The following is a 428,366-nucleotide window of genomic DNA, read 5'->3' on the forward strand; positions in this document are numbered from 1 at the left end:
ATACCAAAGGGGACTGGGAAGTCGAGCTTGGCATCGTGATCGGCAAGCCGGCGAAATATGTATCCGAGGCCGACGCCATGAGCCATGTGGCCGGCTTCTGTGTGGTTAATGATCTTTCCGAACGTGCCTTCCAGATGGAACGCGGCGGCCAGTGGGTGAAAGGCAAAAGCTGCGATACCTTCGGCCCCGTCGGCCCGTGGCTCGTGAGCCCCGATGAGGTGGCCGACGTGCAAAACCTTGGTATCTGGCTTGAACTCAACGGCAGGCGTATCCAGGACAGCAGTACCGCGCAGATGATTTTCCCCGTGGCGCATCTGGTGTCCTACATCAGCCAGTTCATGTCTCTGCAACCGGGCGACATCATCTCCACCGGTACCCCGCCGGGCGTGGGGGCTGGCATGAAGCCGCCGCTTTGGCTGAAGGCCGGCGACGAAATGCGCCTCGGGATCGACGGGCTTGGTGTTCAGGTCCAGATCGTGACCGAAGAAGCGTGAGTCCGCGATGAGCAGCCGTATCGCCAGCATCATCGGCCGCCGTGTGTGGGACAGTCGTGGCCGTCCCACGGTCGAGGCAGAAATCCATCTTGAAGACGGCGCCATGGGCCGTGCCATGGCACCTGCGGGAGCATCGACCGGTAGCGGCGAAGCGCTGGATCTGCGCGACGGCGGCGCGCGCCTTGGCGGGATGGGCGTCGACAAGGCGGTTACCAATGTGAACGACCTGATTGCACCCGCGCTCAAGGGCTTTGACGTGGCCGATCAGGCCGGGCTCGATGCCGCCCTCATCGCGCTTGACGGTACGCCGTCGCGGCAGAAGCTTGGCGGCAATGCCATGATTGCCGTTTCCATGGCGGCAGCACATGCCTCAGCGGCGGCCGAGGGTGTGCCGCTCTGGCGCTATCTGGCGGGGGACACGGTCCATGATATCCCGCTGCCTGAAATCCAGATATTCGGCGGCGGGGCGCATGCGCGCGGTTCGCTCGACCTGCAGGATTTCATGGTGGTGCCCTTCGGGGCCGGAAGTTTCGCCGAAGCCATGCAATGGACGGCAGATATCTATCACGCTGCCGGGCGCATCATGGACCGGCGCGGCAGCCGCTACGGCGTGGCTGACGAAGGCGGATGGTGGCCGGATTTCCGGAACAATGAAGAAGCGATCGCGACACTGGTGGAGGCTATCACCGAGGCCGGCTACGATCCTGAAACGCAGGCTGGAATCTCGCTCGATATCGCCGCAAGCCAAATCCATGACGGTGCGGGTTATTATCTCAAAGCCGAAGACAGGCACGTTCCGGATGCGGAATGGTTTGACCTGATGGTCGACTGGGTGACCCGCTATCCCATCGTTTCCATCGAAGACCCGTTCGTGGAAAGCGACCTGGCCGCTCATGCCGCCTTCACCAAAGCGATGGGGCACAAGGTGCAGGTGATCGGCGATGATCTTCTGGTCACCAGTGCCGCCCGTGTGGCTGCAGCGGTTGAGGCGGGCGCCTGCAACACGCTTCTCTGCAAGCCCAATCAGGCCGGCACGCTGACCGAGGCGAAGGCAGCGCTCGATGCCGCCCACGCGGCGGGCTGGAATGTGATCGTCTCCGCGCGTTCCGGCGAAACCGAAGACACCAGCATCGTCGATCTGTCCTACGGCTGGGGTGCGGGGCAGCTGAAGGTTGGCTCCTTCGCGCGGTCCGAACGCATGGTCAAATGGAACGCCATGATCCGGCTTGAAGAAGCCTTGGGCGAGGGCGCGCGTTATGCAGGGGCCAGGCCGCTGCCGGGCAAGCGTGGCTGAACCATGGGGGTGGATGCGCCATCCTTTGTCCGTACAGGGCTGACCAATATGGGGCTCCTTGCCCCCGGCGCCGCGTTCGACGCAGAACCGCTGACCGGCGGGGTTTCGTCGGACGTCTGGAAAGTGCAGTTGCCGGACGGGCGCACCGTCTGCATCAAGCAGGCTTTGCCGCAGTTGAAGGTTGCGGCCCATTGGGAAGCACCGGTGGAGCGTGGCCGGTATGAAATCGCATGGCTGCAAACAGCACGCGCCATCGTAAGGGACGCCGTGCCCGCGGTGCTTGGCACCGATCCCGCGACCGGCAGTTTCGCCATGGCCTTTCTGCCGCCTGAAGATCACCCCGTGTGGAAAGACCAGCTGATGGCGGGCTTTGTGGATATCGAAGTGGCCGCAGGGCTCGCCGAGCACCTTGCCGCCATCCACGGGGCCACGGCAGGCCGGGCGGATATCGAAGCCGCCTTTCCGACCACCCCCTTCTTCGATGCCTTGCGGGTCGATCCGTTCCTGCGGGCCACAGCCGCGAAGCATCCCGATCTTGCCGATATCCTGCACGCCATGGCCGCGCGGCTCCTTGCCGCACGTACCGCGCTCGTGCACGGGGATATCAGCCCGAAGAATATTCTGGTGGGGCCAAAGGGGCCGGTCATCATCGATGCCGAATGCGCCTGGTACGGTGACCCCGTCTTCGATCTCGCCTTCTGCCTCAATCACCTGTTGCTGAAATGTCTTGCCCGGCCCGACCGCGCGCCCGAAATTCTCAGTGCTTTCGTGACGCTGTGGCAGACCTATGCGCTGAGAGTGTCATGGGAAGACTGGCCGGTGATGGAAGAACGGCTGGTGCCGCTTCTGATGGCCTTGCTGCTGGCCCGTGTGGACGGCAAATCCCCGGCGGGATACCTGACCGAAAAATGGCAGCATGATGCCATGCGTCTGATGGCCCATGCCGTTCTCAGGGCGCCGGATACCCCGCTTGGCGAGATACCCGGTGCATGGCTCAGGCTGATTTCGGCGGCCGCGCCTTGATATCCTTCAGCATGCCGACAAGCTCGTCGGTGACGATATCGATGATCGCCTTGCCCTTGGCGGCGTTGGCAAGGCTCGGGGTGCCGAAGACACCGGTGTGGGCGGTCAGTTCTGCCATCGAACGCTGATGCGACCCCCGCCCGCCGGTGAGGAGGTCGGCGTCCGCCCAGCCGAAGGTGGATTGCAGCGGCGTGTCGCGGATCACATCGGTGTCGACAAGTTCCGGTGCGATATGCTGGATCATCGAGGTTTCAAACTCGCAGGCATGGCCCACACCACCGAAGGCGCTTTCCTGCAGGGCACGTAGCTTGTCACCTGCCACTTTCCACCATGTCAGCATGAAGAAATTCACCTTCGGGTGCCGGTGGCCGAGCTTTTCAACGATCACCTGCCCGATGGCGAGATTGCCGCCGTGGCTGTTGAACAGCACGATGTTGGTGAAGCCGTGGGCGACGACGGATTCAAGGACATCGCAAACATACGCCAGCATGGTTTCATGCCGCACGGTCAGGCTGCCGGGGAAGCTCATATGATGCTCCGAGCAGCAGACCGCCACTTGCGGCAGGATCAGCACATTGTCGCCGAGCGCGGCATCAAGCCGGTCGGTGAAATGACGGCCGATCAGGGCATCGGTTTCAAGCGGCAGATGCGCCCCGTGCTGTTCGATGGCGCCGATATTCAGCACCACCGGCGTGGCGCGGTCAAAGGCCCCGAGCTTGGGGCTGGTCAGATGTTCCCACTTCATTTCTTTGCGGCCCACATGTCGATTTCAACGATCAACCCGGGGATCAGTACGGCCTGAATGGCGGTCCGCGCCGGGTAGGGCTCCCGCATGAATTCGCGGTACACGCTGTTGAAGCGCGACCATTCGTCAATGTTCGTCAGATACACATTCACCTTGAATACGTCGGTGAGGTCGAGCCCGGCGTTCTGAAGCTGCGCGCGGCAGTTTTCGAGTGTGTAACGGGTCTGGTCCTCGATGCTTGCACCTACGATGGCGCCGGATGGATCGATGGCAGCCTGACCGGAAATCACCACGATCTCGCCCCCCTTCACCCGCAGCACCGGCGAGTAAGGCCCGGCGGTGACATGCTGGCTGGCGGCGGGGGCTTCGATGGCTTTCACCGGTGCGCCCATCATCGAAGGCAGGTAACCGACGAAGGATGCGATCTTCCACGCGCCGTCCACCTTGCGCATCACATACACACTTTGCCAGTCCATCAGGCCTTTGGTGCCATCGGCGAGCGGATAGGCGCCCTTGATCTCCTTGTGGGCAAGGGCACCGTCGCCGTTGATGGTGATGGCCTTCAGGCGCGAGGCGGCGAAAAGCGGTTCGCGCACCTCGTCGCGCCTGCAGGTGCGGGCGGTGATGGCTGCCTGTTTCAGCCATTCGGCCTTGTAGGTATGGATATTCGGGAAGGTCACGGCCCAGCCATCGGGGTTATCCGATTGCTGGCCATCGATCCCGAAAAAGCCCGAGGGGACGAAATCAGGTTCCGTCTGGCTCCAGTCGGCATCCAGAAAGGCATCGATATCTTTGCGGACAAGGATATCCCAGATCGCGGCGCGGTCGGGGTCACCGGCATAGGGGTTGTCGAAAACGGACATGGGCAGTTCCTACTCGATTATGCGGTGGCCGACGCGGAAACGGGCGATGGCGTCTTCATCGATCACGATGCCGAGGCCGGGGCCTTCATCAGGTGCGAAGGCGTAGGGTGGCTCGAACCGGATCGGGTTTTTGAGAAGGCAATGCGAGCGCAGCATGCGGCCGAAAATATCACTGGGCCAGACGCAGCTTCGGGCGGCCAACGCCTGATGCAGATACATGGCTTCAAGAATACCGAGATCGGCTTCCGAGCCATGCCAGCAATATTTCCCGGCAGCCGAGGCGATGGCATCCAGCTGCCTGAATTTGGCAAGGCCCGCGTTGAAGTTGAAGCCATCGACGGCGCCGTGCTCGATACAGGCGATGGCATCCTGCACGCGCTGGCCCTGCCACACGTAAGGCAGCGAAATATGCTGCACGATGGGGATGCCCGATACCTGCCGCAGCAGGGCATAATCTTTGTACATCCATTTGCGGATGGGGTCTTCAAGCAGCAGCACATTGCCGACGGCATCCAGTTCCATGAGCCGCCGCCGCGCTTCGCCGGCATTTTCCCAGCGCTGGTTGGGGTCGTAAATCACCCGCATATCGGGGGCGGCCGCCTTGATCGCCTTGCACTGGCCGACGACATCATCCTCAAGGTCGCATTTCAGCTTCAGCGTATCATAGCCCTGATCCGCATATTTCTTCGCGACCTCGCCAGATTCTTCGACCGTGCGGTGGCTGGACCATGAGCTGACATAAACCCGGTCGCGCACCGCACCGCCGAGGAGCATGTAGAGAGGCATATTGTGGCGCTTGGCGTAAGCGTCCCAGATGGCGCACTCGAAGCCGTCATATTCGCGCGACAACGGCACGGGCAGGTCTTGCAGGGAAAGCTTGTCGATATCCTCGCCGATCAGGTTTTTCGCCACGTCCGCGATCAGTTGCCAGTTGTGATCGCGGTAAAATTCGCCGATGCCGACGGTGCCGTCGGAAAGCTCAAGCCTCAGGATCAGTTTCGGCAGTTCGTCAAATTGCACGCTCCATTCCTTCTTGCCGCCAACCGGCAGCATATGGAGGGGCTTCTTGATTTCTTCCGATGAAACGACACCGGGGTGGGCGGGGACGACCACTTCGTCGAACCGGAAACGCCGGATGGTGGCTGGCTTGGTCATTCTTTATGTCCAATATTGCGGAGGGGCAGGCGCATGGGGATCAATATCCGAAGAAGGCCGGCAGCCATTCGCTGAGGGCGGGAATGAAGGTGATCATCAGGAGGACGGCAATCATCGCGCCGTAAAGCGGCAGGATGGCGCCAACGATCTGCTGCAGTTTGATCTTGGCAATACCGCAACCGACGAACAGCACACTGCCGACAGGCGGCGTGCACAGCCCGATACAAAGGTTAAGCACAATCATGATACCGAACTGCAAGGGCGACATGCCGAGGCTTTCGGCAACCGGCAACAGGATCGGCGTGAAGATCAGCACCGCTGGCGTCATGTCCATGAAGGTGCCGATGATCAGGAGCAGCAGGTTAATGAGCAAGAGGATCAGGATCGGGTTGTCGGTCAGGTTCAGGAAGAAGGCGGTCAGCTCTTCCGGGATATGGGTGTAGCTCAGGATCCAGCTCATGGCCGTGGAGGTGCCGATCAGCAGCATGACGACAGCAGTTGTCTCTGCCGCTTTCAGGAAAATGGTCGGCAGGTCGGCAAGCTTCACCTCGCGGTACACGATCACCGACAGGAGAAGGGCATAAAGCACCGCGATGACGCCGGCTTCGGTCGCGGTGAAGAAGCCGCCGATGATGCCGCCGATCACAAGCACGATCAGGAAAAGGGACGGCAGGGCCGCGATGCCGGTGCGGACAACGGCGCCGATGCTGGACCGCTCCCCCACCGGATAGCCTTTAATCCGCGCGAACAGGGCGCAGACGATCATCAGGCCGATAGCCAGCAGGATGCCCGGCAGATAGCCCGCAATGAAAAGGGCGGCGATCGAGACCCCGCCGCTCGCGAGGCTATAGATAATCAGGATATTGCTGGGTGGGATCAGGAGCCCGGTGGTGGAGGCGGTGACCGTGACGGCCGCGTTGAAGGCGGGGTCATAGCCCTGCTTCTTCATCGAAGGGATCATGAAGCCGCCAATAGCGCTGGTGGCGGCCACGGCCGAGCCAGATATGGCGCCAAAAAGCGTGCAGGCGACGATATTGACGAACGCCAGCCCACCCGGCAGGTGGCCGATCAATGCCATCGCGAAATCAATCAGCCGCCGCGCGATCCCGCCTTGGCCCATCAGGATGCCCGACAGGATGAAGAAGGGAATGGCAAGGAGGGCAAAGCCGTCGATGCCGCTCGCCATGCGCTGCGCGATGGTGGTGGCAGCGGGTGTGGGGTCGATGGTGACGAGCATGGTCGCCAGTGTGGCGAGCCCGATGCCGACCGATATGGGTACGTTCGTGAACAGAAGCCCGAGGAAGACGAGAACAAGGAGGGTGATGGAAAGGTCCATGGGGTCAGTCTCCGTCCTCGGCGGTCAGGCCGTCGTGCGGGGGCAGGTCGTCGCCGCCCGTTATGAGGCGGCGGATGAAATCAAGGGCATAGATGGTAATCAGCACGCCCGAGAGCGGCAGGACGCAGTAAACGTAACCGATGGGCAGGCCGAGCGCGGCGCTTGTCTGTTTCATCTCGAAAGTGAGCGTCACAAGCTGCAGGCCGCCATAAACCATCACCGCAAGCGCAAAGAAGGCGACCATGGCATGCGCAAAAAGGCCCAGCCGGTGGCGGGTCGCTTCGCTTTGCCGGTCCACGAAATAGCTGAGGCCCAGATGCGCGCGCCGCCGGTAGGCCCAAGCGGCCCCAAGAAGCCCGATCCAGATCAGGAGATACCGGGCAAGTTCTTCGGTCCAGCCCGAGGGCGAGTTCATCACGAAGCGGGTGAAAATCTGCCAGGTAACATCCGCGACCATCAGCGCCATCAATGTGGCCAGCGTGACCGAGAGGAATTTATCGAGTGCAGCAATCATCTGTCGGCTCCTATGGCGTTTCCGCGATCTGCTGCATCAGCGGATAGACGGGATCGTCACGGAAGCTTTCGTGCATCTCCTGCACGGCAGCCTGAAAGGCGGTGACATCGGGCTCGATAATCTCGACCCCTGCCGCCCGCATCGCGGAAAGGGCTTCCTCGGTTGCTTCGTCCCAAAGCTGGCGCTGATAGGGCACGGAGCGCGCGGCGGCTTCGGTCACCCAGCCTTGCTGCTCGGGCGTCAGATTGTCCCAGACATGTTTGGACATGAGAAGCACATCAGGTACCGCGGCATGCCGGTCGAGCGTGAAATAGGGGGCTACGTCATAATGCTTGGAGGTGAAGAAGCTTGGCGGGTTGTTCTCCGCCCCGTCCACCACGCCTTGCTGGAGGGCGGTATAAAGCTCGGGGTAGGCGATCGGCGTGGCGTTGCCGCCGAGGGCGTCCACCATGCGCATCGCTGTCTGGCTGTTCATCACCCGGATTTTCAGGCCTTTGAGGTCGGCTGGCGACCGTACTGGCACCTTGGTCGTATAGAAGCTGCGGCTGCCGGCATTATAGAAGACAAGCCCGTGCAGGCGGACATTCTCGCCGGCTTTCAGGAGATGCTGGCCGACGGGGCCTTCAAGGACGCGCCAGTAATGGTCCTCGTCGCGGAACAGGTAGGGGATTGAGAAAAGCTTCATCTCGGGCACGAAGCCTTCAAGGGGGGCCGCCGAGACCTTGGCGATGGCGAGCGAACCGATCTGCAGCAGCTCCAGCGTTTCCCGTTCGGACCCCAGTTGGGCGTTCGGGAACACGTCGATATCCATCGTACCATGCGACAGCGCGCGCAGCTCCTTGCCCATATAGAGCATGGCCATATGCACCGGGTGGCCGGTATCAAGGCCATGCGCCAGTTTCAGCACGGTCGTGCGGTTGCTGTCCTCGCAGCTGATTGTCAACAAGGCCGCCGCTGCGACGAGCACAGCGCGGCCGAGTTTTCCGAGGCCGGTCAGCATTCGGATTTCCCTCCCCTGTGCCTTGGCCGAAACAGGACAGGCCGCCCTGATGGCAAAATCAGAAATTGGCCTGTCCAGATGTGCCAACCTATCATCGGGCAAAAAATGAATGCAAGCGTGAATCTATTGATATTTGACCATTGGCAGCGATGAGGTGACCTTGTAAACTGGTCAACCCAATTGCCGGGCGCGCCGTTCTCTGGCAGGATCGAGCGGCAAGCCCATCAGGAGATTTGTATGGCAGAACAGACGATCAAGGTGCCGCGGCTGTATCAGCAGGTGGCCGAAAAGCTGATCGAGATGATCGAATCGGGCGAGTATGACGTGGGCTCGCGCCTGCCGGCCGAGCGCGAGCTGGCCGCCATGTTCAGTGTCAGCCGCCCGACGATCCGCGAAGCTGTGATCGCGCTGGAGCTTGAGAATTTCGTCGAGGTCCGCACCGGATCGGGCGTGTATGTGAAAGCCGGGCGCCGCGAAAGCGGACGTCTGGCCGACAAGGATATCGGCCCCTTCGAGCTGACCGAAGCTCGCATCCTTTTCGAAGGTGAAGCGGCGGCCTTGGCCGCGCGGATGATTACGGACGCCGAACTTCGCCAGTTGGAAAGCATCCTTGGCGAAATGGCGGCTGAAAACGAATCCGGCGAGGAAATGCACGAGGAAGCAGACAAGAAATTCCATATGACCATCGCCCAGGCGACGCGCAACAGCGCGGTCGTTTCGGTGATCGAGGGCCTGTGGGATGCCCGCGAAAGCTCGCCGCTCACGCGCCGCATGTATCAGCGCGTACGCAACAAGGGCTTCAAGCCTTCGATCGAGGAACACCGTGACGTGTTCAACGCCATCGCCACCCGCGATCCCGCCATTGCACGTGCGGCCATGCGCGAGCACCTTACCCGCGTGATCGACAGTATCCTTGAGGCAACCGAGGTGGAGGCCATCGAGGCCGCCCGCAGCGAAGTGGCCAAGAGCCGCGAACGCTATAGCGTCGCCCGCAAACTAGGCTAGGCCGCCTAATATAATCTGGTCAGGCAGATATTCTTGATAATCAAACATTGGTCAGGTACATTGCCGGACCAATGCAGATTATCGGGAGGTTGTCATGAAGAATCGCTTGTTGCCGGGAGTTGCCATCGGCTTAGGGCTGGTAGGCGGGGCACTGACGCTCGCCGCGCATGCCGGGGACGCCACCAAAGGCGTTGCTGCCGTGGATATCGGTATCCAGAAGGGCGCGACCTTCAATGGCCACAAGTATGTCGGTGGCACCTATGGGCAGGTTGATACCATCACCATGCCCGACCATCACACGCTGGATGACAAGCTGATCGCTTATGAGGGGCCGGGCTGGGAGTCCGACCGTGTGGGCTACCGCCTGTATCTTGACGAACGCAGCGTGACGGATGTGTGGGGCAAGAAGCTGCCCGCCGCGGTGCTGCACACTGTCGGGCGCGGCGACAATTATTCCGTGATGAACGACTGGGGCATGGATGTCCTCAAGGTCGGTGAAAGCCTCGGGATTGGCGGCCTTGGGTATGCCGATGACACGGGCGCCCATCAGGTAGGCAAGGCCCAGAAGATTTCAGCAGACCGCTTGAAGCCCGGCGCCGATGCTGCCGGCGTGCGTGTGCGCCACAATGGCCTCAAGAACGGCGAGGGGCTTTATGACCTGACGGCCGATTATGTGATCCATGCTGGTTCGCGCCTCACCCATGTAACGGCAAAGGCCACGGGCGACGCACCGACCCTTGCGACCGGTGTGGTGATCCATGACGGGGTGACAATTCTGGAAGGCGCAGCGACCGACAGCGCCTGGGGCTATGTCGCCACATGGGGGCAACAGAGCCTGAACAACGATAATCTCGGCCTTGTGGTATTTTACCCGAAAGACGGCGTGGCGAAGACGGACGGGCGCGATGCGCACACGCTCTATATCACCTTCAAGCCCGGCATCACGGTTGACTATGCCTTCGGTGCGGCGTGGGAACTTGAATCCGACGGCATCAAGACGCTTGATGGCTTCAAGGCCTATCTCGAGAAGACCGCAGCTTCGCTCGCAGCGGGTGGCAAATAAGCCGCCCGTATCCCCGAACATCCAATTCCCGAGGAGAATGAAGGGTGGAACTCCGCTATTCTGCCGATCAGGTCCGTTATCGCCGCATGACGAGCGACGAACTGCGTGAAAGCTATGTCGTTGCCAATCTTTTCACGCCCGATACGGTGCCGCTTACCTATTCAGATATCGATCGCGGTGTGGTCGGCTCTGCCGTGCCGGTCAAACAGAAGCTTGGCTTGCCGGTCCACAAGGAACTGGCATGCGACTATTTCACCCAGCGCCGTGAAATCGGGGTGCTGAATATCGGTGGCAAAGGTCGCATCACGGTAAGCGGTGTTGCCTATGACCTCGATTTCGAGGACAGCCTTTATATCGGGCGCGGCAATGAAGAGGTGGTTTTCGAAAGCAGCGATCCCGCGAACCCCGCCAAATTCTATTTCGTCAGCTATCCGGCCCATGCGGCCTATCCGACCAAGCTCGTCACCAAGGCGATGGCGAAGCGGCTGGAGCTTGGCTCGGTGGCAACCGCCAACAAGCGGGTGATCCATCAGGCGATCCGTCCGGGCATTGTGGAAACCTGTCAGGTGGTGATGGGCTTCACAGCGCTTGATGTCGGCAATGTGTGGAACACGATGCCGCCGCACACACACCGCCGCCGGTCGGAATATTATATGTATTACGGGCTCGCTGATGACGCCCGTGTGTTCCACATGATGGGCGAGCCCGACAATATCCGTCCGCTCATCCTGTCGTCCGGTGAAGTGGCGCTGTCGCCCAGCTGGTCGCTCCACTGCGGGGCGGGCACCACGGCCTACACCTTCTGCTGGTCGATGGGTGGTGAAAACCAGGAATTTGACGACATGGACCATATCCCCATGGGGGATCTGGCGTGAGCGCGGCGCTATTCGATCTGACGGGCAAGGTGGCGATTGTCACCGGTGCGAGCCGAGGGCTGGGGCAGGGCATGGCCCTGGCCCTCGCAAGCGTCGGGGCCGATATCATCGCTGTTGCCTCTAAGGCTGAAAACGCCGCGGATACGGTTGCCAAGGTGGAAGCCATGGGCCGTCGTGCCGTGGCGCTTGGCTGCCGTCAGGATGATCTGGATGACGTCAGGATGCTTGCCGATAAGGCCATCAAGGCCTTCGGGCAGGTGGATATTCTGATAAATAACGCCGGCACGATTCGCCGCGCGCCCGCCGAGGATTATAGCGATGACGACTGGCAGGCGGTGATCGATACCAACCTCAATGGTGTCTTCGCCCTCAGCCGCGATATCGGGCGGCACATGCTGGCGCGCGGGGCAGGCAAGATCATCAATATTGCGTCGCTCCTCAGCTTTCAGGGCGGGATCACGGTACCGGCTTACTCTGCGAGCAAGGGGGCTGTGATGCAGCTTACCAAAGCGCTCGCCAATGAGTGGGCGGCGCGCGGGGTGCAGGTGAATGCCATCGCCCCCGGCTATTTCGCGACTGATAACACGGCAGCGCTCAGGGCGGATGAAGCCCGCAACAGTGCGATTTCGGCACGTATCCCGGCCGGCCGCTGGGGAACGCCCGACGATCTGGCGGGCGCGATCATCTTCCTTGCGTCACGCGCTTCCGATTATGTGAACGGCCACATCCTTCTCGTGGATGGCGGCTGGATGGCACGTTAGGTTCCCCTCGTCTTCCTTCAGCCTGCGTGTTCCATCTGCGCGGCAAAGTCCTTGAGACTTTGCCGCGCCCCCTCGGCTTCCAGTTTTGTCAACCAGTGGGTGACGGCCCGCTTGAAACGCACATTCCCGGCGATAGCGGCGGGGAAAACGCTCCGTATTGCGAGGAAGGCGTCAACCCGTTCACGGCCCTTGAGGTCGGCGAGGGGGAGGAAGCGATCGCGCAGAGGGTCGTCAATCGCCCATGTCTCGCCTGCATCACTACGGCCTGCGGTATAGCGCAACCAGGCTGAAACGGCGAAGGCAATGGCCTCGATCGGGCCTTGCCTGTCAAGCTGTTCGGAAAGGGCGGGTAGATACCGCTGGGGTATCTTCTGGCTGCCATCCATGGCGATCTGCCGCGTTTTGTGCGGCAGGCCGCGATTTGCAAACCGGACCAGAAGCTGGTCGCAATAATCATCGGTGCTGAAGCCTGCGGGCAGGCTGAGCGTCGGGGCCATTTCGTGCCGCATCAGGGTGCGCACAAGGGCGGCCATCGCGGGGTCGGCAATCGCTTCGGCAACCGTGGCATATCCGGCAAGGCAACCGAGATAGGCAATCGCGCTGTGGCTGGCGTTCAGGAGCCGAAGTTTCATTTCTTCGAATGGTGCCACTTCGTTCACATAGGTTGCTCCCACCCTGTTCCACGCGGGGACCGGGCCGGCGAAATTCTCCTCAATCACCCACTGGGTGAAGGGTTCGGTCATCACGCAGGCGGAATCGACAAGGCCGAGCGTGGCGGCGACATCGGCGACATCTTCGGCAAGCACGGCTGGCGCGATGCGGTCCACCATCGTAGCGGGGAACGTCACATTGTCGGCAATCCAGTCGAGAATATCGGGCCGCGAGACGGAGGCGAAAGCGGTGACGGCCGCTTTCAGCTTCGGCCCGTTACCGGCGAGATTGTCGCAGCTGATGATGGTGAGGCCACCGGTGCCCGCTGCCCGCCGCCTGGCGAGCGCCGCCACAACGAAGGCGATGGCCGTGCGCGGCTCGGCGGGTTTCGCCAGATCATGCAGGATATCGGGATGGTGCATGTCCAGTTTGCCGGTGGCGTTATCGAGGCAATAGCCTTTCTCGGTGATTGTCAGTGTCACCACATGGGTGGTGGGCGCGGCGATGGCATCGACGACCGCCGTCGGGTTTTCGGGTGCCACCAGAATATCGGCGATTGATCCGATGATCTCGATCTCGCGTTTCTCCGGCCCCTTGGTGACAAGGCTGTAAAGGCAGTCCTGCGGCACCATCTGGTCGCGTACGCCAGCCGAGCGCAGGCTGACCCCGATGATCCGCCAGTCGCCGCCGAGTTCCGCAAGCACCTTGTGGCAATAATGTGCCTGATGGGACCGGTGGAAGGCGCCGACCCCCAGATGCACAATCCCGGCGCCGTGGCGGGCGGGATCGTAGGACAGGGGGGCGACGCTCTGGGGTAGCGCCTGCAGGGTGGCGAGGGAGAGACGGTCCACTGGGTGGCTCCTTAAAGCTTGTAGGTTTTCTTGGCGAGCCGGTAGGCGAGGTCCGCGGCAAGCTCAGCCGCTTCATCCATCTCAAGCCGGTGGTCGGCGACGAGTTCGGCGAGCCAGTTGCAGTCCATGCGGCGGGCCACATCGTGGCGCGCGGGTATAGACAGGAAGGCGCGGGTGTCATCATTGAAGCCGACGGTGTTGTAGAAACCGGCGGTTTCGGTGATCTGCTGGCGGTAGCGGCGCATGCCTTCCGGGCTATCGTGGAACCACCATGGGGGACCAAGGCGCAGGCACGGATAATGGCCGGCAAGCGGGGCCAGTTCCCGCGCGTAATTGGTTTCATCCAGCGTGAAGAGGATGAGCGTGAATCCGGGCTCGTTACCAAAGTGCTGCAACAGCGGGCGCAGGGCTTCCACAAAGGTGGTGGCGACCGGCACGTCGCCGCCCTTGTCGCGACCGAAGCGTTCGAACACGAGGCTGTTGTGGTTGCGCGCAACGCCCACATGCAGCTGCATCACGAGGCCGTCTTCAAGGCTCATGCCGGCCATTTCGGTCAGGATCTGCGCGCGGAACAGTTCGGCGTCCGCCTTGCCGGCCTTGCCGGTGCAGACGCGGGCGAACAGGGCCTCGGCTTCGGCAATGGTCAGGTCCGCTGTCTGTGCCGTCGGGTGGCCGTGGTCGGACGAGGTGACGCCAAGCGATTTGAAATAGGCGCGCCGTTTGCGGTGGGCGTTCAGGTAACCGTTCCAGGTGAAAGTGTCTTCGCCGGTCAGTTCGCCGAAGATGCGCAGGCTATCAAGGAAGGCTTCATGGTCGGGGTCGGTTACCACATCGGGGCGATAGGCGGAGATGACCTTGCCGTCCCAGTCGCTGTCGCGGATCGTGCGGTGGTGGTCAAGTTGGTCGAGCGGCGATTCGGTCGTCGAGAGCGCTTCGATGCCGAATCGGTCAAACAGGGCGCGCGGCCGGTAGGCGTCGGTTGCGAGCGCCGCGTTGATCGTATTGAAATAGTGATCGGCGGTTTCCGCCTCCAGCCGCACGTCGATGCCGAACACTTCGGAAAAAACGGTATCCAGCCACATGCGCGAGGGTGTGCCGCGGAACAGATGATAATTTTCGGCGAACAGGCGCCAGATCTTGCGCTTGTCGGCTTCCGGCCTCGTTTTGCCGTCGCGCGGGCGGATACCTAGCGATTCGTGCGGGATTCCCTGACTATAAAGCATGCGGAACACATAATGATCCGGCTTGATCAGCAGTTCGACCGCATCTTCGAAGGGTTCGTTAAGGGCAAACCAGGCGGGGTCCGTATGGCCGTGCGGGCTGATGATCGGCAGGTCCTTCACGCCGCTGTATAGCTCGCGCGCGATACCGCGCACCGCCGGTGCGGGCGAGAAAAGACGATCGGGATTCAGCGTAAGCTTGCGGGGCACCTTTGTGGCCTCCTTGAAATTTTATGTTGCATCTGAACCGGCTGGCGCTAGATTGGCCATGTGGCCTGACCAATTACTGGATCAGGTTGGCATCCCAAGTCAAGGCGTACCTCACCACAGGGCGCGCCCGCTGGCAACGGGATAGAGGTGAGTGCACTGGTAAAGACGCTGCGCCACCCGCCAGAATCGGTCTGTCGCCTTCGGGCGGTTATGTTTTAGGGACGCTAAGGTATGAAAATAATCGATGCAAAAGTCATTGTAACCTGCCCGGGGCGCAATTTCGTCACCATCAAGATCATGACCGACGAAGGGCTCTATGGCATCGGGGATGCGACCCTCAATGGACGCGAGCTTGCCGTTGCAAGCTATCTGACCGATCACCTGATACCCTGTCTGATTGGTCGTGACGCCGGCCAGATTGAAGACATCTGGCAATTCTTCTACCGCGGGGCCTATTGGCGCCGTGGCCCGGTGGGGATGACCGCGATTGCCGCCATCGACATGGCGCTGTGGGACATCAAGGCCAAGGCCGCCAACATGCCGCTTTACCAGCTTCTTGGGGGCCGCAGCCGCACGGGCGTGATGGTGTATGGCCACGCGAACGGCACCGGCATCGAGGAAACAGTGGCCGAGGTCGGCCGCTATATCGACATGGGCTACAAGGCGATCCGCGCCCAGTGCGGCGTACCGGGCCTGCCGTCCACTTATGGCGTTTCGAAAGACCGCATGTTCTACGAGCCGGCCGACAATGACCTGCCGAGCGAGAATATGTGGGATACGGCGGCCTATATGGCGCATGTGCCCAAGCTTTTTGAGGAACTGCGCGACACCTACGGCTATAGCCATCACCTGCTGCACGACGTACACCACCGCCTGACGCCGATCGAGGCCGGGCGGCTTGGCAAGGATCTGGAGCCTTTCCGCCTTTTCTGGCTCGAGGACGCGGTGACCGCCGAACTACAGGAAGGCTTCCGCCTGATCCGCCAGCACACGACAACGCCTCTGGCGGTTGGCGAGGTATTCTCGAGCATCCATGATTGCCACCAGCTGATTTCCGAACAGCTGATCGATTATATCCGCACCACGATCGTGCATGGCGGCGGCATCACGTCCTTGCGCCGGATCGCGCATCTGGCCGAGCTTTATCATGTGAAGACCGGCTTCCACGGTGCCACTGACCTCAGCCCCATCACCATGGGTGCGGCCCTGCATTTCGATACCTGGGTTCCGAACTTCGGTATTCAGGAATATATGCGCCATACGCCCGAAACCGATGAAGTTTTCCCGCATGACTATGAATTCAGGGACGGCTATCTCTATGTCGGCGATACGCCGGGCCACGGGGTGGATATCAACGAGGAACTGGCCGCGAAATACGAATACAAGCGTGCCTATCTGCCGGTGAACCGCCTGCGCGACGGCACGATGTTCAACTGGTAAAGCTCCGGCGCCACCCGGCCGGGGCGGCGAGAGGGAGGAAAGCGCCATGCCGTCGATAGCCATTCTGGGCGAAGTGATGATCGAAATGGCGCCGACCCCCGATGGCACCTTTGCCATGGGTGTGGCGGGCGATACCTACAACACAGCCTGCCTGATGGCAGGCCTTGGTATCAGGACAAGCTATCTGACCAGTCTTGGCGGCGGCGAGGCGGCGGAAACGATCCGCCGCCATGCTGTCGGCCGCCACGTGGTGCTTGCCGAACCCGGTGACGACACTGCTGCACGGCCCGGCCTTTACATGATCATGAATGATGCGAGCGGTGAACGCTCGTTCCAGTACTGGCGCGACACTTCGGCTGCCCGTGGCCTGCTGCAGGATGCGCGCAGGCTTGACCGCCTGCTCAAAGCCCTGCCGCAAGCGTCCGCCTTTTTTCTGAGCGGTATCACGCTCGCCCTGATGAGCGATGAAAGCCGCACCATGCTGGCCGGTCATCTGGCAATGTTGCGCGAGGCGGGGGTGACGGTGATTTTCGATCCCAACCACCGGCCGCATCTGTGGAAGGGTGAAACGACGCCTGTCGCCGCGATCACCCAGATATTGCCACATGTGGATATCTATCTGCCGGGTCGCGAGGAGGAGGAAATCCTGTTCGGCTGCGAGGATATCAAGGCGACGGTTGGCCGGTTAGGGGACGCCGCACCGCGCATCATCGTGATGAAGAACGGTGGCGGCATCTGCAGTTATAACGACGATGGCAAGGCAGGCGAGGTGACGATCACACCGGCTGCCAAGGTGGTGGATACCACAGGCGCGGGCGACACATTCAACGGCGGTTTCATCGCGGCTCACCTGATGGGGCTCGACACGCCCTCGGCCATTGCCTTCGCAGCGGAAGCAGCCGCCGAAATCCTCGCCGTTCGCGGCGGGGTGTTGCCGGCTGCGAGGATCGACCTCCTGAACAAGAAACTGGCCAGCCTCGTTTGAGGCCGACCAGTTTGCCCGTCCCGGCGGTGGCAGCCGCCGCTTATTTCTCGCGCTTCAGTACCAGCCCATAGGTCGCGTTGCCGGCGAGTTTCACAGAAAGCGGTTCACCGCGCCGGGTGATCTCGACGCGCTGCGGCTTGGCTTTCCGGCCTTTCTGGCTGACTGTCAGGCTGTAGGTGCCGGGGGCCAGTCGCCAGACGCGGAAGCCGATCTCCTGAGCTTCCTTGTCGAACAGATAGCCTTCCACCTTCAGCGTATCGTCCGAGGCATCGCTGACAAGGGCGGTGAAGCCATCGGAGGTTTTATCCCATGACACTTCAACATAGGGCGAGGTCGTGCGCATCGCACCCGTCAGATAACCCGTGATCTGGTTCACCGGATCCACGCCGTTTTCCTGCTGGCTGATATAAACGCGGTCCGTAAAGAGCGCTTCGCTCGTCCGCATCGGTGTGTTGTAGCGGATCATTTTCAGGATCGCGTTGCCGGCATCCACCAGATGGCTGCGGTCACCGGTCAGGCGGAAGCGGACATAGGGTCCGCCGCGTTTCATCAGAAGGTTGTCGTAGCGCTTGTCGCCCGACAGAAGCCGCCATTGTTCCAGCACGCTCCAGAAGCCTGACGTATCGGCCAGCTCCTTCGCGGCCCATGCAGCGCTGCCGACTGCGGGATTGTCGTCCTTTTCGTTCAGATGCGCGGCGATCAGGTCCGCCGAGGCGAAGATAGGTTCGAGAAGGCTTTCGTCGCCTGTCAGTTTCCAGGTGAACAGGAGCAGGTCATAAATCTGCTGGCCGGATTCATGCGACCATTCGAAATAGTCCCAGAACATGTTGGCGCCGTACCACGTAGGCTCGTCACCGTTGATGGCCTCATCCGAAGCACGGACTGACGGCGGCACGATGCCCTTGGGCTTGCCTTTCGCCTCGCTCATGGCGGCGGCGGCCCAGCCTTTGGCCCATTGATGGACGCCTTCGATCACCGCCTCGTCGCTGCTTGCCCAAGCGTAGAAAAGCACGGCCTTGGCAGCCCGGCCGTTCATCGGTACGTCGCGGTTGCGCGGTGGGCGCTCGTCCAGTTCATGCGCGCCGAACCATGCGGTGCGGAAGAAGCGGTGACCGTTATCCTTCAGCACGGTCCAGCGTTCCATGAAGTGGCGCGCGGAATTGCTGAGGCGACCGACATAGACGGGGTCATCAAGATAGCTGAGAAGCGGCGCCGTATCGGAAATCGGCTCCGAGGCATGCTCCACATCATGGGCTTTCTTGAAATAGCCGTCTTCCAGCCGGTCGCTGTTCCAGACGCCGGTTGCAAGCGTCGTCCAGCCGCGGCGAGTGGTTTCGTCGCCCACGAAGAAGGGGATGACCCACCAGCGCAGCATCTCGACATCGTCGCCGTACTTTCCGCCAAGCTCGCCGTTCGGGTCCTGCCGCTCATTGGTCCACCAATGGGTGATGAGACGCGTGCGGCACAGGACCTCGCGCTGCGCCACGGCCCAGTCGGGTGCGGCTGCAGGGGCGGTCAAGGCATCGCAGCTGTCCGGCGTATCGACATCCTTGTTCATATACATGGCAAGGAGCTGGTCTTCCGGGTGGCGTTCATGAAGCATCAGCAATTCGGGTGTCGGTTTGCCGTCATAATCCTGCCCGTAACCTTCGCGGTCGAGCCAGTAAAGGATGCGGCCGCGCTGGAAAAGGGCGCGTTCGTAAAGCGGATTGTCGGGGCCCCCGTCGGCCAGAAGCCCATCGATCCACATGATGGCCTGCGCGTAACGGCCAAACATGCTGAGCCCGGTGCGGTTGGTGGCCCATTCCCAGCCAAGGAGGCCGAGATAATATTCCTCGGCACGCGCCAGCATATCCACTTGGCTGCGCCAGTGCGCAGCGAAGGTGTCTTCGGGGTCTTTTTCGAGCATGCGATCAAGCTCGGCGACGATGGCATCAAGCGACACATTGCTGTTGTAGCGACCGGCTTCGCGGATACGCAGGGCCATCTGCACATGATCGTCGCGCACGGCGCCGAAGTCGGAAATGGCTTCGGGCAGGCGGTGGAACTGCAGGCCGTTGAGGCGGACCTTGTCCTTGTCGCCTTTCCAGGCAAGTTCCAGCCCCTTGTCGCCGACGCTGACGCGGCCCTGATACATGCGGTATTCAGGGCGCAGGTCGGTGCGTGGCTCGGCGGGCGGCTGGAACTCGATCCAGCCGAGGTCGCGGGCCTCACCGTTCACGAGGAAGGCAGCGGTGCTCGTGTCTTCAAGGCCGGCTTCCATCCAGAAGGTGACCACCCAGTTGCCTTCCGGCAGGTCGATTCTAAAGCCCAGTTCATCCGCTTCCACGCTGTCGATGGTGAAGGCATCGCGGCTGCGAGTCAGATCAGGCCGGGTGAGAGGCTTCATCGTGGCCGGCGCATTGGTCCATCCATAGCCGCGCGCGGCATTGTAAGCGACGTCGGGGGTCAGCGGCAGGGCGTCATGGGCAACGGCCTCCAGCGGCCCTGCATCAAGCTTCACGGCAGCAGCCTGCCACGGGCGTTCGGTGGTCATCGCATTCGCGTTCGCCGCGCCGAGGCCTGCGACCAGTGCCGATGCGGCAACACTCCCAAGGAAAGCCCGCTTCATCCATCCACCCTGCATTGGTCATCCCTCCCTGTCCCGGCGGCTGCTGGCCGGTCTTACCACTCAATGGCGGCCCGGCGCAGCGGGAAATGGTGTTCCCTGAAGCTTTTTCGTGGCAGCCAGTATAAGACATCCTGTAACGCCCTACTGTAAGGAGGTGGGCAAGTCAAGGATAGCGGTCAGGCCAAAATTGTGCTTTGGTAAGCCTGATTGTCAGATAAGGGAGTATGTGACGTGCAAGTGTTTATCCATGATACGGTAGCCGAAATGGCGGTGAAGGTGGCGGAAACCGGGGCTTCGGTCATCCGGGATGCCGTCCGCGCCAAGGGCGAGGCGACCATCATCCTGGCCACGGGGGCCAGCCAGATCGAGATGCTGGACCAGCTGATCGGTCAGGCCGATATTGACTGGTCGGCGGTTACGATCTTCCATCTGGATGAATATTGCGGGATCGACCGGGATCATCCGGCCAGTTTCCGCCGCTATATGCGCGAACGGGTGGCTGAAAAGCTGCCGAACCTGAAGCGTTTCGTGTGGATTGAAGGGGATGCTGCAGATATCGGTGCCGAAATCGCCCGGCTGAATAGCGAGATTGCGGCGCGACCGGTGGATATCGCCTTCATTGGCATCGGCGAAAATGGCCACCTGGCCTTCAACGAACCGCCGGCAAACTTCGAGGCCGAATCGCCTTATCTCATTGTTGAACTGGATGAAACCTCGCGCCGCCAGCAGGTCGGGGAAGGTTGGTTTTCCTCGCTTGATACGGTACCGCTAACAGCTATTTCCATGAGTCTGCGGCAGATTCTGAAATCGGCTCGCCTTATGGTTACAGTACCCGACGAGCGCAAGGCCGCTGCAGTCCGCGCTGCGCTTGAAGGGGCCATCGATCGCGCCTGCCCGGCGTCGATCCTGAGAACACATCCAAGAGTTGAAGTTCATCTGGACAAACCAGCCGCCTCACAGCTTGTCTATTTTTCGGCCTGACCATTTTTGGTTTAACCTGTCATACAGGATGATTGACAAGTATGACGATTTCTGGAACCGTCGTGTTGCAGTTATATGATGACTGATTACTTATCAGCGAATTCAGTAGCCCATCTCGCGCCAAGGATGTGGGGGCAGCGGGACGCTCGGGGAGGATAAGAATGAAACATACCGCACGATTCATGACTTCGGTTTCCGCCAGTGCCATGCTCGCCATGTCGGTGGCGGCTGGCGCGATGGCGCAAGACAGCAATGCCGGTGAAAAGCCGGATGATGAGTTCACCATGGAAGAGGTGATCGTCACCGGTACGCGCGTTTCGCTGGAACGTGCCCGCGATATCGAACGCGCAGCCGATGTCTGGAAAAACGTGGTTGCTGCCGACGATATCGGCAACTTCCCTGACCAAAACGTGGCAGAATCACTGCAGCGCCTGCCGGGTCTTTCGATCAGTCGCGATGAAGGCGAAGGCCGCTTCGTGATCGTTCGTGGTCTCTCGCCGGCCTTCAACAACGTCACCGTGAACGGTGTGCGGATGGGTTCGACCGGTGAAGAAACCCGCGACAATATCGTGTCGCTCGACACCGTACCGTCGGACCTTTTGAACGGTATCGAAGTCTCGAAGGCCCTTACGCCTGACATGGACGGCGACGCCATCGCCGGCACGATCGACCTGAAGACGCTTTCAGCATTCGACCGCAAGAAGGACACGTTCTCGCTGCGCGGCGAGGCGAGCTACAATGCTCGTGCAGAAAAGGCATCGCCGAAATTCTCCGGCGCCATTACCAAGCTGTTCGACACGGCAGCCGGCGAAAAGACGCTCGGCGTCGCCCTCACCGCCAGCTATTTCAAGCGGGATATCCGGCTTGACGATCTGCGTGTCCAGCGCGAGGACGGCGATCTTGTCGCTTATGATCGGGGCGACGGCGAATTCTATGTCCCGCAGGAGATCGACCAGCGTCTGGAGATCGGCACCCGTACGCGTCTCGGCATGACCGGCAGCGTCGAGTTCCGCCCGAACGATGATCACAAGGTTTACCTGAACGTCACCGCATCGAAGCTGGATGACGAAGATATCCGCGTTCAGCAGGAATGGGAAACCCGCCGGGCAAGTGGCAGTGAGGTGAAGGTTGTCGGCCCGAACACTGCCGTTCTTGATGACGTTGACCTTGAAAAGCAGACCTTCTTCAAGGATACGACCAGCAAGAACTTCTCGGTCAGCCTCGGCGGCGAGAACCGCTTCGATGATTTCGAACTGAGCTATCAGGGCGACTATTCGCGCAGCACCTATTCGAACCCGTTCGGTACGCGCGGCCAGTTCCGCGAGCGGGATGAGTTGATCAAGTTCGTCGCGGACGACAGCGGCGTGATCATCGACGCCACACCGGATACGGACGAATACAGCCGCAGCAAATCGGGCGTGGATATCCATGATCCCTCGAAATTCACCTTCGACAATATCCTGATCGACGATACCCGCGCCAAGGACGAGATTTATACCGGCCGTCTGGACGGCAAGTGGAATTTCGTGGCGGGTGACAAGGAAGGCTATCTCAAGGCTGGCGTGAAATATCGCATGCGCGACAAGTATCACGACAAGGAACAGCTGGACATGGATCCGCACGACTTCGGGTTCGATGTCACCATGGCTGATATCGGCTATTTCGATCCCGAAAACACCAACCTCAACAACTTCGTGATGATCCCGGATCTTGATGCCTCGAAGGAGCTGTTCTTCCAGGCACGCGACCTGATGCTCGCTGAAGGCTTCAACACCAGCCTGCCGAGCGACGACTTCCAGATCGACGAAGACGTATTGTCCGGTTACCTGATGGGGCAGATCGACCTCAGCCCCAAGTGGGCCGTGATTGGTGGTGTCCGCGCCGAGCAGACGAAGCTGAAAAGCTTCGGCACGATTGTCGAGACGCTTCTGTCGTGTACCGAAGGCGATTGCGGCGAACTGACAAGCACCCAGCTTTCGTCGGGCTCGCTCTCGATCGACGAGAAATACACCGACTGGCTGCCGAGCCTGCACTTCAAATATACGCCGACGGACGACCTGATCTTCCGCCTGGCGCTGACGAAGGCAATCAAGCGCCCGGCGTTCAACGAAAATTACCCGAACGTCGGCATCATCACCGAAGAGCAGGATGACGGTACCTATGTCCGCAGCTATGGCGGCGGCAACCCCGACCTGAAAACGCTGAAAGCCGATCAGGTCGACTTCCTGATTTCCTGGTATCCGAATGATGATCTCGCGCTGTCGGGCGGTATCTTCTACAAAAGGATCAAGAACTTCGTCGTTGAAAGCACGCTTCTTGGTGATGCTGTTGCCCAGTTCGGGCTGCCGATTGGCGATGGCACGATCGACGGTGGCTTCGATGCGGTCAACACCTACCTGAACGGTGATACCGCCAAGGTCATCGGTGTCGAGCTGAACTATTATCAGGCCCTGAAGTTCCTGCCGGGCATCTTCCTGACCGGCAACTTCACCTATGCCGACAGCAAGAGCCATATCGAGAATGTCCGTCCGGGCGAAACCTTCCGCCTGCCGGACCAGCCGAAAACGGTTGGCAACTTCGCGGTCGGTTACGAGAACGAGAAAGTGACCCTGCAGCTTGCGGGTAACTATGTCGGCGAGAAGCTCGAAACGGTTGCTTCGGACGCGGCACTCGATGAGATCCGCAAGGCGCGCTTCTCGCTCGATTTCGGTGCCAAATACAATATCAACGACGGTATCCAAGTCTATTTCGATGCCATCAACCTGAATAATGCGAAGGACGAGCGCGTCTTCCGCAACGGCGCGAACGCACCGCGCCTGTTTGAAAGCATTCAGGATTATGGCCGGACCTTCCAGCTGGGGCTGCGCGCCAACTTCTAGGCGTTCTGCCAGCTGACTCGGGCGACCCTCCGGCCACGTGCCGGGGGGTCTTTTTTATTCTGCTTTCAGGGAGGTGTCAGGCGGTGCCTGCAAGCCGGAGGACGGAAACCTTGAGGATTTCAAGAAGGCCGACGAGGGCCTCCCTTGTCAGGCCGCTGTGCTTGTAGCCATGCGCCGAACTGCGGATGAAGGCGGGCATGTCCGCAACCTTCACGCCGGCCGCTTCAAAGTTGTGGCCGTATGGGGCGATCATGCCGGCGATCAGCGCCTCGAAGCGGCTGTTGGCCTCTGTGATTTCACAGCGCCCGGCGGTGTTGAAACCTTCAACGATATCCTCGGCGTCGGGGGCCGCGCTCATCATGTCGAAGGGCTTGAGGATCATGTGGGCGAACAACGCATCGAGCTTGGCGGCGAGGTCAGGGGCGGTATCCACGGCAGCCTGCGTCTCAGCTAGGAGCGTATCTGAAAAATAGCGGATGCCGGCCCGAAGCACGTCTTCCTTGCTGCCATAGCTGTTGTAAAGCGTCTGGCGCACGATGCCGGCTTCGGCCGCGATGTCATTCATCGTGGTCCGTTTGTAGCCATAGCGGGTGAAGACCCGGATGGCGGCATCCAGAATTTTCTGCTCGCGCTCGTCCATGAAGGCATATTGACAATTTCCGTCCATGTGTCAATATGGACAAAATTACATAAAATGTCGTATTGTAAATTATAACCCGAGTCCGACGCGAGGAGATGGGCATGGAACTGACAGTGAACGGGAAAACCCGCACGGTGGATGTGGCGGCGGACATGCCGCTTCTTTGGGTGCTGAGAGACGAGCTGGGCATCACTGGCCCCAAATATGGCTGCGGCATCGCCATGTGCGGCGCCTGCACCGTGCATATCGACGGGCAGGCCGTGCGGTCCTGCTCCATCCCTGTTGGGGATGTGTCTGGCGAAGTGCTGACCATCGAAGGGCTCGGCAACCCTGATGCCCTGCATGCCGTGCAGGCTGCATGGATTGATCATCAGGTGGCGCAGTGCGGTTATTGCCAGTCCGGCCAGATCATGCAGGCTGCGGCCCTGCTTGCCGAAAATCCGAACCCGGATGACGCCGCCATTGATGAAGCGATGGCCGGGAACCTGTGCCGCTGCGGCACCTATCCGCGTATCCGTGCCGCCATCAAGGATGCGGCTGGCCGGCTTGGCGGGGAGTAAGGCCATGGGACGCATCGCATCAATCACCCGCCGTGCCTTCCTCCTCGGCGCATCCGTCGTCGCCGGGGGCGTTGTCTTCGGTTACTGGCAATATAGACGTCCCTACGACAATCCGCTGAAAGACGGATTGGGCGAGGGCGAACTGGCGCTGACCCCCTATATCCGGATCGACCAGTCGGGCGTCACGATCATCACCCCGCGCGCCGAGATGGGGCAGGGCGTGCACACCACGCTTGCAGCCCTTGTGGCCGAAGAACTGGATGTGGCGTGGGATGCCATCCGTGTGGAACACGGCCCCGCCTCCAAGGCCTATTATAACGGTGCAATACTGGAAGAAGGCGCGGGCTTCGCGCCGACGGATACGAGCCCGATGGCCGAACGCATGCGTGCCTTCATGCATGTGCCGGCGAAATTCATGGGCTTTCAGATCACCGGCGGGTCGTCGTCGGTCGCGGACGCTTACCAGAAAATGCGCGTGGCCGGTGCCGCTGCCCGCGAGGTGATGCTGGAAGCCGCCGCCCGCAAACTGGATGTTTCGAAAGCCTCGTTGAAAACTGAAGATGGCCATGTGATCGCCGCGGATGGTGCGCGCCTCAGCTATGTCAATCTCGCCCCCTTGGCAGGTGACATCGAGCCACCAGCCAATCCGAAACTGAAACCGCGTTCGAAGTGGCGCTACCTTGGCAAATCGATGCCGCGCGTTGACATGGTTGGCAAAAGCACCGGTACCGCGACCTTCGCGATTGATGTGCGCCTGCCCGACATGCTGCATGCCACGGTGAAAATGAATCCGGGTCTTGGCGGCAGCCTGACGAGCTTTGACGATACGGCCGCGCGCGCCATGCCGGGCGTGAAAAAGATCGTGCCGCTTGACGGCGGCGTGGCGGTCGTGGCCACCAACACCTGGTATGCATTTCAGGCGGCAGAAGCTATCAGGTTCGACTGGGGTGCTGCACCGTATCCGGCCGACACCGAAGGCCACTTTGCGGCGGTTGCGGCAGCGTTTGAAGGCGACCATGACAGCCGCATGCGCGACGACGGCGACGTGGAAGAGGCACTTGCATCCGGCGACGTCATCTCGGCCGAATACCGGGTGCCGTATCTGGCCCATGCGACGATGGAACCGCTGAATGCAGCGGCCCTTCTGAAGGACGGCAAGCTGCAGGTCTGGGCGGGTAATCAGGCACCGACGCAGGTTGTGGTTGAAGCGCAGAACATCACCGGCCTTGAGGAAAAGGATATCACCGTCCACACCATGCTGATGGGCGGCGGGTTTGGTCGCCGGGCCGAAATGGACTTCATCAAGCATGCAATCCATGTGGCGAAGGCGATGGAAGGCACACCGGTCAGCGTGACATGGTCGCGCGAGGAAGACATGACCCACGATGGCTACCGACCGCTGGGCATCGGCCGCTTCCGCGCCAAAGTGGAAAACGGCGTGCCGAGCGCCCTTGATATCGCCGTGTCGTGCCCGTCAGTGATTGAATCGCAGATGGGGCGGCTGGATATCAATATTCCGGGGCCGGATGCGACCATCGTGCAAGCCACCTGGGATCAACCCTACGACATTCCCAACTATCGCTCCACCGGCTATCGCGCAAAGGCGCTCTTGCCGGTCAGTTCGTGGCGGTCGGTCGGGGCGTCGCAGAACGGCTTCTATCATGAAAGCGCGATGGACGAGATCGCCCATGCGGCGGGTGTCGATCCCCTTGAGATGCGGCTGAAGCTGATCTCGCACGGGCCTTCGCGCAAGGTGCTCGAAGCGGTGGCCGAAATGTCCGGTTGGGGCAATACGCTGCCAGCGGGCCATGGGCGTGGTATCGCCTTCGTCATGGCGTTCGGGGTGCCGGTCGCCGAGGTGATCGAGGTTGCCTACACGGACGGGGCCATCCGCATCCTCAAGGCGTTCGCCGCTGTGGATGTAGGCCTGGCGCTGGACCCTCGCAATGTGGAAGCACAGGTGCAGTCGGGCATCAACTTCGGCCTTTCGGCGGCGATGACGGGCGAGATTACTGTGGCGGACGGCCGGGTGGAGCAGACGAATTTCGATACCTACGACGGTATCCGCATCCATCAGGCGCCTGAAATCATGGTTCGCATTATGGAAAATGGCGACCGCATCCGGGGGATTGGGGAGCCCGGCACACCGCCTGCCGCCCCCGCGCTCGCGAATGCCATCTTCGCCGCCACCGGCCAGCGCATCCGCGAACTGCCACTATCCAAACATATCGACTTCGCCTGAGGGCGAGGTCGTCACTGCTGGCAGGTTGCGGGCGCCGTCACCGCCAGATAGACGCTGCTCCAAAGCTGCACGGCGTTCGATTCCGTCTGGTGCCCCGCCCCTTGCCCGAAAGGCGTGACGCGATATTCGCCGCCCATGTAGGACCATGACCAGAGCTCGGAATTCCTGATATCCCGCCCGGCATCGATTGCCTGCCACAGCTGGCACTCGAGCGTGCCGAGACGGCCTTTGAGGGTGGCGGGCAGGTCATCCCGCTCGATCTGCCGCCGCAGCCCCACGGCCCACATGGCCTGCTGCCACGACCAGACGACCGCCCCATGATAATGGCCCGGCCCGAACAGCGGGCGTATGGCGTCGTCGGCGAAGGCCGCATTGGCGACAAACATGCCGACGGGCGACAGAAGCCCTGCCGGGAAGGGCCGCTCCAGAACGGCAATCGCGGCGGAAAGCCGTTTGGCATCGGGTGCCCCGAACAGAAGATCAAAGCCATCATCGGAATGCTGCACAGGGATCGGTTTGCCGTCGGCGTCCAGTGCCAGCGCATGGAAGGAGAAGTCACCATCCGGCAAGGTGGCAGGCACGCCGATTTCGCCCGCGTACGCCTCGATCTTCTCTCGGGTGTTGGTCGTGGTCACCACGAACGGCTTCACCGCTTTGCGCCGCCAGACTGCGGCAAGCTTGGCGGCCTCACCTGATGGGGCTTCGATCAGGCCGCGCGCTTGCAGCCGGCCGATGGCCTCAAGGGCGGCGGGCATCAGAACAGCGTTCACATCATAAGGATAGCGGCCATGCCCCAGCCCTTCCTCGCTGTCCCGCCAGTTGCCGTCGGGCTCGCCTGCATGCAGCGCGATAAGGTTCTCCGTTACCGGGTCGGCCGCAAAGGGGCGCGCAGCAGCCAGCACGAAGCCGATATTGCGGGCAAGGGCATCGCTGTAGCGTTCCCCGTCCGTGGTTACAAGCGCCAGAAAAGCTTTGGCTTCGGTGTCCGTCAAACTGTCCAGATAGTCGGCAAGGACCGGCAGCAGCATCAGATTGTCATCGACCATACCATAGTCATTGATCGGCCTATCGCTCGGATTGCCGCTTGCCTTCTGGTTCATCAGGACGGCAAGCTCGCCGATGGCTTCCTCATGCGCAACTTCGCCGCTTTCGTTCAGGCGTTCAATCACCGAGCCGAGCCCCGCCTCGACGGCAGGGCGGCCAAGCACGGGCATCAGGAGCCGGACGGACAGAAGCGTGTCGCGCCCGAAATAGGTGAGGAAGCGCCACGAGCCCGCCATCAGCTTTTCGCGCGTTGCCAGAAAGCCGAGCGCATTTTGGAGGCGCGGATCGTCAGCGGCTTTGTTAGTCAGAAGATCATCCGCCCGGATGGGGGTGAGGGGTGTGTCGCCCGTCATCACGGTCAGGGCAAGGTCAAGCCGGTCGTCATCGCCCGTCAGCACAATCCCGTCTGCTGTCTGGGTGATTTGGCCGTTCGCGAGTGTCAGGCGCATCTCATAGCGGCTTTTGCCATCGGCACGGTCGCGCTGCCAGCGGATCGTATCGCCGTCGATCACCGGGCGGGCTTCATCCCGCGGGGCGATGCTTGCAGGGTTCACCGCACCCCGCACAAAGCGTAGGCTGCCGAGATCGGCGCGGGCGATGGTCAGCGTGGGCGTGTCGGCGCTGAACCGGGCTGTGATGCCGGTCACGTCCGTTTCCTCCACAGCCTCAAGGGAGCCGGTCCGCGTGAACTGAGCGGGGCGTTGGGGTTGCTTGAGAAAAATCCCGGCGCCGCTGTTGCCGGCCGGGAAGGCTACGATGATGCGCGGCTCAGGGCCGGAGGTCAGCAGCAGGTGGGCGGCAATGGTGCCTTCGCTGATGAAGGCATTGTCGGCATTGCCTTCCTGCACATTGAAGCTTTCCGCCATCACGGCCGCCGTAAATCCAAGCGTTGCCAGCAGGGTTATCATGAGACGCATCGTTCAACTCCTGTCGTCGCGTTTGGCCCCGGTCAGAAAAAAAGCGCTGCGACTGGAAATCCGTCGCAGCGCCGAGGGGCCCAATCCAAGTCGGAATGGTTGGGGGCGGGCAGGAAGGGGAGCCCGCCCCCGCCTTTATGATCAGAAGTCGAAGCCGACGCTGAACTTCACCGAGCGGGCGAGGATTGCGCGGCCGTTCGGGGCTGCGGCAGTGCGCGGGTCGCTCTCGGTAAGGCCGTGGCTGTTCGTCAGGTTGTCGGCATGGACCTGGAAGAAGAGGCCGTTTTCAAGCGTCACAAGGACACCGGCATCAAGCTTCTCGTAGCCTTCAAGCTTGTTGGTGTTGGCATTGTCGCCCCACCGGTCGCCGACCAGCTGGATGGCACCATACAGGGTGGCCGTCGCGTTGCCGAACTCGATATCGTAGCTCGGCGCCACGCGCAGCTGCCATTTCGGCTGACGCAGGACGGTGTTGTCCACGTCGGTTGCCGTGGTGCTGTCGGTGATCTTGGCGTCCTGCAGCGTACCGATGAAGGAAACGTTGAAGGCGTCGTAGGTATAGTGGCCATCAAGCTCGATCCCCACCGACCGCGTCTTGAAGGCGGCGTTCGGGATGTCGGCGCCAACGGTGGCGGAGAAGCTGTCGTTCTTGTTATAGAAGACGGTGCCGAAGAGGCCGAAATTCTCGCCCGAGTATTTCACGCCGCCTTCAAGCTGCTTCACGCCGTTGATGTTGAGATTGTTTTCGCGAACGTCATCGAAGTGCGGGAAGAGCGAGCCCTTCGAGTAACGCGCAAAGACGCCGAGATCGTTGTTGATGTCATAGTTCACGGCACCGGTGTAGGACCATGCCTTGTCTTTCAGGCCGACCGCCAGGTCACGGGTGCCATCGGGATAACCCGGGCCGCTGTCGAGGATATAATCGATATCCAGCCATTCGCGGCGCAGGCCAACGTCGAAGCGCAGGTCAGGGGTCACCTGCCAGCTGTCGGCGATGTAAAGCGCGTCAGCGGTGGCGTCACCGGCAGATTCGATCCCGTAAGCCCAGCAGCCCGAGTTGGAGCCGCCAGCGGCAAGATCGGCGCAGGTCGTGTTGGCATCAAGGAAGTCACCATTCTGCACGTTATGCAGCGGGGTGAAGTTGCCGATGGTCCAGAAATCGTCGGACGACCATGTGGCCTTGTAATAGCCGACCGTGAAGTCATGGTCGCCGACCATCTTGTTCAGGCTGAGGTCGTTGGTGAAGGATTCGAGGTCCTTCTGCACAACCCAGTGGCCATAGTTCTGGACATATTCGGTGCCGGCAAGCACTTGGCCGCCAAGCGTGGTGGCCGTGCCGGCTGCCAGATCCTGTACCTGGATCGCGCCGCCATCGGGCACGAGGCCGTAGGTGTCGGCATTGCCCTTGGTGTAGGACATGTTATCGCGCACGCGCCAGCCGTCGCCAAGGTCGAAGTCGGCATTGAGGCCCGTTACGCTGCCATCCCAGCCGCGGCCGTCGGCAAAGTCGAAGGTCTCGCGGTCGCCGTTTGCATTGATCTGCAGTTCGCGGAAGCGCGTGGCGTTGCCAAGCTGCGAGAAATCGCCGAGGTCATTGCCGGAATTCAGCGCCATCGGCAGATACCACTGGCCGTGGTCATCGGTGATGCGGGTGAAGATATTGATCTCGCCGTTATCGAAAACCTTGGTCAGCTGGGCCGTGATCTGCTTGCCCTTTTCCGAGTTGAATTCGGCGTTGCGGATGCCTTCGGAGCTCTGGATATAACCGCCGACCATATAGTAAAGGCGGTCGGCAATCGGGCCGGAAATCACGGCATCAACACGGTTGAGGCCATAGTCGGACGTCGTGTATTTCACGCGGCCTTCGGTTTCCTCGCCACCCTTTTTCAGGTTGAAGTTCAGCGTCACGCCCGGTTCGCCGTTCGAGAAGACGGCGTTCGGGCCGCCGCGCAGGGCTTCGGCCGAGGCGATGGTTTCGTCCACACGGAAGATCGAGCTTTGCTCGAAGAAGGAGAGCATTTCGGTGCCATAGATCGGCGCGCCGTTGATCGACATGGTGACAAACGGAGCGTCGCCGCCGCCGGGCAGGCCGCGCACGTCGATGTTAGCGCCGGCCACGCCGCCCGAGCTTTCAGCCCACACACCCGGAACGAGCGTGAAAAGCTCAGCGGTGCTTTTGGTGCCAGCAAGGCTGATCGCCTCGTCATTCATCGTGGTGATCGCGAAGCTCGCGTCCTGCTTCTTGACGCCGGCGCCGCCGGGCGTGCCAAGGACGACGATTTCTTCAAGCAGATTGTCGCTTTCGCCGCCGGCTGCTGCGGCCGCGTCAGCGTCCTGTGCATATGCGGGTGCTGCTGCCAGTGCCGTCAGCAAAGCAAGCGTGGAAATGGATGTAGTTGTGACTGAGCGCATTTGCATGGCCCTCCCGTGCCAATTGTTTTCCCTCGCAGTGAGTGTCCGCATGCCTTCCCTCAAAGGCGAAACGCGCGGGCATCGCTGTCCGAAACTAGAGCTACGCCTCTTTGCAATCGATTGCAAGTGCTATTTCAATCGATTGCAAAGACTGGGCTTTCCCCCTCGACAGAGGCAGGGCTCGGCTTGTATGACTAAGGTATGAGTGGGGCCAAGACATTGACGATGGCTGATATTGCGCTTCTGGCGGGGGTTTCCGAGGCGACGGTCTCGCGTGCCCTGAAGGATAGCCCGCTTATCAATGAGCAAACCCGCCAGCGTGTGCAGGAAATCGCCCGCGAACATAACTATCGTGTGAACGCGGCCGCGCGAAACTTCCGCATGAAGACGACGAAGACGCTGGCCGTTGTGCTGCTGGTTGACCGAGAGTGGGGCCATGAACTTTCGGATGCCTTCCTGATGGCGCTTCTTGGCAGCATCGCCGACGAGGCCGCCCATATGGGCTATGATCTGCTTCTCTCCACCAACCCGCAAAACATGACCGACCTCAGCGCCTTTTTCGTCGAATCGAAACGCGCCGATGGGCTCATCGTGATCGGGCAGGGGCGGAATGATCCCCGGCTCGACAATCTGGCCCGCAGCAGAACACCGTTCATTGTCTGGGGTTCGGAAGTGCCGGGGCATGATTATGTGACGGTTGGCAGCGATAACCGCGCGGGCGGTTACGAAGCAACCAAGCTCTTGATCCGCAATGGCCGCCGCCGCATCGCGTTCCTCGGCGACATTCGCCACCCCGAAATGGAAGACCGCTTCATCGGCTACAAGGAGGCGCTGTCGGAAGCCGGCTTGCCGTTCGATGAGGCGCTGGTGATCGCCACCGAGTTTTCACGCTCCTACGGCTACGAGAAAACCGACAAGGCGATCCTTGGGGGTAATCTCAATTGCGATGCCATCTTCTGCGTCAGTGACAATATCGCGCTCGGCGTGATCAAGCGCCTGTCTGAGGCGGGCGTGCGCGTGCCGGATGATATCGCCGTCGTCGGCTTCGACGATATTCCGGGCGCCGCCTTCAGCATCCCGGGCATCACGACCGTCCGGCAGGATGTGCATGAAGGCGGGCGGCTCCTTGTCCGCAATCTCCTCGCGCTCATGAAGGGCGAGAAGGTCGGCCATTCGGTCATTCCGGTGGAACTGGTGATCCGACAGTCCTGCGGTCAGGCCTGAGCAGCCAGAACCGCGAGCCCGTTTGCAGCCAGCCTTGAAGTATCCGGTAACACCAGATCAGCTTCCCTCAGGATTGCCGCGTCCCCGATGCCGACGGCCCGCATGCCGGCAGCCTTGATGGCGGTGACCCCCGCTGCCGCATCCTCGACCCCGATGGCGTCCTCAGGGGCGATCCCAAAGGCATTGGCAACATCCAGGAAGATATCGGGGGCGGGCTTGCCGCGCGGGATGGCGCCTGCGTCCGCCACATAGTGGAAGCGGTCGGCGATGCCGAGCCCGGCGATAACCTCAGGGGCATTCTTGCTGGCGGAGGCAAGCCCGATGCGTATGCCGCGGGCGTCCAGCCAGTCGAAGGCCTCGATGATGCCCGGCAACAGGTCAGCCGGGCTGATGCCCTTGATGAGTGTCTTGTAATGGTCGTTCTTCTCGGTCGCCAGCCGGTCCCGCGTGGTGGCATCGAAGGTGCGATCTGACCGTGCGAGGATGAAATCGAGTGATTCCATCCGGCCCACCCCCTTCAGGTGATGATTGTCATCCTCGTCAAAGGGGATGCCAAGGCCATCGGCCAGCGCCTTCCAGGCGAGGAAATGATAGTGGGCGGTGTCGGTGATGACACCATCAAGGTCGAATATACAGGCGCGGTAGGTCATGGCTCTTCAGGCGTTCGGCAGGGTCAGGGGTTTGCCTGCCGCGATGGTGTGGTTCTTGCCAAAATGGCGCAGGGTGAGGCTTTCGCCGTCGATCAACTCATAGGTCGTGCCGTTCGGGGCCACCGAAACAGCTAGGCCGCAGCCGTGGGCGCGGATCGCAAAGCGATAGTCCTGCCAGTCTGCCGGCAGGCTCGGGCGGAAGGCTGGTGTGCCATGCTCGAACCTGAGGCCAGCGAACCCGTAGGCGACGCCCATCCATGACCCCGCCATGCAGGCTGCGTGCACGCCGTAATGCGTGTTGCCGTGCAGGTTATCGAGATCCATCCGGCACGTTTCCATGAAGAGCTTGTAGGCGGCCTCGCGGTTGCCAAGCTCCGCATTGGCGACCGCATAGATGCAGGTCGACAGCGTGGAATCATGCGTGGTGATGGGCTCGTAGTAGGCAAGGTTGCGGCGCTTTTCTTCCATCGTGAAGCGATCGGAGAGAAGCACCATGGCGAGCACCACATCAGCCTGTTTCAGCACCTGATGGCGGTAGATGGTCAGCGGATGGAAGTTAAGGAGCAGCGGATATTTGTCCGCCGGTGTGCCGTCGAAATCCCAGACGGGGCGATTGAGGAAGGTATCGTCCTGTGCGTGGATGCCGAGCTTCATGTCATAGGGCAGGTTCATTTTCGCTGCCGCTTCCGACCATTCGCCAAGCTCCTCGCTGGTGAAGGTCAGCCGGGTGACAAGTGCGGCATATGCGTCGGGCGCGTCTTTCGCGAGCCGCCCCATGACCCGCACAGCGCCCTCCAGATGGTGGCGAGCCATCGCGTTTGTGTAGAAGTTATTGTCGGCCATCGCCGAATATTCGTCCGGGCCGGTCACTTCATGAATGCAGAAGCGGCCGCCATCGTGGGCCGAGAAATGACCGGCCTCGAGCCACAGCCGGGCGGTCTCGATCAGCAGTTCGGCGCCCATTTCGGCGGCGAAACCCATGTCGCCCGTCACCTCGATATACTGGATCGTCGCGTAGGCGATGGCGGCGTTGATGTGATACTGCGCGGTGCCTGCCGGGAAGTAGGACGAGCATTCTTCGCCGCCGATGGTGCGCCACGGGAACAGGGCGCCGCGCTTGTGTGCCATGGTGCGCGCCCGTGCCCGCGCCTGATCCAGATGGCGGTAGCGATATTCGAGCATGGCCCGCGCAATCGCCGGTCGCGTGGCGGTGAAGAAGGGCACGACATAGATTTCCGAATCCCAGAAATAATGCCCGTCGTAGCCATGGCCGGTCAGCCCCTTGGCGGCAATGCTGCTCATGCCATTGCGGCCCGCCGATTGATAGAGGTGGAACATATTGAAGCGCAGCGCCTCGGCAAGGTCCGGCGCACCGTTGATCTCGATACCGGCGTCCGCCCAGAAAGTGGCAAGCTCGGCTTCCTGTTCGGCGGCGAGTTTGTCGAAGCCATCCTTTGCAGCGGCGGCGAGCGCGTTGCGGGTGCGGGTATCAAGTGCCTCGGCCTCCGCCAGCGGCCCATGGTCATACTGCACATATTTGGTCAGAGTGACGGTCTGGCCCGGCGCCAGATGCAGATCGAACCGCTGGCCTTCCACATGCGGTTTGGCGGCGGGGGTAATGGTGGCACCCACCCCTTCAACTGCATGGCAGGCGGCAGTGGCGACGAGCGTTTCGCTATCCTTTATCCGGTGCAGGAAGAAGCTGTCGTTTGCGTCCGTGCCTGAATCCATCGGGGTCAGGCAATCGGTGATCGAAAGCTGCCCGGCGCGCGGGTCGCCGCCCCGGTCGGTGCCGCCATAGGCCGCATCCAGCGTGGAGGTCAGTGTGACGGCGCCGTCATAGTCGAACGAGGTGACGCTGTAGGTGATTGCCATCAGCCCGCGCCGGGTGAGGCTGACGAGCCGCTCGGTGCGGATGTCGAGGCTGCGGCCGCCTGTCAGGTTCCAGCGTGTGGTACGCGCGAGCCGCCCGCTGCGCAGGTCAAGGCTGCGGCTGAAGTCGGTTACCTCGCTGGCGCCGTGCACGAAAGTCTCGCCGCAGGCGGCAAGGGTGATGACTTTGCCGTTCGGCACCAGCACCATCTTGTTATTGTGGGTGGCGAAGCCGAACGCGCTTTCATCATAATGAATGGGTTCGCGGAAATAGACGCCGTTCAGGTACGTGCCTTCGATGGATTTGATGCCCGGTGCCACCGGCTCCTCGAAGGTGCCGCGGGTGCCAAGATAGCCGCCAGCCAGCGCAAAAAGCGATTCCTGCACGGCAAGGCCTGCTGCATCGAACCGTTCTTCACGGATGAACCAAGGATCGGACGGCGGAACACTGCCCGTCGCCTTTTTGCCTGCTGGTTGCACGCGAACTCTCCCTCCCGCATGGCAATGGAATCGGCCCCTATCATATCGTTCTTGCAATCGATTGCAATGCCGATATGATCGATGCCGGGAGACGGGTGGCCAATGCCGCCGAAAGGGAGGCTATATGCACAATTGGCGCATCAAGATTGCGCTGTTCCTGATCTATGTGGTTTTCGCCATGCTCTTGAACAGCGTCGGGACGGTCATTCTGCAGGTTATGGGTAACTACGATCTGCGACACGTTGATGCCGCGATCCTTGAGGCCTTCAAGGATCTGCCCATCGCCGTTGTGTCGCTTCTCGTCGCCTCGTTCCTGCCGCGTCTTGGCTTCCGCCGCGCGATGATGCTGGGGCTCGCCATCGTCACGGGGGCCTGCATCGCCATGCCGCTGGTGCCGGCTTTCCTGACGACCAAGCTATTGTTCCTGTGCGTTGGTGCTTCCTTCGCGCTCGTGAAGGTGTCGGTCTATGCGACCGTCGGACTGATCACCGAGGACGCGAAGGAGCATGCAAGCACCATGAACACGCTTGAGGGCATGTTCATGATCGGCGTGCTGATGGGCTACTGGATTTTCGCCCAGTTCGTATCGATCGATGACCCGAAATCGCAGGATTGGCTGAATGTATACTGGCTGCTGGCCGGCATCGCGGCCTTCACATTCGTCGTCCTGTTCTTCACGCCTTATGACGAAAGCGGCAGCAAGCTTGAAAATTCGAGTCGCAGCCTTGGCGACGATTTCGTCGGTATGCTGCGGCTGGTGATACGCCCTGTGGCTTATGTCTTTGTGATCTCGGCCTTCCTCTATGTGTTGATCGAGCAGGGCATCGGCACGTGGCTGCCGACCTTCAACAAGGAAATCCTGCACCTGCCGACCGATATGGCGATCGAGGCCGGGATCATCTTTTCAGGCACGCTGGCCATCGGGCGCTTGTCGGCGGGGGCGGTGCTCGCGCGGTTTGACTGGTATCCGGTGCTGAATTTTTGCCTGGTGGCGATGGCGGTGCTGGTGCTGCTGGTGCTGCCGCTGACGCATGGGGCGGTCGCTGACGCCAACATCACCTGGCTGACGGCCCCGCCGGCGGCCTATATCTTCCCGCTGATCGGGCTTTTCATGGCGCCCATCTATCCGGCCATCAATTCGGTGGTACTGTCGGCGCTACCCCGGCACCAGCATGCGGCGATGACCGGGTTGATTGTCATCTTCTCGGCGCTTGGCGGCACAACGGGGTCGCTCATCACCGGCCGGGTGTTTGGCGCGTTCGGCGGACAGACGGCCTTTTACTTCTCGCTGGTGCCGATGGTTGGTATCCTGATCGCGCTCTATTTTTTCCGCCGTGAAACCCGGCGCACAGGCGAGGCAGTGACGGGCGAGGCCTGAGCCTCGCCCTTGCGCAAACTAGTCGAGTGTGCGGCGGTAACGCTTCATGGCAATGAGCGTGATCGCCGCCATGAAGACGAGAAGCGGCCAGACATGCGGCCATATCTCGGCCATGCCGCTGCCTTTCAGCAGAATGCCCCGCGAGATATTGATGAAATGGGTGGCGGGCATGATGTTGCCGATCACCTGCGCCCATTCGGGCATGCCCCGGAAGGGGAACAGAAAGCCCGACAGCATGATCGAGGGCAGGGTGACCATCATCGACATCTGGATTGCTTGCGTCTGGTTTTCGGCGGCTGCCGATAGCGTGAAGCCGATGGCCATGTTGCAAGTGATGAAGATGATGAGCGTGGCGGCGAGAAGCCACAGGCTGCCGACCACCGGCACCTGGAAAAGCGCCCACGCCACCGCCACGATGATCGCCGCCTGCACGAAGCCGATCACCACATAAGGCGTGATCTTGCCGACCATGACTTCCAAGGGGCGCACCGGCATGGCCAGCAGATTTTCCATCGTGCCGCGTTCGCGTTCCCGCGTGATGGCAAGGGCCGTCATCATGATGCCGGTCATTGTCAGGATGATCGCGATCAGCCCCGGCACGATATTGTACCGGGTGAAGCCTTCGGGGTTATAGGCCCGGTGCAGGCGCAGCTCGACGGGCGGCTTGGCGGGGCGTAAGGGGGCGAGCGTGCCTTTCAGTTCTTCTTTCAAAACCCGGTCCATCATGCCGTTGGCGGCCGACAGCGCGCCGGACGTGGCAACCGGGTCGCTGGCGTCGGCTTCGATCAGCAGCTTCGGCTTCTCGCCGCGCAGGAGGTCGCGCTCGAAATTCGGGGGGATCGAGACGACAAACAGCACGTCGCCTCGCTGCAGCATTTCCGTCGCTTCCGCTTCGGATCGTGGCTCATGATCAATGGAGAAATAATCTGTATTTTTCAGCCCTGCCACGAAAGCGCGGGCGATGGGGCTGCTATCCTGCGATATCACCGCCGTTGGCAGATGCTTGGGGTCGGTGTTCAGCGCGTAGCCGAAGAGCAGCAGCTGCATGATCGGGATCATCACGATCATGCGGAGCGTGACGGTATCGCGGCGGAGCTGGATGAATTCCTTGGCGAGGATCGCCCGCGCCCGCCGGAAGGAGAAAAGGCTGGTCGTCATGCCGCGTCTCCCTCGTTGCCGTTTTCCGCACCTTTGAAGTTGTCCTGTGCGTCGGCCATATAGCGGATGAAGATATCCTCGAACGAAGGTTCGGCTTCATGCCAGCTCAGGCCTTCGCGGTTGAAATAGGGTTTGAGGGCAGCTTCAAGGGCCTGTTTGTCGGTGCCGCTGACATGCAGGTTATCGCCGAAGGGAGCAACCGTTTTCACGGCTTTCTCGGCTTCCAGTTCCCTGGCAAGCGGCATCAGGTTCTGCCCGCGCACCACCCAGGTGGAAAGGCCGGCACCCCTGATGACGTCCTTCACGGTACCCTGTGTGACCAGACGGCCGTAAGACATGTAGATGATGGCGTGGCAGCGCTCGGCCTCGTCCATATAGTGGGTGGAAACGAGCACGGTCAGCCCCTCGGCGGCCAGCCGGTGGATTTCGTCCCAGAATTCGCGGCGGGCCTTGGGGTCCACGCCGGCGGTGGGTTCATCCAGTAGCAGAAGTTCGGGTTCGTGCAGGATACACGCGGCCAGCGCCAGCCGCTGTTTCCAGCCACCCGAAAGCTGCCCGGCCAGCTGCTTCTGCCGGTCCACCAGATTGAGATTCTGGAGGGCGGTATCGACCCGTTCTTTGCGGCGGTCGAGCCCGTAAAGATCGGCCACGAATTCAAGATTCTCACGGATGCTGAGGTCTTCCCAGAAGCTGAATTTCTGGGTCATGTAGCCGATGCGGCGTTTCACCTCGGCGGCTTCCTCCACAATATCGAAGCCGAGGCAGGTGCCTTCGCCGGCATCGGGGGTCAACAGGCCACAGATCATCCGGAGCGTTGTCGTCTTGCCGCTGCCGTTAGGGCCGAGGAAGCCGTAGATACGGCCGCGCGGGACCTGCACATCGAAGCTGTCGACGACCTTGCGTCCACCGAAGGATTTGGTGAGCCCGCGAACGTCGATCACATTATCCGGGGCAGCGGTCATCATTCCTGCTCCAGCGTCACGTCCACCGGCAGGCCGGGGCGCAGGGCAGGGCTCGGTGTCGTGGGCTTGGCTTCGACGAGGAAGACAAGCTTGTCACGCGATTCCACGCTGTAGATCACTGGCGGCGTATATTCAGCCTCGGACGAGATATAGGAAACGGTGGCGTCAATCGCGCCATTGCAGCCATCGCAGTCCACACTGATTTGGCTGCCCATCGGTAGCTTCGGCAGCAGGGCCTGTGGCACATAGAAGCGTACTTTCACATTTTCGGGTGGCAACAGGCTGACGACCGGTTGGCCGGCGGCAACATATTCGCCGGGGCGGAAATAGGTGTCCTCAACCATCGCGCCTGCCGGCGCCTTGGGGGTGGCGTCGGTCAGTTGCTTGTCGATGCGGGCAAGGGCTTGCACGGCACGGTCAACCGATGCCTTTGCAGCCTCGATCCGGTCGCTGCGCGCGCCAAGTTGATCGGCTGCCAGTTTGGCGTCCAGTTCCTTCAGTTGCGCGCGGGTGCTGATCAGGCGGGCTTCGGCGGCATCAAGGGATGATTGGCTGGCCGCACCGGTGGGGACGAGCGGCTTCAGGCGCACGAATTCCTTTTCGGCATTCACAAGGTTCGCCTTCACCTGCTCGCGCTGGCGGCGGATGATGTCCAGTTCTTCGGGGCGTGCCCCCTTGGTGAGGTCGGCATATTCGGCGCGGGCGCGGGCGAGGTCGGCTTCTGCCGCTGCACGGGCGGCGACAAGATCGGTGAGATCGAGCGAGAAGAGCGGGGCGCCTGCCGCCACCTGATCGCCGCGCGATACGGATAATGTTTCGAGAAGACCGCCCGTGGTGGCGGCAAGGCGGACATATTCACCTTCCACATAGCCATGAAGCGCCGTGTCGGCGGGCTCGCACCCGGCCAACACGGCAGTCATGATTGCCAGAAGGCTTGTCCGCATTATTATTGTTACCTCGTTTCTGTCGTGACGTTTTTTCATTTCAGTGCCTCGCGTGTCGTGGCGATGATCGCGTCCGTCTGCCGCAGGATCATGGCAACGATGGCGTCGGTTTCCCGCGTGCCATAGTCCTGCCATTGCAGCCGGCGGAGTGCCGTCGCCTTATGTGTTTTGAAAATTACCGCCTGCCCGAGAAGCGAATGGGCGCACAGGATCACCCGCTCATCGGTCGGATTTGCTTTCACAAGGAACGCTACAAGCGCTGTCAGCGTTTCGTGCAGGGGCCGCATCGAGCCCTCATAAAGGAAATCGAAATTCGGGGTGGGGTCGAGCTGCTCGCGGATGAGAATCCGGGCGATGTATGGCGACGCTCGCTCGCTGAGGAGAAAGCGGGCAAAACTGGTGACGACACGGTGCAGGAAATCGCGGGCTGTCTCGTCCGTCATTGTGCCGGTATTCAGGGCAGTGCGAATGTCATCCAGCATGCCGCTCATCACGCTGCGGGCCATATTGCCGATGCTTTCAAGAACGGCGCGGTAAAGCCCGTCCTTGCCGTTGAAATAATAGGCGATGGCCGAGATGTTGACGCCGGCCTCGTTGGCAAGTGCGCGGGTTGAGGTGCCCTCGTAGCCATGCTCGCCAAAAACCTTCACGGCGGCCATCAGCAGACGTTCTTTCGCGTCGACCTGATCGGGTTTGGCGGCGGTACGGGGCATGCTGCACTCCTTGGCGTGTCTCGGCCTGAGTCGTACCACACTCATGGAATAAATCAATCGAATGATTTAATCGAGTGATTGAAAAAAGAAAACGGCCCCGAAATTCGGGGCCGTCGGCATCGGTCAGGCTGTCGGGAAGATCACGGGGCGGGTGTCGTGAGGATCTTTTCGATCAGGTCCAGCCTGTCCTTACCGAAGTAAAGGTCGCCGTTCACGACGAAGCTCGGGATTCCGAAGGCGCCATGGTCGTATGCGGCTTGCGTGTTCGCCATCAGGGCGTCCTTGATGGCGGGTTCCTGCGCGCGCGACATCAGTGTTTCTGCCGGCAGGCCAGTCTCGGCGAGGGTGGTGGCAAGGACGGCTGGGTCGTCAAGCTTGCGAGGCTCTTCCCACATGTAATGGAACATGGCTTCCATATAGGGGGCGAGGATGCCTTCGGCTTCTGCCGCCACCGCACCCCGCATCAGCGCCAGCGTATTCACCGGGAAATGTGGGTTCATGCGGAAAGCGGAAAGGCCGTGACGCTTCAGGAAGCGTTCCATCTCGAGCCGTTCGTAGGCCATTTTATGCGGAACATTCGCATAGGCCATGAAGGGTGACTGGTTGCCGGTCATCTTGAAAAGCCCGCCGAGGAGCACTGGCACAGGCCGGAAGGTCACGCCCGTGCGCTTCTCAAGGCCGGGCAGCACACGGTAGGCCATATAGGCGTTGGGGCTGCCGAAATCGAAATAGAAGATGGGTTCGTTCTTCATGTTGCTCACCATGTTTCGCCGTAGGGGCGGAGATCAAGTTCATGGGTCCAGGCATCACGCGGCTGCTGGTGCAGCTGCCAGTAGGTTTCGGCGATGCTTTCGGGGTTCATGAGGACATCGGCGGGCAGGTTGGCTGCGACTTCGGCGCCCTTCGCGGCGGCAATACGCTCGCGCACGAAGGCCGTGTCCACCCCCGCATCGATCACCAGATGGGCGACATGGATATTCTGCGGCCCCAGTTCCCGTGCCATGGATTGTGCCAGCAGGCGCAGGCCCGCCTTGGCGGAGGCGAAGGCCGCATAGCCCTTGCCGCCGCGGACCGAGGCGGTGGCCCCGGTGAAAAAGATCGAGCCGCGTCCGTGGGCAAGCATGCGGCGAGCCGCTTCCCGGCCGCTCAGGAAACCGGCAAAGCAGGCCATTTCCCACACCTTGCGGAAAACCCGATCGGTCGTCTCGAGGATCGGGAAATTCACATTGGCACCGACATTGAAGATAACGACTTCAAGGGGTGCGCTGGCGTCCGCCACATCCAGAAACGCGGCGATCTGGTCGCCCTCGCGGGCATCGAGTGTGTGCGGGGTGAAGCGGCCGCCCGCAGCCGCGATCTCGTCGGCAAGCGGGGTGAGTTTGTCGCCTGTCCTTCTGCCGCCATGCACATGATAGCCCTCGGCTGCAAAACGCCTGGCGATGGCAGCGCCGATGAAATCGCCCGCGCCGATCACGGCCACACTGGCATTCCGTTCCATCATGCGTTCCTCCTGCCATATAAGTTCATTTTTAAGACTGATAAATCTTGATTTAAGACTAAGTCAATGCAAAAAGAGCGACATGAAATGGAATGAACTATCTGATCAGCACTGCTCACTCGCCCGTTCCCTTGCTGTCCTTGGGGATCGCTGGACGTTGATGATCCTGCGCGACGCCTTCCTGCGGGTGCGGCGGTTTGATGATTTTCAGGCCCGGCTCGGCATTGCCCGGCGGGTGCTGCATGAACGACTCGCAGGCCTTGTAGAGGCCGGCGTACTGGAAAAGGTGCCCTATCAGGAACGGCCGCTCCGCCACGAATACCGGCTGACACAGAAGGGGCTGGATCTGTATCCAGTCATCCTCAGTCTCGTGCATTGGGGGGACACCCATTATGCAGGCGAAGACGGCCCGCCGGTAAGGTTCCGCCACAAGTCATGCGGCCATACGGTTGAACCCGTGCTGACCTGTTCCTGTTGTCAGGAAACCCTGCGCCCCCGTGAGGTGCAGCCCGAATTCAGCGAAGCGTTGAAGCTCGCCCTCAAAACGGCCTGATAGCTTTCAGTTATCGGTCGCGACGGCGCTTGAAAGCAGATCGATCAGATGTCGCAGAACAGGCGACATATGATCCCGCCGCCAGACAAGATCCAGATGAGCATCAAGCCCCACACCTTCCACTTTGCGGGCCACCAGCCCTTCGGGCAGGTCATCAAGGATGTAGGAAACGCTGAGGAAGTGGCCGACGCCGCTCAGGGCCAACTCCACGCCGATGGTCGGATCCTGCGCCTGATAGGCTACTTCAGGCGCGCGGCCGCCGCGGGTGATCGCGCCGATCAGGTCGTCATAAAGGCCGGGATTCAGCCGTCTTGAGAAGATGATGAGCGGGTCATCAGCTAGGTCGGCCACCGTCACCTTGGCTTTGGCAGCGAGTTTGTGATCGCCGCGCAGCACGACAACCCATTCGCCGCGCTGGAAAGGTCGGGCAATCAGGCTGGGCTCGGTGACGGGCGAGCGCGCCACGCCGAGGTCGATCTTGCCGTCTGCGGTGGCGGCGGCCGTTTCGAACGTATTCATGGCAATCATCGAGATGCGCGCGCCAGGGAATGTGTCGCGCACGCTTTGCATCAGGATGGGCAGATGGCGTTTGGCGAGGAATTCAAGCGCACCGATCCTGACATTGATCTTGGTTGAAGGGTCGCCGGCGCTGAATTTTGCCTCAAGGGCCTGTGCTTCTTCCAAGAGCGTGCGCACGGCGGGCAGGTAATTGCAGGTGGCATCTGTTGGTGCCACACCGCGTGCTTCCCGGTGGAACAAAGCAACGCCCAGGCGTGCTTCAAGCTCTTGAATCTGCTTGGTAAGTGCGGGCTGGCTGATATTCAGCCGTTCAGCCGCGCGGCGGAAGTTCAATTCCTCCGCCACCGCCACCAGCGCGCGCCATAACCTCAACTCGACCATTGTGATAACCTATAGTTATCGAAACATAACGATATACGATTAGAAATCGTTATCAGATAGCCACATGTTATCGCTGCTCGTCAAGGTGAGTCTTGGCAAGCCCCAATTCCCCGCCAGCCCAAAAAGGGTTGGTGACTACCAACATAAACGACAACGAGGACAACCCATCATGTTCAAACGCAGCAGACGTTATAGCCGTATCAGACCATCCACTTTCGCCATCGCAGCCGCGATGATCGCCGTACCCCTTGCCGCCACCCAGCTGGCGTCGACCCGTGCCGATGCACCGGCCGAGGCAGCAGCCCCGGCGGCAACCCCGGTGACGGTGGCTCATCCGCTGGTGAAGCCCGTCAGTGAATGGGACGAGCATAGCGGCCAGTTCCGTGCCATCGAAAGCGTCGAGATCCGCGCCCGCGTTTCGGGCTATCTTGAGGATATCGGTTTCGAGGATGGCCAGATCGTCAAGAAAGGCGACCTTCTGTTCCGTATCGACCAGCGGCCCTTCCAGGCTGAGCTTGATGCAGCCAAGGCCGACCTGACGAGCGCCGAGGCTGTTCTCGCGAACGCCAAGGCGGAATATGAGCGCGGCCAGCGCCTGCTGGAGCGTGAAGCCCTGAGCCGCGAGGAAGCGGACCGCCGGGGCCGTGCACTGCGCCAGGCTGATGCGGCTGTTGCCGCTGCCAAGGCCCGTGTCGATCAGGCCGCACTGAACCTCGAATTTACCGAGGTCCGTGCCCCGATCACCGGCCGCATCAGTGACAATTTCGTGTCCGAGGGCAACCTGATTGCCGGCGGTTCCGGGAGCGGCACGCTCCTGACTACTGTCGTCTCGCTCGATCCCATCTATTTCGAGTTCACGGCAAGCGAGGCCGATTACTTGAAATATGTGCGGGGCGCGGGCGATGCGAACGGCGTCGACATGCGCGACAACCCCAAGCCGGTGTTCGGCAAGCTGATGGACGAAGACAATTATGTCCACGAAGGTCGCCTGACCTTCCTTGATAACCAGCTTGACCCTTCAACCGGCACCATGCGTGGCCGTGCCACCTTCCCGAACCCGGACGGAGTTCTGGCGCCCGGAATGTATGGCCGCCTGAAACTGCAGCATGCCACAAACGCAGCGGGCGTGCTGATCCCCGATGCCGCCGTGCAGACCGACCAGAACGAAAAATTCGTCTGGGTCGCGGCGGACAATAATACGGCGGAACGCCGTGTGGTCGAACTGGGTCCGGTCATCGAGGGCATGCGGCTTGTCCGCACCGGCCTTGATGGTGACGACCGCCTGATCGTTGGCGGCTCCCAGTTCCTGTTTGCAAGCGCACCGGTACAGCCCGAGTTCGCGACCAGCGAGGATAATCAACAATTGGCGGCAATCGGCCGCTGAAAGAGCGAGCAGCCCGGGCTTTCTTCCCCCCGATCTTCCCGAAGCCCGGGCTGCTCCCCAAACGAATTCCAACGTCAGCCGTGAGGCGCCCCGGACCATTCCTGTCCGGCGCGATAGGGTCCGGCTGGCCGTTTTGAAACCGAATGAGGACGGAGGCCAACATGAGGCTCGCCCACTTTTTTATCGACCGACCGATCTTCGCGATCGTGATCTGGACGATCGTCATGATCGTCGGGGCTCTCGGCTACACGTCGATGCCCGTTTCGCAATATCCCGATATCGCCCCGCCGACCATCCAGGTGATGGCGAACTATCCGGGCGCGTCCGCCTCGACCGTGGCGGAAACCGTTGCTGCCCCCATTGAGGAGGAAATCAACGGTGTGGAAGGGATGCTTTATATCTCGTCCAACTCCACCGGTAACGGTGCAGCCACCATCACGGTGACCTTCCAGCCGGGTACTGACCTCGATATCGCGCAGGTTCTGGTGCAGAACCGCGTCGCGCTGGCCGAGCCCCGCCTGCCGGAACAGGTCCGCCGCCTTGGTATCTCCACCATCAAGGCGAGCCCGGATGCGCTGCTCGTTGTGCACCTTTATTCGCCCGACGACAGCCGCGACCAGCTTTATATCTCGAATTATGCCCGTCTGCAGCTGCGTGACCGCCTGCAGCGGATCGAAGGCGTCGGCCAGATCCAGATGTTCGGCCTGCGTGAATATGCAATGCGCGTATGGATCGACCCGAACCGTGCGGCCGCGCTCGGCCTGACCGGCGGCGATATCGTGCGGGCCCTGCGCGCGCAGAACGTTGAAGTTTCGGGTGGTATCCTCGATGCCCCACCGACCAACGAACAGGGCGCCTTCGAGGTAAATATCCAGACGCTCGGCCGCCTTCAGGATCCGGCCCAGTTCGAGGACGTGATCGTCAAGACCGAAGCCAACGGCCGCCAGGTCCGCGTGCGCGATATCGCCCGTGTGGAACTGGGTGCGCGTGAATATACAACAAACGCCAAGCTCGACGGCAAACCCGCGCTTGCCATGCTGTTCAACCAGCAGCCGGGCTCGAACGCGCTTGATACCGCTGACCGCGTGAAGGAAACGATGGCAGAGATGGCGCAGAGCTTCCCCGAGGGGCTTTCCTACGACATCATCTGGAACCCCACGAGCTTCGTGTCGGAATCGATCGACGAAGTGATGAAAACGATCTTCGAGGCCGCCATCCTTGTGTCGATCGTGGTGTTCGTCTTCCTGCAAAGCTTCCGTGCGTCGATCATCCCGATTGTCGCAATCCCGATTTCGCTGATCGGTACTTTCGCGGTGATGCAGGCGCTGGGCTTCTCGCTCAACACCCTGTCGCTCTTCGGTCTTGTGCTGTCGATCGGTATCGTGGTCGATGACGCCATCGTGGTGGTGGAAAACGTGGAGCGGAAAATCCACGAGGGCCTCTCTGCTCGTGATGCCGCTTTTGCCACCATGAACGAGGTGGGCGGGGCGCTGATCTCGATCGCGCTCGTGCTGACCGCCGTGTTCATCCCGACGGCCTTCCTTGATGGCATCTCGGGTGAGTTTTACCGCCAGTTCGCGGTGACCGTGGCATCGGCGACCATCATGTCGGCCGGTATCTCGCTCACCCTGTCGCCGGCCCTTTCGGCCCTCCTGTTGAAGCCGCGCAAGGCCGCATCCGAGCTGAAAGCCTGGGAAAAGCCGCTGCATGTCTTCTTCGAGAAATTCGAGGCGGGCTTCAACAAGGCTTCGAACGGCTATTCGTCCCTCGTACGCAAATCGATCCGCCTGTCGGCCATGGTGATGGTCGTCTATGGTGCGCTCGTGGCGCTCGCCGGGTTCGAATTCAGCACCGCGCCCAAGGGCTTCATCCCGGCGGTCGACCAGAACTATGTGATCACCGTTATCCAGCTGCCGCCCGGATCGTCGCTTTCGCGCACCGAAGCGGTGATGGACGAGGTGATCAAGCAGGGTCTTGCCCATCCGCGTATCGCCCATGCGGCCGCCTTCGCCGGTTTCGACGGGGCCACCTTCACCACGGCTTCGAACGCCGCCGCCATCTTCTTCACCATGGAAGACATCGGTGAGCGCGTGAAGGAAGGCTATGACGTGAACCGCGTGCTCGGTGACCTGCGCGCCACCTTCGGTGCCCGCCAGGATGCCTTTGTGCTTGTCGTCCCGCCGCCGCCGGTGCGCGGTATCGGTAACGCCGGCGGTTTCAAGGGCTATGTGCAGGACCGTTCGGGGCAGGGCTATTCCGCCCTTGCCGGCGAGACCTGGAAACTTGCCGGTGCCGCCAACGCATCGCCGGAAGCCAGCTCGGTCTTCACCATTTTCAACGCCTCGACCCCCCAGCTTTTCACCGATATCGACCGCGTGAAAGCCGAACAGATGGGTGTGAAGCTTGAGGACGTGTTCGAAACCTTGCAGGTCTATCTGGGCTCGGCCTATGTGAACGACTTCAACGCCTTCGGCCGCACCTTCCGGGTGACAGCACAGGCCGAGGACAAGTTCCGCAAGACGCCTGAGGATATCGCACGCCTCAGGACCCGCAACGCCAACGGCGACATGGTGCCCTTGGGTTCCGTTGTTACCTTCGATACGATCACCGGCCCCAACCGGGTGGCACGCTACAACCTGTTCCCGGCAGCAGAACTGCAGGGGGATATCACCCCCGGCTTCTCGACCGGTCAGACGCTCGATACCGTCGAAGGCCTCGCTGGCAGCACGCTGTCGCCCGGTTTTGGCTTCGAATGGACCGACCTGTCGTTCCAGCAGCGTCTGGCGCAGGGGACCGAGATCATCGCCTTCGGCCTTGCCGTGGTCTTCGTCTTCCTTCTGCTGGCTGCCCAGTATGAAAGCCTGACGTTGCCGCTCGCGGTGATCCTGATCGTGCCGATGTCGCTGCTGGCGTCTATCACCGGCATCCTGATGCGCAGCATGGATGTGAACATCCTTGTGCAGATCGGCTTCGTGGTCCTCATCGGCCTTGCCGCCAAGAACGCGATCCTGATCGTGGAGTTTGCCCGCCAGCGGGAAGACGCTGGTCTCAGCCGCACTGAAGCCGCCATCGAAGCCGCCAAATTGCGCCTCCGGCCCATCGTGATGACGTCCTTTGCCTTCATCCTCGGCGTGGTGCCGCTGATGATTGCCTCGGGCGCGGGTTACGAGATGCGCCAGTCGCTCGGCACCGCCGTCTTCTTCGGCATGCTCGGCGTCACGGCCTTCGGCCTCCTGTTCACCCCGGCCTTCTATGTGCTGACAAGCGCGCTTGGCGAAAAAGTCAGCGCCCTCATCGGCAAGCGTGAAGGCCAGACCCCGGCAACGCCGCACGGCGAAGCCTGAGGAGTGGAACCATGAAAAAAGCAATCAGCAATATCGTTCTTGCCTCGGTATCGGCCCTTACCCTTGCCGCCTGCATGAGCGTGGGGCCGGACTACAAGGCCCCGGCGACCGACAGCTACACCGCCCACGCGATTGAAATCGATGACGGCGCTGTACCTGTGGCCACCGAACCCGCCGCCACCTGGTGGACCACGCTTGACGACCCGGTGCTCAACACGCTTGTCGAGCGGGCTTTTGAGGGCAACCGTGACCTCAGGGTCGCGGCGGCCCGGGTGGAAGCCTCGCGCGCGCTTCTGTCGCTCGAACGGGTCAACCAGCGCCCGACGGGCGAGGTGACGGCAGGCTACAGCCGCAACCGCTACGACGATGTCACGTCGCGTGGTCTCGATCTGCCGGACACGAACCTCTATGCCGCCGGCCTCAGTGCCGGGTGGGAGCTCGATTTCTTCGGCCGTGTGCGCCGCCTGACCGAGGCGGCAGCGGCCGAGGCATCGGCAGCCACCTACCTGCGACGGGATGCCGAGGCGCTCGTTGCCGCTGAAACCGTCAGCGCCTATATCGACTATAGAAGCGCGCTCACCCGCTTGCATGTGGCTGAGCGGAACCTCGAGGTACAGAACGAGACCCGTTCGCTCACCGAGACACGACTTGAGGAAGGGGTCGGCTCCCGGCTTGATGTTGCCCGTGCGCAGGCACAGGCAAAAACGACCGAAGCTCTGATCCCGCCCCTGCAGGCAGCTCGTGTGGCGGCCGAGAACCGGCTGGCTACTCTGATCGGTGCCCCTGTCAGCGACGTGCGAACGCTTCTGGCTGAGGGCGGCAGGTTGCCGACCCCGCCCGCTGCCCTTGCCATCGGCGATACGGCAAGCCTCCTGAAACGCCGGGCCGATGTCAGGGCAGCGGAGCGCTCGCTTGCAGCTGCCACCGCGCGAATCGGTGTGGCGAAAGCCGACTATTTCCCACGGATCAGCCTAACGGGCACGGTTTCCACCACCGCCACGGCTTTTTCAAATGTCGGTGAGGGGGGTAGTTTTGCCTTTGCCGCAGGCCCATCTCTAACGTGGTCGGGTTTCGATATCCCGCGGGTCCGTGCTTCGATCAAGGTCGCCGACGCCAATACCGATGCGGCGTTCGCGACTTACGAAAAGACGGTCCTCGAGGCGCTCGAGGAAACACAGACAAGCCTGTCGGCCTATGGCCGCGAGCGGGTCCGTTTCGAGGCGCTGAGGGATGCCGCAGCCCGTGCCCGCGAGGCAGCGTCGATCGCCAGAACCCGCTATGACGCTGGGGCTGACGACTTTATCGACGTGCTGGATGCCGAAAGCCGGCAGCTTGCAGCAGAAGCCTCGCTTGCTGAAAGCCAGGCCGCGATGGCGGCACGGTATGTGGGTGTCTATCTGGCGCTGGGCGCCGGATGGCAGACCACGGACGAGGGCGATGACCGTCAGGGTTAACCAGATAGACGGCTTCCCCTTGCCGTCTCGTGGCCGGTGCGGACCGGCGTTGCAGGTATCCCCTTGCATGCAACAAGGTCCGCGCCGGTCGCCTCCGAAGCCCGAAACGCGCGGGGGGATTGCTTTCCGGGCACACTTTGCTAAACCTGAGTTGGTTGAGGGGAGTGAGCGTGATGAGTGATAGAAAACAATTTGACCATGCCGTCCTCCGGTGTCTGACGAACTGCTGGATCAAAGGCCGCAATCCTGAAGAGGAACAGCCGGTCTCGATCCAGAAGATGCAGGCGCTGTACGCGGAAGGCACTGATGCACTCGATGTCGTACATGAGTACGAGGGCGAGCGCTTTGTCTGTCGCAATTTCGAAGAATACTGGACGCGTCGCCAGAATGCGATCGCCACCTACGGCGAATGCCGGGCGAGCCTGATTGGCGACCCGACCGTGGACGCCGCCGGTGACCTGGCCGTCACCTCCTTCTCCTACAAGAAGGAATTCATCAACGAACCGGGTCGGTCCGTCACCCAGCATGCCACCGTGGTGTGGAAGCGCAAAGACGGCGAGTGGCGCATTGTGCGCGAACATGTGACGACGGAATAAGCTCTACCGACTGAGCCGAAAAGAAAAGGGAAGGACGCAGCCCTCCCCCCTGTTGATCCGCCCCGGCTGATGTGCCGGCGAGGCGTTGATCTGACCGACCCCCCGATATTACCAGTAAGCGATCCGGTGGCCGCGTTTCATGGCGATGCCGCGCGTCCGGACATCCGGCGAGATGACGATCGGCGTGTCGGCCCAATCGAGAAGCGGCATATCGGTATAATGGTCGCTGTAGAAGGTGACCTTGATCTTCTCCCGCATCATGGCACCAGCATCCAGAAGCGTGTCCTTCAGGAGACGTGATTTCTCGTCGCCATAGCAGTTTTCACCATTCACCACGGGGGGCGTGTCGCCGCCGGGGAAAGCAGTGCGGGTACAGACGACGCGCTTGAAGCCAAGGGCGCGGGCGATCGGTTCGGCGTAAAGATCGATGCTGGCGGTCGCAAGCACCAGATCGTCGCGGTCCATCTTGTGCATGGCCACAGCAATCAGGCCGCCGCCGCGCAGCTGGTTATCAAGCACATGGCGGGCAAAGCGGTCGGCAGCGGCCTCCACTTCTTCCCGCGTCATGTGGCGGAAGGCCACGGCGAGCATCCGGTTCTTGAGTGTGGTGCGGTTGATGCGCTTCGCCTTATAGAGGATCATGTGCCGCAGGATGCGCAGCATCAGGACGCTTTTCGCAAATATTCCCTTGCGGGTGGACAGCAGGAACGGCGTGAAGGTGCCACTGCGCGTCAGGGTGCGGTCAAGGTCGAACACCGCATAATGGCGGTCGGGTAAGGCGGCAATTGCACCGGGATCGACCACGATGCGTTCCTTGCGAAGCTGCAGGATGCGCTCGGCGGTCTCGAAATCCTTCTGGGTATCCACGTCCATCGCGGCTTCCGCTTCCTTCAGCAGGTGCGGGCGTACCGGGCAACCGACCGTACGGCCGGCGCGGGCGAAGGCCTCGGTGATGGTGAAGCGGCGCATCACCATGCCGATGACATTGAGCCAGCCGAAGGATTTGACGACCTTCAAGGGCTTCTTGCGGTGCTGTTCCACCTGTTCCCAGAAGGTCAGCATGTTGTCGACCGTCTCGCCGTTCAGGAAATAGAGGTTGGCACCGGTGGTATCTACATCGCGGAACTTGTAGTAGGTGCGCCGGCTTTCGGGATAGCGCGCCTGGATCACCTGCCGCGGCACCATGCCGACGGTCAGGCCTTCATTCCGCTGGGCCGCGCTCAGGAAGTCGGTGGCGGCCGCTGGAGTCAAAAGCGGGTTGTCGGCTGTGGTCAGAAGGGCGGCTTGCCCGACGGGCACCAGCTTGCGTGCAGCGAGGACGCTGCGGCAGATGGTGGCACCGGCCGGCACATGCTCCATAGGCAAGCCGCGCGCGGCACGGCGCAGCGTGGCGTCGCCGGTCAGGTCTTCGTCCGAAACGATCAGGAAGCGGTCGATATAGGCGGTGCGTGCCAGTGTGCCGATCACGTGGGCGAGCATCGCCTGACCATCGATCTGCAGCATCGCCTTGCCCTGGCCGCCGAACTTCAGGGGGTCGCCTTCGCGGCGGCTGCCCGCCAGAAGGATGGCGGCAACAGGATTGGCGACGGTCGCCGGGCGCAGGTCATGGACGGTGGCTGATGCCAGCCCTGTCCTGTTGACTTGGCCATACTCGGGCGCCAGACCGTCATGCATGCTGTTCTCCTGAAATCGTCTCGGGTTCGGTACGGGCTAAACTCTGTCAGCGGGGCATGGCGGCAGAATTGTGCCGACATTTGCTTTTTCAAATCTTTTTACACTTTTATGTAACTGCGGGCCGCAAGGGAAGCGATTGCTTCGGCCGCACGTGCCGCACCCCCGTAGGGATCGCCGCCGAAGGTGGACCGGAAGGCTTCTTCCTGCTGGGGGCGCCGGTGTACTTCGTGCCACGAAAGATCATCCAGAAGGTTATCGAGCTTCGTTGGATGATCGATCACTTCACCCAGATGCCAGTGCGCATAATTGGGATCATCCTGCCAGTTTGCGCCGTGGCAGTTGAGGAAGATGCAGGGCCGGGGGCGTTCGATGAATTCGTAAACCTGGCTCGATGCGTCGCCGAGATAGACATCGGCCGCCCGCGTATAAGTCATGTCTACGCTCGCGAAACTGCCTTCGTCGATCAATATGTTCGGATACTGCCTGTAGATGTCCGGGATTGCCGGTGTGGCTCGCAGGGTCAGGGGCCCTGTCGATATATGCAGGCGGCGTTCGTAAAGCATCACGTGGGGTGCAACGATCAGGTTGAGGTGCGGCCGCGCGGCAAAATGATCGAGGACCGCACGCCCCTGACTGTACCAGGACGACAGGAAAGGGTGGAAATGCGGGTTATAAAGAACCGTCAGGTTGCGGTTGTTGAAGAGGCGCTTTTCTTCCGTTGCCTTCACGGCATCGAACTTCGGGTAACCGACGACGCTGTGCTCGCCCTCGCGGATGATTCCCTCGGCCAGCATGCGCGCCTGCACGCGCTCGCCGCACACCAGCACATGATCGAAGTCCCGGATGATCTTCTTGAAGCCGACAGCGCGGTCACCGGCGCCGTGCTGCGAATAGACAAGCTTTGTCCGCTTCACGCCAAGGCGGGTTTTCAGGAAGATGCTGGTGGTCTCCGGCACCACAAGAATATCCATGGCGGCAAGGCGACTGCGGTGGCGCATCAGGTTGCCGATACGGCGCAAGGGCAAGGCGCCGCCTGTGAAGGTTTCGATGATCGCGCCAACCCTGGAGGGCGGCAGCAGATGCAGGTGAATCGCGCGCAGGGCATCCCCCGGCAGAAAACGGGCAAGCTTGTCGCGCTGCGAGGCATCCGTCAGGAAAGCATGGATTTCGAAGGCGCCCGGAAGGGTCGCCAGTTCCGCGAGGATCGGGGCGCTGTGCGGGATCTGGTGTATCTGTTCGTGATTATAAAGAAACCCGATCCGGGCCGGGCGGTCTTCACTGTCGGGGCGCATGGTCATCCTGAGTCCCTGAACGCTGGGCTACAGCGCCTTTCAAGCATCCGGAAAGGCCCGGAGGCAAAGACAAACGCTGTCCATGACAAAAACCAAATGTTCGCCAAATCTTGCTGATACAGGCTCGCGGATAGGGTGCACTGACCCTGATTCACCGGTGCGTGTCATCCAAGGAGGAAACAGACTTGCTTTCGCCGCTCTATCGGCTTGCTGCTGCGCTTGTTGTTACTGTCGCCATCGGGGCGTCCGTTGCCTCGCAGATGGTGCAGAAGACAGACACGGAGACACCCGTGCTGATCGGCGTGACACGCGCGGTGGAAATCGCCGAAGCGGCGCTGAATGCCAACCTTTTGCGCGCCGACCTCAATACCCGCGACGACAAGCTGACGTACCAGATCGACCTCGCCAAGGCCGGTGAATATTTCCGTGTATGGATCGATGCGAAGGACGGCGAGCTTGTAAGGGCGGACAAGCCTTTCTCGTCGAACCTCTGGGCCGACCTTTTCGATGGTCGCAGGCTGAAAGCAGCGGCCACCATGCCGCCCGTGGGCCCGCGCCTGCGCGCGCTGGAGGCCGATGTGCGAGGCAAGGTGCAGCATGTGCGTTTTGACTTGGACGACAATCGCGCCCAATATGAGATCGACGTGACGACAGGCGCAGGCACGGCGGAACTTGTGCTCGACGCCTTGTCGGGGGAACAGTCGCCGCGCCGCTGACCGGCTGCCAGGGTTCAAGTTGCTATAGAGGATATCCGTGCAGATACTGCTGGTGGAAGACGACAACCGCGTGGCCGACCATGTGGTGAAGGGCCTGCGTGAAGCCGGCCACATGATCGAACGGGTCGCGGACGGCAAGAAGGCGCTCTATATGACCGCCGCCGAAAGCTATGATGTCATCATCCTTGATCGCATGCTGCCGAATGTGGACGGCCTGACCATCCTGAAAACCATGCGCGCGGCGGAGGACAATACGCCGGTCCTGCTGCTCAGCGCCCTTGGCGAGGTTGACGACCGGGTGAAGGGCTTGCGCGCAGGCGCCGACGATTATCTGGCCAAGCCTTTCTCCTTTTCCGAGCTTCTGGCCCGCGTTGAGGTGCTGGCGCGCCGGGGGCCGGTGACGATTGAAAAGACCACGCTGACAGTCATGGACCTCAGCATCGATCTGTTGGCCCACGAGGTGGTGCGAGACGGCAAGCGGATCGACCTCACGACCCGCGAGTTTCGCATCCTTGAGTATCTCGCCCGCAACATGGGCCGGGTGGTCACGCGGTCGATGCTTCTTGAAAAGGTCTGGGACTATCATTTTGACCCCCAGACAAACATCATTGACCAGCATGTGAGCCGCCTGCGCCAGAAGGTGGACAAGGGCTTTGCCGAGCAGCTCATCCATACGGTGCGCGGGACGGGCTATATGATCCGTCCGCCGGCCTGACATGCCCGTGTCCCAGCCCAATTTCCTGACCTACTTGCGGTTCAGCTTCACTTTCCGGCTGGCTGTCATCTATGTCGCCATGTTCATGGTCTCATTCGGCATCCTCATCGCGCTCAGCTACTGGAGCATGGTGATGCGCCCCTATGACGACGTGCTGAGCCGTGTCAGCAGCGAGATGGACGATCTCGCCTATGCCTATGTGGTGGGCGGTGAAGACATCCTGATCAATGCCCTTGTGAAGCGGGTGGATTTTCCGTCCGATCGCAAGGCATTCCATGTGTTTCTCGACAAGGACGGCAATCGGCGCACCGGCAACTTGCCAAGCTGGCCGAACCCGCCGCAGCTGGGGCCGGTCGAGATCGAGGCCGACCGCTATTTCGGCGGCGACGAGATCGATTTCCAGGCGCTGTCGCTGGACCGGGTGTTCGCAGACGGTGCCCGGCTGATCGTCGGCCGCGATATCGAGGATATCAGCGAACGCCGCGAAACGCTGATCGAGGGCCTCGTCTGGAGCGGGGTGCTGGCCATTGTCCTTGGCGGTGTTGGCGGCATTTTCATGAGCATGGCAGTGGGCAAAAGGATCGAATCGATCAACGATGCCGCCCGCAAGGTGATCGAGGGCGACCTCAGCGGCCGGGTCGAGATGACCGGCGCTCGGGACGATTTCGACCGATTGGCCGAAACCCTGAACATGATGCTGTCACGGATCGAAGCCTCGATGGAGGCGATCAGCCGGGTGTCGGACAGCGTCGCCCATGAACTGCGGCTGCCCCTGTCGCGCCTGCATGCCGACCTCGAAGACCTTGCGACGGCGGCGGACAAGGGCCAGTCGGTCACCGGCATGGTCGATAGCGCCATCGCTGAGTCCGAGCGGCTGAAATCGGTATTCGAATCCCTTCTGCGGATCGCGCGGATTGAAACTGGCCGCCATTCGATTGAACGCGAAGAGGTCGATCTTGTCCGCCTCGTTAACGATGCTGTGGACCTCTATCAGCCCGAAGCCGAAGACCATGCCCTGCACCTGGCTGTCACACTGCCCGAACGACTGATCGTGCGGGGTGATGCGAACCTCCTGTTTCAGATGATGTCCAACCTTCTTGATAACGCCATCAAATTTGCCGTGAAGGGCAGTGTGGTCGCGATCGACCTTACTGATGCCGAAGGTGCCGCCCGTTTCAGCGTTGAAAACGAGGGAGCCGGTATCCCGCCGGAGCACCGCCAGCGGGTCACCGAACGCTTTTACCGGGTTGAAGATACCCCCTCGCAAGGGCTCGGGCTCGGGCTGACGCTGGTGAAGGTGGCGGCCGTGGCTCATGGCGGACAGCTGGAATTCGCGGACACGGACAGGGGGTTCGCCGTGATCGTCACACTGCCGCTGCCGCCGGTGCGCGACTAATATTCCCAGAACCATTTCAGTCGCAGGCGGTTGCCGGGAGCCGCACCCGCCTCGCTCTCCAGCAGGAGCCGGTCGGTCAGGCTGATTTTCAGCCGGGTTGTTGTTTCGTTGCGGGTCGGCGCCGTTTCGACCTCGAGATAGATATCATCGGTCAGATATTTACCGCCGGTGATGAGCGTTTCGTCGCCGTTTTCCCCACCGCTGCTGACAGCGAGCGTATCAAGCCCCAGCCGCCGCCCGACCCCGCCGGCGAGGCTGCTGGAGCGGCCGCTGCGCAGCCCTTCAGCCGCCACGGCAAGCTCGGCAAACTGCAGCGCCGACATTTCACTCACCGACCGGCCGAACAGGATGCGGGCAAGGATTTCATCTTCCGGCAGCGCCGGGGTGGAGCTCAGCGCGAAGCTCGGGGCCGAAGGACGTCCACTGATCTGCATGCTGGCGGTGATGCCGGAAGCCGGTAGCTCGGCCCGCATGGACAGGTCGGGATCGATGCCCTTGCGCCCGCTGAAAGTGATGCGCCCGTCTGCCAGCGTGAAGCGTTTGGACGCGAAGGTGAAGGTGCCGTTTTTCAGCCGCATCTGGCCGGTGATCCGGGGATCGGCGGAAGTGCCGGTAATATGGAGATTGCCGGTCCAGTCGCTTTCAAGCCCGCGGCCGCTGAACTGCAAGCGGTCGGCGATATCGACCCTCAGGTCGAAGCTCGTCGGCGCAGCCTGCAGGGGGGTGGTGGATGACGCCTCGTCGTCCTCGGCGGCCCCGTTGATTTCCGTCACCTCGATTTCGACCACCGAAGGCGGCAGTTCGCGTGGCATGCGCACCCGCACCGGACCGGTTTTTACGGTGCCGGTGAGGCTCCCCTTGCGGTTCTCGCGAACATAGGAAAGATCGGCGCTCGCCGTGGCGTCCAGATGGTCAAGCCGTGCCACATGGAAGTCGGTCATTGTCAGCTTGAGGGAGCCCGGAAAATCGAATTCGGGCGTCAGGGTGAAGGCACCCACACCCGAAAGCGTGCCTTTTTCGCTGTCCGTTGCGTCAAGCCGGGTCAGTTCCACGCGGTCCTGCGTGCCCGTCAGTTCAAGCGCTGTGATATCCGCCACGAGGCCGAGGCGTTCATATTCGTACCGCCCGTTCATCAGGCGAATGTTGCCATCGAAGCGCGGATCGTTTGCCGTACCGGCAAGCGTCAGCGCCCCTTCGAAGTCCCCGCCGAGATAATGATCGGGCCGCCGCGCCAGCGCCCAAAGAGGTGCGATATCGCCCTTCCAGTCCAGCCGTGCCGCGAGCGGCGCGTCACCGTCAAGCCGGATGATACTGCCATTCACCTGATAGGGCAGGCTGGCACTGATGCGGCCTTGCTCGGTGGTCTCGCGGACGATGCGCCCGGTGAGGGTAAGTGTGCCATCCGCCGCGGTGCCATCAATCTCCATGTCATAGACGTCGGGCTCGACGAGGTCGCCGCTCAGAAGGCTGACATTGGCAAGCGCGAGCTTCAGCGTACCAGTGAGGGCATCGGATGTGGGCCCTATGTCTATCTCGGCCGAAAGCGTGCCCCCCGCCACAAGCCCGGGGGCAAGGAGATTGAGCGCGGTCAGATCAAGCCCGTTGGCGGTAAGCCGGACGGCGGGCAGGGCGCCCCTATGGCCGTTCACCTGCCCGGTCACCTTGCCGCCGGCAAGGGTCAGGTCGGGGATATCAAGCGTCCAGTTCTCGCCGCGCGTCAGCACAAGCGGCGACGGTGTGGTGGCTGTCATTTCGCCGTAGCGCGCCTCGACGTCTGCCGTGATGGTGTCACCAGCCGGATTGACGCCGAGGGTGGCCGAAAATTCCCGGACCCAATTGCCGGCAGCGCTCAGCGTGACCGGCATGTCGGCGCGCGAATCGGCGGTCAGCTCAATGCGATTGACGCGCTGGGCCCCCTGCACGAAGCCTTCCGCGTTCAAGCTGCCCGTGTAGACAGGGCTGGCACCGGTCAGGTCTAGGTTGAACGATCCTTCCGCCGTCCGCAGACGCATGGGGAAGCGGCCAGGCACGACGATGCGCAGCTTTTCTGCCGCCAATGTTGCTTTCACTTTGCCGTTCGCATAATCGGCATCGATATGGCCGCTGCCGCGCACGCCCTTGTTGCCCTTTGCAAGGTCGAACCGCATGGCGGCCTGCAGTTCGCCACCTTCCGGCTGGGCGAGGCGGCCTTTGCCTGTGGCAATAGGCGTTTTCAGCCGGATATCGGGGAACGACAGACCACCTTCAAGGCTGAAGGGCGACGAGAGGGAGACGGGCCCGAGCCGGGACTGCGCGGCGAGCGTAAAATCGCCCCCCGTACCGCCGATGAGGGACGCATCTGCCTGCACGTCACTGAGCGTGACCCCGTAGCCATCAATACGGGCGAGCCGGGAGCTGATTTTCACATCAAGCCCGACAATCGGTCCGTCGGCCTCCAGATTGATTGTAAGGCCGTCCGGCAGGTCGATTGCATTCCCGGTGAGGGGGGTGATGTCCTTCAGCTTGACCGTGGCGGCAAGGCTGGCCTGCCGCTCGTTCGTGTCATAGGCCCCGGCTGCTCTCGCGGTGACGAGTGGCGCGGTCAGCGCAGCATCGGTGAAGGTGATGCGGCCATCATTGAGGGCAGCCTTCATCTCCAGTTTAGGCGCTTCGCCAAGCAGCGCGCCAAGGCGGGCGTCTGCAAGCTTCAGCCCGCCACCTTCGCCTTTCACCGTGAAGGCGAAGCCGCTATCGGCAGGTTCCGCCGTCAGGGCAACATCAAGTCGCCCGTCTGTCACCTGTCCGCCGCCAAACTCGGCAAGGAACGCGGGCAACAGGGTGATGGTGCCGTTCGCCACCGCTATACCCGCGCCTTGCCCGCGCGCTGTCAGGTTCTGCGCTGTGGCCCAGTTGGACCCGAGGTCGGAGACCGAGAATGCCCATGTCTTGTCCGCAAGATCGGCGCGCCAGACGGCATCGAGCCGGGCAAGCGTCAACGGCCGGTTCATCAGGCGGGTCCGCTGATCGTGTGCCCTGACAGCGCCTTCCATCAGCCCGCCTTCAAGGCCGAGCGTACCTTCCAGTACCGTCTTCTCCAGCTCAAAGGTGCTTGTTGCTACCGCGTCTGCCGCCAGTTGCCAGGCGAGATCGAGCCTCGTGCGGGTCAGGGTCAATTTGCCTGTCAGTGCCGGGTTTGTGATGCGGATATCCTCGCGCGCTACACTCGGCAGTATTACCCGGATATCGGCGGCATCCAGAAGCGGCTTGCCGCTCAGGTCGAACGGACCATCAGCCGTCAGCGTCACTTCATCCCCGGTCAACGACAGGGCGAGCTTGCCGACCCCCCGTTTGAACCCGTCGATACGCGCCGCGAGCGTCAGGTCGTGTGCGCGTTGAAGCCGCATACCGCCGAGCAGGGCAACGAGGCCGTCGGGCTCGGCCCTGATCCCGCCATCGATGGCTATGGCGCCGTCGCCGGTTTCAGTGAATGCCAGATTGACCTTGTCGCCTGTGCCATCGGCCGCGAGCGTCAAGCGTCCGGACAGCGTCTGGTCGTCAAGTCGCAGGTCGGCCACCTGCAGGCCGTAGATTCTTTCCGCGAAGCGCACATCCAGATCGATTTGCCCGAACTGCAGGCCGAACGGCAGGGCAGGGAGAAGCGGTCCGCCTGTTGAGGCCTTGTCGCCTGCCGGAAGGCGGACCAGCGTCACGGCGGCGCCATCGAGCGCAGCGATTTCCAGCCGATTGTCGGTCAAAAGCGCAAGGGGCGACCAGGCCAGATGCAGTTCCGGCGCCTCCAGCCAGATGCCATTTGCGTCAGCCATCGTCAGGCCCGTCACACTAAGCTGGGTGAACGGGTCACCTTTCAGGTTGGCGATTTCGATATCGAGCGTTTCGCTGTCGAAACGAGTGGACAGGGTGCCGGCGAGCCATCCAAGCCCTGGCGGGGTGCGCAGCCATGCATAGGCACCGACAAGGCTGCCGGCCGCCAGCAATATAAGGACGCCGAACGCGAGCGCCAGCTGCCGCATCAGGCGCGGCAGTCGGGCTGGTGCCCTTTCTGTCTCAGCCGCGCTCAAAAGCTTTGTCCTATGCCGATATAGAGCGTGATGGCGCTTTCGCCGTCCCGGCGATCAATCGGTGTTGCCACATCGATCCGGATGGGGGCGAAGGCGGTGTAATAGCGGAAGCCGAGGCCGGTGCCGAAGCGCAGTTCATTGAACTGCGGCCAGCGGTCGGCATAGATGGCGCCGCCATCGATGAAGGCGACAACACCCATCGTTTCGCTGAACCTGGCCCGCGCTTCAAACGCCATTTCAAACACGGACCGTCCGCCGACCGGATCGCCGTCAGCGTCCTTCGGTCCAAGCCCCTGATAGGAGAATCCCCGGACAGACCCGCCGCCGCCTGCGAAGAAGCGTTCGCTTTCCGGTATCTGGTCCTGCGACGGTCCGGCGATGGTGCCCAGGCGCACGCGCCCGGCCAGTGTGAGCGGGCTTTCAGGTGAAGGCTTCCAATAGGTGGATGCCTTCACCTCATTGATCAGGAACAGGTAATTGTCGTCGATCACCGAGATGCCGGGCTGCAGGCGCAGGTTGACGCGAACGCCACGTGTGGGGTCAAGCAGGACGTCGGTCGTGTCGTAGGCGAGGCCGAGCGGCAGCCCGGCAAGGACGAAGGTATCGCCCGAGCCATCCTCACGCAGGTCGGTGGCCTTCACTTGCGCGCCGGCGGTGGCAACAAGGTGGCGGTTCAGCCGGCGTTCGATCCCGAGATAGGCTTCGCTGAGGTTGGAGGTATAGGCCGGCAGATGCTCGCGGCCGATCTTGCCGCGCGCCACCAGCGTCTGGCCGTAGCGGCGGAAGTGGGGTTTGCGCCACTCGCTCGCGAGCGTTTGTTCACTTTCCCCGGCGGTGAGGGTCAGTTTCAGCATGTTGCCGGTGCCGCCGATGTTGCGGTGGGTCCAGCTTGCCTCAAGTTCGGCGCCTTCCCCGGTGGAATAGCCGGCGCCGAGTTCGATCCGGCGGGGCGGGGCTTCTTCTGTCTTCACAATCACATCAACGGTGCCGTCGGCGTTTGGCTCGGTTGCCCAATCGAGCAGGACTAGGCGGAAAAGACCTGTCGCCTGAAGCCGTTTCTGATATTCGCCGAGCGCGGAGGGCTTGGCGATATCGCCGGGCTTCCAGGGATGCAGCCGTTCCAGATAGCCTGTCTTGCTGCGGTCCAATCCTTCGAAGCGAACCTCGCCGAAGCGCAGTTCCGGCCCGGCTTTCAGATGATAGGTGACGGCCACACTACGGGCGGCGTGATCGACCACCACGCTGCGCTCTTCCGCCTTGGCGAGCGGGTGGCCTGCTTCCATCAGGGCGTTGAGTGCGGCGTTCTCTGCGGCGACAATGGCGACCGATTCAGCGGGCGATCCGGTGGCCAGAAGCGGTGCGGCGGCCGCACGGGCAATCGGTTCCAGTGCCGGGTCCGTTTCGAACGTCAGGCTTGCGACCGGGTAAACGGGGCCGGTGATGACAACCAGCCGGATGATGACCGCCTCGGGTGTGCGGCGGGTGCTTTCGTCCACAAGCGCGCCATAGAAGCCTTCGGCACGCAGGATGCGGTCGAACATTACCCTGTCGTCCTTCATCAGGGCTTCAATGCGGGCGAGCGACCGGAAACATTCGCCTTCCACTTCCTGTAGGCGGGAGACGCTCGTGAGCAGTTCGCGCACTTCCTGCCGGGCCGCCCCCCGGACCTGCAGGTTGAAATCAAGCTTCAAGCCATCGTCACACGGCGCTGCCCATGAGGCCGCAGTAACCAGCGGCCACAGGATAAAGGCGGCAATCCAGTGTTTCAGACGTGACACTCGCGAATCCTGATTGGGTCCAAAAAGATAGGTACAAGCCTAAAAGGTGCAATGAATTCAGACAAGTCATGCCCGAAAGATATGGCAGGAACGGGGCGGGTCGACAAAATGGTTGCGCTAACATCTTTCGGCGCTAGGCTGTTGTGACCAGTCCGGAGGGGGGCCTGATGAAGCTGAAAACGATAGCCGCAGCGCTTGTTGCCGCCATGGCGCTCGCCGCGCCCGGATGGGCAGCGGACCGGCTTTTTGACGATATTTTCACAAGCCATATGGTGCTGCAGCGCGAGCGCCCGGTGACGCTTTCGGGCAAGGCAGCACCGGATGCGGCGTTGGAGGTAACCTTCGCGCGCGACAGCCGCAAGGTCACGGCGGACAAGGCCGGTCACTGGGTGGCGACTTTTCCGGCGCGGGCTGCAAACGCCGAACCCGTCACCGCAAGCGTAAAGACAGAGGGGCGCAGCGAAACGCTCTCCGACATCCTGATGGGTGACGTGTGGTTGTGTGCGGGCCAATCCAACATGAACTGGCCGGTTGAGCGCGCACTGAACCCCGAACGCTACATTGAGACCGAGCAGCGAGCCGACCTTCGGCTTTTCACTGTTGCGCTGGCGAGCCATATCCTGCCGCAAGACCGGCTTCCCGGCGCGTCGGGCTGGCAGGTGGCAACGGCCGAGACCGTGCGCAGTTTTTCCGCCGTTTGCTACTTCATGGCGCGCGACCTGCAGGCTGCTCACGACGTGCCCGTCGGCCTTGTTCATTCTTCATGGGGCGGATCGCAGATCGAGGCATGGATCAGCGCGGACGGCCTGAAGGATGTGGACGGACAGGCCGAGGGGCTGGCGCTCCTCAAGGATTATGCGAAAGACCCGGTTGCCGCGACCGAAGCCTACGGCAAGGGCTGGGAGCGCCACTGGCAGGCACAGGTGTCGACCGGAATACCGGGCCCATGGACAGCCGACGGCGCGGATGACTGGAACCTGGTGCCTGCAGCCTTTGGGGACTGGAACCTTTATGGCGACCCGGCGCTCAAGGGCTTCACCGGGGCAGTCTGGTACGCAGCGGATGTCACCCTGACGGCCGATCAGGCGAAGGGTGGGGCGCGGCTCTCGCTCGGCGGGATCGATGAAACCGATATCGCATGGGTGAACGGCGTGGCGGTTGGCAACAGCTTTGGCTGGGGCACACCGCGCACCTACGGGGTGAAGGCAGGGCTGCTGCGCGAAGGCAGCAACCGGATCGTTGTGAATGTTTACAACAGCTGGGCGGCAGGCGGGCTGACCGGTCCGGCGGACGCTATCGCGCTGACGCTGGCAGATGGCACCCGGGTCCCGGTCACCGGCTGGCGCTACCTGATCGAACGCCAGATTACGGACATGCCGGCCCCCGCGCCCTGGTATTCGATCAATGGCCTGACCGGGCTCCATAACGCCATGATCGCGCCGCTCGGGCCCCTGCCGCTCAAAGGGGTGCTCTGGTATCAGGGCGAATCGAACATCACAAAAGCTGCCAGCTATGAGAGGCTGCTGCATGCCATGATCGCCGACTGGCGCGGCCAGTTTGGCGCCGGCTTGCCGTTCGCCATCATCCAGCTTCCAGCCTTCGGGCCCTTGAATGCCGCGCCCCTGGAAAATGGTTGGGCCGGTGTGCGCGATGCCGAGCGCCGCGTGGCACAGGCTGACCCGGCAGTCGGTCTCGCTGTCACCATCGATGCCGGGGACAGGTTCGAGCTTCACCCGCCGAACAAACAGGAAGTCGCCCGGCGCACGGCCCTTGTCGCGCGCCGGCTCGCTTACGGTGACGATGTGGATATCCGCCTTGACGGCCGCTCGCCCTTGTCCGCACGGCGTGACGGGGGCCGCATCACTGTGGAATTCGGCACCGAAGGCGGCGCACTGATGGCGATGAGTGCCAGCATGCCTATCGGTTTTGAGATTTGCGAGGCGGCGGTGAACAGCTGTGCCTTTGCGCAGGCAAAGCTTGATGGCACGCGCGTGCTGATCGATGTGCCCAAGGGGCTTTCAGTGCAGCGGCTGCGTTATGCCTGGGGTGGGGCGCCGATTGTCAACCTCTATGAAGCGAACGGCATGCCTGTCAGCCCGTTCGAGATTGCTGTGACACCCTGAGATTTGCGGGCGGCAACCGGTTTGCCCGCGCCGAGGCACTTCCCTGTTCCGAGTAGTGCATTTCCCTCAGAAAAGGCGCCGCCGGTACTGCCGACGGCGCTTTTCTTTTGGCACATAAAAAAATGGCGGCCCCACGGATGCAGGGCCGCCAATGATCCGGCCGGGAAAGCCGGGTCAGGGGTCTGGTCAGGCGCGCGGGGCCGCAGCCTTCAGGCTGGCAGCGATTGCATCGCGCAAGGGTTTTGCTTTGAAATCATGGTCATAGGGGCAGCCGCGCACCGGTTTGCCGTCATCCCGCGGGCTGAAGCCCTGCAGCCATGAATAGCGGTCGCTGAGACCCCAGGCGAGAATGTCGCCCATTTCCTTGTAATCGAGCATCATATCAAGATAGGCGCGGGCATAAGCCGCAACCCCGGCGTCGCGCGCGGCAATGTCCGTGGGCAGGGCCTTGTCCTGCACGTCAAACTCGGTGATGACGAGCCCGTAACCCATGCCGACGGCCTCATCCACGAAGGCCTGCCATGCCTTTTCCTCGCGCCTTCCGATGCCCGTTTCGGGGTCGAGCGAATTGACGATCAGATGCGATTGAAGGCCGAGCGTATCGACGGGGACATTCCGTTTGCGGAGGCCTTCAAGAAGCTTCAGCACGCCGGTGCGGTGCGCATCGTTGCCAGCTTCCCAGCCCATATAATCGTTGTAGACAAGCTCGGCATGCGGGGCATGTTCGCGGGCCGTGTGGAAGGCCAGATCGATGGTCGCCTCGGCACCGCCGAGCGCCTTTGAAAGGGCAGTTTCTTCAAGCTCGCCATCGGCATCATGCACGGCTTCATTGACCACGTCATAGCTGACGATGGCATGGCCGTAGCGCTTGCAGATCGTGGCGATATGATTTGTCAGCATCGCTTCAGCGGCCTGCACCGGGTTGGCGCCAAAATCATGGGCCGCTTCCCAGTCAGGCATCCATTTGGACTTGTGCCAAAGGAGCGTATGGCCACGCACCGCCATGCTGTGGGCCTTTGCATAGTCGATAAGCTGGTCGAAGCCCGAGAAATCGAACGTGTCGGGCGTGGGGCGCAGCCACTGCCATTTCATCTCATTCTCGGCAACCACGATGCCGCAGTCGGCTTCGATGATGCGGCGGTAGCTTGGGTCGGCGAAGGGACCGGCGTTGCTGCCAGGCTGGCCTTGCCCAATAGCGGTGCCGAAGCGACGACCGGTGCGACGGGCGAGGCTGTCGAGCGAGGGTTCCGGCATCCCGAAAACATGGGTTGAGGCAGCCGCACAGGCAGCGGCACCCAGCAGCAGTTGAAGGCTTTGACGGCGGGTGATGTCGGTCATCGGCATGGCCCCTATACGATCTCAAGCTCGGCAGACTTAAGGTCCACCGAATTCGGGCCGGCCATGATGTCAAAGAGGCCGGGTTCCACCACATGCTGCATCTCGCGGTTCCAGATGGCGAAGGCATCGGGATCAAGCGTGAAGGTGACCTGTCGTTCTTCGCCCGGCTGCAGGGTGACCCGTTTGAAGCCGCACAGTTTTTGCCGCGGTTGGGTAACGCTTGCCACCCTGTCGCGCAGGTAAAGCTGCACCACCTCGTCACCCGTCCGCTCGCCGGTGTTTTTCACCGTTACCGATACCGTCACGCTGACATCTGCCGCGATGCGGGGCACCGAAAGGATGGGCGCGCCGATTTCGAAGTTTGTGTAGCTGAGCCCGTGCCCGAACGGGAATAGGGGCGAGGTGTCGTCAAACAGATACGGGCGCCGAGCGGTGGGCTTCAGGTTATGGAAATAGGGGATCTGGCCTTCGTGCCGGATCACCGTCACCGGCAGCTTGGCGCCGGGGTTTATATCGCCGAACAGGGCCTCGGCCATCGCGGTGCCGCCTTCCTGCCCCGGATACCAGCATTCGAGGATCGCATGCGCCTTTTCCACCACGTTCGGCCATGAAGGCGGGCGCCCATTAATGGCGGTGACGACGACAGGCTTGCCGAGGACATGAAGGGCATCGAAAAGCTCGTTCTGCTCGCCGACCAGATCAAGCTTCGTGCGGTCGCCCAGATGGGTCTTGGCATAGCCTTCACGGCTCGTCTGTTCGGTGTCGCCAATCGCGAGGATGATGACATCGGCGCCTTTCGCCACCTTCACCGCCTCGCGGATGCGGCGGCGATTGTCTTCCGGTTTTGGCAGGATCACGGGATCATCCGAGCGGTCATCGCTCATGGTGATGCGCACGCCTTGGGCAAAGGTGACCTTCGCCTTGCCCTTCAGCCGCTCGCGGATGGCGTCCAGCAGCGTAACGGTCTGCCGGGGTTCGCTCGAATAGCCACCAAGGCGGGCTATTGCCGCGTTGGGGCCGATCACGGCGACTGTTTTCAGCTTGCTGTCATCCAGCGGCAGGGTACCATCGTTCGTCAGCAGGCACAGAGATTTGCGGGCGGCCTCGAGCGCCAGCGCGCGGGCCTCGGCGTTGCCGGTGACTGCGTCAGCCTTGGCGAAGTCGCCAAACGGATTTTCGAAAAGCCCCGCGCGGAATTTGAGGGCGAGCATGCGGCCGGCCGCAGCGTCGATTGCCGCTTCCGAAACCTTGCCGGCCTTCACCTGTGCGACCAGCGTGCGGTAGCCCAATCCGTCCGGCAGCTCGCAGTCAACCGTGGCGGCCAGCGCCTTGCGCGCGGCGTCTTCAAGGTCGGTTGCTACATGATGCAGGCTATCAAGCTCCTGCACCGCCATATAGTCGCTGGCGATGACGCGATCAAAGCCCCACTCGCCGCGCAGAACATCTTTCAGCAGCCAGCTATTGGCGTGGCTCGGCACCCCGTCGATCTCGTTATAGGACGGCATCACGGCGCCCACTGATGTGCGTTCCACAATGGCCTTGAAGGGCGGGAAGAAGTTTTCGCGAAGCTCGCGTTCGGCAAGCTGGGCGGGGGCGACATTATTGCCGCTTTGCGGCTGGCCGTGGCCGGTCATATGCTTCAGCGTCGCATAGACCTTGTCGTCGGCGAGCTTTTCGAACTTGCCCTTGCCTTGTAGGCCTTCCACGGCAGCGACACCCATTTCTGTTACCAGATACGGGTCTTCTCCGAAGGTTTCCTCGATGCGGCCCCAGCGCGGGTCGCGCACGATATCGACAACAGGGGAGAGGACATAAGGCACACCGTGGGCCCGCACCTCGCGGGCGATCACGCTGGATACCCGTTCCATCAGGCCGGTGTCGAAGCTGCCAGCAAGTGCAATGGCCTGCGGGAACATGGTGGCATTCGGCGCCATGTATCCGTGCAGCGATTCCTCATGGAACAGCACCGGAATACCGAGCCGGGTTTCGGTGGTGGCCCACACCTGCACGGCATTGATGAACTTCACCGTGTCCTTCGGTTCGCGCCAGCGCGCCGCCGTGCCGCCCGCCGCGTTCGCCACATTCGGGCCGCCGCGCCGGTCGGACGGCCGGGTGATCTGGCCGATACCGTGCGGATAGGCCTGCGCTGCCTTCTCTGGGTTGAAATCGAGCCCGTCCATGATCTCCGCCTTGGTCGCCCAAAGTGCCACCATCTGGGCGACCTTTTCTTCAAGCGTCATGCGCGACAGGAGATCGGCGACCCGGTCGTTCACGGGGGCAGAAGCATCGCGGTAAAGCGGCGTTTCGGCACCAAGGGCGAGCGAGGCAGGAAGGGCGCCCGCCGCCACGGCAAGCGCGGAGGCGGAGCCCATCCAGGCGAGCAGGCGGCGGCGGGTGAGGTTCATGTCAGGCCCCTCAGTCTGTGATCGTCAGGGTCACGGTTTTAAGGTCAACCGAGTTCGCGCCGGTCATGATGTCGATCTCGCCGGGCTCCACAACGCGCTCCATCCTGTCGTTCCACAGGCGGAACGATTTTGAAGTCAGGGTCAGTTCCACCGTTTGCTTCTCGCCCGGTTTCAGGGTGACGCGCTTGAAGCCTTTCAGTTCCTTCACCGGCTGGGTGACGGAGCTGACCTTGTCGCGAATATAAAGCTGCACGACCTCGTCACCCGCGACCTTGCCGGTGTTGGTGACATCGACCGATACCGTCACGCTGCCGTCTGTCGGGATGGAAGCAGCCGACAGGCGCGGTTCGGAAAGGTCGAAGGTCGTGTAGCTGAGGCCGTATCCGAACGGATAGAGGGGCTCGACCGTGTCAAACAGATAGCCCCGGTGGGCGGTCGGCTTGTGGTTATAGAACATCGGCAACTGGCCGACGCTGCGGGGCAGGGTAACGGGCAGCTTGCCGCCGGGGTTCACATCGCCCATCAGCACAGCGGCGAGCGCGGGGCCGCCCTGTTCACCCGGATACCAGGCCTCGATGATGGCGTTGGCTTCCTCCGCGATTTTAACGATGGAGGCGGGGCGCCCGTTGATCAGCACAACGGTGATCGGCTTGCCAAGCTTCTTGAGCGCGTCAAACAGCTCCTGCTGCTCGCCCACAAGATCAAGGCTTGCACGGTCGCCAAGGTGGCTGTCGGCCCATGCTTCGCGGCTCGTCTGTTCGGTATCGCCGAGCGTGAGGACGATCTGGTCGGCGCCCTTCGCTACCTTCACGGCCTCGGCGATGCGTTTGCGGTTCTCTGTCGGGTCGGCGAGCTTCACCTCATCGGCCCACCAGTCGTCATTTTCGGTGATTTTCACGCCCTCGGCGAAGACGACTCTCGCGGAATCGCCGAGTCTCGCTTTCATCCCGTCCAGAAGTGACACAGGATTGCGCGGTTCGCCGTAATAGCCGCCAAGGCGGGCCACAGCGGCGCTCGGACCGATGACCGCAACGGTCGGCTTCGATTTGCCAAGCTTCAGGGGCAGTGTGCCGTCGTTTTTCAGCAGGATCAGTGAGCGCTCGGCGGCCTTGCGGGCAAGGGCCACGCCATCGGCATTGTTGGCCACCGCTTCGGCTTCATCGGCATTCGCATAGGGGTTTTCAAAAAGCCCGGCGCGGAACTTGACCGACAGCATGCGGCGCACCGCATCGTCGATCATGGCCATCGTCACCTTGCCGTCCTTCAGGGCCTGCGGCAGGGTTTTGTAGCTCGTGCCGTCCGGCAGGTCGCTGTCTACCCCGGCTTTCAGGGCAAGGACGGCGGCACTTTCAATGTCGGGCGCCACATGGTGGATGCCGGCCATCTGGTCGATCGCCACATAATCGCTGACGATGGCGCCCTTGAAGCCCCATTCACCACGCAGCACATCCTGCAACAGCCATGTGTTCGCATGGCTCGGCACGCCGTCGATCTCGTTGTAGGACGGCATCACCGCCTCGATCCCGGTGCGGGTGACGACTTCCTCGAACGGCGGGAAGAAGTTTTCGCGAAGCTCGCGTTCCGATATCGGCGCCGGCGCGATATTGGTGCCGCTTTCAGGCTGGCCGTGGCCGGTGAGGTGCTTCAGGGTGGCAAACACCTTGCCGGGCGCCAGTGTGCGGGCGCGGTTCAGGCCTTGCAGGCCCTCAACGGCCGCGACGCCCATTTCACCGACCAGATACGGATCTTCGCCGAAGGTTTCTTCGAACCGGCCCCAGCGTGGATCACGGGCGATATCAACAACCGGCGACAGGGCGAGATGCGCACCGCGCGCCCGCATTTCAAGCGCGGTCAGCTCGTTCACTTCGCGGATGAGATCCGTATCCCACGAAGATGCAAGGCCGATGGCTTGCGGGAAGCTCGTGGCATCCACGGCGGCATAGCCATGCAGGCCTTCTTCGTGGAACAGCATCGGGATGCCGAGCCGGGTTTCCTCGACCATGAATTTTTGCAACTTGTTCACCAGTGCCACTGTCTGGCGGGCATCGAGGCGTTTGGCGACACGCGGCGACACAGCCCCGGCCACGTCTGACGGGCGGGCATATTGCCCGATACCGAGCGGATGGGCGGCCTTCAGCTTGGCGAGGTCGATCTCGCCCTTGGGGCCAACGAATTTGACCTTGCCGTCCCAGACCGTGGTCATCTGGACGATCTTTTCTTCCAGCGTCATGCGGGCCAGCAGGTCTTCAACCCGTGCTTCCACGCTGGCGGTTGCGTCCTTGTAGACGGGCAGGTCGGCGGCGACAGCGGTGCCTTCGAGCCATACGCTTGCAACCCCCGTCACTGTCGGTGCGGCAACCCCGAGTGCGAGCGCGATGCTGGTGCCCATAAGAAATTGATTGATGTGGATGCGCATGGGTCCCCTCCCTTGGAAAATTGCGAACCGCTCCTCCCCAGAAGCGGTGGAAACTATGGTCAGCAGCCATCGATATGCGGGAAAGGTCCCATCGGATGGTAGCCAATGATAGCGGTAACATGATATAGGCTTGCAAAGTTTGTCAATGCCCGATGGGAGGGCATGGTGTCGATTTGGCCATATGAGGGGCCATATGAGGGGAGGGCGTATGGCGAACCGGACCTTGCGGAGCCTTGTGTTCCTGCTGGTTATGGCATGGGGGCTTTCTGCCCGCGTTTTTGCCGAAGATGGATATGACCTGTGGCTGCGCTACAAGCCGCTGGAGGATGCCGCACGCGCCGAGCTTCATAAAGCCGCACAGCAGGTTGCAGCCCCCGGTGAGCGGACGCCGACCCTTCAGGCGGCACTTGACGAGCTTGTGCGTGGCATCGACGGGCTTGCGGGGCAGGCGCCAACGATTGCCGAGTCTGCCGAGTCCGGCGCGATTCTTCTCGTGAAACCGGATACCTTGCCGGAGCATCTGAAAGGCAAGGTCAGCTTTGATGGGCTTGGTGGCGATGGCTACCGCCTGCTGTCGGTGGATGGCGAGCGTACCCTGATTGCCGCCAACAGTGATATCGGTCTTCTGTATGGCAGCTTTGCCCTGTTGCGGCATCTGCAGACCGGCGGGCGGCTTGAGGGACTCGATGTCAGCGAAGCCCCCCGCCTGCAGCGCCGCATGCTCAATCACTGGGACAATCCCGACCGCACGGTGGAGCGCGGCTATGCCGGCCAGTCGATCTGGGACTGGTGGAAGCTCCCCGATCATCTGGATGCGCGCTACACGGATTATGCTCGCGCCAATGCCTCCATCGGCATCAATGGCACGGTGCTGAATAATGTGAATGCCAAGGCTGAAATGCTGACCGCCCGCTGGATCGCCAAGGCAGCAGCCTTGGCCAATGTGTTGCGGCCTTATGGCATCCGCGTCTATCTGTCGGCGCGCTTTTCGGCGCCGTTCGAGCTTGGCGCCACTGAAACCGCCGATCCGCTTGACCCGGCTGTGCGCAACTGGTGGGCAAAAAAGGCGGACGAGATTTATGCCGCCATCCCGGACTTCGGCGGCTTTCTGGTGAAAGCCAATTCCGAGGGCCAGCCCGGCCCGCAGGATTATGGCCGCAGCCATACAGACGGCGCCAATATGCTGGCGGCAGCGGTGAGACCACATGGCGGCATCGTCCTGTGGCGGGCGTTTGTTTACAGCGAAACGGACGCGAGCGACCGGGCGAAGCAGGCCTATGCCGAGTTCAAACCGCTGGATGGCCGGTTTGCGGATAATGTGACCGTGCAGGTGAAAAACGGCCCGATCGATTTCCAGCCGCGCGAGCCGATCCATCCGCTGTTCGGCGCCATGCCGGAAACATCGGTGACGGCGGAGTTCCAGATCACCAAGGAATATCTGGGATTTGTCACCCATCTTGCCTATCTCGGGCCCCTGTATGAGGAAGTGCTGAAAACTGATACCTTCCGGGGCGGCGCGGGGCAAACGGCCGCGAAACTCCTGATGGCCGAGCCGCTTTCGGGCCTCGCCGGGGTCGCCAACATCGGCAGCGACAGGAACTGGAGCGGATCGCACTTCGATCAGGCCAACTGGTATGCTTTCGGCCGGCTCGCCTGGGACCCGGAAGCCTCGGCCGAGGATATCGCCCGCGAATGGGTGGCAATGACATTCAGCCGTGACCGCGAGGTGATCGCGAAGGTTACAGGTATGATGATGGCATCGCGCGAGGCGGTCGTCGACTATATGACACCCATGGGTCTCGCGCACCTGATGGGCACCGGGCATCATTACGGCCCGGCCCCGTGGGTGGACGATCTCGCCCGCCCCGAATGGAACCCGGCCTACTATCACCGGGCGGACGCCGGGGGCATCGGTTTTGACCGCACGGCCACAGGCAGTGATGCCATCGCCCAATATGCAGCACCGCTTGCCGGGCTATACGGGGACCGGCAGACGGTACCACCTGAGTTTCTCCTCTGGTTCCACCACGTGGGATGGGATGAGACGCTGCCGTCCGGTCGCACCGTTTGGGCGGAACTGGTGCATCACTATGATCGCGGTGTGGCAGCAGTCGGTACCATGCGGCGCACATGGGCTGGGCTCGAAGGGCGCATCGATCCTGCACGTTTCAGGGATGTCTCCGACTTTCTGGCGATACAGGAGAAGGAAGCCATCTGGTGGCGTGACGCTTGCCTTGCCTATTTCGCTTCCGTTTCCGGCCGCGCCTTGCCACCGGGCACGCGCCCGCCGGCGCATCCGCTTTCCTGGTATCAGGCACAGCAGTTTCCCTATGCGCCGGGGCATCCCTGATAGCGGTCGCATTTGTCCGTGACAGGGGGCGGCCGCTATGGCATGGAACACAGGGCTAGCAAGGGCAGGGTAAATAATGAGTATCAAACAGCAGCGACGCGGCACAGGCAGTGCGACCATCAGCGATGTGGCGCGTCTTGCCGGCTTTTCCCCGATGACTGTCTCCCGCGTGATCAACGGCGGCGGCAATGTAAAGGAAAGCACTCGCGACGCCATCAATGCCGCCATCAAGGAACTCAACTATTCGCCGAACCCGGCAGCGCGCAGCCTTGCCGGAGTTGAGCCTATCCGGATCGGGCTTCTTTACAGTAACCCCTCGGCGGCTTATCTCAGCGAAGTGCTGGTCGGCAGCCTCGATCGCGCCAGCCGCATCGATGTGCAGCTTGTTGTCGCGCGCTGCGAACCGCCTGAAAATTACCGCGAGGCGGCCGAGCATTTGCTGGAACGCGGCGTTCATGGCCTGATCCTCACCTCGCCGCTTTGCGACCTGCAGGAAGTGGTGGATGTCGTCACGGAAGGCGATCAGCCCGTGGTCGCGCTCGCCGGTGGTAAGCCGTCGGATGACCTTATCACCATCAATGTGGATGATTTCGAAGCCGCCCATGCGATGACGAAACATCTGATCGGCCTTGGTCACAGGCGTATCGGTTTCATCATCGGCAGTCCCATTCAGGCCGCCTCGGGCCGCCGGCTGGAAGGTTACCGCGCCGCGCTTGCGGAAGCCGGTATCCCGGCGGATGAAAAGCTGATCGAACAGGGCCATTTCACCTACCGTTCCGGCCTCGCAGCTGCTGACAAGCTGATGGATCTTGCCGTTCCGCCCACCGCTGTCTTCGCCTCGAACGATGACATGGCGGCGGCCGTTGTGGCGGTTGCCCACCGGCGCGGGCTTGATGTGCCGAACGATCTTACTGTTTGCGGGTTCGACGATACAGCCTTTGCAAGCTCCATCTGGCCGGAACTGACAACGATTCGCCAGCCGATTGCCGAAATGGCCCGCACCGCCGTTGACATGCTGACGGACGAAATTCTCGCGCACCGGGCCGGGAAATCGCTGCCGCGCGAACACCGGATCGCCGCGTTCGAGCTGATCAAGCGCCAGTCCGACGCCCCGCCGAAGAACAGCAGGTAATTCCGGCGCTTGACGCCTGATTTGACCGAAAGGTTGAAATTTCGGCTTCTCTTTGTAAAAGTTAGCGCTAACATGCACGCATGATCCGTGGGGACGGGTGCGAGATTGACAGGGGAGAACCAGTTACATGTCAGAGGGTAATGCTGATCGCGTGAATATGGCATTCATCGCGGCAATCGTGGCTGTCGCTACTATCGGCGGCTTCATGTTCGGGTACGACAGCGGGGTGATCAACGGCACCCAGGACGGGCTTGAAAAAGCCTTCGACCTGAGCGAGCTCGGCACCGGGCTCAATGTGGGGGCGATCCTCCTTGGTTGCGCCACGGGTGCCTTCCTCGCCGGTCGCATGGCGGACCTGATCGGCCGCCGCAATGTGATGCTGATCGCCGCTGTGCTGTTCATCATCAGTGCCATCGCGGCGGGGGCTGCCGATTCGTCCGGCATCTTCATCATTGCCCGCTTCATCGGGGGCGTGGGCGTGGGCGCGGCGAGCGTGCTGTCGCCCGCCTATATCAGCGAGGTGACGCCGGCGAACATTCGCGGGCGGCTTATCAGCGTGAACCAGGTGATGATCATTTCGGGCCTGACCGGTGCCTTTGTGGCCAACTATGCGCTGGCGAAGCTCGCCGGGGGTTCGACGGCTGAATTCTGGCTCGGCTTCCCGGCATGGCGCTGGATGTTCTGGATGCAGATCATCCCGGCGACCATTTTCCTCGTCACGCTCACCATCATCCCGGAAAGCCCGCGTTTTCTGGTGGTGAAGGGGCGCGAAGCTGAAGCCGAAGCCGTGCTGACCCGCCTTTTCGGGCCGACCGCCGCCAAGTTCAAAGTGAACGAGATTCGCCAGTCGCTTGCTGCCGATCACCAGCCGCGCCTGTCGGACCTGATCGATCCGTCGACCGGCAAGGTGCGCAAGGTGGTTTGGGGCGGCATCATGCTTGCCGTGTTCCAGCAGCTTGTGGGCATCAATATCGTTTTCTATTACGGCGCGGTCCTCTGGCAGGCTGTGGGCTTCAGCGAAAATGACGCGCTGTTGATCAATATCATGTCCGGCAGTCTCTCCATCGGTGCCTGCTTCGTTGCCATGGCGCTGATTGACCGGATCGGCCGCAAGCCGCTGTTGCTGATTGGTTCAGCGGGGATGGCGATCACGCTGGCGCTGATGGCGATTTCCTTCTCCACCGGTACGCTCGATGAGGCCGGCAAGCTGCATCTTTCCGACAATTTCGGCCTTATCGCCCTTGTCAGCGCCAATGCTTACGCGGCACTCTTCAATCTCAGCTGGGGACCGGTGATGTGGACGATGCTTGGCGAAATGTTCCCGAACCAGATCCGGGGCTCCGGCCTTGCGGTATCGGGCTTTGCACAGTGGATTGCCAACTTCGCCATTGTCGTGAGCTTCCCGTGGCTCCTCACCGTGGTTGGCCTGCCGATCACCTATGGCTTCTACGCCGCCTGCGCTTTCATCTCCTTCTTCCTGGTGCGGACGCTGATCCGCGAAACCAAGGGGCAGGAGCTTGAGGAAATGCTCGGCTCGTAAAGACCACAGCTCATGCGGGGCCGGTGAGCCGGCTCCGCGCGTGTTCCGTTTCAGGAGGTTCAGTTGAACGACAGGAACAAGGGCCGCCGCTTCCGTTCGGAAGACTGGTTCGCCGATCCCGCCCGGTACGACATGACGGCGCTTTATCTTGAGCGCTTCATGAATTATGGCATCACGCCCGAAGAACTGCGCTCCGGCCGCCCGATCATCGGGATTGCGCAAACCGGCAGCGATCTTTCCCCCTGCAACCGCATCCATGTGGAACTGGCGCGCCGCGTGCGCGACGGCATCCGCGATGCGGGCGGGGTGGCCATCGAATTCCCGGTTCATCCGATCTTTGAAAACTGCCGCCGCCCGACTGCGGCCTTGGACCGGAACCTTGCCTATCTCGGCCTTGTCGAGTTGCTGTACGGCTACCCGATCGATGCGGTGGTGCTGACCACGGGCTGCGACAAGACGACACCTTCGGGCATCATGGCGGCGTCGACGGTCGATATCCCGGCGATTGTCCTCTCCGGCGGGCCGATGCTGGATGGCTGGCATGAGGGCGACCTTGTAGGATCGGGCACCGTCATCTGGCGCAGCCGCCGCAAGCTCGCGGCGGGCGAGATCACGGAAGAAGAATTCCTCGACCGCGCCTGTAAAAGCGCGCCGTCCGCCGGGCACTGCAATACTATGGGTACGGCTTCCACAATGAATGCTGTGGCCGAAGCCTTGGGGCTTTCGCTCACCGGCTGTGCGGCGATCCCGGCGCCTTACCGCGAGCGTGGCCAGATGGCGTATCTGACCGGCAAACGGATCGTGGAAATGGCCTATGAGGACCTGAAGCCTTCGGACATCCTGACCCGCGAAAGCTTCCTCAATGCTATCGCGGCGGTCAGCGCGCTCGGCGGTTCTTCGAACGCCCAGCCGCATATCATGGCGATGGCGCGGCACGCAGGCGTAGAGCTGACACCGGATGACTGGACAGCGCACGGCTATGATATTCCGCTCCTGCTCAACATGCAGCCGGCGGGCAAATATCTGGGCGAGCGCTTCCACCGCGCTGGCGGTGTGCCCGCCGTTCTTCATGAGCTTCTGGATGCCGGCAAGCTGAATGGCGACTGCCGCACCGTCACCGGCCGAACGATGGCCGAAAACCTGACCGGTAAGCAATCGTCGGACCGTGAGATGATCCGACCCTACAGCGATCCGCTGATGCAGAAGGCAGGCTTCCTCGCGCTCAAGGGCAATCTCTTCGATTTCGCGATCTTGAAAACATCGGTGATCTCGGACGAGTTCCGCAACCGCTATCTCCGCCGTCCCGGCCATGAGGGCGTGTTCGAGGCGCGGGCCATCGTGTTTGACGGCTCGGACGATTATCACCACCGGATCAATGACCCGGCGCTGAATATCGACGAAAACTGTATCCTTGTGATCCGGGGCTCCGGCCCCATCGGCTGGCCGGGTTCGGCAGAGGTCGTGAACATGCAGCCGCCGGACGCGCTGATCAAACGCGGCATCCAGTGGCTACCGACCCTTGGCGACGGCCGCCAGTCGGGCACGTCCGACAGTCCGTCGATCCTTAATATCTCGCCCGAAAGCGCGGTGGGCGGTGGCCTTGCGTGGCTTAAAACCGGCGACACGATCCGCATCGACCTGAATGAAGGCACCTGCAACGCGCTGGTGGACGAGGCCGAGATCGCCCGCCGCAAGGGCGAACCCGCGCCGCCGGTTCCTGCCAGCAATACGCCGTGGGAAGAACTTTACCGCGAAAAGACCGGCCAGATGGCCACGGGCGCCGCGCTTGAATTCGCGGTCAAATACCGGGGCATCGCCGCGAAAACGCCACGCCACAATCACTAGGGCAAATGTATCGAGTAAAGACGGGGCCATCAGGCCCCGTTTCTTCAAGTGCGGTCCGGCCAGGCGCGGATCGGGGTCACTGCTTGCCCCGCCACATCGGCGCGGAAGGCGAAAAGATGGCCGGCATCAGGCTGCAGGTGCAGGTCATCGGGCGACAGGTCTTTGCGTGCTGTGGTGGCATATACGGTCATCAGGTCGTCGCCCCCGAAGGCGAGCTTGGTGACGTTCGCGACGGGAAAGCGTACGGTGCGGACAAGCGTGCCATCAGGGGCGTAGCAGCGCGCGCCCCAGCCGGCGAAAAGACCGGTCCAGACATTGCCTCTGGCGTCCACGATCGGGCCATCCGGATAGCCGCCACCCGCTTCGATCCGCGCGAAGACGCGGGTGTTTACCGGCAGGCCGTCGGTGCCCATGTCGCTTGCATGGATCGTCTGGCCGAGTGTATCGGTGTGATAAAGCGTGCGGCCATCGGGCGACAGGGCAGGGCCATTGGTGATGCAGACGGGCGCGAGGCCGCTGTCGGCAACCAGCCCGTCCCGGAAGCAGTATATACGCCCGCTGTCGGCTTCCTCAGCGTCATCCATTGAACCGAACCACAGCGCACCTGCCTTGTCGGTCGTCGCGTCATTCAGCCGGTTGCCGGGCAGGTCGCCCTCGACCTTGCGAACAAGGGTGAAGAAGCCGCTGTCCGGGTCGAAAAGATAGAGCCCGCCCTGCAGGCCGGTCATCAGCTTGCCGCCCTCCACGGGCAGCACCCAGCCGATTTGCGCGGGGGCGTCCCAGCTGTTCAGGCGGTGGCTGGCGGGATCGAAGCAATGGAGCTTCCGGCCCTTGATATCAACGAACCAGAGCCGCTTTTCTTCGGGCAGCCACACCGGCCCCTCGCCGAGCGTGGCACCAACGGGGCAGACACTCGCCGGGGTCCAGAGGTCGGTCATGTCAGCGCCATCCACCATCCACGAAATAGGTATGGGCAGTACAGTAACGCGCATTCTCTGTCGCGAGGAAGACAATCATCGCCGCCACATCTGCCGGCATCACGCGGCCGGGCAGGCACTGGGCTTCCATGATGCGGCGGGTTTCTTCCTCGTCATGCCACAGGGCATCCTGACGCGGCGTCTTGATGGCGCCGGGGATGACCGCATTGACGCGGATATTGTGGGGGCCGAGGTCGCGGGCAAGCGCTCGGGTCATGCCCTCGATGCCCGCCTTGGCGGTCTGATACAGAACCAGATCCGGCAAGCCCAGATGCCAGCTGATGGAGCCAAGATTGATGATGGCACCGCGCCCGCGGGCCTTCATGCCGGGCACCACCGCTTTCGCCGCGAAAAACAGGTGACGCAGGTTCACGGCCAGCCGGTTGTCCCAATAGTCGGGGGTGACGTCCTCGATCTTGTGGCGGTCGTCATTCGCAGCGTTGTTGACCAGAATATCGATGCCGCCGAGTGCCTCGTCGGCTTCCGTCATTGCAGCGGCGAGATCGTCAAGGTCGGTCAGGTCGGTGCGGCGGAAGGTTGGGGCGACGGCGGCGGTTGGCTTCAGCCGCGCGACCAGCGCTTCCGAATCCTTCACTGCGATATCAAGGAACACGACGCGCGCCCCCTGTGCCACGAAGCCTTCAACGATCGCCTCGCCGATGCCCGAACCGCCCCCGGTGATGACCACGCGCTTGCCGGCGAGATCGGGGTAAACGGCGGTGCGGACGGCACTTTCTACATGCTTGTTCAAGGCCTCAGTCTCCGACATAGCAGGTCTTGACCTGCGTATAGAATTCGACCGCTGCGAAGCCTTGTTCGCGGGGGCCGTAGCTCGATTTGCGGGTGCCGCCGAACGGGACGTGATAGTCCACGCCAGCGGTCGGCAGGTTGATCATCACCATCCCGGCGCGCACGTTGCGGCGGAAATGGCGGGCATGTTTCAGCGAACTGGTCACGATGCCGGCCGAGAGCCCGAACTGGCCGCGGTTGGCAAGCGCCAAGGCTTCCTCGTAGTCCTTCACGCGCACGGTGGAGACGACCGGGCCGAAGACCTCCTCGTTGTTGATGCGCATCTCGGGGCTGGTGTCAGCGATCAGCGCCGGGCTCATATAATAGCCGGGTGTGGCCAGCTTCAGCGCCTCGCCGCCGGTGACAAGCCGCCCGCCATCCTTGGTGGCGATATCCACATATTTCAGATTCTGCTGGAACTGCGCCTCGCTGGAGGCCGGCCCCACCTGCGTGGAGGCATCGAGGGCCGCACCCACTTTCAGTGCCTTGGCGCGTTCGGCGAGGGCCGCGACAAACTTGTCGTGGATGCTGTCTTCCACAATCACGCGGGACGAAGCCGTGCAGCGCTGGCCGGTCTGGAAGAAGCCGCCATCAAGCGCGATGGCAACTGCGCGGTCGAGGTCGGCGTCGCCCATCACGACAAGCGGGTTCTTGCCGCCCATCTCAAGCTGCACGCGGGCCTGCCGGGCCACAGCACCGGCCGCCACCTTGGCGCCCACGCCTTGCGAGCCTGTGAAGCTGATCGCATCCACATCGGGGTGATCGACAATCGCCTGGCCGACCTCACCGCGCCCGAGGACGACGTTGAACACACCGGCGGGTGCGCCGCATTCCTGAATGATGTTGGCGAGCGCGCAGGCGGTCGCCGGGGTCACGTTCGCGGGCTTCAGCACTACGGTGTTGCCGAAGGCGAGGGCTGGTGCGGCCTTCCATGCCGGGATGGCAATCGGGAAGTTCCAGGGGGTGATCAGGCCATAGACGCCGACCGCTTCACGGTGCGTGGAAACATCAAGGCCGGGGCGGGTGGATTCAAGCGTCAGGCCGTGACGGCGGAGCGCCTCGCCCGCGAAATATTTGAAAATGCGAGCGGCCCGCATCACTTCGCCGGTCGCCTCGGCGCGGGTCTTGCCTTCCTCACGGGCGAGCAGTTCGCCAAGCTCGCCAGCACGGGCCATCAGTGTGGCACCGACCTTGTCGAGAAGGTCCGAGCGCACTTCCGGCGAGGCCATCGACCATGCCGGGAAAGCGGCACGGGCCGCAGCGACAGCGGCGTCCACCTCGGCCTTGCCGCCGACCGGGAAGGTGGCGACCACGTCGTTCGTGTCGGAAGGATTGAGGCTTTCAAGCGGCGCGTCTGCGGCGACCGCCTTGCCATTGATCAGGTGATTGAGTTTCATGGTCTTGTCCTGTCCATCAGGTCTAGAGCAAGCCGCGTTTCGCGAGATTGCCCATGAGGTCGCGGATGCCGAAGGTCCAGGCCGGGGCTGCCTTCGACGTGGTGACGCGGTTGACAAGGCTGCCGAGCCGCGCCGATGAAATGGTGACGATATCGCCAACCTTGTGGGTGAAGCCCCGCCCTGGCTCGTCGCGGTCCTGTACCGGCGCGAAAAGGGTGCCTAGGAAAAGGGCATAGCCATCGGGGTAATGATGTTCGCTCATTGCCTGCGCGGCAAGATCGGTCGGATCCCGGCTGATTTTGGACATGTTGCTGGTGCCTTTGAGCGAATAGCCCTCCGGCCCGAGTATATCAAGATCGACGGTGGCGCTGCGCACGTCGTCCATCGTGAAGCTGGCGTCGAACACGCGGATGAAAGGCCCCAGCGCGCAGGAGGCGTTATTGTCCTTCGCCTTGCCGAGGAGGAGGGCAGACCGGCCCTCGAAATCGCGCAGGTTCACGTCGTTGCCGAGCATGGCGCCAAGCGGTTTGCCCTTGCTGTTCATCACAAGGACGATTTCGGGCTCGGGATTATTCCAAGTGGAATCGGACCGGATGCCGATATCGGCGCCCCAGCCAACGGTCGACAGCACCGGTGACTTGGTGAAAATCTCGGCGTCAGGGCCGATGGCGACCTCAAGATACTGGGACCACATGCCGTCTTCGATAAGCGCGGCCTTGAGGGCTGCTGCCTGTTCGGACCCCGGCTTCACCGACTGGATGCCGGAGCCGACCTTGTCCTCGAGCGCGGCGCGGATCGAGGCTGCTTTCGCATAATCGCCGCGCGCCCGTTCCTCGATCACCCGTTCGACAGCGGACACAGCGAAAGTCACGCCCGCCGCCTTTACGCATTGCAGGTCAACAGGCGAAAGAAGCCGTTTTTTTGCATCAGGTGCGGCAGAAAGGCCAAGCGCGGCGAGATCGCCAAGCGGGCGACCGGCAGCTGCGTCAAACGCGGCTTTTTCAAGGAGGTCGGCAACCGTGGCGGCCACCGGTGTCATGTCGTGGAGGAGGCCACCCGACAGAAGCACCGGGGTAGGGCCTTCGCCCGTGTCGATGCGGCCAACAAATGTGCCATTCCGCCAGTCCGCAGGCAAAGCCAGGGACGGATCGAAGTCAGTAGAAAACATGTAGGAAGCCCCTCCCAAGGCTTGCTTTCTGATAGCGCTACCATCGGCATCTGGGCCGTCGTTGTCAAGCCTCTTGACGGGGCCTTCTGGATGCAGCCGCGCAGCAGGGCGGGATTGTGCCGTTTCCAAACATTCGGACAGATTTTTCACGATTTCCGTTGAAATGGTAGCGCTAACGCATAATATGTGGAAACGCTACCATCTGAGGGGATGGTAGAATTATATTTTGAATACAAGGGGATAGGGGATGAAGCGTTTAATCGCACTCGGCGATTCTGTTGCGGTTTTCGCGCTGGTGGTGGCAGGCGCAGGCCTTCTGGCGGCTTGTTCGGACCAGAAAACTGCCGCGCCGGAGGAGGCCAAGGCGCCGGAATCCGCTGAGTCCTCCGCGCCTACCGCCATCCCAACAGAATCCCCTGTCAACCCGGCTGTCTGGCCTGAAGCACGCAGCAAGGGGCTCATTGACGCGGCAACGGAAACCCGCATCACCGAGCTGATGGCGACCATGAGTCTTGAGGAAAAGGTTGGCCAGCTCATCCAGGGTGATCTGTCAACCATCCGGCCGGAAGACCTGCGCGAGGTCCCAGTGGGCAGTATCCTCGCCGGCGGCAGCAGCGCGCCGCTTGGCTATCCCGACCGCGCGCCCGCCGAAGCGTGGGTTGAAACGGCGAAGGCCTTCCGCGCGGTGGCGATGGAAAGCCGCGAGGGCCACACGCCTATCCCGCTTCTCTTCGGGATCGATGCCGTGCATGGACACGGCAACGTGGTGGGGGCTGTGGTGTTCCCGCACAATGTGGGGCTCGGGGCGGCCAACGACCCTGACCTCGTGAAACGCATATCGGAGGTGACGGCCATCGAGGTGGCGGCAACCGGCATCAACTGGGCGTTCGCACCCACACTTGCCGTACCGCAGGATGACCGCTGGGGCAGGACATACGAAGGCTATTCGGAATCGCCTGACCTTGTTGCCTCCTACGCCGCCGCCGCTGTGGAAGGCTTGCAGGGCAAAGCGGGGAAAATCCGCATTCAGGACGGTCATGTGGCAGGCTCGGCCAAGCATTTCCTCGGCGACGGCGGCACCGAAGGCGGGATCGACCAGGGGGACACCAAAGTCTCCGAAGCCGATCTCGCCCGCATTCACGGGGCAGGCTATCCCCCGGCTATCGATGCCGGTGTGATGACAGTGATGGCCTCCTACAACAGCTGGTACGGCGTGAAGATGCACGGCAACCGGTCGGTCCTGACCGATATCCTGAAAGGTCGCATGGGCTTTGACGGCTTCGTGGTCGGGGACTGGAACGGCCACGGCCAGATTCCGGGTTGTTTGCCCACCAATTGCCCGCATGCCTTCAATGCGGGGCTCGACATGGCAATGGCACCCGACAGCTGGCGGGAGCTTTATGCCAACACGCTGGCGCAGGTGAAGGATGGCACCATCCCGCTCGCCCGGGTCGAGGATGCCGTGCGGCGTATCCTGCGTGTCAAATTCCATCTGGGACTGTTCGACCCCGCCCGCCCGTTTGAAGGCCGTACCGATCTTGTCGGAAGTGCCGAGCACCGCGCCGTGGCGCGCGAGGCGGTGGCCAAATCGCTGGTACTCCTTAAAAACGAAGGTGGCGCGCTGCCGGTGAAGGCAGGTGCCAAGGTGCTGGTGGCTGGGGCCGCAGCCAACGACATGGGCCAGCAGACGGGCGGCTGGACGCTCAGCTGGCAGGGCGATGGCAACAGCCGCGCCGACTTCCCGAACGGGCAGACGATCCTCGAAGGCCTGCAGGAAACGATGGCGGCTGGCGGCGGCAGCGCCACCTTCTCGGCTGATGGCAGCTTCACCGACAAGCCCGATGTGGCCATCGTGGTGTTCGGCGAACAACCCTATGCCGAAATGCGCGGCGACCTGCGCACGCTGGAGTTCGAGCCCGGCGACAAGGCCTCGCTTGCCATCCTCAAGAAACTGAAGGCTGCAGGTGTGCCGGTCGTTTCCGTATTCCTTTCCGGCCGGCCCATGTGGGTGAACCCGGAACTGAATGCGTCCGACGCTTTTGTCGCGGCATGGCTGCCGGGCAGCGAGGGCGGCGGCGTGGCCGACGTGCTGATTGGCGACAAGAACGGCAAGGTGCGCGCCGATTTTTCGGGCAAGCTTTCCTACAGCTGGCCGAAACGCGCCGACCAGTTCACCCTGAATGTGGGGCAGGAAGACTATGACCCGCTTTTCGCTTTCGGCTACGGCCTGGAGATGGGGGAGGCGAGCAACTTGCCGGTGCTATCGGAAGAGCCCGGCATCGATGCCAGCGATTTCAACCGTACCCTCTTCTTCGCCCGCGGGGCTTTCGTGAAGCCTTACGTGGCAAGCTACGGCGAGGGCATCGCTCATGCACCGGTCGATTCCGCCAACATGCAGGAAGGGGCTGTAGAACTGGAATGGGGTGGCGCAGCCGCCACCTTTGCCATCACCGGCCCCGAGATGGAAATGAGCCGCGAAACCAACGCGGACATGTCGCTTGCCATCACCTTCCGCGTGGATGCGGCACCCGAAGGCAGTGTCAGTATCGCGATGCCTGCAGCCCTTGGGGATGCAGGGCTTGATGCCAAGCCGCTTTTCTCTGCAAATGTTGGCGAATGGCGGACGGCGAAGCTGTCGCTCAGTTGTTTTGCCCGCGCCAATCCGGGCATGCAGCAGGTGGCGTCGCCCCTTGTTGTCACCGCGAGTGGGCCATTCGGTATCAGCATTTCGGATGCACGGATCGTGACCGATCCTGAAGGCCGGGTCTGTCCCGATGGCAGCGCGGTCGACTGAGAGGCCCGCCACCCTGAAATGACTTGAAGCCCGGCTGCCTTGCCGCCAAAGTCCCGGATGTAGAACAAACGTTTGGGGCAGGGCCATGCAGAGACGCGACTTTCTGAAAACGCTGGCGGGGTCGACAGCCGCACTTTGGGTGCTGAAGGCGAGCGGCGCTGCCGCTTTTGCGGCTGATGCCGCGTGGCCGGGCTATGACAAGGCGTTTGTCATCAATAATCTTGGCGGGCTTGGTGATCCCAACCTGCGGCTGAAAGACTACGAGGCCGAAGGGATCGACAAGAAGACTTTTGTCGTATCCCCGCGCATTCTGGCCGACCTCAAGGCGTCGGGCATGACGGCGGTCAACCATACAATCGGCCATGTGATGGGGCCGGGCGATCCGTTTGAAATCACGGTTGCCGATATCGCCTTCTGGAACCAGGTCGTGCGCCACAATGCGGATGCGCTGACGCTTGTGCGGTCCGTCGCCGATATCAAGGAAGCGAAACGCACCGGCCGCTGCGGCATCATCCTCGGCTTCCAGAACACCACGATGCTGGGCGACAAGGCGGAACGGGTGGATACGTTCGCCGGGCTTGGTGTGAAGGTCATTCAGTTAACCTATAACGATCGCAACCGCGTGGGGGACGGCTCGATGGTTGCCGAGAATCGGGGCCTGACCGCCTTCGGGCGCGAGGTGGTGGAACGGCTGAACCATGCCCGCGTGCTCGTTGACCTCAGCCATTCGGGCGAGCAGACCTGCCTTGACGCCGTGAAGGCCAGCAAGCGGCCCATCTGGATTTCCCACACTGGTTGCCGGGCGCTTGCCGATACGCCGCGCAACAAGACGGACGCCGAACTCCGCGCCGTTGCAGAGAAAGGCGGGATGGTCGGCATCTATTTCATGCCGTTCCTTAGGGATGACAGCTTCGCCATGGCAGAAGACGCCGTGCGCCATATCGAGCATGCCATCGATATCTGCGGCGAAGATCATGTGGGCCTCGGCACCGACGGTGGCACCACGGCGGTTGATGATGTCGAGGCCTTCCGCGCCGTCATCGCCCGTGAGATCGAGGAACGCCGCAAGGCAGGTATTTCGGCAAAGGGGGAAAAGCCCGGTGTTGTCACCTTCCTGCCGGACATGCAGGGGCCGGATCAGTTCCGCACGCTGGCGGCCATGCTGGCAAAACGCGGGCATTCTGCCGGCCGGATCGAAAAGATACTGGGCCTCAACAGCCTTGCCTTCATGCGCGAGATCTGGGGCGCGTGACAGAAAGCCCGGATGAATCCAGGATACTCAGGCCACCGCGTCGTAAATCAGCTTGAGGCCCGACAGGAACACGGCCGCATAAATGATGCGGTAGAAAAGCGCGTGCGACACACGGGCATTCAGCCACATGCCAAGCTTGAAGCCGATGGGGACAAGCGGCGCCAGAACGGCGGCGGCAACAGCAGCCTTCAGGGTCAGCTGCCCCGCCAGGATATAGGCGGGCAGCTTACCGGCATTCACCAGCGCGAAGAACCAGACACCCGTGGCGGCAAACACGCCGGGCGCCAGCTTCTTGGGCAGCAGGTAGGTGTGAAAGGGCGGCGAGCCCGCGTGGGCAATATAGCTGGTATAGCCGGCAACGGCGCCCCAGAAGTATCCGTCCTTCGAGGGGGCTTTGGGGCCGTTGTCAGCGGGTCCTGCCTGCTTCCTTGGCCACCAGCTGTACAAGCAGAAGGCAACGGCGATAACGCCCACCATCAGGCCCACCATGTCGGCGCTGACCATGCTGGCTGTCAGCCCGCCGATTATGATGCCGACTGCGGCACCGGGCAGCAGTTTCTTCAGATGGGCCCAATCAGCTTGGCCGCGCCAGGCGCGCACGCCGAAAAGATCCATGAACAGGAGAAGCGGCAGCATGATGGCGGCTGCCTCGGTCGGCGGTACGGCAAGCGACAGAAGCGGCACGGCCAACAGCGCAATCCCGCCGAACCCGCCTTTGGAGATGCCAGTGATAACCACCGCCGGGATGGCGGCAGCGTAAAACCAGGGGTCGGTCGGGATCATCTCTAACATCGCTTTTCCTCAGTTGGCGCGGCCACCATAGCAGAGGAAAAGCGATTGTCGTGTCGCGAGTTTCGAAACGGCGTGTTGGCGGACTTCGGAAATTCAGGACGCGGTATCGAGCTTGGCTTCCGTGCTGACCGTCACCGTCCGCTCGGGCGGGAAATCGAGGATGACCGTGGTGCCCGCACCCGGCGTGGAATCGATGGCAAGCTTGGCCTGATGCAATTTGGAAAGGGCGTCCACAATGGCAAGACCCAGGCCCAGCCCGCTTTGCTGTTCGCTCGTCCACACCGAGTGCAGCTTCGAGAAGCGCTCGACAGCGCGGGAAACGTCCTCCGGGCTCATGCCGCAGCCATTATCCGATACGGCAAGGCGGATACCCTGATCGCGCCGGACATAGGCTTCCATGGTCACCCAGCCGCCGGGCTCGGTGAATTTGATACTGTTGGTGACAAGGTTGAGGATGATCTGCAACAGCCGCAGCCTGTCCCCCCAGAGAAGCGGCAGGTCCTTCTCGCACTCGATATAAAGCCGGATGTTCTTTTCCTTGGCCCGGGTGTGGGACATTGCCCGCACTTTCTCAAGCAGCGCGGTAATTTCCAGTTCCTGCTCGCGCAGTTCCACAAGGCCAAGGTCGACGCGCGACATTTCAAGGATGTCGCCCACAAGTTCGTTGAGGAGTGAGCCTGCGTGGCTGATATAGCCTGCATAGCCCTTCAAACGCTCCTGATTGTCAGACGTGAAATCGAGGGTCTGGATCAGGCCCGCATAGCCGATGATGGCATTCAGCGGCGTGCGAAGTTCGTGGCTGAGGTTCGCCAGGAATTCCGTCTTGCTGCGGTTGGCCTCGGTCTCGCGCATCAGCGCTTCATTCATCCTGTCCTGCAGGTTGCTGACATCGGTGAAGTCCTGCACCGACCCGATCACGAGGCGGGGGCGGCCAAGGTCGTTACGCTCCACCCGGCCGATCTGCCGCACGACACGGACCTTGCGGTCGCGGCGCATGATCCGATGCTGAATGTCATACTGGTCAATCTCGCCGGTGAGCACCCGGTCCACCGCTTCTTTGACCTTTTCCCGGTCATCGGGGTGGATCATGCGGGCGACCTCGGTCATGCCCGGTGGTTCACTCGCACCATCGTATCCGCAAATGCGGTATACTTCGTCCGACCAGTAGAGGTCGCCGGTGGCGATATTCCAGTCCCAGCTGCCCACATTGGCGAGTTGCTGTGCCATCAGGAAACGTGCCTCGGCATGGCGTAGCCGTGTGAGGGACGTTTTCAGCTCGGCTTCGCGCTGCACCAGCAGGGAATGCGCCTGCTTCAGTGGGGTCATGTCGGTCATGATCACACCGAAAAGCAGCTCGCCGCCTGTGTCGCTTTTAACGATCGACGTGCCAACAGCGCGGGTCTCGCCGCTTTTGGTCAGAAGGGGCAGGGCATCGCGTTGGCCCATCAGATAGATCGGTGCGCCGCTACTGGCATGATTGGCGAAGTGGTGGGCGTGTTGCTGGCGAAGGTCCGTCGGGACCAGCTTTTCAAAATGGTGGCCGACGAGTTCATCTTGCGCGTAACCAGTCATTTCCGACGCGCCGGGGTTGGCATAGCGGATGATGCCGCCAGCATCGATCAGATAGAAGGCGTTCGGGGCAAGCCCTACGAGGCGGGCGATGATTTCGTCAACTTCACTCATAATGATCCACCCCTGAAGATCATCCGTCTTAAAACAGGCCCATGGCCTTCAAGTCCTGCAGTGCCTCGCTGATCGGCGCAGGGTCGAGAATGGTAATCAGTCTGTCTGTCCGCACCAGTGTGCCGGCCTGTTCAAGTTCCCGGAATGTGCGGCTTGTCTGCGCTTTCGATAGGCCGTTGATGAGGCCTATTTCCGTTTGGGTCATGCCAAGGGGGATGGTGTCGCCCGCCTGCGGGAAGGAACTGCGGTGGCTGCGCAACCACAATTCTGCCAGAAAGGCGACAAGCTTGGATTGCGCATCGCCGAAATTGGTGATCGTGCCCCGGAGCGAGCATTTCTGGATTGAATTCAGCAGTTCCTGCATAAGCGCGGGATAGAGCGATGGTTGCGTGTCCAGAAGCGCGAAGAGCTGCGCGCGGGGCAGGGCCATTGCCGTTACCTTGTTGAGCGCCATCAGATTCACCCGCACATCACCGGGCACCAGAACGCGTGCCGGGGCGAAGTCGCCAGCCACAAAAAGTTGCGGATAGAAGGTGCGGCCACAGGGCAGGTCGACATAACAGACGGCGCAACCACTGCGGATGAGATACACGGTATCGAGTGGCGAACGGCAAGTTGCAATGACGGTGCGACGGTCAAAGGAAACTTCCTTGCCATGTGCACAGGCAATATTGGCCAAGTCATCATGGGTAGGGCATGGATGACGAAGACTTGCCTCTTTTACACCTTGGGTTGCAAACAACGCCGGAATTCCCGTTAAAATCGGCCACTTTACCAACTCGGATACAAGGCTAGAGCCTTATATAAAGGCTAAATCCCTGCACACCCTCCATACAATTTTGGTTTCATTTGGAACATGCGTCCCGTTGCCGCGGATGGTGCCGGGCTTGCATTCATGGGAGATTGACTATAAATATTTTAGTCAGCTAAAAATATTGAGATAAGGTCCGGAATTTCCCCATGACAGGCTTGCGTGAACAGCAGAAGGCGCAGCGCCGCCGCCAGATTGAAGTGGCGGCTGCTGAACTCTTCGTCGAAAAAGGCTTTGCCGATGCCACCATCGAGGAGATCGCGCGCCGCGCGATGGTCTCGGCGCCGACCGTTTATAATTATTACGGTACGAAGGGGGATCTGCTGCTGGCGCTGGTGGCGCGCGGCGAGGAAGGCATCGCAGCCCACATGCCGGATTTCGAGGCGCGAGCAGCGGTCGAGGAACCGGTCGATCTTGTCACCGCCGTGATCGTTTCGAACGTGCGCGACACGCTTTCTGCCCTGTCGCGCGAGCTTTGGGGGCATGTCGTGGCGTTTGTCGCCACCTCGCCGGACCCGGAAGTCGCCCCCAAGTATCTGAACACCATCGCCGGCGGGCTGGCGGCCGCCATCGAATCCGTGCTCAAGGCCTATCAGGCGACAGGGCGGGTCATTGATGCCGTGAACGCGCGCGAAACCGCCTATATGCTGACCCGGCTGGAGCGGATTCATTTCCTGAATTTCGTCTATCTGAAATCCATGACGATTGAAGCGCTGGAGGCGGCGATTGCAGCGGACGTGGCCGTGGTGGTGGCCGGGATCACCCGGTCTTGATACGACGAGTAATCCTGGAAAATATATTACCGAACAAAATTAGTTTAGTTGACTATAAAAAAATAGCCTGCCATATTTTCTTCACGTGGGCACCTTACGGGAGGAAAAATCATGGCCATCAAGGCTTGTCATAAGCTCAGTCTCGCGCTCGCCGGTTCAACGGCAGCAATCGCACTTCTCGCCGGGGCACCTGTAGCCCATGCGGACGACGATGTAACCTTCGAAGAAATCACCGTCACGGCGTCGCGCCGGGCGGAACGTATTCAGGATATTCCCTACAATATTTCAGCGGTGACCGGCAGCACGATCGAGCGTGCCAACATGCTGGATTCGGCCGAACTTCTGCGCTCGGTTTCCGGCGTCACGGTCGCTGATCGCGGCCCGCGCAACGCAAGTGCGGTGAACAGCATCCGTATCCGCGGCCTTAACGTGGATAGTTCTGTGCTCGGTGACTATGCCGTTTCGGCTGCCGCTTCCGTTTCCACCTATCTTGGCGATACCCCGCTTTTTGCGAACCTCCTGTTGAAGGATCTGGCGCGGGTCGAAGTACTGCGCGGGCCGCAGGGCACGCTTTATGGTTCGGGCGCGCTTGGCGGTACGGTCCGCTATATCCCGAACAAGCCGGATACGGCCGAATTCACCGGTCAGGTGGCAGGCTCGATGAGCAAGGTGAAGGGTTCGGACAGTGTCGGCTGGACGGGTGACCTGACGCTTAACGTACCGCTCTCTGACAAGCTCGCCTTCCGTGCCACCGGCGCGCGTCAGGATTTCCCGGGTCTCACCGACTATGTGAATGTGTATGAGCTGGATGCGAACGGGGCGCCGGTTGCACCCAATGGCATCCTGTCGCCGGACGCTTCCTACAAAAAGGTTGAAGACGCCGACACCTACGATGTCTGGTTTGGTCGTGCGGCCCTGATGTTCAAGCCGTCTGATACGGTCGAGATCACGGCAAGCTATATGCGCCAGTCCGACGATATTGGTGGCCGCCGTGCTGAAACGGTCGGCAAGGATGGTTTCGGCAACACCTACGGCCGCTATGAAGTGGGCTCGGTGCAGCTTGAACCCGCTGAAGCGGATGTTGAGATGATGGCACTTGAAGCCAGTATCGACCTCGGCTTCGCGACGCTCACCTCCTCCACCAGCCACTATGATGTGGACGGCTGGAGCTCGAGTGAAAACACGGGCTTCTACGCACAGGCCGGGTGGCTCGGCTTCTACTACAACTTCGCGCGCCCGATGGCGACGGCCTACCGCACCTATTATGACAAGGCCTTCGTGCAGGAAGTGCGGCTGGTGTCGGAAGGATCCGGCCCCATCCAGTATGTCGTCGGCCTTTACTATCAGGATCAGGACCGGCAATCGACGCAGCAGAGCTTCCTGCCCGGTGCCTTTGAATATCTTGATGCGCTTTATGGCCCCGGCATCACTTGGGCGAACCCGAACAATCAGGACTTCGAATATAGCCTGACCGAGAATTTCAAGCAGAAGGCCGTTTACGGCGAACTGACCTGGGCGCTCAGCGAGAATTTCGATGTGACGGGCGGTGTGCGTTGGTTCGATAACGACAGCACGTCCACGTCCTATATGGACCTGCCTTTCTATGTCGGGCTTTTCACCCCTCTTGATGGCGCCCCCATCGAAGGCGGTGAAAGCAAGGCGATCTTCAAGGCGAATGCGACCTACCACCTGTCGGATGACAGCCTCGTTTACGCGACCTTCAGCCAAGGTTATCGGCGTGGCGGCGTGAATGCAGTACCGACGAGCGGCAATTTCGCTGAAGACCCGGCGTGGGTGGTTTACGAACCCGATACGGTCGATAACTATGAGCTTGGCTTCAAGGGCTCGGCCGATGGCCTGCGCTACACTGCCAGCGTCTTCTATGTTGACTGGTCCAATCCGCAGCTCAACACCTCGACCCCCAACTGGGGCTTCTTCGCGGTGGCAAACGGCGACAAGGCGTCAACCAAAGGGGTGGAACTGGAGCTTGAAGGCCAGATCGGCACCAGCCTCAACTATACGGTCGGCTATGCCTTTGCGGACGCCAAGCTGAAGGATGACTTCATCTCGCCGACCGGCGCCAATTATGCGCCCGATGGCACGCGGCTGCCGTCTTCGCCGAAGCATATGTTCAATGTGGCGCTGACCCATACCCATCCGGTTTCCGAGACCATGACGCTGATCAGCCGGGTGGATGGCTATATGCAGTCGAAGGTCAGGAACACCATCGGCACCACCAGCAGCCTCACCCGCGATATCGGCGGCTATGGCATCTGGAACGGTTCGGTGACGCTGGCGATGGAGAATATCGATATCTCCATCTGGCTCAAAAACGCCTTCAATGCACGGGGCGTGAGTGGTGTGTTCACCAACGCCTATATGGGCACGGCGCCGAGCGAAGGCTATTACGGCAACGGCTCCAAGGAGCAGATCGCCCTGCCGCGTACCTTCGGCCTCTCGGCCACCTACCGCTTCTGAGGAAGCCAACAGAAGACGGGTCTGCCGGCGCTGCTTGCCGGCAACGGCCGATCCGTCTTTAATCAGGCTAACCGGAGCGAAAACCAGCCATGCATCCTGCCCTCAAACCCATCGACGACATGCTCCGCCGCCGCGATATCGCGGGGGCGGCCGCCGGGCTTGAGGCTTTCATGGCTCGCTCGCCCGACGTCGCCGAGGCGCACCTGATGGCGGGCCGGCTCGCGCAGATGCAGGCAGATTTCGCGGGCATGCGGGAAGCAGCAGGGCAGGCTGAACGGCTTGCCCCCGGCCATCCGGTCGCCAGCCTGATGGGGATCGAGGCGCGCATTCATCTGGGCGAAATTGCCGAAGCATCGGAACGGCTTGGCAAGCTGGAGCCTCTGGCCGCCGGGAATCCTGTGATGCTGCAGCATATCGCCGAGTTTTATACGCAGGCTGGTCGGCACGCCGACGCTGACAGTGTTTACAAGGCGGCGCTTGCGATCACGCCGGATGACCCGCGGCTTTTGTTCAATGCGGCGACGGCGGCCTTGTCGCTCGGGCGGATCGACGCGGCGGAAGCCTTGCTCGACCGCGCCATCGAGATCAATCCTTCGGATGGCGACGCCTGGTATAACCGCGCCACGCTCCGCACATGGACGTCTGACAACAATCATATCGCCGCGCTTGAAGGCTGGCTGAAAACCGGCCCTGCGCAGTCGCCCCGCGCCGTGCCCGTTCATTATGCACTCGCCAAGGAATATGAGGACACAGGTGACCACGCCGCGGCCTTCCGTCATCTGCAGGCAGGCGGCGACTTGCGGGCCGCGCACATGCGCTACAATCTTCTGGCGGATACCGACGCCATGGCGCTGATCGCCAGTACCTTTGACGCCGATTTTGCGGCAGGTGTTCCCGCCATGAGCGATGAACCCGGCCCGGTTTTCATCCTCGGCCTGCCGCGCACGGGCACCACGCTCATGGAGCGCATGCTGGCGGCGCATGACAAGGTCGAAAGCCTTGGCGAGATCAACGATTTTGCCTTTGCCCTGATCGCAGAAGCCGGCCCCGCCCAAGGCAAATCTGACCTCATTGCCCGCACGCGTGACATGGATCACGCGGCGCTCGGCGCCCGGTATCTGCGCACCAGCGCGGGCAGGGGGTCGGGCAAGGCCTACCGGATCGACAAGACGCCGTCGAATTTCCTGTATCTTGGACTGATTGCCAAGGCGCTGCCCTCCGCACGGATCATCCATCTGCGCCGTCACCCGATGGATACCTGCTTTGCTATCTACAAGACGCTCTTCCGCATGGGATATCCGTGGAGCTACCGGCTCGCCGATATTGCAGATTATTATGTGGCCTACAGCCGCTTGATGGATCACTGGCGGACGGTGATGCCCGGTCGCTTCCTTGACATGGACTATGAAGCCCTTGTCGCGGATCCGGAAGGCGAAAGCCGCCGCCTCAGTGCCCATCTCGGGCTCGACTGGTCGTCCGCCATCCTCGATTTCCACCGGAGCGACGCGCCGTCGACGACGGCGAGTGCCGTGCAGGTGCGCCGCCCGGTTTACAAAAGCTCGGTAGGCAAGTGGCAGCATTATGCGCGCGAACTTGCGCCCTTGGCCGAACGCCTGCAGGCGGCGGGGATCGATATCGGCGAAGGGGCCGTGGCATGATCCGCGCGCTCACCCTTGCCCTGATGCTGGCGACTGTACCCGCCACTGCCAACCAACCTGCCATTCGCGCGCTACCGATGGAAACCATGGGTATGGCAGGAGAGGCGCCTGCGCCCGAAACGCCGGTGAGCGGCATCCTGCGGCTTGGGGCAATCACCGGCGGCGGTTTCCAGAAGATCGTCGATCTTGAAGGGTCTGCCGACAAGCCTGAGCTTGCCGTCCGGGCGCTGCCGGACATGGAAATCGCCCTCGTCTCGGATGGCCACGATCTGATCCCCGTGGTGCGTGGCATCCGTGAAGCAGCACATCCTTACTGGGACTATATCGTGGAGCCCGGCAAGACATGGCTGATCGAGCAAGGTGAAACCGTCCTGTCACTACCCTTCGCGCTGATCGAGAAGAATGCCAATTGCATCCACAACGGTGTGCTGATGGCATGGACCGGCAAGGACGGCGCCGTGGCGCGTGCGCGGGTGCAGATCGCCAGCGAAACCTGCCTCTATTTCAAGTTCAATCTTTGGGCGGAGGCCGAGGCTGACTGGCAGGCAGATCCGGTTGCCGGAGAGGCCGCAATCGCGCGCTGGCATGAGGAAAAAGCGGCAGCATTGCCAGTCCGGCCTGCCGCTGCGCTATCCGGTGTCGATCTCGCCCAGGCTGCCCTGATCCTGCCCGGCGACATGACGGCTTACGGCGCTGTGGTGGACGGCGTCCATTACACCGGCGGCTGCGCCACGCGCTTCGGCGCCTACCCTTATTGCGACGTGATGCCGGTACCCAGCTATTCCTTCGCCAAGACGCTCGTCGGCGGCCTTGGCCTGATGCGCCTCGAAGCCTTTGTGCCGGGCGCACGTGAAAAGCTGCTGACGGACCTTCTGCCCGAATGTGAGGCTTACGAGGGTGTCACGCTCGGGCATCTTCTCGATATGGCGACAGGCCATTACCGCTCGGCAAAGGCGGAAGCGGACGAGGCAGCGGCGGACTATCTGCCTTTCTTCCTCGCCGCAACAGCCGCCGAAAAGACGGCTTTTGCCTGCGGTCATTTTCCGCGCCGTACTGGGCCCGGCAAACATTTCAGCTATCACACCTCGGATACTTGGCTTCTGGGCGTCGCCATGCAGGCATTGTGGCGGCAGCATACGGGCGAGCCTGACGCCGATTTCTACGCGGACCTGATGGTGCCCCTGTGGCGCAAACTTGGCCTCAGCGCGCTTGCCGAAACCACGCGGCGGCTGGAGGGCATCCCCTTCACCGGATACGGCCTTGTGCTGCACGCCGGCGATATCGCGAAGCTCGCGCACTTGATGGCGGCTGGCGACAAGCAACTCGCGCCGGCTTTGCCCCAGGGCGCCGGGCTGCCGGCCGGTGACAAGTCACTGCGCTACGCACGCGGTTTCTGGCAATGGGATGCGGGCAGCGCCTTTGGCTGCAGGCAATCTGTGTGGCTGCCGTTCCTTTCAGGCTACGGCGGGCTCAGTGCCGTGCTGCTGCCGGACGGGGGTGCCTATTATTACATCAGCGACAGCGGCGTGCACCGTTTTGCGGGGCCGGTGATGGCGCTGGCCAACAAGGCTGAAATCTGTGGGGGAACGGGCGATGAGTGACGGTGCAACCCTGATGGCACAGCCTTCGCTGTTCGCTGGCCCCCGCGCCAACCCGGACGGCTTCTGGGCGGCGATCATGCTTGCCTTCCTCACCACCGCCGGGCTTTTCTATGTGAATATCATGCCCGCCATCGTCTCCGGCCTTGTGGACGGGATGGGCGCTTCGCCCGACCGTGCGGGATATGTGGGGGCTGCCAACATGTATGGCTCCGCTGTTGGTGCGCTCGCGGCTGTTTTTGCAGCCTCGCGCCTGCCGTGGCGCAAGGCGGCGTTCGTTGCACTCATCCTTATGATCGGTATCGACGGCCTGTCGGCGCTGCAAACCAGCGTGACGCCGCTCATTGCCATCCGGGCCTGTCACGGCCTTGTCGGCGGCTTCCTGATCGGGGTGGGCTTCACGGTGATCGCCCGCACGGCCTCGCCCGACCGCAGCTTCGGTATGCTCCTCGTTGTGCAATATGGCCTTGGCGGATTGGGGCTCCGTTTCCTGCCGGGGCTGGTGCAATCAGGCGGTACGGCGGTGCTTTTTCAAACGCTGATTGCCTTCAGCCTCGTCACGCTCGTTATGTTGCCGTTCCTTGCGCCCTATCCGCCGCGAGCGAAGCCGATCGAAGGCGAGGTTGCCGCACGCGGCGTGCCGAAGCTGCCGGCCTTTCTGGCCCTTCTTGCCGTTTTCCTGTTCCAGGGGGGCAATATGGCGGTGATGGCCTATGTGATCGAGCTTGGTCGGGGCAAGGGGCTTGAGCTCGGCTGGATCAGCGACGCGCTATCCGAAGCCAACTGGATCGCCATCCTTGGCGCTGTCGCCGTCTATGCGGTCGGCGCACGGTTCGGTCGTATGAGGCCGCTGATGGTTGGCCTCGGCGTCACACTCGTCGGGATGGGGCTTTTTTATTGGTCTGATATCGCTGCCTTCTTCTATGCGGCGAATGTTGTGACGGGCCTGACCTGGGCCTTCCTCATTCCCTATCTTCTCGGCCAGTGTGCGGCCTTTGACGCGCACGGCCAGATGGCGGCGCTTTCCGGTTTCTTCTCCAAGATGGGGCTGGCCTCTGGCCCCATGATCGCCGCGCTCGTCGTCGGTGGCAGCGCGCACTATGAACCCATCCTCCATCTTGCCATCGCGGCGCTTATATTGTGCGCGGCGGCGGCCATCCTGCCTGCCCGGTTGCTCGACCGCGCGGCGGCATCCAGACAGGGAACTGAATCATGAGCCATTTCGCCATTGCAGGCTTGCAGCTCGATCTGCCGATGACCGGCAATCTTGACCTCGTGCTCAAAAAGATCCGGGTAACGGCGCTTCGCTACCCCTGGGTCCAGATGATCGTTTTGTCCGAGCTGGCCATTTGCGGTCCGGTGACGGGCACAGCCACGCCCCTGCCGTCGCCGACCGAGGACGCTCTTGCGCGCCTTGCAAAGGAACTTGGCGTCTGGATCGTCAGCGGGTCTCTGTACGAAAGGCATGAGGGCAAGATCTATAACACCGCGAGCGTCATCAACCCTGAGGGCGAAGTCGTCACCCGGTACCGCAAGATGTATCCCTTCTATCCCTATGAGGCGGGTGTCGCCGAAGGGCAGGAGATTTGCGTCTTCGACGTGCCGGGCGTGGGGCGTTTCGGCCTCTCCATCTGCTACGACATGTGGTTCCCGGAAACGACGCGGGCGATGGTCAGTGAAGGTGCCGAGGTGATCCTGCACCCGACGCTGACAAGCACCGCTGACCGCGATGTGGAGCATGCCATGGCGCGTGCCGCCGCCGCGCAGAACCAGTGCTATGTGATCGATATCAACGGCGCGGGCGAGCAGGCCTATGGCTGTTCGATGATCATCGGCCCCGAGGGCGATGTGGTTCATGCGGCGCGCCGGGCGGAGGAGATTATCGCGGTGGAGATCGACCTTGGCCGGGTGCGGCGCACGCGGGAACGCGGCCTGATGGGGCTTGGCCAACCGCTCAAGAGCTTCCGTGACGCCGGGCACCGCTTCCCGCATGAAGGCATGGCCAACCGCGCAGCCTACCTTGATAGCCTCGGCCCCCTTGAAATGCCGAAGCGCGGCGGCTGACGCCTGCTTCTTATCTTTATGACAGCGCTGACGTAAGAAGGGCCGATCAGAATCGGCCCTTTTTTATGCTTTCTCACCTGCTTCAGGTAACTTCTGCGAGGGCAGTGGGATCAGCATAGTGGCTGTTTACTGCGCCTGCTAAGGTGTTTCAGTGCGCGCACCACATTGATTTCTGCGGCTTTCCAGCTTTCCTGGCCTTAAAGAAAATTTAACTGACAGCGCTGTCAGTTAAATATGGACAATATGTGACATAGCTGCTATCCAAAATAAGACAGCGCTGTCATCTGCTGAGGGGTAGAGGCAAGCCTGCGAGGGGAAACGCTGTTTTCTGGAGGAGGGAAAACGTGAAATCGAAAGCAATGAGACTCGGCTCGGTCGCGAGCACGATGTCGCTTATCCTTGCGGCCGTTTCGGCCGGTTCGGCCGTGGCACAAGATGCAGGGGCCGGCGATACTGAATTCGAAGAAATCACCGTCACCGGTATCCGCGGCAGCCTTCAGCGTGCCATGGATATCAAACGGAGCAACGCAGGTGTCGTCGATGCCATCTCGGCTGAAGACATGGGCAAGTTCCCGGACACCAACCTGGCGGAATCGCTGCAGCGCATTACCGGCGTGTCGATCGACCGTGTGAACGGCGAAGGCTCGAAGGTAACGGTTCGCGGCTTCGGCCCGGATTTCAACCTTGTCACCCTGAACGGCCGCCAGATGCCGGTTTCGACGCTCGAAGAAACGACGGCTTCGTCGTCGCGTTCGTTCGACTTCGCGAACCTCGCTTCTGAAGGCATCGCAGGTGTTGAAGTCTATAAAACCGGCCGCGCCTCGATCCCCACGGGCGGCATCGGTTCGACCATCAATATCAAAACGACCCGTCCGCTTGACGCCCCCGGCATGAAAGCCTCGATCGGCGCCAAGGCGCTCGCTGACACGTCGGAACTGGACGGTACGTCCTACAATCCCGAATTCTCGGGCATCTACAGCAACACCTTCGCTGAAGACAAGTTTGGTGTCGCGGTTTCGGGTAGCTACCAGAAGCGCGAAAGCGGCTTTGCCCAGGCAAGCACGCCGAGCGGCTGGCGCGGTGCCTATCTCGGTTCCGAGAATAACTGGGGCACCCTGCCGCAGATTCCGGATGGCGGCACTGAAGAAGACATTAATGTCATCAACCGTCCGGGCCCGAACGATGTATACGGCGTTCAGCAGAGCCTTGGCTATGTGTTCACCTCGATCGACCGTGAGCGCATCAACGGCCAGGCCACCATGCAGTTCCGCCCGGTGGATACCTTCACCGCGACGGTCGACTACACCTATTCGAAGCACAAGGTAAAAACCAACCGTAACGACGTTTCGGTCTGGTTCAACTTCGGCGACACGTCGAGCGAATGGACCGATGGTCCGGTTGCCGGCCCGGTTCGTTACTCCGAATATTTCGCCGGTTCCAAAGACGTTTCGATGGGCGGCGGCAAGTTCGAAGTGAACACCGAGATGAACTCGATCGGCCTCAATCTCGACTGGCAGGCAACCGACCGCCTGCATCTCGAGCTGGATGTGCATGATTCGAGCTCGCTGTCGGACTCCGGCAGTCCCTATGGCACCAGCGCTGTTGTCAGCACTGCGGCCTTCCTCAGCGATTTCACCCAGTCGATCGACTATAGCCGTGACTTCCCGGTCCTGTCGCTGTCTGATGGTGCGAGTGTAAGCCCGGCTGACCTGCTGACCACGGGCTCGAGCTTCCGCAACAGCCTGATGCGGACTGATATCAAGCAGGCCCAGTTCAATGGTAGCTATGATTTCGATACCGACTTCATCAAGAGCGTCGATTTCGGCGCAAGCTATACCGAGAACAAGGTCCGTTCGGCCTTCTCGAACGCCCAGCGCGATACATGGGGTGGCGTAGGTTCGGCGGCTGATATTCCGGACGATATCTTCGTGCTGCAGACCATCTCTGACAAGTTCAGCCAGGTGGAAGGCCACGACGATCCGGCCCTCTTCAACGAGTTCTATTCGTTCGACTTCGACCGCATGGTCGGCCTGATCGACAGTCTCTATGATGCTTGCGGCGGCGACGGCGTCTGTATCGCAGACGATTTCACCACCGACCGCCGGACCAAGGAAAAGAGCTGGGCGGGTTACGTTCAGGTCAATTCCGAGTTCGATATCGTTGATCGTCCTGCCCGCCTCGTTGCTGGCATGCGTTACGAGAAAACGGACGTGGACAGCCGCGCGCTCGTGCCGATTGCTGTGGGTACGCAGTGGGTGGCGAACAACGAGTTTGGCGTGATCTTCTCGGATCAGCAGGACTTTACCGAACTGACCGGTTCGTATGAACACTGGCTGCCGTCGGTCGACTTTGATGTCGAATTCTACGACAATATGGTGTTCCGCGCGTCCTACAGCGAGACCTTCACGCGCCCCGGTTACAACCATATCCAGGGTGGCCAGACGGTGAACCAGATCTTCCGTGTTGACGGTGGTGACGGTAGCCAGGGCGATCCGGGTCTTCTGCCCTTCTCGTCGAAGAATATCGATCTGTCGACCGAGTGGTATTATGACGACGCAAGCTATGTTTCGGTTGGCTTCTTCCACAAGAAAGTCAGCAACTTCATCGCTTCGTCGGAAATCCAGGCCACGCCGTTCGATCTCGTCACGCCCTATGGCGGCAAGCGCTACAACGATGCTGTTGCGGCCCTTGGCGGTTCGACCGACCTGACCGCAATCCGCAACTGGATTTTCGCCAATGCCGACCCGAGCACGGTTGAAATCCTCGGGACGGACTCCGCTGGCAATACCATCGGCAATATCTTCGGTGTTCCGGGTGAAGACCCGACCCTCACCTTCGATATCACCGTGCCGATCAACGAACGCAGCGCCAAGCTGCATGGTTGGGAATTCGCCCTGCAGCATACGTTCGGCGATACCGGTTTCGGCGCGATCCTGAACTATACGATCGTCCGCGGCGATGTTGATTTCGACATCACCCAGCCCGCGAGCGTGGCGCAGTTCGCCCTTGTTGGTCTGTCCGATAGTGCCAATATCATCGGCTTCTACGACAAGAACGGCCTGCAGGTTCGTGTTGCCTATAACTGGCGCGACAAGTTCCTGAACTCGACGAGCTCGGCCGCCGGCCCGAACAACCCGCTCTTCACCGAAGCGTACGGTCAGTTCGACGTCAGCCTCAGCTACGATGTCACCGATGGCCTCACGGTCTTTGCCGAAGCCATCAACCTGACCAACAGCTATAACCGCGTGCATGGCCGCCATGTCAACGAGGTCAATTATCTGACCCAGACCGGCCCGCGCTACGCGATTGGTGCTCGCTACAAGTTCTGACGCTGAGGCGTTGGAACACGTCACTAGGTAATGAGAAGGCCGTTGGAGACAGCGGCCTTCTTGTTCTAAGCTGACCCCGGTGCCGGGAGGCACTTCGCGATAAGAAGAAGGACAGGCATGACCCGCCACGCGCTTCTCAATAACGGGGATCACCAGAACCTCCGGATCATCACCCGCCGCGCCGCCGAGCTTGGCGACGGCGTGATGTATGTGCCCACTTTCCCGTTCGAATTCCGCGCCGTTCAGGCGCATTATCCGATCCTCTTTCACCAGGATGCATCCACCGGCCGTTTTCACGCGCTTGCCATGTTCGGGTTCGAGCGCGGCGAAAACCTGTTTCTGACCGGTGACGGCTGGGATGCGCACTATGTGCCACTTGCCGTCCAGCGCCAGCCCTTCCTGATCGGGCAGGATGGCCGGGGCGAGCGGGTCGTGCATATCGATCTCGATAGCCCTCGGGTGAGCAGCACCGAGGGCGAGCCGCTCTTTCAGGCGAACGGTGCCAATACGCCGTATCTGGAACATATTGCCGCTGTCCTTGATGCCATCCACAAGGGGGGCGAGGAAGCGGCCGCCTTCACCGAAACGCTTGTTGGCCTTGGTCTGCTCGAAAGCCTTGCGCTCGATGTGGAACTCGCCGACGGCAGCAAGAACCGCCTGATGGGTTTCCATGTGATCAATGAAGACAAGCTGATGGCACTCGATAGCACCACGCTTGCCGACCTCAATGCCCGTGGCTATCTCGCGGCGATCTATATGGTGCTGGCTTCGCTTTCGCATATCCGCGACCTGATCGTGCGCAAGAATGCGCGGCTCGGGGGCAAGTGACGGGCCCATGCGCGCCGCACCGAAAGCGATCAGGGAAATTTCAGGCGTCCGCCCGGATGCCTTGCCACAGGATATCCTGACCGGCACCGAGCCTGTTGTTTTCAAGGGGCTGGTTGCTGATTGGCCGCTCGTGCAGGCAGGCAGCAATTCGGCCGCTGCGGCGCGCGACTATCTGAAAAGCTTCCATAATGGGGTCTCGGTCGCGGTGACACTCGCCGGGCCAGAGGAGGGTGGCCGGGTTTTCTATAATGACGACCTTTCCGGCCCGAATTTCGAGCAGCATATGGCGCGGCTCGATATCGTGCTCGACAAGATGGTCGCCGACATCGGTAACCCCGATGCACCGCTCGCCTATGTGGGCTCCACCACGATTGATGCCTGCCTGCCGGGTATGCGGGCCGAGAACGATATCGATCTTGGCGCCCGTGATGCCCTCGCCAGCATCTGGATCGGTGGCAAGTCACGCATTCCGGCGCACTATGACCTGCCTGACAATGTGGCCTGCGTGGCGGTCGGTCGTCGCCGTTTCACGCTTTTCCCGCCCGAGCAGTTGCCGAACCTTTATGTCGGGCCGCTCGATATCACCCCTGCCGGGCAATCGGTGAGTGTGGTGGATATCACGAACCCTGATCTTGAGAGGTTCCCGCGCTTTGCAGAGGCCTGGGGCTTGGCACAGGTGGCGGAGATGGAGCCGGGTGATGCGCTCTTCATCCCGTCCATGTGGTGGCATCATGTGGAAAGCCTTGATGCCTTCAATGTGCTCGTCAATTACTGGTGGCGTCAGTCGCCCGCACACATGGGACCGCCCGTGAATGTACTTTTCCACGCGCTGATGGCGATCCGCGACCTGCCGCCGGCGCAGAAGGCGGTGTGGAAGGATATCTTTGACCATTATGTTTTTGATCAGCCGGAAGGCAGCCTTGACCATATCCCGGAGGGGAGCCGGGGGGTTTTGGGGCCCATGGACGAAAGGAATGCGCAGCGCATCCGCGCTTTCCTGCAGAAGCGGCTGAGCCGGTAACAGGTTTTGAGAGGAAGAGGGGTTTTCGTGGAACAGGCAGAAGGAAAAGTCCGGCGCGTTGTCATCGCCGGGGGCGGCACCGCCGGCTGGATGGCTGCGGCCATCATGTCCAAGGTGCTTGGCAAGGCGCTTGAAATCCGCCTGATCGAATCCGAGGAGATCGGCACGGTCGGCGTGGGCGAAGCGACGATCCCGACGCTCTTGACCTATAACCGCCTCGCGCGGATCGACGAACGCGAATTCATGGCGGCCACCAAGGCGACCTTCAAGCTCGGCATCGAGTTCGTGAACTGGCGCCAGAAGAACCACAGCTATATCCACTCCTTCGGCATCACCGGCAAGGATCACTGGACGGCCGGCTTCCAGCATTTCTGGCGGCGCGGTTTGCAGGAGGGCCAGGCGTCCGACTTCGGTGACTATTGCCTTGAGCTGAAAGCGGCCCTTGAAAACAAGTTCGCGCACCTGCCTGACCTCGGCCTGAACTATGCTTATCACCTTGATTCCAGCCTTTACGCCAAGTTCCTGCGCAAGATGGCGGAAGAGCACGGCGTGGAGCGGATCGAGGGCAAGATTGTCTCGGTGCAGCAGGATGGAGAGACCGGCTTCGTGTCGTCCGTCACCATGATGTCGGGGCAGGTGGTGGAGGGCGATCTTTTCATCGATTGCTCGGGTTTCCGGGGCCTCCTTATCGAACAGACCCTGCACACCGGCTATGATGACTGGACCCATTGGCTGCCGTGCGACAGCGCCGTGGCGGTGCAGACCGAAGCTGTCGAGGACCCGATCCCCTATACCCGCTCCACGGCCCACGATTCCGGCTGGCAGTGGCGTATCCCGCTGCAGCACCGGGTGGGTAACGGGCTCGTTTTCTGCAGCCGGTATCAAAGCGATGACGACGCCATCCGCCTGCTGATGGATAATGTGCAGGGCAAGGCTTTGGTCGAGCCGCGCGTCCTGAAGTTCCGCACCGGCACGCGGCGCAAGCACTGGAACCGCAACGTGGTGGCGCTGGGGCTCGCCAGCGGCTTTATCGAGCCGCTTGAATCAACCAGTATCCACCTCATCCAGCGCGGTATCCTGCGCCTGATGCAGATGTTCCCCAATCAGGGTATCCGGCAGGAAGATGTGGACGAGTTCAACAAGCAGACCCGCGAGGAAACCGAGGGTATCCGCGATTTCATCATCCTGCACTATCATGTGACCGACCGGCGCGACACACCCTTCTGGCGCCAGTGCGCCTCGATGGATATCCCCGAGACGCTGGCGCACCGCATCCGCCTGTTCCGCGAAACCGGACGGGTCTTCCGCAAGGCGGATGAACTGTTTGCCGAGAACAGCTGGATTCAGGTGATGCTGGGGCAAGGCATCCTGCCTGAACGCTATCACCCGGTTGTCGATGTGATGGAGAAGAAGGAACTCGGCGAGTTTCTGGATATGGTGAAGATGAATGTGGCGAAGACGGTGGCAAGCCTGCCGAGCCACCAGCAATATATCCGCCAATATTGCCCTTCGAAAATGGACTGAAGCCGGTGCCTCAGTCTTTCTTCTGCCAGACACGGACCCAGTCGATCTCGTAACGGGTCGGGAAGGCCGTATCGTCCACACCTTGCGAACCGCCCCAGTCACCGCCGACGGCGAGATTGAGGATCAGGTGGAAGGGGTGGTCGAGCGGCCATTCGGCGTGGCCGTCGCTGTCGGCTTTGGTCACGCTGTAATATTCGCGGCCGTCGATGTACCAGCGGATGTCGGTCTCGGTCCATTCCGCTGAATATTCGTGGAAGTCTTCGGTCGCATTTTCCACCACCATATTGCCGCCCTTCTGGGTGCCGATCCGGTGGTTATAGGCTTCGGTGTGGATGGTGCCGTGCACCTTGCCTTCGTCGTAGCCCACATGCTCCATCAGGTCGATCTCGCCGGACTTGGGCCACGGACCGTAGGACGCCTTGTCTGGCATCATCCAGAAGGCCGGCCAGGTGCCGCGGCCTTTGGGCAGTCTGGCGCGCATGGTGAAGCGGCCATAGGTCCAGCCTTCGCGGTTCTGCGTGGTGATCTTGGCAGAGGTGAATTCCTTGCCTGCACCCTTGGCTTCGATGACCAGAACGCCATCCTCAACACGAAGGTTTTCGGTCGCTTTGGTATAGGTCTGCAGCTCGTTGTTGCCGAAATAGCAATGTGTCGGGCAGCCATTGCCTTCGATGATCCGCCAGTCGCCTGTATTCAGTGCCGCACCGTCAAACTCATCCGCCCACACAAGCTGCCAGCCATCGTCGGCCTTTACGGGTGCGGCGGCGAGGAGTACGGCGAGGCCAAGTGCGGTGCGGTTCATGGTTTCATCTCCCTGAGCTTGGCGACAATCGCCGCGTGCGACTGTGCGGTAACCGGATAGAAAAGGATGACAAAGGCGGAGCCCAGAAGGGCGGCAGCCGGAATGAGCGTGAAGATATTGCGGATGCCGTCGGCGGTGGTTGCTGCCACGTCCGCGCCTGCCTGATAACCGATCATGTCCAGAAGGATACCGGCCACGAAGGCGGATAGGCCGATGGTCACCTTCTGGAAGCTTGAGGCCATGCCGATCAGGAAGGATTCAATCTTGATGCCGGTCAGATACTGGCCGTATTCGATCGTGTCGGGGAGGGCGCTCCAGAAAAGCACCGCAAAGCTCGATAGCCCGATCACGATGACGATGACGGCGCCGTAGGCCGCCATGATCGATCCGCTGCGGTCGAAATACAGCATCATCAGGCCGGCAGCACCCGTAAGGCAGCCGAGGATCCAGGCGAAACGCTTGCCGATCTTCAGCGCCACCAGCGCCCAGAACGGGATGGTGATCAAGGGCGCCGCCCCCATGATGATGATCGCATTATTGCCGGCGGTGCGGTTGCCGAGCGTGCTCTCAAAAAAATAGAGCATCGTCTGCCCGACGATGGAATTGGCGACGGTCACGAGCATGATCCCGCCGATCACCAGCATGAAGGGCCGATTGCGCATCATGGCCGAAAGGCTTTCGCCGAGGCCCGGCATCACCTCATCCGCCGGTTCCGGCTTTTCGTGGGTGTCGGTCAGCGCGAAGCAGGCGACCAGCACGATCACGGCCAGAACGCCTGCCGCGATGCCCATGTGGCTGAAGGCTACGGCGTCCGAATGCTCCGCTTGCAGATGCTTGGCGATATAACTGATGCTCAGCCCGCCCAGAAACCCGAAATACATGCGGATGCCGGCCAATCGGGTGCGGCCGTCAAAATTCTGGGTGATGCGGGCGCCGAGCGTGGAATAGGGGATCGAAACGATGGTGTAGGTGGTGCGAAAAAGTAGAAGCACGATCAGCGTGTAAAGGATCGTCATCCATTCCTCGGGGAAACGGACGGGCGTGAACATCAGCGCGAACATGATGGCAAGCGGCACACAGCCGAACAGCAGATAAGGCCGGTAAGGCCCGAAACGGCTGCGGGTGCGCTCGGCAATGAAGCCCATGATGGGGTCGGTAACGGCATCCCAGATCGAGGCGATCAGGAAAAGCGTGCCAACGACGGTGCCTGAAAGGCCCACCACGTTAGTTTCGAAAAAGAAGAGGAAGAAGCCGACGCCTTGCCAGAAAAGGTTGAGCGCATAGTCGCCAAGGCCAAAGCCGATAAAGGGTTTGAGCGGCGTCCCGCGGGCGTCGTTATCGATCTGCAGTTGCTCTGCCATGCTGCCTTTTCCGGACCTCTTGCTGACAGCGCTATCATGTGCGCGTGACAGCGGCAACTTTCTTGTGATATGAGGCACTTGAGACCATGCGCTGTTCCGGCGGGTCTGTCCAGCTTCAGTGCCCGGGGGAACTGGTGGCCATCGCGAAATCAAAAACCGCTACCATGAATGACGTGGCCCGGCTTGCCGGCGTCTCGATGAAGACCGTTTCGCGCGTTTTCAATAACGAGAAATATGTCGCCAAGGACAAGAAGGACAAGGTGCTCGAAGTCGCTGCCGCGCTGAATTATCATCCGTCGCTTCAGGCGCGGGGCCTGGCGGGGCACAAGACTTATATCGTCGGCTTCTTTGTGGACGTCCCGAGCGGCGACTATATCAGCAAGGTGTTGCGCGGGCTTCTGTCACGCGCCGAAGAAGCCGGCTGTCATCTGGTCGTCGAGGTCTTGAAGGACCGTGGCGACGAGGTGAAGCTGAAGCAGGTGCTGAGTTCGATCCGTTTCGATGGCGTTGTCCTGTCGCCTCCAATCTGTGACGATGTGGTGGTGCTGAATGCTCTTCGGGCCATCGGCGTGCCGGCGGCCCGCATCGCGCCCGGTATCCCAGCCACGGATATGTCGGAAGTCCATATCGACGATTATCAGGCGGCCTTCGATATGACAGAATTCCTGATCGGCAAGGGGCATCGCCGTATCGGTTTCATCAAGGGCAATCCCAACCACTCCTGTTCGCTGGACCGCGAGCGCGGCTATGTCCGTGCCATGCAAAGCCACGGGATCGAGGTGCGGAACGAGCTGGTGGTGCCCGGCATGTTCTCCTTTGCGAGCGGCAAGGAAGCTGCTGAGACACTGCTGTCGCGCGCAGAAAAGCCGACTGCCATTTTCGCCTGTAACGACGAAATGGCGGCGGGTGTGCTGGCGGTTGCGCGCGAGAAGGGGCTGGCGGTGCCGGCTGATCTTTCGATTGTCGGCTTCGACGATGATGCTGTCGCCACCATCGTTTCTCCCGCGCTCACCACCATGCGCCAGCCAGTGGAAGCCATGGCCGCCGCCGCCTTCGACCTGATGATGCAAAGTGCCGAGGACGAAAGCACCGCCGGCACGCGGGTCGAGCATGCCTATGAGCTGTGCGACCGGGAATCCGTCGCTGATCTGACCCAATAGTCAGGTTTTCTGCCCCTCGGGGCGGCATCTGTCAGAAATATGACAGCGCTATCATGTTATTCGTGGACAAAATCGCCGTTTTTTGGCATTTGAATAAGACATCGCTGTCATATGCGATTCCGGGCGGGCGGAATGGGGCCGCACGATCCGGCTAGTTCAGACTTTCGGGGATTGGGGAGACCAGTATGTCCGCCTACCAGACCTTTGGCCGCACGGCCAAGGCCTTTGCCGTTTCCGCCTTGATGATGAGCGTGGCGCCTGCGCCGCTCTTGGCTGCCGATGAAGGCGCCGCCAGCTGGCCGGTTGTTGCGTCTGCTGTGAAGGCCGATGCCGCCATTGAAGCGCGGGTGAGTGAAATCCTCGCCAAGATGAGCGTCGAGGAAAAGGTCGGGCAGGTGATGCAGGCCGAAATCCAGTTCGTGACGCCCGACGACATCCGCAAATATCACTTGGGCTCCGTCCTCAATGGCGGCGGCTCGCTGCCGAACAAGAACAAGCATGCGACACCCGGCGAGTGGCTGGCGCTTGCGGATTCCTTCTATGAAGCCTCTGTTGATACGGCAGATGGCGGCGTGGCCGTCCCGATCATCTGGGGTTCGGACGCCGTGCACGGCCATAACAATGTGATCGGCGCCACGCTGTTCCCGCACAATATCGGCCTTGGCGCGATGCATGACCCGGCCCTCATTCGCAAGATCGGCGAAGTGACGGCGCGTGAAGTGCGTGCCACCGGCATCGACTGGACCTTTGCGCCGACCGTGGCGGTTGCCCGCAACGACCGCTGGGGCCGCACTTATGAAAGCTATTCCGAAGATCCGGCGCTGGTGAAAGCCTATGCGCGTGAAATGGTGCTTGGCCTGCAGGGCGAGCCCGGCACGCCTGATTTCCTGAATGGCAACCATGTGATCGCCACCGCCAAGCATTTCCTGGCGGACGGTGGCACCACAGCGGGGGACGATCAGGGCAACGCGGAGATGCCGGAAAAGGACCTGCGCGATATCCATGCGCCCGGCTATTTCTCGGCGCTTGAGGCCGGTGCGCAAAGCGTGATGGCGAGCTTCTCGTCATGGAACGGCACCAAGATGCACGGCAATCCCTATCTGCTCACCGATGTATTGAAGGACCGCATGGGTTTTGACGGCTTCATTGTTGGGGACTGGAATGGCCATGGTCAGGTGCCAGGCTGCACCAACGTGTCCTGTGCGGCTTCGATCAATGCAGGCCTTGACCTTTTCATGGTGCCGGAGGACTGGAAAGGCCTTTACGAGCACACACTGGCGCAGGTGAAGGCCGGTGATATTCCGATGAAGCGGCTGGATGATGCCGTTGCCCGCATGCTGCGCGTCAAGCTGCGCGCCGGGCTCTTCGATGGCGGCAAGCCCTCGACCCGTGGGGTTGCGGGGCGTGACGATGTGATCGGTTCGCCCGAACACCGTGCCGTGGCGCGGCAGGCGGTGCGCCAGAGCTTGGTTCTTCTGAAAAATGCTGGTGGTGTGCTGCCCATCAAGCCGTCTGCCCGCATTCTGGTCACCGGTGACGGGGCCGATAATATCGGCAAGCAAAGCGGCGGCTGGACGATCAGCTGGCAGGGCACCGGTAATGTGAACAGCGACTTCCCGGGTGCTACCTCCATCTATGGCGGTATCGCCGACGCCGTGAAGGCCGCGGGCGGTATCGCCACCCTTTCGGACGACGGCTTTTACAAGGAAAAGCCCGATGTGGCCGTGGTGGTGTTCGGGGAAGAACCCTATGCCGAGGGGCAGGGCGACCGCGACACGCTCGAGTTCGAGCCTGGTAGCAAGCGTGCCCTCGCGACGCTCAGGAAATTGAAGGCAGAGGGTGTCCCGGTCGTATCTGTGTTCCTTTCCGGTCGCCCGATGTGGGTAAACCCCGAAATCAACGCGTCCGACGCCTTTGTCGCGGCGTGGCTGCCGGGCAGTGAAGGGGGCGGGGTGGCCGACGTGCTGATAGCCGATGCGAACGGCAAGCCGCGCCACGATTTCACCGGCCGCCTTTCCTTCTCGTGGCCGAAAACGCCGATGCAGGACAATCTGAACAAGGGCCAGAAGGGCTATGACCCGCAGTTCGCACTCGGCTATGGCCTTGACTATAAGGCCAAAGGCAAAGGCCCCGGCAAGCTTGCCGAGGATGTGGCAGGCGTGAAGGCGCCGGGTATGGACGATATCCCGCTTTATGTCGGCCGTCCGCTTGCCCCATGGCTTGTGTTCATCGCGGATGACAAGGCCGGTCAGCAGCTGAGCGGTGCCTATGCCGCCCTCCGTACCGGCACGGCACGCGCCAATGTGGTGGACAAGAATGTGCAGGGTGACGCCCTACTTGTTGAATGGCTGACCGGCGAAAAGGCCGCGCTCGCCCTGCGCGACGGGCCGGCGCTCGACTGGTCCGGCTATTACACCGCAGGCGCCACGCTGACGTTCGAGCTGAAAACCGACAAGCCTGGAGCCATGACCGTCGGCTTCGGTTGCGGGCCGGACTGCGGCGCCGACGTGTCGCTCGCCAAGGTACAGGATATCGGCGCGGCGGACGCGAGCGGCTGGCGCAAGGTCAGCGTGCCGCTCGTGTGCCTTGCAGACAGCGCCCGGAACTTCAGCCATGTGACCGAACCCTTCCGCCTGTCTGCGACGGGCGTGATGAAGGCGACCGTTGCGAATATCACCATTGATCTCACCGAAGAGGGTGTGAAGGCCTGTCCCTTCCCTTGAGGCCTTCACGCTACGGTGCCAGACGGGGAGGCTGCAACTGCGGCCTCCCCGTTCCCTTTTCCGGGGATAAGGGTTTGGGGACGCTTGACACATTCCCTGAAAGCGTTTTCATATGACGGGTGAGTTTCCAGCCCCAAGGATACGGAATGGCACCGAAGTCGAAGCCGACGATCATTGATGTCGCCCGCGTGGCCGGGGTTTCTGTCACCACTGTCAGTCGCGTGCTGAATGGCGGCAAATATGTCAGCCCCGACAAGCTCGTCGCTGTGCAGGAAGCGTTCGACAAGCTCGATTACCAGCCGAACCTGCATGCCCGCAGCCTCGCCGGCGAGCGCGCCTATATGATCGGCCTGCTGTTCGATGATCCGCGTGGGGATTATCTGTCCGGCATGCAGCGCGGCACGCTCCTCGCGGGCCAGAAGGCAGGTTATCATGTGCTGGTGGAGCTGCTTGGCCGGACTGGCACACTTGCCCAGATGAAGCGGCTGATCAGCCGGGTGCGGCTTTCGGGCGTGATCCTCACACCACCGGTTTGCGACCATACATCACTGCTCAACACCTTGGTGCGGCACAATATTCCAGCGGTGCGCATCTCGCCGAGCAGTGACTTTCCGGGTATTCCGTCGGTGAAGATTGATGACTATGCGGCAGCGACCGAGATGACCCGGCACCTGATCACGCTTGGCCACCGCAAGATCGGCTTCATCATCGGGGACCTCGAGCATGCGGACGCCCGCGAACGCCAGCGCGCCTTCAATGACGCACTCGCCAAGGCCGGGGTCGAGGCACGGCCCGAATGGGTGGCGGAAGGCGGCTATCAGTTCTCGGGCGGCCTGACGGCAGCCCGCAAGATCCTCTCGCAGCCGGATAGGCCGACAGCTATTTTTGCCTCGAACGACGATATGGCGGCGGCGGTGATCGCGGTGGCAGACGAAATGGGCTTGCGCGTGCCGACGGACCTCTCCGTCACGGGCTTCGATGACACCTCGCTCGCCTCTGCTGTTTCGCCCGCGCTCACCACCATCCGCCAGCCGGTGGAGCAGATGGCCATGAAGGCGGTTGAAATCCTTCTGGAGCGGATATCGGGTGAAAAGCCGGAAATCGAAACGCCGGTGATGATGGGCACCAAATTCGTCCGGCGCGGTTCTACCGGCCCGGCCCCCAAGTAATCCGGCTCAGCGAAACGGTCAGGTGACGGCGTCCTCGACCTGGAAGCGGGCTTCGCGCCAGAGGCCGCTATCAAGGATATAGGCAAGCGTTTCGACGGCGTCCCATACATCAGTGTAGCGCGTGTAAAGCGGCGTGAAGCCAAAGCGCATGATATCCGGCGCGCGGAAGTCGCCGACCACGCCGCGCTCGATCAGCGCCTTGATGACCGGATAGCCGCCATCCTTGAAGGAAAGCGCCACCTGACTGCCGCGGGCGTCCGCATCGCGCGGGGTGGCGACCGTGACACCGAAACGGGCAAGGTGTTCGTCGGCGAGATCGATGAAAAGCCCGGTCAGCGCCTGCGACTTTTTGCGGATCGCTGCCATGTCGGTTTTCAGGAACACATCAAGCCCTGCTTCGACGAGTGCGAGGCTGGTGATCGGCTGGGTGCCGGTCAGGAATTTGGCAAGTGCCGGTGCCGGTGCATAGTCGCGCGTGAAGTCGAACGGCGCCTTGTGGCTCCACCAGCCGGTCAGCGGTTGGCGGGCGGCTTCCTGATGGCGTTTTGCCACGAACAGGAAGGCCGGGGCACCGGGACCGCCGTTCAGATATTTGTAACCGCATCCGACTGCGAAGTCGGCCTTGGCACCATTCAGGTCCACCGGCAGCGCGCCGGCGCTATGGCAGAGATCCCAGATGGCAAGCGCACCGGCCTCGTGGGCCTTTTTGGTGATGGCAGCCATATCCAGAAGGTGCCCGGTCTTGTAATGCACATGGGTAAGGCAGACGGCGGCGACTGTGTCGTCGATCGCAGCCATGATATCGTCTTTCTCGGCGAAGCGGATTTCATGGCCGCGCCCCAGAAAGTCGACAAGACCCTGCGCGATATAATTGTCTGTCGGGAAGTTGCTGCCTTCCATCACGATCACGCGGCGCTCCGGGCGCAGGGCGAGAGCGGCAGCGAGAACCTTGAAAAGGTTGACGCCGGTTGCGTCCGTCACCAGCACTTCATCGTCACCGGCACCGACGAGCGGGGCAAGCTTGTTGCCAAGCCTGCGAGGCAGTTCATACCAGCCGGCACTGTTCCAGCTTTTGATCAGGTCGGTCGCCCATTCCTGCCGGATCAGCCGTTCAGCGCGCGCCATTGCGGCCTTCGGGGCGGCGCCCAGCGAATTGCCATCCAGATAGATCACGCCTTCCGGCAGGTCGAATTCATCGCGCAAGGGCGCCAGCGGGTCGGCGGCATCCATGGCGGCGAGGGCATCGCGGGTGAGATTTCTGGTGTCGGTCATGCTGTTTTCGTCCCAAAGCTTGCGGCTTTGTCGCGCCTCAGTCGAGCCACGTCAAGCTCGCGACCGAGCTGATGCCGAGCCCCGGTGTTTCGTTGAGCGTGATGGACGGCCCCGCAAACCGGCTGCCGCCTTCGGCGGGGTCGTGGGTACACAGGGCGGGCCCATCCAGATCAATCCGCGTGATCACGTCGCTTGCGGCGGCTGCGAGATGCGCGGCGGCGGCGGCACTGATCGAGGATTCCATCATCGCCCCCATCATGCAACTGGCACCGAAGGAACGCACGGTATCGACAATCGCGAGCGCGCCCCGGATGCCGCCCGCTTTCATCAGCTTGATATTGACGATATCGGCGGCACCCATATCAAGCACGCGGCGGGCCTCGGTAGCGTTGAAGGCGCTTTCGTCCGCGAGCACCGGCACATGGGTGCGCTTCCTGACGAAAAGAAGCCCGTCAAGGTCCGACGCCGGTACCGGCTGCTCGATCAGGTCAAGCTCGATCCCTGCCGTTTCGATGGCGTCCAACAGCCTGACGGTTTCCTCCGCCGTCCAGCCCTGATTGGCATCAAGCCGGATGGCGGCGCGGCCACCGGCTGCGGCATGCACGGCTTTCACGCGGGCGAGGTCAAGGTCCGCATCGCGGCCGACCTTTACCTTCAGCATGCCGAAGCCTGCCTTGATGGCCGCGCGCGTATCCGCTTCCATCTTCTCGACACTATCAAGACTGATGGTGATATCAGTCTCAAGGCTCAATGGGCCACCGCCCAGAAAGCCAGCGAGATGTTTGCCCGCCGCCCGCGCCTGCAGGTCGAAAAGGGCGATTTCGGTCGCGGCAAGCGCGCTCGTATTGCCCGGCGGCAGGGCGCTGAAATCAGGCAGTTCGTCGACAGGGCGGCCAATAAGGCCGGGCAGCAAATGGCTGCGCAGGGCCCGAAGGATGCTCTCGTGCGTTTCGCCGGTGATAGCCGCCGTCGGCGGTGCCTCGCCCCAGCCGCAGATGCCCGCGTCGGTTTCAAGCTTCAGGACGATATCTTCAACGGTATCGACACTGCGGAGCGCGGTCTTGAACGGCGTGACGAGCGGAACCTTCAGGAGACCAAGCCTGTAACCCGTGATCCGCATACCCGCTGATACTCCTGAAGTGATATTTCCGCCACCATCGCACGCCCCGGCGCGGGCGTAAATATTTTGTGCGGTGGGTGGCACCTGCCTTGCGCCACAGGCATTTGTCCGGCACCTTGGGCGGCCTGATCGACTGCTATTCCGGGGGAAGTATGGAAGGCTGGCTCACCGTTCTACCGCCATTATTGGTTCTGGCCTTGGTCTTGTGGAAGAAGGAGGTCCTTTCGGCGTTGCTGGTGGGTCTCTTTGTGTCGGAACTGCTGCTTCTGGTGTCGGGCGGTCAAAGTGGCCCGGTGGCGTCGGTGGGATTGGGGGCGCTGGCCACCATCGACCGGATCGTTGCCGTGGTGGCGGATGCGGATAATGCCCGGGTGCTGGTGTTCGCGCTGCTGATCGGGTCGCTCCTCGCCTTCATGTACCGCTCGGGCGGGGTGGCAGCGGTGATCGACCGGGTGGTCGGCATGGGGCTTGTGAAGTCCCGCCGCCAGGCCCTGGGGCTGACGGCCGTGACCGGCACGGTCATCTTCGTCGAATCCAACCTCAGCGTTCTGGCCTCGGGGCTTCTCTCGCGCGGGCTCTATGACCGCTACGGCCTCAGCCGGGCGCATCTCGCCTATATTGTCGACAGTACCTCGGCCCCCATCTGTATCCTCATTCTCCTGAATGGCTGGGGGGCCTTCGTGCTGGCTCTCCTTGGTGGCTATGACCTCGGGATGAGTTCGGCCTCCGTCCTCTGGGGCAGCGTGCCCTTCAACTTCTATGCCCTCATCACCCTCGCCATTGTCGTCTATTCGGTGGCAAGCGGGAAGTTCCACGGGCCGCTCGGCCGGGTGAAAGCCACCGAAGGCCGGATCGGGCCCGACGCCCATGAGGGGGCAGACGGCGGCCATGAGTATGCCCCGACCCGCTCCCGCTTCATGATCCTGCCGCTGCTCGCCATGATCTTCGGGATGGTCGGCTTCATGCTCTGGACCGGGAATGGCAGCATCGCGGCGGGCAGCGGGTCGCGCTCGATCCTTTATGCCACCGTGCTTGGCTGCCTCGTCGCCTATCTCCTTCTCGTCTTCGACCGGCGCTTCGGTCACAAGGAACTGGTGGAGATCGGCCTTCAGGGCATGAATGACCTGATGCCGGTGGTCCTGATCCTCCTGATGTCCATCGCCTTCGGGGCGAGCCTCAAGGCGCTCGGCACCGGGGCCTTCATCGCCGGGATCGTCAGCGGCGGCATGGCACCCATCCTGATCGCCCCGGCGCTCTTCATCGCGGGTGCCCTGATGTCCTTCTTCACCGGCACCTCGTGGGGCACCTTCGCGATCCTCGTGCCCATCGCCATGCCGATCGTGCAGACGCTCGGCCTGCCGCCTGCCTTCATCCTCTCGGCTGTTCTGGGGGGCGGGGTGTTCGGTGACCATTGCTCGCCAATCTCCGACACCACCATCGTCTCGTCGCTCGCCTCCGGCTGCGACCATCTCGAGCATGTCAGAACCCAGATCCCCTATGCCCTCACCGCCGCCGCCGTTACCATCGCGGTGTATCTCGCGGCGGGAATGGTGGTGCTGTGATCCTGTGGCGGTCAGCCCGGCCAGTTGTCCTTGCGGCCTGCCTCAGCCTGCCGGCTGCCGCCGGTGTGCCGGATGAAGCAGCGCTTGATGCGCTGGTGCCAGAGGCGCTCGCGGCGTTCGATGTGCCGGGCATGGCGATTGCCATCGTCAAGAACGGCGAAGTGCAGCTGATGAAGGGATATGGCCTGCGCGACGTTGCCGCCGGTTTGCCGGTGGACACAAGCACCTATTTCCGGCTGGGCTCCACGACCAAAGCCTTCACGACGGCCGCGCTTTCGCTGCTGGTGTCCGAAGGCAAGCTTGGCTGGGGGGACAGGCTTGTCACCCACATGCCGGCCTTCCGGCTGTATGACCCGGCGGTGACGGACGCCCTTACCGTGAAGGACCTGCTGACCCACCGGTCCGGCCTGCCGGCGAGTGCGGGGGATTTCATGTTGTGGCCGATGCCATCCGGCTTCAGTCGCGCCGAAGTGATGGCAAACCTTCATCGTTTCAAGCCGGTGGCGCCCTTCCGCACGAAATACGCCTATAACAATGCCCTCTATGTGGTGGCAGGCGAGCTGGTGGCGGCGCTATCCGGCATGCCTTACGAGGATTTCGTGGAAGCGCGGCTGATGAAGCCGCTCGGGATCGATTGTTACGCGGGCGAGGTGCCAAAAGCAGTGCTTGCTGACGCAGCCGAGCCTTATGTGCCGTATGAGGGCAAGCCGCTAAGGGTTGATCGCAACCGGCTCGGCACCGGCACGCTCGTTATGGCAGCGGCTGGCGGCATTGCCTGCAACGCCGAGGGCATGGCGCGCTGGATGACAGCGCTTCTGGAAGGGGGTGATGGTGTGATCGCGCCCGAACAGATCGCTGAGATGTGGACGGGCGTGACCCCGATGCCGGTGTCGGTGCAGGATAAGGAACGCGACGGCACCAGCGCACGCAGTTATGCGCTCGGCTGGCGGGTGGCCGATGTGAAAGGGCATCAGACCGTGTCGCACACAGGTGCACTTCTTGGCACCCAGTCGCAGGTAATGCTGGTGCCGGAAATCGGCCTTGGCATCACGCTTCTCAGCAACGGGACTAGTGGCGGGCCGCAGTCTGCCGTGATGCAGGCGCTGCTGATGCAGTATCTGGCGCCCGAAGAAGCGGACAAGGACTGGATTGCCGCCTTCGCCCGCAAACCCTTCACCCCGCCTCCGATGCCCGAAACCGTACCGCTTGCCGCACCCGAGGACGCCTATATCGGAACCTATGCGGATGAATGGTACGGTGGCGTAACGATATCACGCCGGAAAGATGGCGGCCTTGGCTTTGAAATGGCCCGTATGGCCGCCTTCAAGGGCAGGATGCGACCCATCGCCCCAGATAAAACCCTGATCAAGTGGGATGACCCGACGGCGGACGCTGATTTTATCGCGAAGTTCGATAGGGAAGGGGACAGGGTCACCGGCTTCCGGCTGATCTACACGGCGGGTAGCAAGGGCGCTGTCACCGATCTTGATGCCATGTATTTCCGCCGGGTCGACTAGGCCCTAGTCTTTGCTGTCGCCGAACTTGCCGTGGCGACCCGCGCCGCCAGCGAAGCGTTTGGCGCCGGCTTGCGCTTCGGCGGCAAGTACCGAGTATCCGCCTTTGCCCTCCGCGACAAGCGCATCCCGAAAGCCGAGGTCCCATTGGCTGAGTGCAGAGACACGGTCGGCCCGCATGCACATTTCCGGGAAGGCTGCGATTTCTTTGGCGAGTGCGATGGTAGCAGCGAGTGCCGTGCCATCTGCCACCACACGGTTGGCGAGGCCAAAGGCAAGGGCTTCATCGGCTTTCACCGGCCTGCCGGTGAGGATCATGTCCAGCGCGCGGCCCTGCCCGATGATGCGGGGCAGGCGCACGGTGCCGCCATCGATCAGGGGCACGCCCCAGCGGCGACAGAAGACGCCGAAGACGGCGCTTTCCTCGGCGACCCGCAGGTCGGCGAGAAGGGCAAGCTCCAGCCCGCCAGCGACGGCATAGCCGGCAACAGCGGCAATCAGCGGCTTTGAAAGCTCCATGCGGCTTGGCCCCATCGGACCGGAGCCGGTGCCGGTGGGCTCCACCTCATTGCCGCGTTCGGGGTCGCCTACACTCGCGAGATCAGCGCCTGCACAGAAGTTGCCGCCAGCGCCCGTGAGGACAGCGACCTTCAGGCTGTCGTCAGCTTCGAACGCCTCGAACGCAGCGCGCAGGGCATAGGCTGTAGGCCGGTCCACCGCGTTGCGCTTTTCCGGTCGGTTGATGGTGACGATGAAAATCGGGCCATCGCGTTCGGTCAGGACAAGCGCGTCTTCCATGTCAGATATCCCCAAGGGTGAAGGGAACCCTTATTGTGCAGCCCTTTTCGCTGCTTTCCAAGGCAAGCTCGATCAGGCGGAGGCCGGCGAGCGCATCATGGGGGCTTGCGGGTACTGGCGCGCCGTTCAGGATGGCGTCCGCCAGCGCACGGTAATAAAGCCGGTAGTCCCCGGCCTTTGTCTCCACCGGACGGCAGGACGTACCGTCATAGAGGATGCCATGGCAATCAGGTGCTTCCTTGCCCCAGTCATCACCGATGGGCAGGCGGCCTTCCTTGCGGGCGGCTTCCTGCGTGTCGAGGCCGTATTTTCGCCAGCTGCCCTTAGTGCCATCCAGCGCGAACCGCAGGTTCGGGGCGGCCACAAACGGGCTGGCATGCAGGGAGACCTCCTTGTCGCTGTAACGCAGCAGCAGATGGAACCAGTCGGTTGCTTCAGTATCCTCGCGTAGAGTGCGGCAGCGGGCGGTGATGGCGTCCGGCAGGCCGAACAGCACAAGCGCCTGATCGATCAGGTGAGGCCCAAGGTCGAAAAGGATTCCATTGCCGAGCCCTGCTGACTCGCGCCAGCGCTTGGCGGCGACCGGGCGGAAGCGGTCGAATCTGGATTCGAGACTCCGCACTGCGCCCACGGCGCCCGATTGCACAAGCTCCGCCAAGGTCATGAAATCGCCGTCGAAACGCCGGTTATGGAAAACACTGAGGGTGAGTCCCTTGGTCTCAGCCAGCTTGATCAGATCAGCGGCCTCGCCCGAGCGGATGGCGACGGGCTTTTCCACGAGCACATGCTTGCCAGCTTCAAGGGCGGCCTTGGCGAGCGGGAAGTGGCTGTCGTTCGGCGAGGTGATGACGATGAGGTCGGCGTCCGTGCCTGCAATCAGGTCCGGCCCTGTTTCATAATGGTGGATATGGGGATGGTCAGCGCGCAGCTCCGCCTGCCTTGAGGAAACGGCGACAAGCTCGAAGGCCGGATCAAGATCGATGAAGGGCAGGTGGAAGATACGCGCCGAGGCGCCGTAGCCGATGACGGCGGTGCGGATCATCTCAGCTTTCCATCAGGCGGGGCATGATGTCGACAAGGTTGCAGGGCCGGTAGCGCGCGTCGAATTCGAACTTCAGGATATTGTCCCAAGCATCTTTCACGGCGCCGGTGGACCCCGGCAGCAGGAAGATGAAAGTACCGCGCACAAGGCCGGCAGATGCCCGCGACTGCAGGGTGGAAAGGCCGACTGTCTGGTAGCTCACCTGATGAAAAATCACCGAAAAGCCTTCGATTTCCTTCTCGAACAGGGGGCGCACGGCTTCAACGGTCACATCACGGCCGGTAAGGCCGGTGCCGCCGGTGGTGATGATGGCATCAATGGCCGGGTCATCGATCCAGCGGGTGACGACGGCTTTCACGTCCGTCTTGTCGTCCTTCACGAGTGCGCGGTCGGCGAGGATATGGCCAGCGGCTTCAATCCGCGCGGCAAGTGTGCTGCCGGACTTGTCGGTTTCCAGCGTGCGGGTATCGGACACGGTGAGTATGGCGATACGCACCGGCTTGAAGGCGAGGCTTTCGTCAACTCCAGCCATAAAGTCTCCTCAGCCGCCGGTGACCGACATCTGCCGGGCAACGGCAGGATTGCGGTGGGTGGCATCGATATGAAAATCATGCCCCTTGGGCTTGCGGCCGATGGCTTCATCGATGGCCGCATCAAGACCTGCGGCATCGGCGCCAGCGCGCATCAGGGCGCGGAAGTCGGCGGCATCATCCTGACCAAGGCACATGTAAAGCCGGCCAGTGCAGGTAAGCCGCACCCGGTTGCAGCCATCGCAGAAATTGTGGGTGAGCGGCGTGATGAAGCCGAGCCGTCCGCCGGTTTCTTCCACCCGCACATAACGCGCCGGGCCGCCGGTGCGGTGCGGGATGGGGGTGAGCCGCCAATTGGCTTCAAGCTGGCGGCGGACTTCCGAAAGGGGCAGATACTGGTCCATCCGGTCGCCGTCAATCTCGCCCATCGGCATGGTTTCGATCAGTGTCAGGTCCATGCCGCGCCCATGCGCCCATTCGATCAGAGCCGGGATTTCGTGGGCGTTATAGTCGCTGAGGGCAACTGTATTGATCTTCACCGAAAAGCCGGCCGCCTGCGCAGCATCAAGCCCGGCGATCACGTCCGACAGCACGGCGCGCCGCGTGAGGCGGGCGAAGGTGTCGGGGTCGAGCGTGTCGAGCGACACATTGATCCGCTTCACGCCGGCTTTCGCGAGCGTTTCGGCATGGGCGGCAAGCTGGGTGCCGTTGGTGGTGAGGGTCAGCTCATCAAGATTGCCAGCCTTCACTTCGTGCCCCAGTCGCTCGATCAGGGTTTCGATGCCCCGTCGCACCAGCGGCTCGCCGCCCGTCAGGCGGATCTTGCGCACCCCGCGCCGCATAAAGGCGTGGATCAGGGTATCCAGTTCCTCCAGTGTCAGAAGTTCGGCCTTCGGCAGGAAGGTCATGGCCTGTGGCATGCAATAGGCGCAGCGCAGGTCGCACCGGTCAGTGACGGACACGCGCAGATAGGTGATCGTCCGGCCCAAGGGGTCGATCAGGGGGCGGTTGCCCGCGTCTACATCCTGCATGTCGGCTAAAACATTCATGAAGCGACCTTAGCAACGCCCGATGGGGGCGTAAAGCCGCGCTGCATCACAGCTTCGGGATAAAGCCTTGAAAGCGGGCGAGGGTCGCTACCCCCAAAGCGTCGGCGAGCGGCTTGAGTTCGGCCTCCACCTGCTGCCACACGGCCACGCTTTTCCTGTAGATCGGCTGGCGGACCTGTTCGCTGCTTGCGGTGCGCACGGCGCGGTCGTTTTTATGAAACTCGAGACAGGCGGGTTCAAACGCCACGCCGACATGATCGAGGACCGCGCGGATGGTGGCTTCGGTGTCCGCCACCATTTCCTCATATTGCACGGTCAGCACGCGGCCCGGCAGGGCTTCGGCCCAATGATCCATCAGCCGCAGATAGGCATTATAATGGGCGCCGATATGAGCGAGATCGTAGCTCCATTCATGCCCGCCCGCGAAATGCTGCTTGAAGGCGCTATAGCCCGTGTCCATCGGGTGGCGGCGCGCATCGATGACGATGGCGCCGGGCAGGATCTTGTGGATGAGGCCGACCCGTTCGAAATTCGGGGGCAGCTTATCGATAAAATACGGTTTGCCGGTACGGAAGAGGGCCGTTTCCTCGATATAGGCACGGCCGAAGGCGGCCAGTTCATCGGCTGTCAGCGCGCCGATATTCGCCGGCCATTCGCCGCCCTCTTTCTGGCCTGCCGCGATGCGCATGCGCCGTTCGATCTGCGGCAGGGTTGGCAGTTCCATCGTGCCTTCGATCTGGCTGTGGCTCGCCAGTATCTGTTCAATGAGCGTGGAGCCCGACCGCGGCAGGCCGACGATGAAAATCGGGCGAGGCAGGGCGGGGTCGGCGGGAGCGGTTACTTTCAGATTGTCCCCCTTGAGGGCGCTGACCAGGTTATCGATGACGGCGTCATTTTCCGCCACGTCAAACCGGATATCAGGGCGCAGGCGGGCGCCTTCGCTGTACCAGTGGAACGCGGCTTTGTGGTCGCCGTCATTTTCGAATGCCTTGCCAAGCCCATAGGCGGCTTGCGAGCGCTGCTCGCCCTTGAGCGCGGCATCCTGCGCCAATGTTTCCATTTGGCGGCGGTCATCCGCTGAGAAACGGTAGGTTTTCATGTCGGCCAGCGCCCACCAGGCAGCGCCGTTGCCGGGCACAATGCTGGCGCTTTCACGGTAGGCGGCGATGGCTTCATCGCGCTGCCCGAGGATTTTGAGGATATGCCCGCGCAGAAGGGCGATGCGGCCGCGTTCCTCGCCGTCACCGGCAAGTGTGAGGGCTGCGTCATAGGCAGCAAGCGAGGCCTCATATTGCCCGGCATGGCCATGCACCCGGCCGAGCGTCAGGTGGCTGCCCACGTCGCCGGGCATCAGGCGGGTCAGCATTTCGGCCTCTGCAATGGCACCTTTATAGTCGCCCGCTTCTTCAAGCGAGACGATGAAGGCGCGCCGGAGCGGCATGTCAGCCGGGTAAAGGGGCACGGCATAGCCGAGGATTTTCGGTGCTTCTTCAATGGCCCCGACCTGGCCCGCAAGGGTCGCGAGCGTGCGGGCAGCGGGCGGATAACCCGGTTGGCGGGAGAGAAGCGTGCGGGCGATGCGTTCGGCCTCGCCGTACCGTTCGGCCTTCATCGCGGCCTCAATGGCGGTCCCGTCCTTGACGAACGGGTCGGTGTTGAGGGCGGCGCGGTAGGCCGCGAAGGCGCGATCCATGTCATCCGTCTCCAGATGCAGACGCGCGAGGAAGCACCAGCCGGGATAGAAGCTGCGGTCAAGCCCGACGGCGCGTTCGAATGCTTCGATGGCTTTGTCGGGAACGCCCGCCTGCATTGCGGCAAAGCCAAGGTCGGCGGCGGCGTCGCGGGAGCGCGGATGGTGGCTGACCGCACGTTCGAACGCGGTGAGAGCTGCCTGCAGTTCGCCGCCGCGCATCAGGGCGGTGGCATGGAGGCTGAGGAGAATTTCATCGGAAGGGTGTTGGGCGGCAAGCGGCGCCAGCTTTGCAGCGGCGTCGAGCGGGCGGCCCTCGCGGATCATCCGGGCAGCAGCATCAACTTCGGCGGCATAAGGGGGCAGCGACATGGGTATCCTTCCGGCGGAATAGAAAACGGCGGACCCGAAGGCCCGCCGTCATGGGTACGCTTAAATACCTTAGAAGGTAAAGTCGAGACGGAGCGAGACGGTGCGTTCAGCACCATAATAGAAGTATTTCTCGCCAAGTGCAGCTTCACTGCGATAGCGCGACCGCTTGTACTCGATGATCTCGGTATTCAGGAGGTTGTTCACATACAGGCTGAAGCGAACATTCTCGTTGATATTGATCGAGCCCGAAACATTGACAACCTCATAGCCTGGCGACCGATCCGATTCAAGGACACCAAAGTGCGACGAGTAGCTACCGTAACCGGCAAGCTCTGCACGAACCGAAGCCTCTTTCGAGAAAAGATCGAACTCCTGGTCGAGCGCGACATAATAGTTATACTTCGGCACCATCGTCATGTCGTCGCCCTTCTCAGCACCGATTGCCGGTGCGTCGGAGGTCATCTTGCTGTCCGTGTAGGAAGCATTGACGCTCAGGGTCAGGCCTTCCATCAGGAGAGCCGTGCTCTCGAACTCCACGCCACGTGCACGAGCCGAGGCGGCGTTGGCGGTGTAGGAGAAGCCACAGCTCGGCATATAGACGCTGGTCTGCACGTCAGTCCAGTCGATCTGGTAAACAGCGGACGAAACTTGCAGACGACGATCAGCGAGGAAGCCCTTGAAGCCGACCTCATAGTTCTTGATCTTGTCCGAATTGTAGCGGTTCACGTAGGAGCCGACGTTTTCGTCATTACGGCAGTCTGCCGGCGGGGTTGGGCCGTTGTTGCCGCCCGGACGGTAGCCTTCCGAATAGATGGCGAAGATCGACATTTCGTCGGACGGCATCCACGACACCCCGAATTTCTTGCGGGTGCCGTTTTCCTTGCCGTCGTCGCCCTTTGTCTCGGAAACGCTCGGCTCGTCACCGATCCAGATGCCCGAAACGATCGAGTGCTCGGTATCCTTCAGGTCATAGTAACGCAGGCCCGCGGTGAATTCGAAGGCGCCCGCAGCTTCGGTTTCAAGCCGGTAGCTTGCTTCACCGAACAGGGCCATTTCACGGGACGTCAGTTCGATCTGGTTATAGTTGTAGTTCTTGGTGTCATCGCCATAGAGGCGGGCACCGATTTCGCTCGGGTCGCCGAGGCCCCAATAATAGCCCCAGAGATAAGCGGCAATCGCGCGGCTCTTGTTGTCGCTAGCGTGATATTGCCACTGGCCGTTCGGGCGGTTGCCGTAATCGACCGAATCGTAGAAGCCACCGATCGTCCAGTCGAAGGCACCGCCGGTGTTTGACTGCAGGCGAACTTCATGGGTCCAGCGCTTGTGGCCGTCATCGTTGGTGATCCAGGTCTTGAACAGGTCGTTCGCGTCCGAACGCGACCAGTTGTCGAGCGATTCATGGTCGAACCGGCGCCAGGACCCGGCATAGATGAGATCCGCACCCGAGAAGATATTTTCCTTGTTCACGCGCAGCGTGGCAAGGTCCATCATTTCGTCAACCCAGGGATCAAGGCTCTCCCACACAGCAAACTTCGGATTGTAGTCCGGGTTGATGCTGTCGGTCACACCGCGGCATTCCGGCCGCTCGCCCGAGCAGGACGGGAAGTCGAGAGCCACGTCATAGCCATAAAGGGCATCCGGGTTCTCGGTCAGGATTGCTTCGTAATAATAGCCGGGCTGGGACCGGTCTGCATATTCATAACCCTGCGACTTATAACGCTGGTGAACATACCCAAAGACCACCTCTGTCTCCGGGTTTGCCTGCCACAGCATCTGGGCACGGACATACATGTCCTTTTCAAAGCCATAGTCAGCTGTTTGGGTGTTCAGGATTTTGCCTGAACGGTCTCCAACCTTGCCGGTAACGCGCGCAGCCAGCTTGTCATCGATCAGGGGGATGTTGACGCCTGCATAGATGAAGCTGGCGAGGTCGGGACGGTTCTTTTCACTCTCCAGGATAGCGGCACCGAAGGCTTCAACTTCGTTGAGGCGCGGCTTGTTGGTGATGATACGGACCGTGCCGCCAATGGCGTTGGAACCATAAAGCGTGCCCTGCGGGCCGCGCAGAACCTCGACACGTTCGATGTCGAAAAGGTCATCGAAATCGTAGGGAATGTCATCCGTGAACGAGCTCGAGGTTCCGGGGGTCGAGTCGTTGCCACCCGAAAGGCCGCGCAGGATCAGTTCGCCGCGCGGGTTGGCGGCACCTGCCACCGTGCGGTAAACGTCTTCCTTGTTGATGAGGTTCCGTTTCAGGATTTCCTTGGCGCCAACAGCCGTGATGTTCATCGGCACTTCGACGAGCATTTCCTGACGCTTGCGCGAGGTAACAACGATTTCTTCGAGGCTCAGTTCTTCATTGTCGCCGGTGGCTTCCTGTGCCGTAACGGCGCCGGTGGCGCCCATGACACTGGCAAGGGCAACGCCACCAAGCAGCATGCGTGCATGCCGCCGGCAAGTATAGTGATTGGTCATCTGCTTCCACTCCCTGTTAGGGGGCTGGCTGCTTTCTGGCTTCCGATCGTGATGTCGTTAATGCAGCCTTGGCCCTTCAACTATCCTGACCTTCCGGTCAGACCTTTTTTACCTAAACTTCGGTGCCATCAGCTAAGCAGGAGTCTTGCCATCAGGCAAACAAAATGATCACAATTCCGTAATGCGAACGTCACGGACTGCTGCAGGGGCAGCACATTGGGGGGAAATCATGAAGACCAAAACGATCAGCGCTGCAGCGATTCTGCTCGGCGCAATGCTCGCATCGGGCGCATGGGCGGAAACGCCGCCACGTGTTCTGACCATCGACGATGCCATGAAACTGGAGACGATCGGGGACCCGGCCATCAGCCCGGACGGTCGCTGGATCGCCTACCGCGTGTATGGCGCCGATCTTGAGGCCGACCGCGGCGCCAGCCAGATCTGGATGGTTTCGGCGGACGGGAAGCAGAAGCTGCCGATGACCGCACCGGCGACTCGTGCCCGTTCACCACGCTGGTCACCCGATGGCCGGTACCTCGCTTTCCTCGCCAACAAGGAAGGCGAAGGTGATGACGCCGGCACGCAGGTCTGGCTTCTGGACCGGCGGGGCGGTGAGGCGATCCAGCATACGAAAGTGAAAGGCGGGGTGGACGATTACCTTTGGTCGCCGGATGGCAGCCGCATGCTCCTGACCATCACCGACCCCGAGCCCGAAGCCGAGAAAGGCAAGGACGGGAAAGACAAGCCGAAGCCCTGGGTGATCGACCGGCTGCAGTTCAAGCAGGATGGTGTCGGCTATCTCGACCGCCGCCGCGCACACCTTTATCTGTTTGACGGCAAAGGCGAACCCGAGCAGATCACCTTCGGCGACTATGACGACGAAAACCCGGCCTGGAGCCCGGATGGCAAAAGTGTCGCGTTTGAGAGCAACCGGACGGCGGAGCCCGACGGCAATGTGAACAGCGATGTTTGGGTCGTCTCAGCCGAAGCGGGGCTGAAGGACCGGCCCCTGCGCCAGTTGACCACCCATCCGGGGGAGGATGGCAGCCCGGCATGGAGCCCGGACGGCAAGACGATTGCCTACACGACCGTCACGACGCTCGATAAAATCTGGTACGCGACCCGGCATCTCGCCGTGATCCCGGCCGAGGGCGGCACGCCGAAGGTGCTGACGGCAGCTTATGACCGCATGGTCTACAATCCCGAATTCATGCCGAACGGCAAATCAGTGCTCGCAGTGGCTGAAGACGCTGGCGAATATCCGCTGATTTCGGTCGATGTGAAATCGGGTAAGGTCACGCGGCTGGATCCAGCTGGCGGCGATACCGGTGATTTTGCTATCGGCAAGAAGGGCGAAGTGATCACGACACGGGCAACGCCTGAACGCCCGCTGGCGCTTGGCAAGCTTGGCGGCAAGGGCTGGGCCGTGCTTGATGACCGCAATGCAGAGCGGCTGGCCGGTATCACGCTCGCAAGCGTGCAGAAGATCACCGCGAAAAGCGCCGACGGCACGCCGGTCGAGGCCTATCTCTATCTCCCGCCGAATTACACGCAGGGCACCAAGGTGCCGATGTTGCTGCGGCCGCACGGCGGGCCGGTTGCCCAGCATTCGGTCGGCTTCGATAAGGAAATGCAGGTGCTGGCGGCAGCAGGCTATGCGGTGCTAGCGCCCAATCCGCGTGGCTCCACCGGCTACGGTGAGGATTTCTCCGCTGCTATCTTCGCCGAGTGGGGCGTGAAGGACTTTGCCGACGAAATGGCTGCCGTTGACGAGGCCATCGCCATGGGCGTGGCGGACCCCGACAAGCTTGGTGTCGGCGGTTGGTCCTATGGTGGTATCATGACCAATTATGTGATCACAAAATCGACGCGCTTCAAGGCGGCGATTTCGGGCGCGAGCGAGGTCAATTACACCGCGAACTATGGCCACGACATTTATCAGCTGACATGGGAAGCCGAGCTTGGCCTGCCGTGGGAAAGCCGCGAAACGTGGGAAAAGATCAACCCCTTCAACGATGTCGGCAAGGTTACGACGCCCACACTCGTGATGGGTGGCAAGGAAGACTGGAACGTACCGATCCAGAACTCCGAGCAGCTGTATCAGGCGCTGAAGCGCCGCGGCATTCCGACGGAACTGGTTGTCTATCCGGATGAGGATCACGGCATCGACCGGCCGAGCTTCGTGGTGGACCGCTACCAGCGCTATATCGCCTGGTACGATTGCCACATCCTCGGCAAGTGCGAAGCCCGGACGGCGGAAGCAAAGAAAGACGAGAAGAAAGCGGACTAAATCCCCGCACCTTCTTCCAGGGCCTCGTCCTCCTTCGTCATACGGGGGGCGAGGTCCAGCACTGCCTGATACTGGCTGAGGTAGACCTTGCCGGTGAGGGCATCCAGAAAATGGGACCGCTTCAGCCGGTCCATCACCGGGCCTTTCACCTCGCTCAGGTGGAAGGTTACGCCGCTGTCCTTCAAGCGCTCGTTGATGGCCTCAAGGCTTTCAAGCGCGCTTGCGTCAATCGCATTGATTGCCGGGCACATCAGCACCACGTGGCGGAGCGCAGGGTTGGCGGCGACGAGATCGTAGATCCGGTCCTCCAGAAACCGCGCATTGGCGAAATAGAGGCTTTCATCCACCCTGAGCGTCAGGAGACTCGGGCTGGTGACCACCTTGTGGCGGTGCACATTGCGGAAATGTTCGGTCCCTGGCACCAGTCCGACGATCGCCGTGTGCGGGTTGCTGGAACGGTAAAGAAGGATCACGACTGAAAGTACCACGCCTGCTGCCACGCCGTTTTCAACGCCGGAAAGCAGTGTGATCAGGATGGTGGCGGCCATCGCCGCAAAGTCGCCCTTCGAATAGGTCCATGTGCGGCGGATGGCGCCAAAGTCCACAAGGGACAGCACGGCCACGATGATGGTGGCGGCGAGCGTTGCCTTGGGCAGGAAGTAAAGATAGGGCGTCAGGAACAGGGTGGCGACGGCGATACCCACCGCCGTGAAGGCGCCCGCCGCCGGGGTCTCGGCACCCGCGTCATAATTGACAACTGACCGCGCGAAGCCGCCGGTGACCGGATAGCCGCCGCTCATGGCCGAACCGATGTTGGCGGCACCCAATGCGGCAAGTTCCTGATTGGGGTCGATCCGCTGGCGCCGCTTGGCGGCAAGCGTCTGGGCGACCGATACGGATTCGACAAAGCCGATGAGGCTCAGAAGTGCGGCTGCAATGCCAAGCTCGGTAACAAGGCCGAGGCTCGGGATCGGCAGCTGCAGGGCCGGCAGGCCCACGGGCACGGTGCCGACGATTTTTACACCCTTGTCTTCCAGCGACAGGCCAGCGGCGGCGAGCGTGGTGGCGGCGACCGCGAGCACCGGCCCCGCCTTGGTGATAAGGTCCGCCGCGCGCTTGCCCACCCCAAGCGCGATCAGCACGCTTTTCAGTCGCAGGCGGACGAAATAGAGGAAAGCCACGCTTAGGGCGCCGATCACCAGCGTTGGTACGTTCGTCTCGTCCAGATGGCCGAGAAGCCCCCCAAGCTGTTCGACAAGCGTATGCCCGCCCGCCTTGATGCCGAAAATGGTGCCAAGCTGGCTGACGGCGATCAGGATGCCGGAAGCCGTGATGAAGCCGGAAATCACCGGATGGCTCAGGAAATTGGCGAGGAAGCCGAGCCGCAAGGCGCTCATGCCAATGAGGAAGACGCCCGAAAGCACGGCAAGCGCTGTCGCGGTTTCCACATAGCCGATGGTGCCGGGCTCGGCGATGCGGCTGACGGCAGCGGCGGTCATCAGCGAGATGACGGCGACGGGGCCAACTGCCAGCGCCCGGCTGGTGCCAAAGAGGGCATAGAAGACAAGTGGCAGGATGGAGGCATAAAGCCCCACCTGCGGCGGCAGGCCGGCTAGCATGGCATAAGCCAGCGACTGCGGGATCAGCATGATCGTCACGATCACGGCGGCCGTCAGGTCGCTGACCAGCTGGTCACGGCTGTATAGCGAGGCCCAGCCAAGGATGGGCAGGACACGGGAGAGGCGAGGGAGCAACTTCATGGCCTGTCCTCCTTGGCTGGAAACTCTATCAAACCTGGCGGTTGCTGCTATCGAAATCGCAGGCGGCTTCCACCTCGAACGGGCGCGGCGCGTGCGACAGGACGTTTGGTTCTGCCAGCCACTCACGGCCCTTCAGCATAAGGTCGAAATAGATGCCGGGCATCAGTTTCTCCTTCAGGAACCAGCCGAGGAAGGTCGGCTTCGTGCCATCGATCAGCCAGCGGGGCAGGGTCGGCTGCAGCTTGCCGCCATAGCCGAACTCGGCGAGGACCACCTTGCCGCGCTCGACCGTGAGGGGGCAGGAGCCATAGCCTTCGTAGATGGCGCTCGGTGCCTTGCCGTCGAGGATAGCGAGCGTGTTGAGCGCCACGACAGGTGCCTGTTTGCGCACGGCCGCCGCGGTTTTGGCGTTGGCGGCAGAACAGCCGTCGCCAAGGCCGAAGACATTGCCGTAACGCACATGCTGCAGCGTGTCGTGATGGACTTCGACCCAACCGGCAGCGTCGCCAAGCGGGCTTTTCTTCATGAAATCCAGCGGCCCTTGCGGCGGGCACACATGGATCATGTCAAAGGGCCGGGTTTCGGTGCGCGTGACACCTTCATTGTCCGTCACTTCAAAGGTTGCCGTCTTGGCGCTGCCATCGACCGCGACCAGGCTTTCCTTGAAATGGAGATGCGCGTCATAGGCTTTAACATAGTCCATCAGCGCGGGCACATAGTCGGCAACGCCGAACAGAACCGCGCCTGCCGTGTGGAAATTCACATCAATATCGCCCAGCACGCCGAGCCGCTTCCAGGCATCACAGGCCAGATACATGGCCTTCTGAGGGGCGCCCGCGCATTTGATGGGCATCACCGGCTGCGTGAAAAGCGCCCGCCCGAATTTGAGTGTGCGAACGAGTTCCCACGTGTAGGGGGCGAGATCAAAACGATAGTTGGAGGTAACACCATTCTGGCCAAGCGTTTCCTTCAGCCCCTTGATCTTGTCCCAATCAAGCTGCAGGCCGGGCGCGGCGATCAGCACCTTGTAATGCACGCTTTCTCCGTTTTCGAGCAACACGGCATTGTCTTCGGGCTTGAATTCGGCAACCGCCGCCTGAACCCATTTGGCGCCAAGCGGGATGACCGACGCCATCGGGCGTTTGGTCTGGTCCCGGTTGAACACGCCGCCGCCCACAAGCGTCCAGCCTGGCTGGTAATAATGGATGTCGCGCGGCTCGATCACTGTCACATCAAGATGCGGGCGGCGTTTCAGGATGCTGGCGGCCACGGCAAGGCCGGCCGCGCCGCCACCGACGATTACCACATCATGGGGGCGCGTTTTGGGGAACTGCTTGCGCAGATTATCGGTGTCGCGCCGCGCCGCGGTGCCCTGCAGGCGCTCGCGCTGGCCTGAGAGGTCGTAGCCGGCCTCGTGTACGGTCGAAAGGATGGCATCGACCGACAGATGCCCCGCTTCAGCGAGCGCCCAAAGCGTGGCCGAGCGTGTGCCGGTGCGGCAGAAGGCGAGGACAGGTCCTTCCAGTTCAGCCAATGCTTCGCGGAACGCTGTGACATCCTTGTCTGCAATCGCACCCGAGACGACGGGAATGTTCCGCCATGCGAGGCCGTGCCGTTCGGCTGCCGCTTGCAGGGCTGCCGATGCGGGCTGGTCGTCTTCCTCGCCGTCCGGGCGGTTGCAGACGATGCCCTTGAAGCCCTGAGCGGCGAGGATGCCGATTTCCATTTCCCGGATCTGCGGCGAGACGGATAGGCCGGGGCCGATCTTGCGGATGTCCATTTGCGCGCTCCTCTGTGGCGGGGTTACAGGGCGTTGACCGGGATTTTCAGGTAGGTGACGCCGTTGTCGTCCGGCGGTGGCATATGACCGGCCCGCATGTTCACCTGCACCGACGGCAGGATCAGGCGCGGCATATCAAGCGTTGCGTCGCGCTTCTCGCGCATCGCCACGAAGGTGTCCTCGGCCACGCCCTGATGGATATGGATATTGGCCGCCTTTTCCTCGCCAACCGTGGTTTCCCAGCGATAGTCGTCACGACCCGGCGCCTTGTAATCGTGACACATGAACAGGCGGGTCTCGTCGGGCAGGGCGAAGATCTTCTGCACGGATTTGTAAAGCGTGTGGGCATTGCCGCCGGGGAAATCGCAGCGTGCGGTGCCATAGTCGGGCATGAAGAGCGTGTCGCCCAAAAAGCCGGCGTCGCCGATCACATAGGTCATGCAGGCGGGCGTGTGGCCGGGGGTGTGGATCGCCTTGGCCTCGATGCTGCCAACCTTGAAGGCTTCGCCGTCCTTGAAAAGATGGTCGAACTGGCTGCCGTCGCGGGCGAAGTCGGTGCCAGCGTTGAACACCTTGCCGAATACGTTCTGCACCACTGTGATGTTGAAGCCGATGCCCATGCGTCCGCCCAGCTTTTCCTTCAGGTAGGGGGCAGCGGAAAGGTGATCGGCATGGACGTGGGTTTCCAGAATCCAGTCGATGGTCAGGCCCCCGGCCTTCACGAAGGCGATAAGCTTGTCAGCCGTTTCGGTGCTGGTGCGGCCGGAGTTCGGATTATAGTCGAGAACCGAATCCACAATCGCGGCATGCTTGGTTGAAGGATCAGCCACGACATAGCTGACAGTGAAGGTCGGTTCATCGAAAAAAGCGGTGACAACAGGTTTCATCTCGGGGCTCCTTTTCAGTCAGCCGGATCTTCCCCATCCGGGCCAAAGGCATTGCAGAGTGCGTCGATCAGCAGATTGAGGCGGATGTCTGCAATGCTGTAGTAGACGGTTTTCGAATCGCGGCGGGCTGCGACCAGCCCTTCAGCCCGCAGCCGGGCAAGATCGCGCGAGAGCGTGGGCTGCTTTACCCCTGTCTCGTTCTCGATCGTGCCGACCGATTTTTCGCCTTCGATCAGGGCACAGACCGCCAGAAGGCGGTTCGGGTGCGACATCGTTTTCAGGAGGGCAGCGACGTCGCCGGCGCGTTCCCTGAGTTCGGGCAATTGATCGGGTCTTGGCATGGGCGAATGGCTCCTTCTTCATCCTGGCATTGATTTCGGGCTTGCCGTTCTCTCCTCATATGACATATATCAGTTTTGTTAAATGTAAAGTGTCATGCGACCACTTGACGCAACAGGAGAACGAAAATGACCGAATTTACGCCGGTTTCAGCCCTGATCGGCGGCGTGCTCATCGGGCTGTCGGTCGTCTTTTTCATGGCGACGATGGGCCGAATCGCCGGGATCAGCGGTATCGTCAGCGGCCTGATGAACCCGAAGAGCAGCGATTTCGGCTGGAAGCTCGCCTTTGTGGCGGGCCTGATGGTGGCGCCTTTCGTTTATGCGATGATGCGGCCTGAAGATGTTTCGGTCGCCTTTCCGCACAGCATCGGTTTCATCGTGGCGGGCGGCCTGCTCGTCGGGATCGGATCGCGGCTCGGCAGCGGCTGCACCAGTGGCCACGGCATCTGCGGCATGGCGCGCCTGTCGCCGCGGTCGATTGTTGCCACGCTCACCTTCATGGCGACGGGCATTATCACCGTATTCGTTATCCGGATGATCGGGGGTGCAGCATGAGGATCGCGGCTTCCTTCATCAGCGGTGGCCTTTTCGGGCTCGGGCTGGTTATTTCCGGCATGTCGAACCCGGCCAAAGTGATCGGCTTTCTGGATATCACCGGCAACTGGGATCCGAGCCTTGCCCTTGTAATGGCGGGCGGGCTTATTGTCACCGCTATCGGTTACCGGCTGGTATTCCGCCGGGCGGCGCCTGTGTGCGACAGCCAGTTCCATGTACCGACAAACCGGGTGATTGATGCGCGGCTCGTTGGTGGTGCGGCTATTTTCGGGATCGGTTGGGGCCTCGGTGGCTTCTGCCCCGGGCCGGGCGTCGTTGCAACCGCGCTCGGGTACAGCGAGGCCATTGCCTTTGTGGCTGCGATGCTTGTCGGCATGTGGCTGAAGGACAGGCTTTTCGGTACTGCCTGAAACGTGATGGCAGGGGCGGGGTGCCTGCGATTGACAGGCTCCGCCCCCCATGACAAGTTGCCCCGAAATTTCCCACAAGAAGAAACGGGGACAGTCATGGCGGAAGCCATCAATATCGACCTTACCGCCGCCAAGGCGGATCGCTACCGCCAGACGCTTGAAAGCCTTGAAGCCGTGCTTGAGGGTGAAGGTAACCTCACTGCCCGCATGGCAACGGTTTCCTGCCTCCTGTCTGGTGCTTTCCCCGAAACCTATTTCTGGACCGGCTTTTATATCGTCGACCCCGAAAAGCCGGCTGAACTGGTTGTTGGGCCCTATCAGGGTACGCTCGGATGCCTGCGCATCCCCTTCGGTCGCGGGGTCTGCGGCACGTCTGCTGCCGAACGCCGCACCCAGATCGTGGAAGACGTGCATGCCATCGCCAACCATATCGCCTGCGACAGCCGCAGCCAGTCGGAGATCGTGGTGCCGGTGACCGACGCGGAAGGGCGGCTCATCGCCGTTTTCGACGTTGATTCGACCGAGCTTGCATCCTTTGATTCCATCGATCAGCTTTGGCTGGAACTGATCATGAGCCGTATCTTTGGCCCCGGGAGGACTTCGTGAAGTTTCTGCATACGATGGTGCGCGTCACCGACCTTGACGCCTCGCTTGAATTTTATGTGAACCAGCTGGGCCTTGTCGAAGTATCGCGCAAGGAAGTGCCGGCTGGTCGCTTCACGCTCGTTTATCTGGCAGCTCCCGGCGACACGGGCGGCGAGATCGAGCTGACATACAACTGGGACCCCGAAGAATATACAGGCGGGCGCAACTTCGGCCATGTGGCCTTTGCGGTGGATGATATCTATGAGAAGTGCGCGGCGCTCGCGAAGGGCGGGGTGACGATCAACCGCCCGCCGCGCGATGGCTATATGGCATTCGTGCGCAGCCCCGACGGAATCTCCGTGGAACTGCTGCAAAAAGGCGGACCGCTGCCCCCGCAGGAGCCCTGGGCATCGATGCCAAATACAGGCACGTGGTAAAGACGATTGCCATTGGGGATAGTTAGGTTAAATTCGAAGAATATTAACAATCCCTTCATCATTTTGGCGCTCAATATCAACTCCTGAATGAGTGGGCTTTCCGTGAAACTACATTGGGCTAACCGGATTTCCTTCAAACTGGCGCGCACGGCGGTGATCATCGCCTTCACGCTGGGCATGGTGCTGTCTGCAGCCCAAGTCTATCTCGACTATCTTGAAGAAGGCGACAACCTCGACAACCGGGTGCTGAAGGCGCTTGAGGTGGTCGACAAGTCTGCGACCCGCGCGGTGCTGATCCTTGATAGCGATCTCGCGCAGGAGGTCGTCCTCGGCCTCATGGAATATGACTATATCACTGAAGCGGCGATCCTTGACGATAACCGCACCGTCCTTGCCGGCCGCCGCCGCGAGGAACGCCAGATGGATGGCGGGGTGCGCTATGCCCGTATGCTCATCAACGACATGGTGCCGTTCGACTATCAGCTGACCCTGCCGGTCGCGATGGCGGAACGCCCGGGCAGCCTGCATGTGGTTGTCGATCGTGCGGTCGGCCTGCAGCCCTTCTTCTCGCGGGCGACGACCACCTTCCTTTCTGGTTTTGTGCGCAACTTCGTCCTCGTGGTACTGCTCTATTACGCATTCCACCAAGGGCTGACGAAGCCGCTGCAGACCGTCGTGCAGAATATTTCGCAGATCAATCCCGAGCATCCGGGCGAACAGCGGATTTCGGTACCGAAAGCGCACCAGAATGACGAGATCGGGCAGCTGGCAAGCCAGGTCAACCTGTCGCTCGATGCTGTGCAGGTGCTTCTGGATAATTTGAGGTCTACCAACCGGGCCCTGTCGGCGAGCGAGGAGGCCCTGCGCCGCCGCTCGTGGGAGCTGGAGCAGGAAGTGGACCGCACCAAGCAGGCGACCCGCGAACTGATCATCACCAAGGAACAGGCCGAAGCCGCCAACCGCGCGAAGAGCGTGTTCCTTGCGAACGTCAGCCACGAGCTTCGCACGCCTCTCAATGCTATCATCGGCTTCTCGTCGATCATGGCGGACCAGATGTTCGGCCCCATAGGCCATAACAAATACCGCGAATATCTGCATGATATCCGCTCCTCGAGCCAGCATCTCTCCGACGTGCTTGGCGAAGTGCTCGATCTTGCCAAGATCGAGGCCGGCCAGATGAAGATCGAGGAAGAAGTTGTCGACATGATCAAGCTTTGTGACGAAAGCCGCGCGCTTTGCAATGCGCAGGCCGCCGCCAAGGGCTTCTCGATTTCGCTCGACCTGCCGGCAGACCTGCCGAAGGTGAAGGGCGACCGCCTGCGCATCAAGCAGTCGATCCTCAATCTGTTGTCGAACGCAGTGAAATTCACCGCGCAAGGGGCAGGCGATGTGGCGCTCAGCGCCGGTGTGGACGCGAACGGCAACCTCACCGTGACCGTTATCGATCATGGTATCGGCATTTCGGAAGAAGAGCAGAGCCTGATCTTCTCGCCCTTCGTTCGCTCGGCCAGTGCGCTCAGCCGCAGCCATGAAGGCACGGGGCTTGGCCTCTCGCTCGTCAATGCCTTCATGGAAATGCACCAGGGCTGGGTGACGCTGGAAAGCGAACTCGGCAAGGGCTCGGTCTTCACCCTGCATTTCCCGTCTGACCGCGTGGTCACCGCCAAGGCCTGATCTAACAGAATATAAAAGAAAGAGGCCGGCGCTCGGGTGAGCTGCCGGCCTTTTTCTTGTCCGCTTTGCTGGTCAGCGTGCCGTCCAGGCCCCGTCCATCGTCAGGGCCGAGCCGGTGGTCGAACGTCCGGCGTCGGACGCCAGGAAGACTGCGAGCGCCGCGAGTTCTTCGACTTCCACGAACCGCTTGTTGGGCTGGGACGCGAGGATCACCTTCTTCACGACATCGTCTTCCGACAGGCCGTGAACTTTCGCCTGATCGGCAATCTGGCCGTCCACCAGCGGCGTGCGGACATAGCCGGGGCAAATGGCGTTGACGGTGAGGTTCGCGTCTTCGGCTGTTTCAAGGGCGGCAGTTTTGGTGAAGCCGATCACGCCGTGCTTGGCCGCCACATAGGCCGACTTGAACGGCGAGGCGACAAGGCCGTGGACGCTGGCGATATTGATCACCCGGCCGAAGGCCCGCTTGCGCATGCCGGGCAGGGCGGCACGGGTGGCATAGAAGGTGGCGGAAAGATTGAGCGCGATGATCGCTTCCCACTTGTCGACCGGGAATTCATCGATCGCCGCCACATGCTGGATGCCGGCATTGTTCACAAGGATATCGACGGCGCCGAAGGCGGCCTCGGCCTCCTGAACCAGCCGGGTGGCTTCCTCGCCCTTCATGAGATCGGCTGCAATGAAGCCGGTTTCCACGCCGTAGTCCGCCTTGATCGCAGCCTTGATGCGCTCGATCTCCGCCGGGTCGCCGAAACCGTTCAGCACTACGCTGGCACCTGCTTCGGCAAGACCGCGTGCGATTCCGAGGCCGATTCCGCTCGTGGAGCCGGTGATGAGGGCAACTTTTCCGGACAATGGTTTCATGATTGAAACTCCTTGGATATGTTGCGCTGCACTATAAACCAAGGCCAGCCTTGGATGCGAGAGAAATGTATGCCTGTGCTTTCAAGCACATGGAATATGAGTGCGATTGCTTATTGAAGCTTTAATCTTTGAGGGCTAGGCTCAGTGAAAATGCCGCAATGCACCATGAGCGGGATCGCCCGCACCGGTGGGTGTCGACCGCGGCGAAAGGGACCAGGATGCTTTATACCCTCTATGAAATGCAGCACGCGGCCTTTGCGCCGATCCGTTTCTGGGCCGATCAGGGGCAGCGCTTCTTCAGTCACCCCTACAATCCGGTCAGCCGCACACCTTATGGCAAGGTGATGGCCGCCAGCCTCGATATGGTCGAGCTTCTGACCCGCCGCTACGGCAAGCCGAAGTTCGGTTTCGAGAAGGTAACCGTCGATGGTGTTGAATGCCCCGTCGAGGAACAGATCCTGTCCCGCCGTCCGTTCGGGCAGCTGAAACATTTCAAGCGTGCCAATTGCTGCCACCGCAAGGACCCGCGTGTGCTCGTTGTGGCGCCAATGTCAGGCCACTTTGCCACGCTCCTGCGCGGCACGGTCGAGGCGCTGCTGCCGAACCACGAGGTCTATATCACTGACTGGCGCGACGCCCGCGATATCCCGATGGCGGACGGCAGCTTCGATCTTGATGATTATGTGGATTATCTGGTCGACTGGTTGACCGATCTTGGCCCCAATACGCATGTGCTGGCCGTTTGCCAGCCAAGCGTGCCGGTTTATGCGGCGCTCGCCCTGATGGAAGCCGAAGGCCATCCCTGCACGCCGCCAAGCGTGACCATGATGGGCGGCCCCATCGATACGCGCCGCAACCCGACCGAAGTGAACAAGCTGGCCATGACCCGGCCGCACAGCTGGTTCGAAGACAATGTCATCACCGTTGTGCCGTTGCCGAACGCTGGCTTCATGCGCAAGGTTTACCCCGGCTTCCTGCAGCTTGCGGGTTTCATGGCGATGAATCTGGGCGACCATTTCATGAAACACCATGAAATGTTCGAGCATCTGATTATCGGGGCTGATGAAGACGCCGACAAGACCCGCGCCTTCTATGATGAATACAAGGCCGTGATGGACATGACGGCCGAGTTTTACCTGCAGACCATCGATGTGGTGTTTCAGCGTCACCTGCTGCCTGATGGCAAGTGGGTGTCGAAGGGACGGCTTGTCGACCCGAAAGCGATCAAGAACACCGCACTGATGGCGGTTGAGGGCGAGTTCGACGATATTTCCGGGGTCGGCCAGACAAAAGCCGCACTCGATATCGCGGTCAATCTGCCGGAAGAGAAGAAGAAATACCTGCTGGCAAAAGGCGTTGGCCATTATGGCATCTTCAACGGCAGCCGTTGGCGCACAAACATTGCGCCGGTCGTGGCCGATTTCATGCGCACCCATGACCATGTGATCGGCAAGTCGCCAGCCGGCGCTGTCGCCCCTGCGGTAGAAGCGCCGGCCAAGGCAGCAAAGCCCCAGCCCAAGAAGGCGCCGTCGCGCACTGCGCGCCCGGCACGTGCCACAACGACCACGACAAAACGTCGCACGAAGGCCTGATATCACTATCTTTGTAGAATATTAGGAATTCCCGGCTATTTTGATTCAATATCGGGCGCCTTGAAGACAGAATGTCTGGGCGCCCTTGTTGTATGGAAGCCGGGGGAGTTTACGTGGCCGATCCTGTTGTAGAGTTTTCATCGACCGATCTCGAGTTCGCAGAAGGCAGTTTCGGGTCGATTGATTTTGGCATCTTTTCGATCACCGACGTGGACGACAATATCTTCAAGGTCGTTCTCAGCGTCAGCGACGGCTCGATCATTGCCAATGACGGCGACGGCCTGCAACCGAGCGGCGTGACGATCCAAACCGACGACACTCAGACCATCACCATCCTCGGCACCGTTGCGGCGATCAGCGGATATCTGAGCCTACCCGACGTATTCTCATTTGATGTCGGCGTGTTGACGGCAGCCGATAACGCGGCCGTCCTGACCATCACGGCCTATGACGATACCGCCGGTATCGTTGCCGATACGATCAATATCGATATCACGGCTCCCGATACGCCTGCTGTTGTCGCAGGTGATTTCACCGGCGGCGTGAATGAAGGCAATATCGGCGACGGTGCCGTGACGGCGACCGGTGCCCTGTCGATTTCCGATGTGGATGTGGGCGACGATCCGGCGTTTGACGATGTGGCCGCCACGGCTGGCGACAATGGCTATGGCACCTTCGAACTGACAGCCGGCACCTGGACCTACACACTTGATCAGGCGGCCGTGCAGGATCTGGACGCGGGCGATACGGTCAACGATACCTACACCTTCACGGCAACCGACGGCACCACGCAGGCGATTACCATCACGATCACCGGCACCGCCGATGCGCCCGTGGTGAGCGGCGCCTTCACCGGCGATGTAACGGAAGGCGACGAGGGCGATGCACCCGTCACGGCCTCGGGCGCGCTTTCGATCAGCGATGCAGACGGCGACGACAGCCCGGTCTTCGACGATGTGGCTTCAACCGCAGGTGACAATGGTTATGGCCATTTCGTCCTGTCAGGCGGTACCTGGACCTATACGCTCGATCAGTCCACCGTGCAGGATATGGACGCGGGCGATACGCTGACCGACAGCTATACCTTTGTGGCGACCGATGGCACGCTGCAGGATGTGACGGTCACGATCACCGGCGCGAACGACGCTGCGGTAGTGACCGGAACCATCACCGGCGACGTCACTGAAGGCAACGAGGGCGATGATCCCGTCACGGCGACCGGCAGCATTGCGATCAGCGATGTGGATGCCGACGATGCGCCGGTCTTCAACGATGTGGCCTCGACCGCCGGCGACAATGCCTATGGCCATTTCGAACTGACGGGCGGCGACTGGACCTACACGCTCGATCAGGCCGCCGTGCAGGACCTGGATGCGGGCGATACGGTCAACGATACGATCACCTTCACGGCGACGGATGGCACCACGCAGCAGATCACGGTGACGATCAGCGGCATGAACGACAGTGTCGTTGTGTCGGGTGTGGACACTGGCACCGTTACCGAGCGCAATATCGGTGATGCGGATGTGCAGGCCACCGGCACGCTGACAATCGACGATCTCGACGATCTCGACGATCCGGTCTTCCTGGATGTTGCCGCTGCCAAGAAAACCTATGGCACCTACACGATGACGAACGGCACGTGGGTCTATACGCTGGATCAGACCAAGGTGCAGAATCTGAAGGCGGGTCAGGAAGTCACTGACGCCCATACCTTCCTCGCGTCCGATGGCACCGAACATACGGTCACCGTGACGATTGTGGGCACAGATGATGCGCCGGTCGTCAAGGGCGTCTTCACGGGCGAACTGACAGAAGGCAATATCGGCGACCCGACGGCGAGCGTTTCGGGCTCGCTTTCGATCAGCGATCTGGACGGAGCACCGGCCTTCGCCAATGTGGCGAATGCGGCTGGCGCCTACGGCAATTTCAAGCTCGCCGGCGGCACCTGGATCTATGCGCTCGATCAGGCGAAGGTGCAGAATCTGAATACGGGCGACACGCGCACCGACAGCCACACTTTTGTAGCAACCGATGGCACCAAGCAGACAGTGACGGTGACGATCAAGGGCGCGGACGAGGCATCTTCCGGCGGCAATACGGGCGGCACGCCTGTCGTTACCGTCCCCCTGCCTTCCGGCGCCGGAGCCACCAACATTGCACCTTCCGTCACCGGTGCAACATCGGGTTTTGGTGCAGGAACGGGAACGGTTCTCGTGCAGGCAAGCTCGCCCGTATCAAACTTCAGTGGCGATATCGGTGGCACGCTGAATGCCGGGCATCAGGTTGTCGTCAGCCTCGGGAATGGCAACAATAATGTGGTGCTCAGCGGTAATGCGACGGTTCCCGGCGGGCTTTCCGATGCATTGGTGGGCGGTGGTACGCTGGATACGATCACCTCTGTTCTGGGTAGCGGCGCAGGCGGCCTTGGCGGCGGCCTCGGCGGTGGATTGGGCGGCGGGGGTCTTGGCGGCGGCTTCGGTAGCGGCACGACGGTTGTCGTGTCCGGCGGCGGCAGCGACATGATCGACCTGAGCGGCATTTCCGGCAACTCGGTGATCGTTGGCGGTCACGGCCATGACACGGTCCATGGCGGCGACGGCGGCAGCATCATTCTGGGCGGCACGGGCGCTGACTCAATCCTGGGCGGTGCTGGCAACGACCATATCCGCGGCGGCAGCGGAGACAACCTGTTGTTTGGAGGAGACGGGGACGACCGGCTGGTCGGTAGCGGCACCTTCGATGCAGGCACGGGTGATGACTACCTGACCCAGACCCATGGGGTCATGTTCGGCGGCACAGGCACCGATACCTTCCGGCTTGCCCGGATTGATGGTGATGGCAGCGGCAAGCAGTCCATCATTGGTGATTTTGATGTCGATGACGACACGCTTGACCTGCGCGCCATGGGGATCAAGACGGTTGATGATCTCGTAAATGCATTGCAAGCCAGCAGTAGCGAGACCGCCCTGTTCAAGTTTGATAACGGGCAGGAACTTGTGATCGCGGTTCCCGAGTACAAAGGGACCAACAACCAGTTCGATGCCGAGGAATTCCATGGCTGGAATATCCTGTTCGCGACCGACACATAAGGCGACTGCCTGATAAACAAAAAGCCCCGCCGGAGCGATCCTGCGGGGCTTTTTCTTGAGGGCAGACTGGCTCAGGCGTGGGAAAGCGCCTGGGCGAGATCGGCGATCAGGTCATCCGGGTTTTCAACGCCGACCGAGATGCGCAGCATGGAGGGCATGATGCCGAGCCGTTCCTTCACATCGTCCGGTACGTCCGAATGGGTCATCGAATAGGGCGCCTCCATCAGCGTTTCGGTGCCGCCAAGGCTGACGGCAAGCTTGATGATGGTGAGGTTATCGAGCACCCGGAAGGCTGCGGCCTCGTCGCCCTTGATATCGAAGGCAAAGGTCGAACCGGCCGCAAGGCACTGTTCCTTGTAGATTTTATAGGTCGGGTCACTTTCCTCAAGGAAGCCAAGGTAATGCACCTTGGCGACCTTGGGGTGATCGCGCAGATATTCTGCAATCACGCGCGCGTTTTCGGTGGAGGCCGTCATGCGGAGCTTGAGGGTTTCAAGTGACCGCATCAGGAGCCAGCAGCTATAGGGGTCGCACATGGTGCCAAGGATGGTGCGGAAACCCTGGATGGGGGTCAGCACATCGGCGGCGCCAACAACGGCACCGGCCACCACGTCCGAATGGCCGCCCACATATTTGGTCAGGCTGTAGATCACGATATCGGCGCCGTGGGCGAGCGGCTTCTGCCACAGCGGACCGAGGAAGGTGTTGTCGATCATGATGACCGGGCGGTGGCCTTGGCTGTCGGCCAACTTGTCGGCCTCGTCGCGGGCGGTATGCAGGTCAATCAGGTCGTTTGTCGGGTTGGCGGGCGTTTCACCATAAATCACCGCAATACGGCCAAGCTTCTTGGCTTGTTCGATGGCAGGCGCCAGCGTCGGCGTGTCGCCGCCTGCTTCAAACTCCACCGATTTGATGCCGAAGGACGGCAGGATATTGCGGATCAGATATTCGGTGCCGCCATAGATGGGGGCTGAATGCACGATCACGTCGCCGGGGCGGAGATAGGCAAGCAGGCTCGTTGCAATCGCCGCCATGCCGGACGAGAAGGAAAGGCCCTTTTCAGCATCTTCCCAAAGCGCCAGCCGGTCTTCGAGCATCTCGAGGTCCGGGTTGTTGATGCGGCTGTAGATCAGGCCCGGTTCTTCGCCTTGCGCCCGTGCGCGCTTGCCGTAGGCGATCTCGAAAAAGTCTTTCCCGGCCTGCGCCGACTGGAAAACGAAGGTCGAGGTCATGAAGAGGGGCGCCTTCAGGGCCCCTTCCGACAGCATGGGATCATAGCCATAACCCATCATCTGGGTTTCGGGGCTGAGCTTGTGGTTGCCGATGGTTTTTTTGCGATAATCGCGACGGCGATCAGTCATTGGAATATCCCTCCCGGTAGTTAGCCTAGCTTGTCCGCGAAGTTAGTTTCTATTGCAACCAAATTGTGAGGGGTCTTGCCAGCCGCCGGAAAAGACGGTCTAAAGGGGCATATCCCATGGAGTGTTCCCGTGTCTGCCCAACGTCTCAATGTCCCGCTGCTGATTCTGGCGCAGGCCTGTTATCTTGCTACCTCGATGACCAGCATCGCCTTCGGCGGCCTTGCAGGCGGCATGCTGGCGGCGGACCCGGCGTGGGCGACATTGCCAATTTCCCTGACCGTGGTTTCAACCGCACTGGTGACCGGACGCCTGTCGGGCCTGATGCAGCGTACCTCGCGCCAGGCCGGGTTCCGGCTCGGGGCGCTGGCGGGACTCGTGGGTGCCCTTGTCGCCATGTGGGCGATCTATGATCGCAGCTTTCCGCTCCTGTGCCTGTCGTCCCTTTTGTTCGGGCCCTTCAACGCCAGCGCCCAGTATTACCGCTTTGCGGCGGGCGAAAGCGTGGCACCGACCGAGGCACCGCGGGCCATGTCCTATGTGCTGCTTGGCGGGATCGCGGCGGCCTTCATCGTGCCCGCAGCCACTGGCTGGCTGAATGATGCCTTCATGCCCTACAGTTTCATGGGGGCCTATTTCTTCATCATGCTTGTCACGCTTTTCACGCAGGTGCCGATTGCGCTCCTGAAACCGATCGAGGCGCATGCAGCGGCTGCAACGGATGGAAGCACCGGTGACGCCCGTCCCCTGAAGGAAATCGTGCGTACCAGTGCCTTCATCGCCGCTTTCGTCAACTCGGCCACCGGCTATGCCATGATGGCCTTCGTGATGACGGCGACCCCTCTGGCCATGGAAAGTTGCGGCCTGTTGCCGGGGCAAAGTGCCTCGGTCATTCAGGGGCATGTGGTTGCCATGTTCCTGCCGAGCCTGTTCACGGGTCGCCTGATCGAACGTTTCGGCGTAGTTACAATCCTGTTCGCCGGACACTTCTTCTTCCTTCTGGCCTTCGTGCTCGCACTGATGGGGATCGAGGTTTACAATTTTTCGCTCGCGCTCATCGCGCTCGGTATCGGCTGGAACTTCTGCTTCATCGGCGGGTCGAGCCTGCTGACGCATGTTCACCGCCCATCAGAAAAGGGCCGGGTGCAGGGACTGAATGAGACCATGGTCTTCACGGTTACCGCCGTGGCGTCGCTCGGTGCCGGCGCCGCCCTTTCGTCCATTGGCTGGGCAGGGATGAACATGCTGACCTTCGTCTTTCTGGCGTGCGCCTTTGCCGCGACGCTCTATTATATTTTCAAACGTTCGAGATCATCGGAGACCGACCCCACATGCTGTTCGTCCTGAGCCCTGCCAAGAAACTGGACTTTGAGCGCGAGTCACTGGCGAGCGAGGCAACAGAGCCGCGCTTCCTGAAGGATACTGAAACGCTTGTGAAAGCCGCACGGCGGCTGAAGGCGCGGGACCTGAAGGCCATGATGGGCGTTTCGGACGCGATTGCCGAACTGAACGTGGCGCGTTTCAAGGCGTTCGAACTGCCTTTCACCACCGCCAACGCGCGGCCAGCCATCGATGCCTTCCGGGGTGACGTTTATGTGGGGCTCGATCCTGACAGCCTTTCGGACGATGACCGCGCCTTCGCGCAGGATCATGTCCGGATCCTTTCGGGGCTTTACGGGGTGTTGCGCCCCCTGGACCTGATGCAGGCGTACCGGCTGGAAATGGGCACGAAATTCCACACGCGGCGCGGTGAAACGCTCTATGCTTTCTGGGGCGACAAGCTGGCCAAAAGCCTCGACGCCGATGTGAAGGAGCATCATGCCCCGATCATCATCAATCTGGCTTCCACCGAATACTGGAAATCGGTGAACCGCAAGGCGCTGAAGGCGCGGGTCATCACGCTCCATTTCAAGGAAGTGGAACCGGACGGGCGGGCACGGGTCATCTCGTTCCTTGCCAAAAAGGCACGCGGCATGATGGCGCGTTTCGCGGTCGATGGCCGCGTGACCGAGCCCGAAGCCCTGAAAGCGTTCGACCGCGAGGGCTACCGCTTCGACCCTGCCGTATCCACCGACGATGACTGGATTTTCAGCCGCCCGGCTGTGGGTCGATAAAAGGTTCAGGTAACCGGTTTGTTAGTCGCCTCGGGCGCCGTTCTCCCCTATACTCCGCACACATTCACACGCTCGTGGGGGGATGACCATGCAATTCACGCTCAATGGGTCTGCCGTTTCGTATGACGGCGACGGCGAGATGCCGCTTCTGTGGTATCTGCGCGATCTGGCCGGCCTGACCGGTACGAAATTTGGCTGTGGCGCCGCCCTTTGCGGTGCCTGTACCGTGCATGTGGACGGGGAAGCCGTGCGCTCCTGCCAGATGCCGATGGAAAGCCTTGACGGCGTTTCAGTGACAACCATCGAAGGCCTGGCGGACGGCGACAAGCTGACCGCGTTGCAGAAGGCATGGGACGAATTCGGCGTGCCGCAGTGCGGCTATTGCCAGTCGGGCCAGATCATGCAGGCCGAAGCTCTCCTCAAGGAAACACCGAAGCCCTCTGACGATGAAATCGACGCTGCCATGAGCGGGAATATCTGCCGCTGCGGCACCTATCCGCGCATCCGGGCCGCCATCCGCGCTGTTGCCGATGGTAAGATCAAGGGAGACATGTGATGGGTATCATCGAACGTATCTCCACGACCGAAGCCAGCCGCCGCAGCGTTTTGCGCGGCCTTGGCATCACTGGCGGGCTGGTGCTTGCAGCCCCCTTGGCCGGTGGTTCACTGCAGGCGGTGCTGGCCGGTGCCGACAAGCCGCTTTCCCCTTCGGCCTATCTCGTGATCCAGCCGGATGGCACCGTGCATATCTTCATCCACCGGGTGGAGATGGGGCAGGGCAGCCGCACCGGACTGCCGCAGGTTGTGGCCGATGAGCTGGATGCGGACTGGGACAGGCTGGTGTTCGAACCCGCTTACGGCGACACCAAGTTCGGCGACCAGAATACCGACGGCTCCACTTCGATCCGCAAATTCTACGATGCTTTCCGCGAGGCGGGCGCCACGGCACGCATGCTGCTGGAAGCGGCCGCCGCCAAAAAATGGGGCGTGGCCGCGGCCGACGTGAAAACGGAAAAGCACCGGATCATCAACAAGAAATCCGGGGCTTCCGGCGACTTTGGCGAATTCGTCGGCCTTGCAGCCGACCTGCCGATGCCGGACCCCAAAACGCTTGTTTACAAAACGAAATCGGCCCGCCGCTATATCGGCAAGCCGGTGCGCAACATCTATATGGATGCTTTCCAGCGCGGCACTTCGATCTTCGGGCAGGATGTGCGCCGGGATGGCATGCTGTTCGCCGTGACGGCCCGCCCGCCTGTAGTGGGTGGCACGGTGAAATCCTACGACGAAGCCGCCGCCAAGGCAGTGCCGGGTGTGGTTGCCGTGGTGGAATTGCCCGCACTTGAAGCGCCGTGGGTGTTCAAGCCCAAGGGCGGCGTTGCCGTCGTTGCCACCAATACATGGGCGGCGATGAAGGGCCGTGATGCCCTGAATATCCAGTTCGAGGCCGGCCCCAACGGCAGCTATAACACCACCGAATACGAAGCCGGGCTCTGGAAATCGGTGGACGCGCCTACCAACGTGCGGCGCAAGCGCGGCGATGCTGCCGCCGCCATCAAGGATGCGGAGAAGGTGCTGACGGGCGACTATTTCGTGCCCCACCTGCACCATGCGCCGATGGAACCGCCTGCTGCTACCGCTGAATGGGTGGACGGCAAGCTGCATATCTGGACAAGCTGTCAGGATCCGCAGTCGGTGCAGAATACGGTGGCACCCTTCGTGGGTGAAAAGCCGGAGGATATCCGCGCCACGGCCACGCTCCTGGGCGGGGCGTTCGGCCGCAAATCCAAACCCGATTTCGCGGTTGAGGCAGCTCTTTGTGCCAAGGCTGTCGGCAAGCCGGTGAAGATGGTGTGGACGCGCGAGGATGACGTCCGCAACAGCTTCTATCACACGATTTCGGCCCAGCGCGTCTCCGTGGGACTGGATGCCAAGGGCAAGGCCACGGCATGGCGCCATGTGGCGGCTTATCCCTCGATCAGTGCGACCTTCAATCCGGCGGCGAAAGAGCCTTCAAGCGGCGAAATGGGGCTAGGCCTTACCGACCTGCCGTTTGACCTGCCGAACCTGTCGATCGAGACGGGCGAGGCTGAAGCCCATGTGCGGATCGGCTGGATGCGGTCGGTGACCAATATCCAGCAGGCTTTCGCCATCGGCTCCATGGTTGATGAAGTGGCTGTGGCAACTGGCAAGCGCACCGACAAGGTCTGGCACGACCTGATCGGCAGCGACCGCCAGATCGACCCGTCGAAGGACGGGGCCGAGTATGGCAACTATGGCGAAACGCTGGAGCGCCATCCGATCGATACGGGGCGCTTGAAAACCGTGCTCGACAAGGTCGTCAAAATGTCCGGTTACGGCAAGAAACTGCCGAAGGGCCGGGGCATGGGCATCAGCGTTCACCGGAGCTTCGTGTCTTATGTTGCCTGTGCCATCGAAGTTTCGGTGGCGGACGGCATGGCCAAAGCAGAAAAGATCTGGATCGCCATCGATTGCGGCACCGCCGTGAACCCGGACCGGGTGAAGGCGCAGATGGAAGGCGCGGTGATCTTCGGCCTTTCCATCGCCCAGCACGGCGAGATCACGGCCGAGAATGGCGCTATTGTGCAGGGTAACTTCGATGATTATCCGGTGCTGCGGATCGATGAAGCCCCGCGCGAATTCCATGTGGAAATCATCCCGTCGGATGCCGTGCCCGGTGGTGTGGGCGAACCCGGCGTGCCGCCCGTCGCACCGGCCTTCACCAACGCGATCTTCGCGGCAACAGGCAAGCGTATCCGCCGCCTGCCGCTGAAAGACCAGTTGAACGCCTGACGGTAGCGCCCATCAGAAACGCAAAGGCCGCCCCGGTAACCCGTGGGCGGCCTTTCAGTTGCGGATTAATTTTCAGGCAAGCCGCAACTGACGGCGCCGTGACGCCATGCCGGCAAGGCCGAAGCCCATGATCATCATCAGCCAGGTCGCAGGCTCGGGGATGCCGCCAACCAGGCTCAGGTCCACCACATCGGTCAGCAGAATATTGTTGAGATAGGCGTAGCCGCTGTTATTGCTGAAGGCGAAGGACAGGCTGCCCGAGCCACCCGTCTGCCCGCCGGACAGCGCGACCGTGTTGAAGTCCGAGAGATTTTCGATCCCGGTGCCGGACCAGAGCTGGTGGTTCACGTTGCTGCCACCGCCGCCGCTTGCTGAAAAGGCGAAGGTCGTGAGGGTAAGGCCTGAATCGAGGACAATATCCGCCCCCGCATTAACCGACGCCTTGTCCTTGGTGTCGTACCTGACATAACTGCAGTTGTAGGGATTGCAGATATTCCGGCTTTGGTCCTGAATGCCGTCAGTGAATGTGAGGCCGTTCGCCCCATCCATGCCATATGTCCAGCTGAGGTCGCCAAAGGTCACTTCAAGGGACAGATAGCCATAGTGGGCATAGTCGAAGATGCCAGTGCCCGAGTTGCTGCCGCTGCCGGTGGCAGCGGTTGTTGTGTCGACGGTCAGGACAGCACTGAAGCTGTCACCGTTCCCGAACGGTGTTTCGATGCCATAATAGTTTCCGCCGGTTACATCGCCCGTGAAATGAAATTCGGTGGCGGCGCTTGCCGTATGGGTGCCGGTCAGCAGGCAAGCTGCAACGGCCAAGGTCTTGCGATCGAAAAACATGTTTTCGTCTCCTTTTGGTGCGCTTCTTTGCCTGAGGGTACGCGTGCGATTACTGCCCAAATTTCGTAAAATTCTTATTGCTTCCATGGTTAACCTTGGCGCAGAGGCACGACAATCTATGAAAAATCATAGGTTTCGCCCTGATTGTGTTGCGTCCTATGTCTCGTTTCGTAAACTGGCTCGGGGAAAAGTTTGCGAGTGAGCAAGGCTGGTGGCATGGCCGATGGAAGGCTGAACGGGGCACTGGGGCGGTATCTCAGTCTCCTTATGGATGATCAGGCGGATGTGGATGCCCGGTTTCGCGGGCTATGCGAGCTTGCAGCCAGTTTCGGCTTCGAGGTGACGAACCTTGGTATTGCGACGCGCGACATCAGGGGCGAACAGCAGGCCGTCATCATGTCCAACATGTCGGATGACTGGATGGACGAATATAATGGCCGCCGCTTCGACAAGCTCGATTACGCCGTCGAGAAAATCCTGAAACCCGCCGAACCCGGCGTCATCAACAGTGTCCAGTGGGATGCGGTGCCGCTCAGCCGCGCTGACCATGTCGCGGAAGGCACACAGGAAGTGCTGGCAGGGGCCGCCGACGCCGGCATGAAATTCGGTCTCGGCTTCGGGGTGCAGTCGGCGTCGGCGACCAACGGCATCGAAAGCTTTGTCGTTGCCTTCGGTGGCAACGAGAAGGGCGCGGGTTATACCGAGCGCAGCGAGCTTGCCGAATCCCTTCTTGTGACAGCCGCCCTTTCGCTGGCGCCCAGCCTCGAGCCCGTGGCGGCCCGCAAGCGTGATGGCGGCATCAGCCTCAGCCCGCGCGAGATGGATGTGCTGCTTTATATGGGGGTTGGCATGCGGGCGGACCGGATATCCGAAAAGCTCGGCATCGCCAAGGTAACTGTGGATCTGCATGCTCGCCGCGCGCGCGAAAAGCTTGGGGCACGCACCATGCCCGAAGCTATCGCCAAGGCCATCCGCTACGGCTTCATCAGGCCCTGAGGCGATAATCCCCGCAATCCCCTTGCCGCCTGCCCCGCCGCCCCGTATAAGGCGCGGCGACTGCGACGGAGTGATTTTCATGGCGCCCCCCATTCTCAGCCTGCGCGATATCGGCCTCACCTGGGGCGGTGCCCCTGTGCTCGATGCGCTTGAGATGCATATCGGCGCGGACGAGCGGCTTTGCCTCCTTGGCCGCAACGGCACCGGCAAATCGACGCTGATGAAGATCATCGCAGGCATCATCGAGGCCGACCACGGCGAACGCTGGGTGCAGCCGGGGGCACGGATCGCCTATCTGCCGCAGGAACCGGATGCGAGCGGCCATGCCACGCTCAAGGATTATATCGTTGGCGGCCTGCCCGAAACGCAGGCGGACGAAACCTACCGTGCTGATGTGCTGATTGACGAGCTGAATGTGAACGGCAGCGCAGATCCCATGTCGGCTTCGGGCGGGGAGCTGCGCCGGGCAGCCCTTGCCCGCGCGCTGATCGGCGAGCCTGAGCTTCTGCTCCTTGATGAGCCGACGAACCATCTGGATATCGCCGCCATCGAATGGCTGGAGGCCTATCTGAAGGCGTGGCGCGGGGCCATGGTGCTGATCAGTCACGACCGCACGTTCCTCACGAACCTCGCCACCGCGTGCCTTTGGCTTGATCGCGGCGCCATCCGTCGGATGGACGCAGGCTTCGCCCGCTTCGAGGCATGGCAGGATGAAGTGCTTGCCGACGAGGAAATGCAGGCCAAAAAACTTGATAAATTCATCAAGACGGAAGGCAAGTGGGCGGTCGAAGGTATCAGCGCGCGCCGCAAGCGCAACCAGGGCCGCCTGCGCCGCCTGCAGGACATGCGCGCCGAAAGCGCCAACCGGATCAGGGCCAAGGGCTCGGTCAATATCACACTGGCGAGCGGTGAAGGGTCCGGCACGCGGGTGATCGAGGCCAAGGGTATCGCCAAGGCCTATGACGGCCGCACGCTTTTCAGCGATTTCAGCATCCGTATCAACCGGGGCGACCGGATCGGCGTTATCGGCCCGAACGGCGTTGGCAAATCGACGCTCCTGAAGGTGCTGACCGGGGAAATCCAGCCCGACGCGGGCGAGGTGAAGATCGGCACCAACCTGTTGCCCGTCTATATCGACCAAAAGCGCGCCGCGCTGAAGGACGAGGTGAGCGTGCAGGATGTGATCACCGGCGGTGGCGGCGATTATGTGCATGTGGGCGGCGAGCCCCGGCATGTGATGAGCTATCTGAAGGATTTCCTGTTCGATCCATCACAGGCGAAAACACCGGTGGGCGCGCTGTCGGGCGGGGAGCGCAACCGGCTGCTGATCGCCACGAATTTCGCCCGTCCGTCGAACCTGCTGATCCTTGATGAGCCGACGAACGATCTTGATATGGATACGCTGGATCTGTTGCAGGAAGTGTTGGCGGACTATGACGGCACCATCATTGTCGTATCGCACGACCGGGATTTCCTTGACCGCGTGGTCACCTCCTCGATCGTGATGGAAGGAGATGGCACGGCGGTTGAATATGCGGGCGGCTACAGCGACTATCGTGCTCAAAAGGCATTGTCCGCAACCGCCGAGGTGAAGCCAGCAGCCAAGCCAAAATCGAACGTGACGCCGATTGCCGACGCCCGGCCCAAAAAGACTTCAAAGCTTTCCTACAAGGACCAGCGCGAGCTCGATAACCTGCCGGCCGAGATCGAGGCGCTGACGGACGAAATCGCCGAGATCGAGGCACGGCTCGCCGATCCGGACCTTTATGCGAAAGATCCGGCGAAATTTGCCGCCCTTGGCAGAAAGCTCGAAGACAAGCGCACTTTCCTCGATGCCCGCGAAATGCGGTGGCTGGAGCTTGAGGAGCTGCGGGAAAGCCTCGAGAAATAATCGGGCTGTTCCCGGATAAGCGTTTCCATTTCTTGACAAGCGCTTACCGTGACTGTTGATTCAAACGGGGGCGACACAAGGCAAGCTGGCAGGCTAGGTGAACCTTTGACGCAGGCGATATTCAGGGTAGCTCTTTTGTGGGCTGCAGCCGCGGGGCTGTTGTCGGCCGCTGCCCGTGGGCAGGAGGCGAGCGACACCCGCCAGCCGCTTGTCTGGTATATTTATGAGCTTGACCCCTTCCATATCGTCAGCGGTCCTGATCGGGGGCAGGGCTACGGCGACAAGACGCTGGATGATATTGAAAAAGCGATGCCTCAATATCGCTTCAACCGGCAGGTCGTACCTTTCACACGCCTGCTGGCCAATATGAAGACGGTGCCGAACAGCTGCACACTTGGCCTTGTGCCCAACCCCGACCGGACGGACACCTATCTCTATTCAAAGCCCTTCATCTGGACCCAGGTGGCACAGTTTGCCGTTCAGGAGAAACGCGCGAACGAGGTGCGGGCGATCCTGACACCCGATCACAATGTGCCGCTTTCACGCGTGGATGATGCCGGCTTCCGGTATGGCGGGTTGGCCATCGAGCATCATTTCATCGACGGCATCGACGCGCATGTGCAAACGGCGCGCGCAGCCGGCCGCATGTTCGATATTGAGCGCGAAGACCTCGTTCTTGCCATGCTGGCGCGGGGACGTTTCGACTATAGTTTCAGCGCCCCCGATGAGATCGGATATTTCAACCTCCGGGCCCGTCGGGCGGGACTGCGCGACAGGCTGATTTCCTTTCCAGTAGAAGGCTCGCCCCATGTGGCAGTCAGCCATCTCGTTTGTGCGCGCTCGGATGTCGGGGCAGAGGTCATCGCGGCGGCGAACGCGCTTCTGGACAAGGAGACCGCGCCACCTTCGTGGTTCCGGCATTACCTGCGCTGGCTTGATCCCACCAATGCCGCGCTCTTTCACGAACAGGTCACACGGCTTTTGCAGAAAGACAGGGTGGAATAGGCTGTCATGCGCTTTTCAGCGGCTTTTATCTGCGGTCTCATATGCTGCATTGGCGGGGCCGTGGTCGCTGATGGCAAACCCCGGCAGGTAATCGGCTGGGTCACCTATGACAATCACCCGGTCCATATCGCCTCCGGCCCGTTCAGGGGGCAGGGCTTTGGCGATCTGACGCTCAATGATATCGAGGAACTGATGCCGGCTTACCGGCTTGACCGGCGTCAGGCAAGTGCGGCCCGCATGATGCGGCTTCTGGATGGTGATGCGCCCTTCTGCGCCTCGTTGCTGATAAAAACGCCGGAACGGGCTGCAAAATATCTCTTTTCCCCGCCTGTTCATGTGAGCAGCGGCAACCACCTGATCGTGCGGATGGAGGATGCTGCGCGTGCCAGAAGCACGCAGGGCGATGACGGCATCGATGTCGCAAAGCTACCCGCTGCCGGGTTCATCAATCTTGGCAAAGTGCGCACCCGTACACTAGGGCCCGCAATTGATCCCTTTGCCGTTGAAATGAAGGCTGGAAAGCGTCTGGTCGAGGTGGATAACATGACGGCCGTCCTGTCGCTTCTGGTGCGGGAACGCGTGGACCATGCCTTCGGCACGCCTGAAGAGGTCGCCTATTTCGAACGTGCAGCGCCGGAGGTTTATGCCGGTAAGCTTGCCCTCTTTCCGGTCAAGGGCGCGGAGAAGACGATTCTCGGTTATTTTGCCTGTGCCAGAACCCCCGCCACAGAGGCATTTCTGGCCGATCTTGGCCGTTTGATGGACAGCTTCAGCGGGTTGCCGCCATGGTATGCCTATTACTGGCAATGGGCAGGCCCCCATGCGGCGCCGGGGGATGAACTGATCCGGGGTGCCGATCGCGAAGATCGCCCCGCAGACTGACCGCGATCCCTTCATTTTTGCCGTTTTTCCCCTGTTCAAGGCAGGAAAATTTGCTAATAAGGGGCGACAGTCGCTGCCGTCGGCGGCGATCATCCATTATAGGCGATGATCCGGTCATGCGTCTGGCCGGGCCTGGCCGCGGAAACGCGAAGCCGGGACCTCGGCGCAAGGCGCGGGTCACGCAAAAAGTAAGGTCTGGAACAAGAGGATACCATGGCAGGCCATTCCCAGTTTAAGAACATCATGCACCGCAAGGGTGCGCAGGATGCCAAGCGCTCCAAAATCTTCTCGAAACTGTCGCGCGAAATCACGATGGCCGCGAAGCTCGGCGGCCCCGATGTGGCCTCGAACGCCCGCCTGCGTCTGGCGATTTCCACGGCGCGCGCCCAGTCGATGCCGAAAGACAATATCGAGCGGGCGATCCAGAAAGCCTCGGGCGGCGACGCGGAGAACTATGACGAACTGCGCTATGAAGGCTATGGCCCGGGCGGCGTCGGCATCATCGTCGAGGCGCTGACCGACAACCGCAACCGTACCGCATCTGACGTTCGCACCATCTTCTCGAAAGCTGGTGGCAACATGGGCGAAAGCGGCTCGGTTTCCTTCATGTTCGACCGTGTGGGCGAGATCGGCTTCAAGGCCGACGTGGCGGACGCTGACACCATGTTCGAGGCAGCCCTCGAGGCCGGTGCCGTGGAAGTGGAATCGGACGAGGACGGCCATGCCGTCTATACCGAGCCTGCTGACCTGCACGCGGTTGCGGCGGCCCTTACCGAGGCGCTGAAAACAGAGCCCGAGACCGCCAAGCTGATCTTCAAGGCGAAAGAGCCCACCACGCTCGACAAGGAAGGCGCCGAGAAGCTGATGAAGCTTCTGGATGCGCTGGAAGACAACGACGACGTACAGACCGTGTTCGGGGGCTATCATATCCCCGAGGACGTCATGGCAGCCCTCGAAGGCTGATAACAACAAGGTGTCGGAAGCTGTGCTTCCGGCGCCTTCTTTTCTCCGGGGGGACGGCGGCAGCCGATGAGAGTATTGGGTCTTGATCCGGGTTTGCAACGCACCGGCTGGGGTATCGTCGATGCCGTGGGGACCCGTCTTTCCCATGTCGCCAACGGCACCGTGACAACCGACCCCAAGGCGAGCCTTGCAGAACGGCTCGTGCAACTGGCCGATGGCCTGCGCGCCGTCCTTGCCGACTGGAAGCCCGAGGCCTGCGCGGTTGAGGAAACCTTCGTCAACAAGAACCCCACTTCCACGCTGAAGCTCGGGCAGGCGCGCGGCATCGCGCTTTATGTGCCGGCAAAGGCCGGCCTTATTGTTGCCGAATATACCCCCAATCATGTCAAGAAGTCGGTGGTCGGAGTAGGCCATGCCGCCAAGGAACAGATTGACGCCATGGTCAAAATGCTGCTGCCAGGAGTGAAGATCACGGGGCCTGATGCCGCCGACGCGCTTGCCGTCGCCATCACGCACGCCCACCATCTGGCAACCGACGCCGCCCTGATGCGGAGGGCATTGCCATGATTGCCAAGCTTTCCGGCCTTGTGGATACCGTCGGCACCGACTTCTGCATCATTGATGTGGGTGGTGTGGGCTATCTGGTGCAGGGCTCATCCCGCACGCTTGGTGCGCTGCCCGGGCAGGGTGAGGCCGCCCGGCTTCATATCGAAACGATTGTCCGCGAGGATGCAATCACGCTTTATGGCTTCGCGACCGTGGCCGAGCGCGACATGTACCGCCTGCTGACCTCCGTGCAGGGGGTAGGTGCCAAGGTGGGCCTTGCGATCCTGTCGGCGCTGAGCCCGACCGAAGTTGAAAATTCGATCGCCGCACAGGATGCCAAATCCATCACCCGTGCGAACGGTGTTGGGCCGAAGCTCGCCCAGCGCATCGTCAACGAACTGAAGGACAAGGTTGCCGGCATCGTGGCTGCCGCCCCGAAAGGTGTGGCTGTGAACGGCGCCGCTGCCCCCGCGACATCGCAGGCCGGGATCATCGGCGATGCCGTCTCCGCGCTCGTCAATCTCGGCTACCGCCCGACAGAAGCGCACGGCGCTGTTGTGAAGGCCGCCAAGGAGCTTGGTGAAGACGCGACCCTCGGCAAGCTTGTGCCCGCAGCCCTCAGGGAGCTTTCGGCATGAGCGACGAAAACAGGCTGATGGACCGCGAGGAAAACGCAGGCGACGGTTACGATACCGCCCTCCGCCCGCAGACGCTTGCCGATTTCATCGGCCAGCAGCAGGCCCGCGAAAACCTGAAGGTTTTTATTGATGCCGCCCGTGCACGCGGCGAGGCGATGGACCACGTGCTGTTCTTCGGGCCGCCGGGCCTTGGCAAAACGACCCTCGCCCAGATCGTTGCGCGGGAGCTGGGTGTCGGCTTCCGGGCTACCTCTGGCCCTGTCATCGCCAAGGCGGGCGATCTGGCGGCGATCCTCACGAACCTGCAGGAAAATGATGTTCTTTTCATCGATGAAATCCACCGGCTGAACCCGGCGGTGGAGGAAATCCTTTATCCGGCGATGGAGGATTTCCAGCTTGATCTCATCATCGGCGACGGCCCCGCCGCGCGGTCGGTGCGGATTGACCTGCCGAAATTCACGCTTGTGGGCGCCACCACGCGCTCCGGCCTTATCACCAAGCCGCTCCGGGACCGGTTCGGCATCCCGACCCGACTTGAGTTCTACACCACGGAAGAGCTGACCGAAGTGGTGCGGCGAGGAGCGCGGCTTCTGGGGCTCGCGATGACCGAGGATGGTGCGCGCGAGGTAGCGGCCCGTTCGCGCGGTACGCCGCGTATCGCCGGGCGCCTGCTGCGCCGGGTGCGGGATTTCGCACTGGTGGCCGAGAAAGATACCGTGGATGCCGTGGCGGCGGACGGCGCGCTGACGCGCCTCGCTGTAGACAAGCTCGGCCTCGACCTTATGGACCGGCGCTATCTTTCCTGTATCGGCGAAACCTATATGGGCGGTCCCGTGGGGATCGAGACGCTGGCCGCAGCGCTTTCCGAACCTCGCGACGCCATCGAAGATATCATCGAGCCCTATCTGATGCAGATCGGCCTTGTGGCGCGCACGCCGCGCGGGCGTATCCTGTCGCCCGATGGCTGGAAGCATCTGGGGCTCAATCCGCCTGCCGGCACCGGCGGCGCGCAGTTCGACCTGTTGGGAGGTGGCAAATGACCCTGATGCCCGCCACTGGCGAATGGAAGGACGGTGTCTTCCGTTTTCCGATCCGCGTTTATTACGAGGATACGGACGTGGGCGGCATGGTCTATCATGGCCGTTATGTCAGCTTTTTCGAGCGTGTCCGGTCGGAAAGCATCCGGGGCAGTGCCGCCGACGTTGATGCACTTTTCGATCTGCCGGCCGCCGAGGGCGGGCCGCTTACTTATGTCGTGTCGTCGATCAATGTGAAATATCACCGCCAAGCCAAGGTAGGTGATGTGCTGATCGGCCATTCGACCGTCACCCGCGTGCGCGGGGCTGCGGTTGAAATCAGGCAATGGATTGACCGCGAAGGCGAACGTGTCGCCGAAGCGGATCTGGTTGTCGCCATCGTCGGGAACGATGGAAGGCCGCGCCGCTGGCCCAAAGCGGTGGAAGAATGCTGGCGCAACTGGCAGGCCATCGAGGCCGGTCGGCAGGGCGCCTGACAACAACGAGGATCATAGAGGATCAGATGGATCAGACTCTCGAAGCAACCGAACTCGCGGGCAGCGTAGCCCAGCATGACTTTTCGATCATCGGCATGTTCATGCAGGCCGACTGGGTCGTCAAACTGGTGATGCTGATGCTGATCGGCGCCAGTATCTGGGGCTGGTCGATCATTTTCAATACATGGAAGCGCATGAAGGAAGCCCGTGGCAAGGCCAACCAGTTCGAGGATGTGTTCTGGTCGGGCAATTCGCTGGATGACCTTTATGCCCGTCTGAAGGCCGCGCCCGATCATCCGATGGCGGCAGTGTTTGTGGCGGCAATGCGTGAATGGCAGCGTAGCCTCACAGCCCGCACCTCGTCGGCGCTTGACAAAGTGACCGTATCGGACCGCATCTACAAGGTGATGCATGTCACCACGCAGCGCGAGATGGAGCGCCTTGAAGGCCAGGTGGCTTACCTTGCTACCATCGGCTCGGCCTCGCCGTTTGTGGGCCTTTTCGGTACCGTCTGGGGGATCATGAACGCCTTCACCGGTATCGCGACCGCCTCCGATACGTCGCTCGCCACCGTGGCGCCGGGCATCGCCGAAGCGTTGCTTGCGACTGCCCTTGGCCTCATCGCCGCTATCCCCTCGGTAATCGCCTACAACAAGCTGTCGAACGACCTTGGCCGGTATGGCATGCGCGTCGAAGGCTTCGCGGACGAGTTTGCCGCCATCCTGTCGCGTCAACTTGACGAACGGAGCCACTGATCATGGGTGCATCCGTCACCGGCAGCGACATCCGGGGCCGCAAGACCGGTCGCCGCCGGTATGCCCCGATGGCCGAAATCAACGTGACGCCCTTTGTGGACGTCATGCTGGTGCTTCTGATCATCTTCATGGTGGCTGCTCCGCTTCTCACCGCCGGTGTGGCGGTGGACCTGCCCAAGGCGAAAGCCAAGCCGCTGGCGCAGGATAGCAAGCCGCTTGAGGTGTCGATCGATCAAAAAGGCGCCATATTCCTCGCCGATACTGCCATTACGGTCGAAGAGCTGGGGCCGCGCCTCAAGGCAATCTCCGAAAACCGTATGGATACCCGCATCTATATCCGGGCTGACCGGACGCTGGATTACGGGGATGTCATGGAAGTTGTCGGCACCATCAACTCGGCTGGTTTTACCAAGGTGGCCCTGATTGCAGACCCGTCGAAGAAATGACGAAGACCGGCTGATGCCGGTCTCCGAAAACAAGCCTGATCGTGCCGGCTGGATTATGTCGGCGGCGCTGCATGTCGGCGTCGTGGGTGTTGTCATTTACGGGCTGCCGAGCATCGAGCGCCCGAATATCGCGCCGCCGCCGCCGATTGTGATCGAGTTCGACCAGATCGCTGAAAAGACCCAGCAGCTCGCCCCCGCGCCCGAGGAAAAGGCCGAGGAAGAAACCAAGCCGGAGGAAGAGCCGAAGTTCGCCCCGGCGCCCGAGCCGGAGCCCGAGCAGGCGGAAAGCGTGCCGCTGCCGGAGCCGAAACCGGCCGAGCCCGAGAAGAAGGAAGAGAAGCCTGAGCCTCCGAAGCCGAAGCCCGAGGAAATCGAGCGCAAGCAGGTGGTGGAAAACGTGCGTCCGCAAGCCAAGCCGAAGCCGCCGAGCCGGTTCAGCGCCTCGCGCATCTCGGCCCTCATCGACAAGTCGATCAAGGAAGACCAGAAGCCCGAGACCGACAAGAAAGATGAGGAAAAGGCACCCGAGCAGGCCGTGAAGAAGGATACGTTCGCAGCCCTTCGCGGTCGTTTTGCCACGGCGTCGCTCAAGGATGCTCTCAGCCAGAAACTGGCCGGCTGCTGGAACTTCCCCGGCGGCGCCAAGGATGTATCGAACTTCAACGTGACGGTACGCATCTGGCTTCGCCCCGATGGGTCGCTGTCCCGCATGCCGCAATATGCGGACGTGGGCGACCTTTCGGACGGTTTCTATCGCACCTTTGCGGAAAGTGCGCTGCGCGCCGTGCGGCTCTGCGAGCCCTTCACGGAAGCCAGCGATTACATTCGCGAGGGCAACCAGTATATTGATTTCAACTTCAACGGGGCGGAATTCGCGGGCGGCTGATCGCGCGCGTACCATCCCACCAAACGAGAAGACAAAGGACCGTTTGACATGCTGAGACTGTTTACCGGACTCATCCTGATTGTCGCGGCGACCGCCGGGGCCTCCGCCCAGATGCGCGTCGATGTGAACCGCGGGACGATGGACCCCGTGCCCATCGCAATCCCCGATTTCTTCGCGCCAGAAAATACCGAGACCGCCTCGGGGCGGCTGGCTGAAATCGGCGCCAGCATGTCGCAGGTCATCACCAACAACCTCGTCTCGACGGGGCTGTTCCGGGCGATTGACCCCAAGGCCTTCATCGAGAAGCAGCCGGCGGCGGGCGCGCGCCCCAAATTCGCCTCGTGGCGGCCGCTCGCGACCCAGGGCCTTGTCACCGGCACCATCCGCATGCTGCCGAACGGCAACTTGCGCGTCGAGTTCCGTCTATGGGACGTGGTGCAGGAAATCCAGATGGAAGGCGTGGGCTATTCCACACCGGCCTCCAACTGGCGCCGCATTGCCCATGTGATCTCGGACCGCATCTATACCCGCCTCACCGGTGAGGAAGGCTATTTCGATACGCGGATCGTCTATATCGCCGAAACCGGCAAGGCAACGAGCCGCACCAAGCGTCTCGCGATCATGGATCAGGACGGAGCCAACCAGCAGCTCCTGACCGATGGCAGCTATCTGGTGCTGACCCCGCGCTTCTCGCCGAACCGTCAGGAAATCACTTTCCTCAGCTACTATAAGGACGAGCCGAGGGTTTACCTTTTCAACATCCTGTCGAACCGGTTCGAAATCCTTGGCGATTTCCCGAACATGACCTTCGCTCCGCGCTTCTCGCCCGATGGCAACAAGGTGATCATGACGCTCGCGGAAAAGGGCAACTCGGACATCTATACGATGGACCTGCGCACCCGCCGCGTGACCCGCCTGACGACCCACCCGGGTATCGACACGAGCCCCAGCTACTCGCCTGACGGATCGCGGATCGTCTTCAACTCAGACCGTGGCGGCAGCCAGCAGCTTTATGTGATGAATGCGGACGGCACCAACGTGCAGCGCATCTCGTTCGGCAAGGGCCGTTACGCTACGCCCGTGTGGTCGCCGCGCGGTGACCTTGTCGCCTTCACCAAGATGGGCGATTCCAAGTTTCGCATCGGCGTGATGAAGCCCGATGGCACCGGCGAGCGCCTGTTGACCGACGCCTATCAGGACGAAGGCCCGACCTGGGCGCCGAACGGCCGTGTGATCATGTATTTCCGTACCACGCCCTATGACCGCGCCGGCAACGGTGGCCGGGCATCGCTGTGGTCGGTTGACCTGACCGGCTATAACGAACGCCAGATCAAGACGCCGTTTGATGCCTCGGACCCGGCCTGGTCGCCGCCGCTGCCGGTGACGACCCGCAACTGATGCCTACACCGCCCTGATTGCCGTGGCGAACAGGGCGTCGTGGAACCAGTAAAGCCCAGCAAAAAGGGCAAGCCCGATAAGAGCCGTGACAATGTCGCGGCTCTTTGGCTGTGGGGCGGGTTTCACCCATTCGCCATCGCGGCGGTTGATGCCGATGACCGAGATGAGCGCCCAAAGCCCGAGCCCGCCGAACAGCAGGACCGCCCGCGTCTCACCATTTACCAGAAGATGCAGCAGCGCCCACAGGATAACGCCGGTCAGTTGCGGGTGGCGCAGGACCCGTTTCAGGTTGGTCGGCGCGTTTCCGGCGATGAACAGGATCATGGCGAGCGGCATGAGCACAACGGTCGCGATGCCAGCACCGTTGAACGGCGTGTAGATCAGCCCCGTATCTGCCGATTTCCAACCGGCCACGATGAGGGTGATGGAGCCCACGATCATGAGCGCGAAAATACCTCGCCACGCCATGCCACCCACCCGGTCGGCGATGCGGGCCCGCAGGGCAGGTGCGAACACGGGCAGGAAATGAAGGCCCGCGAAGGCGGCAATTCCGAGAAATAACAGCAGCATGACAGTCCCCCTTGTCTGGAAGGGCTATGGTCAGCGCGGCTCCGGTGGCGGCGCGCCATAGCCTATATCGAACCAGCCACCGACGGCGCCATCGGCACCGACATAGATGTCATCGCGGCTGCTGGACTGCCAGTCGATGATTTCGGCTGATTGGTAGAAGGCGATGAAGTGTTCGACCCTGTCGCCAGTGTTGCCAAGAAGCGGCAGATACACCGCCAGCAACTGTTCGTGCGAGCCGTTCGGGCGCTCCAGCCGGTAATAGCTGAAATAGCCGCAGGGCGTGGTGGCGGAAAGGTGCAGGCGGCGATTGAAGACCGGCCGAAGATCGGGGCTCATGAAATTGAAGATGTTCAGGCCTATCGGGTTACGGCCCATACGCTCGGCCACGGCTTCCGAAGCCAGCCGGTAGGTCAGGCTATCGTCACCGCCATAGTCCATAAGCGATACATGGGCAGCAAGCGAGCGTAGCTGAACCGGACCGAGATCCTTGCGCCTCGGGATGCCTCCCGACGTTGCTGTTACCTCCTGCCAGATGCCGATCAGCTTCTGCAGCGGGCGCTGCTTGTCGGCGGACAGCAGGTTCAGGAACGTGAAGTTTGCATCCATAGCATCGCCGGCTTCGGTCGTTGGAAACGATATCGGGGATTCTTGCCGACTTCTGCGTATATGAGCAAGTCTCATCTTTTGGCGGAAGGCTCAGAGGCTGCGACCGCCGGAAATATTCATGGCGGCATCTGCCCCCAAAATCTCGTTTGAAAATTCGTCAGGAAGCCCGAAACCCAAGTCGAAGGCGCTGCCGAACGCCTGGTCTTCATCGATATAGACCTCGTCACGCCCTTCTGGGCGCCAGTCCACCATCGCTCCCATATGCTCCATGCGGATGAAATGAGCGGCATCATTCCCGACATGGTCGGTCAGCGGCAGCAGGATGATGGCGGCGACATTGTGATTGCCGTTCGGCTGTTGCAGCCGGTAACTCGCCGCATAGCCGCATGGATGGGTGGCGGCTAAGCGCAAACGCCGCTGAACGGCCGGCAGGATTTTCGGGTCGAGGACATCAAGGACATTGAAACCGATCGGGTCTTGGTGGATGCGGGCCGTCACCTCCCGCGAGGCCAGGCGGAACTTCAGCGTTTCGCCGTCATAGTCGAACAGGGAAATATGTTGCGTGAGGCCGCGAAGCCGGGCCGGGCTCATATCCTGGCGCAGGGGCAAGCCGCCACGCTGCAGGGCGGCGTCTTTCCACGCGTCCACCAGCGCCTGCACAAGCCGGGCTGCTTCCGGTGCCACACGTTTCAGGAAGATCGAGCTTTCCACCAGCATGATTGCTGTCCCTCCAGCCCCGGCCCTCGGTGCAATTGTGCCTTCGATCAGGGCGCGCGGCAACAGTTTCCGACGGGATCAGCCGCCAAGTGGCGGAACGGGCAGCGACGGATCGGCGGTGCACAGGAACCATGGGTTCAGGAAGGTTTTCGTATCCTTGCCGTAACGAAGGGGCGCACCGCCACCGACCGTGACGCTGCCGCCGGCGGCTGCGAGGACGGCATGCGCGGCGGCGGTATCCCATTCGCAGGTGGGGCCGAGGCGGGGGTAGAGGTCCGCTTCGCCCGCAGCCAGCAGGCAGAATTTCAGCGACGAGCCGATGGAAACATGATCGGCTGCCGGAAAGTGGGCGAGCCAGCTTTCAAGCTCCGGCGAGCGGTGCGATTTGGAGGCGACGATCACCATGTTGGCCGCATCCGCCTTGCGGCAGGCGATGGCCTGTGCCGTGCCCATGCGGCCACCTTTCACGTCTGCCATCCAGGCGCCTTTGCCGACGATCCCCCAATATATTTTCCCGAGTGCCGGGGCATAGACGAAGCCCATGGTCGGCCGGCCGTCTTCAATGAGGCCGATATTCACGGTGAAGTCATTGCCGCGCTTGATGAATTCCTTGGTGCCATCCAGCGGATCGACCAGCCAGAAGGTGCCGCCCGAGATATCCGGGCATTTGCCTTCGGACTTCGCTTCCTCGCCCACCATCGGGATATCGGGCGCGATCAGCTTCAGGGCTGCCTCGATAATGGCCTCGCCGCGCCGGTCGGCTTCGGTCACCGGCGACTGGTCGGCCTTACCGAAAATTTCGAAGTCGCTCGCATAGACATCCATGACGGCGGCACCGGCCTCCAGCATGACGGCGAGAAGGCTGTCGACGGGGATGGGGCGGGGTGTCGTCATGGCAGAAAGATTTCCTTGTCACTCAGGAGCTTCGCGCGGGGCGGCAAAAGGAGAAAATTTGCATTCGCTGCTTGGCCTTGACCGCAAGCTTGGCTATGGTCCGTTAGCTGCGGGTATATCAGGTCCGGGAGGCCATGCCATGTCAAAATTGGATTTTGCTGCGCTTCTGTGTTCGCGCCTCTGTCATGACCTCGTGAGCCCTGTGGGCGCCATCTCGAACGGGATCGAGATACTGCAGGAAGAACATGACGCGGCCATGCGGGAACAGGTGATCGACCTGTTGCAGAAATCGGCGCAGCAAACGAGCAACAAGCTTCAGTTTTTCCGCCTCGCCTTCGGGGCGGCCGGTGGCTTTTCCTCGCGGCTTGACATGCGCGAAGTGCAAAAGGCGCTCAGTGTGTTCCTGGAAGGAACCCGCGTCACGCTTGACTGGAAAGCGAGTGTTGCCGATGCGCCCAAGGGGATCGTCAAGCTGATCCTCAATCTCTGCCTCGTGGCGTCCGAGACGCTCATCCGGGGCGGCGTGATGGAAGTGCGGATCGATCCGGTGGGCGACAATGCCATCGATATCGTGGTGTTTGTATCCGGTGAGCGGTTCATCATGCAGGAAGCCGTGCGCGCGGCGCTCGTCGGCGAGGTGAACGAGGAGGAAGTCGAGCCCCGCTCGGCCCCCGCATGGCTCGCCTCAACGACCGCGAAGGAGCTTGGCGGCATCATCAGCGTTTCGAGCGAAGACGGCACCCGCCACCGGCTTGCGGTGCAGGTGCGATCATCTGGCGATTGATCCCGGCGTTTGCGGCGCGTATCAATAAAGAAAGGGTCACGTTAGGGATGCTTGTTTTACAGCTTCTTAACGGTTTTTAGCGATGGTGTTGAAGCTGCGGTTCCGCGTACCTATTCCGACCTTCCGCCGACATATTCTAATGTGGGGACGACCCGATGGACGACTTGCTTAATGAATTCCTCACCGAAACCGCTGAAAGCATTGACGTTGTTGATGTCGAGCTGGTGAAGCTGGAACAGGACCCGAATAACAAGGAAGTCCTCGATAACATTTTCCGCCTTGTTCATACGATCAAGGGGACGTGCGGTTTCCTTGGCCTGCCGCGCCTCGAATCGGTGGCGCACGCGTCGGAAAACGTCCTTGGCAAATTCCGCGACGGCGAGCTTGATGTATCCGAGCATGCCGTGACCGTCATTCTGGAAAGCCTCGACCGCATCAAGGAAATCCTTGCGGGTCTTGAGGCGACGGAAGAAGAGCCTGTCGGCGACGATAGTGACCTGATCAGTCGTCTGGACGCGATTGCCGAAGGCGGTGTCGGCCCTGCGGCAGCGCCCGAACCCGAACCCGATGTGATCGAAGGCGAGATTGTGGACCCCGGCCTCGGCCGCCCGCTCAAGCCCGGCGAAGTTTCGCTCGAGGAACTTGAAGCCGTCTTCAATTCGACGCCCGGACCGGATGAAGCCGAGCCCGCACCGGCGCCGAAGGCCGAGAAGAAATCGAAGAAAGCCGACCGCACCGGGCCGCTCTTTGACCGCGTGGGCGGCGAGGACGCCGTGGTTGTGGTTGCCCACCTGATGTCGGAACGCCTGTCGGGCGACAAGAAACTCGGGAAATTCTTCCCCGCAAGCGGCACCGAGCAGACCAAGGCCCGCCTGACCGGGCTTCTGATGTCGCTCCTCAAGGACGATCTTGATAGTGCCGATGCCGTCGCCCGCCAACTGATGACCACCGGTGGCTTCGGCGAAGCTGAATTCGATGCGCTGACGGCGCTTGCGAAAGACGTGTTCAAGCAGTGCCAGGTCGAGGCTGAAGCCTGCGACGAGGCCGTGATGACCTTCGAACTGATCCGCGACGCCGTGGTTGCCTCCTCGAAGGCGCTTGCCGCGCCGAAGGATGCAAAGGCGAAGGGTGCAACTGCCGCAGCGGCCGGTCGCGACAAGGAAGACGGCGAAGGTGCCGGCGGTGGCCGCGCCAGCCAGTCGATCCGCGTGAGCGTCGATCTTCTGGAAGACCTGATGAACATGGTCTCCGAACTGGTGCTGACCCGGAACCAGCTTCTGCAGATTGTCCGTAACATGGACAATAGTGAGCTTGCCGTGCCGCTGCAGCGCCTGTCGCAGTGCACGACCGAGCTGCAGGAAAACGTCATGAAGACGCGGATGCAGCCCATCGGCAACGCCTGGGCCAAGCTGCCGCGGATCGTGCGCGACCTTACCGTCGAACTCGACAAGAAAATCGAGCTCGAGATGCGCGGCGCCGAAACCGAGCTGGACCGCCAGGTGCTCGAGCTGATCAAGGACCCGCTGACCCACATGGTCCGGAACTCTGCCGACCATGGCATCGAGCGCCCGGCCGAGCGGATCGCCTCCGGTAAGCCCGAACATGGCACGATTGTCCTGAACGCCTATCACGAAGGCGGCCATATCATCATGGAAATCAAGGATGATGGCCGCGGCATTCCGGTGCAGAAGCTGAAGTCGAAAATTCTCGAGAAAAAGCTGGCGACGGAAGCCGAGCTTGCCGAGATGTCAGATAACCAGATCCAGAAATTCATCTTCCACCCGGGCTTCTCGACCGCCGAAAAGGTGACGAGCGTTTCGGGCCGCGGTGTGGGCATGGATGTGGTGCGTTCGAACATCGAAAAGATCGGTGGCACCATCGACATGGTCTCGATCGAGGGCAAGGGCTCGACCTTCACGATCAAGATCCCGCTCACGCTTGCCATCGTTGCCGGCCTCATCGTCGAGGCCTCGGGCGAACGTTACGCTATTCCTCAGATCAGCGTGCTTGAGCTTGTCCGTGCATCGGACGACAGCGAGCACCGTATCGAGACGATCAAGGATACGCCGGTGCTGCGCCTGCGGAACCGCCTGCTGCCGCTCGTTTACCTCAATGAAGTCCTGAAGTTCCAGACGCGCGCCGAAATCGACGCCCGCGAAAGTCAGGATGGCTTCATCGTGGTGACGCAGGTTGGTGCTTTCACCTTCGGTATCGTGGTCGATCAGGTGTTCGATACCGAAGAGATTGTGGTGAAGCCGGTCGCGCCGATCCTGAAGGATCTCGAGGTCTATTCGGGCAATACCATCCTTGGCGATGGCAGTGTGATCATGATCCTCGATCCGAACGGCATCGCTTCGGCCACCAGCCAGACGCAGGCCGAACAGCACGAGGAAACCGAAAGCAAGGCCCGCGCGGCCCGCACCGAAGGCGAGGAGCGCGAAAGCATGCTGCTGTTCCACGCAGGCGGCGAGCATCCCAAGGCGGTGCCGCTGTCGCTTATCGCGCGTCTTGAAGATATCCCGGTCGAGGAGATCGAAACCTCCGATGGCCGCCTGATGGTCCAGTATCGTGGCAGCCTGATGCCGCTCATCATGGCCGATCAGGCCGTGAAGCTTGTTGAAAGCGGGCGCCAGCCGGTCCTCGTCTTCACCGACGGTGATTACACGATGGGTCTTGTGGTGGATCGCATCCTCGATATCGTCGAAGACAAGCTCGAGGTTCGCCTCGCCTCCGCCCGTCAGGGTGTGGTGGGGTCGGCCATCATCGCCGGTCATGCGACCGAAGTGATCGATGTGGCTTACTATCTGGACCTCGCCTTTGCAGGCTGGATGAAGAAGAAGGACAAGGGAACGGATACGGCGGTTATGACCGGGGCACGCGTGCTGCTGGTTGATGACAGCGATTTCTTCCGCAGCATGGTGAAGCCGGTACTGGCCGTCGCCGGCTACAAGGTAAAAACCGCACGGGACGGCAAGCAGGCGCTCGCCGCACTCGAGGACGACAAATATGACCTGATCATTTCGGATATCGAGATGCCGGTCATGGGCGGCCTTGAGTTTGCCCGTGCGCTGCGCGCCGACAAACGCTTTGCGCATATCCCGCTTGTCGCCTTGTCGTCGCTCGCCACCGAACGCGATATCGCGCGGGGCCGTGAAGCCGGGTTCGATGATTATGTCGCCAAGTTCGACAAGGAAACCCTGCTGAGAAGCCTCGCCCAGCAACTCAAGGTGCATGGAGACGCCGCATGAACGACCTCGTGGTACGCAACGATCTGAATGTGATCGGCGGGACGGGCCGCCGGGACTTCGTGACCATCAAGCTTGCTGAACAGACGCTGGGTATCCCGGTGCTGGCCGTGCAGGATGTGCTTAATCCGCAGAAGATCACCAGGATCCCGCTGGCACCCGATTGGGTGGCAGGTGTGCTGAACCTGCGTGGCCGGATCGTGACCGCGATCGATTTGCGCCGCCGCCTTGGCCTGCCGCCGCAGGATGCAGCGAAGCGCAGCATGTCCGTCGTTGTGGATTTCTACGGCGAGCCTTACAGCCTGCAGATCGATTCCGTGGGTGAAGTGCTGTCGCTGGAAGACAGCCTTTTTGAACGCAATCCGGTAACGCTGGATCAGCGTTGGCGGGATGTGAGCCGGGGCATCTACCGGCTGGAAAAAGAGCTTCTCGTGATCCTGGATGTTGAGAAGCTGCTGGGCAACGCCGCTTCAAGCAAGGCGGCCTGATCAGAAATAAAGGCCGTGCAGCAGTGCGGCCTGATATAGAATAAGGGGATGCCGGGCTCCGGTGGGGGGTTGCAGGCAGATAAGTGGACCGAGGGAGAGCCCGACCGATGAAATCCTGTCTTGTTGTCGATGACTCGAAAGTGATCCGCAAGGTTGCGAGACGCATCCTTGAGGAACTGCAGTTTGAGATCGGCGAAGCTGTCGATGGCAAGGATGCACTCGATCAGTGCATCGCCAAGATGCCTGATGTTGTGCTTCTCGACTGGAACATGCCGGTGATGAACGGGCTTGAATTCCTTGTGGCCCTGCGCAGCCAGACCGGCGTGAAGCAGCCGATCGTGGTGTTCTGCACCACTGAAAACGACATGGCGCACATCCGTCAGGCCATCGAGGCCGGCGCGGACGAATATATCATGAAGCCCTTCGACCGCGAGATCATCGAGGCGAAGTTCAACCAGGTCGGCTTGCTGTAATCCCTGCAGCATCCCTTACGACCAGTCCTTTCAGGCAATCAAAAAGACCGGCACGCCCATGCAGCAAAGCCCGACGACCCAATCGCAAGTCCGGAATCCCTACCGTGTCATGGTAGTGGATGACAGTGCGATCATTCGCGGGTTCCTCAGCCGGTATCTTGCAGATGACGCTTTCATCGATGTGGTGACCACCGCCAACAATGGCGTCATGGCCCTGCGCGCGCTTGATAATTATGATATCGAGGCCATCGTCCTCGATATCGAAATGCCTGAAATGGATGGCATGACGGCCCTGCCGAAGCTTCTGGAGAAGAAGCCGGATGTGCAGATCGTGATGGCCTCGACCCTGACCCGCAAGAATGCCGAAATCTCGATGCGCGCGCTGCAGCTTGGCGCTGTCGACTATGTGCCGAAGCCTGAAACTGCGCGGTCGGTGAACGCCAGCATCGATTTCCGACAGGAACTGGTGGAAAAGGTGAAGGCGTGGGCGGCCCGCGCCCGCAAGAAGCGCAATCAGGACCTGCCGAGCCAGGGTGACGCGCCAGCGGCACCAACGGCAGGGACCGGGCGTCTCAGCGCCGGTTTCGTGACGGCGGCCCGGCCGGCGGTTCGTCCGGCCCCGACCTTTGTGCGACCCGGCCGCGAGGCACCTGCCGTTGCTGCCAAGGAAGAACCCGCTATCCTGCCGGGTGCTGCGGGCGCCAAAGTCACCCTGCGTGCGGGCTCCATGCGGCGGCCTAAGATATTGGCCATCGGGTCCTCGACCGGCGGACCGCAGGCCCTGATGAAATTCTTTGCCCAGTTCACCAAGGCACCCGAAGTGCCGGTGCTTATCACCCAGCATATGCCGGCGAATTTCACGGCGATCCTTGCCAAGCATCTCGGCCAGTCGACCGGTTGGCCTTCAAACGAGGGGCAGGACGGCGAAGCGGTGAAACCGGGGCATATCTATGTGGCGCCGGGCGGGCGGCACATGGAAGTGACGGAAGGCGAGGGCGCGGTGCGCATCCGCCTGACCGATGACCCGCCCGAAAATTTCTGCCGTCCGGCTGTGGATCCGATGTTTCGCAGCCTTGCCCGTGTTTATGGCGACACCGTGCTTGCGGTGGTGCTGACCGGCATGGGGCATGACGGCATGAAGGGGGCTCGCGAACTGACGCGGGCTGGCGGTACAGTGATGGCGCAGGATGAAGCCACCAGCGTTGTCTGGGGGATGCCGGGGGCGGTTGCCACGGCCGGGCTTTGTACGGAAATTCTGCCGCTCCAGGACCTTGGTGTCCGGACGGCCAAACGACTGCAAGGAGTGGCCTGATGCGCACAGAAGATTTTACGTTTCTGGCCGAAGCGCTGAAGCAGCGTTCAGGGCTGATGCTGACGGCGGACAAGGTATATCTCCTTGAAAGCCGGCTAACGCCGCTGGCGCGCAAACGCGGCCTTGATACGCTTGATGCTTTGATCCAGAAGCTCCGGATCAGTCGGGACGAAGCCTTGTGGAAGGATGTCACGGAAGCGATGACGACGAACGAATCGTTCTTCTTCCGCGATACCACGCCGTTTGATCTGTTCCGCAACCACGTACTGCCGGGGATGCTGAAGGCGCGCGCAGCGACAAAACGCCTGCGGATCTGGTGCGCGGCTGCCTCGACAGGGCAGGAACCCTATTCGCTCGCCATCATCCTCAAGGAAAATGCGGCCAAGCTCGCTGGCTGGAATGTGGAAATTGTCGGTACCGATATCTGCACCCAAGTGCTTGAAAAGGCACGGGCGGGCACCTATAGCCAGTTTGAGGTACAGCGCGGCCTGCCGATCCAGATGCTGATCAAATACTTCCGCCAGGACGGGGACGTGTGGCGCATCAACGATGATATCCGCTCGATGGTCAGCTACCGTCCCTTCAATCTTCTGCAAAGTTTTGCAGGCATGGGCACATTTGATGTCATTTATTGCCGCAATGTTCTGATCTACTTCGATCAACCCACCAAACGCGACGTGCTGGATCGCATGCGCCGGGTGTTGGGGAATGATGGCGCCCTGTTCCTGGGCGCCGCCGAGACTGTCCTTGGCATTACGGATGCCTTCCGCCCGGTTCGTGGCCAGCGGGGGCTGTATGTGCCTTCGGACGGCACAAGTGAACAACTGATGGGCCTTTGAACCACACCATGAAACGCCTTAAAGCGCTGACCGCGGCCTTCGTCGCCGCCCTTGTCCTTGCCACCCTGCCTGCCTCTGCCGATGATGCGGCCGCACTGCGCAACCGTATTGCGGTTTCAGACATTGCAGACCGCACGGGTACGAAAACGCTGACGCCCGATTTCCTGAAGTCGGGGCAGGAAGCAGTTGTAGCCCTGCTTGAGCAAAAAGACCGCTACCGGCCGCTGACCCGCGATCTGTTGCAAAGCGATCTCGACGATCCCTTCAGCCGCCTCGGCGCGGATGCCACGATCGGTATCGTGATTCAGGAAATCAACAAAACGAGCGAAGTCGACAAGGGCTTCCTGAAACGCAAGAAAACGGAAACCGCTTCGATCCGTGTCGAGTTCACGCTCTCTGATGCGCAGACAAGCAGTGTGATCTATCAGGTGACGGCAGATGGTAACTCGCAGGCGGACTCGAAAACGATCCTTGGCCTTGGCAAGAAGGACGAAAAGCTCCTGACCATCGAAGACCGCGCCTTCAACGCTGCCCTTGAGGCAGTCTCCGGCCGCCTTCTGGAAAAGCTGGATGCCCGCCCGTGGCGCACCTCGATCCGCAGCATCGATGGCGACCGGCTGCTGCTTTCAGCCGGCGACCGCGACGGCCTGCAACTGGGCGACCGGCTGGCCGTCGTGCGGCGCGGTTTTGCCATGGGCGAAGGCCCGGCACCGATCGACTGGCTGGCGACTGTAGAGGTTGAAACCTTTAATGCCGATAGCCGCGCTGTCGCCCGTCTTGTGGAAGACGGCATCGCCGGCGCCGGTGACTGGCGTACCTCGCAAGGGGTCTATGTCACCCGGCTTGATCCGTCGAAGCCTTTCTGATCAAGAGTATATTCAAATGAAATGGGCGGCCAGTGGCCGCCCTTTTTAGATTCGATGGATTACAGGATCAGCTGGCCGCCGCTTCGGCGCCGCCTTCGGATCCGTCTCGCAGCACATAGCCGCGGCCCCAGACGGTTTCGATGTAATTCTCGCCGCCCGTGGCATTGGCGAGCTTCTTGCGGAGCTTGCAGATGAACACATCAATGATCTTGAGTTCCGGCTCGTCGATCCCGCCATACAGGTGGTTGAGGAACATTTCCTTGGTAAGCGTCGTGCCTTTCCGGAGGGAAAGGAGTTCGAGCATCGCATATTCCTTGCCGGTCAGGTGCACGCGGCTGCCGGCGGCCTCGACCGTTTTGGTGTCAAGGTTGACAGCGAGCTTGCCGGTGCGGATCACCGATTGTGAATGGCCCTTGGAGCGGCGCACGATGGCATGGATGCGGGCGACCATTTCTTCCTTGTGGAAGGGTTTGGTCAGATAGTCGTCAGCACCGAAGCCGAGGCCCTTGACCTTGGCCTCCATCTCGGAAAGGCCGGAAAGGATGAGGATCGGGGTATTGACCTTGGCGGTGCGCAGCTTTTTCAGCACGTCGTAGCCGTGCATATCCGGCAGGTTCAGATCAAGAAGGATGATGTCATAGTCGTAGAGCTTGCCAAGGTCGAGGCCCTCTTCCCCGAGGTCGGTGCTGTAGACATTGAACCCTTCCGCAGTCAGCATCAGTTCGATGCTGCGGGTCATGGTCGGATCATCTTCGATGAGTAGTACGCGCATCCTGGTTTCTCCTGGTGCCGCCCGCTATATTGGTTAATGTTAATCAAGGTTAACAGAAAAGTCTAAGTAAAATCTTAGAGACTTTGGTCGAATGTTCCAAAAAGGGCGGCCCGTTGCATCTGACCTTGCAACAAAGGCCCGGCAGGGCGAGAATGCATCGAGCCGCCCTTGTTTTCGCGGCGCCGGAGTTTTTCAAGGCCATGCAGTCGCTCGTTCAGGAAATCAGCCGCATCCAGACGGTCAGCCATTATGGCCGGGTCACCGGGGTGCGCGGCCTGCTTGTCGAGGTCGGCGGGATCGAGCAGCATGTGGCTGTAGGCTCCCGGCTCAAGGTCGAAACGCGCGATGGACGCTCCGTTCCTGTCGAAATTGTCGGTTTTCAGCGCGGCGTGGCGCTTGGCATGCCTTACGGTGCCGTTGAAGGCATCGGTGTCGGCTGCAAGGCGGTGCTGGCACAGAGCGACCCTGTGGCCTATCCGAGCGACGCCTGGCTTGGCCGCGTGCTCAATGCCTTCGGCGAGCCGATCGACGGCAAGGGGCCGGTGGCGATGGGGCCACGTCCCTTCATGCTGAAGGCCAATCCGCCGGCTGCCCACAGCCGCCAGCGGGTCGGGCCGAAGATCGATCTTGGTGTGCGGGCGCTGAACAGCTTCATCAGCTGCTGCCAAGGCCAGCGGATGGGTATCTTCGCAGGCTCCGGTGTGGGCAAATCGGTCCTCATGTCGATGATCGCGCGCTATTCAAGCGCCGATGTCAACGTGATCGGCCTTGTGGGCGAACGCGGCCGCGAGGTGCAGGAATTTATCGAGGACGATCTCGGAGAAGACGGTCTTGCCCGGTCTGTCGTCATCGTGGCGACAAGCGACGAATCCGCCCTCATGCGCCGTCAGGCTGCCTATATGACCATGACGGTCGCTGAATATTTCCGCGACCGTCAGGCCGAGGTCATGTGCCTGATGGACAGCGTGACCCGCTTTGCCATGGCGCAGCGCGAGATCGGGCTCGCCGGCGGCGAACCGCCAACCTCCAAGGGCTACACGCCGACCGTGTTCAACGAGCTGCCGCGCCTTCTGGAGCGCGCCGGGCCGGGGCCGAAGGGGCTTGGCAATATCACCGGCCTTTTCACCGTGCTGGTGGAAGGTGACGACCATAACGAGCCGGTGGCGGATGCCGTGCGCGGTATTCTTGACGGCCATATCGTGATGGAGCGGGCGATTGCCGAACGTGGCCGCTATCCCGCCATCAATGTACTGAAATCGATCAGCCGGACGATGCCCCGCTGCAATACCGAATTCGAAAACCTGCTGGTGCGCGAGGCAAAGCGCTATATGGCGGCTTATTCCGACATGGAAGAGATGATCCGCCTTGGTGCCTACCGGCCGGGATCGAACGCCGAGGTCGATGCGGCGATCCAGTATTTTCCTTTTCTGGAGGAATATCTCAGCCAGTGGAAGGACGACCATACACCGTTATTAGAGGGCTATGAACGCTTGCGCGAAATTCTGGAAACCGGACCGGCGGCGATGGCAATCCGCCAGTTCGAAAGTGGCCAGGGTCTTGCAAGGGGCTAGGGGCATCGGGATTAACCCGATGGTGACACTTTTCGGATAGAAAGGACCGTCATGAGCAGGCTGGACCACATCATCCGTCTCCGCAAATGGGAGCTCGACGAAAAACGCCGCGTCCTCAGCGACTTGCAGCGTGAAAGCGACGAGCTACAGAATGCGCTCGACCGCCTTGGCGCCGAGGTTGCCGCTGAAAGCCGGCGGCCCGCCGGTGAGTTCGAGGCGGTCACTTTTGCCGCCTATCTCGAAGGGGCCCGCCAGCGCCGGCAACTTCTGCACGACCGGATCGAGCGCAAGGAAGAAGAAATCACCCGCCAGCAGGACGCTGTCTCCGAGGCCTTCAAGGAACTGAAGACCTTTGAAGTCGCCCGCGACCGGGAGACGGAGCGCGAGATGCGCCTTGAAGCGCGGATCGAGCAACAGGGGCTGGATGAGCAGGGCCTAAGGGCTTTCGTCGGCTAGGCATTTCCGGATTTTCTTCCCCCCCGCCTTCTGCTAAGCATATGCGGAAGGGAGCCTAGCCGTGTCTTCAGACCATCGCACGCGATCATCCGGGCGCACGCCGCCGCCAACGCCAGAGGCGCTGAGGGCTGCACTTGCGCGTGTGCAGCAGCTTGACCAGCGCCATCACATGCACCCCTTCACAGACCCGCGCGCGCTGGTGCAGGCGCCGCCTTTCGTGATGGATGCCGCCCAGGGCTGCTATGTGATGGGGCAGGGCCTGAGGCTCCTCGATGCGATGGCGGGGCTTGGCTGCGTCAATATCGGCTATGGCCGGCCTGAACTTGCCGAGGTCGCGGCCGAGACCATGAAGCGGATGAGCTTCTATCACAGTTTTGCCGGGGTCACGAACCCGCCGGCTGCGGAACTGGCTGCGCGCATCGCGGCGCTGGCCCCCGGCGCGCTGAACCGCGTCTTTTTCGCGAATTCAGGGTCCGAGGCTAACGAGACGGCGATCAAGCTGATCAATCTTTACTGGCGCCGCCGCGGCCAGCCGGGGCGGCGGCTGCTGATTTCCCGCGACTTTGCCTATCATGGCAGCACGGTGGCGACGAGTGCACTGAACGGCCTCACCGCCATGCACAAGCCTTTCGGTATTCGCACCGTGGGGCATGTGGCGCATGTGGCGGCACCCTTCTGGTATCGCTTCGGCGGTGATCTGACGCCGGAAGAGTTCGGCAAGCGGGCGGCCGACGCCGTCGAACAGAAGATCATGGAACTGGGCCCGCAGAATGTGGCGGCGGTGTTTGCTGAACCCATCCAGTGCACGCTTGGTGCCATCATCCCGCCCGAAAGCTATTGGCCGCGTGTCGAGGCGATCTGCCGCAAGCATGAAATCCTGCTGGTTGCCGATGAAGTGGTCACGGGCTTCGGTCGGACCGGCCGCTGGTTCGCGCAAGAAACGTTCGGCTTTCAGGCCGACCTCATGACGCTCGCCAAGGGGCTTTCCTCGGGCTACCAGCCGATTTCGGCGCTGGTGATGAGCGACGATTTCTCGGACGTGATCGGCGGGCAATCGGAAGTGCTGCAACATGGCTTCACCACGTCAGCCCATCCGGTGGCGGCGGCGGTTGCGCTTAAGAATCTCGAGATTCTGGACGAGGAAAAGCTCGTCACTCGGATTGCAGACGATATCGGGCCCTATTTCGCCGCACGCCTGACAACGCTTGAACAGCATCCGTTGGTGGGTGAAGTGCGCGTGTCCGGGCTGATTGCGGGAATCGAGATTACGGAAGACAAGAAAAGTCGCCGCCAGTATCCGGTCGACCTTGGTGTTGACCAATTGGTGGGGCAGGCGGCGCTTGCCCGTGGCCTGATTGTGCGGCCCGCCGGGAATGTGCTTGTTCTTTGTCCGCCCTTTGTGATCAGCCACGCCGAGGTTGATTTCATCGTGGACGCGCTCGCCGAAGCGCTGGACCAAATTCACACGGCGTTGATGGCTTCCTGATTCATGCCCGTTGACTTTCAAGTCGGACGCAATAGACAATCCAACCCATAAGAACGGGGGCGCGCCGTCCATCGGCGCCCATTGAGACGGGATCGCATATGGAGCTGCTCGGGCCTTACATCGCCATCGGCGTGGTGGCGTTGATGTTCTACCTGTTCACGCGGGAGAAGTATCCGCCGGAGATGGTCGCCCTTGGCGGGGTCACCATTTTCCTGCTGACAGGCATCCTGAAAACCGACGATCTCCTGAAAGCCCTGTCGAACAGCGCGCCGATCACGATTGCCGCCATGTTCGTGCTGTCGGCCGCGCTTGTGCGCACAGGGTTCCTCACCCGCTTCACTCATCTGCTGAAGGTGACCGGCAAGCGCCATCCGTGGGCGCTGATGCCGCTTCTGCTGATCCCGACGATGGCGGCGTCCGCCTTCGTGAACAACACACCGCTTGTCATGGTGATGATACCGGTCGTCATGTCGGTAGCGCGCGACCTTGGCAAGGCTGCATCCAAATATCTGATCCCGCTCTCCTACGCCGCGATCCTTGGCGGCACCTGTACGATGATCGGCACCTCCACGAACATTCTGGTGGATGGTGTGGCTCGTGCGCAGGGACTTGAGCCCTTCGGCCTGTTCGAGATCAGCATCCTCGGTATCCTGATTGCGGCGGCCGGCATGATCTATATGGCGCTCATCGGCGTTCACCTGCTGCCGGACCGTTCGTCTCTTGCCGAGATGGTCACGGGCGGACAGAAGCAACGCTACCTGACTGACGCGCTCATCAACGAAGGCTCGCCCCTTGTTGGCAAGACGATCAAGGAAGTGACCCAGTTCAAATCGCGCGGCATCACGATTGTCGACGTCATCCGGGACGATCGCTCCCGGCGCGGGCATCTGGCCGATATCGTCCTGCAGCCGCAGGACAGGATCGTGCTGAAGTCCGGCATCGCCGAGGTGCTGAGCCTGAAGGAAGAAAGCGACGTTTCGCTGGGCGCCCCTAGTGGCCTTTCGGCCGTGACGGAGCGGGCGGCCATCGTCTATGAAGCCCTCGTGGCGCCGCAAAGCCCGCTCATCGGCCATCCGCTACGCGACCAGCGCCTGCGCCGCCGCTATGGCATCTATGTGGTGGCGATCCACCGCCACGGTGAAAACCTTGGTACCATGATTGCCGATGTGGCGCCGAAGGCCGGCGATACGCTCCTGATCGAGGGCAGTATTGAGGATATACGTCGTTTCGCAGACGAAATGAACCTCATCAATCTTTCGGAAACTACCGAACGCGCCTACAGGCGCAGCCGCGCGCCGCTTGCTGCTGCCATCATGGCGGGCGTTGTGACGCTCGCCGCCTTTGACGTGATGCCGATTGCGGGGCTCGCCGTCATCGGCATGGTTGCCGTTCTGTTCACCGGCTGCCTTGACCCCGACGAGGCGTTCGAGGCGATCGATGGCCGCCTCCTGACGTTGATCATGGCCATGCTTGCCGTGGGGGCGGGGCTTGATGCCACCGGCGCCGTCGAAATGATGGTGAACTCTGTGGTGCCGTTCCTCACCGACTTGCCACCCTATGTGTTGCTGGCGGCCGTCTATATCGTTGCATCCGGACTGACAGAAATTGTCACCAACAATGCCGTCGCGGTGATCCTGACCCCCATCGCGATCAGCCTCGCTGTCAAGCTCGGGCTTGATCCACGGGCTTTTGTCGTGGTGGTCATGTTCGGCGCAAGCGCCAGCTTCGCGACTCCTATCGGCTACCAGACAAACACGCTTGTTTACAGCGCTGGGGGCTACCGCTTCACCGATTTCATGAAGGCGGGTTCGCCGCTCAATATCCTGTGCGGCATCGTGACTGTTATCGTCGTGCCGTTCCTTTGGCCGCTTTGAGGCACCCGCCGGGCAGCCGTCAGGCTGCCGGGCGGCTCCTTGACCGTACCATCAGGACATTGCCGACAGCGACAAGGCCGACGCCCAGAACGGCGGGCAGGGTCCAGTGGAAATTCTCGAAAACGGTTGAGATGGCAAGTGCCACGAACGGGATGAGGACGGATGTATAGGCGGCCCCGGCCACACCGATCTGGCCGATGAGCCAGATATAAAGCGCGAATGCGACCACTGTACCCATGACAGCCAGATACCCGAGCGCCATCCAGTATTCGGGGCGCGGGTCCAGCACAATCGGGTCGCCCGTGATCAGGGCATTCACCACATTGCTGATGCTGCCATAGAAAAGCCCCCACGCATTGGCCGCAAAAAGCGGTAGCGCTCGGGCGCGCGGGGTCGCCGCGAAATTGTTGCCGATGGAGGCGAGGAAGGTGCCGAAGACGCAGATCACCACGCCGAGCACGGTCTGGTCCTCGAAACTCAGCACCTCGATCTCCGGCAGGAAGATCAGCACGAGGCCCAAAACGCCGAGGATCGAAGCCGCGAAGGCGGTCGGGGCAATCGGCGTTTTCAGGAAGAGGCGGGCGTTGATCAGGTTCATCAGCGCCAGCAGTGAGAAGGTGACGGCCACAAGGCCGGAGGGCAGATGTTCGGTCCCGTGATAAACGAGGATATAGTTCAGGGAGAACATGAATACGCCGAACCCGGCGACCACTGCATGGTCCTTCAGGGTGAAGCGCAGGCGTTCGCGCCGCGCGATAGCAATCACGAAGGTGATGATACAGGCCAGCCCGAACCGGAAGGCGACCGACCATTCGGGCGTTGTGGTGCCGAGCTGCCATTCGATGGCGTACCAGGTGGATCCCCATATCAGGACGCACCCGACAAAGGCGATTATGGCCTTCATTTTATTATGCTCCCCGCTGCTGTGTCTTGAGCGAGTAACAGGTTAAAGCATCCGGTCAAGTGAATTGTCCGGGGAGCTGCACCTCAGGCGAGGCGGCCTGCCACAGCGGCCTGAACATCCACAGGCAAGGGAGTGCCGTCCTGTACCGCGAAGCGGCCTGTGAAGCCATTGGCGGCAAGCGCCGAGTCGAACAGGGTGGCAAGCTCGGGGGCGAGTGCTGCAGGCAAGGCGGCCGGTGTGCGAAGAACAAGATCGAACCGCCGTCCGGCCACACGGCCATCCAGCTGGACCGTGCCAATCTTCGAGAAATTCACCTCGATCAGGAAGCGGTCTGCGCCCTCCTTGTCCTCTCCCTGTTCGCCGCCGCCACCGCGCGGGTCATGACGCGGCTCTTCGTGCCGGAACATCATGTAAAGGAGCGGCGCATCGTTCGGGCGGATATCGAAGGGGATCTGGACAGCACGCCATTCCTGGCTACCATCGGCGGCAAGCGCCAGCGCCCGGCCGGTTTCCCGGCGCAGGAGATCAAGCAGCCCGGCATCGCGCTTCTCGAGATTTGCCACGGTGCCGCTGCCAAGCCAGCCATCAGGATGACCACGGCCGGCAGCCTGCAACAGGAAGAGAAGCGCGTTCGTCAGCTTGCCGCCAGTGGCCGCTCTGCTCGCAAGATCGCCACTCGCAGAGGCGACAGAAAGGGCGCTACCGGCGAAGCTGGATGCCGTGAGCGCAGAGGCGGCCTCAAGCCCGGCCCATGTGGTGCCGGTGGCGGCGGGTGGCAATGCCGGGAAACCCTCAAGTGGCGGCAGAGCGACATCGCCCCGGAGCGGCGGCAGGACCGAGGCTTGCGCGGGTGCGGCCTCAGTGGAACGCAAGCCCGCAGCCTGCGCCGGATGCACATAGAGGGCGCTGCCCACCGTCGGCCGGGCATCTGCAGGCAGGCTGACCGTGAACTGCCCCCATGCAGTATTCACGGCGATTTCGGCACGGTTGCCGCCGGTTGCGGGATAGGCCCGAAGCGTCTGCACGGTGTTCACCACAACGGCGCCGCCGGCAGCCACAGGGCCGGGCACCCTGTCCTTGCGGGCGGGATCGATGCCTGCTTCCTCCGCTCGCAGGAAGCTGACCTGAAGATTGGCGACCTGACGGCCATCCGGCTGCTGCAGCACCGCCGCATGGCGGGGCTTTCCCGCCACGAAAGGCGGCACATTGGCGGCAGCTGGCGGCGTCATCCAGGTGTCGGGTTTTGGTATGCTCGGGGCTGCGGGTGTCGGCACCGCGACAGCCGGTGTAGTGGTGTTCGCCTGACCCACACCCGTTTGCAGCCGCACCTGTTCCCCGATCAGGCTTGATGCCGCGTCTGCGGGCATGGCGAAGCGGCCGCGCGAGGTTTCAAGCCAGGCAAGCGGCGTGGCAGCACCCGCGAGGGCCGGCAAGGCGGGCAGGTTTGCGGCCTCCTGCGGGGTGATGGGCCGCACACCGCGCACCATGGTCACCTCGGCCGCCGGAATGCCGCCGGTCAGTGCCTTGATCGGAGTGATGGTGACAGCGATGCCGCTGCCATCAAGGGCGGCGATGGGCTTGGCGCTGGCGCTCGAGACTGGCTGGGTAAGCGCCGCCGTCAATGAGGCGAGGCCAACGATGGTTGGACGCAGGCCCGGCAGGGCAGAATTCTCGCCCGAAAGCGGCGCAGCACTGGCGGGCGGATAAGGGAGCATCGCGCCGGGTCCGGTCGGCTGTTTGCTTCCCTGCAGGGCCGGGGCAAGGCTGATCTGCTTCAGGTAAGCCTGCGCCAGTGGCGGCAGCTTCCTTTGCTGGGCGGCGACAAGATCGGCGATGGCGGCTTTGTCCGCATCGGCGAGCGGCGGCAGGATCTGCGCGGTGTGGGCAGCGACAAGGTCCGGTGTCAGCTTTTCGGCTGCCTGCTGGTAGAGCTGGCGGTAGGCCGGCCCCGTGTGGGCGGGGATCAAGGGTTCGGATACCCGCTCCGGCGGGGCCAGCTGCACATTCAGCGGTACCTGCAGGGTTTCGCCCCGGCGTTCGGTCAGCCATGCTTCAAGCACCGGGCCGTCTGTCTTGAGGCGCAGGGTGGCCACGTCGCCGCGCTGCAGGTCTGCGCTCGGGCGGAGGCGGTAGCTTTTGGCATCAATCGTGACCTGAGCCTCGGATGCGGTCGCCCATTCGACACGGGCGGCACGGGCTTCATCGACCTGCCAGCGCTTCTCTGCGGCAACAGGTGTTGCTGGAGAGGCAGAAGCGGCGGGAATTATATCCGCCTCCCCGATGTCCGAAAGACGGGCTTCAACACCGTGCAACTTCACCCGCTCGGGCGGGTCAACGGGCTCGCCTTGCCGGGCCGTGACGCGAGCTTCGGGTGTAACGCCTGCCCGGACGATTTCAAAGGTTGCGGCCTCACCGGGTCTCAGTCCCGCGGCGGGGTCGACCAGATAGCGTTTGCCGGCAGCTTCCACAAAGGCGCGATCTGGCACGGGGCCGGCCACAAGGTCCACCTGCCGGATTTCGCCTTCCCGAAAGGGCGGGGAGGGCACGGTCGGCGGTGGTGGCGGGGCAGAAGCTCCTGCGCGTGTCACGGTTTCCGGCTGTGCCGCTTGTGGGGGTGGCATCGCCGGCGCTGGATTGGCCCTCGGGATGCCTGCGGGCGGCATCCAGTTCAGCGTCATCACGCCGGGCGGGGTGAGGCGCCTGCCATCGAGGAATGTGATCCGGGCTTCGGCCGGATTTTTCGGTGCCGCAAACTCGATGGTCGCAAGTGTGCCGGATTTGAGCGGCCGGTCGGCAGTGACTGCATAAAGCTCCCGCCCGATGCGGATCACCGGTTGCGTGCTCGCCGGGTGTGCAGTCAGCGCCACCTGCCGGGTTTCACCTTCGCGGAAGGGTGGTGGCGGCACGGCGGCGGCCTGTGCGACCACTGGCGGTTCGATTGCAGCGGGCGACGCCCCGATGCGTTCAAACCTGATGATGACAGGCGGCGTGACCGGCTCGCCCCGCCGTTCGGTCAGCAAGGCTTCCGGCGCTGGCGTCAGGCGGGTGATATCAAGCGTGGCGCTGTCGCCGGGGCGCAGTCCGGCTGGCGGGTCAAGCGCCCACAGGCTTTTGCCGGTGTCTATGACCGGGCGGGCCTCACCGGCGACTGCGGTGATCGTCACGCCCGGCCTGTCGCCCGGCTTCCATGGCAGGGGTTCGGGCGGGGTGCGGGTATCCTGGCGGAAGCTCGCGGTTGCGGCTTGCGCGGGTGCCGCTGCGGGCGGCGGCGCAGCTTCGGCCGATGCTGCTGGTGTCACGCGTTCCAGCCGGATGACGATCGGCGGGTTGAGCTGTTCGCCGCGCCGTTCGGTCAGCAGTGCTTCGGGCGTTGGCGACAGCTTCGTGATCTCGAGCGTTGCGCTGTCGCCGGGTCGCAGACCAGCGGGTGGGTCAAGCGCCCACAGGCTTTTGCCAGTGTCGATCACCGGCCGGTTGTCGCCGGGCAGTTCGGTCACTGTGAAGCTCGGCTTTTCACCCGGGCGCCACGGCGGTGGCGGCGGTGCCTTGTCGCTGTTGCCGGCGAAAGCCGGGGGCGGGGCAAAAACTGCAGCGGCATAGGCCTGCCGGGCCGCACTGGGGTTTGGGGCGCGGGGGTCGCGCAGCGGGGGCAGGGCAGTATCCGTCGTCGGTGCCTCTTCCGTCGGCGGCAGCGGCGAAAGGGTCGGCAGCGGACGGCGGTAGAAGCTTGCACTTGTCGGCGGTTCATGGGGCAGCGGGGAGACTGCCGGGGCATCGGGTTTTGAAGGTGTGGTTGTCGAACTGTGGAGGGCAATCACAATGAGCTGCAAACGGACGGGCGGATCCACATCGCGGCCATTGCGTTCGGTGAGGTCAGCCATCACCTGATGGCCGGTTTCGCGCACCTGCAGGGTCACATCATCGCCCGGCTTCAGCCCGGCATCGGGCCTTAGGGCGAAGGTGGCGTTTTCAGTGACGATGATCGGGCGGCCTTCGCGGTCAATGCTTGAGACCGGGGCCTTGAGATTGTCGCCGACGGCAACATGGGCGGTGGCGGCAGCGATGGAAACAGCAGGATCACGCGCCCGCAAAGCTTCCAGCTCGGACGTGTCGGTGCGCTGCTCCCTTCTGTCCTCATGCCGCGTCTCGGCGCCGGTCTGTTGCCGGTCGCGCGAGGCTGCTGGCACCCGCTCTGGTCCCCGGCTGACCGCCGGGGTGCCTTTCGGCGGCGGCGGACCGGTGATCTCGGCCATTTCCGCTTCCCTAGGTGGGCGCTCCGGGCCTTTTGGCGGGGATCAGAACAGGCCGGCGGCCAGCGTCTTCACATCGCCTGCAGCATCGGACTGCGGGTGGCGCGTAAACAGCGGCACCTGCGACCGGATGGCGTCCACAATCTTGCTATCCTGCCTGATGATACCGGCAAGTGGCGGTGAAATCTTCAAAAATCCTTCTGCGGCCCGCTTGATGGCCTCGTAGGCACGTTCGCCTTCGCGCTTGTTTGCCACATTGTTCACGACGATGCGGATATCGGCTTTGGGGTCACGCATATGGGTGACCTTTACGAAGGCATAGGCGTCGGTCAATGATGTTGGGTCGGCGGTCATCACGACAAGCAGGATTCCGGCGCGGAAGCTGAGAAGCGTGACGGCGGGATCGATCCCTGCGGCGAGATCAAGGATCACATGATCATAGTCGGCCGCAAGCGCCACGAGCCCCTTGCGGATGCCGATCAGCGTGTCGCGGTTAAGGTTGCCGAGCGCCCCGGAGCCCGACTTGCCGGGTAGCACGTCAAAGCCCGAGCCATCCTGCTCGCGGTAGGGGATGATCACGTCCTTGAGGGTTGCGTCGCCCGCAATCACTTGCCCCAGATCGCGTTTCGGCATCAGGCCAAGCTGGATATCGACGTTGGCGAGGCCGATATCACCATCGAACAGCAGCACCTTGCGCCCGGCGCGTGCCAAAGCCTGCGCCAGCGTCACCGAAAAGAAGGTCTTGCCCACACCGCCCTTGCCGGAGGCAACGGCAATCAGCTTGTGTTCAAGGGGCGACAATGGGGTCGGTTGGTCACTCATGGGTGTCATTTCCGGTTCGGGGCTTCTTTGCGGCGCGACGGCAGGGCCGTGATGAGGCGCGCCAGCGTCATCGGGGATGCAGGTTCGAGGCCATCTGCGATATAGGGACTGCGGCTGATGGCGGCGAGACTGAGGAAACCCGGCCGTGCCGCCATGATGACGCTGGCATAACGCCTTGCGGCATCGAGCCTTGTGGCGATGAAACGCTGGCAGCCCATCTTGGAGAAAACACCGGCGATTTCCTGCGCGTCAAGCGGATCAAGCCCGGCTGGCAGCACCAGTACGGGCTCTGCATCCACTGCGCGGATGAACTTCAGAAGCTCTTCCAGTTCGGCCATGTCAAAGGGGTTGGTGCCGGGCGTGTCGATCAGCGTGATGTCGGCGCCTGCCCGGCCGTTCACAAGGGCCGCCAGCTCGCCGGGGCTGTCGGCGGTTGAAACCGTCTGTTTCATCAGCGAAGCAAAGTGATCAAGCTGCTGTACGCCGCCGGCCTTCACCGTATCGGTGGAAATCACCCGCGTGCGGCGCTCGTGCAGCACGGCATCGGCAGTGAGTTTGGCGGTGCAGACCGTTTTGCCGGCGCCCGGCGGGCCCACCAGCATCACCGGGCGGCTGGTGCGGTCGGTGAGCGGGCTGAAGCGGATCGAGGTTTCAAGCGCGGTCGAAAAGGCCTCGGCGAGGCTCGCGGCATCGGTCGCGCGGGCGGCTTCGCCAAGATGACTGGCTGTCTCGAACGGCAAGCCATGGTGATTGAGGATGGCGCTGATATCCGCAGAGTCGAACTCCCGCATTTTCGGGATCGGATGCGATATCTCGAACGCCAGCGGCGTCTGTTCGGTGTCCGGCGCTCTTGGCGGCGGCGGCGGGGTCGCGCCGGCTTCAAGGGCGGCCGTTACGCGCACGCCGCCGACGCCCTTGCCTTCCTCGATGGAAATGATGATGGCGTCCGGGCCCATCTCGGCCCGCACCTGATCCATCACGGCGCTCATCGTCTTGGCATGAAAGGTCTTAAGGCGCATAAAGCCGGGTCATTCCTGCGTTCAAACTCAACATATTCAGATCTGGCCCAGGGTACGTATCTTGGCCTGGGGGTGTATCTCGTTCTGGCTCATCACCACTGTTGCCGGGCGGAAGCGCTCGATGATCGAGCGCACATAGGGGCGCACCAGCGGGCTCGTCAGCAGTACCGGGCTTTCGCCGCGATCGGCGTGCTGGTCATAAGTCATGCGTACCGAATTGATGAATTCCGAAAGCTTCGACGGCGCCATGGCGAGCTGCTTTTCCTCGCCCGGCCCCACAAGGCTATCGGCAAAGGCATGCTCCCATTCGGGCGACAGGGTAACAAGCGGCACAAGGCCATCAGGCGTCTGGTTCACGAAGCAGAGCTGACGGGCGAGGCGCATGCGGACATGCTCGGTGATCGAGACGATATTCTTGGTGAAGCCGGTGGCTTCGGCGATACCTTCGAGGATCGTCGGCAGGTCGCGGATCGAAACGCGCTCGGACAGAAGCGCTTGCAGGATGCGCTGGATGCCGGAGGCCGTGATCTGGTTCGGCACGATATCCATGACAAGCTTGGAATGCTCGGTCGGCAGGTCGGCGAGCAGCTTCTGGGTCTCCGCGTAGGAAAGGAGATCCGGCATGTTGTCCTTGATCAGCTCGGTCAGGTGCGTCGTCACCACCGTTGCGGCATCGACGACCGTATAGCCCCGGAAGGCGGCTTCTTCCTTGGTGCCGGCATCGATCCACATGGCAGGCAGCCCGAAAGCGGGCTCGACCGTCGCTTCACCCGGCAATTGCACGGGGCGTCCTTGGGGGTCCATCACCAGGAACATGCCGGGGCGCACGTCTCCGCGACCGACCTCGGTTTCCTTCACCCGGATCACATAGGTGTTCGGTGGCAGCTGCATGTTGTCGAGGATGCGCACAGATGGCATCACGAAGCCCATTTCGCTCGCCAGCTGACGGCGCAGCGCCTTGATCTGGTCGGTCAGCCGGAAGCCCGAGGCATCGTTGATGAGCGTGAGGAGCCCATAGCCAAGTTCCAGCCGCAGCTGGTCGATGGCAAGCGCCGAGCTGATCGGCTCTTCGACCGGCGTGGCGCGCTGGGACTCCGCCTGCTTGGCTTGCACTTCATCGACAACCTTCTGGTTTTCCTTCCGGGCCAGCGCATAGGCGGTGTAGCCAAGCGCCCCGCCCATCAGGGCGAAAGGCAGGAAGGGGATACCGGGCATGAAAGCCATGGCGGTCAGAAGTGCGGACGATACGCCAACGGCGCGCGGATACCCGGCGAGCTGGCCGAACATGGCCTTGTCGGTCTGTCCGGTGACCCCCGCCTTGGTGACAAGCATGCCGGCGGCAGTCGAAACGATCAGGGCCGGAATCTGTGAAACGAGGCCGTCACCCACCGTCAGGATCGTATAGACATTGATGGCTTCAACGAAAGGCAGGTCGTTGATCACCACCCCGATGATGATGCCGCCGATGATGTTGATGAAGGTGATCAGGAGGCCGGCGATGGCATCCCCGCGCACGAACTTGGACGCACCGTCCATCGAGCCGAAGAAGGCGCTTTCGTCCTCCAGTTCCTTACGGCGGCGGCGGGCTTCGCCTTCATCGATGAGACCGGCCGACATATCGGCGTCAATCGCCATCTGCTTGCCGGGCATGGCATCGAGGCTGAAGCGCGCTGCCACTTCGGCGATACGCCCCGAACCCTTGGTGATGACCATGAAGTTCACGATCACAAGGATCGCGAAAACGATGACACCAATGACGATCTGCCCGCTCATCAGGAAGGTGCCGAAGGCCTCGATCACCTTGCCGGCGGCGTCTGTCCCTTCATGGCCCTTCGCGAGAATGAGGCGCGTGGAAGCAAGGTTCAGCGATAGCCGGAGCATGGTGGCGACCAGAAGGACGGTCGGGAAGCTCGAAAATTGCAGCGGCTTCTGGATGAACAGGGCGGTCATGAGGATCATCACCGAGAAAGTGACGCTCATGGCCAGCATGATATCCAGCAGGAAGGCCGGCACCGGCATGATGAGGACAAGGAGAATGGCGATGAAGCCAAGCGCAAAGGCAACGTCGGAGCTCTTGAGCCCGGCTATCAGGCCGCCCAGCGCCGTGTTGCCTCCGGTCTTGTCGGTGGCTGTATCGCTCATTCTGTCTCAGGTCCTTGCATCATGCCGTGCTTCAGATCGGCATGCGCTGGTTATCGCCCGGCTGGGGAACATTCACGCCTTCGGACTGATACTGGTTGAGCTTGTTCCGGAGCGTGCGGATCGAAATCCCGAGGATATTGGCCGCATGCGTCCGGTTGCCGAGGCAGTGTTTCAGCGTGTCGATGATGAGGTCGCGCTCGACCTCCGCGACCGTGCGGCCGACGAGCGAGGCATTGTCCGCTGCCCGGCCGTCGCCGCCGGCGTCATCCACTGACGCATCCGGGGCCTGCGTGTTGGTCATGCCGGACATCGCAAGGTTGCCGCTGGCGTCGGGCAGAAGGATGGCGGCGGTGCTGATTTCGTCACCCGTGGCCAGAAGCACGGCGCGGTGCAGGGTGTTTTCCAGCTCCCGCACGTTACCCGGCCAGTTGTGGGCCAGAAGCACCTTCAGGGCTTCCTCCGAGAGCTTGCGCTTCGGCATATGGTTCACGGTCGCATATTTCTCGGCAAAGAAGTCGGCGAGCACCTTGATGTCGCCGGGGCGGTCCTTCAGGCTCGGCACGCGGATATTGACCACGTTCAGGCGGAAGAACAGATCCTCGCGGAAATTGCCGGATTTCACATATTCCTGCAGGTTGCGGTTCGATGTGGCGATGATGCGGATATCCACATTCACCGGTTTGCCACCGCCCACACGGTCGATCTGGCGTTCCTGGATGGCGCGCAGGAGCTTGGCCTGCAGGCGAACGTCCATTTCCGAAATCTCGTCAAGGAGGAGCGTGCCGCCGTCCGCTTCCTCGAACTTGCCGATCCGGCGGGCAACGGCCCCGGTGAAGGCGCCCTTTTCGTGCCCGAACAGCTCGGATTCCAGAAGATTTTCCGGGATGGCGGCGCAGTTCACCGCGACGAAGGCCTTGTTGGCCCGGCGGCTTTTCTGATGGATGAAGCGCGCCATCATTTCCTTGCCAGTACCGCTGTCGCCGGTGATCAGGATCGAGGCTTCGGAAGGCGCTACCTGCTCGGCCAAGGCGGCCGCCGCTTTCATCGCCGGATCGCGGAAGATGAAGGTCTGGTTGTCTTCGGCCACAGCTTCAAGGACGGCGGCAATCAGCTCGGCGTCCGGGGGCAGGGGGATATATTCCTTGGCGCCGCCACGGATGGCAGCCGCTGCAGTCTTCGGGTCGGTATTGATGCCGCAGGCAACAACGGGGATGGAGAAATGCTCGGCCCGGAGGCGCGGCACGAAGGTCGGGATATCCATCGTGACCTCGACCATCAGGAGGTCGGCGCCCTTGGTGCGCAGGATGCTCAGTGCAGTTTCCACATCCGGGGCATTGGTCACATGGGCCCCGCGCGACATGGCGATCTGGCTCGCCGCGCCGAGTTGGCCATTCAAAGTGCCCACGATCAACAGTCGCATCGTTTCTCTCCGTCAGCGGGTGCGCAGCAGCAAGCGCGCATCCCTTATTTGAAGAACACCACCCGCTTGGCGGGCGGCAGAATGGTGTTCAGAAGCATTTCGAGCCGGCGGGGGTTTTCCTGCCGCCGCATCGAGGTTGCCCCGATGGCATAAAGATTGTTCACGAGCGCCTCCTCGGTGGTGCAATGCTCGGTCTTTGCCGCCAGCGGGATGAAAACAAGGTGCGCGAGCACGGCGCCGTAAAGTGTCGTCAGCAGTGCCACCGCCATCGACGGGCCGATCTCGGCCGGGTTGTCGAGGTTGCCAAGCATCCGCACTAGGCCGATGAGCGTGCCGATCAGCCCCATTGCGGGGGCCACGTCGCCCGCGCGGCGCAGGAAATCCACCGCCCGCATGTGCCGGGCCGATGTTGTGCCCGCCTCGCGGCGCATGATCTGCTCGATCTCCTCCACCGGTGTGGCGTCGGCCACCAGTTGCAGCGCCTTTGCGAGGAAAGGTGTGTCTTTCACCCGTGGCAACATGCGTTCGACCGCCAGCACATCATTGTCCTTCCGGGCTTCCACCGCCAGCCGCAGCACCTTCACGGCTTCCGCCGCCGGGTCCCGCTGGCCATGCCGCAGAAGCGTGAAAACATGGTACGGGATGGTCAGCATCTCATTCAGCGGAAAGCTGATTGCCGTCACGGCAATGGTGCCAAGCACCACGATGAGAATGCTTTCCACATTGATGAACGGCAGCGGCGACCCTCCAAGGAGGATTGCCCCGATCACCAGCGCGAAGGCCAGAATCATCCCGATCACTGTGCTCATACGCCCGCTTGCCCCCTTGCTGCCTTCTGCCTGCGCGTCTTCGTGCCCGTCCGGCTCAGTTGCCGTCGAGCTTGATGATTTCGGTCATGGTCACGCCCAGATGGTCCTCCACGAGAACCACTTCCCCCCGGGCAACCAGCCGGTTGTTCACATAAATGTCGATGGCCTCGCCGACCTTGCGGTCCAGTTCGACCACGGCGCCGGGGGCGAGCTTGAGAAGCTGGCTGACCTCAAGCGTCGATTTGCCAAGCACCGCCTGCACGCGCACCGGTACGTCGAACACCGGTTCCAGCTCCTGCGCGGAGCGAACCTGGCCTTCTTCCTTCTTGGCGAGTTCAGGCGCGGCGCTCGATGACGCCAGATCCTGCAGGCCCATATCGTCGGTGTCACTTGCCATTCAATCATCCTTCCCCGTCAAAGCCCGGCGTCTTCGCCGCCGTCGGCTTCGTTGTTTCTTTCATCGAGCAGCATGACGAACCGCCGGACAGCGGCATCGATCTCTGCCTGAATTTCAGCCTCCGATCGCTCCACGCCGCCGTCATGCCATTCGACATGACAATCAAGCGCGCCCATTTCGGGTTCCGCGATCAGGACAAGCTCGCCTGCGTAGGCGAGCGACGATTTGATGGTCTCGATCCGTGCGTCCACGGCTTCGGCAAGGCCTTCGGATACCCGTACCACGATACGCGGCTCCTTGCGCACGGTTTGCAGGCATTCGGCGATCAGGGCTTCGACCTCGACCGTCGGATACCGCGCGATCAGCGCCGGCACCAGCCGTGCGGCGATCAGCTGGGCGAGGGCAGCCATCTCTTTCTGCAGTTCGGCCTCGACGGTTGCGTGGCGCTGCAGCAGGTCGTTCACATTGGCCGAAAGCTCGGCCAGGACCTGCCGGGTTGCGGCTTCGATTTCACCGAAGGCCTGCGCACGACCAGCGTCCACGCCTTCCGCATGGGCGGCCGCGCGTGCGGCATCGATCTCAGCCCGCAGGGCGGCAACCTCACGGTCGTACTTGGTACGCGCACCGCCGTCGAAAGACTGCTCGAAGGTGAATTTGACCGGTTCTGCCATATTGCCTGACTATGGTTCCTTTGCGCCAACCCTGCCTTAATAGACGAGTTCGTCTTCGCCCTTGTTGTCCGACAGAAGAATTTCGCCAGCTTCGGCAAGCTCCTTCGCCTTGTTGACCATTTCCATCTGGGCCTCGTCCACATCGCGCAGGCGCACGGGGCCCATTGCCTCCATGTCTTCGCGCAGGATCTTGGCCGCGCGTTCCGACATGTTGGAGAAGAAGAGATCGCGCAGCGTATCCGACGCGCCTTTCATGGCCAGCGCCAGCTTGTCCTTGTCGACGTTCCTCAGAAGCGTCTGCACGCCGCTCGGGTCGAGCTTGGCCAGATCCTCGAACGTGAACATCAGCGCGCGGATGCGTTCGGCGCTGTCGCGGTTGCGGTCTTCAAGGGCGGCGAGGAAGCGTGCCTCGGCCGAACGGTCCAGATAGTTGAAAATCTCGGCAATCGTTTCGTGACTGTCGCGGCGGCTGGTGCGCGCCAGATTGTTCATGAATTCGATGCGGAGCGTCTGTTCGACCTTGTCGAGAATGTCCTTCTGCACCGCTTCCATGCGCAGCATGCGCATCACGACTTCCATGGAGAAGTCCTCTGGCAGTACCGCGAGAACGCGGGCGGCATGCTCCGGCTTGATCTTCTGCAGCACCACGGCAACCGTCTGCGGATATTCGTTTTTCAGGTAGGACGCCAGCACCATCTCGTTCACGTTGCCGAGCTTGTCCCACATGGTGCGGCCGGCGGGGCCGCGGATCTCGTCCATGATCTGGGCGACACGGTCACCCGGCAACATCTTGCCCAGAAGCCGTTCGGTGCTGTCGAACGAACCGTTCAGATTGCCGACGGAGGAGACCTGCGAGGCGAATTCAACGAAAAGGTTCTCAACGGCCTGCGCGGAAACCGAACCGAGCATCGCCATATGCTGGGAAAGCTCCTTGATCTCGTCCTCGCTGAGGCTTGTCCAGATCGCCCGGCCGTGATCGTCCCCGATCGCCAGCATGAAGGCGGCGGCCTTCTGCGGTCCGGACATCTTGCTCAGATCGTTATGCACGCTCATGGTGATAGCCCCTCTGTCGCCTGAACACGTTTACTCGGCATAAAGCCACGTCCGTACGATCGCGACGGAATCGTCCGGGTTGGATTTGATGATTTCTGCCACTTTCTTGAGGGCGGAATCCTTGATTTTGCCTTCGACCTTGGCAACATCGATCTTGCTTTCGATCTGCAGGTTCGCTTCGTCGAGTGTACCGGATTCCTTGGCAGCGCGGACGAGGGCGGCGGCGTTCTCGTCGCCCGCGGCGGCGAGTGCGACGACCTCAGCCGTGATCGGCGAATCAGGGCCCATCAGGGCGGGGGGTGCCTGCTGGGCTTCCAGCATGGCCTTCTGCTCGGCGGCCAGCTGTGCGGCGTCGGGGATACCCTCAAGAACGCGCGTCACGATAGGACGGACAACGAGCAGCAATACGAGCACTGCAAGGATGAAGAGGCCGATCGGTGCGCCGATGTCCAGCAGGTCCTGTTTGGACATGCCAAACAGATTGAAGGTTGGCGGCAGCGGCTCCATCGGCGGCGGGTCGGCGAAGCGCATGCTCTGCACTGTGACGGCATCACCCCTTGCTTCGTCGAAGGGTATGGCGGTCAATACCAGATTGCGCAGGGATTCTATTTCCGCCTCGGGGCGGTCCTGATAATTGGATGTCGTGCCGTCTTCAGCCAGATCGCGGATGCCATCCACCAGCACCGAAACACGGATCTGCGAAACCTGCCCCGGTTCCTGCACTGTCACCGTTTCGGTTTTGGAGTTCTGGAAATTGGTGACTTCATTCGATTTCTGCGATGTGCTTGTCGGGCCGCCCGCAGCCTGATTGCCACCCTGCTGTGCTTCCGGCAGGTTGTTATCTACCGTCACCGCATCCTGGGGGTCGGTTTCCTGCGCGCGTTCCTCGCCCACCGTCTGGGACAGGATAACCTGCCCCTCGGGGTCAAATTCCGTTTCGCTGCGGGTCGTGCGGTTCATGTCCATCGACACCGCAACTTCGGCCCGGACCTTGCCCATCCCCACACGGCTTGCCAGCAGGTTCTCGATCTTTTCCCGGTAAAGCTGCTCGCGCGCCAGCCGGGCTTCCTCGAGGGTCGAAAGGCGCGCCATGTCGCCGTTTGCGGCGCCGTCCGACAGGAGGCGGCCGTTTGTATCGGTGATGGTCACGCGGTCGGGCGACAGACCCGGCACGGCAGACGCCACAAGAGCCTGGATCGCCTGTGCTTCGCGGCCGGTGAGGCCCGGCCCTTTCGGCTTGATCATGATCGAGGCGGTCGGCTCGGCGGCCTCGCGCTGGAAGGGGCGGCGCTCCGGCATCACGATATGGACGCGGGCTTCCTGCACCGACTGGATATAGCGGATGGTACGTGCAAGCTCGCCTTCGATGGCGCGCACATAATTGACATTCAGTTCGAAACTGGTGCGGCCGAAGCTGTTGCCCTGATCGAACAGCTCCTTGCCGACAAGGCTGCCCGAGAGGCCTTCGCCGGCGAGCAGGATGCGCAAGCGGTCCACCTGGTCGCTCGGGACGCGGATGGTGCTGCCACCAGCGGCGGTCTCATAAGGGATCTGGTCGGCTTCCAGCCGTTCGACAATGCTGGCGGCCGAAGCGGCTTCAAGGTCGGAATAAAGGGTCGTCATCGGCTTCGTTTGCAACTGGCCGATAATGAGCGCGAAAAAGCCGACGGTGAGCGCGCCGACAACCGCCATGGCGATCAGCCTGCCGGTTCCCATATTGCGCAGGAATTGTAAGAGTCCGTCCAAAGCACACCTCGACCGGGCTTCCGGTAATCCGCATGGTCCTGCGAAAAGACCGCTTTTTCGGTCTGTCCGCTGAATTCCCGGTTTCGGCCGTTCTGCCCCACCAGCGTCCGACTATCTGCCTGACAATCGCCCGACACGTATGGTTCGGTTTTTCGAGCCTAACGCGACGACTGTAAACAGATGGTTAAATCTAGGCAAAAATTGCCTATAATCAAACAGAAAAACGCTGGCGGGGTGAACTTTGACAGAATAGTGCGTCAGGCGCTCTTGGCCTCACGCGGTCTCTGGATGCGTGTGACCTTCAGGCCGGATACGCCACTGCGATCAATTGCCTGCTGCCAGGAAAGGAATTCCTCGACAGACAGGGAATAGCGATCACAGGCCTCTTCAAGGGTCAGGAGACCGCCGCGGACAGCCGCGACAACTTCTGCCTTGCGCCGAATCACCCAACGTTCAGTTGAAGGCGGCGGGAGGTCTTTCAGTTTCAGGGTTTTGCCGGTTGGTCCGACTACTTTTAGTTCAGGTTTCATGTCTTTTCCGAATACACGTTACTTAGGGAACGGACCGGTCCACTATAGGAAAAGGATGTAAAAAAAGGGCTAATGTCGGCTGACTTTCCCGTGATCGGGCCTAAGCCTTTCTGGGAAAAGCCCTTTAAAATGCCGAAACCGGCCCGCCTGTTCTCAGGCGGACCGGTCGGGTGCAAAAGAGTTGGTGGGTAAGGCCGAAGCCGGCCCCGTTAGATGCGGACCAGTTCCTCAAGGATTTCGTCCGAGGTCGTGATGATGCGGGTCGAGGCCGAGAAGGCGCGCTGCACCTTGATCAGTTCGGCAAACTCGTTCGCAAGATCCACAGTCGACAGTTCAAGCGCGTTCGGTGCGATAGCACCAGCGCCGCCCTGGCCCGCAGTCTGCAGGGCGAAGTTACCCGACAGGTTCGAGAAGCTGTAGGCGTTGCCTTGCTTGCGTGCGAGACCGTCCGGGTTCGGGAATGTCGCGACCGGCAGGCGGAAGATCGGTTCCTGCAGGCCGTTATCGAAGAGGGCGTAAACATAGCCGTCCTCACCGATCCGGATGTCGTTCACGTTGCCGAATTGGGCGCCCGTGACGTTCGAGGCAATCAGGGTCGAGGGGCTGTCGAACTGCGAAAAACCGTTCGCCTGGCCATCAGTGCCGACGTTGAAGACAATATTGCCGTTATCGACCGAGGTAACACCCGTGCCATAGGTGAAGGTCAGGGCCTGGCCGGTCGACAGGTCTACCGGGTTGCCGCCAATGTCGTTCATGGTCGAGTTCGCCAAGTCGATCGAGCCATCGGAATTGAAAAGCAGGCTACCGGATGCAATGAGGCCGTCCGTATGGGCGGCGTCCAGTTCGGACGGATTGTCGAAATACATTTCATACGACCAGTCGTTGGCGTTCGATTTGATCGCGGAAAGAACGACCGTGTGTGAAATGCCCTGGCTGTCGAACACTTCGAAAGTGGTTTCGAAATCAGGGGTCACGGTACCCGGCGGTGTTGCAGCGGCGGCGGCCATGTCGCCCACGGCATAGGTGCCAGCAGCCGCGTTGACAGAGGTGCTCGATTGCAGGTTGGCGCGCAGCGACACACGACCCGTGGCACTTGCCACACCGTTCAGGTTGTCGATGTTGATGGGCTCAAGAAGCGTCAGGTCGTTCTGGCGCGACGGGATGCCGCCGGTGGCGTCGAGCTTCCAGCCCATCAGGTAGAGACCTGCGGTATTCTTGAAGAAACCTTCCTCGTCCTTCGAGAAGGAGCCCGCACGGGTGAACTGGAATTCACCGTCTTCGGTCGCATTGCCCGACTTCTTCACAACGAAGAAACCGGCGCCGTCCACCGAAAGGTCGGTCGGCGAGGATGACGGCTGCAGCAGGCCCTGACGCGAAATCAGCGATTCCGTGAAGGCCCGCACACCGCCCGGCGAATAGGACGAAGCGGAAGAGGTTTCGGTTACAAGTGTCGAGAAGCGCGAGCGGCTCTCCTTGTACCCGATGGTGTTGACGTTGGTGATATTGTCGGCGATCACCCCAACGCTTTGCGAGAAAGCCTGGAGCCCCGATACGCCGGCGGCCAGAGCCGTGAATGCCATTTTACTTCTCCTGAACTCTTTTGCGTGTTCACGTGCGTATGGCGTTCTGCACTTGCCGGGATATCCCGGCGATCATGGCGAGCACTTCGGCCCGCCGGTTTCTTGCGGACGCCCCTTCGGCATCCGCAGGTCTTTCCGATCAGCTGTCGATCGACAGCCGCAGGATCTCTGCCTGGGTCACGGCATATGGGCCTGCCGCGAACCATGGGGTGGAGGTTGAGGTATCCACACCCGTAATCTTGTGTTCCGAGTAGATGAGCGACCGGATGGCGGTTGCCTGCTCGTCCGAAGCCGTTACCTTCAGCGTGTAATTGCCTTCGGGAACCGCGTTGCCGCTCATGTCCTTGCCATCCCACTCGAAATCCTGAATGCCGGTCGCGCCGTCGCCTTCGGTGCTGTAGACGGTGAAGCCGTCCTCATCCACGACCTCGAGCTTGACGCTATAGGCATCGGTCTCAAGCTCATATTGCCACTTGCCGCCCGTGCCGCTGTTCTCGATCGTGTCGGCCTGCAGGAGCGCGGTCTTGCCAAGATAGCTTGTCGAGGCATTGATCGCGTTCACCATCAGGAGCGACGAGATGTTCTCGAGATTCTTGTTGGCGACGATCTGCTGTTCGACACCGGCGAAGGCCACAAGCTGCTGGGTCATTTCATTGCTCTCCATGGGGTCGAGCGGATCCTGGTTCTGAAGCTGCGAAGTCAGCAGCGTCAGGAAGGTATCGAAATCCTGCGCGAGCGAGGCGCCAGAAGTGGTGGCATTCGAACCGCTGCCGCTTGCAAGGCCTGCTGTTGTATTGATTTCCATCGTTCAATCCTTTCCGGACAGGCCCGTCACACGCGGACGTCGATGCCGGTTTCGGCGGTTACATAGGGCAGGATCGCTTCAAGATCCGTGCTGTCGAGATGCAGGACGGTGCCTTCGGCGTCGTCGGTCGTGGTGCTTTCACCTTCCCCGGCAGTGCCGGTGCGGGCGGCGGTGCGTTCGTCGATCCGGTCAGCGAGCATGGCTTCGGCGAAGGCTTTGCCGGCACTTTCCTGCCCCGCGCCATCATCAAGGCTGAAGCTCAGGCCGGCCATGTCGGTCTTGTGGCCGCCGGCTTCCAGCGCTTTTTCAAGCGAACGGCTGTCGCGGCGCAGCATATCCAGCGTTTCGCGGCGGTCGGCGACCACCTCGGCGCGCACCACGCCATCCTGCGTGAACTGCATCTTCACCGTCACCCGGCCAAGCTCCGGCGGGTCGAGGCGGATGGTGAAATTCTTGTCGCCGGCTTCAACTGCCTTGGCGATCTGGATATTCACCTGATTGAGCACATAATTATTCTGTGCCTGGGCGGTGTAGCCGGTTGCAGCCGGACGGCCGAGGAGGGCGGTTTCGCCTTTCAGGGTCGACAGCCCGCCGCCAATCATGGACTGGCTGCTGGTGTCCGAGTGGCCGGTCAGGCTTTCGGGCGTGGCACTTGCTGCCGGCCGGTCGCTTGAGGCCAGAAGCAGGCCGGCGTCGCGGCCCGCTGTGCGGGTGGCATCGTGGGCCGGCTGGTTTGCGGCGGCAACATCGGTATCGGTGGCAGCCTGCTGTTGCGCACTGTTCGCGCTGTTGGTGGCAGCGGCGGTTTGTGCAGCCGACTTTGCCTTGCCATTTGCGTTGGCGGTTTTCTGCTGGCCTGTCTGGGCCTGCGCGAGTGCCGGGGCGGCATCGGCCGCAGCTTCATCGGCAAGTTCGGTCACGCTCGGTGTCAGGTCGGGCGAGGACGGGGCTTTCGATTTGGCGCTGGTGGCCTGCGCGTGTGCAGTGGCTGAAGCCTGCTCGGGCAGGTCGGCGACTGGTGCGGGCTCATCAAGCGTCTCAGCCGTCACGCTTGCATAGGTCACATCGGCCGGTTTGGGGTGCGGCACGGACTGCGCGCGGGCGGCATTGGCAGCACGCTCTGCAGCGAGTTCCGCGTCGTCGGCACTGGCGCCGGTGTCGTTGTAGCTGTCGCTATCGGCAGCAGGCGCAGCGTCAGCGCCGTCAGCGGTGAGGGCGGTTTCTGTTGAAACATCACCGCCTGTCTGGGCTCGCTCGGTGGCGACGGGTTGTACGGGCGTGCTATTGCTGGCGGTGTTCGCACTGGCGGCAGCATTGTCGGGCGTCGCCGACTGGGTGACTGTTCTGGCGGGGACATCGCTTGTGGACACAACCGGCTGTTCAGTGCCGGCTTGCGCGTTTGTCTGCCCTGCAGTCGTATCGGCCGGTGCCGACGTGCCCTGATCCGGAGAAACGCTGCCATCTTCGGGCGCTGCCGGGGTCAAGCTGTCCGCAGCACCGGTATCGGCATCCATGCTGCCGTCTTCGGTGCCGGTGGCGCCAGCGCCGAGCATCTCGGGCAGGGTGGCCGGTAGGTCAGGCTGTTCGGTCGTGTAGCTATAGGGGCCAATGGCGAACATATAGTCTGTCGCGCTCATGCCTGCTGCGTCCGTGCCTTCCAGCAGCTGCCCGCCCGCAAACTTGCCGGGGGCTGCCGGGCTAGTGACGCCGGTCAGCATGTCGGCAAAGCTCTGGCCTGCCGCGCCCTGGCCATTTGCCTTGGTGCCCATGAAAGCAGAGAGCATGCCGCTCGAGGAGGCACCAAACATCTGCATCATCTGATCGATCGGGTTCATCTACGCGAATTCCAAACTGTCCGATCCATTCTGGCGTGTCAGGCGGCCGGGCTTCTCATGGCCGCACGGAAAATCTCGTGGGACTGATCAGCAAGGATCGGGCCAATTTGCCAAGGCGCCAGAAATCAAGGGAATTTGATATGCGGCTGTAAACGGCCAGCAAGGCCTGAAAGTACAAGCGATCATGTCTTGCCGGGCAAAAAAGGCTGCAGGCCGGCAAGGGCGGAATCGCTTGCCGCCTTGGCCCTTCTCCCTTATATGAAGCGGCAAGAAAGGCGGGCAGCGGCCCGCGACAAAGGCGGCCCCGGCAGCGGGTGGCGCCAATTGGCGGCAAGGGCCGGACGCGCCCGCCGCACAGGAACCGAGCCATGAGTGTGAACAGTCTGGGGTTTGACCGCGCCCCCGAAAATACGCGCGTCGTTGTCGCCATGTCGGGCGGCGTGGACAGTTCGGTGACGGCAGCCCTTCTGAAGGATCAGGGCTATGACGTCGTCGGCATCACGCTGCAGCTGTATGATCACGGCGTCGCGGTGCAGAAGAAAGGCGCCTGCTGTGCAGGGCAGGATATCCATGATGCCCGCCGCGTGGCGGAAGCCATCGGGATTCCGCACTATGTGCTGGATTATGAAAGCCGGTTCAAAGATCAGGTGATGGAGGAATTTGCCGACAGCTATATCCGCGGCGAAACCCCGATCCCCTGCGTGCGCTGTAACCAGACGGTCAAGTTCAAGGACCTCCTTGCCACCGCGCGCGACCTTGGCGCCGACTGCATGGCGACCGGGCATTATGTGCAGCGTACGCTCGGCGGCAGCGGCAAGGCGCAGCTCACCCGTGCCGTGGACCTTGGCCGCGACCAGAGCTATTTCCTGTTCACGACCACACAGGAACAACTCGATTTCCTGCGTTTCCCGCTTGGGGGAATGGAAAAGCCCGAGGTTCGCGCGCTCGCCGAAAATTACGGTCTCACCGTTGCAGACAAGCCGGACAGCCAGGACATCTGCTTCGTGCCCGAGGGCCGCTATGTGGATGTGATCGAACGCCTGCGCCCGGGTGCCCTTGAAGCCGGCGAGATTGTCGATCTGGACGGCAATGTGCTCGGCACCCACGAAGGCATTATCCGCTATACGATCGGGCAGCGTCGCGGGCTGGGCATTGGCGGCGTGGCGGATCCCCTTTATGTGGTGAAGCTCGACCCCGCCAATAAGCGGGTGATCGTGGGCCCCAAGGAAGCACTCGATACCCGCGCGATTGCGGTGAAGGACGTGAACTGGCTGGGCGAGCCTGTGGGCGAAGCGGGTATCGAGGTGCTGGCGCGCGTGCGCTCCACCCGTCCGCCCGTGCCTGCCACCCTGCGCCTTGGTGAGAAGGGCGACGCGATGCTGGAACTGCACGACCCTGAAGCCGGCGTTTCGCCGGGGCAGGCGGCTGTTTTCTATGATGGCGACCGCGTTCTTGGCGGTGGCTGGATCGCGAAAACCGTGAGCGCAGACAAGCGGTTGGCAGCAATCTGACCTGCTTCCTCGATCACAAGTTGCGCGTGGGTCATACAAACGCTTGCGGCTATGGTTAACAAAAGGTAAACTTTGCTGCGTACAAGTCGACTCGACTTTCAGAATCGAGCGACTCTTTTTGTGACCAGATCAGATCAGGGAAGTAACATGCGCTTCGTTACCCTCAAGTCCGCTTTCTGTGCGGCTGCCGTGTTCGCGGCCTGTGCCTTTACCGCCCCCGTTTCGGCAACCACCAGCTTCCAGTTCAATGGTTCGATTGACGAGAGCTACATCGGCGGCATGCCCGTGGGCACCGAATTCATGGCGTGGGGCCTTTATGACGAGACCAAGGTCGGTCTCGATGGCAAATACAGCTTCGCGGACAATGGCGGGGTGTTCTTCCTGCAGATCCTTGGCACCGTTTTCCATAAGGAAGATGACGACCGCTGGGGGCTGGGCGGTGGCCCGATCCTTTCTTTCGATGAAACCGACGCGCTCGACCGTTTCAATTTTGAAATGAGCGGCAGCGATATCCTCGGCATTGGCGGCACCTATCTTGGCGCCTTCGGCCTGCTCGGCTTCGAGAATGATTTTGGTGATTTCGCCAGCGGCACCTATGCGCTGACCAAACAGAGCTACCTGCCGCCGAATCCGGACCCGACCGGTGGCATCCCCGAACCTGCAACCTGGCTGATGCTGGTGGTGGGCTTTGGCCTTGCCGGTGCCGCGTGGCGCCGCCGCATGCTGCTCGCCAAGGCGGCCTGAGGGCGGCCGGGCGAACCCCTGAAAAAGCGTCTTGACGGGGTAGGGCTGGTCTATTATACCGGCCCGGCTTCCGGCAAAACGTGCCGGGGCCCATGTCTTTCGGGGCCGAGTAGCTCAGTTGGTTAGAGCGGCGGAATCATAATCCGTAGGTCGGCGGTTCAAGTCCGTCCTCGGCTACCAAATTTCGGAAAAGCCCTTGATTTCAGGCGAAATCAAGGGCTTTTCTTTTTGGTGCGCCACGGGCAAGGTGGGCCTCTTGATTTCCGATAAAAAATCGCGGAAATGCCAAGTATTTTCCCCCGCATTTCGATGGGTCAAAAATTAAAGATTGCCAGTTTCGGAAATAAACTGTATTTCTGGCCCAGCGATATTTTTCTGCTGAGCTTTGGCTGTTGTGTGATTGACTCACACTCTGAACGATCACTCCCTTTAAAATAGTCGTTACATCATCCGCGATACGCGTGTGTTGCGGTCAACTACATTGCTATGAAAGGGTTTAACATGGCCACTGGTACAGTAAAATGGTTCAATTCCACCAAAGGTTTCGGTTTCATCCAGCCTGATGACGGCGGCGCCGATGCTTTCGTCCACATCTCCGCTGTCGAGCGCGCAGGTCTGCGCGAAATCGTTGAAGGTCAGAAGCTCAGCTATGACCTTGAAAGCGACCGCAAGTCGGGCAAGATGTCGGCTGGCAATCTCCAGGTTCTCTGAACCGGAACCTGCTTTCCCTGCATCATTCCTGGAATGTCAGTGTTGAAAGCACGAGACAAGCGAAGGTCAGGCAATTTGCCTGGCCTTTTCCTTTCTGCCCGGCTGGCGGGCACTATGAAAAAGGGCGAGCATGACGAACACCAACGCAAAGCCGCGTCAACAGGCAGAGCCGGTTGTCGACAGGAAGCAGTTACAGATCGTTGCACGCGAGCGTGCGTTCGAGGAGCTGGAAGAAGCGGCGTACGCCAATGACGAAAAGACCTCGAGGCTGCGCGAAGCCCGCCTCGCACGGGAAATGAAGGAACGCCTGAAGGCCGCCGCCGCAAGGGCCGTTTCGAAATCCGCGAAGAAAAAAGCCTGACCCTGCGGCCGCCACCTGACGGCCGACATAAAAGAAAAAGCCCGCAGCCAAATGGCGCGGGCTTTTCTGTTTTTGGGGCTTTCACCAATTTCAAAGTTTGTGATCAAGCTCAATTCGAAGGTAAGGATGTCACGGTGACCCTGATGGCTCACTAGGTGATTGGGCCGTCTTGGAAGCTAGAATCGGGGCCGTGTCCTGGGAATCGGTCGTCGCATTGCGAACTCTTTTTGCCACAAGATATTCAGTATCGTTCAGGGCCTTAAGATTGCTGTGTGCAGAGTCAGAATTCATCTCGGTTAACAAGGATGAGAGCCGAGTGGCATTATGTGCTCCTTCCGCGGCATTAATGGCCCAATGTTGAAGTTCTCTCGTTGTGGCCAAAACAGATCGGAAAATTGCAAGTCTTCCTGGGTCGATGGTGTTTAGGTCGAGCACCCGTTCTGGCCCAGTCTTATAGCCACATCGAGTTCTAAACTCGAATTCAACGATCGCTTCAACCTGATAGAACGCTTTTGCTAGAGCAACAATGCCGTCCCAATCTTCGCGATAGAAGATGGGGTGCCCCTTGATCGTCATGGCGAGGAAGTGATCCGCTTGCTTTTCTGCCCACTGCTCAAATTCATCACGAGCTTTTCTGAAGTACACTGCTTCAAAGTCGGACACCATATCGAGCTTTTCGAGTGCTTGGTGAGCAAAGGTGCCGGCGAGGATGCGAGCGAGAGCTCCAGCGAAGTGCTTGTGCTCTATAAGAACCTCCGCTTCCGTCTCACGTTTTTTCCGTTGTGACTCTAATTGGCTTGGAATTGTAATCGCCGCAATACCTATCAATGCGGTTAGGAGTGCAATGGCCCAGTCTGCGGCGGTTCCCCATTCGTTGGGATTATAAGTCGGCAAGCCTCTTCCCAGCCAAAAGCCGACAAATCCAGCCACAATTGCTACCGCAATACCAATTAGCAGGAACGGCATGTACACATCTCCCAGCCTAATTAGCGAGCCTAATGACAATGTTCAACGCAAGCAAAAGAAAACCGGCCCCAAAGGGGGCCGGGTCTTTTATCTTGCGTCTCGTCTGTCCCGTCAGGCCGCAGTCGGTTCCGGGGCGCGCATCAGGCGCGGGGCGAGGAAGATCTTGTAGGCAAGGAACACGGCACCCGCGATGGCGGCGAGGCCGGCGTGCAGGGCCCAGAAGCTTGTGGTCGGCATCGTCTCATAGAAGCCGCCTACCCAGCCGACGGCGAAGTTGCCGATGAAGAAGGCGAGATAATAGAGGCCGATCACGGTGGCATTCACAGCAGCCGGCGCAAGGCGCGAGAAGAGCGCGAGGCTGACCGGCAGCATGTGCGCAAAGCCGATGGAGTTCATGAAGTGGAAGGCCACGGGCCAGAAGAGGCCGATCTTGCCGCCTTCCGGCACCGTTGCCGCCGCCATGAACAGGCAAGCCATGCCGGCGATGGAGAAGATCGAGCCGATGATCAGTTTCGTCAGTTCGTCGGGTTCCTGCCAGCGCTTGCCGTACCAGCGGTAGAAAAGCGCCACACCGGCGAGGAAGCTGACGCTGACCACGGCATCAAGCGTGATGAGCCAGGTGGTCGGCAGCTGGGTCCCGAAGAAGTTCAGGTCGAAATGCTGATCGCCCCACACAAGATAGGCGTTGAAAATCTGCTGGTTCGGCATGATGCCGATGGCGAGCACGGGGATCAGCAGCAGCACGGCGAAAAGCGAGATCCAGTCCTGTCGGCTCATGGCCGGGCGGGCGGCTTTCTCGCGCGGACCCTGCGGCGTGAAATGCTCCTTCGGCAGATATTTCTGGCCCGCCACATAGATGATGAGGCCAAGAAGCATGCCAACGCCGGCGGCGCCAAAGCCCCAATGCCAGCCCACGGTTTCGCCGAGCGTGCCGACAATGAGCGGCGAGGCGATCACGCCCGCATTGATACCCAGATAGAAAATCTGGAAGGCATCGGCGCGGCGCAGGTCGTCGGGCTTGTAAAGCGAACCCACCTGGCTCGCGATATTGCCCTTGAACATGCCGCAGCCGACCACAAGGCACAGCAGGGCAAACAGGAAGCTTGCCTCGAACGCCATCAGGAAATGGCCGACCGACATGGTAATGGCACCAATCAGCACGGTGCGCCGCTTGCCGAGCCAGCGGTCGGCGATAAAGCCGCCGAAGATCGGGGTCAGGTAAACCGTGGCGGTGTAGGTGCCGAAAATGGCGGAGGCCAGCGCCTGTCCTTCAAGGCCGCCATAAAGTGTGCGGAAACTGTCGAAGAAGGCGATGTTTTCGATATGACCGGGCGTCAGCGCCACCTTGACCATGTAAAGCACGAGAAGGGCCTGCATACCGTAATAGGAAAAGCGTTCCCATGCTTCGGTGAATGCAAGATAGCCAAGCCCTTTCGGGTGCCCCAAAAAGGCGCGGTCGGCATGGTCGGCAATGGTGAGTTCAGGCGTCGCTTCGGCGCTGGTCATTGATTGTCTGGTCCCCGTATTTGTTGTTTTCGCGTTCCCGTCTGTGTGCGGGAATCGGCAGGGGAGCGTAGGACGCGGCAATCCGCCTTGGGAAGCGTTTTCTGCACCGGCCGGGGCGCGACCGGCCGGTGCGGGGTTTCTACCACCAGGTGGCGTAAAGCGCTGCCGTGATCAGGATCACAAGGAGGGCAGCGAGGTTGAAGCCGCCCGAGGTCTTGAAGCCGATTTCGCCAAGGTCAACCGAACCTTCCTGCACCTTGCCGCCTGCCATCAGCGACAGGGCAATGGCAATGCCGGAGCAGGCGAGGAACACGATACCGACGCGGTCGATGAACGGTAGTTCCGGCCACAGCATCTTGAAGGCGAAGGACAGGACAGCCGAGCCGATGGCGGCGGCAAGTGCGCCGTTTGCCGTCGTCTTGCGCCAGAACATGCCAAGGAAGAAGATCACGCAGATCCCCGGCGTGAAGAAGCCGGTGAATTCCTGGATATACTGGAAGGCCTGATCGAAGTTGCCGAGAAGCGGCTTCGCGGTGAGAAGCGCCAGCACCATCGCGGACACGGCCACGATGCGACCGACCACTACGGGGTCACGACGTTTCTCCTCCGCCACGAAACTCGGATAGATATCCATCGTGAAGATGGTGGAGATCGAGTTGGTCATGGAGCCCAGGGACGAGATGATCGCAGCAATCAGGGCTGCGAACACAAGGCCCAGAAGGCCAGCGGGCAGGAGCTTCATGGCGGTGGGGTAAGCCTGATCGGGCGAGGCCAGTTCGGGCTGCAGCACGAACATGGCGATACCCGGTAGCACGACGATGATCGGCATCACGAGCTTCAGGAAAGCCGCGAAGGCGATACCCTTCTGGGCTTCATCAAGGCTTTTGGCACCCAGCGCGCGCTGGATGATATACTGGTTGAAGCCCCAGTAGCTGAGATTCATCACCCACATGCCGCCCACCAGCACCGAAAGGCCGGGCAGGGACGCATAATAGGGGTTCGACGGATCGAGGATCATGTCGAACTTTTCAGGGGCTTTCTCGAGAAGCATCGAGAAACCGGCAAGCGCACCGGCACCGCCCGAAATATCCTCCAGCAGCACATAGGCGATCATCAGGCCGCCGAAGACGAGCAGCACCACCTGGATGATATCAGTGAAGGCAACGGCCTTGAGGCCGCCATATACCGAATAGGCCATCGCAAAGATGCCAAGCGCCAGCATACCGTAAACGAGATCAACGCCGGTGACGGCCTCGATGGCGAGCGAACCGAGCCACAGGATCGAGGTCAGGTTCACGAACACATAAACGCCGAGCCAGAAGAAGGCCATCACCATGCGCACGCGGTGATCGTAGCGCTGCTCCAGGAACTGGGGCATCGTATAAATGCCGCGCTTCAGGAAGACGGGCAGCAGATATTTGCCGACGATCAGCAGCGAAATGGCCGCCATCCATTCATAGGAGGCGATGGCAAGCCCCATTGCATAGCCCGAGCCAGACATGCCGATGATCTGCTCGGCCGAGATGTTGGAAGCAATCAGCGAGGCGCCGATAGCCCACCAGGGCAGGGCCTTGCCGGCCAGAAAATAATCGGATGCATCCTTGTGGTGGCCGGCTTTCTCGCGGCTGACCCACTGCGCAAGGACGAACAGGATGACCGCATAGGCGGCCACCACCGCAAAATCGATGGTGCTGAGCATTGTAACTCCCCTCACTTACACTTTCCCTCGGGCACGCACGATAGGTGCGGATGACAGCGCTGTCAATTTTTACCTGCTGGACCGCCCGTTCCAAATGAAACCCGAAACCGATGGGGGAGCGGTAACATGGCTGGTACGATTCACGGCGTTCCGAGTGCGGCATAACGATTGAACCCAGGGGGAGTCATGTTCGATCGTCTTTTCAAAGGCCGTGGCTTCGCGGCTGATCTGTCTGCGCCGTCAATTGACCAGCGCGTCCATGTCGGTTCTTCGCTGTATGCGGAGATGCTTGAAATCCTGCCCTATAATGTGATGCTGTGCGATATCGCCACGTTCGATATCGTTTATGCCAACCGGCGCAGTTTCGACACCGTAAGGTCGTTGGAGCATCTGCTGCCGATCACGGCTGAAGAGCTGGTAGGCGCCAATATCGATATTTTCCATAAGCAGCCGCTGCACCAGCGGCAATTGCTGGCCATGGCATCGAACCTGCCGCACGAGGCGGTGATCCGGCTTGGCGATGAATATCTGCGGCTGCAGGTCGATGCCGTTCGGGATGCCGGGGATACCTACCGCTACGCGCTTCTCACATGGTCGGTGGTAACAGTGGAACGACGGGCAACGGCCAAGGCAGCTGAACTGTTGCAGGTGCTGGACAAGATGCCGATCAACGCGATGCTCTGCGATCCGCAGACACTCGAGATGATCTATATGAATGAAACGAGCCGCCACACGCTAATGGGGTTGCAGCATCTGTTGCCCATTCCGGTGGACGACATCATAGGCAAAAGTATCGACGTTTTTCACAAGGATCCGTCGCACCAGCGGCGCATCCTTGCGGATCCCGCCAACCTGCCGTTCAAGACGCGCATCCGGCTGGGGGATGAATATCTATGCCTCGAAATTTCGGCCATTCGTGATACGGCGGGCGCATACACGGCAGCGCTGGCCACTTGGTCCGTGGTGACGGCGCAAGTGGCGGTCGAGCAGTCGGTCGCTGAAACCGCAGGCCGGATGCAGCAGGACGTAGACGGCCTGCGTGCGACGGCGGGTGAGTTGAACGGTATCGCCGGTGAAAGCAGCGACCTCGCCACGGTTGTTGCCTCAGCTGCAGAAGAAGCCAGCGTCAACGTGCAAACCGTGGCGCGGGCGGCGGAGGAACTGTCAGCGTCGGTACGTGAAATCGGCCAGCGTACCCAGCGCACCGCCGATATCGCCTTTGCGGCGCAGGAAGAAAGTGCACGAACCCGCGATATCGTGCGTGATCTTGAGGCGTCGTCCAGCCAGATAACGGCCATCGTCCAGCTGATCGCAGATATTGCCAGCCAGACAAACCTCCTGGCGCTGAATGCGACTATCGAGGCAGCCCGGGCAGGTGAAGCTGGCAAGGGCTTCGCAGTGGTGGCGAACGAAGTGAAAAGCCTAGCCGGGCAAACGGCCTCGGCAACGCAGGAAATCACCGGTCAGGTCTCGAAAATCCAGTCGGAAATCGCCCGTGTTGTCCAGACAATGGGAAGCGTGGCGACCGTAATTGACGAAGTGAACGAGATCACCGCTGAAGTGGCGTCTGCCGTGCAGGAACAGGATGCCGCTACGCAGGAGATTGCCCGCAGCATTCAGGAAGCGGCGGAAGGCACCAACAAGGTGGCATCCGACATTACTCAGGTCGTGGGGCTGTCTCAGCGCACGTCCGAAGGGGCGCGCGGCCTGATGCATTCTGCCGACCGGTTGGAAGCAGGCCGCGAAAGCCTTAGCGAGGCAATCGACCGTTTGATGCAGAATTGAGTATCGAGTGGTGAAGCGTGTAAACGCCGGGGCAGGGTAGCCGCCCCGGCGTTTTTCTATGCTGCCTTAGAATTTGGCGCGCAGGCCAACCCGGAAATTGCGACCCGGCAGCGGCACGCTGTCCTTCAGGAAGCTCGTGTGCTGGCGCGCGTCCGAGTTCGTCAGGTTCATCGCCTTCAGGTCCAGCGAGATGTCCTTGTCCTCGAACGGATGGATGCTGAGGTAAGCGTTCCACATCGCATAGCTGTCGGTCGGGATTTCGAACTCGGACGTGCGCTTCTGGGCGCCAGCGATTTCAAGCTCGGTGCGGAAATCGAAGGCGCCGGCATCGACCTCGAAACCGACAAGGGCGGATAGTGGCGGGATGCGCGGCAGGCGGTCATTGCCCGTCACATCCAGAAGTTTGGCGCGGACGAGATCCATCTGGCCGGTCAGGTGGATATCCACCGTGCCGAAAGCGCTGGTATCGAAGCTTGCTGCATGGAAATCACCCTGCGCCTCAAAGCCCATGAAGCGGGCGTCGGCAGCCTTGAAGGAGAAAACGGTCAGCTCGTCGATTTCCTCGCCCGTTGCCACTTCATAGATGAAGTTGTCATAGCGGGTGATATAGGCGTTGACCGTGCCGCTGAACCGTTCGCCGCGGTAACCGGCCGAGGCCTCGATGCCTTGTGCGGTTTCCTTGCCAAGCGTCACGTCGCCCAGTTCATAGGCGCTGGTGGCGAGATGCGGGCCGTTCGAGAAAAGTTCCTCGGTTGTCGGCGCGCGCTCGGTGCGGAAGATATTGATGCCGGCGAATGTTGTTTCGCTGAAGTCATAGCCCAGCCCGGCGGAGGCGCTGAAACCGGTAAAATCAAGGCTCACGCCCAATTCATCGGCCTTGTGCGTGGTGTGCTCCAGCCGCCCGCCGAAATCGATATGCCAGTTATCGAGTTCCAGATTCTTCAGCGTGAACAGGCCGTACTGGTGCGACTTGGTCGGAGGCACAAAGGCCTCGTCGCCGATGGCTGAAAAATCGCGACTCGTGACCTGCACGCCGCTGGTGCCGGACCAGTTGCCGCCAAGGTTCTCGATCAGGTCTAGCCGGGCTTCATAGCCCTTGTTTGCGAAGATGGTGCCGGTTTCGTTGCCTTCGATTTCGGCATGCTCATAATCGCCGTAACCGAAGCGGACCTTGGCTTTCTCAAACCAGCCGTCATCGAAGTGATATTCGCCCATCAGGTCGACACGGGTCTGGTCCAGATCGATGGCGACGCCCGCTTCTTCCTCGTGCCCGCCTTCTTCCTCGCCTTCCTCTTCATGGTGGTGATGGCCAGCGGGGATGCCATAGTCCGAACGCTGCAGCTTCACATTCACGCCGATAAAGCCCTTTTCGCCGATCAGCGACAGGCCAGCCGATGCGCTTTTGGATTTGGAGAAGGAATTTTCGATGATGCCGAAGGCTTCTTCTTCGCCCTCATGCTCGTCGCCTTCTTCCTCGGCTTCCTCCATGTCGCGCAGACGCTGCGATTCGGCGAATCCGGGGATTTTGTAATCGTCGGAATCGCGCCACGAACCATCAAGGTGCAGCACAAGATCGGCACCGCCAAGCTTGCCGGCGGCAACATTCACCGCGGCGGCGGCATCCTCGCCGTCGTTGACCGTTGAATGACCGACCGAAACGCCGGCCTCAAAGCCGTTTTCCGGCACGCGGTCCGGGATGCGGCCATCCATCACGTTGATTACGCCGCCGGTTGCCGAGCTGCCGTAAACGAGCATCGAGGTACCGCGCAGAATCTCGATTCGTTCGGCAAGCGCGGGTTCCACCGCGACGGCGTGGTCGGGGCTTGTCGACGATGCGTCGACGGAGCCGATGCCGCTATCGAGCACGCGGATTCGGTCACCACCAAGGCCGCGGATCACCGGGCGGCTGGCGCCGGGGCCGAAAAAGGTAGAACTGATGCCGGGTTGCCGGCGCAGCGTCTCGCCGAGCGTGCCATCCATCTGGCGGGCGATTTCTTCTTCCCGCAGCACTGTGGTGCCGATCACGGTCTGGTGCAGGGTGCGGCCTTCGATATTGGTGCTGACGACAATCTCCTCGATCCGGTCGGCATGGGGCGGCTCACCGCCATCGCCGCCGTCGGCAAAGGCTGCATGGCTCACCGTGGAAAGCAAAAGAACTGGCAGGCAGGTACGCGCACGGCGGCTGCGCAGGGGCAGGCGATTGGAACGGAACATCACTTGTTTCCTCTAGTCCTGAAAAAATCACTGGATAGCCGCGCACTGCCAGAAAGTTTCCGGGCGGCAGGCGGCATGCATTGGTTGAAGTTCAGGCGGAAACGGGCGGGTCGCGGGAGGACCGCGCGGGGCGAACGGTTGCCACCAGGGCAAGGGCCGGTAGATTCTCGATCACCGCCCCGGTTTCGGGCAATATCAGCTGTGGCGGCGGGGCGATGTCAAAGGCGGCTTGCGCCTTTGACATCGAGACGATCACGCAAGGCTCGGTGCCGTGCAGGTGCTTGTCGGGTCCGAAGGCCGCCAGGTGCGCCACCAGCATGAGCTGCGCAGCAACGAACATCGCTGCCAGAAGCGGCAGGATCGTCGAAATGCGGGCTCTGAACTGGTGCAACATCATATTCTGGCTGACAGGGGTGACATGTAACTTTGTAACATTAATCTAAGGGGCTATACCACCGGATGGCAAGCCCCATCCGGCATGCCTCAACCTTCGTTGAGTTCGGGGCGTCAGGGCCGGGAATCCTCCTTGCGGAGCCGACTGACCTTCACTAATAACAATCCTGAAATGAAAATGTCATCGAACACGTCTTTAATCTCCCTGTGCAGGTGCGCTCCGGTTGCGACTATCCGGCCGGCAAGCCGCCTGTCTTGTCGCAAGGGGGGGCAGGAGCCATGTTCGAGGCCCGGATCAATTTCCAGGAGGCTATGCCTCTCGTCAGGGGCGCCAGCATGACAGCGCACGGCGAGATCAAGCCGACCGACCTGAGGGTCGCGCTCTTTTCCGGCAACTATAATTATGTACGAGACGGGGCCAATGCGGCGCTGAACCGTCTTGTCGCATATCTTGAACAGCGCGGTGTAACCGTGCGCGTCTATTCGCCAACCAGTGACACCCCGGCTTTCGAGCCTGCAGGCACCCTGATCTCGGTGCCGTCCGTGCCGATCCCGCGCCGCAAGGAATACCGGCTGGCGCTTGGTCTGCCAGCCTCTATCCGGCGTGACCTTGATGCCTTCCAGCCGAACCTTGTGCATATCTCGGCGCCTGATCTTCTGGGGCAGAAGGCCGTCAAATATGCGCGCTCGCGCGGCTTGCCGGTGGTGGCGTCGGTGCACACAAGGTTCGAGACATACCTCAGCTATTATCACCTCGGCTGGCTTGAGGGCCTGCTCAGTCGCAAAATTGGCGCGCTTTATAACCGCTGCGACGAAATCTACGTGCCCGGCGACTGCATGGGCGATGTGATGCGCGCCACGGGGGTGACCACCTCGATCAAGATGTGGAGCCGCGGTGTGGATACCGACCTGTTCCACCCGTCGCGCCGCGATATGGAATGGCGCCGCTCTCTCGGCTTTTCCGACGACACGACGGTTGTCTCCTTCGTCGGGCGCCTTGTACTTGAAAAGGGTCTGGACCTGTTTGCGGCCTCCATCGAGCGGCTGAAGGATATGGGTGTCAACGCGGAAGCGCTGATCGTCGGCGAAGGCCCGGAGCGCGAATGGTTCGCTGAGCGCATGCCGGGGGCCGTTTTCACCGGCTTCCAGCGGGGTGAAGCTCTGGCGCGGGCCTATGCGTCGTCCGACATTTTCCTCAACCCGTCGACGACCGAAACCTTCGGCAACGTGACGCTTGAAGCCATGGCGGCAGGCGTGCCTGCTGTTTGCGCCAACGCGACGGGCAGCAACTTCCTCGTTCAGGATGGCAGGACAGGCTATCTCGTCGACGCCACGGACGTGAATGCCTACGCCGATCGCATGGCTGCCATTGCGCGTGACGCGGCACTTGCCAAAGCGCTTTCAGACGCAAGCCGGGCTCGCAGCCTTGAATTCACCTGGGACTCGATCCTCGAAAACCTGCTGGGTCATTATATCGACCTTCTCGCGCGCCGCCGGGTGGCGGAAGCGCAGCGGGCTGCGGTCTAGAATCCCGGACTGGCCTTTTCGCGTCAAATCCGCTATGGAGTGGCGCTTGATTAGTGAAAGGCGCCCGCTCCTTGCAGACATTCTGGCAGAATTTAGCGTCCCGCATGCAGCACGGGCCGATTGTCAAATTACTGCAATTCTTGCTCTTTTCAGCGGTGATCCTGTATCTCGCGGACCGTCTTGGTGCGATCGGCTGGCGCAATGTGATGGCGTCGCTGCCCACGAATCCCTTCTTCTATCTGGTGCTGGTGGCCGGCTATTTCGTGATGCCGATTTCCGAACTCGCTATCTATCGTCGTCTCTGGGATCATGACCTGAAAGGTGCCATGCCCGCCTTCCTGCGCAAGAAGGTGCTGAACGAGGCGGTGGTCGGCTATTCGGGCGAGGCTTATCTGTTCCTCTGGGCCCGCAAGGCGCTCGGGATGGAAGGTCGTCAGGCCTTTTCGACGATCAAGGACAACAATCTCTTGTCCGCTGCTGTTTCCACAACCACGGCTGTCTTGCTCGTCATTTTCTTCATGTTCACCGACTATTTTGAAGTGGTGTTCAAGGCGAGTCCCGATAATTCCACCTCGCTGATCGTGATGCTCTGCATCTCGGCGCTGATGGTGCCGATCATCTTCCGTTTCCGCCGCAAGCTGATGAGCCTGCCACCCGAAATGATCCGCCGCGTGCTGACGATCCATATCCTGCGGCTGCTCACAGTAGAGCTTCTGCAGATTGTTCTGTGGTCGATTGCGTTGCCGGATGTGCCGGTGATCACCTGGGTGGCGTTCGCGGCCGCGCAGATGGTGCTGACCCGTGTGCCGATGCTGCCGAACAAGGAACTGATGCTTCTGGGCCTTGGTGTCACGCTTGCCACCTATGTGGATGCGCCGAGCGCGGCGGTTGCCGGCATGTTCTTCGCTGCCGGCGCGCTTCTCCAGATTTTCAATGTGCTCGCCTTCACGGCGTCGAGCATTGCGGGTGCCCGGGTGAAACCCGAACCTCTCCTGATCGAAGCGCCGACAGAGACCCCGAAGGAAGCCTGATCCTTCAGGCTGCGGGCATGGATGGCTTGCGCCGCCTGAGCCAACGCACGATGGGCAGGCGGGGGATGAGGTCGATGATCTTGAAGAAGCCGTCGAGCGGATGCTGCCCGCACTTGTAGGCGAACACATAGAAGCACCGGAAGCCAATCGTCAGATAGACGGCGAGCACCGGCCACAGCACATATCCCGGCGGGAACGATGTGACGTTCGAGCCGAACTCCAGAAGCTTGAACATCAGGATCAGGAGCGACAGCCCGATCACAATACCCGAGGCCGAGGCCCGGCGGGGCGGCGGGGCGGCAATTGCAACAGCCAGGAAGGGCAATACCAGCGGCAACAGGCCGAGGATGATGCGGCGCTGGCTTTCGCCACTCGCGGCGCGGCGCTCGATATCCGGGGTCTTGCCGCTTTGCGCCATCGAGATCAGCTCGGCAAGTGTGCGTTCCTTCTCGGTGCCACCGCGATTGCGGAAGTCCTCGATAAGCGGCAGGGGAACGGCGATATCATGCTGGTCGAAGGTGAGGAGTCCGGGCTGCGGCCAGTCACTGATGCCGGCGGTGAAAATCTGCCCGTCTTCAAGCCGCAGGATCACCACCGTGTCGTTCGATGACCGCAGGAATTGGCCGGATTTTGCCGCTGCGACGACCTCGGCGCCGTTTGCGCTGTGCTCATACAGAAAAATGTCCGACAGCATGCCGGTGTTGCGGTCGAAAGACTGCGCCCGCATTGTCGTGCCTTTGCCGAGCGACACGAACTCAGCAAGCTGGATCGACCGGCCGAAGGCCCCGATGCTGGCCTTGAAGGTCAGCTCGCGGTAGGCAAATTCGCTGTGCGGCTGGACATAGCTGACCAGCGCGAAATTGACGATGGTCATCAGCACACCGAAAACCATCGGCATGCGCAGCAGTTGCCACGGGCTGAAACGGCAGGCCAGCATGGCCGCCATTTCCTGCTGCATGGCGATCCGCCGGTAAGCCAGCAGGATGCCGAGAAGCAGGCTGATCGGTGCACCGAACACGGCATATTCGGGCACCATATAGACCAGCAGGTCGAACACCACCTTCAGCGGGCCGCCTTCATTGAGCGTGAACTGGAACAGCCGGAGCATCTTGTCGAGCAGCAACAGAAGGATGGTCAACGCCATTGTCGCTGCCATCGGCGTGAAAATCTGTCGCGCGATATACCGGTCGAGAGAGGGGACCATGGTTTCTTCTGATTGGCCGGGCTTGTGCCCGATGATTGCTCTGCCGCCTTTCATGGCAAAAAAAGCCGGATGGGTCGATAGAAACGAGGGGGGCGCCGGAATTTTTCTCAAGGCCGCTTGTCAAGCGCGCGTCTGCCGCACCAGAATGCGCTTCTTTTCCAGAAAGGACATTTCAATGACCAGCATGATCAGGCTTCAAACCCACGGTGAAGGCGAAAGCGCGCCGATTGCAGCCGAAAAGCTGATTTCGGGCACGCCGACCGGTACGGTGGACAATCAATATGTCAACAAGGCGGGCAATTTCTTCTGCGGGGTGTGGAGTTCCGACGCCGGTATCTGGCGCATTTCCTACACGGAAGACGAGCTTTGCACGATCATCGAAGGCGAAGCGATTGTCACCGATGCCGTCGGCAATGCCGAGCGGGTGAAAGCCGGAGACACATTTGTCATTCCGGCCGGCTTTGAAGGCACATGGGAAACTGTCGGGTCGGTCCGCAAATTCTATGCGATCTACGAAGCAGCCTGAGGGGCCTAGATCACCTCTGCCGGTACCGGTTCGCCGCCATTTTCCGCCGTCGCCGGATCGTGCAACGGCAGGCAGATCACCACGACTGTGCCGGTGCCGGGGGTGGAATCGATCGACAGCGTGCCATCCAGCGCCCGCACCAGCCGGTCGGCGAGGCTGAGGCCAAGCCCGATGCCCTCGCTGCGGCGGGCGAGATGGCCGCTGACTTGCGAGAAAGGCTCCAGCGCCCTTGCGATTTCCGCCTCGCTCATGCCGGACCCTGTATCTTCCACGCGGACCTTCAGCTTGTTGCCTGCGCGTGCCACATCGATGCGGACCCGGCCTTCGGGGCGGTTGAATTTCACCGCGTTCGAAATCAGGTTCAGCATGATCTGGCGGATCGCGCGTTCGTCGCTCGTGATAAGGCTGACCTTGATATTCTGTTCGATGGTCAGTGAACGGGAACTGATGAAGGGCGCACAGTATTCAAGCGCGCCCTCGACCACCTTTTCGATATCGCATGGCTCGGAGCGCAACTGCATCTCGCCGGAATCGAGCCGCGACAGATCGAGGATATCGTTGATGATATGGAGGAGGTGCGTGCCGCTGCGTTCAATGGTTTCGAGATAGTCCTTGCGCTGTTCCGGCGTCGTTGGAAACTCGTCATTCTTCAGGATCTGGGCAAAGCCGATCACGGCATTGAGCGGGGTGCGAAGTTCATGACTCATGGATGCCAGAAATACGGCCTTGGCATGATAGGCTTCCTCCGCCTGTCGGATTTTTTCCTTGAGGGCCGCCTGGGTCTGTTTCCTCAGCTCCACTTCGGTATCCAGCATCACCAGCGCCTTGATCCAGCTAAAGAGCCCGATGCCGACAAGGATGGTGCCGGGGGCAAAGCCAAAAAGCATGATCAGGAGTTCATTCTCGCCGGGCGCAGCGAGGCCGAGCCAGCGACCGAACGGGACGATCTCTTCGGACATGTCGAGGAAGGCGGCGACAACGGTGATGAAGATGCCGGTCGATATCAACCAGTAGCCAACCTTGCCGAGCGTCTTCGGGTGAGGGCGCGTGAGGAAGGTGATGGACATGAAGCTGACGCCGGCCAGAAGCGCCACATCACACAGAAAACGGCTGAAGGAGTAAAAAAGATCCGATTCCGGGGTCATACAAAAGTCGCCTTCTTCGCGAACGATACGCTATTCGCACAAATTTCAACCATGGCGTATAAAAGTGAACAACTTATTGACTTGCAAGAGTTACATGCGTGCTAGGCAGGGGCTGGGGCATCTGCTAATGCTGGCCGCTGTATAGTGAGTGCCATGCGGAGGGACGAGGTCATGAGCGAGCATATTCTGGTCGATGTCAAAGACAAGGTGATGACCATCACCTTCAACCGCCCCGACAAGAAAAATGCCCTGACCCATGCCATGTATCAGGCGATCAACAGCGCCATCGAACGCGCCAATACGGACAAGACCGTCCGGGCGGTGCTGTTTCTGGGTGCCGGTGGGGTTTTCACGGCGGGCAATGACCTGATGGATTTCAGAGACAAGCCACCGCTTGGCCCTGATGCGCCGGTATCGCGCTTCCTGCAGAATATGCTCAAGGCCGAAAAGCCCATCGTGGCGGCGGTTGGTGGCGTGGCTGTGGGCGTGGGCCTGACCATGCTGCTGCACTGCGACCTTGTGATCGGTTCGAAATCGGCGCGCCTGAGCGCACCCTTCGTTGACCTCGCCCTTGTGCCTGAGGCAGGGTCGAGCCTTCTGTTGCCGCGCACCATAGGGCATGCGCTGGCCTCTGATATGTTTTTCACCGGCCGGGTGCTGAGTGCGGAAGAAGCGCTTGCTGTCGGCATCCTGTCGCGCCTTTATGAAGACGCTGATCTGGAGGGCGAAGCCCGCAAGCTTGCCCTGTCGCTCGCGCGCAAGGCGCCCGACGCGATCCGCCTGACGCGCCGCCTGATGCGCGGTGACCGGGCAGACGTGGCAAAGCGCATGGCCGAAGAGGGCGAGCTTTTCGCGCGCCAGCTTGTCTCCAAGGAGATGAAAGAAGCCATCCAGGCTTTCCTCGAGAAACGGGCCCCCGACTTTGGCTGAAACGATGCCGGACGTTCCCGTCCGTTCTGAAATGGCGGATCGGCTGCTCGCGGCTGCGGGATGGTCGGACGCTGCACGTCACCCCTTGCCGGGGGACGCGTCGGCGCGGCGTTACATTCGCCTGACACGGGACGGTGCAAGCCGCATGCTCGTGGATGCGCCGCCGGGGCGCGAGGATCTGGGTAAATATCTGCGCCTCAACCGTCATCTGGCATCGCTCGGCCTGCGCGTGCCGGCGATCCATGCTGTGGATGAAGCGTCCGGTTTCGCGCTTATCGAAGATTTTGGCGATGCCACCTTTACCCGGTTGCTGGCAGCGGGCGAAGCGGAAGCCAGCCTATATGACCGCGCCACCGATGTGCTCGTTCGCCTGCAGCAGGCGCCAGGGGCGACCGATGTGGCGGCGCCTCCTTATGATGACGAACTGCTTCTGGAAGAAGCCGGGCGCTGCGCGCTCTGGTACCTGCCGCTCGTCCTCGGGCGCGACCTGACAGCTTCGGAGCGCGCCGATTTCGATGCCGTATGGCGCCGCACGCTCGGCGATATCCGTGATTGCCGCGATGTGCTTGTGTACCGCGACTTCCATGTCGACAATCTGATGATTGTGGACGGGCCGAACGGGCCGGAGGTTGGCCTTCTGGACTTTCAGGATGCGGTGATCGGCCACCCGGCCTATGACCTTGCCTCACTGATTGAAGACGCGCGGCGCGATCTGGCGCCAGCGACGCGCGAACGGGTGCTTGCCCGCTATCGTGCCGCGATGGATGTGGGGGCGGACGAACTGGCCGAGAAGGTCGCGATCCTCGGGGCGCAGCGCCACACCAAGATCCTTGGCCTTTTCGTGCGGCTGAGCCGCCGGGACGGCAAGCATGGCTACCTGCCACATATCCCGCGGCTGCAGCGGCAACTGGCCGGCGCCCTGCAGCACCCGGCGCTTTCCGAGGTTGCCCGCATGATGCGCGAGATCGCCCCCGGATATGAAAGCATCAGCGTGACGCCGCCTAGTGGCTCATGAAGATCGGCAAGTCGCTGTTGCCGACGAGCCATTTGGTGACCCCGCCAAGGATCAGCTCCCGCCAGCGGGCGTGCGAATAGGCACCGATCACCATCAGGTCCGCCCCTTCCTTGTGGGCGGCGCTCAGGATTTGTTCGCCAATGTTGCCGCCTGTGTCTGAAGGGGTCAGGGTTTTCGCCTTTATCCCGTGTTGGGCCAGATAATCGGCGATGGCATTCACGTCTGGCCGGTCGGGGTCCGGGTCACCGATCTGCAACAAGGTCACCTTTTCAGCGTCCACCAGAAGCGGCAGGGCAGCCCCCACGGCCCGCGCGCCCTCGGCCCGGCCGTTCCAGGCGATCAGGATATGCCGGCCGATGTCGCCGCTCGCCTTGGTGGCTTTCGGCACCATCAGGAGCGGACGGCCCGAGCGGAACAACAGGTCATGGAACACGTCGGCGGCGTCCGCCCCCATGCCTTCGGGCCCGTCGCATACCGAAAGATCGGACGTGCGGGCGCGGCGGCCGGCGTGATCGGCAATCTGACCGACGGCGACCTGCCAGCGTGCGGTGGCGCTTTCGGCGGTTGCCGTATCCTTCAGCGGGATGGCGGCAGCCTCAAGCGCCTGCGTGAAGCGGGTATAGCCGTCGTCGGCATCCGCCTTGCCCGAGGCTTCGGCAGCATCGCACAGTTCCTGTATCATCACGGCACTCATCCCTTCGCCGGTGTAGGGCACAGCGGCGCGCGGGTCAGGGCGGATGAAAAGCCCGGTCAACATCGCCCGGTTGCGGCGCGCGAGTGCTGCTGCCAGCGTCAGTGTCTGCTGGCCCGGGCAATCGGCGGTCATGGGCAGAATGATGGATTTCATCTTGGCTTCCCCTGTCTGTTGTTCCTGTCTGCAACTCATGGATGGCAACCCTTTACCCGGGCGGCCGCTCCCTGTAGCTTTCTGAATGCTGACACGGACTTCGGGGGCAGGTTTTGATCCCGATCAAATCCGGTTCATCATCCATTCAGCCGCAAGGCCCGAAAGTATAACGCATGATGACGTTTATCCGAAAAATGTGGCTCGCTTTTGTTGCTCTCGCACTTGTCGCCCCCCTTTCGACTGTCGCTGCCGAGGCGCAGCAGCGCGGTGGCAACCGTGCGCAGACCGAGCAGGACGAAGCGCTTGCCGCACAGAAGCGCGGCGATGTGCTGCCTTACCACGAGATCAAGAAGCGCACCGAAGCGCAGCTTGGCGGCAAGGTGGTAGGCCAGCGCCTGCGGCACACCAATACGGGCTGGGTTTACGAGCTTCGGGTCATGGGCCGGGATGGCAAGGTGGCCTTCGTGCTCGTGGATGCGGCCACCGGCAAGATACTCAAGGCACGCTGATAGGAGCCCCCATATGCGCATCCTGATTGTCGAGGACGATGAAGCACTGGCTCGCCAGATGCGAGACAGCCTTGTGGAAGCGGGCTATGCCGTTGACCACACGGCGGACGGCGAGGACGGCCATTTCCTGGGCGATACCGAGCCCTACGACGCCGTGGTGCTTGATCTCGGCCTGCCGGTCCTTGACGGCCACAGTATCCTCAAACGCTGGCGCAGCGACGGCAAAGTGATGCCCGTCCTGATCCTCACCGCCCGCGATGGCTGGACCGACAAGGTTGAAGGACTGGACGCCGGTGCAGACGATTACCTGACCAAACCCTTCATGATGGAAGAGTTGCTGGCCCGCCTGCGCGCGCTTATTCGGCGCGCGGCGGGGCAGGCGTCGGCGACGCTCACCATCGGCCCTCTCACGCTCGATACCCGTTCGGGAAAGGTCAGCGTGGAAGGCAAGGCGGTGAAGCTGACGGCGCAGGAATTCAAACTTCTGGCCTATATGATGCACCATCAGGGCAAGGTGATTTCACGCACCGAATTGACCGAGCATATCTATGATCAGGATTTCGACCGCGATTCGAACACGATCGAGGTTTTCGTAAACCGTATCCGCAAGAAGCTCGGGATCGAGATCGTGCATACGGTGCGCGGGCTTGGATACCAACTGGACTGGCAGGGGGAAGGTGCGGGTGCTCGCACGGCTTAGGCACTTTTTCAGGACACTGACCGGCCGCCTGCTCGTTTCCGCCTTCCTGTGGTCGGCGGTGGCGCTGACGGTGGGCGGTTTTGTCCTGTCTGCTGCCTTCCGGTCCTATGTGCTGCAGGATGTGGACGAACGCCTTTCGGTGCTGCTGGACACCCTTGTGGGCTCCAGCGAGGTCGGCCCCGATGGTGTGCTGCGCTTCAACCGGCCGCTTGTCGACGAACGTTTTGCCACACCCTATTCGGGCCTTTACTGGCAGGTATCAGAAGAGGGTGCGCCGCCGTTCCGGTCGCGGTCCCTGTGGGATTTCGAGCTTGGCAATGTGCATGCTGACCGTGTCTTCACCCTGCATATCGAGGAAGCTCCGGGGCCGGACGGCCAGCGCCTGAGGGTTGCTGAGCGGGATATCATCCTGCCGGAAGCTGACCGTATTTTCCGCTATCAGGTGGCAAGCGACCTGGGCGAGGTGCAGGCCGCTATCGAACGCTTCAACCAACTGCTGCTTCAGGCCCTGGGGCTCATCATGGGGACGCTGACAGCGGCGCTCGTACTGCAGGTTGCCTATGGCCTGCGCCCACTCAGGACTATTGGCAAAAGTCTGGCCGATGTGCGGGCGGGCCGCGAGGCGCGATTGCCGGGCGATTGGCCCGCCGACCTGCAGCCGCTGGCTGCCGAGATCAATGCGCTGATCGACCAGAATGAAAAGCTCGTCGCCCGCGCGCGTACCCATGTGGGCAATCTGGCCCATGCGCTGAAAACGCCGCTCGCCGTGATCCTCAATGAAGCCGACGCCGACAAGAGCACTCGTGGTGCCACCGTCGGCCGCGCGGCGCGGGATATCAAAAGCCATATCGACCATCACCTGAAACGTGCCCGCATTGCCGGTGGCGGCAGCGGGCCGGGGCTGCCGGTGCGCGAGCGGCTCGACAAGCTGGCCAAGGCGATTGCCGCCATGCACCGGCACAAGGATATCGAGATGAATGTCGATTGCGCGCCCGCCCTTGGCTTCGACGGCGAGCGCGAGGATTTCGACGAAATGCTCGGCAACCTGATGGATAACGCCGGCAAATGGTCGGAAGGCAAGGTTTCGGTCAGTGTCAGGCTTGTGGAGAAAGACCTGCCACGCCCGATGCTGGAAATCCGGGTGGAAGACGACGGCCCCGGTGTGGCCGAAGATCAGTGGCCCGTCCTTTTCGAGCGCGGACGGCGGCTGGATGAGCATGTGCAGGGCACGGGCCTTGGCCTCGCCATCGTGCGCGATATCGTCGATATGTATGGCGGTACGGCGTGGCCGGAACATGCCACCCTTGGCGGGCTTGCCATCGTCTTGCGCCTGCCGGGCAAACTTATCCCTTCCTGAGCACCCCGACCCCGAGCGTCAGCCAACCTGTGATGAAAGCGAGGCCACCAAGCGGCGTGATCCAGTGCGCGGCGCCCAAGCTGCCGGGGCCATTGAGCGCCAGCCAGTAAAGGCTGCCCGAAAAAGCCAGAATCCCGAACACGAACGCCCAAACCGAGTAGCCGATCAGGGGGCTTGCCGAAAGCGTGGATGCGAATGCGGCAGCGACCAGCGCGAAGCTGTGCAGATACTGCATGCGAACCGCCATGTCCCACCAGTCCCTGCCTTTTTCGCTGACGTCAGCAGGCAGTGCATGGCTGCCCGCGGAAGCGGCGAAGGTGGCAAGGGCCGCCAAAAAGGCAGCAAGGGCGAGTATGCGGCGTGGCATCATGAGGGGTATCCTATTATCTTTCGACATCGGAGGTTCGTTTAGTTTCGTACAACTTTTATCGCCATCGCGGGACATGGTCCCTAAGATGGCGTTCGAAACAAGAAAACCAGTAAGGGGGTAAAGAATGATTGGCAAGACACGCTTGCTTGCGGCGCTCGCCGTGTTCGGAGGGGTGATGATCGGATTTGGGGACAGTATCAAAGCGGACGATCTGGTGGCACGCGGTGACAACCGCGGCACCCGGATCAATGGGGCAGACTGGGCAACGCGAAGCCCCGTGCTCGCGACGAACGGTATGGTCGCAACTTCACAGCCTCTCGCCACACAGGCGGCACTCGACATCCTGAAAGCCGGTGGCACGGCGGTGGACGCCGCGATTGCCGCAAACGCCGTCCTCGGCCTTGTCGAACCCACGGGCAACGGCATGGGCGGAGACCTGTTCGCCATCGTCTGGGACCCGAATACGAAGAAACTTCACGGTCTCAATGCCTCCGGCCACAGCCCGAAAGGGCAGACGCTGGATGACCTCAAGGCCAAGCTGAAGGCCAAGGGGCTTGATGCCATTCCGGGCTGGGGCGTGCTGCCGGTAACCGTGCCCGGCGCAGTCGACGGCTGGTTCACCCTGCACAGCAGGTTCGGCAAGCTGCCGATGAAGGAAAATCTGGCGCCGGCCATCCATTATGCGCGGGAAGGCTATCCGGTCACCCAGCTCATTTCCTATTATATGCAGCGCTCGCAGCCGATGTTCGAAGCGAAGTTCGAGGCCGGCGTGCTGGAGGAAATCGACAATTACCGCAAGACCTACCTGATTGATGGCAAGGCGCCGGTCGAGGGCCAGATTTTCAAAAATCCCGATCTCGCCAATACGCTTGAGGCAATCGCCAAGGGTGGTCGCGACGCCTTTTACAATGGCCCGCTGACCGACACGATGGTCGCCTATTTCAAACGCCTTGGCGGCGCGCTGACGAAGGACGATTTCGCCAGCCAGCATGCCGATTGGGTGCAGCCGGTTTCGACCAATTATCGCGGTTATGACGTGTGGGAACTGCCGCCGAACGGGCAGGGCATCGCCGTCCTGCAGATGCTCAATATCCTTGAAGGCTATGACCTGAAAGCCATGGGCCACAATTCGGCGGATTATCTGCATGTGATGGCCGAGGCCAAGAAGCTGGTTTATGAAGACCGCGCCCGTTTCTATGCCGATCCGAACTTCGTTGATGTGCCGGTCGAGGGGCTTCTCTCCAAGGCCTATGCCGAAAAGCGCCGCGCGCTGATTGATATGAAGAAGGCCGCCAAGGAAGTTGATCCGGGTGACCCGATTCTCGGGCACGGCGACACGATCTATATGACGGTTGCCGACAAGGACGGCATGATGGTTTCGCTCATCCAGTCCAACTTCCGGGGTATGGGGTCGGGCCTTGTGGCAGACGGCCTTGGTTTCATGTTTCAGGACAGGGGCGAGCAGTTCGCGCTGGATGCCAGCCACCCGAATGCCTACGCGCCCGGCAAGCGGCCGTTCCACACCATCATTCCGGCCTTCATGACCAAGGACGGCAAGCCGCTCCTGTCGTTCGGCCTGATGGGCGGTGACATGCAGCCGCAGGGGCATGTGCAGATCGTGGCCAATATCGTCGATTTCGGCATGAATGTGCAGGAAGCGGGCGATGCGGCGCGTTACTACCACACGGGTTCGACCGAGCCTGACGTGCTGAAACGGATGACGGACGGCGGCGAACTGCAGCTTGAAACCGGTGTACCGCAGGCGGTGGCGGATGCGCTGAAGGCGCGCGGTCACAATGTGTCCTATTCGAAGGGGCCCTATGGTGGCTATCAGGCCATTCTGCGCGATCCGGAAACCGGCGTTTACTGGGGTGCCAGCGAAATGCGCAAGGACGGGATGGCGGCCGGATACTGACCGGCCGCCCTGCGGTTTTCTATTACGGAACCAGAACGATCGGGATGCCGACCGTGTGCGCCAACGAGTTGGCCACACTGCCCAACAGCAGGTCGGCAACCCGGGACCGTCCACGACGGCCCACAAAGGCCATCACGGCCTTTTCTTCCTTGATGCGCTTCTTCAGCACGTCAACGGGATGCCCCCAGTGAAATTCCTTGGTGATGGTCACGCCGCTTGCCTTGTGCTTGGCGACGAGCGGATCAAGGATTTCACTGCTGGCGCGGGCTTCCTCGCCCGCCTTTTCCAGCGGCCGGGCTGCGATCTCTTCGACCGACAGCGGCTGGATGCCCGACCAGGGAATGACAGTGACCAAGCGCACTTCGGCGCCGGTCTGCTTGGCAAGCGAGACGGCCTTGTCCGTCGCGCGTTCCCCCCACTCACTGCCATCCACGGCGACCATGTAAAGTTGATGCTTAGCCATTGAAACTTCCCTTTCGCTGTTTGACTGGTATCAAGCTAACAGCGAAAGGGAGGGGGCTTTTTGCGCAAGATCAATTTCAGGCGCGATAGGCGGCCTTGATGAAATCGGCGCAGCGTTCGGCGATCATGATTGTGGGCGCGTTGGTATTGCCGCCAATCAGACGCGGCATGACCGAGGCGTCGGCAACCCGCAGGCCGGTGAGACCAACGACCTTCAGTTCCGGGTCCACCACGCTTGTGGTATTGTCGGCCGGGCCCATGGCGCAGGTACCAACGGGGTGATAGATCGTCTCAGCCAGATCGCGGATCGCAGCATCCGTGCCGGCGTCATCATCGATATCGATGCCGTGCCACGGGTCTTTCTCACGCGCGATGAAGGCCGCGAGCGCGGGCTGCCGGTACATGCGGCGGACAAGCTTCACGCCTTCGCGCATCACGCGCAGGTCTTCGGCCTCGCTCAGGTAGCCGGGATCGATTTTCGCGGGCGCCAGCGGATCGGCGCTCTGCAGGCCGATGGTACCGCGGCTGTGCGGGCGAAGCTGACACATATGGATACCCATGCCGTGCTCGTGCGGCTTTTCAAAGCCGTGGGGCACGTCCGCCATCGCCAGCATGATATGGAACTGGATGTCGGGCCGTTCGAGTGCGGGATCGGTTTTCAGGAAAGCCCCGACCGGTGTCACGCAGTCGGATAGCGCGCCGGGCTTGTGCAGGAACCATTTGGCCATCTCGATAAGGCCCGCTACCGGCTTCTGGTAGCGCATCATCGAGATCGGGTCCTTCAGGTGGGCGTTCACATTGACGTCCAGGTGGTCCTGCATATTCTTGCCAACGCCCTTCATGGCATGCACGACCTCGATCCCGTGCGGCTTGATATCGTCGGGGTCGCCGACGCCTGAAAGCTGCAACAGTTGCGGGCTGTTGATGGCGCCGCCTGCCAGGATCACCTCGCGCGCAGCCGTGTAGGTCTCGACGGCGCCCCGGCGGCTGAGTTCCACCCCTGTGGCGCGCTTGCCATCGAACACCACACGGCGGACCTGCGCTTCCGAGAGAATCGTCAGGTTCGGGCGGTCTTTCGCGGTTTCAAGATAGGCACGGGCAACCGTCATGCGGCGGCCGTCATGGATCGTCTGGTCGTAAGGGCCCACACCTTCCTGCTGCGGGCCGTTGAAATCGTCGGTTTGCGGCAGGCCCATCTGCTTGGATGCTTCGACGAAGGCGTCGTTAAGGGGATGGGTGGAGGTGCGCTGGGTGGTTTTCAGCGGGCCGTCCGCTGAGTGGAATTCATCCGCAGGTCGGTCGCTGCCTTCGGATTTCAGGAAATAGGGCAGGACCTTTTCCCATGTCCAGCCGGTGCAACCGGCCTGCGCCCATTCGTCATAGTCGCGGGCGTGGCCGCGCACATAAAGCATACCGTTGATGGCGGACGAGCCACCAACCACCTTGCCGCGTGGCCAGAAAAGCTTGCGGCCGTTCAGCGCTTTCTGCGGTTCGGTCCAGTAGGACCAGTTGATGTCGCACGGCGGCACCACCTCAGCGATCATGGCGGGCATCGAGACCTTCAATCCGCCTGATGCCTTGCCGGCCTCGATGAGCAACACGTTGAACGACGGCACTTCGGAAAGGCGCGCCGCGATGGTGCATCCCGCCGAGCCAGCGCCGACGATGATGAAATCGAAAGTCTTGTCACTCATACAGGATCAGTCCAAAGGCTCGAGGGTGATGGGCAGGCCGTCGACCGGTCTGATCAGCGGCAGGATCTGGAATTTGGTAGAATAGCCTTCGGGCAGGGCAATCCGCCAGTAGGGCAGCAGGTGGGCCATCAGCACTTTCGCCTGCATATAGGCGAAGTGGAGCCCGAGGCACATGTGGGCACCACCCCCGAAGGGAATCCAGGCATATTTGTGCCGGCCCTTGCTGTTTTCGGGCGTGAAGCGCAGCGGATCGAACTTCCCGGGTTCCGGCCACAATTCCTCGCTCCGGTGCGTGTAAACCGCACTGATGCCGACCGTGGTGCCCTTAGGGATCGTATAGCCGGCGAATTCCACATCACGCACAGTCTTGCGTGGCATCGCGGGCACCGGCGGGTTCATGCGCAGGGCTTCCTTGAAGGCATATTCCGTCAGCGTCAGTTCGCCCATCCGGTCATAGGGCAGGCGGCCTTCGTTGAGGCCAAGCGCGGCAATTTCCTCGCGGAGCTTGTCCTGCCAGTCGGTATGGCGGCCGAGCTCGTATACAAGCGTTGTGACAGACGAGGTGATGGTGTCATGGGCGGCAAGCCACATGAAGATCATATGGTCGATCACCTCCTGATCGGTGAAGGCATTGCCGTTTTCGTCCTTCGCATTCACCAGCTGGGTGAACATGTCGGTGCCTTCGCGGCCGCGCCGTTCGGGGATCAGGCCGCGCAGATAGTCCACAATGAACTTGCGGCCCTTTACGCCCTTCGCCATCTGGGTGCCGGGGATCGGCACGCGCACGACAGCAACAGCGGCAAGGACCATATCGGTCATGGCATGGAAGATTTTCTTGTTGTCCTCGCTATCGGGATCGATGCCGAGGAAAACGGCGGAGGCCATATCAAGCGTCAGCTGTTTGATCGCGGGATAAAAGGCGAAATGCTTCATCTCGCCCCAGCGCGCGATGCGCTTCGGGATCTCGTCATTCAGCCGGTCCATATAGCCTTGCATCGGGCCCGTTTTGAAGGCGGCAGCCATGATGTGGCGGTGGGCCTTGTGCTCGTCGAAATCCATCAGCATCAGGCCGCGCGGGAACAGGCGGACCAGATAATTGTTCCAGCCCCCCTCGCTCGAGAAATTGCGGCCCTTGTCCATGAGGACGAACTCGTTCGCCTCGGGGCTCAGCATATTCACCTGATCATGGAAAAAGGCGTTCGACCGGTACACGGACCCATATTGCTGGCGCATCCGCTTGCCGTAAGCTTCCGAGTCTCTCAGAAGTTCAAGCGTGTGGCCGAGGATCGGCAAGCCGCGATCCCCCGGAATATCTTCAAGTCTGGCTTGGCGCGCTGTCATAATGCCCTCCCTTGCATGTCAGACCGGCCTTCTTGGACTGTAAAGTCCAGTAAATGAGTGTAGGCGAGCCTGCGGGCCTGTCAATTCTTTTACGCGGCCCTTCCGGGTGTGACGATGTGCCGCTTTCAGAAAACTTGCAAGGATGCAAAGGCCGCGCTAGAGGCACCAACATGCACGCCTTCGATTCCCAAATGCGCCATGCCGCCAAGCTGATGCGCCTCCTGCATGCCCGGATGCCGATTTTTGCGGTGGCGATGCTCGTGCTCTGGCAGGGAATCGTCGGTGCCAGCGTGATGGCTGGCGACAACCAGCTGCTCGGTGCCCGGCCCGCTGCCTTGTCCTATATGGTGGACGGCGAACGGGTCCAGCTTCCGGCGTCGCTTGCCTATTGCAACTTTTCGGACGGCGAAACGGACAGCAAGGGCGCCTGCCCGGATTGCGCCGGCGCGACCGCAGTTGCCCTCGTCACGCCAATCCTTTCCTTGCCGCAGATTGTAGGCAGCCTCTCGGTCTTGCCGGCTGCCTTGCGGCATCTCGTCGGTATTGCCCCGGCCGCCCGGTCGGCGCGGGATCCGCCCCTTTCTTTCTGAGAATTCGACCTGTTCGACCCGGCGCTATCCGCAGCCGGGCCTATTCCTTTGAAAGAAAGACACATCATGACTTTGAACAAATCCTCGGCGGCCCTGATGCTGGCTGCTGCATCCGCCCTGTTTTCAACTGCAGCCACCGCCCATGACGGTGATGGTTATAGTGCCCGCGTGGACGACCACGCCCCGATCGGTGTGATGGCCGATCATTTCCACCGCAAGGGTGAGTGGATGGCCTCGGCCCGCCTGATGCTGATGTCGATGGACGATCCCCGGATGGCGACCGGCGCCCAGAAAATGTCGGGCACCATGGTGATGGCCGGGATGATGTATGCGCCCGCCGACTGGGTCACCCTCACGGCTGGCCTTTCGTGGGCCGATCGCGACATAACGATGGCGATGCCCATGGGCGGGATGATGGGCGGCACGATGGAAAGCGAAATGTCGGCAAAAGGTATTGGCGACCTGAAGCTGAACGCGCTGTTTCCGGTCATCGCCGATAAGGAAAATCGTTTCCTCCTGAAGGCCGGCATCACCCTGCCGACCGGCAAGAACGGCCTCGAGAGCGACGCGGGCACCCGGTTGATGGCCAGCATGCAGCCGGGCACCGGATCCTATGCTTTCACGCCGGCCGCGACCTATGTGCGGTTCGGCGAGGGCTGGTCACTTGGCCTGCAAGCGGCCGCTGACCTCTATCTTGATCACAATGATTACGGTGAAAAGACCGGCGACCAGTATAAGGCGACGGCCTGGGCATCCTATACGCTTGTCGATAATCTCAGCGCTTCCGTCCGTGTTGCGCAGGCGTGGGACAAGCCGCTGAAGTCAGCCATGGTGATGGGCGGTGAAACCTCTACGCAGACGACGCTTCTTGGCGGGTTCAATTATGTGATCCGCTCGGGCGCGCTCAAGGGTAACCGTTTCGCGGTCGAGGTCGGCCTGCCGGTCGGCGGGGATCGTGGCTGGCGGCCGCTGAAGCCCGATACATCGCTGACGCTCGGCTGGCAGCTCGCCTGGTAACAAAAGACAAGGCGCCGGGGCTTCCGGCGCCTTTTTCTCAGATGTCGTCGAGGCCGAGAGCGTAGGTGCGTTCCACCTTCGCGACACGGGTGATATAGGCGCGGTACCAGCGTTTCTGGCCAGCGGCTTGCGCGGCGCGGTGGTCGGCGTTTTTCTTCCAGGCCTTGATGGCGGCCTCGTCCCGCCAGTAGCTGACGGTGATGCCGACACCTTCGGTGTCGCGCACGCTTTCAACGCCCAGATAGCCATCCTGCTGTGCCGCCAGTTCGACCATCGCTTCGGCCGTCTGGGCATAGGCGTCGGGCTCGGCGTCGTTGCGGATGTTCGAGAATATGACTGCGTAATAAGGTGGTTCGGGGGTGCGGGCGAGGGGGCTGCCGTGACTGCTCATTCTTCTTTCTCTCCATATCCGCCGCCGCCGGGGGTTTCGACCCTGATGCGGTCGCCGGGTTCCACACTGGCGCTACCGGTGGCGCCAAGCTCATCAATCGCGCCACTTGCGCGAAGGATATGGGTATGGCCGATCATGCCGGGATCGCCGCCCATCAGGCCGGGCGGGGCGATCTGGCGGTGGCCGGACAGGATCGATACATCCATGGCTTCAAGGAAGCGGATTTCGCGGACGATGCCGTTGCCGCCCTGATGCCGCCCCGCACCGCCCGATCCGCGCCGAACGCCAAAATGTTCGACCCGCACCGGATAGCGCCATTCCAGCACTTCGGGGTCGGTCAAGCGGCTGTTCGTCATGTGCGACTGGATGGCATCGGCGCCGTCGAAGGTGGCGCCCGCGCCGGTGCCGCCGCCGATGGTTTCATAATATTGGTGGCGGGCATTGCCGAAGGTCAGGTTGTTCATGGTGCCCTGGCTTGCCGCCATCACACCCGTCGCCATCAGAAGCGCGTTCGTCACCGCCTGGCTCGTTTCAACATTGCCGGCCACCACAGCAGCGGGCGGCTCGGGGTTCAGGCAGCAGCCGGCGGGCACGATCAGCCGGATCGGCTTCATGCAGCCGGCATTCAACGGGATATCGCTGCCCGCCAGCAGGCGGAAGACGTAAAGAACGGCGGCGCGGGTAACCGCCAGCGGCGCGTTGAAATTGGTGGGGCTGAGGCCGCTCGTGCCGGTGAAATCGACCGTCACGCCGCGTGCCTCGCGGTCCACGCGCACCTTCACCTTTATGGTGATGCCGCAATCCATCGGGTAGCTCACTTCGCCGTCCGTCAGCCGTTCGATGGCGCGGCGCACGGCTTCCTCGGCATTGTCCTGCACATGCTGCATATAGGCATCAACGACCGGTGCGCCGAACTCGCCAACGAGCCGGAGGACGCCATCGATGCCACGCCGGTTGGCGGCGATCTGGGCCTTGAGGTCAGCAATATTCTGGTCCGGGTTGCGGGCCGGGTGCGGGCCAGCGGCCAGAAGCTTGCGGATGGCGCTTTCCCGAAACTTGCCGGCTTCCACAAGCGCGGTGCTGGCAAAGGCAATGCCTTCTTCCGTGATGCTGGTCGAATTCGGCGGCATCGAGCCCGGCGTGATGCCGCCGATATCGGCATGATGCCCGCGGGAGGCAACATAGAAACGCGGCGGCTCGTCAGGGTTCAGCCACACAGGCGTGACGACCGTGATATCCGGCAAGTGGGTGCCACCATGATAGGGGTCGTTGGTCATGAAGGCGTCGCCCTGCCGCATGGTGGCGCCATTGGCAGCGATCACCGCCTTCACGCTCGCGCCCATGCTGCCCAGGTGCACCGGCATGTGCGGGGCGTTGGCAATGAGTTCGCCTTCGCTGTCGAATACAGCGCAGGAAAAATCGAGTCGTTCCTTGATATTCACCGAATGCGCGGTGCGGGCCAGTACGCCGCCCATATCCTCGGCAACCGACATGAAAAGATTGTTGAAGACCTCAAGCAGTACAGGGTCCGCTTCTTGAAGCGAGATGCCGCGCCGGTTGGTTGCGGCCGTCCGTGTCAGCAGCAATTGGTCGTCGTCCGTGCGTTCGGCCCGCCAGCCAGGCTCCAGCACGGTGGTGCTGCCGTTTTCAAGGATGATCGCCGGGCCATCAAGCGGCGTGCCTGGCGTGATGCTGCGGCGATCGATCACCGGCACGGTGCGATGCTTGCCGGCCATGTAAATCTGGCGCGGTTCATGTGCCCTGGCGGCATGTTCCATGGCAGCCTCAAGCGTGCCTTCATAACCGCCGCCAGAGGCCTCCACCTCCACCGCTTCCACAAGGATGGGCCGATCATCTTCGGTGAAGCCATAGGCTTCGGCGTGGGCGGCGCTGAAGGCCGAGCGCATTTCGGCCGCACTGCCATAGGCGATGGGCAGGGTGGTGTCGGACCCTTTGTATTTGAGGCGCGCGTCGATCCGCAGGGCCAGTTCGCCGCGCGGCACACCCTGCGAAACGAGTGTGTCGGTGACCGTTTCCTTGAGGTCCTGTACGATGCCGCTAAGGTCGCTTTCGGCCTCGATCGGCGCTTCAACCGCAGCGGTGCGCAGGGCCTTGAGGTCAGCGAGACCCATGCCAAGGGCCGAGAGAACACCTGCGAAGGGCGGGATCACGACACTGTCCATATGGAGCGATGCGGCGAGCAGGCAGGCATGCTGCCCACCGGCACCGCCGAAGGTCAGAAGGCTGTAGCCCGTCACGTCATGCCCGCGCGCCACCGAAATGCGGCGGATCGCCCGGCCCATATGCTCCACCGCCACATCAAGGAAGCCTTCGGCGATGGCTTCGATCTCCATACGCTTGCCGGTTTCGGCTTCGATCCTGTCGGCAATTTCGGTGAAACGCTGGCGGGCGGCATCCACATCAAGCGGGGCATTGCCGTGCGGGCCAAAAACGGCGGGGAAAAGATCAGGCTGCAATTTGCCCAGCACCACATTGCAATCGGTGACCGTGGCGGGGCCATCAAAGCCATAGCTCGCGGGGCCAGGGTAAGCGCCCGCTGATTCCGGACCGACCCGAAAGCGGCCGTCCTCGAACCGGCAGATTGAGCCGCCACCCGCCGCCACCGTCTCGATCGACAGCATGGGCACGCTGACCGGGATGCCGGCAAGGGTTGCGTCCACACAGCGCTCATAGGCCCCGCGATAATGGGTCACATCGGTGGATGTGCCGCCCATGTCGAAGCCGATCAGGCGTTCCTTGCCCGCTCGCCGGCCCATTTCCGCCATGGCGACAACACCGCCTGCGGGGCCTGAAAGCACGGCGTCCTTGCCGTTGAAGGTATCGGCGCGCGTCAGGCCGCCGTTCGACTGCATGAAGAAGAGCGGCGCGCCGCTGACGTCATCTTCCAGCCGTCCGACATATTGCGCGAGTACGGGGGAAAGATAGGCATCCACCACGCTGGTGGCCCCGCGCGGAATCAGCTTCATCAGGGGGCTGACCTTGTGGCTGACCGACACATGGGTGAAACCTTCGTCGACAGCGATCGCAGCGGCGAGCGCTTCGTGCGCCGGGTAGCGGTAGCCATGCATGAAAACGATGGCGAGGCTCGTGAAGCCGTGGCGGCGTGCCTCGGCGAGCGCGTGGCGCACTTCAACGGCATCAAGCTCGGTGACGATGTGGCCGTGAGCATCGATCCGCTCGTCCGCTTCAACAACAAGGTCATAGGGCGGAACAGCCCGGCCGGGCTTCAGGGCGAACAGGTCTTCGCGGTGCTGCTGGCCGATCAGCAACGCATCGGCCATGCCGCGTGTGATGAGAAGCGCCGTGCGGCATCCCTTGCGCTCGAGCAGTGCATTGGTGGCGACGGTGGTGCCCATGCGGATGGTGGCGACGCGCTCCGCCGGGAAAGGCGATTTGGCTTCCGCTCCCATGATCTGCCGCATCGCATAAACGGCGGCGTCGCGGTAGCGACCCGGGCTTTCAGACAGATATTTGTGCGCCGAAAGGATGCCTTCCGGGTTGCGCGCAATCACATCGGTGAAGGTGCCGCCCCGGTCGATCCAGAATTGCCATTTGCCATCATCTGCACTCATGCGCGCTACCCTAAGCCAGCCCGGAGCAGGACGCCAGTGCGCAATCGCAGTATTGCTTTTGTATCAGGTAGTGAGCTGCACCCGCGAGGGTCAGACGCTGATATCGAGCTTTTCGCCCGTGCCGGGTGCCGTGGCCGACAGCCGGTTTGCGGCGCCTGAGCGGCGTTCCGCGACCCGCTCTGCGGCCGCACTGCGACTGTCGCGCTCGTCGCTTGCCGCCGTTTCGCGGGACGCCTGACGAGCAGCCAGCTTCTCGGCCAGTCGGCCTTCAGCGGTTGTTGCCTTTTTGGTCGTCGTGGTTGCTGCAGCCGACGCGCCAGTGGTTTCGGGTTCGGAGGCCTTGGCTGTCGTTTGCGTTTGCGAGGCTGCAGGTGCGGCGTTTGCTGCCGGTGCAGGCGCGCTGCTGCGCGCGGCCTTGCGGGAGGAAAGCTTCTCGGCGAAGCGTTCCTCGGCGGAACGCAGGCTTTGCTTTTCTTCCGTCTTCGACTGTTCGGCCACTTGCGACACTGTGGCGTTTGGCGCTGCTTTCGTCGCCGTTGCGGTTTGTGAGGCTTGTGCCGATTGCTGCGCTTCTTGCGCGCCACCACCGGTCAACCGGTTTGCAGCACCTTCGCGGCGTGCCAGAACGGCGGCCTTGCGGGCGTCCGCCTGAGCGCGTGCTTCGCTGGCCAGTTGCGCCGAAGAAAAGCCGGCATAGCTGTTCACTGCAGGCATGATGTCACCCTGTGTAAGGGACTTCCGGCGCGACCCACGCGGTGGAAATCCAACCCGATTGCCCGATCATTACGCTATGGGCAAAATAATGCAAAGCTTTGGATAAAATTGTAACGAGTTTGCTCAGCTACGGGTGAGGGCGGCAACTTCGCCCAGCACACGGGCGCGGGCTGCGGCAATCACGGTCGATCCCTTTTCACGGGCTCCGGCGCCAAGGTCCGCCTGCAGATTCATCAGGCGCGAAAAATGCGGCGACGCTTCATGGTCTGCCACCAGCGAGGCAAGCTCACCGGCGGTGAAATGCTGCTGGTAAAGGTCCGCCATCACTTCGTCCCATGCGGCACCATAGGTGCCCTGGGCATCGCGAATGAGGCGGACGACAATCGTTTTGGCTGCTTCGAAGCCATAGCGTTCAACAAGCGCCGCGACCTCGGGGGTCGTTTTCACGTCGTTCAGGACAAGAAGCGAGAGATTGCGGTTCAGTTCTGTCTCGCGGATGAAGCGCAGCGCCGTGACGCGTGCGTCCGTCGCGGCCAATTCAAGTGTCGGGCCGAAGCTTTCGGCGCTCGCCATCTCGGGCGCGCTGAAACCACCGGGCATGCCGGCAGCGGCAGGCAGCGTGAGGCCAAAATACAAAGCCGCCCGCAGAAGGGTGCGAGGGGCAAAGCCGTGACGGCGGAGCATATTCAAATGAGTCGTGCGCATGACGACGCACGTAAAGACGTTCGGTTACAGGAATGTGACAAAACCCCCTCTGTCACGCCAAATTCACACTGGAGGGCGAAAAATGGGGACTGTCATAAAAAATTCATAAAACAGTCATTGCCATGTAACCAATGCGGGGACCGGCGGAAACGCTTGGGTCGGGGTGTAACATTCCAGAAAGCGGCAGACTTCTGCGGAAAAACCTGATTATGACGCATTGCATCGGTTGCCGAGTGGCCGATAATGGAGCCATAGCAAGCGTCGAAGCGACCATGAGGGTTGGAACAAGGCGTTTCGAAGCGATCTCGGGCACAAGCAAGCGAATCCCGTGATCAAATATCAAGTGGAAGGGGTAGTGACATGGAAAAACAACTCAAGAAAGCAATGGCCATTGGTTCCTTCGCCGTTCTGTTCGGCGCATCGTCCGCAATGGCACAGCCGGTTGCCGCAATGCCGAACGAAGAAGGCAAGACCTTCGCGGCCGAGGCGATGAAATCCGGCGACTGGTCGAGCGCAGAAGAAGACCTGATGGGCAACGGCGAATCCGTCTTCGCCAAGCTGAACCTCGCCTCGGTCTATGCCCAGACCGGCCGTACCGACAAAGCCGTGGCGCTGTATCAGGAAATCATCAACGGCGACGAGAACCCGTATGCCGTGCTCCTGAATGGCAAGCCGCGCCGCGTAAAGAATATCGCCAAGTTTGCACTGGCTCAGCTGTCCACCAACTGAGCTTTTGCCGAAGACAATAAAGAAGGGGCGTGACCTGCTGGGTCACGCCCCTTTCTTTTTCGGGTTTGGTCTCAGACCTTGATATCGATCTTCAGCCCCTTGCCGCTGCCGGCGGGGGGGACGATCTGGGCGGCGTTGCGTGGCTTGCCGTCCTTGTCGATCACGATATCGTTGCCATGATCCTTGTTCATCGCGCCGACCTTGGAGGCCAGCTGACTATGGACACCCGAGACAATCGCTTTAATTGCGGCCATTGCCTTTTAGCTCCCTTGAACTCAAAAAATTTACGCTACAGTCGGTGCCTGATGCGCCGTTTCTACCGACAAAAAATGTGGGTGTGAAGGTGAGCTTAAAAATTTAGGAAATTTCCGGGGTTACCCCTGCAATATCTTTCTGTTTCATGGGGTTGAACGAAAAAGCGCCGGACACGAATGCCCGGCGCCGTGCGCTTGAATCGTGCACTGTTCAGAGTAGGGCGAGGGCAATCTTGAAAAGCCCGACGACCGATACAGCCCAAGCCAGCGGGCGCACCCACGGGACTGGGAAAAGATACAGCACCGCATGCACTACGCGGGCATAGAAGAAGAGCTGGGCGCCGAGAATGGTTGATTCGGTCGAGACACCCGCCGCATGCGCAATCAGCACGAGCGGCGCGAACATGACCATGTTTTCCATCATGTTGTTGCGCAGGCGCGTGGCGCGCTTGTTGAAAACGGTCGGCTCCGGCATGTTGTCGCGCGGGCCGGCCTGTACCGCGCCACCGTTTTTCAGGATGGCCTCGCCGGCCGGAATCATGATCAGCACGAAGAAAAGGATCGTGCTGTAGAGAAGCATCGTCAGTTCAACGGACATTATTTCCTCCCCAGAAAATGTCACCTGATGTGACAGATGATAGCGACCGCTGGCCCTATATGCCAGCGGCACTTTTAAGGGAGGAACGGAGCCTCAGATTCGCTCGAGGATGAAGGAGCCGATGGAATAGCTGGCGCCGAAGGAGCACAGCAGCCCGAATTCGCCCGGCTTGAAATCGTCCTTGTATTTGTCAAAGGCGATGATGCAGCCCGCGCCCGCTGTATTGGCATATTCATCCAGCACGATCGGCGCCTTGTCCTGTGACGGGTCTTCGCCGAGGAGCTTGCGGGTCGCGAACATATTCATGTTGATATTCGCCTGATGCAGCCAGAAGCGCTTGAAGTCCTCGACCTTGTAACCCTTCGCGGCAAGCTGGGCGTTCACATGGTCGATCACCTTCGGCAGCAGCTCCTTGAAGACGACACGGCCCTGCTGGACGAAACGCTGGTCCGGGTGGCTGATCTTGTCGCGCTCGATAAGCGTGCGGGTGCCGAAGCCGGCAGCGATATTGGTCGAATATTCGGTGAAGAGCTTGCGGTCATGGATGCGGAAGGCGGTCGTCGATTTCGTTTCAGCCTCGCGCTCAATCACGATGGCAACAGCCGCATCGCCGAAGATGAAGTGGCTGTCGCGGTCGGTATAGTTCATCGCAGGCGTGATATATTCCGCCGTCACGACAAGCGCCTTGTTGGCCATGCCGCTTTGCACGGCGTCTACCGCCGTCGACATGCCGAAAGTGGCGCTGGAGCAGGCCATGGCCATATCGAAGGCAAAGCCCTTGGCGCCAAGAATCTTCTGCAGTTCGGTCGCCATCGAGGGCACGAAGCGTTCCCAGATGGAGGAGGAGAGGATCACAAGATCGATGTCCTCGCCCTTGAGGTGCGCTTCAGCGAGTGCCTTCTCAGCGGCGGCCAGCGCCATCTGCACCTGCACAGGCGTGCCCATCGGGCCTTCGGGCGCCAGTTCCGAAAGGTTCGGATACATGCGCTTCGGGTCGGTCGGGCCCTTGCCGTCCATCATGAAGCGGTTTTTGATGCCCGATGCCTTTTCGATGAATTCCACGGAAGACATCTGCATGGCGTCGATGGTGCCCGCCTCGATCTCCGCCTTGTGGTCGTCGTTCCAGGCGGTGGCCCATTTGTTGTAGCTTTCCACGAGCGTTTCGTTGCTGATGGAATGCGGCGGGGTGTAAACACCCGTGCCGCTGATCACGATCCCGGTCATAAACCTTCCCTCCCCGTCAGGTTTTGCCGCGTCAGCCGCGTTCGACAATCAGGCTGCCGATCGAATAGCCGGCGCCGAACGAGCAGATGATGCCCTTTGCGCCTTTCGGCAGGTCGGCCCGATGCTTGTGGAAGGCGACAACCGAACCCGCACCCGCCGTGTTGCCATATTCATCCAGCACGGTCGGGGCCTCGTTCGGCTCGGGCTCGCGGCCCAGAAGCTTCTTCGCGGCATACATATTCATGTTGATGTTGGCCTGATGGAGCCACATGCGGGCGAGATCGGAAACCGTGAGGCCGTTGTCAGCCAGTTGCTTCGAGATGAAGTCGGTGACGATGGGCAGCAGTTCCTTGAAGACCTTGCGGCCTTCCTGCACGAAAAACATGTCCTTGCGCATCATCGAGCCATCATCAAGCCGCGTGAAGGGGCCGTAGTTCGAGCGGATATTGTTGGAATACTGGGTGAAGGACCGAGTGTTCACCACTTTCCAGTGGTCGCGGCCTTCCGCAAGGTCAGCGCGCTCCAGCACAACAGCCGTCGCGATGTCGCCGAAGATGAAGTGGCTGTCGCGGTCGCGGTAATTGACGAGCGTGGAGAAAATCTCTGGATTGACCATCAGGACGCGCTTGGCGGCGCCCGATTTGATCGAATTGACGGCAGCGATCAGGGCGTAGGTCGCGCTGGAGCAGCCCATGACCATGTCATAAGCCGAGCCGCCCTCGATGCCCAGATGATGCTGCACTTCAACGGCAATGGCCGGGAAGGAGCGCTGGAGGAGCGCGGTGCCGCAGATGATCTGGTCGATGTCGCCAGGCTGAAGGCCGGCCTGCGCGATGGCCTGTTTGGCGGCATCAAGTGCCATCTTGGCCTGCAGGGCGGGTTCTTCCGTCGTGCCGTGCGCGCCTTCGGGGCAGCGCGAAAGAAGACGGTCCAGATCCATCACGCCGGTGACTTCCACCAGATGGCGCTTCTTGATGCCCGAGGCTTTTTCGATGAACTCGGCTGAGGAATACTGCTTTGCGGGGGTCAGGCCTGCGTCGATATCGGCTGCATGCTCGGCATTATACTGATCGACATGGGCATTGAAGGCCGCAACCAGTTCTTCGTTGGTGATTGCGGCAGGCGGTACGTGGAGACCGGTGCCCGTGATGACTACATCAACCATATCTTCGCTTTCTCCGGACAAGCAAGGCGGCCAGTTTCCGTCCGTCCCGCTGACATATTTGTCACAAACGCGCCAAGCTATACTGCCTTTTATCGGGCGGGGAAACCGAACAATCGGCTTTTGCCATCAACTTTCCTCAAGTTTTCGCCTAGTGCCTTCTAAACACTGACTTTCGAGTGGCTGATACCGTACGGGCATGCTAGGGGAAAGGCATGTCCATCTGGGGAAAAATCATCGGTGGTGCGGCCGGGCTCGCCCTTGGCGGGCCGCTTGGCGCGCTTGTTGGCCTTGCGGTCGGCGCAGCGGTTGATGCGGGGATCGACCGTGCCCCTGCAACCGCCCGTTCAGCACGCCACACGCGGGAGGTGACCTTCACCATCGGTGTGATTGCGCTTGCCGCCAAGATGGCAAAGGCAGATGGCATGGTGACCCGTGCCGAGGTGGATGCCTTCAAGAAGGTGTTCAAGGTGCCGCCCGCCGAAATGCGCAATGTTGGCCGTGTGTACGATCTCGCCCGCCAGCATACGGCAGGGTTCGAAGCCTATGCCCGGCAGATTGCCGATCTGATGCAGGGCAACCGCCCGGTGCTGACTGATCTTCTGGAGGCACTTTTCTTCATCGCCAAGGCGGACGGCGAGGTGCATGCCGCGGAGCTCGCCTTCATCCGGACGGTCGCCGACATTTTCGGCTTTTCGCCGGATGAGATCGAAACAATGATCCACCGGCACCTCGGGCCTGATCCGGAAAGCCCCTATACGATCCTCGGGGTGACACCGATGACAGATGATGCGACGGTGAAGGCGCGCTACCGGCAGCTGGTGCTGGAAACGCACCCGGACCGACTGATGGCGGAAGGGGTGCCGGCGGACCTGATAGCGGTCGCCACGCGGCGGGCGGCCGAGATCAATGCCGCCTATGATGAAATCATGGCAGCGCGCCGCAAGGTGCGCGAACGGGGAGTTGTCTGAATGGCACCAAGGGACCTGATCCTGCTGATCGGCATCAACCTCGTTTGGGGCCTCAATTTCCTGGCGGTCAAATGGGCGGTTGCCGACCTGCCGCCGCTCGTTGCCAACGCGGCGCGCTTCTTTGTCGTGCTCCTGTTTCTGTTCCCGTTCCTGCGGCTGGTGCCGGGGCGCATGAAGGCGCTGCTCACGCTGGCCACTGTTCTGGGCTTCATGCATTTCGGTGCTGTTTTCATCGGCATGTCGCTGGCCGAAGATATCAGCGCTGTCGCCATCGCGACCCAGCTTTCCACGCCTTTTTCCACACTTCTGGCCATTGTCTGGCTGAAGGAAACGGTGGGCTGGCGGCGTATACTTGGCCTCGCCATGAGCTTTTCGGGTGTGCTGGTGCTGGGGCTTGATCCTGCCGTGCTCAATTATCTTGATGCCGTTGCGTGGATCGTCTTCTCTTCATTTCTATATGCGACCGGCACCATCCTGATGCGGCAATTGCGGGATGTGAATGCCTTCACGACGCAGGCGTGGATCGCCGTCAGCGCCATCGTCGGCTCGTTCTTCCTGTCGGCTGTCATGGAAACCGGGCAGGTGGAAGCGGTGAAGAATGCACATTGGCAGGCGTGGGCAGCGGTGCTCTATGCCGGGATATTCTCGTCCATCATCGGGCACGGCGGGGTGAATTACCTGCTGCGGCGCTATGAGGTATCTGTCCTTTCGCCCTATTTCCTCCTTACCCCTTTCTTCGCCATCGCTGCGGGGATCATCGTGCTTGGCGAAAGCCTCACATGGCGGGTTCTGCTCGGCGGTGCGCTGACACTCGCCGGCGTGCTGATCGTCACGCTCCGTAACGCGCGCCGGAACAAGGCGCTCGCCAATACCATCGTCCAGACCCGGACGAGCGGGGAATAGGGCTCATATGCGGGTGATTCCCCATCCGTCGCCAAACCGTGATGCCCGCATGGGCGGCGCGGCACTCGATATGGTGATCCTGCACTACACCGGCATGGAAACGGGCGAGGCGGCGCTTGCCCGGCTTGTGGATCCGTCCGCCGCCGTTTCAGCCCATTATCTGGTGGAGGAAGACGGGCGCGTTTTCAGGCTGGTCGATGAGGCCGAGCGTGCATGGCACGCGGGGGTTTCCTACTGGCAGGGGCGCGAGGTGCTGAACCACCATTCTATCGGGATCGAGATTGTCAATCCGGGGCACGAATTCGGCTATCGTCCCTTCCCGGAAGCGCAGATCGCGGCGCTTCTGGCGCTTCTCGCCGACATCGCCGCGCGGCATGCCATCCGGCGGGATCTCTATATCGGCCACAGCGATGTGGCGCCTGACAGGAAGACCGATCCCGGCGAGCTTTTCCCGTGGGAGCAGCTCGCCGCCGCCGGATTCGGCATTGTGCCCGAAGGGGAAAGTGCAGTTTTGGCGGACGCTGGCGACATCCCAGCCGATCAACTCGCCGCGTGCTGGCACCAATTGGCCGAGATCGGCTACAGAATTGACGCAAACGACCCCTATGGTAAACCGGCGGACATTGTGGCCGCTTTCCAGCGCCACTGGCGGCGCGGCGGGGTGACCGGTCAGATCGACCGGGGTACTGCTGCTGCCATTGCCAGCGTCCGAGACCAGATTATCCGCCTGAAGGAGGCTTCATGAAACCTACCGCTCTCGCTGTCCTTGCCCTCTCTGCCCTCGGCACCGCCGTTCAGGCTGCCCCCCAACTGGGTGTGACATCGGATCATGCGCCGAACGCCGAAACGGTCGCCTGCCTTGATGCGCCGACTGCCGAGTGCGCCATAGACGCGGCACTGAAGACAGTGATTGCCGAGGAACTAGGGATCGACCGCGCGCGGGTACTGATCGGGGTTGCACGTTCGCTAATCGCGACAGGACAGCAGGAGCAGGCACAGCAGACGCTGATGCTGGCGATGGAGGAGGCGCGCTCGGTGCAGCTTTCGCTCGTCACGCAGGGCATGATCAAGACGATTGCGCCTCTCATGGTGCGCGCCGGCGATATGGCAAGCGCATTGGCGCTGACCGAAGAACTGACAATCGAGACGATCCGCGATCAGGTCTATCTGGCGCTGGCTGATGAAGCCGGACGTCTTGGCGCATATGGCGACATCAAGGTGGCGCTTTCAAAGCTCGCGAACCCTGCCCGTGGCCGCTGGAAGATGCTCGACCTGATGCTGACGCTGCCGAAGGAAGCCCTGTTGCCAGAACGGATGAGCGAGGCCATCGCCTTTGTCGGCGGCCTTGAGGACCCGAAAGAGCGGTATCGCGGGCTGGTGGCGCTCGCCGCCCTCAATGACAAGCTGGGCGATACCGGCACGCGTGACGCGCTGATGGTGGAAGCGGGGGAGACCTTCCCGGCGGTTTTCGGTATCAACGACCGGGCCGAAGCAACCGCACAGGCGCTGAAGGCGCTGGTGGCGGCAGGGGCCGACGAAACGCTTGTGAGTGCGGCTTATGAGCTTGCCCTGATGCATGGTGGGCGGGTCCGCTCAAGCGAGGACCGCGCGGATATCGATATGACGCTCGGGCCTGTAGAGGCCGCAAACGGCCATGTTGATACCGCCTTCAAGCGCATCGAGGGCTTTGACGAAGGGGCAGGGCAGGCGGGCTATCTGGCCGCCGTGGCCTCGCGCCTGCCGCAGGGCAGCGGGCAGCTCGCAAGTGCGGTTGACGCCGTGCTCGACGATATCGACGAGGTCGACGGCGCCTATGACCGTGACCAGCTGCGCCTGACGCTGCTGGATGGTCTCGTCGCCGGCGGGCACAAGGCGCCCGCCGAAGCGCTTGTCAAACGGATCGAGGATGACGACAGCCAGGCCCTCGGCCTTGCGCTTCTTGCCCCGATGCTCTGACACCGGGCCTCAGTTTCTGGCATCCGCCTCCATGGCTTCGGGCAGGGGGGCGTGGCCGCTGCCATCGCTGCCGATGCTGATGGCAGCATAGGGCCGCATCCGCGCGAGCACGAGGAAGGCTGCCGGCGCGAAATAGAAGCTGACAATCATCGACAGGAAAGTCCCGCCGACAATCGCAATGGCGAACGGCGGCCAGAAAGCGCCGCCATCAAGAATGAGCGGCATGAAACCGCCAACGGTCGTCAGCGTCGTCGAGATGATGTGGCGCCCCGTTTTCATCACGCCGTGAACCACGGCCTCACCGTCGCCGTCGCGGGCAGCAGGCATGTTGCGCAGCTCCGACAGGATCACGATGGCCGCGTTGATGGCGAGCCCCACAAGACCCATCAGGCCGATGATCACCACGAAGGTGAGCGGATAGCCGAAGAACCACAGCGAGAAGAAGCCAAGGCCTGCTGCCTGCACGGCCGCAAGGAAGGTGACGAGGGCAAGGCGGAAGCTGTTGAAGGTCAGCACGATGGTCAGCACCATCAGGATGACGAGAAGCCCGACCGTTGCAAAAAGTTGCCCAAGTGCTTCGCCGCGCTCTTCGCTTTCGCCGCCAAATTCCAGCCGGTAGCCGGGCGGCAGCTGCAGCGGATGGGCGGTCAGTTCTTCCTTCAAAGCATTGAAGGCGATATCGGGGATCGTGTTGAATTCCAGAAAGCCCTGTATTTCGTTGATGCGCTCGCCGTCATGGTGGGCGATGACACCGACCTTCGAATTCAGCCGCACATTGGCAATAGCAGACACCGGCAGGTCCTCGCGGAAGCCGTCTGCGGTGTTTTGCGGCATGGTGCCGATAAGGCCCATGTCGGCGACCGAATTGATATCGGTGCGCGCACCGCGGTCGACAATCAGGCGCACGGGCACCTGCTGGGTTTCCTCGATGATATGAGTGGCGATCACACCGCCGGTAAGGGCTGCCATTTGGCTTTCAACGTCCGAAAGCGTCAGCCCGGCGACCAGTACGTCATCCTCTCGGGCATCGATTTCGACAAGCGGCAAGGAGCCCTTGAGTGTGGCGGACGTGTGGGTCACCTTCGGCAGGCGGCTGACGATCTCGCGGACCTTGTCCCCATATTCCTGCAGCACGGCGAGATCGGGGCCGATCACGCGCACCTCGATAGGGGCCTGGATTGGCGGGCCGGTTTCAAGCTCGCGGACCTGCACCACCGCCTCGGGCAACAGCGCCGGGGCTTCGCGCTGCAGGCGCGGCATGATTTCGGCCAGCCGGTCGTAGTCATCCAATGTGACCATGGCTTCGGCCATGCTCACCACGCCGTCGTTCGAGGCGATCACGCTGTAATAGAATTTGCCGGGGCGGACGCCGATGTACCAGTGCAGGCTTTCCACGCCTTCATACTGGCGCACGAAGGCATCGAGCTTCCGGGCGGCCGCTTCGGTTTCCTCGATCGAAACCTGCCCCGGCATCTGCAGTTGCAGACGGAACTGGTTGCGGTCGCTGATCGGGAAAAACTGGCTTTCCACCTGTGTTGCCGCCACGAAGCCGAGCATGGGGATCAGCATGGCAAGCGAGGCCGACAGGACCGGGCGCTTCACCGACCAGCGCAGCGATTTTTCAAAGCGGGACGAAAGCCAGCGGCCCTCGACCCCGTCGCGCCACCAGACACGTTCGGGCTTCGCCGCCATGTCCGCGTTCGGGTCGCGGCCTTCGACCACACGACCGGCCACGGCCGAAATGATGGTGAAGCCAATCACGTAGGAGGCAATCAGTGAGGCGATCACGGCGGCGGGGATGCCGACGAGGAAGTCCCCCGCGTTGCCCGGCATCAGGATGAGCGGCATGAAGGCGATGATGGTGGTGGCGGTGGAACCCGCGAGCGGCAGCCACAATTTCCGGACGGTCATGCCGACAGCGGTGGAGCGTCGCACGCCCATCAGGCGCAGATGCTGGATCTCGTCGGTGATGACGATGGCATTATCGACCATGATGCCAAGGGCCACGATCATGCCGGTGACGAGCACCTGCTCGATCCTCAGGCCCATGATGTTGACGATGGCAAGGGCGGCGAGCAGTGTGAGCGGCAGGATGGAGGCCGATACGAGGGAGGCCCGCCAGCCGAGCGAAACGAGCAGCACGACGAGCACCACAAAGGCGCCTTCAGCAAGGTTTGCCATCAGGCCGTTCAGGCGGTCATCCGCATAAAGGCGCTGGTCGAAGATGCGCTCCAGCTTGATCGAGGACGGCAGGGTTTCCTCGGATTCCGCCATCATGCGGCCAACGGCATCCGACCAGCGGTCGATGCGGCTGTCTTCGAACATGCGGGCGGCAATCACGACGCCGTATGAGCCTTCGTTGATCGCGATGGTGCTTGGCGGGTTTTCGAACGTACGTTCGATGCGGGCGATATCGCCGAGGCGTACGGCAGCGCCTTTTTCATCCTGGCCGAGCGACACACGGGCGAGGCGTGCGATATTGTCGATGGCGCCAGATACCTGCACGACCATGCGGTTGGTGTCGCTGCTGACGATGCCGGCCGCACCCTTGGCGTCCGACCCCGCGACACGGGCGGCGACCTGCGCAACGGTCAGGCCGTGGGAGGCAAGCGCTTTGGGGTCGAATGATACCCGGATTTCCTCGTTCGGCAGTCCCAGCACGTCCACAAAGTCGGTGCCTTCGAGGTTGCGAAGCTTGCGTTCGATCTCCCGCGCGTGGCGGCCGAGGATGGCGTAATTGACCGGTGTGTCGCTGTGCCACGTCAGCGACAGAATGGCCGAATGGGCATAGATGCGCGTGTCGGAAAAATCGGGTGCGGTCACGCCGGGCGGCAGGTCCGTCACCTCGGCGACCTTGTCTTTCAGGCGCTGGGTGATGGGCTTGGCGTCCTCGACCCTGTCTTCAAGCTCGATGCTGATGAAGCTGATCCCGGCGCGGGTGACGGATTTCACCTCCTTCACCTCGGGGATTTCGAAAATCTTGCGCTCCAGCTTTTCGGTGACTTCGGCTTCCACTCGCTCGGTGTCGGCGCCGGGGTAGAAGGTCGTCACCTGCACGACCCGGCTTTGCATGTGCGGGTCTTCAAGGCGGGGCATGTGGGTATAGGCATTGAAGCCGGCGATCACGATCACCAGAAGGATCAGCCACACCAGCCGGGGGTGATTGTACAGGGAGCCGCGCATGTCAGGGGCCTCCCGTTAAATGCGGGGTTCGGCGGCACTCGCCGACTGGGTGATGCCGTCCACCGCTGCCACGCGTTGGCCGGGGGCGAGGCGCTCGGTGCCGTCGGCGATGATGCGGTCCCCGTTCGCGATGGAACCGGTCACAAACACGCGGTCGCCGTGCGTATACAGCACCTGCACATTCTCGATCCGCGCTTCGGGGCCTGCGGGGCCATCAACAATCTTGAAGACGCGCCAAAGGCCGCGCACATCCGCGGTGATGGCACGCAGCGGCAGCCAAGTGCCGCTTCCCATCCGGCGATCCTCGATCACTGCATTGACGAGTTCGCCCCGGGCGGCACTGCCTTCCGGCAGGTCGAAGGTGACAAGCATGGTACGGGTCTGGCCGGTGATGACAGGCACAAGACCGCGCACCGTGCTGCCCTTGATTTCATGGCGGGCGCCGTCAAAAAGCTGATAGGGCGCACCCGCGGCAATCGCCTCTGCATGATTTTGCGGCATGCCGATATGGGCCTCGATGCGGCCGTTTTCGGTAAGCTCGATAACCGGCGCGCCGGGGCCGACAATCACGCCTTCATCCAGATAGCGCGCGGTGACGGTGGCATCGAACGGTGCCTTCAGTGTCGCCTTGGCGAGGTCAACTTCCATGGCACGGATTGATGCGTCCACACGGGCAAGGCGGGCGATGACGGTGGCATGGTTCGCCTGCGCCTCATCCAGCCGCTGGGCCGACACATGGCCGTTCTTGAACATGTCTTCCGTCCGCGCCAGCGTGACATTGGCGAGATTGAGCGAAGCGTTCGCTTCGGCACGTTCAGCCTTGAGCTGTGCGAGGCTCGCCTGGAGGCGGGCCGCGTCGAGTCGCGCTATCACATCGCCTTTTTTCACCCGGTCACCCAGATCGACCGCCACAGAGGCGAGCGTGCCACCCTGTTCGAACGCGAGGGCCGACAGGCGCCCGGCGACCACGCGACCGGTGAAGCTGCGGCGTGCCATGTAATGATCTTCGATGGAAACTTCGGCCACATTCACGGGCAGAACCCGCGAAAGGCCAGCTTTTGCCTGCCCTTCATCAGGGTCGGCGGCGATCAGGCGAACGGCAAGAATGGCGGTGATGCCAAGCCCGGCTGCCATGAACGCGACACGGCGGCGGGTGAGCGCGGGGAGCTGTCTCATTTCCTCAATCCTGCTGGCGTATATGGGCTGGCCAAACGGGCCCGCCTCTGTTTTTATATCAATGGTGCAATGCATACCAAGAATGGACTCATCAGTCCAGAAAATAATCTTTCCCCATTGGCAGAAGCGTCTCCCATCGGTTACGATAGGGAAATGCCTTCATTCAGGGCTGAAAAGAGGGACACAGGTGACCGAGTTGAAAAGAGTGGTTCGCGAAGACGAGCCTTGTGATCATGATCCGGAAGAGTTGCGGGCTGCAAAGCCCACGCGAGGCCGCCCGCGTTGTCTGGAAAAGAATGTGGCTATTCTGGATGCTGCCGTCGCCCTGTTCCTCGAGAACGGCTTCGATGGCACCAGCATGGACGAGGTAGCCCGCCACGCGGGTGTCTCCAAGCAGACCGTCTACAGCCACTTTTCAAGCAAGGAGCAGCTTTTCTCGGAAGCGATCCATTCCAAGATTGCCGAATACAGCCCGGCTCTGACCCTTTCGAAGCTTGATCAGCATACGATGGAAGGTGAGCTTTCAGCCGTTTGCCATTCTTATGCAGAACTGATGGTCAGCGAAGACGCGATTGCGGTGTACCGCGTCCTTGTCGCTGCCGCCAACAAGGGTTCGTCGCTTGCCGAGCTTTTCTGGAAATCGGGGCCTGAGGAAATGTGCCAGAACCTGATCGATTTCCTGCAGTCATGGGTCGACCGCGGCGAGCTGGTGATCGAGAATGTGGAAACAGCTGCCCTTAACCTGCTTGCCCTTCTGAAGGGGGATATTCACTACAAGCGCTCGATCGGCCTGATTGACAGCGTGGACGAGAAAGCCCTGCACAAGCATGTTGATGAAGTGCTGATGGGCTGGCTGATGGTCTATCGCCGCCGCAAGGCCTGAGGCTTGCGGCGGTTCAGCCTTTTATCCTGAAAAAGCGGAAGCTCAGTCTTCGCTGCCGTCGCGGCTCGTGAGGTTCTGGCCGACAACGGGCGACGGCGAATGCGAGGCATGGTCGGTGTCGCCGCGCAGGTCGCCCGGCAGGCTTTTGGCCTGCGCTTCGGTTTGCGGGCCGAGGCGCGTATCGAAGACGATCTCGTCACCCTTGCTGTCAAAAATGCCGCAACCGGCGAGCATGAACAGGGCAGGGGCAATCAGCAGATATTTCATGGAAAGTCCTCGTTAGGTTCTGGCGATGCATCGCCGGGCCGGACTTTGCCGCAAACTTCGGGGGCAATCAACCGCTTTCCGGTTTCACGCCTTTTCTTGACGGCGGCGCGCCACTCTGGTTCATTGCGCGCGGCAGATGGCCGGATGACCGCCGCCGCGCGAGCGGGGGAGGAAAGTCCGGGCTCCACGGAAACACGGTGCCGGCTAACGACCGGCGAGGGCGACCTCAGGGAAAGTGCCACAGAGAGCAGACCGCCCGGCGGCGGGGCTTCGGCTCCAGCAGGGCAAGGGTGAAAGGGTGCGGTAAGAGCGCACCGCGCCCCTGGTGACAGGGGCGGCATGGTAAACCCCACCGGGAGCAAGACCAATAGGGATGGTTGTCCCCTCGAGGGACAGGCGGGTTTCTGCGCCACCGTCCGGGTCGGTTGCTTGAGCGCGTCGGCAACGGCGCGCCTAGAGGAATGGTCATCGAAGCGCGCAAGCGCGGAACAGAACCCGGCTTACAGGCCATCTGCCACTATTTTCCCATCGATTCCCATTTGGCGCACGCATTTGTGGCGCCGTTCCCATGCTGTCCCATGAACGGGCCTTATTGGGCGCCTGAGAACATACCATAAACAAACACGCCAATCATGTCGAAAGCCGCAGATTTCTGCGGCTTTTTACGTTTCTGGTGCTTGGTGAAAAACCCATAAAAAAACGGCTAAAACCCATGGGGTTCCATTGACGCCCATGTCATCCCATGATATCCCATAAATACCCAAATGTGGGATTTGGGACTCGTGCGTCATCAGCCGTCTGCAGCGGCGACGTGCGATGGAGCTTCGGGGCACGGCGGGCAATGGCGTTTTTCCTGTCCACATTTACGAACAAGGTCGACAAGAAGGGGCGTGTGTCCGTTCCTGCGACCTTCCGTGCGGCCGTCGCCGGCGGTGCCTTCCCCGGCATCGTGCTTTATCGTCCCTTCAATCTCGCCTGCATCGAAGGGGCAGACATGGCGTTCCTCGAGCGCCTTTCCGACCAGTTCTATGATGAATTCGGCCCCTTCAATCCCGATCAGGCGGCGCTGACAGCCACCATCCTTGCCGGTGCCGTGCAACTCGCCTTCGACCCCGAAGGGCGCGTCATGCTGCCGGGTGAGTTCAAGGAGCATGCGGGCATCACCGACACTGCGACCTTTGTGGGTATCGGCCGCAAGTTCCAGATATGGGGGCCCGAGGCGTTCGAGGCCTATCAGGCTGATCAGTTCGTGAAGGCTGCCGAGGCCGCGCCCAAGCTGCGCCCTGCGAAGGGAGGCCAGCCATGACCACCTTCGGCCATATCCCTGTGATGCTGGATGAGGTTGTCGTCGCCGTTGCTCCTGAAGCTGGCGACGTGATTGTTGATGGCACCTTCGGCGCTGGCGGTTACAGCCGTGCGATCCTTGAAGCTGCCGATTGCCGCGTCTATGGCATCGACCGCGATCCTGATGCCGTGAAGCGTGCCGAGGCGTTCGGTGCGGGCTTCGGTGGCCGCTTCCGCATGCTTGAAGGTTGCTTTGGCGATATGGACGCGCTTGTCCGCGAGGCGGGTGAGGGCAGTGCTGACGCGGTTGTCCTCGATATCGGCGTTTCGTCCTTCCAGCTGGATGAGGCCGAACGTGGCTTTTCCTTCCGCGAGGACGGCCCCTTGGACATGCGCATGGCGAAGGCCGGCGAAAGTGCTGCCGATGTCGTCAATACATACGAGGCCGGCGAGCTGGCCGACATCATTTATCAATACGGCGAAGAGCGCATGTCGCGCCGCATCGCGGCTGCCATCGTCGCGGCTCGCGCCGAGAAGCCCTTCACCCGCACGGGCGAGCTTGCAAATCTTGTCGAGCGCGTCATCGGCCGCCCGCCCGTAAAGCCCGGCAAGAAAGCGACCCATCCGGCGACCCGGACCTTTCAGGCGCTGCGCATCCATGTGAATGACGAACTGGGCGAGCTGACCCGCGGCCTGGAAGGGGCAGAAAAGCTGCTGGCCGAAGGCGGTCGTCTTGTCGTTGTGACTTTCCATTCGCTCGAAGACCGTATCGTCAAGGAGTTTATGGCGGAGCGTTCGGGGCGGGTTCCCTCCGGCAGCCGGCATTTGCCGGGCGCCATCGAGAAGGGCCCCGCTCCGACCTTCCGGCTTGATCGGAAAAGCGCCGTGAAGCCGACCGATGCCGAATGTGCCCGCAATCCTCGTGCGCGTTCGGCCAAGCTGCGCGTTGCCGTGCGCACCGATGTCCCGGCGCTTGCCGGCGGGAGGCGCTGACCATGCGGCGCGCCTTCAACATCGTGGCCGCGGTCATCGCGCTCACCTCGGGGGCTGCGGTCCTGCAATTGAAGCTGACCGTGCAGGCCAAGCAGGATGAGTTGAACGTGCTCGCCCGCCAGATTCATGATGACCGCGACGCCCTGCGCGTGCTGGAGGCTGAATGGGCGTACCTGACCTCGCCCGCGTCGCTGCAGGAGCGCTCGGTGCGGTTTCTGGCGCTGATGCCGCCGTCCGCCGATCAGATCATCACCGATCCGCGCATCATCCCGTTCCGGCCGAAGGGCGAATTCGCCGAGGCCGATCCTGGTGTGATGCTGGAGCGCAAGCGGCTGCCGAAACGCCCGGCGGGCGACGGCCAGCCGCACGGCGAGGAAACGAGCGGGCTTGATGTGATCAGCGACACGGTCGCGGGAGGTGGGCGATGAACGCCGCTGCCTTCGCGATGGACCCGACCCGTTCGGGTTATGTGCCCTCGAAGCGCCGGGGTGATGAGCAGCCGGTGCGCAGCCAACTTGATATGGCGCGCGGGCGGCTTTTTGCCGTGATGATCCTGTTCCTGCTGGGCTTCATGGTGATGATCGGCCGCACGGTCGAGCTTGGCATGCGCGAAAATGCCCGGCCGCGCAGCTTTGCCGGGCAGATCGAGGTGCCGCCGGTGAAAGTGGGACGCGCCGATATCCGCGACCGCAACGGCGAGATCATGGCGACCAACCTGCGCACGTCGTCGCTCTTTGCCGATGCAACGCAGATCCGTGATGCCTCCGCTGCCTCGCACGACCTGGTGAAAATCCTGCCGCAGCTGTCGCTTGCCGACGTCGAAAGCAAGCTGGCGTCGGGCAAGAAATTCGTCTGGCTGCACCGCAAGTTGACGCCGCGCCAGAAGTGGCAGGTCAATGCGCTTGGCAATCCCGCCTTCCGTTTCGAGGAAGAGGAAGAGCGCGTGTATCCCCACGGGCGGCTTGCTTCCCACATCATGGGCTATGTGGATGTGGACGGGCGCGGCCTTGGCGGCGTCGAACATTTCTTTGAAGACCGACTTTCCGATCCGGACCGCCATAAAGATGCGCTGAAGCTTTCGATCGACATGCGGGTTCAGTATGCGCTTGCCGATGAACTGGAAACCGCACGCCGGGTGCACAGCGCCATCGGCGCGGCGGGCCTGGTGTTCGATGTGACAACCGGCGAAGTCGTCGCGCTTGTCTCCCTGCCGGACTATGACCCGAACGACATTCGTGGCGTTTCGGCGGACCAGCTTTTCAACCGCGTGACGCAGGGTGTGTATGAGCTTGGTTCCACCTTCAAGACCTTCACCTTTGCCTCTGCGCTCGATCAGGGCATTGTCTCGCTTGATGACGGCTATGATGCCACCAAGCCGCTCGTCGTCGGCCGTTTCCGCATCCGCGACGATCATCCGAAAAGCCGCTATCTGACGGTCCCGGAAATCTTTGCCTTCTCGTCCAACATCGGCACCGCGCAGATGGCGCTGGATGTGGGCACCGACGGGCAGCGCGATTTCCTTGAAAAGCTGGGCATGCTGCGCCCTTCGACCGTGGAGCTGACCGAGGTTGGTGCGCCGATGTATCCAGCCCCCCAGCAGTGGAAGAAGATTTCCACCATGACCATTTCCTATGGCCATGGCATCGCGGTCAGCCCGTTGCAGCTGGCTGTCGGCACCGCCGCAATTGTGAACGGCGGGCGGCTCATTCCTGCCACACTCGTCGCCGATTCTGACGGCTACCAGAACGCCACACGGGTGATCAGCGAGAAGACCAGCCACACGATGAACATGCTTCTGCGCATGGTCGTGAAGAAGGGCACGGCGGGCCGCGCTGACGCTGTGGGCTACCGGGTGGGAGGCAAGACGGGCACGGCAGAAAAGCCTGCCAACGGCCGCTACAACAGGAAGGCGCTGATCTCCTCCTTCATGGGGGTCTTCCCGATGGACGATCCTCGCTATGTGGTCTTCGCGCTCCTTGATGAGCCGAAGGGCACGAAGGAAACCTACGGCTTCGCCTCGGGTGGCTGGACCGCCGCACCGGTGGTCAGGAATGTGGTTCTGCGCACGGCGCCGCTTCTGGGGGTGGCGCCGGAAGGCGAAGACGAGGGCCTGTATCAGCAGGTCGCGATGAAGATTAACGACAAAAAAGGCCACTAGAAGGGCAGCAAGACGATGCGGTTGATGGAACTCCTGGGTGGAACAGGCAAAGCGGGCGACGCCGAAATCGGCGGCCTGACGGCAGACAGCCGCGCCGTGAAGCCGGGTGACCTGTTCGTGGCGCTGCCCGGCAGCAAGGCGGACGGCCGTCAGTTCATTCCTGACGCCATCGCCGCGGGGGCCGCGGCCGTCCTCACCACGCCCGGTACGCGCTTGCCTGAAGGCACCGCTGCCGTGCTTGTGGAAGACAATAATCCCCGCCGCCGTTACGCTGAAATGGCGGCGCGTTTTCATGGCACCCAGCCTGCCCATGTGGTGGCGGTGACCGGTACCAACGGCAAATCCTCGGTCGTCGATTTCACCCGCCAGTTCTGGGCGGCGGTCGGCGAAAAGGGCGCGAGCCTTGGCACGCTCGGTGTCCGCTCCGATGCGTTCGACCTGCCGGGCGGGCTCACCACGCCTGATCCCATGGCGTTGCACGGTGCGCTGGCGCGGCTGGCCCAAGCCGGGGTGACCCACGCGGCGCTTGAGGCATCAAGCCACGGGCTCGACCAGTACCGGCTGGATGGCGTTCGGATCGAGGCTGCGGCCTTCACCAACCTGTCGCGCGACCATCTGGACTATCACCAGACAGAACACGCTTATCTGTACGCCAAGGCCCGCCTGTTTGGTGAATTGCTGCGCCCCGGTCAGACGGCGGTGGTCAACCGCATCGATGCGGGCGGCCGCCTGATTGAGGATCTCAGTTGGGGTCGTGGCATCACCACGCTTGGCGTGGGCGAGGATGAAAAAGCCGCGATCCGCGTGCTGCGCAAGGCGGCAACGCCCACCGGCATCGACCTCACCTTCAGCTTCGAAGGTCGCAAATATGAAGTCTCGTTGCCGCTGATTGGCGGCTTCCAGGCCGACAATGTGCTGGTGGCGGCAGGGCTCGCGACTGCAAGCGGCATTCCGATGGAAGCGCTTGTGGCCGCCATGCCGGCGCTGAAAGGCGTGCCGGGGCGGATGGAACTTGCCGGCATGACGGGCAAGGGAGCAGCCATCTATGTGGACTATGCCCACACGCCCGACGGTCTTGAAACGGTACTGAAATCCGCGCGCGGCCACACCAAGGGCCGCCTGCATGTGCTGTTCGGTTGCGGCGGAGACCGCGACCGGGGGAAACGTCCGCTGATGGGGGAAATTGCCACCCGGCTTGCCGATGTGGTGATCGTCACGGACGACAATCCGCGCACCGAGGAGGCCGGGTCGATTCGCGCGGCAATCCTTGCGGCCGCGCCGGGCGCGCTCGAAATTGGCGAGCGGCGTCAGGCCATTGCCGGCGCTATTGACGGCCTCGAAACCGGCGACATTTTGATCGTCGCCGGCAAGGGGCACGAAGAAGGGCAGATCGTCGGGACGGAGACGCTGCCTTTTTCAGACATAAAGACCGTCCGTGAGCTGATCGGTTAAGGGGGAGCGCCACAATGGACATTTCCGAGCCATTATGGACGTCAAATGAATGCGAAATCGCCTGTGGGCGTCAGCGCCGCCGTCCGTGGTATGCGGATGGTGTGCAGACCGAGGCGTCGTCCGTCTTGCCGGGCGATCTTTATATCGCGCTTGAACTGGAAGGCCGGGACGACGAGGAAGAACTGGCCACCGCGTTCAGCAGGGGGGCGGTTGCCGCTATCGTGCCGACTTCAAGCCCGGCCAGCGATATTGTTGACGACCGCATGATGGCCGTGCCGGACATGGAAGCGACCATCGCGTCACTCGCCCGCTATGCGCGGCTGCGCGCCCCAATGCAGACCGTTGCGATAAGCGGTGCTCGGGGCAATCGCACACTAACGGCCGCGCTTGTTGCGACGCTCGGCTCCACCGGGCCGGTGCATAGCGCGCGGACAAGCGGCGAGGCTGATCTTGCTCGCACCATGATCCGGCTGGCACGCGGCACACGCTTCGGTATTTTCGACCTGGGCCTTGAAGAAGCAGCGTCGGTCCAGCCTGCAGCCCGCCTGATGGGCCCTGATATCGCAGTCCTCACCGGCATCGGTGCGGACATGGAAGACACGGCCGACGCCGAGACCCGGATTGCGGCGGCAGCATCGCTTGTCGAAGCACTGCCCGCCGACAGGGGTACCACCATCGTTGCTGCTGACATGCCGGGGGCTGACCGCCTGATCAGTGCGGCCCTTGCCACCGGGCGTCAAGTGATCACGGTTTCGGTCGATCCTGCTTCGGGCGCCGACATTGCGCCGAGCCGCATCAAGGAATGCTGGGACTGCACCTGCGTGACCGTCGATGTGCTCGGCACGCCGGTCACTTTCAAGGTTGCGGCGCCAGGTCGTATCTGGGCCATTTCCGGCCTGATTGCGCTGACCGTTGCCGTCCTCACGGGCGCGGACGTTGGGCAGGCGGCACTGGCGCTTGCTTCCGTTCAGCCCATCGAGGGCCGGGGTCGTCATATTCCGCTGTCGGCAGCGGGCGGCCATATGCTGATGATCGACCATAGCGCCGGGCTTGAAGCAGCTGAGCTGCGGGATGTTCTCAAAAGCCTGACGCGGGTGCCGATGAAACCGGGTGGCCGCCGCATCGCACTTCTGGCTGATCCTGACGGTTCGCCGGAATTAAGTCTCGTCGGTGCCATGGTTTCGGCCGATTTGTCGCGTCTCTTCGCCCTTGGTGATCGGGTCGCGGAAGCGGGGATGGAAGCCGAAACAGCGGTCGAGCGGGTAGTGCTGACCCAGCGTCTTGCCGAACGGGTGATCAGTGTCCTGCGGCCCGGCGATGTGTTGCTCGTTTGCGGCGGTGCTGGCATCGGGCTCGGTGCAGTCGTTGCCGAGCTTGTGGCGCGCTGCACGGTCGATGACGATCACCTGACCCTGAACCTGCGGCTTGCCGAATGATGCGGCGGTTACAGCCGCCCCTGACAGTCCTGCGTAGAGGAGTATCCGATGCTTTATAATCTGCTGGCCCCGCTTGCGAGCGATTACGGATTCCTCAACCTTTTTCGGTACCTGACGTTCCGGACGGGCGCGGCGGTGCTGACCGCTCTGTTCATCTGTTTCGTCATGGGGCCGTCGATCATTCGCTGGCTAAAATCGAAACAGAAAAAAGGCCAGCCGATCCGCACTGACGGGCCGGAAAGCCACATCATCACCAAGGCCGGCACGCCCACGATGGGCGGCTTCATGATCCTATTGGGCCTTGGCATCTCGACCTTCCTGTGGTCGGACCTTTCGAACCCCTATGTGTGGGCGGTGATCGTTGTCACCGTCGGCTTCGGCCTGATCGGCTTTGCCGACGACTATCTGAAAGTGACGAAGGTATCGCCCGATGGTGTGCCCGGCAGGCTGAAGCTGCTGGCCGAGGCGATCATTGCGGGCGCGGTCGCCTGGTGGGTCGGGGATCTTGGCGGCGGCACGCTTGCCGTCCCCTTCGTGAAGGAAACGGCCATTCCGCTTGGTTATTTCTACATCCCCTTTGCTATTTTCGTGATTGCGGGCGCAGGCAATGCCGTGAACCTGACCGACGGGCTCGACGGCCTTGCCACCGTGCCGGTGATCATCGCCGTCGGTGCCTTCGGCTTCATCGCCTATATGGTCGGGAACGCGGTTTACTCGCAGTATCTGGGCATCCTGCATGTGCCGGGCTCGGGCGAGCTGGCGATCTTCTGCGGCGCGCTCATCGGTGCCTGCCTCGGCTTCCTGTGGTTCAACGCACCACCCGCCATGGTTTTCATGGGGGACACCGGTTCGCTCGCCCTTGGCGGTGCGCTCGGCACGCTGGCCGTTATCACCAAGCATGAAGTGGCGCTGGTGATCATCGGTGGCCTTTTCGTGCTGGAAACCGTTTCTGTAATCGTGCAGGTCGCGTCCTTCAAGCTGACCGGCAAGCGCGTGTTCCGTATGGCGCCGCTGCATCACCATTATGAAAAGAAGGGCTGGGCGGAATCGACCATCGTCATCCGTTTCTGGATCATCGCCGTTGTGCTCGCGCTCATCGGCCTTGCAACCCTCAAGCTGAGGTAAGCGGATGATCGTTCCTGCGGGATATCAGGGAAAAAGGATTGCTGTCTTCGGGCTTGCGCGCACCGGCCTTGCCGCGATTGAGGCGTTGAAAGCAGCGGGCGCCACTGTGCTTGCCTGCGACGACAATGCTGAGCGCGCGAGAACGCTGCCCGAGTACACGGATTTGCAATCCGCAGCGTGGGACGGTATCGATGCCCTTGTCCTTGCCCCCGGCGTACCGCTGACGCACCCGAAACCCCATTGGGTGGTGGAAAAGGCGAGGGCGGCCGGTGTGCCGATCGTTGCGGACTTTGATCTTTTCGAAGCGGCCCGCCCTACGCTCGTGACCCACAAGCTGGTGGCGATCACCGGCACCAATGGCAAATCGACGACGACGGCGCTGATGACCCATGTGGCTGCCGCCTGCGGGGCACCCGCAGCCATGGGAGGCAATATCGGCACAGCCTTGATGGCGCTGAAGCCGCTCGGCGACGGCGGCGTCTATGTTGTCGAGGCATCAAGCTACCAGCTTGATCTTGCCCAAAACTTTGCAGCAGATGTGGCGATCCTGTTGAACATCACACCCGACCATCTGGACCGCCACGGCGGGATGGAAGGCTATGTGGCCGCCAAGAAGCGACTGTTCATGCTGCAAGGCCCGGATGGCCGTGCGGTTGTCGGTGTTGACGATGTCCCGTCCGCGCGCATCGCTGCCGAGCTTGGTAACCGTGCTGTGCAGGTGTCGGTCATGAAGCCGCTTGACCGCGGTGTTTATGTGGAAGATGGCCAGCTGATCGATGCCATGAAAGGCGTACCGGCTGCGGTCGGCTCGTTGGGCGATCTGCCACGCCTTCGCGGTTCGCACAACTGGCAGAATGCTGCTGCGACCTATGCGGCTGCCCGAATCCTCGGTTTCGACCGCGCGGCCATCTGGGTGGCGCTCAAATCCTTCCCCGGTCTTGCCCACCGGCAGGAACAGGTCGCCGTGATCGGTGGAGTGGCCTTTGTGAATGACAGCAAGGCGACGAATGTGGACGCCGCCGCCCGCGCGCTGGATGCTTTCCCGCGCATCCACTGGATTGCTGGCGGGCAGGCGAAGGAACATAGCCTCGCCGGGCTTGAAGCTGGCCTTGCCCATGTGCGGGCGGCCTATCTGATTGGTGACGCAGCAGACCTGTTCGCGCGCCTTCTGGAAGGCAAGGTCGCTGAGATCCACAAGGATGGCACGCTCGACCGTGCCATCGCCCATGCGGCATCGAAGGCCGCGTCGGGTGACGTTGTGCTGCTGTCGCCGGCCTGTGCCTCTTTCGACCAGTTCACCAGTTTCGAGCATCGGGGTGATGTGTTCCGCACCCTTGTGAAATCCATGCAGGGAGCCGCCGCATGATCGCCTTTTCGCGCAACGACAATAGTGTGATGTCGCGCTGGTGGTGGACGGTGGACCGCTGGATGCTCGGTCTTGTTGTCGTGCTCGTCATGACCGGTCTCTGGCTCACGCTGACGGCCTCGCCGGCGGTGGCTGAACGGCTGGGCCTTGATGCCCTGCATTTCGTGAAGCGCCAGACCATGTTCCTCGGCTTAGCGCTTGTCACCGTTTTCGGTGTGTCGATGATGTCCACCTCGCTTGTGCGGCGGGTTTGCGTGCTTGGTATGCCCGTGATGCTGCTGTTGATGGTCGCCACGCTCCTGATCGGGCCCGAGATCAAGGGTGCGACGCGTTGGCTGCAGATCGGCAGCTTCACCCTGCAGCCGAGTGAGTTTCTGAAACCCTTCTTCGTGGTGACGACGGCCTGGATCCTTTCCAGCCAGTTCGGCGGCGAGGATATCCCGTCAAAACGCATCGCAACCGTTCTTTACGGCCTCGTCGCCGGACTTCTGGTGCTGCAGCCGGACTTCGGCCAGACGGTGCTGATCAGCGCAGTCTGGATTTCGCAAATGGCAATTGCCGGCCTGCCGATCATGTGGGTGGCGCTGGCTGGCGTTTCGGGCCTCTTCGGTGTCGGCCTTGCCTATGCCTTGCTGCCGCACGTGGCCAGCCGGATCGACCGCTTCATCAACCCGGAAAGCGGCGACACCTATCAGGCAGACAAGGCGCTTGAAGCCTTCCAGTCGGGAGGGCTTCTGGGCAGGGGGCCTGGCGAAGGCGTTGTGAAACTGCACCTGCCGGACGCCCACACCGACTATATCTTCGCGGTCGTCGGCGAGGAATTTGGTGCCATCGCCTGCATCCTTCTTCTCTTGCTGTTCGCCGGGATTGTTGTGCGTGGTCTCGCCCATCTGCTTGATGAAGAGGACCCCTTCCGCATGCTGGCTGCCGCCGGGCTCATCATGCAGTTCGGCTTGCAGACGCTGATTAATGTGGGGGTGAATCTTGTGATCCTGCCGTCGAAGGGCATGACGCTGCCCTTCATCTCCTACGGTGGTTCCTCGATGTTGGCGCTTGCCATCGGGGTCGGTATGATCCTCGCACTCACCAAACGCAACCGCTTCATCCGGCCGGGGCTTGATCCCATCGGCTGGAAGGCGGCCGAATGAGCGCGTCTCGCCATATCCTCCTGGCCGCTGGTGGCACCGGCGGGCACATGGTGCCGGCCGAAGCGCTGGCCGCCGAGCTGACTGCGCGCGGGCATCGCGTTTCGCTCGTCACCGATGCACGCGGCGACGCCTTCAAGACGATCATGGCGGGGATCGACCGTTTCGTGCTGCAAGCAACCAGCCATATGCAGGGCGGTATCGTCGGCAAGCTGAAGGCGGGCATCAGCCTTGTTGGCAGCTTCTTCGCCGTGCGGCGCCATTTCCGTGCCGTGCGGCCCGATGTGATTGTCGGCTTCGGCGGATATCCTTCGATGCCGGCCGTGATGGCCGCGAAAAGCCTTGGCCTGCCCTATATCCTGCATGAACAGAATGCTGTGCTTGGCCGCGTGAACCGTTGGACCGCCAAAGGCGCGGCAATGGTGGCACTGACCACAGCCGCGACCGAACGTGTGCCGGCGGGCGCCAGAACGTCCGTCACCGGCAACCCGGTCCGCCCTGCCGTGCGCGAGGCTGCGAAAGCTGCCTATGAGGCACCTGCAGACGGTGGCCCGATCCGGCTATTCATCCTTGGTGGCAGCCAGGGCGCGCATATCCTGTCGAAGACTGTTCCGAGTGCCCTTGCCAAGCTTGATGACGCCACCCGGTCCCGCCTTCGGGTGCAGCATCAGGCCCGGCCCGCCGATGGCCTTCTGGTCACCGCCGTTTATGCAGCGGCGGGCATCGCGGCGACGGTTGAAGCCTACTTTGAAAATGTGCCCGAAATCCTTGCAGCCACGCATCTGGTGATCTCGCGGGCGGGGGCGTCCACGCTTGCGGAACTGACGGCCGTCGGGCGCCCTGCGATCCTTGTGCCGCTGGCGATTGCAGCGGACGATCACCAGCGTGCCAACGCTGCCCCGCTGGTGGCCGCAGGCGGCGCGTTCGCAGTTGCGGAAAAGGACTTCACGCCGGACCATCTCGTCGCTATGGTGCGCGACCTTTTGAAGGAACCCGCCCGGCTTTCCGCCATGGCGGCATCCATGAAATCCGCTGCACAAGGCGACGCCGGCAAGGCGCTCGCCGATCTTGTGCTGGCCCAACTCTCACCCCGTCAGGAGCAGTCCGCATGAAAGGCATCCCCTTCGATATCGGCGCAGTACATTTTGTCGGTATTGGCGGCATCGGCATGTCAGGGATTGCCGAGCTCATGCATAACCTCGGCCACCGGGTGCAGGGATCGGACCTTTCGGACAGCGCCAATGTGGAGCGCCTGCGCAAGCTCGGGATAGACGTCAAGATCGGCCATACGGCCGAGAATGTGACGGGCACCCGGGTGGTGGTGATCTCCTCCGCGGTGAAAGGCACGAACCCCGAAGTCGTTGAAGCCCGCCGCCTTGGCATCCCCGTGGTCCGCCGCGCTGAAATGCTGGCCGAACTGATGCGCCTCAAATGGTGTGTGTCGGTTGCCGGGACCCACGGCAAAACAACGACAACCTCGATGGTGGCAACGCTGCTTGAAAGCGCCGGCATCGATCCGACCGTGATCAACGGCGGCATCATCAACAGCTATGGCACGAACACCCGCCTCGGCGAGGGTGACTGGATGGTTGTGGAAGCGGACGAAAGCGATGGTACCTTCGTCAAGCTGCCCGCCACCATCGCCATCGTGACGAACATGGACCCCGAACATCTCGATTTCTACGGCGACGTCGAGAAGATGCGGGCGGCCTTCATCCAGTTTATCGAACGTGTACCCTTCTATGGCGCGGCGATCTTGTGTGTTGATCACCCGGGCGTTCAGGGTCTTATCCCCGAAGTGCTCGACCGCAAGATCGTCACTTATGGTTTCTCGCCGCAGGCCGAAGTGCAGGCCATGAACCTGCAGTCGTCGAGGGGCATCAGCACCTTCGATGTCGTCATTCATGGCCGGGGCGGGGCGGACGATACCGTGATCGAAGGGATCACCCTGCCGATGCCGGGTCGCCACAATGTGCAGAATGCGACGGCGGCGATTGCGGCCGGCCTGCAGATGGGTATCCCGCACGACAAGCTTCGCAAGGCGTTCGAGAATTTCTCGGGCGTGAAGCGCCGCTTCACCAAGGTGGGTGACGCCAAGGGCGTGACGGTGATTGACGATTACGGTCATCATCCGGTGGAAATCGCCGCCGTGCTGAAAGCCGCCCGCGAAAGCTTCGATAGCAAGGTCGTCGCCGTGGTGCAGCCGCACCGCTACACGCGCCTCAAATCTCTGTTCGAGGATTTCTGCACCTGTTTCAACGATGCCGACACGGTGATCGTCACCCCGGTCTATGAAGCCGGCGAAGCGCCGATTGAAGGGATTGACCGCGACGCGCTCGCCGAAGGGCTCATCTCTCACGGTCACCGGCAGGTGGACCGGGTGGACGGCGAGGACGATCTGGCCGCCGTCGTGGCGCGCTATGTGGACGAGGGCGACGTGGTGGTCTGCCTCGGGGCGGGGTCGATCAGCGCGTGGGCGAACCGCCTGCCGCCGCGGCTGCAAGCGGCGATCGAGGTGCGCTGATGGTGATACTGGCGCACAAGGCGGAATTCCTAGGCAAGCTGCCCCATATCCGGGGCCGGCTCGTCGAGGATGCGCCTTTGTCGCGCCTCAGCTGGTTTCGCACCGGCGGCACTGCGGACCTTTTGTTCGAACCCGCCGATGCTGACGACCTGATTGCTTTCCTGCGCGCGCTGCCCACGGGTGTGCCTGTCACCGTGATCGGGGTGGGCTCCAACCTTCTCGTTCGCGATGGCGGTGTGGAAGGTGTGGTGATCCGGCTCGGTCGGGGTTTTGCCGGTATCGAGACACGCGGCGATATCGTCAAGGCGGGCGCCGGCGCCATGGATGTGCATGTGGCCCGCAAGGCGCAGGAAGCGGGCCTCGCAGGGCTCGAGTTCCTCGTTGGCGTGCCCGGCACCATCGGCGGGGCGGTCCGCATGAATGCAGGCGCCTATGGCCGCGAGGTCAAGGATGTACTGCTGCATGCCCGCGCCGTTGACCGCCTTGGCCATGTGCATGAGCTGGATCTGGCTGACATGGGCTACAGCTACCGCCATGCTGACGTCGCAGATGACCTTATCTTCATCGATGCAACCTTCAAGGGTACCACCGACGACAAGGCAGCCATCGCCGCGCGGATGGATGAAATCACCAATGCCCGCGCCGACAGCCAGCCGATCGGCACCCGTACCGGCGGCTCCACCTTCAAGAACCCCGAAGGCGGCAAGCGTGCGTGGGAACTGATCGATGCCGCAGGCTGCCGGGGCTTCGCCATCGGCGACGCGATGGTTTCCGACAAGCATTGCAATTTCCTGATCAACAAGGGCAAGGCAACCGCTGCCGAAATCGAGGCCGTGGGTGAAACCGTCCGCGCCCGCGTCAAGGAAGCCTCGGGCATCGAGCTTGAATGGGAAATCAGGCGCATCGGGCGCGCAGCCGGGGGGGGCACGGCATGACCGCGATGATCCGCCCCCGCCGCGTGGTGAATGGTGTCTTCTTCGGGCTCGTGCTCGCAGCCCTTGCCTATGGCGGCATGCAGGGCTGGCAAAGCGGCTGGTTCGTGGACCGCAGCCGTGACGCCGGCTTCGTGCTGAACGACATTTCGGTCGAAGGCGCCATGCGCACTCGTCAGGGCGATGTGCTCGCCGCCCTTGATGTGGATACCGGCATGCCGATCCTCGCGATTGATCTGATCGCCATGAAGGAACGGCTGGAGACGCTGCCGTGGGTGAAAACGGCCGTTGTCAGTCGCGTATTCCCGGGCTCGCTGGTTGTGAAGGTTTCCGAGCGTCAGCCGTTTGCCCTGTGGCAAGCGGACGGCAAGGTGCATCTGATCGATGCCGAAGGGATCATCATCACGAGCCGTGGGCTTGCCGAATTCACCGATCTGCCGCTGATCGTCGGGGCCGGTGCCACTCGCGACCTGCCGAGCCTTGTGACGCTCCTTGATGACGCCCCCGAATTCAAGGGCAGGATCAAATCCGCCGTGCGCATCGGCGGGCGGCGTTGGGATCTGGTGTTCACCAACGGTATCCGCCTGAAGCTGCCTGAAGACATGGGGACCTACAGCGCCCGCATGGCCTGGGCCGATTTCCGCACGCTTGAAAAGCAGGATCAGCTTCTGGCCCGCGAAATTGATGTGATCGACATGCGCCTGCATGATCGCATGGTCCTGCGCGTGTCGCCCGCAGGCAAGGCCCAGATGGATGGCCGGGAGAGCGCGACATGAGCGCCCGGAACGAAGGCCTGATTGCCGCGCTTGATGTGGGTTCCGCCAAGGTTGCCTGCCTGATCGCCGAAATCGGCCCGTCGGGCCAGATCACCGTGAAGGGCGTGGGCAACCGCGCCTGCCACGGCGTATCGGCGGGGGCGGTGATCGACATGGCGGAAACCGAAAAGGCAATCCGCGCCAGCGTCGATCAGGCCGAACGCATGGCGGGCGCGACCATCGCCGATGTGGTTCTCTCCTTCTCGGGCGGTGATCCGCGCAGTGCGGTGATCGAAGCCGAAATCGAAATCGGCGGCCATGCAGTCGCCGAGGCCGATGTCATTCAGGTGGTGAACAAGGCGCGGTCGGATTTCGATCCGGGCGATGCCTCGATCCTGCATGCAGTGCCGGCGGCTTATTCGCTGGATGGCAATTATTCGCCCCATCCGCCGGTTGGCATGTATGGCAAGAAGCTGGGTGTGGCGCTCCATATCGTCACCTGTGACGACGGCCCGCTCAGGAACCTTGAGGCCTGCGTGCGTCGCGCCCACCTGAATGTGGCGGACGTCGTGCTCGCCCCTTACGCGGCGGGGCTGGCCACGCTTGTGGAAGACGAAGCCAAGATGGGCGCGGCCAGCATCGACATCGGCGGCGGCACGGCGGGCATCAGCGTTTTTGCGCAAGGTGCGCTTGTCCACAGCGAAGTGGTGCCCATCGGCGGCTCGCATGTGACGGAAGAAGTTGCCCGCGCGCTTCTGACCCCGTTCGAGCATGCCGAGCGGCTGAAAACCTTCAACGGCTCGGCGCTGCCAGACCAGATGGACAACAAAGTGGAGATCGAGGTGCCGCAGGTGGGCGAGACCGACCGCGAGACGAGCTTCGCACGCATGCCGCGTTCGGCGCTCAATCACGTCGTCCAGCGCGAGCTTGAAACCCTTTTTGCGACGGTCGGTGACCGGCTCGATGCATCCGGCTTCGGTGGCGTCAGCGGTCGGCGCGTGGTGCTGTCGGGCGGTGTGGCGCAAACCGAAGGGGTGCGTGAACTGGCGGCGGCTGTGCTGGGCCGGCAGGTGCGGATCGGGCGGCCGACCCTCGTGGGCGGGTTGCCGGCGGCGGCGCAATCGCCGTCCTTTGCGACGGCTGTGGGCATGCTGATCCACACCGCGCGCATGCAGCGGCATGGCCGGCAAAAGAGCAAAAACTGGCGCACGGCGGGCACCAAGCCGAAGGGCACGATCGCCAAACTTGTATACTGGATCAGAGAGAATTTCTGATCGGGGGAATCTGCCCCGGCCAGAACAAGAAAAAAGTACGAAAAAAGCAGGGAAAACGGGACAAAAATGCGGAAGGGGACTGGCGCCGAATCGGCGGTCGGGCTACAAGGAATGAAACGGAGGAACATGGGCAATGTCGATCGAGTTTGAAAACATGGAACTGACTGAACTGACACCGCGCATCCTGGTCATCGGGGTCGGCGGCGCGGGCTGTAATGCGGTGAACAATATGATCGCCGCGCAGCTTCAGGGTGTGGATTTTGTGGTGGCGAATACGGATGCGCAGGCACTGGCTTCGAGCCTTGCCGACAACCGCGTCCAGCTGGGTGCGCAGATAACGCAAGGCCTGGGCGCAGGCGCCCAGCCGAAGGTGGGTGAAAGCGCGGCCGAGGAGTCGATCGAGGCAATCGACCGTATCCTTGATGGCTGCCACATGGCCTTCATCACCGCTGGCATGGGCGGTGGCACCGGTACCGGGGCGGCACCTGTAATCGCCCGCCGCGCACGTGAGCGTGGCATCCTGACCGTGGGTGTGGTGACCCGTCCCTTCCATTTTGAAGGCGGCCGCCGCATGAAGATTGCCGACGCCGGCATCGCCGCGCTGTCGAGCCATGTGGATACGCTGATCATCATCCCGAACCAGAATCTGTTCCGGGTGGCGAACGAACGCACCACCTTTGCTGATGCCTTCAATATGGCGGACGAAGTGCTGCACTCGGGTGTACGCGGTATCACTGACCTCATGGTCATGCCGGGCCTTATCAACCTCGACTTCGCAGACGTTCGCACCGTCATGTCCGAAATGGGCAAGGCCATGATGGGCACGGGCGAAGCCGACGGCGAAGAGCGCGCAATGGCTGCTGCTGAAGCCGCCATTGCCAATCCGCTCCTTGAAGATGCCAGCCTCAAGGGTGCCAAGGGCGTGATCATCAACGTCACCGGCGGCATGGACATGACCCTTTACGAGGTCGATGCTGCTGTGAACATGGTGCGCGAGCAGGTGGACCCGGATGCGCTGATCGTCTTCGGTTCGGCCTTCAACCCCGAACTTGATGGCCGCATCCGCGTATCGGTCGTTGCGACCGGTATCGAAGGTGGCGCCATCGACCTGCCGGTGCCGAGCCGCGCCACTATCGCCGCCCGCGTCGCCACGCCGGTTGTTGAGCCGGTGAAGGAAGAAGCGCCGGCAGTCCAGGAAGAAGTGGCGGTTGAAGAACCGGTGGCGGATGAGAAAAGCGACGAGTTCGCCGAAGCCGTTCTTGAGGAAAGCCTGATTGTCGGTGGCAGCATGGGCACCTCCGAGTTCGCTGAAAACCATGCCGGGGAAGAAACTTCGGAAGAAGAATTCGCCGAGGACGATACCGACGATATCGAAGCCCGCGCACTTGCCGCGAAGGAAGATGAAGGCTTTGTAGCCGAGGCGCCGATGATGCCGAAGGCGCGCCAGACCGCTTACCGCGCGGCCGATGTCGTGCAGGAAGAAGCTTACACAAGGGGCACGACCGAAGCGCCGCGCCGCGAGGCCGAGCCGATCCAGCCCGGCGGTGCAGCCCCGGCGGCAGCGCCGCGCCGCAGCCTCTTTCAGCTGATGACCTCGGGGTTCCGTAGCAATGAAGAAGCTGGCGCACCGACCCCTGTTGTCGAGCCTTCGAACGACGAAGCCCGCCGCCGCACCAGCCTTGGCGGGGTAAGCGCGGAGGACCGCCCGGCACCTTCAAGCGAACAGCTTGAAATCCCGAGCTTCCTGCGCCGCCAGCAGAACTGAATAACCAGAAAAGAAGACCGGACGCGGCTGCCACTGCGTCCGGTTCAATGACATTGCCTGCCTTGAAGGCCGGACCTGCCGTCCGGCCTTTTTCTTTTACCTCAGGCTGCCAAACGAAATTCGAGGGTGGAAACCACCCTCATTTTCTTGATGATCTGGCTGGTCTCGACGCTGCCGCCGCGGGCATCACCAGAGATAATCTCGATATTGCCCTGATGGGCGCGCTTCAGTCCGATAAGGCGGGTGAATGCTTCGGCGGCATAGCGTTCGGCGCTTTCGCGCGCTCTGGCCGAGGCTTCCCATAAAAGTTCGGGGGCGAGGCTGCTGATGTCGGAAACTTCGAATGCAGGTGCTGGGCGGGTTACAAGGGTCACGCCGTTCGCCTTCAGCCTGGCGATATCCTGATAGGCCGATGCGACTGACCATACAGCCCCGGTTTCGATGCGGATGGTGCAGGCGGCGCGGACAGGCGAACCTTCCTTGCGGGTCAGGTTTGGTGGCCCGGACGTCCAGTCGCGCGGGCGAAGGCCATGGCTGATGAGGAAACTGTCAACCGCGCGGCTCTGACGCGAGAGGGCGGCGAGCGCATCGATTTCCTTCTCGCCGTGTGCCTGCAAGCGCAGGGTCCAGAGGGCGCTATCGGCCATCACCTCGCGTTCGGCGAGGCCCTGAACGGTGACAAAACGGTCTTCCGGTTTTTCATGCTGGCTGGTGGCGACAAGCCACCCGGAAAGGGAAATTCGGCTGGCGGTGACCATGCCGACACTGGTGTTACTCTTGTTCGATATCATGTCCTGCTACCTTGGCACCGCTCTTGGCTATGGCGGTTTGCGCACTCAAGATGTGTGCCAAAATGGGACACAAATGTGGCAGCGGCCACCTATTTCTGCACTTTTTTGCCCTTTTCCCAGCGGGCGGCGTCGGTGTCGTCCTCTGCCTTCGCTTCGACCCATCCACCGGCCGTGTTTCGGTGGCTTTCCTTCTTCCAGAAGGGGGCGCGGGTTTTCAGATAATCCATCAGGAAATCGGCGGCCTCGAACGCTGCACGGCGGTGGGCCGACGCGGTGACAACGAGCACGATGGGATCACCCGGCGTGAGGCGGCCATGGCGGTGGATCACCCGCACGCCGTCGAGCGGCCAGCGCTTGCAGGCATCCTCAGCAATGGCGGTCAGCTCGCGCTCCGTCATGCCCGGATAATGTTCAAGCGTCATGGCTTCAAGGTCGCCGGTCAGGTCGCGCACGAGGCCTGTGAAGCTGACAACAGCGCCGATGTCGGTGCGGCCAGCGGCGAGGGCGGCGACTTCGGCACCGGTATCGAAGGCTTCCGCCTGAACGCTGACGCTTGGGGTGGCGGCCATGGGCTCAGCCCCCCGTCACCGGCGGGAAGAAGGCAATCTCACGGGCACCCTCAACCGGGGCGTCGAAATCCACATGCACCTGATCGCGGGCGACACGGATGGCGGCGGTGTTGGCAAGCGCCTCGCTGTGGCCCTCGCTGCGGGTGGAAAGCCAGCGGGCAAGATCCGCGATGGTGACGATATCGGTCGGCACATCAAGCGTTTCCTCGCCATAGCCGACCCGTTCCCGCAGGGAAGCGAAATAGAGGATCAGCATGACATCACACCATGTGGCGGAGGCCGGTCCGCAGATAGTCGTAGCCGGTGTAAAGCGTGAGGATCGCCGCGATCCAGAGGCCGACAAGGCCGAGCTCCTGCGCGGGCAGGCCGAGCGCGGCGGCGCCTTTCGTCCAGCAAAGCGCACCAAGCGCCACCATCTGAACGGTGGTTTTCCATTTTGCGAGCCGGGTGACGGGGACGCTGACATGCAGCCCGGCCAGAAACTCGCGCAGGCCCGAGACCAAAAGCTCGCGGCACATGATGATTACGGCAGCAATCACATGGACGCCCGATACCCAGTCGGCCGCCACCACCATCAGGAGGATGGCGCCCACCATCAGCTTGTCGGCGATGGGATCCAGAAACTGGCCAATTTTCGACACGCTGCCGGTGGCGCGGGCCAGATAGCCGTCGAAAAAGTCGGTGATGCCGGCAAGCGTGAAGGAAACAAACGCAATATGACTGCCCAGCCGCTCATCTTCCATGAAGAAGCTGGCGATCAGGATCGGGATCACGATGATCCGCGACATGGTCAACAGGTTGGGCAGGGTCCACATGAAGGTGCGGCTTTCGGAATCGAGGGCCAAACTGGCTGCTACCTTACTCGTTCCGCCGCGTGCGTCAACAGATGCAACAAAAGGTTATCGATCGTGAAAATGATCGTAGATTGCCTGCGCCATGGCGGCGGAGATGCCGTCGACGCTCATCAGGTCGCGCACGTCGGCGCCTGCCACGGCCTTGGCAGAGCCGAAATGGTGCATCAGCGCCTTCTTGCGCTTCGGCCCGATGCCCGGCACGCCATCAAGCGGTGACTTGACGATATCGCCCGCGCGGCGCGCCCGGTGGCTGCCGATGGCGAAGCGGTGCGCCTCATCGCGCAGGCGCTGCAGGTAATAAAGAACCGGATCATTGAGGGGCAGGGTGAAGGTATCGCGCCCCGGCATATGGAACTGCTCGCGTCCGGCGTTCCTGTCCGGTCCCTTGGAGATGGCGACAAGCGCTACGTCGCTCACGCCCAGTTCCTCCAGCGTTTCAGCAACGGAAGAAAGCTGACCCTTGCCGCCGTCGATCAGTACGAGATCGGGCCAGTGGCCGCGCTCGCGGTTCTCGTCTTCCTTCAGGAGCCGGGCAAAGCGGCGGGTCATCACCTCGCGCATCATGCCGAAGTCGTCACCAGGGGTGAGGTCTTCGGACTTGATGTTGAACTTCCGGTATTGGTTTTTCATGAAGCCTTCGGGCCCGGCGACGACCATGCCGCCCACGGCATTGGTGCCCTGGTTGTGGCTATTGTCGTAAACCTCGATCCGCTCCGGCGGGGCGTCGAGGTCGAAAAGCTCGGCAACGCCTTCCAGAAGCCGAGTCTGGCTGGCGCTTTCAGCGAGCCGCCGGTCGAGCGCTTCGTTGGCGTTGCGGATGGCTTCCTTCATCACGTCGGCCTTGCGCCCGCGCTTCGGGATGGCGATTTCCACCCGCCGCCCGGCGTGGGTCGACAGCGCGTCGGTCAGAAGCGCCATTTCAGGCATGTCGTGGGAGACGAGCACCTGCCTTGGCACCGGCTTGTCGGCATAGAATTGCCCGATGAAGGCTTCAAGCACCTCGCCGATGCCTTCTGTTTTATCGTGGCGCGGGAAATAGGCGCGGTGGCCCCAGTTCTGGCCGTTCCGGTAGAAGAACATCTGGATACCGATCTGGCCGCCCTTTTCGGCTGCCGCAATCACATCGGCCTCGTCCACCATGGCATTGACCATGCTCTGATGGCTCTGGATCTGGGTGAGGGCACGGAGGCGATCCCGGAACACGGCAGCGCGCTCGAAATCGAGCGCATCGCTTGCTTCCTGCATGGCTTCGGCAAAGCGTTTCTGGATATGGCTGGTGCGACCCTCAAGAAAGGCGCGGGTTTCCTCCACCATATCGGCATATTCGCTGGCGCTGACCTTGTTCACGCACGGCGCGGAGCAGCGTTTGATCTGATGGAGCAGGCAAGCCCGGCTGCGGCCTTCGAGCATGCTGTCGCTGCAGGAGCGCAACTGGAACACCTTCTGCAGGGTATTGAGTGTCTCGTTCACGGCAGAGGCGCTGGCGAAGGGTCCATAATAGCGGCCCTTGTTGCGCCGGGCGCCCCGGTGTTTCGAAATCTGCGGCCAGGCGTGATCCTCGCGCAGCAGAATATAGGGGAAGGATTTGTCATCCTTCAGAAGAACATTATAGGGCGGGCGGTAGCGTTTGATGAGCGAGGCTTCAAGGAGCAGTGCCTCAGCCTCCGTGCGGGTGGTGACAAACACCATCGACCGCGTGGCGGATACCATGCGCTGGATGCGGATGATCAGCTGGTCGAACCGGGTGTAGCTTGTTACCCGTGCCTTGATGTTTTTCGCCTTGCCGACATACAGAACATCGCCATTCGCATCGAACATGCGATAGACCCCCGGCTGGGTCGGGGCTGTCTTCAGGTGACGCTTGATGGTGGCAACGCCGTCGTTTTCGATCACAGGTGTCATATCCAGACCAGACAGGAAGTGCGGTGGCAATACTGGCGTCTGGCGCGCCGGGAATCAATGCTGCGGAACCGACTTTGATTCGTCCAAAAAGATTTCCACGAATCCTGTGGATAACCATGTGGGCAACTTTGGTTCTGTCGCCGCAACGCCGCTGTAATACTGGGGTGAGAGCGGATTGCCCATTTTTTGTGCATTGTAGTTAAGTATTTGAAATCATTGGGTCAAGGTCCTATTTCGCCCCGCGCCATATTAAAATAAAAATGGCATCTTGCCTGACCATATGGGCTGTGGCAGCGCGCGATTCGGTGTGCACAACTTGGGCACCCGGAATCCGCTCAAAGCGTTGAAAAGCCGAAATATTACCGAACTGTTAAGTATTGATGTCAGCTTGGACGGTGGCGTTCGATCTCGACGCCGACGCTGAGGGCGCCTTCAACCGCTTCGAGCTTTTCCACCTTCACGCGCGCGCCGATCACCCTCGGGTCGACGAGGCAGAGGTCGGCGATTCGTTCGGCAAGGGTCTCCACGAGGTTGATGTGACCGGCTTCCAGAATGGTCTGGATGCCCTTCACGATCTCGTTGTAGCAAACGACGTTGGCGAGCTGGTCTTCGTGATGTTCCAGCGTTTCCTTCACCGAAAGATCGACATTGAGGCGGATGCGCTGGCGCGCACCTTTCTCGTGGGCCCAGACGCCGATTTCAGCCGAGGTCTCATAATCGCGGACAAAGACATGGCGCACGCCGCGGGTGGCGTCGGCGTAGGGCAGGCGCAGCACGTTCGCAAGCGGGTTCGATTTGGGCATTGCCTCGTCGGCCATGTCAGCTCTCCACAATGTCAGGGGTCTGCCATGCCAGATGCTGGCCCCCGTCGAGCGCCAACATTTGCCCCGTCATGGACGGAGTCTCAAGCAGAAACCGCACGCTCGCACAGATTTCATCAAGCGTGGGGCCATGGCCGAGGGGTACTTTTGCGGCCTCGTGGTCGAAGGTTTCCCTTGTCTGATGGATGCTTGGCAGTACCGGGCCGGGGCCGATCGCATTCACGCGAATGTGCGGGGCAAGCGCTTGTGCTGTCGTCTGCGTCAGCGTCCAGAGCGCGGCCTTTGAAGCTGTGTAGGACATGAAGGTGGGATTGAGCCGCCAGACGCGCTGGTCGATCAGGTTGATCACATTGCCCTTCATACCGGATGGTAACGCAGCGGCAAGGGCCTGCGTCAGCAGCAGCGGTGCGAGCGTGTTGACCGAAAGATGCGCCTGCCAGCTTTCGGTCGTCAGCGTGCCGATGTCATCGGGTTCAAAAAGCGACGCATTGTTGATGAGGATATCGATGGGGCGGGCAAGGGCTGTCGCTGCGTCGGGTATCAGTCTTGATACCGCTGCAGCATCGGCAAGGTCACCCTGCACGATGGCGGCAATACCACCTTTTTCGCGGATGAGGGCAGCGGTTTCCTCAGCGCCGGCAAGCCCTGATTCGCGGCAGTGCAGGGCAACGGCATGACCGTGGGAGGCGAGATCAAGCGCGACGGCGCGGCCGATGCGCTGGCTCGCGCCCGTTACAAGGGCGGCCCCTTTTCCCATCACTGTCGTCATCGTCCGGCTCCCTGCCTTGGTCTCGCTGAGGTAAGGCTTCAGTAGCCGGTGTCAAGGTCCAGAAGGTTTTCCGGTCGCTCGCCGCGTTCGATCCGGGCGATATTGCGGGCCACATATTCGGCCGCGGTATGGGGCCGTGTGATTGCCGCCACATGGGGCGTGACGATGATCTTCTCGTGCTCCCACACCGGATGATCCACCGGCAAGGGTTCAACCGGGAAAACATCAAGCATGGCGCCCGCCAGATGGCCGCTGTCGAGCGCGGCGATCAGGTCTTCAATCACGATAAGGCCGCCGCGTCCGCCGTTCACGATAGCTGCCCCTTTCGGAAGTTCGGCCAGTGTTTCGGCTTCCAGAAGCCCCTTCGTTTCGGGCGTCTCGGGCAGGAGGCACAGAAGGATATCGGTGGCGCGCAGGAAGGGGCGGAGGCCCTCGTCGCCGTGATAGAGCGTGCGACCGGGCTCCGGCGCGCGTTCCCGGCGCGTCCAGCCGCTGATCTGGTAACCGAAAGTGGAAAGTGTGTCAGCCACCACATGGCCGAGCGTGCCGTACCCCATGATGCCGACACGAACGTGCGAAGCCGCAGGGGCGAATACACGGGCCCATTTGCCGTGGCGCTGCGCCATGATGAGCTGCGGCAGTTGCCGGTGGAACATCAGGGTCGCCATGGTCATATATTCGCTCATGCCTTCATGAAGAGCGTCGTCCCCCATGCGGATGATCGGCACATTGCGGGGCAGGTCGGGGTCGCGCATCAGATGGTCGATCCCCGCGCCCAGCGAAAAGATGGCCTTTATATTGGGATAGCGCGCCAGAAGGCCGGGTTCGGGCTCCCAGACAAAGGCATAGGCGGGGCCGTCCTCGGGGCTGCCCCAGTCGGGGTTGCCGCGAAAGTCGACGCCCGGTATCGCCGCCTGCACGGCATGGCGCCAGGCATCGTGGGGATAGCCATCCAGATAGAAGAGAATCCGTGTCATCTTGCCTCCCGTTCAGACGAGGGCAGTGTGCCATGCGGCGGCCAAGGGATGAAAGTCCTTTTCTCCCCGGGAAAACGGTGAAATTGGGCTTGAAACCAGCCCGCAAAGACGGTATCCAGCGCCCCGGATGGATTGCCTTGCCGGCGGGCGTTTGCCACGGGCGAGTCTTTCCCTTGCAATTTGGGTGCTCTCCTCTTATGGTGCGCGCCTCGAATCGAGTGGTGCACGGATAGCGTGGGCCGCGAAACCATCAAGGGACGCCCCGAGGCGATGCCCTCTGAGCGGAAAAGGTAGAAGAAATGGCTGTACCTAAGAGAAAAACGACGCCGTCCCGCCGTGGCATGCGCCGTTCGCACGACGCCCTGAAGGCGATCAACGTGCAAGAAGACTCGCACACCGGCGAGTACAAGCTGCGTCACCATATCGATCTGAAAAGCGGTATGTATCGTGGCAAGCAGATTCTGGAGCCCAAGGGCGACTACTAAGTCCAGCCCGGCTTCGGCTCAAAAAAACCCGGCAGGTCTTTTTCCTGCCGGGTTTTTTGTGTTTAATCGACCCCGCAACATCCAAGCCGGGAGGAACCCCCATGCGCTTCCGTTTCATAGCACCCATAGCCGCACTCCTCACCATCGCCTGCACGGAGACAAACACGATCACCGGGCGGGACCAGTTCCTGATGATCCCCGCAAGCCAGGATGCCGCCCTCGGCCTTGAGGCCATGAAGGAAGTGAAGCAGTCGGTGAAGCTCGTGAAGGGCAAACCCGCCGAGCGCGTGGCGCGGATCGGCAAGCGGATCGCGGCGATGTCGGATCGGCCCGACATGCCGTGGGAATTTGTGGTGATCGATGAAGACGTGCTGAACGCCTGGGCGCTGCCGGGCGGCAAGATCGCAGTTTACAAGAAGATGCTCGACATGATGGAAAGCGACGACCAGCTTGCCGCCGTGCTCGGTCACGAGATCAGCCACGCGGTGCTGCGTCACGGGGCGGAAAGCCTGTCGCGCGCCCAGGCCCAGAATATGGCGATCGCCGGCCTAGGCATGGCGGTTGGCGCCTACACCAAAAGCGGTGAGACCGCGCAACTGGCGGCGACGCTTGCAGGTGTGGCGGCGCAAGGCTTTGTGGCGCTGCCCCACAGCCGTGCGATGGAGCTTGAAGCCGACGATATCGGCACCCGCTATATGGCCCGTGCGGGCTACGACCCCCGCGCGGCGGTGACGCTGTGGCAGAAGATGCAGAAAATGAAGGAAGGTTCGGGCGGCCAGCCCCAGTGGCTTTCGACCCACCCGACTGACCAGCAGCGTATCGACCGCCTGTCGGCCAAGATGGGCGACTATCTGGCTGAATATCAGCGGGCGAAAAAATCGTGAGCCTGATCACCGCTGCCTACGCCCGCCAGATGGCGGCCTATAATGCCTGGCAGAACGGATCGCTCGTGAAAGCCGCCGACGGGCTGACGGATGAAGCGCGCAAGGCCGACCGCGGTGCCTTCTTCGGCTCGATCGCGGCAACGCTTAGCCATATCCTCTGGGCAGACCAGATATGGCTCAGCCGCTTTGGCGCGGTGGAGCCGCCCGCTGCGCCCGGCATCGCGGGCTCTGCTGCTGCTCATCCTGATTGGGAAGCCTATAAGGAAAAGCGCGCCGTTATGGACGAAGTGGCGAAAGACTGGGCCGCCACGCTCGGCGACGACTGGCTGAAAGGCGACCTTGAATGGTATTCGGGCCTTCTGAAGGCCAATATCACCAAGCCCCGCGCGCTTCTTGTCGCCCATATGTTCAACCATGCCACCCATCACCGGGGGCAGGTGCATGCCATGCTGACGGCAGCGGGCGCCAAGCCGGACGACACCGACCTGATGCTGATGGCGATGGTGGAATAGGGCCTAGCCCCAATCTAATCCGATATCGACGGCTGGGGCTGATTGGGTCAGCCGCCCGACTGAGATGAAATCGACGCCGGTTTCGGCAATCGCGCGGATGGTGGTGAGGTTCACGCCGCCAGATGCCTCGAGCGGCACACGGCCCGCATTGAGGGCCACGGCCTTGCGGAGTGTGTCTGGCGTCATGTTATCCAGAAGGAGGCTGGTGGCACCTGCCGCGATGGCTTCCTCGGCCTGATCCAGCGTATCGCACTCCACCTGAATTTTCGCCTGCCCGTGCGCCTTGGCGCCTTCCACGGCTTTGGTCACGCTGCCGGCAACCGCGATGTGATTATCCTTGATGAGGACAGCATCGAAAAGCCCCATGCGGTGGTTGACCCCGCCGCCCATCAGCGTGGCATATTTGGCAAGCTTCCTGAGGCCCGGAATGGTCTTGCGGGTGTCCAGAAGCCGCGCCTTCGTGCCCTCGATCCTGTCTACATAGGTGCGCGTCAGCGTGGCGATGCCCGATAGGTGCTGCAGGATATTGAGCGCGGTGCGCTCGGCCGACAGGAGCGCGCGGGCCTTGCCCGAGATGCGGACGAGCGCAGTGCCTGCCGGCACCTTGTCGCCGTCCTTCACCAGAAAATCGAGTTTCGCTTCAGGGTCCAGCCGGTGGACGATGGGGGCCACAAGCGGCAGGCCGGCGATCACCATGTCTTCCCGCGCATTCATGGTGGCGGTCAGCATGGCGTCAGCCGGGATCGTGGCTTCAGCCGTTACGTCGCCCGTGGCGATATCCTCGGCGAAGGCGGCGTCGATGAAGGCGTCAATCTCGGCCTGCGTCAGCGGAAAGGCGGACATATGCCTCAGACCTCGACCTTCGAAACATCCGGGGCCGGGCCTTGGGTCGGGCTCATTTCCAGCATCCGGCGCAGGGGCTTTTCGGCCTTCACGCGGGTTTCTTCATCGAGCTGGATTTCGGGCCCGAGGTCGCGCAGGCACAGATAGAGCTTTTCCATCGTGTTCAGCGCCATGAAGGGGCAGGTGTTGCAGCTGCAATTGCCGTCCGCGCCCGGCGCGCCGATGAAGGTCTTGTGCGGGGCGGCCTTTTCCATCTGGTGGATGATGCCGGGCTCGGTCGCCACGATGATCGTGTTAGCGGGGCTATTGATCGCGAAATTCAGGATATCGCGGGTGGAGCCCACATGGTCGGCATGTGCGATGATATTGTCCGGGCATTCGGGGTGCGCGGCAACCGGCGCGTCCGGATACTGGGCCTTCAGCTTGATCAGCTCTTTCTCGCTGAATTTTTCATGCACGATGCAGGTGCCCTGCCAAAGGACCATGTCCTCGCGGCCGAGCTGGCGGGCGAGATAGCCGCCAAGGTGCCGGTCAGGCCCGAAGATGATCTTCTGGTCTTTGGGCAGGCTGTTCACGATATGCTTCGCATTCGAGCTCGTGACGATGATGTCGGAAAGCCCCTTCACCGCGGCCGAGCAGTTGATGTAGCTGAGTACAATATGGTCGGGGCGGGCTTTGACGAATTTCTCGAACTCGTCGGGCGGGCAGCTATCTTCAAGGCTGCAGCCGGCTTCGAGGTCAGGCAGTACGACGATTTTGCCGGGGCTCAGGATCTTGGCGACTTCCGCCATGAAGCGTACACCGCAGAAAACGATGACGTCGGCGTCCGTTGCCGCTGCCTTGCGCGAGAGATCGAGGCTGTCGCCCACGAAGTCCGCAATGTCCTGGATCGCGCCATCCTGATAATAATGGGCGAGGATTACGGCGTTCTTTTCCTTGCGCAGGCGGTTGATCTCGGCAACGAGGTCGAGGCTCGGGTCAAGGGCTGGGTTCATGGGCAGATTCATCGTCACTCTCCTGCCCGGCGGGCCGGGCGTAACCTAGACTGGCGGCATTGATAGCGGCGGGGCGGCGCTCATGCAATCAAATGCTTCTTGCCTGTCAGGATAGGCGGTAGCGGGCCTCAAGGCCGGGGGCGGGATCGGCAATCACCCGGCCATCATCGACAAGGGCGATGAGATGGGCGAGGACCGAACGGGCAGCCGCCGGAAACAGGCGCGGGTCGATTTCCCGATACATCCGCTCCACCATCATATCGATATTGTCGATCCCGGCTTCAAGATGGCCGACGATCTGCGCTTCGCGCATGCGGCGGTGGCCGATGATGGCGCGCATGAAACGTGCGGGTTTGTCGACTTCCGGGCCATGGGTGGGGCGCAGGAGCGCGGGGTTCATCGCCACCAGCCGTTCAAGGCTTGTGAGATAGGCGCGCACATCGCCGTCGGGCGGCAGGATCACCGTGGTGGCCCAAGCCATCACATGGTCGCCCACGAAGATCGTGTCCTCTTCTGACAGATGAAAACACATATGGTTGGATGTGTGGCCGGGGGTGTGCAGGGCCGTGATTGTCCAGTCCGGCCCTTTGATCACTTCTCCGTCAGCGAGCCTCACGTCGGGGGCGAAATCCTTGTCGGCGCCTGCTTCCACATCTTCGCCTTCAAGCCCGGCGCGGCGCCCGGCACCGTGGGGGCCGAACGCGAGGATCGGGGCGCCAGTCCGTTCCTTCAACCAGCGCGACAGGGGTGAATGGTCCCGGTGGGTATGGGTGACAAGGATATGGCTGACTTCCCGGTCGCCTATCGCCTTCATCAGCGCCTCCCCATGGACCGGCATGTCGGGGCCGGGATCGATGACGGCAAGCTTTTCCGTACCGACGATGAACGTGCCGGTACCTGTGTAGGTGAAGGGGCTGGGGTTCGGGGCCAGAACACGGGTGACAAGCGGGCTCAGCCCCTCCACGACGCCGGGGTTCATGGTGAAATCCTGCTTGAAATCGATGGGCATGTGCTGGTCCCTGTCCGTTCGGGCCGGAGCTTAGCGCGGCGGGTGCCTGTGTCCAATCAGAAAGGGGAAGGGCCAGAAATGGTTAGAGCCGGTTACGCGGGCGTCCATGCAGGCAGGCAGGGGACGGCAGGCAGGCGTAACCGGCTCTATTCCGGGCATCCCGCGTCAGTGGCAGCTGGTTGCGGGCGCCGCATCCCATTCAGTGGCAGCTGAAGATCGGGATGCTGTGTCTTCGCACGTCCGGTGGCAGCCGGGTGGGTCGTGCGGATCACTTGTCGGGAGTATCGCAACCCCCGTGCCAAATTGTGGCAAACCAGAGATTCCGCCATTTGGCACGCAAAAAGCGATGAATCACCGTCAAAAAGTGTTCCGAAACGGGACTTTGATGGAATGTGTCCCAAAATGGGACGTTTTATTCTGTGCCATTATGGGGCATGTCGGCATTGGCGACGAATCCGAAGCGCTTCCATGTGACGGCGGCGTCGGGAGCAGTCAGGCGGGCGAGCAGGGCGGCAAGGTCTGACCGGTCGGAAACGACCCCGCCCGAGTAACGCACGGCGCCGCTTGCCTCCGCGGCAATCGGGACGATCATCCGGACAGCCAGATTGCCGGCGGTATCGCTTTCATACACAAGGCCGGGCAGGCCGCCGCGTTCCACAAGGCGCAGGGTTGCCCTAACGCTTTCCCCCATGGCGAGCCGGTCTTTCATGCTGTCGGCAAGGCCGAGGTGAGCAAGGAAGGCTTGTGCATAGACGCCGGCGGGTGCGCTGCGCGGATCGGCGATGGCGAGGCGCCGGTTGCCGATGATTTCCATGAAGCTGGCGGCATCGATGATGGTGCGTTCCCTCGCTGTGTCACCTGCCGGTACGGCAAGGACAAGGCGGTTACCTGCAATCATCTGCACGTCATGCAGCTTGCCGGCCTTCACGAGCCAGTCGGTCCAGTCAGCATTGGCGGAAATATAGATATCCGCCGGGGCGCCGGCGTCGATCTGGCGGGCAAGAGTTGCGCTGGGGCCGAACACATAGGTTGCATCATTGGGGCCGAGGATGGCGGGGAGGACTTCTACAAGGCTTGCGGCCGCAAAGATGATCGGCTTGTGTCTTTCTTCCGATTGCGCGTTGGCGGCCGGCGCCAGCAGCAGGCCGAGGGCCATGAGGGCGGTCAAAAAAGTGTGATGGAGTGATCCGGGCATTCGGCTGATCCAGTCATACAGGCGTGGCGTACCGCAGGCATCGATCAACTTACTCAAAGGAATGAACGATGCGCAATCCTCTCCGTACCCTTCTCGCTGCCAGCAGCCTTCTGGCTGTGGGCCAGGCCGCTCAGGCAGCCGATATTGTGGACACGGCCGTCAGCGCCGGCTCCTTCAACACGCTTGTGGCTGCAGTGAAGGCGGCGGGCCTTGTTGATACGCTCAAAGGCGACGGTCCCTTCACCGTTTTTGCGCCGACGGACGCCGCTTTTGCCGCCCTGCCGGCAGGTACGGTGGAAGACCTGCTGAAGCCCGAAAACAAGGCGAAGCTTACGGCGATCCTCACCTATCATGTTGTGCCCGGCAAAGTGATGTCGACCGATATCGCTGGCAAGAAGCTGAGCCCGGCGACAGTTGAAGGCTCCACCGTCGATATCGATGCAACAAGCGGCGTGATGGTGGACGGCGCCAACGTGACCACCGCCGATGTGGTGGCCGACAATGGTGTCATCCATGTGATCGACAAGGTGATCATGCCCTGACGCGGGCATTCCGTATCACATCCTGTTGAAGGGTCGCCCGCGTGGCGGCCCTTTGCATTCCACACGGTTGCACACCCGCTGTTTGAGGCTAGACTGAAGGCTGGAAAACAATAGGGGATATGCCATGAGCTGGACAGAGTGCGACACACCGGGCTGCGACGAGGCTCTGAATGAGAAGGCGATTCGCTATGTGATCCGGCCGAAGCCGCGCGATCTTGGCGGTTTTTCGGTGCGGCGGTCGCTCCCTGCCATCGAGGCACGCTCCGTTGGCCCCTTCGTTTTCTTCGACCAGATGGGGCCGGCCGAGTTCGCACCGGGTACGGGCATTGATGTCCGTCCGCATCCCCATATCGGGCTCGCCACACTTACGTGGCTGGTGGAAGGTGCCATCATGCACCGCGATAGCCTCGGCTCGGTGCAGGAAATCCGGCCCGGTGCGGTGAACTGGATGACAGCGGGGCATGGCATCGTCCATTCCGAACGCACACCGGTTACTGAGCGCGCGGCGGGGCACAAGCTTTACGGCCTGCAGATATGGATGGCCCTGCCGAAGGACCGCGAGACCATGGACCCGGCGTTCGATCATTATCCGGCCGACAGTCTGCCGACCTTCGAAGGGCCTGGCATGCGCGGCATTCTGGTCGCCGGGGAAGGCTGGGGCAAAAAGTCGCCGGTGACGGTGCAAAGCCGCACCCTTTATGCCGATATCAGCCTTGAAGACGGCGCATCAGTCAGCGTGCCTGCCGATCCTGCCGAACGGGCGATCTATATGCTGGATGGTGCGGTCACCATCGGCGGCGAAAGGCATGAACCCGGCGCCATGCTGGTACTTGAGGAGGGCGTGCCGGTAACGGTGGCAGCTTCTGGTGGCCCGGCGCGGCTGATGGTGCTGGGCGGTGATCCGCTTGATGGTCCGCGCCGCATGTACTGGAACTTTGTGGCGACCGATGAAGCCATGATCGAGGAAGCGAAAGAACGCTGGCGCGAGGGCAGGTTCGATCCTGTTCCAGGCGACGACGAATTCATTCCCCTGCCGGAGCGTTGAGATTCAGCCGGCGAGCGGATCGCGCGCCTGATAGGCCGCCAATGCCCGCTCGCGCGCCATTGTTCGGTCCAGCATAGGCAGCGGATAAGTGATTCCGGGCGTAACACCCGCCATTCTGAGAACAGCAGAAGGCGCTTTGTGTGGCTCGTGGATATGGGCGTCGGGCAGGGCAGCAAGCTCCGGGACGAAACGACGGATATAGTTTCCCGCGCCATCGAATTTGGCTGACTGAAGGGTCGGATTGAAGATCCGGAAGAAAGGGGCGGCATCGGCGCCACATCCGGCCACCCATTGCCAGTTTGCGGGATTGCTCGCCGCGTCGGCATCCACAAGCGTATCCCAGAACCACGCCTCGCCGTGCCGCCAGTCGGTGAGCATATCCTTGGCGAGGAACGAGGCGACGATCATCCGCACCCGGTTATGCATCCAGCCGGTTTGCCACAATTGCCGCATTCCGGCATCGATGATGGGAAATCCGGTCTGGCCCGTCTGCCAGCGTTTCAGGTCAGAGGTGTCGGGCTCCTGCCACGGGAAAGTGGTGAAATCGTCGCGGATCGGACGGGTGGCGAGGTCGGGCCTCGCGACAGCCAGATGCCAGCAGAATTCCCGCCAGCCGAGTTCGCGTTGCACATGCGCCGCCCCTTGAGCCAGCGCAGGCTCCATGGCTGCAATATCAGCGAGGCGCGCGAACAGCCGGCGCGGGCTGATATTACCGAACCGCAGGTAGGGGGAAAGTGCCGTGGTGCCGTCCTCAAGGGCCGGATAGTCCCTGTCATGACCATAGCCCTTGAGGCCTGCCTCAATGAAATGGTCGAGTCGTTTGTGTGCCGCTGCTTCACCCGGCTCCCACGTGGCGGCGATACCGCCGGTCCAGTCCACGCCTTTTGGCAGCAGGCCCAGCGCTTCGAGGGGTAGGGTCGCCGGCATGTCATTGGGCGCCGAAAGCTTTTCAGGGGTAGGTATCGGCGCACGGGGGCCGAGTTCGAGGCAGGCGCGCCAGAAGGGCGTGAAAACCGAGTAGGGCCTGCCAGTGCCCGTCCTTATTTCCACCGGATCGAACAGAAGGTGCCCGCCAAAGCGGCGGCAGACGATGCCATTTTCTTCCGCCCAGCGATGCAGGGCATCTTCCATTGCTTGCATGCCGGGGGTGGGGTCGTGTTGCAGATACAGGGTCCGCGCCCCGGTTTCTGCAACAAGCTTTTCGACCTCTTCAAGCAAGCGTCCCTGACGCAGAACCAGCGGTGCGCCGGCACGGGCGAGGTCGCGCGCGTGATCGGCAAGCGCATGATGCAGCCACCATTTAGCAGCGCCGCCAAGCCGGCGAGGGCGGCTGTCGTCATGGATATAGGCGGGGACAATATGGGCAGCCTCGCGCGCGGCAGCGGAAAGGGCCGGATTGTCGTCAAGGCGCAACGACTGGGCAGTGACAAGGTAAAGGGCTGTGGCCGGCATCAAAAACTCCCGCATGAACGGCAGTATTTTTACGCGGGGATGTTACGGTTGGATCAACTGGCCTCGCCGGAGCGGCGCAGGGGTTCCAGAAGGGCTTTTATTTCGGCTGCGGTGCGGGCGATGCGCGCTGCAATTTCGGGCACGTCCCGGTCCGCCAGCATGCGCGCCTTCAGGCCAAGTGCCCCCACCGAATAGATGACGCCGATCTTTTCAAGCTCCACTGGGCAGGCGACGGCCAGCACACCGCGATCCAGTTCCTCGTCCGAGGTGCCATAGCCGCGAGCCTTCACCTTGTCGAGTTCGGCGAGGATGGCCCCGTGGTCGGTAAGGGTCAGATCGTCATAGGCGATCAGCGGCTTTTTCAACTCTTCCAGCTGCCGTTCGCGCGGCTGGTGGGCAAACAGTACCTTGCCGGCAGCCGAAGCATTGATCGGGAAAGCATCGCCCGGATGCATGATCGTATGGCTCGGATGCACTGGCATGGTGGTGTGGATCAGGTCGATCCGGCTGTCCTTGAACTGAACGAGATAGGCCGCGATGCCGAGGTCTTCGGTCTGGGCGCGCAGGGCCGGCTCCACCAGCGTCGCCAGCGTGTCGGTATCGAAGGCCAGATGGAAGATGCGCAACAGGCGCGGCCCTATGGTGAAGGTCGCCCGGCCGCTGCCGCCTTCCACATAGCCGATATCGACAAGGCTGTGGATCATGCGGTGGGTTGTCGCCATCGGCAGCCCGATGGCGTCGGCGATTTCCTTCAGCGCAAGGCCCGAAGGGCTTGCCGCCACGGCATCAAGGATTGCCGCCAGTCGCTTGATAGGGGAGGAAGCCCCGGCCATAGATGTCAGTTCCCTCTGGGCGGCACGGGATTGCCGCATGTCTTCCCAAAGGCTTCCCACAGCCGCCGCCCCTTTTCAAGACATTGATGCTGCTATATGGTCGCGGCCTGAACGGGGCGGACGATCCGCCCCCGGTGCCATCTTCCCGAGGAATGGACCCAATGAAGAAACTGACCCCTCTGGCGCGGACGCTGGCCGCTGCTGTGGCCCTTGTGGCCCTCAACCCGATGAAGGAGACGACGATGGCGGCTGAACCGGCTGACATGATTGTGCTTGGCGACTATGTGGTCACCATGGACGATGCGACAGGCGTGATCGAGCATGGCGCCGTTGCCGTGAAGGATGGCGCAATTGTTGCCGTCGGCAAGGCAGACGAGATCAAGGCGAAATACACGGCCAAAGAGATCATGGACGGCGACAGCAAGGTGCTGATGCCGGGCCTTGTGAACGGACACACCCACACGTCGATGACCCTCCTGCGCGGGGTCGCGGATGATCTGGACCTGATGACGTGGCTGACGAAATTCATCTTCCCGATGGAAGGCCGGTTCGTGGACCCTGAATTTGTGCGCATCGGCACCAGCCTCGCCTGCTGGGAAATGATCCGCGGCGGTACCACCTCGTTCGTCGATATGTATTTCTATCCCGAAGTGATCGCGGGTGTGGTGGAAGAGTGCGGCCTGCGCGCCGTTGTAACCGCCCCGATGATCGATTTCCCGAGCCCCGGTTTCAAGGGCTGGGACGATAGCTATGCGGCGGGCGTGAAGTTCGTGGAAAGCCACAAGGGCAAATCGGCGCGTGTGAAGCCGGGCCTCGCCCCGCACGCGCCCTATACGGTCTCGAAAGAGCATCTGGTCGAAGTGCTGGCAGCCGCCAGGAAGCTGGATGTGCCGATCTCGATCCATGTGGCGGAAGACCAGTCAGAAACCAAGACGATCGCCGATAAATACGGCATGACCTCGATCGAGCTTCTGAACGAGATCGGGTATCTGGATCATCCTGTGATCGCCGCGCACGTTGTGTGGCCGAGCGAGCATGACCGCGCGCTTCTCGCCAAAGGCAAGATGTCGCCGATCCATAACCCGACTTCGAACCTCAAGACGGGCGCCGGGATCGCGCCGGTGCCGCAGATGCTGGATGACGGTATCACGCTTGGCCTTGCGACCGATGGTGCCGCGTCGAACAACGATCTGGATATGTGGGAAGAGATCCGCTTCGCGGCCCTCCTGCACAAGGGCAATACCCACAATCCGACGGTTGTGCCGGCACTGAGCGCGCTGAAGATGGCAACGTCCGAAGGGGCCAAGGCGGCAACGCTTGGCGATGTGACCGGCAAGCTGGTGCCGGGCCTTCGGGCCGACATGATCCAGGTGGACCTTACAAGCCCGCGCCTCGCGCCGCTTTATGATGTCATCTCGCACCTTGTGTATGCCACCAACTCGGGCGATGTGGTCACCACCATTGTTGACGGCCGTGTGCTGATGAAGGATGGCCAGGTGCTGGCGATCGACGGCGCCAAGGTCAAGGCGGAAGCCGATGCGCTTGGCGCCAAGATCAAGGCAGCGCTCGCCGAGGCTAACTGACCATAATGATTTCCCGGCGGTGCTTCAGGGCGCCGCCGGTGCCTCCGGGACGGGTTCCTCGCTTGCCTCGCCTGCCGGGGCTTCCCCGTCCTTGCGCAAGCGGCCGAGATACAGGTCGCCTATCTGCTTGTCAGCACCGGCTGCCTGAATCTCTGCAAGCGCAGCGTCGAAACGCGCCGCCATTGCCTTGTCGCTGAAGCATAGAAGGCGCGGGGTTGGCGGCAGGTCGAATGCCAGTTCGTATGGTGGCTCCCCCGTCCAGCCTTGTTCCTTCAGGGCATATTCCACAAGCAGCCTGTCCCCGATATAGGCATCGAGCCGCCCCCGCTGCAAGAGGCCGAGGGCATCGGTGTTGATCAGGTAATTGTAGCTGCCGAAATAGCGGATGAAGGGCTTGAGCGCACTCCCGAGCGCGCGTTCGGCTTTCGGGAAGGTCGCGACATTCAGCCCGGCCAGATCGATCATGCTGTAAACGCCCTTCGATAGTCCCTTGCGCACCAGCACAGCGTCGCGCCAGTATGAAAAGGGCTGGCTCGGGTTGCAGCCTTTGACATTGGCACTGTTGGCCGAAATGGCGTCGGCCCGGCCGGAGGACAGAAGGCGTTCAAGCCGCAAGGTCGGCACGTGAATGAAAACGACCTCCTTCTCCATCAGGGAAAAGGTCGCGCGGATGATATCGATATCGATACCGCGCGAGGGGTGTTCGAACACATAGGGTGGCACTTCCTGCATTGTGCCGATGACAAGCGGGCGAGCCGTTTCGGGTTGGTCCTCTGCCTGTGCCGTTGCCTGCACAATCAGGGGGATCAATATTCCAAACAGGCGCAAGGCAGGGCGGATCAAGCGGACACCTCAGGTGCAAACGAATCTGGGCGGGCCAGCAACCTCCTCCAGACTAGCCGCTTCCGCTGTCATGTCAATGAAACGGCGGGCATGTAAAATTGGGAGCGGTCTCATTATCGCTTTGAAATTGCGCACTGAATTTCGCACAATGGGGCCGTCGAGGGGCCGAACTTCATTCATGGGAGGATTTAAGACATGACGATCGTTGCATTGGTTACCGGCGGAACACGGGGTATCGGCGCCGCTATCAGCCGCAAATTGAAGGCCGATGGCTATACGGTCGTTGCCAACTATGGCGGAAATGACGAGAAGGCGAAGGCCTTTACCGCGGAAACCGGCATTCCGGCCGTGAAGTTCGACGTATCCGACTATGACGCCTGCCAGAAGGCGGTTGCCGATATCGAGGCCAAGTACGGCCCTGTCGGTGTGCTGGTGAACAACGCCGGTATCACCCGCGATGGCACGCTCCTGAAGATGGACCGGAACGCCTGGCAGGAAGTGATCGACACCAACCTCGGCTCTTGCTTCAACATGGCGCATGCTGTCTTCCCCGGCATGAAGGACAGGAAATTCGGCCGGATCATCAACATCGGGTCGATCAACGGGCAGGCCGGCCAGTATGGGCAGGTGAACTATGCCGCTGCCAAGTCCGGCATCCACGGTTTCACCAAGGCGCTGGCACAGGAAGGTGCACGCTTCGGGATCACCGTCAATGCCATTGCGCCGGGCTATGTGGATACCGATATGGTGGCTGCCGTGCCGAAGGATATTCTGGACAAGATCATCGCCAAGATCCCGGTCGGGCGGCTTGGAAAGGCGGATGACATCGCGCGCGGTGTTTCGTTCCTTGCCGCCAAGGACGCCGATTTCGTGACCGGGTCGACCATGTCGATCAACGGCGGACAGCATATGTATTGATCCGGCCTGAAGGCTGGCAGGAAAAAAGGGAGCGATTTTCGCTCCCTTTTTGTTTTCAGAAGGCTGGCTTGGCGAGCTTCGCGATATAGGCGCGGATATCGGCCGGCCAGTCCTTTGTCAGCGTGTCAAATGTGGCCTTGTCGCCCGCGAAGAAGGCTCGCGAGGCTTCCTCGAAGCCCTGCCTGTCGCCGGCCATGGCGGACATGACGCGGTAGGCTGCAGATTGCGCTTCGCGTTTCGCTGCTCTCGGGTCGTGGCGGGCGGCTTCAATCAGCTTCCGCAGCGTTACCGATGCCCCGCCGGGTTGCGATTTCAGCCAGTCCCAATGCCGGGGCAGGAGGGTGACCTCGCCGGGGACGACCCCAAGCTTGGGGCGCCCCCGGCCACGCACAGGCTTGTCCGCTTCCGGCTGAATGCCAAGGCGGGCAAGGGTGTCTTCTGCGCTGCCACGTGTGTCGATATCGGTGACGCGGCCCGTGGCGTCATCGAAAATCTGGATCAGGCGGGCCTCCCCGGCATTCACCGCATCGCGGACGGCAAGGGCAATCGCGGCGAGGTCGCCACTTTTGATCCGTTCGTCGCCCGCGAAGGCTGTGTAGTTTGTTTTTTTGTCAGCTGTCATGACTCGGGTCCTTTTTTGGTGAGATTTTATTATCCGGGTTAAATTGTATTGTCAATTATATCCGGGTAATAAAATCACGATTGTGCGGATGGACACCGGATGAGCGTCTCACTATGCTCCGCGCCATGACCGGACGCCCTGACCTGACACTGATCCTGAAACGCGATGCCGCCAAGGCCGTGGCAGCGGGCAAGCCGTGGGTTTTCAAGGGGGATATCGAATGGTCGTCGGCCTGCGATATCGCCGAGCCCGGCACGCTTGTGATGCTGGCCGACCCCAAAATGACGCCGATGGCGGTGGGGTATCTGAACCCTCGCAGCAATCTGGCGGTGCGGGTTCTGTCCACCAATCCGAAGACCTTGATCGATGACCGCTGGTTCGAGGACAAGTTTGCCCGCGCGTTGAAGAAGCGGGAAAAGCTGTTCGATAGCCCCTTCTACCGCCTTGTCCATGCCGAAGGCGACGGCCTGCCCGGGCTGGTGATCGACCGCTACGGCGATATTCTGGTAGCACAGGTGACGACTGCTGGGATGGAATGGCTGACACCTGTCTGGCTGCCGGTGATCGACCGGCTGCTTTCTCCCGCCACCATCGTGATGGACCTTTCCGCCTCTGCCCGGCTTTCAGAAGGGCTGGAGCTTGAAAAGGCGATGATCGGCAAGCCGGTGGAAGGCGAGATCGATGTGCCGGAAAATGGCGTCATCTACCGCGCCGATGTAGTCGAGGGGCAGAAGACCGGCTGGTATTTCGACCAGCGCGCCAATCGCTGCACGGTGATGGAACGCTCCGCCGGCAAGACAATGCTTGATCTTTATGCCCACACCGGCGCCTTCGGGCTCGCCGCCGCAAAGGCCGGTGCGCGAGAGGTGACGATTGTGGACCGGTCTGCCCCGGCCATCGACAAGGCCCGTGAAGCGGCGGAGCGAAACGGCCTTGGGCATCTTTGCACCTTTGAAGTGGCCGAGGCGTACGATTGGCTGGATGAGGCTGCCGCGAAGGGCCGGACGTTTGAAATCGTCAGCGCTGACCCGCCCCCTTTTATCAAGAACCGGGCGATGAAGGCTGCCGGCATGGCAGGCTATGAAAAGCTTGCGGTGAAGCTAGGCCCCGTGATTGCCAAGGGCGGCATTCTTGCCTTTGCTGCCTGTTCGCACCATGCAAGCCCCGGTGCACTCAAGAAGGCGATTACGGGGGGCCTTGCCAAAGCGGGTCGCAAGGCGACGCTTGTCCATGAAGCCGGGGCCGACAAGGATCATCCTGTGCATCCGCAACTGCCCGAGACGCGCTACCTGACCTTCCTGATGTTCGAGCTGGACTGATCTCACGGGATTTTGCCGTCGTTTTGACACGCGGCTGTGGTATCAAGGATCAAAGGCCCCGCAATCAGGAGAAGCCAGCCATGACAGCCGCCTCAGGGAAACTGCGCGAATATACCATTCTGGAAGAGATCATCCATGCCATCAGCCATGGCCTTGCGGCCATCGCAGCGGTGGTGGGGCTGTGTTTCCTTATCGCCAAGGCGGTGGCGGCGGGCGGTGCGCTGGAGATCACGGCGGCCGCGATTTACGGCAGTTCGGTACTGCTCGTTTTCGCGCTGTCTACGCTTTACCATTCGATGGTCTATTCGAAGCGGCGGGAGTTTTACGAGCTGCTCGATCATGTGGCGATTTACGCCAAGATCGCCGGCACCTATACGCCGATCGCCCTTCTGGTGCTTTCTGACACGCTCGGCCTTTGGGTCCTGGTGCTTGTCTGGTGCGCGGCGGCGGCGGGTGCGACGGCCAAGATCATTGGTTTTGTCACGGGGCACGCCGAAGGCAAGGTGTTCCGAGCCATTTCGCTTGGCACCTATCTCGCCATGGGCTGGGGAGCGGTTGCCTTCGCGGGTGAGCTTTATGAGCGCCTGCCGGGTGCGGGCCTTGGCTGGATCGTTGCGGGCGGGCTGCTTTATACCGTCGGCGCCATCTTTTATGCCCTGAAGGGCAAGCGCTTCACCCATGCCATCTGGCACGGCTTTGTGGTCCTCGGCAGCATCGCGCATTTCATTGCGATCTATGCTTTCGTGCTGCCGAGGGTTTCTTGATAGCCTGATCAGGCCGCGCGGAAGGCCACGACGACCGGCAAGCGGGCCGCCCGCCACGCCGGGAACACCCCGCCGATAAAGCCGATGATCAGCGCCAGTACCGCCGCCTGCCATATGAGGGCAGGGGAGAGCTTGAAGCTGAACACGACCTGGGTGAAGCTGCCGCCAAGCGTAGATGCCGTGATCCCGTCGAAAAACAGGAAGGCGGCAATCGCCCCGATCAAGCCGCCCAGAAGGGCCAGCACCATCGATTCCGCGAGCGTCCCGACAAAAGCCGCGGTGCCGCCGAAGCCGATGGCACGCAGGGTGGCAATCTCGCGGGCACGGCTTGCAACCGAGGTATACATGGTGTTCAGGGCACCGGCGAGCGCCCCGAAGGCCATGGCGATACCAAGCGGCCAGCCGAGATACATGATCAGGTCGGACATGCCCGAGGCCTGATCAGCGAAATAGTCGGCTTCCGATTTGATATCGAGCTTAAGGCGCGGATCGGCTTCGTTATAGGCCTTCAGCTGTTCAAGGGCTGCCGGGTCATCAAGCTTCAGGCGAACCGTCTGGAAGCTGTTGCCCCGCTGGAAGAGCGACTGCACCGAGCCGATGTCGGCCCAAAGCTCGCTTTCGGCTACTTTGCCGTCCATCGAGAAAACACCGACAACTGTCCAGCGCGACCGGGCGAAAGTAAGCTCGCGGCCGAGTTCGAAGCCCTCGAATTCCTTCAGGGCGCCGACGCCGACGATAAGTTCGTTGGTACCGGGCTGGAACATGCGACCCTCGATGATCTTCAGGTCACCTCGCATCTTCATGCCCGCTTCCGACAAGCCGCGCAGGGGCAGGTTGGCCTTCGTGTCACTCGCTTTCTTGATGCCATCGACGATGACATAAAGTTCAGCCGACACAATGGGGCCGGTCTCGTTTTTGGCGATGCCTGGACCGGCGGACAGGAGGTCCACCTGTTCCTTCATCAGCACACTGTTGACTTCAGCTTGTGCTCCTTGCCGCATGGCAATGGCCACATCGCGCGCGCCGGTGCCGGCAACCGTTGCCTGAAAGCCGTTGGCCATGGCGAGGAAAGCCAGCAGAACGGCAACGACGATGGCCACCGCGAAAACGGTTGCTGCCGACATCCATGCCCGCTGCGGCAGGCTTTTCACATTCATCGCCACAACGGCGTTGATCTGGGAGATAAGGGATCCCATAGCGTCCTCCTATTGCCGGCTCATGGCGGTGATGATGTTCAGGCGGTGGGCCGATAGGGCCGGCACGATCCCGGTGAGGAAACCGAGCCCCACCATGATGGCCAAGGCCGTCAACGCAACGTCGGGCGTCAGCACCAGTGTCGGCAGGATGCCGGCGAGGGCCGCCTTCATCGCGCCGATGATGAGCCACGCGGCACCGATCCCCAGAAGCCCGCCGATGAGCGACAGGAGAAGCGATTCACCGAGCACCAGCTTGAAGATGCGGGCGGCCGGGAATCCGAGCGTTTTCATCACGGCGATTTCGCCGGTGCGCTCGCGGATCGCCAGCACCATCGTGTTACCGACAATGAGGAGGATCGTGAAGAAGGCGGCACCGACCACCGAGGTCACGATCATGGCGATATTACCGATCTGGGCGATAAAGGCCTTGTTGAAGGCTTTCTCGCTGTCGGTCGAGGTTTCGTAAAAGCTGTTCGCGAACATGGTGTCGATCGTGTTCGCCACCTGGTCGTTCAGCGCGGGATCGGTGGTGCGCAGGATCAGCCAGCCAGCGAAATCCTTCCCGAAACTGCGGCTTTCATCGAAATATTTATAGTGGAAATAGACCGAGTTGGTGTCGAACTGCTCGGTTGAACCCGTATAGATGCCTTCCACATCGAAGTCCCAGGCGCTGCCGCCTGTTTTCTGGGAAAAGATGTTGGAGTTCATCGGGATGCGGTCACCCACCTTCCAGCCGTATTTGGCGGCGATGGACTGGCCGGCGATCAGGCCCTGGCGGTTCGCCATGAAGGCCTTCTTCTGGTCTTCCGGCAGCACGATTTCGGGATAGACGTCGAGAAGCGTTTCGGCGTCGCAGGCCATGGCGGCCACGAAATTCTTCGGGTCCTGATAATAGCCGCCGAACCAGTTGCACCAGGTCAGCACATCAATGCCCTCGATGGCGCGTGCCTTGTTCACATAGGCAATCGGCAAGGGCTGCGTGAAGTTGATCTTGTTCACCACCACCATACGGTCATCGGCCGAAAGCTCGATCCCCGAATTGAACGCCTTGTTGAAGCTCGATAATACGCCGAAAATCAGGAAGGCGACGAAGATGGCAAACAGGGTGAGGCTGAGCCGCAGCTTGCGCCGCGTCAGATTCTTGAAAATCAGATAAAGGTCGCTCATGCCATCAGTTCCTCTTTGACGAACTCGCCCTTGTCGAGATGCAGGGTCTTTTTGGCATATTTGGCGGCTTCCGGGTCGTGCGTGACCATCACGATGGTCTTGCCGAATTCCCGGTTCAGAAGCTGCAACATCTTCAGGATCTCGTCGGCGGTCGCGCGGTCAAGGTCGCCGGTCGGCTCGTCACAGAGCATCAGTTTCGGATCCGAAACAATCGCGCGGGCGATGGCCACGCGCTGCTGCTGGCCGCCCGACATCTCCTTCGGCAGGTGGCCGGCGCGGTCGTCAAGGCCGACAAGCTTGAGCGCGGCTTCAACGCTCGCCTTGCGGCGCGACCGGCCAAGGCCTGTGAGAAGCAGCGGCAGTTCCACATTCTTCGCTGCGCTCAGCATCGGCATCAGGTTATAGAACTGGAAAATGAAACCCACATTGGCGGCGCGCCAGGCGGCAAGGCCGTTTTCGCTGAGGTTGTCGATCCGCTTGCCATCGAAATGGATTTCACCGCTCGTCGGCTGGTCAACGCCGCCAAGCAGGTTCAGGAGCGTCGTCTTGCCCGAGCCCGATGGCCCCATGATGGCGATGAAGTCCCCCGCCTTGATGGTCATGTCGAGCCCTTCGAAGATCGAAATCGTCTCTTTCGCCTTCACGAAGCTTTTGCTGACCTTTTTCAGTTCGAAAAGGTTCTCGGTCATTTAACTTCCCCTCTTGCTGTCGATTTTGGATTGTTCAGGTTTTCAGGAACGCCACTTTTACCCCCATTTCGGGGAGAATGCGGGCGTCTTCGGCATCGATCCCGATGCGCACGCGAACGGTGGCCCGTTCACGGTTGGCGGTCGGGATGATGGCGACCACATGGGCCGGGATGTCCCAGTCCGGATAGGCGTCGAGCGTGGCGGTGACCTTCTGGCCGGTGCTCACACGGTTGATATAGGCTTCGTTGACATCGACCTCGATCTCGAGCGAGCCCATGTCGACGATCGTGCAGATACCCGTACGGGTGAAGCCGCCGCCAGCCGAAATGGGCGATACCATCTCGCCCGGTTGGGCATTCTTGTCGGTGACGACACCCGAGAAGGGCGCGCGGATGGTGTGATTGTCGAGCTGTTCTTCGGCGGCGCGCACGGTGATGGCGGCGACATCACGGTCGGCGCGGGCGGTGACAAGCTCGGCCTTCAGGCTGTCCACATCTGCCTTGGCGCGGGTGAGCGCCGCCTCGCTCGAGAAGTCCTGCACATTCAGTTTCGAGACGCGGTTCAGCACGCGTTCGGCCTCGGCAAGGTTCACCTCGACCGTTGCGATGCGTGACGTGGCGGCCTTGAGTTGCGCCCGGGCGCGTTCGACATCGACGGACGCAATGGCGCTGTCGAGCCTCGCGAGGACGGTGCCCGCTTCAACCGTCATGCCTTCCTCAACCAGAACATCGGTGATGAGCCCGGTGATCTCGGCCGCCACGGTCGCCATGCGGCGCGCGGTGATATAGCCCGACGCACTGAGCACGGTTTCACCGGCAGGCGTCACGGCCCGTGCCGGTTCTGTTGTCGAGGCGGGGGGCGTTGCGGTGGGCTCGTTTGAGGCTGTGCTATTGCTGCCGTTCGAGTTGCTGCTGGCAGGTGTTGTCACCTGCGGCGCTTCCTCGCTGCCTGTCCCCATGAAGGCGGCGGTGCCGGCGATGGCAAGGGCAGTGATGGCGGCAGCGGCCAGAAGCTGCTGCTTCGGTCCCAGCCCGCGCGTGGTTTTGCCCGCACTCCGCTCGTCATTGTCAATGCGAAGGGATTTCAAAAGATCGCTTTGGTCATTCACTTGGATGGCTCTCGTCTCTCGCTGTTGGTCAAGTCTTCAGGGTCGGTTCCATTACGTTGGTCCGGCCTTATTGGATGGCTACAGAGTAACAACTTGTCTCAACGAACGATATAGTTAACGAAAATTTACTTCCACATGAAACCAAGTGCGACATTAACGCAACAATCTGAGGCATTTACAGCTTTGATCATACTGGCCGGTTTGACATTAACCATGAATCGCGTTCTGATATCAGGTGGGAAGACGTACCGGTCTGGGGAGGCCGGTTTTATTAGGGAGGAAACTATGATGACACGTACGACCGTGGCTCGTCTGCTTGCGTCCTCATGCCTGTTGGGCATGTCGAGCGCAGCGCTGGCGCAGGAAGCGGGCCAGTCCGGCAACGATTTCACACTGGAAGAAATCGTCGTAACGGCACAGATGCGGAGCCAATCCGTACAGGACGTGCCGATTGCCGTGACGGCCATGTCAGAAAACATGATGAAAATGGCGGGGGTCGATGACCTGAAGGAACTGTCGCAGCTCGCACCGAGCCTGCAGGCATCCTCGACCAACAGCGAAGCCCAGGGCACGGTGATCCGCTTGCGCGGTATCGGTACGCAGGGCAACAACGCGGCGTTTGAATCCGCAGTCGGCGTTTTCATTGACGGTATCTATCGTTCGCGCGCTGGCGCAGCCCTCACCGAGATCCTCGATCTCGAGCGCGTGGAAGTGCTGCGCGGGCCGCAGGGCACGCTTTTCGGTCGCAACACCTCGGCCGGTGCCATCAATATCGTGACCAAGCAGCCGGAGTTTGAAGCCGGCGGTTATCTGGAAGGCACCTACGGCAATTACAACGCATTCGACGTGCGCGGCTCCGTGACCGGGCCGATCGTCGACGACAAGCTCGCTTTCCGTCTTTCATCGTCCTACGTGCAGCAGGACGGCTGGATGACCGACACGATTTCGGGTGACGACCTCAACTCCAAGGGCCGCTTCCAGATGAAGGGCCAGTTGCTTTGGACCCCGAACGAGGATGTGCGCCTGCGTGTGATCGCCGACTACCGCGATGTGGATGAGGACTGCTGCTATGCAGTGCCTTACGCCTATCGTGGCGGTATTGCCGGCACTATCATCAATGCCATCATGCCCGGCGCGCAGACCATGCCGGCAGATCCGGAATCTTATGAAGCCCAGATGACATCAGGCCCGGATCGTCCGAACTATCAGAAAAGCAAGGACTGGGGTCTTGCCACGGACCTGAGCTGGAACCTCGGCGAGGTTGAGCTGAAATGGATCAGCGCCTACCGCGAGTTTGAATCCAATCGCGGTCAGGATATCGATTTCACCGGTGCCGACCTCCTGTATCTGAAGCAGCTCAACAATATCGACATGTTCACCCAGGAATTGCGCCTGTCGGGCCAGAATGGCAGGCTGGACTGGGTTGTCGGTGCCTTCTATTCGGATGAGGAAATCGGTGTAGGCGGCGACCTTTTCCATGGTGCTGATTATGAAGCCTTCCTCAATGCCCGTACCGGCCCGCTGATCGCGGCCGTGTTCGCTGGCCCGACCGGTGGCCTTGTCACCAACTGGAGCAGCTATGTGAACGTCTTCTCGGGCGGCGCCATTCCGCCGGGCACCGGCTGGGGTGAAGGCACGGGCGTTTACGGTGATACCTGGCTTTCGAAAAACAAGTCCTACTCGCTCTTCACGCACAATGTGATCGAACTGACCGAGAAACTGGACATGATCTTCGGCCTGCGTTTCACCCGCGACGAGAAGCATGCTGAATCGAACCTTTCGACGCCAAACACGCCGGGCTGTAACTTTGCCCTGCCGCGGCTTGCCCAGTTGCCGATTGCCGAGTTGCCGCTCGGTGCTGTTCTCGGGACCGATGACGTTCGCCGAGTGATCGACGTGCTGGCGACCCTCGGTTGCCTTGGCATCACTTCGGCATCGTTCGATATCGCCGAAGAAGATCAGGACCTGAACGACAGCGAATTCTCTGGCGTTCTCGGCCTCAGCTACCAGTTCGATGACGACACCATGATCTATGGTAACGTCGCGCACGGCTACAAGTCGGGCACGATCAACCTTGACCGTGCCGGTACGATCCTGACGCGTCCGGGCGATAATACCGATCCGCGCAACTATCTGAGCCCGCAGATCGGGGCCGAAGAGGTGGATTCATTCGAAGTCGGTATGAAGAAGACCATGTTCGACAACCGCGCACAGGTTAACGTCGCGCTCTATTACATGGACTTCGACAACTTCCAGCTCAATACCTTCAACGGCTCGAACTTCCTGCCGGAAGCCATCGAGGACGTGAAGACCAAGGGCTTCGAAGTTGAGACCCAGGCACGCTTCAGCGAAAGCTTCGACATGATGCTGGGCGTGGCCTATTCGAAGGCTGACTATGGCGACAATCTGCCCGCCACGGTCAATATCCTGAAGAATGACCGCTTCGGCACCAACTATCCTGAAGTCAGCGGGCTTTCGGGCCAGCAACTGACCAACGCCCCGCGTTGGGTGCTGACCGGCGGCGCCACCTGGCACAAGGAAGTATCCGACGGTATGGAATTCTTCATCAGCGGTAACGTGCGTTACCAGACGAAGATCAATACCGGGTCGGACCTTGATCCCGAAAAGCTGCAGAAGGGCTTCGCTCTCGTCAACTCGCGCGTCGGTATTCAGGATGTGGATGGCAAATGGTCGGTGGAACTCTGGGCGAACAACCTGTTCAACCAGTTCTACCAGCAGAATGCCTTCGATATTCCGCTGCAGGCCGATGACGGTTTCGGTGCCTTCCTTGGCCAGCCGCGCATGTACGGCATCACCGGTCGTTTCCGCTTCTGATCTGCGGGATATGATCTAGCGTAAGACAAGGGCGCGCCAGTGTGGCGCGCCCTTTTCGCGTGGTGGACAATCCTGCCGTGAAAGTTGAATGATAGTCCAATAAAGTGTTGTGATTATTCTGTATTTTCCACTAATCTGAAACTGTCTCGTATTTTTTGGGGCATACATGACGAAAATACCCGAGCGATTTGTGGGGTACGCGTTTTGCGTCGGCGATCTCCTTCTGGAGCTTGACCGGGATTTCACGATCCTGAGCGCAGACGGGGCGAGCCAGAGCCTTCTCGGCAAGGTCCAGGGGCCTCTCGTCGGCAAGAATTTCATGTCGCTACTGGGCGCGAGCGACCGCAAGATCCTCGAGACGACGGCCAAGACACTTTCCGGAAAAAAGATGCGCAGCGGGCCCTTCACCGTGAAGGTGGGGCAGGGTGAAAAAGACCGCGAGCCTTTCTCCATTTTCATCGGTGCTTTGCCGATGCGGGATGACCGCCTGTATCTGGTGATGGCGCGGCCGCACCGGATCGGGCTGAAACCCGAAACCCGCTCCGCGCCGCAATCGGTGGCGGAAGCCAAGGCCGATTTCTATGAGAATCTGCAGTCGGTTTTTACAAGCGACCCCGAAGCGCAGGAGAACCTCCTTGTCACTGTGCTGCAATCGATCGGCAAGCCTTTCAGCGAGAACCAGCAGGCAGAGGTGGAACGCTACCTGAAGTCCTGTTCGGTCGGCGGCAATCTCGCCACCCGGCTCGGGGACGACAAGTTCGCACTGGTGCACGAGAAGGACGAGGACGGATCGACCATTGCCCTGTTGACGCATGAGATCAGCGAGGCGACGGGTGTGAAGATCGATAGCGCCACCATCGACGCCCATGACGCGCATCTTGCAGAAGAGGACAGCATCAAGGCGCTGGTCTTCAGCCTGCAGCAGTTCACCCGCGCCCAGAAGGGCTTCGCACTGAAGGACCTGAAGGCCGAATGCGGCAAGATGATCGGCGACAATACGAAGAAGCTCCGGGAATTCCGGCAGGTGCTCAAGGACGGGGCCTTTTCACTCGTGTTCCAGCCGATTGTGGAATTCAAGACCGGCAAGACACATCACTTTGAGGCTCTGTCGCGCCTGCAACTGAGCGATGTGAACGCATCGCCCTTTGAGATGATCACCTTTGCCGAGGATGTCGGCCTGATCGACGAGTTCGATATGGCCGTGCTGCGACGGGCGATTGCCAAGCTCGCGGAATCGGAGAAATCAGGCCATATCCCGAAACTTGCGGTCAATGTGTCCGGCCGGTCGCTTTCCGACCGCAACTTCATCAAGAAGCTTTTGCTGGAACTTCACAATGCCGACCGCTACCGCGACTTCCTGTCGCTCGAAGTCACCGAGTCTGCCCGGATCGATGATCTGGCCGCCCTTGGCCGGGTGCTCGGCGATATCCGCAATGCAGGCTTCAAGGTCTATCTGGATGATTTCGGCGCGGGCGCGGCCGGCTTCCAGTATCTGCGCGAACTGCAGGTGGATGCCCTGAAGATTGATGGTGTTTACATCAGGAACGCCGTCGACAGCGCCAAGGACCGGGCCTTCTTGCGCAGTATGGTCACGCTTTGCCAGGATCTCGGCATCGAGACGGTCGGCGAATGGGTGGAAACCCAGGCGCATGCAGCGCTCCTCCGCGATCTTGGCGTCGATTACGGGCAGGGCTATTTCTTCGGCAAGCCCGTATCGGGGCTGGTGCCGGCCCGCGTCGGCAAGATCTGACGTTGCCCTTGGCCGCCCTTAACGGGCGGCGATGGGGATGGGTTCCATGCTCGTATCAAAGCATTTGAGGAAAGCGAGCATATCAAGCTTGCTGCCATCGATGGTCACATTACCGCTTGCCAGTTCCTCCACGAAGCCGGTTTCGCCTTTCACGATCTGGTCGTAGGTCGACCGGTCCACGGTCATGGTGGCCTTGAGGCCGTCTTCAAGGCCTTGCCGGATATCGAGAATCTGGTTTCTGAGTTCGATGGTGAACTGCTCGTCCCTGTCCGGGAACACATAGCCTACCTTCATATGCTTGTCGGCAGCGGCTTCCGGCGACAGCCGGTAGCGCATCAGCTCCAGCAGGCGGCGGCTCGGCAGGCCATCGGTGTTGAAGCGTGCGCGCCCGGCTTCCTGCAGGGCGACGCTGTCGACAAGGCCATCGAGTTCACGCGCACCCACAAGATAGAAGCCCCGCCAGTTGGTGTTCAGCGTATTCTCGCCAATCTGGCGCAGGGCTTCGGCCTTCAGGTGGCGCGCTTCGGTGTCTTCGCGGTTGATCCGCACGAGAAGCGTGGTCAGCTCAGCACTCCACTGCGGGTCGCCGGCTTCGAACACCCGTTTGGCTTCCGCGAACACCTTGTCGCGCCCACCCATCAGGGAGACGGTCCGCCGGGCGGCCTCGACACGCGGTGTGGGGTCAAGCGTGGCCGGGTCGCCGTCAAACCAGCTGATATAGCTTGTGTAGAAGGAGCGCACCGAATGCTTGACGGTGCCATATAGCTCCAGCGTCCAGGGGATCATGGTCAGATGCTCGGGCAGGGCGGGCATAGCTTCGGCCAATTCTTCCTGCGTGTAGCCCTTATTGATCAGGCGTACGGCCTGATCGTGGGTCCACTGGATGGCGTCACGGTAGGTGACAAGCAGCTTTTCAACTTCCGCCTCGCCGCTGACGATGGGGCCGTGGCTCGGCACCAGTACACGGGGGTGATAGGCGCGCATCCGGTCAATCGCGTTGATCCATTTCTGGGCGTCGCGCGGCTTGGTACCCCTGAGCGAGTGCAGGTTTGGGAAAGTCGGTCCCTGAATTTCATCGCCTGAAAGCATCACCCCGTAGTCCGGCAGATAAACGGCGATATGCGATGCCGCCTCGCCGCCCGTGCGGAAGATATGCATGCGCACGCCGTCCAGCGTCAGGTCTTCGCGGTCCCGGATCAGGTGATTGGGCTCGATGAAGGCGCTGGGGCCGGGGATGATATTGCCGCCGAGGCCAACCTTGTATCCCTTGCCATCGGTTTCAGGGTCCAGAAGCACGCCGTACATATAGGCCGCGCGCAGGCCCATGATGGGGCCGGTGACGGCATTTTCATCCAACAATTCCTCGGGCAGGTCGTCTGCCGCGATCACCATAACCTTGCCGCTTGCCGCATCTTCGCGACTGACAAAGGCGCCGGCACCGCCCGTGTGGTCGATATGATGGTGGGTATAGATGACACCAACGATGGGCTTGTCGCTTTTCTGGCGGATCAGTTCGAGCGTGGCATCGCCGTCCGTGCGGCTGAGCGTGGTGTCAACGATGATGAGGCCGGTGTCGCCCTCGATCACGATCGTATTGGGGATGCCGCCGTTGACCTTCATATATTGCCAGACGGGTGCGTCCTCCACGAGGAACGGTCCGTTACCATGATCCTTGAAAAACTCGACGGCTTCTGCCGGCAATTCCGCCGGCTTCAGTACCCGGACGTTGGCCGGTTTTTCGTCGCAAGCAGCGAGTGCCACAAGGCAGGCGCCGGCCATCAGGCCATGAATGATCGTCCGTACGCTGGCTGTGGCCATCGTCCCTCTCCCCTGAAGTCTGTGTCTCTCCCGGGAAAAATTAGACTGGTCAGTTCAGTTCTTGTCAAGCCGGGAACGAGGCGGCAATCTGTGGCTGGGAAATCAAGGGGGAAAGTCCATGTCAATCCGCGCCTGGCTGGCGCGCCGCCAGATCCGTCGTGCCTTTCGGGGGAAAACCACGCGCGATCTGACACCCGACCAGCTTGTCAAACTCTTCGGTGGCCTTCTTGCGAAGGCCGAGCAAATGGCGCCGGCGCTGCCTGCGTCCGTCAAGGTCACGCCGGTTGAAGGCGCAGGCTTTCGCGGTGAATGGGTCGAGGCGCCCGGCGCGCTGCCTGCTCGTAGCATCCTGCATTTCCATGGCGGCGGCTATGTGTGGGGCGGTATTGGCGGCTTCCGCGATTTTGCGATGCGGCTTTCCACAGCGGCCAAGGCGAAGGTCTTTCTCCTGCAGTACCGCGTGGCGCCCGAGCATCCGTGCCCGGCGGCGGTTGAAGACGCAGTTGCGGCGTGGAAGGCGCTGGCAATGGGCGGGGTACCTGTGATGCTTGGCGGGGATTCCGCCGGTGGCGGGCTCGCGGTGGCACTTGTGCAGGCGCTCGCCGCTGAGGGCATCAAGGGGCCTGCCGCCCTCGGGCTGATTGCGCCTTGGGTCGATCTTGGGCTCGGCGGTTCCACCTTCGCCGGGAATGCAGAAAGCGATGTGATGCTGGACCCGCGCGGCATTGGCCGGGCGGCGGAGCTTTATCGGGGCGGGCTTGCTGCATCCGACCCGCGCTGCTCGCCGCTTTTCGGGCGGATGGATACGATGCCGCCGACGCTGTTGCAGGTGGATGCGGGCGAGATATTGCTCGATGACAGCCGCAGGCTCGCAGCAAAGATCAGGGAAGCGGGCGGCAAGGTACAGCTCGATATCTGGAAAGGCCTGTTCCACGACTGGCCGATGGTCGCCCGGCTGGTGCCGGAAGGCCGCAAGGCGATTGCCGATATGGCGCGTCACTATGAAGCCTATTGGAATGGGGGAGAAGCAGCATGAGTTACAATTACGGCCCGGCTTTCGTCACCGGGGCAGGCTCCGGCATCGGCCGTGCGATGGCCATCCAGCTGGCGGCTGCGGGCTCCCCTGTCGCCCTCGCTGACGTCAACGAGGAAGGCATCAAGGTGGCAGCCGCGGAGATTGAAGCGGCAGGTGGAAAGGCCCTCACCTTCAAGCTGGATGTTTCGGACCGCGCTGCGGTGATGGCGGCGGTTCAGGCGACGCATGAGGCCTTCGGCGGTATCGGCTTCATTGCCAACAACGCGGGCGTCACGCTCACCGATCTTGTCTCGACGATGCAGGAAAGCGACTTCCGCTGGCTGATGGAAATCAATTTCTGGGGCGTGGTGCATGGCACGCAGGCGGCGCTGCCGTTGATGCTGAAGCAGGGCCGCGGCCATATCGTCAATATCTCCAGCCTTTTCGGGATCATCGGGGTGCCGAGCCAATCGGCTTATTGCGCTGCCAAGCATGCGGTGAAGGGTTTCAACGAATCCCTGCATTATGAACTGGCAGGGACGGGCGTCAGTATCCACAGTATCCATCCGGGCGGGGTGAACACCAATATCGTGCGCGGCGGTCGCCACCGCCGGAATGCCGAGGGCGACACGGACACAAGTAAAATGCAAAGCTCTTTCCAGCCGCTGGCCATCACCACGCCGGACGAGGCAGCGCGGGTGATCCTCGCGGGTGTGGCAAACGGCGATTACCGGATCATAGTGGGCAAGGACGCGCGCTTTGCGGATCGCTTCCAGCGCTTCTTCCCGAACCTGTGGCGCAAATTCTTTGGCCGGGGTATGAAACGTCGCAAGGCTTTCTGAAGGGCACCGAATGCAGTCTGTTCACAAGTTTGTATCGAAGGCGCACAAATGGATCGGCCTGTTGATCGCCGCGCAGGTGCTTTTCTGGACCGGCAGCGGCCTTTTCATGAGCATCGTGCCCATCGAAACCGTCCGCAGTGAACATACGATTGCGGAAGCTGCGCCCGTTGCGCTGGATGCTGGAATGCTTCCCGCTGGTATCCGCTTCCAGAAGCTTGAAGCCGTGGCCCCACTCGGTACGCCGCTCGTACTGGTGACGGATGCGGGTGGTGCGCAGTTCCTGCTCGATCCTGCGACCGGTCAGCAGGTGCCGTCCTTTTCCGCTGAGGAAATCATTTCCATTGCCCGCCATGCCTTCCGGGGTGAGCCCGGCGCACCGGAAGCCGTGCTCTTCGATACCGAGCCCGGTGACTATCGCGGCAGCCTGCCTGTCTGGCAGGTCTCCATGGGGGACGAGGGCGGCACCCGGCTTTATGTCGACCCCGCCAGCGGACGCATCAAGGCGCGCCGCAGCGATGTCTGGCGCGTCTATGATTTTCTCTGGATGCTGCACATCATGGACTACGACACGCGGGACGATTTCAATCATCCGCTCCTGATGGTGGCGGCAGGCAGCGCCTTCCTTTTCACCATCACCGGCATTGTCCTGCTGTTTTACCGGTTCCGGCGGCGGGACTTCGGGCTGAAGGCCCGCCGGCGCTAGGCCTCAATCCCGTCGCGGGCCAGTTCGGCCTCGGTCGCAATGCGGGCTTCGGTGCCTTCGGGGGCCTTGTACCAGCCGGGATCTTCGCCGTCCTGGATGCTCTTGCGCACCTTGAGGATCGTGAACATGCCGCCCATGGTAATATAGCCCTTGGGGCCATTGGCGCCAACCATGGGGATCGAGTTTTCAGGAATGTCCATGTGGCCCATGCCGATATGCATGCCATGGTCGCCCATGCCGTCGTGCCCCATTGCCATGAAACCGTCGACCACCGGGCGGACTGCCGCGTTGATCAGCTGGGGATCGGCGCCGATCATGTTGGGGATGCCGTGGCCCATCTGGTTCATCACATGGTGGGTCATGTGGCAATGCATCGCCCAGTCGCCCGGATTGTCGGCGACGAATTCGATGGTACGCGTGGCGCCTACGGGTACGAGGACAGAGGTTTCGGGGAAGCGCGCCGTTGCCGGGATCGGGCCGCCGTCGGTTTCCGTCACATCGAAGGCAAAGCCGTGCAGATGGATCGGATGGTGATCCATCGCTGAAAGGTTGCCGAAACGGATACGGACGCGTTCATCAAGGGCCGCCACAATCGGGTCGGTGCCGGGGAAACAGCGGGCGTTGAAGGTGAGGACGTTGAAGTCGCTCATCTCGTTGGGGTCCGGGCGTTTGGCACCGGGTTCGATCTTCCATTCCGACAGCATCATCGCATAGTCGCGGTCCGGCAGCGGGCCTTCAGGCTTGCGCGGATGCACCACGATCATGCCCATCATGCCAAGTGCCATCTGGGTCATCTCGTCATGGTGCGAGTGATACATGAAGGTGCCATGCTGGATCAGCCGGAACTGGTAAACGAAGGTCTCGCCCGGTTCGATCACATGCTGGCTGAGGCCGCCGACGCCGTCCATGCCGCTCGGCACGATCATGCCATGCCAGTGCACGGTGGTGGGGGCGGGCAGCCGGTTGGTGGCATAGATGCGGACGATATCGCCTTCGACGGCCTCGATGGTGGGCCCGTGAACGCGGCCGTTATAACCCCAGCAACGCGCATTCAGGCCGGGGGCGAATTCGTGGTCCACTTCCTCGGCGATCAGGTGGAAAACCTTTACCCCGTCCACGATGCGGAAGGGCAGGGTTGTCCCGTTCGGGGTCACGACCGGGCGATAGTCCTTGCCCGGCTCGCCCGGCGGCACGCTTTCTGTGGCCGAAATCGTCTGGGCGGGGGAGGACATGGCACGGGCCCCGGTGCCGAGCGAAGCGACAAGGAGGCCTGCACCCGTCAGGCGGAAAGCATCACGGCGGCTGAGGGTCATCAGTGTGCCCCCTCCGCCTCGCTGCTTGTGCCACCGGCTGCACCGCCCATGGAAAGGCTGCTGACCGGGAAAATCACCCCGGCACGGGCGGCATCGACGGCAACCTCGGCGTCGCGGTAGCGCTGCCAGCCCTGCAGCTGGCGGCGGCGTGCCTCGACAGCACTCTCGCGGATGGCCAGAAGCCCGAAGACGCCGGTCTGCATGGCATTATACTGGCGCAGCGACGCTGCCACCGCCTGATCTGCGGCAACTACCACCTGTTCATTCAGAAGCTTGACAAGCTTGTGGGCGGCTTCGCGCTCGCGCACCAGAAGGGCGGCGCGGTTTGCTGTCACTACAAGGGCATGGGCATAATCATATTGCGCTGCGCGCAGTTCCGCTTCGGCCTTGTCGCGCTTCGGTCCGCCGAAATTGAAGACAGGCAGCGGTATCTCGATCGAGGGGCCGACCTCCCACTGGTGGTCGTCCCGCTCGGCTGACACGCCAAGGTCGATATCGGGCAGGATCGAGGTAATCTCGGTGATGCCGTGCGAGGCCGCAACGCGGGCAACCTCGGCCTTGCGGGAGGCGAGCGTCAGGCTGTTGTCCATCACAGTTTGCATGTTGACCGCTGTCAGATCGGCAGTAATCGACGCGGGATCAGCATTGTGGACGAACCAGTCGCCCATCAGGTCGACGCCCAGAAGGCTCGCCAGATCCTCGCGCGCCTCGCGGCGTTCTGATTCTGCCATGATCACCGCTTGTTCGGCGTTCGCCACCGCAATCTTGCGGGCGATCAGCTCGTCAGCCGGGATATTGCCTTTGTCGGCAAGCTCGATGGCCACCTTTTCAGCGGCGCGGGCGATGTTTTCCGACATTTTGGCCAGATTGTGCGCCTGCTTGGCAACAGCCAGCCGTGTCCATGCCCGGCGCACATCGGCGATCAGGGCAATGGCATAATCGGTGACATCGGCCTCGACACGTTCAAGGTTGGCGACGCCCTGCTTTTTCCTCAGCGGCATCAGGAAAATATCGAGAACCGGCAAGGTCAGGCCAAGCTCCAGCGGGCGACCCTCGGTGAAGGCAATGCCGGCTTCCGCCACGGGATTCGGCAACAGGCCGGCGGCGCGCAGGTCGGCTTCCGCGATGGCCAGCTGTTCGTAACGTGCCCTCAGCGCCTGATTGTTGAAAAGTGCCAGCCGGACAGCGGCCTCTTCGCCGAGGGGGCTTGCCAGAATCTCGGCGACTTCGGCATCGTTCGTCAACCCCACATAGCGGGTGCGGGCCTCAAGGTCGGTACCGACACGGTCCCGGCTTGCCCCCGGAGGCAGCGTGGCGCAGGCAGAAAGAAGGGCTGCAGCTGTAACAAGGCTGATGCTCGATGAGATCAAACGCACTAACACTCTCCGGGCGGTTGGCTGACTGACGGGCGACCATAGCCGCAACCCCTTTTCACGGCAAGTCAAAGCGGAGTGAGTGTTTTGGGGACGCGGCTCCCTCATGGCGATTGTGTTGATGCCTGCTTCCTGATAGGGGAAGCCAAAGGGACCAATCCAACCGGGGCAATCATAATGAGCGAACAAGCCACTGAAGAAGCGTTTCCGACGACCGGCAGCGCCTCTGGCCAGCTGTTTTCAGACCTGAATGCGGGCTTCGCCTTTTTCCTCGATTGCGTGGTCAACCTGTTCGTGCTTTCGGGCATCCTGCTCGGCGCTTTCGGCATGCCGACGGAAGTGGTGTTCGGCAAGATCATCCCCGGCGCCATTGTCGGCATCGTGGCGGGCAATGCGCTTTTCATCTGGCAGGCCAAACGGACCTCGAAAGCGACAGGCAACCCGGCACTGACAAGCATTCCCTTGGGCATCGACCTGCCGACCATCTTCGGCATGTGCTTCTTCATCGTCGGCCCTGCCTATGTTGCGAACGTTGACGCCATGGGCAGCCTGCCGGCTGCAGAGCATGCCTGGCAGATCGGCATGGCGGCCGCTTTCTGGATGGCGATCATCAAGTTCATCCTGTCCTTCTTCGGCCGTGCCATGCAGACCCAGATGCCGCAGATGGCACTGGTGGGCGCGATGGCCGGTATCGCCACCGTGTGGCTTGGTGCCGAAGCGCTTCTCGGCGTGTTCGCCCTGCCGGAAGTCAGTCTTGTTTCCATGATGATCATGGCCTTCGCGCTGATCGCCGGGCACCGCCTGCCTTTCTCGATGCCGGGGGCGGTGATCGCCATCGTCGTCGGGACGCTTCTTTATTATGTGCTGGCCTTTGCGGGCGCCGGGAACGGTTATGTGGTGCGCGAAGCACCCGAGCTGATCCCCGCGATCCCGACCTTCACCATTGCCGGCATCACGGCCATGTCGGGCGAGATCACCAACAGCCTTGGTATCGTCTTCCCCTTCGCCTTGCTGATTGCGGCGTCTGCCGTGAATATCGTGGCGGGGGCGCGCATTGTGGGCGACCATTTCGACCCGCGTCAGGTGGTGCAGATCGATGCCACCGCCACCTTCATCAGCGCCATTTTCGGCGGCATCGTGCAGACAACCCCGTACTTCGGTCACACGACCTACAAGCGGATGGGGGCGCGTACCGGCTATGCCATCGGTGCGGTCAGCCTGATCGCCATCGGCGGGCTCGGCGGTGTGATCGCCTTTGCCTCGCAGATGATCCCCGAAGGTGTGCTGAAGCCGATCCTTGTGGTGGTGGCGAGCGATATCCTGCGCCTCGCTTTCGCCGGTGGCGACGCCCGCCATGCACCGGCGCTTCTGTTCGCCATGGTGCCGGGAATTCTCAATTATGCCTTCTCGAAAGTGTCGGACCTTTATGGCCGGATCGGCGAAGCCGTGCAGCAGTCGCTCGGCACCGACTGGCAGAACAGCTATCTGCTCCTTGGGGCCATGTCGCGGGGCTATATCCTCACGAGCCTCATCTGGGGTGCCATGCTGGTGTGGATCATCGACCGTTCGATGAAGCGCGCGGCCTTCGCCGCCATTGCGGCTGCCGTTTTTACGCTTTTCGGGGTGATCCATTCCGTGCTGCCGTCCTCGGGCATGTATCTGCCGTGGGCGATGCCCGCGATGGACGGTTTCGCGAGTGTGCTACCCTATCGGCTGGCGGCGGGCTATCTGATCACCGCGATCATGCTGTTCCTGTTCTCGCTGGACCGCGAAAAGCCCAAGGCCTGAGACTTTATTAACAAGGCGGGAGAAACCCCATGACCTCGCCCCAGTATGTGAATGTCGGCACGGACTTTCATGCCGACTGGCTGGACGACATCCGCGTCAACAAAAGCGCCGTCGAGCGCCGCGTCGCCGCGCTCGACGGCGCGCGGCCGGTGAGTGGCGAGGCGCTGGTCGCCTTTCTCGTCAAGGCTATCAGCTGTATCGACCTCACGACCCTTGCCGGCGACGATACGCCGGGCCGGGTGGAACGCCTGTGTGCCAAGGCCCGGAACCCGGTGCGCCGGGATGTTCTCGCGGCTTTCGATGTGGCGGACATCGGCCTCACCACCGGTGCTGTGTGCGTTTATCATGGCATGATTGAAACGGCGGTGAAGGCACTTGAAGGAACCGGTATCCCGGTGGCTGCGGTTTCGACGGGGTTTCCGGCAGGCCTTACCCCCTTCGAAACGCGGGTCGAGGAAATCCGCCGCTCGGTGGCGGCAGGGGCGGCCGAGATCGATATCGTCGTCACCCGCGCCCATGTGCTGACTGGCAACTGGCCGGCCCTTTATGATGAAGTGAAAGCCTTCAAGGAAGCATGCGGCCCAGCCCATATGAAAGCGATCCTTTCAACGGGCGAGCATGGAAACCTGACCGAAGTCGCCAAGGCCTCGATGGTCGCCATGATGGCCGGCGCCGATTTCATCAAGACGTCAACCGGTATGGAAGCGGTGAATGCCACGCTCCCTGTTTCGCTTGTGATGGTGCGGATGATCCGTGACTTTGGCGAACGTACCGGCATCAAGGTCGGCTACAAGCCTGCGGGCGGCATAAGGAAGGCGGCGGAGGCCGTACGCTATCTGGTGCTGATGAAGGAAGAACTGGGCCGTGACTGGCTTGAGCCCGGCTTGTTCCGGTTCGGGGCTTCGGCGCTGCTTGGCGATATTGAACGCCAGCTTGAAACATTGGCGACGGGTATCCCCTCCGCCCCGTGGCGCCATGCGATGGCCTGAGGAGACTGGGCGATGAGTGTGAAGGACAAGCTGCAGACCATGGACTATGAAGTCTCGCTCGAAAGCCGGGCGGCGGCGGACGCCTGGCTTGATGGCCACAAGCGCCGCTTTGGTCATTTCATCGGCGGCAAGTGGGTGAAGCCGGCGAAGGCGCAGATGCTGCCGAGCTTCGCGCCCGCCACCGGCGAAGTACTGGCCGAGATTGCGGTGGGCACCAAAGCTGAGGTCACTGCGGCCACCAAAGCCGCCCGCGCCGCGCAGAAGGATTGGGCGAAGACAAGCGGGCACAAACGCGCCGCCTATCTCCGTGCCCTTGCCCGGCTCATCGAAAAGCACGCGGGTGTGCTCGCTGTCCTCGAAGCGCTTGATAATGGCAAGCCGATCCGCGAGACGACCAATGTTGATATTCCGGCATCCGTCCAGCATTTCGATCATCATGCCGGCTGGGCCGAGCTGATCGAGGCCGAGTTTCCGGGTCACGAGCCCGTCGGGGTCGCCGGGCAGATCATCCCTTGGAATTTCCCGCTGCTGATGGTGGCCTGGAAGGTGGCGCCGGCACTTGCCGCCGGCAATACTATTGTCCTGAAGCCTGCCGAGTTCACGTCGCTCACTGCCCTCTATTTCGCCGAACTGGTGATCGCCGCAGGCCTGCCGGACGGGGTGGTGAATATCGTGACAGGACCGGGTGAAACCGGGGCGCTTTTGGTGGATGCCGATGTCGACAAGATCGCTTTCACGGGTTCGACCGAGGTCGGCAAACTGATCCGCCGCCGGATTGCGGGCACCGGCAAACATCTCACGCTGGAGCTGGGCGGCAAGTCACCTTTCATCGTGTTCGATGACGCGGACCTTGACGCTGCGGCAGACGGGCTTGCCGATGCCATCTGGTTCAATCAGGGCGAAAGCTGTTGTGCGGGGTCGCGCCTTCTGGTGCAGGAAGGCATTGCCGGGCGCTTACTTGAAAAAGTGAAGGCGCGGATGGCGGCGATCCGCATCGGGCACTCACTCGACAAGACCGTTGACATGGGGGCGATTGTCGATCCCGTCCAGCTTGAGCGTATCAAGCGGATGGTGGCCGAGGGTACGACAGACGGTGCCAAGGTCTGGCATGCACCCTGCGTCCTGCCTGCCGAGGGTTGCTATTATACCCCAACGCTTGTGACCGAGGCGGGGACGGCCAATATCCTGATGCAGGAAGAAGTGTTCGGGCCTGTCCTCAGTGTCCTCACTTTCCGCACGCAGAAGGAAGCCGTGGCGCTGGCCAACAACAGCCGTTACGGGCTTGCCGCCAGCGTATGGTCCGAGACCGTCTCCCGTGCGCTTGAGGTGGCGGCGGCATTGAAGGCCGGGGCGGTGTGGGTGAACGGCGCCAGCATGTTCGATGCATCGGTCGGCTTTGGTGGCATGCGCGAATCCGGTTTCGGGCGCGAAGGCGGTCGCGAGGGGATGACGGCCTATCTGGTGCCCAAAGCCGAGCGCAAGTTGAAGGATTTGAAGGCTGAGGCCGCACCCATAGGCGGCAACGCCAAGGATATTGATGCTGCGGTCGAGGCGGCAGCGGGCGCACAGGCGGCATGGGCAGTCAAAGCCGCTGCCGAGCGCGGTACCGTACTGCGCCGTATTGCCGAAACGCTTGAGGCCCGCGCGGATGACTTTGCCCGCAAGCTGGAAGCCGCCGGGGAGAGTCGCAAGGCGGCGAAGGCCGAGGTGGCGACCGCGATCCGGCGCCTGTTCACCGCCGCGGCGCTCGCCGACAAGTTTGATGGTGTGGTGCACACGGCCCCCTTGCGCGGTGTTGCCTTTGCCATGAACGAGCCCTTCGGCGTGCTGGGGATTGCTTGCCCGCCGGAAGCCTTGCTCATCGCACCCGTCACGCTCACCGCCCACGCGCTTGCAGCCGGGAACGCCGTTGTGCTGGTACCGGGAGCGGTGCTGGCGGGTGATATGAAAGCGCTGTTTGCCGGCCTGCCTGTCAATGTTGTGACGGGTAATCCTGCCGCCAACGCCTTGTTGCTGGCACGCCATGCTATGGTCGATGCGCTCTGGTCTTTCGCGGGTGACAGGGCAGCGCAGGAAGCAGCAGCCGCCGACAATATGAAACGCACCTGGGCGGGTATGACCAAGGCGTGGGACTGGAAGAATGGCTCACTGACAAGCGGCAAGGCCTTGATGGAACGCGCCACCGAGGTCAAGAATATATGGGTGCCGTGGGGTGACCAGAATTAGCGGGTAACCAGAACTAGCGGGTTTCGAGTGACGAGGAAGGAGCGGAGATGAACAGACGGGTCTTGCTGATCGGCGGAACGGCTTACGCCCCCGCGCTCACGGCGGTGGAAGCCAAGCGCAAGACGCTCGTCGCCACTGTGCCCGACATGGTCTCAGCGCGGGATATCATCTCCACCGAGACGTTCGATTTCATTGTTGCGGACCTTGATACGCCCGGCGTGGAGGTCGATTCCGTCATCCGGCTCGCCGCTGCCGCGCCGCTTTGTGCCGGGGTGCTGATCTTTGGGGACATGAACACGGCCCGTGCGCGTGCGGCGCGCGATCTGGCCACCGCGCTCAGCGTCAATCTTGTCGGCATTCTCGTGAGCCCCATCCGGGCGAGCGATATCGCGCGGCTTCTGGAAGGCGTCAGCCTGACCGAGGAACCCGAACGGGCAGGGAGTGCGGCGATCCTTTCAGAAGCGGAATTTCTGCGCGGGCTGATGACGGACGGGCTCGTGGCCGCCTACCAGCCGAAGGTCGACTTGAAAACCGGGCGGATCGTGGGGGCTGAGGCCTTCGCCCGCTGGCGGGGGCCTTCGGGCGGCATTCTGGGGGCAGGCGCAGTGCTGCGGCTTGCCCGTCAGCGCGGCTATATGGATGTGCTGGCGCACCGGATGCTGGAGCTTGTTGTTGCCGAGCTTGGCCTGTGGGTGCAGATGGGAATGGAATTGAAAGTTTCGGTCAATGTATCGACCGAAAACCTGCGCCGCAGCGACTTTGTGGATGTGGTGACAAACCTCGCTGCCGTTCACAAGGTGCCGCCGCACCTGATCCAGCTGGAGATCACCGAAAGCGAGATCAACTGGGATGACTCGCCGCTCAAGGATTCCATGCAGCGCCTGAACGGCCGGGGCTTCCCGCTGGCGCTGGATGACTTTGGCACTGGCCTCGCCTCGCTCATGAAGCTTTCCGAAGTGAAGTTCGAGGAAATCGTGGTGGACCGCCGCTTCACCCGCACGGCGGTGGATGAAGGCCCGGCGCGCACCGTGCTGGAAGGTGCCATCGGTGTGATCCACAAGCTCGGCCTCGTTTGCACCTGCGAGGGGATCGAGGACGCGGCCACGCGCGATCTGGTGGCGGGGCTCGGCGCCGATGTCGGGCAGGGCTTCCTCCTTGGACAGCCGATGGTCGGCACCGAGTTTCTGGAACTCCTTGACCGTCAGTAGTCGCTGAAATCTGCCATTGTTCCTGTTTTGTTCTTATGCTATATAAAAAGGCATGAGACAGAGCATGGCCATATCCGGCGATCCGACTGTCCGCGCAGAGATGTTGCGGGGGCGTGGTGCTGTGAGCAACCGCTCCGGCCGGTTCGAGCGCTTCGCGAAAAGCATTGCGGATGATGGCTGGGGGCCGGTCAGGGCCGACCTTGAAGCGCTGGAAGAACAGCCAAAACTTCGGACCGAGGTCACGGACGAGCACCCCAGACATATCATCACGAAGAATGCCTCGCCGGACATTCCTTTTGACCGGTCGATCAACCCTTATCGGGGGTGCGAGCATGGCTGTGTTTATTGTTTTGCGCGACCGACCCACACCTATCATGGCCTGTCGGCCGGCCTCGATTTCGAGACAAAGCTGTTCGCCAAGCCCGATGCTGCCGACCTCCTGAAAGCAGAACTTGCGAAGAAAGGCTATGAGCCCGCGCCCATCGCGATGGGGACGAACACCGACCCCTATCAGCCGATCGAGCGGGAGCGGGGTATCACCCGCGCGCTTCTGGAGGTGCTCGACAAAGCCAGTCATCCGGTCACCATCGTTACCAAATCCCGCCTTGTGGTGCGCGATATCGATCTCCTGTCGCGCATGGCGGAACGCAATCTGGTGAAAGTGGCGCTGTCGGTCACAACCCTCGACCCGAAGCTTGCCCGCACGCTGGAGCCCCGTGCCGCGACGCCGCAGCGCCGGCTGGATGCGATCAGGCTGCTCACTGATGCCGGCGTGCCCACGGGCGTGATGATGGCGCCGGTGATCCCGGCCATTAACGATCACGAGATGGAACGGGTGTTGGCCGCCGCTGCCCATGCGGGGGCGCGTGCGGCTGGTTATATCCTTGTGCGGCTGCCGCTCGAGGTCGCCGGGCTTTTCGAGGAATGGCTGGAAGCCAACTATCCGGATCGCAAGGACAGGGTGCTGTCGCGCCTTGCAGCCATGCGGGGCGGGCGGCTCAATGACCCGCGTTTCGGCAACCGCATGAAGGGCGAGGGGCTGGAGGCCGAACTGTTGCGCCAGCGTTTCGCGCTGATGTGCAAGCGTTTCGGCTATAACAAGGATCGCATCCGGCTGGATACGAGTGCCTTCGAGCCGCCCCTCAAACCGGCGAGGGGCGGCCAGATGGATCTTTTCGGTTAGACCAGTTCGCCAAGCTTGGCCTTGTCGAACGCGGCGAGGCTGTCATAGGCGCCTTCACGTACTGTTTTCGCCCAGTCCGGGTTGGCGATAAGGGCGCGGCCGACAGCGACGAGATCGAACTCGTTGTGCGCCAGCCGGTCCATCAGTTTGTCGAGGCTGGCAGGTGCCGCATTCGCAAAGCCCTTGGCGTTTTCATCGATGAAGCCCCCATCAAGACCGACGCTACCGACGGTGATCGTCGGCTTGCCGGTGATCTTCTTGGTCCAGCCGGCGAGGTTGAGGTCGCTGCCTTCAAACTCCGGCTCCCAGAAGCGGCGGGTGGAGCAGTGGAAGATATCGACGCCTGCGTCGGTGAGCGGGGCGAGGAAGGCTTCGAGCTCCGCGGGCGTCACCACGAGGCGGGCGGCATAATCCTGCTGTTTCCACTGCGACCAGCGCAGGATGATCGGGAAATCGGCACCAACGCGGGCGCGGATGGCCTTCACGATCTCGGCCGCGAAACGGGTGCGGGCTACATAGTCGCCGCCCCATTTGTCGGTACGTTCGTTAAGGTCGCCCCAGAAGAACTGATCGACAAGATAGCCGTGCGCGCCGTGGATCTCGACAGCGTCAAAGCCGATGCGCTTGGCGTCTTCCGCCCCTTGCGCGAAGGCGTTGATCACGTCTTCGATATCCTGCTCGGTCATCTCGTGGCAGCGCTTCTTGCCCTTTGCCACCATGCCAGAAGGGCCGTAGCCCGGTACGGTCGGATCGGGTTCGATCCCTTCCTTGCGTACCGATCCCACATGCCAGAGCTGAGGGGCGATCTTGCCGCCCGCGGCGTGCACGGCGTCCACCACCTTCTTCCAGCCGGCGAGGGCCTTGTCGCCATAGATGAAGGGCACGTTCGGGTAGCCGCTCGCCGCCGGATGGCCAATACAGGTACCTTCTGTGATGATAAGGCCAACATCGCCCTTTGCGCGGCGCTCGTAATAGGCCACGTTCATATCGTTCGGCACGTTGCCCGGCGAATAGGTGCGGGTCATCGGCGCCATCACCACGCGGTTCTTCAGTTCCAGCTTTTCGCTTTTGAACGGGGTGAAAAGGGCGTCGGTTGAATGGGTCATAAGATTTCCGATCTTCACAAATGCGTCAGCGGCCGGGCCAGCCTTCAGGCCAACCGTTGTCCAACCGGCCGCGGGGAGCTAGGTTGAAAGACATATCACCAAGGGAGAATTGGGCCATGTTCAGGAAATGTCTAGGGGTAGCTGTCGCATTTGTGATCGCGGGCGCTGCCATCGCTGCGGAAAAGACCGCGTGGGACTTCACGCTGACCTCCATCGACTATACCGACATGCCGATGGAAGCTTACAAGGGCAAGGCGGTGCTGGTGGTGAACACCGCATCCTATTGCGGCTTCACCCCGCAGTATGAAGGCCTGCAGAAGCTTTATGACGAATACAAGGACAAGGGCCTTGTGGTGCTGGGTGTGCCCGCCAACGATTTCGGCGATCAGGAGCCGGGCTCGGAGCGCAACATCAAGAATTTCTGCAAGGTGAATTTTGCGGTCAATTTCCCGATGACCAAAAAGATGGTCGTCAATGGTTCGGAAGGCACCGCCGACTTCTATAACTGGATGGCCGAGGAGCAGGGCGAGGAAAGCCGCCCCAAATGGAACTTCCACAAATATCTGATCGGCCGCGATGGCCACACGGTTGCATGGTTCGGCAGCAAGGTGGAACCGGATAGCGCCGAGCTTAAGGCGGCGGTGGAAAAAGCGCTGAACTAGGCGCGCTGCAACCAGTTGTCGGCCGGGTAGTGCGCTGCCCCGTCGACCACATGAACGGTATAGGCGTGCCGCGAGCGGGGCGAAAGATTTGGCCCCGAAAGGTGCGGCAGAAGCCCGTGAAGCACAATGAGGGTCCCTTTCGGCACAGCGAGGGGGACCTTTTTTTCTTCCTCGAACGGCGTGGCATCCAGCGTTTCAGTATAGGTGCCGGTGTCGCCGGTGCGACGGAAGCGTTCCTTCGGTGCATCGCCCACATGCGCGCCGGGGATAGCCCACATGCAGCCGTTTTCTTCTGTGGCATCCTCGACCGCCAGCCAGAAGCCGAGCACGCTTTGCGGTTCGGTCCAGAGGTAAGTGGCATCCTGGTGGCACACCACCTCGCCGCCGATTTCCGGCTGTTTGAAGATATACATCGACTGCACCGGATCAGGCTGTACGTGGCCAAGCGCCTTCGCGAGCCCCATCATCTTTTCGCTGTTCGAAAAGGCGCTGAAAACGGGATCAAGCGTGTGGAGCGCATGGCCCACCTTGTTGATAGCCACATTCAGCGGGCGGGTGAGATTGCCTTGGGTATCAAGCGCCCCGGCTTCGAAGAAAAAGCGAATGTCGGTGGCGCTATCGAGGAAATAGCGGTCCCGAGAGGGCTCGTCCGCTGTCGCCGAAAAGACCGTGCGGTGGGCATCGGGGTCGAAGCCCGTGGTGATTTCCGCCATCCGCGTCTTCATGGCATCGCACTCGGCCACGCTTGCATAATTTTCCAGCACCAGCACACCGTCGCGCGCGAAAGCGGCGATCATCTCAGGCGTGGCGGCGGCAAAATTGCGGGCGTCGAAGCGGGGCAGGGTCATGGTCGTGTCTCCTATCGCCCGAGAAGAAGCACGCGGCGCGAAATCCGTCAAGCGAAGGGCTTGATCTTGTCTCCCATTCAGCCTACTCGGAGAGGAGAACAAAAGGGGAGCATCGATGAGCATCACGGAACTACTGCCGATTGTCACGGGCGGGCTTGTTGTCCTTCTGCTGCTCCTTCTTGTTACCGTGATCCGCAAGCTTTCAAGCCTTGGCGAACAGGTGGCCGATGCGGGTGACCCGGCGGCGCTGATCCGGCTGGATACGCGGCTCACCGATATGGGCGTGCAGGCCGACCGGCGCGAAGCGGCGATCCGCGATGAATTCCGCGCCAACCGCGATGAAATCTCGAAAGCCGTCGCCAATCTTGCCGAGCAGATCCGCCGCATGGGGGCGGAGGCCAATCAGGCGCAAACCGATTTTCGCGACAAGCTGGATCAAAAGATGGCCGAGCTTCGCGCGGAGAACAGCGCCAAGCTTGAGGAAATGCGCAAGACGGTCGACGAAAAGCTGCAGACAACGCTGGAGCGCCGCCTTTCGGAAAGCTTCAAGACAGTGTCCGAGCGGCTGGAGGCCGTGCATGCGGGCCTTGGCGAGATGCAGAAGCTGGCGACCGGGGTGGGCGACCTGAAGCGGGTACTGACCAACGTCAAATCCCGCGGCACGTTCGGCGAGGTGCAGCTGGAGCTGCTGATCCATGATTTCCTGACGCCGGACCAGTTTCTGGCGAATTTCGATTGCGGCAAGCGCTCGGGTGGGGAGCGGGTGGAGTTCGGCATCAAGGTGCCGGGCACGGCGCAGGATGTGTTCCTGCCGGTGGATGCCAAATTCCCGACCGAGGATTACGAACGCCTTCTGGCTGCCGTCGAGATCGGCGACAAGGATGCGATTGATGTGGCAGGCACCGCTATCGAGCGGGCCATCCGCCGCTTCGCCAAGGATATTTCGGACAAATATATCAACCCGCCCCACACGACCGACTGGGCGATCCTGTTTGTGCCGACCGAAGGGCTTTATGCCGAAGTGTTGCGCCGCCCCGGCCTTTTCGAGGCCCTGCAGCGCGACCTGAAAGTGACGGTCGCGGGCCCCACCAACTTCCAGGTGCTCCTCTCTACCTTCCGCATGCAGTTCAAACAGGTGGCACTGGCCGAGCGTGCGAGCGAAGTGTGGCAGGTGCTGGGCGCGGTGAAGGGCGAGTTCGACCGTTACGGCGAGCAGGTGGGGTCGCTCGCCAAAAGTCTCTCAACCGCACAGAACCATGTTGAGAAACTGGATGTACGGCGGCGCCAGATGCTTCGCGCGCTCAAGAGCGTCGAAACGCTTGATGAAAGTCAGACAACGGCCCTTCTCGGCAGCCATGACGAAAGTGAATAGCTGCTATGCAGGCCCAATTGCGATAAAGCGTGCGATTTTTGCGGTGGGGCTTCTTGAAGACAAATGAAGCCTGCCATATATAGGCTGTGTACCGAGTACAAACGAGTACAAAAGGGCCACCAAATAAAAACGGCCCATATAACGACGACAGCAACAGTGAAGGTGACCAGACCCAAAACGGGCGGTCCTTCCATATACAGCGAGGATATAAACATGTTTACCGAACTTATGACCGTTTCGAGACCGTCGAGCACCCGTACTGCCCCGAGCAGTGTGCCGATGATGGATGTGCGTGTTGCACGCCGCCGCCGCCGCAATGTGCGGATGGCGCGGATCGCCGCCTGAACCATTCATTCGAACGTGACGGGCTTCTGCCCCTAGCCCCCTGAACTGAGGAAAGTCCGTCAACGTCGAAGGCCGGTTCCGGCTGCGGGATGTCTTTGCCAAGGCAGCGTCCCCCATAGCCTTCGCACTGCCGTGCCGGACCGGCCGCCTCCAATTCGTTTTGAGTACAGCTTCCCTCCGGGGAAGCCTTCTGAGCCTATCCATACCACCCCACTTGAACAGCGCCTCCATTTCCCGGGAGGCGCTTTTCTTTTGTGCAGCGCAGATAGATGTAGGGATCAGGCCTCGACGAGCGAGCGGACAAGCAGCCGGAGGCCTGCAGCGCGCCAGTTGTCGAACGGCTTGTCGCGCTCGTGGATGCGGTCCTCAAGCGTCAGCCAGCGCGCCAGCGTCTGGAACAGGATCAGATGCTTCAGGATATCGCCGTCCGGGAACAGGTCGGGGCCGTAACCGTTGACGAAGGCGCGCCACCAGGGGCGCTCCTCCACCGGCATCGGCTGGAACCGGGCGCGGAGCGGCAACAGGTCGGTGGTCAAGAGATAGGTGATCATGCGGGCCATGTCGGTGCAGATGGGCACCTGCTTGCGGCCCCAGATATCGATGCCGATCACCCGGCGCGGGCTGATCAGGATATTGCTCGGGGTGAAGTCGCCGTGGCTCATCGTGTGTCGCCCCATGCGGCCGTCAAGGGCTGCAGAGCCCTCCTCGAACCGTTCCATGCCGGCCTGAAACACACTGTCGCGCGCCAACCGCTTGGCGGCATCGGCATGCTGATCGGCGCGGCGGGCAATGAGCGCGCGGAAATGATCGGCATCAAAGGGCTTCAATTCGGTGCGGGCCGCCTGATGGAAACGGCGGAGCCAGCCGCCCGTCAGCTTGATCGCCTCGAACTGGCGCCAGCGATTGACAAGGTTGAGCACCAGCACCTTCGTCAGCGTCGGTGCCTCCACCCATTCCATCACCAGAAGGCGCTGGGCATCGTCATGGCCATAAAGTTCCGGTACCATGAAGCCGCTGTCGGTGCCTTTCATCAGCGGATGATATTTCAGCAGGGCATCGCGCTGGGCTGGAAAGGCGCCGCCAAGGCCCACGTCATCACGGTAGCTTTTCAGCACCACGATGCGCTTCTCGGCCTTTGAATCGAGAAAATAGAGATCGCACTTGCGGGAGGCAATCCGCCGGTCTTTTACGTCCCAGTCCGTGCCGCCGAAACGGTCGCCGAGGATAGCGCGCGCCGCCTCTTCGATATGGCCGGGGATGGGGGAGGTCATACCGGTCAGTGTCCTTGCCTGTTGCATGATGCGTCACTCGCTACCATTCTTTTTTCTATCATAGCGGAGGGCGGCTGCCATCCGGTAGTGATAGCTAAAATTTTGACGCCAAATCGGGAGAAATTATGACGCTGTTTGATCATGCCGGGATCGATCTTTCCGCCGGCCCCGACTGGCGCGCCGAGGAACGGATGATGGCGGAGCTTGGCGGGCTTGTTTGCGGCGTTGATGAGGTCGGGCGCGGGCCGCTTGCCGGCCCCGTGGTCGCGGCTGCCGTGATCCTTGATCCCGTCCGCGTGCCGGTGGGGCTCAATGACAGCAAGAAGCTCACCGAAAAAGCGCGTGTAAGGCTGGCCGCTGAAATCCGCGAAGTGGCGCTCGCGGTTTCAATCGCGGAGGCGAGCGTTGAGGAGATCGATACGATCAATATCCTCGAAGCTGCGATGCTCGCCATGCGGCGGGCGGTCGCCGGGCTCGCCGTTCGCCCCCTCGGCGCACTTGTCGATGGCAACCGCGACCCCCTCATTGGCATCACCACCGAGACCCTCGTGAAGGGAGATGCGAGGTCCCTTTCGATCGCCGCAGCATCGATTGTCGCAAAAGTTTTTCGTGACGAACTGATGAAAAATCTGGCCGAAAAACACCCCGAATACGGTTGGGACCGAAACGCAGGATATGGTGTGCCGGTCCATCTTGAGGCTCTAAAACTTGTGGGCGTGACCCCATTTCACCGGAAATCCTTCGCGCCGATTCGCGATATTTTACATCAACAAAATACCTTAACTGATTGATTCACGTGTAAGAATCGATTGACGCCGAATCGATTCCGACTCATAGTCCGTCTCACAGAGCGATGCGGAGGCAACGACCGAGAGGCCATAAGGCCCTATCCGCATCAAGGCTCGGGACGGAGAAATGACATGGCTGAGACGAAGAATGCTGCAAAGGCTGCAGCAAAGGGTTCCGCATCCGCAATGAACCTTCCGCTGGACCGTATTGTCCAGGGTGACTGCATCGAGGTGATGAACGCGCTGCCCGAGAAATCGGTGGACGTGATCTTTGCCGATCCGCCCTACAATATGCAGCTCAAGGACACGCTGCACCGGCCGGACAATTCGAAGGTCGATGGCGTTCATGATGCCTGGGACAAGTTTTCGAGCTTCTCGGCTTACGACGACTTCACCACCCGCTGGCTGGCCGCTGCCCGCCGCGTGCTGAAGGATACGGGCACCATCTGGGTGATCGGCAGCTATCACAATATCTTCCGTGTGGGCGCCGAGCTGCAGAACCAGGATTTCTGGATCCTGAACGATATCATCTGGCGCAAGTCGAACCCGATGCCGAACTTCCGCGGCACCCGCTTCACGAACGCCCATGAAACGCTCATCTGGGCCGCCAAGTCGGCCGACAAGGGCGGCTACACCTTCAACTATGATGCGATGAAGTCGATGAATGACGACACGCAGATGCGCTCGGATTGGGTGATCCCGATCTGTTCGGGCAAGGAACGCCTGAAGGACGGCGAGAAGAAGGCCCATGCTACCCAGAAGCCCGAAGCGCTTCTGTACCGCGTGCTGATGTCCTCGACCAAACCGGGTGATGTGATCCTTGATCCCTTCTTCGGCACCGGTACCACGGGTGCAGTTGCCAAGAAGCTGGGCCGTCACTTCATCGGTATCGAGCGCGAAACCGACTATATCCGGGTGGCGCAGGCCCGCATCGCAGAAGCCTCCCCCGCCGACGCCGAAGCCCTTGGCTATAACGAAGGCAAGCGCGCCCAGCCGCGTGTGCCCTTCGGCACCCTTGTCGAGCGCGGCATGATTACGCCCGGCACCACGCTTTACGACAGCCACCGCCGTTTCGCCGCCCGTGTGCGCACCGACGGCACGCTGGTGGCGGCCGACAGCAAAGGCTCGATCCACCAGGTGGGCGCGAGCGTGCAAGGCGCACCGGCCTGCAACGGCTGGACCTTCTGGCACGTTGAAAAGAAGGGCCAGCTTTACCCGATTGACGTGTTCCGCCAGCAAATCTGGGCGGAAATGCACTGAGACAGCTCCGGGCCTGCCACACGCCGGCCCGGACAGCCAGTTGCCTGCCAGTGTTGCGGCGGGCGCCCTCGCCATCCTCACATCCCGCGCAGGATGGCGGACTCCTTGGGAAGGGGCTTGCCCGCCCCGACCCCTCCGTTGGACGCCCCTCATGCCCATGGGGGCGTCCATTTTTTATGGGTAAAGGCCCACCATCTTCACAAACACGGTCGGCAGGCCGGCTTCGTCCAGATCCTCGATCCGCACCCATTCGCCGTTCGGGAGGTTGATGCGCCCGGATATCTCCGCCGCTGCTACCCGGGTTTCCAGATGGAAATGAGTGAAGGTGTGGCGGGCGATGCCATCCAGTAGCTGCCAGTCCCCGGTCGCGGGTGCATGGGCGGCCCAGTCATCCGGGAAATCGGCTAGCGCTTCCCACGGCGTTGAATATAGCCCCGGCATGCCGCCGAGCAGGCCTTTGGGCGGGCGGCGCTCCAGCAGGACATGGCCATTGTGCGTGGGCATGAAGGCGACCGTGCGGCGGGTCGGCTTTTCCTTCTTCGGGGCTTTCACCGGGAAACGCTCGGGCTCCCCCGCTGCATGGGCGGCGCAGTCGGGCTGCAGCGGGCAGAGGAGGCATTTCGGATTTTTGGGCGTGCAGATGCTGCTGCCCAGATCCATGCAGGCTTGTGCGAAGTCGCCGGGGCGGTCACGGGGCACCAATGTTGCCGTTTTTACCTTGATCTCGGCCTTTCCCTTCGGGAGCGGCGTTTCGATGCGGAAAAGGCGGCTTATTACGCGCTCCACATTGCCGTCCACCACCGTGGCAGCCTCGCCGAAGGCAATGGCGGCGACGGCTGCCGCCGTATAGTCGCCAACGCCGGGCAGGGCACGCAGGGCTGCTTCGGTTGCCGGGAAGCGGCCACCGTGATCGCGGGCCACGGCCTCGGCGCATTTATGGAGGTTGCGGGCGCGGGCATAGTAGCCAAGCCCTGCCCATGCCTTCAGCACGTCTTCAAGTGGCGCATTCGCGAGGTCGGTGACCTTTGGCCAGCGCTTCAGGAAATCGGCATAATAGCCTTTGACTGTGGCGACCGTCGTCTGCTGCAGCATCACTTCCGATAGCCACACATGATAGGCGTCGCCAACCTCGCCGGGCTTCGCGCGCCAGGGCAGGTCCCGCCTGTGGCGGTCGTACCAGTCAAGAAGGCGGGAGGCGGGCGTCATCGGGTGCGGGTTTCCTTGAGCGCGGGGCGCTGATCCTGTAGCAAGGAGGGCGAGCATAGCGGGCGCAACCCCGAGGGCAAGACGTGAGCGATAAAAAAGACAAGCCGGAGCCGAAGCAACGCCGTCGCATGAAGATGGCGAAGGCCGCCGATGTGGCCGCACCGCTTGTGGACCGCGCCGTCCGCCGGCAGGGCTTCGCGAGTGTCGAGGTGGTGCGTCGCTGGGGGCAGATCGTCGGGGTGGAGCTTGCCGCTGCCACGCTGCCGCAAGCCCTGAAATTCCGGCGCGGCGAACGCACCGGCGGCACGCTTGTGGTGCGCTGCCCGTCTGCCTTCGCGCCCCTGATGACCCATCAGGCGCACCGGGTGATCGAGGCGGTGAACGCCTATTTCGGCTTTCAGGCGGTGGCTGCACTGGAAGTGGTGCAGGGGCCACTGCCCGCGCGCTACCAGCGCCGCTATGAAAAGCCGGTGCCGCCGTCCGCCGAAACGGTGGCGGGGGTTGACCGGCTGGTTGGCGGGCGGGAGGCAAGCCCCCTGCGGGCCGCACTTTATGAACTGGGCCTTGCGGTCAACACGCCAAAGCCGAAGGCAGGCGGTTGACCCTGCGGGCGGCTTGGCGCAACGTGGATGAAGTTGAAGACAAGGGACAAGCGTAAGATGAAGGCACTTCTCGGGGGCACCCTAATTGCCCTTTTCCTCTCCATCACGGGCCAGGCCGCAGACGTGGCAGCTGCGCCCAAAAGCACTACTGGCGACATCATTTATGGTGATCCCAAGGCCGATATCGAGATAATCGAATATGGCTCGCTCACCTGCGCCCACTGTGCGCATTTCGCGAATGATATCCTGCCGGTCATCAAGGAAAAGTATCTGGATACCGGCAAGGCGCGGCTGCATTACCGGAATATCATCCGCGATCAGGTGGATCTTGCCATTTCCGCTGTGGCCCGCTGCGGCGACATGGAGCGCAGTCACAAGCTGATGAGCGCCTTCTTCGCCTCACAGGACAAATGGATCCATGTCGGCAGCGAAGCTGCAATGATCGATGCTATTGCCACGGTGGCGGCGGCCGGAGGCATGGACCGCACCGAGTTCGACCGCTGCGCGGCGGACGCTGACTTGCGCAAAAGCCTTGTGGAGATGACCCAGCGCGGCGCGCAGCTATATGGCGTGCGGTCAACCCCCACCGTGATCGTGAACGGGATGGTGCTGCCGGACTATTCGGCGGAATCGATTGAAGCAGCCATTGGGCTCAGCCTCAAGTAGCGGCCCCGCGAAGCCGCTGATGCCAATGGGGATTGACGAAAGGCAACCCTTTCGCGCACGGTTCCGCATTGGCAAAGATCAAGGGGCCTTCGGGCTGCCAAACCAAAGATAAAAGGACGAGAAAGACATGAAGCGTTTTCTGGGCGTTGCGGCGATCGCGCTCTCCCTCGCAGCTTGCGGCGACAAGGCCGAAAAAGGGGCTGCTGACAAGGCGGAAGGGGGCGATTCGGTCGCTGCCAGCGCCGTGACGGCACCGGCCGAGGCCACCGAGGGCACGTGGGGGGCTATCGTTTACGGAGACCCGAACGCCCCGGTCGAGATCGTCGAATATGCATCGCTCACCTGCAGCCACTGCGCCTTCTTCACGAACGATATCCTGCCGTCCATCAAGGAAAAATATGTGGATACCGGCAAGGTGAAAATCACTTACCGGAACTTCGTCATGAATCAGGTGGACCTTGCTGCATCGACCGTGGCGCGTTGTGGCGACATGGAAATGACCCACAAACTGATGTCGGCCTTCTTCGAAACGCAGGGCGAATGGGCTCACTTGCAGGATCAGCGCGCCATCCTTGACGCGCTCGCCCGCACTGCCCGCCGCGCCGGTATGAGCCGCACCGAGTTCGACCGCTGCCTCGCCAACACCGACATGCACAAGCATCTGGTGGAAATGACGCAGGAGGGCAGCAAGGAATTCGGCGTGAATTCGACGCCGACGCTGTTCGTCAATGGCAAGAAGCTCGACAATTACCTTGGCGAAACGGTTGAAGCAGCTGTCGAGGCAGCGCTGAAATAAAGCATTGCGGGCCTCGCGTCATTTGGCGCGGGGCCTGTTTCAGGGGGAGGGGCTGCTGGCCCATGCAGTTCACGCGGCTCAGGCTTTCGGGGTTCAAGTCCTTTGTCGATCCGACCGAGCTTCTGATCGAGCCCGGCCTGACGGGCGTTGTCGGCCCGAACGGCTGCGGCAAATCCAATCTTCTGGAAGCCATCCGCTGGGTGATGGGCGAGAACCGCGCCAAATCCTTGCGCGGCTCCGGCATGGACGACGTGATCTTCGCGGGTACCGACCGCCGCTCGCCCCGCAATCTGGCCGAGGTGACCCTTGTCCTTGAAAACAGGGATAGAAACGGCCCCGCCGGTTTCAATGACGAAGACCTGATCGAGGTCACCCGACGGATCGAACGGGATTCGGGCTCCGCTTACCGCATCAATGGCAAGGATGTGCGCCAGAAGGATGTGCAGCTGTTGTTCGCGGACGCCGCGACCGGCGCGCACAGCCCGGCGCTCGTCAGCCAGGGCCGGATCGGCAACCTGATCAACGCCAAGCCGCAGGACCGTCGCGCGATCCTCGAGGAAGCGGCCGGTATCTCGGGCCTCCATACCCGCCGCAAGGAAGCCGAACTGCGCCTCAGGGCTGCCGAAGGCAATCTTGTCCGCGTTCAGGATGTGATCCAGGCGATGGAAAGCCAGATCGCGGGACTGAAGCGGCAAGCCAAGCAGGCGGTACGCTACCGTGAGATTTCGGCCGATATCCGCCGCGCTGAGGGCAGCCTGCTGTTCCTGCGCTGGAAAATGGCAGCGGACGAAGTGCTGGAACTCGAACGCGCTTTCCGGGCTGCTGAAGCCGAGGTCGCGAACGTTTCGGCTGAGCTTGCCGCCGCCACCGAGCGCAGCGCTGAAAAAGCCGCCACCTTGCCGGCCCTGCGTGAAGCGGATGCCGTCACTGCGGCGGCCTTGCAGCGTGTGCTGATCGAGCGGGATAACCTCGCGGCCGAACTGCAGCGCCGCCGCGAAACTGCCGCCACGCTCCGCGCCACGCTTGAGCAGATTGCCGCTGACCGCGCCCGCGAGGAAGTGAATGGGGGCGACGCGACCGAGGCATTGACGCGCCTGAAGGGCGAACGTGAACGGCTGGAAGCCGCCCGCGACGCTGAAAAGGATGGCGAGGTGGCCGCCCGCGAGGCGCTTGATGCCGCTGCCCGCGCCGCCAGTGCAGCCGAGGCCGATTATGACAGGGAAAGCGAACGCACGGCCGAAACCCGCGCCCGGAAATCGAGTTTTGAAAGCGACCGGATCGCCATTAACCGCCGCCGCGAACAGCTGGAAGCCGAATCCGCCCGCGTCGAACGCGAAAAGGAAGCCCTTGCCGCTGACGATGAGACTGCTGCGAGTGTGACTGCTGCCGAAAAGGCCATCACGGTGGCGGAGGAAGCGCTCGCCAGCCTTTCCCTACGGCTCACCGAGCTTGAAGCAGCCACGCAGGAAGCGCGCACCGCGCGCGGCGAGGCAGATAGTGCCCGCGCCGAACTTGCCGGCGCCCTGAAAGCACTGACGGCGGAGGTCTCTGGCCTCCGTTCGCTCCTCGCTGAACCAGCAGCCGGGGCAGGGCGGCCCGTATCGTTCGACCTGAAAGCCGAGCCCGGCTTTGAGGCTGCGCTTGGGGCGGCACTCGGCGAGGAAGCGGAAGCGGGGCTCGATACGGCGGCAGCTCGCCACTGGCTGGCGGCGCCTGCTTTTTCCAGCATCGATTGGCCGGTGGGCATATCGCCGCTCATGGCGCATGTGTCCGGCCCGGATGTGCTGACCCGTCGGCTATCGCTCGTAGGACTTCTCGAGGATGAAGCCAGCCTTGGCAATATCGCGGGGCTTGTAGCCTCGCTGAAACCGGGCCAGATGGTCGTGACGAAAGACGGCCTTCTCGTGCGGGCTGACGGCTTTGTCGTGAAGGCTGGTGCCCCGACCCGCGCAGCGCAGCGGCTGGCGCATGCGAACCGGCTGGCCGAGCTTGAAAAGGAACTGGCGGCGCGCGAAACCGCGATGGCCGCCGCCGTTCAGGCCGCCGAAGCAGCGATTGCCACACATGAAGCTGCACGGAACGCCGAGCGTACCGCCCGCGACGAGCGGCAGGCAGCGGAGAAGGCCCTTGCTGACGCACGCCGCGCCCATATGGCGGCGATGGAAGCGGCGGCCCGCCGTGAAAACCGGTTGACGGCACTGACCGACACTGCTGAACGCCTGAAGCGCGAAGCGGCTGATGTGGCAAAGCAGCTTGAGGAAATCGACGCGAAACTTGCGGACCTTCCCGATATTGCCGGGCTTGAAGGCGAGCTTGCCTCCCGCCGGTCGCAAGTGGAAGCGCTGAGGGCCGGGCTTGCAGCTGCCCGTGCGACATACGACGGCCTCAGGCGTGAGGCGGCGGCGCGGGGCGAGCGGCTCCTTTCCATTGCGTCCGAGATGAAGGCATGGGAAAGCCGTGCCGAAGGGGCGATTCGCCAGATTGCCGAGCTTGGCGAGCGCGCCGAATCCACCAGGGCCCAGCTTGCAGCGGTGGAGGCCGCGCCCGAAGAAATGGCCGCGCGGGAACAGGCATTGATGGACGCCAAGGCGAGGGCCGAAGCCGCCCGCCACGAAAGTGCCGAGGCGCTTCTGGCCGCCGAACGTGCGCTCGCAGACGAAGACAGGACCCTTCGCAGCGTTCAGGAACGCCACGCCGCGGCGCGCGAAGGCATGATCCGGGCCGAAGCAGCGGTCGAGGTGGCCGGTACCAAGCGCAAGGATATCGCACTGCAGATCGGCGAGCGGTTCGAGTGCGACCCGGCAAGCGTGCTGGAAAAGGTGGGGGCACCGACCTCGGACAGCCTGCCGGACGCGATGGTGATCGAACACCAGTTCGAATCGCTGAAGCGCGAGCGCGAACGTCTCGGTGCCGTGAACCTGCGCGCGGATGAGGAACTGACAGAAATCGAGGTGCAGATGACGCACCTGAGTGGCGAGCGCGACGATCTCGAGGCCGCTATCGCCCGCCTGCGCGGCGCCATCGGCAGCCTGAACCGCGAGGGGCGCGAGCGCCTGCTCGCTGCCTTTGATGTGGTGAACCGGCATTTTGGTGAATTGTTCGTCACCCTGTTCGGAGGCGGGGCAGCGCATCTGGAACTGACCGAATCCGACGATCCGCTGGAGGCCGGTCTCGAAATTTTCGCGAGCCCGCCGGGCAAACGCCTGCAGGCGCTGTCGCTTCTCTCGGGCGGCGAGCAGGCGCTGACGGCCCTGTCGCTTATTTTTGCGGTCTTTATCACCAATCCGGCCCCCATTTGCGTGCTGGATGAGGTTGATGCCCCGCTTGATGACGCGAATGTGGAGCGATTCTGCAATCTTCTTGATGAAATGACGGCGCGTACCAACACCCGCTTCCTGATCGTGACCCACAATGCGGTTTCGATGGCCCGGATGAACCGGCTTTTCGGCGTGACGATGGCGGAAAGGGGCATTTCGACCCTTGTTTCGGTCGATCTTGAGCGCGCGAGCGAGCTTCGTGAAGCGGGATAAGTGCAGGGACGCGCTGTGAGTTCGTAATGAAATTGAAATGTTTTCCAATGATTTCAATTGGTTAATACATTTCTAATGCGTCTTGACACCGGATATGCCTGCCACTATGTTGCAGGCGCCTTCACGGCCTTGTCTCGTTAGGAACAGGGCTGCCGGCAACCCGTCCGGGAAGGCAGGACGAAACATGGTCCGGAAGCAGGCCAAGGCTGGCTCATCGGAAGGATGCGAAGACGTGGCTGACGAAGACAAGGATGCCCGCCTTTCATCGCTCGAGGAACGGCTGAGGAAAGCACGCGGCGACGACCCGGCAGATTCGCAAGGGGACGGCGCGGCACCGGATGGCAGCCGTTCGAACGCCCTTGGAATTGCCTTCCGTATCGGCGTTGATCTGGTTGTCGGGGCGATTGTCGGTGCCATCATCGGTTATGCGATCGATGGCTGGCTTGAGACAAAACCGCTTTTCCTGATCGTCTTCCTGATACTCGGGTTTGCAGCAGGTATCCGCAACGTCTTGCGCGAGGCCATCAAGCTGCAGGGGCCGGATGACGGCCATGCGTGATTTTATTCTTGGTCCGCGCCCAATTACAGGGTGTGACAAAAACAGGGGCGATACTCGTGGCACATAGTCCGCTTGAGCAATTCCAGATCAAACCGATCGCTGAGTTTTCGATTGGCGGGATCGACGCCTCTTTCACCAACAGCTCGGCATGGATGGTTGCGGTCGTTGTGGCCATTACCTTCTTCCTCGTTGGTGGCATGCGCAAGGCCGCGCTCGTTCCGGGCCGCTGGCAGGCGATGGTCGAGGTCTTCTACGATTTCGTTGCCGGCATGGTGAAGGAAAACGTCGGCCGTGAAGGCAAGGCTTACTTCCCCTTCATCTTCACGCTCTTCATGTTCATCCTCGGCTGTAACCTCGCCGGGATGCTGCCCTACAGCTTCACTGTGACGAGCCATATCATTGTCAACTTCGGCATGGCGATCGTCGTCTTCCTCGGCGTCACGCTGATCGGCTTCATCAAGCACGGCGCCGGCTTCCTGCGCCTCTTCGCCCCTTCGGGCGTGCCGGTGTGGCTGCTGCCCTTGCTCGTCGTCATCGAAGTGATTTCCTACTGCACCCGCCCGATCAGCCTGTCGGTTCGTCTGTTTGCGAACATGCTTGCCGGTCACATCATGATGAAGGTCTTCGCGGGCTTTATCATCTCGATGAGCGCTGTCGGCCTCGCCGGCTATCTCGGCGCCGTTGTGCCCTTCACCGTCAACGTTCTTCTGACGGGCCTCGAAATTCTCGTAGCCTGCCTGCAGGCCTACGTGTTCACCATCCTGACCTGCATCTACCTGAACGACGCAATGCATCCGTCGCACTAAAAGCAGGCCGGAAAACTCGGTTTATCTGACCCTATCCAACTCGAAAAGGAAAACACCATGGAACTCGCAGCAGCAAAGATGATCGGTGCTGGCATCGCCACCCTCGCTCTCGCCGGTATCGGTATCGGCCTCGGCAACATTTTCGGTAGCTTCCTCGGCGGCGCCCTGCGCAACCCGTCGGCTGCCAAAGGCCAGTTCACCAACCTGCTGATCGGCTTCGCGCTGACCGAGGCAACCGGCCTCTTCGCGCTCGTGATCGCCTTCCTGATCCTCTTCACCTAAGAAGATCGGACGCCAAGGTTGCCGGGGCGCGACGCCGATTGCTGTCGCGCCCTGCCGCATCCTGAACGGATACGGGCACGGCCCCGCATCCCACTGTTGAATATCTAGCCTTTGAGGCATGTGATGGCGGAAGCTCAAGACGCGCACACCACCGAGACCGAGGCAGCCGTTGCCGCGCCCCAAGAGGCTGTGGCAGACGCACATGACGCCGCAGTCGAGGCACATACCGAAGTGAGCCAGGAGGGCGGTCTGCCCCAGCTCAATATCGGTACCTATGAAGAGCAGCTCGTATGGCTGTTCCTCACCTTTGTTGTTCTTTACCTCATCGTATCGCGCATGGCCCTGCCACGTGTGACCAAGGTGCTGGAAGAGCGCGAGGAAAAGATTGCGGCAGACCTTGATGCAGCCGAAGTCCAGAAGCGTGAAGCTGAAGAAGTGAAGGCCGCTTACGAAGCAGCCCTTGCCGAAGCCCGCGCCAAGGCACAGGCCGTGATGGTGGAAGCCAAGGCTGAAATGGCAGCTGAAATCGCCAAGGTGCAAGCCGACCTCGACGCCAAGCTTGGTGAAAAGACTGACGCTGCCGAGAAGCGCATCGCCGCCGCGAAAGCCGAAGCGATGGCCTCGATCGAAGGTGTGGCGACGGACGTGACCCGCGAGATCGTCACGAAGCTCGCCGGTGAAGAAGCCGACGACAAGGCTGTGGCTGCCGCCGTCAAGGCTGCGCTTGAAACCGCGAAAGGGGCTTGATCATGGCTGCTGGTGAACCCTTCTACCTTGATCCGACCTTCTGGGTCGCCGGTTCGTTCGTTGTGTTTGTCGGCGGCGTGATTTACGCCAAGGCACACAAGAATATCGCGGCTGCCCTCGACGCCCGCTCTGCCGCCATCAAGGCGCAGATCGACGAAGCTGCAGCGCTCCGCGAAGAAACCGCCAAGCTCTTGTCGGACTTCCAGCGCAAGAAGCGCGATGCCGAGAAAGAAGCTGCCGATATCGTGGCACAGGCCAAGGAAGACGCGAAACTCCTGATCGCGGAAGCCAAGGCCGACATGAAAGCCATGGTGGAACGCCGCACTGCATCGGCCGAGCTGAAAATCACGCAGGCCGAAGCTGCTGCCATCAAGGAAGTGAAAGCTGTGGCCGTGACCGTTGCCGTGGCTGCCGCCACCGACGTGCTGGCGAATGCGCTTAAAGGTGCAGCCGGTGGCAAGGTGATCGACGCTGCGATTGGCGATATCGACACGCTGCTGCACTAAGCGGCACGACACGTGACAAGATTGACGCCCTGGCCGGCTGGCCGGGGCGTTTTCTTTTTTGGGCTGGTGGCAAGCGCGGCAAGGGGCTAGAAAACGTTACCAAACTTCCATGACGGACCGCCCATGACCCGCGCAGCCCAAGACCGCCTGATGATCCTTGCCACCTTCGCCTCGATGGGCGTGGCGACAACGCTTGTCGTTACCAAGACACTTGTCTGGTGGGCGTCGGGATCGGTTGCCATGCTCGGTTCGATGGCTGACAGCGCGCTTGACCTGCTGGCCTCCGCCATCACTTTCCTTGCTGTGCGAATGGCAGTGATGCCGCCCGATGAAGATCATCGTTTCGGCCACGGCAAGGCCGAAGCCATCGCGGGCTTGATCCAGTCCGGCATCATCATGGCCTCGTCTTTCTTCATCCTCATGGAATCATCGGCGCGGCTCTATAACCCGATGCCGGTGCAGGCGACCGGGCCGGTTATCGCCGTCTCGGTCCTTTCCATCGTCCTGTCGCTCGGCCTTGTGCTGTTCCAGCGCTTTGTAGTGGCGCGCACGCGCTCAATCGCAGTGGCGGGTGACCATCTCCATTATCAGGGGGACCTGCTGATGAATGCGGCGGTGATTGCCGCCGTGTTGATCGCAGGTACAGGCTTCACGGAAGCCGATGGTATTTTCGGTATCCTGATAGCGCTCTATATCGGCCACGGGGCCTATGGGATCGGGCGCAATGCCATCGATATGCTGATGGACCGCGAATTCAGCGATGCCGACCGCGAGACGATTTTCAACCTTGTGATGGGCAACCCGGATGTGCGCGGCCTGCACGAGTTGAAGACGCGCCACGCGGGCCGCGACAGCTTCATCCAGCTTCATATCGAGGTCGACGGCGAGATGACAGTCCGTGAAGGGCATCTGGTGGGCGATGAGATCGAGGCTACGCTCAGCGAAGCTTTCCCGAACGCAGAGATCCTGATCCATATCGACCCGCCGTCAGAATATTCCGGCCAGCTGACAGCGGCCGAGGTGCCCATGCCAAAGGAGGAAACCTGACCCATGCTGACGCTTTACGGCATCCCCAACTGCGACACGGTGAAAAAGGCGCGCGTGGCGCTTGATGAGGCGGGCATCGCCTACAGGTTCCACGACTTCCGCAAGGATGGCCTGACGGCGGAGCTGGCGGGTGCGATGCTGGATGCGCTTGGGGGCGATCAGGTCATCAACCGGCGCGGCACGACGTGGCGCAAGTTCGATGCGGCCCGGCAGGCGGCTGCCGAAAATCGCGACGGCGCCATCGCGCTGATGCTGGCGGAGCCATCGGTGATCAAGCGCCCTGTCTGGCACAAGGACGGCGACTGGAGGCTCGGTTTCGCACCGAAAGATCAGGATGCCATCCGCACCTGGGCTGCAGCCTGATCAGGCAATGAGACAAGGGCGGCACCCAAGACCGTCCATCCATGATATCCTATAACCCGAACAGGGAAGACACACAGCGATGCAGGAAGTTTCGATTTATCAGGTGGACGCCTTCACCAGCAAGGCATTCGGCGGCAATCCGGCAGCAATCTGCCCGGTGCCCGAATTTCTCGACACTTCGGTGATGCAGTCGATCGCGCGCGAGAACAATCTGTCCGAGACCGCTTTCATCGTGCCGCGAGCCGACCGCACGGAAGCGGATTATGACCTGCGCTGGTTCACGCCGTCGCTGGAGGTTGACCTTTGCGGCCATGCCACGCTTGCCTCGGGACTTGTCGTGATGCGGCATCTGGAGCCTGCGCTGGAGCTTGTGCGCTTCGCGACGCGCTCGGGCATCCTGCAGGTAGCGAAGCGTGCAGACGGCAAGCTGGCGCTCGATATGCCCGCCCTGACGCCGACGCCTGTGACAGCGCCTGATGGCCTCGCCGAAGCGATGGGCGCAATCCCTGAAGCCGTGCTGCACCGGGGGCGGGACTATCTGCTGATTTACCGCGACCCCCAGACCATCCAGCGCCTGCATCCCGACATGCGCGCCCTGCAGGCCTACGCGCCCTATGGCTTCATTGCGAGCGCACCGGGCACCGACGGGGTCGATTTTGTCTCGCGCTGCTTTTTTCCGAACCATGGCATCCCGGAAGATCCGGTCACCGGTTCTGCCCACTGCCTTTCGGGGCCATATTGGGCCGAGCGCTTTGGCCGGAATGACCTGCATGCCCTGCAAATTTCGGCGCGCGGGGGCGAGATCTGGATCACGGTGAAAGGTGATCGTATCGAGCTTGCAGGATCAGCCGTTGAAGTCATGCGCGGAGCGCTCTACCTTTCCCATTGATGGCCGGTGGCCTGCCCGTGGGTGGCAGGGCAGGGCTGCTTTCCGGGGGAAGCGTGATGACCACAGTCTATGATTTCGAAATGCCGCGGCTGAATGGCAAGCCGCAAGCGCTTGCTGACTATCGGGGCAAGGTGCTCCTTATCGTGAACACCGCCTCCAAATGCGGTTTCACGCCGCAGTATGAGGGGCTTGAAAAGCTCTATAAGGATTACAAGGACAAGGGCTTTGAAATCCTTGGCTTCCCGTGCAACCAGTTCGGCGCGCAGGAGCCCGGTTCGGAAGATGATATTGGCGAGTTTTGCCAGATCAATTATGGCGTCAGCTTCCCGATGTTCTCGAAAATCGATGTGAACGGGCGGGGTGCGGCGCCGCTTTATAAGTTCCTGAAACAGGCCCGCAAAGGCTTCCTCGGGTCCGAGCGAATCAAATGGAACTTCACCAAGTTCCTCTTGGACCGCGAAGGCAATGTGGTCAGGCGTTTTGCCTCGATCTCCAAACCCGACGCGATCCGGCCCGATATCGAGGCCTTGCTGTAGGGCCCGACAACCAGACGCCATGAAGGCGCGTTTCCAGTTTCACGCCGGGGGAGAATGATGGCGAGACGATCGATCACACGGCGCGACTTCCTGAACGGGGTTGCGATCACCGGGGCGGCCTTCGGCCTTGCCCCTGCAGAGGCACTCGCAAAAGGGCTGATTGCGGGTGACACCAAATGGGTCTATCCGCCCGAACGCACCGGCATGCGTGGCAGCCATGAAGGCAGCTTCGAGGTTGCCCACGCGATCTCATGGGAAGGCAAGGTCTTCGACCGGCCGAAGAAAGCGGTGGACCGCCCCTATGACCTGATCGTCGTTGGCGGCGGCATCAGCGGGCTGACCACCGCCCGGCTCGCGCGGGACCGGCTGGGCGCCAGCGCCCGCATCTTGATCCTTGATAACCACGACGATTTCGGCGGCCACGCCAAGCGCAACGAATTTCTGGTCAAGGGCAAGCGGCTTATCGGTTATGGCGGCAGCCAGTCGATCGACAGCCCCAAAAGCTATAGCCCGGCAGCACGCGAGTTTATCCAGTCGCTCGGGATCGAGACCGAGAAATTCTACCGCTATTACGACCGTTCGTGGGCATCTCGCCGCAACCTTGGTACAGCCACTTACCTCGACAAGGAAACCTACGGCAGCGACCGGCTGCTGAAGGTGCGCGAAGCGGGCAACTGGGGGCTCGGCTGGTCGTGGTCCACGGAAGAAGAAAAGGCCGAATATGCAGCGCTGATCGATAGCCTGCCGTTCCCGGCCGAGGAGCTTGCCGCTTTCCGCCGCCTTGTGCTTGAAAAGCCCGACTGGCTGGGTGACATGCCCATCGAGGCGCGGGCCTCCTATCTGAAATCGCATTCGCTGCAGCACTGTTTGAAAACCCATGCCGGGATTTCGGATGGTATCTACAGTCTCTTTGGCCGCACGTCGCTGGGCCTTTGGGGGATTGGCTGGGATGCCGTGTCGGCGCTTGAAGCCGTGCGCGAGGGGCATTTCGCGACCGAGGGGCTGAAGCTTGACGAAGGCACCTTCGATTATGGCCCGCATGGGGAAGAGCCTTATATCTTCCACTTCCCGGATGGCAACGCCGGGGTGGCGCGGATGATTGTCGCCGATCTCATGCCCGATGCGCTTCGCGCTGGCAGCATGGAAGAGGGGGTCGAGGCCCGAGCACATTATGACAGGCTGGACCGCGCCGAGAACGGCGTGCGCATTCGCCTGCGTTCCACCGCTGTCAATATCGCCAACACGGGCGAGGGCGCGGAAGTAACCTATGTGCGCGACGGGCGGGCGGAACGGGTGACGGGCGCGAAGGTCATCTTCGCCGGTTATGCCCATATCCTGCCGTACATCTTGCCCGAATTGCCAGCAGAACAGATCGAGGCAATCCGCTGGCCCAAGAAAGTGCCGCTTGCCTATATCAACGTGGCGCTGACCAACTGGCATGCCTTTGCCGAAAACGGCATCAGTTCCTTCTTCGCGCCGGGCAAGAAACTGCATCAGGCCGCGCTCGATTTCCCGGTCAGCATCGGCAACTACCGTTTTGCCGACAATCCGGACGATCCGATCATCGCGCACCTGTCGCACGTGCCCTGCGCACCCGGCATGCCTTCGCGTGACCAGCATGTGGCCGGCCGGCATGAGATGTATGCCATGACGTTCGAGGATTACGAGGCCGAGGTTCTGTCGCTCCTCAAGGGCGGGCTTGGCAGCGCCTTCGATGCCGAACGCGATATTGCCGCGATCACGGTGAACCGCTGGCCGCACGGCTATGCCTACGAATATAACGAACTGTGGGACGACCCGACCTGGAGCCCGGCCATGGGGCCGCACCTTCGGGCACGCCAGCAGGTTGGCAATATATCCATCGCGGGGAGCGATGCTTCGGCCTTCGCCTATGTGGACGGGGCCATCGATGCGGCGGTACGCGCCGTGAGGGAACAATTCGGGGGATAAGACATGACAGACTGGCCTGCGCCCGAAACCGTCCGGCTGAAGGATATCGACCTCGCCGTCTATCGCATGGGGTCGAAGGACTGGCGCAGCGCCGGCAAACCGCCGGTCTTTTTCCTGCATGGTTTCCCTGAGCTTGCCTATAGCTGGCGGAGCCAGATGAAGGCGCTCTCCGCCGCCGGTTACCCCGTCTTCGCGCCGGACCTGCGCGGTTATGGCGCTTCGGGCAAGCCCGAGGGTCGCGAGAATTACACGATGGAGAAGCTGACGGGCGATGTACGCGGGCTTCTAGATCATTACGGAATCGAAAAGGCCGTTCTGGTGGGCCATGACTGGGGAGCACTCCTCCTGTGGTCGCTGCCTTTCTACATGCCCGGCAGGGCGCTTGGTTACGCGGGGCTCAACGTGCCCCTGATGCCGCATTATCCGGTTGATCCCATCACGCTCTTCCGCCAGCGCTTCGGCGAGGACATGTATATCGTCCGTTTCCAGGAAGAAGGTGCGTGCGAGCCGCTTCTGGAAGCCGACGTGCTGAATACCTTCCGTTTCTTCATGCGCAAGCCCGCGCCGACCTCGCGGCGGCCGGATGAAGTACCCTTCTCGGAAAAGAGCCTCGATCTCCTGACGCTGCTGCAAAAAGGCGCGGATCACTGGGGCGGGGAAGCGCTGATGAGCGACGCCGATCTCGCGCCCTATGTGACGGCCTATACGGCAGGTGGTTTTACGGCGCCGATCCACTGGTACAGGAACATGGCAGCCAACTGGCAGGACCAGAAACAGTTTCTGGACGCCGACGGCCTGCTGCCGAAGGTGCCGGAACCCTGCCTGATGATCACAGCCGAGATGGACCGCGCCTGCCCGCCAACCCTTGCCGACGGTATGGAAAAGCGGGTGAGCGGTCCCTACACCCGGCTGGACCTCATGGGCTGCGGCCACTGGAGCCAGCAGGAACGCGCGGACGATGTGAACAGAGCGCTGCTGGATTGGCTGGCAACGATTTGACAGCGAGTGGCGTGTCTATCCTTGCCACCGCTTCCATTCCCTGAATTGCTGGTCGCACTCTTCCAGCGTTGCCCCTTCCCACGGATCGGTCCGGAACAGGGTCATTTCGCAGGATTTACCATCGGCTGAGCGCGTACGGCGCGAACTGAATGAGCATTTGCCGCATGCCGTCAAGCTACCGCTGAACTCGGCAAGGGCATCGGGCGCTGGTCCGATGCATTCATCGAACTGTTTCTGCTGCCGGTCATTAAAGGCTTCCACCCGCGCTTCATAGCTGACGGAACAGGCGGCGCCTGCGAAAGCCAGTGGCAGAATCAGGAAATGCCTTTGCATAGTCTATCCCTCCGGGAACAATTTCCAAGGCATGATAACAATCATTGCGCGCATTATCACGTTTTTTGGACGCTGCGGTCCAGCCTTGAGCCGGCGGCGATTATGGTTGTAAGCTCTCCTCGGGCGGCGCTCAGGTAGCCGCGATCAAGGGAGGGAAAACCCATGCAACTTTGCGGCCTTAGTCTGTCGCCTTTCTATGAACGCAACCTGATCCTGCTGGACCTCAAGGGTCAGGTGGACAAGGTGGAAACCCCCGGCGTGCCGGGCGGCTTCAAATCGGAGGAGCATCTGCGCATCTGCCCCACGGGCAAGATCCCGTTCCTGCTGAAAGACGATGGTTCGCTGCTGATCGAAGGCCAGGTGATCGCCGAGTATCTGGACGGGCTGTTGGACGGCCCCAAGCTGCTGCCGGCGGACCCCGATGCCCGCGCGCAGGTGCAGATGATCTGCCGCATCATCGATCTTTATATCGCGGCGGGCATGAGCCCCATGTCGGTCGCTGTGTTCCGCGGCATCCGCGATGACGCCAAGATCGAAAAGGCGAAAACCGAAGATTTCCCGAAAGCCGTCAACCTGCTGGGCTGGGCGCTTTCAAAGCGCGGCAAGCGCGCGGTGGGTGACAGCTGGACGATTGCCGACTGTGCGATGATTCCCATCATGTTCCATTTCAAAAATGCGGTGGCGCGTTTCGATGTGGATGCGCTGGCGATCAATGCCGATGTCACCGCCTGGTGGGAGAGCGTGAAGGACGAGCCCGTGGTGCATGCGAGCCATGGCCGCATGCAGAAGGTCTTCGACCTCGTCGTGGCCGCCGCCGCGCGCAAGGCCGGGTGAGGGCATGGTGAAACTGACCGGACGCTGCTTCTGCGGCAATGTGAAGGTGGATGTGGTGGCCGAGCCCCTGTGGGTCGGCCATTGCCACTGCCCCAGCTGCCGCAAGGCGACGTCCGCCGCGTTCGCCACCTATGCCGGTTTCGCCGCACATGCCGTGATGTTCAGGGGCAAGGCGCCCAAGAAGGTCGTCTCGTCCCCCGGCGTCATCCGCCGCTTTTGCGCCGATTGCGGCAGCCCGGTCAGCTTCGAGGGCGAGCGCTGGCCCGGCGAAATCCACCTGCATGTGGGCTTCATGGACGAACCCGAAAAGCTGGTGCCGACCGGGGAGACCTATCTTTCCACGCGCCTGCCTTGGGCGCATCTGGAAGAAAAGCTCGACGGGGTCGATACCTTCCCGGCTGACCCGCATGGGTGAGCGGCCATTGCCGTCACTCCGGATCTGATCCGGGGTCCATGTTTGCTTTAAGCGCCGCTGGATGCCGGGTCAGGCCCGGCATGAGGAGGTTTATTTTCTGCAATGAGAGTAGAGATTTTGCTCAGAGTCGTCCGGCGAATAAAATGAACCAAGAGATTCTTACATACAGGAACTGGCGTTTACTAGTCACTCTGTTCCTATACATGGCTATGATGTGCTTGGGTTTTTACTACATTTACAAGGGTTTTTTTGCGGGTTTGCCCTTGGATGATCCCGCCGTGAAGCACCGCGTTCGAGCCCTCTTTCTTCCTCCAATGGTCCTTTTTTTACTAATGCCTGCCTTAGTAAGGTGGTGCCGCCCAGGTCCTGCTTTTGTGCTTGATGAAGAGGGGATTGTTGGGCTGAGCTCGTCGCGGACACACAAGACTCCGTGGGAATCAATTTGCTCTATCACCTTGGTAGATACGGGGTGGTCCGCACGTAAACTACACTTCGATCTGAAAGATGGATCAGAAGCCAGAATTCTGTCTGCATACTTCACGCCTAGCCAATTCCAGAGTTTTCTCGCCGCCGTTGAAGATAAAGCCATGCAGAGGAATATTCCTTTGATGCACGATGAGGGATAGTGACTGTTTGTGTTTTGGGTGCGCCGATAAACGAAACCACCTCGTCACCCCGGACCTGATCCGGGGTCCATGTTTGCTTCAAGCGCCGCTGGATGCCGGGTCAGGCCCGGCATGACGGTTTGTGCGGGTTTGCTCCCTAACGGTTCATCGGGATGACGCCGCTGATGGCGCTGAAGAGGATGGCACTGATCCCCGCGATGCCGGGGTCATAATAGTCCGGCACCACCTGATAGCCGACCGTCAGATAAGCCCACACCGGGAAGGCCACGGTGGAAACGATCAGGTGATTGCGCTTGGGCTTGCCCGCTTCGGCCATCTTGTTCAGGTAAAAAGGGGTCAGCACCCAGCAGATGATGAAGCAGACAGCGAAAACCGCCATGCGGACGCCCGGTGCCTCGATATTCATGCAGAAGCCGACAAGGCCGGTGAAGGCGGTGATAAGCTCGGCGGGCACGAGCAGCGCGACCTTCTTGATCGCCTCGCCTGCCTCGGTGCCACCAGCGCCGGGCGGCTCGCCACCGGGCGCGGCGGTCTTGAAGGTTGGGAAGTCCTGTGACGGTTTTTCGGGCGGGTAATAGAGCCTGGACATGATATCCCTCTGCTGGCGTGCCGACATGCAACCACAGGTGAATATTATCAGGTTTCGGTTGAAACTGGAGTCAAATCCACCTTCTCACCCGCGCCTTGTAGGCCTTGTAAGGCTCGCCAATGTGCGCCTCCAGAAACGCTTCTTCCATCCGCACCTGGATATTCACGCAGGCTGCCATTAGAAGGCTTGTGGCCAGCATCAGCCATGAGGGCATCATGAGGGTGAGGCCGATCTGATAGACGGCGGTGCCGAGGAAGAAGGGATTGCGGCTGATGGCGTAGGGGCCGCGGTCGACAAGGGCGCCGGGTTCGTCCAAGGGGATGCCGATCCGCCAGCTGGTGCTCATGGTTGCCTGTGCGGTCAGCGCGAAGGCAATGCCGCTGGCGGCGATGATGGTGCCGGCCCAGAAAACGGCGGGCATGCTGGCGGCATGGATCCAGCCGACAAGGCTGTCAAGCGGCAGGAAAAGGCGGCCGATCACATAAAGCGTGGTGATGAGCCCGGCCATCTTGTACCAGCGGCCGATCTCCCCCATCGGGCTGTCGTCCGAGACGAGCCGGTAGGGGTTCACACCCTGCGTGCGCCGCAGCCATTCCGACCGCCAGATCATGCCGCCGCCCATGACGACCATCAGGCCGACGGGCAGCAGTGTGTGAAGTGTTACGCCGGTCATATCCTTCTCCCCCTCATGTGGGTCCGGTCTTGTGATCCGGCCCGTATTGGGCTAACAGAGTGCCAACTTTCCCCTCGAATTCGAAGGACCTTTTCCATGGCATCCTACCAGTATGTCTTTCAGATGCAGAAGCTGTCGAAAACCTATCCCGGCGGCAAGCAGGTTCTGAACAATATTTCGCTCAACTTCCTGCCCGACGCCAAGATCGCGATCATCGGCCCGAACGGCGCCGGTAAGTCGACGCTGATGAAAATCATGGCGGGTTACGACAAGGATTTCACGGGCGAGGCATGGCCGGCCCAAGGCGTGCGCGTTGGTTACCTGCCGCAGGAACCGCAGCTTGATCCCTCGAAGGACGTGCTTGGCAACGTGATGGAAGGCCTCGCCGGTATCAAGGCGCAGTTCGACGAATATAATGCCGTCGCCATGCAATATGCCGAAGACCCGGACAATATGGATCTCCTCACCCGCATGGGCGAACTGCAGGAAATCATCGATGCCGCCGACGCATGGGACCTTGAAGGCCAGGCCGAAGTAGCCATGGACGCGCTGAACTGCCCGCCGGGTGACTGGTCGGTGGACAAGCTTTCGGGCGGCGAGAAGCGCCGGGTGGCGCTTTGCAAACTGCTCCTTGAAAAGCCGGAACTCCTGATCCTCGACGAACCGACCAACCACCTTGACGCTGAAACCGTCGCGTGGCTCGAGCGCTTCCTGCAGGGCTACAAGGGCTGCGTGATCCTCGTCACCCACGACCGCTACTTCCTCGATAACGTGGTGGGCTGGGTGCTGGAACTGGACCGTGGTCGCCCGATCCCGTTCGAAGGCAACTATTCGGCATGGCTCGAAGCCAAGGCGAAGCGTATGGCGCAGGAAGAACGTGCCGAGGCCTCGCGCCAGAAAGCGCTTAATTCGGAGCTCGAGTGGATCCGCCAGAGCCCGAAAGCCCGTCAGGCGAAGTCGAAAGCCCGTATCAAGGCCTACGACGAAATGCTGGAACAGCAGAACGAGCGCGTGGCCGGCACGGCGCAGATCAAGATCCAGCCGCCCAAGCGTCTTGGCGGCAAGGTGATCGAGGCCAACGGCCTGACGAAGGCGTTTGGCGACAAGCTCCTCTTCGACAATCTTTCCTTCTCGCTGCCGCCCGGGGGCATTGTGGGCATCATCGGCCCGAACGGCGCCGGTAAAACCACGCTCTTCAAGCTCATCACCGGTCAGGAAAAGCCGGACGCGGGCGAGATCACCATCGGCGACACTGTCGAGCTTGGCTATGTGGACCAGAGCCGCGATGCGCTTGACCCCAACAAGAACGTCTGGGAGGAAATCTCGGGCGGGCACGACATGTTCTATTTCGGCAAAACCGAGATCAGCACCCGTGCCTATGTTGGCGCCTTCAACTTCAAGGGCGGCGACCAGCAGAAGAAGGTCGGTCTCCTGTCGGGCGGTGAGCGCAACCGCGTTCACATGGCCAAAATGTTGAAAAACGGCGGCAACGTTCTGCTCCTTGACGAACCGACCAACGATCTGGACGTTGAAACTCTTTCGGCCCTTGAAGAAGCACTCGAGAATTTCGCGGGCTGCGCCGTGGTTATCAGCCACGATCGCTTCTTCCTTGACCGTATCGCCACCCACATTCTCGCCTTCGAAGGCGACAGCCATGTGGAATGGTTCGAAGGCAACTTCGAAGCCTATGAAGAAGACAAGAAGCGCCGCCTTGGCGTGGATGCCGACCAGCCGCACCGGCTGAAATTCCGCCGCTTCGAACGCTGAGCGGACAGGCAACAGTCAAAAAGGAAAGGGGCCATTTCGGCCCCTTTTTTCATTCTTCGGTTTCGTCGCCTTCAAGCTCGTCGAACAGGTCGGGCTCTTCGGTGTTTTGCTTGGCCATCCGGCCGTTCAGGACCTCGAACTGGCGGTTCTGCAGCCAGGCGGAGCGCATGAAGGTGTAGGAATCGCGTTCCTGATCCAGCGCCTCGAACGTGCCGGTGGCGCGGTAGCGCGCGTCGATCACCTTCAATGTCAGCTGGGTCATTTGCAGGCCTTCGACATCCATCTTGTCGAGGCCAATCTCACCGACGTTGCCGACAAAATCGACCCCGAAGCCGAGGCCGTCACGCAGGTTCGAGGGGCCAAGGAAGGGCAGCACAAGATACGCACCGGGCTTCACGCCCCAAACGGCAAGCGTCTGGCCGAAATCTTCCTCGTGATATTCAAGGCCCGCCGCGTGGGCTACATCGAAGATGCCGCCAAGGCCGAACACAGTGTTCAGGAAGAAGCGGTCGAACGTGCCCTTGGCGCGGCCGAATTCGCCCTGCAACAGGTCGTTCACGAAAATCCACGGCTGGCGGATGTTGCGAAGGATATTGGTGATGCCTTCTTTCAGCGGCTTCGGCGTGATCGCCGAATAGGTGTTGGAAACAGGGCGCATCACCGCCTTGTCGACACCCATGTTGAAGGAGTGAACCTTGCGGTTCCAACCTTCGTAGGGATCATCCGGATTGACGACGCCAGACGGCGGCGGCACGCTGGCGCACGCTGACAGCGCCAATAGCGCCAAGCCCGCCGATACGGGCCGGATGGGGAAGCTTTTAAGCATGATCAGTGCACTCTTTCAGGGGATTATTGCGCTTCTGATTCAAGATATGGGTCAAGTACCTTTCGATCCACATACGGTTGTGTCCGGGGCGGGTCAAAATATTTTTGTTACAGTCAGTGTCAAGAATTCGTGAGGCTGCGACCCCGAAACTCGCCTTTACAAATATAAAGATATCTTTATATAAGATTGTCATGAGCGGAATTCGGAAGGTTTCGATGGAAGATGTGCTGACAATCCTGCGGGCGGCGGGCGAGGCCACAAGGCTGCGCATCCTCGCGCTTTTGCGTCACGGTGAACTGACCGTGTCGGAAATCGTGCAGGTGCTGGACCAGAGCCAGCCGCGCGTCTCGCGCCACCTGAAGCTTCTGGGGGAAGCGGGGCTGCTGACCCGCGTGCAGGAAGGCACCCTCGTTTTCTACCGGCTCAGTGAAAGCGGCACGGCGGCAGCGCTTCTGAAGGCCATGCTTGCGCCCATCGATGAGGCTGGCGCCGAAGTGGCGGCGGACTTCAAATCCCTTGCCCGTATCCGCGACGAACGCTTTGCCGAGGCACAGGCCTATTTCCGTGACAATGCCGCACGCTGGAACGAAATCCGTTCGCTTTATGTGGCGGAAGCCGAGGTCGAGAAGGCACTTGTCGAGATGGCAGGCGAGGCTGCTACTGGCAGTATTCTTGATATCGGGACCGGCACCGGCCGGATGCTCGAGATTTTCGCGCCCAAAGCCGCGCGGGCTGTGGGCATCGATATGAGCCGCGAGATGCTGGCGGTGGCGCGCGGGCAGCTTGCGAACGCTGGCCTCACCGATGCGATCGTCCGGCAGGGCGATATGTATGATCTGCAACTGGAAGACGCCAGCCGTACGCTCGTGCTGTTCCATCAGGTGCTGCACTATGCCGATGACCCCGCACTCGCGCTGAGGGAAGCGGCCCGCGTGCTTGCCCCCGGCGGGCGGGTTCTGGTCGCGGACTTTGCGCCGCATACGGAAGAATTCCTGCGGACCGAGCATGCGCACCGTCGCCTCGGCTTCGCTGACGATGACATGAAGGCCTGGGGCGTTGCCGCCGGGCTCACCCCCACCGATATCCGCCATCTGGGCGGCGCCAGACTTGGTGTCACCATCTGGCAGTTCGACAAACCGAGGACAGAGATATGACCCCGCCCGCCGACAGCTATGGCCTTGGGCCGCGCCACCGCACTTCGCTTTTCGCGGAAAGCGTGAAGGATGTGCGCATCAGCTTCGAATTCTTCCCGCCGAAGACCGAAGCGATGGAGCGCACCCTGTGGGAAAGCATCAAGACGCTGGAGCCCCTGGACCCCGCCTTCGTCTCCGTCACCTACGGAGCCGGTGGCTCGACCCGCGAGCGTACCCACAATACGGTGAAGCGTATCCTCACCGATACCGCGCTGAAGCCCGCCGCGCACCTCACCTGCGTGAATGCGACACGGGAAGAGGTGGATGCCGTGATCCGCGACTATAAGGAAGCGGGTGTCAATCATATCGTGGCGCTCAGGGGCGATCCGCCCGAAGGTGCCAAAAAATACGAAGCCCACCCCGGCGGCTATGCGAATGCGGCCGAACTGGTGGCGGGCATCCGCGCGATTGGTGATTTTGAAATCTCCGTCGGTGCTTACCCCGAGAAGCACCCCGACAGCCCGACGCTGGCGGCGGATCTTGATAACCTGAAGCGCAAGATCGACGCCGGTGCCACCCGCGCCATCACCCAGTTCTTCTTCGATGCGGAACAATATTTTCGCTTCCTCGATCACTGCCAATCCTACGGCATCAACGTGCCCATCGTGCCGGGGATACTGCCGGTGACGAACTTCAAGTCGCTGAAGGGCTTCGCCGGTGCCTGCGGGGCCAGCGTGCCCGCATGGCTTGGTGAACTGTTCGAAGGGCTGGACGAGCGCCCGCAAACCCGCGCGCTCGTCGCGGCGACTGTCGCGGGCGAGCTTTGCCGCCGCCTTTATGCTGGCGGTGTGCGCGATTTCCATTTCTATACGCTCAACCGGGCTGAACTGACCTTTGCCGTGTGCCACATGCTTGGCCACCGCGCCCCCGCGCAACAGGGAGTGATCGCATGACCGACAAGGCAAAACTTCTGGAAAAGATCGCGTCCGAACGCATCCTGATCCTTGATGGCGCCATGGGCACCATGATTCAGCGGCACGGCCTCACCGAAGCCGATTATCGCGGGAAAGAGTATGCCGACTGGCCGAGCGACCTGAAGGGGAATAACGACCTTCTGTCGATCACCAAGCCCGAGGTCATTGAAGGTATCCACGCCGCCTTTTTCGAGGCGGGTGCCGACATCATCGAAACCAACACGTTCAACTCCACCGCCGTTTCGCTGGCTGACTATGGCATGAGCGCGCTGGCGCGGGACTTCAATCTGGCGAGCGCCCGTCTTGCCCGCAAGGTAGCGGATGAATTCACGGCGAAGACGCCCGACAAGCCCCGCTTCGTGGCGGGCGCCATCGGGCCGATGAACAAGACCCTGTCGCTGTCGCCGGATGTGAACAACCCCGGCTACCGTGATGTGGAGTTTGACGATGTTGCCGCCGCCTATAAGGAACAGGTGGAGGCCCTGATCGATGGCGGGGTGGATATCATCCTGATCGAGACGATCTTCGACACACTCAATGCGAAGGCAGCGATCTTTGCGACCGAAGAAGTGTTTGAGGAACGGGCGATCCGGCTGCCGATCATCCTTTCCTGCACCGTCACTGACCGTTCTGGCCGCAACCTTTCAGGCCAGACGATCGAGGCCTTCTGGTATTCGGTGCGCCACGCGAAGCCCTTCGCCGTTGGCCTCAACTGCGCTTTCGGGGCGGAGCTTCTCCGCCCCTATGCCGTGGCGCTCAACCGGGTGGCCAACACCCGCGTTTCCATCTATCCGAACGCGGGACTTCCGAACGAGCTTGGCGAATATGACGAAACCCCGGCGATGACGGCGGAGCAGTTGGAAGGCTGGGCCAAGGAAGGCCTTTTCAATATCGTCGGCGGCTGCTGTGGCACCACGCCCGATCATATCCGCGCAATCGCCAATGCGGTGAAGGCTTATGGCCCGCGCAAGATACCGGCCCTTGAACCCGAGATGCGGCTTTCCGGCCTCGATCCTCTCACCATCATCGGCCAAAGCGCCGCATAACCAGACCGACCGGAAAAAGCCATGACGCGCCCGACCGCACAATTCATCAATATCGGCGAACGCACCAACGTCGCCGGTTCCGCCAAATTCAAGAAGCTCATCTTCGAAGAGAAGTATGACGAAGCTGTCGCCATCGCCCGCCAACAGGTGGAGGGCGGAGCCCAGATCATCGACATCAACTTCGACGATGCGATGCTGGATGCCGAAACGGCAATGCCGAAATTCCTGAAGCTGATTGCTGCCGAGCCCGATATCGCGCGGGTGCCGGTGATGATCGACAGCTCTAAATGGCATGTCATTGAAGCCGGCCTCAAATGCGTGCAGGGCAAGGCGGTCGTCAACTCGATCAGCCTGAAGGAAGGCGAGGAACCGTTCCTGGCTCAGGCGCGACGCGTGATGCGCTACGGCGCCGCCGTCGTCGTGATGGCATTTGATGAGAAAGGGCAGGCCGATACGGTCGAGCGCAAGTTCAATATCTGCAAGCGCAGCTACGAGCTTCTGACCGGCATCGGTTTCCCGCCCGAAGACATCATCTTCGATCCCAATATATTCGCCGTGGCGACGGGGATCGAGGAACACAATAATTACGGCGTCGACTTCATCGAGGCGGTTAAGCTGATCAAGGCGCATCTCCCGTATGCCAAGGTATCCGGCGGGGTGTCTAACGTGTCGTTTTCGTTCCGGGGGAATGATCCGGTGCGCGAGGCCATGCACAGCGTGTTTCTCTACCACGCTGTTCGCGCCGGGATGGACATGGGCATCGTGAATGCCGGCCAGCTGGCGGTTTATGCCGATATCCCGGCCGAGCTTCGCGAGCGGGTGGAAGATGTGATCCTCAACCGCCGGCCCGACGCCACCGAACGGCTGCTGGATATCGCGGGCGACTATAAGGGGGACGGCGTGAAGGCCCAGAAGGCCGACCTTTCGTGGCGTGAGGCCCCGGTTGCCAAGCGGCTGGAATATGCGCTTGTAAAAGGCATCAGCGACTATATCGAGGAAGACACCGAAGCTGCCCGGCAGGAAGCAGCCGCCCCTATTCAGGTGATCGAAGGCCCGCTGATGGACGGCATGAATGTGGTGGGTGATCTGTTCGGCTCCGGCCAGATGTTCCTGCCGCAGGTGGTGAAGTCCGCCCGTGTGATGAAGCAGGCTGTTGCCTACCTGCAGCCCTATATCGAGGCTGAGAAACAAGCCGGCTCCAAGGCAAAGGGCCGTATCGTGATGGCGACCGTGAAGGGCGACGTGCACGATATTGGCAAGAATATCGTCGGCGTCGTGCTGCAATGTAACAATTTCGAGGTGATCGACCTTGGCGTCATGGTGCCGTGGGCCGATATCCTGAAGGCCGCGAACGACAGCGACGCCGACATGATCGGCCTCTCGGGCCTCATCACGCCGAGCCTTGACGAAATGTGCACCGTGGCGGCCGAAATGGAGCGTGCGGGCATGAAAATCCCGTTGCTGATCGGCGGCGCGACCACAAGCCGTGTACATACTGCGGTGAAGATTGAGCCCAATTATTCAGGCCCGCTTGTCCATGTGCTGGATGCCTCCCGCGCGGTTGGTGTGGCGTCGACCCTGATGTCGGTGGATCTGAAGGCGCCGTTCGTGGCAAAAACGGCTGCGGAATATGAAGATATCCGCGTCAAGCGCGCCGCCGCGCCCAAGGCGGACCGGCTGGTGACGCTGGACGCCGCCCGCGCCAACAAGGCCACCCCCGATTTCGAGGGCTTCACACCCGTGCGGCCCGCCTTCACCGGCGTGAAGGTGTTTGACGATTATCCACTTGAAGACCTTGTCGAGCGGATCGACTGGACGCCCTTCTTCCGCACGTGGGAACTGGCCGGCAATTATCCGGCGATCCTCGACGACAAGGTGGTGGGTGAAAGCGCACGGTCGCTGTTCGCGGACGCACAGGCGATGCTGAAGCAGGTGATTGCTGAAAAGTGGCTGACCGCCAAAGGGGTTGTCGGCTTCTGGCCGGCAGCGGCGGACGGGGATGATATCGTCCTTTACACCGGCGACAACCGCGAGGAGGAGCTTTCCCGCCTCTATTGCCTGCGCCAGCAGGTGGAAAAGCGGGCAGGGCGTGCGAACGATTGCCTGTCGGACTTTGTGGCGCCGAAGGGAACCAAGCCCGATTGGGTCGGCGGTTTTGCCGTGACAGCTGGCCACGGGATCGAGCCGCATCTCGCGCGCTTCAAGGCTGCCCATGACGACTATTCCGACATCATGCTGAAAGCGATTGCCGACCGCTTGGCCGAAGCCTTTGCCGAGCGCCTGCACGAGCGTGTGCGGAAGGAGTTCTGGGCTTACGCGCCGGATGAGGCGCTCGCCAACGAAGACCTGATCAAGGAACGCTATCAGGGCATCCGTCCCGCGCCCGGTTATCCGGCGTGCCCGGACCATTCGGCCAAGCCCGAACTGTTCCGTCTGCTCGATGCCACCGAAAAGGCCGGTATCGTGCTGACCGAAAGCTTCGCAATGGTGCCAACAGCTGCCGTGTCGGGCTATTACTTTGCCCACCCGGAAGCGCGTTACTTCGGGGTCGGCAAGATCGGCGAGGATCAGGTGGCGGATTACGCAGAACGCCGCGGCATCAGCCTTGATGAGGCGAAACGCTTCCTCAGGCCCAACCTCGCGGATTGAGATTTGCCGCCAAAGTCGTCATGCCGGGCTTGATCCGGCATCCAGTGGCTGAGGCTGATAGACTGGACTCCGGGTTAGGCCCGGAGTGACGGTCTGTTACTGGGCGAGGTCTTTCAGCAGGATCGATGTATCCGCAAGCTTGGCGGGATCGGCTTTCACGCCTTTCTCGACGAGTGCGCGGCCCTGCACATAATCCTTCACTGCCCCCACACAATCGAGCGCGATCACGCGGCCTTCCTTCAGATAAACGAGGCTGAAGGCGCGCGCTGCCACATCGCCGCGCAGCACCGTCGCGTCATAGCCGGTGGATAGCCCCACGGTTTGCAGGCGCAGGTCATACTGGTTGGACCAGAACCAGGGTACGGCGTGATATGGTGCGGCATTGCCGGTGATTGCGGCGGCCACCACACGGGCCTGATCGTTGGCATTCTGAACGGATTCGAGCCGGATACGGGCGCCGTCCGCGAAGGCATTTTCGTGTGCCGCGCAGTCGCCGATGGCATAAACGCCTTCGAGCGAGGTGCGGCAGAATTCATCGACCTCCACCCCGTTGCCGACTTTCGCACCGGCAGCGGCCAATGGGGCGACGGCGGGGATGATGCCGATGCCGACAATCACCAGTTCGCAGTCGATCTGGGTGCCATCTTTCAGCATCACGCCGGAAACCGCACCCTTGTTGGTACCGACAAGATGATCGACCGTCACGCCAAGGCGGATATCGACGCCGTGGCTCCGGTGCAGGTCTTCGAAAAATCTGGAAACGGGTTCGGCGGTCACGCGGGCAAGGACGCGGTCCATGGCTTCCAGGACTGTCACCTTCTTGCCAAGCTTGGTCAGCACAGCCGCTGCCTCAAGCCCGATATAGCCGCCGCCGATCACCGCGATACGTTCGGCAACGGGCAGTTCCACCTTCAGGGCATCCACATCTGCGCGGTTGCGGATCGAATGGATGCCGTCAAGGTCGGCGCCTTTCACCGGCAGCGGGCGGGGGCTGCCACCGGTTGCCCAGATCAGATGCTGCCAGCCATAGACATGGCCAAGGCTGTCGGTCGCGGTTCGCGCCTCGGCGTCAACCCTGGTGATGGCATGGCCGAGCTTCAGTTCGACGCCCTTGTCGGCCCAGAAATGCAGCGGGCGCAGCGCCAGCCGTTCAGCCGGTTTCTCGCCTGAAAGATATTCCTTCGACAGGGGCGGGCGTTCGTATGGGGCATCAGGTTCGTCACCTGCGAGCGCGATGCTGCCTTCAAAACCGGCCTGTCTCAGCGCGATTGCGGCGTTACCGCCAGCTTGCCCAGCGCCGACAATCAGCACGTCAAAGGATTGGTCCGGTTTCGTCATATTGCCCCCTCGTCATGGTTTCGCCCTGAATATCGCCCGCAGTTCTGCCTTTGCCAAGGGGCTGATCGCTTAAAGTTAACACTCTGACTCTTTTACATTTTCGTCGGACGTGGCAAACTCGCCTGAGGGCAGGTGAGGTTATCCATGCGTGAACTTGAACTGAGACTGGCGCTCGTGTGTTTCGGCGGCGCGTCTCTGGCCGTCTATATGAACGGGATCAGCGCCGAGATATTGAAGCTCGTTCGTGCCTCGCGCGCCTTCCATGCGACCACGCCCCCGCCTGTGAGCGCCGAGGCCTCTGGCCTTATACGTCCCGAGACGATGGACAGTGAAGCCGTCTGGTTCGATCTCCTGCGGATCGTTTCCGGCAAGGTGAAGCTGCGGGTGGTGGTCGACGTGATCTCCGGTGCCTCGGCTGGCGGCATCAACGGCATCTTCCTCGCCCGCGCCATCGCCCACGATCTTTCCTTCGCGCCCCTGCGCGACATGTGGCTGAACCTTGGCGACATCGAAGAACTGATGGAGGAAGACACGCTCGCCGATGTGCTGAGCAAGTTTTACATGCGCCCCTTCATGTGGATGTACAGCCGCCGCATGTTCGGCCGTGCCGGCGACCCCGAAATCCGCCGCAAGCTATCACGCTTCGTGCGCTCGCGCTGGTTCGAGCCGCCCTTTTCGGGCGAGCATATGCTGACCTGGATGATCGATGCCTGCATCAATATGGGGGAAAGCGGCAAGGCCGGTACGCTGATGCCGCCCGGCCACTCGCTTGACCTGTTCGTCAGTCTCACCAATTTCGGCGGCCAGCGCCGGATTGTGGAGCTGCACGACCCCAAAGAGATTTACGAGCCCCAGCACCAGTTGACCCTGCACTTCAGCCACCGCTCCACGACCGCCGGGGTCACGCGGTCGGACTTTCAGGATGCGAACGCGGCGGGTCTCGGCTTCGCGGCAAGGGGTACGTCCTCCTTCCCCGGCGCGTTCCCGCCGGTCAGCCTTGCCGACCTGAAGGAACATATCACCCGGCGCAAGATCCCGTGGCCGATGGAAGAGGTGTTCCTGACCCGCAACTTCCCGTCCTATCTGGAGGACCGCGAAGCGCTGCAGCAGATGTATTTCATCGATGGCGGGGTGACCAACAACAAGCCGTTTGCCGCCGCCATCAAGGCGATCGGCAGCCGCTCGGCCCACCGGCCGGTGGACCGTCGCCTGATTTTCGTGGATCCGAACCCGGATCGCACCGCCTGGTCGGAGGAGAAGGCGGGCAGGGCACCGGGCTTTGTGCGCACCATCCTCGCCAGCATCGCCGAAATCCCGCGCAACGAGCCGATCTTCGATGACCTTTCGGAGATTGCCGACCATAACGCCCGCGTCCGCCAGTTCGAAACGCTGACCGGGGCGATTGAAACCGAAGTCGGCTGCCTGATCGAGAAAGCCATCTATTTCCAGCCGGGCAAGAAGCTCGACAGCGCCATGCTTGCCTCATGGCGGGAGCAGGCGCACGAATTGACCCATCGCGAGGCCGGTATCGCTTACCGCGCCTATATGCAGGTGAAGGCCTCACAGATGCTGGAACGGCTGCCTGTGCTGATGCACCGGCTGACGGCGAGTGCGGCGGCGCCTGCCAGCGCGCGCCGGCTGATGCGCGAAGCGGTGCGCCGCTGGGCGGAAGAGCAGGGGATCGTGGCGACCTCAGGCGACGATACCTGCCCCTTAGAGACCCGGCAGATGGCCCAGATCGGTTTCTTCCGGACAACGGACGTGGACTATCGCATCCGCCGCCTGCGCTATCTGGTGCGGAAGGTGAACCGGCATATGTGGCGGATGGACGGCGTGGGCAATGGCGGCGCTGACGAGGCCGCCTATCAGGTGCTGCGTCGGCTGAAGCGGCTGATCTATGACCATATCGAGGCTCTGGAAGCGCGCTGGACAGTGGATCATTATGCCGAGGCCTGCACCAAGATCAGCGCTGCCGCCACCGGCATGACGACAGACGCCATCGGCAAGGCCGTGGCCGCCATCCAGGAATGCATGGCGCTTGAGGATATCGATCTCGATTTCGACGCCGAGCTTATCGAGGTCGTCAACGGGTTCGAGCAGGATATGCTCCGCCACGATATTATCCGCGCCTATGTGGGTTTCGCCTTCCATGACGCGCTGCTCCTGCCCGTCACCGGCAATACCGACGTGGCCGAGATGGAGCGGATCAAGGTGGACCGGATTTCCCCCCGCGACTGCATGACGCTGCTTGGTCATCATTTCCCGACGCCGCTGAAGGGCACCCAGTTGCACAGCTTCGGTGCCTTCTTCAGCCGCACCGCGCGGGAGAATGATTATCTTTGGGGGCGGCTCCACGCAGCCTCGCGCCTTGTGGACCTGATCTTCGATGCAGCGGGCGAGATGCCGCATTCGGACCCCGACATGTGGCGGCAGCGATTGTTCACCGCGATCCTCAGGGCCGAGGTCGATCACCTGCCGAACAGCCGCGACATGATTTTGGACCTGATGGACAAATTTGGCGCCACGGGCTGATTCGAACCGGCAATTTCTTCTATGTCGCAGAAATCCTTGGCTGTCCCGATGCGGGACATAAGCCGATGGAACATTTCGCCTATTGCCCCAAATTGAAACAGCTTCGCCTGAATGGCCCGGAAATTGCCAGCTGGGCGACCGGTTTTGGCCACATTGTTTTGGATTTTAATGAAAATCGTGGCAAACGAACCGTTAACCAAGCCCCGCGCCTTAAAGGCTGTCGCGCCGGGCCAGTATCAAGTCCCAAGCCTGAAGATAATCTGACGAGCGTGACCTCAGGGAGAGGGCGCACCGGATGACAGGAGAGAGACAATGAACCGCAATCTTAAAGCAGTACTGGCCGGCGCCGTATTCGCAACCGCTGGCCTGACCGGCGCCGAAGCTGCGACCACCTATTACTCGGGCGATGGCAACGGCACCTGTAACGGTGGCGCCTGCGTATCGATCACCCCGCACAATGTATGGGGCGACGTCAGCGACAATGCCGGCCTTGCCGCCGACACCGCTGACTGGATCTCGTTCGCCAACACCGGCATCGGTGGCAACGTCCTGCCGAGCCTTGGTGGCCCGCGCGACGACAGCAACTATACGATGCTCTTCTCGAACACCTTCTCGGTGGGCGGCACGGGCGACCTGAACCTGTGGGTGCTGGCGGATGACACCGCACTCGTGCGCATCACCGGCCTCAATGGCGCTGTGCTCGATTTCCCGGCTTTCGCTGGCCAGATCAACCCCTGCGCCGGTGGCGGCCTTGGCAACCCGGTCGGTTGCGTTGAAGGCGACATGGGCTCGTGGTCCTTCTCGGGCCTTGATGCCGGCAACTATACGCTCAATATCTACAGCTTCCAGACCGGCGGCGACGTGTTCGGCATGCAGTATGCCATGAACGTGACCTCGGCCATCCCCGAGCCTGCTACTTGGCTGATGATGATCATGGGCTTCGGCCTTGTCGGCATGGCCTCGCGCCGCCGCACCGGCGTTTCGATGGCCTGAAGGCTTTCGTAACGGCCACGACTTCGCAAAGGGCGGTATCCCATCGGGTGCCGCCCTTCTGCTTTTCTGGGGTCTTTTTGATGCAGGCCTATGGTTTTTCATAGCTTGAAGGCTGGCCCCACCTGCGGTGTCATCAGGCCATGATGTGCCGAGGAGACAAGCCGATGAGTGACAACCGGATCATGCGCCCTTGGGTGCCTGCCTGCATCGGGGCAGGCCTTGCTGCCGCCTTCATGTTCGCCGTGCCTGCCGCCGCGCAGGAGCTTTCGGACGCCGACCATGAGCTTTGTTCGGTTTACGACCGCAACGACCGCTTTGTGGGCTACGATAGCGTGTGCCTGGAGCGCAAGCGCGCCCAGATCCGCCGCTACAAGCATTCGGGCCGTCATCACGGCCACGGGGCTGCCGGGTATCCAGCCTTCACCGGCATCTATTTCTGCCCCGTGACGGCCAATTTCGGCGCGGGCTACAATGCGACCTTCTATAACGATGGCCGCCCGCCCCAATATTTCGGCAAGTTCGACGCCACGCTCAACGGCCAGCCCTGCAGGCCCCGTTATGTGGGGCCGCGCGGCACCGGCTATAACTGACCGGGCATCGGCTTTCAGTCGCCGTGCATGCGCCGCTTGATATGGCGCACCGATAGCGCGGTGAAGACGATGGCAACGGGCACGATCACACCGGTTGCGGCCTCCACGGGCACCGGCAGCCCCATGCCTTTCAGCGCCTTCAGCATGTAGCCAAACAGCGACACGGCATAATAGGCAATCGCGAAGACCGAAAAGCCCTCCACCGCCTGCTGCAGGCGCACCTGCGTGGCGGCCTGCTTTTCCATCGATTGCAGGATCGCCTGGTTCTGCCGCTTCTGCTCCATATCCACCATGGTGTTGAGGAGATTGACAGCACGGGACACGCGCCCCGTGAAGCCATCGGCGCGCACGGCCGCCGCTTCGCAGGTGCGCATGGCAGGCCGGAAGGATTTGTTGAGGAAGGTGGTGATGCGCTGGTAGCCCGGCACCACTTCCTCGCGCACATCCGCCAGCCGCCGCGCCACGATATCCTCGTAGGCGCGGGCGGCGGCAAAGCGATAGGCGGTGGAGGAAACCAGCTCCTCGCCCTCGGCGGCCAGATGGGTGATCTCCCGCAAGAGCGGCTCCAGCTCGTTCCCCGCGCGGCTGCGCAGGTTTGCCATCAGGCGGTCCAGCTGCGGCTCCAGCCCGTCCAGCCGCTCCATGGTGCGGCGGGCGACGGGCAGGGCAGCAACGGCGAGGAAACGATAGGTCTCGATATCCAGAAGCCGCTGCACAAGGCGCGACATGCGCGGCTCGGTGAGGCTGATATCAACGACCAGAAAGCGCAGGAAGCCCTCAGCATCCGGGCGGAAATCAGCCCAGACGGCGGCGTTGCCATCGGTCATCAGCCCGCCATAGAGCGGCATTTCGCCGAACAACCGGCGCGCCTCATTATATCCGCCCGCTTCCACATCCGCCCCTGCCGTCAGAAAATCGACCCTGACCCCCAGTTGCCGGGCGGAAAGGACGGCCTCGGCGGCGGCAGCCGGCAGGAAACCGAGCGCGGGGGCGGTGAAGGCATCACACCCGGCCTCGGCGGGGACAGCGAATGTATAGTTCGAAACTTCGGTATGGCCTTCCCATTTCACCGAAAAGCCGGGGGTGGCGGCGATATGATGCCGCGCTTCCCGCGCCGTGAACCCGGCGTCCGGCGGGATGCCGATCCCCTCCAGTATCCGCCGCCCGCGCGGTGTGACGACATGCACCACCCGGCAGCCCTTCGCCAGCTGCATCCCCGGCCGCGCATGCCATTCCGCATTGAGGGACAAGAGATCAACACTATCCACCACATCACCCATATCCGCCGCCCTGCCAATGAAAGGATCAGGACTATCCTAGTGGCTGCAACAAGGGTGAGCTAGGGGGGAGTTGGGGGAGTTGGAGGGCCGCTTCCTGCAAACTGTCTTATTATTCGCAGCGGCAGTTGCCCGCCCCATTCTCGACAAGCTTCTTGCAGTTCTGAGGCACGAGCCACATTTCGAAGGCTGGTTTGCCGCGGATGAAGGGGATTTCGCTGATGGCATAGTTATGGGCGACATAGAGACGGTCGCCTTTCCATGAATAGCCGGTTGTCGCCATGCGCGGCCAGAAATCGGACGTCCATGCGACCTTGAAAGACTTCTGGCCGTCGAACTCATAGAGGCCGCGTGTGGTGATTAAGAAAATGCCTCCGGCCGGTGCATCTAAAATGGCGAGCAGCCCTGCCTCGCGTATCGTCTCCATGTTGAGGACAGCAGGTTCATCGTCAACAAGGGTCAGGACAGCGTAGTGAAGGTCGGCCAAGGTCAGGTGCGACAGGTCGCCGTAGGCAATGATGCGATCCTCGAAAACACGAAAGCCTTGCATGTTGAACTGGCCGTTTGATAAGCGTGAATAATTGCCTTCATTTGTCAGGTAGCCTAACTCTCCGCCCCATTCTCCGTAATCGTAGCCCAGTAGCCAGCCGCGCGGAAGCACGTGGAGAGCACGCAAGCCCTTCATCGCTCGCTGGAGTTTTGTGCTCTGTCCATATGCGATCGTTGGCGACTCTGGCGGGGATGCTTCTGGATTAAGTAGCCGATCCTGTATTGTTGCACGCGTCTGTGCATCGTCGTTTTCAATGGCTCGCACAAGCGCCGATTTGAGCCCGTCAGGGATGTTCGCAGGAGGTTGATTTTTAATGAGTTGGCCTTGAGGCGCAGGTAACGCGCTGGACAGATCTCGAACGTGATCTGGTTGCCTATGGCGCAAGAGGCAACTTAACGATTCAATTGGCGGTTCCGGCGCTCGCCGTAGATAGCCGGGAATGGGCATGTCGGTCAGGTCTGTGGCAATCGACGGCTGCGATGTACCAAGGGTCATTCCTAACGCGAGCATGAATTTAAGCCCGATGCCCATATATCTGACTGCTCCCGTTAAGAATTCGCTTGCTTGGTTGATGAGGTAATACAATCGAAGCGCTAAAGTGGGGCCTTCGCAAGGCACAAGATGCAACCTTAAAAACTACCTGACAATGAGCGCTGTTCGCCTTTCAATATTTTCCGCAGTACTTCTGCGAAAACCACAAGCACCTACATGCCGCATTCGCAGCACATATAACTTTCTGATTTTATTGATTTAAATGGTGCCGGCTGCAGGGATCGAACCCGCGACCTGATGATTACAAATCAACTGCTCTACCAGCTGAGCTAAGCCGGCACCTTGAAGGTCGGTGGCGGTGTTTTAGTCGCAAATGGCGGGGGGTGCAAGGGGGAAAGCGGGGGATATTCGCCCGTGCGCCGGGCGGGGCTTGCGGGTGCCCGTGCGCGTGCCTATCTGAAGGGGTGAGAGCCCTTCAATCCCCGCCGGAGGCCACCCGTATGAGCGCCATCATCCTTGCCTGCCCGCGCTGCGCCAGCCGCAACCGCATGCCGCTTGACCGCCTCACGGGCGACGGCAAATGCGGCAAGTGCGGGGCCGCCATGTTCAACGGCCGCCCGGTGGAGCTGACAGCCGCGAGCTTTGACCGGCACGTCGGGGCCGATCTGCCGCTTGTCGTCGATTTCTGGGCGCCCTGGTGCGGGCCGTGCCGCACGATGGCGCCGGTCTTTGAGGCCGCTGCCGCAGGGGTGGAGCCCGCCGCGCGCTTCGCCAAGGTGAATACGGAAGCCGAGCAAGCGCTCGCCGCGCGCTTCCAGATAAGGTCGATCCCCACGCTTGCCATCTTCCACAAGGGGCGCGAGGTGACGCGGCAATCGGGCGCCATGCCCGCCGGCATGCTGGCCCAGTGGCTGGAGGCGCATCTGCCGGTGCCGGGCTGACCGGGCTCCAGCTTTTTGCTGCAGCCGATTTTACAAATTTGTTGCACCTGCGAAGAAATGCCCTTGCCAAGCATGCCCCCAGGATGTTCTGATTGGACTATCACGGAGGCGGGAAGGCAATGGCTTTCAATGAGATGTTGGCTGGTGATGGCAGTATCCGGCCACCCTATGCACAATATGCCGACTGGTTCGACGCGCAGGACCCGAAAGGGCTTGCCGCCAAGACGCTTGAGGCCGAGCGCTTCTTCCGCCGCACCGGCATCACCTTTGCGGTTTACGGGCAGGATGGCTCGCCCGAGCGGCTCATTCCCTTCGATATCGTGCCGCGCATCATTTCAGGCGCTGAATGGCGGCGGCTGGAGCAGGGGATCGAGCAGCGCGTGATCGCGCTCAATGCCTTTCTCGAGGATGTCTATAACCGCCAGGAAATCATCCGCGCCGGCCGCGTGCCGAAGGAACTGATCGCGACGAACGAGGCCTTCCTGCCGCAGATGATGGGCTTCCGGCCACCGGGCGGCGTTTACACCCACATCATCGGCACCGATATCGTGCGCACCGGCGAAGGCCAGTTCCATGTGCTGGAGGATAATGCCCGCACCCCTTCGGGCGTTTCCTATATGCTCGAGAACCGCGAAACCATGATGAAAATGTTCCCCGAACTTTTCGCCATGCACCGCGTGCGCCCGGTGGAGAATTACACGACGCTGTTGCGCCGCAGCCTTTCGGCACTTGCCCCCGCCGGATGCGACGGTGCACCGACGGTCGCCGTACTCACCCCCGGCATCTATAACAGCGCTTACTTTGAGCATTCCTTCCTTGCCGACCAGATGGGCGTGGAACTGGTGGAAGGGTCGGACCTGCGCGTGGTGGATGGCCGCGTGGCGATGCGCACCACGCGCGGCTACAAGCCGATCGATGTGCTGTATCGCCGGGTGGACGATGATTTCCTTGATCCCTTGACCTTCCGGCCCGATAGCGCGCTGGGCATCCCCGGTATCATGGATGTGTACAGGGCAGGCCGCATCACCATCGCCAACGCCCCCGGCACCGGGATCGTGGATGACAAGGCGATCTACAGCTACATGCCCGACATCATCGAGTTTTATACCGGCCGCAAGCCGATCCTCGAGAACGTGCCCACATGGCGCTGCGCCGAGAAGGACAGCCTTGCCTATGTGCTGGATCACCTCTCCGAACTGGTGGTGAAGGAAGTGCATGGCTCAGGCGGGTACGGCATGCTCGTGGGCCCGGCGGCCAGCAAGAAGGAGCTGGCGGCTTTTGCGAAAAAGCTGAAAGCGCGCCCGAAGAATTATATCGCGCAGCCGACCCTGTCGCTTTCCACAGTGCCGATCTTCGTGAAAAAGGGCCTCGCCCCCCGGCATGTGGACCTGCGCCCCTTTGCGCTCGTCTCCGACAAGGTGAAGATCATCCCCGGCGGGCTCACCCGTGTGGCCCTGAAGGAAGGGTCGCTCGTGGTCAATTCAAGCCAGGGCGGCGGCACCAAAGACACCTGGGTTCTGGAGGACTGACGGGATGCTGGGACGCGCCGCCGATGGTCTGTACTGGATGTTCCGCTACACGGAGCGGGCGGAGAATATCGCCCGGCTGATCGACGCAGCCGCCCATATGGCACTGACCCACACCGACCCCGCCGACGATGGCTGGGACTCGGTCCTCAACAGCGTGGGCGGGCACACGGCTTACTGCGCCAAATATGAGGGGGTGACCGGCCCGCAGGTGATCGATTTCCTGCTGCGCGACGAGGACAATCCTTCAAGCGTGCTGAATGCCGTTTATTCGGCGCGCAACAATGCCCGCACGGTGCGCACGGCACTCACCCGTGACGCCTGGGAAAGCACCAACGAATTCTGGCTGGAAACAAGCCGCATGCTCGCCCGGCCGGTGAAGGCGTCGGACCTGCCGGAAACGCTGGATGCCATCAAGCGTCACACCGCGCTCATTCGCGGCGCTTTCCACGGCACGATGCTCAGGAACGAGATTTTCGATTTCGCCCGGATCGGCACCTTCATCGAGCGCGCGGACAACACGGCCCGTATTCTGGACGTCAAATATTATGTCCTGCTGCCAGCGGTGTCGTTCGTCGGCTCGTCCTTGGATAACGTGCAGTGGGAATCGATCCTCAGGTCCGTTTCCGCGCACCGGTCCTACCGCTGGGTCTATGACGCCGATATCCAGCCCGCCAAGATTGCCGAATATCTGATCCTGTCGGAACGCATGCCGCGCTCGCTGACCTTCTGTTACCAGAAGATCCGCGACAGCCTCACCAATCTGGAACGCGATTATGGCGAGCGGCACGCTGCCCATGAGACGGTTGGCCGCATGCTTGCCAATCTCGAAAACCGGATGATCGCCGACATCTTCGATCAGGGCCTGCATGAATTCCTTCTGGGCTTCATCGAGTGCAACAACCGGGTCGGCAATGAGGTGGCGGAGGCATACAGGTTTTACTGATGCGGCTGAAGATTTCTCACACGACCGAATATCAATACGATTCACCCGTGCATTTCGCGCTGCAACGCCTGCGTCTGCGCCCGCAGTCCACGCCGTGCCAGCAGGTGCTGGACTGGAAGCTGACGCTGGAAGGCGCGACGCACGAAGTCGCCTATGTTGATCACTTCGGCAATTCGGTGGACCTGATTTCCTGTGTTGGTGAAAGCCATATGCTGTGCATCCATGTGGCGGGCGAGGTGGAGACGATGGACAGGGCGGGTGTCCACGGCCTGCACACGGGGCCTGTGCCCCTGTGGCTTTTTGAGGAGCCGACCGAGCTCACCACCCCCGGCAAGGGCATCCAGCAACTGGCACGGGGGATTGCAGCGGATGATGACGTTGTTCGCCTGCACGCGCTGATGGCGGCGATCCGGGACAGGGTGGCCTATGTGATTGGTATCACACACGCGGCAACGACGGCGGAAGAAGCGCTCGCGCACGGCGAAGGTGTGTGTCAGGACCATAGCCATCTTTTCATCACCGCTGCCCGGCTTCTTGGTTTTCCTGCTCGCTATGTGAGCGGCTATCTGCTTTTGGACGATACCGAGCATCAGGCGGCAAGCCACGCATGGGCGGAAGCGCATGTGGCGGGGCTCGGCTGGGTCGGCTTCGATGTCTCGAACGGCATGTCACCTGACGACCGCTATGTGCGCGTGGCAGTGGGGCGCGACTATGCCGATGCAGCCCCTGTGGCAGGCATCCGGCGTGGAAACGCCGAAGAATCGCTTGCCGTTTCGATCCGGGTCGAGCAGTAATTAGGGCAGGGGCCGGCAGCGATCGCCGCCCTTTCTGATGGATAGGAACCTATGACTTACTGCGTGGGCCTGCGCCTCGATAAGGGCCTTGTTTTCATGTCCGATACCCGCACCAATGCGGGCATCGATAATGTTTCCGTTTTCCGCAAGATGTATCGCTGGGTGCGCCCGGGTGACAGGGTGCTGACGCTGCTGGCGGCCGGTAACCTTGCCACCACGCAAGCGGTTGTCGGGATGCTGGAGGAGCATTCAAAGGCAGCGGACGAGCGCGCACCTTCGATCCTGCAGATGCCATCGATGTTCCAGACAGCCAAACTGATCGGCGAAACGCTGAAAGAGGTTATCTCAGAAAGCGCCAAGAACGGGCCGCAAAGCGAGGCGACATTCGGGGCAAACTTCATCCTCGGCGGCCAGATTAAGGGCGGTGCGACCCGCCTGTTCCAGATTTACCCCGAAGGCAATTTCATCGAGGCGACGGCAGACACGCCCTTCTTCCAGATCGGCGAGCATAAGTATGGCAAGCCGATCCTCTTGCGTGCCTATGACCCCACGATGAGCTTCGCAGAAGCGACCAAGCTGTTGCTTCTGTCGTTCGATTCTACGCTCAAGGCCAATCTTTCAGTCGGCCTGCCGCTTGACCTGCAGTTTTACGAAGACGGCAGCCTGAACGCGGGTGCCGAGTTCCGGATCGACCAGAACGACCCCTATTACCGGGCCATCTCGGACGGCTGGTCCGATGCTCTCAAGGCTGCGTTCGCGAGCCTGCCGGATTTCGACCGGATCTAGGCTGCTGCGCGCCTGCGCACCACCCACACGATCACTGCGCCGAACGCCAGGTGAAGGCCGATTTCAGCTGTCGATGCCCAGCCGTTGTAGCGTGGGTAAATCTCCGGCCAGCGCAGGGGCAGCACGATCAGGTTCATCACTGCAAAAAGAAGCGCGCCGTATAAGGGGCCCGCAACGATCAGGCGTCCTTTGAACACCGACAGCTTGATGGCCGCGAACACAAAGCCCGCCGCCATCAGGATCGACAGCCCGAAGTGCGTGGCAAGGCCAAACGCCATGCTGGCGGCGCCCATCTCATAAGACGAAGGCCCGATCCAGAAGGATGCGATGGCCTGCATGATGCGGCCCGGCGTGCTGTCGCTTATATAAGCCCGCGCCGAGAAATAGACTGTATCGAGTATTCCTGCCGCGATGCCTGCGATCACAGCGGTTTTCGCCTTGTCCATGAATGGACTCATTGGACCAGCCCCCTTGTTATCCCCGCGACGAAGCCTGCCAGTCTTTGCCTGTTCTGCGAAGGAAAAACAGGCGTGGTTCAACCATCGTTAGAAAGGGGCAGGGCAGCTGCGGTAAAAAGTTTAACTGGAATGCCGCCATGCGAGAAGGCGAGCGGCTCGCCCGCAAACGGCAGGCCGGTGGCGCGGGCGAGCTTGTCGGACCCTGTCACGATACCGACCCGCCAGCCGCCGAACCGCTCGGAAACTACACGGCCGAGCGTCTGGTATAGTGGCAGCAGTTTTTTCTCCTCGCCCAGCCGTACGCCATAGGGCGGGTTGATGAACACGAGGCCCGCGGGGCCTTCGGGCGGTGTCAGGTCGCTGATCGGCTGGCGTGTGAAGCTGGTGATGGCAGCCACTCCGGCGCGGTCGGCATTGGCGATGCTGCGGCGGATGGCACCTTCATCACGGTCAGACCCGTGGAAGCGGAAGGTGGTCTCGCGTTGGAACTGGCCTTTTTTCAGGGCTTCCCAGGTGCCCGCATCGAAGGTTTGAAGCTGCTCGAATGCGAAGGCGCGGTCGCGGCCGGGGGCGAGGTTCATGGCGATTTCGGCGGCTTCGATCACGAAAGTGCCCGATCCGCACATCGGGTCCACAAGCGGCATCTTGCCGTTGAACCCGGCGTGGCGCAGCATGAGGGCGGCCAGCGTCTCGCGCATCGGTGCCTTGCTCACCGCTTCCTTGTGGCCGCGTATGTGAAGTGCTTCACCGGATGTATCGACACTGAGCGTGCAGATATCGTTCACGATCCGCGCCTTGATGCAGATATCGGCCTCGGGGTCGACAGGGGTGCCGAGGCTCGCGGTGATCGCCTTTCCGATCCGCTCGGCTGCGGCATCCGAATGATAGATGCGCGATTTGCTGCAGCTTGCCTCCACCCGCACTGGCATCTCGCGCTGCAGGGTTTTGCCCCACGGGAAATCGCGGGCAAGTTTTTCAAGCTCGTTCAGGTAAATGGCCTTGAAGCTGCCAAGGCGCACCAGCACACGGCTTGCCCCCCTAAGTTCCAGATTGGCTCGCCACACTTCCCGCCAGCCGCCCTTGATGGTGACGCCGCCTTTGGTGACGGTCGGCTTTCGGAAGCCTTTCTCCGCCACTTCCGCTCGCAAAACGGCCTCGAGCCCCGGAACGGTAGCGAGGAAGATTTCAAGATCGGTGTCGGTTGTCATGCGGGCGGGGCCTTTTGGGTATGGGGTTCTGCGTCTGCATAAACACACTTCCGCCCAGTCTCAAGTCAAAGCGCCGGTACATGGCTGCAGATTACAGGCTCGGCAGGCGGGTCAGCAGGAAGAGGAGGCAACCGACGATACCGCCGACGATGGTGCCATTCATGCGGATGAACTGCAGATCACGGCCCACCGACAGTTCCAGACGTTCGGTCAGGGTGCTGGCTTCCCAGCCGTCCACTACCTCGCGGATGAAGGCGCCGATTTCGCGCCGCCACGGCACTATATAGCTGCGTAATATGACAAGCACTGCCTTGTTGAACCGCCTCTGGATCGCGTCATCGGTGGCGAGCGTCCGGCCAAGCGATTGCACGGCCGTACCGAGGGCGGCCTGCAGGGGCGCGGAGCGTGCAGCGGTAGCCTCCGCCAGTCGGGTGCGGAACTGATCCCAGAGCGTGGTGAGATATCGTTGCACGGATTCGTTCCCGAAAAGCTTCTCCTTCATTTCCTCCACCGTCCGGCGGGTCTCGGGGTCATTCTTCAGCTTTTCGATAAAGTCGGAAACGGCCGCATCGAAATCGCGACGGACCTGATGATCATGCTGCGACAGATCGCCCAGAAGATCGGAGATGCCCGAGATCAGCCCCTCGGCGATCCGTTTGTCGACGCTCGCGGGCATCCACCACTGGCTGCGTTCTTCGACAGCCAGGAAAATGGCCCCGCGGTTCTCGTCCAGATACCGGCGGGCGGCGACAAGCCCGTGATCCAGCAGCTCATGATGCCGGTCGCTGTCCTTCAGGAGCGACAACACATTCCCCGTGAGGGTGGCAAGATCAATGGTCTTGAGCTCGCCTTCAAGCGCACGGGCAAAGAAGTGCCTAATCTCGGCGTCACTGACCGAGTTCAGCACATGCGGCACGGCGTCGATGATCCCTGCTGCCACCTTGTCGGCCACATCGGGCCGCGACAGTGCCTGACTGACGCGCATCGCGACATTGATGGAACGAAATTTCGCCGAAACAAGGCCGGGGTCCAGAAAGTGCTGTTCCACAAAGTTCCCGATACCTTCGGCGAGCCTTGCCTTGTTGCGTGGCAGTACGGCGGTGTGGGGGATGGGCAGGCCAAGCGGACGGCGGAAAAGAGCCGTCACCGCAAACCAGTCGGCAAGGCCGCCGACCATCGCTGCCTCTGTGCCTGCCTGAAGGAGCGAAATCCAGAAGCCGGGCTTGTCTGCCAGATGGGTCAAGCCGAAGACAACCGCCATGGCAAGCAGCATCAGCGTAGCAGCCATGCGGTAACGATTGAGGGTCTGGCGTTGCAGGTCGGTTGGGTCAACCGAAAGGGCGGAATCCATAGGGCACCTTCAGGCAGTTCGGATATCTAGGCAGCTGTCGGGCGTCATGTCGTACGTCCGCAAAGTACCCCATATGTTGAGGTGATTTAGTGATGTTCCACAAGTGTGGCGCATTTCAAATGAATGTGTCCCGTCGCTATGGTCATTTGTCGTGTCCCATTTTTTTCGGACTTGATTAGTGAACTAACCCAACTGGCTCAGCCCTCGATAGCCGAAGCGCCAAAAGCATACTTTTTACTGCGCCAGATTTGCGCCATTGATGATCTATGCGGTTGGTATTGGCCAACGTTCGGTGCCGGGGCAGTGGCACCGATTAATGACTTGACGACCCTCCTGCAGCGTCCATGTTTACGGGCCGCCACGGGACGCTGTCAGCCGGGTCCGCCGGAAGGTTGACCAGTGCGCCAGTCGCGATACCGAAATAGCTTTGTAACGGCCTATGGTCTGAACACAGGGTGGTAGCAAAGAAGCGCCCGTCTTCGCCGGAGCTGACCATATAGTCTGCTGGCACAAAGGCGCGAACCAGCATTACCAGCAGGCGTGCAAAGCCAGCCCTGCGATTGTGCGTCCCCTGATTCACAGGCGTTATTGAAGCTCCGATGCCCGACAATATGCCAGAGTCTGCATAATGTCGGGCATACCATATCACCGCCCGGGGACGGTGACATGCTCCAGACCAAGCTGCTTGGCGCGTTCATTGATCGGCGCGAGTTGCTCTTTGACGATAAGGGTGAGTTCCTCCTTGCGTTTCGCCCACTCGCCTTTCAGGTCGGCAAGCCGTTCCAACTGGCCGCCCGTCACGGGTGCGCCGGTATAGTCGATGACATCCATCAGGTACCGGACCTGTCCGGCAAGCATGGTTTCCCATGCATCTTCATCTTCATAGGTCTGATGCAGATGCTGGTTGATCAGCCTGTCCCACGCCGTCAGCGCTTCGATGGCCTTGGTGCCGGCCTGCTGCAGTTCGGTGTCGCCCGGATGGTCGGCCATCAGTGTTTCCAGATCAGCGCGCGCTTCTCGTGCTTGCCCGAGCCCCCGCAGCACATCGTCAAGCAGTGCTGCGGTTTCGTCGAGCCGAGCCGACCAAGTCTGAACTTCTTCAGGCGATGCCGAAACACGGAAATCGAGTGCAAGTGAGAAGGTGGCCTCTGCACTTGCACCGCCAGCCGTCACACGGGCGCGATACTCGCCCGGCGGCACCTTCGGGCCACCGAAGCCGGCGAATATATCGACATCTTCGATACAGGTGACACCGTCGCGGCGCATATCCCAGATCCACTTGTTCAGGCCGCGTTTCTTGGAAGGATATTCGAGATCAAACGGGCTGCGCGGGTCTTCGTTGGCTTTCAGGCATTTGTCGCGCGGGGATTCCTCGCTGCTGATGGTCCGGATGACACGCCCCTCGCGGTCCATGATCTCGATCGTCAACGGGCCAGAGGCGTCTTCGCCCAGTCGGTAGTAGAGCGGCACGCCGCGCGGCGGGTTGCTGCCTTCAGAATCGCCGGCGGAGCCACCGTCCCCAATCCGCATTTCAACGGTACCGGGGCGGTAGAGCGCGACTTCGCCGGCGGATGCACCTTCGGCGTCCTGCCGAACGACGAAGAGATCGTCCAGCGCCCAGAAGGCGCGGCCCTGGGTTGCGATGACGAGCGTGTCATGACGAATGGTGATGTCTGTGATCGGAACCGGCGGCAGGTTGAGCTGCAGCGGCTTCCAGTCCGCGCCGTCGTTATAGCTGACAAACATGCCGCCCTCGGTGCCTGCATAGAGAAGGCCCTTGCGGGTCGGATCTTCACGCACCACACGCACGAACTGGTCCTTCGGCAGCCCCGCATCGATGCGGGTCCAGCGCTTGCCATAGTCGGTCGTCCGGTAAATGTAGGGGGTAAAGTCGTTCAGCTTATGCCCTTGTACAGCGATATAGGCCGTGGCCGGATCGTGCGGACTGATCTCGATGGCATTGATATAGGCTTCTTCAGAATATTTGCCCCGGTGTTTTGGTGACACATTCTGCCATGAAGCACCGCCATCGCGGGTGAGATGCACAAGCCCGTCATCGCTGCCAACCCAAATCACGCCCTGTTCATGGGGCGACGGCGCGATATAGAAGATGGTGTTGTAGAATTCGGCGCCGACATTTTCCGGGGTCAGGGGACCGCCGTTCCGGCCCTGCTTTTCCGGGTCATTGCGTGTGAGATCAGGGCTGATCTGGCTCCAGGTCCGGCCACGATCATCGCTCTTCAGGATATACTGCGTGCCATAATAGATGACGGAACGATCATGCGGGTCGGTCTCGACCGGAGCATTCCAGTTGGCGCGGTACTTAAGATCCTTCGGATCCTTGCCGTACATCATCTCCGGGTAGGGAATGATCATGCGGGTCAGCTGGGTTGCGCGATCGTGTTCCGTCAGGGTGCCGTTGATCGTGGTCGCATAGATGAGCTGCGGGTTTGCCGGGTCGAAGGCCACATGCGCGCTCTCGCCGCCACCGACATCAAAATAATCCTCCACGCCGATGCCGCCATAGAGGCTCTCGCTGGCGATTGCCACCGTCGTATTGTCCTGCTGGCCGGCGTAGATCCGGAAGGGTTTCTGATCGTCGGTTTCGGCGCGGTAAAACTGTGCAGTCGGCTGGTTCATGATCGACGACCAGGTCTTGCCGCCATCAAACGTGATCGTCGCGCCGCCGTCGTTGCCGTTGATGAAGTTTTGCGGATTGTCGGGATTGATCCACTGGTCGTGGTGGTCGCTGTGCGGGGTCGACAATTGCTCCCAGCTCTTGCCGCCATCGATCGATTTCATCAGCGGCACGTTCAATACATAAACGGTGTTCTCGTCGACCGGATCGGCCGCGATATGAATATAGTACCAGGCACGGGAATGCAGGACGCGGTGACCATCGATCAGCGCCCATGTCTTGCCGCCATCATCGCTGCGCCACAGGCCGCCCTTGCCGTGTTCGGCCTCGATGATCGCATAGACGCGCTCAGGGTTGCTGGCCGACACGTCAACGCCGATCTTGCCGATCATTTCGGGAAGGCCGCCGCCCAGCTTCGTCCAGCTGTCACCGCCATCAATGCTTTTGAAAATGCCGCCCTCGGTACCGCCTGACATGATGAACCACGGCTTGCGGCCATGATGCCACATCGCAGCATACAGGATGCGCGGGTTGGTCGGGTCCATGCGCAGGTCCGACGTGCCTGTCTCTGGGCCGACTTTCAGCACATGTTCCCATGTCTTGCCGCCGTCCGTCGTGCGGAATACGCCGCGCTCCTCGCTGCCACCCCAGATCTGGCCCTGCACGCCGACATAGGCGATATCGGGATTGGTAGGATGAATCTCGATCCGGGCGATCTGGCCGGCCTTTGCCAGCCCGATATGCGCCCATGTAGTGCCGCCGTCGGTTGATTTCCAGACACCATCGCCGTGCGACGTCGTTACACCGCGGATCGGCGCTTCCCCCGTGCCTACATAGATGACGTTGTTATCGGATTTCGATACTGCCACCGCGCCGATAGTACCGACCTTGAAGTATCCGTCAGAGATATTTTCCCAGGTCTGGCCGGCATTTCCGGTTTTCCAGACACCGCCGCCAGCTGCACCCATATAGTAAAGATTGGGCTTGCCCGGCACGCCAGTGACCGTGGTCACACGGCCACCGCGCCAAGGCCCGATGAGGCGATATTCAAGGCTTTCGACCGCCTCGGTTTCGGCAGTAGCAGCAGCCGCTGACCAAGAGGGCAAGAGGACAGACAAAAGGAGTGTCAAGCAGGCAGGCAGGAATCGCGATTGCACAATAACCTCCGGGAACCGAAATGATGGCGACTCGCTACGGCCATGGCTTGGTCGTCGGGTCGCAGGTGAATGAATGGGACAGATTACAATGTACCAGATGTCATGGTGTCCCGATTGTAACTATAACTACAATTGCTTCCGTGGTTCGCGTAATGTCAACATGAAGTTAAGCAGCGCCCGTGGCACGGAATTCTTCGTGTGGAGGGCGTCGTCTTTGATTGACGTGCTCCCCTACGTGCTCTCATTCAGACCTAGCCCTGTCCGTCGTCATGAGCCTGTCCCGGAATTGTGCCCGGCCAGAATGAGACTTCCGGGTCTTCAAGGGCTGGGGTTAACCCCAGCCCTTGATGCAAATTCGGCCGGCGTCATGAACCCCAGAGATGCGTGAGGCCGGCTCTGGTTGAAGTCCTGCCGCCACGCCTCGATCTTGGCCTTGGCGTCGTCGATTGACAAGAACCAATGCGTGTTCAGGCACTCGTCCCGGAACCGGTTATTATTTTCCAGTCAGGCGCCTAACTGACAGAAAGCGAATGGGCTCATCTAAAATCTGGCCACGCACACATCCATCACCAGTCTGTGCTGATGTTGGCAAGCGATGAATTAGCCGAACAGTACCCATTCCGGACACAACGCATCCAAAGGCGGCAAATCCTAAGCCGTCTTTGTTGCGTGTCCCCCCATAGTCGAGGGCAGGGTTCTCGCCAATGGAAATGAAGAATGCGGCACCACTAGCAGTTCCAGGTTCCGCTCGAGCAAGAGAAACTGCTCCATCAACATGCCTCAGGCCCGTAGCACTAGTGGGCTCATGCTCCACGGGCTTGTAGGCCGGAGCTACCTCTAGCAAGCCCCCTTGTAATACTTGGATTTGTGGGGTGCCATTGTCATTCTCCGGCATCACCGCACGGTAAAATGCTGCATTCTGAAATCCCTTATCGTCAACGATCTCCAGAAAACTACCCGCATTTGGGGGGCAACATCTTCGTACACCTCGATCACGATTGGCCCTAGGTCGGTATCAATCTGAACGGCAACTTCGCTTACCTTACCCGCACCACATACACTTTCGTCGACTTCGCTAGCGTTTACCTGAAACGCTATACCAGACGCCACTAACATCGATGCTAAGGCCGCCATCCATGGTTCGGAAAGTTGAAAGGGCAAAGTCATTCTTCCGCCCCTCCAGTCTCTACATCTTCACCAATCATAAGACTTTTCATCTTGGCCTTCATCGAGTCAGAACTGGTCTCCTCAATCTGGTATTCTTTCGGCGGCACCTTTCCTGCGAGATTTGCGACAAAATAGTCCCATTGACGGCGCAACGCATATACCGGGAGCTCATGCGCCGCGCGTGGAAGCAGCAACAGGTCGAAATCCTTATTAGCGTCCATCAATGCCTGAGGGAGCTGGAACAGCGCGCCCGGATGAACACCCATATCCAACATGCCGTGGATGAAAAGCAATTTGCCCTTCAGACCACCGGCATAAGTGAGGTTGGCCTGCGGCAGATAGTGAACACCGACAGCAGGTGTCGGGCGTCTTATCGTATGCCCTCAACGTACCCCATATCTTGACGTGATCGACCAATGGCCCGCAAGTCTGGCGAGATACAAATGAATGCGTAAGGTTGGTGGGGCTATCTAATGTGTCCAGTTTTTTTCGGATACGATTAGTGAGCACAGCCAATTAGGTACGCTGTCGAACTCTAGGCACGGCTTGCGATTGAAATCATTTGCAGCGGTGACTAGGCAGCAAGAGGCAGGCCTTCGGGCACATTGTGATCTTAGAACAGACCAACATGGACAGTAACTGGCCGCAAATGTATTGAATTCGGATGTGGCTGCGAGGCAGCCTTTAGAGAGGAAGGTTAAGCCTGATCTCCGTACCTCTCGGTTCCGCAGGGAATATCTGGATCTTCGCGCCAAGTTTCATCGCTCGTTCGCGCATGCCGACAAGGCCGTAATGGCCTTTGCGCTGCCAGTTTTTTCTCGTCTCGGGGGGCATGCCGATCCCGTCATCTGCGATTGAAATCGTGACATTGGACCGCTGGAAACCGACACTGATCTGCACGTCCCCTGCCTGAGCGTGCCGGATTATGTTCCACATCGCCTCGCTGGCGATCTGGGCGATATCGTCAGCAATTTGTGAGCCGATGAGTGACGAGTTTCCGGTTACGTTGATCGACCACGCAAGCCGGTTTCCAAGGATATCCGCTGCAAGGTCGGACAGGATATTCGCGAGATCAACCGGGCCTTCCTCTCCGCGCAGGAAACTTACCCTGTCACGACCATCCTGGAGTACGTCATCAGCGCGCTCCAACGCGGCTTCCAGTGATCTCCGGCCTTCGCTGCCTTCCGGCAATCGATCGCCAACCGATTGAAAACGCAACAGAAGCCCCTGAAAGCCCTGCAGCAATGTATCATGCAGCTCGCGCGCGATGCGTTCCCGTTCGGCCAGCCGGCCTTCCATACGGGTTTTGATCCGGTCAGCAACCAGTCGCAGGTGCATGAGATAGGCCGAGAAGGCAAGGCCGAGACCGGCCATGAATACCGTCAGGAAAAACCATTTTGACTGGAAGAAGGTCGGCGGAATGACAAAGGTCAAGCGTTCGGTCGGCCCGAGCCAGGTGCCGGCTTCGCTCGTCGCTTCGATGCTTACCGAGTACTGGCCCGGTTTGAGGTTTGAAAATTCGATCAGTCTTGCGGTGTCGACATCAACCCATGGCTGGTTGTCGTCACCAAGCCGGTACCGGAATTGCGTCCGCTCCGGTGACGAAAGGTTCAGCGCCTGATACGAGACGGAAAGCTGGGTGGTGTCATCGGGAAGAAGCATGCTCTCGGTCGGCGCGAAAGACACACCGTTTGCGATGACGGACTTCAGGCGGACGGGAACGGGTGCTGCAGCAACGATTTCAAAACTCAGGTCATGCCAGGCGAGGCCATGATTTGTTGTGAACCAGATGCGGCCGTCCCGAGAAATCGAGGCCGTGTCGGAATAGGACTGCTGGGCGACGCCGGGCAATCCGTCGTGAACGGTGAAGAGCTCTGATGCTGGGCGGAAATCTGGCTTCTCGAAAGCCGTGATCAGTTCGCTTGCAGACACGCGCACAACACCGGAAATGGTGCTCAACCAGACCTGTCCATCGGGCGATACGGCCAGCCCGGTTATACCTCTGGCCGGTGGAATTTTTTGGGGAGGAAGGGTGTTGAACCGACGACCTTCCAGTCTTGCAACACCGAACTCACCGACGGCCAGAAGGTGCCCGCCGACCTGATGGATGCCGTAAACAGCCCCGATTTCAAGGCCGTTGCTACGGTCGAACAACTGCTGGTCATGACTGTCGATGAGCAGGAGGCGACCGTCTCGCAGGCTCATCCATACTGATCCGTCCGGGGTGACGAACAGGCCACCCGGCACCGCTTCTCGCGTCTCTTCCGGGAGCAAGACACGGCTCCAGCCATCTCTTGAATAGCGGAACACACCTTCCCGGTAGATGATGGCGAGCAGGCTGCCGTCCCGTTCCTCAGCCAGCGCATTGACCCGCGTATTGGAGAGGCCTTCGGGCAAGGGGACGGCAACAAGTCTGTCGTCAGCCGTAAGTTGCCAGAGGCCTTGGCGGACACCGATCCACAAATTGCTTTTACTGTCGATCATGGCGCAGGAAAGCTGGCCTGGCATGCCGGCTATGGCTTCAACCTGGCGGTTGTCCCGTAACCGGTAGATCGAATTGGAATCGAGGATGAACTCACGGTCTTTCGAAAAAACAGCCCTGAAGCCGTAACGGGAGGTCGGTGGAACGCTGGACTCGGTGACGAAGAACTGACGGCTCAAGCGGTCAATGCCCATGTTCGTGCCAACCCATAGCTGGTCGGAATGATCGACCAGCATTGGAACAGCAATGTTTGAGGTAAGTCCATCTTCAAGCCGGAAGTTTTCTGCAGCGCTGAGAAAAAGGCCTGCGCCTCCGCCAGCGACACTTGTCGGGTCCGATATCCTGAAAATGCCGCCACGGGTGAGATCTGTTCCCCAGACCGCATCATCTTCATCGACAGCAATATAGTTGGGGGAAAATTGCGGTTGTGTCTGAGCGTCCGGCACGCGTCCTTCAACCGTGCGGGTTGCCAGCGAAATCGAAGTCAGGCCGTGATAGGAATCGAGCACCCACATCCGCCCGTCCCGGCCTTCGGCGAACGCAGCGCGTCCTGTGCGCAAGCCAGTTGGTTGAAACACCCGAGCGCCCGGTTCCAGTACGTGGATGGTTTCACCGTCACCGACCCAGAGTGACCCGTCCGAAGCTGCTTCCACCCAATTGGCGCTTTCGCCCGGAAAGTTCCAGTCTTTGCCAATGATATGCCACTCGGTTCCATCGAACCGCATCAGTCCGCGCTCAGTCGCGGCCCACATTGTGCCGTCACTGCTGCGCGCAAAACGAAGAACCATCCAGTGAGTCTTGCGATTGTCGACTTCGTAGTTTGTGAGTTCTCCGTTGTGGAGGCGTGAGAGCCCGCCGCCCGAATAGCCGATCCAGATATCGCCGTCGGGCGCGGCAAACACTGCTGTGATGTCGATAGACAGGAACTGGACATTGTTGGCTGGAACGATCCGCTCGAACTCGGTGCCATCGAACCTGAAAAGCCCGGCACCGGTGCCTAGCCACATGTAGCCATCCGGCCCTTGCGCCAGGGCCCATACATCGGCCGGGGCGCCGTCGGCGATCATCCAGCTTTTATGATGTAGCTGGTTGATCGCTGTTGTCGCGGGTAGCGCCGAGCTGCCGCTGGTGAAGGTGAGCCAACCGGTCAGGAGCAAGAGGATTGCGGTGATTTGTCTCGGCACGTTTCCCATCCAGTTGCCCGCCTGATTCTAAAGTTCGATCAGGCCGCGTTTGGCGGCAATGGTAACTGCGTGCGTTCTGTCTGTGGCACCAAGCTTCGAGAAGATGATCTTCATGTATCCCTTCACCGTTTCCTCGGCGATGTCCAGTTTGCGGGCGATCTGCTTGTTGGAATTGCCCCATGCCGCCAGAGAAAGGACCTCAACTTCCCGGTCCGACAAGGGTTCATCGAGCACATGAAGTGCGATGTCACTGGCGATCGCTGCATCCAGGTGTTTGCCGCCATGAAAGACCGACCGGATTGCGTTCAAGAGCTCGTTGCGCAGGCTTGCCTTCAGCAGATAGCCGGACGCCCCGGCGCGCAATGCCTTTATGGCACGTCCGTCGCCGGTATAGGTCGTCAGGACGATGACCTTGGCGTCCGGGTCTTTCAGCCTGATCTGACTGATCGCTTCCACGCCGGTCATGTCGGGCAGCTGCAGGTCCATCAGCACGATATCCGGTCGCGTTTCGCCATAGGCTGCGATGGCTTCGCTGCCGGACCCGGCTTCGCTTATAACCTCAACATCATTGTGCGCGGAAATTACGGCACGCACCCCTTCACGCAGCAAAACGTGATCGTCCACGATCAGCACTGTGATGGTGGACGGTCGACCGGTGGCTGGGGGCGTGTCTGACACGCGGTTTTGCATGCCGCTTAACTCTGGTTTCGATGTGGACGCGCAGAGGCGCTGCAAGTGGTTCATGCCAACATAAAACTCATAAAGGCTGGTCGTCCAGTTTGCGACCTGCTTTGCTATTCTGCGGCGACAATTTCATATGATACATCCTGCCGTGTTGCCGCCTTTGCGATAGATGATGGATCGAGACGCGGCAGTCGATCCGTCGGGGGGAAATGGGCGGAAGGCTCGGCATGACGCAGTTGCCGCCAGCAAAAGGCACGGACTGTTTCGGGAAGTGAATAGTGGCATTCACCATCTTTATTGCAGGCTGTGAGGAGCGACTTGTCGACCATCCGCGCCAGTAACAGCGATGCCGCCTGCAAGTTGTGGTCGGTCAGACTTGCCGCCATAGCCAATGTGAATTGCAGCGGAAGATGGGCCAAATGGATGAAAAAGCACCTTTCTTCTTTTGAGAGGATGCAATGGCCCCACTGGTAAGCCGCTTCCAGCGACTGGTGTCGTGCGGGGGCCGTCCGGTAGCCCAATGTCAGAATATCGAACCGGTTGTGGAGATGGTTGGAGAGCCCGTCAATCCCGAGGGATGCGATGCGATTGGCAGCCAATTCTATGGCTAAGGGATTGCCGTCAAGCCGCCGGCATATGTCGTGGGCACGGGCGACAAGTTGACCGTGAGAGAGCGCTTCCGGGTACATCGCCCTGACCCTGTCGATAAACAGCTCAACCGCTGGCGGTGTTGCCGAATGTGACAGCCACGCAAGGCCATCGAGACGATAGACAGTCTCTGTCCGGGTCTTGAGCGGCTCTCTGCCTGTTGCAAGAATGCGGATGCCCGGCTGGTTGCGCAGTAGCTGTTCGGCGTAAAGAGCCGCGCCGTAGGCGACATGATCGCAGTTGTCGAGAACGACAAAGATGTTTTCGGTGCCGCGAAAGTTATGCAGCCAGCCGGTGAAGTCATTTGTTTTCTGCGGCGCGCCGAGTGCATTTGCCAGTCGCTCGGCAACCTCGCCGGTATCCTGCATCTCGGACAGGTCGACGAGCCGGACTTTTTCACTGCTGCGAACGGCCTTGGCAATAGTCAGGGCGACGGTGGATTTGCCGACCCCGGCGGTTCCCACAATTGTCACGAGCCGGGCAGTTTCCAGAAGATCGAATATTGCGTTTGTATCGGCGCTGCGCCCCAGAACCGTGACGGGCAGCTGTGACCAGTCATTCAGCCACGGAGCCTGCGTCATCTTGCCTGTTGTCTGTCCCGGAGACCATCTGGTGAGGCTTACCGTCCCTGAAAAACAATAACCCTGACCTGGTACATTGAGGATGTAGGTACAATCCCTGTCTTCGAGGGCTTTCCGGATGGCTGCAACTGCAACCCGAAGATTGGAATCGTCCAGCCATTCACGTCGCCAGACCTTTGATGTCAGCATCGCTTTGGACATGATGACGCCGGGTTGCCCGATCAACGCAAGCAGCACGTCAAAAGCCCTTTCGCCCAGCCGGATGGGTTCGTCGCCACGTTTGAGCGTGCGATCGGTTGGCCACAATGAAAACGGACCAAAGGAGATTCGACCGCCTGTTGTTGAATCTGACAGCATTGCTTCCCCGCAGGACACCTGGCACGTCCTTTCTCGCTTGTTTGGCGATGCTGAAATGAAACATCCGCGGCCTAATTCCGACAAGCCCCGAACGGGTCAGAAAGACACACCATAATAGGGGGTCAGAAATCAAATCGGAGGGTAAGTTCCACAAAATGGGTTGTTCGTGCATCCGTGTTTTGGGCTGTCACGAAGGCTTTTGGCGCGGCACGGGTATAGATGGCGCCAAGGAACAGGCCGTTTCGGGGTTGATACTCAAGATTGAAGCTCGTCGACGTATCAACATGGCGTGGAGCGTTCGGATCGCCCTCCAACACGAGGCTTCCTGACGGGCTATAAACGCCGTCTGCCCGTGCATACCGCCAGAACATATTCATGTCCGCCGTCACCTTCAGTTCCTCGGTCAGGTTGAGGGTCAGGTATGGGTTGAAATTGTAGAAGTTTCTGGGGCCGAGATGGGCAAGGTCGGAAAAGTAACTGCCGCGTGGGAACAGTGCATTGAAGGCGCCAAATGTCCGGTCAGTTGGGTCGCGGTCCCCGCTCGCTACATTGGCGCTGAGCGCGAGGCGTGGTGAAAGGGGCAGGCCCGAGAACGTGTAGCCCGCGATTCCGGCAAGGGTCCATGCGCGGATTTTCTGGCGTGGACCATCGGGCTGAAAATGACCAGCCTGCCACACGCCTTCCAGATCCCAGTCCCAGTCGTCGGCTTCTCCGGCAAGCCTTACGCCGAAACTGTGACGACGCTCCTGTCCTGCAAGTGTCTGGTTGATGCCCCTGTCACTATCGAAGCCCAAATAGTAAAGATCGACCTTGCTAGGCAGTCCGAGCGGCGCGTCGAAGGTACTGTATATGCCCCAAAGGGCGCGGTTATCGATCAGGCTATCATCGAGGATGCCGGGATCGTTTTCTGCTTCGAAGCCGGCGAGAAGCTGGATGTCATAGCTGTTACCAGTGGCTGTCAGCCGCGCGCCGTTGAACCGCCGGTGCACATTGGTGCCATCGCGCCAGCCAACAAGCCGCTGGGAGCCGAGCTTCCATTCGTCGCGCCCGATGCGCAGTCTTAAGGCTTTATCCGCGAACGGGATTTCGACCCAGGCGCGGTTGATATCCAGCCGATTTTCCTCCACCGGGCTATCGCCACCTTTCGCACCATGCTGAAAGGCGCCCGTCACTTCGACGAGGGCGGTGACGTTCTGTCCGGCAATACTGGCACCGACGTGATAGCGATGGGTAAGGAACCAGTCTTCGCCTTTGCGTTCGGTCCCCCATAAACTGTTGTCAATCAGCGTGGCCCGTTCCCGCAAATGCCCGAAGAATTCGGTATCTGACGCGTGCGCCGCCCCGCTGGCAAATAACAGGGCGGCAAGGCAAGAAAGGCGATCAGGCCAGATCATTCTGGAAGCCGCCATACTCGCGAACCGGCGACCAATCCGGGCTTAGTGGGGGCAGGGCCGGTGACAGGTCTTCAAATGGACCTGCGCCATGAACTACACGTCCGTCGGTGACGGTGAGAACGGATTCAATGGCACGAATACGGTCAACCGGGACGCTGAAGAAGTCCTCGCTGAGGATGGCAAAATCGGCATATTGGCCGGGCACGATGCGGCCCTTCAGTTGCTCCTCGCCCGAGAAATAGGCGCTACCACGGCTATAGAGGTCGATGGCCTGTGCGCGGCTCAGCCGATGTTCTGGGCCAAGGACTTCGGTGCCGCCGACGGTGCGGCCGGTGACCGCCCAGTAAAGTGTGCTCCAGGGATGGTAGCTCGCCACACGGGTGCCATCGGTACCAAGCCCGACCGGCAGGCCTTCCTTGAGCATCCAGCCAAGCGGCGGGCTTTTGAAGGTGGCGTCGCGGCCGTATCGTTCCATGAAGAACTCACCACCGTATGCCATGCGGCCCTGAAGGGCGATGGCGCCTTCCAGTCGCTTCACACGCCGGATCGTATCGGCCTCGATCGTTTCGGCATGATCAAAAGCCCAGCGAAGGCCGGTAAGGCCCGCGCGACCGGCCAGGATTTCATCCCGGTGAAGGCGTTCGAACACATCGAGCATCGCCTTGATCGATTCATTGTAGGTCGCATGGATGCGGAACGGCCAGCGATTGGCAGCAAGATACTGGGCGACGGCATAGAGGTCCTTGTCCCAGCCCTCTGTCTGCGTAAAGTCCGGCCGGTCGGCAAGGAAGTTTTCATAGTCGCTTGATTTGAAGGCGAGAAGTTCGCCGCCCCCTTCGAGCACAAAGCCATTTACCGTTTTCGCGCTGTTGCTGCCGACTTTATGGTCGGTGCCCCATCTGGTGAAATCCTCCAGTTCATGCCCGGGGCGTTGCGGGAACAGGAAGTAGGATATACGCAGCGGCATCGGTCCATCCGCGGCCAATCCTTGGGTGCCGCCGTAATCCTGCGGGAAAGTGTGCCCGCCGCCGCCCGCGTCAATAGCGCTCGTCAGGCCGAAGCGATTGAGCTCCCGGTACCAGTGCATGGTCGACGTTACCTGATCGGCAGCCGATAACGGTGGCAACTGCCCGATGGTCTGGTACAGGATATTCGGATAAGGCTCGCAGAGGAGGCGCCCGGTCGGCTCCCCATCGGGGCCGATTTCATAGCGGGTGCCCTTGGGCGGGACGGTATCCTTGGTGATGCCAAGTGCCTTGATGCCAGCCCTGTTGAGCAGGCCCTGACTATAGAGCAGCATCACGAAAACCGGTGTGTCAGGGGCTGCCCGGTCAAGTTCCTCAACCGTCGGCATGCGCTTCTCAGTAAACTGGAACGGGCTCCAGCCACCGACAATCCGGACCCATTGGCCCTTTGGGCTCCGCTTTGCCTGTGCGGCGATCATGTCCAGCCCGCGCGCAAGGCTCGTAAGGCCGTCCCAGCGGAGCTCCGTTGCATAGAAGCGCCCGCCACGCACGGCATGCAGATGGCTGTCGTTGAGCCCGGGAATGATGGTGCGGCCACCAGCATCGATCACTTGCGTATTCTTTGCTCTCAACTCCGAAATACGGGCGATGCTGCCGGTTGCCAGGATGCGACCGCTGGCGATTGCCATCGCTTCCACGAAGGGCTGGAAGCGATCACCTGTATAGATGTTTGCATTGATCACGATCATGTCCGCGCCGCCAGCCGCCGCCCATAGCGGGGTAAGACTGGACGCAGCAAGCGCGGCGAACGAGCTGCCGATGAAGGCGCGCCGGGTGGGTTGATAGCTTCTGGTCATCGTGCTGTTCCTTGGAATATGGAGGTGCCCTTCCGCGAAGGGGGGAAGGGGAAGGGCACCGGGGCAGGCTGAGGGGAGGCCGTCACCTCAGCCCTTGGCAAAGGCAAGAATATCGGCATTGAGGTCTGTCTGCGCGGTCTGCGCGAGGCCATGTCCGCCACCCTTGTAAACCTTGAGTTTCGCGCCCGGGATCAACTGGGCCATCAGGTGGCCGGAATTGCCGATGGGCACGATCTGGTCGTCGTCGCCATGGATGATCAGGGTCGGAATATCGATCTTTTTCAGGTCTTCCGTGAAGTCCGTTTCCGAGAAAGCCTTGATGCAATCATATTCGCTTTTCAGCCCGCCCATCATGCCCTGCATCCAGAAACTGTCGCGCATGCCCTGGCTCACCTTGGCACCGTCGCGGTTGGCCCCGAAGAAGGGGGTGGTCAGGTCCTTGAAGAATTGCGAGCGGTCAGCGAGCACACCGGCCCGGATACCATCGAACACGTCGATAGGCAGGCCGCCCGGATAGGCATCGGTCTTCGCCATGATTGGGGGCACCGCGCCCACAAGGATTGCCTTCGCCACCCGCTTGCTGCCGTGGCGGCCAAGGTAGCGCACGACTTCGCCGCCGCCGGTGGAATGACCGACCATGATGGCGTCCTTCAGGTCCAGCGTTTCGAAAAGCTCGGCCAGGTCGTCGGCATACTGGTCCATGTGATTGCCGTCCCATGGCTGGCTGGACCGGCCATGGCCGCGCCGGTCATGCGCGATCACTCGGTAGCCGTTCATGCCCATGAACTGCATCTGGGCATCCCACGCATCGCCGGTGAGCGGCCAGCCGTGGCTGAAAACGACCGGTTGGCCCGATCCCCAGTCCTTGTAATAGATCTGCGTGCCATCCTTGACGGTCAGATAGCTGCCATTCGTTTTGCCCGGCTTCGCCTTCGAGGCAGCTTCCGCTTCGCCCGTTGCCGCGAGGACGGGCAGGGCGGCGGCAAGGCCGAAGCCGCCGGCAAGGACAGCGCGGCGGGAAGCGCTGGTGGAAGGTTCTCTATTGGAATTGTCGGTGGTCATTGCGGTTGCTCCGGCGAGATCAAAAAGGAGCGGGGTGCCGCCCAGGGCAGCACCCCGCGATTTGACTTAGTGGCCTTCCTGGGCGCCGAACATTTCCTTGGCATAGATGATGCCGAGGCCGTAGCCGCCGCCATGTTCCTTGGCAACGCCGGTCACTACATTGTAGGTCTCGCCGCGCGCCCAGTCGCGTTGCAGTTCAAGCATATATTGAAGCCAGGTGATGGGATGGGCGCCGGCCTGTACCATACGCTGGACCGCCATATTGTGGGCGTCGATGCTGACACCGCCGGACGCATCGGTAACGAAATAGACTTCATAGCCCTGCTCGATGGCCGACAGTACGGGACCGACACCGCAAACCTCGGTCCAGAGGGCGGCAATCACGATCTTTTTCTTGCCGATCCTGTTCACTTCGTCGGTGATGCGCTTGTCTTCCCAGGTGTTCATCGTCGTGCGGTCGATGGACTTCTGGTTCGGGAAGACGGCCTTGAGTTCGGGGAACATGGGGCCGGAGAAGCTTTTCTCGGCAACCGTGGTCAGGATCGTCGGCACATTGAAAGCTTTGGCAGCTTTCGCAAGGCCGGTGACATTGTTCCGCAGTTCCACGATTTCGATCGATTTGGTGGCGAAGGCCATCTGGGGCTGGTGGTCGATCAGGATCAGTGTGTGGTTATCGGGGGCCAGCATGCTTTTGGCCGGGATCGGCTTTGCCTGCGCCATGGCACCGGTTGACAATGCAAGGGTGGCGGCAAGCACAGTCGCAAGCCGGGTCAGTTTCGTGAAAAAGGTCATGACACGCTCCGTTCAGGAAGGTTGAAATGTCTCAGGGCGCGTCTGCACCCCAAGGCATGGTGAGCGTGTCAGCCCGAAGGGCCGAATGAATCGTTGTGAATCAGTGTTAACGACAGACCCTACCGGGTTCTGGGTGATATGAAGAGAGTCCGAAGGCCGTGCTCTGTGTGCCAATTCCGACGCGAGGCCCACTCGACGAGTTGGTGCGGGCTGCTCACGCCCTTTTCAGGTTGATTGCCTTATCAAACAACTGTCGGGCGTCATGTCATACGTCCGTAAACTACCCTATATGTTGAGGCGATTTAATGATGTTCCACAAGTGTGGCGTATTTCAAATGAATGTGTCCCTTTGCCAAGGTCATTTGTAATGTCCCATTTTTTTCGGACATGTTTAGTGAACCAATCTAATTGGCTCAGCCCTAGATAGCCAACACCCCAAAAGCATACTTTTTACTGCGCCAGATTTGCGCCATCGATGATCTATTCGGTTGGTATTGGCCAGCGTTCGGTGCCGGGGTAGCGGCAACAATGTCTATAAACTATTGATTTTATTATATTATTTACCTATTTTCTCCGGGTGTTTGTGATTGGCTTTCTTAATAAAGTGGCCTGCCGAACTGGTGCCCAGTATGGCGGGCACCAGAAAATGCAGCTTATGGATTGCGCCGGATATGATCCAAGGCGCAACCCGGCCTCCTCAGGCTTTGAAGAAGGCGAGAAGGTCGGCGTTGATCACGTCGGCGTGGGTTGTTGCCATGCCGTGGGGGAGGCCTTCATAGACCTTGAGCGTGCCGTTCTTCACAAGCTTGGCAGCGAGAAGGGCGGAGTCGGCAATCGGGACGATCTGGTCGTCGTCGCCGTGCATGATCAGGACGGGCACGTCGATCGCCTTCAGGTCTTCCGTGAAGTCGGTTTCGGAGAAGGCCTTGATGCAATCATAGTGTGCCTTCGCGCCGCCCATCATGCCCTGGCGCCACCAGTTATAGATGACGCCCTGATCGACCTTCGCGCCTTCCCGGTTGTAGCCATAGAAGGGGCCCGACGGCAGATCCAGATAGAACTGAGTGCGGTTGGCGGCCAGCGCCTTCCGCAGGCCATCGAACACCTCGATCGGCAGACCACCGGGGTTGTTCGCGGTCTTCACCATGATCGGCGGCACGGCACCGATAAGGACGGCCTTGGCGACCCGGCCTTTCTCGGCGCGGGCCACATAATGGGCTACCTCACCGCCACCGGTGGAATGGCCAACATGGATGGCGTTCTTAAGGTTCAGCGCTTTGGCGAGGGCCTTTACGTCAGCGGCGTACGTGTCCATCTCGTTGCCGGTGTCGGTCTGGGTCGAGCGACCGTGGCCGCGCCGGTCGTGGGCGATCACCCGGTAGCCCCGAGCATAGAAGAACAGCATCTGGGCGTCCCAGTCATCGGCGCTGAGTGGCCAGCCATGATGGAAAACAACAGGCTGGGCGGATTTCGGGCCCCAGTCCTTGTAGAAAATCTGGGTGCCGTCTTTGGTCGTGACATAGCTCATGGTCTGATCCTTCGAGGGTTGAGCGGCAGACGCCGCCGGGGAGAGTTGCAGGATGAAGGGGGAGGCGAGGGCGATACCCGCCACAGCCGTTCCGCCTACAAGGACGTCGCGACGTGAGGGTGTATGAGAGCGGTTCGTCATGCTTTTTCCTCTCAGAAGATGTGCGCGAACATTCGTGCCGTTTCGGAGGCGACTGTGGCGGGTGTTGTAGGGATCAGTAGTCCCAGAAGGCGGCTACCCAGCGGAAGGCATCGCCGTCCACGGCTACCCGACCGACGGAGGGGAAGGGCAGGTGGGTGGCGACAAAGAGTTCGCCGGTCGCGGCGGCTTCCTGCAGCAAGCGGACGCGAACGCGGACGGATTCTTCCGGGTCGTGCTCAAAGCCGTTGTGCCAGTCGGGATGGTCGAACGCGACCGGGAATAGGGCGTCGCCGGCGAAGGTGAGACGTTCGCCGCCTGAATTGATGCGTACCACGCTGTGGCCGGGGGTGTGGCCGCCCGTCAGTTCGACGACAACACCGGGTGCGACCTCGTGTGTTTTATCGAACGTTCTGATCTTGCTGTGATATTCGGCGAGGAATTCCTGTGCCGTGGAGCGCAGGACATCCGGTACCGGCTGCGGCATCGAAGTTTGCTCGAAGTCAGGCTTGGCCCAGAAATCAACCTCGATCGCCGAGACATGAATACGCACATCGGGGCTGAGCTGCTTCTTGACTGTGTCAACCAGCAGTCCTCCCACATGATCCATATGCATATGGGTGATCACCACGTCGGTAACGGAAGCAAGGTCAATGCCCGCGGCTGCCAGACGTTTCGGGAATTGCCCGGCGCGGGGGAAGCCGGCGAACTGTCCACCAAGACCTGCGTCCACAAGGATGGTCTTGTCGCCGCTTTTGACAACCAGCACATTCAGTGCCCAGTCGAAGGCATCGGGCGGCAGGAACATGTCCTTGAACCAGGCTGCCCGTTCGGCCGGATCGACATTGGTCGCCATCGTGGCCGTCGGCAGCGGCAGCACACCATCACTGACAACGAGCACCTTGATATCGCCAACCTTCAGGGCGTAGCGCGACGGGACGAGTTCTTCGTCACCAGTTGCGTTTTGCTGGGGCGGAGTTCCATAACGCTGGGTGACATAGTTCAGAGGCTTTGACATGATCGTTCTCCTGTTTCTTGGGTCAGAATGTTCGAATGACCGCCTGGCTTCCGGGGAAGCAGTGGAAGATCATCCAGGCCTCAAGGATGCATTCGGTTGTCACGAGCCGGTATCGTGCCCGGGTATAGGTCGCGACCATCAATTGTCAGGTCTCCATAGGCTTTGGCGTGAGGGATGAGCTTTGCTGTTTTGCTAGGAACAGCGATGGACGATGCATGGATTTCCATAAGTTGCGGCCAAGGCGCCGCAGGATTAGTTTTAAGGGGTGAGTTTGCCATCCGGGCCCAGGGACTGATCGCACAGGGCGTGCGAACTTCTAGGCGTTCCGGATATTCATTGTCCGGCGGGAGAAGCCAATGACGGTAACGACCAGCTCACCCGATGACATCAGCGCCGAAGCCATGCGTGCCTTGAAAATCATCGAGAGCATGCCGGGCTTTGCCTGGTCAGCCGATGCTGACGGCCAGTTCACCTACGTCAGTCCCAGCACGCTTGCTTACCTCGGGAACGGACGCGATGACCTCAACACCGCCGAGGAGGACGAATTTGGCTGGCGTCGGGTAGTGCATCCCGAGGACTATGAGCGGGTTGCTGCACGCTGGCGACACTGCCTGAAAACCGGTGATGACTACGATGCCGAACATCGGTTGCGCCGCGCTGACGGTGTCTATCGCTGGTTCCGGAATTCCGGGCGTGCGTCGTTTGATTCCGATGGCTGCATCACGCAGTGGTACGGCACCACCATCGACATCGATGACCAGAAAAAGGCTGAGGACGGGCTGCGGGAAAGCGAAGGACGCCTGCAGGAGATTATCGACGCCGTTCCGGTACATATCTGGAGCTGGACACCGACCGGCGAGATGGCCTACGTCAGCAAGCGGAATATGGAATTTCTGGGCATCACCGAAAACGAATTCGGGGATTTCACCAAAGTGGTGCAGGAGCTGATCCATCCGGATGATGCTCCGGAAGTCCATCGCCACGCCGCAGATTGTATTGCGCGGGGCGAGGTATTCGTCATGCGGTACCGCAGACGCACAAAAGGCGGTGCTTATTGCTGGACGGAGGGTCGCTGCGAGCCCGTGCGTGACCAGCACGGAAACATCGTCCACTGGTACGGCGTCTCGATCAATATCGACGACCAGATGCGGGCCGAAGAAGAACTGAGAAACAGCAAGCGGCAACTGGAGCAGATGATCGATGCCTTGCCGGTCAATGTCCTGAGTTTCTCGCCGGACATGGTGCTGACCTATACCAGCAAGCGGTATCAGAAGAAGATCGGTCCGGCCATTTCGTTCCCCAGGAACTTCGAGGATGTCATCCGTGACGTCGCCCATCCCGAAGATTTTGCAGTGGTGTGCCAGCGCGCGCTCGATGGCTTCGCCGCCGGCACACCGTTCGTGAACAGGTTTCGACGGCGCGAGAGGGACGGCAACTACCGCTGGATCGAGGCACGCGCCCAACCGCTCAGGAATGCCGAAGGCGTCATCCTGCAATGGTATATCGCGTCAGTTGATATTGATGAGGAAATGCGGGCCCAGGAGGCGCTGCGCGAGAGCGAACGGATACTCCGTCAGCTTGTCGAGACATTGCCGGCGCTCATTTATTGTTCCGCGCCCGATGGCAAACCGATCTATCGCAGCCGCCAGCTTAGCGATTATCTGGGGTTTGGTCTTGATGGCGTGGACGAAGAAGGCCGCCCCCGGCTGGACAGCACGCTCGATGCCATCATCCATCCCGATGACCTAGCGGCAGTACAGGAACGATACGGTCATTCACTGGCAACCGGTAAACCCTACGCCATGAAGCATCGGTTGCGGCGGTATGACGGCGAGTACCTCTGGGTTGAAACGCGGGCCGCTCCTATGCGGGATGCAGATGGAGGTATCGTGCAATGGAACGGCGTCTGCATGGATATCGACGGCGAAGTGCGGGCACGGCATGAGCTGCAGCTCGCGCAGGAAAGGCTGTCTCGGGCCAGTCAGGCGGCCGGCCTTGCCGAACTTTCGGCTTCTATCGCGCATGAGGTGAACCAACCGCTCGCGGCCATTGTTGCCAATTCCCACGCTTGTCACCGATGGCTTTCAGCCGAGCCCGCCAATATTGAACGGGCGAAGATCACCGCTGAACGCATCATTCGGGATGCCAATGCTGCCGCCGATGTTGTCAGCCGCATTCGGGCTCTATTCCGGCAATCAAGCGATACACGCACGGTCCTGCCCTTCAAGGATGTCATTTTGGAAACCCGCAAGCTGCTGGCAGATGAGGCCCTGAGGCGCGGTGTTCTGATTGACATCGATATTCAGGAAGGCTTGGCCCCCGTCGCGATGGACAGGGTCCAGATCCAGCAGGTGCTGATCAATCTTCTCCGCAACGGTATGGAGGCTATGGGCTCGGTTGCAGGCGAAAAGGCGCTGCTGGTGCGCGGACTGGCGGATGGCGGCGTCGTCAGGGTGGAGGTTCGCGACAGTGGCCCGGATGAAGAGCTGCCGGCGAAGATATTCGAGCCGTTTTTTACAACGAAAGAACAAGGAATGGGGATGGGGCTCGCCATCTGCCGGTCGATTGTAGAATCGCATGGTGGACGGTTGTGGGCCGAAAAGAATGTACCGAATGGCGCGACGTTCATCTTCACGTTGCCGGCCGGAGTGAAGGGGTGAGTATGACGACTGGGAACTATATCGTCTTCATCGTTGATGACGATGCGCGTGTAAGGGAAGCACTTGGCGAGCTTTTGGCCGCACACGGCATCAAGGCAAGGGTTTTTGCATCCGCGGGCGAATATATAACTGCCGAGAAACCTGATATGCCCGCCTGCCTTATTCTCGACGTCGAGCTTCCAGACATCAATGGTCTCGACCTGCAGGGACAGATTGCCGAAGGCGATCATCCGCCCATCGTCTTTCTGACCGGGCACGGCGACATTCCGTCCTCCGTCCGTGCGATAAAGCACGGGGCAGTGGACTTCCTTACCAAACCTTGCGATGTGGACGCCCTTTTGGCCGCGATCGGTGTAGCTGTCGCGCGGGACAAAGAGGGCCGATTGCAGCGTGCAGAACTTGGTGTCCTGAAAGAGCGCTACCATGGCCTGACGCCGCGTGAACGTGAGGTTTTGCCGCTTGTTGTGAGCGGCCTTCTGAACAAGCAGGCGGCGGCCGAGCTCGGCATCAGCGAAGTGACGCTACAGATCCACAGAAGGAATGTGATGCATAAAATGGCGGCGGCGTCGCTCGCCGATCTTGTGCGAATTGCGGGGCAACTGGACATTCCGGTCACCCATTCTCGCATGCAGGCGGGAGGTGATCTGTGAGAAAGGAAAGGCCTGTTGTTGCGATTGTTGACGACGATCCGCGGCTGCTTGAATCAGTGGAGGATCTCCTGGAGTCCGCGGGCTATGCACCGCGTCGATTCTCGTCGGCAGAAGCACTTCTCATGAACGGCCTCTCCAATCTTGATGTGCTGATCACCGATGTTGGCATGCCGGGAATGAACGGCTTTGAGCTGCGCGACCATGTCCAGAATGCCCGCCCCGAACTGCCGGTATTCCTGATCACCGGCCGGCATGAAATAGCCGATCAGGACCGCGCGGCCGGGATACGCGGCTTTTTTCGCAAACCTTTCGATGCCCAGGCTTTGCTCGTGGCCGTCGGCGAAGCCTTGAATGATCCAGAGATGGAGGATGACAGTGAGACTTGATCAGCCGCAAGGGCGGAGACCGGCGCCGCTTTCAACGTCGTACACGCGTGAGGAGAGGCAACCAACCGTTATCATTGTCGATGACGATGCGTCGGTTCGGGAGGCCATGTCCGAACTGATCCTGTCGGTCGGGTTTCAGTCGGTATCCTTTGCTTCCACGCGGGAATTGCTGGAGGCAGAGGTCATGGACTATCCCGGCTGCCTGATCCTGGACGTGCGCATGCCGGGAACAAGTGGTCTCGACCTTCAGCAGTATCTGGTGACAAGCGGTAATCCTAAGCCCATAATTTTCCTGACGGCGCACGGCGATGTGCCGATGACTGTCCAGGCTATGAAGGCGGGGGCTGTAGATTTTCTGACCAAACCGGTCAGGGGTCAAACGCTGATCGACGCTGTGAATGCGGCGATTGCCCTCGATGCAGAACGGCGCGCCGAGACGGCCATCGTCGACCGCAATGTCGAGCGGTTGGAGACGCTGACGCCACGTGAGCGAGAGGTGCTGCATGAAGTGGCACGCGGGCGGGTCAACAAGCAAATTGCTTTCGATCTGGGGATCAGCGAAGTGACCGTGAAACTTCACCGCAGCAATGTGATGCGCAAGATGGAAGCCTTGTCGATCGGGGACCTGATCCGGGCGTGGGAGACGCTGCCCCAGGCGTTGCGGGAAATGCCCGTCCGTTCCGGGCACTGACAAGGTTATTCGGGGCACGCGAGCGTGTCGCATGCCCCGCAGATATGTTCAGAGATCGGTGACGCGTTCCGGATCGGCCGAGGCAAGGGCGGTTGCACGGTCGGCCTTGGGCGGATAGATCCATACCGTATTGATCTCCTGCTTGGTCTTTTTGGCCACGTCGCCCACCATTTCCACCGTCCGTTCCCAGCCACGTGTGAACACTGCCCCTGCACCGCCGAGGTCAAGGCATGTCACATAGGCTTTCTGGTGGTAGGGGATTGTGGGTACCCCCAGCAGTTCGGCCGCCGCGTTGTTGCCGGCAAAGGCGCCCATGCGTGTGGCATGCTGGCAGGACATCAAGGCAAGGGTGCCGTCATCGTCGCACACCGCTTTGGCGGCGTCACCCGTGGCGAACACATCGCTGACCCCCGTGACACGCAGGTCCCTATCCACCGGCAGGCGTCCAAAATTGTCGCGTTCCACCGGGATTTGCGCGGTCAGGGGTGCCGCGCGCATGCCAGCAGCCCAAATGACGGTGGCACTTTCGATATGCTCGCCGGTGCTGAGTGTCACGCCGGACTTGTCGAGGGCCGTAACCCCGACGCCGAGGCGGGTTTCAATCCTGAGCTTGTCGAGCGCTTCTTCGATGACCGGGCGCGGGCCGGGTCCCATGTCGGGAGCGATGGAATCGTTCCGTTCGACGATTATGACGCGGATTGCAGTATCTTCACCGAGGATGGCGTGCAGGCGGGCGGGCATCTCTGTTGCAGCCTCAATACCGGTGAACCCACCACCAACCACAACAACAGTGTTGCGGGCTGTTGTTGCCGGTTGTGCGGCGAGGCGGTGGAGGTGTCGGTCGAGGGCAATCGCTTCATCCAGCTGGTCGACGCTGAAGCCGTGTTCGGCAAGGCCCGGGATATCAGGGCGGAACAGGCGGCTGCCGGTGGCTATCACCAGCCGGTCGTAGTCGGCCATGAATCGTGCGCCGTCAGCGCTGATCACGGTTACGGTTCGTTCCGATGTATCGATGGCCTCTACACTGCCTTGCAGATAGATCACGCCGATCACATCCAGAAGCTCACCTAGGGGGGCTGCCAACGTTTCGGGCTTCGGTTCGTAAAGCCGCGGGCGGACAACCAGTTGTGGCTCGGGTGCGATCAATATGATCTCAAGGTCATTGGGTGAATTGCCCTGCGCATCGCGCAGGCGGGCAGCCGAAAGCGCTGCATACATGCCGGCGAAGCCGGCGCCGATGATGAGAAGTTGCTGTCGCATGGTTTTCGCTCCATTCACAGATGAGAGGTCTGGCGGGGCGCTGGCGCCTGCCATCATGTCGTTGACCCCGTTCGGGGGATCAGTCTGAGCATGCGCGCTGTGAGATGGGGGCGGTATTATGCCGATGGTTAGGTTGTGACCGCTGATTGTCAGGTCGGTCCGGCTGGTGGCAGGGGGAGGGCGGGGTGACCGCAGATCGCGCCCCCGAAGTGCAGGCCAGGCGATACCTGAGTATAGCCTTCTCCATCCCCGCACCTATATGGAACCAACGGTTGTCCTATATCGCGCCCCGCACATTGCCTTCATTCTGTGAATGTCAGGTGCGGCTGCCATTGGCTGCCTCCCCCTTGAAGCCCCTCGCCGGCGGTTCGTGCCTGACCCCTTGGCTATCGACTGCCCCGTCATGATAGCGAGCCTGACTACCCGGTGCTGTGTCTCCCCTTGGCACAGCACCGGGTGTTTTTTATGCACGCCGTCATCGCAAGCGTGTGCGTGTGAGAGAAACTCGTGACGCAATATGTGCAGATATCTGCCTATGCTGTTGTTCAAGTATTGGCGGGTGTGTCGGGGTTGGTGACGTCGTTTCCTGTCGCTACCATGAATAAGCGTTATGGTACAAAGCTTGCTTCTCTGGTTGCATTGTCAGGCAAGATGGAGGAGTGTTTCCATGACAACAATCGGCAGTCAACCTTTTGATATTGCAGCTTTTCAGGCCCGCGGCATCCAGGTCTCAAACAAGCCCCTTCCGGAAGAAACGATCAAGCTATTCACGCCCGACCCGGCAACGAATGCCGGTGTAGGCGGGGCAGGGGACATCAAACTCGACAAATTTAAGCAGGCGGTGAAGGACTATACCGAGCCTGATCCTGAAGAAGAGGAATTACGTCGCGGCCGGGCCTATGATGACGCCGACCTGAATGCACGAGCCAAAACGCACTTTGAGGCACAGGTGCAGGGGCAGGGCTATGCCGTCGCTGCCGCCTCAAAGGCCTAAGTCTGAAAAATATCCATGAGTTCGGGTTTGAAAGCCTAACGGCTGGAAGCGTCACGGCATCTTTCTGGCGTGAAACAGGTGCGGCGGGGATGTGCCTACCATAATTGGCCAGCTCCGTCGGTCACTCCTGATATCTCGCTTCGCGAACATTTTCGGGGAAGCACGTCAGAAGAATCAAGCTTTGAAGCGACCAACTTTAAGGCAGCGCGTAGGGGGATTTGGGGGTGAAAATTCCTGAAAATCTGTGCGCCAAATTTGCGCCAATAGCATGTAACTGATTGATATCAATAAGGATCTTGTGCTGGCATAGGGCGTCGATGATTTTAAATCCGGGGCCGTTCCGTGCCCGAAAAATGTCCGTCTTCAGAACATTTGGCACATGTTGCGGCGTCATTTATTCGAATTCGGGTATCGTTCTTGTATTGACGTTAGTTGGCGCAGTTGCGGTGTTACAAGCACCGATGCCTGCGCATTGAACGAGTGCTCTGCCATTCGCGTAGCTGGTATCGAAATACAGAGGCTGGGGTCATCCACATCCATCACGTCAGTGGACATCCATACGCTCACATCGACCTGAGGCGTGTCCCGCGGCCAAATCGGAAGCTCCGATTATCCGGAAACGCAGAGGTGGCAACGAGATCGCCGCTTTCGTATCGGAAATGCCAGGTCATTTCGACCCTCGGGCTACCGCAAAAGCAGCGAGGGTGCAGCACCGCCAGATTCCGGCCCTTGCCGTCGCGCTGGCGGGAGGATTCGTATCTGATCGCTTCCGCATTGGCGACCCGGGCCGCGTCCGCAAGAGCGTGGCAGTCCTTATAATCTTCAGAAATCCACTTATCGCGATCCGCAAGGAATGGCTCGGCCGTCAGGTCGATCAGGCGGTCGAACGCCACTTCCACGGTGAAGCTCGTGTGCTCACTCTGTCCCGACGGCAGTTCGACGCCGGGAGACCGTGAAAAGAAGTCGAGGCGCCACCAGGCGATCTCGGCCAGGACCGTTTCTTCATGCTCCGCCCCATAGAAGATACCGGGCCGCTCGTCGGCGCGCCGGAAACGGCTTTCTTTCGGATATCCGTAGCGAAAGCAGGCGGCGAGAAGGAAGTGCAGCCCTTCGGTCTCCGGCGGCAGGTCGGGCTTTACCTCTTCGATCAGGTCTTCGAGCCTGCCCTGATCTTCCGGATCGGCCAGCCTGTTGGTGGAAATTCTGTGCTGGCCTTCCACGATGCGCCAGATGCGCCCGCGGTAGCGGTGAAACTCAGACGCGAGCCCGGTAGGCGTCCACATAGTCACATGCTGTCATCAGGCCCTTGATCTTCACGATCAGATCGATCGGTCGGGCCTTGAGGTCGAGATTTTCCGTCATCAGCCAGCTGCGGGCAGCCCGGTCGTCACTGCCGACAATCGCATCGAGACCACGGAACAGGCGAGCTAGATACTGAGCCAGCTCAAACTCCTTGCTGCCCGGCTCAAGCTCTTTCAGACCGTTGCGAAGCCGGCTGACAGTAGCAGGCGACAGGCCCAGAATCTCCCCGAGCTTCGCGTTGGAAAGATTCCATAGGTCTGCGATCCTGTTGACAGCTTTCGTCAGAATTCGGGCGTCATTTGAACGCTGGACATGGTCTATAGCGGCAGATTGAGGCATTTGCGGCTCCCGTTCACATGAGCATACTAATATATTATCGATCAAATGAACAGGTCAACTTGACGCTGTGCTATGATGGGTATGACCTTCAGCATGTTGCTGGTTCCTGAGCCCCAACAAAGAAACTCCTTCAGACTCGCATGGACCAAGGATGGGGCGGGCTTTCCGGGAGAACGCTCCAGTCTGGTGGTGCGCATGATGGACCACTACCACACAAAAAAAGGCTTTGTGTGGTAGTGGTCCCGGTATCCACCTGACAAGTCGATCAATATGGTCGCGAGGGTTGGGGGGGCCGATGATACAGCTGCCGATCAAGATACGGCTTGGCCCTGATCGCTTATCAGGGCATTATTTCGATATGGGACGCTGAGGGGGTAATGCTCAGGGTCATACTGCTGACAGGGCGAGTGAAATGATTAAAACGTCGCTAGCGCAATTAAATCTGGAGATCGAAAAGCGTCGGGCAGCCTCAGGCATCGATTTTGATCGGGATTACCGAAATAGTGGCCTCCGTCGATCCGAACGCAAGAGGATCATCCTGCAGGATCTGGCCCTCCGATTTCCGGGTTCGGCGATCAAGAGCAACTTCATTCCCGGTCCGCCGAAATTCTGATCGGCGTCGATTTTCAGCGAGCATCTGCAGTCATCGGTCCCTTCGCAGGAGCGTCTTCCCCCGATTTTCGGCGAGATTCGACGACGCTAGCGCCAATTCCGTCGTGAAAAGCAGAAACGCTCCGACTGTCTTGATGGTCTTCCTTGGCGAGCCAGAGGCATATATTATCGACAACCAAGCTGTGTCAGCGCGTCCTGAATTCGCTATATTTCAATACATTATTTTTGAAGTATATGCGAAATGTTGTTTATAATTATATTAGTGCAAATCGTTTTTTTGAAATGTTGCATAAATGAAAAAAGTTGCAATATCATGCAAAATTATGAAAACAGCCATTCTTGGCTCGGTGAGTCGAAATTTTGTATTTTGCGAAAGCATTTTGCTGCGCATGTAAGTGACTATATTCTATGATAAATTATTTTTATATTTTATTGTTGACAGTTTGAATTGATCATTTTGCCTCGCTTTTACAGTCTATGGACAGCGAGAGGAGGCGGCAATGGCCAGCAAGCGTACCCCCAAAGATCCATCATGGTTGCAGGAGCGGGTGGCGCTTATTCGGGAGCTGGCACTCAACCCCCAGCACACCCGTCAAGACATCGCGCGTGTAGCCGCGCGGCTTGACCTCACCCCGCGCAGCATCCGCCGACTGGTCTCGAAATGGCGCAACATGCCAACAAGTGACAGTGTCGATCCGTCTGCATCACGGCGGGGCCCCCGGGCCACGCGGCTCCGGGCCGAAGTGGAGGTGATCCTTGAGGCAACGATTCAGGACTATTTCTTGGGGACAAAGGAGTGGCGATCGATCAAGGCGCTTCATGCGCACATCGAAGAGCGATGCCTTGCTCAGGATTTGACAGCGCCAAGTCCCAGCACGGTCAAGCGGCGAGTGGAGGCCCTGTCCAAAATGCGCCTGGCGAAGGCCCGGAAGATCAAAGGGGAGGATCGAGACTATCAGGCGACGCCGCATCACCATGAAGTCCCTTGGCCCTTGGACGAGATCCAGGTCGATCATACGCCGATGGATGTCTTGCTTGATTTGGAGGCCTTCGGTCTCGGCAAGAAGAGACCCTGGTTGACCCTCGCTATCGACGTCGCCACCCGCATGGTGTTTGGTTATTATATCGGGCTCAAAGCTCCGACGGCACGCACCACCGGGTTGGCGCTGATGATGGGCATGCTTCCCAAAAGGCCCTGGGTCGAGGCGTGCGGGGTCGCCTGGCAAGCCGCCGAGCAGGCGGCTGGCACCGATCCATGGCCCCTGACCGGGGTGCCGCGTGTTCTTGCCACCGATAACGGAAGCGACTTCAGGAGCAGCGCGGCACGCTCCGCCTGTAACCGGTTCGGGATCCGTCAGCGTTTCCGCAAGGTTGGCAGGCCACACGAAGGCGGTCATATCGAGCGCCTGATCGGCACCTTCATGACCGCCGTTCATGAACTCCCCGGGACCACGGACTCCAATCCGCAGGCGAGGGGAGATTATGACAGCGAGGCGCACGCCTTCCTGACCCTCGAGGATCTTGAATGCTGGTTGGTGTTGCGCATCCTCGAGTATCACCTGACCCCGCACAAAGGCCTCGATGGTCTTACGCCGCTCCAGAAATATGCCGAGCTCGAGGCGGTGCGGCCCCGGTGCTATCCCATGACAGTGGACGAGATCGACATCCGGTCGGCCTTTTTGCCCACAGAAAATCGGCGGGTCCGAAATCAGGGGATACGTTTGCTCAATCGCTACTATTATAGCCCGGCACTGTCGGACCTCGTGGGCCGCCGGGTCGCGATCAAATATCATCCGGCGCGGATCGATCGGCTTTACGTCTGCCTTGACGGATTGAAGCCGGTGTTCGAGGCGCTCCCGATCGGCAAGGTGGGCCGTTGCCAGCACCGGGACGCCCTCGTCGATCGCCTGCCGACCGTCGCGGTCGCCGCAGAAACCAAGCGCCAGGCGGCGGTGGCGCGCCGCTTGCTCGTTCAGCGTGACCAGCTGATCGATCAGGCGCGTCGCAGCAGGCGGACACGCCCACCGGCCATCGCTCCAGCCCCGACGGCATCGCTGCGTCACCAGGTGGGGCGGCCGCTGCCAAGCCAGCCGGATAAGTCACCGAGAGGATAGCGTCATGGTGCATCTGGTTGGTCCCGAAGACACACCCAATCCGTCGTCAGAAAGGGAGCATCTGATCTCGGCGGCCGTCCGTCAACTCGTCGATGCCCCTCTTAAGAAACGGTACGACTTCATCCATAAGCGACACTGGTATAACTTTGACTATGCAGCGGCCTTGATTGAGCGGATCGATACGGTCCGCCGGTACGCTGCCATGTCCCAATCATCGATCGGTTTGCGTGTCGTGGCACCGAGTGGTATGGCCAAGACGGCCATCCTTGAGCATTATTGCGACAGCCGCCGCCCCTATCAGGATCGCAGCGCCAAGGTCACTATTACTCCTGTTCTGATGATCGAGCTGATGCCAACGCGCATGGGTGGGGGTGATCTGGTTGGCGCCGCATACGAGAAACTGGAGGCAGGTTACAAGCGAGGGACAATCACCCAGGAAATGGGGCGGCTCGCCAAAATCCTGCGCGACATGGGTCTCCAGCTGTTGCTCATCGACGAAGGCGATACCCTTAAGGATATGCGAGAAGGCGCAATGGTCGATGTGCTCAGTCAGGCGAAGTGGCTGACCAATCGCCTGAAAATACCGGCAATCTTCTCGCTCACGCCGCCAGCGGCGGGCTTTTTCACACGTGACACACAGATCGATCGGCGGTTCATGCCCTATCATATTCCGCCCTGGAGTCTCAGCGATGCCTTCGCCAAGGCGGTGAGTACGGTCATGGCTTATATGCCCTTTCCCGATCCCCCCGAGGATTCCATCTTCGAAGACGCAGGGCTGCGCTTCCTGCTGGCGGCGTCCCGTCAGGAGACGTCCAGCATGATCCGCCTGATCAAATTTGGCGCCACCATCGCCCTGGAGGCAGGTGAACCCCGTCTGACCCTTGAGGCCCTGAAGGCGGCGTCGGAGGTATGGGGCTATGGCGATCCGGGACCTCTATAAGCCCCTGCCGGTCCACCCCTGGCCCGAAGCCGACGAACGGGTGACCAGTTGGTTGTCCCGTCTGGGGGATATCTATGGCTTTACAGACGTGAAACAGTTTCTCTGCAATCCGGCGCTCGATCTCCATTCCATGATCGCGGGGAGGGATCTCGATCGTGGCCTGCCCCGCGAGCTGGAGTTTCGGCTGGGGCGTCTTGTCGGCCTGCCATCCAGGATGCTTCGAGGTCTGGCCCTGTTCGGGGAGGGGTGGCTGGCACCGGCATGCCGAACGGCGGCCTGTCCGCTCTGCTGGCTCGAGGATCTGATGCACCAGCGGCCCCCTCATTGGCGCCGGGCTTGGGCGTCCGGAACCGCCTGGTGCTGCGTGCGACACCGGTTCCCCTTGATCGACATGCCGGCGGTGCCGGCGAGTGAGGCGGCCTGCCGACAGCTCCTTGAGCCGATGTTGTTCAAAAGCGCCGTGGCGGCGCCGGCGCTGACGGCGCCCGTCACCGTCCTGGTGCGCCTGGAGCTGTTGCTGGCGCGTTGCATGCCGCCCGGCGGTGAGGCGGTCCTCCTGCAGTTGCTCGACCTGGTGTGTGGCAGTTTGTGGCGGGCGTCGAGCGATGAGCATCATCTCTGGCGGCTTCGGCTCTATCAGTTCGAGGCGCGCGGGGGACTCTCGTGGGACATGATGTTTGGCGATCCGGAATGGGTCGATGCGCCGGAATCTCTCAGGCGCGGGAACCGGGGAGGTGCCTATCTGCGGGTCCCGTCGGTCGGTCATCGCCGCCAGATCGTCTATATGCTGCTGGATCTTCTGGCCTGGCGGCGGCGCCGGGGCACGCGGGCGCTCGCGCCCATGACGGCGGACGTCCGGCGGTCGTTCGAGGCGGTGGCCGGGGACGCCAGACGGGGTGCCATTGTGGACCGGCTCTCCGATCTGGCAGCGGCCGTCATGGCCAGGGACTATGACCATATGCTGCCCTGGCCGGTCATCCCGGCGGCCCTTGAAACAGACGATGGGTCAGCGCTTGACGACCCCGTCCCCGCATATAGGTCACGGCCTGGGCGGCGCTCTTGAGGCGGGTCTGTTCCATCAGCGCATGCAGGCCGACCCCGAGGTCGGCGGCGGCGCTGGCCAGCCCGGCCCGCAGGCTGTGGCCGCTATAGGCGGCCGGGTCATGCCCGAGCCGATCGGCGGCCCCCTTGACGATGCGGCCGATCGCCTGGGGCTGCAGCGGCTGGTAGCGATGGCTGCCGCTCCTGTGGATCTGGCAGAACAGGGGGCCGGGGCGGTCGCCGCGTTCGCGGATCCAGCGGCGGGTGGCGTTGACCGGGCAGGCGCCGGGGTCGGGGTGGCGGCTGATCCGGAGGCGGGCGCCGTGACCCGTAGGGTCGCCCTTGGCGCCGCGGATGGTCAGGGTCAGGCCCTCCCGGGTGAAGGCGACGTCCTCGAGGCGGAGGCGCGCCACCTCGGCGCGGCGCAGGGCGCCGGCGAAGCCGAGCAGGAGGATCGCATGGTCGCGCCGCTCGATCCGGCTGTCGCCATAATGGGCGCTGAGGCTGCCCAGGTCGTCGAGGGTGAGGGGAGTGGCCTGGCGGGCCGGGGCCAGACCTTTTTCGCGGGCGGCGCCGCGGAGGACGAGGCGGATCGCTTCGTGACGGGTGTCGAGGGGCACCCCGGCGAGCCGGTGGGCGACGCTGATCGCGGCGAGGCGGGACCGGAGGGTGGTCGGTCGCACCTTGAGGGACAGGGTGGCGAGATAGAGCGCCACGGTACCGGGATCGCCGGAGAGGGCGGGTACGCCGACGCCCCGGCACCAGGTGTCATACTGCTGCCAGCCGGTCTTGTAGGCGCGGCGGGTATTGTCGGCGCGCGCCATGCGGGCCAGGGCGGCGGCCCGCGCATAGACCGCATCGAGGTCGCGCTTGAGGGCGTCGCGGACGGGCAGCCAGCCGAGCAGTTGCGCGGCGGCGTCGGTCGCCCCGAAGTCGGTGGGGCCAGGGGCGCCCCCGGGGGCGGTCGGGACGGCATCGGATGGGGACGGAACGGGCATGGCGCACTCCTGTCGGTCTGCCCGCCCAGTCTAGCAGGTCTGGACGGCGCGCGACAGGGCGGCGCCGGGAGATGGAGGAGGTGGCGATGAGGAGGTGGCGATGTTCAATCCGCGCATGATCGACCGGCCGATCGCGGTCGGACCGTACCGGGTGGTGCGGTCGCTGTCGGTGGCGCACTTGCAGGCGGGTAATCCGGCCCGGCTGGTGGACCGGCGCGCCCTGGCGGCACGCCTCGCAGCCTACCGGCGGGGGCAGGGCCTCCTCGGGGAGATCGCGGCCTGGGCGGCGACCCCGGGCCTGGAGGTGGCGCCGGCGCTGGTGCAGCAGGCGATCGTGGCGGGGCGGCGCTATGGTGAAGCCGGGGATGCGGCGCTCGGGGCGTTGCTCTGGCAGGCGGCGGCGCTCATGCTGGTCGCCGCCGGGGTCGATCATCCAAACGACCTCTAGGCCGGGGCGAGAAGCGTCCCGAGAGGCGCCGGAAAAGCGTGGAAGCGCGCGGTTTTGGGCGGCGAAAACCGCCGGTTTCGGGGTGAAACGGCCCGGCTGGGGCACGATAAGTGATAGTTATCGGGCACCAGAGTTTGACCACTTGTTCCTAATGTCCTGCGCCATACTTATTGGATTGAGCCGTCCATGCGCAACTTTTCGCGATTCTCATATTTGAGGTTGGTCGGCAGAAAATTAATGTGCGCATCTAGTGCGGCAACGAACGATTCAAATGTGGCATCTATTTGCCTGATATTAAATTTTTGAGCGTACATCATGCGCACTTGCGGATCGTTCCTTGGAAAAACCGCGTACCATGGCACGGTATCGGATTTCTTGCGCATTTGGTACAGCTCGGCACAGATGTCCATGTCCCCAAAAGAGTACCCAATAATTATCACGCAACTGTTTGATATCCTGTCCAAAGAGTAAGACAGCATTTTTCGATAGTCGGCAATCATGGACATGTAGTCAAATTGTGTAAGTACAAGTCCCCCTTTGCCTATTGCCTGATTTGCATGGGAAAGGCTGCCATGCGGTTTATATAGTGACATTCGTCCGGTAACGGGCGCTCGGCCATCACAAATAACATCGACGTGACGCTTCGAATGGGCGTATCCCAGTTCGATTAAGTCGTCGTAATTAGTTGTAAAGATGGTGTTTGGAGCCATGTGTGATAGGGCGCAATGTTGCCACAGTGGCTTCTCGCATGTGAATACCTCTTGTAAGTACTTTGAGAGCAGATTGCGTCCAACCTTGGCTTCAATTATGGCGCCTGCATGTTCCAAAGACATTAGCTTTAGTGAAGCCGGATCGAACGGATCTTCGCCGTGATATTGTTTGAAGCGTGTCCAAAGCAGGTTCCTCAGATCATATGCGCTGGGTAAGAGCTGCCCAGTCATATTCTTGGCGCCGATAGAAGCGCCAGCGCCTAAAAAGCATGCAAAGTCAGTTTTGAAATCAGTCCAATTATCGATCAACTCTTTGAAGTTTGGATCAGAGTGAACCATCTGAGTTTGTCCCAATTTATCTGCTTGTAAGTTGTCTTCGGTAAACCGTAGCATGCAGTATGCACATATGAAAGTGGGTTCAGGATGGCCGTCAAACAGTTTGCTGACCGTTATATTCTCACCAAAAAGATTGGCCGTGGAGACACAAGTCGAGGAATTCCAGACTTGTGGCAATGCCATGATGACGGGGATACCTATTTTGCGAAGCTATGGAAGCGCGGTAAGGCAGAGCAGGGCGATATACTAGCGCTTTGGCATAGAGAAGTGAGGGGCCTGACTAGGCTGCAGGGTTATCCAGGCGCTTCTGAAATATTCGCTCGGTTACACGATTTGGGGACAACGCCAAAGCATTACTATGTGATTATAGCAGCAGGGAATAGAGATCTGCTCTCAACGTATCTCAATAATAGAAGAGGTGTTAGGTGGCTCACTAATCTCTCGGAGGCGACACGTAGACGGCCCTTGTGGGAGGGTCTGCTGCGGGTGGCAGAGGGCCTCTCAATTTTGCATGACGAAGGCACACTTCATAGGGCACTTTCAAGTGATGCAATATTTGTAGGGTCGGATGGGGAATGTGATTTTCGCCTAAGCGGATTCGAGTGGTCGCTGAGGGTGGCGACCAGTGATCCGGCTTCAACTAGAGTTGCAAGAACTCATATAATTAGAGCGCCAGAACTAGAAAATAATGTTGAGGCAGAGTACTCCACAGCAACAGATTGGTTCGATTTTGGGCTGCTTGCTGCAGAAATATTCGGAGTACACGTTAAGAAGCACAGAAGTATTTATTCTGTAAGGTCTTCTGTTAAAGAAATTAACTCATTAAAAAATGATGAGAAAGACATAATAAATAATTTGCTTAGCGGTGATTTAGATACAAGATTATCGCAGGCAGAATCTATTACGTCATCTATAAGAAATATTGTTGTTGGTCTTTCAAGTGTTTCATTGGCGCCAAGTCGGCCTCTTGTTTTAGCGCTTCGTCTAAATGATGACATACAGATATCGGCATTAATAGAACGTGCATCTGGCGGAAAGGCCTCCAAGTCAAGCCCCATAGAATTGCTCAATTGGGTCAGGGAGGACCTCCGTGGTGATCCAAGGATAGTGGCTAGGTCTTATCCTAGCCCACATTATGTCGTGAGGGGCGAGGCGCTCGAATATAAAGTGAGACCATGGTCACTTGGTGGTTCAAGGACATGGGATGTTGGTTTTTGTGACACTATAGAAAAGGCGCCAAGGTCACTTAGTGGGGACGTATTCTTTAGTTTGGGTGAAAGGCGGTTAGTAGTTGAACTTTTCCCATCGGTCAGGGCTTCAATTCAGACATTTCGTGATAGGAGTGCGGCTTGGGATAAGGCATTCCCTCACGCGGTTGAGAAGCGCAGTTTGCCGCCAGAGCTGAAAGTAATTCATGAGTTTTTCTCTGTAACGCAGCAACTTGATACGCTGTTAACTGCGGCACGTATCTGTCCAGTCAGGATTGTAAGCCAAACTAGCGATGGTATCTCTTCGGATGTTGAGGTTACTCCAATTGAGGAGCCCACCAGAAACGATCTTGCGACCCATCTGAAGTTGCTTAAGCCTACAGAATTGCTGCAAGATTGGTTTAGCCTGCTTGATGGTGAGTCCGTTACTGTCGAGGCGGATGATGACACTGTATCGGACAAATATAGCCTCCTGGACCGCCGCACGATTACCAAAGATGCTGGTGACGGTGTAGAGTGGAAGTTTGTCAGAGGTGAACAAACGCCTTTAGGGCCAAGATATATATTTCGTAGCCAAACAACTAACAGTCCAAGTTTAGACCAAACATATTATTTAGCAAAAAACTATAACGGAACTATCGCTCAGATACGGCGTCGTCACAATGTGATAGAGAAATTAAAATCTCATGAGGGATTGCTGAGATTCCTTGCTGATCCGTCGTCTTCTATAAGAACAACATCAGACATCCTGCCCTCTCAGTGTCATGATATTCCACTCGATAGTTCAAAGAAATCTGCATTAAATGATCTTTGGAATACACAGCCTGGATTTGCAGTACAAGGTCCGCCAGGCACAGGGAAAACTACTCTGATTAAGGCGTTCGTTGATCGCTTGTTTGGATCTGATCCAAGCTCTCAAATCCTTATCACTGCACATTCGCATCATACAGTAGATGACGTTTTGGGAAAAGTCTCCACCCTGTTCGTAGACGGAGAGCCCAGCGAAAAACCGGTGATACTTCGTCTCGGTGGAGAAGGGTCAGATAGTTACTCATTGCATGGGATAACCAAGCGTGTCGTCAAGTCATTGGCGGCCAGTCAATTGCTTAGGGGGGCTCCAGAGTTTCTCAAGATGAGAGCTGCAGAAATGGAGCAAGATACCGAGCTATCGGAGCTGAGTACTCGGTCGCTAAGCTTACTAATTCAAGATGCCGCGAACATAACTCTCACCACGCTGAATTCTGCGGACTTAGCTGATCTTGTGGCGCGAAACCGTCGCTTTGATTGGTCCGTGATTGAAGAGGCTGGAAAGGCACATGGGTTTGATATGGCCGCGGCCCTTCAGGAAAGCCACAGGCTATTGCTCATAGGAGATCACTTACAACTTCCGCCATACAACTCGCACACATTCAAAGATCTCTTGTCAGACCCGCTTAGGATAAAAAAAGCGATTCAAACTGGCGAGGAATTCGCCCCCGGCTTGATTGATACTGGGCTCGTTCCAGATAGTGATGAGACCGCTGAATTCGACGAAAGATGTCAGAAGTGGCGCTCGTTGGTGACGCTGTTTGGTGCGCTATTCGAAGCAAGTGGCCTACACAATGGGAGCAGACGACCATATGCGACCTTAACTGATCAGCACCGGATGCATCCTGATATTGCACGCGTTGTAGGTGAGGTATTTTACTCTGACGAAAATGGGGGAACCATTCTTAGCTCTCCAGAAGAAACGATTTCGCGTTTCAAAGACGCACCGCCTTTCAAATTGGCGCCATCATCCTGGATGCCTGAAAACAGAATAGTTTGGTGTGATGTACCCTGGGTGCAGAAAGAAAAGTTTTCCTCTGGTGAGCGCGAGGGTCTCTTCATTGCGCCCGATGAAGCGAAATTGGTTGTTGAAGTGTTGCGGCAGTTTACAGGTCGGGAAAGTCAGAGATGCAGCATCCAAATACTCTCTCCTTATACAGCTCAATTAGAAGAAATTAAGCAACACGTAGTTCGTGCGAGGGACAATGGCTTGTTGGGTAACATGTTCGACGAGCCTTTTTGTCTTCAGGGGGGAAAGAGGATGGGGGCCACAGTGGACGAGTTTCAAGGCAGCGAGGCGGATATCGTCGTCGTCAGTCTCGTGCGTAACAATGGCCTTGTTCCTTGGAAGAGTGTTGGTTTTTTGAAGGAAGCAAGTCGAATGAATGTGTTGCTTAGCAGAGCTAGGCAAAAACTAGTGATAGTAGGAAGCTGGGACTTCTGGGCTTCTCGCTGCAGAGGCGGGGTGCCGATGGAAGGGGAATTTACATACATAGGCAAAATGATGCAGTCGTTTGAACGTGCACTTGAGTCGGGGAAAATGGCAAGGGTGCGTAAGCCATGATCGCAGTATTTGTCCCCATATTCAAATTTCCGGTCAGTTATACAGTTCTGATAGGGAGGCGGTGGAGCATTCTTGAGCACTTGTTGTTAATAAAATTGGCTGCCGAGAAAATGACAGTCAAGCAACTAGCACTTGAAAGTGGAATGCCTACCCGGTTGGTTGTCGAAGCCCTAATAAACCTGATGAGGGCTGGTTGGATTGAAGTCAGGTCACAAGAAGACGGCAACTATTTTACTGCGACAAACGTGGGCATTAGACGCTCGGTTGATGATGAGTTACCCCAAGCTTCACGACATGAAATTCGGTGGACAGCGGTTTGTGTCGAACGTTTGAGTGGCGCGTGGTTTCGTGCCAATGATCTCGACGTTGTACACGAGAAAGATATCCCGGAGGGAGCAGTTGTACTGGAGTCTAGAACACAAACGTTCAACACCCAAGATGCTCGGCTTCGTCCTCTACTCTATTTGAAAAAAGATGAATTTTTGCAGCCGGAAGAACCCAAATTCCAGCCACTTTCTCGTCGCTATGCAAGGGTTTTGGTGTCTGTGGAGGGGAGGACAAATCTTCCGGATGGTGTACCCAAGATTTTAGAGCAAATCATTTATGACGAGGTAAAACCCTTCATAGACGTCGATGACGAGAATTCTACAGACGGTGGATTTTCACAAAGAAGACAAGGGATACAATGCATTATAGATGATGAGGCAATATTGGTTGGAGGGCATGATCATCTAGAGGCAGTAAGGGGGGCACTGGAAGATGCGGGAAAATATATCGCTATCCATTCGTGTTTTCTTCAACCAGATGTCATAGATCTAATAGCTCCATCGCTCGAAGCCGCATCCCGACGCAATGTCAGAATTGATCTTCTTTGGGGGCTTTCAGTTGATCCAGAGGATGTGCAGGCTCGAACTCCGATCGTGCACTTCCAAAAAGCTATCAAGAACCTTAGTGCAAAGGCACAGAAACAAATAACCTTATCAGAGTTATCAACCAATTCTCATTCGAAGATTATTATATACGACAGTCGATCTAGACAGGATTGGATGTCTATTGTTGGTAGCTGCAACTTCCTATCGAGCAGGTACGATCAATTTGAAATTTCGGTCCAGGTACAATCGACTCAATTAGCACAAACGCTGTTAGGAGTTTTACTATCGATTCAGTTGCCGGCATCCGGTGCGTGGCCTGCAGTTTCGCGGCGACTTAATCGATATTGGAATGAGCTTCGCGAGAAAAAAGCGGAGGATGTCTGTGTGGAGAACGCTAACGGACAGATACAGGTCTTGTATGACCACGATCACTATGCATGCTTGAGAGAGGCGAGAGACCAAGCTGTGGATAGAATCTGGATTGGTTGTGACCTTTTTGGCCTTGCTGCCGATACTTCTACGTTAGTGCCAATGGCGGAGGCTTCCAAGTCAGTTCAGTCTGTGTCTCTTTTTTATCAACGCGCAAGTAAAGCGATTAAGGAATTTGGCCTGAGGCCCGAAGATATTTGCACACGAGCCTCAGATAAAATCGACATTCAGCAAATTGCTAGTCTCCATGGGAAATTCATCCTTTGGGATGACGACGATATAGCCATTACCAGCTTTAATTGGATGTCTACCACGGTTGTTGGTGCTCGTGCGAGGGGGGCAGAAATTGGTTTGAGGATCAATCGCGAAAAAATCGCAGAAACACTCAAGCAGAAGCTCTCTTCCATGTTTTGCCTAGGGGAAGAGCGTGCCAATACAGACTAACATAACGGGATAAGCAAATAGTCGCGCATCTAACATAGCTTGAATTGCACGACCAATTCAGCCTCGGATATCTATACGCTCGATCTGGGATGGGGCAGCCGATCCTGACAATCTCTATCTCTGCAATCGTCTCAGAGGGTCTCACGCTGTGTGTCCGGCTGAAATATTTTGCGGGATTGCTATTTTATTGAGCTTCGCCCGTTTTTGTTGAGTTTAGGGTGTCTGCTCGTCGTGTAATTATATTTCTTGATTTTCCAGCCTTCGCCAGGTGTCCCTTTATGAATCTTTCACGGTCCGGCAATTATCGCCAACTGTGACGCAAATGGTCATTCTTAGTGAACACCGACACAGGGGTATTTGGCAAACCGGTCATTCCTCGCCTCGGATTCGCGGGTGTTATACGGTATTATGTAGCAGACACACCTACGCAAAAAGAGACGATCACCCTATGATCGGCCTTACTAGATTAGGACCATCGAGGGGGGCAATATGAGCGTACCGAATTCCGGTTCCAATTTAGATGCTAAATGGGAGTTATCGGACCACGCGGCCCAGCGATCGGCCGAACGCTTTTCAGGCATCGATCCGCTTTCTCTATTGAGAGAAGCAAAAATCGCGAGAAAGTCCCAGCTTGCTCGCATCAAGCGAGATTGCCCGAACGCTGCCAAGCACTATATGCGAGGCTTCAACGGGCGCTATTTCATGGTTTCCCAAAATCGGTATGTCTTCATCGTCGAGCCGCCGAAAACCGTCATCACTTGCTGGGATTGGCATCAATATAAGACGCTCGACTTGAAAGATCTTGATCGCCTAGAGCGCCGCAAGCCGAAGAATGGCAACATTCATCTGAATGAGAGTGAATTCTTTGGATTGCTCAATCTCGCCAGACGCAGCTTCTGTGATCGACAATGATGCATCTAACATCAAGCGTTTATTTCGCGCTCCAGACTCTGCTCGCGCGAGCTTAGTTTTGCTGCAAGTTTAAGTTATGCAATCGGAAACGATCTTCCCGGTGTTGCATTGGCGGGAAACTGTCGTAAAAATAGCATCGACTATCGATTTAGGGGTGATCATGACGGAAGCATTTGAGCAGATTGGGGTTGCGAACGCCTCACCTACAAAAGCCTTTTTTGTCAATATGTTGACACGAGATATCGAGCTTCAAGACGCTATACTCGACCTTCTTGACAACTGCTTGGACGGTATTGTTAGAGGCAGTATTGATGAGACGAAAGATCGTCCCTTCGAAGGCTATTTCGCAAATATCACCATGACAAAGGACCACTTTGTCATTGAAGACAACTGCGGAGGTATTCCATTTGACGTAGGTGAAAAGTCCGCTTTTGCATTAGGACGCCCACCGCGCACTCCGGAAACCCATACATCAGGACGCACAGCCACAATCGGCATGTACGGGATCGGGATGAAGCGCGCTATCTTTAAAATGGGAACAGAGGCGTTAGTTGAATCTCATCACGACACGCCTTTCTATGTCGAGTTCACGTCCGAGTGGATGAGCGATGAAGCCTGGAGCGACCTACCGATGTACAAGCTCCATAGCGACCAGTTCGAAAAAGGTAAGACCCGAATTGAGGTTGTCACCCTGAATCAAGATACCGCTGATGCTTTCTCGAAGTCCACATGGATTGAGGAATTTCGAAATACGGTCCGGAGACATTACGCGCTGATCATCGAAAAAGGGTTTTCAGTCTCAATTTTCTCCAATGACCGCCATTCCGATCCGCACAATCCCCTGTCTCGCCAGGAGTTCAAACTTCTGCATTCCGATAATTCAAGTATGCCCGGCAGGATTGAACCCTTCATATACATTGGGGAAGTGGATGGGGTACGTATAGAGGTTTACGCTGGCCTATATCGCAAGCTCCTGGACGAAGAAGAAGCACAACAGGAAGAAATGACCCGCGGCACGGCTGACGATGCCGGATGGACCGTTGCCTGCAATGACCGCGTGGTCATATGGAAAGACAAGAGTCGCTTAACAGGTTGGGGGGAGACCGGAATTCCAAACTACCACAGCCAGTTCATTGCGATTACCGGTATTGTACTGTTGTATTCGACCGAACCCAAAAAGCTGCCGCTCACGACGACGAAAAGAGGGGTCGATGCGTCGACCAACATATACTCGACCGTCAAGGACCTCATGAAGCGAGCGACGAAACAACTGACATCGTTTACCAACAAGTGGAAGGGCTTCCCCCGGGAAGTCGACTCTATATATGCCGCGAGCGATTACATTAGCCTCAAAGCAATTCGTGCACTCCCTGAGACAGTCAAACTTTCGACGGTTAGAAGCTCGAGCGGCATGAAGATGTATGAGCCTAAATATCCCCTGCCGGAGCAAGAAAAGACGAGTCGACGGGTAAGCTTCGTCGCCTTGAAAACGGACGTGGAGGAACTCGGGAAACAGTACTTCGGCGACCCCACGGCGAAGCCGGGGTTGGTAGGAGAGCAGGCATTTGCAGTAGCTCTCCGTTTGGCACGGGGCGATACTCAATGAGCGGTTCGTCCATCCCTTATCATATTCGGCAACACAAGGCGGTAGATCGCCGCCTATTTCTCGACCTTCTCGCACGTCTGGAGCGTTGGCAGTCACTAAAGGACTATGCCTACATCAGTATGGGTGCATACCCGCTCGAGGATCATAAGCAGGTTTTTAGGCATTTGGGGCTGACCAAGTTGATCTCTTTCGACCTGGACCCCACCATCGTCGCACGGCAACGGTTCAATATCCCCGTCAATTCCTGCCGATGCATTGAACGCGCTTCAGCAGATCTCGTCGACAACCTGGAGGCCGTTCTAGAAGAATGCGAGATTGAAGGCTCCAGTAAGGTGATTGTCTGGCTGGACTACACGGCCCCCAAAGAAATCGGCACACAGTTGCGAGAGTTCGAAGCATTGCTCAATAATTTGGGAGAGGGAGATATTGTCCGCCTTACGTTGAATGCAAACCCGGATTCGTTATTTCCTGCCAAACGGGACAATGGCGAGAATATTCTGACCGAGAAGGTTATTGCTAAGCGGCTCGAAAGGCTGACGGAGAGGATTGGAGACTATCTGCCTTCGTGGGTTGAGGCGCAACACATGACGGAGCAAGACCTACCGCAGGCGCTATCGGAAGCTGTTGGCAAGGCGGCCCTAAATGCTTTCCCGGCGAGTGACCCGAAGACGTTCACACCTCTTTCCATCGTTCGATATGCAGACGGCCAACAGATGCTGACCGTGACAGGTGTAGTTCACCAAAAGGCCGAAGCGGATGCGCTGCTGGCCGCAACTGAATTTTCCGATTGGCCTTTTTATTCAGGCTCTTGGTCCGAGGTCAATCTGTTGCTGGTACCCGCCCTCACACCGAGGGAGCGGCTCTTTTTCGAAAGGGCAGTCCTGACCGACACTCCGGCCAGCATTGCCGCTGAAATAGGCTTTTCCCAAATCGATGAAACTGAGGTAGGTACCTTCTTGGAAAACTACCGGAAATATTGCCGGTTTTACCCGACGCTGCTGACAGCGGAACTCTAGGAACTGCGTTTGCGTACGTCGAGATATCTGAGCAACTGATCCGAGGCAGCCGCTATCGTCTTGACTTCGCACTGCCACAACACGACCACCTTCCAGTCCATCGTCTCCAATTTTTGGTATGTCACTTGATCTCGGGCGACGTTTTTTTCGAATTTTTCGAGCCAAAATTCGGTATTGGTCTTGGGAGTTGTCGTCTTTTTGCATCCAGGGTGTCTGTGCCAAAAGCACCCATTTACGAAAACGACCGTCCTCAATTTCGGGAAAACGAGATCCGGCTTGCCGGGTAGGTCGGCTCTATGCAGCCGAAACCTGAGCCCTAACCGGTGCGCGGCCGATCTGACCATCTTCTCCGGTGCGGTATGCTTCGCCCGCACGGCGCGCATCATGGCGCTGCGCTTTTCTTTTTCGACGTGATCGACCAATCTCCGGAAGCCCTTATTCGCAGCCCCTAGTCTGTCACTTCAGCATAATTTCGATCAATGGGAATACGCGATTTCTGAACGATCTGATCTGCTCGGAATCGCTGATAGTACCGTTCTCATGAGTTAGGCCGTTCAATACCTGCAAATCCTTCATGAAGTGCTGCAGGCTTCTCATAGCCAACCGCCGATCCTGATCCTCGAATGCCTCTGGGTTATTGGAAAGCCACGTCAATGTTTCACGAAATGTGGGGATTTTGTCGTTCTTCTGCTTGGCATCCATCGGAGGTCGAGGCGGAATTTCGCTCGCACGCGCGTTGTCGATCAAGCCCCAGTGTTCCGATAAATGCCGTTGATAAAGTCGCTTCCTGACCAAATAGTCTACAACAACGGTTTCTGCACATGACCGTAGCAACAGTGCCCCCGCATACGGGAACTCATAAATTAGGAGAGATTGGGCCTCATGCACCAAGTCTCTTACCCGCCGGTTTTTGGTGCTTATATGACAGGGAAGCAACAGGGAATAATTGTCCTTCGAATGATCCGGCCGTTTTGGCTTTGACCCTCGCGGCGTACCCGGCTTGCTGCCTGTACCTCCTCCTTGCGGCGGTTTGGGCGTTGCGGGCACCGTAGGCCTAGGAGGTTGCGGAGATGGCGAGCCGGTTGTGGGCTTTTGATCGGTAGGCTCTACGTCCCTGTCATACCGAAACTTGGAGTTTACCGATCGGAAGCCGTCAGAAAATGCCCTGAGCGATGCCGCCAAAACACGTTGGACCTCATGATCCAAGATCAAGTCGGTTTTTTTGCTGTTCCACGGCAATCTCTTGGCATCGGCCGACTCAAGGTAAACCCAACCAAGAAAGCCGTTGTACTCACTGTGCCACTCGGAAGTCCACCCCACTGCGGGCGTTCGAGCGGCAGTAAGAACCATCCTGTCATTACAGACAACGTACCAACCGAACTCTTTGGTGAACTTGGCGTTTTTACGTGCGTTGTGGCCTGGCTCGCCCGAATAACGGTAGTCCTGATGAACCCCAACCTCAATTTTGATGCTTACGCCTTCGTCGGTGCTGAAAGTCTGTCCAGCCATCAAATGCTTGATGTCCCGACGGATTTTAGGGCCGAACTGGGGAACAGGAACATTATTGATGGTGATCGCAAGGCCTTTCGCGATACAAAGACCGAAAGTCTTTGATACCTGTTTGAAGAACTGTTCCCGCCAATGCGAGTTGCTGACGTCCTTCACCGTCGACGGGTGAAGATCGTTTATGCAAATAGTGTTTGCCGGCTTGCCTTTGGACGCAACTTTCCGGGCAGGTACGACCGGCTTTTCTGATCGTAGAACATCGCTCCGATCAACTTGCAGGCTATAAAGTGCGTCGCCATTGTCGCTGACCATCTCAAGCGAGTTGCCGAGTTTCCAAAAAGCTCGAACAAGACCTACGCCATACATTCCGATGCTAAAGTTCTGCTCGTGTCGCGCTCCCAGCTTGAAAGCCCGCTTTGTGAGCAAATCTTCTTCGAGCCCATGGCAGTTGTCTTCAACTGTGATCCCATGCTGATCGACTGTGAGGTCGATGCTGTAGCCACTGTAGGACGTCGGCAGATGGTTTACGCCCGCTGCCACAGACTTGCTTTGAAGGTTTTTCCTGGCTGCGTCGATGGAATTGTCGATCAAGTCGAGAATTGCATCCGTGACAGAGATATCGGCAACAAGTGCGCTGTATATGTAGTCGCGTTCAATGTCGAAATCCACGTCGACAAAGCCGGTGTCCGCCATAATGCCCCCATAATCGCAAAAAGAATCGTTTCACGACTATAGGTATATTATGCAGCTTTCCTCAATGCCAGTCTTGGGGCTACGACTTCTAGGAGAGCCTTCGACACAATCGGGGAGACACTGTTTCCGATCATCCTAAAGCTATGCCATTTCGTCGGATGGAAGACAAACCAATCGGGAAAGCCTTGCAGGCGAGCAGCCTCTCGCACAGTAATCACTCGCCCTTCCGCAGGATGCAGCGGCCTTACAGCCTGAAAGCTGCCTTTGTCCGACCCGGTTCCTGCACGGAGGGTCTTGCATTGTCCCGCCCAGGTGAGACGATAACTCTTGCTCGTTTTGTCCGACGTGCCCGGTGGAGTTGCCAAATATCTGGCTTTAACGCCCTCTGTATGCTCGGTCATTTGCAGGCCCGAAATTTTACCGGCCGACAAATTCTCGATGGCCTTAGCCCAGCCCATTCCTTTGGGGGGCAATGCACGCGCGTATTGGGCGTAGGCCGATAGTTCGAACGGGCTGACTTCCGGCATGGGTGCCCAGAAAAATTTGGTAAGTTTGGAAGTGCCGTCAACCGGCCCGGGCAGATCCGAAATGGCATCGCGCACAGTTACCGGTCGCTCAACTTTCTTTTCCATGAAGTCTGCATGGGTCATCGGCGCTACCCGGTCTGCATCATACCCGACTATAACGACACGCTTTCGGATCGTCGGGGCGCCAAATTCGGAGGCATCGATGATCATGGGGTCCAGGACCGTGTAGTACTTTGCGATGTCCTGTAGCTCGGTCATCAGGCGATCTACGGTGCCCTCGTCCAATAGGCCCTCAACATTTTCCATGATGAAAAACTTCGGGCGCAAGATCGAAATATGGCGGAAATAGTGGCCGATCAGATCGTTTCTGGGATCTTCGGCATCGCGCTTTCCCATGCGACTGAACCCTTGGCAGGGCGGCCCGCCGATGATGCCATCCGGGCGCTCGTCACCAAGAAGTTCATCCCAGTCGCTTTCGGTGATGGCCCCGATATCCCTCAGCAGCGCCTTGGTGGCCGGGAAGTTCATCGCATATGAAGACTGAAGGTCTGGATCAATGTCGATTGCGATCCTGCAGTCAAATCCCGCCAATCTGGCTCCTAGTCCAAATCCGCCACAACCCGAAAAAAGGTCGATAACAAAAGGCTTTACCATATAATGTCCAGTCTATAAGTCGCTGCGCGACTAGATTCTACCATGAGTGAATCTAGAACGCGATCGCAAAAAAAACATCGGCATCTTTTTTGTAAAATCAGTCTCTTAACGTGATATGGTCGCAGCCGATAACATCAAGAACCTGAAGGAAAAAGACGGCGCTGAACGTCCCGCGCGCAATCTTATTGCTTAGATTTTGTGGGCTGTCGTGGACGCCGATCGCAGATAACTTTTCTGAAAGGAGGACATAATTGCAGTTGCGTTTCGCAAGCTCCGCCTTGAGAAGACCCCTTGCATATCCCTTCCACTCCTGATCGTTCATGATGAAACCTTATTGAAATCGATTTTATTTCATCATATACGATGATTATTCATTGACAATACAGCAAATATGGCGAAATATCATCATATATGATGAATTCGCCAAAACATACGGGGTCTCATTTCCTTTTATCGGCTAAAGCACGTACCGTGTCTGTGGCGCAAATCGCTCGTCTAAGCGATGAAGACGCTTTTGAAACCTTCAAACAAATCAGATGGGCATTTACGGATGGCGAACCGATCTGCCCCCATTGCGGTTCCATCGAGTGCTGGTCGTTCAAAGCGCGCCGCATCTTCAAATGCAAGTCTTGCGAAAAGCAATTCTCTGTAACGTCGGGCACCATCTTCGCCGGTCGGAAGCTTGCAATTAGGGATTACCTGCTGGCGATCGCTCTTTTTGTGAATGCCCACAAAGGGATTTCGGCTTTGCAGCTTTCCCGCGATCTTGGTGTGCAGTACAAGACGGCCTTTGTTTTGGCGCACAAGTTGCGCGAGGCTATTGGTGCCGAGGTGCAAAGTCGGCAACTGGAGGGCGAAGTTGAAGTTGATGGCGCTTACTTCGGCGGCTATGTCAAACCCAAAAACTGGAAAGAAAACCGTGTAGACCGTCGCCTGCGCCGTAACCAGAACGGCAAGCGCCGCTGTGTGTTCGTAATAAGGGAACGTGACGGCCGCACCGTTCCCGTGGTGATTTCGAGCGAAAATACCGCCTCAGTTCATGCCGCGATGGCTGGCAATATCAGGCCAGGTTCAATCGTCCATGCGGACGAGAACAGCGCCTACGATGCCATGCACGGCTTGTATGACATGATGCGTATCAACCATTCAGAGGTTTACAGCGACGGCGTTGCTTGTACCAATGGCGCCGAAGGCTGGTTCTCGCGCTTGCGTAGAGCCGAAATCGGCCAGCATCACCACATTGCAGGCAAGTACCTCCATGCCTATGCGAACGAAATGGCATTCAGGGAAGATCATCGTCGCCAAGACAATGGATCGGTTCTATGTGACGTCCTGAAACGAGCGCTGTGGCACCCGACATCGCGAAATTGGAGCGGATACTGGCAAGGTAACAAGCAGCTAGGCGAGGTAATCATTCAAGCCTAAGCGGCACGCCTCCACATAATGTGCCGCCCATTCTTAAGGCGGCCTTCTTCCATGATTATCCCGTGTGACGCTAGCCGCTTCAGGTGAATCGATATTTGCAGGGTCAGGTAAGTCAAGTCAGCGTGGTGAGCTTGTAATGAGCCACGTTCCAGCAGGGCTGCCCGCACTTCTGCTGATGTGAACGAGCCCTTGGCGGCATAGACGAAGGCCGCCACTTGGCGTTTGAGGTTGCCCCATTCGCAATGGACGCGCTTGCGCCGTCGTTGCTTCGGGCGCAAATCGTCGGTCGGATAGAAGGGATCCAGGATCGTGATAGTTTTGACAAGGTGCTCGAGTTCGCCTTCAATGCGCTCGGCTTCATCATCGATGTCGCGCAGCCTGGTCTGCAATTCGATATGCTTGGAAACCAAGCCGTTCAGTACCGGCGATATACCCAAAATGACCTCCTGGCGTTCGCGGTCATCTTAGGGCTTGATCGGCTCCATGTTTAGGTGTGTCTGCTACATAATACCGGTGTTATAGGGGGTATAACACACCTGAGGCCCGGTCCGGCATGGCAGGGCGCCAGTCCATGGCTCAAAATCAAGATAATAAATCATTTAAAATCAATGCGCTGTACGATTTTTGAAGATTCTTCTTCGAATCCTCTTGTCAGTGCCGATTAGGTGTTATACATAACTAATACACCGGCACGATAGAGCACCGAAACAGAGTGACAGCGAGCCGGACGGGATAAAGGCAAAAGCCGGCCCGGGTTGAGACAGTGAGACAGTAAAGAGTTTGCCAAAGAGCCGATAGCGAGGAAACAGGCCCAAGGCAGCAAGCCCCGCAAAGAGGGCACCAAGCGGGCAGCGGGCCCGGAGACAACAGAAACCGGGTCCGCCGCCAAAAAAAACAAACGAACGACAGCAACATCAAAAACCGGGGCAAAGCCCCGAAGATAGCGAGGAGAGATACAATGAACACGACTTACAATTTCAGCAGCGTGAAACGTTCCATCCGCCGTAGCCGCCGCCTGGCGCGCCTGACGGACCTGAACAAAAAGGGTTTCGCACCGGTACCGCACGCAGCCTGAACCTGCCGCAGCCATCGCGCTAGAACGCTAACAGGAGGGACAGGAATATGACGCCGGATTGGACGGACGAACAACCGATCTACCGGCAGCTCCGGGACAAGGTAGTAACAGCGATCATGGAAGGGTCGCTCCGCGAGGGAGAGGCTCTTCCATCTGTCCGTAACGTCGCCGTTGATCTGTCGATCAACCCGATTACTGCCTCAAAAGCCTATCAGGAGCTGGTCATGGAAGGTTTGGTTGAAAAACGCCGCGGGCTCGGAATGTTCGTGGTTGAAGGGGCGCAATCGAAGCTGATGGAAGCCGAGCGCACCCGCTTTCTGAATGAAGAATGGCCCCGTGTGATGGAAGTGATCCGGCGGCTCGGCCTCAGTGCCGAGGACCTGCTGAAATCGACCGGCGGCGGCCAGACGGGGAGGACACAATGACAGAAATCCTTATCAAGGCCCGCGGTGTCGGCAAGCGTTTCAACGGCTTCACCGCGCTCAAGAATGTCAATATCGACATTCCGGTCGGCCGTATCGTCGGCCTTATCGGGGCCAACGGCGCCGGCAAGACAACCCTCCTGAATGCCATCCTCGGCCTTGCCTCCTATGAGGGCGAACTTGAGGTCCTGGGGCTCGATCCCTCGAAGGATCGCGGCCAGCTGATGCAGGACGTCTGCTTCATCGCCGATGTGGCGACACTGCCCAAATGGATGACGGCCGGTCAGGTGATCGATTATGTGGCCTCCATCCATCCGCGCTTCCACCGCGAAAAGGCGATGGATTATCTGGCCCGCACCTCGATCCCGCTGGACCGCAAGGTCAAGGCGCTGTCGAAAGGCATGACGGTGCAGCTGCACCTTGCCGTGGTGATGGCAATCGATGCGAAGCTTCTGGTGCTCGACGAGCCGACCCTCGGCCTCGACATCCTGTTCCGGAAGAAATTCTACCAGAATCTCCTCGAGGATTATTTCGACGAGGAACGCACCATCCTCATCACCACCCACCAGGTGGAAGAGGTGGAGCATATCCTCTCCGACGTGATCTTCATCAAGGGTGGCGAGATCGTGCTTACCGCCGAAATGGATGAACTGACGAGCGCCTATACGGAGCTCATGGTCGCACCGGGCAAGGAAGCAGAAGCCCGCGCAATGGGACCCATCCGTACCGGCACGAGCTTCGGCCGTACCACCTGTGTTTACGCAAACAAGGACCGCGCGTCGCTCAGCAGCCTCGGCGAAACCCGCCGGCTTGGCCTTGCCGACATCTTCGTGGTCACCATGACAGGAGAAGGGCAATGAACACGATGAAAGCCCTGATTAAACGCGAGTATCTTGAAGGCTGGAACTATTATGTCCGCCTGCCGGCGATCCTGCTGGCGCTGACCATCTTCTTCGTCGTGCTGACGGTGATGGGTGTGGGCAACGTGCATTTCGGTGACATGGACATTCGCAATATCGAAAGCTTCGGCGAAGCCTTGTCGCTGGCACAGGCCAAGGAAAGTGAAGAGTTGCCTGCCGCCATCACCCTCGGTTACTGGGCGATGAGCGCACTGGCCTGGGGGGCGCTGCCCTTCGTGGTTTTCTTCTCGCTCCTCGGGACGCTTTATGAAGAACGTCGGGATCGTTCGATCCTGTTCTTCAAGTCGCTGCCGGTGACCGACTGGCAGGAAGTGCTCGCCAAGCTTGTGACCATCGTGATCATCGTGCCGATCGGCTTCTTTGCGATCATCATGACGGCGCATATCCTGACCGCGATGCTGCTCTCGGGCGTGGCCCTTGTGCAAGGTGGCCCGGTATCGGTCCTGTGGCCGCTCGGTACCATGATCAGCGGCTGGGTGGCGTTCGGTGCCTACTATATCCTGGCGATCCTCTGGGCGCTGCCGCTTCTGGCCTGGGTACTGGCTGTGTCGGCCTATGCGAGCCGCTCTCCCTTCCTGTTCGCCGTGCTGCCGCCGATCGTGGTGATGGTTGCCGAGGAAATCTTCTTCGACAGCAACTACTTCCTGGAATGGGTCGGCCTGCATATGGGCTCATGGCAGGGGCTGGTGTTCGAAGTTGTCCATGGCAACGTGGATATCGATGGCCCGACAGATATCCTGCGCCATGTAACCATCGGCCAGATGCTCCAGGGCTTTGTGAAGAGCTTCGTGCAAGTCGAGTTTCTGTTCGGGCTTCTGGTGGCTGCCGGCTTCATCTATGCCGCAGTCCGGCTGCGCCAGCGCTCGCTCTGACAGATATCAGGGAAGAAAAGGGGAAAGATGATGCAAACCGTGAATGTGAAGGAAAGCAGTGTGAAGGCCCTTGAGGCAGCAGGGTTCCCGGTCAGCCTTCTGGCCCACGCCGCAAAGGCGCGCCAGACCAAGGAAACCAAAGAGACAACAAAGCACTAAGGTTCACTTCCAAGCACTTGACGAGCCGCCTCCGGGCGGCTCTTTTCTTTTGCGCCATTCGTGTCAGGCCCCTTCGGGCACCCAGCCTTTTTCCGGCATTTCAAAGCCGTCGAAACTGAAGCCGGGGGCGACGGTGGCGCCTACAAGCGTCCAGTCGCCTTCGGCGTTGGAGCGCTGCCATATGCCGGCAGGGATCAGGATCTGCGGGCGTTCACCGGCGGCGATATCGCTGCCTAGTCGGTGGACGGTCTTCGCGCTGCCATCGCCGGTGGCGGTTTCAAGGGTGAGCGGGGCGCCGGCGTACCAGTGGTAAATCTCGTCCCCGTCCGTGCGGTGCCAGCGCGAGAATTCGCCACCTTCCAGAAGATAATAGATCGCCGTCATGTGGCCGCGATTTTCGGGGCCTTCGGCGTGGCGGTAGGTGCGGCGGTAGAAGCCGCCCTCGGGATGGGGCTCAAGGCCAAGGGCTTCGATGATGGTACGGGCGTCGGTCATACAGGGTCAGTCCTTGCGGCCGCGCATGCCAAGCTCGTAAAGCGCGATGGCGGCGGCGTTCGATACATTGAGGCTTTCAACAAGCCCGCTCATGGGGATGCGGGCGATCATGTCGCAGTGTTTGGCGACAAGCGGCCGAAGACCTTTGCCTTCGGAACCCATCACGATGACGATATTCCGGCCGAGATTGACGTCGGCCAATTCGGTCTCGGTGTCGCCGTCCAGCCCGACATGCCAGTAGCCCATTTCTTTCAGTTCATCGAGCGTATGCGACAGGTTGCCGACCCGCATCCAGGGCAGGCTTTCAAGGGCACCCGAGGCCGAGCGGGCGAGCACACCGGATTCGTGCGGGCTGTGGCGGTCCTGTGTGATGAGCGCCCGGGCACCAAGGGCAGCGGCCGACCGCAGGCATGCCCCCACATTGTGGGGGTCGGTCACTTGATCCAGCATCAGGATGATATTGGGGCGGCCGTCTTCAGGCGTCAGTTCGTCAACCGAATGGCCGGGCAGGGGGCGCACCTCGAGCACGATGCCCTGATGCGGCGAATCCGTCGGCACAAGGCCGGCGAAGACAGAATCGTCCTCGGCATTGATGACCGGCAGGCGGGGCCAGCGGTCTTTCACGATGCCGGCGGTTTCAGCGGCGCGCGGTGCGGCGATCAGGCGGAGGGCCTCGCGCTCGGGATTCGCGGCAGCGGCTTCGACCGCGTGACGCCCATAAAGGAAGATGCTGTCGCTCGAAAGCGGGCGCAGGCTCGCGGTCTTTTCCGGTCGCTCAGTCCGCTCGGGGCGGGGCGGGCGAGGGCCGCGCTGGTCGCTGCGCTGTTCACTGCGCTTGTCGTCCCGGTAGGGCGGGCGCGGGCCTTTGCGGGTGTCGTGTCGGGGCTTGCCCGGACGATCCTTCTTGTCACTCATGGCCGCCGTCTCCTTATGCATCCGGCCTGACTTGGCCGCTTTTGCCGAAGCGGGTCAAGCGCTTTTCAAAAAATGCGGAAAAGGTTCCAAACACCTGTTGACATGCCCCGATATATAAGCATATTGCGGCCTCACCGCCGGGCCGGCGTTCTGGCCTGAACGGTAGTTTCGCGGAGGGGTGGCCGAGTGGTTAAAGGCACCAGACTGTAAATCTGGCCGCGTACGCGTACACAGGTTCGAATCCTGTCCCCTCCACCACTTCTCTCCCCATGGATGGCCGTGTGGGAGAGTTTTGCATTATCGGCGTCCGCGCCGGTGGTGCCGAAGCGAAGTGGGTTCTCTCGGGTGATGCGGGTGTAGCTCAATGGTAGAGCAGAAGCCTTCCAAGCTTACGACGAGGGTTCGATTCCCTTCACCCGCTCCAGAGATCTCCATTTCCGCATATTTAAGCTTCTGGCAGCATTGCCGTCCATCCGGGCGCAACTGCCATGGGATCAACCGAATACGCGCATAGGGTTCGCCCCGGCGCGGTTGCTTGTAGAGGTTAACGGGCAATGGCTAAGGCTAAATTTGAGCGGACCAAACCGCACTGCAACATTGGTACGATTGGTCACGTTGACCATGGCAAGACGACGCTGACGGCTGCGATCACGAAAGTGCTTGCAGAGACCGGCGGCGCGGCGTTCATGGACTATGCGAACATCGACAAGGCTCCGGAAGAGCGCGAGCGTGGCATCACGATCTCGACGGCTCACGTTGAGTATGAGACGCCTGCGCGTCACTATGCGCACGTAGATTGCCCGGGCCACGCTGACTATGTGAAGAACATGATCACCGGTGCGGCGCAGATGGACGGCGCGATCCTCGTTGTGAACGCTGCTGACGGCCCGATGCCGCAGACCCGCGAGCACATCCTGCTTGCCCGTCAGGTTGGTGTACCGGCGCTTGTTGTTTACATGAACAAGGTCGACCAGGTTGACGACGAAGAGCTCCTGGAGCTCGTCGAGATGGAAATCCGTGAGCTTCTGTCGGCTTACGACTTCCCGGGCGACGACATTCCGGTTGTCAAGGGTTCGGCGCTTGCCGCTCTCGAAGGCCGTGACGACAATATCGGTAAAGACTCGATCAAGGCTCTGATGGACGCTGTTGACAGCTACATCCCGCAGCCCGAGCGCGCCATCGACGGTGCCTTCCTGATGCCGGTTGAGGACGTGTTCTCGATCTCGGGTCGTGGTACGGTTGTGACCGGCCGCGTCGAGCGTGGCATCGTGAAGGTCGGCGAAGAGATCGAAATCGTCGGTATCCGCGACACCCAGAAGTCGGTTGTGACCGGCGTCGAAATGTTCCGCAAGCTGCTCGACCAGGGCCAGGCTGGCGACAACATCGGTGCACTGCTGCGTGGTATCGGCCGTGAAGACGTCGAGCGTGGCCAGGTTCTGGCACACCCCGGCACGATCAAGCCGCACACCCAGTTCACGGCAGAGACCTATATCCTGTCGAAAGAAGAAGGTGGCCGTCACACGCCGTTCTTCGCCAACTATCGTCCGCAGTTCTACTTCCGTACGACGGACGTGACCGGCACCATCGCCCTGCCTGAAGGCACCGAGATGGTGATGCCGGGTGACAACATCACCCTGACGGTCGAACTGATCGCGCCGATCGCCATGGACGAAGGCCTCCGCTTCGCTATCCGCGAAGGCGGCCGTACCGTCGGTGCAGGCGTTGTGGCCAAAATTCTCAAGTAATCTTGCTTGAGTGCAGACGGGCCGGAGCATGCTCCGGCCCGTTTCTCTTTCGCCTTTCCGGAGGCTCCTTCGGGGTAGGTGAAAGTTGCGGGTGAATTTCGGGGACCTTCCCAAAAAACACTTGCAAGGCAGCGCGGTGAAGGCTACACCGCGACGCCTGACCGGCGTAACCGGTCAGTGGCGGCGAGCCGCTTCACGGTTCGTCAGCGCGCGTCACGCCAAATGCAGGGGCGTAGCTCAGTTGGTAGAGCACCGGTCTCCAAAACCGGGTGCCGGGGGTTCGAGTCCCTCCGCCCCTGCCAGTGATGCAAGCGAAAGGGTGGCCAGCCCTGCCAAAAGGCCAGGAAAAGGATGCGTCTGCGCGGCGCCGAATGATCGGCAGCCGGACGCGGCAAAATAGGGCGAAGGACCGTATCGCTGCCGGGAGGCGGCGGGAGGACCTATCCGCCCTGATGGTATGAGGACGGCAAGATATGACGAAAACCACACCGGGTGAATTCGTCCGTCAGGTGCGGCAGGAAGGTGCCAAGGTAACCTGGCCGACCCCCCGTGAAACGACGGTCACGTCGGTCATGGTCTTTATCATGGTTGTCGTCATGGCGATCTTCTTCCTGGGCGTCGATTTCATTCTGAATGCCGGGGTCCAGTGGATCCTGGGCCTGGGGGCATAAGACGATGAGCAAGGCTCGCTGGTATATCATTCACGCCTATTCGGGCTTCGAGAAGAAGGTGGCTGCGGCCATCCGCGAACAGGCTGCGCAACAGGGTCTTGAGGCCCTTGTTGAAGAAGTCGTGGTGCCGACCGAAGAGGTCGTCGAGGTCCGCAAGGGCAAGAAGGTGAAAGCCGAGAAGAAATTCTTCCCCGGCTATGTGCTGATCAAGATGGTGCTGACCGACGACACCTATCACGTTGTCAACAGCAACCCGAAAGTGACGGGGTTCCTCGGGCCGCAAGGCAAGCCGAGCCCGATTTCGGAAGAAGAGGCTGCCCGCATTCTCCACCAGGTGGTGGAGGGCGTCGAGCGCCCGCGTCCGAATATCGTTTACGAAGTGGGCGAGGAAGTGCGCGTCATCGACGGTCCGTTCACCTCGTTCGTCGGCCATGTGGAAGATGTGGACGAAGACAAGGCCCGCCTCAAGGTGTCGGTCTCGATCTTCGGTCGCGAGACCCCGGTCGAACTCGAATATGCGCAGGTTGAAAAGGTCGCCTGAGGCGACATTTTCCCTGTGAAACGGAATCCGGCCGCTTCGGCGGATCGGGTGTGAGGCGCGGGAGGCCATGCCATTGGCCGCACCGCGCGTCCTTAGAGCGCCAGCCCCTGACCGGGCAGGCATTGTTGAAAGGAAAGAGAAATGGCCAAAAAGATTACCGGCTATATCAAGCTGCAGGTGAAAGCCGGCCAAGCTAACCCGTCCCCGCCGATCGGCCCCGCGCTCGGTCAGCGTGGCGTGAACATCATGGAATTCTGCAAGGCATTCAACGCCAAGACGCAAGGTATGGAGCCGGGCATGCCCCTGCCGACCATCATCACCGTCTATGCAGACCGTTCGTTCACCTTCATCACCAAGACTCCGCCGGCGAGCTACTTCCTGAAGCGCGCCGCGAAGATCAACTCGGGCTCCAAGGCTCCGGGTCGTGACACGGCTGGCACGGTTACCCGCGCCCAGCTGCAGGAGATTGCGGAAGCCAAGATGGTCGACCTGTCGGCCAACGACGTGGACGCCGCTATCGCCATTATCGAAGGTTCGGCCCGCTCGATGGGCCTGAAGGTGGAGGGCTAATCCATGGCTAAAGTTGCAAAGCGCATGGCGAAAGCCTGGGACGGTCTCGATCGTGAGAAGCTCTATACGGTTGCTGAAGCCGTTGCCGAGCTGAAGTCGCGCACCGCCGTGAAGTTCGACGAGACCATCGAAGTTTCGATGAACCTCGGTGTTGACCCCCGCCACGCCGACCAGATGGTCCGCGGCGTTGTTGCCCTGCCGCACGGCACCGGCAAGACCGTTCGCGTTGCCGTCTTCGCTCGCGGTGCCAAGGCTGAAGAAGCCAAGGCAGCGGGTGCCGACCTCGTGGGCGCCGAAGACCTGATGGAGATCATCCAGAAGGGCGAGATCGCGTTCGAGCGTTGCATCGCAACCCCGGACATGATGGCTGTTGTCGGCCGCCTCGGTAAAGTGCTCGGCCCGAAAGGCCTGATGCCGAACCCGAAGCTCGGCACCGTGACCATGGACGTCAAGGCTGCTGTTGAAGCTGCCAAGTCGGGCCAGATCGAATTCCGCGTCGAAAAGGCCGGGATCATCCACGGTGGCGTGGGCAAACTGTCGTTTGACGAAGCCAAGCTCATCGAGAACGTTTCGGCTTTCATCGACGCTGTGGTCAAGGCCAAGCCGTCGGGCGCCAAAGGTACTTACGTCAAGAAAATCGCCATGTCCTCGACCATGGGTCCGGGCCTGAAGATTGACGTCGCGTCGCTGAACGCGTAAAGAGTTTGCACCGGACTGTCCTCACGGACAGCCCGGTGCAACCGCTTGGGCGCCGGGAATTCATGGAATTCCATTGGCGTTTCAAGCGTTTGACTGTCCGAGATTACAGGTGCTCCGAAAGGGTTTAGGCCCGAATCGGTGTTTAAAAGAAGCGGGGCTCGCGGGTCCGCAGCCTGTATGAGACGGGGTTGGAGATTGAACATCTCCCCGGAATTTTCGTTCCTGGGAATGGTCGCCGCGGTTCTCCAAGGTTGGGATGTCCCGCCTGCATACCCCCGGACAGGGGAGTGCATCCGATGCCTTTCAGGCGCGGATGCGTGGCTCAAAGTGAAAGAGGACGTGGTTCCTTCGGGAATACGGCCTCGCAATCGGAGACGAGAGAGTGGAAAGAGCCGAAAAGCAGGCGCTGGTCGCATCCCTGCACGAGGTCTTCTCTGACGCTGCGTCGGTTGTTGTCGTTCATTACGACGGCCTGACTGTAGCTGAGATGACCAACCTGCGTGCACGTATGCGTGAAGTTGGTGCCAGTTTTAAAGTTACCAAAAACCGGCTGACTCGTCTCGCGCTCAAAGGCACTGAATACGAAGGTATCGGTGACCTGCTGACTGGTCCGACGGCCATCGGCTATGCGGCTGACCCTGTTGCCGCACCGAAAGCCATTGCCGCCTTTGCCAAGGAAAACGAAAAGCTTCGTATCCTCGGTGGCGGCATGGGTTCGACGGTGCTGGACATCAATGGTGTCAAGGCGCTCGCCGATCTTCCGTCGCTCGACGAACTTCGTGGCAAGCTTGTGGGTCTCCTGCAAGCTCCGGCCCAGAAGCTCGCCGCAGTTACGCAGGCGCCGGCCGGGCAACTCGCCCGTGTCTTCGGTGCCTACGGCGCGAAAGACGCAGCCTAAGCAGAAACTGGAGCGGGTGGCCATGGCCGCCTGACCGAACCGCATACGTAACAATCGCAGGTCCCCCATAAACCTTGGGACCGAATTGACTGGAGTGAACCAAATGGCTGACCTCGCCAAGATCGTTGAAGAACTGTCGGCACTGACCGTCCTGGAAGCTGCTGAACTGTCGAAACTGCTCGAAGAGAAGTGGGGCGTTTCCGCTGCTGCACCGGTAGCTGTTGCTGCTGCTGCTGGCCCGGCTGCTGCCGCTGCTGAAGAGAAAACCGAGTTTGACGTGATCCTCGCTGCTGCTGGCGACAACAAGATCAACGTCATTAAAGAAGTCCGCGCCATCACTGGCCTGGGCCTGAAGGAAGCCAAAGACCTCGTCGAAGGCGCTCCGAAGCCCGTCAAGGAAGGTGTTGCCAAAGCTGAAGCTGAAGATCTCAAGAAGAAGCTCGAAGCTGCTGGCGCGAAAGTCGAACTCAAGTAATTTCTTGGGTTCTTTGAAGTCGGGGTCGGGAGCGAAATTCGTTCCCGGCCTTTCGGCGTCCTGATAGGGCAGGGACGTAAAAAACAGGTTCTCCTTCGGGCTGCAGGCTCGATTGTACCGGATTTTTCTGAGGTTTGGGCTGGTCCCGGGCCTCGCTAGGCGGCCCCCCGGGCCGTCCCTCGATGCGGGACGGACGGGCGCGGCGTAACTCAAGGGACGAGGCGAAGCATGGCGACTTCATTCACCGGTCGTAAGCGCGTGCGCAAAGACTTTGGTCGGATTGCGGAAGTGACCCGTATGCCGAACCTGATCGAGGTGCAGAAGCAATCCTACGATCAGTTCTTCAAGCCGGGAGCAACGGAAGAAGAGCGGCTGGGTTCCGGTCTGGAAAAGGTGCTGCGGTCGGTATTCCCGATTCAGGACTTCTCGAGCACCGCTTCGCTCGAATATGTGAAGTACGAACTCGAAGACCCGAAATATGACGTGGACGAGTGCCAGCAGCGCGACATCACCTATGCCGCTCCGCTTCGCGTCACCCTGCGTCTGATCGTGTTCGAGGTGGACCCTGATACCGAAGCCAAGTCGGTTCTCGATATCAAGGAACAGGACGTCTATATGGGCGACCTGCCGCTGATGACCGACAACGGTACCTTCGTGATCAACGGCACCGAGCGCGTGATCGTGTCCCAGATGCACCGTTCGCCCGGTGTGTTCTTCGATCATGACAAGGGCAAGACCCACTCGTCGGGCAAGTTCCTGTTCGCGGCCCGCGTCATTCCTTACCGTGGTTCCTGGCTCGATTTCGAATTCGATGCGAAAGACATCGTCAACGTCCGTATCGACCGTCGCCGCAAGCTGCCGGCAACCTCGCTCCTTTATGCCCTCGGCATGTCGAGCGAGCAGATTCTGCAGTATTTCTACGCGACCGCGACCTATCGCCGCGTGGAAGGTGGCTGGCGTGTGCCGTTCCGTGCCGACGCATGGCGCGGCAAGAAGCCGGCTTTCGATCTCGTCAATGCCGACACCGGCGAAGTGATCGCCGAGGCCGGCGCCAAGATCACCCCGCGTCTTGCCAAGAAACTGGAAAGCGCCAAGGTTGAAGGCATCCTCCTGCCGGCGGAAGAAATCGTTGGCAAATATGCCGCCGCTGACATCATCAACGAGAAAACCGGCGCCATCTTCATCGAAGCAGGCGACGAGTTCTCGGCCGCGACCCTTGAAGCGCTGGCGGCTGCCGGCTTCGACGAAATCTCGGTTCTTGAAATCGATGACGTCACCGTCGGTGCCTACATCCGCAACACGCTGAAGGCCGACAAGGTGGAAACCACCGATGGCGCGCTTGCCGAAATCTACAAGGTGATGCGTCCCGGCGAGCCGCCGACCAAGGAAACCGCAGAAGCCCTGTTCTACGGCCTGTTCTTCGACCCCGAGCGCTACGACCTTTCGGCCGTGGGCCGCGTGAAGATGAACATGCGCCTTGGTGTGACGTGTGAAGACACCATCGGTACGCTCCGCCGTGAAGATATCCTGTCGACCGTCAAGACGCTCGTTGAGCTGAAGGACGGCCGCGGCGAGATCGACGATATCGACCACCTCGGCAACCGCCGTGTGCGTTCGGTCGGCGAACTGATGGAAAACCAGTATCGCATCGGTCTTCTCCGCATGGAGCGTGCGATCCGCGAGCGTATGTCGTCGGTCGATATCGACACCGTGATGCCGCACGACCTGATCAATGCGAAGCCGGTTGTGGCGGCTGTCCGCGAATTCTTCGGCTCGTCGCAGCTGTCGCAGTTCATGGACCAGACCAACCCGCTTTCCGAGATTACCCACAAGCGTCGTCTTTCGGCCCTCGGGCCGGGCGGCCTGACCCGCGAACGTGCGGGCTTCGAGGTCCGCGACGTACACCCGACGCACTATGGCCGTATCTGCCCGATCGAGACGCCGGAAGGCCCGAACATCGGTCTGATCAACTCGCTCGCCACCTATGCCCAGGTCAACAAGTACGGCTTCATTGAAAGCCCGTACCGCAAGGTGATCGACGGCAAGGTCTCGAACGAAGTGATCTATTTGTCGGCGATGGAAGAGAGCAAATATACGGTTGCCCAGGCAAACGCTGCCCTGACCGAAGAAGGCGCGTTCGCCGACGACCTCGTTTCGTGCCGTCAGGCGGGCGAGTTCATCATGGCCCAGCCGCAGACGATCGACCTCATGGACGTATCGCCGAAGCAGCTTGTGTCTGTTGCCGCCGCGCTCATCCCGTTCCTTGAGAACGATGACGCGAACCGCGCCCTCATGGGTTCGAACATGCAACGTCAGGCCGTGCCGCTTGTCCGCGCCGAGGCGCCGTTCGTCGGCACCGGCATGGAGAAGGTCGTGGCGCGGGATTCGGGTGCAGCGATTGCTGCCCGCCGTACCGGTATTGTCGAGCAGGTGGATGCCACCCGTATCGTGATCCGTGCGACGGAAGACGTTGACCCGGGCAAGTCGGGCGTCGACATCTACACGCTCGCCAAGTTCCAGCGTTCGAACCAGAACACCTGCATCAACCAGCGTCCGCTGGTGAAGGTGGGTGACCAGATCCTGAAGGGCGACATCATCTGTGACGGCCCGTCGACCGAACTGGGCGAGCTTGCCCTCGGCCGTAACGTGCTCGTCGCCTTCATGCCCTGGAACGGCTACAACTTCGAGGATTCGATCCTCATTTCCGAGCGGATCGTGAAGGAAGACGTCTTCACCTCGATCCATATCGAGGAATTCGAAGTGATGGCCCGTGACACCAAGCTCGGGCCGGAAGACATCACCCGCGACATTCCGAACGTCGGTGAGGAAGGCCTGAAGAACCTTGACGAGGCCGGTATCGTTTATATCGGTGCAGAGGTTCACCCGGGCGACATTCTTGTCGGCAAGATCACGCCGAAGGGCGAAAGCCCGATGACGCCGGAAGAGAAACTCCTCCGCGCCATCTTCGGCGAGAAGGCTTCGGACGTTCGCGATACCTCGCTGCGCCTGCCGCCGGGCGTTTCGGGTACCGTTGTGGAAGTTCGCGTGTTCAACCGTCATGGTGTGGACAAGGACGAACGTGCGCTCACGATCGAGCGTCAGGAAATCGAACGCCTGACCAAAGACCGTGAAGACGAACGCGCGATCCTCGAGCGCAACATCTACAGCCGCCTGAAGCCGCTCCTCGTTGGCAAGACGATCACGTCGGGCACCAAGGAGATGAAGAAAGGCACGGTCGTGACCGAAGAAGGTCTGGCCGAGCTGAAGCGCATCACCTGGTGGGATCTCGCCGTGGACGACGAATCCTCGATGCGCGACATCGACGCTCTCAGGAAGCAGTTCGACGAAAGCAAGGGTGCCCTGCAGCGTCGCTTCGACGAGAAGATCGAAAAGCTGCAGCGCGGCGACGAGCTTCTCCCGGGCGTGCTGAAGATGGTCAAGGTCTTCGTTGCCGTGAAGCGCAAGCTTCAGCCCGGCGACAAGATGGCAGGCCGTCACGGCAACAAGGGTGTGATTTCGCGCATCCTGCCGCAGGAAGACATGCCCTACCTTGAAGACGGTACGCCGGTCGATATCGTTCTGAACCCGCTGGGCGTGCCGTCGCGCATGAACGTCGGTCAGATCCTCGAGACCCACCTTGGCTGGGCATCGCGCGGTCTTGGCCGTCAGATCGACGCCAAGCTCGAAGCGGTTCGCCACGGCAAGGACAAGGCTGACAGCCTGCGTAGCATGTTCAAGGACATCTACGGCGAAGGCCAGTATGAGAGCGAGATCGCCGAACTGACCGACGAACAGGTCGTCGAGCTTGCCGGTAACCTGACGAACGGTGTGCCGATGGCAACGCCGGTGTTCGATGGTGCTGGTGAAGCCAACGTCGTGGAGCACCTGAAACAGGCAGGCCTCGATACGTCGGGTCAGGTCGATCTTTACGACGGCCGTACCGGCGAGAAGTTCGACCGCAAGGTAACCGTGGGCTATATCTATATGCTGAAGCTGCACCACCTTGTTGACGACAAGATCCACGCCCGTTCGATCGGCCCCTACAGCCTTGTTACCCAGCAGCCGCTTGGTGGTAAGGCCCAGTTCGGTGGCCAGCGCTTCGGGGAGATGGAGGTCTGGGCACTGCAGGCGTATGGCGCAGCCTACACCCTGCAGGAAATGCTCACCGTCAAGTCGGACGACGTGGCAGGCCGCACGAAGGTCTACGAAGCCATCGTCAAGGGCGACGACACGTTCGAAGCCGGCATTCCGGAATCCTTCAACGTTCTTGTGAAGGAAATGCGGTCGTTGGGCCTCAATGTGGAGCTCATTTCGGGCGCCGAATAAGACGCGACGGGCCGGGGTTCGCTCCGGCCCTCCCGCCAGCGGGCGAACCGCTTGCGGCCACTTGATTTGGAAGGCGAACGGGGACGCTCTATCATCCCCGTCACAAACCGAGAGAGACGCCGGACATGAACCAGGAAGTGATGAAATACTTCAACCCGAGCCAAAAGCCGGAGACGTTCGACCAGATTCAGATTTCGATTGCCTCGCCGGAACGTATCCGTTCCTGGTCGTTTGGCGAAATCAAGAAGCCGGAAACGATCAACTATCGTACCTTCAAGCCCGAGAAAGACGGCCTGTTCTGCGCCCGCATCTTCGGCCCTGTGAAGGATTACGAGTGCCTTTGCGGCAAATACAAGCGCATGAAGTATCGCGGCATCATCTGCGAGAAGTGCGGCGTTGAAGTTACCCTGTCGAAAGTTCGCCGGGAGCGCATGGGTCACATCGACCTCGCGGCCCCCGTTGCGCACATCTGGTTCCTGAAATCGCTCCCGAGCCGCATCGGCCTTCTGCTCGACATGACGCTGAAGGATCTCGAGCGCGTTCTGTATTTCGAATATTATGTCGTCATCGAGCCGGGCCTGACCCCGCTGAAGCAGTTCCAGCTTCTGTCGGAAGAAGACTTCTACCGTGCTCAGGACGAATACGGCGAAGACAGCTTCACCGCTGGCATCGGCGCCGAAGCCATCCGCAAGCTTCTCGAAGCCCTCGACCTTGAAGGCGAGCGCGAGAAGCTGATCGTCGAGCTGGCCGAGACCAAGTCCGAGCTGAAGCCGAAGAAGATCGTCAAGCGCCTCAAGGTCATCGAGAGCTTCCTCGAATCCGGCAACCGTCCGGAATGGATGATCCTCACCGTGATCCCGGTCATTCCGCCGGAACTGCGTCCGCTTGTTCCGCTCGATGGCGGCCGTTTCGCCACCTCGGACCTGAACGACCTTTATCGCCGTGTGATCAACCGGAACAACCGTCTGAAGCGCCTCATCGAGCTGCGCGCACCGGACATCATCATCCGTAACGAGAAGCGGATGCTGCAGGAAGCCGTTGACGCCCTCTTTGACAACGGCCGCCGTGGCCGCACCATCACCGGCGCCAACAAGCGTCCGCTGAAGTCGCTTTCCGACATGCTGAAAGGCAAGCAGGGCCGCTTCCGCCAGAACCTTCTCGGCAAGCGCGTCGACTATTCGGGCCGTTCGGTGATCGTGGTGGGTCCGGAGCTGAAGCTCCACCAGTGCGGCCTGCCGAAGAAGATGGCGCTTGAGCTCTTCAAGCCGTTCATCTATTCGCGCCTCGACAAGAAAGGCATCGCCACCACCATCAAGGCGGCGAAGAAGCTTGTCGAAAAAGAACGCCGTGAGGTCTGGGATATCCTCGATGAGGTGATCCGCGAGCATCCGGTCATGCTGAACCGTGCGCCGACCCTGCACCGTCTGGGCATTCAGGCGTTCGAACCTGTGCTGATCGAAGGCAAGGCCATCCAGCTGCACCCGCTCGTTTGCTCGGCCTTCAACGCCGACTTCGACGGTGATCAGATGGCCGTTCACGTGCCGCTCTCGATCGAGGCGCAGCTTGAAGCCCGCGTCCTGATGATGTCGACGAACAACATCCTGTCGCCGGCAAACGGCAAGCCGATCATTGTTCCGTCGCAGGATATCGTTCTCGGTATCTATTACATGACCATGGAACGCCAGGGCGACATCGGCGAAGGCAAGGCCTTCGGCACGCTCGAGGAAGTGCAGTTCGCCCTGGATAACAAGGCGATCACCCTGCATTCCAAGATCCAGGCGCGCACCACGATCATGAACAAGAAAGGCGAGATCGAGACCGTCCGTATCGAGACGACCCCGGGCCGCCTGATCCTGTCGCAGCACCTGCCGAAGCACCCGAAAGTGCCGTTCAGCCTGATCAACCGTCAACTGACGAAGAAAGAGATCACCGAGGTGATCGACGTCGTTTACCGCCACTGTGGCCAGAAAACGACCGTACTCTTCGCCGACGGCATCATGGGTGAAGGTTTCCGCCGCGCTTGCGCTGCGGGCATTTCGTTCGGCAAGGACGACATGATCATCCCCGAAGCGAAGGAAAAGCTCGTTGATGATACCCGTGCGCTCGTCAAGGAATATGAAGAGCAGTATCAGGATGGTCTCATCACCCAGGGCGAGAAATACAACAAGGTTGTAGACGCCTGGGCTCAGTGCACCGACAAAGTCGCAGACGCGATGATGAAGGGTATGGAAGCCGTGAAGTTCGACGAGAACGGCCGTCAGGGTAATGTGAACTCGGTCTTCATGATGGCCCACTCGGGCGCGCGGGGCTCGGCTGCCCAGATGAAGCAGCTGGCCGGTATGCGCGGCCTGATGGCCAAGCCGTCGGGCGAGATCATCGAGACGCCGATTATCGCAAACTTCAAGGAAGGCCTTTCGGTTCTAGAATACTTCAACTCGTCGCACGGTGCCCGTAAGGGTCTGGCCGATACCGCACTGAAGACCGCGAACTCGGGTTACCTGACCCGTCGTCTCGTGGACGTCAGCCAGGACTGCGTCATCACCACCACCGACTGCGGCACGCAGAACGGCATCACCATCACCGAAGTTTCGGAAGGTGGCGACGTGCTTGTGCCGCTCGCCGAGCGTATCCTTGGCCGCTGCGTGGCGGTGGATGTGAAGCATCCGATCACCGGTGAAATTCTCTATGAAGCCGGTACGCTCCTCGACGAGGTTGCCTCGGACGCGGTTGAAACCGCCGGCGTTTCGGAAGTGAAGATCCGTTCGGTTCTTACCTGCGAAACCAAAGGCGGCGTCTGTGGCAAATGCTATGGCCGTGACCTTGCTCGCGGTACCCCGGTCAACCACGGCGAAGCCGTCGGCGTGATCGCGGCCCAGTCGATCGGTGAACCCGGTACCCAGCTCACCATGCGTACTTTCCACATCGGTGGTGCGGCACAGGTGAACGCGGAATCGGCGATTGAATCGTCGGCCGACGGTTCGGTTCGTATCGACAACCGCAACGTCATCGTCGACAGCAAGGGCCGCAAGGTCGTGATGAGCCGCAACCTCGAGGTTGTGGTTCTGGGCGACGATGGCCGCGAGCGTGCGAAGCACCGTCTCGCCTACGGCGCGCACCTCATGAAGGACGAGGGCGACATGGTGGTGAAGGGCGAGAAACTCGCCGAGTGGGATCCCTACACGATCCCGATCATCACCGAACAGTCGGGTATCGTCCGTCTGGTCGATCTTGTTGAAGGTATTTCGGTCAAGGAAGTTGTCGACGAAGCCACGGGTATCACCTCGAAGCTCGTCACCGACTGGCGTTCGGCGCCGAAGGGCTCCGACCTGCGTCCGCGCATCACCCTGCGTGATGAAAGCGACAAGGTTGTCGAACTCGCCAACGGTACCGAAGCCCGTTACTTCCTGTCGGTCGATGCCATTCTGTCGGTTGAAGACGGCCACCGCGTGTCGGCGGGTGACGTGATCGCCCGTATCCCGCGCGAAGCTGCCAAGACCCGCGATATTACCGGTGGTCTGCCCCGCGTGGCCGAGCTTTTCGAAGCTCGCCGCCCGAAAGACCATGCGATCATCGCAGACATGGACGGTATCGTCGAATTCGGCCGCGACTATAAGAACAAGCGTCGCATCATCATCCGTCCGCGTGACGGCGAAGGTGAGCCGATCGAATATCTGGTACCGAAAGGCAAGCACATTGCCGTTCAGGAAGGTGATTTCATCCAGCGTGGTGAATATCTGATCGACGGCAACCCGGCACCGCACGACATCCTCCAGGTTCTGGGTGTCGAGGCACTGGCCGCCTACCTCGTTCGCGAGATTCAGGACGTCTATCGTCTGCAGGGCGTGAAGATCAACGACAAGCACATCGAGGTCATCGTTCGCCAGATGCTGCAGAAGGTCGAGATCACCTCGTCCGGCGACAGTACCTTCCTGATCGGCGAGCAGGTCGACCGTGAAGAGTTCGAGGAAATGAATGCGAAGCTGGAAAGCCAGAGCCGCCTGCCGGCAAAAGGCCATCCGATCCTCCTCGGCATCACGAAAGCCAGCCTACAGACCCGCAGCTTCATCTCGGCCGCGTCGTTCCAGGAAACGACCCGTGTCCTGACCGAAGCCGCTGTTGCAGGCAAGAAAGACAAGCTCGTCGGCCTGAAGGAAAACGTGATTGTGGGTCGCCTGATCCCGGCCGGTACCGGTTCAGTGGTCAACCGTCTGCGTCACGAGGCCCAGAAGCGCGACACCATCGCCCAGGCCCAGATGGACGACGAAGTGATGCCGGCCCCGGCGCCTGCCGAAGCACCGGAAGCAACCCCGGAAGCCTGAGCGGCACCGAGCTGAAAGAATGAAGAAAGGGCCTGCCGTATCGGTAGGCCCTTTCGCTTTTCGGGGTTGGGGACCGATTCTGGAAAGGGTGGGCAGCGGGCAGGGTGGTTCTGGGCCCGAAGCCTTGGAAAGTTGCCACTTTGGCACAGGCCCCGACACAAAGTTGCGCGCCCCCTTTTTTCATTGACGCTCAGGGGCGCCGGGGTTATAAGGCGCACCTCGCTAGGGCCCAGGTGGTAGTGTTTCCGCGCTAGACGCTGGGGTTTGCTAGCTTTGAAAAGACATCGAATTATCACGGGCGGCCTTGCCGGAGAGAAAAATATCTCTGGACAAGGCGGTTTTGCTGCATATGTGGCCGCCCGAATAATGGTGGAAGAGAAAAACGGCAAAGGATCGACATGCCTACCATTAACCAGCTAGTCCGGAAGCCCCGTCAGGCTCCGGCCACCCGTAACAAGGTGCCGGCTCTTGAAGCCAACCCCCAG

The 428,366-nt window shown here is 60.9% G+C and carries 357 protein-coding genes, 5 tRNA genes, 1 other RNA gene and 2 pseudogenes (1 of these 365 cut by a window edge); 207 read left to right on the forward strand and 158 right to left on the reverse strand.

Features of this window, described 5'->3' with window-relative positions; translation table 11 throughout:
• The 3 genes in view from OU694_RS01000 to OU694_RS01010 are tightly spaced (at most 48 nt apart) and all read left to right on the forward strand, a layout consistent with a single transcriptional unit that may run on beyond the window.
• Positions 1–494, forward strand: the 3' portion of a protein-coding gene (locus tag OU694_RS01000) for a fumarylacetoacetate hydrolase family protein (protein WP_308909143.1). 352 nt of this gene lie to the left of the window's left edge; 494 of the gene's 846 nt are visible here — the last part of the coding sequence; its start codon lies beyond the left edge, outside the window; the stop codon is at positions 492–494.
• 7 nt (positions 495–501) lie between these two features.
• Positions 502–1,788: a phosphopyruvate hydratase gene (gene eno / locus OU694_RS01005; RefSeq protein WP_308909144.1), complete on the forward strand. Its 1,287-nt coding sequence runs from the start codon at positions 502–504 to the stop codon at positions 1,786–1,788.
• Between the two features lie 48 nt (positions 1,789–1,836).
• Complete coding sequence (locus OU694_RS01010) at positions 1,837–2,811, forward strand: phosphotransferase (RefSeq protein WP_308909145.1); 975 nt, start codon at positions 1,837–1,839, stop codon at positions 2,809–2,811.
• Here OU694_RS01010 and OU694_RS01015 read toward each other — a convergent pair.
• Genes OU694_RS01015 through OU694_RS01040 form a run of 6 tightly spaced genes read right to left on the reverse strand, consistent with a single transcriptional unit; the run spans position 2,783 to position 8,424 of the window.
• On the reverse strand, positions 2,783–3,556 hold the full coding sequence (locus OU694_RS01015; protein ID WP_308909146.1) for a creatininase family protein: 774 nt from the start codon (positions 3,554–3,556) through the stop codon (positions 2,783–2,785). The genes OU694_RS01010 and OU694_RS01015 overlap by 29 nt on opposite strands.
• Positions 3,553–4,419, reverse strand: a complete 867-nt coding sequence (locus tag OU694_RS01020) for a RidA family protein (RefSeq protein WP_308909147.1) — start codon at positions 4,417–4,419, stop codon at positions 3,553–3,555. Before OU694_RS01020 ends, OU694_RS01015 begins: the two co-directional genes overlap by 4 nt.
• A gap of 9 nt (positions 4,420–4,428) precedes the next feature.
• Positions 4,429–5,574, reverse strand: a complete 1,146-nt coding sequence (locus OU694_RS01025) for a mandelate racemase/muconate lactonizing enzyme family protein (RefSeq protein WP_308909148.1) — start codon at positions 5,572–5,574, stop codon at positions 4,429–4,431.
• A gap of 40 nt (positions 5,575–5,614) precedes the next feature.
• Positions 5,615–6,910 carry a TRAP transporter large permease gene (locus tag OU694_RS01030; RefSeq protein ID WP_308909149.1) on the reverse strand — a complete coding sequence of 432 codons (1,296 nt, stop codon included), beginning with the start codon at positions 6,908–6,910 and terminating at the stop codon, positions 5,615–5,617.
• A gap of 4 nt (positions 6,911–6,914) precedes the next feature.
• Positions 6,915–7,424 carry a TRAP transporter small permease gene (locus OU694_RS01035; RefSeq protein WP_308909150.1) on the reverse strand — a complete coding sequence of 170 codons (510 nt, stop codon included), beginning with the start codon at positions 7,422–7,424 and terminating at the stop codon, positions 6,915–6,917.
• A gap of 10 nt (positions 7,425–7,434) precedes the next feature.
• Positions 7,435–8,424 (reverse strand): TRAP transporter substrate-binding protein, encoded by a 990-nt coding sequence (locus OU694_RS01040; RefSeq protein WP_308909151.1) that lies wholly within the window; start codon positions 8,422–8,424, stop codon positions 7,435–7,437.
• A gap of 237 nt (positions 8,425–8,661) precedes the next feature.
• Between OU694_RS01040 and OU694_RS01045 the strand changes: the two genes are divergently transcribed.
• The 4 genes from OU694_RS01045 (at position 8,662) to kduD (ending at position 12,128) form a co-directional block, all read left to right on the forward strand.
• The gene (locus OU694_RS01045; protein WP_308909152.1) at positions 8,662–9,429 is read left to right on the forward strand and encodes a FadR/GntR family transcriptional regulator; all 768 of its coding nucleotides are present in this window, start codon (positions 8,662–8,664) and stop codon (positions 9,427–9,429) included.
• 94 nt (positions 9,430–9,523) lie between these two features.
• Positions 9,524–10,492, forward strand: a complete 969-nt coding sequence (locus OU694_RS01050) for a DUF4861 family protein (protein WP_308909153.1) — start codon at positions 9,524–9,526, stop codon at positions 10,490–10,492.
• A gap of 44 nt (positions 10,493–10,536) precedes the next feature.
• Positions 10,537–11,367 (forward strand): 5-dehydro-4-deoxy-D-glucuronate isomerase, encoded by an 831-nt coding sequence (gene kduI, locus OU694_RS01055; protein WP_308909154.1) that lies wholly within the window; start codon positions 10,537–10,539, stop codon positions 11,365–11,367.
• A complete protein-coding gene (gene kduD / locus OU694_RS01060; RefSeq protein WP_308909155.1) occupies positions 11,364–12,128 on the forward strand; it encodes a 2-dehydro-3-deoxy-D-gluconate 5-dehydrogenase KduD in 765 nt (254 codons plus the stop codon). Before kduI ends, kduD begins: the two co-directional genes overlap by 4 nt.
• A 17-nt stretch (positions 12,129–12,145) precedes the next feature.
• Here kduD and OU694_RS01065 read toward each other — a convergent pair whose 3' ends face one another.
• Both OU694_RS01065 and uxaC read right to left on the reverse strand, forming a co-directional pair.
• Positions 12,146–13,630 (reverse strand): mannitol dehydrogenase family protein, encoded by a 1,485-nt coding sequence (locus OU694_RS01065; protein ID WP_308909156.1) that lies wholly within the window; start codon positions 13,628–13,630, stop codon positions 12,146–12,148.
• Between the two features lie 11 nt (positions 13,631–13,641).
• Complete coding sequence (gene uxaC / locus OU694_RS01070) at positions 13,642–15,060, reverse strand: glucuronate isomerase (RefSeq protein WP_308909157.1); 1,419 nt, start codon at positions 15,058–15,060, stop codon at positions 13,642–13,644.
• A gap of 231 nt (positions 15,061–15,291) precedes the next feature.
• Here uxaC and manD point away from each other — a divergent pair, with 231 nt between their 5' ends.
• Positions 15,292–16,500 (forward strand): D-mannonate dehydratase ManD, encoded by a 1,209-nt coding sequence (gene manD, locus OU694_RS01075; protein ID WP_308909158.1) that lies wholly within the window; start codon positions 15,292–15,294, stop codon positions 16,498–16,500.
• Between the two features lie 46 nt (positions 16,501–16,546).
• Complete coding sequence (locus OU694_RS01080) at positions 16,547–17,485, forward strand: sugar kinase (RefSeq protein ID WP_308909159.1); 939 nt, start codon at positions 16,547–16,549, stop codon at positions 17,483–17,485.
• A gap of 40 nt (positions 17,486–17,525) precedes the next feature.
• On the opposite strand, the gene OU694_RS01085 is transcribed toward OU694_RS01080, so the two are convergent.
• Positions 17,526–20,096 carry an IreB family regulatory phosphoprotein gene (locus tag OU694_RS01085; protein ID WP_308909160.1) on the reverse strand — a complete coding sequence of 857 codons (2,571 nt, stop codon included), beginning with the start codon at positions 20,094–20,096 and terminating at the stop codon, positions 17,526–17,528.
• Positions 20,097–20,327: 231 nt separating this feature from the next.
• Between OU694_RS01085 and OU694_RS01090 the strand changes: the two genes are divergently transcribed.
• Entirely contained in the window at positions 20,328–21,077 is a 750-nt protein-coding gene (locus tag OU694_RS01090; RefSeq protein ID WP_308909161.1) for a glucosamine-6-phosphate deaminase, read from the forward strand.
• 161 nt (positions 21,078–21,238) lie between these two features.
• Positions 21,239–23,956 carry a TonB-dependent receptor gene (locus tag OU694_RS01095; protein WP_308909162.1) on the forward strand — a complete coding sequence of 906 codons (2,718 nt, stop codon included), beginning with the start codon at positions 21,239–21,241 and terminating at the stop codon, positions 23,954–23,956.
• 76 nt (positions 23,957–24,032) lie between these two features.
• Here OU694_RS01095 and OU694_RS01100 read toward each other — a convergent pair whose 3' ends face one another.
• Positions 24,033–24,623, reverse strand: a complete 591-nt coding sequence (locus OU694_RS01100) for a TetR/AcrR family transcriptional regulator (protein WP_308909163.1) — start codon at positions 24,621–24,623, stop codon at positions 24,033–24,035.
• Between the two features lie 74 nt (positions 24,624–24,697).
• On the opposite strand from OU694_RS01100, the gene OU694_RS01105 reads away from it, so the two are divergent.
• On the forward strand, positions 24,698–25,156 hold the full coding sequence (locus OU694_RS01105) for a (2Fe-2S)-binding protein (protein WP_308909164.1): 459 nt from the start codon (positions 24,698–24,700) through the stop codon (positions 25,154–25,156).
• Between the two features lie 4 nt (positions 25,157–25,160).
• Entirely contained in the window at positions 25,161–27,398 is a 2,238-nt protein-coding gene (locus OU694_RS01110; RefSeq protein ID WP_308909165.1) for a xanthine dehydrogenase family protein molybdopterin-binding subunit, read from the forward strand.
• Positions 27,399–27,409: 11 nt separating this feature from the next.
• Here OU694_RS01110 and OU694_RS01115 read toward each other — a convergent pair whose 3' ends face one another.
• Entirely contained in the window at positions 27,410–29,359 is a 1,950-nt protein-coding gene (locus OU694_RS01115) for a glucosidase family protein (RefSeq protein ID WP_308909166.1), read from the reverse strand.
• A 141-nt stretch (positions 29,360–29,500) separates the two neighbouring features.
• Positions 29,501–31,771 (reverse strand): TonB-dependent receptor, encoded by a 2,271-nt coding sequence (locus OU694_RS01120; RefSeq protein WP_308909167.1) that lies wholly within the window; start codon positions 31,769–31,771, stop codon positions 29,501–29,503.
• A 225-nt stretch (positions 31,772–31,996) separates the two neighbouring features.
• On the opposite strand from OU694_RS01120, the gene OU694_RS01125 reads away from it, so the two are divergent.
• The gene (locus OU694_RS01125; RefSeq protein WP_308909168.1) at positions 31,997–32,995 is read left to right on the forward strand and encodes a LacI family DNA-binding transcriptional regulator; all 999 of its coding nucleotides are present in this window, start codon (positions 31,997–31,999) and stop codon (positions 32,993–32,995) included.
• On the opposite strand, the gene pgmB is transcribed toward OU694_RS01125, so the two are convergent.
• The gene (gene pgmB / locus OU694_RS01130; RefSeq protein WP_308909169.1) at positions 32,986–33,645 is read right to left on the reverse strand and encodes a beta-phosphoglucomutase; all 660 of its coding nucleotides are present in this window, start codon (positions 33,643–33,645) and stop codon (positions 32,986–32,988) included. The genes OU694_RS01125 and pgmB overlap by 10 nt on opposite strands.
• A 6-nt stretch (positions 33,646–33,651) precedes the next feature.
• Positions 33,652–35,997: a glycoside hydrolase family 65 protein gene (locus OU694_RS01135; protein WP_308909170.1), complete on the reverse strand. Its 2,346-nt coding sequence runs from the start codon at positions 35,995–35,997 to the stop codon at positions 33,652–33,654.
• A gap of 124 nt (positions 35,998–36,121) precedes the next feature.
• Here OU694_RS01135 and OU694_RS01140 point away from each other — a divergent pair, with 124 nt between their 5' ends.
• On the forward strand, positions 36,122–37,375 hold the full coding sequence (locus tag OU694_RS01140) for an MFS transporter (RefSeq protein WP_308909171.1): 1,254 nt from the start codon (positions 36,122–36,124) through the stop codon (positions 37,373–37,375).
• 18 nt (positions 37,376–37,393) lie between these two features.
• Here OU694_RS01140 and OU694_RS01145 read toward each other — a convergent pair whose 3' ends face one another.
• The 6 genes from OU694_RS01145 to OU694_RS01170 all read right to left on the reverse strand — a co-directional run bounded on the left by OU694_RS01145 (position 37,394) and on the right by OU694_RS01170 (position 42,653).
• Positions 37,394–38,533 carry an ABC transporter permease gene (locus tag OU694_RS01145; RefSeq protein WP_308909172.1) on the reverse strand — a complete coding sequence of 380 codons (1,140 nt, stop codon included), beginning with the start codon at positions 38,531–38,533 and terminating at the stop codon, positions 37,394–37,396.
• On the reverse strand, positions 38,530–39,495 hold the full coding sequence (locus tag OU694_RS01150) for an ABC transporter ATP-binding protein (RefSeq protein WP_373460232.1): 966 nt from the start codon (positions 39,493–39,495) through the stop codon (positions 38,530–38,532). Before OU694_RS01150 ends, OU694_RS01145 begins: the two co-directional genes overlap by 4 nt.
• Entirely contained in the window at positions 39,495–40,439 is a 945-nt protein-coding gene (locus OU694_RS01155) for an HlyD family secretion protein (RefSeq protein ID WP_308909174.1), read from the reverse strand. Before OU694_RS01155 ends, OU694_RS01150 begins: the two co-directional genes overlap by 1 nt.
• A gap of 35 nt (positions 40,440–40,474) precedes the next feature.
• Positions 40,475–41,152: a CerR family C-terminal domain-containing protein gene (locus OU694_RS01160; RefSeq protein WP_308909175.1), complete on the reverse strand. Its 678-nt coding sequence runs from the start codon at positions 41,150–41,152 to the stop codon at positions 40,475–40,477.
• A gap of 140 nt (positions 41,153–41,292) precedes the next feature.
• Positions 41,293–41,904, reverse strand: coding sequence for a 2-hydroxychromene-2-carboxylate isomerase (locus OU694_RS01165; protein WP_308909176.1), 612 nt, complete (start codon positions 41,902–41,904; stop codon positions 41,293–41,295).
• Between the two features lie 5 nt (positions 41,905–41,909).
• The gene (locus OU694_RS01170) at positions 41,910–42,653 is read right to left on the reverse strand and encodes an SDR family NAD(P)-dependent oxidoreductase (RefSeq protein WP_308909177.1); all 744 of its coding nucleotides are present in this window, start codon (positions 42,651–42,653) and stop codon (positions 41,910–41,912) included.
• Between the two features lie 79 nt (positions 42,654–42,732).
• Between OU694_RS01170 and OU694_RS01175 the strand changes: the two genes are divergently transcribed.
• Positions 42,733–43,203: a winged helix-turn-helix transcriptional regulator gene (locus tag OU694_RS01175; RefSeq protein ID WP_308909178.1), complete on the forward strand. Its 471-nt coding sequence runs from the start codon at positions 42,733–42,735 to the stop codon at positions 43,201–43,203.
• Positions 43,204–43,209: 6 nt separating this feature from the next.
• On the opposite strand, the gene OU694_RS01180 is transcribed toward OU694_RS01175, so the two are convergent.
• Entirely contained in the window at positions 43,210–44,103 is an 894-nt protein-coding gene (locus tag OU694_RS01180) for a LysR family transcriptional regulator (RefSeq protein ID WP_308909179.1), read from the reverse strand.
• 169 nt (positions 44,104–44,272) lie between these two features.
• On the opposite strand from OU694_RS01180, the gene OU694_RS01185 reads away from it, so the two are divergent.
• The 4 genes from OU694_RS01185 to OU694_RS01200 all read left to right on the forward strand — a co-directional run bounded on the left by OU694_RS01185 (position 44,273) and on the right by OU694_RS01200 (position 50,881).
• On the forward strand, positions 44,273–45,487 hold the full coding sequence (locus tag OU694_RS01185; RefSeq protein ID WP_308909180.1) for an efflux RND transporter periplasmic adaptor subunit: 1,215 nt from the start codon (positions 44,273–44,275) through the stop codon (positions 45,485–45,487).
• A gap of 161 nt (positions 45,488–45,648) precedes the next feature.
• Positions 45,649–48,831 (forward strand): efflux RND transporter permease subunit, encoded by a 3,183-nt coding sequence (locus OU694_RS01190; protein ID WP_308909181.1) that lies wholly within the window; start codon positions 45,649–45,651, stop codon positions 48,829–48,831.
• 11 nt (positions 48,832–48,842) lie between these two features.
• Positions 48,843–50,285 carry an efflux transporter outer membrane subunit gene (locus OU694_RS01195; RefSeq protein ID WP_308909182.1) on the forward strand — a complete coding sequence of 481 codons (1,443 nt, stop codon included), beginning with the start codon at positions 48,843–48,845 and terminating at the stop codon, positions 50,283–50,285.
• A gap of 173 nt (positions 50,286–50,458) precedes the next feature.
• Positions 50,459–50,881, forward strand: a complete 423-nt coding sequence (locus OU694_RS01200) for a Cif family virulence factor (protein ID WP_308909183.1) — start codon at positions 50,459–50,461, stop codon at positions 50,879–50,881.
• Positions 50,882–50,989: 108 nt separating this feature from the next.
• Here OU694_RS01200 and OU694_RS01205 read toward each other — a convergent pair whose 3' ends face one another.
• Positions 50,990–52,555: an HAD-IB family phosphatase gene (locus tag OU694_RS01205; protein WP_308909184.1), complete on the reverse strand. Its 1,566-nt coding sequence runs from the start codon at positions 52,553–52,555 to the stop codon at positions 50,990–50,992.
• Between the two features lie 98 nt (positions 52,556–52,653).
• Positions 52,654–53,853 (reverse strand): hypothetical protein, encoded by a 1,200-nt coding sequence (locus OU694_RS01210; protein WP_308909185.1) that lies wholly within the window; start codon positions 53,851–53,853, stop codon positions 52,654–52,656.
• Positions 53,854–54,032: 179 nt separating this feature from the next.
• On the opposite strand from OU694_RS01210, the gene OU694_RS01215 reads away from it, so the two are divergent.
• Genes OU694_RS01215 through OU694_RS01225 form a run of 3 tightly spaced genes read left to right on the forward strand, consistent with a single transcriptional unit; the run spans position 54,033 to position 56,674 of the window.
• Positions 54,033–54,563, forward strand: a complete 531-nt coding sequence (locus OU694_RS01215) for a PepSY domain-containing protein (RefSeq protein WP_308909186.1) — start codon at positions 54,033–54,035, stop codon at positions 54,561–54,563.
• Between the two features lie 37 nt (positions 54,564–54,600).
• Positions 54,601–55,278, forward strand: a complete 678-nt coding sequence (locus tag OU694_RS01220; protein WP_308909187.1) for a winged helix-turn-helix domain-containing protein — start codon at positions 54,601–54,603, stop codon at positions 55,276–55,278.
• A 7-nt stretch (positions 55,279–55,285) separates the two neighbouring features.
• Positions 55,286–56,674, forward strand: a complete 1,389-nt coding sequence (locus tag OU694_RS01225) for a sensor histidine kinase (RefSeq protein ID WP_308909188.1) — start codon at positions 55,286–55,288, stop codon at positions 56,672–56,674.
• On the opposite strand, the gene OU694_RS01230 is transcribed toward OU694_RS01225, so the two are convergent.
• Positions 56,671–60,732, reverse strand: a complete 4,062-nt coding sequence (locus OU694_RS01230) for a translocation/assembly module TamB domain-containing protein (protein WP_308909189.1) — start codon at positions 60,730–60,732, stop codon at positions 56,671–56,673. The genes OU694_RS01225 and OU694_RS01230 overlap by 4 nt on opposite strands.
• The gene (locus OU694_RS01235) at positions 60,729–62,510 is read right to left on the reverse strand and encodes an autotransporter assembly complex protein TamA (protein WP_308909190.1); all 1,782 of its coding nucleotides are present in this window, start codon (positions 62,508–62,510) and stop codon (positions 60,729–60,731) included. The genes OU694_RS01230 and OU694_RS01235 overlap by 4 nt, the downstream gene beginning before the upstream one ends.
• Positions 62,511–62,677: 167 nt before the next feature.
• Here OU694_RS01235 and OU694_RS01240 point away from each other — a divergent pair, with 167 nt between their 5' ends.
• Positions 62,678–64,633 carry a sialate O-acetylesterase gene (locus OU694_RS01240; protein WP_308909191.1) on the forward strand — a complete coding sequence of 652 codons (1,956 nt, stop codon included), beginning with the start codon at positions 62,678–62,680 and terminating at the stop codon, positions 64,631–64,633.
• Between the two features lie 186 nt (positions 64,634–64,819).
• On the opposite strand, the gene OU694_RS01245 is transcribed toward OU694_RS01240, so the two are convergent.
• Genes OU694_RS01245 through OU694_RS01255 form a run of 3 tightly spaced genes read right to left on the reverse strand, consistent with a single transcriptional unit; the run spans position 64,820 to position 70,792 of the window.
• Positions 64,820–65,971 (reverse strand): endo-1,4-beta-xylanase, encoded by a 1,152-nt coding sequence (locus tag OU694_RS01245; RefSeq protein ID WP_308909192.1) that lies wholly within the window; start codon positions 65,969–65,971, stop codon positions 64,820–64,822.
• Between the two features lie 11 nt (positions 65,972–65,982).
• Complete coding sequence (locus OU694_RS01250) at positions 65,983–68,376, reverse strand: glycoside hydrolase family 3 N-terminal domain-containing protein (RefSeq protein ID WP_308909193.1); 2,394 nt, start codon at positions 68,374–68,376, stop codon at positions 65,983–65,985.
• 10 nt (positions 68,377–68,386) lie between these two features.
• Positions 68,387–70,792 (reverse strand): glycoside hydrolase family 3 N-terminal domain-containing protein, encoded by a 2,406-nt coding sequence (locus tag OU694_RS01255; RefSeq protein ID WP_308909194.1) that lies wholly within the window; start codon positions 70,790–70,792, stop codon positions 68,387–68,389.
• 208 nt (positions 70,793–71,000) lie between these two features.
• Between OU694_RS01255 and OU694_RS01260 the strand changes: the two genes are divergently transcribed.
• The 4 genes from OU694_RS01260 to OU694_RS01275 all read left to right on the forward strand — a co-directional run bounded on the left by OU694_RS01260 (position 71,001) and on the right by OU694_RS01275 (position 77,659).
• Positions 71,001–73,142: an alpha-glucuronidase family glycosyl hydrolase gene (locus OU694_RS01260; protein WP_308909195.1), complete on the forward strand. Its 2,142-nt coding sequence runs from the start codon at positions 71,001–71,003 to the stop codon at positions 73,140–73,142.
• A gap of 76 nt (positions 73,143–73,218) precedes the next feature.
• A complete protein-coding gene (locus OU694_RS01265; protein WP_308909196.1) occupies positions 73,219–74,274 on the forward strand; it encodes a LacI family DNA-binding transcriptional regulator in 1,056 nt (351 codons plus the stop codon).
• A 127-nt stretch (positions 74,275–74,401) separates the two neighbouring features.
• Positions 74,402–75,814 (forward strand): sugar porter family MFS transporter, encoded by a 1,413-nt coding sequence (locus tag OU694_RS01270; protein WP_308909197.1) that lies wholly within the window; start codon positions 74,402–74,404, stop codon positions 75,812–75,814.
• Positions 75,815–75,877: 63 nt separating this feature from the next.
• Positions 75,878–77,659: an IlvD/Edd family dehydratase gene (locus OU694_RS01275; RefSeq protein WP_308909198.1), complete on the forward strand. Its 1,782-nt coding sequence runs from the start codon at positions 75,878–75,880 to the stop codon at positions 77,657–77,659.
• 44 nt (positions 77,660–77,703) lie between these two features.
• On the opposite strand, the gene OU694_RS01280 is transcribed toward OU694_RS01275, so the two are convergent.
• Genes OU694_RS01280 through OU694_RS01295 form a run of 4 tightly spaced genes read right to left on the reverse strand, consistent with a single transcriptional unit; the run spans position 77,704 to position 81,990 of the window.
• The gene (locus tag OU694_RS01280; RefSeq protein WP_308909199.1) at positions 77,704–78,597 is read right to left on the reverse strand and encodes an SMP-30/gluconolactonase/LRE family protein; all 894 of its coding nucleotides are present in this window, start codon (positions 78,595–78,597) and stop codon (positions 77,704–77,706) included.
• 1 nt (position 78,598) lies between these two features.
• Positions 78,599–79,387, reverse strand: a complete 789-nt coding sequence (gene xylB, locus OU694_RS01285; RefSeq protein WP_308909200.1) for a D-xylose 1-dehydrogenase — start codon at positions 79,385–79,387, stop codon at positions 78,599–78,601.
• A gap of 4 nt (positions 79,388–79,391) precedes the next feature.
• Positions 79,392–80,822 carry an aldehyde dehydrogenase family protein gene (locus tag OU694_RS01290; protein ID WP_308909201.1) on the reverse strand — a complete coding sequence of 477 codons (1,431 nt, stop codon included), beginning with the start codon at positions 80,820–80,822 and terminating at the stop codon, positions 79,392–79,394.
• A gap of 22 nt (positions 80,823–80,844) precedes the next feature.
• Complete coding sequence (locus OU694_RS01295; protein WP_308909202.1) at positions 80,845–81,990, reverse strand: fumarylacetoacetate hydrolase family protein; 1,146 nt, start codon at positions 81,988–81,990, stop codon at positions 80,845–80,847.
• A gap of 247 nt (positions 81,991–82,237) precedes the next feature.
• Here OU694_RS01295 and OU694_RS01300 point away from each other — a divergent pair, with 247 nt between their 5' ends.
• Positions 82,238–84,784, forward strand: a complete 2,547-nt coding sequence (locus OU694_RS01300) for a glycoside hydrolase family 3 protein (RefSeq protein ID WP_308909203.1) — start codon at positions 82,238–82,240, stop codon at positions 84,782–84,784.
• 85 nt (positions 84,785–84,869) lie between these two features.
• Positions 84,870–86,036 (forward strand): dipeptidase, encoded by a 1,167-nt coding sequence (locus tag OU694_RS01305; RefSeq protein WP_308909204.1) that lies wholly within the window; start codon positions 84,870–84,872, stop codon positions 86,034–86,036.
• A 27-nt stretch (positions 86,037–86,063) separates the two neighbouring features.
• Here OU694_RS01305 and OU694_RS01310 read toward each other — a convergent pair whose 3' ends face one another.
• From OU694_RS01310 to OU694_RS01320, 3 genes are all read right to left on the reverse strand, one after another.
• Complete coding sequence (locus OU694_RS01310) at positions 86,064–86,828, reverse strand: sulfite exporter TauE/SafE family protein (protein WP_308909205.1); 765 nt, start codon at positions 86,826–86,828, stop codon at positions 86,064–86,066.
• 93 nt (positions 86,829–86,921) lie between these two features.
• Complete coding sequence (locus OU694_RS01315; protein WP_308909206.1) at positions 86,922–88,511, reverse strand: PAS domain-containing sensor histidine kinase; 1,590 nt, start codon at positions 88,509–88,511, stop codon at positions 86,922–86,924.
• Positions 88,512–88,539: 28 nt separating this feature from the next.
• Positions 88,540–89,190, reverse strand: a complete 651-nt coding sequence (locus tag OU694_RS01320; RefSeq protein ID WP_308909207.1) for a Crp/Fnr family transcriptional regulator — start codon at positions 89,188–89,190, stop codon at positions 88,540–88,542.
• 281 nt (positions 89,191–89,471) lie between these two features.
• Between OU694_RS01320 and OU694_RS01325 the strand changes: the two genes are divergently transcribed.
• From OU694_RS01325 to OU694_RS01370, 10 genes are all read left to right on the forward strand, one after another.
• Positions 89,472–90,095 (forward strand): TetR/AcrR family transcriptional regulator, encoded by a 624-nt coding sequence (locus OU694_RS01325; RefSeq protein WP_308909208.1) that lies wholly within the window; start codon positions 89,472–89,474, stop codon positions 90,093–90,095.
• Between the two features lie 111 nt (positions 90,096–90,206).
• On the forward strand, positions 90,207–92,573 hold the full coding sequence (locus tag OU694_RS01330) for a TonB-dependent receptor (RefSeq protein WP_308909209.1): 2,367 nt from the start codon (positions 90,207–90,209) through the stop codon (positions 92,571–92,573).
• 89 nt (positions 92,574–92,662) lie between these two features.
• Positions 92,663–94,231, forward strand: coding sequence for a tetratricopeptide repeat-containing sulfotransferase family protein (locus tag OU694_RS01335; protein ID WP_308909210.1), 1,569 nt, complete (start codon positions 92,663–92,665; stop codon positions 94,229–94,231).
• Complete coding sequence (locus tag OU694_RS01340; RefSeq protein WP_308909211.1) at positions 94,228–95,832, forward strand: serine hydrolase domain-containing protein; 1,605 nt, start codon at positions 94,228–94,230, stop codon at positions 95,830–95,832. The genes OU694_RS01335 and OU694_RS01340 overlap by 4 nt, the downstream gene beginning before the upstream one ends.
• A complete protein-coding gene (locus OU694_RS01345) occupies positions 95,825–97,045 on the forward strand; it encodes an MFS transporter (RefSeq protein WP_308909212.1) in 1,221 nt (406 codons plus the stop codon). Before OU694_RS01340 ends, OU694_RS01345 begins: the two co-directional genes overlap by 8 nt.
• Positions 97,042–97,893: a carbon-nitrogen hydrolase family protein gene (locus OU694_RS01350; protein WP_308909213.1), complete on the forward strand. Its 852-nt coding sequence runs from the start codon at positions 97,042–97,044 to the stop codon at positions 97,891–97,893. Before OU694_RS01345 ends, OU694_RS01350 begins: the two co-directional genes overlap by 4 nt.
• Positions 97,894–98,237: 344 nt before the next feature.
• Entirely contained in the window at positions 98,238–101,222 is a 2,985-nt protein-coding gene (locus tag OU694_RS01355) for a TonB-dependent receptor (RefSeq protein WP_308909214.1), read from the forward strand.
• A gap of 117 nt (positions 101,223–101,339) precedes the next feature.
• Positions 101,340–102,050 (forward strand): SapC family protein, encoded by a 711-nt coding sequence (locus tag OU694_RS01360; protein ID WP_308909215.1) that lies wholly within the window; start codon positions 101,340–101,342, stop codon positions 102,048–102,050.
• Between the two features lie 7 nt (positions 102,051–102,057).
• Positions 102,058–103,071 carry a cupin-like domain-containing protein gene (locus tag OU694_RS01365; RefSeq protein WP_308909216.1) on the forward strand — a complete coding sequence of 338 codons (1,014 nt, stop codon included), beginning with the start codon at positions 102,058–102,060 and terminating at the stop codon, positions 103,069–103,071.
• A 27-nt stretch (positions 103,072–103,098) separates the two neighbouring features.
• The gene (locus tag OU694_RS01370) at positions 103,099–104,595 is read left to right on the forward strand and encodes a tryptophan halogenase family protein (protein WP_308909217.1); all 1,497 of its coding nucleotides are present in this window, start codon (positions 103,099–103,101) and stop codon (positions 104,593–104,595) included.
• Positions 104,596–104,605: 10 nt separating this feature from the next.
• Here OU694_RS01370 and OU694_RS01375 read toward each other — a convergent pair whose 3' ends face one another.
• Entirely contained in the window at positions 104,606–105,397 is a 792-nt protein-coding gene (locus tag OU694_RS01375) for a glycoside hydrolase family 16 protein (RefSeq protein ID WP_308909218.1), read from the reverse strand.
• Positions 105,394–106,758, reverse strand: a complete 1,365-nt coding sequence (locus OU694_RS01380; protein WP_308909219.1) for an MFS transporter — start codon at positions 106,756–106,758, stop codon at positions 105,394–105,396. The genes OU694_RS01375 and OU694_RS01380 overlap by 4 nt, the downstream gene beginning before the upstream one ends.
• Before the next feature lie 134 nt (positions 106,759–106,892).
• Between OU694_RS01380 and OU694_RS01385 the strand changes: the two genes are divergently transcribed.
• The 3 genes from OU694_RS01385 (at position 106,893) to OU694_RS01395 (ending at position 111,810) form a co-directional block, all read left to right on the forward strand.
• Positions 106,893–107,918 carry a LacI family DNA-binding transcriptional regulator gene (locus OU694_RS01385; RefSeq protein WP_308909220.1) on the forward strand — a complete coding sequence of 342 codons (1,026 nt, stop codon included), beginning with the start codon at positions 106,893–106,895 and terminating at the stop codon, positions 107,916–107,918.
• A gap of 185 nt (positions 107,919–108,103) precedes the next feature.
• Positions 108,104–110,641: a glycoside hydrolase family 3 protein gene (locus OU694_RS01390; protein ID WP_308909221.1), complete on the forward strand. Its 2,538-nt coding sequence runs from the start codon at positions 108,104–108,106 to the stop codon at positions 110,639–110,641.
• Between the two features lie 146 nt (positions 110,642–110,787).
• A complete protein-coding gene (locus OU694_RS01395) occupies positions 110,788–111,810 on the forward strand; it encodes a LacI family DNA-binding transcriptional regulator (RefSeq protein WP_308909222.1) in 1,023 nt (340 codons plus the stop codon).
• An 18-nt stretch (positions 111,811–111,828) separates the two neighbouring features.
• On the opposite strand, the gene kynU is transcribed toward OU694_RS01395, so the two are convergent.
• Both kynU and OU694_RS01405 read right to left on the reverse strand, forming a co-directional pair.
• Positions 111,829–113,082: a kynureninase gene (kynU, locus tag OU694_RS01400; protein WP_308909223.1), complete on the reverse strand. Its 1,254-nt coding sequence runs from the start codon at positions 113,080–113,082 to the stop codon at positions 111,829–111,831.
• Between the two features lie 37 nt (positions 113,083–113,119).
• Positions 113,120–114,202 carry a dipeptide epimerase gene (locus OU694_RS01405; RefSeq protein WP_308909224.1) on the reverse strand — a complete coding sequence of 361 codons (1,083 nt, stop codon included), beginning with the start codon at positions 114,200–114,202 and terminating at the stop codon, positions 113,120–113,122.
• Positions 114,203–114,354: 152 nt separating this feature from the next.
• Here OU694_RS01405 and OU694_RS01410 point away from each other — a divergent pair, with 152 nt between their 5' ends.
• Complete coding sequence (locus OU694_RS01410) at positions 114,355–115,764, forward strand: Na+/H+ antiporter NhaC family protein (protein ID WP_308909225.1); 1,410 nt, start codon at positions 114,355–114,357, stop codon at positions 115,762–115,764.
• Positions 115,761–117,281, forward strand: coding sequence for a serine hydrolase (locus OU694_RS01415; RefSeq protein ID WP_308909226.1), 1,521 nt, complete (start codon positions 115,761–115,763; stop codon positions 117,279–117,281). Before OU694_RS01410 ends, OU694_RS01415 begins: the two co-directional genes overlap by 4 nt.
• 3 nt (positions 117,282–117,284) lie before the next feature.
• Here the strand turns inward: OU694_RS01415 and OU694_RS01420 are convergent, their stop codons facing one another.
• The 6 genes from OU694_RS01420 to OU694_RS01445 all read right to left on the reverse strand — a co-directional run bounded on the left by OU694_RS01420 (position 117,285) and on the right by OU694_RS01445 (position 125,234).
• Entirely contained in the window at positions 117,285–118,076 is a 792-nt protein-coding gene (locus tag OU694_RS01420) for a crotonase/enoyl-CoA hydratase family protein (RefSeq protein WP_308909227.1), read from the reverse strand.
• Position 118,077: 1 nt separating this feature from the next.
• Positions 118,078–119,118, reverse strand: coding sequence for an oxidoreductase (locus OU694_RS01425; RefSeq protein WP_308909228.1), 1,041 nt, complete (start codon positions 119,116–119,118; stop codon positions 118,078–118,080).
• A 1-nt stretch (position 119,119) separates the two neighbouring features.
• Positions 119,120–119,650: a molybdenum cofactor biosynthesis protein B gene (gene moaB, locus OU694_RS01430; protein ID WP_308909229.1), complete on the reverse strand. Its 531-nt coding sequence runs from the start codon at positions 119,648–119,650 to the stop codon at positions 119,120–119,122.
• 9 nt (positions 119,651–119,659) lie between these two features.
• Complete coding sequence (gene moaA, locus OU694_RS01435) at positions 119,660–120,697, reverse strand: GTP 3',8-cyclase MoaA (RefSeq protein WP_308909230.1); 1,038 nt, start codon at positions 120,695–120,697, stop codon at positions 119,660–119,662.
• Between the two features lie 46 nt (positions 120,698–120,743).
• Complete coding sequence (locus OU694_RS01440; RefSeq protein WP_308909231.1) at positions 120,744–122,759, reverse strand: tetratricopeptide repeat-containing sulfotransferase family protein; 2,016 nt, start codon at positions 122,757–122,759, stop codon at positions 120,744–120,746.
• A gap of 69 nt (positions 122,760–122,828) precedes the next feature.
• Positions 122,829–125,234 (reverse strand): TonB-dependent receptor, encoded by a 2,406-nt coding sequence (locus tag OU694_RS01445; protein WP_308909232.1) that lies wholly within the window; start codon positions 125,232–125,234, stop codon positions 122,829–122,831.
• Between the two features lie 229 nt (positions 125,235–125,463).
• Here OU694_RS01445 and OU694_RS01450 point away from each other — a divergent pair, with 229 nt between their 5' ends.
• Positions 125,464–127,524: a S9 family peptidase gene (locus tag OU694_RS01450; protein WP_308909233.1), complete on the forward strand. Its 2,061-nt coding sequence runs from the start codon at positions 125,464–125,466 to the stop codon at positions 127,522–127,524.
• On the opposite strand, the gene OU694_RS01455 is transcribed toward OU694_RS01450, so the two are convergent.
• Genes OU694_RS01455 through OU694_RS01470 form a run of 4 tightly spaced genes read right to left on the reverse strand, consistent with a single transcriptional unit; the run spans position 127,521 to position 132,292 of the window.
• Positions 127,521–129,284, reverse strand: coding sequence for a SulP family inorganic anion transporter (locus OU694_RS01455; protein WP_308909234.1), 1,764 nt, complete (start codon positions 129,282–129,284; stop codon positions 127,521–127,523). The two genes, OU694_RS01450 and OU694_RS01455, sit on opposite strands and share 4 nt — an antisense overlap.
• A 28-nt stretch (positions 129,285–129,312) precedes the next feature.
• Complete coding sequence (locus OU694_RS01460) at positions 129,313–131,064, reverse strand: bifunctional protein tyrosine phosphatase family protein/NAD(P)/FAD-dependent oxidoreductase (RefSeq protein ID WP_308909235.1); 1,752 nt, start codon at positions 131,062–131,064, stop codon at positions 129,313–129,315.
• Positions 131,065–131,087: 23 nt separating this feature from the next.
• On the reverse strand, positions 131,088–131,951 hold the full coding sequence (locus OU694_RS01465; RefSeq protein WP_308909236.1) for an MBL fold metallo-hydrolase: 864 nt from the start codon (positions 131,949–131,951) through the stop codon (positions 131,088–131,090).
• Between the two features lie 14 nt (positions 131,952–131,965).
• A complete protein-coding gene (locus OU694_RS01470) occupies positions 131,966–132,292 on the reverse strand; it encodes an ArsR/SmtB family transcription factor (protein ID WP_308909237.1) in 327 nt (108 codons plus the stop codon).
• A gap of 126 nt (positions 132,293–132,418) precedes the next feature.
• Between OU694_RS01470 and OU694_RS01475 the strand changes: the two genes are divergently transcribed.
• The 5 genes from OU694_RS01475 (at position 132,419) to OU694_RS01495 (ending at position 135,953) form a co-directional block, all read left to right on the forward strand.
• Positions 132,419–132,847, forward strand: coding sequence for a YeeE/YedE family protein (locus OU694_RS01475; RefSeq protein WP_308909238.1), 429 nt, complete (start codon positions 132,419–132,421; stop codon positions 132,845–132,847).
• Complete coding sequence (locus OU694_RS01480; RefSeq protein ID WP_308909239.1) at positions 132,844–133,257, forward strand: DUF6691 family protein; 414 nt, start codon at positions 132,844–132,846, stop codon at positions 133,255–133,257. The genes OU694_RS01475 and OU694_RS01480 overlap by 4 nt, the downstream gene beginning before the upstream one ends.
• A 96-nt stretch (positions 133,258–133,353) precedes the next feature.
• On the forward strand, positions 133,354–133,863 hold the full coding sequence (gene msrC / locus OU694_RS01485; protein ID WP_308909240.1) for a free L-methionine (R)-S-oxide reductase MsrC: 510 nt from the start codon (positions 133,354–133,356) through the stop codon (positions 133,861–133,863).
• Entirely contained in the window at positions 133,860–134,279 is a 420-nt protein-coding gene (locus OU694_RS01490; RefSeq protein ID WP_308909241.1) for a VOC family protein, read from the forward strand. The genes msrC and OU694_RS01490 overlap by 4 nt, the downstream gene beginning before the upstream one ends.
• Before the next feature lie 102 nt (positions 134,280–134,381).
• Positions 134,382–135,953, forward strand: a complete 1,572-nt coding sequence (locus OU694_RS01495; RefSeq protein ID WP_308909242.1) for a sensor histidine kinase — start codon at positions 134,382–134,384, stop codon at positions 135,951–135,953.
• Between the two features lie 72 nt (positions 135,954–136,025).
• Here OU694_RS01495 and OU694_RS01500 read toward each other — a convergent pair whose 3' ends face one another.
• Positions 136,026–136,817 (reverse strand): 3-hydroxybutyrate dehydrogenase, encoded by a 792-nt coding sequence (locus tag OU694_RS01500; protein WP_308909243.1) that lies wholly within the window; start codon positions 136,815–136,817, stop codon positions 136,026–136,028.
• A gap of 218 nt (positions 136,818–137,035) precedes the next feature.
• On the opposite strand from OU694_RS01500, the gene OU694_RS01505 reads away from it, so the two are divergent.
• Together OU694_RS01505 and OU694_RS01510 are read left to right on the forward strand one after the other, a co-directional pair.
• Positions 137,036–138,409: a polyhydroxyalkanoate depolymerase gene (locus OU694_RS01505; protein ID WP_308909244.1), complete on the forward strand. Its 1,374-nt coding sequence runs from the start codon at positions 137,036–137,038 to the stop codon at positions 138,407–138,409.
• A 113-nt stretch (positions 138,410–138,522) separates the two neighbouring features.
• Positions 138,523–141,501 carry a VCBS domain-containing protein gene (locus OU694_RS01510; protein ID WP_308909245.1) on the forward strand — a complete coding sequence of 993 codons (2,979 nt, stop codon included), beginning with the start codon at positions 138,523–138,525 and terminating at the stop codon, positions 141,499–141,501.
• Positions 141,502–141,572: 71 nt separating this feature from the next.
• On the opposite strand, the gene OU694_RS01515 is transcribed toward OU694_RS01510, so the two are convergent.
• The gene (locus OU694_RS01515; RefSeq protein WP_308909246.1) at positions 141,573–142,862 is read right to left on the reverse strand and encodes a cystathionine gamma-synthase family protein; all 1,290 of its coding nucleotides are present in this window, start codon (positions 142,860–142,862) and stop codon (positions 141,573–141,575) included.
• A 129-nt stretch (positions 142,863–142,991) separates the two neighbouring features.
• Between OU694_RS01515 and OU694_RS01520 the strand changes: the two genes are divergently transcribed.
• The 4 genes from OU694_RS01520 to OU694_RS01535 all read left to right on the forward strand — a co-directional run bounded on the left by OU694_RS01520 (position 142,992) and on the right by OU694_RS01535 (position 147,787).
• Positions 142,992–144,206: an MFS transporter gene (locus tag OU694_RS01520; RefSeq protein WP_308909247.1), complete on the forward strand. Its 1,215-nt coding sequence runs from the start codon at positions 142,992–142,994 to the stop codon at positions 144,204–144,206.
• The gene (gene yaaA / locus OU694_RS01525) at positions 144,191–144,973 is read left to right on the forward strand and encodes a peroxide stress protein YaaA (RefSeq protein WP_308909248.1); all 783 of its coding nucleotides are present in this window, start codon (positions 144,191–144,193) and stop codon (positions 144,971–144,973) included. Before OU694_RS01520 ends, yaaA begins: the two co-directional genes overlap by 16 nt.
• An 88-nt stretch (positions 144,974–145,061) precedes the next feature.
• The gene (locus tag OU694_RS01530) at positions 145,062–145,529 is read left to right on the forward strand and encodes a (2Fe-2S)-binding protein (RefSeq protein WP_289505151.1); all 468 of its coding nucleotides are present in this window, start codon (positions 145,062–145,064) and stop codon (positions 145,527–145,529) included.
• Complete coding sequence (locus OU694_RS01535) at positions 145,529–147,787, forward strand: xanthine dehydrogenase family protein molybdopterin-binding subunit (protein ID WP_308909249.1); 2,259 nt, start codon at positions 145,529–145,531, stop codon at positions 147,785–147,787. The genes OU694_RS01530 and OU694_RS01535 overlap by 1 nt, the downstream gene beginning before the upstream one ends.
• 72 nt (positions 147,788–147,859) lie before the next feature.
• Here the strand turns inward: OU694_RS01535 and OU694_RS01540 are convergent, their stop codons facing one another.
• Positions 147,860–148,627, reverse strand: coding sequence for a PEPxxWA-CTERM sorting domain-containing protein (locus OU694_RS01540; RefSeq protein ID WP_308909250.1), 768 nt, complete (start codon positions 148,625–148,627; stop codon positions 147,860–147,862).
• Positions 148,628–148,825: 198 nt separating this feature from the next.
• Between OU694_RS01540 and OU694_RS01545 the strand changes: the two genes are divergently transcribed.
• The 13 genes from OU694_RS01545 to tolB all read left to right on the forward strand — a co-directional run bounded on the left by OU694_RS01545 (position 148,826) and on the right by tolB (position 160,546).
• The gene (locus OU694_RS01545) at positions 148,826–149,623 is read left to right on the forward strand and encodes a helix-turn-helix transcriptional regulator (RefSeq protein WP_308909251.1); all 798 of its coding nucleotides are present in this window, start codon (positions 148,826–148,828) and stop codon (positions 149,621–149,623) included.
• Between the two features lie 79 nt (positions 149,624–149,702).
• Positions 149,703–151,514, forward strand: a complete 1,812-nt coding sequence (locus OU694_RS01550; protein ID WP_308909252.1) for an ATP-binding cassette domain-containing protein — start codon at positions 149,703–149,705, stop codon at positions 151,512–151,514.
• Positions 151,515–151,649: 135 nt separating this feature from the next.
• The gene (locus tag OU694_RS01555; protein ID WP_308909253.1) at positions 151,650–152,519 is read left to right on the forward strand and encodes a hypothetical protein; all 870 of its coding nucleotides are present in this window, start codon (positions 151,650–151,652) and stop codon (positions 152,517–152,519) included.
• Positions 152,520–152,525: 6 nt separating this feature from the next.
• On the forward strand, positions 152,526–153,401 hold the full coding sequence (locus tag OU694_RS01560; RefSeq protein WP_308909254.1) for a transporter substrate-binding domain-containing protein: 876 nt from the start codon (positions 152,526–152,528) through the stop codon (positions 153,399–153,401).
• Between the two features lie 213 nt (positions 153,402–153,614).
• On the forward strand, positions 153,615–154,364 hold the full coding sequence (locus OU694_RS01565) for a YebC/PmpR family DNA-binding transcriptional regulator (protein ID WP_308909255.1): 750 nt from the start codon (positions 153,615–153,617) through the stop codon (positions 154,362–154,364).
• A 66-nt stretch (positions 154,365–154,430) separates the two neighbouring features.
• Positions 154,431–154,931, forward strand: coding sequence for a crossover junction endodeoxyribonuclease RuvC (gene ruvC, locus OU694_RS01570; protein WP_308909256.1), 501 nt, complete (start codon positions 154,431–154,433; stop codon positions 154,929–154,931).
• Positions 154,928–155,548, forward strand: coding sequence for a Holliday junction branch migration protein RuvA (gene ruvA, locus OU694_RS01575; RefSeq protein ID WP_308909257.1), 621 nt, complete (start codon positions 154,928–154,930; stop codon positions 155,546–155,548). Before ruvC ends, ruvA begins: the two co-directional genes overlap by 4 nt.
• Positions 155,545–156,588 carry a Holliday junction branch migration DNA helicase RuvB gene (ruvB, locus tag OU694_RS01580; RefSeq protein WP_308909258.1) on the forward strand — a complete coding sequence of 348 codons (1,044 nt, stop codon included), beginning with the start codon at positions 155,545–155,547 and terminating at the stop codon, positions 156,586–156,588. The genes ruvA and ruvB overlap by 4 nt, the downstream gene beginning before the upstream one ends.
• Positions 156,585–157,061 carry a hotdog domain-containing protein gene (locus OU694_RS01585; protein WP_373460173.1) on the forward strand — a complete coding sequence of 159 codons (477 nt, stop codon included), beginning with the start codon at positions 156,585–156,587 and terminating at the stop codon, positions 157,059–157,061. The genes ruvB and OU694_RS01585 overlap by 4 nt, the downstream gene beginning before the upstream one ends.
• A gap of 26 nt (positions 157,062–157,087) precedes the next feature.
• Positions 157,088–157,816, forward strand: a complete 729-nt coding sequence (gene tolQ / locus OU694_RS01590; RefSeq protein WP_289505167.1) for a protein TolQ — start codon at positions 157,088–157,090, stop codon at positions 157,814–157,816.
• Positions 157,817–157,818: 2 nt separating this feature from the next.
• Entirely contained in the window at positions 157,819–158,262 is a 444-nt protein-coding gene (tolR, locus tag OU694_RS01595; RefSeq protein ID WP_308909259.1) for a protein TolR, read from the forward strand.
• 13 nt (positions 158,263–158,275) lie between these two features.
• Entirely contained in the window at positions 158,276–159,148 is an 873-nt protein-coding gene (tolA, locus tag OU694_RS01600; protein WP_308909260.1) for a cell envelope integrity protein TolA, read from the forward strand.
• Positions 159,149–159,196: 48 nt separating this feature from the next.
• Positions 159,197–160,546, forward strand: coding sequence for a Tol-Pal system beta propeller repeat protein TolB (gene tolB / locus OU694_RS01605; protein ID WP_308909261.1), 1,350 nt, complete (start codon positions 159,197–159,199; stop codon positions 160,544–160,546).
• A gap of 3 nt (positions 160,547–160,549) precedes the next feature.
• On the opposite strand, the gene OU694_RS01610 is transcribed toward tolB, so the two are convergent.
• From OU694_RS01610 to cysQ, 4 genes are all read right to left on the reverse strand, one after another.
• The gene (locus tag OU694_RS01610; protein ID WP_308909262.1) at positions 160,550–161,116 is read right to left on the reverse strand and encodes an NnrU family protein; all 567 of its coding nucleotides are present in this window, start codon (positions 161,114–161,116) and stop codon (positions 160,550–160,552) included.
• Positions 161,117–161,146: 30 nt separating this feature from the next.
• Complete coding sequence (locus OU694_RS01615; RefSeq protein WP_308909263.1) at positions 161,147–161,722, reverse strand: PAS domain-containing protein; 576 nt, start codon at positions 161,720–161,722, stop codon at positions 161,147–161,149.
• A 90-nt stretch (positions 161,723–161,812) separates the two neighbouring features.
• Positions 161,813–162,439, reverse strand: coding sequence for a PAS domain-containing protein (locus OU694_RS01620; protein WP_308909264.1), 627 nt, complete (start codon positions 162,437–162,439; stop codon positions 161,813–161,815).
• Positions 162,440–162,517: 78 nt separating this feature from the next.
• The gene (gene cysQ / locus OU694_RS01625) at positions 162,518–163,333 is read right to left on the reverse strand and encodes a 3'(2'),5'-bisphosphate nucleotidase CysQ (RefSeq protein WP_308909265.1); all 816 of its coding nucleotides are present in this window, start codon (positions 163,331–163,333) and stop codon (positions 162,518–162,520) included.
• Positions 163,334–163,472: 139 nt separating this feature from the next.
• Here cysQ and OU694_RS01630 point away from each other — a divergent pair, with 139 nt between their 5' ends.
• From OU694_RS01630 to OU694_RS01660, 7 genes are all read left to right on the forward strand, one after another.
• On the forward strand, positions 163,473–164,117 hold the full coding sequence (locus OU694_RS01630; protein WP_308909266.1) for a histidine phosphotransferase family protein: 645 nt from the start codon (positions 163,473–163,475) through the stop codon (positions 164,115–164,117).
• A gap of 155 nt (positions 164,118–164,272) precedes the next feature.
• Positions 164,273–167,365 (forward strand): chemotaxis protein CheW, encoded by a 3,093-nt coding sequence (locus OU694_RS01635; RefSeq protein WP_308909267.1) that lies wholly within the window; start codon positions 164,273–164,275, stop codon positions 167,363–167,365.
• Complete coding sequence (locus OU694_RS01640) at positions 167,362–167,850, forward strand: chemotaxis protein CheW (protein WP_308909268.1); 489 nt, start codon at positions 167,362–167,364, stop codon at positions 167,848–167,850. The genes OU694_RS01635 and OU694_RS01640 overlap by 4 nt, the downstream gene beginning before the upstream one ends.
• 107 nt (positions 167,851–167,957) lie before the next feature.
• Complete coding sequence (locus tag OU694_RS01645) at positions 167,958–168,323, forward strand: response regulator (protein WP_289505179.1); 366 nt, start codon at positions 167,958–167,960, stop codon at positions 168,321–168,323.
• Between the two features lie 58 nt (positions 168,324–168,381).
• Complete coding sequence (locus OU694_RS01650) at positions 168,382–169,635, forward strand: protein-glutamate methylesterase/protein-glutamine glutaminase (RefSeq protein ID WP_373460174.1); 1,254 nt, start codon at positions 168,382–168,384, stop codon at positions 169,633–169,635.
• On the forward strand, positions 169,635–170,474 hold the full coding sequence (locus OU694_RS01655) for a CheR family methyltransferase (RefSeq protein ID WP_308909270.1): 840 nt from the start codon (positions 169,635–169,637) through the stop codon (positions 170,472–170,474). Before OU694_RS01650 ends, OU694_RS01655 begins: the two co-directional genes overlap by 1 nt.
• Positions 170,475–170,482: 8 nt before the next feature.
• Positions 170,483–171,340 carry a hypothetical protein gene (locus tag OU694_RS01660; protein ID WP_308909271.1) on the forward strand — a complete coding sequence of 286 codons (858 nt, stop codon included), beginning with the start codon at positions 170,483–170,485 and terminating at the stop codon, positions 171,338–171,340.
• Between the two features lie 67 nt (positions 171,341–171,407).
• Here the strand turns inward: OU694_RS01660 and ctrA are convergent, their stop codons facing one another.
• The gene (gene ctrA / locus OU694_RS01665; RefSeq protein WP_308909272.1) at positions 171,408–172,112 is read right to left on the reverse strand and encodes a response regulator transcription factor CtrA; all 705 of its coding nucleotides are present in this window, start codon (positions 172,110–172,112) and stop codon (positions 171,408–171,410) included.
• Positions 172,113–172,312: 200 nt separating this feature from the next.
• On the opposite strand from ctrA, the gene fliI reads away from it, so the two are divergent.
• The 4 genes from fliI (at position 172,313) to OU694_RS01685 (ending at position 177,499) form a co-directional block, all read left to right on the forward strand.
• Complete coding sequence (gene fliI / locus OU694_RS01670; protein WP_373460233.1) at positions 172,313–173,683, forward strand: flagellar protein export ATPase FliI; 1,371 nt, start codon at positions 172,313–172,315, stop codon at positions 173,681–173,683.
• 51 nt (positions 173,684–173,734) lie between these two features.
• Entirely contained in the window at positions 173,735–174,139 is a 405-nt protein-coding gene (locus OU694_RS01675; protein WP_308909274.1) for a flagellar export protein FliJ, read from the forward strand.
• 61 nt (positions 174,140–174,200) lie between these two features.
• Positions 174,201–175,625, forward strand: coding sequence for an aminotransferase (locus OU694_RS01680; protein WP_308909275.1), 1,425 nt, complete (start codon positions 174,201–174,203; stop codon positions 175,623–175,625).
• A gap of 98 nt (positions 175,626–175,723) precedes the next feature.
• Positions 175,724–177,499, forward strand: coding sequence for an SLC13 family permease (locus tag OU694_RS01685; protein WP_308909276.1), 1,776 nt, complete (start codon positions 175,724–175,726; stop codon positions 177,497–177,499).
• 19 nt (positions 177,500–177,518) lie between these two features.
• Here OU694_RS01685 and OU694_RS01690 read toward each other — a convergent pair whose 3' ends face one another.
• The 15 genes from OU694_RS01690 to OU694_RS01760 all read right to left on the reverse strand — a co-directional run bounded on the left by OU694_RS01690 (position 177,519) and on the right by OU694_RS01760 (position 197,482).
• Positions 177,519–178,403: a DMT family transporter gene (locus OU694_RS01690; RefSeq protein ID WP_308909277.1), complete on the reverse strand. Its 885-nt coding sequence runs from the start codon at positions 178,401–178,403 to the stop codon at positions 177,519–177,521.
• Positions 178,404–178,486: 83 nt separating this feature from the next.
• Positions 178,487–182,656, reverse strand: coding sequence for a hypothetical protein (locus tag OU694_RS01695; protein WP_308909278.1), 4,170 nt, complete (start codon positions 182,654–182,656; stop codon positions 178,487–178,489).
• 42 nt (positions 182,657–182,698) lie between these two features.
• Positions 182,699–183,475, reverse strand: coding sequence for a MinD/ParA family protein (locus tag OU694_RS01700; protein ID WP_308909279.1), 777 nt, complete (start codon positions 183,473–183,475; stop codon positions 182,699–182,701).
• 5 nt (positions 183,476–183,480) lie between these two features.
• The gene (locus OU694_RS01705; protein WP_308909280.1) at positions 183,481–184,494 is read right to left on the reverse strand and encodes a flagellar biosynthesis protein FlhF; all 1,014 of its coding nucleotides are present in this window, start codon (positions 184,492–184,494) and stop codon (positions 183,481–183,483) included.
• A gap of 36 nt (positions 184,495–184,530) precedes the next feature.
• Positions 184,531–186,636, reverse strand: coding sequence for a flagellar biosynthesis protein FlhA (gene flhA / locus OU694_RS01710; protein ID WP_308909281.1), 2,106 nt, complete (start codon positions 186,634–186,636; stop codon positions 184,531–184,533).
• Between the two features lie 31 nt (positions 186,637–186,667).
• Positions 186,668–188,056 (reverse strand): sigma-54-dependent transcriptional regulator FlbD, encoded by a 1,389-nt coding sequence (gene flbD / locus OU694_RS01715; protein WP_308909282.1) that lies wholly within the window; start codon positions 188,054–188,056, stop codon positions 186,668–186,670.
• 44 nt (positions 188,057–188,100) lie between these two features.
• Positions 188,101–188,865: a motility protein A gene (locus OU694_RS01720; protein ID WP_308909283.1), complete on the reverse strand. Its 765-nt coding sequence runs from the start codon at positions 188,863–188,865 to the stop codon at positions 188,101–188,103.
• 55 nt (positions 188,866–188,920) lie between these two features.
• Positions 188,921–189,262: a flagellar motor switch protein FliN gene (gene fliN, locus OU694_RS01725; RefSeq protein ID WP_308909284.1), complete on the reverse strand. Its 342-nt coding sequence runs from the start codon at positions 189,260–189,262 to the stop codon at positions 188,921–188,923.
• 17 nt (positions 189,263–189,279) lie between these two features.
• Complete coding sequence (locus OU694_RS01730; protein WP_308909285.1) at positions 189,280–189,933, reverse strand: FliH/SctL family protein; 654 nt, start codon at positions 189,931–189,933, stop codon at positions 189,280–189,282.
• A 36-nt stretch (positions 189,934–189,969) separates the two neighbouring features.
• The gene (gene fliG / locus OU694_RS01735) at positions 189,970–190,986 is read right to left on the reverse strand and encodes a flagellar motor switch protein FliG (protein ID WP_308909286.1); all 1,017 of its coding nucleotides are present in this window, start codon (positions 190,984–190,986) and stop codon (positions 189,970–189,972) included.
• Positions 190,987–191,016: 30 nt separating this feature from the next.
• Positions 191,017–192,732 carry a flagellar basal-body MS-ring/collar protein FliF gene (fliF, locus tag OU694_RS01740; protein WP_308909287.1) on the reverse strand — a complete coding sequence of 572 codons (1,716 nt, stop codon included), beginning with the start codon at positions 192,730–192,732 and terminating at the stop codon, positions 191,017–191,019.
• A gap of 257 nt (positions 192,733–192,989) precedes the next feature.
• Positions 192,990–193,262 carry a CtrA inhibitor SciP gene (gene sciP, locus OU694_RS01745; protein WP_289505202.1) on the reverse strand — a complete coding sequence of 91 codons (273 nt, stop codon included), beginning with the start codon at positions 193,260–193,262 and terminating at the stop codon, positions 192,990–192,992.
• Between the two features lie 209 nt (positions 193,263–193,471).
• A complete protein-coding gene (locus OU694_RS01750) occupies positions 193,472–194,842 on the reverse strand; it encodes a flagellar hook-basal body complex protein (RefSeq protein WP_308909288.1) in 1,371 nt (456 codons plus the stop codon).
• Positions 194,843–194,981: 139 nt separating this feature from the next.
• Entirely contained in the window at positions 194,982–195,647 is a 666-nt protein-coding gene (locus OU694_RS01755; protein WP_308909289.1) for a flagellar hook assembly protein FlgD, read from the reverse strand.
• A gap of 26 nt (positions 195,648–195,673) precedes the next feature.
• Entirely contained in the window at positions 195,674–197,482 is a 1,809-nt protein-coding gene (locus tag OU694_RS01760) for a flagellar hook-length control protein FliK (RefSeq protein ID WP_308909290.1), read from the reverse strand.
• A 368-nt stretch (positions 197,483–197,850) separates the two neighbouring features.
• Between OU694_RS01760 and mnmA the strand changes: the two genes are divergently transcribed.
• The 5 genes from mnmA to OU694_RS01785 all read left to right on the forward strand — a co-directional run bounded on the left by mnmA (position 197,851) and on the right by OU694_RS01785 (position 200,809).
• Positions 197,851–198,993 (forward strand): tRNA 2-thiouridine(34) synthase MnmA, encoded by a 1,143-nt coding sequence (mnmA, locus tag OU694_RS01765; RefSeq protein ID WP_308909291.1) that lies wholly within the window; start codon positions 197,851–197,853, stop codon positions 198,991–198,993.
• A gap of 147 nt (positions 198,994–199,140) precedes the next feature.
• Entirely contained in the window at positions 199,141–199,737 is a 597-nt protein-coding gene (locus OU694_RS01770; protein WP_308909292.1) for a PEPxxWA-CTERM sorting domain-containing protein, read from the forward strand.
• Between the two features lie 103 nt (positions 199,738–199,840).
• Positions 199,841–199,917 (forward strand) — tRNA-Met (locus tag OU694_RS01775).
• A 321-nt stretch (positions 199,918–200,238) separates the two neighbouring features.
• A complete protein-coding gene (locus tag OU694_RS01780) occupies positions 200,239–200,448 on the forward strand; it encodes a cold-shock protein (protein WP_308909293.1) in 210 nt (69 codons plus the stop codon).
• Between the two features lie 130 nt (positions 200,449–200,578).
• Positions 200,579–200,809 (forward strand): hypothetical protein, encoded by a 231-nt coding sequence (locus OU694_RS01785; protein WP_308909294.1) that lies wholly within the window; start codon positions 200,579–200,581, stop codon positions 200,807–200,809.
• 129 nt (positions 200,810–200,938) lie between these two features.
• Here the strand turns inward: OU694_RS01785 and OU694_RS01790 are convergent, their stop codons facing one another.
• From OU694_RS01790 to OU694_RS01800, 3 genes are all read right to left on the reverse strand, one after another.
• Entirely contained in the window at positions 200,939–201,775 is an 837-nt protein-coding gene (locus OU694_RS01790) for a hypothetical protein (RefSeq protein ID WP_308909295.1), read from the reverse strand.
• 111 nt (positions 201,776–201,886) lie between these two features.
• Positions 201,887–203,281: a peptide MFS transporter gene (locus OU694_RS01795; RefSeq protein ID WP_308909296.1), complete on the reverse strand. Its 1,395-nt coding sequence runs from the start codon at positions 203,279–203,281 to the stop codon at positions 201,887–201,889.
• A gap of 139 nt (positions 203,282–203,420) precedes the next feature.
• Positions 203,421–204,980, reverse strand: a complete 1,560-nt coding sequence (locus OU694_RS01800; RefSeq protein ID WP_308909297.1) for a sodium/sugar symporter — start codon at positions 204,978–204,980, stop codon at positions 203,421–203,423.
• 186 nt (positions 204,981–205,166) lie between these two features.
• On the opposite strand from OU694_RS01800, the gene OU694_RS01805 reads away from it, so the two are divergent.
• Complete coding sequence (locus tag OU694_RS01805; RefSeq protein WP_308909298.1) at positions 205,167–206,765, forward strand: methyl-accepting chemotaxis protein; 1,599 nt, start codon at positions 205,167–205,169, stop codon at positions 206,763–206,765.
• A 66-nt stretch (positions 206,766–206,831) separates the two neighbouring features.
• Here the strand turns inward: OU694_RS01805 and OU694_RS01810 are convergent, their stop codons facing one another.
• Both OU694_RS01810 and OU694_RS01815 read right to left on the reverse strand, forming a co-directional pair.
• On the reverse strand, positions 206,832–208,979 hold the full coding sequence (locus OU694_RS01810; RefSeq protein ID WP_308909299.1) for a TonB-dependent receptor: 2,148 nt from the start codon (positions 208,977–208,979) through the stop codon (positions 206,832–206,834).
• 91 nt (positions 208,980–209,070) lie between these two features.
• Positions 209,071–209,370, reverse strand: a complete 300-nt coding sequence (locus OU694_RS01815; protein ID WP_308909300.1) for a hypothetical protein — start codon at positions 209,368–209,370, stop codon at positions 209,071–209,073.
• 356 nt (positions 209,371–209,726) lie between these two features.
• Here OU694_RS01815 and OU694_RS01820 point away from each other — a divergent pair, with 356 nt between their 5' ends.
• The gene (locus tag OU694_RS01820; protein ID WP_507028828.1) at positions 209,727–210,899 is read left to right on the forward strand and encodes a glycosyltransferase family 4 protein; all 1,173 of its coding nucleotides are present in this window, start codon (positions 209,727–209,729) and stop codon (positions 210,897–210,899) included.
• Between the two features lie 104 nt (positions 210,900–211,003).
• Positions 211,004–211,930, forward strand: coding sequence for a hypothetical protein (locus OU694_RS01825; RefSeq protein WP_308909302.1), 927 nt, complete (start codon positions 211,004–211,006; stop codon positions 211,928–211,930).
• A gap of 4 nt (positions 211,931–211,934) precedes the next feature.
• On the opposite strand, the gene OU694_RS01830 is transcribed toward OU694_RS01825, so the two are convergent.
• Entirely contained in the window at positions 211,935–213,134 is a 1,200-nt protein-coding gene (locus tag OU694_RS01830) for an LptF/LptG family permease (RefSeq protein WP_308909303.1), read from the reverse strand.
• A gap of 175 nt (positions 213,135–213,309) precedes the next feature.
• On the opposite strand from OU694_RS01830, the gene OU694_RS01835 reads away from it, so the two are divergent.
• Positions 213,310–213,660, forward strand: coding sequence for a cupin domain-containing protein (locus OU694_RS01835; RefSeq protein WP_308909304.1), 351 nt, complete (start codon positions 213,310–213,312; stop codon positions 213,658–213,660).
• Between the two features lie 5 nt (positions 213,661–213,665).
• Here OU694_RS01835 and OU694_RS01840 read toward each other — a convergent pair whose 3' ends face one another.
• Positions 213,666–214,805 carry a sensor histidine kinase gene (locus OU694_RS01840; RefSeq protein ID WP_308909305.1) on the reverse strand — a complete coding sequence of 380 codons (1,140 nt, stop codon included), beginning with the start codon at positions 214,803–214,805 and terminating at the stop codon, positions 213,666–213,668.
• 171 nt (positions 214,806–214,976) lie between these two features.
• Here OU694_RS01840 and OU694_RS01845 point away from each other — a divergent pair, with 171 nt between their 5' ends.
• Both OU694_RS01845 and OU694_RS01850 read left to right on the forward strand, forming a co-directional pair.
• Positions 214,977–215,735 (forward strand): enoyl-CoA hydratase, encoded by a 759-nt coding sequence (locus OU694_RS01845; protein ID WP_308909306.1) that lies wholly within the window; start codon positions 214,977–214,979, stop codon positions 215,733–215,735.
• A gap of 4 nt (positions 215,736–215,739) precedes the next feature.
• On the forward strand, positions 215,740–216,750 hold the full coding sequence (locus OU694_RS01850) for an aminoglycoside phosphotransferase family protein (protein WP_308909307.1): 1,011 nt from the start codon (positions 215,740–215,742) through the stop codon (positions 216,748–216,750).
• Here the strand turns inward: OU694_RS01850 and OU694_RS01855 are convergent.
• Positions 216,737–217,597, reverse strand: coding sequence for a universal stress protein (locus tag OU694_RS01855; protein ID WP_308909308.1), 861 nt, complete (start codon positions 217,595–217,597; stop codon positions 216,737–216,739). The genes OU694_RS01850 and OU694_RS01855 overlap by 14 nt on opposite strands.
• 173 nt (positions 217,598–217,770) lie before the next feature.
• Between OU694_RS01855 and OU694_RS01860 the strand changes: the two genes are divergently transcribed.
• Genes OU694_RS01860 through OU694_RS01870 form a run of 3 tightly spaced genes read left to right on the forward strand, consistent with a single transcriptional unit; the run spans position 217,771 to position 220,163 of the window.
• Positions 217,771–218,106, forward strand: a complete 336-nt coding sequence (locus OU694_RS01860) for a PepSY domain-containing protein (RefSeq protein WP_308909309.1) — start codon at positions 217,771–217,773, stop codon at positions 218,104–218,106.
• A gap of 13 nt (positions 218,107–218,119) precedes the next feature.
• Complete coding sequence (locus tag OU694_RS01865) at positions 218,120–218,806, forward strand: response regulator transcription factor (RefSeq protein WP_308909310.1); 687 nt, start codon at positions 218,120–218,122, stop codon at positions 218,804–218,806.
• On the forward strand, positions 218,790–220,163 hold the full coding sequence (locus OU694_RS01870; protein WP_308909311.1) for a sensor histidine kinase: 1,374 nt from the start codon (positions 218,790–218,792) through the stop codon (positions 220,161–220,163). Before OU694_RS01865 ends, OU694_RS01870 begins: the two co-directional genes overlap by 17 nt.
• Here OU694_RS01870 and OU694_RS01875 read toward each other — a convergent pair.
• A complete protein-coding gene (locus OU694_RS01875) occupies positions 220,150–220,533 on the reverse strand; it encodes a DUF423 domain-containing protein (RefSeq protein WP_308909312.1) in 384 nt (127 codons plus the stop codon). The genes OU694_RS01870 and OU694_RS01875 overlap by 14 nt on opposite strands.
• A 175-nt stretch (positions 220,534–220,708) precedes the next feature.
• Here OU694_RS01875 and ggt point away from each other — a divergent pair, with 175 nt between their 5' ends.
• Complete coding sequence (gene ggt, locus OU694_RS01880) at positions 220,709–222,448, forward strand: gamma-glutamyltransferase (protein ID WP_373460234.1); 1,740 nt, start codon at positions 220,709–220,711, stop codon at positions 222,446–222,448.
• Between the two features lie 22 nt (positions 222,449–222,470).
• On the opposite strand, the gene OU694_RS01885 is transcribed toward ggt, so the two are convergent.
• From OU694_RS01885 to OU694_RS01895, 3 genes are all read right to left on the reverse strand, one after another.
• Positions 222,471–222,911 carry a universal stress protein gene (locus OU694_RS01885; protein WP_308909314.1) on the reverse strand — a complete coding sequence of 147 codons (441 nt, stop codon included), beginning with the start codon at positions 222,909–222,911 and terminating at the stop codon, positions 222,471–222,473.
• 76 nt (positions 222,912–222,987) lie between these two features.
• Positions 222,988–224,604: a GMC family oxidoreductase gene (locus tag OU694_RS01890; protein ID WP_308909315.1), complete on the reverse strand. Its 1,617-nt coding sequence runs from the start codon at positions 224,602–224,604 to the stop codon at positions 222,988–222,990.
• A 6-nt stretch (positions 224,605–224,610) separates the two neighbouring features.
• On the reverse strand, positions 224,611–225,945 hold the full coding sequence (locus tag OU694_RS01895) for a cytochrome P450 (RefSeq protein ID WP_308909316.1): 1,335 nt from the start codon (positions 225,943–225,945) through the stop codon (positions 224,611–224,613).
• Positions 225,946–226,115: 170 nt separating this feature from the next.
• On the opposite strand from OU694_RS01895, the gene OU694_RS01900 reads away from it, so the two are divergent.
• Complete coding sequence (locus OU694_RS01900) at positions 226,116–226,535, forward strand: hypothetical protein (protein ID WP_308909317.1); 420 nt, start codon at positions 226,116–226,118, stop codon at positions 226,533–226,535.
• A gap of 66 nt (positions 226,536–226,601) precedes the next feature.
• The gene (locus OU694_RS01905) at positions 226,602–227,552 is read left to right on the forward strand and encodes a transporter (protein ID WP_308909318.1); all 951 of its coding nucleotides are present in this window, start codon (positions 226,602–226,604) and stop codon (positions 227,550–227,552) included.
• 37 nt (positions 227,553–227,589) lie between these two features.
• On the opposite strand, the gene OU694_RS01910 is transcribed toward OU694_RS01905, so the two are convergent.
• The 4 genes from OU694_RS01910 to OU694_RS01925 all read right to left on the reverse strand — a co-directional run bounded on the left by OU694_RS01910 (position 227,590) and on the right by OU694_RS01925 (position 232,934).
• Positions 227,590–227,943, reverse strand: coding sequence for an antibiotic biosynthesis monooxygenase family protein (locus tag OU694_RS01910; protein ID WP_308909319.1), 354 nt, complete (start codon positions 227,941–227,943; stop codon positions 227,590–227,592).
• On the reverse strand, positions 227,940–231,536 hold the full coding sequence (locus OU694_RS01915) for a hydantoinase B/oxoprolinase family protein (RefSeq protein WP_308909320.1): 3,597 nt from the start codon (positions 231,534–231,536) through the stop codon (positions 227,940–227,942). The genes OU694_RS01910 and OU694_RS01915 overlap by 4 nt, the downstream gene beginning before the upstream one ends.
• A 90-nt stretch (positions 231,537–231,626) precedes the next feature.
• Positions 231,627–232,250 (reverse strand): hypothetical protein, encoded by a 624-nt coding sequence (locus tag OU694_RS01920; RefSeq protein ID WP_308909321.1) that lies wholly within the window; start codon positions 232,248–232,250, stop codon positions 231,627–231,629.
• A 123-nt stretch (positions 232,251–232,373) separates the two neighbouring features.
• Positions 232,374–232,934 (reverse strand): hypothetical protein, encoded by a 561-nt coding sequence (locus OU694_RS01925; protein ID WP_308909322.1) that lies wholly within the window; start codon positions 232,932–232,934, stop codon positions 232,374–232,376.
• Between the two features lie 381 nt (positions 232,935–233,315).
• Here OU694_RS01925 and OU694_RS01930 point away from each other — a divergent pair, with 381 nt between their 5' ends.
• On the forward strand, positions 233,316–233,684 hold the full coding sequence (locus tag OU694_RS01930) for an outer membrane protein assembly factor BamD (protein ID WP_308909323.1): 369 nt from the start codon (positions 233,316–233,318) through the stop codon (positions 233,682–233,684).
• 71 nt (positions 233,685–233,755) lie between these two features.
• Here the strand turns inward: OU694_RS01930 and OU694_RS01935 are convergent, their stop codons facing one another.
• The 4 genes from OU694_RS01935 to OU694_RS01950 all read right to left on the reverse strand — a co-directional run bounded on the left by OU694_RS01935 (position 233,756) and on the right by OU694_RS01950 (position 236,925).
• Positions 233,756–233,938 carry a hypothetical protein gene (locus OU694_RS01935; RefSeq protein WP_308909324.1) on the reverse strand — a complete coding sequence of 61 codons (183 nt, stop codon included), beginning with the start codon at positions 233,936–233,938 and terminating at the stop codon, positions 233,756–233,758.
• 211 nt (positions 233,939–234,149) lie between these two features.
• Positions 234,150–234,536 (reverse strand): MAPEG family protein, encoded by a 387-nt coding sequence (locus tag OU694_RS01940; protein ID WP_308909325.1) that lies wholly within the window; start codon positions 234,534–234,536, stop codon positions 234,150–234,152.
• Positions 234,537–234,629: 93 nt separating this feature from the next.
• Positions 234,630–235,760: a beta-ketoacyl-ACP synthase III gene (locus OU694_RS01945; protein ID WP_308909326.1), complete on the reverse strand. Its 1,131-nt coding sequence runs from the start codon at positions 235,758–235,760 to the stop codon at positions 234,630–234,632.
• 31 nt (positions 235,761–235,791) lie between these two features.
• Positions 235,792–236,925, reverse strand: a complete 1,134-nt coding sequence (locus OU694_RS01950) for a beta-ketoacyl-ACP synthase III (protein ID WP_308909327.1) — start codon at positions 236,923–236,925, stop codon at positions 235,792–235,794.
• A 212-nt stretch (positions 236,926–237,137) separates the two neighbouring features.
• On the opposite strand from OU694_RS01950, the gene OU694_RS01955 reads away from it, so the two are divergent.
• Genes OU694_RS01955 through OU694_RS01970 form a run of 4 tightly spaced genes read left to right on the forward strand, consistent with a single transcriptional unit; the run spans position 237,138 to position 240,752 of the window.
• Positions 237,138–237,893: a TerB family tellurite resistance protein gene (locus tag OU694_RS01955; RefSeq protein ID WP_308909328.1), complete on the forward strand. Its 756-nt coding sequence runs from the start codon at positions 237,138–237,140 to the stop codon at positions 237,891–237,893.
• A complete protein-coding gene (locus OU694_RS01960) occupies positions 237,894–238,796 on the forward strand; it encodes a DMT family transporter (protein ID WP_308909329.1) in 903 nt (300 codons plus the stop codon). It begins immediately after the preceding gene.
• A gap of 7 nt (positions 238,797–238,803) precedes the next feature.
• The gene (locus OU694_RS01965; RefSeq protein ID WP_308909330.1) at positions 238,804–239,541 is read left to right on the forward strand and encodes an N-acetylmuramoyl-L-alanine amidase; all 738 of its coding nucleotides are present in this window, start codon (positions 238,804–238,806) and stop codon (positions 239,539–239,541) included.
• Positions 239,538–240,752, forward strand: a complete 1,215-nt coding sequence (locus OU694_RS01970) for a hypothetical protein (RefSeq protein WP_308909331.1) — start codon at positions 239,538–239,540, stop codon at positions 240,750–240,752. Before OU694_RS01965 ends, OU694_RS01970 begins: the two co-directional genes overlap by 4 nt.
• A gap of 9 nt (positions 240,753–240,761) precedes the next feature.
• Here the strand turns inward: OU694_RS01970 and OU694_RS01975 are convergent, their stop codons facing one another.
• Together OU694_RS01975 and OU694_RS01980 are read right to left on the reverse strand one after the other, a co-directional pair.
• Positions 240,762–243,935 carry an efflux RND transporter permease subunit gene (locus OU694_RS01975; RefSeq protein WP_308909332.1) on the reverse strand — a complete coding sequence of 1,058 codons (3,174 nt, stop codon included), beginning with the start codon at positions 243,933–243,935 and terminating at the stop codon, positions 240,762–240,764.
• Between the two features lie 15 nt (positions 243,936–243,950).
• Entirely contained in the window at positions 243,951–245,111 is a 1,161-nt protein-coding gene (locus OU694_RS01980) for an efflux RND transporter periplasmic adaptor subunit (RefSeq protein WP_308909333.1), read from the reverse strand.
• Between the two features lie 298 nt (positions 245,112–245,409).
• Between OU694_RS01980 and OU694_RS01985 the strand changes: the two genes are divergently transcribed.
• Positions 245,410–245,994 (forward strand): TetR/AcrR family transcriptional regulator, encoded by a 585-nt coding sequence (locus OU694_RS01985; RefSeq protein WP_308909334.1) that lies wholly within the window; start codon positions 245,410–245,412, stop codon positions 245,992–245,994.
• Between the two features lie 42 nt (positions 245,995–246,036).
• Here the strand turns inward: OU694_RS01985 and OU694_RS01990 are convergent, their stop codons facing one another.
• The gene (locus tag OU694_RS01990) at positions 246,037–246,261 is read right to left on the reverse strand and encodes a hypothetical protein (protein WP_308909335.1); all 225 of its coding nucleotides are present in this window, start codon (positions 246,259–246,261) and stop codon (positions 246,037–246,039) included.
• A gap of 132 nt (positions 246,262–246,393) precedes the next feature.
• Between OU694_RS01990 and rnpB the strand changes: the two genes are divergently transcribed.
• From rnpB to ftsZ, 16 genes are all read left to right on the forward strand, one after another.
• Positions 246,394–246,780: RNase P RNA component class A (gene rnpB / locus OU694_RS01995), an RNA gene on the forward strand.
• Positions 246,781–247,102: 322 nt separating this feature from the next.
• Positions 247,103–247,567 (forward strand): division/cell wall cluster transcriptional repressor MraZ, encoded by a 465-nt coding sequence (locus OU694_RS02000; protein ID WP_308909336.1) that lies wholly within the window; start codon positions 247,103–247,105, stop codon positions 247,565–247,567.
• Positions 247,564–248,538: a 16S rRNA (cytosine(1402)-N(4))-methyltransferase RsmH gene (gene rsmH, locus OU694_RS02005; RefSeq protein ID WP_308909337.1), complete on the forward strand. Its 975-nt coding sequence runs from the start codon at positions 247,564–247,566 to the stop codon at positions 248,536–248,538. Before OU694_RS02000 ends, rsmH begins: the two co-directional genes overlap by 4 nt.
• A 2-nt stretch (positions 248,539–248,540) precedes the next feature.
• On the forward strand, positions 248,541–248,966 hold the full coding sequence (gene ftsL / locus OU694_RS02010) for a cell division protein FtsL (protein ID WP_308909338.1): 426 nt from the start codon (positions 248,541–248,543) through the stop codon (positions 248,964–248,966).
• A complete protein-coding gene (locus OU694_RS02015) occupies positions 248,963–250,696 on the forward strand; it encodes a peptidoglycan D,D-transpeptidase FtsI family protein (protein WP_308909339.1) in 1,734 nt (577 codons plus the stop codon). Before ftsL ends, OU694_RS02015 begins: the two co-directional genes overlap by 4 nt.
• A 15-nt stretch (positions 250,697–250,711) precedes the next feature.
• Complete coding sequence (locus tag OU694_RS02020) at positions 250,712–252,148, forward strand: UDP-N-acetylmuramoyl-L-alanyl-D-glutamate--2,6-diaminopimelate ligase (protein WP_308909340.1); 1,437 nt, start codon at positions 250,712–250,714, stop codon at positions 252,146–252,148.
• A 14-nt stretch (positions 252,149–252,162) separates the two neighbouring features.
• Positions 252,163–253,584 (forward strand): Mur ligase family protein, encoded by a 1,422-nt coding sequence (locus tag OU694_RS02025; RefSeq protein ID WP_308909341.1) that lies wholly within the window; start codon positions 252,163–252,165, stop codon positions 253,582–253,584.
• A gap of 48 nt (positions 253,585–253,632) precedes the next feature.
• Positions 253,633–254,709, forward strand: coding sequence for a phospho-N-acetylmuramoyl-pentapeptide-transferase (gene mraY, locus OU694_RS02030; RefSeq protein ID WP_308909342.1), 1,077 nt, complete (start codon positions 253,633–253,635; stop codon positions 254,707–254,709).
• A 4-nt stretch (positions 254,710–254,713) separates the two neighbouring features.
• Positions 254,714–256,075 (forward strand): UDP-N-acetylmuramoyl-L-alanine--D-glutamate ligase, encoded by a 1,362-nt coding sequence (gene murD, locus OU694_RS02035; RefSeq protein ID WP_308909343.1) that lies wholly within the window; start codon positions 254,714–254,716, stop codon positions 256,073–256,075.
• Complete coding sequence (gene ftsW / locus OU694_RS02040) at positions 256,072–257,223, forward strand: putative lipid II flippase FtsW (protein ID WP_308909344.1); 1,152 nt, start codon at positions 256,072–256,074, stop codon at positions 257,221–257,223. The genes murD and ftsW overlap by 4 nt, the downstream gene beginning before the upstream one ends.
• A complete protein-coding gene (murG, locus tag OU694_RS02045; protein WP_308909345.1) occupies positions 257,220–258,332 on the forward strand; it encodes an undecaprenyldiphospho-muramoylpentapeptide beta-N-acetylglucosaminyltransferase in 1,113 nt (370 codons plus the stop codon). The genes ftsW and murG overlap by 4 nt, the downstream gene beginning before the upstream one ends.
• Entirely contained in the window at positions 258,329–259,744 is a 1,416-nt protein-coding gene (murC, locus tag OU694_RS02050; protein ID WP_308909346.1) for a UDP-N-acetylmuramate--L-alanine ligase, read from the forward strand. Before murG ends, murC begins: the two co-directional genes overlap by 4 nt.
• Positions 259,744–260,679, forward strand: a complete 936-nt coding sequence (gene murB / locus OU694_RS02055) for a UDP-N-acetylmuramate dehydrogenase (RefSeq protein WP_373460235.1) — start codon at positions 259,744–259,746, stop codon at positions 260,677–260,679. Before murC ends, murB begins: the two co-directional genes overlap by 1 nt.
• Complete coding sequence (locus OU694_RS02060) at positions 260,676–261,452, forward strand: cell division protein FtsQ/DivIB (RefSeq protein ID WP_308909348.1); 777 nt, start codon at positions 260,676–260,678, stop codon at positions 261,450–261,452. Before murB ends, OU694_RS02060 begins: the two co-directional genes overlap by 4 nt.
• Positions 261,449–262,705, forward strand: coding sequence for a cell division protein FtsA (gene ftsA, locus OU694_RS02065; RefSeq protein WP_308909349.1), 1,257 nt, complete (start codon positions 261,449–261,451; stop codon positions 262,703–262,705). Before OU694_RS02060 ends, ftsA begins: the two co-directional genes overlap by 4 nt.
• A gap of 133 nt (positions 262,706–262,838) precedes the next feature.
• Positions 262,839–264,470 (forward strand): cell division protein FtsZ, encoded by a 1,632-nt coding sequence (gene ftsZ / locus OU694_RS02070; protein ID WP_308909350.1) that lies wholly within the window; start codon positions 262,839–262,841, stop codon positions 264,468–264,470.
• Between the two features lie 101 nt (positions 264,471–264,571).
• Here the strand turns inward: ftsZ and OU694_RS02075 are convergent, their stop codons facing one another.
• The 8 genes from OU694_RS02075 to OU694_RS02110 all read right to left on the reverse strand — a co-directional run bounded on the left by OU694_RS02075 (position 264,572) and on the right by OU694_RS02110 (position 271,153).
• Positions 264,572–265,261, reverse strand: coding sequence for an SIMPL domain-containing protein (locus tag OU694_RS02075; RefSeq protein ID WP_308909351.1), 690 nt, complete (start codon positions 265,259–265,261; stop codon positions 264,572–264,574).
• 89 nt (positions 265,262–265,350) lie between these two features.
• Complete coding sequence (locus OU694_RS02080; RefSeq protein ID WP_308909352.1) at positions 265,351–265,830, reverse strand: molybdenum cofactor biosynthesis protein MoaE; 480 nt, start codon at positions 265,828–265,830, stop codon at positions 265,351–265,353.
• 4 nt (positions 265,831–265,834) lie between these two features.
• The gene (gene moaD / locus OU694_RS02085) at positions 265,835–266,086 is read right to left on the reverse strand and encodes a molybdopterin converting factor subunit 1 (protein ID WP_308909353.1); all 252 of its coding nucleotides are present in this window, start codon (positions 266,084–266,086) and stop codon (positions 265,835–265,837) included.
• A gap of 4 nt (positions 266,087–266,090) precedes the next feature.
• Positions 266,091–266,645: a CDP-diacylglycerol--glycerol-3-phosphate 3-phosphatidyltransferase gene (gene pgsA, locus OU694_RS02090; protein ID WP_373460237.1), complete on the reverse strand. Its 555-nt coding sequence runs from the start codon at positions 266,643–266,645 to the stop codon at positions 266,091–266,093.
• Between the two features lie 84 nt (positions 266,646–266,729).
• On the reverse strand, positions 266,730–268,586 hold the full coding sequence (gene uvrC / locus OU694_RS02095) for an excinuclease ABC subunit UvrC (RefSeq protein WP_373460177.1): 1,857 nt from the start codon (positions 268,584–268,586) through the stop codon (positions 266,730–266,732).
• A gap of 383 nt (positions 268,587–268,969) precedes the next feature.
• Complete coding sequence (folB, locus tag OU694_RS02100) at positions 268,970–269,404, reverse strand: dihydroneopterin aldolase (RefSeq protein ID WP_308909356.1); 435 nt, start codon at positions 269,402–269,404, stop codon at positions 268,970–268,972.
• A gap of 1 nt (position 269,405) precedes the next feature.
• Entirely contained in the window at positions 269,406–270,176 is a 771-nt protein-coding gene (locus OU694_RS02105; RefSeq protein ID WP_308909357.1) for an SDR family oxidoreductase, read from the reverse strand.
• 38 nt (positions 270,177–270,214) lie between these two features.
• The gene (locus OU694_RS02110) at positions 270,215–271,153 is read right to left on the reverse strand and encodes a 2-hydroxyacid dehydrogenase (protein ID WP_308909358.1); all 939 of its coding nucleotides are present in this window, start codon (positions 271,151–271,153) and stop codon (positions 270,215–270,217) included.
• 299 nt (positions 271,154–271,452) lie between these two features.
• On the opposite strand from OU694_RS02110, the gene rpmF reads away from it, so the two are divergent.
• The 3 genes from rpmF (at position 271,453) to OU694_RS02125 (ending at position 273,034) form a co-directional block, all read left to right on the forward strand.
• Positions 271,453–271,638: a 50S ribosomal protein L32 gene (rpmF, locus tag OU694_RS02115; protein WP_289505282.1), complete on the forward strand. Its 186-nt coding sequence runs from the start codon at positions 271,453–271,455 to the stop codon at positions 271,636–271,638.
• 101 nt (positions 271,639–271,739) lie between these two features.
• The gene (locus tag OU694_RS02120) at positions 271,740–272,522 is read left to right on the forward strand and encodes a M48 family metallopeptidase (protein ID WP_308909359.1); all 783 of its coding nucleotides are present in this window, start codon (positions 271,740–271,742) and stop codon (positions 272,520–272,522) included.
• Complete coding sequence (locus OU694_RS02125) at positions 272,519–273,034, forward strand: DinB family protein (protein ID WP_308909360.1); 516 nt, start codon at positions 272,519–272,521, stop codon at positions 273,032–273,034. The genes OU694_RS02120 and OU694_RS02125 overlap by 4 nt, the downstream gene beginning before the upstream one ends.
• Positions 273,035–273,037: 3 nt before the next feature.
• Here OU694_RS02125 and nadC read toward each other — a convergent pair whose 3' ends face one another.
• From nadC to modA, 4 genes are all read right to left on the reverse strand, one after another.
• Positions 273,038–273,877 (reverse strand): carboxylating nicotinate-nucleotide diphosphorylase, encoded by an 840-nt coding sequence (gene nadC / locus OU694_RS02130; RefSeq protein ID WP_308909361.1) that lies wholly within the window; start codon positions 273,875–273,877, stop codon positions 273,038–273,040.
• Between the two features lie 5 nt (positions 273,878–273,882).
• Positions 273,883–274,884 (reverse strand): quinolinate synthase NadA, encoded by a 1,002-nt coding sequence (gene nadA, locus OU694_RS02135; RefSeq protein ID WP_308909362.1) that lies wholly within the window; start codon positions 274,882–274,884, stop codon positions 273,883–273,885.
• 94 nt (positions 274,885–274,978) lie between these two features.
• Positions 274,979–275,881, reverse strand: coding sequence for an MBL fold metallo-hydrolase (locus OU694_RS02140; protein WP_308909363.1), 903 nt, complete (start codon positions 275,879–275,881; stop codon positions 274,979–274,981).
• Between the two features lie 412 nt (positions 275,882–276,293).
• Positions 276,294–277,076 (reverse strand): molybdate ABC transporter substrate-binding protein, encoded by a 783-nt coding sequence (modA, locus tag OU694_RS02145; protein ID WP_308909364.1) that lies wholly within the window; start codon positions 277,074–277,076, stop codon positions 276,294–276,296.
• 68 nt (positions 277,077–277,144) lie between these two features.
• Between modA and OU694_RS02150 the strand changes: the two genes are divergently transcribed.
• Both OU694_RS02150 and OU694_RS02155 read left to right on the forward strand, forming a co-directional pair.
• On the forward strand, positions 277,145–277,618 hold the full coding sequence (locus OU694_RS02150; RefSeq protein ID WP_308909365.1) for a fasciclin domain-containing protein: 474 nt from the start codon (positions 277,145–277,147) through the stop codon (positions 277,616–277,618).
• A gap of 124 nt (positions 277,619–277,742) precedes the next feature.
• Entirely contained in the window at positions 277,743–278,663 is a 921-nt protein-coding gene (locus tag OU694_RS02155; protein WP_308909366.1) for a pirin family protein, read from the forward strand.
• Between the two features lie 3 nt (positions 278,664–278,666).
• On the opposite strand, the gene OU694_RS02160 is transcribed toward OU694_RS02155, so the two are convergent.
• On the reverse strand, positions 278,667–280,115 hold the full coding sequence (locus OU694_RS02160; RefSeq protein WP_308909367.1) for a cryptochrome/photolyase family protein: 1,449 nt from the start codon (positions 280,113–280,115) through the stop codon (positions 278,667–278,669).
• A 53-nt stretch (positions 280,116–280,168) separates the two neighbouring features.
• On the reverse strand, positions 280,169–280,948 hold the full coding sequence (locus OU694_RS02165; RefSeq protein WP_308909368.1) for an IclR family transcriptional regulator: 780 nt from the start codon (positions 280,946–280,948) through the stop codon (positions 280,169–280,171).
• A gap of 161 nt (positions 280,949–281,109) precedes the next feature.
• Between OU694_RS02165 and OU694_RS02170 the strand changes: the two genes are divergently transcribed.
• Positions 281,110–282,531: an amidohydrolase gene (locus tag OU694_RS02170; RefSeq protein ID WP_308909369.1), complete on the forward strand. Its 1,422-nt coding sequence runs from the start codon at positions 281,110–281,112 to the stop codon at positions 282,529–282,531.
• A gap of 24 nt (positions 282,532–282,555) precedes the next feature.
• Here OU694_RS02170 and OU694_RS02175 read toward each other — a convergent pair whose 3' ends face one another.
• On the reverse strand, positions 282,556–283,374 hold the full coding sequence (locus OU694_RS02175) for a substrate-binding periplasmic protein (protein WP_308909370.1): 819 nt from the start codon (positions 283,372–283,374) through the stop codon (positions 282,556–282,558).
• A gap of 195 nt (positions 283,375–283,569) precedes the next feature.
• Between OU694_RS02175 and phbB the strand changes: the two genes are divergently transcribed.
• Entirely contained in the window at positions 283,570–284,292 is a 723-nt protein-coding gene (gene phbB / locus OU694_RS02180) for an acetoacetyl-CoA reductase (protein ID WP_308909371.1), read from the forward strand.
• Between the two features lie 55 nt (positions 284,293–284,347).
• Here phbB and OU694_RS02185 read toward each other — a convergent pair whose 3' ends face one another.
• A complete protein-coding gene (locus OU694_RS02185) occupies positions 284,348–284,914 on the reverse strand; it encodes a DUF2239 family protein (protein WP_308909372.1) in 567 nt (188 codons plus the stop codon).
• 125 nt (positions 284,915–285,039) lie between these two features.
• Between OU694_RS02185 and OU694_RS02190 the strand changes: the two genes are divergently transcribed.
• Both OU694_RS02190 and trhA read left to right on the forward strand, forming a co-directional pair.
• A complete protein-coding gene (locus tag OU694_RS02190; RefSeq protein ID WP_308909373.1) occupies positions 285,040–286,233 on the forward strand; it encodes a class I SAM-dependent rRNA methyltransferase in 1,194 nt (397 codons plus the stop codon).
• 80 nt (positions 286,234–286,313) lie between these two features.
• On the forward strand, positions 286,314–286,997 hold the full coding sequence (gene trhA, locus OU694_RS02195) for a PAQR family membrane homeostasis protein TrhA (protein ID WP_308909374.1): 684 nt from the start codon (positions 286,314–286,316) through the stop codon (positions 286,995–286,997).
• 8 nt (positions 286,998–287,005) lie between these two features.
• Here the strand turns inward: trhA and OU694_RS02200 are convergent, their stop codons facing one another.
• Genes OU694_RS02200 through OU694_RS02215 form a run of 4 tightly spaced genes read right to left on the reverse strand, consistent with a single transcriptional unit; the run spans position 287,006 to position 291,157 of the window.
• Positions 287,006–288,193, reverse strand: coding sequence for an ABC transporter permease (locus tag OU694_RS02200; protein ID WP_308909375.1), 1,188 nt, complete (start codon positions 288,191–288,193; stop codon positions 287,006–287,008).
• A 9-nt stretch (positions 288,194–288,202) separates the two neighbouring features.
• Positions 288,203–289,360, reverse strand: coding sequence for an ABC transporter permease (locus tag OU694_RS02205; RefSeq protein ID WP_308909376.1), 1,158 nt, complete (start codon positions 289,358–289,360; stop codon positions 288,203–288,205).
• Positions 289,357–290,049 (reverse strand): ABC transporter ATP-binding protein, encoded by a 693-nt coding sequence (locus tag OU694_RS02210; RefSeq protein ID WP_308909377.1) that lies wholly within the window; start codon positions 290,047–290,049, stop codon positions 289,357–289,359. Before OU694_RS02210 ends, OU694_RS02205 begins: the two co-directional genes overlap by 4 nt.
• Before the next feature lie 34 nt (positions 290,050–290,083).
• Positions 290,084–291,157, reverse strand: coding sequence for an efflux RND transporter periplasmic adaptor subunit (locus OU694_RS02215; protein WP_308909378.1), 1,074 nt, complete (start codon positions 291,155–291,157; stop codon positions 290,084–290,086).
• Positions 291,158–291,442: 285 nt separating this feature from the next.
• Here OU694_RS02215 and OU694_RS02220 point away from each other — a divergent pair, with 285 nt between their 5' ends.
• Both OU694_RS02220 and OU694_RS02225 read left to right on the forward strand, forming a co-directional pair.
• Positions 291,443–293,992, forward strand: a complete 2,550-nt coding sequence (locus OU694_RS02220) for a TonB-dependent receptor (protein ID WP_308909379.1) — start codon at positions 291,443–291,445, stop codon at positions 293,990–293,992.
• Positions 293,993–294,158: 166 nt separating this feature from the next.
• Positions 294,159–295,742, forward strand: coding sequence for a sensor domain-containing phosphodiesterase (locus OU694_RS02225; protein ID WP_308909380.1), 1,584 nt, complete (start codon positions 294,159–294,161; stop codon positions 295,740–295,742).
• 18 nt (positions 295,743–295,760) lie between these two features.
• Here OU694_RS02225 and OU694_RS02230 read toward each other — a convergent pair whose 3' ends face one another.
• Positions 295,761–297,560: an alkyl sulfatase dimerization domain-containing protein gene (locus tag OU694_RS02230; RefSeq protein ID WP_308909381.1), complete on the reverse strand. Its 1,800-nt coding sequence runs from the start codon at positions 297,558–297,560 to the stop codon at positions 295,761–295,763.
• A gap of 118 nt (positions 297,561–297,678) precedes the next feature.
• On the opposite strand from OU694_RS02230, the gene OU694_RS02235 reads away from it, so the two are divergent.
• The 3 genes from OU694_RS02235 to OU694_RS02245 are packed head-to-tail and all read left to right on the forward strand — an operon-like array spanning position 297,679 to position 300,120.
• Entirely contained in the window at positions 297,679–298,596 is a 918-nt protein-coding gene (locus OU694_RS02235; RefSeq protein ID WP_308909382.1) for an alpha/beta hydrolase fold domain-containing protein, read from the forward strand.
• Positions 298,593–299,417, forward strand: coding sequence for an SDR family NAD(P)-dependent oxidoreductase (locus OU694_RS02240; protein ID WP_308909383.1), 825 nt, complete (start codon positions 298,593–298,595; stop codon positions 299,415–299,417). Before OU694_RS02235 ends, OU694_RS02240 begins: the two co-directional genes overlap by 4 nt.
• A 10-nt stretch (positions 299,418–299,427) precedes the next feature.
• Positions 299,428–300,120 carry a PepSY domain-containing protein gene (locus tag OU694_RS02245; RefSeq protein WP_308909384.1) on the forward strand — a complete coding sequence of 231 codons (693 nt, stop codon included), beginning with the start codon at positions 299,428–299,430 and terminating at the stop codon, positions 300,118–300,120.
• Here the strand turns inward: OU694_RS02245 and OU694_RS02250 are convergent.
• Together OU694_RS02250 and OU694_RS02255 are read right to left on the reverse strand one after the other, a co-directional pair.
• Positions 300,117–301,433, reverse strand: coding sequence for a multicopper oxidase family protein (locus OU694_RS02250; protein ID WP_308909385.1), 1,317 nt, complete (start codon positions 301,431–301,433; stop codon positions 300,117–300,119). The genes OU694_RS02245 and OU694_RS02250 overlap by 4 nt on opposite strands.
• Complete coding sequence (locus tag OU694_RS02255; protein WP_308909386.1) at positions 301,433–302,809, reverse strand: TolC family protein; 1,377 nt, start codon at positions 302,807–302,809, stop codon at positions 301,433–301,435. Before OU694_RS02255 ends, OU694_RS02250 begins: the two co-directional genes overlap by 1 nt.
• Before the next feature lie 174 nt (positions 302,810–302,983).
• Between OU694_RS02255 and OU694_RS02260 the strand changes: the two genes are divergently transcribed.
• From OU694_RS02260 to OU694_RS02280, 5 genes are all read left to right on the forward strand, one after another.
• On the forward strand, positions 302,984–304,594 hold the full coding sequence (locus OU694_RS02260; RefSeq protein ID WP_308909387.1) for a SulP family inorganic anion transporter: 1,611 nt from the start codon (positions 302,984–302,986) through the stop codon (positions 304,592–304,594).
• Between the two features lie 29 nt (positions 304,595–304,623).
• A complete protein-coding gene (deoC, locus tag OU694_RS02265; RefSeq protein ID WP_308909388.1) occupies positions 304,624–305,583 on the forward strand; it encodes a deoxyribose-phosphate aldolase in 960 nt (319 codons plus the stop codon).
• 12 nt (positions 305,584–305,595) lie between these two features.
• Positions 305,596–307,809 (forward strand): aldehyde dehydrogenase family protein, encoded by a 2,214-nt coding sequence (locus OU694_RS02270; protein ID WP_308909389.1) that lies wholly within the window; start codon positions 305,596–305,598, stop codon positions 307,807–307,809.
• A gap of 47 nt (positions 307,810–307,856) precedes the next feature.
• Positions 307,857–309,017, forward strand: a complete 1,161-nt coding sequence (locus OU694_RS02275; protein WP_308909390.1) for an EAL domain-containing protein — start codon at positions 307,857–307,859, stop codon at positions 309,015–309,017.
• A 64-nt stretch (positions 309,018–309,081) separates the two neighbouring features.
• Positions 309,082–310,200, forward strand: coding sequence for a PA0069 family radical SAM protein (locus OU694_RS02280; protein ID WP_308909391.1), 1,119 nt, complete (start codon positions 309,082–309,084; stop codon positions 310,198–310,200).
• On the opposite strand, the gene OU694_RS02285 is transcribed toward OU694_RS02280, so the two are convergent.
• Entirely contained in the window at positions 310,197–311,306 is a 1,110-nt protein-coding gene (locus tag OU694_RS02285; RefSeq protein ID WP_308909392.1) for an NADH:flavin oxidoreductase, read from the reverse strand. The two genes, OU694_RS02280 and OU694_RS02285, sit on opposite strands and share 4 nt — an antisense overlap.
• Positions 311,307–311,422: 116 nt before the next feature.
• Here OU694_RS02285 and OU694_RS02290 point away from each other — a divergent pair, with 116 nt between their 5' ends.
• Positions 311,423–311,968, forward strand: coding sequence for a glutathione peroxidase (locus OU694_RS02290; protein ID WP_308909393.1), 546 nt, complete (start codon positions 311,423–311,425; stop codon positions 311,966–311,968).
• On the opposite strand, the gene OU694_RS02295 is transcribed toward OU694_RS02290, so the two are convergent.
• A complete protein-coding gene (locus OU694_RS02295; RefSeq protein WP_308909394.1) occupies positions 311,965–312,816 on the reverse strand; it encodes a phytanoyl-CoA dioxygenase family protein in 852 nt (283 codons plus the stop codon). The genes OU694_RS02290 and OU694_RS02295 overlap by 4 nt on opposite strands.
• A 115-nt stretch (positions 312,817–312,931) precedes the next feature.
• On the opposite strand from OU694_RS02295, the gene OU694_RS02300 reads away from it, so the two are divergent.
• Positions 312,932–314,188 carry a DNA recombination protein RmuC gene (locus tag OU694_RS02300; RefSeq protein WP_308909395.1) on the forward strand — a complete coding sequence of 419 codons (1,257 nt, stop codon included), beginning with the start codon at positions 312,932–312,934 and terminating at the stop codon, positions 314,186–314,188.
• A 213-nt stretch (positions 314,189–314,401) separates the two neighbouring features.
• On the forward strand, positions 314,402–314,533 hold the full coding sequence (locus OU694_RS02305; RefSeq protein ID WP_308909396.1) for a hypothetical protein: 132 nt from the start codon (positions 314,402–314,404) through the stop codon (positions 314,531–314,533).
• Between the two features lie 278 nt (positions 314,534–314,811).
• Here OU694_RS02305 and OU694_RS02310 read toward each other — a convergent pair whose 3' ends face one another.
• Positions 314,812–315,804 (reverse strand): phosphotransferase family protein, encoded by a 993-nt coding sequence (locus OU694_RS02310; protein ID WP_308909397.1) that lies wholly within the window; start codon positions 315,802–315,804, stop codon positions 314,812–314,814.
• A 125-nt stretch (positions 315,805–315,929) separates the two neighbouring features.
• Between OU694_RS02310 and rnhB the strand changes: the two genes are divergently transcribed.
• Positions 315,930–316,595 carry a ribonuclease HII gene (gene rnhB, locus OU694_RS02315; RefSeq protein WP_308909398.1) on the forward strand — a complete coding sequence of 222 codons (666 nt, stop codon included), beginning with the start codon at positions 315,930–315,932 and terminating at the stop codon, positions 316,593–316,595.
• 129 nt (positions 316,596–316,724) lie between these two features.
• Positions 316,725–317,852: a site-specific DNA-methyltransferase gene (locus OU694_RS02320; RefSeq protein WP_308909399.1), complete on the forward strand. Its 1,128-nt coding sequence runs from the start codon at positions 316,725–316,727 to the stop codon at positions 317,850–317,852.
• A gap of 174 nt (positions 317,853–318,026) precedes the next feature.
• On the opposite strand, the gene mutY is transcribed toward OU694_RS02320, so the two are convergent.
• Entirely contained in the window at positions 318,027–319,058 is a 1,032-nt protein-coding gene (gene mutY, locus OU694_RS02325) for an A/G-specific adenine glycosylase (RefSeq protein ID WP_308909400.1), read from the reverse strand.
• An 83-nt stretch (positions 319,059–319,141) separates the two neighbouring features.
• On the opposite strand from mutY, the gene OU694_RS02330 reads away from it, so the two are divergent.
• From OU694_RS02330 to OU694_RS02400, 15 genes are all read left to right on the forward strand, one after another.
• Positions 319,142–319,660 carry a DUF721 domain-containing protein gene (locus OU694_RS02330; protein WP_308909401.1) on the forward strand — a complete coding sequence of 173 codons (519 nt, stop codon included), beginning with the start codon at positions 319,142–319,144 and terminating at the stop codon, positions 319,658–319,660.
• Positions 319,661–319,717: 57 nt separating this feature from the next.
• The gene (locus OU694_RS02335) at positions 319,718–320,326 is read left to right on the forward strand and encodes a thioredoxin domain-containing protein (RefSeq protein WP_308909402.1); all 609 of its coding nucleotides are present in this window, start codon (positions 319,718–319,720) and stop codon (positions 320,324–320,326) included.
• A gap of 127 nt (positions 320,327–320,453) precedes the next feature.
• The gene (locus tag OU694_RS02340; RefSeq protein WP_308909403.1) at positions 320,454–321,122 is read left to right on the forward strand and encodes a thioredoxin domain-containing protein; all 669 of its coding nucleotides are present in this window, start codon (positions 320,454–320,456) and stop codon (positions 321,120–321,122) included.
• Between the two features lie 62 nt (positions 321,123–321,184).
• On the forward strand, positions 321,185–324,652 hold the full coding sequence (locus tag OU694_RS02345; RefSeq protein WP_308909404.1) for a chromosome segregation SMC family protein: 3,468 nt from the start codon (positions 321,185–321,187) through the stop codon (positions 324,650–324,652).
• Positions 324,653–324,836: 184 nt separating this feature from the next.
• Entirely contained in the window at positions 324,837–325,211 is a 375-nt protein-coding gene (locus OU694_RS02350; protein ID WP_308909405.1) for an AtpZ/AtpI family protein, read from the forward strand.
• A 56-nt stretch (positions 325,212–325,267) separates the two neighbouring features.
• Positions 325,268–326,017, forward strand: coding sequence for a F0F1 ATP synthase subunit A (locus OU694_RS02355; protein WP_308909406.1), 750 nt, complete (start codon positions 325,268–325,270; stop codon positions 326,015–326,017).
• Between the two features lie 57 nt (positions 326,018–326,074).
• Positions 326,075–326,299 carry a F0F1 ATP synthase subunit C gene (locus tag OU694_RS02360; RefSeq protein WP_289505338.1) on the forward strand — a complete coding sequence of 75 codons (225 nt, stop codon included), beginning with the start codon at positions 326,075–326,077 and terminating at the stop codon, positions 326,297–326,299.
• 123 nt (positions 326,300–326,422) lie between these two features.
• Entirely contained in the window at positions 326,423–327,046 is a 624-nt protein-coding gene (locus OU694_RS02365; RefSeq protein ID WP_308909407.1) for a F0F1 ATP synthase subunit B family protein, read from the forward strand.
• A 2-nt stretch (positions 327,047–327,048) separates the two neighbouring features.
• Positions 327,049–327,552 (forward strand): F0F1 ATP synthase subunit B family protein, encoded by a 504-nt coding sequence (locus tag OU694_RS02370; RefSeq protein ID WP_308909408.1) that lies wholly within the window; start codon positions 327,049–327,051, stop codon positions 327,550–327,552.
• 123 nt (positions 327,553–327,675) lie between these two features.
• Entirely contained in the window at positions 327,676–328,599 is a 924-nt protein-coding gene (locus OU694_RS02375; protein ID WP_308909409.1) for a cation diffusion facilitator family transporter, read from the forward strand.
• Between the two features lie 3 nt (positions 328,600–328,602).
• Positions 328,603–328,962, forward strand: coding sequence for a Spx/MgsR family RNA polymerase-binding regulatory protein (locus OU694_RS02380; RefSeq protein ID WP_308909410.1), 360 nt, complete (start codon positions 328,603–328,605; stop codon positions 328,960–328,962).
• Positions 328,963–329,041: 79 nt separating this feature from the next.
• The gene (locus OU694_RS02385; RefSeq protein WP_308909411.1) at positions 329,042–329,851 is read left to right on the forward strand and encodes a PhzF family phenazine biosynthesis protein; all 810 of its coding nucleotides are present in this window, start codon (positions 329,042–329,044) and stop codon (positions 329,849–329,851) included.
• Positions 329,852–329,907: 56 nt separating this feature from the next.
• Positions 329,908–330,387 carry a glutathione peroxidase gene (locus OU694_RS02390; RefSeq protein WP_308909412.1) on the forward strand — a complete coding sequence of 160 codons (480 nt, stop codon included), beginning with the start codon at positions 329,908–329,910 and terminating at the stop codon, positions 330,385–330,387.
• A 57-nt stretch (positions 330,388–330,444) separates the two neighbouring features.
• Positions 330,445–332,337 carry an NAD(P)-binding protein gene (locus OU694_RS02395; RefSeq protein WP_308909413.1) on the forward strand — a complete coding sequence of 631 codons (1,893 nt, stop codon included), beginning with the start codon at positions 330,445–330,447 and terminating at the stop codon, positions 332,335–332,337.
• Positions 332,338–332,340: 3 nt separating this feature from the next.
• Entirely contained in the window at positions 332,341–333,336 is a 996-nt protein-coding gene (locus tag OU694_RS02400) for an alpha/beta fold hydrolase (RefSeq protein WP_308909414.1), read from the forward strand.
• Between the two features lie 15 nt (positions 333,337–333,351).
• On the opposite strand, the gene OU694_RS02405 is transcribed toward OU694_RS02400, so the two are convergent.
• Positions 333,352–333,669: a hypothetical protein gene (locus tag OU694_RS02405; RefSeq protein ID WP_308909415.1), complete on the reverse strand. Its 318-nt coding sequence runs from the start codon at positions 333,667–333,669 to the stop codon at positions 333,352–333,354.
• Positions 333,670–333,831: 162 nt separating this feature from the next.
• Here OU694_RS02405 and OU694_RS02410 point away from each other — a divergent pair, with 162 nt between their 5' ends.
• Together OU694_RS02410 and OU694_RS02415 are read left to right on the forward strand one after the other, a co-directional pair.
• Positions 333,832–334,503, forward strand: a complete 672-nt coding sequence (locus tag OU694_RS02410; protein WP_308909416.1) for a glutathione S-transferase family protein — start codon at positions 333,832–333,834, stop codon at positions 334,501–334,503.
• Between the two features lie 4 nt (positions 334,504–334,507).
• Positions 334,508–334,918 carry a GFA family protein gene (locus tag OU694_RS02415; protein ID WP_308909417.1) on the forward strand — a complete coding sequence of 137 codons (411 nt, stop codon included), beginning with the start codon at positions 334,508–334,510 and terminating at the stop codon, positions 334,916–334,918.
• Between the two features lie 762 nt (positions 334,919–335,680).
• On the opposite strand, the gene OU694_RS02420 is transcribed toward OU694_RS02415, so the two are convergent.
• Together OU694_RS02420 and OU694_RS02425 are read right to left on the reverse strand one after the other, a co-directional pair.
• Complete coding sequence (locus tag OU694_RS02420; protein WP_308909418.1) at positions 335,681–336,133, reverse strand: hypothetical protein; 453 nt, start codon at positions 336,131–336,133, stop codon at positions 335,681–335,683.
• A 70-nt stretch (positions 336,134–336,203) separates the two neighbouring features.
• A complete protein-coding gene (locus OU694_RS02425; RefSeq protein ID WP_308909419.1) occupies positions 336,204–336,806 on the reverse strand; it encodes a methyltransferase family protein in 603 nt (200 codons plus the stop codon).
• 96 nt (positions 336,807–336,902) lie between these two features.
• On the opposite strand from OU694_RS02425, the gene ettA reads away from it, so the two are divergent.
• A complete protein-coding gene (ettA, locus tag OU694_RS02430) occupies positions 336,903–338,573 on the forward strand; it encodes an energy-dependent translational throttle protein EttA (RefSeq protein WP_308909420.1) in 1,671 nt (556 codons plus the stop codon).
• A gap of 49 nt (positions 338,574–338,622) precedes the next feature.
• Here ettA and OU694_RS02435 read toward each other — a convergent pair whose 3' ends face one another.
• Positions 338,623–339,399, reverse strand: a complete 777-nt coding sequence (locus OU694_RS02435; RefSeq protein ID WP_308909421.1) for an MlaA family lipoprotein — start codon at positions 339,397–339,399, stop codon at positions 338,623–338,625.
• Between the two features lie 191 nt (positions 339,400–339,590).
• Between OU694_RS02435 and OU694_RS02440 the strand changes: the two genes are divergently transcribed.
• Genes OU694_RS02440 through metH form a run of 4 tightly spaced genes read left to right on the forward strand, consistent with a single transcriptional unit; the run spans position 339,591 to position 345,201 of the window.
• On the forward strand, positions 339,591–340,553 hold the full coding sequence (locus OU694_RS02440; RefSeq protein ID WP_308909422.1) for an ArsR/SmtB family transcription factor: 963 nt from the start codon (positions 339,591–339,593) through the stop codon (positions 340,551–340,553).
• Entirely contained in the window at positions 340,550–341,485 is a 936-nt protein-coding gene (gene metF, locus OU694_RS02445; RefSeq protein WP_308909423.1) for a methylenetetrahydrofolate reductase [NAD(P)H], read from the forward strand. Before OU694_RS02440 ends, metF begins: the two co-directional genes overlap by 4 nt.
• Entirely contained in the window at positions 341,482–342,552 is a 1,071-nt protein-coding gene (locus OU694_RS02450; RefSeq protein ID WP_308909424.1) for a homocysteine S-methyltransferase family protein, read from the forward strand. The genes metF and OU694_RS02450 overlap by 4 nt, the downstream gene beginning before the upstream one ends.
• Before the next feature lie 21 nt (positions 342,553–342,573).
• Positions 342,574–345,201 (forward strand): methionine synthase, encoded by a 2,628-nt coding sequence (gene metH, locus OU694_RS02455; RefSeq protein WP_308909425.1) that lies wholly within the window; start codon positions 342,574–342,576, stop codon positions 345,199–345,201.
• Between the two features lie 96 nt (positions 345,202–345,297).
• Here metH and OU694_RS02460 read toward each other — a convergent pair whose 3' ends face one another.
• Positions 345,298–346,539, reverse strand: a complete 1,242-nt coding sequence (locus tag OU694_RS02460) for an NAD(P)/FAD-dependent oxidoreductase (RefSeq protein WP_308909426.1) — start codon at positions 346,537–346,539, stop codon at positions 345,298–345,300.
• Positions 346,540–346,683: 144 nt separating this feature from the next.
• Here OU694_RS02460 and OU694_RS02465 point away from each other — a divergent pair, with 144 nt between their 5' ends.
• From OU694_RS02465 to OU694_RS02480, 4 genes are all read left to right on the forward strand, one after another.
• Entirely contained in the window at positions 346,684–349,071 is a 2,388-nt protein-coding gene (locus tag OU694_RS02465; RefSeq protein WP_308909427.1) for a patatin-like protein, read from the forward strand.
• Positions 349,072–349,136: 65 nt separating this feature from the next.
• The gene (locus OU694_RS02470; protein WP_308909428.1) at positions 349,137–349,370 is read left to right on the forward strand and encodes a hypothetical protein; all 234 of its coding nucleotides are present in this window, start codon (positions 349,137–349,139) and stop codon (positions 349,368–349,370) included.
• Positions 349,371–349,383: 13 nt separating this feature from the next.
• Entirely contained in the window at positions 349,384–350,064 is a 681-nt protein-coding gene (locus OU694_RS02475) for a PEPxxWA-CTERM sorting domain-containing protein (protein ID WP_308909429.1), read from the forward strand.
• 164 nt (positions 350,065–350,228) lie between these two features.
• On the forward strand, positions 350,229–350,654 hold the full coding sequence (locus OU694_RS02480; RefSeq protein WP_308909430.1) for a hypothetical protein: 426 nt from the start codon (positions 350,229–350,231) through the stop codon (positions 350,652–350,654).
• A 14-nt stretch (positions 350,655–350,668) separates the two neighbouring features.
• Here the strand turns inward: OU694_RS02480 and OU694_RS02485 are convergent, their stop codons facing one another.
• From OU694_RS02485 to OU694_RS02495, 3 genes are all read right to left on the reverse strand, one after another.
• Positions 350,669–351,934, reverse strand: coding sequence for a DUF3422 family protein (locus OU694_RS02485; protein WP_308909431.1), 1,266 nt, complete (start codon positions 351,932–351,934; stop codon positions 350,669–350,671).
• Between the two features lie 109 nt (positions 351,935–352,043).
• Positions 352,044–353,012, reverse strand: coding sequence for a hypothetical protein (locus tag OU694_RS02490; RefSeq protein ID WP_308909432.1), 969 nt, complete (start codon positions 353,010–353,012; stop codon positions 352,044–352,046).
• A gap of 224 nt (positions 353,013–353,236) precedes the next feature.
• Positions 353,237–353,312, reverse strand: a tRNA-Thr gene (locus tag OU694_RS02495).
• A 161-nt stretch (positions 353,313–353,473) separates the two neighbouring features.
• Between OU694_RS02495 and trxC the strand changes: the two genes are divergently transcribed.
• The 5 genes from trxC (at position 353,474) to OU694_RS02520 (ending at position 357,966) form a co-directional block, all read left to right on the forward strand.
• Positions 353,474–353,914, forward strand: coding sequence for a thioredoxin TrxC (gene trxC, locus OU694_RS02500; protein WP_308909433.1), 441 nt, complete (start codon positions 353,474–353,476; stop codon positions 353,912–353,914).
• A gap of 119 nt (positions 353,915–354,033) precedes the next feature.
• The gene (locus OU694_RS02505) at positions 354,034–355,443 is read left to right on the forward strand and encodes a circularly permuted type 2 ATP-grasp protein (RefSeq protein ID WP_308909434.1); all 1,410 of its coding nucleotides are present in this window, start codon (positions 354,034–354,036) and stop codon (positions 355,441–355,443) included.
• A gap of 4 nt (positions 355,444–355,447) precedes the next feature.
• Positions 355,448–356,386: an alpha-E domain-containing protein gene (locus OU694_RS02510; protein ID WP_308909435.1), complete on the forward strand. Its 939-nt coding sequence runs from the start codon at positions 355,448–355,450 to the stop codon at positions 356,384–356,386.
• Positions 356,386–357,180: a transglutaminase family protein gene (locus OU694_RS02515; RefSeq protein WP_308909436.1), complete on the forward strand. Its 795-nt coding sequence runs from the start codon at positions 356,386–356,388 to the stop codon at positions 357,178–357,180. Before OU694_RS02510 ends, OU694_RS02515 begins: the two co-directional genes overlap by 1 nt.
• A gap of 51 nt (positions 357,181–357,231) precedes the next feature.
• Positions 357,232–357,966, forward strand: coding sequence for a proteasome-type protease (locus OU694_RS02520; protein WP_308909437.1), 735 nt, complete (start codon positions 357,232–357,234; stop codon positions 357,964–357,966).
• Here OU694_RS02520 and OU694_RS02525 read toward each other — a convergent pair.
• From OU694_RS02525 to OU694_RS02595, 16 genes and pseudogenes are all read right to left on the reverse strand, one after another.
• Entirely contained in the window at positions 357,963–358,412 is a 450-nt protein-coding gene (locus OU694_RS02525) for a hypothetical protein (RefSeq protein ID WP_308909438.1), read from the reverse strand. The two genes, OU694_RS02520 and OU694_RS02525, sit on opposite strands and share 4 nt — an antisense overlap.
• Before the next feature lie 89 nt (positions 358,413–358,501).
• The gene (locus tag OU694_RS02530; RefSeq protein ID WP_308909439.1) at positions 358,502–359,632 is read right to left on the reverse strand and encodes a THUMP domain-containing class I SAM-dependent RNA methyltransferase; all 1,131 of its coding nucleotides are present in this window, start codon (positions 359,630–359,632) and stop codon (positions 358,502–358,504) included.
• Positions 359,633–359,723: 91 nt separating this feature from the next.
• Positions 359,724–360,983, reverse strand: coding sequence for a DUF445 domain-containing protein (locus OU694_RS02535; RefSeq protein WP_308909440.1), 1,260 nt, complete (start codon positions 360,981–360,983; stop codon positions 359,724–359,726).
• Between the two features lie 645 nt (positions 360,984–361,628).
• Positions 361,629–364,778, reverse strand: coding sequence for a WD40/YVTN/BNR-like repeat-containing protein (locus OU694_RS02540; RefSeq protein WP_308909441.1), 3,150 nt, complete (start codon positions 364,776–364,778; stop codon positions 361,629–361,631).
• Between the two features lie 318 nt (positions 364,779–365,096).
• A complete protein-coding gene (locus OU694_RS02545) occupies positions 365,097–365,282 on the reverse strand; it encodes an integrase core domain-containing protein (RefSeq protein ID WP_373460238.1) in 186 nt (61 codons plus the stop codon).
• Positions 365,272–365,739, reverse strand: a pseudogene (locus tag OU694_RS16370) (peptidylprolyl isomerase); the annotation flags it as partial. The pseudogene OU694_RS16370 and the gene OU694_RS02545, both read right to left, overlap by 11 nt.
• Positions 365,740–365,941: 202 nt before the next feature.
• Positions 365,942–366,319, reverse strand: coding sequence for an alpha/beta hydrolase family protein (locus OU694_RS02550; protein ID WP_308910592.1), 378 nt, complete (start codon positions 366,317–366,319; stop codon positions 365,942–365,944).
• A gap of 310 nt (positions 366,320–366,629) precedes the next feature.
• On the reverse strand, positions 366,630–369,611 hold the full coding sequence (locus tag OU694_RS02555) for a sensor histidine kinase (protein WP_308909442.1): 2,982 nt from the start codon (positions 369,609–369,611) through the stop codon (positions 366,630–366,632).
• 27 nt (positions 369,612–369,638) lie between these two features.
• Positions 369,639–370,301 carry a response regulator transcription factor gene (locus tag OU694_RS02560; RefSeq protein ID WP_373460182.1) on the reverse strand — a complete coding sequence of 221 codons (663 nt, stop codon included), beginning with the start codon at positions 370,299–370,301 and terminating at the stop codon, positions 369,639–369,641.
• A 104-nt stretch (positions 370,302–370,405) separates the two neighbouring features.
• The gene (locus OU694_RS02565; RefSeq protein WP_308909444.1) at positions 370,406–371,881 is read right to left on the reverse strand and encodes an ATP-binding protein; all 1,476 of its coding nucleotides are present in this window, start codon (positions 371,879–371,881) and stop codon (positions 370,406–370,408) included.
• A 122-nt stretch (positions 371,882–372,003) separates the two neighbouring features.
• Positions 372,004–373,275, reverse strand: coding sequence for an alginate export family protein (locus tag OU694_RS02570; protein WP_308909445.1), 1,272 nt, complete (start codon positions 373,273–373,275; stop codon positions 372,004–372,006).
• The gene (locus tag OU694_RS02575) at positions 373,262–375,097 is read right to left on the reverse strand and encodes an amidohydrolase (RefSeq protein WP_308909446.1); all 1,836 of its coding nucleotides are present in this window, start codon (positions 375,095–375,097) and stop codon (positions 373,262–373,264) included. Before OU694_RS02575 ends, OU694_RS02570 begins: the two co-directional genes overlap by 14 nt.
• A gap of 87 nt (positions 375,098–375,184) precedes the next feature.
• Positions 375,185–376,159, reverse strand: a complete 975-nt coding sequence (locus OU694_RS02580; protein WP_308909447.1) for an alpha/beta fold hydrolase — start codon at positions 376,157–376,159, stop codon at positions 375,185–375,187.
• A 66-nt stretch (positions 376,160–376,225) separates the two neighbouring features.
• On the reverse strand, positions 376,226–376,879 hold the full coding sequence (locus tag OU694_RS02585) for a hydrolase (RefSeq protein ID WP_373460240.1): 654 nt from the start codon (positions 376,877–376,879) through the stop codon (positions 376,226–376,228).
• A 769-nt stretch (positions 376,880–377,648) separates the two neighbouring features.
• Entirely contained in the window at positions 377,649–378,620 is a 972-nt protein-coding gene (locus tag OU694_RS02590; protein ID WP_308909449.1) for an alpha/beta fold hydrolase, read from the reverse strand.
• Between the two features lie 73 nt (positions 378,621–378,693).
• Positions 378,694–379,635: an MBL fold metallo-hydrolase gene (locus OU694_RS02595; RefSeq protein WP_308909450.1), complete on the reverse strand. Its 942-nt coding sequence runs from the start codon at positions 379,633–379,635 to the stop codon at positions 378,694–378,696.
• Between the two features lie 356 nt (positions 379,636–379,991).
• Here OU694_RS02595 and OU694_RS02600 point away from each other — a divergent pair, with 356 nt between their 5' ends.
• From OU694_RS02600 to OU694_RS02615, 4 genes are read left to right on the forward strand one after another with little or no spacing between them, the layout of a single operon-like run.
• Positions 379,992–382,295 (forward strand): PAS domain-containing protein, encoded by a 2,304-nt coding sequence (locus OU694_RS02600; protein WP_308909451.1) that lies wholly within the window; start codon positions 379,992–379,994, stop codon positions 382,293–382,295.
• Between the two features lie 2 nt (positions 382,296–382,297).
• Positions 382,298–382,945, forward strand: a complete 648-nt coding sequence (locus tag OU694_RS02605) for a response regulator transcription factor (RefSeq protein ID WP_308909452.1) — start codon at positions 382,298–382,300, stop codon at positions 382,943–382,945.
• Positions 382,942–383,331, forward strand: coding sequence for a response regulator (locus tag OU694_RS02610; protein WP_308909453.1), 390 nt, complete (start codon positions 382,942–382,944; stop codon positions 383,329–383,331). The genes OU694_RS02605 and OU694_RS02610 overlap by 4 nt, the downstream gene beginning before the upstream one ends.
• Positions 383,321–384,022: a response regulator transcription factor gene (locus tag OU694_RS02615; RefSeq protein ID WP_373460183.1), complete on the forward strand. Its 702-nt coding sequence runs from the start codon at positions 383,321–383,323 to the stop codon at positions 384,020–384,022. Before OU694_RS02610 ends, OU694_RS02615 begins: the two co-directional genes overlap by 11 nt.
• Before the next feature lie 48 nt (positions 384,023–384,070).
• Here the strand turns inward: OU694_RS02615 and OU694_RS02620 are convergent, their stop codons facing one another.
• Entirely contained in the window at positions 384,071–385,282 is a 1,212-nt protein-coding gene (locus OU694_RS02620; protein WP_308909455.1) for an NAD(P)/FAD-dependent oxidoreductase, read from the reverse strand.
• A gap of 667 nt (positions 385,283–385,949) precedes the next feature.
• Between OU694_RS02620 and OU694_RS02625 the strand changes: the two genes are divergently transcribed.
• Positions 385,950–386,276, forward strand: coding sequence for a hypothetical protein (locus tag OU694_RS02625; protein ID WP_308909456.1), 327 nt, complete (start codon positions 385,950–385,952; stop codon positions 386,274–386,276).
• Positions 386,277–386,839: 563 nt separating this feature from the next.
• Here OU694_RS02625 and OU694_RS02630 read toward each other — a convergent pair.
• Both OU694_RS02630 and OU694_RS02635 read right to left on the reverse strand, forming a co-directional pair.
• Entirely contained in the window at positions 386,840–387,559 is a 720-nt protein-coding gene (locus OU694_RS02630; RefSeq protein WP_308909457.1) for an RES family NAD+ phosphorylase, read from the reverse strand.
• A complete protein-coding gene (locus tag OU694_RS02635) occupies positions 387,531–387,917 on the reverse strand; it encodes an MbcA/ParS/Xre antitoxin family protein (RefSeq protein WP_308909458.1) in 387 nt (128 codons plus the stop codon). Before OU694_RS02635 ends, OU694_RS02630 begins: the two co-directional genes overlap by 29 nt.
• 1,112 nt (positions 387,918–389,029) lie before the next feature.
• Here OU694_RS02635 and OU694_RS02640 point away from each other — a divergent pair.
• Genes OU694_RS02640 through OU694_RS02650 form a run of 3 tightly spaced genes read left to right on the forward strand, consistent with a single transcriptional unit; the run spans position 389,030 to position 392,646 of the window.
• On the forward strand, positions 389,030–390,643 hold the full coding sequence (locus OU694_RS02640) for a TnsB C-terminal domain-containing protein (protein WP_308909459.1): 1,614 nt from the start codon (positions 389,030–389,032) through the stop codon (positions 390,641–390,643).
• A 4-nt stretch (positions 390,644–390,647) separates the two neighbouring features.
• Complete coding sequence (locus tag OU694_RS02645) at positions 390,648–391,583, forward strand: TniB family NTP-binding protein (RefSeq protein WP_308909460.1); 936 nt, start codon at positions 390,648–390,650, stop codon at positions 391,581–391,583.
• On the forward strand, positions 391,561–392,646 hold the full coding sequence (locus OU694_RS02650; RefSeq protein WP_308909461.1) for a TniQ family protein: 1,086 nt from the start codon (positions 391,561–391,563) through the stop codon (positions 392,644–392,646). Before OU694_RS02645 ends, OU694_RS02650 begins: the two co-directional genes overlap by 23 nt.
• On the opposite strand, the gene OU694_RS02655 is transcribed toward OU694_RS02650, so the two are convergent.
• The gene (locus OU694_RS02655) at positions 392,558–393,622 is read right to left on the reverse strand and encodes a tyrosine-type recombinase/integrase (protein ID WP_308909462.1); all 1,065 of its coding nucleotides are present in this window, start codon (positions 393,620–393,622) and stop codon (positions 392,558–392,560) included. The two genes, OU694_RS02650 and OU694_RS02655, sit on opposite strands and share 89 nt — an antisense overlap.
• Before the next feature lie 100 nt (positions 393,623–393,722).
• On the opposite strand from OU694_RS02655, the gene OU694_RS02660 reads away from it, so the two are divergent.
• On the forward strand, positions 393,723–394,070 hold the full coding sequence (locus OU694_RS02660) for a hypothetical protein (RefSeq protein ID WP_308909463.1): 348 nt from the start codon (positions 393,723–393,725) through the stop codon (positions 394,068–394,070).
• 167 nt (positions 394,071–394,237) lie between these two features.
• Here the strand turns inward: OU694_RS02660 and OU694_RS02665 are convergent, their stop codons facing one another.
• Positions 394,238–395,173 carry an SIR2 family NAD-dependent protein deacylase gene (locus OU694_RS02665; RefSeq protein ID WP_308909464.1) on the reverse strand — a complete coding sequence of 312 codons (936 nt, stop codon included), beginning with the start codon at positions 395,171–395,173 and terminating at the stop codon, positions 394,238–394,240.
• Positions 395,174–395,203: 30 nt separating this feature from the next.
• On the opposite strand from OU694_RS02665, the gene OU694_RS02670 reads away from it, so the two are divergent.
• The 5 genes from OU694_RS02670 to OU694_RS02690 all read left to right on the forward strand — a co-directional run bounded on the left by OU694_RS02670 (position 395,204) and on the right by OU694_RS02690 (position 403,974).
• Positions 395,204–398,695 carry an AAA domain-containing protein gene (locus OU694_RS02670; protein WP_308909465.1) on the forward strand — a complete coding sequence of 1,164 codons (3,492 nt, stop codon included), beginning with the start codon at positions 395,204–395,206 and terminating at the stop codon, positions 398,693–398,695.
• Positions 398,692–400,440: a phospholipase D-like domain-containing protein gene (locus OU694_RS02675; protein ID WP_308909466.1), complete on the forward strand. Its 1,749-nt coding sequence runs from the start codon at positions 398,692–398,694 to the stop codon at positions 400,438–400,440. Before OU694_RS02670 ends, OU694_RS02675 begins: the two co-directional genes overlap by 4 nt.
• 489 nt (positions 400,441–400,929) lie before the next feature.
• A complete protein-coding gene (locus tag OU694_RS02680) occupies positions 400,930–401,352 on the forward strand; it encodes a hypothetical protein (protein ID WP_308909467.1) in 423 nt (140 codons plus the stop codon).
• Positions 401,353–401,512: 160 nt separating this feature from the next.
• The gene (locus OU694_RS02685) at positions 401,513–402,958 is read left to right on the forward strand and encodes an ATP-binding protein (RefSeq protein WP_308909468.1); all 1,446 of its coding nucleotides are present in this window, start codon (positions 401,513–401,515) and stop codon (positions 402,956–402,958) included.
• Complete coding sequence (locus OU694_RS02690) at positions 402,955–403,974, forward strand: O-methyltransferase (RefSeq protein WP_308909469.1); 1,020 nt, start codon at positions 402,955–402,957, stop codon at positions 403,972–403,974. The genes OU694_RS02685 and OU694_RS02690 overlap by 4 nt, the downstream gene beginning before the upstream one ends.
• Here the strand turns inward: OU694_RS02690 and OU694_RS02695 are convergent.
• The 4 genes from OU694_RS02695 to OU694_RS02710 all read right to left on the reverse strand — a co-directional run bounded on the left by OU694_RS02695 (position 403,971) and on the right by OU694_RS02710 (position 407,676).
• On the reverse strand, positions 403,971–404,396 hold the full coding sequence (locus OU694_RS02695) for a very short patch repair endonuclease (protein ID WP_308909470.1): 426 nt from the start codon (positions 404,394–404,396) through the stop codon (positions 403,971–403,973). The two genes, OU694_RS02690 and OU694_RS02695, sit on opposite strands and share 4 nt — an antisense overlap.
• 34 nt (positions 404,397–404,430) lie before the next feature.
• The gene (locus tag OU694_RS02700; RefSeq protein ID WP_308909471.1) at positions 404,431–406,173 is read right to left on the reverse strand and encodes an ATP-binding protein; all 1,743 of its coding nucleotides are present in this window, start codon (positions 406,171–406,173) and stop codon (positions 404,431–404,433) included.
• A 47-nt stretch (positions 406,174–406,220) separates the two neighbouring features.
• Positions 406,221–407,354, reverse strand: a complete 1,134-nt coding sequence (locus OU694_RS02705) for a DNA cytosine methyltransferase (RefSeq protein WP_308909472.1) — start codon at positions 407,352–407,354, stop codon at positions 406,221–406,223.
• Positions 407,355–407,451: 97 nt separating this feature from the next.
• Entirely contained in the window at positions 407,452–407,676 is a 225-nt protein-coding gene (locus tag OU694_RS02710) for a DUF6471 domain-containing protein (protein WP_308909473.1), read from the reverse strand.
• Between the two features lie 92 nt (positions 407,677–407,768).
• On the opposite strand from OU694_RS02710, the gene OU694_RS02715 reads away from it, so the two are divergent.
• Positions 407,769–408,779: an IS1595 family transposase gene (locus tag OU694_RS02715; protein WP_308910593.1), complete on the forward strand. Its 1,011-nt coding sequence runs from the start codon at positions 407,769–407,771 to the stop codon at positions 408,777–408,779.
• Here the strand turns inward: OU694_RS02715 and OU694_RS02720 are convergent.
• Positions 408,776–409,216, reverse strand: coding sequence for a hypothetical protein (locus tag OU694_RS02720; protein ID WP_308909474.1), 441 nt, complete (start codon positions 409,214–409,216; stop codon positions 408,776–408,778). The two genes, OU694_RS02715 and OU694_RS02720, sit on opposite strands and share 4 nt — an antisense overlap.
• Positions 409,217–409,901: 685 nt before the next feature.
• On the opposite strand from OU694_RS02720, the gene OU694_RS02725 reads away from it, so the two are divergent.
• From OU694_RS02725 to OU694_RS02740, 4 genes are read left to right on the forward strand one after another with little or no spacing between them, the layout of a single operon-like run.
• Entirely contained in the window at positions 409,902–410,279 is a 378-nt protein-coding gene (locus OU694_RS02725; RefSeq protein ID WP_289505458.1) for a GntR family transcriptional regulator, read from the forward strand.
• On the forward strand, positions 410,276–411,136 hold the full coding sequence (locus OU694_RS02730) for an ABC transporter ATP-binding protein (RefSeq protein ID WP_308909475.1): 861 nt from the start codon (positions 410,276–410,278) through the stop codon (positions 411,134–411,136). The genes OU694_RS02725 and OU694_RS02730 overlap by 4 nt, the downstream gene beginning before the upstream one ends.
• Positions 411,133–412,068, forward strand: a complete 936-nt coding sequence (locus tag OU694_RS02735) for a hypothetical protein (protein ID WP_308909476.1) — start codon at positions 411,133–411,135, stop codon at positions 412,066–412,068. Before OU694_RS02730 ends, OU694_RS02735 begins: the two co-directional genes overlap by 4 nt.
• A gap of 27 nt (positions 412,069–412,095) precedes the next feature.
• Positions 412,096–412,227, forward strand: coding sequence for a hypothetical protein (locus OU694_RS02740; RefSeq protein WP_308909477.1), 132 nt, complete (start codon positions 412,096–412,098; stop codon positions 412,225–412,227).
• A 63-nt stretch (positions 412,228–412,290) separates the two neighbouring features.
• On the opposite strand, the gene OU694_RS02745 is transcribed toward OU694_RS02740, so the two are convergent.
• Positions 412,291–412,722 (reverse strand): cupin domain-containing protein, encoded by a 432-nt coding sequence (locus OU694_RS02745; protein WP_308909478.1) that lies wholly within the window; start codon positions 412,720–412,722, stop codon positions 412,291–412,293.
• A gap of 6 nt (positions 412,723–412,728) precedes the next feature.
• Positions 412,729–413,637 carry a 23S rRNA (guanosine(2251)-2'-O)-methyltransferase RlmB gene (rlmB, locus tag OU694_RS02750; protein ID WP_308909479.1) on the reverse strand — a complete coding sequence of 303 codons (909 nt, stop codon included), beginning with the start codon at positions 413,635–413,637 and terminating at the stop codon, positions 412,729–412,731.
• 172 nt (positions 413,638–413,809) lie between these two features.
• Between rlmB and OU694_RS02755 the strand changes: the two genes are divergently transcribed.
• The 13 genes and pseudogenes from OU694_RS02755 to OU694_RS02815 all read left to right on the forward strand — a co-directional run.
• Positions 413,810–413,895 (forward strand) — tRNA-Tyr (locus OU694_RS02755).
• A gap of 92 nt (positions 413,896–413,987) precedes the next feature.
• Positions 413,988–414,061, forward strand: a tRNA-Gly gene (locus tag OU694_RS02760).
• A 130-nt stretch (positions 414,062–414,191) separates the two neighbouring features.
• On the forward strand, positions 414,192–415,382 hold the full coding sequence (tuf, locus tag OU694_RS02765) for an elongation factor Tu (RefSeq protein WP_308909480.1): 1,191 nt from the start codon (positions 414,192–414,194) through the stop codon (positions 415,380–415,382).
• 226 nt (positions 415,383–415,608) lie between these two features.
• Positions 415,609–415,684, forward strand: a tRNA-Trp gene (locus OU694_RS02770).
• 171 nt (positions 415,685–415,855) lie between these two features.
• Entirely contained in the window at positions 415,856–416,053 is a 198-nt protein-coding gene (gene secE / locus OU694_RS02775; protein WP_289505467.1) for a preprotein translocase subunit SecE, read from the forward strand.
• A gap of 4 nt (positions 416,054–416,057) precedes the next feature.
• Positions 416,058–416,594 (forward strand): transcription termination/antitermination protein NusG, encoded by a 537-nt coding sequence (gene nusG, locus OU694_RS02780; RefSeq protein ID WP_308909481.1) that lies wholly within the window; start codon positions 416,058–416,060, stop codon positions 416,592–416,594.
• Positions 416,595–416,735: 141 nt separating this feature from the next.
• Positions 416,736–417,164, forward strand: a complete 429-nt coding sequence (gene rplK, locus OU694_RS02785) for a 50S ribosomal protein L11 (RefSeq protein ID WP_289505470.1) — start codon at positions 416,736–416,738, stop codon at positions 417,162–417,164.
• A gap of 3 nt (positions 417,165–417,167) precedes the next feature.
• The gene (gene rplA / locus OU694_RS02790; protein WP_308909482.1) at positions 417,168–417,863 is read left to right on the forward strand and encodes a 50S ribosomal protein L1; all 696 of its coding nucleotides are present in this window, start codon (positions 417,168–417,170) and stop codon (positions 417,861–417,863) included.
• A 382-nt stretch (positions 417,864–418,245) separates the two neighbouring features.
• Positions 418,246–418,761, forward strand: a complete 516-nt coding sequence (rplJ, locus tag OU694_RS02795) for a 50S ribosomal protein L10 (RefSeq protein WP_289505473.1) — start codon at positions 418,246–418,248, stop codon at positions 418,759–418,761.
• A 103-nt stretch (positions 418,762–418,864) separates the two neighbouring features.
• The gene (rplL, locus tag OU694_RS02800) at positions 418,865–419,236 is read left to right on the forward strand and encodes a 50S ribosomal protein L7/L12 (RefSeq protein ID WP_308909483.1); all 372 of its coding nucleotides are present in this window, start codon (positions 418,865–418,867) and stop codon (positions 419,234–419,236) included.
• Positions 419,237–419,464: 228 nt separating this feature from the next.
• Positions 419,465–423,562, forward strand: coding sequence for a DNA-directed RNA polymerase subunit beta (gene rpoB, locus OU694_RS02805; protein ID WP_308909484.1), 4,098 nt, complete (start codon positions 419,465–419,467; stop codon positions 423,560–423,562).
• 125 nt (positions 423,563–423,687) lie between these two features.
• Complete coding sequence (rpoC, locus tag OU694_RS02810) at positions 423,688–427,881, forward strand: DNA-directed RNA polymerase subunit beta' (protein WP_308909485.1); 4,194 nt, start codon at positions 423,688–423,690, stop codon at positions 427,879–427,881.
• A gap of 398 nt (positions 427,882–428,279) precedes the next feature.
• Positions 428,280–428,366: pseudogene (locus OU694_RS02815) on the forward strand (30S ribosomal protein S12); the annotation flags it as partial.

The organism is Pseudokordiimonas caeni, assembly GCF_026719705.1.
Classification (GTDB): Bacteria; Pseudomonadota; Alphaproteobacteria; order Sphingomonadales; family Kordiimonadaceae; genus Gimibacter; species Gimibacter caeni.

What these genes read in the sequence shown, in the direction of transcription:
- kynU (WP_308909223.1), bottom strand. Translation starts at nt 113,082, where the DNA reads ATGACCGACACCAGAAATCTCACCCGCGATGCCCTCGCCGCCATGGAT.
- OU694_RS02230 (WP_308909381.1), bottom strand. Translation starts at nt 297,560, where the DNA reads ATGGCCACAGCCAGCGTACGGACGATCATTCATGGCCTGATGGCCGGC.
- OU694_RS01020 (WP_308909147.1), bottom strand. Translation starts at nt 4,419, where the DNA reads ATGTCCGTTTTCGACAACCCCTATGCCGGTGACCCCGACCGCGCCGCG.
- OU694_RS01305 (WP_308909204.1), top strand. Translation starts at nt 84,870, where the DNA reads ATGCAGAGACGCGACTTTCTGAAAACGCTGGCGGGGTCGACAGCCGCA.
- OU694_RS02160 (WP_308909367.1), bottom strand. Translation starts at nt 280,115, where the DNA reads ATGCCGGCCACAGCCCTTTACCTTGTCACTGCCCAGTCGTTGCGCCTT.
- OU694_RS02025 (WP_308909341.1), top strand. Translation starts at nt 252,163, where the DNA reads ATGGACATTTCCGAGCCATTATGGACGTCAAATGAATGCGAAATCGCC.
- OU694_RS01790 (WP_308909295.1), bottom strand. Translation starts at nt 201,775, where the DNA reads ATGCCGTTCCTGCTAATTGGTATTGCGGTAGCAATTGTGGCTGGATTT.
- OU694_RS02575 (WP_308909446.1), bottom strand. Translation starts at nt 375,097, where the DNA reads ATGACCAGAAGCTATCAACCCACCCGGCGCGCCTTCATCGGCAGCTCG.
- OU694_RS01730 (WP_308909285.1), bottom strand. Translation starts at nt 189,933, where the DNA reads ATGGCAGAACCGGTCAAATTCACCTTCGAGCAGTCTTTCGACGGCGGT.
- OU694_RS01470 (WP_308909237.1), bottom strand. Translation starts at nt 132,292, where the DNA reads ATGCCAAGACCCGATCAATTGCCCGAACTCAGGGAACGCGCCGGCGAC.
- OU694_RS02105 (WP_308909357.1), bottom strand. Translation starts at nt 270,176, where the DNA reads ATGACGACAGTGATGGGAAAAGGGGCCGCCCTTGTAACGGGCGCGAGC.
- OU694_RS01700 (WP_308909279.1), bottom strand. Translation starts at nt 183,475, where the DNA reads ATGAGTGACCAACCGACCCCATTGTCGCCCCTTGAACACAAGCTGATT.
- OU694_RS02190 (WP_308909373.1), top strand. Translation starts at nt 285,040, where the DNA reads ATGACCGGACGCCCTGACCTGACACTGATCCTGAAACGCGATGCCGCC.
- OU694_RS02220 (WP_308909379.1), top strand. Translation starts at nt 291,443, where the DNA reads ATGATGACACGTACGACCGTGGCTCGTCTGCTTGCGTCCTCATGCCTG.
- OU694_RS01755 (WP_308909289.1), bottom strand. Translation starts at nt 195,647, where the DNA reads ATGGAAATCAATACAACAGCAGGCCTTGCAAGCGGCAGCGGTTCGAAT.
- pgmB (WP_308909169.1), bottom strand. Translation starts at nt 33,645, where the DNA reads ATGACCTACCGCGCCTGTATATTCGACCTTGATGGTGTCATCACCGAC.
- OU694_RS02655 (WP_308909462.1), bottom strand. Translation starts at nt 393,622, where the DNA reads ATGCCCGTTCCGTCCCCATCCGATGCCGTCCCGACCGCCCCCGGGGGC.
- ftsA (WP_308909349.1), top strand. Translation starts at nt 261,449, where the DNA reads ATGAGCGCCCGGAACGAAGGCCTGATTGCCGCGCTTGATGTGGGTTCC.
- OU694_RS01450 (WP_308909233.1), top strand. Translation starts at nt 125,464, where the DNA reads ATGAAGACCAAAACGATCAGCGCTGCAGCGATTCTGCTCGGCGCAATG.
- OU694_RS02080 (WP_308909352.1), bottom strand. Translation starts at nt 265,830, where the DNA reads ATGGCCGCCACCCCAAGCGTCAGCGTTCAGGCGGAAGCCTTCGATACC.
- OU694_RS01925 (WP_308909322.1), bottom strand. Translation starts at nt 232,934, where the DNA reads ATGCTCCGCCGTCACGGCTTTGCCCCTCGCACCCTTCTGCGGGCGGCT.
- OU694_RS01795 (WP_308909296.1), bottom strand. Translation starts at nt 203,281, where the DNA reads ATGACCAGCGCCGAAGCGACGCCTGAACTCACCATTGCCGACCATGCC.
- OU694_RS02585 (WP_373460240.1), bottom strand. Translation starts at nt 376,879, where the DNA reads ATGGCGCAGGCAAAGCCGATCCCGGCCAAAAGCATGCTGGCCCCCGAT.
- OU694_RS01615 (WP_308909263.1), bottom strand. Translation starts at nt 161,722, where the DNA reads ATGGATGCAAACTTCACGTTCCTGAACCTGCTGTCCGCCGACAAGCAG.
- OU694_RS01475 (WP_308909238.1), top strand. Translation starts at nt 132,419, where the DNA reads ATGACCGAATTTACGCCGGTTTCAGCCCTGATCGGCGGCGTGCTCATC.
- ctrA (WP_308909272.1), bottom strand. Translation starts at nt 172,112, where the DNA reads ATGCGCGTACTACTCATCGAAGATGATCCGACCATGACCCGCAGCATC.
- OU694_RS02120 (WP_308909359.1), top strand. Translation starts at nt 271,740, where the DNA reads ATGCGCTTCCGTTTCATAGCACCCATAGCCGCACTCCTCACCATCGCC.
- OU694_RS01910 (WP_308909319.1), bottom strand. Translation starts at nt 227,943, where the DNA reads ATGAGCAGTCACGGCAGCCCCCTCGCCCGCACCCCCGAACCACCTTAT.
- OU694_RS02595 (WP_308909450.1), bottom strand. Translation starts at nt 379,635, where the DNA reads ATGTCAAAGCCTCTGAACTATGTCACCCAGCGTTATGGAACTCCGCCC.
- OU694_RS02405 (WP_308909415.1), bottom strand. Translation starts at nt 333,669, where the DNA reads ATGCAAAGGCATTTCCTGATTCTGCCACTGGCTTTCGCAGGCGCCGCC.
- OU694_RS01785 (WP_308909294.1), top strand. Translation starts at nt 200,579, where the DNA reads ATGACGAACACCAACGCAAAGCCGCGTCAACAGGCAGAGCCGGTTGTC.
- fliN (WP_308909284.1), bottom strand. Translation starts at nt 189,262, where the DNA reads ATGGCAAGTGACACCGACGATATGGGCCTGCAGGATCTGGCGTCATCG.
- OU694_RS02365 (WP_308909407.1), top strand. Translation starts at nt 326,423, where the DNA reads ATGGCGGAAGCTCAAGACGCGCACACCACCGAGACCGAGGCAGCCGTT.
- OU694_RS01505 (WP_308909244.1), top strand. Translation starts at nt 137,036, where the DNA reads ATGCTTTATACCCTCTATGAAATGCAGCACGCGGCCTTTGCGCCGATC.
- OU694_RS01865 (WP_308909310.1), top strand. Translation starts at nt 218,120, where the DNA reads ATGCGCATCCTGATTGTCGAGGACGATGAAGCACTGGCTCGCCAGATG.
- ruvA (WP_308909257.1), top strand. Translation starts at nt 154,928, where the DNA reads ATGATTGCCAAGCTTTCCGGCCTTGTGGATACCGTCGGCACCGACTTC.
- rplA (WP_308909482.1), top strand. Translation starts at nt 417,168, where the DNA reads ATGGCTAAAGTTGCAAAGCGCATGGCGAAAGCCTGGGACGGTCTCGAT.
- OU694_RS01560 (WP_308909254.1), top strand. Translation starts at nt 152,526, where the DNA reads ATGCGCTTTTCAGCGGCTTTTATCTGCGGTCTCATATGCTGCATTGGC.
- OU694_RS02305 (WP_308909396.1), top strand. Translation starts at nt 314,402, where the DNA reads ATGTTTACCGAACTTATGACCGTTTCGAGACCGTCGAGCACCCGTACT.
- OU694_RS02465 (WP_308909427.1), top strand. Translation starts at nt 346,684, where the DNA reads ATGCGTGAACTTGAACTGAGACTGGCGCTCGTGTGTTTCGGCGGCGCG.
- OU694_RS01085 (WP_308909160.1), bottom strand. Translation starts at nt 20,096, where the DNA reads ATGAAGCGGGCTTTCCTTGGGAGTGTTGCCGCATCGGCACTGGTCGCA.
- OU694_RS01250 (WP_308909193.1), bottom strand. Translation starts at nt 68,376, where the DNA reads ATGAACCTCACCCGCCGCCGCCTGCTCGCCTGGATGGGCTCCGCCTCC.
- OU694_RS02170 (WP_308909369.1), top strand. Translation starts at nt 281,110, where the DNA reads ATGAAGAAACTGACCCCTCTGGCGCGGACGCTGGCCGCTGCTGTGGCC.
- OU694_RS01935 (WP_308909324.1), bottom strand. Translation starts at nt 233,938, where the DNA reads ATGGCCGCAATTAAAGCGATTGTCTCGGGTGTCCATAGTCAGCTGGCC.
- OU694_RS02185 (WP_308909372.1), bottom strand. Translation starts at nt 284,914, where the DNA reads ATGACAGCTGACAAAAAAACAAACTACACAGCCTTCGCGGGCGACGAA.
- OU694_RS02295 (WP_308909394.1), bottom strand. Translation starts at nt 312,816, where the DNA reads ATGACCCTGCCCCGCTTCGACGCCCGCAATTTTGCCGCCGCCACGCCT.
- ettA (WP_308909420.1), top strand. Translation starts at nt 336,903, where the DNA reads ATGGCATCCTACCAGTATGTCTTTCAGATGCAGAAGCTGTCGAAAACC.
- OU694_RS01515 (WP_308909246.1), bottom strand. Translation starts at nt 142,862, where the DNA reads ATGACTGATCGCCGTCGCGATTATCGCAAAAAAACCATCGGCAACCAC.
- OU694_RS02110 (WP_308909358.1), bottom strand. Translation starts at nt 271,153, where the DNA reads ATGACACGGATTCTCTTCTATCTGGATGGCTATCCCCACGATGCCTGG.
- murB (WP_373460235.1), top strand. Translation starts at nt 259,744, where the DNA reads ATGGTGATACTGGCGCACAAGGCGGAATTCCTAGGCAAGCTGCCCCAT.
- OU694_RS02015 (WP_308909339.1), top strand. Translation starts at nt 248,963, where the DNA reads ATGAACGCCGCTGCCTTCGCGATGGACCCGACCCGTTCGGGTTATGTG.
- OU694_RS02400 (WP_308909414.1), top strand. Translation starts at nt 332,341, where the DNA reads ATGACAGACTGGCCTGCGCCCGAAACCGTCCGGCTGAAGGATATCGAC.
- OU694_RS02525 (WP_308909438.1), bottom strand. Translation starts at nt 358,412, where the DNA reads ATGGACAAGGCGAAAACCGCTGTGATCGCAGGCATCGCGGCAGGAATA.
- OU694_RS02670 (WP_308909465.1), top strand. Translation starts at nt 395,204, where the DNA reads ATGGCCGTCAAACAGTTTGCTGACCGTTATATTCTCACCAAAAAGATT.
- OU694_RS02665 (WP_308909464.1), bottom strand. Translation starts at nt 395,173, where the DNA reads ATGCTACGGTTTACCGAAGACAACTTACAAGCAGATAAATTGGGACAA.
- OU694_RS02680 (WP_308909467.1), top strand. Translation starts at nt 400,930, where the DNA reads ATGAGCGTACCGAATTCCGGTTCCAATTTAGATGCTAAATGGGAGTTA.
- OU694_RS02590 (WP_308909449.1), bottom strand. Translation starts at nt 378,620, where the DNA reads ATGACGAACCGCTCTCATACACCCTCACGTCGCGACGTCCTTGTAGGC.
- OU694_RS02570 (WP_308909445.1), bottom strand. Translation starts at nt 373,275, where the DNA reads ATGATCTGGCCTGATCGCCTTTCTTGCCTTGCCGCCCTGTTATTTGCC.
- OU694_RS01420 (WP_308909227.1), bottom strand. Translation starts at nt 118,076, where the DNA reads ATGGAAGACGCGCTTGTCCTGACCGAACGCGATGGCCCGATTTTCATC.
- fliG (WP_308909286.1), bottom strand. Translation starts at nt 190,986, where the DNA reads ATGAGCGTGCATAACGATCTGAGCAAGATGTCCGGACCGCAGAAGGCC.
- OU694_RS02235 (WP_308909382.1), top strand. Translation starts at nt 297,679, where the DNA reads ATGTCAATCCGCGCCTGGCTGGCGCGCCGCCAGATCCGTCGTGCCTTT.
- OU694_RS01350 (WP_308909213.1), top strand. Translation starts at nt 97,042, where the DNA reads ATGAGCCATTTCGCCATTGCAGGCTTGCAGCTCGATCTGCCGATGACC.
- OU694_RS01720 (WP_308909283.1), bottom strand. Translation starts at nt 188,865, where the DNA reads ATGAGCACAGTGATCGGGATGATTCTGGCCTTCGCGCTGGTGATCGGG.
- OU694_RS01940 (WP_308909325.1), bottom strand. Translation starts at nt 234,536, where the DNA reads ATGTCCGTTGAACTGACGATGCTTCTCTACAGCACGATCCTTTTCTTC.
- OU694_RS01310 (WP_308909205.1), bottom strand. Translation starts at nt 86,828, where the DNA reads ATGTTAGAGATGATCCCGACCGACCCCTGGTTTTACGCTGCCGCCATC.
- OU694_RS02480 (WP_308909430.1), top strand. Translation starts at nt 350,229, where the DNA reads ATGAGTGACAACCGGATCATGCGCCCTTGGGTGCCTGCCTGCATCGGG.
- murC (WP_308909346.1), top strand. Translation starts at nt 258,329, where the DNA reads ATGAAAGGCATCCCCTTCGATATCGGCGCAGTACATTTTGTCGGTATT.
- OU694_RS02060 (WP_308909348.1), top strand. Translation starts at nt 260,676, where the DNA reads ATGACCGCGATGATCCGCCCCCGCCGCGTGGTGAATGGTGTCTTCTTC.
- rpmF (WP_289505282.1), top strand. Translation starts at nt 271,453, where the DNA reads ATGGCTGTACCTAAGAGAAAAACGACGCCGTCCCGCCGTGGCATGCGC.
- OU694_RS02395 (WP_308909413.1), top strand. Translation starts at nt 330,445, where the DNA reads ATGGCGAGACGATCGATCACACGGCGCGACTTCCTGAACGGGGTTGCG.
- OU694_RS01035 (WP_308909150.1), bottom strand. Translation starts at nt 7,424, where the DNA reads ATGATTGCTGCACTCGATAAATTCCTCTCGGTCACGCTGGCCACATTG.
- OU694_RS02740 (WP_308909477.1), top strand. Translation starts at nt 412,096, where the DNA reads ATGATGCAAACCGTGAATGTGAAGGAAAGCAGTGTGAAGGCCCTTGAG.
- OU694_RS01095 (WP_308909162.1), top strand. Translation starts at nt 21,239, where the DNA reads ATGAAACATACCGCACGATTCATGACTTCGGTTTCCGCCAGTGCCATG.
- ftsW (WP_308909344.1), top strand. Translation starts at nt 256,072, where the DNA reads ATGATCGCCTTTTCGCGCAACGACAATAGTGTGATGTCGCGCTGGTGG.
- OU694_RS02510 (WP_308909435.1), top strand. Translation starts at nt 355,448, where the DNA reads ATGCTGGGACGCGCCGCCGATGGTCTGTACTGGATGTTCCGCTACACG.
- OU694_RS01930 (WP_308909323.1), top strand. Translation starts at nt 233,316, where the DNA reads ATGGAAAAACAACTCAAGAAAGCAATGGCCATTGGTTCCTTCGCCGTT.
- OU694_RS01425 (WP_308909228.1), bottom strand. Translation starts at nt 119,118, where the DNA reads ATGATCCGCACCGCCGTCATCGGCTACGGCGCCTCGGCGCGTATCTTC.
- tolQ (WP_289505167.1), top strand. Translation starts at nt 157,088, where the DNA reads ATGGATCAGACTCTCGAAGCAACCGAACTCGCGGGCAGCGTAGCCCAG.
- mnmA (WP_308909291.1), top strand. Translation starts at nt 197,851, where the DNA reads ATGAGTGTGAACAGTCTGGGGTTTGACCGCGCCCCCGAAAATACGCGC.
- OU694_RS01890 (WP_308909315.1), bottom strand. Translation starts at nt 224,604, where the DNA reads ATGAGTGACAAGACTTTCGATTTCATCATCGTCGGCGCTGGCTCGGCG.
- OU694_RS02700 (WP_308909471.1), bottom strand. Translation starts at nt 406,173, where the DNA reads ATGGCGGACACCGGCTTTGTCGACGTGGATTTCGACATTGAACGCGAC.
- OU694_RS01640 (WP_308909268.1), top strand. Translation starts at nt 167,362, where the DNA reads ATGAACGACCTCGTGGTACGCAACGATCTGAATGTGATCGGCGGGACG.
- metH (WP_308909425.1), top strand. Translation starts at nt 342,574, where the DNA reads ATGACGCGCCCGACCGCACAATTCATCAATATCGGCGAACGCACCAAC.
- OU694_RS02520 (WP_308909437.1), top strand. Translation starts at nt 357,232, where the DNA reads ATGACTTACTGCGTGGGCCTGCGCCTCGATAAGGGCCTTGTTTTCATG.
- OU694_RS02710 (WP_308909473.1), bottom strand. Translation starts at nt 407,676, where the DNA reads ATGAACGATCAGGAGTGGAAGGGATATGCAAGGGGTCTTCTCAAGGCG.
- OU694_RS01145 (WP_308909172.1), bottom strand. Translation starts at nt 38,533, where the DNA reads ATGACGACCAGCCTTTTCTCCTTCCGGCGGGCGCGGGCGATCCTCGCC.
- trxC (WP_308909433.1), top strand. Translation starts at nt 353,474, where the DNA reads ATGAGCGCCATCATCCTTGCCTGCCCGCGCTGCGCCAGCCGCAACCGC.
- OU694_RS02225 (WP_308909380.1), top strand. Translation starts at nt 294,159, where the DNA reads ATGACGAAAATACCCGAGCGATTTGTGGGGTACGCGTTTTGCGTCGGC.
- OU694_RS02675 (WP_308909466.1), top strand. Translation starts at nt 398,692, where the DNA reads ATGATCGCAGTATTTGTCCCCATATTCAAATTTCCGGTCAGTTATACA.
- rnhB (WP_308909398.1), top strand. Translation starts at nt 315,930, where the DNA reads ATGACGCTGTTTGATCATGCCGGGATCGATCTTTCCGCCGGCCCCGAC.
- nadC (WP_308909361.1), bottom strand. Translation starts at nt 273,877, where the DNA reads ATGTCCGCCTTTCCGCTGACGCAGGCCGAGATTGACGCCTTCATCGAC.
- OU694_RS01375 (WP_308909218.1), bottom strand. Translation starts at nt 105,397, where the DNA reads ATGAACCGCACCGCACTTGGCCTCGCCGTACTCCTCGCCGCCGCACCC.
- OU694_RS01635 (WP_308909267.1), top strand. Translation starts at nt 164,273, where the DNA reads ATGGACGACTTGCTTAATGAATTCCTCACCGAAACCGCTGAAAGCATT.
- OU694_RS02410 (WP_308909416.1), top strand. Translation starts at nt 333,832, where the DNA reads ATGCAACTTTGCGGCCTTAGTCTGTCGCCTTTCTATGAACGCAACCTG.
- OU694_RS01500 (WP_308909243.1), bottom strand. Translation starts at nt 136,817, where the DNA reads ATGAAACCATTGTCCGGAAAAGTTGCCCTCATCACCGGCTCCACGAGC.
- OU694_RS01975 (WP_308909332.1), bottom strand. Translation starts at nt 243,935, where the DNA reads ATGCGCGGCTCCCTGTACAATCACCCCCGGCTGGTGTGGCTGATCCTT.
- OU694_RS01810 (WP_308909299.1), bottom strand. Translation starts at nt 208,979, where the DNA reads ATGTTCCGTTCCAATCGCCTGCCCCTGCGCAGCCGCCGTGCGCGTACC.
- OU694_RS02640 (WP_308909459.1), top strand. Translation starts at nt 389,030, where the DNA reads ATGGCCAGCAAGCGTACCCCCAAAGATCCATCATGGTTGCAGGAGCGG.
- OU694_RS01010 (WP_308909145.1), top strand. Translation starts at nt 1,837, where the DNA reads ATGGGGCTCCTTGCCCCCGGCGCCGCGTTCGACGCAGAACCGCTGACC.
- OU694_RS01875 (WP_308909312.1), bottom strand. Translation starts at nt 220,533, where the DNA reads ATGATGCCACGCCGCATACTCGCCCTTGCTGCCTTTTTGGCGGCCCTT.
- mutY (WP_308909400.1), bottom strand. Translation starts at nt 319,058, where the DNA reads ATGACGCCCGCCTCCCGCCTTCTTGACTGGTACGACCGCCACAGGCGG.
- OU694_RS01990 (WP_308909335.1), bottom strand. Translation starts at nt 246,261, where the DNA reads ATGAAATATCTGCTGATTGCCCCTGCCCTGTTCATGCTCGCCGGTTGC.
- OU694_RS02210 (WP_308909377.1), bottom strand. Translation starts at nt 290,049, where the DNA reads ATGACCGAGAACCTTTTCGAACTGAAAAAGGTCAGCAAAAGCTTCGTG.
- OU694_RS01900 (WP_308909317.1), top strand. Translation starts at nt 226,116, where the DNA reads ATGCACGCCTTCGATTCCCAAATGCGCCATGCCGCCAAGCTGATGCGC.
- OU694_RS02385 (WP_308909411.1), top strand. Translation starts at nt 329,042, where the DNA reads ATGCAGGAAGTTTCGATTTATCAGGTGGACGCCTTCACCAGCAAGGCA.
- OU694_RS02630 (WP_308909457.1), bottom strand. Translation starts at nt 387,559, where the DNA reads ATGTGGACGCCTACCGGGCTCGCGTCTGAGTTTCACCGCTACCGCGGG.
- OU694_RS02625 (WP_308909456.1), top strand. Translation starts at nt 385,950, where the DNA reads ATGACAACAATCGGCAGTCAACCTTTTGATATTGCAGCTTTTCAGGCC.
- OU694_RS02245 (WP_308909384.1), top strand. Translation starts at nt 299,428, where the DNA reads ATGCAGTCTGTTCACAAGTTTGTATCGAAGGCGCACAAATGGATCGGC.
- nadA (WP_308909362.1), bottom strand. Translation starts at nt 274,884, where the DNA reads ATGAATCTGCCCATGAACCCAGCCCTTGACCCGAGCCTCGACCTCGTT.
- OU694_RS01360 (WP_308909215.1), top strand. Translation starts at nt 101,340, where the DNA reads ATGACCCGCCACGCGCTTCTCAATAACGGGGATCACCAGAACCTCCGG.
- moaA (WP_308909230.1), bottom strand. Translation starts at nt 120,697, where the DNA reads ATGAATGTTTTAGCCGACATGCAGGATGTAGACGCGGGCAACCGCCCC.
- OU694_RS02200 (WP_308909375.1), bottom strand. Translation starts at nt 288,193, where the DNA reads ATGGGATCCCTTATCTCCCAGATCAACGCCGTTGTGGCGATGAATGTG.
- OU694_RS01160 (WP_308909175.1), bottom strand. Translation starts at nt 41,152, where the DNA reads ATGCCCCGTACCGCCGCCAAACCCGATCAGGTCGACGCGAAAGAACGT.
- OU694_RS02140 (WP_308909363.1), bottom strand. Translation starts at nt 275,881, where the DNA reads ATGCCCATCGATTTCAAGCAGGATTTCACCATGAACCCCGGCGTCGTG.
- OU694_RS01685 (WP_308909276.1), top strand. Translation starts at nt 175,724, where the DNA reads ATGGAGCTGCTCGGGCCTTACATCGCCATCGGCGTGGTGGCGTTGATG.
- deoC (WP_308909388.1), top strand. Translation starts at nt 304,624, where the DNA reads ATGACCTCGCCCCAGTATGTGAATGTCGGCACGGACTTTCATGCCGAC.
- OU694_RS01620 (WP_308909264.1), bottom strand. Translation starts at nt 162,439, where the DNA reads ATGCTGGTGGAAAGCTCGATCTTCCTGAAACGTGTGGCACCGGAAGCA.
- pgsA (WP_373460237.1), bottom strand. Translation starts at nt 266,645, where the DNA reads ATGTGGACCCTGCCCAACCTGTTGACCATGTCGCGGATCATCGTGATC.
- OU694_RS01650 (WP_373460174.1), top strand. Translation starts at nt 168,382, where the DNA reads ATGCAGCAAAGCCCGACGACCCAATCGCAAGTCCGGAATCCCTACCGT.
- OU694_RS02280 (WP_308909391.1), top strand. Translation starts at nt 309,082, where the DNA reads ATGGCCATATCCGGCGATCCGACTGTCCGCGCAGAGATGTTGCGGGGG.
- OU694_RS01205 (WP_308909184.1), bottom strand. Translation starts at nt 52,555, where the DNA reads ATGCATGACGGTCTGGCGCCCGAGTATGGCCAAGTCAACAGGACAGGG.
- OU694_RS02745 (WP_308909478.1), bottom strand. Translation starts at nt 412,722, where the DNA reads ATGACCGACGCCCGTACCATCATCGAAGCCCTTGGCCTTGAGCCCCAT.
- OU694_RS01915 (WP_308909320.1), bottom strand. Translation starts at nt 231,536, where the DNA reads ATGAGTGCAGATGATGGCAAATGGCAATTCTGGATCGACCGGGGCGGC.
- OU694_RS02535 (WP_308909440.1), bottom strand. Translation starts at nt 360,983, where the DNA reads ATGGATTCCGCCCTTTCGGTTGACCCAACCGACCTGCAACGCCAGACC.
- OU694_RS01565 (WP_308909255.1), top strand. Translation starts at nt 153,615, where the DNA reads ATGGCAGGCCATTCCCAGTTTAAGAACATCATGCACCGCAAGGGTGCG.
- phbB (WP_308909371.1), top strand. Translation starts at nt 283,570, where the DNA reads ATGACGATCGTTGCATTGGTTACCGGCGGAACACGGGGTATCGGCGCC.
- OU694_RS01455 (WP_308909234.1), bottom strand. Translation starts at nt 129,284, where the DNA reads ATGAAGTTGCTCCCTCGCCTCTCCCGTGTCCTGCCCATCCTTGGCTGG.
- OU694_RS01155 (WP_308909174.1), bottom strand. Translation starts at nt 40,439, where the DNA reads ATGCGGACAAGCCTTCTGGCAATCATGACTGCCGTGTTGGCCGGGTGC.
- OU694_RS02560 (WP_373460182.1), bottom strand. Translation starts at nt 370,301, where the DNA reads ATGCAAAACCGCGTGTCAGACACGCCCCCAGCCACCGGTCGACCGTCC.
- mraY (WP_308909342.1), top strand. Translation starts at nt 253,633, where the DNA reads ATGCTTTATAATCTGCTGGCCCCGCTTGCGAGCGATTACGGATTCCTC.
- OU694_RS01895 (WP_308909316.1), bottom strand. Translation starts at nt 225,945, where the DNA reads ATGACAGCGCGCCAAGCCAGACTTGAAGATATTCCGGGGGATCGCGGC.
- OU694_RS01110 (WP_308909165.1), top strand. Translation starts at nt 25,161, where the DNA reads ATGGGACGCATCGCATCAATCACCCGCCGTGCCTTCCTCCTCGGCGCA.
- OU694_RS01100 (WP_308909163.1), bottom strand. Translation starts at nt 24,623, where the DNA reads ATGGACGGAAATTGTCAATATGCCTTCATGGACGAGCGCGAGCAGAAA.
- OU694_RS01080 (WP_308909159.1), top strand. Translation starts at nt 16,547, where the DNA reads ATGCCGTCGATAGCCATTCTGGGCGAAGTGATGATCGAAATGGCGCCG.
- OU694_RS01030 (WP_308909149.1), bottom strand. Translation starts at nt 6,910, where the DNA reads ATGGACCTTTCCATCACCCTCCTTGTTCTCGTCTTCCTCGGGCTTCTG.
- folB (WP_308909356.1), bottom strand. Translation starts at nt 269,404, where the DNA reads ATGGCCGACGAGGCAATGCCCAAATCGAACCCGCTTGCGAACGTGCTG.
- OU694_RS01550 (WP_308909252.1), top strand. Translation starts at nt 149,703, where the DNA reads ATGGCGCCCCCCATTCTCAGCCTGCGCGATATCGGCCTCACCTGGGGC.
- OU694_RS02240 (WP_308909383.1), top strand. Translation starts at nt 298,593, where the DNA reads ATGAGTTACAATTACGGCCCGGCTTTCGTCACCGGGGCAGGCTCCGGC.
- OU694_RS01260 (WP_308909195.1), top strand. Translation starts at nt 71,001, where the DNA reads ATGGCGAACCGGACCTTGCGGAGCCTTGTGTTCCTGCTGGTTATGGCA.
- OU694_RS01115 (WP_308909166.1), bottom strand. Translation starts at nt 29,359, where the DNA reads ATGCGTCTCATGATAACCCTGCTGGCAACGCTTGGATTTACGGCGGCC.
- OU694_RS02660 (WP_308909463.1), top strand. Translation starts at nt 393,723, where the DNA reads ATGTTCAATCCGCGCATGATCGACCGGCCGATCGCGGTCGGACCGTAC.
- OU694_RS02155 (WP_308909366.1), top strand. Translation starts at nt 277,743, where the DNA reads ATGAGCTGGACAGAGTGCGACACACCGGGCTGCGACGAGGCTCTGAAT.
- OU694_RS01120 (WP_308909167.1), bottom strand. Translation starts at nt 31,771, where the DNA reads ATGCGCTCAGTCACAACTACATCCATTTCCACGCTTGCTTTGCTGACG.
- OU694_RS01170 (WP_308909177.1), bottom strand. Translation starts at nt 42,653, where the DNA reads ATGATGGAACGGAATGCCAGTGTGGCCGTGATCGGCGCGGGCGATTTC.
- OU694_RS01660 (WP_308909271.1), top strand. Translation starts at nt 170,483, where the DNA reads ATGAAACGCCTTAAAGCGCTGACCGCGGCCTTCGTCGCCGCCCTTGTC.
- OU694_RS02475 (WP_308909429.1), top strand. Translation starts at nt 349,384, where the DNA reads ATGAACCGCAATCTTAAAGCAGTACTGGCCGGCGCCGTATTCGCAACC.
- tuf (WP_308909480.1), top strand. Translation starts at nt 414,192, where the DNA reads ATGGCTAAGGCTAAATTTGAGCGGACCAAACCGCACTGCAACATTGGT.
- OU694_RS01105 (WP_308909164.1), top strand. Translation starts at nt 24,698, where the DNA reads ATGGAACTGACAGTGAACGGGAAAACCCGCACGGTGGATGTGGCGGCG.
- OU694_RS02690 (WP_308909469.1), top strand. Translation starts at nt 402,955, where the DNA reads ATGAGCGGTTCGTCCATCCCTTATCATATTCGGCAACACAAGGCGGTA.
- OU694_RS01040 (WP_308909151.1), bottom strand. Translation starts at nt 8,424, where the DNA reads ATGCTGACCGGCCTCGGAAAACTCGGCCGCGCTGTGCTCGTCGCAGCG.
- OU694_RS01340 (WP_308909211.1), top strand. Translation starts at nt 94,228, where the DNA reads ATGATCCGCGCGCTCACCCTTGCCCTGATGCTGGCGACTGTACCCGCC.
- OU694_RS02350 (WP_308909405.1), top strand. Translation starts at nt 324,837, where the DNA reads ATGGTCCGGAAGCAGGCCAAGGCTGGCTCATCGGAAGGATGCGAAGAC.
- cysQ (WP_308909265.1), bottom strand. Translation starts at nt 163,333, where the DNA reads ATGACGACACCCCGCCCCATCCCCGTCGACAGCCTTCTCGCCGTCATG.
- OU694_RS01290 (WP_308909201.1), bottom strand. Translation starts at nt 80,822, where the DNA reads ATGAAACTCAATCACCTGATCAATGGCAAGGCGGTCGCCGCAGACGCG.
- OU694_RS02440 (WP_308909422.1), top strand. Translation starts at nt 339,591, where the DNA reads ATGAGCGGAATTCGGAAGGTTTCGATGGAAGATGTGCTGACAATCCTG.
- metF (WP_308909423.1), top strand. Translation starts at nt 340,550, where the DNA reads ATGACCCCGCCCGCCGACAGCTATGGCCTTGGGCCGCGCCACCGCACT.
- OU694_RS02735 (WP_308909476.1), top strand. Translation starts at nt 411,133, where the DNA reads ATGAACACGATGAAAGCCCTGATTAAACGCGAGTATCTTGAAGGCTGG.
- OU694_RS01245 (WP_308909192.1), bottom strand. Translation starts at nt 65,971, where the DNA reads ATGACCGACATCACCCGCCGTCAAAGCCTTCAACTGCTGCTGGGTGCC.
- ggt (WP_373460234.1), top strand. Translation starts at nt 220,709, where the DNA reads ATGATCGGATTTGGGGACAGTATCAAAGCGGACGATCTGGTGGCACGC.
- OU694_RS02390 (WP_308909412.1), top strand. Translation starts at nt 329,908, where the DNA reads ATGACCACAGTCTATGATTTCGAAATGCCGCGGCTGAATGGCAAGCCG.
- OU694_RS01530 (WP_289505151.1), top strand. Translation starts at nt 145,062, where the DNA reads ATGCAATTCACGCTCAATGGGTCTGCCGTTTCGTATGACGGCGACGGC.
- OU694_RS01845 (WP_308909306.1), top strand. Translation starts at nt 214,977, where the DNA reads ATGAGCGAGCATATTCTGGTCGATGTCAAAGACAAGGTGATGACCATC.
- OU694_RS02380 (WP_308909410.1), top strand. Translation starts at nt 328,603, where the DNA reads ATGCTGACGCTTTACGGCATCCCCAACTGCGACACGGTGAAAAAGGCG.
- OU694_RS01270 (WP_308909197.1), top strand. Translation starts at nt 74,402, where the DNA reads ATGTCAGAGGGTAATGCTGATCGCGTGAATATGGCATTCATCGCGGCA.
- OU694_RS01050 (WP_308909153.1), top strand. Translation starts at nt 9,524, where the DNA reads ATGAAGAATCGCTTGTTGCCGGGAGTTGCCATCGGCTTAGGGCTGGTA.
- OU694_RS02285 (WP_308909392.1), bottom strand. Translation starts at nt 311,306, where the DNA reads ATGACCCATTCAACCGACGCCCTTTTCACCCCGTTCAAAAGCGAAAAG.
- tolR (WP_308909259.1), top strand. Translation starts at nt 157,819, where the DNA reads ATGGGTGCATCCGTCACCGGCAGCGACATCCGGGGCCGCAAGACCGGT.
- fliI (WP_373460233.1), top strand. Translation starts at nt 172,313, where the DNA reads ATGCAGTCGCTCGTTCAGGAAATCAGCCGCATCCAGACGGTCAGCCAT.
- OU694_RS02275 (WP_308909390.1), top strand. Translation starts at nt 307,857, where the DNA reads ATGAACAGACGGGTCTTGCTGATCGGCGGAACGGCTTACGCCCCCGCG.
- OU694_RS01535 (WP_308909249.1), top strand. Translation starts at nt 145,529, where the DNA reads ATGGGTATCATCGAACGTATCTCCACGACCGAAGCCAGCCGCCGCAGC.
- OU694_RS02470 (WP_308909428.1), top strand. Translation starts at nt 349,137, where the DNA reads ATGGAACATTTCGCCTATTGCCCCAAATTGAAACAGCTTCGCCTGAAT.
- OU694_RS02600 (WP_308909451.1), top strand. Translation starts at nt 379,992, where the DNA reads ATGACGGTAACGACCAGCTCACCCGATGACATCAGCGCCGAAGCCATG.
- ruvB (WP_308909258.1), top strand. Translation starts at nt 155,545, where the DNA reads ATGAGCGACGAAAACAGGCTGATGGACCGCGAGGAAAACGCAGGCGAC.
- OU694_RS02605 (WP_308909452.1), top strand. Translation starts at nt 382,298, where the DNA reads ATGACGACTGGGAACTATATCGTCTTCATCGTTGATGACGATGCGCGT.
- manD (WP_308909158.1), top strand. Translation starts at nt 15,292, where the DNA reads ATGAAAATAATCGATGCAAAAGTCATTGTAACCTGCCCGGGGCGCAAT.
- OU694_RS01860 (WP_308909309.1), top strand. Translation starts at nt 217,771, where the DNA reads ATGATGACGTTTATCCGAAAAATGTGGCTCGCTTTTGTTGCTCTCGCA.
- OU694_RS02270 (WP_308909389.1), top strand. Translation starts at nt 305,596, where the DNA reads ATGAGTGTGAAGGACAAGCTGCAGACCATGGACTATGAAGTCTCGCTC.
- OU694_RS01675 (WP_308909274.1), top strand. Translation starts at nt 173,735, where the DNA reads ATGAGCAGGCTGGACCACATCATCCGTCTCCGCAAATGGGAGCTCGAC.
- OU694_RS02260 (WP_308909387.1), top strand. Translation starts at nt 302,984, where the DNA reads ATGAGCGAACAAGCCACTGAAGAAGCGTTTCCGACGACCGGCAGCGCC.
- secE (WP_289505467.1), top strand. Translation starts at nt 415,856, where the DNA reads ATGACGAAAACCACACCGGGTGAATTCGTCCGTCAGGTGCGGCAGGAA.
- OU694_RS02370 (WP_308909408.1), top strand. Translation starts at nt 327,049, where the DNA reads ATGGCTGCTGGTGAACCCTTCTACCTTGATCCGACCTTCTGGGTCGCC.
- OU694_RS01395 (WP_308909222.1), top strand. Translation starts at nt 110,788, where the DNA reads ATGGCACCGAAGTCGAAGCCGACGATCATTGATGTCGCCCGCGTGGCC.
- OU694_RS01855 (WP_308909308.1), bottom strand. Translation starts at nt 217,597, where the DNA reads ATGAAATCCATCATTCTGCCCATGACCGCCGATTGCCCGGGCCAGCAG.
- rpoB (WP_308909484.1), top strand. Translation starts at nt 419,465, where the DNA reads ATGGCGACTTCATTCACCGGTCGTAAGCGCGTGCGCAAAGACTTTGGT.
- OU694_RS01410 (WP_308909225.1), top strand. Translation starts at nt 114,355, where the DNA reads ATGGAAGGCTGGCTCACCGTTCTACCGCCATTATTGGTTCTGGCCTTG.
- OU694_RS02425 (WP_308909419.1), bottom strand. Translation starts at nt 336,806, where the DNA reads ATGACCGGCGTAACACTTCACACACTGCTGCCCGTCGGCCTGATGGTC.
- OU694_RS02360 (WP_289505338.1), top strand. Translation starts at nt 326,075, where the DNA reads ATGGAACTCGCAGCAGCAAAGATGATCGGTGCTGGCATCGCCACCCTC.
- OU694_RS01705 (WP_308909280.1), bottom strand. Translation starts at nt 184,494, where the DNA reads ATGCGCCTTAAGACCTTTCATGCCAAGACGATGAGCGCCGTGATGGAT.
- rplK (WP_289505470.1), top strand. Translation starts at nt 416,736, where the DNA reads ATGGCCAAAAAGATTACCGGCTATATCAAGCTGCAGGTGAAAGCCGGC.
- OU694_RS02715 (WP_308910593.1), top strand. Translation starts at nt 407,769, where the DNA reads ATGAATTCGCCAAAACATACGGGGTCTCATTTCCTTTTATCGGCTAAA.
- OU694_RS01045 (WP_308909152.1), top strand. Translation starts at nt 8,662, where the DNA reads ATGGCAGAACAGACGATCAAGGTGCCGCGGCTGTATCAGCAGGTGGCC.
- OU694_RS01630 (WP_308909266.1), top strand. Translation starts at nt 163,473, where the DNA reads ATGTCAAAATTGGATTTTGCTGCGCTTCTGTGTTCGCGCCTCTGTCAT.
- OU694_RS01325 (WP_308909208.1), top strand. Translation starts at nt 89,472, where the DNA reads ATGACAGGCTTGCGTGAACAGCAGAAGGCGCAGCGCCGCCGCCAGATT.
- OU694_RS02020 (WP_308909340.1), top strand. Translation starts at nt 250,712, where the DNA reads ATGCGGTTGATGGAACTCCTGGGTGGAACAGGCAAAGCGGGCGACGCC.
- OU694_RS02345 (WP_308909404.1), top strand. Translation starts at nt 321,185, where the DNA reads ATGCAGTTCACGCGGCTCAGGCTTTCGGGGTTCAAGTCCTTTGTCGAT.
- OU694_RS01200 (WP_308909183.1), top strand. Translation starts at nt 50,459, where the DNA reads ATGAGTGATAGAAAACAATTTGACCATGCCGTCCTCCGGTGTCTGACG.
- OU694_RS01540 (WP_308909250.1), bottom strand. Translation starts at nt 148,627, where the DNA reads ATGTTTTTCGATCGCAAGACCTTGGCCGTTGCAGCTTGCCTGCTGACC.
- OU694_RS01405 (WP_308909224.1), bottom strand. Translation starts at nt 114,202, where the DNA reads ATGCGGATCACGGGTTACAGGCTTGGTCTCCTGAAGGTTCCGCTCGTC.
- OU694_RS01825 (WP_308909302.1), top strand. Translation starts at nt 211,004, where the DNA reads ATGCAGCACGGGCCGATTGTCAAATTACTGCAATTCTTGCTCTTTTCA.
- OU694_RS02515 (WP_308909436.1), top strand. Translation starts at nt 356,386, where the DNA reads ATGCGGCTGAAGATTTCTCACACGACCGAATATCAATACGATTCACCC.
- OU694_RS01345 (WP_308909212.1), top strand. Translation starts at nt 95,825, where the DNA reads ATGAGTGACGGTGCAACCCTGATGGCACAGCCTTCGCTGTTCGCTGGC.
- OU694_RS01280 (WP_308909199.1), bottom strand. Translation starts at nt 78,597, where the DNA reads ATGACCGACCTCTGGACCCCGGCGAGTGTCTGCCCCGTTGGTGCCACG.
- OU694_RS01760 (WP_308909290.1), bottom strand. Translation starts at nt 197,482, where the DNA reads ATGAACCCGATCGATCAGATGATGCAGATGTTTGGTGCCTCCTCGAGC.
- flhA (WP_308909281.1), bottom strand. Translation starts at nt 186,636, where the DNA reads ATGAGCGATACAGCCACCGACAAGACCGGAGGCAACACGGCGCTGGGC.
- OU694_RS01945 (WP_308909326.1), bottom strand. Translation starts at nt 235,760, where the DNA reads ATGACCGGGATCGTGATCAGCGGCACGGGTGTTTACACCCCGCCGCAT.
- sciP (WP_289505202.1), bottom strand. Translation starts at nt 193,262, where the DNA reads ATGAAACCTGAACTAAAAGTAGTCGGACCAACCGGCAAAACCCTGAAA.
- OU694_RS01210 (WP_308909185.1), bottom strand. Translation starts at nt 53,853, where the DNA reads ATGACCATGCGCCCCGACAGTGAAGACCGCCCGGCCCGGATCGGGTTT.
- OU694_RS02335 (WP_308909402.1), top strand. Translation starts at nt 319,718, where the DNA reads ATGAAGGCACTTCTCGGGGGCACCCTAATTGCCCTTTTCCTCTCCATC.
- OU694_RS02725 (WP_289505458.1), top strand. Translation starts at nt 409,902, where the DNA reads ATGACGCCGGATTGGACGGACGAACAACCGATCTACCGGCAGCTCCGG.
- murG (WP_308909345.1), top strand. Translation starts at nt 257,220, where the DNA reads ATGAGCGCGTCTCGCCATATCCTCCTGGCCGCTGGTGGCACCGGCGGG.
- OU694_RS02290 (WP_308909393.1), top strand. Translation starts at nt 311,423, where the DNA reads ATGTTCAGGAAATGTCTAGGGGTAGCTGTCGCATTTGTGATCGCGGGC.
- OU694_RS02530 (WP_308909439.1), bottom strand. Translation starts at nt 359,632, where the DNA reads ATGACAACCGACACCGATCTTGAAATCTTCCTCGCTACCGTTCCGGGG.
- trhA (WP_308909374.1), top strand. Translation starts at nt 286,314, where the DNA reads ATGACAGCCGCCTCAGGGAAACTGCGCGAATATACCATTCTGGAAGAG.
- OU694_RS02635 (WP_308909458.1), bottom strand. Translation starts at nt 387,917, where the DNA reads ATGCCTCAATCTGCCGCTATAGACCATGTCCAGCGTTCAAATGACGCC.
- OU694_RS01460 (WP_308909235.1), bottom strand. Translation starts at nt 131,064, where the DNA reads ATGGACATCCGCAAGATCGGCCCCGGCCTATCCGTCTCGCCGCAGATC.
- rlmB (WP_308909479.1), bottom strand. Translation starts at nt 413,637, where the DNA reads ATGAGTGACAAGAAGGATCGTCCGGGCAAGCCCCGACACGACACCCGC.
- OU694_RS02620 (WP_308909455.1), bottom strand. Translation starts at nt 385,282, where the DNA reads ATGCGACAGCAACTTCTCATCATCGGCGCCGGCTTCGCCGGCATGTAT.
- rsmH (WP_308909337.1), top strand. Translation starts at nt 247,564, where the DNA reads ATGACCACCTTCGGCCATATCCCTGTGATGCTGGATGAGGTTGTCGTC.
- OU694_RS02685 (WP_308909468.1), top strand. Translation starts at nt 401,513, where the DNA reads ATGACGGAAGCATTTGAGCAGATTGGGGTTGCGAACGCCTCACCTACA.
- OU694_RS02705 (WP_308909472.1), bottom strand. Translation starts at nt 407,354, where the DNA reads ATGGTAAAGCCTTTTGTTATCGACCTTTTTTCGGGTTGTGGCGGATTT.
- ftsZ (WP_308909350.1), top strand. Translation starts at nt 262,839, where the DNA reads ATGTCGATCGAGTTTGAAAACATGGAACTGACTGAACTGACACCGCGC.
- OU694_RS01850 (WP_308909307.1), top strand. Translation starts at nt 215,740, where the DNA reads ATGCCGGACGTTCCCGTCCGTTCTGAAATGGCGGATCGGCTGCTCGCG.
- OU694_RS02505 (WP_308909434.1), top strand. Translation starts at nt 354,034, where the DNA reads ATGGCTTTCAATGAGATGTTGGCTGGTGATGGCAGTATCCGGCCACCC.
- OU694_RS02650 (WP_308909461.1), top strand. Translation starts at nt 391,561, where the DNA reads ATGGCGATCCGGGACCTCTATAAGCCCCTGCCGGTCCACCCCTGGCCC.
- OU694_RS01980 (WP_308909333.1), bottom strand. Translation starts at nt 245,111, where the DNA reads ATGAGACAGCTCCCCGCGCTCACCCGCCGCCGTGTCGCGTTCATGGCA.
- OU694_RS01965 (WP_308909330.1), top strand. Translation starts at nt 238,804, where the DNA reads ATGCGGGTGATTCCCCATCCGTCGCCAAACCGTGATGCCCGCATGGGC.
- OU694_RS01440 (WP_308909231.1), bottom strand. Translation starts at nt 122,759, where the DNA reads ATGTCGCTGCCCCCTTATGCCGCCGAAGTTGATGCTGCTGCCCGGATG.
- OU694_RS01950 (WP_308909327.1), bottom strand. Translation starts at nt 236,925, where the DNA reads ATGGTTGATGTAGTCATCACGGGCACCGGTCTCCACGTACCGCCTGCC.
- ruvC (WP_308909256.1), top strand. Translation starts at nt 154,431, where the DNA reads ATGAGAGTATTGGGTCTTGATCCGGGTTTGCAACGCACCGGCTGGGGT.
- OU694_RS01885 (WP_308909314.1), bottom strand. Translation starts at nt 222,911, where the DNA reads ATGGCTAAGCATCAACTTTACATGGTCGCCGTGGATGGCAGTGAGTGG.
- OU694_RS01150 (WP_373460232.1), bottom strand. Translation starts at nt 39,495, where the DNA reads ATGACCGCTGCCCCGGATAATGTGATCGACGTTCGCGGGCTCACCAAA.
- nusG (WP_308909481.1), top strand. Translation starts at nt 416,058, where the DNA reads ATGAGCAAGGCTCGCTGGTATATCATTCACGCCTATTCGGGCTTCGAG.
- OU694_RS01190 (WP_308909181.1), top strand. Translation starts at nt 45,649, where the DNA reads ATGAGGCTCGCCCACTTTTTTATCGACCGACCGATCTTCGCGATCGTG.
- OU694_RS02415 (WP_308909417.1), top strand. Translation starts at nt 334,508, where the DNA reads ATGGTGAAACTGACCGGACGCTGCTTCTGCGGCAATGTGAAGGTGGAT.
- OU694_RS02205 (WP_308909376.1), bottom strand. Translation starts at nt 289,360, where the DNA reads ATGAGCGACCTTTATCTGATTTTCAAGAATCTGACGCGGCGCAAGCTG.
- OU694_RS02645 (WP_308909460.1), top strand. Translation starts at nt 390,648, where the DNA reads ATGGTGCATCTGGTTGGTCCCGAAGACACACCCAATCCGTCGTCAGAA.
- ftsL (WP_308909338.1), top strand. Translation starts at nt 248,541, where the DNA reads ATGCGGCGCGCCTTCAACATCGTGGCCGCGGTCATCGCGCTCACCTCG.
- OU694_RS02485 (WP_308909431.1), bottom strand. Translation starts at nt 351,934, where the DNA reads ATGGGTGATGTGGTGGATAGTGTTGATCTCTTGTCCCTCAATGCGGAA.
- OU694_RS01655 (WP_308909270.1), top strand. Translation starts at nt 169,635, where the DNA reads ATGCGCACAGAAGATTTTACGTTTCTGGCCGAAGCGCTGAAGCAGCGT.
- OU694_RS02460 (WP_308909426.1), bottom strand. Translation starts at nt 346,539, where the DNA reads ATGACGAAACCGGACCAATCCTTTGACGTGCTGATTGTCGGCGCTGGG.
- OU694_RS02075 (WP_308909351.1), bottom strand. Translation starts at nt 265,261, where the DNA reads ATGATATCGAACAAGAGTAACACCAGTGTCGGCATGGTCACCGCCAGC.
- OU694_RS02310 (WP_308909397.1), bottom strand. Translation starts at nt 315,804, where the DNA reads ATGACCTCCCCCATCCCCGGCCATATCGAAGAGGCGGCGCGCGCTATC.
- rpoC (WP_308909485.1), top strand. Translation starts at nt 423,688, where the DNA reads ATGAACCAGGAAGTGATGAAATACTTCAACCCGAGCCAAAAGCCGGAG.
- OU694_RS01800 (WP_308909297.1), bottom strand. Translation starts at nt 204,980, where the DNA reads ATGCTCAGCACCATCGATTTTGCGGTGGTGGCCGCCTATGCGGTCATC.
- OU694_RS01805 (WP_308909298.1), top strand. Translation starts at nt 205,167, where the DNA reads ATGTTCGATCGTCTTTTCAAAGGCCGTGGCTTCGCGGCTGATCTGTCT.
- OU694_RS01140 (WP_308909171.1), top strand. Translation starts at nt 36,122, where the DNA reads ATGCACAATTGGCGCATCAAGATTGCGCTGTTCCTGATCTATGTGGTT.
- flbD (WP_308909282.1), bottom strand. Translation starts at nt 188,056, where the DNA reads ATGCGACTGTTGATCGTGGGCACTTTGAATGGCCAACTCGGCGCGGCG.
- OU694_RS02340 (WP_308909403.1), top strand. Translation starts at nt 320,454, where the DNA reads ATGAAGCGTTTTCTGGGCGTTGCGGCGATCGCGCTCTCCCTCGCAGCT.
- OU694_RS01840 (WP_308909305.1), bottom strand. Translation starts at nt 214,805, where the DNA reads ATGACCCCGGAATCGGATCTTTTTTACTCCTTCAGCCGTTTTCTGTGT.
- OU694_RS01165 (WP_308909176.1), bottom strand. Translation starts at nt 41,904, where the DNA reads ATGAAGAACGAACCCATCTTCTATTTCGATTTCGGCAGCCCCAACGCC.
- OU694_RS01480 (WP_308909239.1), top strand. Translation starts at nt 132,844, where the DNA reads ATGAGGATCGCGGCTTCCTTCATCAGCGGTGGCCTTTTCGGGCTCGGG.
- eno (WP_308909144.1), top strand. Translation starts at nt 502, where the DNA reads ATGAGCAGCCGTATCGCCAGCATCATCGGCCGCCGTGTGTGGGACAGT.
- OU694_RS02420 (WP_308909418.1), bottom strand. Translation starts at nt 336,133, where the DNA reads ATGTCCAGGCTCTATTACCCGCCCGAAAAACCGTCACAGGACTTCCCA.
- uvrC (WP_373460177.1), bottom strand. Translation starts at nt 268,586, where the DNA reads ATGACACCTGTGATCGAAAACGACGGCGTTGCCACCATCAAGCGTCAC.
- OU694_RS01645 (WP_289505179.1), top strand. Translation starts at nt 167,958, where the DNA reads ATGAAATCCTGTCTTGTTGTCGATGACTCGAAAGTGATCCGCAAGGTT.
- OU694_RS01465 (WP_308909236.1), bottom strand. Translation starts at nt 131,951, where the DNA reads ATGAAACCTGTTGTCACCGCTTTTTTCGATGAACCGACCTTCACTGTC.
- OU694_RS01955 (WP_308909328.1), top strand. Translation starts at nt 237,138, where the DNA reads ATGTCCATCTGGGGAAAAATCATCGGTGGTGCGGCCGGGCTCGCCCTT.
- OU694_RS02300 (WP_308909395.1), top strand. Translation starts at nt 312,932, where the DNA reads ATGAGCATCACGGAACTACTGCCGATTGTCACGGGCGGGCTTGTTGTC.
- OU694_RS02580 (WP_308909447.1), bottom strand. Translation starts at nt 376,159, where the DNA reads ATGACCACCGACAATTCCAATAGAGAACCTTCCACCAGCGCTTCCCGC.
- OU694_RS02375 (WP_308909409.1), top strand. Translation starts at nt 327,676, where the DNA reads ATGACCCGCGCAGCCCAAGACCGCCTGATGATCCTTGCCACCTTCGCC.
- OU694_RS02565 (WP_308909444.1), bottom strand. Translation starts at nt 371,881, where the DNA reads ATGCTGTCAGATTCAACAACAGGCGGTCGAATCTCCTTTGGTCCGTTT.
- OU694_RS01295 (WP_308909202.1), bottom strand. Translation starts at nt 81,990, where the DNA reads ATGTTTTCTACTGACTTCGATCCGTCCCTGGCTTTGCCTGCGGACTGG.
- OU694_RS02490 (WP_308909432.1), bottom strand. Translation starts at nt 353,012, where the DNA reads ATGGGCATCGGGCTTAAATTCATGCTCGCGTTAGGAATGACCCTTGGT.
- OU694_RS01970 (WP_308909331.1), top strand. Translation starts at nt 239,538, where the DNA reads ATGAAACCTACCGCTCTCGCTGTCCTTGCCCTCTCTGCCCTCGGCACC.
- OU694_RS01195 (WP_308909182.1), top strand. Translation starts at nt 48,843, where the DNA reads ATGAAAAAAGCAATCAGCAATATCGTTCTTGCCTCGGTATCGGCCCTT.
- OU694_RS01585 (WP_373460173.1), top strand. Translation starts at nt 156,585, where the DNA reads ATGACCCTGATGCCCGCCACTGGCGAATGGAAGGACGGTGTCTTCCGT.
- tolA (WP_308909260.1), top strand. Translation starts at nt 158,276, where the DNA reads ATGCCGGTCTCCGAAAACAAGCCTGATCGTGCCGGCTGGATTATGTCG.
- OU694_RS01835 (WP_308909304.1), top strand. Translation starts at nt 213,310, where the DNA reads ATGACCAGCATGATCAGGCTTCAAACCCACGGTGAAGGCGAAAGCGCG.
- murD (WP_308909343.1), top strand. Translation starts at nt 254,714, where the DNA reads ATGATCGTTCCTGCGGGATATCAGGGAAAAAGGATTGCTGTCTTCGGG.
- OU694_RS01015 (WP_308909146.1), bottom strand. Translation starts at nt 3,556, where the DNA reads ATGAAGTGGGAACATCTGACCAGCCCCAAGCTCGGGGCCTTTGACCGC.
- yaaA (WP_308909248.1), top strand. Translation starts at nt 144,191, where the DNA reads ATGCTGTTCGTCCTGAGCCCTGCCAAGAAACTGGACTTTGAGCGCGAG.
- OU694_RS01240 (WP_308909191.1), top strand. Translation starts at nt 62,678, where the DNA reads ATGAAGCTGAAAACGATAGCCGCAGCGCTTGTTGCCGCCATGGCGCTC.
- OU694_RS02000 (WP_308909336.1), top strand. Translation starts at nt 247,103, where the DNA reads ATGGCGTTTTTCCTGTCCACATTTACGAACAAGGTCGACAAGAAGGGG.
- OU694_RS01185 (WP_308909180.1), top strand. Translation starts at nt 44,273, where the DNA reads ATGTTCAAACGCAGCAGACGTTATAGCCGTATCAGACCATCCACTTTC.
- OU694_RS01330 (WP_308909209.1), top strand. Translation starts at nt 90,207, where the DNA reads ATGGCCATCAAGGCTTGTCATAAGCTCAGTCTCGCGCTCGCCGGTTCA.
- OU694_RS01125 (WP_308909168.1), top strand. Translation starts at nt 31,997, where the DNA reads ATGGCTGATATTGCGCTTCTGGCGGGGGTTTCCGAGGCGACGGTCTCG.
- OU694_RS01380 (WP_308909219.1), bottom strand. Translation starts at nt 106,758, where the DNA reads ATGGCAGAGCAACTGCAGATCGATAACGACGCCCGCGGGACGCCGCTC.
- OU694_RS01300 (WP_308909203.1), top strand. Translation starts at nt 82,238, where the DNA reads ATGAAGCGTTTAATCGCACTCGGCGATTCTGTTGCGGTTTTCGCGCTG.
- modA (WP_308909364.1), bottom strand. Translation starts at nt 277,076, where the DNA reads ATGCCCGGATCACTCCATCACACTTTTTTGACCGCCCTCATGGCCCTC.
- OU694_RS01335 (WP_308909210.1), top strand. Translation starts at nt 92,663, where the DNA reads ATGCATCCTGCCCTCAAACCCATCGACGACATGCTCCGCCGCCGCGAT.
- OU694_RS01610 (WP_308909262.1), bottom strand. Translation starts at nt 161,116, where the DNA reads ATGCTGCTGTTATTTCTCGGAATTGCCGCCTTCGCGGGCCTTCATTTC.
- OU694_RS01920 (WP_308909321.1), bottom strand. Translation starts at nt 232,250, where the DNA reads ATGCCTGCAGTGAACAGCTATGCCGGCTTTTCTTCGGCGCAACTGGCC.
- OU694_RS01830 (WP_308909303.1), bottom strand. Translation starts at nt 213,134, where the DNA reads ATGGTCCCCTCTCTCGACCGGTATATCGCGCGACAGATTTTCACGCCG.
- OU694_RS01445 (WP_308909232.1), bottom strand. Translation starts at nt 125,234, where the DNA reads ATGACCAATCACTATACTTGCCGGCGGCATGCACGCATGCTGCTTGGT.
- OU694_RS01180 (WP_308909179.1), bottom strand. Translation starts at nt 44,103, where the DNA reads ATGGTCGAGTTGAGGTTATGGCGCGCGCTGGTGGCGGTGGCGGAGGAA.
- OU694_RS01025 (WP_308909148.1), bottom strand. Translation starts at nt 5,574, where the DNA reads ATGACCAAGCCAGCCACCATCCGGCGTTTCCGGTTCGACGAAGTGGTC.
- OU694_RS01770 (WP_308909292.1), top strand. Translation starts at nt 199,141, where the DNA reads ATGCGCTTCGTTACCCTCAAGTCCGCTTTCTGTGCGGCTGCCGTGTTC.
- OU694_RS02250 (WP_308909385.1), bottom strand. Translation starts at nt 301,433, where the DNA reads ATGACCCTCAGCCGCCGTGATGCTTTCCGCCTGACGGGTGCAGGCCTC.
- OU694_RS02730 (WP_308909475.1), top strand. Translation starts at nt 410,276, where the DNA reads ATGACAGAAATCCTTATCAAGGCCCGCGGTGTCGGCAAGCGTTTCAAC.
- OU694_RS02320 (WP_308909399.1), top strand. Translation starts at nt 316,725, where the DNA reads ATGGCTGAGACGAAGAATGCTGCAAAGGCTGCAGCAAAGGGTTCCGCA.
- OU694_RS01690 (WP_308909277.1), bottom strand. Translation starts at nt 178,403, where the DNA reads ATGAAGGCCATAATCGCCTTTGTCGGGTGCGTCCTGATATGGGGATCC.
- tolB (WP_308909261.1), top strand. Translation starts at nt 159,197, where the DNA reads ATGCTGAGACTGTTTACCGGACTCATCCTGATTGTCGCGGCGACCGCC.
- OU694_RS01960 (WP_308909329.1), top strand. Translation starts at nt 237,894, where the DNA reads ATGGCACCAAGGGACCTGATCCTGCTGATCGGCATCAACCTCGTTTGG.
- OU694_RS01255 (WP_308909194.1), bottom strand. Translation starts at nt 70,792, where the DNA reads ATGCGCATCCACATCAATCAATTTCTTATGGGCACCAGCATCGCGCTC.
- OU694_RS01390 (WP_308909221.1), top strand. Translation starts at nt 108,104, where the DNA reads ATGTCCGCCTACCAGACCTTTGGCCGCACGGCCAAGGCCTTTGCCGTT.
- OU694_RS02450 (WP_308909424.1), top strand. Translation starts at nt 341,482, where the DNA reads ATGACCGACAAGGCAAAACTTCTGGAAAAGATCGCGTCCGAACGCATC.
- OU694_RS01750 (WP_308909288.1), bottom strand. Translation starts at nt 194,842, where the DNA reads ATGGCATTCACGGCTCTGGCCGCCGGCGTATCGGGGCTCCAGGCTTTC.
- OU694_RS02150 (WP_308909365.1), top strand. Translation starts at nt 277,145, where the DNA reads ATGCGCAATCCTCTCCGTACCCTTCTCGCTGCCAGCAGCCTTCTGGCT.
- OU694_RS01175 (WP_308909178.1), top strand. Translation starts at nt 42,733, where the DNA reads ATGAAATGGAATGAACTATCTGATCAGCACTGCTCACTCGCCCGTTCC.
- OU694_RS01695 (WP_308909278.1), bottom strand. Translation starts at nt 182,656, where the DNA reads ATGGCCGAGATCACCGGTCCGCCGCCGCCGAAAGGCACCCCGGCGGTC.
- OU694_RS01315 (WP_308909206.1), bottom strand. Translation starts at nt 88,511, where the DNA reads ATGAGTGAAGTTGACGAAATCATCGCCCGCCTCGTAGGGCTTGCCCCG.
- msrC (WP_308909240.1), top strand. Translation starts at nt 133,354, where the DNA reads ATGGCGGAAGCCATCAATATCGACCTTACCGCCGCCAAGGCGGATCGC.
- OU694_RS01905 (WP_308909318.1), top strand. Translation starts at nt 226,602, where the DNA reads ATGACTTTGAACAAATCCTCGGCGGCCCTGATGCTGGCTGCTGCATCC.
- moaD (WP_308909353.1), bottom strand. Translation starts at nt 266,086, where the DNA reads ATGCTGATCCTCTATTTCGCTTCCCTGCGGGAACGGGTCGGCTATGGC.
- rplL (WP_308909483.1), top strand. Translation starts at nt 418,865, where the DNA reads ATGGCTGACCTCGCCAAGATCGTTGAAGAACTGTCGGCACTGACCGTC.
- OU694_RS02165 (WP_308909368.1), bottom strand. Translation starts at nt 280,948, where the DNA reads ATGGCCGGGGCTTCCTCCCCTATCAAGCGACTGGCGGCAATCCTTGAT.
- OU694_RS01365 (WP_308909216.1), top strand. Translation starts at nt 102,058, where the DNA reads ATGCGCGCCGCACCGAAAGCGATCAGGGAAATTTCAGGCGTCCGCCCG.
- moaB (WP_308909229.1), bottom strand. Translation starts at nt 119,650, where the DNA reads ATGGCTGGAGTTGACGAAAGCCTCGCCTTCAAGCCGGTGCGTATCGCC.
- OU694_RS02435 (WP_308909421.1), bottom strand. Translation starts at nt 339,399, where the DNA reads ATGCTTAAAAGCTTCCCCATCCGGCCCGTATCGGCGGGCTTGGCGCTA.
- OU694_RS01265 (WP_308909196.1), top strand. Translation starts at nt 73,219, where the DNA reads ATGAGTATCAAACAGCAGCGACGCGGCACAGGCAGTGCGACCATCAGC.
- OU694_RS01780 (WP_308909293.1), top strand. Translation starts at nt 200,239, where the DNA reads ATGGCCACTGGTACAGTAAAATGGTTCAATTCCACCAAAGGTTTCGGT.